The sequence below is a fragment of the Arthrobacter sp. CAN_A6 genome (assembly GCF_015751715.1).
Taxonomy (GTDB): Bacteria; Actinomycetota; Actinomycetes; order Actinomycetales; family Micrococcaceae; genus Arthrobacter_D.
Genome location: NZ_JADOUV010000001.1, coordinates 338,383 through 693,321, shown reverse-complemented (window position 1 = coordinate 693,321; position 354,939 = coordinate 338,383). Strand labels below are relative to the sequence as shown.

Annotated in this window: 343 protein-coding genes, 2 tRNA genes, 6 pseudogenes and 2 riboswitches (1 of these 353 only partly in view); of the genes and pseudogenes, 175 read left to right on the top strand and 176 right to left on the bottom strand. The window is 64.8% G+C overall.

The features are described 5' to 3' along the window. Both IWX75_RS17625 and IWX75_RS03430 read left to right on the top strand, forming a co-directional pair. Positions 1-220, top strand: a pseudogene (locus IWX75_RS17625) (hypothetical protein); the annotation flags it as partial. Between the two features lie 1,736 nt (positions 221-1,956). Then, positions 1,957-2,853, top strand: coding sequence for a diacylglycerol/lipid kinase family protein (locus tag IWX75_RS03430; RefSeq protein ID WP_196820807.1), 897 nt, complete (start codon positions 1,957-1,959; stop codon positions 2,851-2,853). 148 nt (positions 2,854-3,001) lie between these two features. Here the strand turns inward: IWX75_RS03430 and IWX75_RS03425 are convergent, their stop codons facing one another. The 8 genes from IWX75_RS03425 to IWX75_RS17620 form a co-directional block, all read right to left on the bottom strand. Further along, positions 3,002-4,177: a beta-ketoacyl-[acyl-carrier-protein] synthase family protein gene (locus IWX75_RS03425; protein WP_442858945.1), complete on the bottom strand. Its 1,176-nt coding sequence runs from the start codon at positions 4,175-4,177 to the stop codon at positions 3,002-3,004. Positions 4,178-4,702: 525 nt separating this feature from the next. Further along, a complete protein-coding gene (locus tag IWX75_RS03420; protein WP_196820806.1) occupies positions 4,703-5,326 on the bottom strand; it encodes a hypothetical protein in 624 nt (207 codons plus the stop codon). A gap of 820 nt (positions 5,327-6,146) precedes the next feature. Further along, positions 6,147-6,923 carry an ergothioneine biosynthesis protein EgtC gene (gene egtC, locus IWX75_RS03415; protein ID WP_196820805.1) on the bottom strand — a complete coding sequence of 259 codons (777 nt, stop codon included), beginning with the start codon at positions 6,921-6,923 and terminating at the stop codon, positions 6,147-6,149. 2 nt (positions 6,924-6,925) lie between these two features. Further along, complete coding sequence (gene egtB, locus IWX75_RS03410) at positions 6,926-8,278, bottom strand: ergothioneine biosynthesis protein EgtB (RefSeq protein ID WP_196820804.1); 1,353 nt, start codon at positions 8,276-8,278, stop codon at positions 6,926-6,928. Next, on the bottom strand, positions 8,275-9,558 hold the full coding sequence (gene egtA / locus IWX75_RS03405; protein ID WP_196820803.1) for an ergothioneine biosynthesis glutamate--cysteine ligase EgtA: 1,284 nt from the start codon (positions 9,556-9,558) through the stop codon (positions 8,275-8,277). Before egtA ends, egtB begins: the two co-directional genes overlap by 4 nt. 436 nt (positions 9,559-9,994) lie before the next feature. Continuing rightward, positions 9,995-10,678: a DUF2306 domain-containing protein gene (locus IWX75_RS03400; RefSeq protein WP_196820802.1), complete on the bottom strand. Its 684-nt coding sequence runs from the start codon at positions 10,676-10,678 to the stop codon at positions 9,995-9,997. A 373-nt stretch (positions 10,679-11,051) separates the two neighbouring features. Beyond that, positions 11,052-11,405, bottom strand: a complete 354-nt coding sequence (locus IWX75_RS03395; RefSeq protein ID WP_196820801.1) for an STAS/SEC14 domain-containing protein — start codon at positions 11,403-11,405, stop codon at positions 11,052-11,054. A gap of 63 nt (positions 11,406-11,468) precedes the next feature. After that, positions 11,469-11,573 (bottom strand): VOC family protein, encoded by a 105-nt coding sequence (locus IWX75_RS17620; RefSeq protein WP_442858944.1) that lies wholly within the window; start codon positions 11,571-11,573, stop codon positions 11,469-11,471. 718 nt (positions 11,574-12,291) lie between these two features. Between IWX75_RS17620 and IWX75_RS03385 the strand changes: the two genes are divergently transcribed. Next, positions 12,292-12,774 (top strand): manganese efflux pump MntP, encoded by a 483-nt coding sequence (locus IWX75_RS03385; RefSeq protein WP_334684070.1) that lies wholly within the window; start codon positions 12,292-12,294, stop codon positions 12,772-12,774. 163 nt (positions 12,775-12,937) lie between these two features. Here the strand turns inward: IWX75_RS03385 and IWX75_RS03380 are convergent, their stop codons facing one another. Together IWX75_RS03380 and IWX75_RS03375 are read right to left on the bottom strand one after the other, a co-directional pair. After that, on the bottom strand, positions 12,938-13,876 hold the full coding sequence (locus IWX75_RS03380; RefSeq protein WP_196820800.1) for an alpha/beta fold hydrolase: 939 nt from the start codon (positions 13,874-13,876) through the stop codon (positions 12,938-12,940). A 601-nt stretch (positions 13,877-14,477) separates the two neighbouring features. After that, positions 14,478-14,870, bottom strand: coding sequence for a DUF7793 family protein (locus IWX75_RS03375; protein WP_196820799.1), 393 nt, complete (start codon positions 14,868-14,870; stop codon positions 14,478-14,480). Positions 14,871-15,080: 210 nt separating this feature from the next. On the opposite strand from IWX75_RS03375, the gene IWX75_RS03370 reads away from it, so the two are divergent. Together IWX75_RS03370 and IWX75_RS03365 are read left to right on the top strand one after the other, a co-directional pair. Further along, entirely contained in the window at positions 15,081-15,668 is a 588-nt protein-coding gene (locus IWX75_RS03370) for a TetR/AcrR family transcriptional regulator (RefSeq protein ID WP_196820798.1), read from the top strand. Between the two features lie 135 nt (positions 15,669-15,803). After that, the gene (locus IWX75_RS03365) at positions 15,804-16,505 is read left to right on the top strand and encodes a D-arabinono-1,4-lactone oxidase (RefSeq protein ID WP_196820797.1); all 702 of its coding nucleotides are present in this window, start codon (positions 15,804-15,806) and stop codon (positions 16,503-16,505) included. Here the strand turns inward: IWX75_RS03365 and IWX75_RS03360 are convergent. Further along, positions 16,453-17,316, bottom strand: coding sequence for an MBL fold metallo-hydrolase (locus IWX75_RS03360; RefSeq protein ID WP_196820796.1), 864 nt, complete (start codon positions 17,314-17,316; stop codon positions 16,453-16,455). The two genes, IWX75_RS03365 and IWX75_RS03360, sit on opposite strands and share 53 nt — an antisense overlap. 47 nt (positions 17,317-17,363) lie before the next feature. Beyond that, complete coding sequence (gene yczE, locus IWX75_RS03355) at positions 17,364-18,005, bottom strand: membrane protein YczE (protein WP_196820795.1); 642 nt, start codon at positions 18,003-18,005, stop codon at positions 17,364-17,366. A gap of 61 nt (positions 18,006-18,066) precedes the next feature. Here yczE and yczR point away from each other — a divergent pair, with 61 nt between their 5' ends. After that, on the top strand, positions 18,067-19,479 hold the full coding sequence (gene yczR, locus IWX75_RS03350; RefSeq protein ID WP_196820794.1) for a MocR-like transcription factor YczR: 1,413 nt from the start codon (positions 18,067-18,069) through the stop codon (positions 19,477-19,479). A gap of 65 nt (positions 19,480-19,544) precedes the next feature. On the opposite strand, the gene IWX75_RS03345 is transcribed toward yczR, so the two are convergent. Continuing rightward, positions 19,545-20,156: a COG4315 family predicted lipoprotein gene (locus tag IWX75_RS03345; RefSeq protein ID WP_334684069.1), complete on the bottom strand. Its 612-nt coding sequence runs from the start codon at positions 20,154-20,156 to the stop codon at positions 19,545-19,547. A gap of 210 nt (positions 20,157-20,366) precedes the next feature. Between IWX75_RS03345 and IWX75_RS03340 the strand changes: the two genes are divergently transcribed. The 3 genes from IWX75_RS03340 to lepB all read left to right on the top strand — a co-directional run bounded on the left by IWX75_RS03340 (position 20,367) and on the right by lepB (position 25,020). Continuing rightward, the gene (locus IWX75_RS03340; RefSeq protein WP_196820793.1) at positions 20,367-22,655 is read left to right on the top strand and encodes a fibronectin type III domain-containing protein; all 2,289 of its coding nucleotides are present in this window, start codon (positions 20,367-20,369) and stop codon (positions 22,653-22,655) included. A gap of 194 nt (positions 22,656-22,849) precedes the next feature. Continuing rightward, on the top strand, positions 22,850-24,493 hold the full coding sequence (locus IWX75_RS03335) for a multicopper oxidase family protein (protein WP_196820792.1): 1,644 nt from the start codon (positions 22,850-22,852) through the stop codon (positions 24,491-24,493). 14 nt (positions 24,494-24,507) lie between these two features. After that, positions 24,508-25,020 carry a signal peptidase I gene (lepB, locus tag IWX75_RS03330; RefSeq protein WP_334684068.1) on the top strand — a complete coding sequence of 171 codons (513 nt, stop codon included), beginning with the start codon at positions 24,508-24,510 and terminating at the stop codon, positions 25,018-25,020. Positions 25,021-25,039: 19 nt separating this feature from the next. Here the strand turns inward: lepB and IWX75_RS03325 are convergent, their stop codons facing one another. Beyond that, positions 25,040-25,615: a hypothetical protein gene (locus IWX75_RS03325; protein ID WP_196820791.1), complete on the bottom strand. Its 576-nt coding sequence runs from the start codon at positions 25,613-25,615 to the stop codon at positions 25,040-25,042. Positions 25,616-25,785: 170 nt separating this feature from the next. Here IWX75_RS03325 and IWX75_RS03320 point away from each other — a divergent pair, with 170 nt between their 5' ends. Further along, entirely contained in the window at positions 25,786-26,847 is a 1,062-nt protein-coding gene (locus tag IWX75_RS03320; RefSeq protein WP_196820790.1) for a glutamyl-tRNA reductase, read from the top strand. 17 nt (positions 26,848-26,864) lie between these two features. Here the strand turns inward: IWX75_RS03320 and IWX75_RS03315 are convergent, their stop codons facing one another. Genes IWX75_RS03315 through pdhA form a run of 3 tightly spaced genes read right to left on the bottom strand, consistent with a single transcriptional unit; the run spans position 26,865 to position 30,612 of the window. Next, positions 26,865-28,409 (bottom strand): dihydrolipoamide acetyltransferase family protein, encoded by a 1,545-nt coding sequence (locus tag IWX75_RS03315; RefSeq protein ID WP_196820789.1) that lies wholly within the window; start codon positions 28,407-28,409, stop codon positions 26,865-26,867. Then, positions 28,406-29,464: an alpha-ketoacid dehydrogenase subunit beta gene (locus tag IWX75_RS03310; protein WP_196820788.1), complete on the bottom strand. Its 1,059-nt coding sequence runs from the start codon at positions 29,462-29,464 to the stop codon at positions 28,406-28,408. The genes IWX75_RS03315 and IWX75_RS03310 overlap by 4 nt, the downstream gene beginning before the upstream one ends. Next, a complete protein-coding gene (gene pdhA / locus IWX75_RS03305) occupies positions 29,461-30,612 on the bottom strand; it encodes a pyruvate dehydrogenase (acetyl-transferring) E1 component subunit alpha (protein ID WP_196820787.1) in 1,152 nt (383 codons plus the stop codon). Before pdhA ends, IWX75_RS03310 begins: the two co-directional genes overlap by 4 nt. Before the next feature lie 204 nt (positions 30,613-30,816). On the opposite strand from pdhA, the gene IWX75_RS03300 reads away from it, so the two are divergent. Further along, the gene (locus IWX75_RS03300; protein WP_196820786.1) at positions 30,817-31,260 is read left to right on the top strand and encodes an Lrp/AsnC family transcriptional regulator; all 444 of its coding nucleotides are present in this window, start codon (positions 30,817-30,819) and stop codon (positions 31,258-31,260) included. Positions 31,261-31,268: 8 nt separating this feature from the next. Here the strand turns inward: IWX75_RS03300 and IWX75_RS03295 are convergent, their stop codons facing one another. The 6 genes from IWX75_RS03295 to paaA form a co-directional block, all read right to left on the bottom strand. Beyond that, complete coding sequence (locus IWX75_RS03295; RefSeq protein WP_196820869.1) at positions 31,269-32,036, bottom strand: enoyl-CoA hydratase/isomerase family protein; 768 nt, start codon at positions 32,034-32,036, stop codon at positions 31,269-31,271. Between the two features lie 34 nt (positions 32,037-32,070). Next, the gene (paaE, locus tag IWX75_RS03290; protein WP_196820785.1) at positions 32,071-33,231 is read right to left on the bottom strand and encodes a 1,2-phenylacetyl-CoA epoxidase subunit PaaE; all 1,161 of its coding nucleotides are present in this window, start codon (positions 33,229-33,231) and stop codon (positions 32,071-32,073) included. Further along, positions 33,232-33,780 carry a 1,2-phenylacetyl-CoA epoxidase subunit PaaD gene (gene paaD, locus IWX75_RS03285; RefSeq protein ID WP_442858943.1) on the bottom strand — a complete coding sequence of 183 codons (549 nt, stop codon included), beginning with the start codon at positions 33,778-33,780 and terminating at the stop codon, positions 33,232-33,234. Next, positions 33,777-34,601 (bottom strand): 1,2-phenylacetyl-CoA epoxidase subunit PaaC, encoded by an 825-nt coding sequence (gene paaC / locus IWX75_RS03280; protein ID WP_196820784.1) that lies wholly within the window; start codon positions 34,599-34,601, stop codon positions 33,777-33,779. Before paaC ends, paaD begins: the two co-directional genes overlap by 4 nt. After that, positions 34,598-34,849 carry a 1,2-phenylacetyl-CoA epoxidase subunit PaaB gene (gene paaB, locus IWX75_RS03275; RefSeq protein WP_442858946.1) on the bottom strand — a complete coding sequence of 84 codons (252 nt, stop codon included), beginning with the start codon at positions 34,847-34,849 and terminating at the stop codon, positions 34,598-34,600. Before paaB ends, paaC begins: the two co-directional genes overlap by 4 nt. Before the next feature lie 97 nt (positions 34,850-34,946). Continuing rightward, entirely contained in the window at positions 34,947-35,921 is a 975-nt protein-coding gene (gene paaA / locus IWX75_RS03270; RefSeq protein ID WP_334684067.1) for a 1,2-phenylacetyl-CoA epoxidase subunit PaaA, read from the bottom strand. Positions 35,922-36,222: 301 nt separating this feature from the next. Between paaA and IWX75_RS17615 the strand changes: the two genes are divergently transcribed. From IWX75_RS17615 to IWX75_RS03245, 5 genes are all read left to right on the top strand, one after another. Next, on the top strand, positions 36,223-37,158 hold the full coding sequence (locus IWX75_RS17615) for an endonuclease domain-containing protein (RefSeq protein WP_334684066.1): 936 nt from the start codon (positions 36,223-36,225) through the stop codon (positions 37,156-37,158). Positions 37,159-37,322: 164 nt separating this feature from the next. Continuing rightward, positions 37,323-39,509, top strand: a complete 2,187-nt coding sequence (locus IWX75_RS03260) for a S9 family peptidase (RefSeq protein ID WP_196820781.1) — start codon at positions 37,323-37,325, stop codon at positions 39,507-39,509. 110 nt (positions 39,510-39,619) lie between these two features. Beyond that, complete coding sequence (locus IWX75_RS03255; protein WP_196820780.1) at positions 39,620-40,126, top strand: hotdog fold thioesterase; 507 nt, start codon at positions 39,620-39,622, stop codon at positions 40,124-40,126. Next, entirely contained in the window at positions 40,123-41,451 is a 1,329-nt protein-coding gene (gene paaK / locus IWX75_RS03250; protein WP_196820779.1) for a phenylacetate--CoA ligase PaaK, read from the top strand. The genes IWX75_RS03255 and paaK overlap by 4 nt, the downstream gene beginning before the upstream one ends. A 41-nt stretch (positions 41,452-41,492) precedes the next feature. Beyond that, positions 41,493-42,107 carry a TetR/AcrR family transcriptional regulator gene (locus IWX75_RS03245; protein ID WP_196820778.1) on the top strand — a complete coding sequence of 205 codons (615 nt, stop codon included), beginning with the start codon at positions 41,493-41,495 and terminating at the stop codon, positions 42,105-42,107. A gap of 30 nt (positions 42,108-42,137) precedes the next feature. On the opposite strand, the gene paaZ is transcribed toward IWX75_RS03245, so the two are convergent. After that, complete coding sequence (gene paaZ / locus IWX75_RS03240) at positions 42,138-44,222, bottom strand: phenylacetic acid degradation bifunctional protein PaaZ (RefSeq protein ID WP_196820777.1); 2,085 nt, start codon at positions 44,220-44,222, stop codon at positions 42,138-42,140. Positions 44,223-44,427: 205 nt separating this feature from the next. Between paaZ and IWX75_RS03235 the strand changes: the two genes are divergently transcribed. The 7 genes from IWX75_RS03235 (at position 44,428) to IWX75_RS03205 (ending at position 51,252) form a co-directional block, all read left to right on the top strand. Then, complete coding sequence (locus IWX75_RS03235; RefSeq protein WP_196820866.1) at positions 44,428-44,787, top strand: PaaI family thioesterase; 360 nt, start codon at positions 44,428-44,430, stop codon at positions 44,785-44,787. Between the two features lie 65 nt (positions 44,788-44,852). Continuing rightward, positions 44,853-45,596, top strand: a complete 744-nt coding sequence (locus IWX75_RS03230) for an SDR family oxidoreductase (RefSeq protein ID WP_196820776.1) — start codon at positions 44,853-44,855, stop codon at positions 45,594-45,596. A 217-nt stretch (positions 45,597-45,813) separates the two neighbouring features. Then, positions 45,814-46,215, top strand: a complete 402-nt coding sequence (locus IWX75_RS03225; protein ID WP_196820775.1) for a YidH family protein — start codon at positions 45,814-45,816, stop codon at positions 46,213-46,215. A 3-nt stretch (positions 46,216-46,218) separates the two neighbouring features. Continuing rightward, entirely contained in the window at positions 46,219-46,554 is a 336-nt protein-coding gene (locus IWX75_RS03220) for a DUF202 domain-containing protein (RefSeq protein WP_196820774.1), read from the top strand. Positions 46,555-46,621: 67 nt separating this feature from the next. Next, positions 46,622-47,650, top strand: coding sequence for a formylglycine-generating enzyme family protein (locus IWX75_RS03215; protein ID WP_196820773.1), 1,029 nt, complete (start codon positions 46,622-46,624; stop codon positions 47,648-47,650). A 214-nt stretch (positions 47,651-47,864) separates the two neighbouring features. Next, positions 47,865-48,887 carry a glycine betaine ABC transporter substrate-binding protein gene (locus tag IWX75_RS03210; RefSeq protein ID WP_196820772.1) on the top strand — a complete coding sequence of 341 codons (1,023 nt, stop codon included), beginning with the start codon at positions 47,865-47,867 and terminating at the stop codon, positions 48,885-48,887. A gap of 13 nt (positions 48,888-48,900) precedes the next feature. Continuing rightward, the gene (locus IWX75_RS03205; protein WP_196820771.1) at positions 48,901-51,252 is read left to right on the top strand and encodes an arylsulfatase; all 2,352 of its coding nucleotides are present in this window, start codon (positions 48,901-48,903) and stop codon (positions 51,250-51,252) included. Positions 51,253-51,320: 68 nt separating this feature from the next. On the opposite strand, the gene IWX75_RS03200 is transcribed toward IWX75_RS03205, so the two are convergent. Both IWX75_RS03200 and IWX75_RS03195 read right to left on the bottom strand, forming a co-directional pair. Continuing rightward, positions 51,321-51,842 carry a mycothiol transferase gene (locus tag IWX75_RS03200; RefSeq protein ID WP_196820770.1) on the bottom strand — a complete coding sequence of 174 codons (522 nt, stop codon included), beginning with the start codon at positions 51,840-51,842 and terminating at the stop codon, positions 51,321-51,323. Beyond that, positions 51,817-52,473, bottom strand: coding sequence for a GNAT family N-acetyltransferase (locus tag IWX75_RS03195; protein WP_196820769.1), 657 nt, complete (start codon positions 52,471-52,473; stop codon positions 51,817-51,819). Before IWX75_RS03195 ends, IWX75_RS03200 begins: the two co-directional genes overlap by 26 nt. Positions 52,474-52,527: 54 nt before the next feature. Here IWX75_RS03195 and IWX75_RS03190 point away from each other — a divergent pair, with 54 nt between their 5' ends. Further along, a complete protein-coding gene (locus IWX75_RS03190; protein WP_196820768.1) occupies positions 52,528-53,448 on the top strand; it encodes an SGNH/GDSL hydrolase family protein in 921 nt (306 codons plus the stop codon). Here IWX75_RS03190 and IWX75_RS03185 read toward each other — a convergent pair. Genes IWX75_RS03185 through IWX75_RS03175 form a run of 3 tightly spaced genes read right to left on the bottom strand, consistent with a single transcriptional unit; the run spans position 53,445 to position 56,247 of the window. Next, positions 53,445-54,293, bottom strand: coding sequence for a 3-hydroxyacyl-CoA dehydrogenase family protein (locus IWX75_RS03185; protein WP_196820767.1), 849 nt, complete (start codon positions 54,291-54,293; stop codon positions 53,445-53,447). The two genes, IWX75_RS03190 and IWX75_RS03185, sit on opposite strands and share 4 nt — an antisense overlap. Then, positions 54,293-55,039 (bottom strand): enoyl-CoA hydratase/isomerase family protein, encoded by a 747-nt coding sequence (locus IWX75_RS03180; protein ID WP_196820766.1) that lies wholly within the window; start codon positions 55,037-55,039, stop codon positions 54,293-54,295. Before IWX75_RS03180 ends, IWX75_RS03185 begins: the two co-directional genes overlap by 1 nt. Beyond that, on the bottom strand, positions 55,039-56,247 hold the full coding sequence (locus tag IWX75_RS03175; RefSeq protein WP_196820765.1) for a thiolase family protein: 1,209 nt from the start codon (positions 56,245-56,247) through the stop codon (positions 55,039-55,041). The genes IWX75_RS03180 and IWX75_RS03175 overlap by 1 nt, the downstream gene beginning before the upstream one ends. Before the next feature lie 249 nt (positions 56,248-56,496). Here IWX75_RS03175 and IWX75_RS03170 point away from each other — a divergent pair, with 249 nt between their 5' ends. Genes IWX75_RS03170 through IWX75_RS03155 form a run of 4 tightly spaced genes read left to right on the top strand, consistent with a single transcriptional unit; the run spans position 56,497 to position 60,027 of the window. Then, entirely contained in the window at positions 56,497-56,934 is a 438-nt protein-coding gene (locus tag IWX75_RS03170; protein WP_196820764.1) for a VOC family protein, read from the top strand. Between the two features lie 58 nt (positions 56,935-56,992). After that, on the top strand, positions 56,993-57,946 hold the full coding sequence (locus tag IWX75_RS03165) for a 1,4-dihydroxy-2-naphthoyl-CoA synthase (RefSeq protein ID WP_196820763.1): 954 nt from the start codon (positions 56,993-56,995) through the stop codon (positions 57,944-57,946). Between the two features lie 7 nt (positions 57,947-57,953). Continuing rightward, the gene (locus IWX75_RS03160; protein WP_196820762.1) at positions 57,954-59,090 is read left to right on the top strand and encodes an AMP-binding protein; all 1,137 of its coding nucleotides are present in this window, start codon (positions 57,954-57,956) and stop codon (positions 59,088-59,090) included. A gap of 52 nt (positions 59,091-59,142) precedes the next feature. Further along, positions 59,143-60,027 carry a 1,4-dihydroxy-2-naphthoate polyprenyltransferase gene (locus IWX75_RS03155; RefSeq protein WP_196820761.1) on the top strand — a complete coding sequence of 295 codons (885 nt, stop codon included), beginning with the start codon at positions 59,143-59,145 and terminating at the stop codon, positions 60,025-60,027. Positions 60,028-60,060: 33 nt separating this feature from the next. Here IWX75_RS03155 and IWX75_RS03150 read toward each other — a convergent pair whose 3' ends face one another. Continuing rightward, positions 60,061-60,360, bottom strand: coding sequence for a DUF4229 domain-containing protein (locus IWX75_RS03150; protein WP_196820760.1), 300 nt, complete (start codon positions 60,358-60,360; stop codon positions 60,061-60,063). Positions 60,361-60,390: 30 nt separating this feature from the next. On the opposite strand from IWX75_RS03150, the gene IWX75_RS03145 reads away from it, so the two are divergent. Further along, positions 60,391-60,897, top strand: a complete 507-nt coding sequence (locus IWX75_RS03145) for a PLDc N-terminal domain-containing protein (RefSeq protein ID WP_196820759.1) — start codon at positions 60,391-60,393, stop codon at positions 60,895-60,897. Between the two features lie 159 nt (positions 60,898-61,056). On the opposite strand, the gene ccsB is transcribed toward IWX75_RS03145, so the two are convergent. The 5 genes from ccsB to IWX75_RS03120 form a co-directional block, all read right to left on the bottom strand. Continuing rightward, on the bottom strand, positions 61,057-62,070 hold the full coding sequence (gene ccsB, locus IWX75_RS03140; protein ID WP_196820758.1) for a c-type cytochrome biogenesis protein CcsB: 1,014 nt from the start codon (positions 62,068-62,070) through the stop codon (positions 61,057-61,059). After that, positions 62,070-63,779 carry a cytochrome c biogenesis protein ResB gene (resB, locus tag IWX75_RS03135; RefSeq protein ID WP_334684065.1) on the bottom strand — a complete coding sequence of 570 codons (1,710 nt, stop codon included), beginning with the start codon at positions 63,777-63,779 and terminating at the stop codon, positions 62,070-62,072. The genes ccsB and resB overlap by 1 nt, the downstream gene beginning before the upstream one ends. 61 nt (positions 63,780-63,840) lie before the next feature. Next, positions 63,841-64,653: a cytochrome c biogenesis CcdA family protein gene (locus tag IWX75_RS03130; RefSeq protein ID WP_334684064.1), complete on the bottom strand. Its 813-nt coding sequence runs from the start codon at positions 64,651-64,653 to the stop codon at positions 63,841-63,843. Continuing rightward, a complete protein-coding gene (locus tag IWX75_RS03125) occupies positions 64,637-65,236 on the bottom strand; it encodes a TlpA family protein disulfide reductase (RefSeq protein WP_196820863.1) in 600 nt (199 codons plus the stop codon). Before IWX75_RS03125 ends, IWX75_RS03130 begins: the two co-directional genes overlap by 17 nt. Positions 65,237-65,296: 60 nt before the next feature. Beyond that, a complete protein-coding gene (locus IWX75_RS03120; protein WP_196820757.1) occupies positions 65,297-65,977 on the bottom strand; it encodes a histidine phosphatase family protein in 681 nt (226 codons plus the stop codon). A gap of 158 nt (positions 65,978-66,135) precedes the next feature. Between IWX75_RS03120 and IWX75_RS03115 the strand changes: the two genes are divergently transcribed. Next, positions 66,136-66,687, top strand: coding sequence for a YceI family protein (locus IWX75_RS03115; protein ID WP_196820756.1), 552 nt, complete (start codon positions 66,136-66,138; stop codon positions 66,685-66,687). Between the two features lie 209 nt (positions 66,688-66,896). After that, positions 66,897-67,637: a hypothetical protein gene (locus tag IWX75_RS03110; RefSeq protein WP_196820755.1), complete on the top strand. Its 741-nt coding sequence runs from the start codon at positions 66,897-66,899 to the stop codon at positions 67,635-67,637. Positions 67,638-67,651: 14 nt separating this feature from the next. Here IWX75_RS03110 and IWX75_RS03105 read toward each other — a convergent pair whose 3' ends face one another. Both IWX75_RS03105 and IWX75_RS03100 read right to left on the bottom strand, forming a co-directional pair. Further along, complete coding sequence (locus IWX75_RS03105) at positions 67,652-68,347, bottom strand: redox-sensing transcriptional repressor Rex (protein ID WP_334684088.1); 696 nt, start codon at positions 68,345-68,347, stop codon at positions 67,652-67,654. 159 nt (positions 68,348-68,506) lie between these two features. Then, positions 68,507-68,770 (bottom strand): glutaredoxin family protein, encoded by a 264-nt coding sequence (locus IWX75_RS03100; RefSeq protein ID WP_196820753.1) that lies wholly within the window; start codon positions 68,768-68,770, stop codon positions 68,507-68,509. A 64-nt stretch (positions 68,771-68,834) separates the two neighbouring features. On the opposite strand from IWX75_RS03100, the gene IWX75_RS03095 reads away from it, so the two are divergent. Beyond that, positions 68,835-69,647, top strand: coding sequence for an HAD family hydrolase (locus tag IWX75_RS03095; protein WP_196820752.1), 813 nt, complete (start codon positions 68,835-68,837; stop codon positions 69,645-69,647). Between the two features lie 195 nt (positions 69,648-69,842). On the opposite strand, the gene IWX75_RS03090 is transcribed toward IWX75_RS03095, so the two are convergent. From IWX75_RS03090 to IWX75_RS03075, 4 genes are all read right to left on the bottom strand, one after another. Continuing rightward, positions 69,843-69,941 (bottom strand): 30S ribosomal protein bS22, encoded by a 99-nt coding sequence (locus IWX75_RS03090; RefSeq protein ID WP_003792170.1) that lies wholly within the window; start codon positions 69,939-69,941, stop codon positions 69,843-69,845. A gap of 198 nt (positions 69,942-70,139) precedes the next feature. Continuing rightward, positions 70,140-70,346: a helix-turn-helix domain-containing protein gene (locus IWX75_RS03085; protein WP_196820751.1), complete on the bottom strand. Its 207-nt coding sequence runs from the start codon at positions 70,344-70,346 to the stop codon at positions 70,140-70,142. 165 nt (positions 70,347-70,511) lie between these two features. Next, a complete protein-coding gene (locus tag IWX75_RS03080) occupies positions 70,512-71,123 on the bottom strand; it encodes an ArsR/SmtB family transcription factor (protein ID WP_196820750.1) in 612 nt (203 codons plus the stop codon). Positions 71,124-71,191: 68 nt separating this feature from the next. After that, the gene (locus IWX75_RS03075; protein ID WP_334684063.1) at positions 71,192-72,394 is read right to left on the bottom strand and encodes an acetoin utilization protein AcuC; all 1,203 of its coding nucleotides are present in this window, start codon (positions 72,392-72,394) and stop codon (positions 71,192-71,194) included. Positions 72,395-72,521: 127 nt separating this feature from the next. Between IWX75_RS03075 and IWX75_RS03070 the strand changes: the two genes are divergently transcribed. From IWX75_RS03070 to IWX75_RS03060, 3 genes are read left to right on the top strand one after another with little or no spacing between them, the layout of a single operon-like run. After that, positions 72,522-73,934: a TrkH family potassium uptake protein gene (locus tag IWX75_RS03070; RefSeq protein WP_196820749.1), complete on the top strand. Its 1,413-nt coding sequence runs from the start codon at positions 72,522-72,524 to the stop codon at positions 73,932-73,934. Next, positions 73,927-74,595 (top strand): potassium channel family protein, encoded by a 669-nt coding sequence (locus IWX75_RS03065; protein ID WP_026532943.1) that lies wholly within the window; start codon positions 73,927-73,929, stop codon positions 74,593-74,595. Before IWX75_RS03070 ends, IWX75_RS03065 begins: the two co-directional genes overlap by 8 nt. A 44-nt stretch (positions 74,596-74,639) precedes the next feature. Further along, positions 74,640-75,812, top strand: coding sequence for a glycosyltransferase 87 family protein (locus IWX75_RS03060; RefSeq protein ID WP_196820748.1), 1,173 nt, complete (start codon positions 74,640-74,642; stop codon positions 75,810-75,812). Here IWX75_RS03060 and proC read toward each other — a convergent pair. The 6 genes from proC to trhO all read right to left on the bottom strand — a co-directional run bounded on the left by proC (position 75,772) and on the right by trhO (position 84,104). After that, complete coding sequence (gene proC / locus IWX75_RS03055) at positions 75,772-76,635, bottom strand: pyrroline-5-carboxylate reductase (RefSeq protein ID WP_196820747.1); 864 nt, start codon at positions 76,633-76,635, stop codon at positions 75,772-75,774. The two genes, IWX75_RS03060 and proC, sit on opposite strands and share 41 nt — an antisense overlap. A gap of 231 nt (positions 76,636-76,866) precedes the next feature. Next, positions 76,867-77,664 carry a sugar phosphate isomerase/epimerase family protein gene (locus tag IWX75_RS03050; protein WP_196820746.1) on the bottom strand — a complete coding sequence of 266 codons (798 nt, stop codon included), beginning with the start codon at positions 77,662-77,664 and terminating at the stop codon, positions 76,867-76,869. Position 77,665: 1 nt separating this feature from the next. Further along, positions 77,666-78,679: a Ppx/GppA phosphatase family protein gene (locus IWX75_RS03045; RefSeq protein WP_196820745.1), complete on the bottom strand. Its 1,014-nt coding sequence runs from the start codon at positions 78,677-78,679 to the stop codon at positions 77,666-77,668. Positions 78,680-78,740: 61 nt separating this feature from the next. Further along, entirely contained in the window at positions 78,741-81,488 is a 2,748-nt protein-coding gene (topA, locus tag IWX75_RS03040; protein WP_196820744.1) for a type I DNA topoisomerase, read from the bottom strand. A gap of 112 nt (positions 81,489-81,600) precedes the next feature. Further along, complete coding sequence (locus IWX75_RS03035; RefSeq protein WP_334684062.1) at positions 81,601-83,181, bottom strand: DUF7059 domain-containing protein; 1,581 nt, start codon at positions 83,179-83,181, stop codon at positions 81,601-81,603. Next, the gene (gene trhO, locus IWX75_RS03030; protein ID WP_196820743.1) at positions 83,178-84,104 is read right to left on the bottom strand and encodes an oxygen-dependent tRNA uridine(34) hydroxylase TrhO; all 927 of its coding nucleotides are present in this window, start codon (positions 84,102-84,104) and stop codon (positions 83,178-83,180) included. Before trhO ends, IWX75_RS03035 begins: the two co-directional genes overlap by 4 nt. 85 nt (positions 84,105-84,189) lie before the next feature. Between trhO and IWX75_RS03025 the strand changes: the two genes are divergently transcribed. The 6 genes from IWX75_RS03025 (at position 84,190) to IWX75_RS03000 (ending at position 91,356) form a co-directional block, all read left to right on the top strand. After that, on the top strand, positions 84,190-84,840 hold the full coding sequence (locus IWX75_RS03025) for a GNAT family N-acetyltransferase (RefSeq protein ID WP_196820742.1): 651 nt from the start codon (positions 84,190-84,192) through the stop codon (positions 84,838-84,840). A 48-nt stretch (positions 84,841-84,888) separates the two neighbouring features. Then, on the top strand, positions 84,889-87,228 hold the full coding sequence (locus IWX75_RS03020) for a DEAD/DEAH box helicase (RefSeq protein ID WP_196820741.1): 2,340 nt from the start codon (positions 84,889-84,891) through the stop codon (positions 87,226-87,228). Between the two features lie 131 nt (positions 87,229-87,359). Then, positions 87,360-88,145 carry an MBL fold metallo-hydrolase gene (locus tag IWX75_RS03015; RefSeq protein ID WP_334684061.1) on the top strand — a complete coding sequence of 262 codons (786 nt, stop codon included), beginning with the start codon at positions 87,360-87,362 and terminating at the stop codon, positions 88,143-88,145. A gap of 68 nt (positions 88,146-88,213) precedes the next feature. Beyond that, positions 88,214-89,242, top strand: a complete 1,029-nt coding sequence (locus IWX75_RS03010) for an ion channel (RefSeq protein ID WP_196820740.1) — start codon at positions 88,214-88,216, stop codon at positions 89,240-89,242. Positions 89,243-89,373: 131 nt separating this feature from the next. Continuing rightward, entirely contained in the window at positions 89,374-90,141 is a 768-nt protein-coding gene (locus tag IWX75_RS03005) for a hypothetical protein (RefSeq protein WP_196820739.1), read from the top strand. Positions 90,142-90,246: 105 nt separating this feature from the next. Continuing rightward, positions 90,247-91,356 (top strand): spore photoproduct lyase family protein, encoded by a 1,110-nt coding sequence (locus IWX75_RS03000; RefSeq protein ID WP_196820738.1) that lies wholly within the window; start codon positions 90,247-90,249, stop codon positions 91,354-91,356. Positions 91,357-91,940: 584 nt separating this feature from the next. Here the strand turns inward: IWX75_RS03000 and IWX75_RS02995 are convergent. Next, a complete protein-coding gene (locus IWX75_RS02995; RefSeq protein ID WP_196820737.1) occupies positions 91,941-92,327 on the bottom strand; it encodes a VOC family protein in 387 nt (128 codons plus the stop codon). A 164-nt stretch (positions 92,328-92,491) separates the two neighbouring features. Here IWX75_RS02995 and IWX75_RS02990 point away from each other — a divergent pair, with 164 nt between their 5' ends. The 7 genes from IWX75_RS02990 to IWX75_RS02960 all read left to right on the top strand — a co-directional run bounded on the left by IWX75_RS02990 (position 92,492) and on the right by IWX75_RS02960 (position 97,777). Then, a complete protein-coding gene (locus IWX75_RS02990; protein WP_196820736.1) occupies positions 92,492-93,130 on the top strand; it encodes a hypothetical protein in 639 nt (212 codons plus the stop codon). Position 93,131: 1 nt separating this feature from the next. Beyond that, positions 93,132-93,428 (top strand): transcriptional regulator, encoded by a 297-nt coding sequence (locus tag IWX75_RS02985; protein ID WP_196820735.1) that lies wholly within the window; start codon positions 93,132-93,134, stop codon positions 93,426-93,428. A 19-nt stretch (positions 93,429-93,447) separates the two neighbouring features. Continuing rightward, positions 93,448-94,404: an ABC transporter ATP-binding protein gene (locus IWX75_RS02980; protein WP_196820734.1), complete on the top strand. Its 957-nt coding sequence runs from the start codon at positions 93,448-93,450 to the stop codon at positions 94,402-94,404. Continuing rightward, positions 94,401-95,210, top strand: coding sequence for an ABC transporter permease (locus IWX75_RS02975; RefSeq protein ID WP_334684060.1), 810 nt, complete (start codon positions 94,401-94,403; stop codon positions 95,208-95,210). Before IWX75_RS02980 ends, IWX75_RS02975 begins: the two co-directional genes overlap by 4 nt. 239 nt (positions 95,211-95,449) lie before the next feature. Further along, positions 95,450-96,016 (top strand): dihydrofolate reductase family protein, encoded by a 567-nt coding sequence (locus IWX75_RS02970; protein WP_334684059.1) that lies wholly within the window; start codon positions 95,450-95,452, stop codon positions 96,014-96,016. A 73-nt stretch (positions 96,017-96,089) separates the two neighbouring features. Then, the gene (locus IWX75_RS02965; protein WP_196820733.1) at positions 96,090-96,623 is read left to right on the top strand and encodes a GNAT family N-acetyltransferase; all 534 of its coding nucleotides are present in this window, start codon (positions 96,090-96,092) and stop codon (positions 96,621-96,623) included. A gap of 101 nt (positions 96,624-96,724) precedes the next feature. Next, positions 96,725-97,777 (top strand): S66 family peptidase, encoded by a 1,053-nt coding sequence (locus IWX75_RS02960; RefSeq protein WP_196820732.1) that lies wholly within the window; start codon positions 96,725-96,727, stop codon positions 97,775-97,777. Positions 97,778-98,004: 227 nt separating this feature from the next. Here IWX75_RS02960 and IWX75_RS02955 read toward each other — a convergent pair whose 3' ends face one another. Continuing rightward, positions 98,005-98,949, bottom strand: coding sequence for an aminoglycoside phosphotransferase family protein (locus IWX75_RS02955; protein WP_334684058.1), 945 nt, complete (start codon positions 98,947-98,949; stop codon positions 98,005-98,007). A gap of 185 nt (positions 98,950-99,134) precedes the next feature. Between IWX75_RS02955 and IWX75_RS02950 the strand changes: the two genes are divergently transcribed. The 4 genes from IWX75_RS02950 to IWX75_RS02935 all read left to right on the top strand — a co-directional run bounded on the left by IWX75_RS02950 (position 99,135) and on the right by IWX75_RS02935 (position 102,528). Beyond that, a complete protein-coding gene (locus tag IWX75_RS02950) occupies positions 99,135-99,845 on the top strand; it encodes a class I SAM-dependent methyltransferase (RefSeq protein ID WP_196820731.1) in 711 nt (236 codons plus the stop codon). A gap of 188 nt (positions 99,846-100,033) precedes the next feature. Then, entirely contained in the window at positions 100,034-100,729 is a 696-nt protein-coding gene (locus tag IWX75_RS02945; RefSeq protein WP_196820730.1) for a class I SAM-dependent methyltransferase, read from the top strand. Further along, positions 100,711-100,926 carry an AsnC family protein gene (locus IWX75_RS02940; RefSeq protein WP_196820729.1) on the top strand — a complete coding sequence of 72 codons (216 nt, stop codon included), beginning with the start codon at positions 100,711-100,713 and terminating at the stop codon, positions 100,924-100,926. The genes IWX75_RS02945 and IWX75_RS02940 overlap by 19 nt, the downstream gene beginning before the upstream one ends. Before the next feature lie 660 nt (positions 100,927-101,586). Next, on the top strand, positions 101,587-102,528 hold the full coding sequence (locus tag IWX75_RS02935) for an AfsR/SARP family transcriptional regulator (protein ID WP_334684057.1): 942 nt from the start codon (positions 101,587-101,589) through the stop codon (positions 102,526-102,528). Positions 102,529-102,634: 106 nt separating this feature from the next. Here the strand turns inward: IWX75_RS02935 and IWX75_RS02930 are convergent, their stop codons facing one another. Further along, positions 102,635-103,291: a DUF7793 family protein gene (locus tag IWX75_RS02930; protein ID WP_196820727.1), complete on the bottom strand. Its 657-nt coding sequence runs from the start codon at positions 103,289-103,291 to the stop codon at positions 102,635-102,637. A 715-nt stretch (positions 103,292-104,006) separates the two neighbouring features. Between IWX75_RS02930 and IWX75_RS02925 the strand changes: the two genes are divergently transcribed. The 8 genes from IWX75_RS02925 to IWX75_RS02890 all read left to right on the top strand — a co-directional run bounded on the left by IWX75_RS02925 (position 104,007) and on the right by IWX75_RS02890 (position 112,628). Beyond that, positions 104,007-104,150 (top strand): hypothetical protein, encoded by a 144-nt coding sequence (locus IWX75_RS02925; RefSeq protein WP_196820726.1) that lies wholly within the window; start codon positions 104,007-104,009, stop codon positions 104,148-104,150. Between the two features lie 722 nt (positions 104,151-104,872). Continuing rightward, positions 104,873-105,127: a hypothetical protein gene (locus IWX75_RS02920; protein ID WP_196820725.1), complete on the top strand. Its 255-nt coding sequence runs from the start codon at positions 104,873-104,875 to the stop codon at positions 105,125-105,127. Positions 105,128-106,283: 1,156 nt separating this feature from the next. Further along, positions 106,284-106,652: a hypothetical protein gene (locus IWX75_RS02915; protein ID WP_196820724.1), complete on the top strand. Its 369-nt coding sequence runs from the start codon at positions 106,284-106,286 to the stop codon at positions 106,650-106,652. After that, positions 106,652-108,259, top strand: a complete 1,608-nt coding sequence (locus IWX75_RS02910; protein ID WP_196820723.1) for a sensor histidine kinase — start codon at positions 106,652-106,654, stop codon at positions 108,257-108,259. Before IWX75_RS02915 ends, IWX75_RS02910 begins: the two co-directional genes overlap by 1 nt. Next, positions 108,256-108,915, top strand: coding sequence for a response regulator transcription factor (locus IWX75_RS02905; protein ID WP_196820722.1), 660 nt, complete (start codon positions 108,256-108,258; stop codon positions 108,913-108,915). Before IWX75_RS02910 ends, IWX75_RS02905 begins: the two co-directional genes overlap by 4 nt. Further along, positions 108,912-110,447 carry an SLC13 family permease gene (locus IWX75_RS02900; protein ID WP_196820721.1) on the top strand — a complete coding sequence of 512 codons (1,536 nt, stop codon included), beginning with the start codon at positions 108,912-108,914 and terminating at the stop codon, positions 110,445-110,447. The genes IWX75_RS02905 and IWX75_RS02900 overlap by 4 nt, the downstream gene beginning before the upstream one ends. 17 nt (positions 110,448-110,464) lie before the next feature. Continuing rightward, positions 110,465-111,688 carry a glycerate kinase family protein gene (locus IWX75_RS02895; protein WP_196820720.1) on the top strand — a complete coding sequence of 408 codons (1,224 nt, stop codon included), beginning with the start codon at positions 110,465-110,467 and terminating at the stop codon, positions 111,686-111,688. A 196-nt stretch (positions 111,689-111,884) separates the two neighbouring features. After that, entirely contained in the window at positions 111,885-112,628 is a 744-nt protein-coding gene (locus IWX75_RS02890; RefSeq protein WP_196820719.1) for a hypothetical protein, read from the top strand. Here the strand turns inward: IWX75_RS02890 and IWX75_RS02885 are convergent. Then, positions 112,534-113,514, bottom strand: a complete 981-nt coding sequence (locus tag IWX75_RS02885; RefSeq protein ID WP_196820718.1) for a glycosyltransferase family 2 protein — start codon at positions 113,512-113,514, stop codon at positions 112,534-112,536. The two genes, IWX75_RS02890 and IWX75_RS02885, sit on opposite strands and share 95 nt — an antisense overlap. A gap of 592 nt (positions 113,515-114,106) precedes the next feature. Between IWX75_RS02885 and IWX75_RS02880 the strand changes: the two genes are divergently transcribed. Further along, positions 114,107-114,676 carry a sugar O-acetyltransferase gene (locus IWX75_RS02880; protein WP_196820717.1) on the top strand — a complete coding sequence of 190 codons (570 nt, stop codon included), beginning with the start codon at positions 114,107-114,109 and terminating at the stop codon, positions 114,674-114,676. 108 nt (positions 114,677-114,784) lie between these two features. Further along, positions 114,785-115,078: a DUF503 domain-containing protein gene (locus IWX75_RS02875; protein WP_196820716.1), complete on the top strand. Its 294-nt coding sequence runs from the start codon at positions 114,785-114,787 to the stop codon at positions 115,076-115,078. A gap of 75 nt (positions 115,079-115,153) precedes the next feature. Here the strand turns inward: IWX75_RS02875 and IWX75_RS02870 are convergent, their stop codons facing one another. The 7 genes from IWX75_RS02870 to ssd all read right to left on the bottom strand — a co-directional run bounded on the left by IWX75_RS02870 (position 115,154) and on the right by ssd (position 120,186). Then, a complete protein-coding gene (locus tag IWX75_RS02870; protein ID WP_196820715.1) occupies positions 115,154-115,627 on the bottom strand; it encodes an Rv3654c family TadE-like protein in 474 nt (157 codons plus the stop codon). Beyond that, entirely contained in the window at positions 115,620-115,988 is a 369-nt protein-coding gene (locus IWX75_RS02865) for a TadE family type IV pilus minor pilin (RefSeq protein WP_196820714.1), read from the bottom strand. The genes IWX75_RS02870 and IWX75_RS02865 overlap by 8 nt, the downstream gene beginning before the upstream one ends. Positions 115,989-115,993: 5 nt before the next feature. Beyond that, positions 115,994-116,128: a DUF4244 domain-containing protein gene (locus IWX75_RS02860; protein ID WP_081737729.1), complete on the bottom strand. Its 135-nt coding sequence runs from the start codon at positions 116,126-116,128 to the stop codon at positions 115,994-115,996. Between the two features lie 312 nt (positions 116,129-116,440). Continuing rightward, positions 116,441-117,007 carry a type II secretion system F family protein gene (locus IWX75_RS02855; RefSeq protein WP_196820713.1) on the bottom strand — a complete coding sequence of 189 codons (567 nt, stop codon included), beginning with the start codon at positions 117,005-117,007 and terminating at the stop codon, positions 116,441-116,443. Next, on the bottom strand, positions 117,007-117,795 hold the full coding sequence (locus tag IWX75_RS02850) for a type II secretion system F family protein (protein WP_196820712.1): 789 nt from the start codon (positions 117,793-117,795) through the stop codon (positions 117,007-117,009). Before IWX75_RS02850 ends, IWX75_RS02855 begins: the two co-directional genes overlap by 1 nt. Then, on the bottom strand, positions 117,792-118,949 hold the full coding sequence (locus IWX75_RS02845; protein ID WP_442858942.1) for a TadA family conjugal transfer-associated ATPase: 1,158 nt from the start codon (positions 118,947-118,949) through the stop codon (positions 117,792-117,794). Before IWX75_RS02845 ends, IWX75_RS02850 begins: the two co-directional genes overlap by 4 nt. 145 nt (positions 118,950-119,094) lie before the next feature. Next, a complete protein-coding gene (gene ssd / locus IWX75_RS02840; RefSeq protein WP_196820711.1) occupies positions 119,095-120,186 on the bottom strand; it encodes a septum site-determining protein Ssd in 1,092 nt (363 codons plus the stop codon). A gap of 107 nt (positions 120,187-120,293) precedes the next feature. On the opposite strand from ssd, the gene IWX75_RS02835 reads away from it, so the two are divergent. Beyond that, positions 120,294-121,997, top strand: coding sequence for a bifunctional 3'-5' exonuclease/DNA polymerase (locus IWX75_RS02835; protein ID WP_196820710.1), 1,704 nt, complete (start codon positions 120,294-120,296; stop codon positions 121,995-121,997). Between the two features lie 13 nt (positions 121,998-122,010). On the opposite strand, the gene IWX75_RS02830 is transcribed toward IWX75_RS02835, so the two are convergent. The 3 genes from IWX75_RS02830 to IWX75_RS02820 are packed head-to-tail and all read right to left on the bottom strand — an operon-like array spanning position 122,011 to position 124,985. Continuing rightward, positions 122,011-122,691 carry an NUDIX hydrolase gene (locus tag IWX75_RS02830; protein ID WP_442858941.1) on the bottom strand — a complete coding sequence of 227 codons (681 nt, stop codon included), beginning with the start codon at positions 122,689-122,691 and terminating at the stop codon, positions 122,011-122,013. Continuing rightward, positions 122,688-123,485, bottom strand: coding sequence for an endonuclease III (gene nth / locus IWX75_RS02825; RefSeq protein ID WP_196820709.1), 798 nt, complete (start codon positions 123,483-123,485; stop codon positions 122,688-122,690). The genes IWX75_RS02830 and nth overlap by 4 nt, the downstream gene beginning before the upstream one ends. Positions 123,486-123,509: 24 nt before the next feature. Continuing rightward, positions 123,510-124,985, bottom strand: coding sequence for a hypothetical protein (locus IWX75_RS02820; RefSeq protein WP_196820708.1), 1,476 nt, complete (start codon positions 124,983-124,985; stop codon positions 123,510-123,512). Between the two features lie 305 nt (positions 124,986-125,290). Here IWX75_RS02820 and acs point away from each other — a divergent pair, with 305 nt between their 5' ends. From acs to IWX75_RS02805, 3 genes are all read left to right on the top strand, one after another. Next, a complete protein-coding gene (gene acs, locus IWX75_RS02815; protein WP_196820707.1) occupies positions 125,291-127,255 on the top strand; it encodes an acetate--CoA ligase in 1,965 nt (654 codons plus the stop codon). A gap of 115 nt (positions 127,256-127,370) precedes the next feature. Beyond that, positions 127,371-127,817: a type II 3-dehydroquinate dehydratase gene (aroQ, locus tag IWX75_RS02810; RefSeq protein WP_196820706.1), complete on the top strand. Its 447-nt coding sequence runs from the start codon at positions 127,371-127,373 to the stop codon at positions 127,815-127,817. Between the two features lie 79 nt (positions 127,818-127,896). Beyond that, the gene (locus tag IWX75_RS02805) at positions 127,897-129,648 is read left to right on the top strand and encodes a dipeptide ABC transporter ATP-binding protein (protein ID WP_196820705.1); all 1,752 of its coding nucleotides are present in this window, start codon (positions 127,897-127,899) and stop codon (positions 129,646-129,648) included. 21 nt (positions 129,649-129,669) lie between these two features. On the opposite strand, the gene IWX75_RS02800 is transcribed toward IWX75_RS02805, so the two are convergent. The 5 genes from IWX75_RS02800 to IWX75_RS02780 all read right to left on the bottom strand — a co-directional run bounded on the left by IWX75_RS02800 (position 129,670) and on the right by IWX75_RS02780 (position 136,456). Further along, positions 129,670-131,220 (bottom strand): reverse transcriptase family protein, encoded by a 1,551-nt coding sequence (locus tag IWX75_RS02800; protein WP_196820704.1) that lies wholly within the window; start codon positions 131,218-131,220, stop codon positions 129,670-129,672. Positions 131,221-131,338: 118 nt separating this feature from the next. Next, the gene (locus tag IWX75_RS02795; protein ID WP_196820703.1) at positions 131,339-132,280 is read right to left on the bottom strand and encodes an ABC transporter permease; all 942 of its coding nucleotides are present in this window, start codon (positions 132,278-132,280) and stop codon (positions 131,339-131,341) included. Then, positions 132,277-133,281, bottom strand: coding sequence for an ABC transporter permease (locus IWX75_RS02790; protein WP_196820702.1), 1,005 nt, complete (start codon positions 133,279-133,281; stop codon positions 132,277-132,279). Before IWX75_RS02790 ends, IWX75_RS02795 begins: the two co-directional genes overlap by 4 nt. 102 nt (positions 133,282-133,383) lie before the next feature. Further along, positions 133,384-135,075: an ABC transporter substrate-binding protein gene (locus IWX75_RS02785; RefSeq protein WP_196820701.1), complete on the bottom strand. Its 1,692-nt coding sequence runs from the start codon at positions 135,073-135,075 to the stop codon at positions 133,384-133,386. Between the two features lie 196 nt (positions 135,076-135,271). Further along, positions 135,272-136,456, bottom strand: coding sequence for a MarP family serine protease (locus IWX75_RS02780; RefSeq protein ID WP_196820700.1), 1,185 nt, complete (start codon positions 136,454-136,456; stop codon positions 135,272-135,274). A 234-nt stretch (positions 136,457-136,690) separates the two neighbouring features. Here IWX75_RS02780 and IWX75_RS02775 point away from each other — a divergent pair, with 234 nt between their 5' ends. Beyond that, complete coding sequence (locus IWX75_RS02775) at positions 136,691-137,368, top strand: Crp/Fnr family transcriptional regulator (protein ID WP_026532340.1); 678 nt, start codon at positions 136,691-136,693, stop codon at positions 137,366-137,368. Positions 137,369-137,486: 118 nt separating this feature from the next. Here IWX75_RS02775 and IWX75_RS02770 read toward each other — a convergent pair whose 3' ends face one another. Genes IWX75_RS02770 through IWX75_RS02760 form a run of 3 tightly spaced genes read right to left on the bottom strand, consistent with a single transcriptional unit; the run spans position 137,487 to position 139,046 of the window. Next, positions 137,487-138,401 carry an NUDIX hydrolase gene (locus IWX75_RS02770; RefSeq protein ID WP_196820699.1) on the bottom strand — a complete coding sequence of 305 codons (915 nt, stop codon included), beginning with the start codon at positions 138,399-138,401 and terminating at the stop codon, positions 137,487-137,489. A 4-nt stretch (positions 138,402-138,405) separates the two neighbouring features. Further along, on the bottom strand, positions 138,406-138,888 hold the full coding sequence (locus tag IWX75_RS02765; RefSeq protein ID WP_196820698.1) for a RidA family protein: 483 nt from the start codon (positions 138,886-138,888) through the stop codon (positions 138,406-138,408). Between the two features lie 2 nt (positions 138,889-138,890). Further along, complete coding sequence (locus tag IWX75_RS02760; protein ID WP_148599555.1) at positions 138,891-139,046, bottom strand: DUF4177 domain-containing protein; 156 nt, start codon at positions 139,044-139,046, stop codon at positions 138,891-138,893. Positions 139,047-139,083: 37 nt separating this feature from the next. Here IWX75_RS02760 and IWX75_RS02755 point away from each other — a divergent pair, with 37 nt between their 5' ends. The 7 genes from IWX75_RS02755 to IWX75_RS02725 all read left to right on the top strand — a co-directional run bounded on the left by IWX75_RS02755 (position 139,084) and on the right by IWX75_RS02725 (position 149,273). Further along, on the top strand, positions 139,084-141,339 hold the full coding sequence (locus IWX75_RS02755) for a transglycosylase domain-containing protein (RefSeq protein ID WP_196820697.1): 2,256 nt from the start codon (positions 139,084-139,086) through the stop codon (positions 141,337-141,339). 2 nt (positions 141,340-141,341) lie between these two features. Next, entirely contained in the window at positions 141,342-142,286 is a 945-nt protein-coding gene (locus tag IWX75_RS02750; protein ID WP_196820696.1) for a metallophosphoesterase, read from the top strand. A 113-nt stretch (positions 142,287-142,399) separates the two neighbouring features. After that, a complete protein-coding gene (locus tag IWX75_RS02745) occupies positions 142,400-144,271 on the top strand; it encodes an ABC transporter ATP-binding protein (protein ID WP_196820695.1) in 1,872 nt (623 codons plus the stop codon). Next, on the top strand, positions 144,268-146,142 hold the full coding sequence (locus IWX75_RS02740) for an ABC transporter ATP-binding protein (RefSeq protein WP_196820694.1): 1,875 nt from the start codon (positions 144,268-144,270) through the stop codon (positions 146,140-146,142). Before IWX75_RS02745 ends, IWX75_RS02740 begins: the two co-directional genes overlap by 4 nt. 104 nt (positions 146,143-146,246) lie before the next feature. Continuing rightward, positions 146,247-146,323, top strand: a tRNA-Pro gene (locus tag IWX75_RS02735). 289 nt (positions 146,324-146,612) lie between these two features. Further along, positions 146,613-147,785, top strand: coding sequence for an ATP-binding protein (locus IWX75_RS02730; RefSeq protein WP_196820693.1), 1,173 nt, complete (start codon positions 146,613-146,615; stop codon positions 147,783-147,785). Positions 147,786-148,232: 447 nt separating this feature from the next. Then, positions 148,233-149,273: a M14 family zinc carboxypeptidase gene (locus tag IWX75_RS02725; RefSeq protein WP_196820692.1), complete on the top strand. Its 1,041-nt coding sequence runs from the start codon at positions 148,233-148,235 to the stop codon at positions 149,271-149,273. 91 nt (positions 149,274-149,364) lie between these two features. Here IWX75_RS02725 and IWX75_RS17610 read toward each other — a convergent pair. The 8 genes and pseudogenes from IWX75_RS17610 to IWX75_RS02680 all read right to left on the bottom strand — a co-directional run. Then, a pseudogene (locus IWX75_RS17610) lies at positions 149,365-150,123 on the bottom strand (integrase core domain-containing protein); the annotation flags it as partial. 338 nt (positions 150,124-150,461) lie between these two features. Beyond that, entirely contained in the window at positions 150,462-151,502 is a 1,041-nt protein-coding gene (locus IWX75_RS02710; RefSeq protein WP_196820689.1) for a 2-hydroxyacid dehydrogenase, read from the bottom strand. 24 nt (positions 151,503-151,526) lie between these two features. Beyond that, positions 151,527-152,147, bottom strand: coding sequence for a histidine phosphatase family protein (locus tag IWX75_RS02705; protein ID WP_196820688.1), 621 nt, complete (start codon positions 152,145-152,147; stop codon positions 151,527-151,529). Then, positions 152,144-153,628, bottom strand: a complete 1,485-nt coding sequence (locus tag IWX75_RS02700) for an FGGY-family carbohydrate kinase (RefSeq protein ID WP_196820687.1) — start codon at positions 153,626-153,628, stop codon at positions 152,144-152,146. Before IWX75_RS02700 ends, IWX75_RS02705 begins: the two co-directional genes overlap by 4 nt. Then, positions 153,625-155,127: an FGGY family carbohydrate kinase gene (locus tag IWX75_RS02695; protein ID WP_196820686.1), complete on the bottom strand. Its 1,503-nt coding sequence runs from the start codon at positions 155,125-155,127 to the stop codon at positions 153,625-153,627. Before IWX75_RS02695 ends, IWX75_RS02700 begins: the two co-directional genes overlap by 4 nt. 40 nt (positions 155,128-155,167) lie before the next feature. Next, the gene (locus IWX75_RS02690; RefSeq protein ID WP_196820685.1) at positions 155,168-156,424 is read right to left on the bottom strand and encodes a sugar ABC transporter permease; all 1,257 of its coding nucleotides are present in this window, start codon (positions 156,422-156,424) and stop codon (positions 155,168-155,170) included. After that, entirely contained in the window at positions 156,421-157,251 is an 831-nt protein-coding gene (locus IWX75_RS02685; protein WP_196820684.1) for an ATP-binding cassette domain-containing protein, read from the bottom strand. Before IWX75_RS02685 ends, IWX75_RS02690 begins: the two co-directional genes overlap by 4 nt. Before the next feature lie 10 nt (positions 157,252-157,261). Beyond that, positions 157,262-158,338 (bottom strand): ABC transporter substrate-binding protein, encoded by a 1,077-nt coding sequence (locus IWX75_RS02680; protein WP_196820683.1) that lies wholly within the window; start codon positions 158,336-158,338, stop codon positions 157,262-157,264. A gap of 156 nt (positions 158,339-158,494) precedes the next feature. On the opposite strand from IWX75_RS02680, the gene IWX75_RS02675 reads away from it, so the two are divergent. Then, positions 158,495-159,280 (top strand): DeoR/GlpR family DNA-binding transcription regulator, encoded by a 786-nt coding sequence (locus tag IWX75_RS02675; RefSeq protein ID WP_196820682.1) that lies wholly within the window; start codon positions 158,495-158,497, stop codon positions 159,278-159,280. A 641-nt stretch (positions 159,281-159,921) separates the two neighbouring features. Further along, positions 159,922-160,482: a dihydrofolate reductase family protein gene (locus tag IWX75_RS02670; RefSeq protein ID WP_196820681.1), complete on the top strand. Its 561-nt coding sequence runs from the start codon at positions 159,922-159,924 to the stop codon at positions 160,480-160,482. 98 nt (positions 160,483-160,580) lie between these two features. Here the strand turns inward: IWX75_RS02670 and IWX75_RS02665 are convergent, their stop codons facing one another. The 5 genes from IWX75_RS02665 to purD all read right to left on the bottom strand — a co-directional run bounded on the left by IWX75_RS02665 (position 160,581) and on the right by purD (position 163,871). After that, positions 160,581-160,757, bottom strand: coding sequence for a YegP family protein (locus IWX75_RS02665; RefSeq protein WP_196820680.1), 177 nt, complete (start codon positions 160,755-160,757; stop codon positions 160,581-160,583). 50 nt (positions 160,758-160,807) lie between these two features. Next, positions 160,808-161,032 carry a hypothetical protein gene (locus IWX75_RS17605; protein WP_334684056.1) on the bottom strand — a complete coding sequence of 75 codons (225 nt, stop codon included), beginning with the start codon at positions 161,030-161,032 and terminating at the stop codon, positions 160,808-160,810. Positions 161,033-161,105: 73 nt separating this feature from the next. After that, positions 161,106-161,480: a hypothetical protein gene (locus tag IWX75_RS02660; protein ID WP_196820679.1), complete on the bottom strand. Its 375-nt coding sequence runs from the start codon at positions 161,478-161,480 to the stop codon at positions 161,106-161,108. 163 nt (positions 161,481-161,643) lie between these two features. Further along, positions 161,644-162,555 (bottom strand): phosphoribosylaminoimidazolesuccinocarboxamide synthase, encoded by a 912-nt coding sequence (locus IWX75_RS02655; RefSeq protein ID WP_196820678.1) that lies wholly within the window; start codon positions 162,553-162,555, stop codon positions 161,644-161,646. Then, positions 162,552-163,871: a phosphoribosylamine--glycine ligase gene (gene purD, locus IWX75_RS02650; RefSeq protein ID WP_334684055.1), complete on the bottom strand. Its 1,320-nt coding sequence runs from the start codon at positions 163,869-163,871 to the stop codon at positions 162,552-162,554. Before purD ends, IWX75_RS02655 begins: the two co-directional genes overlap by 4 nt. A gap of 114 nt (positions 163,872-163,985) precedes the next feature. Here purD and IWX75_RS02645 point away from each other — a divergent pair, with 114 nt between their 5' ends. The 5 genes from IWX75_RS02645 to IWX75_RS02625 all read left to right on the top strand — a co-directional run bounded on the left by IWX75_RS02645 (position 163,986) and on the right by IWX75_RS02625 (position 169,060). After that, a complete protein-coding gene (locus IWX75_RS02645) occupies positions 163,986-165,668 on the top strand; it encodes a molybdopterin-dependent oxidoreductase (protein ID WP_196820676.1) in 1,683 nt (560 codons plus the stop codon). A 144-nt stretch (positions 165,669-165,812) separates the two neighbouring features. After that, positions 165,813-166,814 (top strand): asparaginase, encoded by a 1,002-nt coding sequence (locus IWX75_RS02640; protein ID WP_196820675.1) that lies wholly within the window; start codon positions 165,813-165,815, stop codon positions 166,812-166,814. 25 nt (positions 166,815-166,839) lie between these two features. Continuing rightward, positions 166,840-167,229, top strand: coding sequence for a sterol carrier family protein (locus IWX75_RS02635; RefSeq protein WP_196820674.1), 390 nt, complete (start codon positions 166,840-166,842; stop codon positions 167,227-167,229). Next, positions 167,226-168,641 (top strand): DUF2079 domain-containing protein, encoded by a 1,416-nt coding sequence (locus IWX75_RS02630; protein WP_196820673.1) that lies wholly within the window; start codon positions 167,226-167,228, stop codon positions 168,639-168,641. The genes IWX75_RS02635 and IWX75_RS02630 overlap by 4 nt, the downstream gene beginning before the upstream one ends. Before the next feature lie 20 nt (positions 168,642-168,661). Beyond that, the gene (locus IWX75_RS02625; protein WP_334684054.1) at positions 168,662-169,060 is read left to right on the top strand and encodes a hypothetical protein; all 399 of its coding nucleotides are present in this window, start codon (positions 168,662-168,664) and stop codon (positions 169,058-169,060) included. A gap of 38 nt (positions 169,061-169,098) precedes the next feature. Here the strand turns inward: IWX75_RS02625 and IWX75_RS02620 are convergent, their stop codons facing one another. Continuing rightward, the gene (locus tag IWX75_RS02620) at positions 169,099-170,289 is read right to left on the bottom strand and encodes an FUSC family protein (RefSeq protein ID WP_196820672.1); all 1,191 of its coding nucleotides are present in this window, start codon (positions 170,287-170,289) and stop codon (positions 169,099-169,101) included. Between the two features lie 90 nt (positions 170,290-170,379). Between IWX75_RS02620 and purF the strand changes: the two genes are divergently transcribed. Beyond that, positions 170,380-171,939, top strand: a complete 1,560-nt coding sequence (purF, locus tag IWX75_RS02615) for an amidophosphoribosyltransferase (RefSeq protein ID WP_196820671.1) — start codon at positions 170,380-170,382, stop codon at positions 171,937-171,939. Further along, positions 171,936-173,051 (top strand): phosphoribosylformylglycinamidine cyclo-ligase, encoded by a 1,116-nt coding sequence (gene purM, locus IWX75_RS02610; RefSeq protein WP_196820670.1) that lies wholly within the window; start codon positions 171,936-171,938, stop codon positions 173,049-173,051. The genes purF and purM overlap by 4 nt, the downstream gene beginning before the upstream one ends. A 66-nt stretch (positions 173,052-173,117) precedes the next feature. Here purM and IWX75_RS02605 read toward each other — a convergent pair whose 3' ends face one another. Beyond that, positions 173,118-174,107: an adenosine deaminase gene (locus IWX75_RS02605; protein ID WP_196820669.1), complete on the bottom strand. Its 990-nt coding sequence runs from the start codon at positions 174,105-174,107 to the stop codon at positions 173,118-173,120. 320 nt (positions 174,108-174,427) lie between these two features. On the opposite strand from IWX75_RS02605, the gene egtD reads away from it, so the two are divergent. Beyond that, the gene (gene egtD / locus IWX75_RS02600) at positions 174,428-175,414 is read left to right on the top strand and encodes an L-histidine N(alpha)-methyltransferase (RefSeq protein ID WP_196820668.1); all 987 of its coding nucleotides are present in this window, start codon (positions 174,428-174,430) and stop codon (positions 175,412-175,414) included. Between the two features lie 152 nt (positions 175,415-175,566). Here egtD and IWX75_RS02595 read toward each other — a convergent pair whose 3' ends face one another. After that, complete coding sequence (locus IWX75_RS02595; protein WP_026532710.1) at positions 175,567-175,806, bottom strand: DUF3073 domain-containing protein; 240 nt, start codon at positions 175,804-175,806, stop codon at positions 175,567-175,569. A gap of 140 nt (positions 175,807-175,946) precedes the next feature. Further along, positions 175,947-178,547 carry an ATP-dependent chaperone ClpB gene (clpB, locus tag IWX75_RS02590; RefSeq protein WP_196820667.1) on the bottom strand — a complete coding sequence of 867 codons (2,601 nt, stop codon included), beginning with the start codon at positions 178,545-178,547 and terminating at the stop codon, positions 175,947-175,949. A 312-nt stretch (positions 178,548-178,859) separates the two neighbouring features. Here clpB and betT point away from each other — a divergent pair, with 312 nt between their 5' ends. The 8 genes from betT (at position 178,860) to IWX75_RS02550 (ending at position 189,403) form a co-directional block, all read left to right on the top strand. After that, complete coding sequence (gene betT, locus IWX75_RS02585) at positions 178,860-180,977, top strand: choline BCCT transporter BetT (RefSeq protein WP_196820666.1); 2,118 nt, start codon at positions 178,860-178,862, stop codon at positions 180,975-180,977. Continuing rightward, a complete protein-coding gene (locus IWX75_RS02580; protein ID WP_196820665.1) occupies positions 180,974-182,467 on the top strand; it encodes an aldehyde dehydrogenase family protein in 1,494 nt (497 codons plus the stop codon). The genes betT and IWX75_RS02580 overlap by 4 nt, the downstream gene beginning before the upstream one ends. Continuing rightward, on the top strand, positions 182,464-184,089 hold the full coding sequence (locus IWX75_RS02575; protein ID WP_196820664.1) for a GMC family oxidoreductase: 1,626 nt from the start codon (positions 182,464-182,466) through the stop codon (positions 184,087-184,089). Before IWX75_RS02580 ends, IWX75_RS02575 begins: the two co-directional genes overlap by 4 nt. 75 nt (positions 184,090-184,164) lie before the next feature. After that, the gene (locus IWX75_RS02570) at positions 184,165-186,120 is read left to right on the top strand and encodes a penicillin-binding transpeptidase domain-containing protein (protein WP_196820663.1); all 1,956 of its coding nucleotides are present in this window, start codon (positions 184,165-184,167) and stop codon (positions 186,118-186,120) included. Positions 186,121-186,255: 135 nt separating this feature from the next. After that, positions 186,256-187,776, top strand: a complete 1,521-nt coding sequence (locus IWX75_RS02565) for a flotillin family protein (RefSeq protein ID WP_334684053.1) — start codon at positions 186,256-186,258, stop codon at positions 187,774-187,776. A 226-nt stretch (positions 187,777-188,002) separates the two neighbouring features. Next, a complete protein-coding gene (locus tag IWX75_RS02560; protein ID WP_196820662.1) occupies positions 188,003-188,320 on the top strand; it encodes a hypothetical protein in 318 nt (105 codons plus the stop codon). 49 nt (positions 188,321-188,369) lie between these two features. Beyond that, complete coding sequence (locus IWX75_RS02555; RefSeq protein WP_196820661.1) at positions 188,370-188,699, top strand: ArsR/SmtB family transcription factor; 330 nt, start codon at positions 188,370-188,372, stop codon at positions 188,697-188,699. Further along, positions 188,699-189,403: a cation transporter gene (locus tag IWX75_RS02550; protein WP_196820660.1), complete on the top strand. Its 705-nt coding sequence runs from the start codon at positions 188,699-188,701 to the stop codon at positions 189,401-189,403. Before IWX75_RS02555 ends, IWX75_RS02550 begins: the two co-directional genes overlap by 1 nt. A gap of 100 nt (positions 189,404-189,503) precedes the next feature. Here IWX75_RS02550 and IWX75_RS02545 read toward each other — a convergent pair whose 3' ends face one another. From IWX75_RS02545 to IWX75_RS02535, 3 genes are all read right to left on the bottom strand, one after another. Next, positions 189,504-189,905, bottom strand: a complete 402-nt coding sequence (locus IWX75_RS02545; protein WP_196820659.1) for a YccF domain-containing protein — start codon at positions 189,903-189,905, stop codon at positions 189,504-189,506. Between the two features lie 100 nt (positions 189,906-190,005). After that, complete coding sequence (locus IWX75_RS02540; protein WP_196820658.1) at positions 190,006-191,682, bottom strand: DEAD/DEAH box helicase; 1,677 nt, start codon at positions 191,680-191,682, stop codon at positions 190,006-190,008. Between the two features lie 220 nt (positions 191,683-191,902). Further along, the gene (locus tag IWX75_RS02535) at positions 191,903-192,895 is read right to left on the bottom strand and encodes an MsnO8 family LLM class oxidoreductase (protein WP_196820657.1); all 993 of its coding nucleotides are present in this window, start codon (positions 192,893-192,895) and stop codon (positions 191,903-191,905) included. Positions 192,896-193,023: 128 nt separating this feature from the next. On the opposite strand from IWX75_RS02535, the gene IWX75_RS02530 reads away from it, so the two are divergent. Further along, positions 193,024-193,998, top strand: a complete 975-nt coding sequence (locus tag IWX75_RS02530) for an aldo/keto reductase (protein WP_196820656.1) — start codon at positions 193,024-193,026, stop codon at positions 193,996-193,998. 59 nt (positions 193,999-194,057) lie between these two features. On the opposite strand, the gene ftsW is transcribed toward IWX75_RS02530, so the two are convergent. From ftsW to IWX75_RS02515, 3 genes are all read right to left on the bottom strand, one after another. Continuing rightward, entirely contained in the window at positions 194,058-195,212 is a 1,155-nt protein-coding gene (ftsW, locus tag IWX75_RS02525; RefSeq protein ID WP_196820655.1) for a putative lipid II flippase FtsW, read from the bottom strand. Between the two features lie 56 nt (positions 195,213-195,268). Further along, positions 195,269-195,472 carry a helix-turn-helix domain-containing protein gene (locus IWX75_RS02520; protein WP_196820654.1) on the bottom strand — a complete coding sequence of 68 codons (204 nt, stop codon included), beginning with the start codon at positions 195,470-195,472 and terminating at the stop codon, positions 195,269-195,271. 223 nt (positions 195,473-195,695) lie between these two features. Continuing rightward, complete coding sequence (locus IWX75_RS02515; RefSeq protein ID WP_196820653.1) at positions 195,696-196,553, bottom strand: SRPBCC family protein; 858 nt, start codon at positions 196,551-196,553, stop codon at positions 195,696-195,698. Between the two features lie 293 nt (positions 196,554-196,846). Here IWX75_RS02515 and gdhA point away from each other — a divergent pair, with 293 nt between their 5' ends. Next, entirely contained in the window at positions 196,847-198,187 is a 1,341-nt protein-coding gene (gdhA, locus tag IWX75_RS02510; RefSeq protein ID WP_196820652.1) for an NADP-specific glutamate dehydrogenase, read from the top strand. 71 nt (positions 198,188-198,258) lie between these two features. After that, positions 198,259-198,432, top strand: coding sequence for a hypothetical protein (locus tag IWX75_RS02505; protein WP_196820651.1), 174 nt, complete (start codon positions 198,259-198,261; stop codon positions 198,430-198,432). A gap of 24 nt (positions 198,433-198,456) precedes the next feature. Here IWX75_RS02505 and IWX75_RS02500 read toward each other — a convergent pair whose 3' ends face one another. Beyond that, positions 198,457-199,665 (bottom strand): CynX/NimT family MFS transporter, encoded by a 1,209-nt coding sequence (locus IWX75_RS02500; protein WP_196820650.1) that lies wholly within the window; start codon positions 199,663-199,665, stop codon positions 198,457-198,459. 162 nt (positions 199,666-199,827) lie between these two features. On the opposite strand from IWX75_RS02500, the gene IWX75_RS02495 reads away from it, so the two are divergent. The 3 genes from IWX75_RS02495 (at position 199,828) to IWX75_RS02485 (ending at position 202,238) form a co-directional block, all read left to right on the top strand. Then, positions 199,828-199,983 carry a hypothetical protein gene (locus IWX75_RS02495; RefSeq protein WP_196820649.1) on the top strand — a complete coding sequence of 52 codons (156 nt, stop codon included), beginning with the start codon at positions 199,828-199,830 and terminating at the stop codon, positions 199,981-199,983. A gap of 82 nt (positions 199,984-200,065) precedes the next feature. After that, positions 200,066-200,986 (top strand): tRNA (guanosine(46)-N7)-methyltransferase TrmB, encoded by a 921-nt coding sequence (gene trmB, locus IWX75_RS02490; RefSeq protein WP_196820648.1) that lies wholly within the window; start codon positions 200,066-200,068, stop codon positions 200,984-200,986. A 19-nt stretch (positions 200,987-201,005) separates the two neighbouring features. Next, positions 201,006-202,238 (top strand): MFS transporter, encoded by a 1,233-nt coding sequence (locus IWX75_RS02485; protein ID WP_196820647.1) that lies wholly within the window; start codon positions 201,006-201,008, stop codon positions 202,236-202,238. 19 nt (positions 202,239-202,257) lie between these two features. On the opposite strand, the gene IWX75_RS02480 is transcribed toward IWX75_RS02485, so the two are convergent. Then, positions 202,258-202,944 (bottom strand): SDR family NAD(P)-dependent oxidoreductase, encoded by a 687-nt coding sequence (locus IWX75_RS02480; protein WP_196820646.1) that lies wholly within the window; start codon positions 202,942-202,944, stop codon positions 202,258-202,260. Between the two features lie 133 nt (positions 202,945-203,077). On the opposite strand from IWX75_RS02480, the gene IWX75_RS02475 reads away from it, so the two are divergent. From IWX75_RS02475 to IWX75_RS02460, 4 genes are read left to right on the top strand one after another with little or no spacing between them, the layout of a single operon-like run. Next, the gene (locus tag IWX75_RS02475) at positions 203,078-203,851 is read left to right on the top strand and encodes a YsnF/AvaK domain-containing protein (protein WP_196820645.1); all 774 of its coding nucleotides are present in this window, start codon (positions 203,078-203,080) and stop codon (positions 203,849-203,851) included. Then, complete coding sequence (locus tag IWX75_RS02470) at positions 203,835-204,638, top strand: DUF2382 domain-containing protein (RefSeq protein WP_196820644.1); 804 nt, start codon at positions 203,835-203,837, stop codon at positions 204,636-204,638. Before IWX75_RS02475 ends, IWX75_RS02470 begins: the two co-directional genes overlap by 17 nt. Before the next feature lie 47 nt (positions 204,639-204,685). Further along, on the top strand, positions 204,686-205,423 hold the full coding sequence (locus IWX75_RS02465) for a YsnF/AvaK domain-containing protein (RefSeq protein WP_196820643.1): 738 nt from the start codon (positions 204,686-204,688) through the stop codon (positions 205,421-205,423). A gap of 55 nt (positions 205,424-205,478) precedes the next feature. Then, positions 205,479-206,045 carry a DUF5655 domain-containing protein gene (locus tag IWX75_RS02460; protein WP_196820642.1) on the top strand — a complete coding sequence of 189 codons (567 nt, stop codon included), beginning with the start codon at positions 205,479-205,481 and terminating at the stop codon, positions 206,043-206,045. On the opposite strand, the gene IWX75_RS02455 is transcribed toward IWX75_RS02460, so the two are convergent. The 6 genes from IWX75_RS02455 to dnaK form a co-directional block, all read right to left on the bottom strand. Then, a complete protein-coding gene (locus IWX75_RS02455) occupies positions 206,017-206,718 on the bottom strand; it encodes a PspA/IM30 family protein (protein ID WP_196820641.1) in 702 nt (233 codons plus the stop codon). The two genes, IWX75_RS02460 and IWX75_RS02455, sit on opposite strands and share 29 nt — an antisense overlap. A gap of 9 nt (positions 206,719-206,727) precedes the next feature. Beyond that, positions 206,728-207,291, bottom strand: coding sequence for a hypothetical protein (locus tag IWX75_RS02450; RefSeq protein ID WP_196820640.1), 564 nt, complete (start codon positions 207,289-207,291; stop codon positions 206,728-206,730). A 112-nt stretch (positions 207,292-207,403) separates the two neighbouring features. Continuing rightward, entirely contained in the window at positions 207,404-207,844 is a 441-nt protein-coding gene (locus IWX75_RS02445) for a heat shock protein transcriptional repressor HspR (protein ID WP_196820639.1), read from the bottom strand. 80 nt (positions 207,845-207,924) lie between these two features. Then, positions 207,925-208,923 carry a DnaJ C-terminal domain-containing protein gene (locus IWX75_RS02440; protein ID WP_196820638.1) on the bottom strand — a complete coding sequence of 333 codons (999 nt, stop codon included), beginning with the start codon at positions 208,921-208,923 and terminating at the stop codon, positions 207,925-207,927. Between the two features lie 158 nt (positions 208,924-209,081). Then, a complete protein-coding gene (locus IWX75_RS02435; RefSeq protein ID WP_196820637.1) occupies positions 209,082-209,789 on the bottom strand; it encodes a nucleotide exchange factor GrpE in 708 nt (235 codons plus the stop codon). A 2-nt stretch (positions 209,790-209,791) separates the two neighbouring features. Continuing rightward, complete coding sequence (gene dnaK, locus IWX75_RS02430) at positions 209,792-211,666, bottom strand: molecular chaperone DnaK (protein ID WP_196820636.1); 1,875 nt, start codon at positions 211,664-211,666, stop codon at positions 209,792-209,794. A 285-nt stretch (positions 211,667-211,951) separates the two neighbouring features. On the opposite strand from dnaK, the gene IWX75_RS02425 reads away from it, so the two are divergent. From IWX75_RS02425 to IWX75_RS02400, 6 genes are all read left to right on the top strand, one after another. Further along, positions 211,952-212,650: an MSMEG_4193 family putative phosphomutase gene (locus tag IWX75_RS02425; protein ID WP_196820635.1), complete on the top strand. Its 699-nt coding sequence runs from the start codon at positions 211,952-211,954 to the stop codon at positions 212,648-212,650. Between the two features lie 18 nt (positions 212,651-212,668). Continuing rightward, positions 212,669-213,223: a DUF3090 domain-containing protein gene (locus IWX75_RS02420; RefSeq protein WP_196820634.1), complete on the top strand. Its 555-nt coding sequence runs from the start codon at positions 212,669-212,671 to the stop codon at positions 213,221-213,223. Continuing rightward, positions 213,223-213,990, top strand: a complete 768-nt coding sequence (locus IWX75_RS02415) for an SCO1664 family protein (RefSeq protein ID WP_196820633.1) — start codon at positions 213,223-213,225, stop codon at positions 213,988-213,990. The genes IWX75_RS02420 and IWX75_RS02415 overlap by 1 nt, the downstream gene beginning before the upstream one ends. A gap of 256 nt (positions 213,991-214,246) precedes the next feature. Then, positions 214,247-215,329 (top strand): alpha/beta fold hydrolase, encoded by a 1,083-nt coding sequence (locus tag IWX75_RS02410; protein ID WP_196820632.1) that lies wholly within the window; start codon positions 214,247-214,249, stop codon positions 215,327-215,329. Positions 215,330-215,774: 445 nt separating this feature from the next. Further along, on the top strand, positions 215,775-216,701 hold the full coding sequence (locus IWX75_RS02405; RefSeq protein ID WP_334684052.1) for a DUF1206 domain-containing protein: 927 nt from the start codon (positions 215,775-215,777) through the stop codon (positions 216,699-216,701). Between the two features lie 187 nt (positions 216,702-216,888). Beyond that, a complete protein-coding gene (locus tag IWX75_RS02400; protein WP_196820630.1) occupies positions 216,889-217,680 on the top strand; it encodes a ZIP family metal transporter in 792 nt (263 codons plus the stop codon). Between the two features lie 142 nt (positions 217,681-217,822). On the opposite strand, the gene IWX75_RS02395 is transcribed toward IWX75_RS02400, so the two are convergent. Beyond that, complete coding sequence (locus tag IWX75_RS02395) at positions 217,823-218,110, bottom strand: DUF1905 domain-containing protein (RefSeq protein ID WP_196820852.1); 288 nt, start codon at positions 218,108-218,110, stop codon at positions 217,823-217,825. Positions 218,111-218,439: 329 nt separating this feature from the next. Between IWX75_RS02395 and IWX75_RS02390 the strand changes: the two genes are divergently transcribed. Together IWX75_RS02390 and IWX75_RS02385 are read left to right on the top strand one after the other, a co-directional pair. Beyond that, positions 218,440-218,682, top strand: coding sequence for a hypothetical protein (locus tag IWX75_RS02390; RefSeq protein WP_196820629.1), 243 nt, complete (start codon positions 218,440-218,442; stop codon positions 218,680-218,682). Next, positions 218,682-219,686 (top strand): SRPBCC family protein, encoded by a 1,005-nt coding sequence (locus IWX75_RS02385; RefSeq protein ID WP_196820628.1) that lies wholly within the window; start codon positions 218,682-218,684, stop codon positions 219,684-219,686. Before IWX75_RS02390 ends, IWX75_RS02385 begins: the two co-directional genes overlap by 1 nt. Before the next feature lie 141 nt (positions 219,687-219,827). On the opposite strand, the gene IWX75_RS02380 is transcribed toward IWX75_RS02385, so the two are convergent. Continuing rightward, positions 219,828-222,029 (bottom strand): MMPL family transporter, encoded by a 2,202-nt coding sequence (locus tag IWX75_RS02380; RefSeq protein WP_334684051.1) that lies wholly within the window; start codon positions 222,027-222,029, stop codon positions 219,828-219,830. Positions 222,030-222,131: 102 nt separating this feature from the next. Between IWX75_RS02380 and IWX75_RS02375 the strand changes: the two genes are divergently transcribed. The 8 genes from IWX75_RS02375 (at position 222,132) to IWX75_RS02340 (ending at position 230,042) form a co-directional block, all read left to right on the top strand. Further along, positions 222,132-222,638, top strand: coding sequence for a MarR family winged helix-turn-helix transcriptional regulator (locus IWX75_RS02375; RefSeq protein ID WP_334684050.1), 507 nt, complete (start codon positions 222,132-222,134; stop codon positions 222,636-222,638). Positions 222,639-222,681: 43 nt separating this feature from the next. After that, positions 222,682-223,479 carry a methyltransferase domain-containing protein gene (locus tag IWX75_RS02370; protein WP_196820626.1) on the top strand — a complete coding sequence of 266 codons (798 nt, stop codon included), beginning with the start codon at positions 222,682-222,684 and terminating at the stop codon, positions 223,477-223,479. Between the two features lie 133 nt (positions 223,480-223,612). After that, positions 223,613-224,233, top strand: a complete 621-nt coding sequence (locus IWX75_RS02365) for a LysE family transporter (RefSeq protein WP_196820625.1) — start codon at positions 223,613-223,615, stop codon at positions 224,231-224,233. 7 nt (positions 224,234-224,240) lie between these two features. Further along, positions 224,241-226,292, top strand: coding sequence for a chorismate-binding protein (locus tag IWX75_RS02360; protein WP_196820624.1), 2,052 nt, complete (start codon positions 224,241-224,243; stop codon positions 226,290-226,292). A 56-nt stretch (positions 226,293-226,348) separates the two neighbouring features. Continuing rightward, positions 226,349-227,227, top strand: coding sequence for an aminodeoxychorismate lyase (locus tag IWX75_RS02355; protein ID WP_196820623.1), 879 nt, complete (start codon positions 226,349-226,351; stop codon positions 227,225-227,227). 88 nt (positions 227,228-227,315) lie between these two features. Next, positions 227,316-227,433, top strand: a riboswitch (SAM riboswitch). A 179-nt stretch (positions 227,434-227,612) separates the two neighbouring features. After that, positions 227,613-228,536 (top strand): ABC transporter substrate-binding protein, encoded by a 924-nt coding sequence (locus tag IWX75_RS02350; protein WP_196820622.1) that lies wholly within the window; start codon positions 227,613-227,615, stop codon positions 228,534-228,536. Between the two features lie 7 nt (positions 228,537-228,543). Next, positions 228,544-229,308 carry an amino acid ABC transporter permease gene (locus IWX75_RS02345; protein WP_196820621.1) on the top strand — a complete coding sequence of 255 codons (765 nt, stop codon included), beginning with the start codon at positions 228,544-228,546 and terminating at the stop codon, positions 229,306-229,308. Next, positions 229,305-230,042 (top strand): amino acid ABC transporter ATP-binding protein, encoded by a 738-nt coding sequence (locus IWX75_RS02340; RefSeq protein ID WP_196820620.1) that lies wholly within the window; start codon positions 229,305-229,307, stop codon positions 230,040-230,042. The genes IWX75_RS02345 and IWX75_RS02340 overlap by 4 nt, the downstream gene beginning before the upstream one ends. A gap of 47 nt (positions 230,043-230,089) precedes the next feature. Here IWX75_RS02340 and IWX75_RS02335 read toward each other — a convergent pair whose 3' ends face one another. The 10 genes from IWX75_RS02335 to IWX75_RS02290 form a co-directional block, all read right to left on the bottom strand. Next, positions 230,090-230,887 carry an energy-coupling factor transporter transmembrane component T family protein gene (locus IWX75_RS02335; protein WP_196820619.1) on the bottom strand — a complete coding sequence of 266 codons (798 nt, stop codon included), beginning with the start codon at positions 230,885-230,887 and terminating at the stop codon, positions 230,090-230,092. Next, entirely contained in the window at positions 230,884-232,377 is a 1,494-nt protein-coding gene (locus IWX75_RS02330) for an ABC transporter ATP-binding protein (protein WP_196820618.1), read from the bottom strand. Before IWX75_RS02330 ends, IWX75_RS02335 begins: the two co-directional genes overlap by 4 nt. Then, positions 232,374-232,982: an ECF transporter S component gene (locus IWX75_RS02325; protein WP_196820617.1), complete on the bottom strand. Its 609-nt coding sequence runs from the start codon at positions 232,980-232,982 to the stop codon at positions 232,374-232,376. The genes IWX75_RS02330 and IWX75_RS02325 overlap by 4 nt, the downstream gene beginning before the upstream one ends. A gap of 62 nt (positions 232,983-233,044) precedes the next feature. Then, positions 233,045-233,175: riboswitch (TPP riboswitch) on the bottom strand. A gap of 63 nt (positions 233,176-233,238) precedes the next feature. Further along, positions 233,239-234,462, bottom strand: a complete 1,224-nt coding sequence (locus IWX75_RS02320; RefSeq protein ID WP_196820616.1) for an MFS transporter — start codon at positions 234,460-234,462, stop codon at positions 233,239-233,241. Positions 234,463-234,574: 112 nt separating this feature from the next. Next, positions 234,575-236,149, bottom strand: a complete 1,575-nt coding sequence (locus tag IWX75_RS02315) for a tripartite tricarboxylate transporter permease (RefSeq protein WP_196820615.1) — start codon at positions 236,147-236,149, stop codon at positions 234,575-234,577. A 35-nt stretch (positions 236,150-236,184) separates the two neighbouring features. Continuing rightward, positions 236,185-236,739, bottom strand: a complete 555-nt coding sequence (locus tag IWX75_RS02310; protein ID WP_196820614.1) for a tripartite tricarboxylate transporter TctB family protein — start codon at positions 236,737-236,739, stop codon at positions 236,185-236,187. After that, positions 236,736-237,722 (bottom strand): Bug family tripartite tricarboxylate transporter substrate binding protein, encoded by a 987-nt coding sequence (locus IWX75_RS02305; protein WP_196820613.1) that lies wholly within the window; start codon positions 237,720-237,722, stop codon positions 236,736-236,738. The genes IWX75_RS02310 and IWX75_RS02305 overlap by 4 nt, the downstream gene beginning before the upstream one ends. Positions 237,723-237,792: 70 nt before the next feature. Next, positions 237,793-238,230: a PaaI family thioesterase gene (locus tag IWX75_RS02300; RefSeq protein ID WP_196820612.1), complete on the bottom strand. Its 438-nt coding sequence runs from the start codon at positions 238,228-238,230 to the stop codon at positions 237,793-237,795. 2 nt (positions 238,231-238,232) lie between these two features. Further along, positions 238,233-239,015 carry an enoyl-CoA hydratase-related protein gene (locus tag IWX75_RS02295; RefSeq protein WP_196820611.1) on the bottom strand — a complete coding sequence of 261 codons (783 nt, stop codon included), beginning with the start codon at positions 239,013-239,015 and terminating at the stop codon, positions 238,233-238,235. Further along, positions 239,008-240,234 (bottom strand): CaiB/BaiF CoA transferase family protein, encoded by a 1,227-nt coding sequence (locus IWX75_RS02290; RefSeq protein WP_196820610.1) that lies wholly within the window; start codon positions 240,232-240,234, stop codon positions 239,008-239,010. Before IWX75_RS02290 ends, IWX75_RS02295 begins: the two co-directional genes overlap by 8 nt. Before the next feature lie 96 nt (positions 240,235-240,330). Here IWX75_RS02290 and IWX75_RS02285 point away from each other — a divergent pair, with 96 nt between their 5' ends. Further along, positions 240,331-241,185, top strand: coding sequence for an IclR family transcriptional regulator (locus IWX75_RS02285; RefSeq protein WP_196820609.1), 855 nt, complete (start codon positions 240,331-240,333; stop codon positions 241,183-241,185). A 58-nt stretch (positions 241,186-241,243) separates the two neighbouring features. Here the strand turns inward: IWX75_RS02285 and IWX75_RS02280 are convergent, their stop codons facing one another. Further along, positions 241,244-241,645 (bottom strand): universal stress protein, encoded by a 402-nt coding sequence (locus IWX75_RS02280; protein WP_196820608.1) that lies wholly within the window; start codon positions 241,643-241,645, stop codon positions 241,244-241,246. Positions 241,646-241,771: 126 nt separating this feature from the next. Between IWX75_RS02280 and IWX75_RS17600 the strand changes: the two genes are divergently transcribed. The 4 genes and pseudogenes from IWX75_RS17600 (at position 241,772) to IWX75_RS02265 (ending at position 244,715) form a co-directional block, all read left to right on the top strand. Beyond that, on the top strand, positions 241,772-242,308 hold the full coding sequence (locus IWX75_RS17600) for a ketopantoate reductase family protein (protein WP_334684049.1): 537 nt from the start codon (positions 241,772-241,774) through the stop codon (positions 242,306-242,308). Positions 242,309-242,323: 15 nt separating this feature from the next. Next, positions 242,324-242,671: pseudogene (locus tag IWX75_RS17595) on the top strand (ketopantoate reductase family protein); the annotation flags it as partial. A 16-nt stretch (positions 242,672-242,687) separates the two neighbouring features. Further along, a complete protein-coding gene (locus IWX75_RS02270; protein WP_196820607.1) occupies positions 242,688-243,656 on the top strand; it encodes a D-2-hydroxyacid dehydrogenase family protein in 969 nt (322 codons plus the stop codon). Between the two features lie 135 nt (positions 243,657-243,791). Next, positions 243,792-244,715: a polysaccharide deacetylase family protein gene (locus IWX75_RS02265; protein ID WP_334684048.1), complete on the top strand. Its 924-nt coding sequence runs from the start codon at positions 243,792-243,794 to the stop codon at positions 244,713-244,715. Positions 244,716-244,730: 15 nt separating this feature from the next. Here IWX75_RS02265 and IWX75_RS02260 read toward each other — a convergent pair whose 3' ends face one another. Beyond that, positions 244,731-245,126, bottom strand: a complete 396-nt coding sequence (locus IWX75_RS02260) for a hypothetical protein (RefSeq protein WP_196820606.1) — start codon at positions 245,124-245,126, stop codon at positions 244,731-244,733. A gap of 92 nt (positions 245,127-245,218) precedes the next feature. Continuing rightward, positions 245,219-245,680 (bottom strand): cupredoxin domain-containing protein, encoded by a 462-nt coding sequence (locus IWX75_RS02255; protein ID WP_196820605.1) that lies wholly within the window; start codon positions 245,678-245,680, stop codon positions 245,219-245,221. Positions 245,681-246,248: 568 nt separating this feature from the next. On the opposite strand from IWX75_RS02255, the gene IWX75_RS02250 reads away from it, so the two are divergent. From IWX75_RS02250 to IWX75_RS02240, 3 genes are all read left to right on the top strand, one after another. After that, positions 246,249-247,025, top strand: coding sequence for a CHRD domain-containing protein (locus IWX75_RS02250; protein WP_196820604.1), 777 nt, complete (start codon positions 246,249-246,251; stop codon positions 247,023-247,025). 159 nt (positions 247,026-247,184) lie between these two features. Then, a complete protein-coding gene (locus tag IWX75_RS02245) occupies positions 247,185-247,391 on the top strand; it encodes a hypothetical protein (protein ID WP_196820603.1) in 207 nt (68 codons plus the stop codon). Between the two features lie 288 nt (positions 247,392-247,679). After that, positions 247,680-248,720 carry an NAD(P)-dependent alcohol dehydrogenase gene (locus IWX75_RS02240; protein ID WP_196820602.1) on the top strand — a complete coding sequence of 347 codons (1,041 nt, stop codon included), beginning with the start codon at positions 247,680-247,682 and terminating at the stop codon, positions 248,718-248,720. Between the two features lie 292 nt (positions 248,721-249,012). Here the strand turns inward: IWX75_RS02240 and IWX75_RS02235 are convergent, their stop codons facing one another. From IWX75_RS02235 to IWX75_RS02225, 3 genes and pseudogenes are all read right to left on the bottom strand, one after another. Further along, positions 249,013-249,819 carry an IS3 family transposase gene (locus IWX75_RS02235; protein WP_334684047.1) on the bottom strand — a complete coding sequence of 269 codons (807 nt, stop codon included), beginning with the start codon at positions 249,817-249,819 and terminating at the stop codon, positions 249,013-249,015. Positions 249,820-249,866: 47 nt separating this feature from the next. Further along, on the bottom strand, positions 249,867-250,187 hold the full coding sequence (locus IWX75_RS02230) for a helix-turn-helix domain-containing protein (RefSeq protein ID WP_196820601.1): 321 nt from the start codon (positions 250,185-250,187) through the stop codon (positions 249,867-249,869). Between the two features lie 219 nt (positions 250,188-250,406). Next, a pseudogene (locus IWX75_RS02225) lies at positions 250,407-250,919 on the bottom strand (IS30 family transposase); the annotation flags it as partial. Positions 250,920-251,168: 249 nt separating this feature from the next. Here IWX75_RS02225 and IWX75_RS17855 point away from each other — a divergent pair. Continuing rightward, positions 251,169-251,282 (top strand): annotated as a pseudogene (locus IWX75_RS17855) (helix-turn-helix domain-containing protein); the annotation flags it as partial. Between the two features lie 36 nt (positions 251,283-251,318). Continuing rightward, positions 251,319-251,987, top strand: coding sequence for a substrate-binding domain-containing protein (locus IWX75_RS02220; RefSeq protein ID WP_334684086.1), 669 nt, complete (start codon positions 251,319-251,321; stop codon positions 251,985-251,987). A gap of 168 nt (positions 251,988-252,155) precedes the next feature. Here IWX75_RS02220 and IWX75_RS02215 read toward each other — a convergent pair whose 3' ends face one another. Continuing rightward, on the bottom strand, positions 252,156-252,932 hold the full coding sequence (locus IWX75_RS02215) for a GAF domain-containing protein (RefSeq protein ID WP_196820598.1): 777 nt from the start codon (positions 252,930-252,932) through the stop codon (positions 252,156-252,158). 210 nt (positions 252,933-253,142) lie between these two features. Between IWX75_RS02215 and IWX75_RS02210 the strand changes: the two genes are divergently transcribed. From IWX75_RS02210 to IWX75_RS02195, 4 genes are all read left to right on the top strand, one after another. Then, positions 253,143-253,622, top strand: coding sequence for a GAF domain-containing protein (locus IWX75_RS02210; RefSeq protein ID WP_196820597.1), 480 nt, complete (start codon positions 253,143-253,145; stop codon positions 253,620-253,622). A 62-nt stretch (positions 253,623-253,684) separates the two neighbouring features. Next, positions 253,685-253,870 carry an ANTAR domain-containing protein gene (locus tag IWX75_RS02205; protein WP_196820596.1) on the top strand — a complete coding sequence of 62 codons (186 nt, stop codon included), beginning with the start codon at positions 253,685-253,687 and terminating at the stop codon, positions 253,868-253,870. 75 nt (positions 253,871-253,945) lie between these two features. Continuing rightward, positions 253,946-254,095: a hypothetical protein gene (locus IWX75_RS02200; RefSeq protein ID WP_334684046.1), complete on the top strand. Its 150-nt coding sequence runs from the start codon at positions 253,946-253,948 to the stop codon at positions 254,093-254,095. A 103-nt stretch (positions 254,096-254,198) separates the two neighbouring features. Continuing rightward, a complete protein-coding gene (locus tag IWX75_RS02195; RefSeq protein ID WP_196820595.1) occupies positions 254,199-255,008 on the top strand; it encodes a YsnF/AvaK domain-containing protein in 810 nt (269 codons plus the stop codon). Between the two features lie 202 nt (positions 255,009-255,210). Here IWX75_RS02195 and IWX75_RS02190 read toward each other — a convergent pair whose 3' ends face one another. Beyond that, positions 255,211-256,431: a beta-ketoacyl-[acyl-carrier-protein] synthase family protein gene (locus IWX75_RS02190; RefSeq protein WP_442858940.1), complete on the bottom strand. Its 1,221-nt coding sequence runs from the start codon at positions 256,429-256,431 to the stop codon at positions 255,211-255,213. Between the two features lie 1,217 nt (positions 256,432-257,648). Here IWX75_RS02190 and IWX75_RS02185 point away from each other — a divergent pair. After that, positions 257,649-258,113: a DUF4383 domain-containing protein gene (locus tag IWX75_RS02185; RefSeq protein ID WP_196820594.1), complete on the top strand. Its 465-nt coding sequence runs from the start codon at positions 257,649-257,651 to the stop codon at positions 258,111-258,113. Between the two features lie 343 nt (positions 258,114-258,456). On the opposite strand, the gene IWX75_RS02180 is transcribed toward IWX75_RS02185, so the two are convergent. Together IWX75_RS02180 and IWX75_RS02175 are read right to left on the bottom strand one after the other, a co-directional pair. Then, positions 258,457-259,368 carry an SRPBCC family protein gene (locus IWX75_RS02180; RefSeq protein WP_442858939.1) on the bottom strand — a complete coding sequence of 304 codons (912 nt, stop codon included), beginning with the start codon at positions 259,366-259,368 and terminating at the stop codon, positions 258,457-258,459. 88 nt (positions 259,369-259,456) lie between these two features. Continuing rightward, positions 259,457-260,206, bottom strand: coding sequence for a FadR/GntR family transcriptional regulator (locus IWX75_RS02175; RefSeq protein ID WP_196820593.1), 750 nt, complete (start codon positions 260,204-260,206; stop codon positions 259,457-259,459). Between the two features lie 100 nt (positions 260,207-260,306). Here IWX75_RS02175 and IWX75_RS02170 point away from each other — a divergent pair, with 100 nt between their 5' ends. The 5 genes from IWX75_RS02170 (at position 260,307) to IWX75_RS02150 (ending at position 265,040) form a co-directional block, all read left to right on the top strand. Continuing rightward, a complete protein-coding gene (locus IWX75_RS02170) occupies positions 260,307-261,230 on the top strand; it encodes a carbon-nitrogen hydrolase family protein (protein ID WP_196820592.1) in 924 nt (307 codons plus the stop codon). Continuing rightward, a complete protein-coding gene (locus IWX75_RS02165) occupies positions 261,196-262,539 on the top strand; it encodes an APC family permease (protein ID WP_196820591.1) in 1,344 nt (447 codons plus the stop codon). Before IWX75_RS02170 ends, IWX75_RS02165 begins: the two co-directional genes overlap by 35 nt. 8 nt (positions 262,540-262,547) lie before the next feature. Then, positions 262,548-263,327 carry a carbon-nitrogen hydrolase family protein gene (locus IWX75_RS02160; RefSeq protein ID WP_196820590.1) on the top strand — a complete coding sequence of 260 codons (780 nt, stop codon included), beginning with the start codon at positions 262,548-262,550 and terminating at the stop codon, positions 263,325-263,327. A gap of 293 nt (positions 263,328-263,620) precedes the next feature. Beyond that, complete coding sequence (locus IWX75_RS02155; RefSeq protein ID WP_196820589.1) at positions 263,621-264,292, top strand: class F sortase; 672 nt, start codon at positions 263,621-263,623, stop codon at positions 264,290-264,292. Between the two features lie 139 nt (positions 264,293-264,431). Continuing rightward, on the top strand, positions 264,432-265,040 hold the full coding sequence (locus IWX75_RS02150; protein ID WP_196820588.1) for a flavodoxin family protein: 609 nt from the start codon (positions 264,432-264,434) through the stop codon (positions 265,038-265,040). Positions 265,041-265,152: 112 nt separating this feature from the next. Here IWX75_RS02150 and IWX75_RS02145 read toward each other — a convergent pair whose 3' ends face one another. The 4 genes from IWX75_RS02145 to IWX75_RS02130 form a co-directional block, all read right to left on the bottom strand. Continuing rightward, positions 265,153-265,614 carry a DUF4383 domain-containing protein gene (locus IWX75_RS02145; protein WP_196820587.1) on the bottom strand — a complete coding sequence of 154 codons (462 nt, stop codon included), beginning with the start codon at positions 265,612-265,614 and terminating at the stop codon, positions 265,153-265,155. Positions 265,615-265,754: 140 nt separating this feature from the next. Beyond that, positions 265,755-266,360, bottom strand: a complete 606-nt coding sequence (locus tag IWX75_RS02140) for a sigma-70 family RNA polymerase sigma factor (protein ID WP_196820586.1) — start codon at positions 266,358-266,360, stop codon at positions 265,755-265,757. 105 nt (positions 266,361-266,465) lie between these two features. Further along, complete coding sequence (locus tag IWX75_RS02135; protein ID WP_196820585.1) at positions 266,466-267,266, bottom strand: GAF domain-containing protein; 801 nt, start codon at positions 267,264-267,266, stop codon at positions 266,466-266,468. A gap of 18 nt (positions 267,267-267,284) precedes the next feature. Next, positions 267,285-267,500, bottom strand: a complete 216-nt coding sequence (locus tag IWX75_RS02130; RefSeq protein WP_196820584.1) for a hypothetical protein — start codon at positions 267,498-267,500, stop codon at positions 267,285-267,287. A gap of 202 nt (positions 267,501-267,702) precedes the next feature. Here IWX75_RS02130 and IWX75_RS02125 point away from each other — a divergent pair. Next, a pseudogene (locus IWX75_RS02125) lies at positions 267,703-267,964 on the top strand (DUF4235 domain-containing protein). A 28-nt stretch (positions 267,965-267,992) separates the two neighbouring features. Here the strand turns inward: IWX75_RS02125 and mnhG are convergent. The 6 genes from mnhG to IWX75_RS02095 are packed head-to-tail and all read right to left on the bottom strand — an operon-like array spanning position 267,993 to position 274,335. After that, complete coding sequence (gene mnhG, locus IWX75_RS02120; protein ID WP_442858938.1) at positions 267,993-268,397, bottom strand: monovalent cation/H(+) antiporter subunit G; 405 nt, start codon at positions 268,395-268,397, stop codon at positions 267,993-267,995. A 2-nt stretch (positions 268,398-268,399) separates the two neighbouring features. Beyond that, on the bottom strand, positions 268,400-268,657 hold the full coding sequence (locus IWX75_RS02115; RefSeq protein ID WP_196820582.1) for a monovalent cation/H+ antiporter complex subunit F: 258 nt from the start codon (positions 268,655-268,657) through the stop codon (positions 268,400-268,402). Then, complete coding sequence (locus tag IWX75_RS02110) at positions 268,654-269,223, bottom strand: Na+/H+ antiporter subunit E (RefSeq protein ID WP_196820581.1); 570 nt, start codon at positions 269,221-269,223, stop codon at positions 268,654-268,656. Before IWX75_RS02110 ends, IWX75_RS02115 begins: the two co-directional genes overlap by 4 nt. Next, the gene (locus IWX75_RS02105) at positions 269,220-270,827 is read right to left on the bottom strand and encodes a Na+/H+ antiporter subunit D (protein ID WP_196820580.1); all 1,608 of its coding nucleotides are present in this window, start codon (positions 270,825-270,827) and stop codon (positions 269,220-269,222) included. The genes IWX75_RS02110 and IWX75_RS02105 overlap by 4 nt, the downstream gene beginning before the upstream one ends. Next, positions 270,824-271,330: a Na(+)/H(+) antiporter subunit C gene (locus tag IWX75_RS02100; protein WP_196820579.1), complete on the bottom strand. Its 507-nt coding sequence runs from the start codon at positions 271,328-271,330 to the stop codon at positions 270,824-270,826. The genes IWX75_RS02105 and IWX75_RS02100 overlap by 4 nt, the downstream gene beginning before the upstream one ends. Beyond that, positions 271,327-274,335: a Na+/H+ antiporter subunit A gene (locus tag IWX75_RS02095; protein WP_196820578.1), complete on the bottom strand. Its 3,009-nt coding sequence runs from the start codon at positions 274,333-274,335 to the stop codon at positions 271,327-271,329. Before IWX75_RS02095 ends, IWX75_RS02100 begins: the two co-directional genes overlap by 4 nt. 134 nt (positions 274,336-274,469) lie before the next feature. On the opposite strand from IWX75_RS02095, the gene IWX75_RS02090 reads away from it, so the two are divergent. Then, positions 274,470-275,864 carry an MFS transporter gene (locus IWX75_RS02090; RefSeq protein WP_196820577.1) on the top strand — a complete coding sequence of 465 codons (1,395 nt, stop codon included), beginning with the start codon at positions 274,470-274,472 and terminating at the stop codon, positions 275,862-275,864. A gap of 81 nt (positions 275,865-275,945) precedes the next feature. Here the strand turns inward: IWX75_RS02090 and dcd are convergent, their stop codons facing one another. Both dcd and IWX75_RS02080 read right to left on the bottom strand, forming a co-directional pair. Next, positions 275,946-276,536, bottom strand: a complete 591-nt coding sequence (gene dcd, locus IWX75_RS02085; RefSeq protein ID WP_196820576.1) for a dCTP deaminase — start codon at positions 276,534-276,536, stop codon at positions 275,946-275,948. Positions 276,537-276,552: 16 nt separating this feature from the next. Further along, positions 276,553-277,407 (bottom strand): tryptophan 2,3-dioxygenase, encoded by an 855-nt coding sequence (locus IWX75_RS02080; RefSeq protein ID WP_196820575.1) that lies wholly within the window; start codon positions 277,405-277,407, stop codon positions 276,553-276,555. A 117-nt stretch (positions 277,408-277,524) separates the two neighbouring features. On the opposite strand from IWX75_RS02080, the gene IWX75_RS02075 reads away from it, so the two are divergent. From IWX75_RS02075 to IWX75_RS02040, 8 genes are all read left to right on the top strand, one after another. Continuing rightward, positions 277,525-278,568: a M4 family metallopeptidase gene (locus tag IWX75_RS02075; protein WP_196820574.1), complete on the top strand. Its 1,044-nt coding sequence runs from the start codon at positions 277,525-277,527 to the stop codon at positions 278,566-278,568. Further along, a complete protein-coding gene (locus IWX75_RS02070) occupies positions 278,565-278,903 on the top strand; it encodes a protealysin inhibitor emfourin (RefSeq protein ID WP_196820573.1) in 339 nt (112 codons plus the stop codon). Before IWX75_RS02075 ends, IWX75_RS02070 begins: the two co-directional genes overlap by 4 nt. A gap of 37 nt (positions 278,904-278,940) precedes the next feature. Beyond that, positions 278,941-279,014, top strand: a tRNA-Gly gene (locus tag IWX75_RS02065). Positions 279,015-279,253: 239 nt separating this feature from the next. Next, complete coding sequence (locus tag IWX75_RS02060; protein ID WP_196820572.1) at positions 279,254-280,573, top strand: extracellular solute-binding protein; 1,320 nt, start codon at positions 279,254-279,256, stop codon at positions 280,571-280,573. Further along, positions 280,570-281,574: a carbohydrate ABC transporter permease gene (locus IWX75_RS02055; RefSeq protein ID WP_196820571.1), complete on the top strand. Its 1,005-nt coding sequence runs from the start codon at positions 280,570-280,572 to the stop codon at positions 281,572-281,574. Before IWX75_RS02060 ends, IWX75_RS02055 begins: the two co-directional genes overlap by 4 nt. Next, positions 281,574-282,422 (top strand): carbohydrate ABC transporter permease, encoded by an 849-nt coding sequence (locus tag IWX75_RS02050; RefSeq protein WP_026549648.1) that lies wholly within the window; start codon positions 281,574-281,576, stop codon positions 282,420-282,422. The genes IWX75_RS02055 and IWX75_RS02050 overlap by 1 nt, the downstream gene beginning before the upstream one ends. A 31-nt stretch (positions 282,423-282,453) precedes the next feature. After that, complete coding sequence (locus IWX75_RS02045; RefSeq protein WP_334684043.1) at positions 282,454-283,839, top strand: ABC transporter ATP-binding protein; 1,386 nt, start codon at positions 282,454-282,456, stop codon at positions 283,837-283,839. A gap of 156 nt (positions 283,840-283,995) precedes the next feature. After that, on the top strand, positions 283,996-284,979 hold the full coding sequence (locus tag IWX75_RS02040) for a hypothetical protein (protein ID WP_334684042.1): 984 nt from the start codon (positions 283,996-283,998) through the stop codon (positions 284,977-284,979). Positions 284,980-285,051: 72 nt separating this feature from the next. Here IWX75_RS02040 and IWX75_RS02035 read toward each other — a convergent pair whose 3' ends face one another. The 9 genes from IWX75_RS02035 to IWX75_RS01995 all read right to left on the bottom strand — a co-directional run bounded on the left by IWX75_RS02035 (position 285,052) and on the right by IWX75_RS01995 (position 293,213). After that, the gene (locus IWX75_RS02035) at positions 285,052-287,034 is read right to left on the bottom strand and encodes an NHL domain-containing thioredoxin family protein (protein ID WP_196820570.1); all 1,983 of its coding nucleotides are present in this window, start codon (positions 287,032-287,034) and stop codon (positions 285,052-285,054) included. Next, positions 287,031-289,157, bottom strand: a complete 2,127-nt coding sequence (locus IWX75_RS02030) for a bifunctional copper resistance protein CopD/cytochrome c oxidase assembly protein (protein WP_196820569.1) — start codon at positions 289,155-289,157, stop codon at positions 287,031-287,033. Before IWX75_RS02030 ends, IWX75_RS02035 begins: the two co-directional genes overlap by 4 nt. Before the next feature lie 113 nt (positions 289,158-289,270). Then, complete coding sequence (locus IWX75_RS02025; protein ID WP_026532177.1) at positions 289,271-289,549, bottom strand: HU family DNA-binding protein; 279 nt, start codon at positions 289,547-289,549, stop codon at positions 289,271-289,273. A gap of 198 nt (positions 289,550-289,747) precedes the next feature. After that, positions 289,748-290,053: a 30S ribosomal protein S14 gene (gene rpsN / locus IWX75_RS02020; RefSeq protein WP_026532176.1), complete on the bottom strand. Its 306-nt coding sequence runs from the start codon at positions 290,051-290,053 to the stop codon at positions 289,748-289,750. Between the two features lie 2 nt (positions 290,054-290,055). Next, positions 290,056-290,223, bottom strand: a complete 168-nt coding sequence (gene rpmG / locus IWX75_RS02015) for a 50S ribosomal protein L33 (RefSeq protein ID WP_019481734.1) — start codon at positions 290,221-290,223, stop codon at positions 290,056-290,058. Then, positions 290,223-290,459 carry a 50S ribosomal protein L28 gene (gene rpmB, locus IWX75_RS02010; protein WP_026532175.1) on the bottom strand — a complete coding sequence of 79 codons (237 nt, stop codon included), beginning with the start codon at positions 290,457-290,459 and terminating at the stop codon, positions 290,223-290,225. Before rpmB ends, rpmG begins: the two co-directional genes overlap by 1 nt. A 305-nt stretch (positions 290,460-290,764) precedes the next feature. Further along, complete coding sequence (locus IWX75_RS02005; RefSeq protein ID WP_196820568.1) at positions 290,765-291,886, bottom strand: glucose-1-phosphate adenylyltransferase family protein; 1,122 nt, start codon at positions 291,884-291,886, stop codon at positions 290,765-290,767. Next, positions 291,883-292,383 (bottom strand): MarR family winged helix-turn-helix transcriptional regulator, encoded by a 501-nt coding sequence (locus IWX75_RS02000; protein WP_196820567.1) that lies wholly within the window; start codon positions 292,381-292,383, stop codon positions 291,883-291,885. Before IWX75_RS02000 ends, IWX75_RS02005 begins: the two co-directional genes overlap by 4 nt. Before the next feature lie 47 nt (positions 292,384-292,430). Continuing rightward, the gene (locus IWX75_RS01995) at positions 292,431-293,213 is read right to left on the bottom strand and encodes an SGNH/GDSL hydrolase family protein (RefSeq protein ID WP_196820566.1); all 783 of its coding nucleotides are present in this window, start codon (positions 293,211-293,213) and stop codon (positions 292,431-292,433) included. Between the two features lie 122 nt (positions 293,214-293,335). Between IWX75_RS01995 and IWX75_RS01990 the strand changes: the two genes are divergently transcribed. Continuing rightward, positions 293,336-294,298, top strand: coding sequence for a diacylglycerol/lipid kinase family protein (locus IWX75_RS01990; RefSeq protein WP_196820565.1), 963 nt, complete (start codon positions 293,336-293,338; stop codon positions 294,296-294,298). A 37-nt stretch (positions 294,299-294,335) separates the two neighbouring features. Here the strand turns inward: IWX75_RS01990 and IWX75_RS01985 are convergent, their stop codons facing one another. From IWX75_RS01985 to IWX75_RS01960, 6 genes are all read right to left on the bottom strand, one after another. Next, entirely contained in the window at positions 294,336-295,448 is a 1,113-nt protein-coding gene (locus tag IWX75_RS01985; protein ID WP_196820564.1) for a siderophore-interacting protein, read from the bottom strand. Continuing rightward, positions 295,445-296,365, bottom strand: coding sequence for an ABC transporter ATP-binding protein (locus tag IWX75_RS01980; RefSeq protein WP_196820563.1), 921 nt, complete (start codon positions 296,363-296,365; stop codon positions 295,445-295,447). Before IWX75_RS01980 ends, IWX75_RS01985 begins: the two co-directional genes overlap by 4 nt. A 1-nt stretch (position 296,366) precedes the next feature. Continuing rightward, complete coding sequence (locus IWX75_RS01975; protein ID WP_196820845.1) at positions 296,367-297,368, bottom strand: iron chelate uptake ABC transporter family permease subunit; 1,002 nt, start codon at positions 297,366-297,368, stop codon at positions 296,367-296,369. A gap of 89 nt (positions 297,369-297,457) precedes the next feature. Next, on the bottom strand, positions 297,458-298,531 hold the full coding sequence (locus tag IWX75_RS01970) for an iron chelate uptake ABC transporter family permease subunit (protein WP_196820562.1): 1,074 nt from the start codon (positions 298,529-298,531) through the stop codon (positions 297,458-297,460). A 115-nt stretch (positions 298,532-298,646) separates the two neighbouring features. Further along, positions 298,647-299,678, bottom strand: coding sequence for a glutathione S-transferase family protein (locus tag IWX75_RS01965; protein WP_196820561.1), 1,032 nt, complete (start codon positions 299,676-299,678; stop codon positions 298,647-298,649). A gap of 18 nt (positions 299,679-299,696) precedes the next feature. Beyond that, positions 299,697-300,791, bottom strand: coding sequence for a YihY/virulence factor BrkB family protein (locus tag IWX75_RS01960; RefSeq protein WP_334684041.1), 1,095 nt, complete (start codon positions 300,789-300,791; stop codon positions 299,697-299,699). Positions 300,792-300,926: 135 nt separating this feature from the next. On the opposite strand from IWX75_RS01960, the gene IWX75_RS01955 reads away from it, so the two are divergent. Further along, positions 300,927-301,973: an NAD-dependent epimerase/dehydratase family protein gene (locus IWX75_RS01955; protein ID WP_196820559.1), complete on the top strand. Its 1,047-nt coding sequence runs from the start codon at positions 300,927-300,929 to the stop codon at positions 301,971-301,973. 4 nt (positions 301,974-301,977) lie between these two features. Here the strand turns inward: IWX75_RS01955 and IWX75_RS01950 are convergent, their stop codons facing one another. Then, complete coding sequence (locus IWX75_RS01950; protein ID WP_196820558.1) at positions 301,978-302,799, bottom strand: CPBP family glutamic-type intramembrane protease; 822 nt, start codon at positions 302,797-302,799, stop codon at positions 301,978-301,980. A 134-nt stretch (positions 302,800-302,933) separates the two neighbouring features. On the opposite strand from IWX75_RS01950, the gene IWX75_RS01945 reads away from it, so the two are divergent. Next, on the top strand, positions 302,934-304,307 hold the full coding sequence (locus IWX75_RS01945) for a dihydrolipoyl dehydrogenase family protein (protein WP_196820557.1): 1,374 nt from the start codon (positions 302,934-302,936) through the stop codon (positions 304,305-304,307). Here the strand turns inward: IWX75_RS01945 and IWX75_RS01940 are convergent. Beyond that, complete coding sequence (locus IWX75_RS01940) at positions 304,270-305,256, bottom strand: bile acid:sodium symporter family protein (RefSeq protein ID WP_196820556.1); 987 nt, start codon at positions 305,254-305,256, stop codon at positions 304,270-304,272. The two genes, IWX75_RS01945 and IWX75_RS01940, sit on opposite strands and share 38 nt — an antisense overlap. Before the next feature lie 115 nt (positions 305,257-305,371). Between IWX75_RS01940 and IWX75_RS01935 the strand changes: the two genes are divergently transcribed. Further along, positions 305,372-305,635 (top strand): hypothetical protein, encoded by a 264-nt coding sequence (locus IWX75_RS01935; protein WP_196820555.1) that lies wholly within the window; start codon positions 305,372-305,374, stop codon positions 305,633-305,635. Between the two features lie 189 nt (positions 305,636-305,824). After that, positions 305,825-306,058, top strand: a complete 234-nt coding sequence (locus IWX75_RS01930) for a DUF6480 family protein (protein WP_196820554.1) — start codon at positions 305,825-305,827, stop codon at positions 306,056-306,058. 106 nt (positions 306,059-306,164) lie between these two features. Here the strand turns inward: IWX75_RS01930 and IWX75_RS01925 are convergent, their stop codons facing one another. The 3 genes from IWX75_RS01925 to IWX75_RS01915 form a co-directional block, all read right to left on the bottom strand. Further along, positions 306,165-306,470, bottom strand: coding sequence for a PRC-barrel domain containing protein (locus IWX75_RS01925; protein ID WP_196820553.1), 306 nt, complete (start codon positions 306,468-306,470; stop codon positions 306,165-306,167). An 81-nt stretch (positions 306,471-306,551) separates the two neighbouring features. Further along, positions 306,552-307,604 (bottom strand): ABC transporter substrate-binding protein, encoded by a 1,053-nt coding sequence (locus IWX75_RS01920; protein ID WP_196820552.1) that lies wholly within the window; start codon positions 307,602-307,604, stop codon positions 306,552-306,554. A gap of 104 nt (positions 307,605-307,708) precedes the next feature. Next, the gene (locus IWX75_RS01915; protein ID WP_196820551.1) at positions 307,709-308,137 is read right to left on the bottom strand and encodes a ChaB family protein; all 429 of its coding nucleotides are present in this window, start codon (positions 308,135-308,137) and stop codon (positions 307,709-307,711) included. Between the two features lie 230 nt (positions 308,138-308,367). Between IWX75_RS01915 and IWX75_RS01910 the strand changes: the two genes are divergently transcribed. After that, on the top strand, positions 308,368-309,534 hold the full coding sequence (locus IWX75_RS01910) for a M14 family zinc carboxypeptidase (protein WP_196820550.1): 1,167 nt from the start codon (positions 308,368-308,370) through the stop codon (positions 309,532-309,534). Positions 309,535-309,659: 125 nt separating this feature from the next. Here the strand turns inward: IWX75_RS01910 and IWX75_RS01905 are convergent, their stop codons facing one another. The 4 genes from IWX75_RS01905 to IWX75_RS01890 form a co-directional block, all read right to left on the bottom strand. Beyond that, on the bottom strand, positions 309,660-310,793 hold the full coding sequence (locus tag IWX75_RS01905) for an MFS transporter (RefSeq protein ID WP_334684040.1): 1,134 nt from the start codon (positions 310,791-310,793) through the stop codon (positions 309,660-309,662). 90 nt (positions 310,794-310,883) lie between these two features. Continuing rightward, on the bottom strand, positions 310,884-311,831 hold the full coding sequence (locus IWX75_RS01900) for an ATP-grasp domain-containing protein (RefSeq protein WP_196820548.1): 948 nt from the start codon (positions 311,829-311,831) through the stop codon (positions 310,884-310,886). 89 nt (positions 311,832-311,920) lie between these two features. Further along, a complete protein-coding gene (locus IWX75_RS01895) occupies positions 311,921-313,546 on the bottom strand; it encodes an AbgT family transporter (RefSeq protein ID WP_196820547.1) in 1,626 nt (541 codons plus the stop codon). Positions 313,547-313,573: 27 nt separating this feature from the next. After that, positions 313,574-314,893 (bottom strand): M20 family metallopeptidase, encoded by a 1,320-nt coding sequence (locus tag IWX75_RS01890; protein ID WP_196820546.1) that lies wholly within the window; start codon positions 314,891-314,893, stop codon positions 313,574-313,576. 185 nt (positions 314,894-315,078) lie between these two features. Here IWX75_RS01890 and IWX75_RS01885 point away from each other — a divergent pair, with 185 nt between their 5' ends. Together IWX75_RS01885 and IWX75_RS01880 are read left to right on the top strand one after the other, a co-directional pair. Then, positions 315,079-315,939 (top strand): alpha/beta fold hydrolase, encoded by an 861-nt coding sequence (locus tag IWX75_RS01885; protein WP_334684039.1) that lies wholly within the window; start codon positions 315,079-315,081, stop codon positions 315,937-315,939. Between the two features lie 107 nt (positions 315,940-316,046). After that, positions 316,047-317,684 (top strand): ABC-F family ATP-binding cassette domain-containing protein, encoded by a 1,638-nt coding sequence (locus IWX75_RS01880; RefSeq protein WP_196820544.1) that lies wholly within the window; start codon positions 316,047-316,049, stop codon positions 317,682-317,684. Between the two features lie 33 nt (positions 317,685-317,717). Here the strand turns inward: IWX75_RS01880 and IWX75_RS01875 are convergent, their stop codons facing one another. Both IWX75_RS01875 and IWX75_RS01870 read right to left on the bottom strand, forming a co-directional pair. Continuing rightward, the gene (locus IWX75_RS01875) at positions 317,718-318,146 is read right to left on the bottom strand and encodes an arsenate-mycothiol transferase ArsC (protein ID WP_196820543.1); all 429 of its coding nucleotides are present in this window, start codon (positions 318,144-318,146) and stop codon (positions 317,718-317,720) included. A gap of 19 nt (positions 318,147-318,165) precedes the next feature. Continuing rightward, positions 318,166-318,531 (bottom strand): ArsR/SmtB family transcription factor, encoded by a 366-nt coding sequence (locus IWX75_RS01870; protein ID WP_334684038.1) that lies wholly within the window; start codon positions 318,529-318,531, stop codon positions 318,166-318,168. 112 nt (positions 318,532-318,643) lie between these two features. Here IWX75_RS01870 and arsB point away from each other — a divergent pair, with 112 nt between their 5' ends. The 4 genes from arsB (at position 318,644) to IWX75_RS01850 (ending at position 323,193) form a co-directional block, all read left to right on the top strand. Further along, positions 318,644-319,771, top strand: coding sequence for an ACR3 family arsenite efflux transporter (gene arsB / locus IWX75_RS01865; protein ID WP_334684037.1), 1,128 nt, complete (start codon positions 318,644-318,646; stop codon positions 319,769-319,771). Positions 319,772-319,773: 2 nt separating this feature from the next. Next, complete coding sequence (locus IWX75_RS01860) at positions 319,774-320,241, top strand: arsenate reductase ArsC (RefSeq protein WP_334684036.1); 468 nt, start codon at positions 319,774-319,776, stop codon at positions 320,239-320,241. Between the two features lie 78 nt (positions 320,242-320,319). Next, positions 320,320-321,756 carry an FAD-dependent oxidoreductase gene (locus IWX75_RS01855; RefSeq protein ID WP_196820541.1) on the top strand — a complete coding sequence of 479 codons (1,437 nt, stop codon included), beginning with the start codon at positions 320,320-320,322 and terminating at the stop codon, positions 321,754-321,756. A gap of 237 nt (positions 321,757-321,993) precedes the next feature. Beyond that, positions 321,994-323,193 (top strand): carboxylate--amine ligase, encoded by a 1,200-nt coding sequence (locus IWX75_RS01850; RefSeq protein WP_334684035.1) that lies wholly within the window; start codon positions 321,994-321,996, stop codon positions 323,191-323,193. A 30-nt stretch (positions 323,194-323,223) separates the two neighbouring features. Here IWX75_RS01850 and murJ read toward each other — a convergent pair whose 3' ends face one another. Together murJ and IWX75_RS01840 are read right to left on the bottom strand one after the other, a co-directional pair. Then, on the bottom strand, positions 323,224-324,768 hold the full coding sequence (murJ, locus tag IWX75_RS01845; RefSeq protein WP_196820540.1) for a murein biosynthesis integral membrane protein MurJ: 1,545 nt from the start codon (positions 324,766-324,768) through the stop codon (positions 323,224-323,226). A 34-nt stretch (positions 324,769-324,802) separates the two neighbouring features. Then, positions 324,803-325,999 (bottom strand): TerC family protein, encoded by a 1,197-nt coding sequence (locus IWX75_RS01840; protein WP_196820539.1) that lies wholly within the window; start codon positions 325,997-325,999, stop codon positions 324,803-324,805. Positions 326,000-326,110: 111 nt separating this feature from the next. Between IWX75_RS01840 and IWX75_RS01835 the strand changes: the two genes are divergently transcribed. Further along, complete coding sequence (locus IWX75_RS01835; RefSeq protein WP_196820841.1) at positions 326,111-327,235, top strand: alcohol dehydrogenase catalytic domain-containing protein; 1,125 nt, start codon at positions 326,111-326,113, stop codon at positions 327,233-327,235. An 81-nt stretch (positions 327,236-327,316) separates the two neighbouring features. Here IWX75_RS01835 and IWX75_RS01830 read toward each other — a convergent pair whose 3' ends face one another. Further along, positions 327,317-327,532, bottom strand: coding sequence for a hypothetical protein (locus IWX75_RS01830; RefSeq protein ID WP_049822445.1), 216 nt, complete (start codon positions 327,530-327,532; stop codon positions 327,317-327,319). Positions 327,533-328,087: 555 nt separating this feature from the next. Next, positions 328,088-328,648 carry an AMIN-like domain-containing (lipo)protein gene (locus IWX75_RS01825; RefSeq protein ID WP_196820538.1) on the bottom strand — a complete coding sequence of 187 codons (561 nt, stop codon included), beginning with the start codon at positions 328,646-328,648 and terminating at the stop codon, positions 328,088-328,090. Between the two features lie 105 nt (positions 328,649-328,753). Here IWX75_RS01825 and IWX75_RS01820 point away from each other — a divergent pair, with 105 nt between their 5' ends. Next, complete coding sequence (locus IWX75_RS01820) at positions 328,754-329,446, top strand: SDR family oxidoreductase (protein WP_196820537.1); 693 nt, start codon at positions 328,754-328,756, stop codon at positions 329,444-329,446. On the opposite strand, the gene IWX75_RS01815 is transcribed toward IWX75_RS01820, so the two are convergent. From IWX75_RS01815 to nirD, 4 genes are all read right to left on the bottom strand, one after another. Next, positions 329,418-330,188, bottom strand: coding sequence for a YqjF family protein (locus IWX75_RS01815; RefSeq protein ID WP_334684034.1), 771 nt, complete (start codon positions 330,186-330,188; stop codon positions 329,418-329,420). The two genes, IWX75_RS01820 and IWX75_RS01815, sit on opposite strands and share 29 nt — an antisense overlap. Positions 330,189-330,198: 10 nt before the next feature. Then, positions 330,199-331,266: a spore photoproduct lyase family protein gene (locus IWX75_RS01810; RefSeq protein ID WP_196820536.1), complete on the bottom strand. Its 1,068-nt coding sequence runs from the start codon at positions 331,264-331,266 to the stop codon at positions 330,199-330,201. 72 nt (positions 331,267-331,338) lie between these two features. After that, positions 331,339-332,109 carry a sirohydrochlorin chelatase gene (locus IWX75_RS01805; protein WP_196820535.1) on the bottom strand — a complete coding sequence of 257 codons (771 nt, stop codon included), beginning with the start codon at positions 332,107-332,109 and terminating at the stop codon, positions 331,339-331,341. Between the two features lie 45 nt (positions 332,110-332,154). Beyond that, complete coding sequence (gene nirD, locus IWX75_RS01800) at positions 332,155-332,556, bottom strand: nitrite reductase small subunit NirD (protein WP_196820534.1); 402 nt, start codon at positions 332,554-332,556, stop codon at positions 332,155-332,157. Between the two features lie 241 nt (positions 332,557-332,797). Here nirD and nirB point away from each other — a divergent pair, with 241 nt between their 5' ends. The 4 genes from nirB to IWX75_RS01780 are packed head-to-tail and all read left to right on the top strand — an operon-like array spanning position 332,798 to position 338,253. Next, positions 332,798-335,464 carry a nitrite reductase large subunit NirB gene (gene nirB / locus IWX75_RS01795; protein ID WP_196820533.1) on the top strand — a complete coding sequence of 889 codons (2,667 nt, stop codon included), beginning with the start codon at positions 332,798-332,800 and terminating at the stop codon, positions 335,462-335,464. A gap of 2 nt (positions 335,465-335,466) precedes the next feature. Continuing rightward, on the top strand, positions 335,467-336,492 hold the full coding sequence (cobA, locus tag IWX75_RS01790) for a uroporphyrinogen-III C-methyltransferase (RefSeq protein WP_196820839.1): 1,026 nt from the start codon (positions 335,467-335,469) through the stop codon (positions 336,490-336,492). After that, positions 336,489-337,616 (top strand): uroporphyrinogen-III synthase, encoded by a 1,128-nt coding sequence (locus IWX75_RS01785; RefSeq protein ID WP_196820532.1) that lies wholly within the window; start codon positions 336,489-336,491, stop codon positions 337,614-337,616. Before cobA ends, IWX75_RS01785 begins: the two co-directional genes overlap by 4 nt. 25 nt (positions 337,617-337,641) lie before the next feature. Next, positions 337,642-338,253, top strand: a complete 612-nt coding sequence (locus tag IWX75_RS01780; protein ID WP_196820531.1) for a class I SAM-dependent methyltransferase — start codon at positions 337,642-337,644, stop codon at positions 338,251-338,253. A gap of 102 nt (positions 338,254-338,355) precedes the next feature. On the opposite strand, the gene IWX75_RS01775 is transcribed toward IWX75_RS01780, so the two are convergent. Beyond that, positions 338,356-339,000 carry a uracil-DNA glycosylase gene (locus tag IWX75_RS01775; protein ID WP_334684033.1) on the bottom strand — a complete coding sequence of 215 codons (645 nt, stop codon included), beginning with the start codon at positions 338,998-339,000 and terminating at the stop codon, positions 338,356-338,358. A 366-nt stretch (positions 339,001-339,366) separates the two neighbouring features. Between IWX75_RS01775 and IWX75_RS01770 the strand changes: the two genes are divergently transcribed. Continuing rightward, positions 339,367-340,167: an alpha/beta fold hydrolase gene (locus tag IWX75_RS01770; protein ID WP_196820530.1), complete on the top strand. Its 801-nt coding sequence runs from the start codon at positions 339,367-339,369 to the stop codon at positions 340,165-340,167. A 119-nt stretch (positions 340,168-340,286) separates the two neighbouring features. Here IWX75_RS01770 and IWX75_RS01765 read toward each other — a convergent pair whose 3' ends face one another. Beyond that, positions 340,287-341,576: an Nramp family divalent metal transporter gene (locus IWX75_RS01765; protein ID WP_196820529.1), complete on the bottom strand. Its 1,290-nt coding sequence runs from the start codon at positions 341,574-341,576 to the stop codon at positions 340,287-340,289. Between the two features lie 210 nt (positions 341,577-341,786). On the opposite strand from IWX75_RS01765, the gene IWX75_RS01760 reads away from it, so the two are divergent. The 3 genes from IWX75_RS01760 to IWX75_RS01750 all read left to right on the top strand — a co-directional run bounded on the left by IWX75_RS01760 (position 341,787) and on the right by IWX75_RS01750 (position 346,488). After that, entirely contained in the window at positions 341,787-343,130 is a 1,344-nt protein-coding gene (locus IWX75_RS01760; RefSeq protein ID WP_196820528.1) for an aminotransferase-like domain-containing protein, read from the top strand. Between the two features lie 129 nt (positions 343,131-343,259). Then, positions 343,260-344,633, top strand: coding sequence for an aspartate aminotransferase family protein (locus IWX75_RS01755; RefSeq protein ID WP_196820527.1), 1,374 nt, complete (start codon positions 343,260-343,262; stop codon positions 344,631-344,633). 46 nt (positions 344,634-344,679) lie between these two features. Then, on the top strand, positions 344,680-346,488 hold the full coding sequence (locus IWX75_RS01750; protein WP_334684032.1) for a gamma-glutamyltransferase family protein: 1,809 nt from the start codon (positions 344,680-344,682) through the stop codon (positions 346,486-346,488). 59 nt (positions 346,489-346,547) lie between these two features. Here the strand turns inward: IWX75_RS01750 and IWX75_RS01745 are convergent, their stop codons facing one another. Both IWX75_RS01745 and IWX75_RS01740 read right to left on the bottom strand, forming a co-directional pair. After that, positions 346,548-347,207, bottom strand: a complete 660-nt coding sequence (locus IWX75_RS01745) for a peroxiredoxin-like family protein (protein ID WP_196820526.1) — start codon at positions 347,205-347,207, stop codon at positions 346,548-346,550. 143 nt (positions 347,208-347,350) lie between these two features. Continuing rightward, positions 347,351-347,857 (bottom strand): Lrp/AsnC family transcriptional regulator, encoded by a 507-nt coding sequence (locus IWX75_RS01740; protein ID WP_334684031.1) that lies wholly within the window; start codon positions 347,855-347,857, stop codon positions 347,351-347,353. A gap of 353 nt (positions 347,858-348,210) precedes the next feature. Between IWX75_RS01740 and IWX75_RS01735 the strand changes: the two genes are divergently transcribed. The 5 genes from IWX75_RS01735 to IWX75_RS01715 all read left to right on the top strand — a co-directional run bounded on the left by IWX75_RS01735 (position 348,211) and on the right by IWX75_RS01715 (position 351,231). Beyond that, complete coding sequence (locus IWX75_RS01735; protein WP_334684030.1) at positions 348,211-348,384, top strand: hypothetical protein; 174 nt, start codon at positions 348,211-348,213, stop codon at positions 348,382-348,384. Next, positions 348,381-349,550, top strand: coding sequence for a thermonuclease family protein (locus IWX75_RS01730; protein ID WP_196820524.1), 1,170 nt, complete (start codon positions 348,381-348,383; stop codon positions 349,548-349,550). The genes IWX75_RS01735 and IWX75_RS01730 overlap by 4 nt, the downstream gene beginning before the upstream one ends. A 173-nt stretch (positions 349,551-349,723) precedes the next feature. Beyond that, positions 349,724-350,143, top strand: coding sequence for a YtxH domain-containing protein (locus tag IWX75_RS01725; protein ID WP_196820523.1), 420 nt, complete (start codon positions 349,724-349,726; stop codon positions 350,141-350,143). 31 nt (positions 350,144-350,174) lie between these two features. Further along, positions 350,175-350,456 carry an acylphosphatase gene (locus tag IWX75_RS01720; protein WP_196820522.1) on the top strand — a complete coding sequence of 94 codons (282 nt, stop codon included), beginning with the start codon at positions 350,175-350,177 and terminating at the stop codon, positions 350,454-350,456. Further along, the gene (locus IWX75_RS01715) at positions 350,425-351,231 is read left to right on the top strand and encodes an alpha/beta hydrolase (RefSeq protein ID WP_196820521.1); all 807 of its coding nucleotides are present in this window, start codon (positions 350,425-350,427) and stop codon (positions 351,229-351,231) included. The genes IWX75_RS01720 and IWX75_RS01715 overlap by 32 nt, the downstream gene beginning before the upstream one ends. 35 nt (positions 351,232-351,266) lie before the next feature. On the opposite strand, the gene IWX75_RS01710 is transcribed toward IWX75_RS01715, so the two are convergent. From IWX75_RS01710 to IWX75_RS01700, 4 genes are all read right to left on the bottom strand, one after another. Continuing rightward, positions 351,267-352,199, bottom strand: coding sequence for an NAD(P)/FAD-dependent oxidoreductase (locus IWX75_RS01710; RefSeq protein WP_196820520.1), 933 nt, complete (start codon positions 352,197-352,199; stop codon positions 351,267-351,269). Positions 352,200-352,227: 28 nt separating this feature from the next. Further along, positions 352,228-354,402 (bottom strand): 4-alpha-glucanotransferase, encoded by a 2,175-nt coding sequence (gene malQ, locus IWX75_RS01705; protein ID WP_196820519.1) that lies wholly within the window; start codon positions 354,400-354,402, stop codon positions 352,228-352,230. Between the two features lie 100 nt (positions 354,403-354,502). Next, entirely contained in the window at positions 354,503-354,607 is a 105-nt protein-coding gene (locus tag IWX75_RS17850; RefSeq protein WP_442858937.1) for an MFS transporter small subunit, read from the bottom strand. Beyond that, positions 354,604-354,939: the end of an OFA family MFS transporter gene (locus tag IWX75_RS01700; RefSeq protein WP_196820518.1), read on the bottom strand. The gene runs 1,059 nt beyond the window's last position; only the last 336 of its 1,395 coding nucleotides appear in the window; the start codon falls outside the window, past its right edge; the stop codon is at positions 354,604-354,606. Before IWX75_RS01700 ends, IWX75_RS17850 begins: the two co-directional genes overlap by 4 nt.

The following is a 354,939-nucleotide window of genomic DNA, read 5'->3' as shown; positions in this document are numbered from 1 at the left end:
CATCACGGAACGCGGGGTCGTACGTCTTCTTACTATGAGCGGTCATCTGAAACGGAGGCTCCAATCAAGCTGTCTCACAAAACCATACGACCGCAACCACTACCTGAACCTGTCATGGCTGGCCGCATCAATGGGCATCACAGCAGGAGCCCTGGGATCAAACTTCGACGGCGACCAAGCAGTGCGAGAAGCAACCTACAGCCGCCGCGAACACCAATGACGCCAAATCAAACTCGACCTCGCCCATGAGGAAGAATCCTGACCCGATGATACTGGTATCCCCATTTCGTCCCACCTCGGCGAACGGACAATGTACACCGCAATCAAAAACACGACCGCTCACAGACGCATTCAGACATACTGCCCGCGCACCGGTGTGACAGATTGGTGAAACCTGGCCCTATACAGTCCTACCCATCACTATGTGGCTTGCGCTGTTGCAGTTACCCATCCTCAAAGGCAAACGGCAACGCACCATCCTTTAGACCGAGAGCGTCGTTCGTGCGTTCACTGCTTCGATGACTTCCACGCGGTCATCCTGCGGGTGGAGCCGCACGATGACCGTGGTCCCTCATGGGCAAAATTTTCGAATCCATTTACAGGACCTCGGCCGAACCGAGCAGGGTAAAATGCTGATTCGGCTCACCTGTGATCGGGCCTCCCGCGATCTCGCCGGCCGCCGCGAGGTTGAGCTTTGAAATCTTTGAGTGTTGGACCAAGCTCTGGCATGAGCGATGACGAATAAATGCTGAGGCGATTCGGATACAACAGCAGGGTGTGCTGCTGAGCCTGTTACCTCGTTTACGCCGGATTCGTGACCCTGAGCACCCAGCGGCCGTTTTCACCGAACCTACCCACATTGAAGAGACCTGCAATGCGCCCTTACGCAGCACATTCAATAGCGCTAACTGTCCTGCTATCAACGGCCGGGCTGATCCTCGCGAGTCCGGCCCCGGCTTTCGACGAGGACACCGCCCCCGGCAGTGGCAATGCGGCGCAGACGATGATGCCAGCTGATGAGTCAATCATCCCGGGACCAGAGCCATTACCCATTGACAGCACTGATCCTCCGACGCTGGAGCCCTCTACTCCACCTGTCATACCGCCGGGCGAGGAACCGGTCCTCGCGGTTCCGGTGTCGCCTAACGAACCGGTACCCCCTGCATCCCTCACCACGCCACCTATCCAACCAGCACCCTCTGCATTCCCGACCACACCCAATGCTGAACCTAATGAACCTGCCGAATTTGCGCCGATCGACACTGAAGCCGCTGCGGGACCGATACCAAATCCCCGAAACACCGACACCAGCGACACCAGCGACACCAGCGGCACCATCATCAGACGTGCTCCTGTTGAAGCCGCCCCAGCACCGATCGTGAACCCCAAGCGCTTATCACCTCCACCGGCTCCCGCAAGCGGAATGATGCCTCCTCTGGCCCCACAAGGCACCCTTCCTTCAAAACTCAGCGTGCCAAACGTCAGCCAGGCTCGTAACCTGGGCTCTACCGGTGAAACCTCGTCCGCCGTCACGCCGCAGCCACCCGCAGAGGGAACCGAAACACTGCCACCGATCTACGCCGCAACACAACCAGCAGACAGGGCCTATTCCTTGCGTTATGTCGTCGTCGGCGTGTTGAGCATTGTGGCGCTCGTGCTTGCCGGCGCCATTGGTGTCGTGGCGGGCCCATACCGCGCCCGCCACTAATTCTGGTCTGGCACGCAACACTGCCCACCTCGCGCGCCGACAGCGAATTCCATGTTTGCCTCACAGGTAAGCCTGGAAGCCGCTGTTGTTTCCGATCGAGCCGCTTCTAACGATGTCACTGGCAGTCCTTCCGATCGTCGGATGTGTAAGAACCATGCCAGCGAGGATCCTAAGCTAGCTTATGATTGGGGTCTGGCGGTTATTTCCGCAGCGCTGCTGACGATGCAGCGATTAGGGAAGGTAGATTTATGGATACGCCGCGCAGGTTTGATTCGATCACCATCATTTTCAACCCGAACAGCACTGGAAACGCCCCGAAGCTGGCCAGCGGGCTCAGTGAGGAATTAGCATCGCTCCTGCCTGAAGGACCAAATATCCGTCTGCAGCCGACCCAGCATGCCGGTCACGCCATCGATCTGGCAAACGAGGCAGCCTCGTCCGGGAATGCTCTCGTGGTCTCGGTTAGTGGTGACGGCGGGTACAACGAGGTCGTCAATGGTGTGATGAACAGCGGCAGCAAGGACGCGGTGTGTGCGGTTCTGGCAGCCGGCAACGCCAATGACCACAGCCGTGTGACTGGTCGGCAACCCCTCGCGGAGGCTATTGCTGAGGGCAAGGTCCGCCGAATTGATCTGTTGCGCATCAGCACGGGAGACGGGCCAGTTTCAGAGTCGATGTACGCGCATTCCTACATCGGCTTCGGGCTGACCCCCATCATGGCCATTGATTTGGAGAAGGGCAGCAAGGGCGCCATCAAGGAGATGTTTTCCGTGGTGCGGACGTTCTCGAAATTCAAGCCCTTCAAAATTCGCCAGAGCGACGGGGTACACCGAAAGTTCGACAGCCTGGTCTTCGCGAATATCTCGCAGATGGCGAAATACGCCACGCTCAGCGAGGCGGATGACCACCCATCCGACGGCAAGTTCGAAGTCATCACGTTCCCCCACATGGCCAAGTGGCGGATCCTCCTGACTGCGTTGCGTGCCGCGACGAAAGGTCTGGGGGATCAGCCGAGCATGGAGCGGTACGAGTTCACAACCCTCAAACCTATTCCCTATCAAATTGACGGGGAAGTGAAATCAGCCGAATCAAATACTGCGGTGAGGATTGAAAGTGTCCCGCGCTCCCTGCAAATCCTTGGCTGATACACCTATCGGGCGGCGCTTTCGCGCCGAAGTACTTACCTGACCTACCCGGCGACTACTAGCGTTGGTAGGCCGAATCCACTTGACGGGCCAGGCCCAGCACCACTACATGCCTCGGTGGAATTATTCACGAATCAGTGGACGGCCTCTAGGCCGCGGTAATAACGAGGGCAGCGCTGTGACCGCCGAACCCAAAGGCGTTGGTAATGGCAGCAGAGGCCCCGGCGCATTCGGTCGTGGCGTTGATGAGGTTGAGGCTGATCGCTGGGTCGGGATTCCTGAGATTGAGCGTGCCTGGAAGCCTTCCTGTCCGGAGGGCCTGAATGGTCACGATCGCACCAAGGGTTCCGGCTCCTCCCAGCAAGTGCCCTGTCATGGACTTGGTCGAGGTGACCGGCACCTGATTTCCGAGCACCGCAGTGATGGCACCTGCCTCGAAAAGATCACCGATCGGGGTCGACGTAGCGTGCGCGTGGACGAAGCCGATATCCGATGTCGAAATACCCGCTGCCGTAAGAGCTTTGCGCATGACGCGCTGCTGCATCTCCGGGTCAGCTGCCACAATGTCTCCCGCATCGGATGTGACGGCAGCCCCGGCAATCCGACCGAGGATCTCCGCTCCCCGCGCACGAGCGAACTCCTCCCGCTCGAGGACAACGATGCCGGCCCCCTCGGCCATCACGAAACCATTCCGGTCCCGATCAAAAGGCCGCGAAGCCCCCGCCGGGTCACCCTCGCTCGTCGAAAGCGCCCGAAGCTGAGCGAAACCACTGATCGCCAACTCGTTCACGCAAGCATCGACTCCCCCAGCAACAACGACATCCACCGCACCCGACCTGATCATCTCAGTACCCTGGGCGATCGCTTCAGCACCGGAGGCGCACGCGCTCACGGGAGTGCGTGCGCCTCCCTGGGCGCCGACATCGATCGATACCCACGCCGAAGGACTATTTGCCATGACCTGGGTCACCGTATGCGGAGACACCCGACGCGGGCCGCCACTATCCAGGACCCGGGTTTGAGCCACCACCGTACCCAGACCGCCGTAACCGGACCCGATCACCACCGCGAGACGGTCAGGATCAACCGACGGCTGCCCGGCCTGTGACCATGCCTCACGGGATGCGACAAGCGCCAGATGACCACAACGATCCATCCGCCGGTACTCCCTGATCGACAGCAGAGCAGCGGGCTCCGCCGCGACGAGCCCGGCTACGCGCACCGGCAACTCCTGCGCCCACGGTTGGTCCAGCAGCGTGATTCCCGACCGACCCTCCAACAGCGCTTTCCACGTCCGAGCGACAGTATCCCCGACTGGAGTCATGGCCCCCATACCCGTCACCACCACCCCAACAGCATTCGCAACCACAGGAACCCGTCCCCCTACTATAAAAAACGACAAAACGTGACCCTGCCAGCACCACTGATCATGGGATAAAACAATCTCAGTAGTTCACTGAAGTGTTCCTCCCCATAAGGAGATGCACCAAGCAGACCTATCCTGTCCTATGACAGGCTCCATGGTTAAGAATCCATGACACCGGGGTGACCGATGGGATTAGCTGTTCTCGGGTTTCGCCAGGCTGTCTTCGTCCTCTTCGAGAGCAGGGGTAGCCGCACGCTCTTCGAGCCTTTCTTCAGCGGAATCGGCATCTACCTTGGAACTCTCGCTCGGTGCTTGCTGATCTCGCCCTGGGTCTTGGGTGGGATCTTGAAAGGCGTCCTGTGGATCAGGGGCGGTTTCGATTGGCATCAGGCTTTACCTCGACAATTTGGTGGAGAGGGAAACTGGTCAAGCCAAGCGCGCGTTACCGAAGCAGCGCGCGCTTAACCAGCCGACCGTGTCAGCTTAGGAGGTCAGCCCAGTCTGGTGGTCGATGCCTACCTGGTCGACCTTGCGGTGGAAGTGCATGCCGGCTTTACCGCCAAGGATCGCGCCGATCAGAGGTACCAGGACGGCAATGGCTAGGGCAATGAAACCGCTGGTGGTGAGGAGACTGCCGTCGACCGGGATACTCGGGGCGCCCCCAATGCTGGACAGGACGTTGAACTGATCTCCCGCTACGGTGGCGAGAATCGCGAGGATGATCGCGATGATGATTCCCCAGAGCCAAACGGCGACGCCCTGCTTAGCTCCGTCGAAGCGTGCCATGCGGCCGGCGACATAGCCACCGCAGTAGTAGGAGATCAACAGGATGACAGCAAGGACGATGCCGCTGACGATGCCGATGGTTTCCGCATTCTCTGTGGCCTGGTTGGCTGCCTCATTCGCGCTGCTGGTGTTCGCCGCACCAACGCCCGCGCCAATGGCCGTGGCGATCGCGCTGAGAATGACCGTCAGGCCGATCGCGGTCAACCAGCCGAAGAACGCGGATCCGATCTTGATGCCACCGAACCGCTCCTTCTCCGCTGCGACGACGTCGTTACGCCGGCTCTTCGGGGTGCTCGCACCCGCTTTGTCTTCTGGTGCCATGATCAGTACCGCTTCCTCTCTATCAGGCGCCCTTTCACGGGCACTAGTCCTACCGCTGACACTTTCCTTCAACGCCTTGGCGCCGCCTACTGGATACTTACGGGTAGGTATGGAGTACGTGTCCAGCAACAGATCAGTCTGCTTACTACCGTGGCTTGTGAGGGCGGAGCAGCGCAAGGCGAAAAACTTGCCCACCGTGCACATCGTTATCTCCGCGGAAGTGGTCCACCCCTCCCTTCCTTGTAATCCCAGAGAACACGCCACCTCGGGGAAGAGAAAGAAAGAAGGAGATCGTTACACAGACTGACAACAGATTTGCTTGTTGCCAGGGTTCTAGATCGCAAGCTGTCGCAAGGACACGATCCGTTACACCCAACAGCGCATCGGCGACGCACTGCCCGCGGCTTCGGCGACCTCCCGCAGGGCCTGTTCGTCCTCCGCCGTGACATCGCAGGGCTTTTGACACAGATGGCCGGCTACGTCAGTACTTCCCGAAGTACACCGACCCGTCAATCTGCCCCTCCGGCTGGCACAGGAGCCTCGTCTCACAGATCACGGGATATGCCCTTCATTGAACGTGCGGGAACTCGTGAGGGCCTATAAATTCTTACGTAGTACGGGCATCATTGATGAGTCACCGCGATCCCTTGATCTTCGCGGACGCCGACGCAATAGCATTAGAAGCCACCGGTCGTAGGTCCACTTGGGCGGTAGGGTCTTCGCCGGTTTGTCCGTCCCTTCCATACGTCCTCGCACAGGATGCGCTCGAGGTAGTGCGGTGGCAGGTGATGGACGATCTTGAGTGCAATCCTCGAACGATTCACCTGAGCGCAAACTCCATCTCTGCTGGGGTTATCGGGCTGATATCGACCCCGTGCGAGGTGGCGACGAGCAGGGACTGATCCGGGACCTCGTGCCATCCCGCGCCGTCGTCGGAAGGTTCACTGGCAACGACGGTACCCCTGCTGTCTGAGCGCCAGAAAAGGGTGTCGCCGGCAGCTGTGGCAGCAATTGAGCTTCCATCGGTAAGCAGGAAGTTGTAGCGTCCGGTGCTGGAGGCGGATGCGTCAGCCACGACCTGTGCCAGCGCGTCCGCAGCCGAGCCTGTGCCGCCGTCCCGGGATTCGAGCTGTTCAAGGACCAGTGCCCACAGCAGGGCCGAATCCACCCGGGCTTCCAGGGCAAGAAGCCGTGCCGGCGGCAACGTCGCGGCCAGTACTTCAGCCGACTGCGGCCAGTTGTCGATCCGCCCGTTGTGGCTGAAAAGCCACTTTCCCGAAACGTAGGGCGCAGCGGCCGCCTCGTCCGGCGTCGTACCGGGGCTGGCCGAACGCACGGCAGCCAATACCGCTCCGCTGGTGGTCACCCGCGCCAGGTCAGCGAAGGATTGGTCCGTCCACATGGGGACGGCGCGCCGGTAGCGGGCCGGGATGGGATCCCCTGCGGCGTACCAACCGACGCCGAACCCGTCGGCGTTCATCGTGCCGTTGCGTTGGCGCCGTGGCGCCCAGGATTGCCGGAGCAGGCCGTGTTCGGGGGCCACCAGCAGCGTGGCGAGCGGCGTCGGAGGTCCAAGGAAAGCCAGGTGACGGCACATTTCTATTCCCCCCGGCCTGGAACGTCGTCCCGCGCTGTGCGGAAGCCGGTGAAGATCTGGCGCCGGATGGGGTAGTCCCAGTTCCGGAACGTGCCCCGGCTCGCTGCCCCGTCGGCGGCCCAGGAACCACCGCGCAGCACCTTGTAGCCTCCGCCGAAGAAGGCTTCGCTGTACTCCCGGTAGGGGAACACCCGGAACCCCGGGTAGGGACCGAAGTCGCTGGAGGTCCATTCCCACACATCTCCGATCAGCTGGCGGACGCCCAGCGCCGACGCCCCTTCGGGGTAGGAGCCGACAGGGGCAGGTCGCAGCGCTGCTCCTCCCAGGTTCGCGTGGCTGGACGTCGGGTCCTCATCCCCCCAGGGGTAGCGCCGGGAGCGGCCGCTGACCGGGTCGTGCCGAGCTGCTTTTTCCCACTCCGCCTCGGTGGGCAGGCGCCGTCCGGCCCACTTTGCGTAGGCCTCGGCTTCGAAGAATGAGACGTGCTGTACGGGTTCGTCGGCGGGGACTGGTTCAAGGACACCCAAACGGGTCCGCCACCACTGGTGACCATCCCGCGTCCAGTACTTCGGCGCAGTCAGCTCGTCATCGTTGCGGTGATTCCATCCCTCAGCGGTCCACCAGCCCGGGTTCGCGTAGCCGCCGTCATTGATGAAATCCAGGAAGGCGCCATTGCTGACGGGCACCGTGTCGATCCAGTAGCCGGGAACGTGCACCTGATGGGCAGGCCGTTCATTGTCCAGCGCCCAGGGCTCCACCGAGGTGCCCATGGTGAAGGGCCCGGCCGGCACATGCACTTCCGGTGGAAGCCCGATGACACCGCTGGCCAGCACACCGGGCTCCGGAGCCACCGGGTGCAGCACGGGTTCGCCTACCCGGAGCTGATGGGTGGCCAGCATGGTCTCGGCGTGCTGCTGTTCATGCTGGATCATCATGCCGAAGGCGAACCCGCCGTGCAGCAGCGGCGAACCCTCCAGGGGAACCCTTTCAAGGATGTCCAGGGTCTTGGAACGCACCTCGGTGAGGTAGTCCCGGGATTCCGAAGGTGCCAGCAACGGCAGCGAGGGGCGGCTGCTACGCGAATGCTCGAACGCGTCGTAAAGCCTGTCGATCTCCGGGCGAAGCGGCTCCATCCCGCCGACGTCGCGGACCAGCCATAGTTCCTCCTGGCTGCCGACATGCGCCAGATCCCAGACCAGGGGAGACATCAGGGGTGAATGCTGTTTGAGCAGCTCTTCCTCGTCACACGCGGTGAGCGCGTGGGTACGACGACGCGCACGCTCAAGGCCCTCCGCAATGAAGGCGCGCAGTCTGTCAGGGGCAGCGCCAGTAGCTGCTGAGACCGTATTCGTCATCGGATTCTTTCCTTTCGCTGTACGAGCCCGGAAAACCGTCCGGTGCGGCGCCAATCCTCGATCCGCTGGTCGGCGGGAGAGCGGCCCCGCGCGGTGTGATTTTCAAGAAAGCCTTCCACCCGGGACCTCGTTCCTGCATCAACGTGCAGCCGTTCCATGGCACCCAGCGCTGCCTCCGCGCACACCAGCCCTGCTGCGGCGAGGACAGGGTCCGCCAATCCGTCCCGGGCCGCGACAGTCATCGGATCTGGTAGCGCAGCTACGGGCGCGCAGGCTTCAGCAGCTATGTCAGCTGCCCGTTGGTCATCCACCAGTGCAGTCGTCATTGCTGCGACGGCCTCCCAGTCGGAGCCCGCCTGGGCGTCGATTACCCGGATTTCCAGGAACCCCCGGGGGCGGATGAACGGAAAGAGGGTGCTGAGATGGTAGTCGAGGTCCTTCCGCGTAACCGGCCGGGGCCCTTGCCCGCGCAGCCAGCCCCGCATAGTCAGACCGCGCGGCGCTTCCCATGAACCGTGCGATGCCGGGATGCAGAGAACCGTAGCGTCGAGGGCGTAGCGGGCCCAGGCGGTGGGCGGATCATCGGAAACCGGAACGGGTGACGTGCGGGACGGGTCGGTTTTCAGCCACACGGCCTGGCGGGTGCTCTGCCAGCCGCTGGGTGATCCATAACGAAAAGGGGAGTTGGCGAAAAGCGCGACGAGCACCGGCGCGAGCTGGTGGAGACGCTGCCAGCGCTGCACCGCACTACCTGTACCCGTCCCGGAGAGACCGGCATCCAGGCATACCTGCAGGGAAGCGGTGGAACACATCATGGTCCGGCCTGCAGGACCTGATCGGTCAAAATGGGCTTCCATGGCCGCATAGCGCGGATGGTCGAGGGTCCGCACCGGAGGGCGGGAGGGATCCAGTGCAACGCTGCTGAAGGACAGTCCTGCATCCTCGATAGACCTGTCAATAACAGCCAGATCTGCCCTTGCTGCTTGGATGACGGAGGGAAGGTCAACTCCGCAGGCCGAGCTCAGTTCGAGCTGCCCGCCCGGTTCGTAGGTGATGACACCACTGCCGGGAAGCTCGCTTTCCGTTTGAGCAGCGGCAGCTTGGACTTCCGCCACCGGTACAGCCCGCCGCGGATCGAGAGGATCGTGCACGATCCTCTCGATCTCCACGCCCACGGTCCCCGGAGGGCCGGTCTTGAAACACACGGACGCAACATAGATCTCCGCCTCGGCCTCCGACAGCGGTCGTTTTTCGTGCTCCAGATCCGGTATCGACACCATCAATAATCCTTTCATCGTGATGCGAGAACATCAACAGCCCTTCAACCAGCAACGAAACACGTGTAGTTCCCGTTCCGATCCATCTGCAACAACACGTCCTCTACAGCGCGCTTGGGACTGCCAACGGTTTGGTTGTCCCTGACCAACCCCGGGGGGGGGGTGACTACCCACAATGGTTTGAGGATCGGGCCTTCGCTGAAAGGCTTCCACACATGCCAAGGCCCTATCCACCGAAAGCCCGTATACATGCCGGCCCATCAATGCTTGCCAGGAACCCGAACAGGCAAGGCCAGCCGAAGTAGCTGAAGGTGGTTCCTAGCGCTGGCTTTGAGTTGTGGCGGCTCTCAGGACGGTATCGAGGAAGCCGGGGAAGACGACAGCGGCAACGACTATCGTCGGTTCACGGAGCTGTCGTCGGGCACGATCTCATCGGTTGTCATCCGGTCAAGGCCGGGGCGCGGCGCAACCACCACTCGCCGAGGGCGACGTGCATCGTGAACGCCAGCCAGAACGCGATCCCGAACATCGTCGGGTCTGGCGTGCCCGGAGTCGTTCCACCGGAGAGGGTTTGCTCGACGCCCTCGAAGATTCCCACCCAGATCCTGATGGTGCCGATGCCGATGCCGACGGCGAACGCGCGGATCATCCAGCGCCGGTGCAGGCGTACGTCTTTACGCCGAATCGCTCGGAACGCGAGCGCGAGGCAGGCCAGGAACCAGGAGCCGAACACCACCGTCGCCGCGGCCTCTGGTGCGCCTCCCCAGGCGTGGGGCACCCCGAAGAGGAGCGCGAACAGTCCAGCGACAAACGCGCAGCTGAGCAGTACCCGACCGAGCCGCCGGTGCACGTCGTAGTGCTGGGTGCGGAACCGCCTCGACAGCTGCAAGGGGGCTCCCAAAAGGTAGATGACACCCGGCGCGATATGGAGGTAGGCCAGCCGCGGGTGGGCGACGTACCGCTCGGCGAAGTCGTCGCCGGGTGTGGTCCCCGCGAGAATGTTCGGCCAGTCCAGCCATACCCGCATCGCCGCGAACACCAACACAATGGTCACCAGCACGCCAATCGCCACTGGGGCACGACGCACGAGGCGCGGACTCGCGGTCGCCACCTTCTCCGTCATGACCGGGACTCTGACACAGAGTAGCTCAGCCGTCAATGAGCTAAGTCGCGTGCACTGGCGACCTGCGCACCACGAAACGGTAGGGCAGGACCGGGATTTAGAGCGCAGTGCGCTGTCGGCGTCCGATGAGAACGCGCCACCCAGCCGTTCGCGTGAGGCGACGAGGAGGAATTCGTCAAGAAGCCATCTTCAGCTTCTGTGAATACGACCGCCACCAACTCTCCAGAATCCTTCCCCAGTAAGAATCCTTAGGACAGCCACCACTCAAGGGTGCCCGCGTCAGCAGCCCCCTCACGAGCGGACTCAGCCCCATCTTCACCGTCACCTAAATCACGGTGAAGGCGAAGGTAAGTAGAGGGCGGGAATTAGTCCCTCATTCGAGCTGTTGTGGGGGTGTTCTGCGGATCAACCACTTAATGGCCTCGTCTTCTGAGGTGAAGTACCGTGTTGGGGTCGGCGAACGCCCCGCGAAAGCGGTGAGGACCGCCCCCATGGGGTTATCCCCCACCAGAGCTACCTTCGTGTACGAGCGGTAAGCGTTCATTCCTGCACGAGCTTCAGCTGTCACACCCCGCAAGCCCACGATATTCACCAGAAGCGGCATGGGCTCCCCGCCCCGCAGGGTGTGCAACGCCAGGGCCGCTTCGACTGCATCCGCGTACTCGATGCGCACCCCCGGGTTCCAGTTCAACCTGAGGAAATCATCCTCAACACTGGCAGTAAACATCGTTTCTTTCTCGTTTCTCCCCCAATTCTGATAGCTCCGCTGATGACGAAGCCCCGCCTACGATCAGTCCGGGCGGACGGCGGTCAGGCAGAAAGGATGGCCGGCCGGATCCAGCAGCACGCGCCACTGCCCGGGAGTTGGTTGGTGCTCCGCCGGCGTAGCGCCCAACGCCTCAGCTGCTTCAATGGCATCGGCCCCGCTCCTGACAGGGCAATCACTCCACGGTCCGGGGTAGCGAAGGCCTCCTCGAGTCCCAGAAGGCGGGAGTAGAACACCGCCAGGACGTCGGCGTCCTGGCAGTCAAGGGAAATGGATGCAAGCTGTCCTACCTGTTGGGTCATCCTACGAACCTATATCAGCAGCGACCTGGGAGTCCTGCAGGTTGCGGTGAGGAAGCTCGTGGTAATGCCGCCTACCACCGTCGACGAAGCACTCACTCTGGGCGGGCAAGATGGCGGTACGGACCTGGATAAATTGCCTGCGGCTCTGGTTGGCCCGCTTTAGTGAAGGATTCTCAGTAGGTGAGTGCTTGCAGGTGCTGGTGCGTTACTCCGGCATGTCTGAACTGGTTAAACACTCCTCCATGGTGGATGGCCATAAGAAGATAGAGCGTGGCACACATAGTTTTTGCGACGCATCGGCCCGACCAAGGGGGTTTCCGGCTCTCTAAGCTATGCCTGATTGGTCGCTCCCCCAAACACTTGGTGTGTCGGGGTGGTAAGTGGCGACTGCGGTTCCACCCGTGCGTCGTGGCGTTTCGCCACGTTCCCAGCGCTTTGAGGCGCTCCATCGCGACTCCACCACCTATGTCCTTTTGGGCCCTTTTCCTCGTTGCCTTGGTGTGTCCGCTGATGCGTTTGCCGTCACCCTCACCAAAGGCCTTCATATGCGCCAGTTCAATGTTCAGCACGCACTGATCATCGCTGTTTCCTTTGGTCTGTTCCAGGCCCTCATGCCCCTGATCGGGTGGCTGCTGGGTACCCAATTCGCCCGGTACATCACCGGGATCGATCACTGGGTGGCTTTCGGATTGCTCCTGCTGATCGGCGGCAGAATGCTCTGGGAAGCCTTCTCACCCCACGAGGACACCGAGGAGGACTCTGACCGGCTCCATACTCGTAAACTTCTGGTTCTCGCGCTAGCCGCCAGCATCGACGCCCTTGCGGTCGGCATCACCTTCGCCTTCATCCCTGTATCCATCACCGGTGCCATGTTCCTCATCGGGGCCACCCTGGTGCTTGCGTTCTTCGGCGTGCTCATCGGCCGCCGAGTCGGGGCCCGCTTCGGCAAACCAGCGGAAATTGCCGGCGGCATCATTCTCATCCTCATTGGCACCCGCATCCTCCTGGATCACCTAGGCATCTGGTGACCTCCCACGCAGAACCATCATCAGGGACGGCAATCGAGGTAGGAGATATCGCGAAAACTATGGGCTACAGGACAAGGAACCAGCCTCATTCAACCGTTGTGATGAAGGATCGGCTTATAGGACCGTACAGATCACTGATTGAAGCATTGCCTAGCAGTCATGTTCAGCGAGCAACCCTGGGTAGAGGGTGTGTGCGGATCACGGATTCAATTTCCATACGCACCGCATCGAGGAACTGCTGGAAGCCCGGTTCCTCGATGGGGAAGTGTCCGCATCCGGTGATTCCGATGAAGCGATGCTTCCCGGCTAATCGACTCAAGTACTGGGTACTGATTTGTATGGGTGTCCACCGATCATCCTCGGGATGGACCAGCAGCACAGGGGGCCCGCTGTAGGACTCGGGAAGCACGGCCGGGCCGGCTTCCAGGAAGGTCCGAAACCAACCCAATGGCATCGATCCGCCGCCCCCGCGTCGATCCTGCAGTACTTGGGCCGATAGCCGGGGATCATTGGAGATCCTCTGCATTGGAGCGATCCACCGCAGAGGAAGGGGTATCCGCCGGAATGGCCCTCTGATGAACCTGAGGAACGGCTTGGAGAGCCGGGCCATCCACGGGGCGCGCACGATCGCCGATCGAACCTCAGGATCGCTGGCATCAAGCAGGCACGTCGCGATGACCCGATCACCCCTGCCGCTCAAAACGGCTGTGTCCAGGGCCAGCATCCCGCCTATGCTGGCACCCAGAAGCAGCAACGGCCTGTCGTCATCAATGCGCTCCGTGAGATCCACCAGAAGCTCCTGCCAATCCTGATACGAGACCTGCCCGCTTCCCACTGGACGCGTGCGCCCGTAACCAGGCAGGTCCACGGGGGTCACGAGAGCTCCGAGTTGCGACAGATGCGCGGCGAAGGGCCACATCGCTGCAGCGTTTCCTCCTGCACCATGGATTAGAAGCATCCGAACCGGTGCTTCCGTGGAGCCCACATGTTCAAGATGAACTTCCCATTGGCGCCACCTCCACGACTCCGCGGCACGTGCCACGGTAGGGTCGATCGGACGGACATAGGGCTCATACTGGCGATCGACCGAGGTGAAATCCACACCCCTCAGCCTAGTTTCCGCACCACCCGGGTGCGGTCGCTCACGCTGCAGCCCCCGATCGTGGATCTCAACGTCTGATGAAGGATGGTCCTGCGGGCCCGGGCGATCGGCCTGGAGGGACTGCTGAAGGTTCGGTTGACCTGTGAGGAGTCAACCGAACCTTCAGCAGTCGCGATCGACCGCTGTGACTGGATAACAAGCTCGCCAATCCAGCACGGAATTTCTGGTCAGGTCGGCTTATGGCCCTGCTGATGGGCGTTGAGTTTGCGCAGGCTTTCCCAACGGCGTTGGACCTTTTGGCGCAGCGCGCTGTTCGCTTCACGGTGTTGGGATGACCATTGCCCGTACGGTCTTGCCTTGTCTGCCCGCTTCGCGTGCTCAGCAGTGGGTGGTCGTGCTTCGGATTCATGAGATAGATCCATAATCCAGTATCTGTTCACTTCAAGCCGTCACACCAGCTCGCTTACGCGGCTAATTGATAACGAAGCTTCTCAGTTGCCGGTCTTGCCGTCGGTAATCGCGCTAAGAAGCCGTCGGTAATCGCGCTGAGAAGGGGTGCCAGGACGGCAGGATCCGACCGATGACATCGCTGACGGCACCGTCAGCAGGAGTTCACGTGATGTAGCCAGTCGAGGGCTTTCGTGGAGCTTTCGAAGTACTCCACTGGGTACGGCGGCTTGTGCACGGCATGGAAATGCTCGATCAGCACATGCTCCACAGCTGAGGTCCCGAGCGCCGCTATCGCCGAGGCGTTCAGTGATGCTGCAAGCAGAGCGAAAGCATCCCTGGACAGGGTCATCATGCCGTTGAGATCCACGAGGATAGGGGCAGCACTGCCTGGACTTAATGAATCCTGGTGCTCGATGAGCGTCAGGACATCCTGCGCGGTTACTGCCAGAGCTTCGTCCCACCGGAGGAGCAGGACACCGTGGCCGACGTGATCGAGCTGGAATCTAACTTTCGTGCGGGAAGACGTCGCCACTGGGTGCCTCACTCACGTATTCCAGTCCCAGCCAGATGGACGGATGCCGGTGCCAGCACGGAAAGGCCTGAGGGACTTATCGGCGCCGGCACCGCGGAGTCGGGATTTTGCCTATCCGGTGCCCGGCCGCTGGGGGAACGGCCGGGCACCTTAGTATAACCACGGACAGACATGTCTGTCTGCTATAGAGTGGATGAATCATCACCGCACCTGAGGGGATTCATGGGAACTGCGATCGAGACGACGGTGGCGGATGCTCGTGAGCGAATTTTGGCGGCCTCCTATGATCTCTTCCTCTTTCGAGGTGTCCGGGCCGTCGGGGTGAACGAAATCATCAGCACAGCCTGCGTTGCCAAAGCCACCTTCTATACCCATTTCCCTTCCAAGGAAGACCTGATCCTCGCGTTTCTCGAACGCCGCAAGCAGCTCTTTACCATCGGCTATCTCGCGGCGGAGTCCGAACGACGCGGCACCACACCGCGGGAGCAGCTTCTGGCCATTTTCGAGATTTTCGATGAGTGGTTCCATACTCCCGACTTCACCGGCTGCCCCTACATCAACGCCCTACTCGAGGCCGGGTCCGGGCATCCTGTTGGCGCGGCAAGCCTCGCATATCTGAATGATGCGCGATCAGCGGTAGAAGAAGCTGCAATCGCGATAGGTCTGGATGAGCCCCACGAATTCGCACAGTGCTGGATGATCCTCCTGCAGGGCTCCGTCGTCGCCGGCCTGGGCACCGACCCGAACGCCGCCCGAAGGACCAAAAAACTCGGAGAACAGCTCATCACCCTTCATACACCCGCTGCGTAGGTGCTGAACACTACGGCTGCTCTTAAGGGATAGCCTCGCCGCCGCCGAGGGGTTTCAGGACCCAGCACCTAGAAGCAACCGACGCACCGTCAGTGTGACTCAGCCGTCTACAGCGTCAGCCTTTTCACGGACTGGGTGAGCGATGTCGTCAATCAGGCGTCGCTGAACAACCGGACCGACACACCCGGCCCGACGACCCATCTTTTCGGCGGCACCCCTGCACGAGCCGCACTGCATCCCCTCCCCGGTATCTCGGCAGAGAACTGCACCAAACAGTTCGGAGTCCCCGGGCCATGGTCCGACCGCCTTACACATTTCCGCATGGAGTTCTTTCCGAGCAGCGGTCAGGAACTGCAGACCGAATATCTGGTGCCACGGGAGTACGCAGTGGAAGCGATCACGGTGATGCGGTCCTTCGGGAGACGTCTGGGCCCCCTGCTCCAGGTGTCCGAAATCCGCACCATGGCAGCGGATCGGTTGTGGCTGAGCAGCAGCTACGAACGCGCATGCGTAGGGCTCCACCTGACCTGGAAGTCCGAGCAAGCCGCCGTCGAAGCCCTGCCGCCGGAGCTCGAAGCTGCTTTGGCGCCGTTGTCGGCGCGTCCCCACTGGGGCAAGCTGTTCGCTGCGGAAACGGAGGCGCTCGAACCGCTCTACCCGCGCCTTTCCGATTTTCGGGAGCTCGCGGAACGCATGGATCCAGGGCACAAGTTCCGCAATGACTCCCTTGAGCGCAAGGTGTTCGGTCGGGCGTCCCGACCAGGGGCGCTAGATTCCCCCGCCGTCAGTGCTTCCGGTCGAGCCACTGCCAGTGTGCCAAGGTCCGGAGCCGGGTGAGGAGCGCACGCGATTGTTCCGGGCCGTACGGCAGCAGGGGAATGGCCTTGGTCATGTCGGTGGACGCCTCATCCATGGCCACCTTCGTCACCCGGATGGCCGAACGCATCCTGTTCAACTGCGTTTGCACATGCTCCACTCCCACAGGAAGTCCATGCCCCGGGACGAAGACGTCGTACAGGTCCTCGAGCGCGACGATCTTGCCGAGGGTCCGGATCCAGTCCGAAGGAAAGGAATCCTCGAACGCCGGGTCCGCTCCTTCCTCCACGAGGTCACCCGTGAAGAGCACATTTCCGGCACCCACCAGAAGGTCGTGGTCGGTATGTCCCCGGCCCAGATAGAACAGCGTCACCGAGACATCGCCCAGATCCAGGTCCACCGGGGCATCTTCCACCAGGCGATTGGCAGGCAGGATGCGGGTGTTGTCGCCGTCGTCCGCCGCCATGCCCGGCTCGATGCCGGCTACCAGACCGCGCTGGGCTTCGCCGTGCTCGGAACTCACTTCACCGCAGCGCGCCGTCGCCCAGAATTCCTCGACGCCCTGGGCAGCGAAGTAGCTGTTCCCGAAGAAGTGATCCCCGTGCGCGTGGGTATTCACGACGGCGAGGGGCAGGTCGGTTCGCTGCCGGACGGCTCGATAAATCTGACGTGCCTGGAGGGGGCCTGCTCCGGAATCGATGACTAGACCCTTCTCGGAACCCAGCACGAGGCCGGTGTTCAATCCGAATCCCGGAGTGGACAGCGTCCACACGTTGGAGCCGAGTTCCCTCCAGGGATTATCCGGCACGGACTCGGGAAGTGCGGTGGACATGGGTTCCCTTTCGATCGGAGGCGTTCCCAGTCTAGGTGTCGACACTCCTAGGGCGCGGGCTTGGCGGCTAGCGGTTCCGCCGTCGTCGTCCCTGGATCCGGGCGCTCGGGCACGCGGAGCAGTGGCAGCAGGAAGTTGATCAGGGAGCCGATCAGGAGCGCGAAGGCCACCGTCCCCAGGCCGACGGTTCCCCCGAGGATCCACCCGATGCCGAGGACTGTCGCTTCAATGGTGGTCCGCACGAGCCAGATCGGCAGTCCGTAGCGGAAGTGCACGCCCGTCATCAGGCCGTCCCGCGGTCCCGGCCCCAGGCGCGCACCGAGGTAGAGGCCGCTGGCCACGGCGAGGAGAACCAGTCCGCCGGTGAAAAGCAGCACCCTCGCCCAGAGCTGATCCGGCTCGGAGATCAGCACCAGGCCGACCTCGGCGCTGGGGCCCACCAGGAGCACGTTGAGTACCGTTCCCACCCCGGGCTTCTGGCGCAGTGGAATCCACAGCAGAAGGACAAGTGCACCGATGATATTGGTCATCCAACCGAACGGTATGCCCGACTGCAGCGACGCCCCCTGGCTGAGGACGTCCCAGGGGGAGACACCCAGTCCGGCGCGGATCATCATGGCGAGGGACACGCCATAGAGGAAGAGCCCTATCAGAAGCTGAGCCCAGCGGCGGATCGAAAGGAAAGGCATGGTGCTACTCAATCGTCGAATTGGACTTACCACAAGATGCCAATTCTACTACTCTGGCATCATGCTGGTACTTTCCGCTCATCGACTTTCGTCGGAACTCGGGCAATGGCGGGGCAACACCGCGGTGTATACCGCCCTCGCTGACCGCATCCGGCTGCTGGTGCTGGATGGCCGCCTTCCGCTTGGTACACGCCTGCCGGCCGAGCGGGAACTGGCGGAGAAGCTCGGCGTCAGCCGGACCACGGTGGCTGCCGCCTACGCCAGCCTGCGTGGAATGGGCTACGTATCGAGCACGCGGGGGTCCGGGAGCATCGTCGGCATGCCCGGCAGCGGCACTCCCCCACCGGAGGACAACCCTGCGGGACTCCTTGATTTCAGCAAGGCGGCCCTTCCCGCCGCTCCCCAGTTCACTGAGGCGACGGCGCGGGCTGTCCAGGAACTGCCCGCGTATCTGAACGGCCCTGGCTATGATCCCGTGGGACTGCCCCGGTTGCGGCAGGCGGTGGCGGACCGCTATGCCGAGCGCGGCTTGCCGACCGAACCACAGCAGATCATGATCACCCTCGGCGCGCAGCACGCTATCTCGCTCCTCGCGCGGACCCTGCTGGAGCGGAGTGACAGCGCCCTGGTCGAGGCGCCCAGCTACCCCCACGCCTATGAGGCACTGCGCGCAGCCGGTCGCCGGCTGGTTCCCGTCTCGGTGAGCTCCGGTTCAGGATGGGATGAGGACGGCATGGAACAGGCCTTCCGGCGGGCCGGCCCGGCCCTTGCCTACGTGATGCCCGACTATCACAACCCGACGGGTGAGGTCATGCCGGCCGGATCGAGGGAGCGGCTGTTGACTGAAGCTGCGCGCCACGACACCGTGGTGATCGCTGACGAGACCATGGCCGAGCTGCGCATCGACGGGCCGGAGCCGGTTCTCCCACTGGCTGCCTACGGGTCGGCGGTCCTCATCGGTTCCCTGGGGAAGACTGTCTGGGGAGGGCTGCGTATCGGCTGGATCCGTGCGGAACCAGACCTGATCGGACGCCTGGTGCAGGCACGGTTCGCCCATGACCTTGGCACCCCCATCCTCGAACAGCTGATCGCCCTGGAGCTGATGAAGGACTACCGGCGGCTGCTCGGAGTCCGGGCTGGCCAATTGGCGCGCGGACGGCAGCACCTCGAGTTCCTGCTCGCCTCGGCACTTCCGGAGTGGAAGGTTCCCCACGTCAACGGGGGGTTGAGCACCTGGGTCAATCTGGGACGACCCTCGAGTTCGCAACTGGCGCTGGCTGCGCGGTCCGGCGGCCTGCTCCTTGCTGCGGGACCGCGCTTCGGGATCAACGGGGTGTTCGAGAGGTTCCTACGAATTCCCTTCAGCTATCCGGCCGAGGACACGGAGCAGGCAGTGCGGATACTGGCAGAGACCTGGGCCGCGTTGGGGCCCGAATCACCCTCGCGTCCCTCGTACCTGCCAGCACTCGTCTGACCCGCAACCGTCTGACCCGCAACGCCCTGCCCAGCGACGTTCCGGTTTATTCCGGAATGTGGGGGTTACTGGATCATGGTTCCGTCTGGGGCCACGACGTACCAGACCTCTCCGACAGCTTGTCCGTTGACGTCCCCGGCAGCCAGGTCCTTGTCGAAGTAGTAGATCGGCATCCCGTTGATGGTCATGTGCAGTTGACCCTCGGGGGTTTGAATGGTGCCTACTTCCCCGGTGACGCCGGCCACCTCGGGAACTTCGCTTTCACTGATCACCGGTGGCCAGGCGACGAGGCAATCTCCCGTGCACGCGCTGACCCCCGAATTGGCTTCGTCTCGGGTGAAGTAGTAGACCGTCATTCCTCCGGCGTCGACCACGATCTCGCCGAACTCGCTTTCCGCCACCCCCAGGGTGGTGGGACCGACCGCAGCAGGCGCACTGGCCTCCCCTGTTGCCTCCCCGGTGGCCGCCTCGCTGGCCGCCCCGGTGGTCTCGGCAGCCTCCGTGGTCGCAGCCTCCGTGGTCGCTGCCTCCGTGGTTTCGGCGGCTTCCGTTGTTTCAGCCTCCGTCACTTCCGCCGCTACCGTTTCAGCTGTCTCTTCCGCCGCACCTGAGCACCCGGTCAGGGCCAGCATGCCCACTGCCAATCCGCCCATCATCCTGGAAAATTTTCTACCCATGATTTCGATCCTCCTGATATTCCCGGTCGGACACCGGGCCCGATAGGACGACCCCATTGCCGTCCCGCTCAGGACAAGAATGCGCCCCCGTCTGGGGAAAAACCAGAGGAAAAGCCGCCTGGCCGGAGAACTCAGTATTTTCCCAAGGTCGGAGTCGCAAGCTTCAGTGTGTGCGTGAAGCCCTCTCGCACCCCACTCAATGAGGTAGTCATGAAACCTGCACCGGAAGTTCAGGGAAGAACAAAAGTACGGTCCCTTGGAGGAAAGCGGACCGGAATTATCACGACGGCGTTTGCCGTCGTTTGCACGTCCTCCATCTTCGCAATTCCATCAGCGTCCGCGGCTGTCCCCACGTTCCCCGACAACCTCGTCGTGTTTCCCAACAGGGACTTCATCACCGTCGAGGGCTACCAGGAAAAGGTGGGACAGACAGCAACCGTCGAGGTCAGCCGCCCCGGAGCCGGTGTGGTCGGCTCGGCCTCCAGCCTCGTCGGGGCGGGCGACGTCGCCTTCGAGATCAACCACCCCGGCGGCGTCTGCTGGGGGGCCGGAACCGGCCTGAACGTCACCCCCGACATCCTTCCCGGCGACACCGTGTCCATCAAGTTCGGCGGCACCGTCGTCGCTGACACACTGGTCCAGGACGCTTATGTCACAGGTCCATCCGCCATCACCGGCAGCACCGTGACCATTCAGGGACATGTGGGTAGCGGTGTTGACCGCGACCAGTTCGAGCAGCGGATCATCGAGCCCGCAATGAAGGAAACCGACGTCGGGCGGCGCGACGTGCGAGCTCTCCCGGGAGAGCCGGCTTCCGATGATTCAGGCGCATACACCTCCAGCGTTGCATTCGGGACGGATACCTTCACCGCAACGTACAACTTCATCTCAGCAGAGACCGCCGCGATTGCAGCGGCTGCCGGCGGTGCACGCGCGATGACCTGGGAAGCCACGGACATCGATGGCAACCGTCAGGGCCTCACGATCGCAGAATTCGGTGAACCCGGTGGTCCCGGAATGGGCGGCTGCCCCAACGGTCCGTCGCAGTCGGGGCCTCCAGCACCCACCAACCTGACGGCCGCGCCCGTCGGAACAGCTGGCGACACCGTCAAGATCTCCTGGACCCCGGCCCAGGCGATTCCCGGCACTCCCGCGGTGACCGGCTACCGTGCCACTGCCGTTTCAAGGGAAACTGTTGGAGGCGAGCAGGACGAAATCGGCAAGCGAATCACCGGTCAGGCAGATACCGGCACCACCATCACGGGCTTGGATCCGACCAAAGCATATGATTTCTACGTCGTGGCTGTCAGTAGCGTCGGTGAGACCTTCCCCGCCGCCAGAGTTATCCCGGCATCGGACTCCGTAGCCCCGACCGTGAGCGCAACACCTGGTGACGGTGCAACATCCCCCACCGCCCAGGAAGTGACACTCACCTCCAACGAGCCGAGCGCCGACATCTACTACACGACCGACGGATCCGACCCCATTACCTCGGGCGGTACCGGTGCCGGTACGCTCTACACCGGGCCCATCTCCATCGGAGCAACCACCACGATCACCTACGCGGCGATCGACCCCTCCGGCAACGTCTCCAACAACATGACGGCAACCTACACGATCACCAATGATCCGCTGCCTGCCGCACCGACCTTCACTGGAGCGCCGGTAGCAGGCAAGGGAACCGCATCACTTGCCTGGAACGCACCCGATGCAGGGGGGACCGATCTGGCCATCATGGGCTACTCGGTCCAGGCCTACTCGAACAACTTGGCATTCGGATCGCCGAAGACAGTGGCTGGAGACGTCACGAGCTTGACGTATGACGGCCTTGAGGGCGACACCGTGTACCAGTTCACGGTACGGGCGAGCAACACCAACGGTGCCGGTCCTGAGTCAGCCAAGTCTGATCCGGTGACGGTTCAGGGCGCCCTGGTGGCACAGGCAGGCGCGGATCAGACCGTTGTACGTCGCACCACGGCCACTCCGGTGACCCTGGATGGCACCGGCTCCACCTCCGGCGCCACCTACAAGTGGGAGCAGGTCCTGACCGGAGCTACCGATCCGGACAAGGTCACCCTCACCGGCGACACCACGCTGAAGCCGACTTTCAACCTCCCGGTCTACAAGTACCCGATGACCAACAATCCGCTCACCTTCAAGCTCACGGTGACGGTAGGTACTGATGTCCGGACCGACGAGGTCAAGGTCACACCGGTTCCGGATCGGGTGGCTATCGGCAGGGCCGAGTGGAAGAGCGGCGACTTCAGGGTCACCGGCACCGGCTCCGTGGTTGGCAGCACCATCACCCTCCACAAGGGCAGCCTCGACGGCCCCGTGCTGGGCCGTGCAACTGTCACCGCGGCCGTGGCACCTGCAACGGGAGGGGTGTACAGCCTCCGGCTTCGCGACGCCGCTGCAGGAACCGCCAACCCCGGAACCGTCTGGATCGAGTCCTCGGTGGGAGGAGTCGCAGGACCCACGACGGTGACGAACAGGTAAGGAAGTAAGAGCACACTCGGATAGAAAGAACCGGCGAACGAGCCTGGTGTACTCCAGAACTTGGAGTACACCAGGCCCGTTCGCCTTTGTGTCGCAGGAGCCGTCACAAAACTTCTACAAGCTTGAGAACTTAGGGTTTTCCCAAGAACCGCGGAGCACGCTTAGAGCGCCAGATCAGCTCTAAGGAGACCATCATGACCGCTTCAAGACGACAAGTACTCCTGCTCGGAGGGCTGGGAGTAATGGGGGCAAGCGCACTGTCGCTGCCGTCCACACTTGTCGAAGCTAAATCCATCAGTAGGCTCGCCGATCGGGACATGCCCCGGCCGTTTCAGAGGGCATTCACCGAGGCCCCCATACTCAAGGAAACATCCACAGGAATTGATCCTGCTGATGGGAAAACCGTCAACTACTACTTTCTGAGGGAAACCGCCGGGGTTGCAAGCATTCTTCCCCGGCTGTCCACGCCCATCCTGGGATATAGCGGAATCCTGAAGAACAAGACAGAGCTTTCAAACAAAGCGATTTTTCCCGGCCCGACCATCAGTCTGGATCAGGGCACCAAGGCGGTCGTGCGGATCAGCAACCAGCTTCCTGCAACCCATCCCACCGCCGGCCACCTTCTCTCCACCTCGACCCACCTGCATGGTTCCGCTTCCCTGCCGCAGTTCGACGGCTACGCCAGCGACGTGACCAACACCGGGTTCTTCAAGGACTACCAGTACCCCAACTTCCAGCCGGCGCGCACCCTCTGGTACCACGACCACGGAGTGCATTTCACAGCCCAGAACGCCTATTCGGGTCTCGCGGGGCAGTACCACATGCATGACCCGATCGAGCGGAAGCTCCTTCCCCAGGGGAATTTCGACGTCGCCCTCACCATCTCCGACGCCATGTTCGCCGCCAACGGCGCCCTCGGCTACGACGACAATACCCATTCCGGTCTCTGGGGCGACGTGATCCTGGTCAACGGCCAACCGTGGCCGGTGATGAAGGTGCAGAAACGGATCTACCGCTTCCGCATCCTCAACTGCAGTATCTCCCGCTCACTCAGGCCAACCCTGAGCACCGGTGATCCCCTGATCATCGTGGGAACCGACGGTGGGCTGGTACCCGTCCCGCAGCAGGTGGCCAACTACCGTCATGCCGGTGCTGAGCGGTACGAGGTCCTCATCGACTTCCGGAGGTACACAACGGGGCAACGGATAGAACTGCGGAACCTCTCGAACAAGAACAACGTGGACTATGACTTCACGAACAAGATCATGGCCTTCGACGTCGTGGGTGACACCGTCGATACGACCGATCCGACCTGGAATACCGTTCCCACGGCTCTGGTCCCCAGCGAGGCCATGAGCCTCAAGCCCGCCCAGGCCACCAAGACCCGCCATTTCCGGGTCAAGCGTGATGACGTCACCAACCTCTGGACGATCGACAGCGACACCTGGCAGGACGTCATTGCCAGCGAATACCGCAGGACGATTGCTGACGTGGAGCTGGACGCCGTGGAGATCTGGGAGTTCGAGAACAGCTCAGGAGGCTGGTTCCACCCCATCCACATCCACCTGATCGATTTCCAGATCCTCAGCCGCAACGGCAGGCCGGCTTTCGCCCACGAACGCGGGCCGAAGGATGTCGTGTATGTCGGAGAGGGCGAAACAGTCCGGCTGCTCATGAAGTTCGGCCCCCACCGGGGCCGGTACATGGTGCACTGCCATAACCTTCCGCATGAGGACCACGACATGATGGTCCAGTTCAGCGTGGGGATGAAGGACTTCGACGGCGACCCCAACCATCCCATCAAAGCCGCACCACCCCAGTTCGGTCCCGGCGAGTAGGATCCAGGCAAGCCATGCACATGCATCGGGCGCTCCCGCGGAACACGCGCAGGGCGCCCGATGCGCGCCACCCGAGAATAGGAATAGCGCTCCTACTGATGGCAGCGCTTCTGGTGGCCCGGCTATGGATCATCGAGCCCCTCACGGTCGCTTCAGACAGCATGGAACCGGCAGTGGCACAGAACAGCATTGTGCTGATGCTCAAACCGTTTCCCGAAGCGCAGGTGAAGCGGGGCACGCTGATCGTCTTCACCAGCCCTGAGGGAGGTACGCCTACCCTCAAGCGGGCCGTCGCTATGGGAGGACAATCAGTGGCCATCGAGGATTCGATCCTGCTGGTGGATGGAAAGGCTGTTTTCGAACCAGGGATCGATACCAGCCGCATCGACGGAACCTACTTCGGCCCGGTGCGGGTCCCCGAAGGTCACGTGTTCGTTCTGGGGGACAACCGTGCCGGATCCATCGACTCACGCGACTACGGGAGCGTGCCCCTGGAGAACCTCCTCGGCGTCCTGCTCTGGCCTTGAGTGCCCATGGAGGACGCGCTCAGCCGCCGGTGTGGTGCGAAACACCGAGGGACAGACGCATGTCATCGGGTCCCTCCAGGGCAAGCTCCACAGCACGATCGGGAATCTCGAAGACCAACTCCGTATTCACTGTGCTTCCCTGTTGGATGCTTCGGCTTCCCGGAACCGCGAGAAGAAGCTCGCTCGTCCCTGCAGCCAGCCCGCTGATCGAGTAATTCGTCGGATCGAACAGAATTCCCCCAGGTTCCACCGCGGTGAGTTCCAGCACCACCCGCACCCGGTGCGCGCCGGCCACGGCGGCCGAGTCGAATACGTCCGTCGCCCCAGCGTCCGGGGGTGTCCACCCGTCCTGTTCGAGAGGAACGATTCCGTTGATGCGGGCCAGTCCGCCGTCGATGACGGCTGCGGCTCCCAGCGGCGTACTGCTCTTTTCCTTCCCGCCGAGCAGGAGCATTCCTCCGACGGTGACGACCGCCAGGAGGACCACGAACGCAATGACCCTGCTGCTCGTTAACCAGGTGTTGGTCGCGCGGGCAGGCGGGCTGACAGGAAGGAGGGATTCTCCAGGTTCCAAAGGATCACCGGCAGCATTCATGACTCCAGCGTGGCGGCGGGACCATGGGAAAACCTTGTCCGGTCACGCCTACGGATACCGCCGACAAACCTCAAGGATTCCCGAAGGTTGTTGAGCGACCCTATGCGTACGAGTTATGGCTGCTGCTCGATACCGAGCAGGTGTCGGCAGCTCTCGCAAGGAGAACAATTGTGTCCGAAACATCCCACTACACGGACCCGGAGGTTCATCCGGCGCAGGATGGCTCCGTCTTCCTGGCGCAGGTACGGCCGTTTCGGGGTACCGACGCTGAGATCACGTCCCTCCTCCAAGCCGTCTCATCCCAGATCACCAAGGATCTGCTGACCACGAGCTCCGCCGTCATCGGAGCCGTGATCCTGGCGACGTGCAACCGCTTCGAGATCTACTGCGAAACCTCGCCCTCCTCAACGGCCCGAATCGCCTGTTCCGAAACCCTTGGGTCCGTCAGCCATTGCACGGGTATCGCTCTGCTCCCCCTCTCCTCACTCTTTGCCTACAGCTTCGGGCTGTCCGTCACGCAGCACCTGTTCACCGTCGGAGCCGACCTTGATTCGGCGGGCGGAGGCGAACGCGAAATGTCCACCGAGGTTCGCAAGGCCCTGACCCTGGCCCAGGCGGCGGGCACGGCCAGCGCGCAATTGGTCCGCCTGTTTCAGGCGGCGTCGCGCACGGCGGACGAAGTGGAAGCCTGGGTGGACCGGTGCAGCACGGGATCTTCGATTGCCGCGGTGGCCCTCGACATCGCGACCGGCTTCCCACGCCCCGCCCTCTCCGACGCCTGCGTGGTGGTCCTGGGCACCGGAAACCTGGCGGGCTGCGTCATGGAACTGCTCAAGAGCCGGGACTGCTCGGCGATCTGCGTCTTCTCCTGGTCCGGCCGGGCCGAAGCTTTCACGACCCAGAGGGGCGGGACGGCGTTAGGAATCCGCGAACTGCCCGCGGCGATGGCGCGGGCAGACATCCTTATCGGATGCAGCGGTGCGGGAGCCCCCGTCACCGAACACGTCCTTTCGCTCTCACGGCGACGATCAGGAAAGGCCCTGATCGTCCTCGACCTTGCGCTCGGCCACGATTTCGAACCACAGGTGGCGGAGATTCCCGGCGTCGAGCTGATCACCCTTGAGACGGTGCAGCTCGCTGCCCCTGCAACCGACCTGGAGGTGGTGCGGCATGCACACGCCCTTGTTCAACAGGCAGCGCACCAGTTCGAGAAACAAGCCAGTTCGAGTTGATGGTCCAGCTCGCCGGGCTACAGGTCGGCGAGCACGCTCCCCGGGTTCTCCATGGCATCTGCGACGTAACGGAGGAAACCTCCGGCGGTTCCCCCGTCACACACGCGGTGATCGAAGGTCAGCGTCAGTTCCGTCACCTTGCGGACGGCCAGTACGCCGTCCACGACCCACGGGCGGTCGATGATCCTGCCGACTCCGAGGATGGCCGATTCCGGGAAGTTGATGATGGCCGCACTGCCGTCCACCCCGAAAACGCCGTAGTTGTTGAGGGTGAACGTCCCGGAAGTGAGGTCCGCGGGCGTCGCCTTGCCCTCGCGCGCAAGGGCGGCGAGCCGTCGGATCTCGACGTCGAGCTCCCGTGTGTTCATCCGGTCGGCGTTCCTGACACTCGGCACCAGGAGACCCCGGTCCGTCTGTGCAGCCAGCCCCAGATTCACCCCTGCCACCCGGAGGATCTCCTGTGAGCCGTCATCAAGGGTATTGATGCGCGTATTCAGTTCGGGGTACCGGGCAAGCCCCGCCACCACGAACCGGGCAATGAAGGCGAGCAGGCCCGGCGCGGACTCCGCCCCGCGCATCTTCAGTTGGGCCCGCAACTCGACGAGAGCCGTGACGTCCGCGTCCACCCACACTGTTGCCTCGGGTATTTCCCGCCGGCTGCGGGACATCGTGTCCGCCACGGTCTTCCGCACGCCGCGCAACGGGGTCCGGTCGAGCACCGGCAGCCCGGAGCGCGGATCGGTCCCAGGAACAGATGCTCCCACCTCGGGTGACGAAGGGCTCGTTTCCGGCGCAGCAACGCTCGCTGCAGGCGGGGAGGACGACGGCGGTCCTGCCTGGGCGGCCGACGCTGCCTCGACGTCGCGGCGGAGGATCAGCCCATCCGGGCCGCTGCCGGGGATATTGCCCAGCGTCAGTCCTGCCTCCCGGGCAGCCTTCCGGACCAGCGGCGAGACACACAGCACCGCGCGCCGGACGGCGATTCCGTCTTCGCCGCGGTCGGCTGATCCGCCGGCGGCTGAGGCACCGGCAACGGGTTCACGAACGGCCTGCCCACTTTCCTGCCGCGACGGGAACGTTTCGGTTCTGCGTTTCCTGGTGCGGCCCCCGGTCAATCCGCCCGGTGTCCCGTAACCGATCAGGACGTTCCCCGAACCGCTTTCCGCCTCGGGCACCGGCGCCTGATCGAGCGCAGCCGTCGGGGAGATTCCTGCACGCTCCTCCGAGCGGTACGCCTCGGCTGCGGCAGCGGCTTCGACCGCGGAACCGTGCACGTCGGGCGTCGCCGTCTCCGCCGTGCCAGGGGCGCGCACCGAGATCAGTGGCGCTCCCACGTCGAGCGTTTCCCCCGGAGTTCCGTGCAGCACGGCCACCGTTCCGGCGAAGCGTGAGGGTACCTCGACCACCGATTTGGCGGTTTCCACCTCGGCGATGGCCTGGTCCACAACCACCTCGTCGCCCTCCTTGACGAGCCAGGCCACGAGCTCGGCCTCGGTGAGGCCCTCGCCGAGATCAGGGAGGTTGAACACCAGCAGGGCCGGTGTCAGTGCTTCGGCACTCATGGTCGGTCCTCCCACTGCAGGGCGTCGACGGCATCGAGAATGCGGTCGACGCTCGGCAGGTAATAGGATTCGAGCTTCGGGGAAGGGTAGGGGATGTCGAAGCCCGTGACGCGCAGCACCGGCGCCGCAAGCGAATGGAAGCAGCGTTCCTGGACGCGTGCCACGATTTCCGAGGCAACGGAGGCAAAGCCCGGCGCTTCGGCGATCACGACGGCGCGGCCTGTCCTGCGGACACTCTCGCATACTGTCTCGTCGTCGAACGGAACGATCGAGCGGACGTCGATCACCTCGAGGGAACGCCCTTCCTCTGCTGCCGCGGCTGCAGCAGCCAGGGCCGTGGGAACCGACGGGCCATAGGCGATCAACGTGGCGTCCGTGCCCGCCCTTGCAACGACAGCACTGCCGATGGACCGGGGCCCGGCCTGCTCGTCGAAGGTCCGGCGGAGCTCGTCCAGGTCGAGCGTCTCCTTCGACCAGTACAGCTTCTTCGGTTCGAGGAACACCACGGGGTCGGACAGCGCGATCGCCTCACGCAGCATCAGATAGGCATCGCGGACGGTTGCCGGGGCAAGGACCGTGAGGCCCGGGGTGTGGGCGTAGTAGGCCTCCGAGGAGTCGCAGTGGTGCTCCACTCCCCCGATCCCGCCGGCGTAGGGGATGCGGATGACCATCGGGAGGAGGACCTTGCCCTTGGTCCGGTTGGGGATCTTCGCGACATGGCTGACCACCTGCTCGAAGGCGGGATAGGCGAAGGCGTCGAACTGCATCTCGACGACGGGGCGCATTCCGTTCATCGCCATGCCGATGGCCATGCCCATGATGCCTGCCTCGGCCAATGGCGTATCGAAGCAGCGTTCTTCGCCGAAACGCGCCGTAAGTCCGTCGGTGACGCGGAAGACGCCTCCCAGCGGGCCGACGTCCTCGCCGAACATCAGGACCGAGGCGTCGGCCTCCATGGCATCGGCAAGGGCCGCGTTCAGCGCCTTGGCGAAGGTGACCGGGGCTGCAGTGGAACCGGGAGCGGAGCCTGCCGTGCGCTCGGCGATCTGGGTCATGATGGAATTTCCTCGCGGGTCAGTTCCTCGCGGAGCATTTCGGCCTGCTCGCGCAGCTGGGAAGTCTTCTGGGAGTAGACATAGGCGAAGAGGTCCTGCGGATTCACCTCGACCTCCTTGTTGAGCCCGTCGCGGATCGAGGCGGCAAGCCCCTCGGCCTCCGCTGCGAGCCTGGCCTCGGCGTCGTCGTCGAGCAGGTTCAGGCTCCGCAGGTAGGTCCGCATGCGGCTCAGCGGATCCTTCGGAATCCACTTGTCGACGTCGGCGGCCGAGCGGTACCTCGTGGCGTCGTCGGCGTTGGTGTGTGCCTGCATCCGGTAGGTGTGGGCCTCGACGAGGGAGGGGCCGCCGCCGACGCGTGCCCGGGATACTGCGGCGCCAAGGACCGACAGCAGCGCGGCGACGTCGTTGCCGTCCACGCGCTCGCCGGGCATGCCGTAACCGATCCCCTTGTGTGCCAGGGACGGCGCGACCGACTGGTTCTTCAACGGCACCGAAATGGCGTATTCATTGTTCTGGACGAAGAAGACCACAGGGACATGGAACACTGCCGCGAAGTTGAGTGCCTCGTGGAAGTCGCCCTCGCTCGTGGCGCCGTCACCGCACATGGCGAGCACCACGGTGTTCTCGCCGCGCAGCTTGGCCGCATGGGCAACACCGACGGCGTGCAGCAATTGGGTCGCGAGCGGCGTGGCCTGTGTGGCGACGTTGTGTTCGTAGGGGTCGTAGCCGGAGTGCCAGTCGCCACGTAGCAGGGTCAGCACCTCAAGCGGGTCGACCCCGCGCGTGATGACGGCCACGGTGTCGCGGTAGGTGGGGAACAGCCAGTCCTGCTTCCCGAGCACGACGGCGGCAGCCACCTGGCATGCCTCCTGCCCATGGGAGGACGGGTACACCGCCATCCGTCCCTGCCGGACGAGGGCGTTGGCCTGGTCGTTGACCCTGCGGCCGGTGACCAGGCGGGCATAGGCTCGGACCAGTTCGTCGCCGTCGGGCAGCGGATAGCGGTCATCGTGCTGGTGAATGCCGGAGGGATCGATCAGCTGCACCGGGCTCGACGACGGCAGGAGGGCCGCCTCGGGGTTGCCGCCGCGGCGCTCGCCGTCCTTCGTCGGACTGTCGAAGTGCCGATTTGCGGGGATAGTCATTCTTCGCCTCCATTGGCCGCCCGGTCAGCGGCTCGATGTCCTGGAACACGGCAACGGCTTATGGATGCTGTGTCACCCCAAGTATCGCTTTCACCGCGAATCGTCGCCACAAGTCGATAAAAGTGTGGATGTAATTGCCAAATTGGACTAATCTTGGAGACGAAGAGATCGTGTGAGCTGGATTACGGCGGAGAGTGTGGACACGTGGTGGAAAGAGCACTGGATGAGGTGGACCGGAAGATCCTGGCGGAGCTCACACGCGATGCCCGGCAGTCGGTGACTGCGGTGGCGGACAACGTCCATATCTCCCGCGCGCATGCCTACTCCCGTATCGCCAAGCTGACCGACGACGGCGTCATCACGCGGTTCACCGCGATCATCGACCCTGCGAAGGCCGGCCTCAAATCCTCCGCGTATGTCACGCTCAAGGTCCGGCAACACGCTTGGCGTGAACTTCGGGAGAAGCTGCGGGAGGTCCCGGAGATTCACCATATCGCCCTGGTCGGCGGGGACTTCGACGTTCTTCTCCTGGTGCGCGCCGAGGACAACGTGGGTCTCCGGCGTGTCATCTTCGATCAGCTGCAGTCCATGCCCGGCGTGCTCGATACCCAGACCTTCCTGGTGTTCGAGGACCTTGACACCCGGTAGTCGCAACCTCAGCCGGTAAAGGTCGGTTTGCGCTTCTGCTGGAAGGCGGCGAAACCCTCCGCGTAGTCGGCGGTCTTGCTGAGTGCGCCCTGTGCAGCGTTCTCCTGCGCCAGCGCTTCCCACAGGCCGAGCCGCTGGTCCCGGATCGCTGACACGAGTTTTTTCGATTCCCGGAAGGCGGCGGTGGCACCATCGACAACCGCATGGACACGACGCCGGGTGAAATCGAGCAGGTCCACAGCTGGGACGGATCGGCTGAACAGGCCGCCCGCCACGGCTTCCGCCCCGCTCATGAGCTCCGCGGTGTACACCAGATCCAGTGTCCGGTGCGCACCCAGCCGCTCCGTGAACAGCCAGTGCCCCCCGGAATCCAGGGTGGCTCCGAGGTTCGCGAAGGGCGAGCCGATCTTCGCGTTGTCCGCCACGTAGACGACATCAGTGGCCACGAGGAGCCCCAGACCGACGCCGAGGCAAGCGCCCTGCGCCGCGGCGAAGGTGGGAGCGGGAAACGCGGCGATCTTTCGCAGCAACGGCGTGACGCGCCCGTCGAGGTATCCCCCGGCGTCGTCGTCCCGGGCATCGACACCGGAGATGTCGCGCCCTGCGCAGAACGCCCGGCCCTCCCCGCGCAGCAGCAGTGCGCGTACCGACCCCTTGGCGGCGTCGTCGAAAGCGGCCGACAGATCGGCCAACGCGCGGTCGTCGAGCGCATTCAGCTTGTGGGGTGCGTCGAGCACGATCTCGACAACGCCGTCGTAGATCTCGAGGCTGATCATGCTGTCAGCAGTACTTGTCGTCATGTCAGCGTTCCTAGGCGTCGTAGTCGACGGTGACGGTGTCGCTCGTGGGGCGGGCCTGGCACGTCAGGACGTAACCATTCTCCACCTCATCGGGTTCGAGCGCATAGTTTTCTGCCATGTCCACGGTTCCGGAGACAACTTTCGCCCGGCAGGTTCCACAGACGCCGCCGGCGCAGGCGAAGGGCACGTCCGGACGCACGCGCAGCGCGGCGTTGAGGATGGATTCCCGTGCGTGGGTGGGGCTCTTGACTTCGCCCTGCAGTCCGTCGAGGTTGAAGGAGATGGTGAAATTCTCACCGTCCTCCGCTGCCCGCACCGGTCTTCCGGTCTGACCCTCGGGCCTGTTCGGCTCACCCGTCGAGAACAGTTCGAACCGGATTTTTTCCGCCGGAACACCGCGCCCGGCGAGCGTGTCGCGGCACAGCTGCACGAGGTCGAAGGGCCCGCAGAGGAACCACTCATCCACCTCGTCGGTGCGGATCACGCTCCCCAGCAGGGTCTCGAGCTTGTCCGCGTCGATGCGTCCGGTCAGCAGGGGTGAAATCCGCTGCTCACGCGAGAGTACGTGGTGTACCGCGAAGCGCGCGGGGTAGCGATCCTTCAGGTCGGCGAGTTCCTCGAGGAACATCACGTCCATCGCAGCACGGTTGGCATAGATCAGGTCGAACCGGACGGTCGCGTTGGCTGCGAGTACCGTCCGGGCGATGGCGATGACGGGAGTGATCCCGGACCCCGCCGCCACGGCGGCGAAGGAGGTCTGCGTCGCGGTGTCGATCTGCCGGGGGTCGTTGACTTCCGTCAGTTCGTGCTTCGAGATGAACTGGCCCATGGGGCTCATGACGTCGAGGCTGTCGCCGGCCTTCAGCGACTCGTTGGCCCACACCGAGAAGATCCCGCCGAGGTCACGCTTGATCGCCACCCTGATCTCGCCGGGCTTCGGCTCGGCGCAGATCGAGTAGCTGCGGCGCACTTCCTTCGGTTCGCCGTCGACGTCGAGCGTGGTGCGCAGCGCGACGTACTGGCCGGGGAGGTAATCGTATCGATCGGCAAACGCGGCCGGCACCGCGAAGGCGACTTCGACGGCGTCGTCGGTGAGGCGGCGAACCTCGGACACCGTCAGCGGATTGAATGCCGTCCGCCGCTTGTTCGTGGGGGCGAGGACTACTGCCATCTACAACACCTTGAAGTAATCGAAGGGCTCCCGGCAGTCCTGGCACACGTAGAGCGCCTTGCAGGACGTGGAGCCGAAGCGGGTGAGCTCGCGCGTGTTGAGCGAGGCGCACTGGGGGCACTTCACGCTGAGACCGATCCTCACCGGACCGGCGGCAGCCTTCCCCGTGGGAGGAGCGATGCCGTACTCGTTGAGTTTCGCCTTACCGGCGTCGGTCATCCAGTCGGTGGTCCACGCCGGAGCCAGCTCGATGCTCACGCTGACGTCGTCGTACCCGCGGAGCTTCAGGGCCGAGGTGACGTCGTCGCGGATCGCGTCCATCGCCGGGCATCCCGAGTAGGTGGGTGTGATGACCACCGTTGCTTTCCCACCCGGACCCGCACCCGCGGCACGAAGCACACCGAGGTCCTCGATGGTGAGCACGGGGATCTCGGGGTCGCAGATCTCCGCGGCGATGTCCCACACCCGGGCGTCGTCGTCGTTCGCCGGCCGGCTGGCGGTGTTGGTTCCGGTGCTGGTTCCGGCGCTGGTTCCGGTGGCCACCGTCACCAGGAAGCTCCGGGGTGCTCGCGTGCCAGGACCTGCATTTCGGCAAGGATATAGCCCAGGTGCTCGCTGTGACGGCCCTGACGGCCCCCGCCCACGGCCTGCGGGACGGACGGGACCTCGAGTTCGGCCTCGGAGAGCGCGGTTCCGACCGCCGCGTCGAACGCCGCCTGGAGTGAGCTCGGACGGACCGCGGCGTCCCCCAGTGCGTCGACCGGCGCGTAGTCGGTGAACAGCTCCCCCACATAGGGCCAGGTGAGCTTCAGTCCGGCCTCCATGCGGCGCCGTGATTCCTCGGTTCCGAGGGCGAGCCGCAGGATCCACTGGGCACTGTGGTCGCGGTGGTAGTCCACCTCCTTCACCGCCTTGGCAGCGATAGCCGCAAGGGTCGCATCAGTGGAATGCACCAGTCGTGAGTACAACTCCCACTGGTAATGCGAGACCACGAACTGGCGCGCGATGGTCCGGGCGAAGTCGCCGTTCGGCTGTTCGAACAGGTGGGCCGAGCGGAACTCCGGTTCCCGGCGGAAGTAGGCGAGGTCGTCCTCGGTCCTGCCCGACGCATGGCCGGCGTACGTGAGGAAGGACCGCGCGTGGCCGATCAGGTCGAGCCCGATGTTTGCGAGCGCCACGTCCTCCTCGAGCTCCGGCGCCCGTGAGATCCACCAGCCCAGCCGCTGCGCCAGGATCAGCGAATCGTCGCCGAGCCACAGGGCGTATTCGGCGACGTCGGCGGTCGGTCTGGCATCCGATGCGGCAATGTCTTCGGGGCGCAGGGCGTTGCCGGGGGTGATCCGCGTGGCGCTGGCGCTTGATTCGCTCACAGGTGCTTCACTCCCTCGCTCTTCGTGTAGTAGGTGGCGTGGCGGTAATCCTTGCCCTGGGGGGACTCGAAGAACTGCCCTTTCGCGTCCGGATCGCTGGTGATGATCGACGACGACGGCACCACCCACAGACTGACGCCCTCGTTGCGCCGGGTATAGAGATCACGGGCATTTCGCACCGCCATGTCGGCATCAGGCGCATGGAGAGATCCCGCATGGACGTGCGAGAGGCCTCGCGAGGACCGCACGAAAACCTCCCAGAGCGGCCAGCCCTGGCGTTTTTCCGAAAGCCCCGTGCTGGGGGCCGTTGCGCCGTCGTCGCCCGTCGTCGATCCTCCGGTCACGCTAGGCCGCCTTCACTGACGCGGCGCGCGCGGCGGCCTGCTTGTCGGCGTAGGCCGCTGCGGCTTCCCGCACCCACGCGCCCTCTTCGTGTGCTTCACGGCGACGCTCCATGCGCTGTGCATTACAGGGTCCGCGGCCGGCCAGGACTTCGGCGAACTCATTCCAGTCCAGCGGGCCGTGCTCCCACTTCTGCGTTTCCTCATCGAAACGTACTTCCGCGTCGGGGAGGGTCAAGCCGAGTGCCTTCACCTGCTCCACCATCATTCCCACGAAACGGGCGCGCAGCTCATCGTTGGAGAAGCGCTTGATGTTCCAGGCCATGGACTGCTTGGAGTTGGGCGAATCGTCGTCGGGCGGGCCGAACATCATCAGCGACGGCGCGTACCAGCGGTTCACGGCGTCCTGCGCCATCTCGCGCTGTGCCGGGGTTCCGTTCGCCAGCTCGAGCAGGATCTCGAAGCCCTGGCGCTGGTGGAAGGACTCCTCCTTGCAGACGCGCACCATCGCGCGGCCGTACGGACCGTAGGAGGCGCGGCAGAGGGGTACCTGGTTGCAGATCGCCGCGCCGTCGACGAGCCAGCCGATCGCCCCGATGTCGGCCCACGTGGGAACCGGATAGTTGAAGATGCTCGAGTACCGTGCCTTGCCGGCGATCAGGTCCTCGGTCATCTTGTCCCGGGGTGTGCCAAGGGTCTCCGCGGCCGAGTACAGGTAGAGGCCGTGGCCCGCCTCGTCCTGGACCTTGGCCATCAGGATCGCCTTGCGCTTGAGTGAGGGTGCCCGCGTGATCCAGTTGGCCTCGGGCTGCATGCCGATGATCTCGGAGTGGGCATGCTGGGAGATCTGGCGTGTGAGGGACTTCCGGTACGCCTCCGGCATCCAGTCACGCGGCTCGATGCGCGAGTCCCGGGCGATCAGGTCATTGAAGAGCTGCTCGCCTGCTTCGATCTGCTCAACCGGTGCGGTTGTCGCCACGATGGTCACCTCACTGTGCTGGAACGACGCCGGAAATAATTACCGACCGTTCGTTCAGGATATCCAGAGCAGGCGGTGGCAGTCAACAGGATGGCACCAGGCTTCACCGCTTCCCGCCCCCCTACCCCCAGCTGATTAAGCACCTATGGCTGCCATTTCCGGGATTTGCCAGCCATAAGTGCAGAATCAGTGGGGGGCCGCTTACCCAACAGGCACGACGTCGGCATCACCCTGGGCCTGGTTGTCGCCGACGCTGTGGATAACCGTCCCGCACGTCCGCCGAAGCGCAACAATCGGGAACATGCGCCCACCAGCTCCGCTCCCGATGCACCTCGCCGGTCGGTCCTTCACCTCCTCGGAAGCCACCGCGTCCGGCGTTTCCCGGGCGAGGAGCCGCGCCGCTGACCTGGTGACCGAGAGCCGGGGGATTCGCAGACCGGCACTGAGCACGGAATCCCTGCTCGACGCCGTCGCACCCTATGCAGCGCTGACGCCGCTCGGCACGATCAGCCACACCACTGCCGCGCTCCTCCTGGGCATCCCCATCCCGTGGCGGCTGCAGGACGAGACCGCTGTCCACCTCACCCGGCCTCCGGGGGCGACGGCCGCCCGCCGCAGGAACGCCGTCGGCCATCAGCGGCGGCTCGACGCAAGTGAGCGGACCGTCATGGACGGCATCGCGGTGACGTCTCCGGCAAGGACCTGGCTCGACCTGGCCGCAACCCTGTCCATGGAGGATCTGGTGATTGCCGGCGACTACCTCGTCAGCGCGCACAATCGGCACTTCGGACCGAAGCGGATTCCTCTTGTACCACTCGGCGAGCTGCGCGAATATCTGGAATCCAAGCACAAGATTCGCGGCGTCATCCGTGCAAGGGAAGCTCTAGAGCTTCTGCGAATCGGCGTGGACTCCCCTCCCGAAACGAGGCTGCGCCTGCTGCTGCACGATGCGGGGCTGCCCGAATTCACACCGAACTTCCCCATCGAAGGCTCGAACGGCTCCCCGCCGGTGTGGGTTGACCTAGGCTGCCTCCGCTTCAGGACCTGCGTCGAGTACGAGGGCGCGCACCACCTCACCCCTGAGAAGCAGGCGTCCGACCGGGTCCGCGACACGCTGACCGCCGAACGGGGCTGGCTGCAGGTGAAGATCTACGCGGGAGACCTGTCCCGGGGTCCATCCTGGGTGGCGTCCCGGGTGGTCCCGGCATTACGGCGGAACGGCCGGACCCCTCGCTGACGGAACGGCCGGACCCCTCGCTGATTAAGCACTTGTGGCGGGCATTCTCGGGAAATAGCCGCCACAAGTGCTTAATCAGCGAGGGGTGGGGGTGGCGGGAGCAGCCGGGGGCGGCTGAAAGGCCGGGAGCGGTGGGGTGAATGCGTTCTGGCAAGATGGAGCCCATGACTGCTGAGACCCACTTCGACACAGCGCCGACTCCTCCTCCCGCGAAAAAGATGCCCGTCGAGCGGACCCACCACGGGGACTTGTTCGTGGACAACTACGAGTGGCTTCGGGAGAAGGAGAGCCGCGGGGTCGTGGAACATCTCACCGCCGAGAACGCCTACACCGACGCCGTTACCTCCGGGCAGGAGCAGCTGCGCCAGGACATCTTCAACGAGATCAGGAACCGCACCCAGGAAACGGATCTTTCGGTTCCCGCCCGCAAGAAGGGTTGGTGGTACTACTCCCGCACCGAGGAGGGGAAGCAGTACGGCATCCAGTGCCGGGTCGCCGCGACGGACACCGGCAACCTCGATGCTGACTGGACACCGCCCGAGGTGGTTCCCGGCGAACCGGTACCGGGCGAGCAGATCATGCTCGACGGCAATGTCGAAGCCGAAGGCAAACCGTTCTTCTCCCTCGGCGGGCTGGCCGTCAGCGAGGACGGCTCGCTCCTTGCCTACTGCGAGGACAACGCGGGCGACGAACGCTTCACCCTGCGCGTCAAGGACCTCGCCTCCGGCGCCCTCCTTCCCGATGAGATTCCCAACGTCTTCTACGGCGTTGCCTTCTCCCCCGACGGTCGCCGCCTCTTCTACACCGTCGTCGACGATTCGTGGCGTCCTTTCCAGGTGCGGGCGCACACCCTCGGCACGCCTGTGAGCGACGACGCCGTCCTCTACCAGGACGACGACGTCGCCATGTGGACCGGTTTCGAGCTGTCCGCCGACCGCTCCCAGCTCCTCATCAGCAGTGGCTGCTCGGAGTACAGCGAGTACCACGCGCTGGATCTGACGGATCCCGACGCCGTCCTCAAAATGCTCATCTCCCGCGATGAGCATGTGCTCTACGAGGCCGAGCCGGTGACGATCGACGGCGCACCCTCCTACCTCCTGACACACAACCGCCACGCGAAGAACTCGATGGTCAGCCTGGTCGAGGCCCCGGAGCTGGCCAAGCCGCTCGCGGAGCAGCTATGGAGGACCGTGGTGCACCACGACGACGCCGTCCGGGTCAACGGAATCGCCGTGACGTCCACCCATCTGGTGCTTTCCGTCCGGAAGGACACCACCGACCGCGTCCAGGTGCTCCCGCTGGCCGGGCTCGGCACCGCAGGGCAGCCGGCTCCCGTCGAACCGGCATTCGATGAGCAGCTCTTCACCAGCAGCCTGGCCAACGCCGAGTTCGAGTCCCCGATCATCAGGCTGTCCTACACGTCCTTCCTGACGCCGCCGCGCATCTACGACTACGTCCTCGCCACGGGCGCCCTGGCGCTCCGGAAGGAGACCGAGGTGCGAGGGGATTACGACGCCGGCCACTACGTCGCGGAGCGCTGGTGGGCGCCGGCCGCGGACGGGACGTCCATTCCCCTCTCCGTCATCCGGCGCTCGGACCTCGTACAGGACGGCACGAACCCCGCCCTGATCTACGCCTACGGCAGCTATGAGATCAGCGTGGATCCGAGCTTTTCGATCGCCCGCCTGTCCCTGCTGGACCGCGGCATCATCTTCGTCGTCGCCCATGTCCGGGGCGGCGGCGAGATGGGCCGCACCTGGTACGAACAGGGCAAGAAGCTGCACAAGAAGAACACCTTCACCGACTTCGTCGATGCCACCAGCTATCTCGCAGAATCCGGCTGGATCGACCAGGAAAGGATCGCGGCAATGGGCGGGTCGGCGGGAGGCCTCCTGATGGGCGCTGTCACGAACCTCGCCCCAGAGAAATACCGGGCCGTGGTGGCGCAGGTTCCCTTCGTGGATGCGTTGACCACCATTCTCGACCCGGAGCTACCGTTGTCGGCCCTGGAGTGGGAGGAATGGGGTAACCCGATCACGGAACCCGATGTGTACCGGTATATGAAGGACTACACGCCGTACGAGAATATCCGCGCCGTGGAATATCCCCGGATCGCCGCAGTGACCAGCTTCAACGACACGCGGGTGCTGTACGTGGAGCCGGCGAAATGGGTTGCGGCGCTGCGGGAGAAGACCACCGGTCCCGAACCGATCGTCCTCAAGACCGAGATGGACGGCGGCCACGGCGGGGCAAGCGGACGCTACTCGCGGTGGAAGGACGTGGCATGGGACTACGCCTTCGCCGCTGATGCCCTCGGCGCCACGGAATTGCGCCCGCGCTCCACCTCCTAGCAGTCCTCCCGATGCCGACCCCGAACGCAGCTGCCGACGCGGCGCTTGACACCCACCGCGTCGGCAGTATTACCTAATGAACATTCGGTAACTAATTCTGGAAGGCGATCATGGTGGACAGCGACGTCCCTTTTCCCCCGTCGGGGCTTGCGTCCGACAAGAAGCCTCACCATCGGCTCCTGACGGACGACCGCGCGTCGGCCTGGTTGGGGATCGAGCTCGCCGCCACGGGGAACGGCACGTCGCAGGTCACCATGCGGGTCCGCACCGAAATGCTCAACGGCTTCGGCATGGTCCACGGCGGCATGATCTTCGCGTTCGCCGACTCGGCCTTCGCCCTCGCCTGCAATTCGGCAGCGCCACGCGAGGACGGCACCGAAACCGGCGAGCGCACTGTCGCCGCGGGCGCAGACATCTCGTTCCTCTCCCCCGCCTACGACGGCGAGCTGCTGACCGCCGTCGCCACGCGCCGCGCGTCAGCAGGACGCAGCGGCCTCTACGACATCACCGTCACAGCGGACGACGGCGGGACGCACCGGCCGGTCGCGGAATTTCGCGGCCGATCGCGCACCATCCCCGCAGCCCGCCGACCCTCTCCCGCGAAGGACGCGTCATGACCCTCAAAGCATCCCCGGCGCACCCGGACACGCTGGACCCCGAGGAACACTACAGCCGGGACCGCATCGAGTCCCTCCAGCTCGAGCGGCTGCAGGCCACCGTCGCGCACGCCTATGCCAACGTGGAGCTCTACCGACGAAAGTTCGACGACGCAGGGGTTCATCCCACCGACCTGGTGGATCTCGCGGACCTCGCGAAGTTCCCCTTCACCACGAAGGAGGATCTCAGGCAGACCTATCCGTTCGGCATGTTCGCCGTACCCCAGGAGCGGGTTGCGCGGATCCATGCGTCCTCGGGAACCACGGGCCGCCCTACCGTCGTCGGCTACACCGCCGGCGACATCGATCGCTGGGCCACCCTCGTGGCGCGCTCCCTCCGGGCCTCCGGGGTGAAGACCGGATGGAAGGTCCACAATGCCTACGGTTACGGCCTCTTCACCGGTGGTCTCGGTGCACACTACGGGGCCGAGAAACTCGGGTGCACGGTGATTCCCATGTCGGGAGGACAGACCGAGCGCCAGGTGCAGCTCATCCAGGACTTCGAACCGGACGCCATCCTCGCGACCCCCACCTATCTCCTGACCATCCTCGACGCCATGGTGTCGGCAGGAATCGATCCGCGGTCGACCTCGCTCAAGACGGCGGTGCTGGGAGCCGAGCCCTGGACGCTGGAGATGAGGCAGGAACTCGAGGCGCGCATGGGCTTCGACGCCTGCGACATCTATGGACTGTCCGAGGTGATGGGGCCCGGTGTCGCTGGCGAATGCGTCGAGTCGAAGGACGGATCCTCCATCTGGGAGGACCATTTCCGCCCCGAGATCGTCGATCCGTTCACCGACGCCGTGCTGGACGACGGCGAGCACGGTGAGCTGGTCTTCACCTCGCTCACCAAGGAAGCCCTGCCCATCATCCGCTACCGCACCCATGACCTCACACGGCTGCTGCCCGGCACTGCGCGGCCCGGGATGCGACGGATGGGAAGGATCACCGGCCGGAGCGACGACATGATCATCCTGCGCGGCGTGAATCTCTTCCCCACGCAGATCGAGGAACTCGTCCTGCGGATTCCGGCGCTGAGCCCCCACTTCCAGCTCGAGCTCACGCGCCCCGAAGGCCAGCGCATGGACCAGCTGAACGTCCGCGTGGAGCCACGGGAAGGGGCACACCCCGACGATGCTGCGAAAGCAGCGGAGCAGTTGCGCGAGCAGATCAAGATCCACATCGGATCGAGTTGCTCGGTGACCATCGTCGAGTTGAATTCACTGGTGCGCTCCAGCGGGAAACTCAAGCGGGTCTACGACCTCCGGCCCAAGTCCCCTGCGTGACCAACCGGCGCTGACCGAACGTTCGTGCAAAAATGAAACCCATGGCCACCACACCGATTGAGCAGGAACCCGCAGCGCGCCGCGGACGCCCGGGGTACGACCAGCAGTCGGTGCTCACCATCGCGGTGGACGTCTTCAACCGGCACGGCTACGAGGCCACCTCCATGGGCGTGCTTGCCGAGCAACTGGGCATCAGCAAGTCCGCCATCTACCACCACGTCCCGTCGAAGGGTGACCTTCTGCGCCTCGCCCTAGACCACGCACTGGGCGGCCTCGAGGCAGTACTCACCGAATCCGGGGCCACCGAGGGCAAGGCCGACGCGCGCCTCGAGCACGTGGTGCGCGGAACCATCGCGGTCCTGACCGAGCGCCTGCCCTTCGTGACGCTCCTGCTGCGGCTGCGGGGCAACACCGCGGTGGAGCGCGAAGCCCTGGAGCGGCGTCGCTCCTTCGACCGTCAGGTGTCGGACCTCGTCGACGCCGCCCGCACCGAGGGCTCGATCCGCAGCGACCTCGACCCGCGCACCATCACGCGCCTGCTGTTCGGCACCATCAACTCCGTGGTCGAGTGGTACAAGCCCGGAGGTCCGCTCACCGCCGAGAAGCTGGCCGACGACGTCGTCACCATGGTTTTCGACGGCCTGCACCGGCGTTGACCCCTCCCCGGGGCCGGCGCCGGCGGGATGCTACTTCTCGACGAGCGTCAGCACGTCGTAGGTGGCCACGACGTCGTCGTGCTGATTGGTCAGCACCGCATCCCAGGCGACCTCGCCGTACTCGTCCGTCTCGCGCGGTGTGATCCGCTTCGCAGTGAGGGTGACGCGGATCGAATCGCCGGCCGCCACGGGAGTGATGAAACGGAGCGTCTCGAGACCATAGTTGGCGAGCACCGGCCCGGGTTCCGGATCAACGAAGAGCCCCGCCGCCCAGGACAGCAGCAGGTACCCGTGCGCCACGATCCCCGGGAAGAAGGGATTGGCCGCTGCCGCTTCCTGGTTGGTGTGGGCGTAGAAGGTGTCGCCCGTGGTCTCGGCGAAGGCGGTGATGTCCTCCAGCGTCACTTCGCGGAGGGCCGACGTGACGGCGTCGCCGATGCGCAGCTCGGCGAGGTTCTTCCGGAACGGGTGGACGTCGCCGAAGGAGCGGTCCGCGCCCGTGTGCCAGATGCCGGTGATGGCGGTAAGCATGTTCGGTGACCCCTGGAGCGCCGTGCGCTGCATGTGGTGGAGCACCGAGCGCATTCCGCCGAGCTCTTCGCCGCCGCCGGCCCGTCCCGGCCCGCCATGCACCAGATGCGGTACGGGTGAGCCGTGGCCGGTGGAGGAGCGGGCGTCCTCCCGGTTCAGGATCAGCACCCTGCCGTGATGCGCGGCGATTCCCGTGACGAGCTCCCGGGCGATGTCCGGATCATTGGTGCAGACGGTAGCCACGAGCGATCCCGCGCCCAGTGCGGCAAGCTGCACGGCGTGCGCGACGTCGTCGTACCCGATCACCGAAGCCACCGGGCCGAAAGCCTCGATCGAGTGCAGGGCCCCGGCCTCGACATCCTCCCAGGTCAGCAGGACAGGAGCCATGAATGCTCCACCTGGAGCCGGTGCAATGGAGCTGTCCGCGTGGGTGACGTCCGGCGCGTCGAGCGAGCCGTAGGCGAGGGAACCACCCGAGGCCAGCAGTTCCCGAACGGCGTCCTGCACACCCTCCAGCTGCTCCAGGGAGGCGAGCGCGCCCATCGTGACGCCCTCCGCGCGGGGGTCACCGAGGACCACCCGCTGCCGGATCCGCTCACCGGCGGCAGCGACGACGTCACCGACCAGGTTCCTGGGCACGATGGTCCGGCGGATGCCCGTGCATTTCTGGCCGGCCTTGACCGTGACCTCGGTGACCAGGGACTTGATGAAGGCCTCGAACTCCGGTGTACCGGGCACGGCGTCGGGACCGAGGATGGCGGCGTTCAGCGAATCGGTTTCGGACGTGAAGCGCACCCCCCCGGTGGCCACGCTGGAGTGGGATTTGAGGTGGTTCGCTGTGGATGCCGATCCCGTGAAGGAGACCATGTCCCGGTAATCGAGGTAGTCGAGGATGTCCCGTGCCGGGCCGGAGATCAGTTGCAGGGCGCCCCTGGGCAGGATGTCGGACTCGACGATCAGCTTCACTACGGCGGCGGTCAGGTAACCCGTCGGGGTGGCCGGCTTGACGATGGTGGGTACCCCGGCGAGGAAGGCGGGTGCCAGCTTCTCGAGCATTCCCCACACCGGGAAGTTGAAGGCGTTGATCTGGACTGCCACGCCGGGAAGCCGGGTATGGATATGCGTACCGAGGAACGAGCCGTCCTTCGACAGCGTCTCGGCAGGACCGTCGACGATCACCTGCGCGTTGGGCAACTCACGCCTGCCCTTCGACCCGAACGTGAAGAGGACGCCGATGCCGCCATCGATGTCCACCATCGAGTCCCCGCGGGTAGCACCCGTGCGTGCCGACAGTTCATACAGCGGCTGGCGGTGTGCGTTCAGATACTGGGCCAGCTCCTTGAGCTTGAGCGCCCTCTCATGGAAGGTGAAGGCGCCGAGCGCGGCCTGCCCGGCCGAGCGGGCGTAGGCCACCGCAGCTGCTGTGTCCAGCCCGTCGGTACTGACGACGGCGAGCTCCTCGCCCGTGCTTGCGTCCCTCACCACCGTGCGCGCACCATTGCGGACCGTCTCCTGGCTCGGCGTCCACCATGCGTCCTCGATGAAGCTCGGAACTATGTCAATGCCCAGCATTGTTGAGGTCATCGTCGACTCGCCTTTCACCAGAATGCTTGCGCCCGTGCGCCATCCGGAGGGCCTCCGGGACTAACTGAACGGACGTTCGGTAATATATCCAGCGTACAGTAACCGGCAATTCCGCCGGCAGTCCCGAGGAGCCCCTGTGAGCAATGAGACCGAATCCCCCGCCGGTGAGCCCTGGCGCATCGTCCTGGGCGAGCTCGACGAGAAGATGGGCGTGCGCATCGTGGAGCAGTCGGTGCAGAAAGTCGTGGCGACGATGCCCGTGGAGGGGAACCGGCAGTCTTTTGGGCTCCTGCACGGCGGGGCGTCCCTTGCCGTCGGCGAAGCCGTGGGCTCCTGGGCCGCGGTGATCCATGCCGGCACGCTCGGGAAAACCGCCGTCGGCGTCGACGTATCGGCCACCCACCACAAGGCGGCACGGGCCGGCACGGTCACCATTACGGCGACGCCGATCCACTTGGGCCGCACCCTCACCACCCATGAAGTGGTTCTCACGAACGACGACGGCGCACGCCTCTGCAGCATGCGCATCACCAACCTGCTGCTTGACCGGCCGAATCCGGCCTAGGGCGCGGCTCGCGAACCTGCGATGCATCGTTCGCCTGCGCTCCGGCAATCCTGTAGAACTTGCCCATGAGAATCGTCGTACTCGGGGCATCCGGGACCATGGGAACGCTCGTCGCGGATTCTCTCAGCTCCTCGGGTCATACCGTTGTACGGGCCATGCGCAGCAGCGGAGTGGATGCCGCATCGGGTGTCGGCCTTGACGCCGCGTTCGCGGGTGCGGACGCCGTCGTCGACTGCACGAACTTCACCACGATCAGTGCCCGCAGGGCCGTCAGGGTGCTCGGCGGAATGACTGCGAATGTGGTGGCTGCCGCGGAGCGCAGCCAGGTACGCCATCTCGTCCTCCTCTCCATCGTCAACGCCGCCGATCCGGCCCTTCGGCGAATGGGGTACTACCAGGGCAAGGCCGCGCAGGAGTGGATTGTTGTGGAGGGCGAGGTCCCCTACACCATTGTGCGAACCACGCAGTGGTACGAGCTGACGGAAACCCTCCTTTCGCAGGCACGGGTGGGCAAGGTCGCTTTTGCGCCGCGAATGAGGAGCCGCCCGATCGCGGCGGCGTCGGCAGCCGAAGTGATCAGTGAAGTCGCCGTGGGCCCGCCACTGGGTGCGAGGGAGGTCGCCGGACCCGAGGATCGCGAGCTGCTCGACCTCGTCAGAGCGGTCGCGGCCAAGAAGGGTGCGAGCATCCGCATCGTGGCGATCCCGCTCCCGGGAGCAACTCGGGCCCTGGCCGGCGGCGCATTGCTTCCCGGAGCGACCGTCGAGCGCCGCGGCCCGACTTTCGCCGATTGGCTCCAGTCGGGTTGACGGCCACCGACACCGGGATGAACGAGTGGACATGCCAGGTCACGGCTGCGGGAATAGAGTGAGCCCCCTCCAACTGGATGACGTCGGACAGTGTCGGTGGCCGGACTTCTACGCCAGCTCCCATGCCTATCTGCGCAGGTTTCTGAACAGTTTTCAATGGGTGGGACAGGAAGCGTAGGTTGGAACAGCAACGATCCCGGCGACGATTCGAGAGCACGTGCGTTCAACCTCAGCATCAGGCAGCGAAGCGGGAAGAGGCAGACTCTCAGCGACGCTGTTGGGCGGCGGGACCGAGCCTGACCCGCGCTTCACCTTGGCCAATGAGCGGACCTTCCTGGCGTGGATCAGGACTGCACTGGCATTGCTGGCCGGCGGAATTGCAGTGGAAGCCTTCACCGTCGATGTCCTGGATCCGGAAATCCGCAAGACCGTTGCTGTGTTGCTACTCCTGCTGTCGATGGTCATCGCCGGCGGAGCCTGTTTCCGTTGGGTGAGGGTGGAGCGGGCAATGCGCCGCAAGGCGCCGCTTCCGATTCCGCTGCTGATTCCGTTCCTCGCGCTCGCAGGAGCACTGGTCAGTGCTGTCTTCGTGGTTTTCGTCCTGCTTCGGGGGAATTAGCGAATGAACCGAGGTAGGCGCCACCCGGACCCGGGGCTGCAGCCGGAGCGGACATGGCTGGGATGGGGCCGCACCATGCTCGCCATGGTGGTGGTGAGCCTGCTGTTCCTGCGCTGGATCCCGGGCTATGGCGGATTCCCTGCGATCCTGATCGGCGTGGCCATGATCAGCGCCGGTGGGGTTTCTTTTCGTCAGCGCCGCCGCTACCTGCGGATCGACGAAGGTGTGGAGATGGAGCGGGTACACGCCGACGCCGTAGCGGTACTCGCCGTCGGTGGTTCAATCATCGTGCTGGCGCTGCTGAGTGCGTACGTCATCCTCGCCCTGCCACTGCAATGACATCGGATCTACCGTGCGAGGGGTTCCGGAAGGAGCAGGTGCGGCAGACAGAGAGGAACTACATCCCATGAACGCCGACGATGCCCCTGAATCCTCGATCAACCCGTGTTGTTCCCCGGTCCGTGCCGCGGACGCGCCATCGCGCGCCGACAGTCCGGCCCATTCGGGTGCCCGCGTCCCCCAGCCGGCAGGCAGCGCATTCGGAGCGGGACCTGCGGCCGACGTCCGTCCCGTTCATGAGGAAGTACTGATACCTGCCGGTTCGTTCCTGATGGGAGACGGCTTCGGCGAGGGCAACCCGGCTGATGGCGAGACTCCGGTCCATGAAGTACGGGTGGACGCGTTCAGGATCGATGCCGCGGCCGTGACCAATCACCAGTTCGCCGCCTTCATCTCCGCAACCAGCTACCGCACCGACGCGGAGAGGTACGGTACGTCGGCGGTTTTCCACCTGGCCGTCCAGGCTCCTGCCGCGCACGTTCTCGGTGAGGCCGCGGGTGCGCCCTGGTGGCTGAACGTGCGTGGCGCCGACTGGTCACATCCGAACGGACGGAACTCGAGCTGGCGCGACGTCGCCGATCACCCTGCCGTGCACGTGTCCCACCGGGACGCCCGGGCGTACTGCAGGTGGGCCGGCCGCCGCCTCCCCACCGAGGCCGAGTGGGAGTATGCCGCCCGGGGTGGACTCGATGGGCTGCGGTACCCGTGGGGCAACGAGTTGCTGGACCGCGAGGGGAACCACCGGTGCAACATCTGGCAAGGCGTCTTCCCGACGACGAACGCGCGCGACGACGGTTTCCTTGCCACCGCGCCGGTGCGATCCTTCGCACCGAACGGCTACGGGCTTTTCGAAGTCAGCGGCAATGTCTGGGAGTGGTGCTCGGACAGGTTCCTTCCCCGGTATTACCGCGAAACTCCCACGGACAACCCGAGGGGGCCCGCAACAGGCGTCGGACGGGTGATGCGGGGCGGCTCCTACCTCTGCCACGACTCGTACTGCAACCGCTACCGGGTAGCTGCGCGCAGTTCGAACACGCCGGAGTCCTCCACCGGCAACTGTGGCTTCCGAACCGTCATGGACGTTTGGCACCCGTGACCCTTCCCCGCTCCGGCGTCGGCCGGCATACCCGGCAGGGTGGATCCCCACTGTGATCTTCGCTACGGTGGGTGAGCCGGAGCCGCCGTCGTGCGGCGACCGAGGCGAAGAAGGCACAGTGTGCGGAGTCGCCGCGCTCATCGCCCCGCCTGCCCTGCTCAGGGACTAGTGGAGCCCGAATCGCCGAACAGCGGACAGGGCCGAAGGGACTGTAATGATGAAGAGGCAGAAGCGGACGCGAAGCGCGGCAGCAACCGGAATACTGGCGGGCCTAGCCGTGATTCTCTGCGGCTGTGGACTTCAGCCGGCCACCTCCTTCGTGCCGGCGGCCGGCCCGGGTTCCATCGAGGAAATTCCCGGGGCCGAGGAAGAAACGATCACTGTCACGTCGAAGAACTTCACTGAGCAGTTGATTCTCGGCAAGATCACGGTACTGGCCATGCAGGCCGCCGGATTCGACGTCACCGACCTGACCAACGTCCCCGGCAGTCAGCCCGTCCGGGATCTCATGCTCTCTGGTGAGGGAGACATCACCATCGAGTACACCGGCACCGCCTGGCTGACCTATCTGGGCAACACGGAAGGCATTCCGGACCAGCAGGAGCAGTGGGAGGCGGTCCGGGAGGCCGACATCGAGAACAACCTGACCTGGCTCCCGCCGGCCCCCCTGAACAACACCTATGCAATGGCCGTCCGATCGGAAGCCGTGGACAGTCTTGGCGGAATCTCCTCGCTCTCCGGTCTGACGGAGCTGCCGGTGGAGGAGCGCACATTCTGTGTCGAATCCGAGTTCAATTCCCGGTCCGACGGGCTGAATCCCATGCTGGAGCATTACGGGCTGGAGCGCGGATCCCCGGAGGGCGTGCCGGACGAGAACATCGGCATCTACGATACGGGCGCGGTCTATTCGGCCACTGACAACGGAGCCTGCAATTTCGGCGAAGTATTCACCACCGATGGACGCATCGATGCCCTGGACCTCACAGTGCTTGAGGACGACCAGAACTTCTTCCCCGCCTATAACGCAGCACCCGTCGTACGCACCGAACTGGTCGAGGACTTTCCGCAGGTGGCCGATGTCTTCGCCGAGGTGATGCCGAAACTCACAAGCGACGTGATCCGCGAGCTGAATGGACAGGTCGATGTGGAAGGAGGGGAGCCGGCGGAGGTCGCCTTCGATTGGATGGTCCAGGAAGGATTCATCAGCGAGGCCGGCGGCCTGCTTGGCGAGGAGTGAGGGAGTAGAGACCATGGATGCGAGAATTCGCGAAATCCTGCCCATCCCGGAGCGAAAGCGTTCCATACCTACGTCGATGGACAGGAAGGACCAAACGGGTGGCTTCACCCCCGTTGCCGAATTGCGGCCCCCGGAGGGTGCGCCCAATGTGGTGGTCGTCCTCGTCGACGACATGGGGTTCGGAGCCTCGAGTGCCTATGGCGGGCCGTGTGAGATGCCGACGGCGGAGCGGCTGTCGGAGGACGGGGTGCGGTACAACCGCTTTCACGTGAACGCCCTGTGTTCGCCCACCCGGCAGTCACTCATGACGGGCCGCAACCACCACTCGGTCGGAATGGGCGTGACCAGCGAAATGGCTACTTCCGCTCCCGGCTACACGGGTTTCCGCCCCGACAGTGCGGCAACCATCGCACAGACCCTCAGCGGCAACGGCTACAGCACAGCCGCATTCGGCAAATGGCACCAGACTCCGCCGCGGGAGGTCAACGCCTCGGGTCCCTTCAACCGCTGGCCGACAGGGGAAGGGTTCGATAAGTTCTACGGGTTCATGGGCGCTGAGATGAACCACTGGTACCCGCAGCTCTACGACGGAACGACACCAGTGGAGCCGGATCGCCGGCCCGAAGACGGGTACCACCTGTCAGAAGACCTCGTCGACCGGGCCATCGATTGGGTCCAACTGCAGAAAACGCTGACCCCGGACAAGCCCTTCTTCAGCTACGTTGCCTTCGGCGCAACCCACGCACCCTTCCATGTCAGCCCTGAATGGAAGAAGAAGTACCAGGGCCGTTTCGACGCCGGCTGGAATGCGCAGCGCGAGGCAACCCTGGCCCGGCAGAAGGACATGGGAATCGTTCCGGAATCGGCAGACCTGGCTCCATGGGCGTCCAGCGTCCCGCAGTGGGACGAGCTCGACGACACCGAACGGCGGGTGGCATGTGGTTTCATGGAGACCTACGCCGGGTTCGCTGAGCACACCGACGCCCAGGTGGGCCGCTTCGTCGATGCCCTCGACGAACTCGGCGAACTCGAAAACACCCTGTTCATCTACATCATGGGTGATAACGGGGCCTCGGGTGAGGGCGGCATTGAAGGCACCACCCGCGAGCACCTGGTCGGCCACGGTTTCACCGACAGCACGGAGCGGATGGCCGAACAGCTGGACTCGCTCGGCGACGCGAGCACCTACGCCATCTATCCGGTGGGCTGGGCGCTGGCGATGAACACTCCCTACCAGTGGACCAAACAGGTCGCCTCGCACTACGGCGGTACGCGCAACGGCATCATCATGCACTGGGGCGGCGGGATCGATGCCGGAGGGATCCGCGATCAGTGGCATCATGTCATCGACATCGCCCCGACCATTTTCGAAGCGGCTCGCGTGCCCCTGCCGGTCTCGGTCAATGGGGTAGCCCAGCAGCCGGTTGAGGGCACCAGCATGCTCTACACCTTCAACGAGCCGCGGGCCGCGGACCGCCGTCGCACCCAGTACTTCGAGATGTGCGGCAACCGAAGCATCTATCACGAAGGCTGGACGGCTGTCACCCGACATGGCACGCCGTGGGAGATGGTGCCGCAGGGACTGCCTTCCTTCGACGAGGACGTTTGGGAACTCTACGACACCACCACCGACTGGTCCCAGGCCCACGACCTCGCCGCCGACCATCCTGACAAGCTCCGCGAGCTACAACAACTGTTCCTCATCGAAGCGAGCAAGTACAACGTCTTCCCGCTCGACGACCGGGTCACCGAACGGGAGAATCCGCAACTGGCCGGGCGCCTCGACCTCTTCGGGGACCGGAAGTCGGTGACATACAGGGCCGGTATGGGCCGCTTCACCGAGGAGACCGCCCCGAACGTCAAGAACCGGTCGCATACTATTACCGCCCGGATCGACATTCCCGACGGCGGCGCGGACGGAGTGATCATCGCGCAGGGCGGTCGCTTCGGTGGATGGTCCCTGTATGTCGCTGATGGTTATTTGCGCTATGCGTACAACTGCTACGGTCGCGACCACTACACCGTCACCTCGGAGGAGCGACTGGGCGCCGGGAGTCACGAGTTGCGTTTCCGGTTCCGGTACGACGGCGGCGGGCTCGGCAAGGGAGGCGATGTCGAGTTGAGCGCCGACGGGCACAGTATCGGCGAAGGGCGGGTCGAGCATACGACCGCGTACTATTTCTCCTTCGATGAAACACTCAACATCGGCGTCGACCGCGGCACGCCGGTCACCGACGAATATGCCGCTGTGGACAACGCCTTCGCCGGTACTCTCCACTCGGTTCGCATCGACCTGGATGGTGAAGACCTGATCGAGCAGGAGAGCGAGGCTGACCGTCAACGGCGGCTCCTCGCGCATCAGTGACTACTCGTCGCTGATCACCCTGTGCTACGAACGAGGCTCTCACCGGGTAGCGTCACCCCCGCGCGACGCTACCCGGTGGACCTGGTGCTCGAGATCAGGCCCCTCGCATAGGCTGCCTGGCCCGCGTGCTGCAGGCAGTCATCCAGGACGCTGACCAGCCGGACAAGCAGCGTCACCGGAGGATCCCAGTTATCATCGACCACACGTTCGAGGTCTTCGTCCTTCACACGACGAATCAGTGTGAGGGAGCGGGAGTGCACGGCGTTGAAGTACTCGATGAGCTGCAGCGACGACTCCACTCCTACGGCGTCCACCTGGCCGCTCGAATGCCCGTAGCCCGTATCGAGCGTGTCGAGCGAGAGTCCCCAGCGCTCCGCCCATCCGTCCCGCAACCACAGTTCATCCTCGCCGAACGCCTCCGCGAAGTGGTTGTCCTGCACCCGGGTGAGGTGCCACACGAGCCAGGCGATCGAATTGCCGGTGCCACCCGGCCGCTCGACGAGGGCGCCGCCGTCGAGCCCTTCCACTGCAGCTCCGACCAGAGCCGGCAGCCTGCCGTATCCCTCAAGAAGTATGTCCGACGCCTGCATTTCCCATCTCCTCACTCGTTGCCGTCTTCATTGCCGTATTCGTTGCCGTCGCGCCCAGCCTGTATTCGAGTCCGGTCCGCACCATCGGCCATTCCGATGCAGTGATCGAGAAGACGACGGTGTCACGGACGGTGCCGTCCGGCATCCGCACGTGCGAACGTAACACGCCATCCTGCCTCGCACCCAGTCGCGCGATCGCACCGCGCGACTGCAGGTTGTGCCAGTGGGTGCGGAACTCGACGGCGGTGCAGCCCTCCACCTCGAAGGCATGCGCCAGCAGGAGGAGCTTGCTGTCCGCATTCGACCCGGAACGATGGAAGGAGGCCCGGCTCCACGTATATCCGATCTCCGTGCGCGGAGTGGTGCGATCGATGTTGCAGTAGGTCGTCATGCCGATGACGACGCCGGTCCGCGCGTCGATCGCGGTGAACGGCACCATGCTGCCCTCCTCCTGCAGTGCGAGCCGGTGATCGATCTCGTCCGCCATGGCCTCGGGCGTGGGGATGCGGGTGTACCAGAGGTTCCACAGCTCACCGTCCCGGACAGCGTCCACCAGCCCTTCATGGTGGTTCTGCGAAAGCGGCTCAAGAACCACTCGGGAGCCGCTCAGTGTTCCGGGAGAGAATCTCATGACTTTATCTATACAATGCATACGCGCGGGGAACCAACGGGAGTACCTTGAATCATGAGAAAGCACTCCAGTCCCGCTCGACGCCGCGCAGGCGCCCTCACCCTCCTCTCCTCGCTCCTGTTCACCACCGCCGGTGTCGGCCCTGCTGCCGCTCACTCCCCCAAATTGGTCGACTATGTGGCGCTCGGGGATTCCTATGCCTCCGGCTTCGGCGCCCGCCCCGACGGCGGCGCCAGCGCGGGCTCCTACGGGTTCTGCGGTCGATCACCTCTTGGATTACCGGGCCTCCTCGACGCAAGGAACAAGATCGAACTGGTGGGCGACGCCACCTGCGCCGGAGCATTCGTTTCGGTCAATGAGGCACACCCTTCGGTCGACCTGCCGCAGCAGGTGGCAACCCTTGAGGGAGCCCGGCTCCTGAACAAGCGCACTGATCTGGTCACGGTATCGGCAGGCGGCAACGACGTCGGCTTCGGTGGAGTCGCTTCAATCTGCTTCGAAGTCCCCGCTACGCCCGGAGACGTAACGCGGATCGACGGCGCTTGCGAAGGGGCCATTTCGGCCGCCACGAGCGCCCTGCCGGCTCTCGCCGAGACGCTTGAAATCCTTTATGACCAGATCGACGATGCAGCACCCAAGGCGACCGTCGTGGTTACGGGGTACCCACACCTGTTCTCCCCGGAATCGGGTGGGTTGGGTCTGCTCAGCGCCAACGCCGTTCGGTTCAATGCAGCGACAGATGCCGTCAATGAGGTGATCGAGGAGTCAGCCGAAGACGAGAAATTCATCTACGTGGACACTGTTGAGAAGTTCACCGGGCATGGAATCGGCTCTCCGGAGCCATGGATCAAGTTCAGTGGTCTAGGCGAGCCCGATGACCTGCATCCCACTGCCGAGGGATACGAGCTGGGCTACCTTGCGGCGGTTCAGGAGCGGGTCGACCTGACGAAACCCGGAAAGGTCCGCAGGAACTAGCTCCAGTCGAAGAAGCCCTTCCCGGTCTTCCGTCCCAGCTCGCCGCGGGCCACCTTCTCCCGAAGAATGGCCGGCGGCGTAAATCGGCTGCCGAGCGTCGATTCGAGATACTCCGCGATCCCAAGCCGGACGTCGAGTCCCACGAGGTCGGTGGTCCGCAACGGACCCACCGGGTGCTTGTACCCCAGCACCATTGCGGTGTCGATGTCGGCCGCTGAGGCCACGCCCTCTTCGACCATGCGCATCGCTTCGAGGGCGATGACCACCCCCAGCCGCGAGCTTGCGAAGCCCGGGGCGTCGTTCACGACAATCGGGGTTTTCCCAAGGTCAGTGACCCATTCCGCGGCGGCGGATGCGGTGTCCGGCGACGTCGCCGTTCCCAGTACCACCTCGATCAGGGTTGACGCCGGAACGGGATTGAAGAAGTGCAGGCCGCAGAATTCTGCAGGCCGGGCCAGTTGCGCCGCCAACGCGTTCACGGAAAGCGACGACGTATTGGTGGCGAGCCACGCCCCGGCCTGAAGCTCGGCCTCCACCCGTTTCAGTGCCGCTGCCTTGAGGTCGAAGTCCTCGGGCACCGCTTCGATGACGAGACCGCATCCGGCAAAGGCCGCGTAGTCCGTGGCCACAGACACGCGGGACGTGAGGGCATCGAGGGGCTCCGCAGTGCTGCCCCGCTCCACACTCCTGGCCAACGCGGACTCCACCCGCTCCCGGCCCGCTGCCGCAGCAGCTTCGTCGCGTTCCACCACCACGACCTCGGCGCCTGCGAGGCGGAAGGCGTGGGCGATTCCTGCGCCCATCCTCCCGCCACCCAGTACACCCACGCGATTCGGGATAGGCATCAGCGGTCCTTCTTCCGGTCGAGGAATTCCTGCATAAGTGCAAATTTCGCATCGGACTCGAAGAGGATGCCCTGCGCCAGCTGGTCGATCACCGGGTGTGCCTCCGCCGGCGCATGGAAGACGCTCTTCGTGATCCGGACGGCGAGCGGGTCCTGCCGGGCAATGCGGTCCGCAAGGGCGTGGGCGGCGTCAAGCAGTGCCTCCGGCTCGTGGATCTCCGTGATGAGGCGGGCAGCGAGCGCCTCATCGGCCCCCAGCACACGGCCGGCCAGCAGGATTTCCTTGGCCAGCGGCTCCCCCACGAGTTCCTTCAGGCGCCAGGTGGCACCGGCGGCCGCGAGGATCCCGAGGCCTGTCTCGGGGTTGCCGATCCTCAGGCTGGGCGTTCCGATCCGGAAGTCGGCGGCGTAGGCGAGTTCCGCCCCCCCGCCGAGCGCGTAGCCGTCCAGTGCAGCGATGACCGGCATCGGCAGTCGGGCGATCCGCGTGAAGAGGGTTGAGTTGATTCCCGCAAGGGCGTCGTCCCGGCGTCGCTCGCGAAGCTGGCCGATGTCTGCGCCTGAAGCAAAGACACCTTGCGTTCCGGCGAGGATCAGGATCCGCGGTTCCCGCTCCAGCCGGCTGCACACCTCGTGCAGTTCGTCCACCATCTGCTGATCGATGGCGTTGCGCACCTCGGGCCTGTCGAGCTGCACCAGCAGCCTGCCGCGGGTGTCATCGATGCGGAGGGTGGCCGTGCCGGTCACTACACGGCCTCGAGCAGCATGGCGGTTCCCTGTCCCACTCCCACGCACATCGTCGCGAGCCCGATCCCCGCGCCACCGTTGCGCAGCTCCCGCTCCATCCTGCCCATCAGGGTGATGGCGATCCGTGATCCCGAGGATCCGAGGGGATGCCCCAGCGCGATCGCGCCGCCGTCGCGGTTCACGATGTCCTCATCCAGCCCGAGCCGGCGAATGCAGGCGAGTGCCTGCGGAGCGAACGCTTCGTTGAGCTCGACGGCGCCGAGGTCGCCGATGCTGAGCCCTGTCCTTTCAAGGATCTTCTGCGTGGCCGGGACCGGCCCGATACCCATGATCTCGGAAGGCACGCCCGCCGATGCTCCGTCGATGATGCGGGCCCTCGCAGCGAGGGAGAGACGCTTCACCGCAGCTTCTGACGCCACGATGACGGCGGAAGCACCATCATTGAGAGAGCTCGAGTTACCGGCCGTGACGACGCCATCGGGACGCACCACCGAGCGGAGGCCCGCCAGTGTCTCGAGGCTGGTATCGGAGCGCGGTCCCTCGTCAGTGGTGACGGAAAAGGAGCGCTTGCCCTGGTTCACCTGGACTGCCACAATCTCGTCGTCGAACCGGCCCGCTTCGATGGCGGCGACTGCGCGCTGGTGGGAGCGCAGCGCAAAGCGGTCGGCGTCGTCGCGCGAGATGCCATCCACGGTGGCGAGTTCCTCGGCCGTCTCCGGCATCGAGAAGGTGAGCTTGTCCCTCGCCGCAAGCTGGGGGTTGGTGAACCGCCAGCCGATGGAGGTGTCGAAGACGTCTCCCGGTTTGGCGAAGGCTTTGCCCGGCTTCTCCATGACCCACGGCGCCCGACTCATGGATTCGACGCCGCCCGCCACCACGATGTCGGCGGCACCGGCCTTGATCATGTGCGAAGCCATGAGTATCGCTGAAAGACCCGAGGCGCACAGCCTGTTGACGGTGATGCCGGGAACGCTGTCCGGAAGCCCCGCGAGCAGGGTCGCCATGCGAGCGACGTTGCGGTTCTCCTCGCCGGCCCCGTTCGCATTGCCGAGGATTACTTCGTCGACACTCGCGGGATCGATCCCCGCCCGGCTCACGGCTTCACGCACCACGAGCGCCGCGAGATCGTCAGGGCGAACACCCGAGAGCGCTCCGCCGTACCTACCGACAGGGGTGCGTACCCCACCCACCAGGAAAGCTTCAGCCATGGCCGTCTCCATCGTCGTTGGTTTTCCGAAGCCGGTATTTACCGACCGATCGTTCTGTAAAAACTGTAGCAGGAATCCTCCGAGACCGGCCGGCCGAGCGTGCCGCCGAGACCTGGCGCCATGCCATCGGGCATACCTCGTGCGATCGGCCGAATGCTCCTGGAACCACACACAGGCCCCTCGGCATTACGGACCGAATCTGTCCGTGATGCCCTTTCCGCTCCAACGCAGTTCCCCTAGCCTTTCCCCATGGCTCTCAACGTCCAGATCACGATCGACTGCACCGACCCCCATGCGCTGGCTGATTGGTGGGCAAGAACACTGGAGTGGACCGTTGAACCGACGAACCAGGCGTTCATCGACGAGATGCTGGAGGCGGGTCATGCCCGGCCCGACGACCTGGTGGAGCACGGCGGCACCCGGGTATGGAAGGCCGGCGCTGCAATCTGCCGGCCTGAGGAGGTAGGAACCAGGGGGCGGCAACGCATCCTGTTCCAACCCGTCCCCGAGCCGAAAACCGGAAAGAACCGGGTCCATCTGGACATCAACCTCGACGACGGGGACAAGGACGTCCTGCGGGCCTCCCTCGAGGCGCGCGGCGCGAGGTTCCTCTATCAGGCCTCACAGGGGCCGCACACCTGGTACACGATGGCCGACCCCGAAGACAACGAGTTCTGCATCGGGTAGGTCCACCACGAAGAGCCCGTATCCTGTCCGGAATCCGCCGCCCGGCTAGACTCGGCTGGTGACATTCGATCTTCCCGCCCAGGTATCCGACATCTTCGACCCTCCCACATGGCGCGTCGTGTCAGGCTTCGAGGACTTCGCCGACCTGACCTACCACCGCCAGGTGGAACGGGACGCTGACGGGCATGTCCTGCGGGACCTGCCCACGGTGCGTATCGCCTTCGACCGCCCGGAAGTCCGCAATGCGTTCCGGCCCGGCACCGTGGACGAGCTGTACCGAGCCATGGACCACGCCCGGATGACACCGGATGTAGCGACGGTGCTCCTGACGGGCAACGGCCCGTCCCCCAAGGATGGTGGGCACTCCTTCTGTTCGGGAGGCGACCAGCGCATCCGTGGGCGCGACGGTTACCGCTACGCGGAGGGCGCGACGACCGAGACGATCGACCCGGCACGAGCAGGCCGCCTGCACATCCTCGAGGTGCAGCGCCTGATGCGCACCATGCCCAAGGTGGTGATCGCCGTCGTCAACGGCTGGGCCGCGGGCGGCGGGCACAGCCTGCACGTGGTGGCCGACCTGACGATCGCCTCCCGGCAGCACGGCCGCTTCAAGCAGACCGATGCGACGGTGGGAAGCTTCGACGCCGGGTACGGATCGGCACTCCTGGCCCGGCAGATCGGCCAGAAGAAGGCCCGTGAGATCTTCTTCTTGGCACGCGAATATACCGCGGAGGACATGGTGGCCGCCGGAGCGGTGAACGAGGCCGTCGATCACGAGTTCCTCGAGGAAACGGCACTGCGCTATGCCGCGGACATCGCTCGCCAGAGCCCCCAGGCCATCCGCATGCTCAAGTTCGCCTTCAACCTGGCCGACGACGGCCTTGCCGGCCAGCAGGTGTTCGCCGGTGAGGCCACTCGTCTGGCCTACATGACCGATGAGGCAACCGAGGGCAAGGAAGCCTTCCTGGAAAAGCGGGAGCCCGACTGGTCCGCCTTCCCCCACTACTTCTAGGACCCGCATGGAACTCCTTCCGATCCACACCCCCGCAGGCTTCGACCCGCTCGCCATGCTCAAGCCCCTCGCCGACGCACTTGCCGGGGAAGGGCCTGCGGTCGCCCCATACAGCGAGCCCGGCCAGCGGTTCGAAGGCGAACTGCCCAACGACGAGGTCGCGGCGGTCATCAGCACATCCGGGTCCACCGGCGTGCCCAAACAGACTCTGCTGAGCGTCGACGCCCTCGCTGCCTCGGCGATGGGGACCGCCCTGGCGTTGAAGGCCGAGGGCCAGTGGCTCCTTGCCCTTCCCGTCCACTACGTTGCAGGATTCCAGGTGCTCGTGCGCTCGCTGTATGCCGGAACGCAGCCCTGGGCCCTGGCTAACGCACAATCCTTCACGCCTGACACCTTCACCGACGCTGCCGGGGAACTCACCGACCGCGTACGGTTCACGTCACTGGTACCCACGCAACTGCAGCGGCTCCTGACCGATCCCTCCCCGAGAACCTTGAAGGCCCTCAAACGCTTCGACGCGATCCTGCTCGGTGGAGCCCCGGCCGGCTCGGCCCTGCGCAGTGAGGCCCGGAAACACGGACTGAGGATCGTGACCACCTACGGGATGAGTGAGACGTGCGGCGGGTGCGTGTACGACGGCGTGCCGTTCGACGGCGTACAGGTCACCTCGGAGGAGGGCCGACTGTGGATCGGCGGGCCGGTCCTGGCTGACGGATACCTCAACAGCACCGAGCTCACCGACGAGCGCTTTCCCTTCAACTCCGGACAGCGCTGGTTCCGGACCGACGACGCCGGAGATGTCGCCCCGGACGGAACGGTTTCCGTGGGCGGGCGCATGGATGACGTCATCATCACCGGCGGTCTGAAAGTGTCGGCAGCCAGAGTGGCGGAGGTTATCGAATCGATCCCCGGAGTGAGCCAGGCACTTGTCGTCGGCATCCCGAGCACTCAGTGGGGCACCGCCGTGGCTGCCGCCGTCGTTGGCACCGCAGAAGCCCAGGTGGTGCGCCAGCGTGTGCAGGACGCACTCGGTGCACATGCGGTGCCGAAGTCGGTCCTGGCGCTCGATGCGCTGCCGCTCCTGCCAGGCGGAAAGCCCGACCGCAGGACCATCCAGGCGCTGCTCGGAAAAGCCGGATCCTGACCGGACTCGCCGGTCATCCACCCGAACTCGCTCAACCAGAAAAGGAACTTCCGTGGCGACTGCCGCTCAATGGCTCGAGGGAGCCCGCCCCCGGACACTGCCCATGGCCGTGGCGCCGGTGATCGTCGGCAGCGCGGCAGCCTACGAACTGGGCGGGTTCAGGCCTCTCAACGCCGCACTGGCTGCCGCCGTGGCAATGCTGCTGCAGATCGGCGTCAATTATGCGAACGACTATTCCGACGGTATCCGCGGCACCGATGACAACCGCGTGGGTCCGCTGCGACTCACCGGGTCGGGAGCCGCAGCGCCACGGCAGGTCAAGTTCGCGGCCTTTGCCTGCTTCGCCGCCGCCATGGCCGCCGGTCTGCTGCTGATCATTCTCTCCCAGGCATGGTTCCTGCTCCTGGTGGGAGTCGGCTGCATCGCTGCAGCATGGGGCTACACGGGGGGCAGGAACCCCTACGGCTACCGTGGCCTCGGCGATGTCTTCGTCTTCGTGTTCTTCGGCCTCGTGGCGACGCTCGGCACCACCTTCACCCAGGCGGGGCAGCTGAGCGCTCCCGCCTGGATCGGCGCCGTAGGCACCGGATTGATCGCCATGGCACTGCTCATGGCCAATAACGTGCGCGACATCCCGACCGACCGAGAAGTGGGAAAACTAACGCTCGCGGTTCGTCTCGGTGACCCGGCGGCACGGGCGAGCTACGTCGGAATGCTGGCGGCAGCCGTCCTGCTGCCCCTGGCACTTGCACCCAGCTACCCGTGGGTCCTGCTGGTTCTCCTGCTGGTGCCGGCTTGTCTTGCACCGAGCAGGGTGATGATCAGGGGCTCGCGGCGCGAGAGCCTGATTCCCGTGCTCAAGCAGACAGGGCTCATCAACCTGGCCTTCAGCCTGCTGTTCGGGCTGGGAATCGTACTGTCTGCCGCACTGGGCTAGCGGGCAGTCGCACCGCAGCCGGATTTGCAGGGGCTAGTTCTGCCGTGGTGGGCGAGCAGCGTTCACTGCTGCATTCGAATCGAAGCAGTCCTCGGCCTCGGCGTCGTCGAGCTCCATTCCGTTCCGCACGGGGGGTGCGCCGTCCTTGAAACGCCGCTGGAGGTCCGCCGCCGCGTCGTCGCGCATCGGCCGGAAGAACAGGTACGTGATGCACCAGGCGAGGATGGCTGCGACCACCGCGGAGAGCACCGCACCGAGCTGCAGGAACATGCAGAGAACGAAGAAAACGATCACGAGCAGGAGCCGGAGGGCTGTGAATTTGAGGAAGGCCACTGCTCAAGTTTACTCGCCTACACTTGGAGTATGCCGCGCCTCTTGCTCTTTCTGGCGATTCTCGGAGTCGCCGTCATCATCTACGCACTGATCGACTGCATCATGAGCAGAAGGCATGAAGTGCGCAGCATTTCGAAGCCCGCCTGGCTCGTGATCATTCTTCTGCTGCCCCTCATCGGGACCGCGATGTGGTTCCTTTTCGGCCGTCCGCGCTCCACTCCGCCCGGCCCTCCGCGGCCAGCCCGCCGGCATCCGACCGCACCTGACGACGACCCCCAGTTCCTGCAGAACCTGGAGACCAAGCGCCGCCAGCAGGCCCGCGAAACGGAACGGCGCCGTAAGGAACAGGAGCTCAAGGCTCGCGAGGCGGAGGCGAAAAAGAAGAAGGGTACCGGCGACGGCGAAAAAGCCGGCGGTACCGCCACTCCGGGAAACTCCACCACCCCGGTCAACCCGGTCAACCCCGTCAAGGGACAGTCGAAAGACGACGACGCCGGACCCGCCAGCACCGACGCCGAGCGCCCCAAGAACCCCTAGCCGCCCCGGAGGACACCGACGGTCGGCGCTGCCCGCCCTAGGCACCCCTGGAGAGTAGCGCAGCAACGGCGGGTGTGTGGCGTCAAAAACCCGCCGCCAGTGCGCACGTCCCGCGACAACCCGCTCCGCCGGTCACCGCTCGGTTGGTCTCCGCTCCGCCTAGACCCCGGAGTAGCTGTGCAGCCCCGAGAAGTAGATGTTCACGATGGTGAAGTTGAACACGATGCAGAGGTAGCCGATGATCGAGAGCCACGCGGCGCGCGTACCGGTCCAGCCGCGGGTGGCTCGCGCGTGCAGGTATCCGGCGTAGACGGTCCAGATCACGAACGTCCACACTTCCTTGACGTCCCAGCCCCAGTACCGGCCCCACGCCTGCTCGGCCCAGATGGCACCGGCGATCAGGGTGAACGTCCAGCCCACGAAGGCGATCGCGTTCAGCCGGTAGGAGAGATTCTCGAGGCTGAGGGCCGAGGGAACAACCCGCATGAACTTGGCATTGTCGGGTCGCCCGGCAGCAACCTTCGCTTCACGCGAGGTCTGCACCAGCTGGAGGATGGACATGGCGAACGTGATCGTGAACAGGGCCGACGACGCCACCGCCACCGACACGTGGACCACGAGCCAGTAGCTCTGGAGGGCTGGAACGAGGCTTGCCACGGGGGTGGGGAATCCGACGGTCGCGGCACACAGCATCAACACCACGAGGCCGATCACGAAGGATCCGACGAAGCGCAGATCCTTGCGGGTGAGGGTGACCAGGAAGATCGCTGCGACGAAGAAGGCTCCAGTGGTGCAGAACTCGTACATGTTGCCCCAGGGAACCCGATTCGCTGCGAAGCCGCGGGTGACTACGGCCACGCCATGTATGGCGGCGGCGAGCACTGTCAGTGCCACCGCGATGCGGGCTGAAGACCTCGGGCGACCAGAGCCGTAGTCCATCGAGTCATCGGCGGTCGCGATGTCGGGCGGCACCGCGGCGGAAACGCCCGACCGCCCACCCACTCCGGTCAGCACGGCCTGCTCCTGCGCAAGCCGGGCTTCGACGCCGCTGATGGTCTTGCTCGACTTCACCAGGTCCAGCACGAAGAAGACGAACGCCGCCATGTAGGCGATGGAGGCCAGGAGCATGAACAGCTCGCTGATCCCGCCCAGTTCAGTGTTAACGCTTGGCATTACTTGTCCTTAGCATCGTTGTGGGATTCCCCAGTGCCGGAACCGGCGGCGCGCGATCCCGCGGTCTGCAATTCATTTTCGCCTGTGCGCTGCTGCTGCACCAGCCAGCGTTTGGCGAGAAGACCCTCGACGGCCTTCGCTTCGCCGGGCAGCCGATGGTCCGAGCCACGGGCCAGCAGCCCGTACTCAACCATCACGCGGCCGTCGGCATGAGCCCCCGTCCGCACCCACAGCCTGCGCCGTCCGATGAACAGCGAGGCGGAGAGCCCCGTCAGCGCGAGGGTCGAGAACACCAGCGCCCCGAGCTGCCCCGGATCGTGGTGTACGTCGAGGGCAACGTAGCGCCGGAGGCCTTCGAAGGTGATGGATCCCTTGCCCTCCGGCAGTTCGTAGGTCTCCTCGGCACCGAGGGTGATGCCGCCGTTTTCGCTGGTGCGACTGTTGAGTTCGGTGAGGTCCTCGGTGTCGAGCACGTAGACGTTCTTGGGATTTCCTTCGTCCAGCCCGAGGTCGCCGTAGTAGGCGTTGAGGTTCAGCTGGGGGTTGAACGGATCTGGATCCCTGGAAAAGGACACCCCGGCCTCATCAACGAACGCCGTGGGCAGGAAGAAACCCACGAACCCGAGCTGCTCGGGCTTCGCATCAGGGGCCTTGATGACCACCAGCGAGGTGTAGAGGCCGTCCGAGGGGACCGAGACCACGGGGCCTTCCAGTGCGACGTTGCCCTCGCCGTCACGGATGGTGACAACCGGCGCGTAACCGTTTCCCACCAGGTACACGCTGGTCCCGCCGATGGTGATGGGATCGTTGACTTTGAGGACCTGCTCCTCGGGCTCCGCACCGGGCCCGTCCTGCGTGGTGACGTTCGCGGTGAAGTCGATCGGGGAGCCGTAGTTGGTGGGCTGGGAACGGTCGAACTGCACGTCGAAGGCGTCCAGCCGGATGGAGTACGGCTCAAGCTGGTCTCCCGAGAAGTTCGAGCCCGGCGTGAACGAGTCATAACCAACGAGGGTATTGACGAAGCTGTCACCCTCTACGATCACCTTTTGCCCGTTGTAGCCGAAAAGGCTTCCCACGGCCACCGAAACCAGCACCCCGATCAGCGAGGTGTGAAAGACGAGGTTTCCCAGCTCCTTCGACAGCCCACGTTCGGCTCCCACCGAGGGGCGATCGGTTTCGGCATCCCTCACCTCCACGCGGTACCCGCGCTTCTTGAGGACGGCGGCGGCGTCGGCGGCAGCGGACGACGGCGTGATCGCCGACTCGGCGGCCCGGGCCGCCGGGATCTCCAGGGTTCCGTAGACCGGCATCCTCGAAAGCCGTTTGGGTGTCCGTGGCGGTTGTGACCGCAGGGCCCGTCCATGGGCCATCGCGCGTGGAATCACGCAGCCGATCAACGAGATGAACAGCAGCAGGTAGATGGCCGAGAACCAGACCGAGGAATAGACGTCGAAAAGCTGGAACCAGTCGAGGACGGGGCCGGTATCCGGGTTGTCCTGGATGTACTGCGTCACCACTTCGGGGTTGGCCGACCGCTGCGGGAACAGTGATCCAGGCACTGCCGCGACGGCAAGAAGCAACAGCAGGAACAGCGCGGTGCGCATGCTGGTCAGTTGCGTCCAGGCCCACCTCAGTGTTCCGGTGAATCCCAGCGCGGGCAGGACGGCGTCGGACCGTACCTCCCGGCTGCTTTCCTTTTCCTTAGTCACTCTGACCTTTTCTTCAGTGGTGGTTCCCTACTGGCTGGATCCCTGCGTGGAGCGCGGTGCACTAGATGGGCAGCACCACGCTGTTGACGAGGACATCCTGGAGCTCGGTGATCCACAGGTTCCACACCCCGGTGACCATGAGCAGCCCCACTGCGATGAGCATTCCCCCACCCGAGCGCTGCAACACGAGACGGTGCTTCCGGAAGAAATTGACCGCTCCCATGCCCCGGCGGACCCCGAGTGCGATGAGGAGGAACGGAAGGCCGAGGCCGAGGCAATAGACGAACGTCAGCACCGCGCCCTTGAGTGCGCTGGCATCGTCGCCGGAGATGGCGAGCAGCTGCACGGCTCCCAGGGTGGGACCGATGCACGGAGCCCAGCCGAGCCCGAACGTGACGCCGAGGAGCGGCGCGCCGATCAGTCCAGTGGGCACGCGCGCGTGAATGCGGCTTTCCCGCTGGAACCAGGAGAAACCGCCGATGAACACGACGCCGAGCAGGATGACCACTCCGCCGAAAATTTGGATCAGCCAGTCCTGGGAGAGCCGAAGCCAGGAACCGAGCGCACCGAACAATGCACCGTAGGCCATGAAGACCGCAGAGAAACCGAGGACGAAGAGGCCGATGCCCGCGAACATGCGCCCCCGCCGCTGCCGCTCGAGATCCACTCCGGTGAGGCCCGTGACATAGCCGAGGTACCCGGGGACGAGCGGCAGGACGCAGGGAGAGGCAAAGGAGACGAACCCGGCCAGCAGTGCCACTGGCAGGGCCAGGAGCATCGATCCGTTGAGGACGGCATCGGCGAAGGGATTGTCAGCTGAGAGCAAGGGAAGGGAGAGTGCGGGCGCTTCGCCGGCGCTACTCTGCGAGAGCATCTTGAATCAGGGCCTTGAGGGTGCTTCGCTCTGCCAGGCCCAGAATCCTTGCCGAGATCCGGCCCTCCTTGTCGAAAACCAGGGTTGTCGGCACGGCTTGCGGCGGTACATAGCTTGTCATGGCGAGGAGGACGCCGCCGTCCTGGTCATCGAAGCTCGGATAGGGGATGTCGAAGCTGCGCTCGAACGCTTCGGCCGTGGCCCGTTCGTCGCGGATGTTGACGCCGAAGAACTGCGCCCCCTGCGGCTCGAACTCATCGTGCAATGCAACGAGGTCCGGGGCCTCCTTGCGGCATGGCGCACATGCGGCGTACCAGAAGTTGAGGACGGTGACGCTGCCCGCCCACTCGGCGCTCGACACTTGGGTTCCGTCGAAGAGCTTCCCCGTCAGGTCGACAGGTTCACCGCGCTCGCCGGCCGCATATTCCGTGACCGAACCGTCGCCCGCAATGTAGTTCTTGTTGTCCCCGGCTGCGGCCTGCTGCGCCAGCGGGTCCTCGGCAGCGCAGGACGCAAGGGCCACTGAAGCAGGAAGGCCTACGGCAAGTGCGGCTCCGAACTTCAGGAGGGAGCGGCGGGCCATGGCGGGATTCGGTGTGTTCACGGCTTCTTTCACAGATTTCTACAACGTGTAGTAATTCTATTACGCTCCCGGGACATTCGCCGCACCGGGCAGGAGATCAGCGCACGGCTCCGTATAACGGACTCTCGTGAGGGTGTCATCCGAGAAGTCCAGCGACGTGACGGAGGTCAGCGTGCACTCCCGCTGCCGGGGGTCGTGCCACAGCCTGCGCCGCTCCGCTGCCAGTCGCGTGACCCAGATGGGCAACTGATGACCGACGAGGACCGCCTCCGCCGGCCGTTCGGGGTCGGTATTGCCGGATGCAAGGGTGATCGCGGCAGCGCGGGCGTGGTGCACCGCTTCCATGACCCGGGCAACCTGCGCCGCATAGGGTTCACCCCAGGACGGCCTCATGGGGTTGACCAGCAGCGGCCAGTAGCGGGGCTGCCTCAATCTGCTCTTGACGCCGGACATGCCCTCGAAACGGTTCTCGGCCTCGATGATCCGCTCCTCCGTGTGGACGTCGAGGTTCAGGGCCGCCGCCAAGGGCTGGGCAGTTTCCTGCGCCCGCGTCAGCGGCGAGGCGGCGAGATACACCAGGTTGGCGCCGTCGTTCCTTCGCTCCCCGAAATAGTTCGCCACCTGTTCGGCCATCTGCTGGCCCAGCTCGGACAGGTGGAACTCCGGCAGCCTTCCGTAGAGGACGCCGTCGGGATTATGGACCTCACCATGGCGCACCAGGTGGACGGTTGCTAGGGGCATGGTCCCAGTTTCCCAGAGTTCCTGCCGGGCGCTAAATTGCCCCCTGCCGACTGTCTGCCAAAATTGTTGAAGATTTAACTGACGGATGGAATAAAAGATGCAAATGCATGCTTATATGGATGTAACGACTTCCCCACACCATCACAAGGAGATCCACCATGAGCATTCCTTCAGGACTCACCGCCGGCACCTGGGCCTTCGACCCCTCGCACAGCGAAATCGGCTTCAGCGTCCGCCACGCGGGCATCAGCAAGGTCCGCGGCAGCTTCACGGATACCGATGCGGCACTGCAGGTAGGCCCCAGCCTCGAGGACTCCAAGGTCACGGCGACCATCAAGACGGCGTCGTTCTCCTCCGGTGACGAGAACCGCGACGGCCACGTGCGGGGTGCCGACTTCTTCGACGTCGAGCAGTTTCCCGAGATGACGTTCGTCTCCACCTCCGTGACCGGAGCCGGTGAAACCTACGAGATCCAGGGCGATCTCACCATCCGTGGCATCACGAAGCCCGTGGTGCTGGACACCGAGTTCAACGGTGTCGCCGTTGATCCGTTCGGTGCTACCCGCGCCGGTATTTCAGGCTCCACGACCATCTCCCGCAAGGAGTTCGGCCTGACCTGGAACGCAGCCCTCGAAGCCGGAGGGGTGCTCGTCGGCGACAAGGTCACCATTACCGTCGACGCCGCGTTCGTAGCTCCCGTCGCCGCATAGCAACTGCTTACGCCCCGACCCGGGGCCGGGGTGGCAGAACCCCCGGGACTGCAGCCGCCGTCGCGCCCCACGCGGGTACGACGGCGGCTGCCGCCGTTAACGCATACCCGCGCCAAAAGGTGCAGGATAGGGAACAGGGATCCGCTTCCGGTGCAGGTGCCTGGTGCGGACCTCGCAGACAGACGTCCAGCACGAGGAAGGAAGCCTCCATGAGTACGCCGGCGAACACCCCAGGCAGCGACCCCCAGGATCCGAAGCGTCCGCAGTACGGCGAGAACACGCCGCAGCCGCCGCAGTACGGGCAGAACACGCCGCAGTACGGGCAGAACACGCCGCAGCCGCCGCAGTACGGGCAGAACACGCCGCAGCCGCCGCAGTACGGGCAGAACACGCCGCAGCCGCCGCAGTACGGGCAACAGGGACCGTATGGCCAGAACACCCCGCAGGCACCTCAGTACGGGCAACAGGAACCGTACGGCCAGCCCGGCTACTCCTACCCTGGCGGGCAAACCGGCATGCCGGTCCAGGCGAACGGACCGGCTCCCCAGAAGGTCAATACCGCTTACTGGCTTATCATCGCGGCGGGGGTCGTCAACCTGCTCGCCGCCGTCTTCATGTCCCTGAACCCGCTGGGTTCGATCACGCCGGATCAGCTCGCCGACCTCGAGGCATCCGGCCTGGATCCCGCTTCGCTCACCAGCCTGATTTCCACCATCGTCATTGTGGTCGCGCTCATCTCGCTGGCCCTGTATGTCCTGATCGCCGTGATGATCCGCCGCGGGAAGAACTGGGCCCGCATCACCGGCACCGTCTTCGCCGCCCTGTCGATCTTCGGCATCGGGTCGGGAATCCTTGCTGCCATCTCGGTGCTGCTCGGCATCGCCGGTATCGTGCTGTGCTACCTGAAGCCGTCGAACGAATACTTCGCGAAGCGCCCGCTGGGGTACTAGAGGGCGGAACGGGACTACGGCGCGGAGCGTGCGTCGGACACCGGGGGAAGTTCCGGTTCCTGCGCACGCTGTGCGTGGTAGGCAAGAATCTGCAGCTCGGTGGACATATCGACCTTGCGCAACTGCACGTGGGCAGGCACCGAAAGCACTACCGGAGCAAAGCTGAGAATGCTGGTGATCCCCGATTCCACGAGGCGGTCGCATAACTCCTGAGCCACGGCGGCGGGCACCGAGAGCACCGCCATGTTGGTACGGGTGCGCTCAAGCACCACCTCAAGATCCTCTACGGCACTCACCCGCAGCCAGCCCACTTCGGTCCCCACCACCAGTTGGTCGGCATCGAAGAGCGCCACGATCTCGAAACCCCGCGAGACGAAGCCCGAGTATCCTGCGAGTGCCCGGCCCAGGTTACCCGCCCCGATGATCGCGACGCGCCAATCCAGCGTCAGACCGAGCGCCGTCGCGATCTGCCGGTTGAGGTACTGAACCTCGTAGCCCACGCCCCTTGTGCCGTACGAGCCGAGGTAGGAGAGGTCCTTGCGCACCATCGGAGAATTGACTCCCGCGGCGTCGGCCAGTTCCTCGGAGGAAACCCGCTCGACACCCTCGGCCAGCAGCGAGTTCAGTGCGCGCAGATAAATGGTCAGCCGCGTGAGAGACGCTGGGGGAATCTCGCGTCCGCCATCGCCTACCGGGTGAAGCCCCTGCATGTTCGACGTCGTCACTTGTGTCTGCTCCATTGCGTCGCCTGGTATTGCCGGGAGTGGCACCCCCATCCGCGTGCCTGGCGATCCGCGGACGTACCACCACTTTATGCCGCTGCTACAGACCCACCAAGCCGGGCCCGCCGGCCTCCGCCGAAAGCGCGCTCAGCCCCCGAGAAGCTTACGGAGCCGTGCCTCGTCAATGACCCAGAAGTCCCGCTGCACGCCGTTGATCAACAGCACCGGCAGCTCTTCGGCGAACCGTTCCAGGAGATCGGGGGCGCCGACCACCGACTGCTCAGCCCAGCCGACCCCAAGGCTCGCCGTGACGCGCTCCACCACGTCCCGCGCCTCCTGGCACAAGTGGCAATCCGGCCGCGTGAGCAGCACGACGTCCTTGGATTCGCTCTCCGGGGGCAATGCGTCCATGGAACCCAAACTACTCCCCTGCCGGTGGCACGGCGCCCGCTTGGCCAGGACTTAGACTCGAGCTATGCCGGCAGCCACCTGGGGCACGACGCCCGCCTCGACGCGGCAGGCCCGTGCGCCCGGCGAGGCGGCCTTCTTCGACGTCGACAATACCCTGATGCGCGGCGCCAGCCTGTTCCACGTTGCGCGGAAAATGTACCAGCGCAAGGCCTTCACCCTGCGGTTCGCCGCCGGGCTCGCGTGGAAGCAGCTCCGCTTCATCATGCGCGGGGAAACCATGACCGACGTCAACTCCGTGCGGGATGCAGCGCTTGCCTTCGCCATCGGCATTGCGCATGCCGACATCCTTGCCCTCGGCGAGGAGGTCTACGACGAGATGATCGCGTCGAAGATCTGGCCCGGGGCGCGAGCGCTCGCCGAGCAGCATCTGAGCTCCGGCCGCCAGGTCTGGCTCGTCACCGGCACACCCGTGGAGGTGGCCAGTGTCATTTCGAGCCGCCTCGGCCTGACAGGAGCACTTGGTACCGTCGGGGAGGTTGCCGAAGGGCTGTACACGGGGAATCTCGTGGGTGACTTCCTGCACGGACCCGCGAAGGCGGCTGCGGTCGTCGACCTCGCAGCGAAGGAGAACCTGGATCTTGCGAAGTGCTGGGGCTACAGCGATTCGTTCAACGACATCCCCCTGCTCACCGTAGTGGGCCATCCCGTGGCCATCAACCCCGACACCAGGCTGCGCCGTCACGCACGCGCCAACAACTGGCCGGTCTATGACTTCCGCAGCGGACGCCGTGCGGCGACGCTGGGCCTCCGGGCCGCGACAGGCGCGGGTGCCGTCTACGGCCTCTGGCGCAGCTTTTCCCGGTTCCGCGCCCGCTGAGGGCTATTTCCCGGGTCCGGGCGGCTCCCGGTTCCGCGCCCGCTGACGGCCGGTTCCGCGCCCGGCGTCGGAGCGCCTGCTGGCACCTCAACGACATCCGGCCCGCCGCATCATCATTAGATGAAACGGCGGACCGGGGAAGACCGAGAGCGTCCACGCGAGCGAGGCACTGCTGCCGATGAGGGCCGCGCAGCCCTACTTCTTGTTACGGCGCTGGTGGCGGGTCTTGCGAAGCAGTTTGCGGTGCTTCTTCTTTGCCATCCTCTTGCGGCGCTTCTTGATTACTGAACCCATAGAGTCCTCACAAACTTTTGTTGGTTTTCAGGGACCGTAGCGGATCGGGGACCGATCCACGGCCGCCTGATGCTGACATTGGAAAAAATGAGCGGCAGTTGAAAGCCGCCCAAAACGCTCCTTAACAGGGTACAGCCAAATGCTGTGGACCTTGACCGGGCGCTGTGCACGGTCGCTGGAGCGGAGCCGGGCCGTGCCCTAAGCGGTCTGCCCGTCCACCCGGGCGGACTCGAGGTACTCCTGGACCGCGGACTCCGGCACCCGGTAGGACCTGCCGAACTGGACGGCGGGCAGCGCGCCAGCATGAACGAGCCTGTATACCGTCATCTTCGACACCCGCATCAGTTCGGCTACTTCGGCCACCGTCAGATACAACACATCCGAGAAGTTCGTCCCGTCTGCCATCCACCAATCCTTTTGCTCTAGGGCCGGCCCTTGAATCGGCACCATCAGGGATGCCACGGCTGCTATACGGGACAACGCGTTACGGAAGTGAATTGTTCCGTCAAGGCCGTATGGTAGCTGGAGATGCAGCTGAGAGGAAGCCCCCTGAGCAAAAATAACTGGGAGTCAGCGCTCCTGGTCGCGCCTGCGCCGCAGCTGCGACAGAAGGTCCGCGGCGCGCTCCGCTGCCCGTCCGACGGTCCTGCCGAGGTGCTGCTGGCGCGTCCCCTCGGGCGGACCTCCCGACGCGGTGTCCGTGCCGGATCCTGCGGGCGGCCCCGGAGCCGCCGCATGGGCGGGGTCGGCGTCCGATTCAGGGACGGCCAGCGCCGCTGCGGCGAGGATCTCCGACCGAGCGCCCCCTGTCTCCTCGCGCTCGAGCACCCCGCCGATGAGGAGGGCCTCGGCAGGCAGACTCGTGCCCGACCTACCGCCTTCCTTCGGGGCTGCCGCGAAGTGGTTGGCGAGCCGCGGGTCATTCCGAGCGAAGGAATCGAGCCATTCGACGATGCGGTGCAGTGGAGCTGTCTCCAGTGCGTAGTACCGTTTCTGTCCCTGCGCCCTCATCGACACCAGTCCCGCTTCCCGCAGCACCTTCAGATGCTTGGAAATCGTAGGCTGACTCACGTCCAATTCCTCGACCAGTTGGCCCACCGATTTGTCCCCTGCCCGGAGCCGGGCAAGGATCTCCCGCCGCGTGCCCTCGGCGATGACGGCAAACACATCGTCCATAATCATCTGCCTACCCTAGCGATATATGCGCCTGTGGGCATCTTCGAAGGCAGTATCCTGCCGAGTAATGCAACCTAGTCGAACCAGGGGTCGAGGCCGTGAAGGGGAAACACGGCCTTGCGCGTGGCCATCACGGTGCGGTCCAGCTCGTCGTTGGGGTCATAGCCTACTTCCCAGGATCGCCACCACAGCTCGGCGCCGTCGCCCATCAGTAGCGGAGCCTCTGATCCGAACCGTTCGTGCACATGGTCGCGCCAAGCTTGAGGAACCGGACTTCTCGGGTTCAACGGCGCTCCCGCCGCCACTGCTATCAGCAACGCCCAGGATCGCGGAACCACGCTCGTCAGGTTGTACCCGCCGCCACCTGTGGAGATCCACCGGCCGTCGCAGAACTGCGCGGCGAGGTCGCGCACGGCGAGCATCATGGCGTGCTGGGCGTCTACGCTCAACCGCAGGTTGGTCAGCGGATCGCTGGTGTGGGAATCACACCCGTGCTGGCTGACGATGACTTCCGGTGAGAACACCCCCGCGAGTTGCGGAACGACGGCGTGGAACGCGCGCAGCACCGCGGAATCACCGGCGACAGTGGGCAGCGCGACATTGACGGCATATCCCTCAGCCTGCGCGCCACCGGTCTCATTGGCGAAACCGGTGCCCGGGAAAAGGCTCATTCCTGTCTCGTGGAGGGAGATCGTCAGAACCCTCGGGTCGTTCCAGAAAATGCTTTCCGTTCCGTCTCCATGGTGCGCGTCGACGTCGATGTAGAGCACTCGCTGCACCCCACGGTCAAGTAGCCGCTGAATGGCTGCAGCGGCATCGTTGTAGATGCAGAACCCGCTCGCCTTCGACCGCGCCGCGTGATGCATCCCGCCTCCGAAATTCACTGCGTGAACGGCTTTTCCCGAGACGATCGCGTCGGCGGCCCGGAGGGAACCGCCCACCAGCCTCGCACTCGCCTCGTGCATGCCGAGGAAGCCGGGGTTGTCGTCGGTACAGAGCCCCCACTCCGGCCGCGAGTCGCTGGGATTCGAACTCACATCGCGGACAGCGGAGATGTATTCAGCACTGTGAACTGCCGCCAGTTCGCTGTCCTCAGCAACGAAGGGCTGCTCCACTGTCACGGCCGGCAGCTTCAGCAGACCGGCGTCCTGGGCGAGCAGGGCGGTCAGCGCAAGCCGCTCGGGATTCATCGGATGGTGCCCACCGAAGTTGTAGGCAAGCATCGATTCATCCCAGACGACCTGTGTCGGAAGCGCGGGTGCGGAGTGGTTAGACATCAAGGACAGGGTACGCGATTCAGGAAATTCCTGACCACGAAGCCACTGCGGAAGTGATTTACTACTCGGAGGACCTTTTCGACGCCGCCTCCGCGGCGCAGACAGCAACGGGGCAGAGCGGGCGTCAATGGTAAGTCAACAGCCGCGGTGGCTGAGCGGCGATCAGAGCGGGTACTTCCGGCTCCTCGGCAAGATCCGCGATTTCCTCGACTCCTTCGCCAACTCATCACCCGCCCGGCTCGCCCTGTTCATCTTCTCCGCCGTCATCCTGGTCTTCACGGCACTCCTCAGCCTTCCTGCAGCCACAGCGGACCGCACAGCCACGCCCCTGCATGACGCCATGTTCACCGCTGTCTCGGCGGTCTGTGTGACCGGGCTGACCGTGGTCTCCACCGCCACGCACTGGTCGTTCTTCGGCCAGCTGGTGATCCTTCTCGGTATCTTTGTGGGAGGCCTCGGCACCCTGACCCTTGCCTCGCTGCTGGCGCTGATCGTCAGCAAGCGTCTCGGCGTCCGCGGCAAGCTGCTCGCCCAGGCGTCCATGAACAATGCGAGCCGACTCGGCGAGGTCGGTACTCTGCTGCGGATCGTCATCACCACTTCGATCGCCATCGAGATCGTGCTGGCCGTGGTGATGATTCCCCGCTTCATGGTGCTGGGCGAACCGTTCTGGCAGGCTGTCTGGCACGGTATCTTCTACTCCATTTCAGCCTTCAACAATGCCGGGTTCACTCCCCACTCGGACGGCCTGGTGCCCTACGAGACGGACCTGTGGATCCTGGTTCCGCTGATGGTCGGCGTTTTCCTCGGCAGCCTCGGCTTTCCGGTCATCATGGTGCTTCTCCAGCTCAAGTGGCGCTACCGGAAGTGGACCCTGCACACCAAGCTCACGATTGCCGTGTCACTGATCCTCCTCGTGGTGGGAACCATCGCGTGGGCGGCCCTTGAGTGGGCGAATACGCGGACCATCGGCAACCTCAGCGCATCCGACAAGATCATCCACGCCATCTTCGCCTCAGTCATGACCCGGTCCGGAGGCTTCAACCTCGTGGATCAGGGCGCCATGGATTCCACCACCATGCTGCTCACTGATGCCCTCATGTTCGCGGGCGGTGGGTCGGCGTCGACAGCGGGCGGCATCAAGGTGACCACCATCGCCGTCATGTTCCTCGCGATCGTTGCCGAAGCGCGTGGTGATTCCGACGTCCGAGCGTGGGGCCGGACCATTCCCCCGGGCGCCATGCGCGTTGCCATCTCGGTGATCTTCATGGGTGCAACGCTGGTCCTTGTGGCGACCGGACTGATCCTCGCGATCTCCGGCGAGGAACTCAACCGGGTTCTCTTCGAGGTGATCTCCGCCTTCGCCACGTGTGGGCTCAGCACCAACCTCAGTGCCGAACTCCCGCCGTCGGGCAAGTACGTCCTGTCAGCCCTCATGTTCGCGGGACGCATGGGAACCATCACCCTGGCCTCCGCCCTCGCTCTTCGCCAGCGCAGCACGCTGTACCACTACCCGGAAGAGAGGCCAATCATTGGCTGAAAGACCAGCACATAACGCACCGGTCCTGGTGATCGGCCTGGGGCGTTTCGGCGCTGCCACGGCCGAGCAGCTCGTGAAACAGGGCCGCGAGGTGCTGGCGATCGAGCGGGATCCGCAACTGGTGCAGAAGTTCTCGGGCATCCTGACCCATGTGGTCGAAGCCGATGCGACCAACCTCGATGCCCTCCGCCAGCTCGGGGCCCAGGAGTTCTCCGCCGCCGTCGTCGGTGTGGGAACCTCGATCGAATCGAGCGTCCTGATCACCGCGAACCTCGTGGACCTCGGGATTGATCACTTGTGGGTCAAGGCGATCACGCCCTCCCACGGAAAGATCCTGAAGCGCATCGGCGCCAACCATGTGATCTACCCCGAGGCCGACGCCGGCCAGCGTGCCGCGCACCTGGTGGGTGGCCGGATGCTCGATTTCATTGAGTTCGACGACGGTTTCGCCATCGTGAAGATGTATCCGCCGAAGGAAACCCAGGGCTTCACGCTCGCCGAGTCCAGTGTCCGGTCGAAGTACGGCGTCACGGTGGTGGGAGTGAAATCCCCCGGGGAGGACTTCACCTATGCCAGGGCGGACACGAAGGTCTCGAGCCGCGACATGCTGATCGTCTCGGGACACGTGGACCTCCTCGAACGCTTCGCGGGCCGTCCCTGACCTCCACCCCAGCACGCGCGCTAGCCCTCCTTGCGGGATCGGGAGTGGCACTCGCCCTCGTGATTCTCTCAGCGCAGATCCACGGCCTCGACCTCCTGGTCTACCGGCAGGGCGCCCTCGCCCTGCTCGGGATGGCCGGAGACCAGCAGCTCTATGACGCATCCCTAATCGAGACGGACACCCGCAGCCTTCCCTTCACCTACCCGCCCTTCGCCGCACTGGTCTTCATACCCCTTGCCCTGCTCCCGGCACCCGGTGCACTGGTGCTGGTGACCGCCGTCTCCCTGGCCTGCCTGCTGGTCGTGGCACGGTGGGTCCGCCGCTACCTGGCAGACCGGCAGGCGCTCCCACTATGGGCCGGCACCCGGTGGGGCAAGGTCGCGGCGCTGGTCCTCCTGGTGCTCCTCATCGGGGTCAGCGGCCCGTGGCGGGAGGGGCTCGGCTTCGGCCAGATCAACCCCCTGATCCTCGTGCTGATCGTCGCGGACCTCCTTCGGCCACCCGGCCGCGTGCCGCGCGGGTTCCTGATCGGCATCGCGGCCGGCATCAAACTGACGCCGCTCGCCTTCGGCCTGATCTTCCTCGTACGCAGGGACTGGCGTGCCGTCCTCACCATGGGTACGGGCTTCCTCACCACCGTGGGGATCGGTTGGCTCGCGGTTCCCGGGGAGTCGGCCCGGTTCTGGTTCGGCGCCATCGGCGATCCGGCGCGCGTCGGTGACACCACTGACCTCTACAACGTGTCCCTGAACTCCTTCCTCGCCCACCTCGGGGCGAGCGGGGGCCCGCAGCGCTCCCTTTGGGTCCTTGGGAGCCTCGCGGTGATCGCGCTCGGCTACGCAGCGATCCGTCGCGCGGAGGACGACGGCGACCTCGTTCGCGCCATCAGCGCCAACGCCGTCGTCATGCTCGCCATCTCCCCGATCTCATGGTTCCACCACTGGGTATGGATCGCGTTCCTCATCCCGGCCGCCCTCGTCCATGCGAAAGGTAGCCCGCGGGGGCGGCGAGCCGCGGAACTCGGCGTCACGACACTGTTTCTGCCGGTGATGATGTTCTCGTCGATCACCGTGACGCTCATCCTCACGGGGCGCGTGTCCGGTGAAGGTCCGCTTCCCCTCGAACTCTTCACGAGCCTCGGCGTCCTGCTGCCCCTTGCCCTGCTGGTGCTGTGGCTCAGGCCCCGCTCTGGTCCGCCTGACGGAGCTCGACCGTGATCTCCGCGGCCCGCTCCGTGGCGGCACGCGCGCCCGCCGCAATGAGATCCATCAGCCCGAGTGCTTCGAAGGTTTCCAGGGCACTCTGGGTAGTTCCGTTGGGGCTCGTCACCGCGCGCCGGAGCGCGGTGGCGTCGGCCCCCTCCTCCGCGAGCATGAAGCCCGCTCCGGCCACGGTCTCCCTGGCCAGCAACCTGGACAGCTCCCCGTCAAGGCCCAGCTGTTCTCCCGCGGCGGCCATCGCCTCGGCGAGGTAGAAAGCGTAGGCGGGCCCTGAGCCGCTGACTGCCGAAACGGCGTCGATCTGCTGCTCCTGGACTTCCACCACGGTTCCCGCAGATGCCAGGAGAGCGCGCGCCCGCTCCATCTCCTCGGGGCCGGCATGGGTTCCGGCCGAGATCGACAACACGCCCTTCCCGAGGCGCGACGGCGTGTTCGGCATGGAACGGATGACCGGCTGCCCGTCATTCAGCACATCCTCGAGCAGGTCGATCGGAACGGCGGCCGCCACGCTGAGCACCAGGGCAGAGGGCTTGAGCGCCGGAGCGACCTCGCGCGCCAGCGCCACCACGCCCACCGGCTTGACACCGATCACGACGACGTCGGCACCGGCCACCGCTGCCGTGTTCGCCTGCGCGTCCTCGGCGGTGGCGAGCACGGTGATCCCATGCCGCTCCCGGAGTTCCGCTGCACGGTCCGCCCGACGCACGGTTGCTGTGACCGAGGATTTTTCCAGGCCGGCGGCGAGCAGCCCGCCGAGGATCGCCTCGTTCATGGAGCCGCAACCAAGGAAAGTAACGGACCGGGCCTCAGAATTCGTCATACGCCCATCCTGCCATGGAGCGTTCACAGCCTTCTCCCAGCGATTATCCTGTTGCGTCACAACCTCGGGTCGTACGGTTTGAAGTACCTCATAAAGGTGCGAGTGATAGGGGCTGGATTTTCCTGATCCGGTCCGGCGCCGGCGGCGACAGGTGATTCCCCCAACACCTGGACACCCGTCGGCGCCATCTCCTTTTAACCGCTTCTCCGGTTACCGCCGCACCGCCGGATTTCAGGAACTCAGGTGTCTCCGGGCGAAGGCGAGGGTGTCGGCGAGCCACTGCTCCCGCTCCCCCGCCCCCCGGGCCTTGCGGGTGCTGACCTCGACTGCCACCACGCCCTTCCACCCTGACTCCGCGAGGAACCCCAATGCCTCGGCACACCGCTGCTGTCCCTGCCCGGGCAGGAGGTGTTCGTCCCGTCCGTTGGGTGTTCCGTCAGTCAGGTGAACATGCGCGAGCCGGCTGCCAAGGCCCCGGATCTCCTCGAAGGAATCCATACCCGCAATGGCGGCATGCGAGAAGTCCCAGGTGACGGCGTCGTACGGCTCCGGCACCGGATTCCAGTGCGGCAGATAGGCCTTGGCCTCCCGGCCCCGGACCTTCCACGGGTACATGTTCTCGACGGCGATTTCCACCCCGTACTCCGCCGACACCCGCTGTATGCCCTCGGCGAATTCCTCGGCGTAACCCGTCTGCCACCGGAACGGCGGGTGCGTGACCACCGTAGCGGCGCCCACCTCCGCCGCCATGGCCGCCGACATCTCGATCTTGGTCCATGCCTTGCCCCACACCTGCTGGGTGAGCAGCAGGGTGGGTGCGTGGATGGCGAGGATGGGTTGCTCGTACCGTTCGCTCAGGACAGTGAGCATCTCCGGGCTCTGGCTGACGTGGTTGTTCGTCACCATGACCTCGACGCCGTCGTACCCGAGGTCCTGCGCCAGTGCGAAGGCATCGTGCACGGCGAGGGGGTAGACGGATGCACTCGACAAGGCGACAGGAATGACCGCTGCGCCGGAATCGGACGCCATCTCAGCCGCCGCCCTTCGGTACGGACCGGATCCGGGAATCGAGCTGCTCATGTCCCACACCGATACCGGGAAGGGGATGCTCGGCCTCGAACATCTTCGAGTCGAAGCGGCGGAGCAGGAGTCCCTCGCGCAGGGCCCACGGGCAGATGTCCATGGACGGCACATCGAAGAGTTCAAGGGCAGCTTCGGCCACCAGTGCGCCGGCCAGGACCTGCGAGGCCCGCATGTCGGACACACCGTCCAGGTTGATACGGTCCCTGGCGGGCATGGCAGCGAGTCTCTTGGTCCACAGCTTCAGGTCCTCCAGGCGGAGCTCACGCCTCACGAAGGGCCCGGCGGCCGAGGGCTCGGCCCCGGCGATGCGCGCCAGCGACCGGAAGGTCTTCGAGCTTCCCGCCACCAGGTCCGGACGCCCGAGTGGCTCGAACTGCTCGACTGCGTCCTTGAGGGTGGACCGGATGTACCTGCGAAGCTCCTTGACGCTCTTCGCCGACGGCGGGTCTTCCGGAAGCCAGTTGCGGGTGAGCCGTCCAGCTCCCAGCGGAACGGACAGCGCAAGCTCGGGGAGCTCATCGGAGCCCATGGCCATCTCGAAGGAACCACCACCGATATCGAGGTTCAGGATGGAACCTGCGCCCCAGCCGTACCAGCGGCGTACCGCCTGGAAGGTGACCGATGCCTCCTGGTCGCCGGACAACTCCTGCAGGTCCACGCCGGTCTCGTCCTGAACCCTTGCCAGCACTGCCGCCCCGTTGCCCGCCTCGCGGATGGCCGAGGTGCAGAACGCGAGGAAGTCCTCGGCGTCGTGCCGGCGCGCGAACTCCCGGGCCTCCCGCACGAAACCCACGAGCTCGTCCTGCCCGTGGTCCGTGATGCTGCCCTCCGCGTCGAGGTGTGCCACGAGCTGCAGGGACCTCTTATGGGAGGCGAAGGGCACCGGCCGCGCCCCGGGGTGGGCATCCACCAGAAGCAGATGCACGGTGTTCGATCCAATGTCCAGCACACCTAGCCGCATGTTTCGGGCACCTTCCAACTGCTCCTTCGATAATCATCTGATCCGGATTCGAACAGTACGCCTACTTGCCAGCGGCTACCTTGCGCTTCGCGGGAGCGCGCCGGGTGGTCTTCTTCGGCGCCGGGCCCTTCGCCCGCTTCTCGGCCAGCATGTCGATGGCCTGCTCCCGCGTCAGTTCCTCGATGGCCATGGAACCGGGCACGGTGATGTTCGTGACGCCGTCCGTGATGTAGGCACCGAACCGCCCGTCCTTCACCACGATAGGCTTTTCGCTCGTCGGATCGTCGCCGAATTCAGCGAGCGGCGGCATGACGGCCCTGCCGCCGCGCTGCTTGGGCTGGGTGTAGATCTCGAGCGCCTGTTCGGGAGTGATGGTGAAGATTTCCTCCTCCGACCCGATCGACCGGGAATCACTGCCCTTCTTGAGGTAGGGCCCGAAGCGGCCGTTCTGCACGGTGATCTCCTTGCCCTCGGCGTCCACGCCGAGCACCCGCGGAAGGTTCATCAGCTTCAGGGCATCCTCGAGGGTGACGGTGTCCACCGTCATCGTCTTGAACAGCGAGCCGGTGCGGGGTTTGACCTTGGCTGGCTTCTTCGGGGGCTTGGGCTTGCCGTTCTTGTAGTACTCGACTGGCTGGTTGGCGAGATCCTCGGCACTGGGTTCGGTGATGAGCTCGATCACGTAGGGGCCGTAGCGCCCCTCGCGGGCCACGATTTCGCGCCCCGTCTCGGGGTCGGTCCCCAGTATCCGTTCCTGGGAGACCGGGGTTTCCATGAGTTCGATCGCCTTCTCGGCGGTGAGCTCATCCGGGGCGAGGTCCTCGGGTACGTTGGCACGCTGCGGCTCAGTACCCTCCGGGGCGTCGTCGGGCAGCGGCTTCTCGAGGTAGGGACCGAACTTGCCCACGCGCAGCGTGATGCCTTCGGCGATCTCGATCGAATTGATGCGCCGCGCGTCGATCTCGCCGAGGTCGTTCACGATGGTGTGGAGTCCGGTCTCCTTGCGGTCGCCGTAATAGAAGGAGTCCAGCCACTCGACGCGCTTGGTCTCGCCACGCGAGATGCGGTCGAGATCCTCCTCGAGTTCGGCGGTGAAGTCGTAGTCGACGTAATTGTGGAAGTGCTCCTCGAGCAGCCGGACCACGGAGAAGGCGATCCAGGTGGGTACCAGGGCCTGCCCGCGTGTGCTCACATAGCCACGATCCATGATGGTGGACATGGTGGCGGCGTAGGTGGAAGGCCGCCCGATCCCCCGCTCCTCGAGCACCTTGACGAGGGATGCCTCGGTGTAGCGCGGCGGCGGCGAGGTCTCGTGGCCGACCGCCTCGACGGAGGTCGCGTCGAGCGAATCACCCTTGGTGACGTTCGGGAGGCGCGAGCCCTGGGCGGCGTCGTCGTCGCTGTCCGCGTTGCGGTCGGCGTCGCGTCCCTCCTCGTAGGCGGCAAGGAAGCCGCGGAAGGTGATGACGGTGCCGGAGGCGGAGAACTCGGCGTCCCGGCCGTCAGCGCTGACGGCGCCGAGCCGCAGTGACGCCGTCGAGCCCTTGGCGTCGGCCATCTGGGATGCGACGGTGCGCTTCCAGATCAGCTCGTACAGGCGGAACTCGTCCCCGCGCAGCGCCTTGGCGACCTGCGCCGGTGTGCGGAAGGAATCCCCCGCGGGCCGGATGGCCTCGTGCGCTTCCTGCGCATTCTTCGACTTGCCCTTGTAGACGCGGCGCGCCTCGGGAACGTACTCGGCGCCGTACAGCTCGGACGCCTGGCGGCGCGCCGCGTTCACCGCCTGATCGGACAGCGCGGGCGAATCGGTACGCATATAGGTGATGTAGCCGTTTTCATACAGGCGCTGTGCCACCTGCATGGTCATCTTCGAGGAGAAGCGGAGCTTGCGTGCCGCCTCCTGCTGGAGGGTCGACGTCGTGAACGGCGCGGCAGGGCGGCGGGTGTACGGCTTGGTGTCGACGGAGCGGATGGCGAAGTTCGCGCTCGCAAGGCCTGTGGCGAGGGACCGGGCGGACTCCTCGTCGAGGCGGACCGTCCCCGCAGCCTTCAGTTCACCGCGGTCCGAGAAGTCCTTGCCCGAGGCGATACGACTTCCGTCGACGGCCACCAGCTTCGCGGGGAACGCCGAGCCCTTCGACTCGTCAACGGGCGTGAACGTGCCGGTCAGGTCCCAGTACGACGCCGTGCGGAACGCCATGCGCTCCCGTTCCCGCTCGACCACGAGCCGCGTGGCCACGGACTGCACACGGCCGGCGGAGAGTCCGCGGGCCACCTTGCGCCAGAGGACGGGGGAGATCTCGTAGCCGTACAACCGGTCGAGAATGCGCCTGGTCTCCTGGGCGTCGACCATGGGCATGTCGACGTCGCGCATTTCCAGCAGGGCGCGCTGGACGGCTTCCTTCGTGATCTCGGGAAAGGTGAGGCGGTGGACCGGCACTTTGGGTTTGAGGACCTGCAGGAGGTGCCACGCGATGGCTTCACCTTCGCGGTCACCGTCAGTTGCGAGGTACAGCTCGTCGGCGTCCTTCAGGGCGGCCTTGAGTTCCGCCACTTTTTTCTTCTTGTCCGACGACACCACGTAGTACGGTTCGAAACCGTTCTCGACGTCGACAGCGAACTTGCCGAGCGAGGTCTTCTTCATCTCGGCGGGAAGGTCGGAGGGCTGCGGCAGATCGCGGATATGCCCCATGGATGCAGCGACCTCGAAGCCCTCGCCGAGGTAGCCCGCAATGGTCTTGATCTTTCCGGGGGACTCTACGATAACGAGCTTCTTGCCGTGCTTCTTATCCGTGGCCTTTGTGGGCACTTCACTCCTAGGTACGGTTTCATTGCACCAGCGCGTCGACGGTTTCCGGACGGACTACCGCTGCTGGGCCCAGTATGCGTTCTGCGTACCTGCACTAGGGTAGCCGCTTTGGTTAGGGCGCCGGAATCAGGAAGCCGTCGATGACCAGCTGCTCCACTTCCGCGAGAAGGCCCGGAATGAATTCAGCCTCGGGGCGCTGCAGCAATGCCGCGAGCACACCGGCGATCTGGCCGGCGGTCAGATCACCGTCGCACGCGGAGGCGAATCCGGCGAGTTCGGTACTCAGCAGCGTGGTGCGTCGGAGGCCCCCGCCCTGCCGCAGGAGGATCACTCCGGGGTGCTCGGCTCCCGGGCGCTGGTGGCGCTCCTCGGTCACGTCGTCGGCGACCAGGAGGTGCGCTTCGGCAAGGCCCGAGCCGGGACTCCTGCCCTGCGCCGAGGCCCAGTCCTCCCGCGCGACGGCGGCGCCGAGGTGCGGGCCGAGCGGCTGCTCCACCTCGTGGGTCACCTCTTCGAACCGGAGGACGGTGCGCTTCCCCTCCCCGACGGGACGGCGGAGCCACACCAGTCCGAAGCCGATCCCCTCGACACCGCGCAACCCGAAGTCGGTGAGGTACTCCCGGTAGCGTTCCACGTAGGAGTCCGGGTCGCGGTTCTCGGCGGCGTCACGCAGCCAGGTTTCGGCGTACTGCACGGGCGAAAGCTGCTCCCGCTGGATCACCCAGGCATCGACGTCGTCGCCGAACCAGGCACGGAGCCGGTCGTCCCAGCGGGCACCCGACGGAATCTCCCAGTTGCCGAGCAGCTGTGCCGATCCCCCGGGCTTCAGGACCCGCGGGATCGACTGGAGGAGGGAGGACACCACGTCGTCCCCCGCCAGTCCGCCGTCGCGGTACGTGTACCGGTCTCCGCCCGGACGGCGCGGTGTGATCACGAAGGGTGGGTTGGACACCACGAGGTCGAACACTTCGTCAGCCACGGGTTCCAGCATGCTGCCGAGGCGGAGCGACACGCGGTCCTCCAGCCGTGCGGGATCGATCGACAGCGCGTCCGCGTTGAGCAGCAGGTTGAAGCGGGCGAACGCCAGCGCGCGCTCTGAGATGTCGGTGGCAGTGACGTGCCGGGCGTGGGCCAGCAGGTGGAACACCTGGATCCCGCATCCCGTTCCGAGATCCAGCGCGCTGTCCACGGGGTTCCGGATGATCGATCGCGCCAGCGTGAGCGACGCTCCGCCGATGCCCAGCACATGATCGGAGCGCAGTGCGCCCGGTCGCTGGGCCGCGCCCACGTCACTCGCCACCCAGAGGTCCCCGCCGACGTCGGATGCGTACGGCCGGAGCTCGACGGCGGCGCGCCAACCCGCGCCTGCGGGCTCGATCAGGCGCAGGGCGGCGAGCCCTGCGACCTTCAGGATGGGAAAGGCGGCGTCCAGCTGGTCCTCGGGGAGCTCCTGGCCCAGCAGCCACAGGAGCACCGCAGGAACGGGAGTGCGTTCGGCAGGGTCCCGTTCCAGCGCAGCGCGGCACTGCAGCAGGGCCGGGACGAGCTGGTCCCGGCTCAGCGCCCCGGATGCCTCGGGGCCGAGCAGCGCATCGACGCCGTCGACCGTGTAGTCCACGGCAGCGAGATCAGCTGCCAGCGCGACGAGCAGCCCCGGATCCTGGCTGGAAGGGGCGGTGGGGGCGTGCCTCACGCTGCTCCGGCAGCGGTGGCCTCGGCGTCGTCGGTCTCACAGCCCTGCGGGCAGCGCAGTGTTGCGGGCCGGGCAGCGCAGTCGGAGCAGTAGAGGGTGAGGTTGCGGCACGCCTGGTTGGAGCAGTTCTCGAACTTGCTGGTGGGCGCCTGGCAGCGGACGCACTTGCCGATGGTCACGGCGTCATCGCTGAATTCGAGGTGCATGCGCTTGTCGAAGACGTACAGCGACCCCTCCCACAGGCCCTTGTCGCCGTAGGTCTCCCCGTAACGCACGATGCCGCCCTGCAGCTGGTACACCTCGCTGAAGCCGCGGTTGAGCATGAGGCTCGAGAGCACCTCGCAGCGGATCCCGCCGGTGCAGTAGGTCACCACGGGTTTGTCCTTCAGGTCGTCGTATTTCCCGGACTCGAGTTCGGCGACGAAGTCCGCCGTCGTCGAGACCTCGGGCACCACGGCGTTCCGGAAGCGTCCGATCTGCGCCTCGAGTGCGTTGCGTCCGTCGAAGAAGACGACCTCCTCACCTGCGGTCCGCTTGGCGTCGACGAGTGCGTGGAGTTCCTCGGGCCGCAGGTGGACGCCGCCGCCGATCACGCCGTCGGCGTCGACCTTCAGTTCTCCCGGAGCACCGAAGGAGACGATCTCGTTCCGCACCTTGACGCTCAGGCGCGGGAAGTCATCAGCACCGCCGTCGGAGTACTTGATGTCCAGCTTCCTGAACGCCGGGTAGAGGCGGGTGGCCTTGACGTACTGCTTGACCGCGTCGAGCCCACCGCCCACGGTGCCGTTGATGCCGTCCTTTGAAATGAGGATGCGGCCGCGAAGCCCGAGGCTCTCGCACAGGGTCTTCTGCCACAGCTTCACGGCTTCCGGATCCGCGAGCGGGGTGAAGGCGTAATACAGGGCAATCCGGTTCATCGACACGTATTAAAGGGTACTTTGTGCATCAAAATCGTTGCTTCCGGATGCGGGTATGTTCTTCGGCGGCCGGGCAAACTATCGTTCATCCATGAGTGCACCTGCGAGCAGTGAACTTTTCTCCACGTGGCTGACGGGCTGGTCCACCTGCCGCGGCTACGAGCCTTCCGACGACGGCTCCACCACCTCCGTCGTCCACACGGACCGGGACAACGAGGTCGAGCACTTCCTGTATGAGCCGTCCACCGAGCTGTTCCTGACGGTCGCCGAGGAGACGAAGGCCGATCCGACCAGGAGCCTGTCGGTGGTCACCAGCCGCCTGCACGAGCTGATCGGCGCCGTGGACCCGCTTGGGATGCGGATCCTCGACCGGAAACAGTCACTGATGAGTGCGGACATGCTCGCCCAGGACGTCGAGGACCCCCGGCTTCCCGACGAGGGGTACACCTTCGAGCGCCAACGGGACGGCGAGTGCCAACGGGTCAGCGTGCAGTTCGACGGTAGGCCCGCGGCCCATGGTTCCGCCAACGTCGTCGGCGAGTACGCGGTCTTCGACCGCATCGTGACAGTCGATGAGTTCCGGCGTCGCGGCCTCGCAACGTTCGTCATGCGGGCGCTGATCGCCGGAGCACTAGAGGAGGACGTCACCACCGGGCTCCTCCTGACCACCGCGGAGGGACGCGCGCTGTACGAGTTCCTCGGTTGGGAGCACCTCATCGACGTGTTCGTTATCAGAGGATAAACGCACCGTGTCACGGAGCTGGTGCCGGTCGGGTGACACAATGACGGCGTGGCACTGCAGAATTCGCTGATCAGCCTGCTTGGCGCAGGGCCGGAACCGGAACAGCTACTGCACGTCCGCGAGATCCCGGCGCGCAAGGCTGTCTTCGAGCCGTGGCCCGCCTGGGCCCATCCCGACGTCGTCGCCGCTTTCAGTGCACGCGGCGTCGCCGAACCATGGCGCCACCAGGTTGCCGGGGCGGACGCCGTGCACCACGGCGCACACACGATCGTGGCCACGGGCACCGCGTCCGGCAAATCCCTCTGCTACCAGCTTCCCGTGCTCGACGCGATCCATCGCGGTGAATTGGAGTCACAGGCAACGCTGGCACCGGCAGGTGCAGTGGCCCTGTACCTTGCGCCGACCAAGGCCCTGGCTGCTGACCAGTTATCCGCCGTTCTTGCGCTGAAGCTGCCCACGGTGCGGGCTGAGACCTACGACGGCGACACCGACTCGGGCGCTCGCCGCTGGATCCGGGACCATGCGAACCTCGTGCTCGCCAATCCAGACATGCTCCACTACGGCATTCTTCCGAACCACGCCTGGTGGGCGCGGTTCTTCCGGCGGCTCAAGTACGTCATCATCGATGAAGCGCACAGCTACCGGGGGGTCTTCGGCTCGCACGTGGCCAACCTGATGCGGCGACTGCGCCGCGTCTGCGCGAGTTACGGCGCGTTTCCCGTGTTCATCGGGGCCTCAGCCACCTCGGCCGACCCATCGGCGTCGTTCAGCAAGCTCATCGGCGCGCCCGCCACTGCGGTCACGGAGGATTCCTCACCGCACGGCTCGACAACCGTTGCGTTCTGGGAGCCGCAGCTCACCGAGTTGAGGGGGGAGAACGGTGCCCGGTCCCGCCGCACCGTCATCGCTGAAACCTCCGACCTCCTGGCGAACCTCGTGTCCGCCCACGTCCGCACGATTGCGTTCATCAAGTCCCGACGTGGGGCCGAGAGCATTTCCGCCACGGCACGGCGGCTGCTGGAGGAGGTCCACCCGAGTCTGCCGCAGCGGGTTGCGGCGTACCGTTCGGGCTATCTGCCGGAGGAACGCCGGGCCCTGGAAACGGCGCTCCGGAGCGGCGAGCTTCTGGGGGTGGCCAGCACGTCCGCGCTCGAGCTCGGCATCGATATCTCGGGGCTCGATGCCGTCCTCATCGCGGGCTGGCCGGGCACGCGTGCGTCGCTGATGCAGCAGATCGGCCGGGCCGGGCGCTCGGGCCAGGACGCCGTCGCCGCTTTCGTGGCCAGCGATGACCCTTTGGACACCTACCTCGTCCACCACCCCGAGGCAGTATTCGACGTCGCAATCGAAGCGACGGTCTTCGACCCGTCCAATCCTTACGTCCTCGGCCCGCACCTGTGCGCCGCGGCGGCCGAGCTGCCCCTGACCGAGCCGGACCTCGACCTGTTCGGCACCACCTCGGACGTCCTGCTCACGCAGCTGTGCGAACAGGGCTACCTCCGGCGTCGCCCGGCAGGCTGGTTCTGGACCCACCCGCAGAGCGCTGCCGGGATGGTGAACCTGCGGGCCGACGGCGGGGGTCCCATCAACATCGTCGAGTCCGGCACCGGCTCGCTCCTCGGCACCATGGATTCACCGCAGAGCCACTACCAGGCGCACCAGGGAGCAATCTACGTGCATCAGGGGCGCACCTACGTGGTCGAGGAACTGAACGAGCAGGATCATTGCGCCGTCGTGAAGCGCGCCAATCCCGACTTCTACACGCAGGCGCGGGACGTGACCCAGATCGAGGTGGTGGGGCGCAACCGCACCGCGGTCTGGGGTGGGGTGCTTGCCAACGTCGGGGACGTCAAGGTGACCACCCAGGTGGTGTCCTTCCAGCGGAAGGCCTTCGTGTCGAACGAGATCCTGGGTGAGGAACCCCTGGAGCTCGGCGCACGGGACCTTTTCACCAAGAGCGTCTGGTTCGAGATCGACCCGAAGCTGTTGGAGGACGCCGGCATCACCGCCGAGGAACTGCCCGGGGCACTGCATGCGGCTGAGCACGCGGCCATCGGGTTGCTTCCGCTCGTGGCCTCCAGTGACCGCTGGGATATCGGCGGGGTGTCGACGGCGCTGCACGCCGACACCGGTCTGCCGACGATCTTCGTCTATGACGGCCATCCGGGCGGCGCCGGGTTCGCCGAACGCGGCTTCGAGGCCGCCCGGACCTGGCTGACTGCAACCCGGGACGCGATTTCAGCCTGTGAGTGCAGCGACGGGTGTCCCTCCTGTGTGCAGTCTCCGAAGTGCGGGAACCGGAACAATCCGCTGAGCAAGGCAGGCGCGGTGACCCTGCTCTCGCTGGTCCTTGAGCAGGAGCGCGTTGGAACCCGTCCTCCCCTGTAGGCAGGGTCTGCGACGCGGGCGTCGGCTTCGGTGCGTCCTTCCGGAGGGCCTGCGCGCTTCACAGCCTGTTCCCCGCATTCCTTCCTACCCGTTGCTGCACGGCCGGCGGGGAGTGATGCGAAGATGTAACGGTGGCAGCTGACGGTTCCTCCTCCCAGATCCGCTGCACCGCCCTGACACGCTCCAGGCTCGCACCCAACCCCGGACCGATGAGCCTCGAGGGCACCAATTCGTACCTGATTGCTGCTGACGGCCACCCCGGAGTGGCCGTGGTGGATCCCGGGCCACTCGACGAGGAGCACCTCCAGGAGCTTGCTGCCGGCCCCGTGGAACTCATTCTGATCACGCACCGCCATGCCGATCACACCGCCGGGGCCGGGCGACTGCATGAACTGACGGGCGCACCCGTCCGTGCCGCCGACCCGCACCATTGCATCGGGGAGCAGCCACTGCAGGCAGGTGAGGTCATTGCGGTCGCCGGAACGGAAGTTCGGGTAGTGGCCACGCCAGGACACACATCGGATTCCGTCTGCTTCCACCTTCCGCTCGACGGTCCGGCAGGTTCCGTCCTCACCGGCGACACCGTCCTGGGCCGCGGAACCACGATGCTCGACCACCCGGATGGCCGCCTCGGCGATTACCTGTCCTCACTCGACCGGCTCGAACTGCTGGGACCCGCCACGGTACTGCCCGCCCACGGCCCCGTCCTGCAGGCGCTGGACACGACAGTGCGCGCCTACCGCCTGCATCGCCTGGACCGCCTGGACCAGATCCGTTCCGCCCTGACACAGCTTGAACCGGGCGCCGGAATACCGCAGGTCACCGACGTCGTCTATTCCGACGCCGACCCATCTGTGCGGCGCGCGGCCGAACGCTCGGTGGGAGCTCAACTGGAGTACCTCCGCTCCCTCAGGTAGCGCCCCGGGCGGTTATTGGAGGGTATGGTCAAACGGTACTGTCCCGCGGATGAGAAGGGAACGCAGGGGTGCCATTTGTACTTTCCCGTCTGATCCGACGGCTCGGGCGTTCGCGTTTCTGGGTGATGCCGGCGCTCATCATCACCGCGGTGTTCCTTACCAGTTGGCCACTCATGATGTGGGCTGAGCCGTCCAGCAATACGATCACTTCGGCGGACAGCTATTGGTGGTGGTTTCTGGTCACTGCCGCGACGGTCGGATACGGAGACTTCTTCCCGACGACGGTCGGCGGTCGCCTCGTCGGGGTGTATGTCATCGTCGGCGGCATCGTCACGTTGACCACCCTGTTTACCAGGATCGCGATGGCGATCGAGAATGCGAAGGGACAGCGTATGAAGGGCCAGTTGGATCTGGAGATGTCGGACCACCTCGTGATCGTCGGCTACACACCCGGGCGCACCGAACGGCTGATTCACGAAATCCTCGCCGATGATGCCCACCCGGTTGCCCTGTGTGCCTGGCATGACGTTTCCGTGAATCCGATGCCCGAGCATCCCGATCTTGGTTTCGTCCGCGGTGATCTCGCCGAGGAAAGCGTGCTGCGGCGTGCCGGGGTGCACCGTGCCGCGCGTGTGCTCATCGACGCCCGCGACGACAACGAAGCACTCACCGTCACCGTGGCCGTCACGCATGTGAACCCCAACGCGCACACGGTCGTCACACTGCGCGATATGAGTCGGGCCCTCAACTTTTCCTATGTCGACGACGACGTCCGCTGTGTACAGTGGCACTCCCCTCGCCTGGCGACCGAAGAGCTGCAGGATCCCGGAATCGCAGTCGTTTACGCTGATCTCATGAGCCACGGCGGTCGGAACACCTACAGCACGAGACTGCCCGAGGCGCTTCCGCAGGTGAATTTCGGACAAGTCCAGGAAGCGATGGGGCGGAGCTTCACCACCACGGTGCTCGCTGTTCAGCACGAAGGGGCTGTTATCAATCCCGGTTGGGACATGCAGCTGCCCGAAAGCGCTGTCCTGTACTACGTGGGCGAGCGCAGGCTTTCCCCGGAGGAAATCGTCAGTGCCCTCGCACGATAGCCCGCGGACCACACCACGAAGGGACGCATCATCGTCGGCGAAGTCACCATGATCGGCACTGGAGTCCTCGAACCAGCCCCGGCCCGCGAGGCGGCCGGTACTCGCATCCCCGAGACCATGCTGCACTCGTCATGACCAATGACGGGAAACGGGGACTCCGACGCGGCCCACTCCGGCTGCTCTGGGGCTTTCTCCTGCTCGGGGTGCTCGGGGCAGCGGTTGTGCTCCTGGGGCCCGGCTTGCTCGGCGGCTTGCGCACCGAGGGCGGCTCACTGCTGGCGCGCCCGGAGTGCACGGTCGAGACCTCCGACGGAGAAGTCGGGCTGACCCGGGATGAGGCGCAGCTGGCCACGACGGCCGTAGCACTCCTGGCCCGCGGTGCGGAGGCTCCGGACACCTCCGGCATCGATGAGGCCGTGCTGCGACGACTGGCCGACGGGCCTTCCGAAGAAGCCGGCCCCAGCCTGGCTTGCCAGGGCTCGGCCGCGAGGAACCTGCAGGAACAGCAGCTGACGGTCACCGGCCTGACACCGCGCGCCGCGCGGGTGCGCGAGGCGATGACCGAGGTGTTCGGTGATCAGAGCCTTGGCGGGTTCCTCCCGGGCGGAGTCGGGCAGGGACACGGAGCGGATTCGACGCACTACGATGGCCGGGCCATCGACATCTTCTTCCGCCCGGTGAGCGAGGAGAACCGGCGTGAGGGTTGGATACTCGCCCACTGGCTCGTCGCCCATGCCGGGGACCTGGACATCCAGTACGTGATCTTCGATGACCGGTTCTGGAGCGTACACAGCTCCCAAGGGCAGTGGCAGGACTACGATGCACCCGAGCCCGGCAACGAGATCCTGCGCCACCTCGATCACGTCCACGTGGACGTGCTGGGCGGAGGTACCGGCTGAGGAGCAGTTCAGGGCCTGCAGTGACCCCATCCGGTCGGACCATGGTGGTTTCGCGGACCGTGGCGTGGCGGAACATACCCGCCGTCCAGGTTGTTGTAAAGAGTGATGACTACAGCCCAGGAACTGGACCTGACCACCCTCTCTCCTACCCGTCTGTGGATGCCAAGACACGTGATGATCACGCGGGCTGCTGCCGACCTACCGCACACAGCTGAGATCATCAGGCGCTGCGAGCGCGCCGGCGTCGACGACATCCGGATCCTGCCCGGCAACGCGCTGACCGGCCTCCGAGGCGCTACCGAGCGCGAAACCTACGCATCCGCCAAGAACACCCTGGCCGTCGTCGTCGCACCTCCGAGCTCCCTCAAGCCGCAGCCGATCCCACCGAGCGCGGACTGGCGCATCGACCTCGCCAAGGGGTGCCCTGCCCACTGCCAGTACTGCTACCTCGCCGGATCACTGCAGGGGCCTCCCGTCACCCGCGTCTACGCCAATCTCGACGATGTGCTGGACGGCATACGCACTCACTCCGGCAAGGGGTCCGTCACCCGTGGGACCCTTCAGCGTGGTGATGAGGGTACGACGTTCGAGATGTCTTGCTACACCGACCCACTCGGTATCGAGAGCGTGACCGGTTCGCTCGCTGCCGCGATCTCCCGCGTCGGGGCGGGTGAGTTCGGAAACGAGGTACAGCTGCGGTTCACGACGAAGTTCGACGACGTCGGTGAGTTGGTGACCCTCGATCATGGGCGTCGAACGCGGATCCGGTTCTCGGTCAATGCGGCAGAGGTAGCAAACCGCTTCGAAGGCGGAACCGCGCGAATGCCTGCCCGGCTTGCCGCCCTCCGTGCGGTGGCGACGGCCGGCTATCGAGTGGGTCTGACGATTGCCCCGATCATGCCCGTACCGGATTGGCGCGAGCAGTACGGCGCCTTGCTGGACGACATTTCCGAGGCAGTCGCCGGTATCGATGACCTCGACCTGACGGCGGAGATCATCACGCACCGCTTCACCCCTGCGAGCAAGGAGGTACTGCTGGGCTGGTATCCGAGGACCAAGCTCGACATGGACGAGGATTCACGGAGCCGGAAGCGTTCGAAATTCGGTGGGGTCAAGTACGTGTATCCGAAGCAGACCATGACGGAGATGCGCGAGTGGTTCACGGAGGAGCTGGAGCGGCGCCTACCGGCTGCTCGGCTTCTCTACTGGACCTGATTCGCGAGCGCTGGACCCGAGCGGCCCGTTCTCTGACATCGGGCGGCTCATGAGTTCGTTCGAAGGCAAGAGCACCTCAGCGGGCATTCAGAGTTGCGGCAAGGTGACCGTTCTCCCGCCGCTGTACTCGAGGGTGACCTCCTGGGAGCTATCGATTTCTGCAGGGGTCCTGAACAGGTGGGTCCGCGGAGCCAGATCAGCTGAGCAAGCCGACGCTTCGCGCATGGTGAGCCCAATCTTCAAGTGATGAGCGTCGACAACCTCAATCGATGACGGGAATGAAGGACAGCTCGAACTACCAGCGAGCACGATCGCAAACTTCGCGCCGCCCTCAAGCCACCCGGCTTCAGGAAAGGGGTAGGACTGATCCTGTGGAAAAGAACTCTGTTCTGCGGTGATGGCCCCTGGGGGAAGTTCACCCTGCGCTTCTGAGTAGGCAACCGACTCCGGCAGAGCTGACTGCGACTCGGCAGTCAGCTCAGGGGTCGGGGATCCTGGCTCGGTGGAACAGCCGGTCAGTCCTGAAGCGATCCCGACCAACGCAAGCCAAGCAGTCCTCCGCATGAAGCTCCCGCCACTCGCCCTCAGACGTGCTGATCGATAAGGATGACGTTGCCGTCGGGGTCGGTCACCATCAAGGCTGCCGGCCCAGTCCCCGATTCGTCCGCCTCCAGTGTCGGTTGGATCCCTGCTGCCCGCAACCGACCCTGGATTTCACGGACATCAAGGAATTCTTCCAGTGGCGCGCCGTTCTCATCCCAGCCCGGGTTGAATGTCAGCAGATTTCCCTCGAACATGCCCTGGAACAGGCCAATGGTCGCAGATCCGTTGCGCAGGATCACCATATTGTCGGCGGTAACGCCCGGAAACTGCTCAAAACCGAGTCGCTCATAGAAAGCCCGGGACGCTGCTAGGTCGGCGACCGACAAGCTCACGGAGAAGTTGCCGAGCGGAAGATTCGTGGTGGTCATGTCGAGATTCTACCTACGGCCGCACTTCGCTGAACGGCCGACGACGTCCGCGGGTTCAATCGGAGCATCTGGCTGTCGATAACGGAGTCGATTTACACCGGACGCTTGCAGCAAACTACTTTGCGGTGCAAACTGGTTTGCACCGCTTCCATCAAGGAGACACCATGGACATCACCCCTGATCGGACGTCCCGACCGTTCGACCTGCAGTCCGCGCTGAATGTAGTGCGGGACGCCGAAGCCGAGGCACGTCGGCAACTTGGTCCGAATGAAGTTGTGCTCTATCTCGTATGGGGCCTCGCCTGGCTGCTCGGTTACGGCGCCCTGCACGGCTCTCGCTTCGGCTGGCTGCCCATCGGTCGCGGGTCCGCCTTTCTGGTGTTCGGGCTGTGCATCCTCGCAGGGGTGCTCGTGACCCTGATCATGGCGGCGCGGCAGAGTCACGGTATCAGGGGTAATTCATCCTTCATCGGCGCCATGTACGGCTCGGCCTGGGCTTTGGGCTTCCTGGTCATGGGCACATTGTCCGGGCTCGTTGCGCAAGGGATCGATGATTTCTGGCTCGCGGGCCTGATCATCAACTCGATCGCCGTGCTGATCGTGGGACTCCTCTACATCACCGGCGGCACAACCTTCAACGACCGAAACCAGGCCGTGCTGGGCATCTGGTTCCTTGTGGTAGACATGATCGCGATCATCAGTGGACCGGAACACTTCCTCACCGTCTTCTTCGTCCTCGGTTCGGGCGGGTTCCTCGTCGGTGCCACAATCGAGTACCCGCGCCGCCGCATGCAGGTGCGCTGACATGCCGGAACTCGACCCCGTCATTCACGCTGAGTCCCGCCTCCGCGTCATCATCACCCTCAATGAAGTGGGAGAACGCGACCGTATCGCCTTCCCCAAGCTGCAGAAGATCCTTGCCATGACCGCAGGAAATCTCTCCACCCACCTCCGCAAGTTGGAGGACGCCGGCTATGCCGAACTCACCAAGGTGATCGAGGGGCGCTCTCCAGCTACCTATGTCGCCATCACACCGGCGGGCCGTGCGGCCTACAGCGCCTACCGTACGGCGCTTCGCCACCTGCTCGACGGCGGCGCCTGAACTGCCGGAAAGGAATCCGATGAGAACCGCCAGTCCACAAATCAACACCACCCCGGAGGTCCTCGCGTCGGCGCGAAACGTCACCAAATCGTTCAACGGAACCAAGGCACTCGACGGCGTTTTCTTCGACATCTCCGCTGGTGAAGCGGTGGGGCTTCTCGGTCCGAATGGAGCCGGCAAGTCGACGTTGATCAATCTGCTGAGCGGATTGCGGCGTCCTGATTCGGGGACCGTGAAGCTCTTCGGGCGTGAACCGCGCGAGCCCGGATCACGCCTGCGGCTCGGCACCACGCCGCAGGCCACCTCCGTACCGCCCACCTTGAAGGTGCGCGAAACGGTCGAGTTCGTGGCCGCCCACTATGCAGACCCGATTCCTGCCCTCGAGTTACTCGAAGATTTTGGCCTGACAAAACTGGCGGGCAAGCAATGCGGAGGACTCTCCGGTGGCCAGCAACGCCGTCTTCTCGTAGCCCTCGCCTTGGTCGGCCGGCCGGACCTGGTCCTTCTGGATGAACCGACCACGGGCCTGGACATCGATGCCCGAGCCACGCTGTGGCGTCGGCTGCGCCAATACCGGGCAACCGGCGGCACGCTGCTCATCACCAGCCACTACCTCGAGGAAATCCAGGCCCTCGCGGGACGGGTAGTGGTGATGGACTCAGGATCAGTGATAGCGGACGGCACCGTCGATGAGATCCGACACCGCGTCAGTCTGAGCAGGGTGTCGTTCAGAAGCCTGGTACCAACGTCGTCGTTCACCGCCTTGCAGAACACGGCGGGCGTCGAAACGAACGACGACGGACGCCTCACCCTCATCACCCGGGATGCCGACAGCACGGTCCGCCAACTCGTGAGCGAAAACATCCAGTTCGCGGATCTCGAGGTGCACCGGGCAACCCTCGAAGAAGCGTTCAGGTCATTGACCGAACCGACCCAACAGCGCGCCGGCGCGGAACCTGGGAAGGCGTTGTCATGACCGCCGCACAGAAGAATGCACGTTCTGCGGCGCCGGGAATGCCGGCCTTGATCAAGGTGCATGCCCGCGCACAGATCCTCGAACAGCTCCGGATTCCCGTCGCGGTGATCTCCTCGGCACTCTTTCCTTCGTTGTCGCTGATCTTCTTCGTCCTGCCGCAGCAGAGCACGGCAGATAATCCGATGCAGGCGCTCATGGCCATCGCCCAGCTGGCGTTGTTCGGCGTCATGAGCTCATTCCTGTTCAACTACGGCATCGGAGTCGCGGAGGAACGAGCCAACCCCTGGAGCTCCTATGTGCGAACCCTGCCTGCAGGACCCGTGCCACCCACTCTGGCTCGTGCGGTGACTGCCATGTTGTTCGCGTTCATCGCCCTGGTCCCCCTGCTCGCCCTCGGTTTGCTGTTCACGCAGGCCGGCTCCGCTTTCACCGACGGCACACTCCCCTGGTGGCGTGTCCCTGTAGCCCTGGTGGTCTGGTTGCTGTGTGGCTTGCCGTTTCTGGCACTGGGTCTGGTGATCGGCTACCTGTGCACGCCCAAGGTGGCGATTGCGGTCACACAGGTGGCCTTCTTCCCCTTGGCGTTCGCGGGCGGGATGCTTTTGCCACCGTTCCTGTTCCCGGAATGGCTGAACGCCTTCTCCCTGTTCCTGCCCTCACGCGCCGCACGAGATATCGGGGTCGAAACGCTCACGGGAACCGGAATGCACAACACATCAATACTCTGCATAGTGGCGTGGACGGTGGCTTTCGGCGCCCTGGCCGTCTGGGCCAACCGACGCGATCAGGGCCGCAGGTTCAAGTAGGCCACCTGCGAGAAGAATCAGGATGACGGCGGTCGTTCCAACCGTTTGACGCGCCGCCCGTAACGGCGGCTCCTGGCATCGGATCGGAGCAGTGCCCGCTTCATCGGTCAGAGCCGGCGCCGTAAGAGGAGGTAGCCGGGAACGACTGATCTGTTCCTCGGAATATTACGCGGGTAGTCTGCGGGCAGCGTGCACTCCGAGGTGGGAGTGCCGTCGAAACGTCTACCGAGGAGGCCCCGTTGGCACGCGAAGTGACTTGTTCGATGAGTATCTCGCTCGACGGCTACATCGTCGGGCCGGACGGCGGCTTTGACTGGTCAGCTCCCGATGAGGAGGTGTTCCAGTTCTCCCTTGACGAGGTACGAGGAGTCGACGTCCATCTGCTCGGACGACGGCTCTACGAGACGATGCTGTATTGGGAGACCGCCGATCAGGATCCATTGCTCGACGACAAGGAGCTCGAATTCGCCGACATCTGGAAAAGGCTCCCGAAGGTTGTGTTCTCCAGAACGTTGTCGGCGGTGCAGGGCAACACCCGTCTGGCGTCCGGCAGCCTGGTTGAGGAGATCGGCCGATTGAAAGCGGAGCCGGGAGTGGGTGGCATCGCGGTCGGCGGGGCGACTCTCGCCGCCGAAGTGGCCTCTTTGGGCCTGATCGACGAATACCGGGTCCGGGTCTACCCAGTGCTCGTGGGCGGTGGCATCCCGTTTTTTCCTGAACGGGAGCAGCAGGTGCGTCTCGAGCATGTGGAATCCCGCACTTTCGGCTCGAGGGTCGTCTACCTTCGCTATCGTGTGGCGCGCTAACAACCGTCAGCAGCGCTTTGTCGCACCTTTGTTCACCGTGCTGGCCCGCCGGGATTTCCTTATAGTTGGGGACATGCCACAGTTCGTTCCGATGCCTTGCGATTTGGAGACGGAACGTCTTCGGCTTCGCCAGTTGCGCGAGGATGACAGCCAAACGGTACGAGAGCTTTGGCTGGAGCGTGATCCGAGGGTACCCCGGCGCATCGACCGGTTCGGCCGTCCCTCGATCGAGGACATTCAGGAACGAATAGCGGCGCAGTTGGCCGAGTCGACACGCTCTGGCCTCTCACTCCTGGCGATCGAAGAAAAATCCAATCCCGGGTTACTTGGCTACTGCGGGCTCACCGTTGGTGCAGGTTCGGACACAGAGCCGGAGATTGCTTTCGAACTGTTCCGGACACATCAGGGGTGTGGGTTCGCGACTGAGGCAGCGTCCTCAGTCGTCGACGCCGCCCAGGCAACTGGTCGGTCACGACTGTGGGCCACTGTCCGAGAGTGGAACGTCGCATCGTTCAAAGTGCTCGCAAAGCTCGACTTCGCAGACAGCGGGCGACGGACGGAGGATTCCGTGCACGGCAATACCTTCTGGATGCTGCGTGACCTTTGAGAAACCGTGCGCCCCTTCAACGACAACGAACCGGAGAGGAGGCAACACCGGGACGGCGTCACAGGTAGTTTTCGAGACTGTTCCTTTGATCTAATGACGCAATGACATCACTGACCTTCGCGACTCTTCCGAAAGCCACGGCGGGCGATCGCGTCGCTGTCCTGTCGCCGGCGTTTGCAGCACCTGCCGTGTCCGAGGCCGTTCATGAGCAAGCGATGAGGCGGCTGATGGAAGCTACAGGGCTCGTGCCGGTGGAGTATCCGACGACCAGGCAACTCAACGCCAGCGCCGAGAACCGGGCCGCTGACATCACTGCCGCTTTCGCCGACCCGACCATTCGGGCAGTGCTTGCAACCGTCGGGGGTGATGACCAGGTCACCGTCATCAAGCACATCGACGCCGAGGTGCTAGCAGCAAATCCAAAGCCATTCCTGGGCTACAGCGACAACACCAATCTGCACCACCTCCTATGGAGCTATGGCATACCGAGCTACTACGGAGGCTCAACCCAAGTTCATCTCGGAGCGGGCCCGCGCCTGGACGACGTGCACCTGCATTCCCTTCGGGCCGCCCTCCTGGACGGTGGGACCATCGAACTGACCGACCCGGGAGAGTCCGAGGACTTCGGCATCCCGTGGACCGACCCCCGCGCCCTAGATCAGTTCGGGGTCCGAGAAACAACCGAGCCGTGGACATGGGCGGGCCCGAGCACCGTTGTGGAAGGCCGATCATGGGGTGGCTGCCTTGAGGTGATCGACCAGATCGCGGTCGCGGATCGCATGCCCTCTGTCGCTGCCTTCCAAGGCACGGTTCTGCTGTTCGAGACCAGCGAGGAGCTACCGACAGCGGATGAGGTGAAGCGGTGGGTCCGGGCCCTGGGCGAGCGAGGGATCCTCGAGGCCGCTGCCGGTGTCCTCGTCGCCCGCCCGCCGACAAGCCAATTGGGCCATCCGATCCCCGGCACCGATACGCGCGCCCGACTACGCGCCGCGCAGCGCGAAACCATCATCGAGCAGATCACCGTATACAACCCTGATGCTGTCGTCTGTGTCGGAGTTCCCTTTGGCCACACCAGGCCGCAGTGGATCATTCCTCACGGCGGTGTCATTCGACTCGATGGAGCGGCCCGAACCGTCGCCGCCGATTACAACTAGACGAAGTCTTCCCCGAATTGACAGCTGCACGGCGAGGGATGGGTAATCGCACAGCTTTCACTCACCAGAATGGACCGCATTGTTCTGCCCGCAAGGATTCACCTGGAAGGAGAAGCTATGAAGGCCAACTTGGCACCCAGACAACGGAAGAAGCGACGAAGTGTGCATCGAGACCGATCTCGCGCACCTGATTGTCAACACCGGCTGACCGGCTCCGCGGTCGCCCGCTAACCGTTCCGCCACCGGATACGTGAGACAAGAGGTGCTGTAGCCGACAATTCCGGGTCACTGAGGATGCGCGCCAAGGTGCTGCGCCCGAGCGCGCTCATGCCTGGGTTCGAGTGCCGGTAGTACCAGACCAGGCCCATCGCCTGTTGAAACGCCCACGCGGCCCCGCGCCACCACTCGAGGTCATCGCAAGCCAGTTCGCAGCGAAGCAGCGCGCGTGCTTCTGCGCCGAGCATGTGCCACGCGGCGACGAGATCGAGTGAAGGGTCGGAAGGCGCGAAGCCCCCACCGTCGAGAACCCCTACTAGTCTGTCGCCCGAGACGAGGAGATTGCCGGGAATCAGATCACCGTGGGTCATCCTGTCGATACCCGCGGCGGGCAGGCTTCTAAATCTCGTCCAGAAGGCACGTAGCCGATCGACCGGGAGCAGGGTCCCGCTTGCACGGAAGCACACTTCCATCCATTGGTCAGAGTCCTGTAATTTTCCGCCGCGGCCCGTTCCCGCGAAGCAACGCCCTTCGGTGTCGGCGTTGCGGAGCGCACCTATAAGGGCAGCGAGGTCACGGGCGAACGCGTTGGAGTGTGCTGAACCGCTGGATGTAGCGACAACCCCCGGCAACCAGGTCTGCACCGACCACGGCAAAGGGTAGTCGTGGCCAGGGCTGCCCTCAGCGATAGGCATCGGTGTCGGGAATGGGCAGCAGGCCGCCAACTCGCGCATTGCTGCAGCGTCCCGGCGAAGCTCGATGCTCAGTTCGTTCGGGTCGGCGGGACGGAGGGGGAACCGTGCAGTGTGGGCATCCCCGATCCGGTATATGACGTTGACCGTCCCTTCCGTCACGACATGGCGGACATCCTCTTGGCTCCACCTGGGAAACTGTTCGGCGATCAGCCGGCGGACGACGTCCTCGTCGATGTGAATCTCGTCATCGTGCATTGTCATGGAGGCGACGCTAGCCGAGCCCGGGGCGGTGGCACGAAACAAGGAGTGGCCAGTTCTCCAGTGTCCGTAAAGTCACGGACGACGACGGACAGTCGGACCTCATCCCATCTGGGCGTCCGCCGAAGGGGTCGCTGAACGGGTGTTGTAGACCTTCGCCTTGGCTGACCTGTGGAAGGGTTGACCTCATGCTCACCGATTTTGTCAAAGCATGGAACCAGGGCCAGAACGTCGATCTGTACGAGAAAGAGAACGACGCGATCGACCATGAGAGGACGCTTTGGCGAGCGCTAGAAGCCGCGGCGCCATGGGAGGGAAAAGGTCTTCTCGATCTAGGCTGCGGTACAGGGTATTGGTTGCCGCACTATGCTTCAACAACAAGTCGGCTGTACGGGGTAGAGCCGGACATGACGCTCCTCGAGGCTGCCAATAACCGGACACCTCAAGCTGAAGTGCTCTCTGGATCGGCAGAGCACATTCCGCTGGATGACTCCTGCGTCGACGTCGTTCACGCCCGCTTCGCCTACTTCTTCCCCTCCCCGACCAACGATTGCTCAGCGGGAGTAGCTGAAGTGCTGCGGGTCCTCCGACCGGGCGGCTCGCTGGTCGTGATCGACAATGATCAGGAGCAGGGCGACTTCGCAAATCTACTTCGAACCAGCAACGCTGCGGACTATCAGGGGCCCGGCGACTTCATCCTGCAGTGGTGGCAGCAACAAGGCGCCACAACCCGGGAGGTCATGAGCAGCTGGACCTTCACTTCAGCCGAAGACCTACTGGAAGTAGTGGGCATGGAATTCCCTCAAGGGACAGCGCAACCATGGCTCCGAGCCCACTCCGAGCGAACGAAGCTCTCCTACGGCTACCTACTACACACACTCCGGAAACCGACATGTTGACGGCTCCACGCAGGGATGGGCGACGAGCATTCGGCGCGCATCGACCTGCCCGCCGAACCGCATCGCCCGCTCGAGCCCGTCCAGCCTCCGCGGTTTGAGTAACGACAGTTCCGCAATCATCCCCATGTAACTTCGCCAGCGGACGCTTTCCCGGCGAAGTCTCCGTAGCATGGAGTACCGTCTGTGTGATGCCTGATGCTATCTTCGATCACCCGCGGATTGCCCGCGTATATGACCCCCTTGATCCTGACCGAAGCGATCTGCACACCTATGTGAACCTCGTCGATGAATTCGGGGCCACCGCAGTCCTGGACGTCGGTTGCGGCACCGGAACCTTCTGCTGCGGTCTGGCGGATCGCGGCATCCGCGTGCTTGGTGTCGACCCTGCCGGAGCGTCCGTCGCTGTCGCCCAGACCAAAGCCGGCGCGAATCGAGTGACCTGGGTTGTGGGGACAGTCCTGGATGTGGCGGCAAATCAATCCCACCGGCGGCAGTACGACCTCGCCACGATGACCGCCAACGTCGCTCAGGTCTTCCTCGAAGACAAAGAATGGCTTGCAAACCTGCGAGCCATTCGAACATGCCTGCGCCCGGGTGGGAGGATCGCCTTCGAGAGCCGCGTGCCCTCCGATCAAGCTTGGAACCGCTGGACCAAGAAACTCACCCAACGGCTGGGCAGGCACCCATACCGGCGATCTCCTCAGCACACCGGCCAGGGACTAACTGCCAGCAACCCGGACCATCCTTCAAGGTGCAACACTGCGTTGAGCAGCACGGGTGGTGGCATAGTTCATTCTTACGTCACGGTCCGTTATGACCCCCCTCGTGGGTTGATCAACCTCCATGCGTCAACTAATGTTGACGCATGGAGGTTGATCGAATGAAAACGTTGGTCGGATCGATGGATGGCAAAGGGCCCGCCGCGGCGCTGTATGCCGTCGCTGAACTCAACAAAGAAGTCGGGCGCGCTGAAGCCGCATTGGTTAGGAAGGCGAGGCAAGCCGGGCTTTCCTGGGAAGCCATCGCCTTGTGCCTGGGCGTCAGTAAGCAGGCAGCCCACCGCAAATACGGAAAACAGTAGTACATCCCTCAGGCTCCTACTCCGCTGTGGCCATGTCAGCTTGCGAATCGATGAGTTCGCTGCGAGAAACGCCCTTGCTCACGGCAGGCGAATCCGATGGCGAAATCTGCGGGCCCCTATCACCCCGCTGAATGACGACAACTGTAAGCACGGGTTCGATACCCTCTAGGCAATCCGGCTCCGGGCACCGCGATCCCGCGATCAAAAACCGTCGTCGAGCGCCGCGTTATCCGAATTACCAATCAACGGTCAGAGTGCAGATCCGGCACACAGTTCGGCCACCCTTGCGAGCGGGGAAGCGACCAACTATCGAACCCCGAATCAACCGATCCGGGGACGGTCCGGTTTACGGTAAGGGACTCGCGTCGCCTCGCTGGTGCACGCTCGTCCTGCCCGATCGTAAGCCGCCTGCTAGTTGCCCAAGTGACTGGATGCCACTCGCGGGGCTACTTAGTTGCTACTTGCTCGACACTTAGTTTCACCTTCAAGTAAGAGGTGGCGCACTCGTATTCGCACGTTTTCAAGAGTCGAGTAGGGAAGCTCATTGTTCACTCCATTTGGCTGGTGTCACAGTGGGGGAGAAATCCGGGGGGTCTCCTAGGGCAGTAGGTTCTCCAATCTGAAACGTTTCGTTCGAAACGCTCGACTTGATTCCGGAGTATGTTCATGGAGCTCGATCCCGAGGTCACCCCGACTGTATACGTCCAGCTATTCGGCAGTTTCAACCTTCATCGTGATGGTGTCATCCTGACGGCAGCCGATATGGGTGGATGCAAGCCCCGACACATCCTCGAAATATTGTTGATGAATTTCGGCACCGGCGTGTCGAAGGACCGGCTGATTGAGATCCTTTGGGGAAGCCGCGCGCCCACCGGGGCAGTGGCCACCCTGGAAAGCTACGTTTGTTCCCTGCGGCGGCTCATCCAGCCGGGCCGGACCAGAACCGGTCCCCTGCGCACGGCCAACGGCGGCTATGTTCTGGACAGGTGTCTCGTCAATTCCGATCTCGAGAAGTTCCATCAACTGGTCCGCGAGGCCAGTGCGAGTCCTCCCATGACCGCGTATCCGTTACTGCGCAGTGCTTTGGACATGTCGGCCGCACCTTTGCTGGGAGACGAGGTGGTTCCCGAGTGGGCGAACGAGGCACGACTGCGCCTTGCCGAGCAGCGGCTCGAGCTTCAGATCCGGGCGGCTGAAACAGCCAGCGTCCTGAATCTTCCCGCTGAAGCCATCACCTGGGCCCAGGCAGCCCTGTCTGCGGACGGGCTGAACGAACGGGCTTGGACCGCACTGGTGGCCGGATATGAACTCGCGGGGCTTTACGCCGAAGGACTGACAGCGTATGACAAATGCCGGCGGACATTTCACCGGGAGCTGGCCTGCAGTCCTGGTGCGGCGCTGCAGGCACTGTATGGCCGGCTTCTCCGCCGCACCGGCGAAGTCGAAGGCGACCTATCGGAAGCCCTCGAGGCGCTCATCTACCTGGGCCAGCGACTCCGCGGCACAGCGATCCCCACGGGAAGGACAACCGGCGGGCTCAACTTCGGAAGGGCCGAAAAGGTCCTGGACTCCTTCCTTCGACGGGCACAACAGGCAGGCTGACCAGGAAATCAGCCAGGTGCGGCAGTGCCGGGAGGGGAAACCATCCTGTCGACCGGCACTCCCGCTGCTTCGTGAAGGACGCTGTACCGTATTCCCTACCCGTTGTTCACTGGAAGCAGTGGGTGAGCCAGTCCTGAGCGTCTCTGACGGATTCGAAGTACCGGGTCGGATAGGGCGGGTGGTGGAGCATTTTGTAGTAGGCGGTAATGACCTTGTCACTGGCCCCGGTTCCGACGATGGCGAGGGCCGCGATGTCCAACCCCGCGGCGAAGGTGTGCAGGGCGCCCTCGGTGAGCGAGATCATGTGGTTGAGCTGAAGGAGCATCGGCGGACAGGTCAACGGGATCATCTGCCTGGCTCGTTCCAGTAACGCACTTGCATCGGCATCGGTGACACTCTCATCAGCCTGCCATTGCACCCACAGGATCTCTCCACGCATGTCCGCGGTAAATGGTTCCGCGGCGGCCGCCCTGATAGCGGATTCGGGAACGGCTTCCTGGGTGAGCCAGGCGACGGCGTCGGATTCCTCAACGAAGTACCGGCTGGGGGTGGCGGAGCGGTAGTTGAACGCGGTCAGCACCTTTCCTACCTCATCGACACCGACGACGGCGGTGCGCGTTGAGCAGGTGTCCTCGATGAGTAACTGCTTCGCCCCAACAGTGATCTGCTCCACTAGCCCGATGTGTACCAGCAAGGGCCTTTTGCCCGCCGGTGAGGCATCAGCGACCGCGGCGATCGTGGAATGAACGTCTTCTGCCTCCATCGTGACACCAGGAGCCCACCGCAAGCAGAGGTAATCCCCCACGTCACTCAGCGTGTAACGAGGTTCAGCACTTTGACCCGCTTGCATAATCTCCCCCATTCCCCCGGTTTCCTTCATACCCTGCGCGTCTGAACGGGAAACCGCTACCCAACCCTGGAGGGAATCCCATCACAGCATTCGCTTCCCTCTTGGCAAGACACGAATACAACTCCCACGGCAGTTCACAACAGGAGGAAGTCACAGGAAAATTTCCCTCCTCCAAGTCACTCTTACACCCTGCTGAAGCACTATCCGCAACTGACCCTCCGTCAAAATGCACCCTTAGGCAGCTTGAACAGGCATATCGAAGAATCGGCTTACGGATCCTGCCAGTCCCTTTTCGCAGTTCAATGCCATTTTCAACACATTCACCGCGAACTTTCGACTTAGCCGCAGACACCGCTCGTTTCCCTGGCTCAGCCCCTCGTCGATGAACTGCTGGAACATCGAGGATTCGATGACTTCACGGGAACCGAAACACCTGAACGCGGGCCGCCGCAGATCGTCCCTTTCGATCAGGTGACCGTCATCGATCCCGAATCTGTGACACCCGCGATCGGTCGCTGGCTCACCGCCGACGGCACCAACAACTGTGCGGTGAACCCCGAGAAAGCATCGTCTTCCCGGACGGCTGGTACTCTCCTACCTCACGGATCCCGGGCCCCAGGTAGCTCAGATGCCCGTCGGCGGCGCCGACACCGGCGCAGCTGTTGCCGACACGAATGAAGCCAGCGCAAGAACGCTGGCCGGGGTAGGAACCCTCGGAGCCGGAGCCGTGCTCGGACTGCTGATGCGACGCCGCCACTCAGTACAAAGCTGATATCCGGAAATGCCGCCGGCAGTGACAACTGCCCATGATTTCTTGCCATGCCTAGTGAATTTGCGTTGACATTTGCTTGTATATCATTGACAAGTAAGTCCGGGCCGAGCCCTCGATTTTTGGCTGCCGGAAGCTGTTCATGCGCCTGCATAAAGGCGAACCTGCAATGATTACAGATTGGCGTATTACTGATGGATAGGACAGTCCATTCCTCTGCGCTCCTTGAACGGGACCTGTCAAGGCGATGGGATGTGACTTCATATGCTTCTGTGCATCGGTATGCAAGTTGCAGCGTGGGCTTAGGAATCAGCTGAGGGACGGAGCCTCAATCGACTGATCGCAGGAAAGGGCCGCGACTGTCAGCCGTGCACTAGTCCCGGGTCTGATCACCAGCGTGGGCGTAAGTCCGTTCGGCGCCGGCCGCGGGAGTCGGCAAAAAATCGTCTCCCGCTTTCGAAATTGGCCGCTACCGCGTTGTCATGCCGTGGCTATGCTGGTCGTGCTCACGGTGTCCGCGGCTGAGGAACATCGGATTCACGGATTCGGCAATTCTCATTTCCTTCTCATACTCAGCGCATAGCGTGACGCGAGGGTTCTCCTTGATTGCGACGGTTCCAACGAGCCACTTGAGAATTGGTCCATTCCGCGAGCACTGAGCACTCAGTAGCTGCGTAACCCCCATTGAAACGAAGAAACGCCGATTACCACGAGAAGGAAGTCCTATGAAAACCCCGTTGCCGAAGCTGTCGGCTGTCATCGCGATCCTGATCACTCTTGCCGTCACCGGTTGTGACAACCCCAATCAGGAGGACGGTTCCAACAACAACCAAGAACAACAACAGGAGGACAGCCCCCAGAACCAGGACGACCAATCCGATAGTGACGGCGAAGACGGCGGCGATGGAGACAACGACAACGACAACGACAACGACAACGACAACGATAGCGATGACGGTGATGACGGTGATGACGGCTAATTGCGACCGTACCGATGACCGGAACCGGACAGGGCTCTTGACGTTGGCGGGAGCGCTGGCAGGGTGCAGATGCCATGATCCAGCGGATGGCCTTCGAGCACGCGGAAATCGGATGCGGATGCCCGCAAAATCCGGCGTTCCCAAATTCTCAGATTCGTCCCCGTGGTCGGGCTGACAGCACATGGACTGCCGCGCAGCTACCACCGAGGAGATCAGACGCTGGGGGAAACTCCTTGAAGATGACCCGGCTGGAGAAAACTGGTTGCATGGCAGATCCTCCAGGAGGCACAAAATGCGGACCGGATGGCAACCACGCAATCTCATGGTGCGCGGATCGACTCTGACGATCCTGGAACAACGAGTCCCGATGTTGGGCGGGTTTTGGTACCTGCCCGAAGATTCAGGTCTACGCACCGTCGAAGCCCTCGAAGAGCTCATCAACGGGCTGTATCGGTACGCGCGTGGCCAGGGTGTTTTCGCTGTACGAGTTGAACCAACCATCACCAACTATTCCGAGAATGTGCGGGCCATGGCCCGACTGGGATTTAAGAAAGCCGCGACTATCCAACCGGATGAGGCTACCGTGTGTCCGAATTCCAAGTCCCCTTTGAGGGTGATTGAGGCTGAACTCCTTCGAAGGACTCAGCCGGAGGTAACGGAACTCATCGGCACATGGGATTTCCCATTTCGGCCCTCACGGCACTCGGTGTGGAAACACACCGCCTTGTGTTCCCGGCGTCGGACCAACGGGAGCTTCGGAAGCTGATTCAACCCGCATCATGAGCACACAACAGGACAGTGCGCGCCCTGGTTGGACGGGTTATCCGCCACGCCCCGCGACCCACAAGAAACCGATCTACTTACGTTGACCCGATCCTGAATCGAAATGTGGACCTCGTCATTGTTCAGTGCTGAGAGGTCAACTCTCCTATCCAGGTCAATTGATTCCGCCGCCGGTTGTCGGCGCCCGAACGGAGCCCCCCGCCACGTGGGTCGCTGATTTCCGCCAACATGAAAATTCCTTCATCTCGTCCTCACAATCGCCTCATACGGCTCGTGCAATGTTGAGGTACTGGCGGAACCCGAACAATCCGGTTCTTGAGCCTGCCCGAAGTACCTCGGGTACTAGTTGACTGTCTAGTGATTGGAATTCGGTGTGGCGTTGGCGAAGAGAATCATCGCAGCATCAGCGCTGCTGGCCCTCCCCGCCCTGTTGGCAATTGCCAGTCAGGTATTGGCGGAGCCCGCAGAAGCACCACCTGTAGAGGCCGTGCCGATTGTCGTGGATCTCGCCTCCGCTCCAGCCCCGGAGCCCGCCTCGGAGTCCGTCGATCCCCGTGCGCCGGATGATGGTGCCACTCCGTCTCCACAATCGGTAGCGTCGGACGGCCCCTCGATCGTGAATCGCGAAATTATCGAAGCACCGGTAACGCCTCGTGACGATGCCGACACCGACACCGACACCGAGGACGCTTCCGATGATGTCGACGACGAACTCGACGAATCCGATGGATCGGACGACTGATGAGTAACCAGAAGACAGTCGACACCCGGGCGCCCGTCAAGGACGGTCCTTCCTCGGTTGATGTTCGGAAGCCACTTGCAGGTTCCTCAGTGTCGGCGCGGTGGCGCATCGTGGGCTGGATCGTCCTCACCACTGCACTGGCCCTCCTTGCGGTGATTGTGACCGTACGTTCCCTGCTGATTTCCGGAGTGGACCGGGACGCGAACGCGGACATCATGCAGGAAGTGGAGGAATTCAGTACCTTCGCGAGTGAGGCGGTTGATCCCCTGACCACCGAGAGCTACACCTCGGTAAGTGAATTACTGGAGCGGTACCTGTCCCGGCAGAACAGCGGAAGCAGCGAAGTGCTGATCGGCGTCACGGACACCGAAGTGCTGTATTCCGGGTCATCGTTCGGGGTAGTGAGCGATACCGACTACAGGCTGTCCGCAGATACCGCCCTGCTTGAGCGTCTCCGTAATTCCGACCAAGTGTCAGGAGTCGAGGAGACGGAGGCTGGGTCGATGCGCTGGGGACGGGTCGAGGTGCAAGCCGGCGACCAGCAGGGCTCCCTGATCATCGCGGAATTCACCCGTGGGGCCCTGGCCGGGGTCCAGGAAACCGTCACCGTCATCTTCTTCGTGGCATTGGGCGGCCTGCTGTTCACGGCAGGCATCGCCTGGCTGGTCGCAGGGCAAATTCTCCGCCCTATCCGTGACGTGAGCCGGGTAGCCGCCGATATCACCGAATCAGACCTCACAACCCGCGTGCCCGTTCAGGGGCGCGACGACGTCGCAGCCCTCGCCGTTACCTTCAATGACATGCTCGACCGCTTGGAACAGGCCTACCTCACCCAGCGCCGCTTCATCGATGACGCCAGCCACGAGCTGCGCACCCCGATCACTGTGATCCGGGGACATCTCGAATTGCTTGACAACGACCCTGCAGAGCGCGCCGCTACCCTGAATTTGGTCAATGGTGAGCTTTCCCGGATGGCGAGGATCGTGTCCGACCTGCTTCTGCTGGTCAAGGCTGAGCGGACCGATTTCGTGCAACCTCAGCCGGTCGATGTCGCAGCACTGACCCTTGACCTCGAAGCGAAGCTCCAGGCGCTCGGTGATCGGCGCTGGCTCCTGATGGAAGTGGCCGAGGGAACAGCTGCCCTGGACAGCCAACGCCTCACCCAGGCCGTCCTTCAACTGGGTGCCAACGCAATCCAGTACACGCCTCACCGGTCCACCATCGAGATCGGCTCAGCGTTCGAGGGCACAGGCAAGGACCGTAAGCTTCGCCTCTGGGTCAGCGATGCGGGCCCAGGGGTCACAGAGCGCGAAGCCGCCGTGATATTCGAGCGGTTCAGGCACGGCTCCGCAAATGCCCTACCCGCTGACCGTCTCCGCGATGGTGGACAACGCGGCGGAACCGGCCTGGGCCTCTCGATCGTTCGTGCGATCGCGGACGGCCACCATGGCTCGGCATGGGTCAACAGCACTCCCGGTGAGGGTGCAACGTTCGGGCTCCTTCTGCCCGCGCCCGAAGCACCCGACAGCTCAGTGCCTCAGGAGACCATACGGGAATCCCCTCCTCCACCCGTAGGAGCTACCTCGGGGATGAGGGAGGACGCATGAGCCGGATCCTCATCGCCGAGGACGACCCAGGTGTCGCTTCCTTCATCGAGAAGGGACTGCGTACCGCCGGGTACGCGAGCACCCTCACGAAGGACGGTGAAACTGCCTTGATCCTGGCCCGGGGGCTGGGTTATAACCTGATCATCCTCGATATCGGACTGCCCCTCCTCGACGGCTTCGAGGTCCTCGCCCAACTCCGAGGGGAGGGCATCACCACTCCCGTCATCGTCCTGACCGCACGCGACGGCGTCAACGACACCGTGGCCGGGCTCGACGGTGGAGCGAACGACTACATGACCAAACCGTTCCAATTCGCCGAGCTCCTGGCACGAATCCGGTTGAGACTCAATGACGACGCGCCTGCAGCGCCGGCAGCAATCCTTGAACACCGCAACATAGCCCTCAACCTGCACACACGCAGAGTTGTCGTCGATCACCGGACCATTGATCTCACCGCACGTGAGAGCGCAGTCCTTGAGGTATTCCTCCGCAACGTCGGCCGTGTGCTGTCCCGGGAACAACTACTGGGCCACGTCTGGGGCTACGACTTCGACCCAGGCTCCAATGTCGTGGACGTCTACATCCGGGCCCTTCGCAACAAGCTCGGCGCGGACCACCTGCAAACGATCCGGGGCGCGGGGTACCGGTTGCCATGAGTGCTGTCTACTACTCCACCACCCCGCCGCCCCCTGCCCCGAAACCGTCACCCGATGCCTCCAGTCGAGCAGGGAAAACGCGGCAAGCCGCCAGGAAAGCCCTGCTCGTGCGTTCAGCTGCCGCCTTGGCGGGGATCGTCGTCTCGGCGCTGATCGTCACCGCCGCCGTTCAACCGCAAAGCGCCCTGTCCCCGCAGGGAGCTATCACCCTCGTCGTATTCGTATTGGCCGTCTGGCTGTGGGTGTTCACCTCGATCGATGACACCTATGTAGCACTCGGGGCTGCAACGGTGCTGGTCCTGACCGGAACCATGGATACCAGCGCACTGTTTTCCACCCTGGGAGAGGAGACGATCTGGCTTCTTCTGGCTGCGTTCGTCATCGCCGCAGCGGTGAGCGCCTCCGGGCTAGCCAACCGCGGAGCGACATTCATCATCACCGGCGCAAGCACTCCACGTCAGCTGGTGCACCTGGTGACCCTCGCTCTTGTGGTGACGACCTTCGCGGTCCCGTCCACCTCAGGACGAGCAGCCCTGGCCCTGCCGGTCTTCCTTGCCCTACGCCAGGTCCTCACCGATCACCCACCGTTGGTGAAGACCCTTGCCATCCTGTTTCCATCCGTCATCCTGCTCTCCGCCGTCGGATCGTTCCTCGGAGCGGGTGCCCACCTCATCACCAGCCAGATCCTGGAGACAGCAACCGGATCCGGCTTCGATTTCGCGACCTGGCTTCTCTACGGCCTGCCACTTGCATTGGTGGCATCTCATATCTGCGCTGAGATCGTCCTACGGCTCTTCACCAGGCCTGAGGACCGCAAAATCAGCCTCTCCGTATCCGCTCAAGACCTTGAGCGGCACTCCGACACGCCTGTCACGGGTCCACTGACCGTCGCTGAATCGCGTGCAGCGCTCTTGCTGGGGGCCGTCATCGTCCTTTGGTGCACCGAACCCCTGCATGGACTTGATCCTGCACTGGTCGCCCTGATCGGCGCCCTCGTGGCCGCCTCCCCCAGCTACGGCTCAGTCAAGCTCGCCTCCGCACTGAAATCGGTCCCCTGGTCCTTGCTACTTTTCATGGCCGCCACCCTCGCACTGGGGAACGCCCTGATCAGCACCGGTGCCGCCGATTGGCTTGCCGGCGGCGCATTGACACCCATTCAGGCCCTCGGAGCAGCCGCAGCGCCACTCTTCGTCGTCGCTGTCGTCCTGATATCCACCCTGGCGCACCTGGTCATCCAATCGCGCTCGGCGCGCTCAGCCGTCCTGATCCCCATCGTCATAGCCCTCTCGCCGGCAGTGGGCGTCAACCCGATCGCGGCCGCGTTCGCCTCCACCGCCGCAGCGGGTTTCTGCCACACCCTCACCAGCTCGGCCAAGCCCGTCGCGATGTTCGCGGCGGTTGACGGCATCGACACCTACACCCCCAGAGACCTGCTTCGACTATCCGCCTTCCTCGCACCGGTGAACGTCGTACTGGTGCTCGGGTTCTCTTTCACCCTGTGGCCCCTCATGGGCCTTCCCGTTCTCGACTAATACCCTAGGAGCCCCTCATGACAGTCCCACAGCGAATCCTCATAGCGCCCAGCGGTTTCAAGGAAAGCCTCGACGCTGAAACAGTAGCGCGCGCCATCGCAGCAGGCGTAAGACGCGTGCTGCCCGGCGTGCAGATCACCGCGATCCCCATCGCGGACGGAGGGGAGGGTACCGCGGCGACCCTGGCCGCGGCCACAGGCGGTGTACTGGTACCCGTCAACGTGACCGGCCCCGTGGGAGACCCCGTGGAATCGCACTACGCCCGCCTCGGCGGCACGTCCTCGGACAGCGCCGTCATCGAAATGGCGGCCGCCGCCGGCCTTCGGCTCGTTCCCCGAGCCCTCCGCGACCCCGGCGCGACAACCACCTACGGAGTCGGAGAACTCGTCCGGGCAGCCTTGGATGACGGCATCCGCAACATCGTCATCGGCTGCGGAGATTCCGGCACTAGCGACGGCGGCGCAGGAGCGCTCCAGGCACTAGGCGCCCGCGTGCTTGATAAGAAAGGGCGCGACCTCCCCTTCGGCGGCACGGCGCTTACTGATGTCGACCGCCTCGACCTCAGCGGACTGCACCCCGGCATCGCGGAGGCAACCATCGTCCTTGCCTGCAACCAACACAACGTGCTGTGCGGGAAGAAAGGGGTTGCTCGGGTATTCGGACCGCAAAAAGGCGCATCACCCAAGCAAGTCGAGCAACTGGCCAAAGCGATGCGCAAGTGGGCCAAAGTACTTGAACGCGACGGGATGGTCGCCGACGGAACCATGGACTTCCGCACGGGCCCCGGAACCGGCGCCTCAGGCGGACTGGGCGCCGGCCTGGCCGCCATCGGCGCGAAACTTACGCCCCGCTTCGAAGCCCTGATCGACAGCGGACTGGCCGGCATCGACCTCGACGCCCTGATGCGCCGGGCCGACCTCGTGATCACCGCCGAAGGCGCCATCGATTTCCAGACACCCAAAGGCAAAGTCCCTGCCGTGATCGCCCAACGCGCACAGCTGGCCGGAGTACCCGTCCTGGCCCTCGCCGGATCAATCGGCAAGGGTGCACCAGATGTGCACGACGCCGGAATCGACGCCATCGCCTCCATCATCCCCATCCCCATGAACCTCGAAGACGCGGTCGCCAACGGAGAGCAACTCCTCATCGAAGCAACAGAGAGAACCATGCGACTGCTCCTGCTCGGAGCCGCCGTATCAACCTCCGTCGACAACCGCCGAGCCGAACACCGCACCTCCTAGGACACCGCACCCCACGCATACGAAGACGTGCCGTCCAGAGGAGACCCGCGCGAGCTCGCCACGCCTTTTCCTTCCGCCCTGCTGGACGGAATCTGAATGAGCCGGCCGCGAATAACAGCGATACCGGATTCATGGCGCATCCTTGAGGCCATGTACCCATTGGTCGAAACAGCATCGGACAGGAGGAAAGGGCATCGTGGCTCGAACGAGTGAGCGGAACGCAGCACCACTACCGACCCTGCTGCGGCTGGGCCTTCCGGTATGGCTGACAGGCGGGGTCCTTGCCGTCGTGAGCCTTGGCGTGCTCATCGGGAATGTGCAGCACCTGCGCCGGGTCCGGGGATTCGAGGATTCAAAGTGGAACGGGGACCTCGACGGCTCCTACGCCGAACTGGCGGGCCACGGAGTGCTGGTGATTGCTTCGCTCCTGCTGGTAGCACTTACCCTCCGGCTCCGTTCAGGCTGGGCTTACGGGGCATGGGCGCTCGTCCTCGCCGGGCTCGTGGTCGATGACTTCTTCCTGCTCCACGAGCGTGGAGGCGAGTACCTCGCAGGCGTACTTTCTCTGCCGTCCGTGCTGAATCTCCGGCCCGTGGACCTGGGCGAACTGATCGTGTGGGCAGCCGAGGCAGCGGTTCTTGGAATCGTGCTGATTCGTGCGCATCTGGCCAGTTCCCGCGGTGTCCGCCGCGATTCCTGGAGCCTGCTGGCCTTGATGGTCGTCCTTGCGCTCTTCGCGGTTCTCATCGACATGATCCATATCGCCGTTGAATCCGGAATCAGCCAGCGCTCCAACAACATTTTCGGGCTGGCCGAGACGGCCGGCGAGCTGGGCGTGATGGCGCTCATCCTTCTGCGCGCGGTGCAGATCTTCCTACGAACCGGTCCTTCAGCCTCCGGTAACGACGGCGGAGGAGGCTCACGAGCGAGGCGTCACTGACGGCAGCCTCCAACTGCGCCAGGCGGTGTCCCTGGTGGTGGAGCTGGTCCTGTATCTGGCGCTGGGTCTGGAGTAGCTCCCGGTGCATCGAGCTCGCGTACATCATCATTCCCAGACCATGCTCAGCCACATCCTGCTTGAGGTAGTTCTCACGCACCAACTCATCGAACCCCCTGTGCTCCTTCGCACGGTCGATGACGCTGTTCCCGAGATCTCCACTTACGCCGAGCCGTTGATTCCAGAAGGCGCGCGGTTCTCCATCGATGAATCCGATGGAGAATACTCGTGCGAATCGGATATGGAACTCCCAATCACCCACCACGTCGAGCGTTTCGTCGTAGAAACCGATCACGCTGTGAGCCCGGCGACGGTACAGAAAGGAGATGGGGACACCCCTGTTGTGGTGGATGAGGGCCGAGAGCGTGATTCGAGTGAGCTCCGGTTCGAGGATTTCACGTCCCACCACCTCGATGGTGCTGCCGGTGATCTGTTCGTAGACCACCTCCGTTCGCACCATCACTCCCTCGTCGTCGGAGGACTCCAAGTAGTCCACGGTGGTGGCGAGGAAATCCGGCCGCCATTCGTCGTCGTCGTCGTGAATCGCAAGGAAGGTCGAATCGGAGGAGCGCACCCCGAGGTTGGATGCCGCTTCCATACCGAGGGACTCAGGATTGTGGAGAACAAGTACGCAGCCGGCCAACCGCGCCGAGTGCCGCGCCACCACCTGCTCGACGTCGGCCGCGTTCCCTCCGTCATTGACGATCACCAGGAACCAGTTCCGGTACGTCTGCGCAAGGACATCCTTGACCGCCCGCTCAAGCAGGGTGCCCCGGTTCTTGGTGCGCATGATGATCGCGACCTGCCCCTGGTGATCGTGTTCCGCCATCGTTTCCTCGGCTAGGGCGAACGGGCACCAGTAGTCACTTCTGGAGATCGTGTGCCATGGTGGACGCAATTCCATCCACTCGACGTAGAAGAAATCACCGCGCGAACAGATTATCCCCGTCCGCTGTAGCACCCACCATATCCGGTGTTCAGTATGAGGAATCCTTGCCCGATGCTGCCGGCCTCGAAAGCGTACGTCGTGGAGTTGGTAGTGCCCGTTCGGCTTTGTCGAGGGGCCCTACGGGTGTCTGCAGCACCGGCGGCGCTAAGTGCAGGTGTAGTGATGTGCTGTGCCGCTCTGACGCTCTCGCCGTTGTAGGACGGGCGATACCGATGGCGACCAAACCGCGTCAGGTCAACTCCTGGGCGTAAAGCCTTGACCTTGCGGTGAGTTGTACAGCCGCGAACCTTCACTGCAGGGACACTCGTGATTTCCCGGCTGCGCCACCAACAACTCCTTGTAGAATTTCCTGGTTTGGAGTGCTTCGAAAGGGTGTCCCCCGTCTGTTGGTACAACATACGCTTGGCGCGTGGACAACCGGTCCAGAGGTCGCAAGCGCGAACTCCCTCCGACACCTGAGTGAAAGGACACCATGGAACTTGATGATCTCCTTGGAGCGTTGAACGCCGGCCGGACCATCACCGGGGACTCGCCGTTGCACGAGGTGATGCATCGGGTCAGCCAGGATGCCCTGCGCATCACCGGCGACCTCAACGGCGGGTATCAGGAACCGGAGCGGGTGCGGGAGTTGCTGACTCAGCTGACCGGCAAGCCCGTCGACGAATCCGTGACGGTATTTGCACCCTTCTACTCCGATTTCGGGAAGAACATCACTCTTGGAAAGCGGATCTTCATCAATTCCGGGTGCAAATTTCAGGACCAGGGCGGTGTGGTCATCGGAGACGACAGCCTCATCGGGCATAACGTGGTGCTCGCCACCCTCAACCACGACCTTGCACCGAGCCGCCGTGCGGACATGCACCCTGCTCCTATCGTCATCGGCCGCAATGTGTGGATCGGGTCGAACGCGACCGTCCTGCCGGGCGTGACGATCGGTGATAATTCCGTCGTGGGAGCTGCGTCAGTGGTTACAAAGGATGTGCCAGAAAATTCCGTGGTGGTGGGCTCGCCCGCCCGAGTGGTGCGCTCACTCACCGACTGAACCACGCTGGTTCCAACTTCGAGGACGTCCTCCTCGGCCTCGCCGATGGTCGCAAAATCAGCCGTAGTCCGGGCATCAGGAGGCTCCGAAGCGAAAAGGAGAACAGTCATGTGGATCGGCTTTATCGAGTTCGACATTTTGCTCGGTGACGTTCATTCGTTGAAGGCTAAGCGGTCGGTGATACGCCCGTTGGTGTCGGATCTGCGCCGGAGATTCGAGGTCTCCGCAGCCGAAGTCGATAACCAGGATCTGCACCGTCGAGCCGTCGTTGGTGCAGGTTTGGTGGCAGCAGACCGGCAACATGTGGTGGACGTACTGGACCGCGTGGAGCGGTATGTTGCCGTGCGACCCGAGGTTGAACTGCTCAGTGCCCGACCACGGATCCTCAGTAGCGAGGATTAGCTGGCAGGGGGTTTGTCCCCGGCACACCGACGAGTTCAGCTGTCCGACGTAGCTGCTTCCGGTGCATCCCGAATCTCATGGTGGGGGACCCGCCCGCGCCGCTCCGGTAGCGGACGGCAGCAATCCTCCCGCCGTCACCGTTGTCGTGACCACATAGATGTGACCGGTGGATCCCTCTGCTGCGCAGCTTTCCAGCCGCGCACCCTGCTTCTCCGCCACCTCAAGGGCCAGCACGCACGGTTCTCCCTCGCGCAGCCCCCGAGCGGCGTCGGCTGCGGCCAGAACGGACAGGTCCGCGGCAGTGGCGGCCCGCGAAGCGGACACGGCTCCCTGCATCAGCAGTACCGCCCCAGTAACCAGGATCAGCAGGGCAAGCGCGAAGCCCGCCATCAGGACGGTTCCTGCGCCGCGTTCCTTGTCCTCCGGGTGCCGCCCGGAGGCCCGAAGCGGTACCCCCCGCCGCTTGACACGCTGCAGCTTCCTCCCTGGTCCCTTCGCCGAAAGACCTTGGGCCTCCCGGGGCCGGGCGAGGCCGCCGCTATCAGCCATGCTCCGACCTCCCGGAGGCCGTGGCCGAGAGTGTGAGTTCGAGGAAACCGAGGGCCGGCCCGCGGACAGGGGCGGTGACTTCGATCGATGTCCACCCCGCCTCCGAGCCCAGCCTCACGACGGCGTCGGCACCGGCAAGTCGACGCACCGTTCCCTCGACGGACTGTTGCGTCTCGCCCCGCATGACTTCCCGCGCGCCGGCCCTCGCCGCTTCCTCGAGGCGCAGTTGGGTCATCCCCGCGCCCGTTGCACCCACGAACAACCCGAAGACGAGCACCAGGGCGGGAAGTGCCACGGCGATTTCCGCGGTGACCGCGCCGCCTTCACCTGAACTGCACCGGCGCTCCCCGCCCTGGCGCATCGAACTCAGCCGAAGCTCAGGGCGGACTGGATGAGGGACATCAGTAGCCCCCGCACTTCCCCGCTCGACAGCACCGCGACCAGAAGTGCCGCGAACCCGACGGCAGCAAGCGTGGCGATCGCGTATTCAGCAGTTGCCATTCCTGCCTCCTTCAACAGGGGGCCTCGGGCAGGTCGCGGCCTGGCGGGGCCGGGGCGAAGCTCGATTATCCGCGCCCGCGGTGGATCGACGCTGCAGGGCATGGCTCTTTCGGTTCCTGCGGGGCTGCTCGATTCGACGACCCTGCTGGGAATCCTCACGCTGTGTGGCATGGCTTTCCTTCCTCTCGGTAATCCCGCCGACCTACCGGCGGACCAGTGATGGTGCGACCGGCTTTCCGGTGCTGTCTCCACTCTTCCGCGGTAGGAGAACCACGAATCGGAGACGCGTCCCTAAGTGGATAAGACCGTCCTTCACAGGGACGGCATGAGTGCCCACACCACGGGAAGCACCCCGAGGCACACGAATGCAGGAAGGGCGCAGACACCGAGCGGGACCACGAGCCTCACCCCGAGCGCGGCCGCTCGCCTCTCGACTTCCCTGTTACGGCGTCGCCGCAGTTGGGCTGCGCAAGCGTGAATGATCGAGGCTGAGGGTGCGCCGGTCCCTGCCGCGAACCGGAGGGTTTCCCGCAGTTCATCGACGCAGTCGGTGCGCCCCCGCGCTGCTGGTCGGCCCGCAGTCTCCCAGGCACTTTCCCACTCCGCACCAAGGTCAAGGGCGTCCTTGACCCTCCTGAGCCGGGCAGCCACCGAGGGATCGCAGGATGCCGCAAGGACGGCGAGCGCCCATCCAACCGGAGCACCTGCCGTCAGAATGGCCCCGACGAGGTCGAGCATCAATGGAGCATCGGCGATCCCCGGCCGCGGATTTTTCCTTGGCGCCCGCTGCGGCACGAGCGTTTCCGGTCCGCGGTGCGGGACTGAATACAGCAGGCACGCACTGGCGAGTGTAACTGCGACAAGGAGTCCGGCGCCCATCAGCGAGGATCTTCCGCCGCTGCAAGGAGACGCTGCGACCAGACCCTGGCGATGATCATCAGAAGAATGCCGAGAACCAGCACGAACACCCCGAGGCGTGAACCGAGGAGCGTTCCCAAAGGATCGACGCCAAGAAGGTAACCAAGCCCAAGGCCGAAGGCCGGGAGCCAGGTCAGGAGGGCTACGGTAGCCTTCGGGCCGGCCAGCGCGGTTTCCCGCGCAGCCTCGGCATCAAGTTCGGAATCGAGCTGCACCGCGTACCGATCAAGGACGTGGGCGAGTGGTGCGCCGCTGCTGTCCGCCACATCGAAACAGGCCGCAAGATCGATCCACAGCTTGCCGGCGGACAGTCTGTGCGGGTCGGGGCGTCCTGCAGCGGTCGCACCGGTCCGTAGCGCGTCAGGCACGCTCAACCCCAGCTCCGCGCTCCTACGCGCCGTCTGAATGACGGGCACCGCATGCGCAGCGAAGCGTGATCCCGATTTTGCGGCCTCCTGGTACACCCGTTCGATGTCCTCCCACAGGTGCAGCGGTGATCTTCCCGCTCTGAGCAACCCCGTCAGTTGATGGACGAACAGCGGTAGCTCGTGCAGCTCGATGTTCCGCGTCCTGACCGGGAGCCGCTGGAAAACCCGCTGAAAGGGTGGGTTCGCCCCTGCTTTCCGGCCCACCTTCCCCGCAGGAGGTGTGCGGAAAGCACCTCGTGCGTCAAGGCGATTGGCGCCCGGTGTATGGGCGAGCAGTGCGACGGCCGCGGCCAGGAGAAGCGCCACCGCGGCTCCGGTCATGGACGAGTCCCGGGACCGGCAAGCCGCTCTTGCAGGGCTTCCCATGCCTCACCCTCTACACACCCGTCGGCGCCGCCGCTCAACGCCGGCCTCACCGTCAATCGCCCCTCGCTGTCCAGCTCCACCAGCGCGATCTGGTCGATCCGACGTCCCGCTGGAACCCGGACGAGGTGGATGACGACGTCGAGCGCGGTCCCCGCCTGCAGTGCCAGCGACGCAGGGCTCAGCCCGGCCAGCGCTCCGAGGGCGGTGAGCCGCGCCGGAACAGCGGCCGCGGAATTCGCGTGGACCGTGCCGCCGGCGCCATCGTGCCCGGTATTCATGGCCATCAGCAGGTCACGGACCTCTCCGCCCCGGCACTCGCCCACAATCAGGCGGTCGGGCCGCATCCTCAACGCATTCCTCACCAGTTCGGCGAGATCCACCCCTCCCGCTCCCTCGAGGTTCCCGTGGCGTGATTGCAGGCCGACGGTATGGGGATGCTGCGGGTTCAGCTCGGCGGCGTCCTCCACGAGAACGAGCCGCTCAGTGGAACCCGCCATGCCGAGCAGCGCCGAAAGGAGCGTGGTCTTCCCTGTTCCGGTGGCGCCGCTGATGAGGAAGTTCAGGCGCCCCTTCATCACGGCAGCCAGCGTCGCCGCCATGCCCTGTGGGACAGTGCCTGAAGCCACCAGCTCACCGAGGGAGAACACCTTCGCGCGCCGGATCCGGATGGACAGCAGGGTACCTCCGGTCGACAGCGGCGGGAGCACAGCGTGGATGCGGTACTCACCCAGGCGGACGTCCACACAGGGGCTGCTGTCGTCGAGTCGCCTCCCGCCCGCGGCAATGAGCCGCACGGCGAGCGCGCGGACTTCGCTTTCACGCTCGAAAAGCCGTGGAACGCGCCTCAGGCCTCCGTCCCCGTCGATCCAGGTGTCACCGGGTCCGTTCACCAGAATGTCGGTGACGTCTTCAATCCCCAGCAGATGTTGCAACGGACCAAGCCCCTGAAGCTCGGCGCGGATGCGGTCGACTGCGTTGAGGGTGCCCTCGGAGCCCAGGAGGCGTCCGGAGGTTCGGACGGCGTCAGCAAGACCTGCGGCGGTGACTGCGGCGGTTCCGGCGAGAACCGAGGTACGGACCTCACTGACCATTCCGAGTCCGGCGTTCACCCCTGGCGCTTCCGTCGGCCTGGACGTGGATCCGGCATGCGATCCCATACGGAGGCCACCGCGTGATCCGGTGACTGAATTGGTGCCCGATGTCGCCTCAGGTTTCGAAATGCTGCCGTCGCGCCGCCGCGGACGCTGAATGGGATCACTGGCCACGGATGCCGTCGATCCCCGGAATGGCGTCGAGGAGAGACCTGCACACGGTCCGCGGACGTCTCCGCCGTCCGATCTCCAACACACGCCCGGCGGCCTCGGCGGTGCCGACCCCGCGCATACGCGGCAGCAGGTCCAGGTCACCACCTGCCCCCAGTGCGTCGGCGATGCTTCGGGTATCAAAGCCCCGGGACAGCGGTCCTCCCACCACCGGATGCACAGGGAGCGGCTCCAGCCGGCGCTGCGCAGCAAGCGCCGCCGACACGGCTCTCAGTCGAGCAGGAACCACGAGCACCACCCGATCGCAGAATCCCAGGAGCGAGTCATAGCCTGCGGCCCCGAGATCGATGAGCACCACATTGAAGATCCGGCGCGCTGCGTCGAGGACGGCAACTGTGGATGAAGGGCTTGGACTTCGAGCCGGTTCCGGATGTGCCGGACCGTGGGACAGGAATGGGAAGTGACCGGCCGACGGCAGGGCAGATCCGAGTTGAGCCGGGTTGAGGCTGCCTTGGACCTCGGCCAGATCGGCCCATCGCACGCCCGGCGTGCGCTCGCCACCGAAAGCCAAATCAAGGCCTCCTCCGGACGGGTCCCCATCAACGAGGAGCGCGGCGAGTCCGTCGGCACCCGCGCAATCCGCCAGCCAGCAGCTGAGAGTGCTCGCACCGGCTCCGCCGACACTGCCCATTATCCCGACGATCGAACCGAGCCCGGCCGGATTCTGGAGCCGGCCGAGGTACTCCGCCAGCCAGCCTGCGCCCTGCGGCAGGATAGCGACCCTCCCCGCGTGGGAACGGGCAGCAGCGGACCACACGAGGTCCTCCTCGCCGGCTGCTCCGATGAGGATGGCACTGATACCGGCGGGTACCGGCTCATGCGCACTACCGGGAGTCACGAGAAGAACCGATGGTTGATGTTTCAGGGCCAGCTGGACCGAATCGGCGGTGGTCATCGGAACCCCTGCTGCGGCGCAGACGCGGGCCGTCTCGTCGTGCAGCTCCTGGGACCCGCCGACGAGCACCACCACACCTCGACCAGTCCCGTCATCCGCACCCGGTGTCCAGAATCGTTCGTCCGCCATGCGTCAATGCTGGTGGTCGCCGCCACCCTGCGCCGTCGTCGTCGGGCATAAGTGGACAACCGTCCACGGAAAACGAATCGTCCCGCGCCGCAGGAGAGAATGGAGCCATGTATGTTGCTGTGGCCGCACCGGCCAGCGCCGGGGCGTCCCAGCACCGAGCCGCCGCGGTCTTCCAGCCGGTCGATGCAGCGGGCGCCCCCGCGGGCCCCGCGGTCAGTGCAACCGCGCAGGAGCTGACGGACGTCTTTGCGCGCTTCGAGGTGGACCGCCCACGCTGGGTATGGGACTCGACGCGGGCCTGGTATCCCCTCCTGCTGGCCGGCGGGCTGCGGGTGGATCGGTGCCATGACCTTGGCCTGGTGCGTGCCATCCTCACCCACTCGGGCTACTGCGCCGATTCACCCTATATACAGGACCTGCGCCGATCCTCCGGGGACGCCGACGAGCCGGTGCTTCCCCGCCAGGTTCCGGCCCAGCAGGTCGCACCGAACCAGACGAGTCTTTTCGAGGATCCGCCGGCAGCCCAGGGGCCGGGCCTTGACGAGGTTATCGGAGAATTCCAGCGGCAGCAGCGGGCGGTTGCGACTTCCAGCCACGCTCACCGCCTGGCGCTGCTGCTGGCGGCGGAATCGGCCGGTGCCCTGCTCGCCACCGAGATGGAGTCCACGGGTCTCCCCTGGCGGCGGGACATCCATGAGCAGTTGCTTGAAACACACCTCGGCCCCAGGCCGCCCGAAGGCCGCCGGCCGGTCCGGCTCGAACAGTTCGCAGCAGAGTTGCGAACCGCTCTCGGCAGCCCCTCGCTCAACCCGGATTCGCCGCAGGAGCTCATGAGGGCCCTGCACCGGGCCGGCATCGAGGTATCCACGACGAGATCCTGGGAACTTGAGCGCCAGAATCATCCCGCCATCGGGCCGCTGCTGGCCTACAAGAAACTTTCGCGGTTGCTCACAGCCAACGGCTGGTCCTGGCTCGATACCTGGGTGCGGGACGGGCGGTTCCGGCCCGAATACGTGGTGGGCGGAGTGGTGTCAGGGCGCTGGGCTTCCCGCGGCGGTGGGGCGCTGCAGATTCCGAAGCAGGTGCGCGACGCCGTCAGGCCCGACCCCGGGCATCTCTTCGTCATCGCCGATGCGGCCCAGCTGGAGCCGCGCGTCCTCGCGGCCCTCGGGCGGGATTCGGCGCTCGCGGCGGCCGCCCGGGGACGCGACCTGTACCAGGGCATTGCGGAGCAGGGATTCGGCGGCGACAGGTCGAAGGCGAAGCTGGCCATGCTGGGGGCCATGTACGGAGCGACCAGTGGCGAATCAGGCCGCCTCATGCCGCAGCTGACGCGCGCCTATCCGCAGGCGATCGCCGTCGTCGAAGCCGCCGCCCGCACCGGGGAAACCGGCGGCGCCGTCACCAGCTACCTCGGGCGCGGGTGCCCTCCCGCGTCGGAACGGTGGCGCGCAGCACAGCAGAGCACGACGGCGGAGGAGCAGCGCCGGGCGGACAGCGCCGCCCGGGCTCGGGGCCGCTTCACGAGGAATTTCGTGGTGCAGTCCACTGCCGCGGAATGGGCGCTGTGCTGGCTCGCCGAGATCCGGCGGAGGCTGCGCGCGGAGGCCGGGCCGGCATCAGGACGGAGCGAGGTGGTGTTTTTCCTCCACGATGAGGTGATGCTCCACGTGCCCGAAGCGGACGCCGGTGGGATCAGCCGGCTGGTTGAGGATGCTGCTGCCGCAGCGACCGAGCTGATGTTCGGCAGGATCCCCATCGACTTCGCCGTCAACACCGTCGTGGTGGCGTCCTACGCGGACGCCAAGTGACGCGGACGGCGGTTCACAGGGGCGCGGGAATCTCCAGGGAGGGGTCCCACGGCTGGGTCCATTGCAGCCCCTCGAACAGGGAGTCCAGCAGTATCGCGGTGAATCCCCACACCGTGGCGTTCGGGAGGACGAAGGCCGGGCTTCGCATGGTCGATCCTCTTCTCCGCACGACGGCTGTCCGCCGGTTAGACGGATTCAGGAGGTCCCCTACCGGCACCCGGAAAACCTGGGTCGATTCGGCTTCCGAAACCACGGCGACCGGCGTCTGACGAGCCCACCAGGCAAGGACCGGCGTCACGAGGAAATTGCTGACGGGCAGCCCGACCTCCGGCAGCACCCCCAGCACTTCCACGCCGAGCGGATCGAGGCCGGTCTCTTCCTCCGCTTCCCGGAGTGCCGCGGCACGCTCGTCGACGTCACTGGGGTCGACGGCACCACCTGGAAACGAGACCTGCCCCGGATGGTTGTTGAGGGACCCCGCACGCTCCATCAGCAGGACGTCGAGATCGGCGGGTTGAAGCGCGGACGGGTCCGGGTGAGGTCCGGGCCGGAGCGCTCCGAACAGCATGAGAACGGCCGCGCGGCGGGCGTTCTCGAGTCCCCTGGTACTCAAGTGCCAATTTGCTCGGGTGACGGGAGCGCTCACACCCTCCAGCGAGGATGCGTAGACGCTCAAGGAGTCGTAGGCGTTCACGCTCCCAGCGCGTGCCCGGCTCGGCGGAGCTCGGCGCGTGTCTCGCCGTTCCGCATTCGTTCCAGGAGCTCCTCCCGTCCCGGCGCCAGTTCGTATTTCAGCAGCTTTGCCGCTTTTACGGGGTCGACTTCACCTTCCCCGTAGGACGGGCACAGCGCGGCCACGGGACAGGCGCCGCAGGCCGGTTTCTTTGCGTGGCACACCCGCCGGCCGTGGAAGACCACGTGGTGGGAGAGCAGGGTCCAGTCCTTCGGCTCGAACAGGGCGCCGACTTCGGCCTCCACTTTGACGGGATCGTCGGCAGAGGTCCATCCGAAGCGGCGGGACAATCGCCCGAAGTGCGTGTCGACGGTGATTCCCGGCGTTCCAAAAGCGTTGCCGAGCACCACGTTGGCCGTTTTTCGTCCCACTCCCGGAAGCGTCACCAGGTCTTCGAGCCTCCCAGGCACCTCGCCGTCGTACTCATCGACGAGCCGGTTGGACAGCGCGAGGAGGCTGTTGGCTTTCGCGCGGAAGAATCCTGTGGGACGGATGATCTCCTGGAGTTCCTCCACGCCGGCCTCCGCCAGGCTTCGCGCATCGGGGAACCGCGCGAACAGATCAGGGGTGGTCATATTCACCCGCACGTCCGTAGTCTGCGCGGACAGCACCGTGGCAACCAGGAGCTCGAAGGAGTTCCGGAAGTCCAGTTCTGCAACCGCGTAGGGGTATGTCTCCCCGAGGATTCGATTGATCTTCCGAGCCCTGCGCTTGAGGGCGACGGACGATTCCGCCTCTCTTGCCGACGCCTTCATCGTCTGTTTCCAGAATGCAGCATGCTAGTCCTTCGGCGCGCGTTCGATATTGCTGAGGTCACGCATGACTCCGACGTGCCCGGTGCGTTTGTCCTGCACCAGGAACTCGCTTCCGCGGTCCTCGATGCCTACTTCCCAATCTCCCGGCTCGAGCGTGAAGATCGCGCGGCCGGTGTGCTCGTCCACGACGACCTTCGGGGTGCCGACGGCGAACCAGAAGGCCTCGACCACCTGCTCCTCCTCGGGGTCGCGGGTAGCTGAGATGGGATCCTGCCGGACCGCGGGGCTGCTCTCCGAGATGACCGTGTGTGCCCGAGTCTCGGCGAGGGGTGTCCTGGTTTCGGTTGCTACCCCGTCAGGCGATGGCTCTGCACCGCCCACTTCCTCCTCGGTACTCCCCGGTTCGGTGCGGACGGGTTTCGAACCGCCAGCGTCCGGTGTAACTGTCCCGCAAACAGCAGTGTCCGACACCGGAGTGCCGGACTCGACAGGATCGGAGGACTCGGTGCTGGGAGTGCTGGTGTCCGGCTTCGAACCGGCCGGCGTCGAGGATTTGGCACCAGCGACAGAAACCGACGACGCACCAGTGGCAGACGCCGACGACGACGCACCAGCAGCGGTCGCACCGGCGGCAGTGGCGCCTGCTGCAGTAGCACTCCGCCCCTCCGGGCGCGGGACAGACCCTTGCTTCGATGCCTGCTGGCCGGTACCTGGGCGGATTCTCCCCAGAAGCCCTGCAACCTTCTCCCCGTACTGCTTGGCCGGCTGGCTTTTGTCCGGCCGGGTGTCGGCCGGACGCACCGCGTCCGAACGGACAGTGCCGCCAGGGGGAACTTCGGTCCACTGCTCGACCTGCTCTGCGGGAACGGGCTTCGGCTCCTTCGACTCCTTCGGCTGCCTGGGCGGCTTCGGCCGTGCTGCCAGAACAGGGCGGGCGACGAGGTGCGCGCCGGAGTCGGGACGTTCCTTGAAATCCTTGTTCAACGGAGGCAAATGGGGTGCGAGCACTGTCGCGACGAGCATGCCCAGCGCGCCGATCAGGGATACCAGCGCCCCGGCCTGGAAGAAGGTCACGGTCTCGAGGAAGAAGAAGACCGAGGCGAGCACGGCACTCACCGAGGCGAACTGGTCGACGGACAGCGACCCCACCCGCAGCGTGGCGGTTCCTAGCCTCCTGGACGCCAGAAGTGCCGCGGCGGCCACGGGGAGCAGGATGCCCAACCCTACATAGAACAGTGGAGAGATGGTCCAGAAGTTCTGGTAGGAAATAGTGTCCCGGGCGAAAGGAATGAGCGTTCCGATGAAAACCAGCAGGACGGCACCCCCGAAGACCGTCTCCCGCAGGGTGAAGGGACCCACGACGGCGTCCGAGGGTCCAAAGGGTCCGGAGGGCCGGTGCTCCTGCTCGAGGTGTTCCCCGCTGCCCGTCCGGGCGTCTGCCGGGTTCGCTGTCGAGCCACCCGTCCCACCGGTGTCGTGCTCAACCTGCTGCTTGGTCATGGTGAATCTCCTGTTCATCGCGGCGCCCGGAAGGCCCCTCGGAGAACACCGGTGAAGCACCGGCGTTCCATACCTGTTTCCACCCTAGCCACCCGCGGTGCCCTTCTCCAGCAACCGCCTTCCGCGCACCTCCGATGCTGGACCACTCACCGCAGAATCCCGACCTCTTACCTAGGTGCTGTGACCCCGGCCACAGATTGTCCTACTCGCGGGATAATGTTCCACAAGAGCACGTTGCGGCGGCCGGCATCGCCGGTGCCGCCGCTACCCACGGAGTCACCGAGGAAGTAAAAGAGGGGTAAGACATGTCTGACAGCGCGCAGAAGCAAGGCGATGCATTCGAGAACCTGCTGCACGAGGAACGCCGCTTCCCGCCTACCGACGAATTCGCGGCGAATGCCGTGGCACAGCCCTCCCTGTACGAGGAAGCAAACACACAGGGCTACGAGTTCTGGGCCGTCCAGGCGCGCAACCTCCTGACGTGGGACACCGATTTCACCCAGACGCTCGACTGGACGGACGCCCCTTTCGCCAAATGGTTCGTGGGAGGCAAGGTCAACGCTGCCTACAACGCGCTGGACCGGCACGTCGAGGCCGGGCTCGGGGACCGCGTCGCCATCCACTTCGAGGGCGAGCCCGGTGACACGCGGACCCTCACCTACGCGGAGCTGACCGAAGCGGTGAAGAAAGCGTCGAACGCCTTCGAGAGCCTCGGCGTGGAGAAGGGCGACCGCGTCGCCGTATACCTGCCCATGATCCCGGAAGCGGTCATCACCATGCTGGCCTGTGCCCGCATCGGCGCGGTCCACTCCGTGGTCTTCGGAGGCTTCTCCTCCGAGGCGCTGCGCAGCAGGATCGACGACGCCGAGGCGAAGCTGGTCGTCACCTCTGACGGCACGTACCGCCGGGGAAAGCCCAGCGCGCTCAAACCTGCCGTTGACGGCGCGCTCGAACGGGAGGGCCACTCCGTCTCCAGCGTCGTCGTGGTCAAGCGCAACGGCGAGCCCGTCGAATGGACGGAGGGCCGCGATCTCTGGTGGCACGACGTCGTCGACGCCGCCTCCCCCGAGCACACGGCCGTTGCCCACGATTCCGAGCACCCGCTGTTCATCCTGTACACCTCCGGCACCACGGGGAAACCCAAGGGCATCCTGCACACCACGGGTGGTTTCCTGACCCAGACGGCCTTCACGCACAAGAACACCTTCGATCTCCGCCCCGAAACGGATGTCTTCTGGTGCACCGCTGACATCGGCTGGGTCACCGGCCACAGCTACGTGACCTACGCGCCCCTGATCAACGGTGCCACGCAGCTCATGTACGAGGGCACCCCCGACACCCCCCACCAGGGACGCTGGTGGGAGCTGATCGAAAAGTACAGGGTGTCCATCCTGTACACCGCTCCCACCGCCATCCGAACCTTCATGAAGTGGGGCCGCGACATCCCCAAGAAGTTCGACCTCTCCTCGATCCGCGTGCTCGGTTCGGTCGGTGAGCCCATCAACCCCGAAGCGTGGATGTGGTACCGCGAGGTGATCGGCGGGGGTAAGGCACCCATCGTCGATACCTGGTGGCAGACCGAAACGGGTGCCCACATGATCGCGCCCATGCCCGGTGTCACTGCGACCAAGCCGGGCTCGGCCCAGGTGGCAGTGCCCGGGATCGCCGTCGATGTGGTCGACGAGCTTGGGCAGTCGGTTCCCAACGGTGCGGGCGGTTATCTCGTGATCCGGGAGCCGTGGCCCGCCATGCTGCGGGGTATCTGGGGCGACCCCGAACGCTTCAAGCAGACCTACTGGTCCCGCTTCGACAACATGTACTTCGCCGGCGACGGGGCGAAGAAAGATGCCGACGGCGACATCTGGCTTCTCGGCCGGGTTGACGACGTCATGAACATCTCGGGCCACCGGCTCTCCACCACCGAGATCGAGTCGGCGCTCGTCAGCCATCCCTCCGTTGCGGAGGCGGCAGTGGTCGGCGCGGCGGACGAGACCACGGGTGAGGCTGTGGTGGCGTTCGTGATCCTCCGGGGCTCCGCGAAGGACGACGACGACATCGTCACCACGCTGCGCAACCACGTGGCGAAGGAGATCGGGCCGATCGCGAAGCCCCGGAATATCCTCGTGGTTCCCGAGCTGCCGAAGACGCGCAGCGGCAAGATCATGCGCCGGCTCCTGAAGGACGTGGCCGAGGGCCGTGAGGTGGGTGATTCGACGACACTCGCCGACAGCACGGTGATGCAGCAGATCGCAGCATCGCTGCGAAAGTAAGAGCATCGCTGCGAAAGTAAGAGCATCGCTGGCGCAGGCCGGGCGCCGCTGGTACCCGGCCTGCTGGCTCCGGGCGCCTGCTGGTACCCGGCGCCTGCTGGTGCATAGTTGAACCATGACTGCGGCCACCACCATCCTGCTTCTCAACGGACCGAACCTGAACCTCCTGGGCACACGCGAGCCGGACGTGTACGGGCACGAGACGCTCGACGACGTCGTACAGCTCGCGCGGGCCACCGCCCAAGCGCGCGGATGGTCCCTGGAGAGCCTGCAGTCGAACCACGAGGGCGTTCTGATCGATGCCATCCACGCCGCCGCCGGGACTGCTGCCGCCGTCGTCATCAACGCCGGGGCCTTCACCCACACGTCGGTGGCCATCCGCGATGCGCTGGCCGCCGTCGCGCTTCCTGTGGTGGAGGTCCACATCAGCAACGTGCACCGGCGTGAGGAGTTCCGCCACCACTCCTACATCTCCGGAGTTGCCGACGCCGTGATCGTCGGCGCCGGCGTGGACGGGTACCGCCTCGCTGTGGACCACCTGGCCTCGAAGCTCGGCAGATAAGCCCGAGAAGTCGGTAGAAAGTGCCGCGCATACGCCGGTCCCGGCGTCGAAATCGGCACGGGTAGTGCACCATGGTTCAATGAGTGATTTTTCCGGCGTGCCCGAAGTGATCGACGTACGCGACACCACGGACGCGCCGTTGCTCCAGGTCAAGGACCTTGCGGTGAGCTTCCGGACCACGCACGGTGAGGTGCAGGCCGTGGAGAACGCCAGCTTCACCCTGAGGAAGGGCAGCACCCTCGCCATCGTCGGTGAGTCCGGTTCGGGGAAGTCGACGACGGCGATGGCCTGCATCGGACTCCTTCCTGGTAATGGCCGTGTGAATTCCGGGAGCATCCTCTTCGAGGGCCGGGACCTGGTGGGACTCGCGGAGTCGAAGATGCGATCCATCCGCGGGCGTGCCATCGGGCTGGTCCCCCAGGATCCAATGTCGAACCTGAACCCGGTGACCAAGATCGGTACCCAGGTGGCGGAAACACTGCTGGTGCACGGAATGGCCACCAGGAAGAACGTCAAGCAGCGCGTCATCGAGGTGCTCTCCGCGGCAGGGCTCCCCGAAGCCGGCGAGCGCGCCAAGCAGTACCCCCACGAATTCTCCGGTGGAATGCGGCAGCGCGCCCTCATCGCCATCGGCCTCGCATGCCAGCCGCGGCTGCTGATCGCCGACGAGCCCACCAGTGCCCTCGACGTCACCGTCCAGCGCACCATCCTGGATCAGATCGGCACCATGACCGAGCAGCTCGGCACCTCGGTCCTGCTGATCACCCATGACCTCGGTCTGGCAGCCGAACGCGCATCGGACCTCGTGGTGATGCACCGCGGCCGCGTCGTCGAGACCGGACCTGCCGACCAGCTCCTCAATGATCCCCAGCACCCCTACACGCAGTCACTGGTCCGGGCGGCCCCGAGCGTGGCGGCTGTGCGGCTTCGGCCGGGCGCCTACAACGACGACGCCGCGAAGCGCGCCGAACTCGCCGAGGTGGTTTACGCCGAGCACGAGGCCGAGGGCGGTACAACACCCGCCTCGGCTCCGGAGAACATCGTGGAGATCCGCGATCTGACAAAGGTCTACAAGCGCCGCGGGAGTTCCGAGGACTTCTACGCGACAAAGAATGTGACCCTCGACGTCCCCCGGGGGCAGACGGTCGCCATCGTCGGAGAATCCGGGTCGGGAAAGACCACGACCGCGCGAATGCTCCTCAAGCTCATCGAACCGACGTCGGGCTCGATGACCTTTGACGGCATGGACGTCGCCACGCTGGACAAGGCTCAGCTCAACGACTTCCGCCAGCGGGTGCAGCCCATCTTCCAGGACCCGTATTCCTCGCTGAATCCCATGTTCACCATCGAGCGCATCGTCGAGGAACCGCTCAACGCCTACAAGCGGGGCAGCAAGAAGGACCGGGCGGCGCGGGTCCGGGAACTGATGGACCAGGTGTCGCTCCCGCAGAATGCACTCCGCCGCTACCCGTCCGAGCTGTCGGGTGGGCAACGCCAGCGGGTGGCGATCGCCCGCGCGCTCGCGCTCAAGCCGGAACTGCTGGTCTGCGATGAGCCCGTCTCGGCCCTGGACGTCCTGGTGCAGGCGCAGATCCTGAAGCTCCTCGGCGATCTCCAGTCCGAGCTCGGCCTCAGCTACCTCTTCATCTCCCACGACCTAGCGGTGGTGCGGCTGATCTCCGACTACGTCTGCGTGATGAAGGACGGCGAACTGGTCGAGGCCGCAAGCTCCGAGGAAGTCTTCCAGAACCCGCGCCACCCCTATACGCGCCGGCTCCTTGCCTCGATCCCCGGCAACGAACTCAATATCGAGGGAGAACGCGCTTCCTGAGGTCCGGATACCGGTTGCGTGTCACCACCGGATTCGATCGAACTCCTTCCGCAGCCGCCGCCCCCGGGCGGGGTTCAGGGACTCTACCCAGGAAATGCGCCCGAGCAGGTGTGCCCGGAAGTTCGGGTGCACCGGTCCGCGAGCGCCGTTCTGCGACGCCGGCCCGTCGGTGACGCAGTTGTGCAGTATCGCCTTGAGCTCATCGAAGACGGGGCGGGGAACGTTCGGAACCGAATTCACGACGACGCCGGTCACCGTCTGCCGCACCGCCGCACCCTTCACGCGCGTCTTCCGTGGGTTCACGAGATGACCCTCCGACGTGACGATCCGCTCAACTCCCCGCACGAAGGCATCGGCTCGGCGCGGAAGCAGCCCGGAGCCGCTGAAGGCGAGATCGTCGGCGTAGCGCGTGTAGACGGCCCCCGTTGCCTCCGCCCAGCCCGCGAGCCGCGAGTCCAGCCGCCGGACCGAGAGATTGGCGAGGGCCGGCGACGACGGCGCCCCCTGCGGCAGGTGTGCGGCAGCAAGGGCGCGCCGCAGGGCGAGGCGCTCATCGGGACTGCCGCCGTCTGGCATCCGGGTGAGCACCGCCGCCGGGACCGCCGCCGTACAGATTCCGGTGAGCAGATGCGCAACAGCTTCAGGCATCCCTGCCTGACGGAAGATGCCATGGACGCGGCCGGCGCCGATCGAGGAGAAGAATGTGCGCAGGTCGAGGCTGATGAGCATCTCCGTCCCGAGATGCTGCCCGGCACCCGTCCCCGCGCTGCGGCCCGGCACAAAACCGTGGGCGGCGTCGTGCAGTGGAATTGATCCGAGCAGCTGGTGCAGCACCTTCCGCTGGACAGCCTTCAGGCGCGGCCCGGGCACTTCGAGGAGGCGTGGAACGCGGCCCCTCCTCGTCCGCCAGGCATAGCGGTAGTGGCGCAGCGGCCCGGGCCGCGCACGCCGGTTCCAGTGCCCGGTGTCGGCGAACCACTCGAGCTCTCCGACGGTCAGGTCAAGGAATTGCGCCAGAGCCCCGACGCCGGCTGGAATCCCGGCTGAGGCTCCGGCCGCGGCCGATGCGACGGCGTAGCGGGCCACGGGGATGGGGGCGCCTTTTTCTGCGGCCCGCGCAACGGCGGCGCCGAAAGCGGGAGCCTGGGCAATGAACCGGGCGAGCTCCCGTGGCGCATCAGTGGGCGGACGATGGTAGGCCTTGAGGACGTCGGCGGCCAGCGGGCCGAGCCAGCGCCGTCGCGCTCCCAGCGTGATGGCTCCTGCTGCTATCAGCCCGGGTTTCGACCAGGGATCCGCGGCCAGGAAAGCATGGGCGAGCGCGGAGGCGAGTCCTTCCGTCGACGGATGGGGCGCTCGCGCAAGGACCCGGGAACCAGTGCTGATGCTGCTGGTCGTGCTGAGTGAGCGATGGGCACCGGCCGACCTGTCCGTCCGTGCGGGCTCTGTGCTGCGCGGAGCGCTGTCACGTGCCTGCGGCGCTTTGTCCTGGTCGATCTGCGTACCCCGGGGTAACCCCGGAGAGGAGGGCGCACCTCGTGCGCTCTCCGCCTCGGCCGGTACCCATCGCACGCATTCAGCCTAGCAAGGGGCTTTCCGCACGGTGAGCAGGGAGGCTCCCCGCAGTGCGTGGACCCCGAGGCGGTCGGGACGCCCGCTGTGGTGAACCACCGTCCGGGCCGGCGTCGTCCTACTTCCGCCGGGTCTTGGGATCCAGTGCCTCGCGCAGCGCCTCACCCAGAAGGGTGAACCCGAGCGCCGTGATGACGATGCACGCGCCCGGCAGGAAGGCCAGCTGCGGTGCTACTGCCAGCTCCACCTGGGCATAGGTGAGCATCCTGCCCCACTCCGCGGTCTGGGGGAGCCCGCCGCCCAACCCCAGGTAGGACAGTGCTGCAGCATCGATGACCGCGGTCGCGAGCGTCAGTGTCGCCTGGACGATGACGGGGCCCATGCTGTTGGGCAGCAGGTGGCTCATGGTGATGGTGGACCTGCTCAACCCAAGGGTTTGGGCGGCCAGGATGTAGTCGGACCCGCGCTGCGACAGCATCGACGAGCGGAGCAACCGGGCGAAGATCGGGACCTGGGACACTCCGATGGCGATCATGATGGCATACGGGCTCTGGCCGAGTACCGCGGCGATACTGACGGCCAGCAGCAGGTTCGGCACGGAGAGCAGGATGTCCACGAAGCGCATGATGACGTTGTCCACCCACCCGCCGAGGCCGCCGGCAAGAATGCCGAGCAGCATGCCTCCCGCGAGTCCGAGCGTGGTGGACACGACGCCGATGAGCAAGGAGGCCTGCGCGCCCCAGATCAGCTTGCTGAGGACATCCCCGCCGAAGCGGTCGAGGCCGAGTGGGAAGCCGTCGATCTCACCCGGCCCGGGGATGGTGGTAGGGGTGATCGAGGTTCGTCCGGGAAGGTCGTTCCCGCCGTAGGGCGCAAGGATCGGCGCGAGCGCGGCCACGAGGAGGAAGATCCCGATGATGACGGCGCCGGTGATGGCCTGCGGGTTGCGGCGCAGTCGGAGGAATGCGTCCTTCCAGAGGCCGGTGCCGCCACCGGTGTCGAGGGCGGGATCGGTGGGACCCGCTGGACCGCCGGCGGCGGGGGGCAAGACTGTACTCACTGCACACGCACCCTTGGGTCGATGACGCTGTAGGAAAGATCCACGATCAGGTTGATGAGCGCGTAGAGGATGGCGATGAAGATGATGAAGCCCTGCAGCACCGGGTAGTCGAGCCCGAAGATCGCATCCCGGAGGAAACGCCCGATGCCGCTGAAGGCGAAGACGGACTCCGTGAGGACGGCACCCGAAATGAGCAGGCCGAGCTGCAGCCCGATGGTGGTGACCACGGGCAGCATCGCATTGCGGAGCACGAAACGGCCCCGGATGGTGCGTTCCAGCAGTCCCTTCGCCCGCGCCGTCCGGACGTAGTCGGCGTTCTGCACCTCGAGGACCGAGGCCCGGGTGATCCGCACGATGATCGCCAGCGGGATGGTGCCCAGGGCGAGTCCGGGCAGGATGAGGTGCAGGAAGGCGTCCCAGGCGGCGTCCCACTCACCCGTCAGCAGGCCGTCGAGCACGTAGAAGTCCGTCACGTGGGTCGCATCCATGCGCGGGTTCTGCCGTCCGTCCGGCGGCAGAATGGGCCACTTGATGGCGAAGAGGTATTTCAGGATAAATGCAAGGAAGAACACCGGAACCGTGATGCCGATGAGGCTGAGGACCACGGAAGTGTGATCGACGAAGCGGCCGTAGTAGCGGGCCGCGAAGTAGCCGAGCGGGATGCCCACCCCGATGGCGAAGATCAGGGCGATGACCGTGAGCTCGATGGTCGCTGGAAAGCGTGTCGCGAACTCTTCGAGCACCGGGCGCCCGGTATTGATCGACACTCCGAAGTCACCCTGGAGCAGCTTGCCGATGTAGGTGAAGTACTGCGTCAGGAGCGGCTGGTCGAACCCGTAGAGTTCATTGACCCTCGCCACGGCTTCCGGCGTCGCCTTCTCCCCGAGCAGCGCGGTGGCAGGACCACCCGGCAGGCTGCGCACCCACAGGAACAGCAGGATGGACAACCCGAACAGGGTGGGAATAAGCAGGGCAATACGCTTGCCGATGACGCGTAGCACTCAGGTCCTCTCGGAGGTAAGCCGGACAAGGTAGGTCAGTACAGTCTCGCTCAGCACAGTGGAGCCGGCCGCAGGGCGACCGGCTCCACCAAGGTACAGGTACTACTCGCTGAGCTCGATGTTGGTAAAGACCTCGTCATTGACGGGGCTCGCCGGGTAGGACGTCACGCGCGGGGCGAACGCCAACGACGGCGCGGGATGCGCCAGCGGGATGGCCGGGTTGAATTCGGCGATCTGCTCGTTGATCTCCTCGTAGGCCGCGGTCTGCGCCTCACGATCGGTCATGCCGCGTGCCTCCGTGAGGGCGTCGAACAACTCGGGGTTGTTGAATCCGAACTCGAGCTTCTCCTGTCCGAAGAACACACCGATGAAGTTGTCGGTGTCGTTGTAGTCACCCGTCCAGCCGAGCAGGTGCAGCCCGTGGTCCGGGGTTCCCTGGACCTGGTTCAGGTAGTCGGGCGACCATGCAGCGGGTGCCGGGGTGACGGTGATTCCCACTTCACCCAGCTGCGCGGTGAGGTTGGTGAAGACCTGCTCGGGGGTGGGCATGTAGGGGCGTGAGACGTTCGTCGGGTAGTTGAACTGGACCTCGAAGCCGTCGGGGTAACCCGCCTCTGCCAGGAGCTCCTTCGCCCGCTCGGGATCGTACTCGTAGGTGGTGACCTCTTCGTTGTACCCGTCCACGACGTCCGGGATGAATTGCGTTGCAACCTCGGTGCCCTCGGGCAGTGTCTGGTCCACCAGCGCCTGCTTGTCGATGGCGTGGGCGATCGCCTGCCTCACCAGCGGGTCGGACAACTCGGGTACGGCGTGGTTGATTCCGAGGTAGAGGATGGTGAAGGGATCCCGGGGCACGATGTTGTAGCCGGCATCCGCGAGGGATGCCGTGTCGGCGGGCGCGACGAGGTCGTAGCCGTCGATCGTTCCCGCTTCGAGTGCCTGGCGCCGGGCCTGGGGATCATCGATGATGCGGAAGATCGTATTGGTGATCTGGCCCTTCTCACCCCAATAGTCCTCGTAGATGGACAGTTCGAGCTGCTGGCCCACTTCCCACGAATCGAACTTGAACGGACCGGTTCCCACGGGGTTGCCGAGGGCGTACTCGCTCAGTGTCGGTGATTCCTCGGAGCCGCCGATCTCGTCCGCGGAGAACTCCTCGAGCGCCGTCGGGCTCTGCATGGCGAATGCCGGAAGCGAAAGCGCGGGAACGAAGCCGGCGAACGGCTTCGCGAGGTTGATGGTGACCTCGGAGTCACCGTTCGCCTCACAGGACTCGTAGACAGCCTCTTCCGGGCTGTCGGCGAAGCCCCGGAACAGCGAACCGTAGTAGTAGGACACCGTCTCTGCCTGCTGGACACCGGTCCAGTTGTACCAGCGGTCGAAGTTGAAGCACACCGCTTCGGCGTTGAAGTCGGTGCCGTCATGGAAGGTGACTCCTTCCTTCAGCGCGAAAGTCGTGGACAGGCCGTCTTCGGCCGTTTCCCACGACTCGGCGAGCAGGGGTGCCGGATCAGCGGTGCCCGGCTCCACGCCGACGAGTCCCTCGAAGATCTGGCGGCTGACGCGGAAGGATTCGCCGTCGCTGGCGAAGGCCGGGTCAAGCGACTTGGGGTCGGCGGAGGCCGCGAAGACGAACGTCGAATCGACCGCGCCCTCTCCTTCCGTGCCGGTATTCTCTTCGCGCTGGCTCTGCACGCAGCCGGTCAGGAGAAGCGCGCTGATTGAAATTCCTGCTGTGAGCGCTGCCCGTTTTTTGGCGGGACGCGGGCGCACAGGGGTGCCGCTATTAGACATATGTTGCTCCTGGTGAACGAGTGATTCTGGCCGGATACCCGGTATCCGCCCCGTGAGGGCGGCTAACGCTCTGTCCGTGGAATGAGCCTAACTTCTTGCGGGAGCTGTTTCAGTATTTCCGGCGGAGCGATGGTCACGATTTGGTGTCGTCGGGCGCCGGCCATGTCGGACGCGGCTTTCTTCCGCTCACCGCGCGCTACCTCCGGGTGCACTGCCCGGCGGAAACGCCGTCGTCGCTGGTCCCCGCCTCTTCGACGATGGGGCGCAGTTCTTCAAGTGACAGCGCATAACCCACCGGGGCGTCGGCTGTGGACTTCGCGAAGACCAAGCCGGCAACTCGCCCCTGCAGGTCGAGGAGCGGGCCGCCGGAGTTTCCCTGCTGCACGTTCGCGGCGAGGCTGTACACCTGCAGCGGCGAGGGATCCGTGCCATAGATGTTCTGGACGAGCACCGGGGACAGACTCTGGATGCTCGCCGGCTGGATGCTGTACGGGCCGCCCGCAGGATACCCGGCGAAAGCCGCCGTCGTTCCGTTGGCGAGCTCCTCACCGAGAGCCAGCGGCGCACGGTCAAGGCCCTCGACGGCGATGACCGCGACATCGAGTGCCGGGTCGAAGAGGACGATCCTCCCCGGCATCGCTCCAGCCCCCGGAACCTCGACCACGGGCTCATCGACCCCGGCCACCACGTGGGCGTTGGTGATGACCCTGCCTGGCGCCACCACGAACCCCGAACCTGTCTGGTTCTGGCCGCACTGGAACGCGGTGCCGGCGATACGCACTACGGATGCGGCGGCGGCCGCCAGCTCCGGAGTGTCGACGGATTCGTCGGGAACCTGGGCGGGCGTGACCGGGCCGACACTCTCCAGGATGGTGGGGATGCCGTCGTCCACCACTGTCGTGCGCAACTGGGCCATCCAGGTCCGCACCGGCGCCGGAGTGGTCGAATCGATGGTCTGAATGACCTGGGAGGAGGCAAGCTGCTGTGACAGGAACGGCACCCCAAGGGTCCCCGCGCTGAAGGCGAGCATCGAGAGCACCAGCGCGGCCACCACGGTATTCGCCACGCCACCCAGGAGCCGGTCCACGATCCGCAGCGGCGGGAAGTTGAGCCAACGCCGGATCGATGCACCGAAGGCAGCGCCGATGGTCTGGCCGAGAATGACCAGCACGATGGCGGTGACGATGACGGCCGGCAGCCGCCACGCGTCGTCGGGTACCCATGCACTGACGAGGGGTATCGCGAAGAAAGCGGCCACGGCTCCTGCAACGAAGCCCGCGATGCCGCCCAGCGTCACGACGAAGCCGTTACGGAGGCCGGTGACGAGGTACATCAGCAGCACGATCACCAGAACGATGTCCAAGACGGTGAAATCCGGCACGTAGTCTCTCCCCTAGCGGAAATTGGTCAGGAAGCGGCATACCTCCGTCAGTCAAGGGCCGATTCTAGCGGTCGGAGGTGGGAGGACCCTGAGCATCTGTTGCCGAACCCCTTCCGTCGTGCTTGCTCCCGGTCGCGCCCCGCGTGTAGCGACTGTCACATCCGGCCGGTGTACGGCAAGATGGGAAGGTAGAAGGCCGCGCGGGAGTCCGCACCACCACGTCAAGGAGATTCAATGGATATCGAGGTACTGCGCCGGGCGCCGCTCTTCGCAACACTCGGGGACGACGTTTTCGCCGCGCTCACCGATGAGCTGACCGAGGTGGACCTCTCCCGTGGATCTTCAGTATTCCGCGAGGGTGACCAGGGTGACCAGCTGTACTTCATCGTCTCGGGCAAGATCAAGCTCGGCAGGACGGCCCAGGACGGCCGCGAGAACCTCCTTGCAATCCTCGGCCCGGGCGAGCTGTTCGGTGAGATGGCGCTGTTCGATCCGAGCCCGCGCACCGCTACGGCCACCGCCGTTTCGGAAACCCGCCTCGCCGCCCTGAAGAACGAGAACCTCCGCGCACTCCTGGAGACCCGCCCCGAGGTATCGGCCCAGCTCCTCCAGGCGCTGGCCCGCAGGCTGCGCCGCACCAACGAGTCGCTCGCCGACCTCGTTTTCTCGGACGTTCCGGGCCGCGTCGCGAAGGCACTGCTCGACCTCGCGGACCGCTTCGGACGCCCCGCAACCGACGGTATCCTCGTGGCCCATGAACTCACGCAGGAGGAACTGGCGCAGCTCGTGGGCGCCTCGCGCGAGACCGTGAACAAGGCGCTCGCCGAATTCGTGCAGCGCGGCTGGCTCCGGTTGGAGGCCCGCGCGGTCGTCATCCTCGACATCCAGCGGCTTCGCCAGCGCAGCCGCTGAGGCGCGCACGCGGCTCTCCTTCCGAGGCTGCGCGTCGCCTGGCTGGCGGTGCGCAGTAGCGGCGGATGTACGACGCCGACACTCACGCCCCGCGCACGACGTCCGCCAGAAGGCCCGCCTAACGGCCGCGCTGCGCCGATCCGCCCTCGGTGAGCTTCGGGCAGGCGACCTCGAGCATGAGTCCGCCGTTCTGTTCGGCGAGTTGCGGGTAATAGACCTTCACCGGACGCTTGTGGGACAAGTAGGCGATGCAGCCGCGTGAGGAGCCGATCTTCTCGAGGATGATTTCCACCGCGGGCACGGCGAGATCGCTCAGGGTGCACCCGACGGTGTTCGGTTGACCCACCTCGTCACCCAGCTGGGTCGTGTTGCGCCGCTCGACCTCCTGGGCCGCCCAGCGCCATTCACCCCAGACGCCCTTGCTCGCGAGGATCGTCGGCTCCTGGTTCACCGGCTGCGCGGCCGCGAAGTAATGGGTGTCGAAGCGCCGATGAGCGAAGTCGGGGCTCAGCCAGTGCGAGAGCGGCTTGATCAAGTCGGTGCGGACCCCGAGTCCACGCCGTTGCAGGATCTCGGAGAAATTGCACTCGCCCTCGTTGATGGCTTCACGGGCCTTCATCCATTCGCGGCCGTTGGTGCCCTCCACGAGGCTTGATGCGTCCGGTCCCGCAAGCAGGACGCCGGTCTCCTCGAACAGCTCACGGATAGCCGCAAGGACATGCCGGCGTGCCAGGTTGTGGTCCTCGATGCCCAGGGCCTTCGCCCACGAGAGGGGCGTGGGCCCGAACCACTCCACGGCGTCGTCGTCCGATTCCTCGATGCTTCCGCCCGGGAATCCCACGACGCCGAGCGGCGACTGCCCGCGCCGGTAGGAAAGGTATGTTTCGGTGCCCACCGCGCTGTCGCGGATCAGTACCACTGACGACGCCGACCGCGGTTTGAGCGGCGTGCGTTCCCCGTGGTCCACCCAACTCCTGGCAGCCGTGAGCTGGTCGGGATGAATAGGAAACAGACGGTTGCTTAAACGGTCCACGTTGCTAGATGAACTCCGCGATGATTTCGATTTCCACCGGCGCGTCGAGCGGAAGCACTGCGACGCCGACGGCGGAGCGGGCATGGGTGCCCGCCTCACCAAGTATTTTACCGAGAAGTTCCGAAGCACCGTTAATCACGGCAGGCTGTCCCGTGAAGGACGGGTCCGAGGCAACGAAACCGGTTACTTTGACGATGCGGGTGATGCGGTCGAGGTCGCCGATCTGCGCCTTGACGGCGGCCAGGGCGTTGACCGCGCAAGTCCCCGCGAGCCGCTGGGCGGTTTCCGGATCGACGACGGCCCCCACCTTTCCCGAAGCTGGGAGTTTCCCATTAATCAGCGGAAGCTGCCCGGAGGTGTAGACAAAGTTGCCGGAGATGACGGCCGGCACATAAGAAGCCAGGGGCGGCACTACGGCCGGAAGCACTATCCCAAGCTCTTCGAGCCGGGCCTCGACGGCTGAAACAGCGCCATCCGGAACAGTCACCGCTAGTTCTTTTCCCGCTTGAGGTAGGCTACCAAACCGTTCCCATCGGGACCGGGAACCACCTGCACCAGCTCCCAGCCGTCGTCGCCCCACTGGTCCAGGATCTGCTTCGTGGCGTGGATGATCAGCGGTATTGTGGAGTACTCCCATTTCGTCATGCCTTAAAGCGTAGCGCGTACCAGTAAACTGGAGCACATGGCTGCTCGTAAATCACCTTTGTTCGACACGGCGACCACCTTGGGGAAGATCATTGCATTTCTCGGAATCAGTGCGCTCAGTGGTGTCCTTGCCGCGGGATTGCTCGTACCTGTTGCTGCTGCAGCGGGCACCGGCGCTTCCGCATCAATAGAGTTCTTCGAGGAACTTCCGGCTGAGCTGGAGCGCGATGCGCTCGCCCAGCCGACGAACATCCTCGCAGCCGACGGCTCCCTGATCGCCACCCTGTACAAGGAGAATCGGCAGCCGGTCACCCTCGACCAGATCTCCCCGAACATGACCGACGCCCTGCTGGCCATCGAGGACGCACGGTTCTACGAGCACGGCGGTGTAGACCTGCAGGGCATCATGGCTGCCCTGGCGAGCAACATCACCAGTGACAGCACCCGAGGCGCATCGACCATCACGCAGCAGTTCGTGAACAACGTCCTCATCGACTCCGCGCAGCAGCGTGGTGAGGAAGCCGTCTTCAGCGGCGGCAAGACCGTGGGCGACAAGCTGCGCGAGATGAAGCTCGCCATCGCCGTGGAGAAGGAGATGAGCAAGGAGGAGATCATGGAGGGGTACCTCAACATCGTCCCCTTCAGCGGAACTACCTACGGCGTGCAGGCAGCGGCGAAGTACTTCTTCAACGTCGATGCCGTGGACCTCAACATCCAGCAGAGTGCCCTGCTCGCCGGCGTCGTGAACGGGCCGACGTTCTACAGCCCGGAACTCAACCCGGAGCGCGCGCTCGAGCGCCGCAACCTGGTGCTGGCCTCGATGTTCAACGCCGGAAAAATCACCCAGGAAGAGTACGACGCCGCCGTCGTCACCGATCTCGGGCTCGTCATCACCCCCACCATGAACGGCTGCGTCGGCGCGGCCCAGGCCCCGTATTTCTGTGACTATGTCACGCACCTGATCCTCAACGATCCCGCGTACGGCGAATCGCTCGAGGACCGCGAGAAGGTGCTGTACCGGTCGGGACTGACCATCAAGACCACCCTGGACGCACGAGTGCAGGCCGCCGCCCAGACCGCGGTGATCGAAACGGCGAATCCGGACACCACCGACAACGCGGTGGGCCACACGATGCTGAGCCTTGACCCGAACACGGGAGACATCCTCTCGATGGCCCAGAACACCCGGTACGACCCCTCGGCGGACATCGGCAACTCGGTCCTGAACCTGAACGTCGACCAGTTCCAGGACGGCGACCCCTCGAAGAGCCTCGGCGGCTCCAGCGGCTTCCAGCCCGGGTCCACCTACAAGCCCTTCACCGTTGCGGCGTGGCTCGCCGATGGACGGGCACTGAACACCAGCGTCGACGGCAGGAAGCGCACCTATCCCGACGGTGACAAGTGGAGGGCGAGCTGCGAGCCGGGCGGGTCCTACGTCATCAATTCCGAAGACGGCGACGGGTACACCCCGCAGAACTACGGCGACACGAACTACGGTCCGAGCACGGTGCTCAACGGTCTGGCGCAGTCACTGAACACCATCACGATGACCACCGCGAAGCAGTTGGACCTGTGCAAGATCAGGGATATCGCCTTCGATATGGGCATTCACCTGGCGGCCAGCGACGAGGGCGAAGAGAAGCTGGGAATCAACCCGCCGGCCCTCATCGGTGGCGGCGGCGAGGTCTCGCCCATGTCGATGGTCACTGCTTTCGGTGGGTTCGCCAACGAGGGCAGCGTCTGTGAACCACGGGCGCTCACCGAGGTGACGGCCGTTGACGGAACGAGCTACCCCGTACCGGAGGTCTCCTGCGAGCAGGTCATTTCCGAGGACGTGGCGCGCGGCGTGAACTGGGCCACGCAGGAAGTCATGAAGAAGGGATCAGGCAGCGCCCTCGAGTACGGCGAGATCCCGATGGCAGGCAAGACCGGCACCAACGACTGGCGGTCCCAGACCTGGTTCATGGGCTACAACCCCGGAATGGTCACTGCGAGCTGGGTCGGCAACCGTGAAAGCGGCGGCGAGAACAGCTCGTTGAGCGGGCTGCAGATCGGCGGCCGGGTGTACCCGGAGATCGACGGCGGGCTGATCGCCGGGCCGTCCTGGGCGAGCTTCATGCGCCAGATCCCGGGCCTCCACGTCGGCGATGCGTTCGCCAACCCGCCCGAGGAAATGCTCACCGGACGCAAACCCACCCCAACGCCTACGCCAACCCGCTCCGGCGAACCCTCGGCCCCCGCGAGCCCTGAAGCCGACGACGACGAAGGAAATGACGACGAAGGAAATGACTAGCGTTGAAAACGACTGACACACCCCGCACCGGGGCTGCTCTTGGCTGGACCGCCGGACTCACCGCCACCGCCGCAGCAGCAACCCTGGGGTATGCCTCGGTGGTGGAGCGGACGCTGTTCCAGCTCCGCGAAGAAACGCTGCAGATTCTCCCTCCAGGGGCGAAGCCGCTGCGGGTGCTTCACCTCTCCGACATCCATATGACGCCGCACCAGAAATCGAAGGCGGACTGGCTGAAGGGCCTCGCGCGGCTCAACCCGGACTTCGTGGTCAACACCGGCGACAACCTGAGCCACCAGAAAGCGGTGGGGCCGCTCCTGGATGCCCTGGCGCCGCTTCTGACGTTTCCGGGAGTGTTCGTTCCCGGCTCCAACGACTACTACGCACCGACAGTGAAGAATCCGTTCAGCTACTTCACCAAGTCGGCGAAGTCCGCTGCGAAGCCGCCCCGGGATCTGCCCTGGGCGGAGCTTTTCAGCGCCTTCGGGGCGGCAGGCTGGATCGACCTCACCAATCGGTCCCAGTCCGTAGGGTTCAAGGGGCTGCGCGTCGACTTCACGGGCGTGGACGACCCACATCTGGCCCGCGACAAGTACGCGCCGTACCCCAACGGGAGCAGCACCTCGGCCGAGGCTCCGCACCTTCGGGTAGCAGTGGCCCACGCCCCGTACCAGCGGGTCCTCGACTACTTCACCGAGGGCGGGGCGGAACTGATCCTTGCCGGCCATACCCACGGCGGCCAGGTCTGCATCCCGGGTTATGGCGCCCTGGTGAGCAATTGCGATCTACCCACCTGGCGTGCGCGTGGCCTGACCCCTTGGGAACTCGGAGCACGCCAGGTCCCGCTGAACGTCTCGGCGGGCATCGGGACATCCCGTTTTGCGCCGGTCCGGTTCGCCTGCAAACCGGAGGCAGTGCTGCTTACTCTCACCCCGCGCGCCCGCTTCTAGCGAGGGAAACCCTCGTTCGACGAGGGGCGCGGCGGCCGCTGACGTCCACGCTCTCCTGCCCTAGGATGGTTGCTAAGGGACACCAATAACCATCGACCGCTTGAAGAGATGGCATGACGAAGCAAACTACGCTCCGGGAATCGCTCGCCCGCCTGTACCCGCACGTGAAGCCCATTCTCCCGAGGCTCCTGCTCGGGCTCCTCTGTGCGCTCGGTGCGAGCCTCATGGCACTCGCGATTCCCCAGGTCTTCCGGGTCCTGATCAACGACGCCCTCGCTGCCGGCGGGGCGGGATCCACCGTCTGGATCGCTTCGGGAGTGGTGCTCCTCCTTGGAATACTCGAAGCCACCTTCGTGGCCCTGCGCCGCCATTTCGTCATCACGCCCGCAACCACGGTCGAGACGAACATGCGGACCTCGTTCTACCGGCACCTCCAGAACCTCACGCTCGAATTCCATGACCGCTGGGGAAGCGGCCAGTTGCTCTCACGGGCGATGACCGACCTCAACCTGATGCGGCGGTGGATGGCCTTCGGTCTCATCATGCTCGTGGTGACGTCATTGACGGTGGTAATCGGCGTCGTCGTGATGTTCCTGACCAGCTGGGCCCTCGCCCTCATCTTCCTCGGCGCTGCCCTGCCGCTCATGATCTACGGTTTCCGCTTCCGCACCTCGTACAGCCGGGTGTCACGGAAAAGCCAGGACCAGGCCGGCGACCTCGCCACCACGGTGGAGGAATCGGTCCACGGGATCCGCGTGCTCAAGGCGTTCGGGCGCAGCCGCGAGGCCCTGGACGATTTCGAGGAACAGGCCGAGGAACTGCGCCAGACGGAGATCCACAAGGCGAAATCGCTGGCGAACTTCTCCATGATCGTGACGCTGCTTCCGGAACTCGCACTGGGTGCGTCCCTCGTGGTGGGCGTGATCCTCGCGGCGAGCGGCGAGGTGAGCATTGGCGCTCTGGTCGCGTTCTTCGCAACCGCCGCCGTCGTTGCCGGTCCCGTCGAGTTCATCGGCCCACTGCTCGCCATGACCTTCGCCGCGAAGACCGCCATCGACCGCCATTACGAGGTCATGGAGGCCGAGAACACCATCACCAGCCCCGCCGAGCCGCTGCGGCTGGATCGGGCGCGCGGCGAGGTGGTCCTCGACGATGTGCACTTCCGGTACCCGGACTCCCCGGAGGGCACCAGGGACGTGCTGGACGGAGTCGACCTGCGGCTTGAAGCGGGCGAAACGATGGCGCTCGTGGGCGTCACGGGCTGCGGCAAGAGCACCCTGCTGCAGCTCCTTCCGCGCCTGTACGACGTCACGGGCGGCGGCATCAGGATCGACGGCACCGACCTCCGGCTCGTCTCCCTCGATGACCTCCGCACGCATGTGGCCGTCGCCTTCGAGGACACCATACTGTTCTCGAACTCGGTGCGCGAGAACGTCCTCATGGGTTCGAGGGCGGCCCCCGGAGCCGAAGCGGAGCGCGCCGTGGAGGAGGCGCTCGACGTCGCTCAGGCCCACTTCGCGTACTCCCTCCCCCAGGGCCTCGACACCCTTATCGGCGAGGAGGGGCTGAGCCTTTCGGGTGGCCAGCGGCAGCGGATCGCCCTGGCCCGCGCCATCGCGGCCAAACCTCAGGTTCTCGTGCTCGACGATCCGCTCTCAGCCCTCGACGTCAACACCGAGGAACTGGTTGAGGAGCGCCTGCGTGAGGTGCTGCACGGCACCACCACCCTGATCGTCGCGCACCGGCCCTCCACCGTGGCCCTCGCGGACCGCGTCGCGCTGATGCGGGACGGACGCATCGCCGACGTCGGGACACACCACGAGCTGCTCGCCCGGAGCAGTCACTACCGCTACGTCATTGCAAGCCTCGACGGACATCCGGTGGATCTCGACACGGCGCTCGAAGACACTGGGCTGGATGAAAGCGGGCGGGATGGGTCCGTTCGAAGCGGGTCCGCCCGGAACGATGAGGAGGCGCTGGCATGAGCCGGACGACGACGGGCCGGCCGCCTGGGGAGCCGGCACGCGAACCGGCACAGGAGCAGCACGGCGCAACGTCGGCCGGTGTGCACAATGAGGACGACGTCGTCCTCAGCAAGGCCCAGAGCAGGTCGGTGCGGTCGCGTTCCTTCCGGCTGCTCGGCTCGCTGATCCGCCCGAACCGGCGCCAGTTCATCTGGACGGTGCTGCTCGTGGTGATCTCGCAGGCTGCCCGTGTTGCGGGCCCTGCCATCATCGCGTTCGGCATCGATAATGCTCTGCCCTCGCTCATCGCCGGTGACCCGTTCCAGCTGTGGATGGCCGGCGGAGCTTACCTCGTCGCGGCGATCCTGGCCTCGGTCCTGACGGCGGGTTACGTGCGGGCGACAGCGCAGTTGAGTCAGGCCATGCTGCTGGATCTTCGCCTGCGCGTCTTCCGGCATACCCAGCGCCTCAGCCTTGAGTTCCACGAGAAGTACACCTCGGGCCGCATCATCGCGCGCCAGACTTCCGACCTCGAAGCACTCCGTGAACTGCTCGATTCAGGCATCAGCGCACTCGCGTCCGGCGCCATGTTCATGCTGTTCACCGCCGTCACGATCTTCGCGCTCGACTGGCGCACCGGCCTACTGATCCTGGCCGCCGCCGTGCCGATGTTCTTCCTCGCACGCTGGTACCAGCGGCACTCACAGCTTGCCTTCCGCGCGTCCCGGGTGGTCTCCGCCAGGCTGATCGTCCACTTCATCGAGACGATGACCGGCATCCGCGCCGTCAAGGCGTTCCGGCGCGAGGGAGTCAACGCCGAGCGGTATGAGGAGCTCGCCGAGGATTACCGGAAGGTGACGGTTCGTTCGATCAACCTGAACGGCATCTTCCAGCCGGGCCTCGTGCTGATCGGCAACGTCACCGTCGCAGTCGTGCTGCTGGTAGGAGGCTTCCGCGTCCTGGGCGGCTCCCTGGAGGTGGGTGCCCTCCTCGCGCTCCTGCTCTACAGCAAGCGGTTCTTCCAGCCCGTGGACCAGATGGCCATGTTCTACAACTCGTTCCAGTCAGCGTCGGCTGCACTGGAGAAGGTATCGGGCCTCCTCGAGGAGGTTCCCACCGTACGGCCGCCGAAGAATCCCGTGGCGCTGGCCAATCCCCGCGGCGCCGTCGGATTCCACGACGTCGGCTTCCGCTACGGCAACGGGCCACAGGTCATTCCGCCCCTGAGCCTCGACATTCCCGCCGGCCAGACAGTGGCGCTCGTAGGGCAGACGGGAGCGGGGAAGTCGACGCTCGCCAAGCTCATCGCCCGCTTCTACGACGTGTCCGAGGGCCGCCTCACACTCGATGGCGTGGACCTCCGGGACCTCGACCAGAAGGACCTGCGGCGCGCCGTCGTCATGGTGACGCAGGAGGCATTCCTCTTCAGCGGATCGGTTGCCGACAACATCGCCCTGGGCAAGCCGGAAGCGACCCGGGACGAGATCGAGTCCGCCGCCCGTGCGGTAGGCGCCGAGGAGTTCATCCTCGAGCTTCCGGAGGGCTACGACACCGACGTCAACAAGCGGGGCGGCAGGGTGTCTTCGGGGCAGCGCCAGCTCATCAGCTTCGCGCGTGCGTTCCTCGCCGATCCTGCCGTGCTGATCCTCGACGAAGCGACGTCGTCGCTCGATATCCCGAGCGAACGCCTCGTGCAGCAGGGACTGCAGAAGCTGCTTGGCGAGCGCACCGCCCTGATCATCGCGCACCGGCTGTCCACGGTCGCGATCGCCGACCGCGTGCTGGTGGTGCACGACGGCGAGGTGGTGGAGGACGGCACTCCGGAAGACCTCATCGGCGGGACGGGCCGTTTCGCGACGCTGCATGCAGCGTGGAAGGATTCCCTCGTATAGGCGCCCATCCGGTTCCAGGAGCGGTTTCGCTTGCGTCCGCTACCTCGGCTATCCTTGAGGGGTTGCCTCAAGCGTTGGTTTCGGCCGGCGTTGAGGCGGGCAATCGGGGTGTGGCGCAGCTTGGTAGCGCGCGTCGTTCGGGACGACGAGGTCGCAGGTTCAATTCCTGTCACCCCGACCATGTATGAGGAGTTGGCGCGCCGCGTCACGGCACAGACGGTGCCGAAGCGGCGCAGATCAAGGCCAACGGCAAGACGAGTACGTTCCTCGAGAAGGACCCTCCCCACACCCGCCCCGCGAGGAACGGGTTCCGGTGGATCGATGTGGAGGGCGGCGTGCTCGCCACCCAGTCCCGGCATCAACACTCCCGCGCCGGGGACCTGCAGCTACACGGCTACGCTGCTTACAGTAGTACTACAAAGTTCTGAGTAGTTATAAAATATTTCTTAGAAGCATGTAGATTTCTGTACATGCTTCTGGAACTGAACCCATACAACCCCGGATCCGGGCTACCGCCGCGCGTCATGGGAGGTCGGCAGCAGGAAATCGACGCGTTCGACCTCATCGTCGCGCGAACCAAACGGGATCTGCCGAACCGTGGAATGGTGCTGTCGGGGCTTCGGGGTGTCGGCAAGACTGTCCTTCTCAACTATCTTCGGGCCCACGCAGACAACCACGGCTGGTTCACCATTTGGCTCGAGGGCAAGCCCGAGGCACAGGGTTTCACCGAGGTTCGCGAGAAGTTTGCACGGGAACTCACCTCCGCGGCCCGCCGATACAACGGGCCTTCCAGCAAGGACCGATTACGAGAGGCTTTCGGGACAATCCAATCCTTCAACCTCGCCTTGGGTGTTCCTGGAATCAAAGCTGATATCAGCATGACCTCCAACCGGGCCAACTCCGGCACCATCGACATCGACCTTGAGGAGCTTGTCGAGGACGTCTCAATTGCCCTCAAGACGGACAGAAGTGCCTTCGCGATTTTCATCGATGAGATGCAGGACCTCGACCAGGAACTGCTTACCGCGCTCATCACCGTCCAGCATGCAGCAGGCCAACGCGGATGGCCGTTCTACATCATCGGTGCCGGCCTACCCGACCTTCCGACCACGCTCAGTGAAGCCCGGACCTACGCCGAAAGACTCTTTACCTACCGCACGATCGGCCCCCTCGCTGACGCAGATGCGCAGTATGCCCTGACGCGGCCGGCGAAAGAGATGGGGGCGGAATTCTCCCAGGACGCACTGACCGTCCTGCTTGATGCCTCCGGACGGTACCCCTACTTCATCCAGGAGTTCGGCAAGGCAATCTGGGACGCAGCTCCCAGTTCACCCTTCACCGAGGAAGACGCCGAGGTGGCAGTGTCCATCGGTCGGAGCCAACTCGACGCCGGCTTCTTCTCCTCCCGTTGGGGACGCGCAACACGCAAGGAACGCGGCTATCTCAGAGCGATGGCACACGATGGTGACACCGGATCCAGTACCAGCCAAGTTGCCGAGCGAGTCGGCGTCAAAGTAACCGCCCTCGGCCCCGCTCGAGCGCAACTGATCAACAAGGGCATCATCTACTCACCCGAGTACGGACGAGTCGCCTTCACCGTCCCAGGGATGTCCGGTTTCATCCTTCGGCAGCAGCAAGACTGACTTTCCGGGCGACAATCGGCCCGCCCGCAGTGTCATGTAGAAAGCAATTCCCGGATGCGCCACAACCTGTGGCGCAACTACCGGGCGATGATGTATATGGAGCCTTCAACACGAAGAACCTGACAGAACGTCGGTTGTCGACCAACTAATTGTGTCGGTAGTTGCGTACCCACCAGCGGCGTCAAGTTCGATGTCAAAACTGTTGCATGTACAGGATGGGCGGGAAGCCACTTTGATCCTCCAGTCCTCTTACCGTTAGCAATGTCAGTGCGTGATCGCCGCTGTCGGGCCTCCGTCGACGGTTCCCTGCCGCGCATTGATTGAGATGAAAAAGTGTCAGTTTGTGGACATCTCGTGGGGTTACTGGATCAGATCAGGTAATTGCTTGACACAAGCAACAAGTGGCGCTTGACTCAGGGCATCGCATCCACTCTTTGGAGGAACATTTTGACGACACCCAGGAAATTCGCTGCACTCTCGCTGGCCGTCCTACTCACAACAGGTGCTACTGCTGCAGCTCCGGCTTTCGCTGTGGGCGAGGGCCCCAACTACGGCGGCAACGAGACCATCAATACGTCGATCCTGCGCTCCTATGATGAGGTGGCGGCTGAGCTGAAGAAGCAGGACGCCCGCCAGTCCGCACTGGAGCTCGAAGTGATCGGGCAATCGGTCAAGGGCCGCGACCTCTACCTGGCGAAGTACATCAGCGACCCGGACAACCCCACCATCCTTTATCTGACCCAACAGCACGGCAACGAGCAGCTGACTACGGAAGGGGCGCTGGAGTTCATCAAGCACCTGGGGACGGGCAAGTCCCAGGAAGTGCTTGACGGTGTGAACATCCTGGTGGTGCCCATGCTCAATCCCGACGGCGCCATGGGAGATGTCGACTTCCCCCTGGATGGCTACATCGCAGACGGCGGCAGGACGTTGACGCGGGCCAATGCGAACAACGTGGACCTCAACCGGGACCACGTGACCAAGCTTCAGCCAGAAACGAAGGCGCTCCACGACAACGTGATGCGTGCCTACGACATCGATTACATGATCGATCTCCATCACCAGGGCACACAGAGCGAAAGGGACGGCGAACTGGTGTCGGGCTCGATCCTCTACCCCACCACGCCTAATGTCGACCCGGCTGTGCTCGAAGGATCCAAGCGACTGGGTTCCGTGGTGTTCGACGCCGTGGACTCCACCGGGTGGGGTCACCTGGGCCGGTACGTCGGCGGGGATGCCGAGACCATCAGCCGCAACGGCATCGCCGTGGAGTACGGCATTTCGACGCTCCTGTTCGAAATGCGCGGAATGTCCGACAACACCAGGGAATCCGCAGTGCTGGGCCAAAAAAGCAACGGTTACCTGATCAAGCAGACCGTTGTCACCCTCGATGCGACGGCTCGTGCCATCGCGGACGGCTCGATCGCCACAGCTGACACGTCCTTTTGGGACACCCTCGCAGAGCAAACCACACGCACCTCAGAGTAGGCGCAGCGTGATCGGTTGCTGGTGGGCACAGGGAATACCTCGTCCGCCAGCAACCCCCCCCCCGAACCTAAAAACCGGGACTGCTGAAGGTTCAGTTTCCAGTTGAGTGTTGCTGGGTTTGGGTTGCCTTCGCGGCTTGTCCTAATATCTCGAATTCGACCAGGGTCATCCGGCCCAGTGCCCGCTGGCGGCGCTTGCGGTGGTACGTCCGCTCGATCCAGGTCACGATGGCGAGCCGTAGTTCCTCCTTTGTTGACCATCTCTGCCGGTCGAGGACGTTCTTCTGCAGGAGGGAGAAGAACGATTCCATTGCGGCGTTGTCACCGCAGGCGCGGACCCGCCCCATCGACCCGGTCAGCCCCCTGCTCCTCAGCGTCAGCACGAAAACCTTCGACCGGAATTGGCCGTATTCAACCGGTCGTCGCAACGCCTACAGGGTGAGGTATTCGATGGGTATGAGTGACGAGCAGAAACGAGTGCGGGCTTATCGGGGGCAGAGTGTTTCGCCTGGTCGGCCGACGATGCGCTTGAAGTGGACGTCCTTGATCGCGCAGAGGTAGAGCTTGCCGGCGTCGGTCCGGTGCTCCGTGATGTCTGTAAGCCACAGCTGGTTCGGGCGGTCGACGCGGATCTGACGTAGGACAAGGTCATCGTGCACGGGAGGACCGGCTTTCCTGGTAAGTCCGCGTTTCTTGGCGTGCAGCGACCACAGACGCTGCTGGGAGGAGATGCGCCAGACTCGCCGCTCGGACGCTGACACCCCGTGGTCGGCGATCTCATCCGAGATGAACCAGTACCCGAATGTCGGGTCGTCGTGGTGGATGTCGCGGGCGAGATTCGTCAGGTGCGCTGACTCGTTGTACACGGTATTGAGCATCCCGGACGAGGTTCTTCAGAGCCGAGAGCGCCGCGGCGTAGTCTTCAGAAAGATTCGGCGCGAGTGGAGGCACAATGTCACCCTCGTTCGATTCATCGGCGTCCTTCCTCGCTCGTCCAGAGATGATTGGGACGAAAAGGCTTCTGCCCCGCGCCTACTGGGTCTTGAACCCGTCCCACCTGACAGAACTTTGGTGATCGGTAGGCAAAACCCTGACTTGTACGTGCTTCCGATCCCCGATTCTCTGTGACTCTGTGGGCCTTTTCTTCCCGTATCCACAGACCGATCAGATAACCGAAACCTCAATCCCTCTACTGAACCGCTGCGGTGATCGGGTTAGCGCTGTGGTGTAGCTCTTCACCCCGAAGGTACCGACCTACTTCCGACGCGGTAATTGCTGCGGCGTTTTGGGCTGTCTCTTTGCTGGAACCTGCGAGGTGTGGGGTCATGATGACTCCTGGTGTGGTGAGGAGCCGTGAGGTACTGGGGATGGGTTCTTCGGGGAACACGTCGAAGGCAGCGCCGAAGAGCTGGCCTGATTCGAGGGCGTCCAGCGCGGCGTCATAGTTGAGAAGGGCTCCGCGCGCGCAATTGACGAGAATTGAGCCTGATGGCATGATCGCAATTTGCCTCGCTCCTATCATGCCGGTGGTTTCCTTGGTGACCCGGGCGTGAAGGGAAACGATGCGGGACTGTTTGAGTAGGTCGGGCAGATCCACGAGGAGCGCGCCGGCGCCGAGATCTTCCTGGCTCACATATGGGTCGTGCACGAGGACGTTCGCGCCGAAGCCTCCGAGGATGCGGGCCACTTTCCGGCCGATGGCTCCATAGCCGACCAGACCTACTGTGCTTCCTTCAAGTTCAGGGCCAACGCTGTCGTACATGTAGTAGTCCCCGCGCCACTGACCACTGAGGAGGTCTCCGTGAGTGGCGGGAATGCGTCGCGCGGCGGCGAGCATCATCGCAACCGTGTGTTCGGCGGTCGCGGTGGAGTTCCGTCCTGGGGCGTAGGTTACTGCTACTCCGTGGCGGGACGCTGCTTCAAGGTTGGCGTTGACGGGGCCTCCCCTGCCGATGCTGAAGAGCCGAAGGTCGGGACAGGCTGTGAGTACTTTTTCGGTCAACGGCGCCATCTGGGTCACGCAGATCTCGACTCCTTGTAGCGCACTGATCAGCTCGTTCTCTGTGCCGGATGCTTCGTCTACTTCCCCGACGCGGCCGAAGGGCTGTACTGGCCAGGGAAGCGTGAGCTGCGTGAAGGAAATGTTTTCCGGTACCTGTCGGCGGATCGCGTCGATGAGCAGGTCTGTGGTCACGAAGTGGTCGCCTGCAGCCAGGATGCGCGTATTCATGGGATTGTCCTTCGGTTCGAAGATTCAGGGGGTGTGGTTAGCTGTGGCGTCAGCGTTGTATGTCATGAGGGCGGTTTGCCCATCGCCCATCGTGAGTTCTGTGAGCGAGCAATTTTTCAGTGCGGGGAAGACCCGTCGGTAGTTGGACGTCTGAATGCCCAGATATGTACAGAGGACGAGCCGGAGGACGGTGGAATGGGCGACGACAAGGAAGCGCCCATCGGGGGAAGCGGCACCGAGTGCGTCCAGTGCCTGGCAGAATCGGGACGCTGCGTGGGCTGGGTGCTCACCACCGGGAAGATGATGGGTCACGGGATCGTCCTGGAACGCGTTCAGGGAGGCAGGGAATCGCTCCTTCATCTCTGCCTTGGTCAGCCCCTCGCCCTGGCCGAAGTCGAGCTCGCGGAACCGTGCGTCGGTAGTCAGGGGAAGGCTTGCAGCGGTTGCCGCTTTCCGTGCTGTGAGTTCGGCCCGGCTGAGGGTGGAGGACCAGATGCCGGTCAGGGACGCGGTCGCGGCCCACGCAGCCAGCTGGTCACCCTGTTCTAGCCCACGCGGGGTGAGCGCTACGTCCGTGAGCCCGGCATAGCGGTTCTCGGCGTGCCAGACGGTTTCTCCGTGACGGGTTAGGAAGAAGGTGGTCATAGATTTCTCCTCGCATGGGCCGCGACGTCGTTCTGGAGCCACCCGCGGTCTCGGAGTGACGCCAGAAAACTCAGATAAGGTGCGCCGAAGCGGTCAATGTAGTCACTTCGCGGTGTGATGGTTGTCGAGACCCGCACCATACGGTCGGCGATCTCTGCGGTAGGGCGCCCTGATGTTCCCGCGGCCGCGAGGACCGCGGCGCCCAGGGCCGGTTCTGCGTTCTCGGGCAGGTGAACGTCTCGGCCGAGCACGTCGGCCCGTAGCTGGGACCAGTAGGCACTCTTCGTTGCCCCACCGGTGAGCAGCAACCGGCCCGAGGTGTCCGCGCCAAGGTAGTCGAGGTAGTCGAAGCACAGCCGTTCCACGAATGCCAGGCCCTGAAGGACAGCTGCGTAGCGTTCTGCTTCACTGGTGGGCTTACCGAGGGTGAACCCTTGGGCTTCGGGGGCATTGAAGGGGAATCGCTCTCCGTTGGAGACCAGTGGATAGGTGGTTGTGGCACCTGGATGAAACGCTCGGGCTGCGCGTTCAAGGCGAGCCAGATCACCGTCGGGGAAGTCGCGGCTGATGACCCCGGCCCCCGAGCTCGAGGCGCCGCCGGGAAGCCACTGGCCGTCGGGGCCTTTATGGGAATACACGACGCCAAGAGGGTCTTCGATGATGGATGCGGACACACCCTTGAGGACCAGCGTCGTCCCGACGACGGAGTTCCAGTCACCAGGCGTCAGTGCTCCTGCGCCCAGCTGGGCGGCACATCCATCTGTCGCTCCGGCCACGATCGGCGTTCCGCGCGTCAGGCCGGTCTGTTCCGCAGCGTCCGGTCCGACCACGGCCAGATGCGTGCCGGACCTGACAAGGGGAGGGAGTATTTGGGGTGGGATCGACAAAGCTTCGACTACGGTTGCCTCCCAGGTTTCGTTGATGAGGTCTGCGCCGGTCTTCAGCGCACTGCTGAGGTCGGATGCGATCAACTGCCCCGCGAGACGGCTGTTGATGAAGTCGCTCTGGTGCATCAGGCGGGTTCCGGGGGCTCTCACGATGTCGGGATGGTTCGCCTGCAGCCATGCGAGTTTCGGCAGGGCCCACGTGGCCTGCATCCGCCGGTACCCGAGCCTTGTCCAGAGATCATGGCCTGCCTCATTGACATGTGGGAGGACGTCGGCGGCACGTCCGTCGTCGTACATCAAGCCCTGGGTCAGTGGCGTTCCTGTGGCATCGGCCAGCAGAATGGTGCCGGAGGTGCCGTCGACCGAGATGCCGCGGATCACGGTGTCGGTGGAGGCGAGGACGTGCCGGATGGCGGCCGTTGTGGCTTGCCACCAGTGTTCGGGATCCTGTTCGTGGCGGTTCCCGTCACGGGAACTGCTTAGCGGCGCCGAGGCGGTGGCCAGGATCGTGCCGTCGCCGGTCACCGCGAGGGCCCGTACGCTCTGCGTTCCGAGATCGATGCCGAGCCAGGCGTCGACAGTTGCGCCCGTCATGGGGTCCCCTGCGGTTCGGCACGCATCCGCGCCAGTAGGGGCCAGGTGAGGCGCGTGATGTCACGCAGTTCCAGGAAGTTCCGGTAGAGCCGGTCGTAGAACTGTGCAGCATCCGCTGCCGGTTCGAAATTCGTGCTGATCCGCACGTGGGCGGCGACTGCTGCCTCGATGTCCGGTTCTGACCCGACGGCGGTAAGGCCGAGCAGATATGCGCCTCGGGCGCCGACTTCCGTATCGGCTAGTTTCCGCACGGGCACCCCGGTCATGTCGGCGATCAGCTGAAGCCACAGGGCGTTGTCGGCGCCGCCGCCGCAAACCCGCAGTTCGGTGGGTGTGGGACCGGCTGCCTCGAGGCAGTCCCGGATGACGAAGGTCAGTCCCTCCAGGACTGCGCGGGCGAGGTCCTCGCGCCTGTGTTCGAGCGTCAGGCCGAGGAAGCTGCCGCGCGCGGTGGCGTCGAGGAATGGGGCGCGCTCCCCCGCCGGGGAGAGGTAGGGGTGGAAGGTGAGGCTGTTCGCGCCGCGGGGGCTGCGGGAGGCAAGCTCTGTGAACTCGGCCGGTGTGCTGCAGTTGAGCGTGGAGCAGGCCCACTGAATGACTTCTCCGCCGGCCAGGGTGGGCAACGCACGGAGGTAGCGACCCTCGATGCCAAGCCCGACGGTCAGTCCTGCCGGCTCTCCCGTGGTGTCGATGCGGTCGGTGACCACTTCAGTGCACAGGGTCGTTCCAAGGATGCTGCACGCCTGACCGGTGAGGACGGCCCCGGCTCCAATGGAGGTTGCTGCGATGTCGTAGGACGCCATGACCACCGGGGTTCCTGGTGGAAGACCGACGACGGATGCCGCTTCTGCACTCAAGGGACGGGCACGATCTGCGTCGGTGATGATGGTGGGCATCACGTTCTTCGCCCATGGCATCGCGTACGCCTCGAAGGTTTCTGCGGAGTACTGGCGGGTGCGGATGTCCATGAAGGGTGCTGCGCCGTCGGAGCTGTCGACCGCACGGGTTCCCGTCAGTTTGAAGTACAGCCAGCCGTCACAGGTGAGGGACGAGGTTGACGCTTTCAGCCGGTCGGGTTCGTGCTTCCCGAGCCAGGTCAGGATGGCGTTCGGCAGTCCGGCGAAGGTCAGCGATCCATTACTGGTGAAGGTGCGCCCCAGTGTTCCTGCCTCCCGCCAGGCCTCGACGATGTCACCGGCCCGTCCGTCGTTCCAGAGGATGGCAGGACCTGTCGGTTCGCCATCCTCATCGATGAGCCAGCTACCATCGCCCTGACCGGTAATTGCAAGGAAATGGACGGGGGTCGGCAGCTGGGCTGCAACGTTCCTGATGCTCTGCGATACGGCGTCCCAGACAGCGCACATATCCTGTTCCGCCCACCCCGGGCGGGGTCTGTTGACGGTGGTCGGCAGGCGCACGACGGTCGCTTCCCGTCCGTCGTCGTCGTAGCCGACGGCCTTGATCATGGTGGTGCCGGCGTCGACGGCTATTGCTGCCATTGCGTACTCCTCGTTGAGTGGGCTGGACGGGGTGTGGGTGTCATGCCTTGCCGTGGGATGAGCGCGACCTGCGCGATACCGAATCCAGTGTGACGGCGAGCAGGAGCACGGCGCCGGTCACCATGAAACGGAAGGAGGAGTCGAGGCTCAGCAGGGTCAGCCCGCTGGAGATGGACTGGATGACGATGATACCCAGCAGCGCGGCGAAGGCACTGCCACGCCCACCGAAGAGGCTGGTTCCACCGATGACGGCAGCGGCGATGGCGTTGAGGTTCACATCTCCTCCTCCGCTGCTCTGGTTCGCCGCTGCGAGGCGTGAGGCTGCAAGAATTCCACCGACAGCGGCGAGTGTGGTGCAGGCCACGAACGCCGAGGTGTACACGGCTTTGACGTTGATGCCGGCTCGGCGGGCCGCTTCCGCATTACCTCCGACGGCGAACATGGAGCGGCCCCATCTGGTGCGGGTGAGGGCGTAGTTCATAGCCAGTACGAGTGCCAGGAAGAACACGAACATCCAGCCCACGCCACGGGTTTGGTTGAGGTACCAGACAACGAGCCCGGCGACCACCAGCAGACCGGCTGCGCGCAGTGCGCTGCCGCTCAGCGACCGGCTGGACAGACCGGCGGAATGGCGAGCACGTGCATGCCGCAGGTCGGTGAGAAAGAGGGCAGCGGCTGCGCCAACGACCAGCACGTAGGACAACCAGTCGGGGACGAAAGCCAGCTGTGCGAAGTAGACGAGGGTGGAATCGAAGGGAAGGTTGATGGAGCCGATGGGGCCGAGGACGTAAAGTTGCAGGCCAAGGAAGCCGAGCAGACCGGCGAGGGTGATGACGAAGGCAGGGACACCGAAGCGGTTGAAGATCTGGCCATAGAACCAACCGATGATCATGCCCATCAGTACCGCGGCGCCAACTGACAGCCAGACGTTCCAGCCCTGGTTGACGAAGGTGACCGTGACGAGTGCTGCGGAGAGGCCGCTGACGGAACCGACGGACAGGTCGATCTGCCCTAGCAGGAGTACACAGACGATTCCGAGGGCGATGACGCCCACGGCCGCGCTTTCCATGGCGAGGTTCACCAAGTTGGAACTGGAGAGGAATATCGGGTTGAGGATCTGCAAGATAGTCCAGATGATGGCCAGTCCTGCGATGACGGGAAGTACGCCGAGGTCTCCGGACTTGACGCGGTCGAGGGCTCCGTCGATGGTTCCCCTGATACCTGTCGAGTTGCGTAGTCGTTCATCCTGGCGGTCAAGGGTCGGCGCTGGTGCACTGGGTGCGGTGCTTGTCTTCATGACTGTGCTTCCTGGGTGAGTGGGGGCTGCGGTGCCGGGTCCTGGATCCGGGAGGCCGACCGACGGGCGACAACGTTATCCGTGGCGCCGGTGATGGCCGCGATGACATCTTCCGTGGAGACGTCGGCGACCCGGAAGGTCCCGTTGTTCCTGCCGAGGCGGAGAACGGCAACGCGGTCCGCGACGGCCTTCACGTCTGCCATGTTGTGGCTGATCATGATGACCCCGAGCCCGCGGTCACGAAGGCGCTCAACGAGGTTCAGCACTTCGGCGGTCTGGGCGACTCCCAGGGCGGCGGTTGGTTCGTCAAGGATGATGACTTTCGGATTGCCGAGCAGGGACCGGGCGATGGCGACCGTCTGCCGCTGGCCGCCGGACAGGGACGCGATAGGAGTATGCAGGGACGGGATCTTGGCGGACAGCTGTTTGAGCAGTTCCCAGGATCTCGTTTCCATTTCTACTTCGTTGAGCCGGAACTTGGACAGCTCCCGGCCGAGGAAGAGGTTGTTGATGACGTTCAGGTTGTCGCACAGGGCAAGATCCTGGAACACCGTGGCGATGCCAAGGTTCAACGCAGCCATGGGAGTGGGGATAGTCTGGGGCCTGTCCTCGAACGTGATCCGTCCGGAGTTCGGCGAATGTACCCCTGAGAGGACTTTCACGAGGGTGGACTTGCCGGCCCCGTTGTCGCCCACAATGGCTACGACCTCACCGGCGGCCACCTCAAGGTCGATGTCAGTCAGGGCCGCGACGGCGCCGAAGGATTTGCTGATTCCCTCGAGGGAGAGTATGGACTGCCTGGTAGGTGCGAGGGTGGAAGCACTCATGTTCAGGCCCCTATTCGATGCCCGCGGCTGCGCAGTCAGCCGCGTAGGTCGGCGTGCAGATCTCCTCGACGGTGGCTACTCCCCCATCGATGATGACCTCCTTGAAGTTCTCTAAAGTCACCACAGTCGGCTCGAAAAGTTCTGACGGGGTGTCGAACAGGGTTGTCTTGCCCTCGACGGTCTCTCCGCTGGCGAACCTGTAGGCAACCTCGGCTGCTGCTTCGGCGACGGTCTTGATGGGCTTGGAAATGGTGTTGTACTGATCTACCGCGACGATGCGCTGCAGCGCAGCGAGCTCGGCATCGTTCCCGGTCACGGGAGGCAGCTCCGCGACTCCCGCTGCCTTGAAGGCAGCGATCGCACCGCCGGCTGTTCCGTCATTGGCCGCGACGACACCGGCAATGTCGGGTCCGAACTGGGTGATCTGCCCGCTGACCCAATTCTGCGCTTCGGTAGGATCCCAACCCGGAGTGTCGAATTCGGCCAACAGCTCGAAGTCGCTGGAATCGATGGACGAGTGGATGCCCTCCTTGATGAGCCCTGCCGCGGCATCGGTCGGAGAACCATTGACCTGCAGGAGGCCCCCTTCTGCTCCGATCTCGGTCAGGTGATCAACGAGGGACTGAGCAATCTTCGCCCCGATGGCCTCGTTGTCGAACGACACATAGTAATCCGCCGGCATATCAGGGATGGGGCGGTCATAGGCGATGATCGGGATGTCCTGCGACTGGGCGGAGTTGACGATCGTTGCTGCGGCTGCCGAGTCCACGGGGTCGATCACGATCGCGTCAACTCCCTGAGCGATCGCGGAATTGGCCTGTTCCTGCTGCTTGGAAGCGCTGGAGTCGGCGTTGGAGTAAATGACCTCGCAATCGGCGCAGAGTTCCTTCATCCTTGCCTCGAACAGTGGCCGGTCGAACAATTCATACCGTGTTGACGCGTTGTCGGGCATGAGGAACGCGATGCTCTTCGCTTCGCCTGTTGCCCCACCATCTGCAGCTTCACCTCCCCCACATCCCGCGATGGTCATCACCATACAGCTGGAGGTTGCGAGCACAAGGGGAACCCGAGTCAAGAACTTCTTCATTGGAATTCTCTTTCATGTTTGGCTAGGGGGCGGCGGCACCGCTCTCGGCGCCTGACGAACAGTAACATTAAACGTGTGATAACTATCACTATCAGTGATAGTTTTTCTCGTCCGATAGTGTTGGTGTATCAGACGAGGCAGTGAGGCAGTAGGACCGTGAACACAGAAGCGTCATCACGCAGACCAAGGATCGAGCGTCAGCGCACGCTCGTCGGTCACGTCGTCGAAGCCGGATTTGCCAGTGCAGCGACGTTGGCGTCGCTGTGTGGAGTCAGTGTGATGACGATCCATCGCGACATCGACGATCTTGCGCGGCGGGGCATCCTCCGCAAGGTCTCCGGTGGAGTGTCTGCGCTTCCCTCCACTGTCTTTGAAGCCAGCTCCGAAATCAGGATGCAGATCGAGCCCGGCGCGAAACAGGCTCTGGCCCGAGTCGCCGAAACCTTCGTGGATGCCGGCATGTCCGTCATGCTCGATGACTCCACAACGGTGTTGGCTCTTGCACGACTACTGAACGACAAAGGTCCGCTAACGGTCCTGACCAACTATCGGCAGGCCCTCGAGGTGTTCAGGGAAAACGACGACGTGCGGCTCATCATGATCGGTGGCCAGTACAGCCGAACCCACGATTCGTTCATCGGGCTCCCCAGCGATTCCTCTGTGACCTCCTACGCCGTCGACGTCGTTTTTCAGTCGACTTCGACGATGGGAACCAGCATGACGTATCACCAGGAGCAGGACGTCGTGTACATGAAACGAGCAATGCTGAAAGCGGGTGCGCGACGCGTCCTCCTCATGGACGGCTCCAAAATCAAAAGAACTTCCCTCCATCACTACGTACCCGTCAGCGACTTCACCGACGTCATCATCACCGACGACGTCCCGCTGGACGTGGTGACCGAGCTGCGCGAACAATGCAAGGTGCATATCGCTCCCAAGTGACCACTAAGAGCAACCAACTCTCGCCCACCGTGAGGGCTAGGTAGCGAGGTGAGCAGGGCAACCGAAACTTGGCATCAACGGGAAATTACCAAAGTAGCCAGGGTGCAACTGGACGGGCATGCATCCTGGCTCCCGGGCCGCTCTCGACATGATCTGGGTTATCGACGATTAAGAGCGGGAGTAGACGGAACTGCAAGAACTCCCACCTCAAGACGTTTAGCACGCTTCAAATCGGGCTCGACCTGGCCCCCTCACTGCCGAAGAAGTCCTGGAAGTCGATCAGCTCGGACGCAACCAACAGGCCCGGGGTGCAGAAGGAACCATCCGGGATCTGCGAGACCGGCCCGGTCTTGTAGACGGTCGTCCTAGTCTTCTTGCCCCTGGAGCGCATGCGCGGGCAAGCCGCCGCTCAGGCTTGGACCGGTTGTGGGGGTCCCTTGACCCGAGGATAGTGGCGGCGACCAATGCCACCCCGACGATGCCCGTGGCCCCCGTACACAGGAGGGCTCCAGCCGTTCGGCTGGAGCCCTCCTGTGTACCCGAAGGCCACACCCGTTAGAGTTACCGAAGTAACAAGAGTAACTACTGTAACTTCAGCGACCAGGGCTGACGGGGGTACCAGCCAGCAGGGGAATGAATCAATGGCGAAGTTGATCAGCTCAGGAACTGTGTCCCTCGACGGCTTCATGGCCGACCCGGAGGGCAACTACGACTGGAGCATTCCCGGCGATGATGTCCTGGCCTATCTCACTTGGCGGGAACGGTCAGTCGGCACGCATCTCTACGGCAGGCGCATGTACGAGGAGATGATGGAGTGGGAGACAGCGGACCAGAATCCCGGCCAGGACCAACTCACCATCGATTTCGCACGAACCTGGCAGGCAGCAGACAAGATCGTCTACTCGACCACCCTCGTTTCTGCTCCAACGGCTCGGACCGAGATCAAACGAACCTTCGACCTACGAGAAATCCAGCAGATGAAAGCGACACTCGACCAGGACATCGTCATCTCGGGGCCCTGCCTGGCTGAATTTGCGATCCGCGCCGGGCTCGTGGACGAATATCAGCTCTACGTCAGCCCGGTCGCGGTGGGCGGCGGCCTGCGTTTCTTCCCCGCCGGCACGCGCGTGCACCTCACCCTGATGGAACAACACCGCTTCGAGGACGGCGTCGTGTTCCTCCGGTACGCCACCGCCCCCTGACCACCGTTCTTGGAGGTAGGTCTCCGGTAGTCGGGAGGCATCCGTTGCCGCCCGTTGCCCGCATTGCCTGGAGGTGGTGATTCCCGGAGCAGCTTGCGCTAGCTGAGATCAGCGATGAGCGCCGTCGACGCGCAGTCCCGGATCCCGTTGATTCCGGCAATAGCGGTTTCCTTGTCACCGTACGGTTCGCTGGTGACCAGGGTTGCGCCGTCGTCCCCGGTCAGCCGAAAAACGAACTGTCCGTCATTCCGGTAGATCTCGAACCGTCCTGCCATCTCGAACTCTCCTCACCATTTCCAGACCAACGTCCGGGAATCCGCCGTTGCTATTCACTCATGCTTGGAACTGCACTGGCTTTCACGTCCCGCGCCGTGGCGATCATTTCGGCGCAGGTAATACCGTGATACTCCCCCCAATAATCACAGATCCGCGCTTCGAGCTCAGAAGTGATCGAATCAAGATCGGCCTGATCCGCCAGGGGCGCCACTTCTCGGACGGCCCGCGCAACCGCTTCCAGCAGACTGGCGCAGTCCGGTGAGGCCACCGGCATCCGCACATCGCCCCGTGACCGGTGCGGCAACCGGTCAGGGTCGGTGGTGGACCCGCAGTGGTCCGCTTCCCGCCTACCCATCAGCTCGGCCGATGCGGGCGTGTGCCGCATGAAGGAGGTCGAAGCGGCGCCGCTGCCGGGCGGCAACAGGATTACGTACCCGTGTTTTCGCGGTGGTTTTCCTGCATTCGAGTTCCTCGACGAGTACCTCGTACTGTTCCCTCGCCTCCAGCGGCGGATGATCGCTGTTCAGGAGCCCGTAGATCCGGTTGCAGAGGACCCGAAGTCGGCGGGTGGAGACCTCGGAGATGTCTGCCGGAAACGTCTTCGTTCCCCGGCCCGCTGATTCGAAGCCGGATGCCTCCCACGGTGAGGGCGCCCACGACAACATGCTTTCAGCGACGGAATCTGGATTCGGGCAGTGGGAAACAAGGGAAGGGTTTTTCATGTCAGCTCCACAGATGGTGGTTGCGTGGCCTGCTGCTAGGCCGTCTGGAAAGCATAAATCAGATGATCAGGAAAGGAAACTCGGCATTCTTATGATTCTCCACGGTTGCCAGGAGTGTTGGGCAGCCGCCCATGGGTTCGAGTTACCGCCCCGAACCCATGAGCTAGGCGAACGTCCGGCCCGTCAGTCGCTCATACGCTTCGACGTACCGGCCACGCGTACGGTCGACGACGTCGTCGGGCAGTGGCGGCGGCGGTGCCGAGCGGTCCCACCCCGAGGCGTCAGAGGTCAGCCAATCGCGCACGAACTGCTTGTCGAAGGACGGCTGTGCCTGGCCCGGCGAGTAGAGGGAGGCATCCCAGAACCGCGACGAATCCGGCGTCAGGACCTCGTCGCCCAGCGTGATGAGCCCGGTGAGCGGATCGAGCCCGAATTCGACCTTGGTGTCGGCGAGTATGATCCCCCGCTCCCGGGCAATGACCTCCGCCCGTGCATAGATGTCGAGTGTCAGCGAGCGCAGCTGGTCCGCGGCGTCGTCGCCCACAGCCATGACGACGGCGTCGTAGCTGATGTTCTCGTCATGCTCGCCCACCTCGGCCTTCGCGGACGGCGTGAACAGCGCCGGCTCGAGCCGCGAGCCGTCCACGAGTCCCTCGGGCAGCGGCAGGGAACAGACGGTGCCCGACGCGCGGTACTCGATAAGCCCACTCCCGGTCAGGTAGCCGCGCGCGATGCACTCGATCGGATACATCTCCAGCTTGCGGCAGATCATGGCCCGGCCCGCCACAGCCTCCGGCACTCCCGCTGCGGCGTCGGAGCCCAGTACATGGTTCGGAACGCCTGCCAGGTGCTCGAACCACCACAGGCTCAACTGGGTGAGGACGCGCCCTTTGTCAGGGATTTCCGTGGCAAGCACGTGATCGTAGGCGCTGATGCGATCACTCGCCACCACCAGCACGACATCGGAATCGCCCCCGTCCGCCGGTTCGTAAAGGTCGCGGACCTTGCCCGAGTACACGTGGGTCCATCCCGGAAGCTCGGGATGCGCGGGGAGCCAGGGCGTACGCGTGCTCATGCCTCGGCGCCCTGCGGGAAAGCTGCAGCCGAAGCGGGAGGCGCGCCGGCAGCGCGAACCTCACCCCGCAGGGCCTTCAGTGCGATATCGGTGCGGAACTGCCCGCCCTCGAGCTCGATCAACGACATCCCCTCATAGGCTTTACTCCGAGCTCTTTCGAGATCATCCCCCAGCCCGACGACGGCGAGCACCCGACCACCGGCACTCACCACCCTGTCGTCCGCCACTGCGGTCCCGGCATGAAGCACCTGGACATCCTCCAGGCGGCCGGCTTTCTTGAGCCCGCGGATACGCCCACCGGTGACAGGTGCTTCAGGGTAATTCTCCGACGCCAGCACCACGGCCACCGCACTGCGCCTGGACCAGGTGAGGGATTGGATCTTCTCGAGTCCGCCCTGCGCGGCAGCCAGCAGCACCCCACCCAGCGGGGTGCGCAGCCGGGCGAGCACGGCCTGCGTCTCCGGGTCACCGAAGCGCGCATTGAACTCGATGACACGCGTTCCGCGGGAGGTCAGGGCAAGTCCGCAGTACAGCACCCCGATGAACGGGGTCCCGCGGTGCGCCATCTCGTCGATGACGGGCTGGGCCACCCGGTCGATGACCTCGTCGACCAGCCCGGCGGGCGCCCAGTCGAGCGGCGAATACGCGCCCATTCCGCCGGTGTTGGGGCCGGCGTCGCCGTCTGAGATGCGCTTGAAGTCCTGCGCGGGGGCGAGCGGCAGGACGTGGTGCCCGTCGGAGAGGACGAACAGTGAGACCTCGGGGCCGTCCAGGTATTCCTCGATGACCACGCTGCCGCCCACCGCGAAACAGGCCTCGGCATGGGCGAGGGCCTCGGCACGGTCCTCGGTGACCACCACGCCCTTGCCGGCCGCCAGACCGTCATCCTTGACCACATAGGGCGCGCCGAACGTGCGCAGCGCTTCCTCGGCCTGCCCGGTGGTCGTCGCCACCATCGCCATCGCCGTCGGAACTCCCGCTGACGCCATGACCTGCTTGGCGAAGGCTTTCGACGCCTCGAGCTGGGCCGCCGCGCGGGAGGGCCCGAAGACGGGGATCCCGGCGTCGCGGAGGGCGTCCGCCACCCCGGCCGCCAGCGGAGCCTCCGGCCCGATCACCACCAGGTCCGATTCGAGCCGCCGGGCAAGGGCCGTGACGACCAGGGGATCGTTGGCGTCGACGTCGTGCGTGGGCACGATCGCCGCCATTCCCGCGTTGCCGGGGGCGGCGTGGACTTCGCGGACGAAAGGGTCGGTCAGCAGCGCACGGACAAGGGCGTGTTCGCGGCCGCCGGGGCCTATCACGAGAACCTTCACAGTCGACCAGCGTACTGGGAGTGCACGCTTGCCGCGAAGCCCGCGGCCCCTGTTACGGGAGAGCGTCACCCAGCCGTTACCCATACCCGGGCAGCACCCCTCCGAATACCCACCATGAACACCATTCGGAAAATCTCCCGCGAAGCCACTGCGCTCGCTGCCCTTGCGGGAATCCTCGCCGCGGGCCTGGTCCTCGGGATTGCCGAACTGGTCGGTGCCTTCTACGCGGCCCGTGCCACTCCCCTGATCGCGCTCGGCTCGACCTTCATCGACTTCACGCCGGCCTGGCTGAAGGACTTCGCGATCGACACGTTCGGCACCAATGACAAGGTGGCTCTCTTCGTGGGCATGGCCGTGACCATCGTGGCTCTGGCCGCGCTCCTCGGCATCGTCGCCTTCCGTAGGTGGGCACTCGGTGTGGCCGGCGTCGTGCTGATGGGACTGGTGATGGTCGCGAGTGTCCTCTCGCGGGCCGGTGCCTCGCTGCTCGATGCCGCCCCGTCGATCATCGGCACCGCCACCGGCCTGCTGGCCCTCCGCTGGCTGATCGCCCGCCTGCACTCCGGTGCCGCAGGGCGGGCACGGCACGACGACGGCGTCGTCGTCGTCGATGCCGCACCTGCGGTTCCCGCCACGGGCCGGCGCAGTGCCGCCCCCTCGGGCGCCGCTGCCTCAAGCGCAGCTGCGTCAACCACCACGGCCGACCGCCGCGACGGCGGCACGATGTCCCCGTCGCGTCGCTCCTTCTTCGCCGCGGCCGGAGTGACTGCGATCGTGGCCGGCGCCGCGGCCACCGGAGGGCGCGTGCTCGGCAGCATCCGGAGCAATGTGTCGGCGGCACGCGACAGCCTCACCTTCCCGGTCCCCGCCAGTCCGGCCGAGCCGGTGCCCGCCGGGGTAGAGGTGGACGTGGAAGGGGTCACCTCCTGGCTGACCCCGAATCAGGATTTCTACCGCATCGATACTGCGCTCAGCGTGCCCCAGCTCGATTCTGCAACCTGGGAACTGCGGGTGCACGGCATGGTCGAGGAGGAATTCACGATGTCGTTCCAGGACCTCCTCGACGCCGATCTCATCGAGCGCCATGTCACCCTCACCTGCGTCTCGAATCCGGTGGGCGGCGGCTTGGTGGGCAATGCGAAATGGCTCGGCTACCCGCTGCGTGAAGTCCTGAAGCGGGCCCGGCCCATGGAAGGCGCCGATATGGTGCTCTCGACGAGCTCCGACGGCTTCAGCGCTTCGACTCCCCTGCCTGTCCTCCAGGACGAACGCGACGCCATGCTGGCGGTCTCCATGAACGATGAGCCGCTTCCGCTTGAACACGGTTTCCCGGTCCGCATGGTGGTCCCGGGCCTCTTCGGCTACGTCTCGGCCACTAAATGGGTGGTCGACCTCGAGGTCACCCGGTTCGCTGACCAGACGGCGTACTGGACCGACCGCGGCTGGTCGGAGAAGGGACCGGTCAAGACGATGGCGCGCGTCGAGGTGCCGAGGGCGTTCGCGAAGGTCGCTCCGGGTCCGGTCAGGATCGGCGGCTCGGCCTGGTCGCAGCAACGCGGCGTCACGAAGGTCGAGGTATCGGTTGACGACGGCGAGTGGGAGGAGGTGACCCTCGCGGAGGAATACTCGGTGGACACCTGGCGCCAGTGGTCGCATGAGCTCACGCTCGACGCCGGGAGCCACACCGTCCGCGCCAGGGCCACCGACGCCGTCGACGGCCTGCAGACGGAGGAGCGTGCGGACACCGTGCCGAACGGCGCTTCCGGGTGGCAGTCCGTACAGTTCTCGGCCGGCTAGCTGTACTGCTAGCCATCACCCGTGGTCCCCGGCGGAACCTGCGCACGTCCGGCAGGTGTCGGCGGCGAACACTCGCCGTTCCTGCCCACCTTCGGAGGTGCTCAGGCAGCACGAGCCCTCCACGCCATAGGCAATACTTGGTTCATGCCGACCTTCACCTCCGCTGATGCCGTTGACCTCGCCGTCCTGGAGCGCAACGGATTCATCGAATCCCGCCACGTGGGCTCCGCCGTCGTCCTCGCGGCGGACGGCAGTGTGGTGACCTCGCTCGGGGACATCACCTCGCCAATCTACCCGCGCTCCAGCCTCAAGCCGTTCCAGGCCCTCGCCGCGATGAAGGCGGGAGTGCCGCTGAGGGGACCGCAGGTCGCCCTGGCGACGGCCAGCCATGTGGCAAGCGACGAACACATGGACGTCGTCCGGACCATGCTGAGCGCCGCCGGGGTCACTGAAGAACATCTCCAGTGCCCCGAGGACTGGCCGCAGGACGAGCAGGCGCGCATCAGCCTGGTGCTGGGCGACAAGGGGAAGCAACGGATAGCGTTCAACTGCTCCGGCAAGCACGCCGCGTTCCTGTGGGCGTGCACCGAGAACTCGTGGAACCATGCGACGTACCTCGATCCCGCCCACCCCCTCCAGCAGGGCATCGCGGACGTCATCGAGGAGTACACCGAGGAGACGCCCGGACACTGGGGCGTGGACGGCTGCGGGGCTCCGGTGGCAACGGTGTCGCTGACAGGCCTCGCACGGGGAATCGGGAAGATCGCGAAAGCACCCTCGGACAAGAATGCCGATGCCCGCGCCGCAACCATCGCGACGGCCATGATCGACTACCCCTGGGCCGTTCACGGTCGGGGGATGGAGAACACTGTGGTCATGGAGGAACTCGGAATCCTCGCCAAGAGCGGCGCCGAGGGGGTCCTTGTGCTCGGCGCGCCCAATGGGGCAGCGCTCGCGCTGAAAGTGCTCGATGGCAACAACCGGGCCGCCACACTGGTGGGACTCACCCTGTTCGCAGCGTCCGGAGCGATCGACCCCGACACGGTGGGCGTGGTACTCGAGAAGGTAGTACCACCCGTGCTGGGCGGCGGGCGCCCGGTCGGCAGCCTGCGCCTGGCGGCTCCCGTGATGGCCCTACTCGACTGAACAGGACAACCCGGAAGGACACGACATGGCACGACGCCGCATCCCGTCGGAGGTGGGTTCCGCCGCCCTGCAGGAAGTGGCGGACGGGCTCGCGTCGCGGAACGAGCTCGCCGCGGCAGTGCGGTACTGCCTCGAGGAGCTGGCGGAACGCGCCCCGGGCAACAGCGTGGAGGTAAGGGTTCCGCCCTTCGGTGTCACCCAGTGCGTCGCCGGTCCCCGCCACACGCGGGGAACGCCACCGAACGTTGTGGAGACCGACGCCACCACCTGGCTCGCACTCGTCACCGGGGGCCTGACCTGGGCCGAAGCGCAGGCCGCCGGGAAGGTGTCGGCGTCGGGCCAGCGGGCGGACCTTTCAGCCTGGCTCCCCCTGTTCAGCAGACACAGCGCTCCGGCCTCGGGAGGGCCGCAGTGAGCTCCCCTGCCAGCCGGGTTCGTGCGGCGCCCCCCACTACCTCCGGCCGCCAACCCGCCAGTGCCTGGATCGTGGGCCTTGCCGTGACGTCCCTCTACATCACGTACTCGGCCACGCAATGGCATCAGCTCAGCTCGCCGTCGTGGGATCTCGGGATCTTCACCCAGCTGGCCAAGGCGTACGCCGCTCCCGGAGCTCCGATCGTCCCCATCAAGGGCGACGGCTTCAACCTCCTGGGGGACCACTTCCACCCGATCCTGGTGCTGCTGGGACCCATCTACGCGGTGTTTCCCTCAGGCTTCACCCTGCTCGTGGTGCAGAACCTGCTGTTCGGCCTTGCGGTTTTCGTCGTGACGCGCGCCGGCGTCCGGCATGCGGGCCGGTGGGCAGGCATCTGCATCGGCCTCGCGTTCGGCCTGTCCTGGGGGCTCCTGTCAGCCGTCGCGGCGCAGTTCCACGAGATCGCCTTCGCCGTTCCGCTGCTCGCCCTGAGCCTCGAGGCGCTGATCGACAGGCGGCTCGTGCCCGCCGTCGCGTGGGGATCGCTGCTGGTGTTCGTCAAGGAGGATCTCGGCGTGACCGTCCTCGTCCTCGGGCTCGTCATCGCCTGGCGGTTCCGCTCCCAGGCGGGCCTCTGGCTCGCGGCCTGGGGTGCGCTGTGGCTCGTGTTGTCGGTCCGCGTCATCCTCCCGGCGCTGAACACCGGCGGTGCCTACGACTACTCGGACCGCATCGACGTCGGTGGGATGCTGGCGGACCCGGGCCTTGCTGTGGTTTCCCTGGTGAGCGGCGCGGCGAAATACGAAACCGTGGGCCTGCTCCTGCTTGCGGGCGGCGCACTGTTCGTGAGGTCACCGCTTGCCCTGATACTGATTCCCACGCTGCTCTGGCGCTTCGCCTCGGGACAGGAGGGCTATTGGGGCCCCGACTGGCACTACAGCGCGGTACTCATGCCGGTGGTCTTCCTCGCCTTGGTCGACGTACTTCCCCGGCTGCGGACGAGCGGTCGGCGGTGGCTCCGCGTGGCCGGCGCGGTCGTGGCTCCGGCGGTCGCCGTCGTCGCGCTTGCCCTTCTGCCCGGGCAGGCCCTCGCCGCCCTCGCCGAACCGCAGACCTACCAGCAGTCTCCGCGGTGGGATGCCGCGCACCGCATGATGGACAGCATTCCGTCCGGGGCATCGGTGGAGAGCGGAGTGGTGCTGATGGCCTACCTTGCGCCCGACGCCGAAGTGTACTGGCTGGGCAACGAGAATCCGGCGCCCGACTACCTCATCGTCGACGCCCAGGACTGGAGCTGGGGGCCTGTACGGCCCGCCGACGCCGTGGCCCACGCAGAGAGTACGTATCCCGGCAGTTCCTACGAACTCGTCTTCGATGAGGCCGGCTACCAGCTGGTGAAGAGAACCCCGTGATCGCCGGTAGCCTTAAACCCATGAGCTCCGAGAAGCCGCTGCCCGAGAACTCCCCCGAGAACGCATCCGAGCACCGGGAGGTAGCCGAACTGCGGGGAACCCCTGAACCCCTGGAAGGAACTGGGCGCCCCGAAGGAACAGCACCGCGTGAAGTAACCGTGCGCAGGGCCCCCCGGTTCGTTCCGTTCATGGCGCTCGGTGCTGTACTCGGTTTCATCGCGGCCCTCGTCGTCGCCTACACGGGGCCGGTGGATCCCACCCTGACACGCGAGTCCGTGCTCGGTTTCTTCACCGTGGCCTTCGCAATTCCGGGCCTGATCCTGGGCGCCATCGTGGTGCTGATCCTGGACCGCCGAAGTGTCCGCCGTGCACAGCGGGCGCACGTCAGGCTCACCGACGACGTTGACGACACCCAGTAGCGCCCGGCACTGCCGTCGTCCTTCCGGCCCTGGAGCCGTCAGTTCCGCTGCTCCGTCGGAGGCTCCGGCAGGTTTTCCCTATCGTGCCCGGAGGACGGGTAGTGCCCCGGTGGTTCTGTTGACGGAGTGACGGCCGCCAGAATGCGGTGGAGACTCATGGCGATCGATGCCGCAGCACCGAACGGGGCTTCCTGGGCAGCGCTTTCATTGGCTTTGCCCGCCAGGGAAAGCATTGCTTTCTCGGCGTTTTCGAGCGTTTCACCGGCTATCTCATCGACGGTCCACTGCCGAAGGACATTGCCGACGGCGGAGAAGGCCTCCTGCAGCGGATCGCGGAAGTCATCCGCCAGGGCGGGCTCCCGATGGGTGCCATGGATGGAGTCCTGGAGCATGTTGGTGATATTGAGGGTGTGGAAGGTGACTACTTCCAGCACTTCGATCTGCTCGAAGTCCTTCGCGAGGTCACGGGGATGGAAGCGGCGGCGGACGTTGCCCTTGCGGCTTTCCTCCGCGTATCTGAGCGCCTCCCGCGCGCCGTCAGCCGTCCCGGCCAGTTCCGCTCTCCGCCGCGCCCACCGCTGATCGTCGGATGTCCAGTTCTCCCGCAGGGCGTCGCCGATATCCTCCAGCTGCTGCGCGGCGGTCCTGCGCAGCGCGGCCAGCTGCTCCACCGCCTCGTTCAGATGCAGCGGCGGTACCACCAGCGCGCTGACCGCCAGGCCCACGAGCACCCCCACCACCATCTGGACCAGATACCCGATCGAATAGCCGAGGTCGTTGTTCCCGATGACCAGCACGAACAGTCCCGCTGAGGCAATTCCTGTCCCGCCGCCGGCGGTGCGTTTCAGCCGGCCCGCCAACAGCACTCCGGCACCCACCACGAAAGCAATGGTCAACGAGTTCGGATCGCCGATCCACGCCGCGAAATAGGCGAGGAGAATCCCGATGGCCAGACCCACCATGGTCTGCAGTCCCAGCTTCACGGTGCCCGCGACAGTGGGGTAGATGGCCAGCAGGGCGCCCAGCGGCGCGTAGTACGGGTATTCTGCCGCCACACCCGGTATGAAAAGGGCCAGGGCCCAGGCGATGCCGGCCGCCAGGGCAGCCTTCAGCGACAACAGGAGGTGGGGTTGGCGAAGAAAGCGCCGCACCGCAGGGAGCGGGTACGGCCGGACAGGCCGCTCCGTCGCCGAGCTGCCGGAAGGACCGGATGAACCATCGACCGCCATGGCCCCATTCTTCCACCCGCCCCCGACCGACTGTCAGCCAGGAGCGCCGGGCGAAGGCACAGCCCGGACCCGGCGTGAGAGAATGGCCCTATGGTGCGCGGTGACGGACAACTTTCCCATGATCTTCTTCCCGGCGAAAAAGGACCCCAGGATGCCTGTGGTGTCTTTGGCGTATGGGCGCCCGGTGAAGAGGTAGCCAAGCTCACCTACTACGGTCTCTACGCGCTGCAGCACCGCGGCCAGGAATCGGCGGGAATTGCGACCAGCGACGGGCAGCGCATCAATGTCTACAAGGACATGGGGCTGGTGTCGCAGGTCTTCGACGAGACAACGCTGAATACGCTCACCGGTCACATTGCGGTGGGTCATTGCCGGTACTCCACTACCGGATCCTCCCTCTGGGCCAACGCGCAGCCCACCCTCGGTGCAACCGCCGCAGGAACAGTGGCCCTGGCCCACAACGGAAACCTCACCAACTCGGCGGAGCTGTACCGCATGGTGCTCGAGCGCCATGGAAAGCCGCGCTCCGGCGAAATGGCACAGGGCAATACCACCGACACGGCGCTCGTGACAGCCCTCCTTGCCGGGAATGACGGCCGGTCCCTCGAAGAGACCGCCCTCGAGCTGCTGCCCAGCATCCGTGGAGCCTTCTGCTTCGTCTTCATGGACGAAGGAACCCTCTACGCGGCGCGGGATGCCTACGGTGTCCGGCCGCTCGTCCTCGGGCGGCTCGAGCGCGGCTGGGTGGTGGCCTCCGAGCAGTCGGCACTTGCAACCGTCGGTGCCAGCTTCATCCGGGAGATCGAGCCGGGTGAGTTCATCGCCATTGATGAACAAGGCGTCCGGTCGAGCCGTTTCGCCACCCCGACGGCGGCGGGTTGCGTCTTCGAGTACGTCTACCTCGCCCGCCCCGACGCCGCGATCGCCGGCAGGTCGGTGTACGAGTCCAGGGTGGAGATGGGCCGCCAGTTGGCCCGCGAGAATTCCGCGGAGGGCGACATCGTCATCCCTGTACCGGAATCAGGGACCCCGGCAGCCGTGGGCTTCGCCGAGGAATCCGGTATCCACTTCGCGCATGGTTTCGTGAAGAATGCCTACGTGGGCCGGACCTTCATCCAACCCAGCCAGACCCTCCGGCAACTCGGCATCCGCCTCAAACTCAACGCCCTGGAGTCGGTGATCCGGGGCAAGCGGATCATCGTGGTGGACGATTCGATCGTCCGTGGGAACACCCAGCGCGCGGTGGTGCGGATGCTCCGCGAAGCCGGTGCCGCGGAGGTCCACGTCAAGATCTCCTCTCCGCCGGTCCGCTGGCCATGCTTCTACGGCATCGACTTCGCGTCCCGGGCAGAACTGATCGCCAACGGCGCCGCGGTGGCCGAGATCTGCAAGTCGATCGGCGCCGACAGCCTCGCCTATATCTCCGAAGACGGCATGATCGCCGCGACGCAGCAGCCCCGCGAGCGCCTCTGCACCGCCTGCTTCACCGGGAACTACCCCATCGAACTCCCCGTCGACGACCGCCTGGGCAAGAACCTGCTGGAACACCTCGACCCGGCGGACAAGACCGGGGCCAACGGATGCGATCCCGGACCCGACAGTGAATTCGAAGCCGTCCTGACCGACGCAGACAAGAAAGAGCGGGTATGAGCGCACCTTCCAATCCCATCACCTACGCGAGTGCCGGAGTTGATGTCGAGGCGGGAGACCGCGCCGTCGAGCTCATGAAGGACGCGGTCAAGGCCACCCATGGCAGCCAGGTGGTCGGTGGTGTCGGTGGTTTCGCGGGCCTCTACGATGTCTCGAAGCTGCTCACCTACCGGCGCCCACTGCTGGCCACCTCCACCGACGGCGTGGGGACCAAGGTGGCCATCGCGCAGGCCATGGACATCCATGACACCATCGGCTTCGACCTCGTGGGCATGGTGGTGGACGACATCGTGGTGGTGGGTGCCGAGCCGCTGTTCATGACCGATTACATCGCGTGCGGCAAGGTGGTGCCTGAGCGCATCGCCGATATCGTGCGCGGCATCGCCGCGGCCTGTTCGGTGGCGGGGACCGCGCTGGTGGGCGGCGAGACCGCCGAGCACCCGGGCCTGCTGGGTGAGCATGAGTACGACGTCGCCGGCGCCGCGACCGGCGTGGTCGAGGCGGATCGGGTCCTCGGCCCGGAGCGGGTCCGCGACGGCGACATCGTGATCGCGATGGCGTCCTCCGGCCTGCACTCGAACGGATATTCGCTGGTTCGACGCGTCATCAACCAGGCGGGGTGGATGCTCGACCGGCAGGTGTCCGAGCTTGGCCGAACGCTCGGTGAGGAACTTCTCGAGCCCACGCGCGTCTATGCCGCGGACTGCCTCGCTCTAGCTCGCGACGACGCCGCCCAGGTGCACGGATTCAGCCACGTCACCGGTGGCGGGCTCGCGGCGAACCTCGCGCGCGTGCTTCCACGGGGCATGGAAGCCAGCATCGACCGCTCCACCTGGGAGCTCCCGCCCATCTTCACTCTTGTCTCACAGCTCGGTTCCGTGCCGCTGCCGGATCTCGAGCGCACGCTCAACCTCGGGGTGGGCATGGTGGCGATCGTCGGGGCCGCCGGCGCCGATGCGGCCCTTGCCCACCTGAACGCCGCCGGCGTGCCTTCCTGGGTGATGGGCAGCGTGCAGGCAGCCAGCGATGCCGGCACGGACGGTCCGGACTATGTGCAGGGCGCCAAGGGTGTCGACGGCGGATCGGTACGGCTGCTCGGCGCCTACGCCTGAACCGGCTCGGTCGCCGGGCCCGGACGCAGCGGAGCCCCCGTCCTGCTGATCCGTCGATGGGCCTCCCTATTGACCGTCGAGCCAGGCAGCGATGTCCGCGAGGAATTCCCGGCGTCGTGCATCGTCGAGGAAGGCGGACCGGACGGCATTGGACGCCAGCACTGCCAGTTGCCCGGCATCGAACCCGAACGTCTCCCGGACCTGGGCCACGTTCTCATCGAGATAGCCGCCGAAGTACGCCGGATCATCGGAATGGACGGAAACGTTCAGGCCGCGCTCCAGCATGCGGAGCAGTGGGTGGTCCGGGAGGGTGCCGACGGCTCGCAGGCGCACGTTGGACAGCGGGCACACGGTGAGCGGCACTTGCTCGTCGACCAGCCGCTGCACCAGCTCCTCATCCTCCATGCAGCGGATACCGTGATCGATCCGATCAACCCGTAGCAGGTCCAGCGCCTGCCGGATGTAGTCGGGAGGCCCTTCCTCCCCCGCATGGGCGATGCACTTGAGGCCTGCCCGCCGCGCCCGCTCGTACAGCGCCACGAAGTTGCGGGGCGGGTTGCCGGCCTCCGCTGAGTCGAGGCCGATTCCGATGATCGGCGCCTTCATCGCCAGCAGCTCCTCCAGCACGGCGAGCGCGCCCTCGACGGGCTGGTCACGCAGGAACGCCGCGATCAGTCCCGTGCTGATCCCGAACTCCTCCTCGCTGTTCGCCAACGCCGAGGAAACACCGTCGACGCATGCCTTCAACGGCACGCCGCGGACCGTGTGCGCCTGGGGGTCCATCATGATTTCCGCGTGGCGCACGCCGGCCGCCGCGGCGCGCGACAGGTACGCGCGGGTCATGTCGGCGAAGTCCTGCTCCGTCTGCAGCACCGCCATATTGCTGTAGTAGAGGTCCAGAAAAGACTGCAGGTCCTTGAACTCGTACTGAGCGCGCAGGTCAGCGAGCGTGGCGTAGGGCAGTTCCATATTGTTCCGCGCGGCGAGTTCGAAGATCAACTCCGGTTCCAGCGTGCCTTCGATATGGAGGTGAAGTTCTACCTGGGGAAGCTGCATTCGATATCTCTCATCCGGCGGGAACCTGGCTACTGCAATCTACTACGGCGGACGGCTCGGGCTCGAGGCCCGGCGGCCGCTCGACGACCCCTTCGGTGGAGTGCCGGCATACAGCGACCCGCCCTCCCTTTCGCCGATCCATCCGCACAGTGACCGGTGATACCCTTTTCTGGCGATCGAACAACAGGTCCCGTCGTCGAGGTGGGCCCTCCGACGACGGCGCGGATGTCACGGGAATCCAATCAGTCCCCGCTGGCCGCCACGCCTCACGGCGTCGGAACAGGTACGACTACCCCAGCAGAGATGGAGCCCGCGCTCAGATGAATCCTTCGAAGACTGCCCTCGAGATCGTCCATCACCTGCCACCGCACTACCTCGAGCGCGCCCTTCGGGAGGATGTGCGGAAGGGACTGACCACATCGGCGAAAACCCTGCCGCCCAAGTGGTTCTACGACCGGAGGGGCAGCGAACTGTTCGAGCAGATCACGCAGCTTCCGGAATATTTCCCGACACGCGCCGAGCGTCGGATACTCGAGGACTCTGCCGGGGAGATCGCGGCGGCCAGCCCGGCGGAGGTGCTCATCGAGCTCGGGTCCGGTTCGTCAAGGAAGACACCCCTGCTGCTCGACGCCCTGAAGGACGCCGGCCCGCTCCGGAGCTACGTCGCTGTGGACGTCAGCGACAGCGCCCTGACCGACGCCAACAGCGAGCTGTCCCGGGAGTACCCCGATCTCACCCTGCAGGCAGTGGCCGCTGATTTCGAATCGCAGCTGCAGCTGCTCCCGAGGGACGGACGCCGGATGGTGGCGTTCCTGGGCGGCACCATCGGGAACCTCGAGCCGGATGCCCGGGCGCGGTTCCTCCTGCAGGTGAGGGAACTCCTGGGGCAGGAGGGCGGATCATTGCTGATCGGCACCGGCCTGGTGCAGCCGCCTCAAGTCCTCATCCCCGCCTACGACGACGCCAGCGGCGTGACTGCCGACTTCAACCGCAATGTGCTCCGAGTCCTCAACGCGGAGCTGGGAGCGGATTTCGACGTCGATGCATTCGAGCATGTGGCGGTGTGGAACGAGGCCGAAGAGTGGATCGAGATGAGGCTCCGGGCCACGCGGGCCATGCAAGTGCGCCTGCCCGGCGCCGGACTCGAGATCAGTTTCGACCGGGGCGAGGACCTGCGGACCGAGGTGTCCGCGAAGTTCCGCCCCGAGGGGATCGCCGCGGAGCTCGAGGCCGCACGCCTCACCATCGTCGGGCAGTGGACGGATGCTGAGGAACGCTATGCGATGACCCTGGCCGAACCCCGCTGAACCCTTCCGCGGCGCCTTCCCCGATCGGGTGCGCAGAACACTGCGAAACCGGCCCCCCACCGGTACCTGCTGCGCACCGGGTGTGGCTCGCCACAAAAAAGTGGTGCACCCGACTCGGATGCACCACTTTCGGAAATACCTATATCGCTTGCTCAGCCTGTCCGGCGTGAACCGCCGTCCTCGCCGTCGTCGCCGTACTCCTCGACGTACTTGTCCGCATACTCCGAATAATCCGGTTCCACCGGCTCGGGAGCTTCAGTTCGTCGATTGGAGGCACGACCACTCGGGCCTGTGAGCTCGCGCTGCAGTGCCGTGTAGTCAGTCGCCGGGCTGAAATACTTCATGTCCCGGGCCTGCTTGGTAGCTTTTGCCTTTTGACGGCCGCGCCCCATGGCGTGACCCCCTTTTTGCGTCGATCCGGAGGTGGTCGCTGGGGCACAAGGCCCAAGGCTACAGCGAGGCCCCGGAGTATTTGGTCAGTATGTCGTGACTCTAGGTTACATGCTTTCACGGGCGCCGGTGCGCGGCTTGCTCAGCCCGTGGCGACGGTCACCGTCAGCCCCTCGCCGCCGCCCTCGTCGGTGGCCCTGTCCACCACCACGGTGTCGCCGTCGTCGATTCCGCCGGCGAGGATGCCGCGGGCCAACCGGTCCCCGATCTCCCGCTGGACGAGGCGCCGCAGCGGCCGGGCTCCATAGGCGGGGTCGAATCCCGTCATGGCCAGCCACTCGCTCGCGGACGGGGTGACTTCCAGTTGGAGCCTGCGGTCCTTGAGCCTCGAGGCCAGCGCGTCGACCTGGAGGTTGACGATCCGTGAGAGGTCGTCGAGGCTCAGCGGGTCGAACACGATGACGTCGTCGAGCCGGTTGAGGAACTCCGGCCGGAAGCTCGCATTCACCGTGGCCAGGACGGCTTCCCGCTTGGCGTCGTCGTCGAGGACCGGGTCCACGAGGAATTGCGAACCCAGATTCGAGGTCAGCACGAGGATCACGTTCCGGAAGTCCACGGTACGCCCCTGGCCGTCGGTCAGACGGCCGTCGTCGAGCACCTGCAGGAGGATGTCGAACACCTCCGGATGCGCCTTCTCGACCTCGTCCAGGAGCACCACGCCATAGGGACGGCGCCGCACCGATTCGGTGAGCTGGCCGCCCTCCTCGTACCCGACATACCCGGGGGGCGCTCCGACGAGCCGCGCGACCGAGTGCTTCTCGGAGTACTCGGACATGTCGATGCGGATCATGGCGCGCTCGTCGTCGAACAGGAAGTCCGCGAGCGCCTTGGCCAGCTCGGTCTTGCCCACTCCCGTCGGGCCCAGGAACAGGAACGAACCCGTGGGCCGGTCGGGATCAGAGACGCCGGCCCGCGCGCGCCGCACCGCGTCGGACACCGAGGCAACTGCCCTGCGCTGGCCGATCAGGCGCGAACCGATGATCTCCTCCATCTGCAGCAGCTTCTGGCTCTCGCCCTGCAGCATGCGCCCGGCCGGAATGCCGGTCCACGCCGAAATCACTTCGGCGATGTCCCCGGCACTCACCTCGTCGGCGACCATCAGTTCAGGCGCGCCGTCGGCCTGCTCCTCCGCCTGGGCGGCGTCCAGCTCGCGCTGGACCTGGGGAATCTCGCCGTAGAGGATCCGCGATGCAGTCTCGAGGTCGCCGTCGCGCTGGGCGCGGTCAGCCTGCGAGCGCAGGTCGTCAAGTGAAGCCTTGAGGTCGCCGACCCGGTTGAGGCCGGCTTTCTCGGCCTCCCACCTGGCGTTGAGGGCGCTGAGCTGTTCACTCTTGTCGGCGAGATCGGCGCGTAGCGTCCCAAGGCGCTCCACCGATGCCTGGTCCTTCTCGCCCGACAGTGCGAGTTCCTCCATCCGAAGCCGATCGAGCGCACGTTTGAGCTGATCGATCTCCTCCGGCGCCGAATCGATCTCCATGCGCAGTCGAGACGCCGCTTCATCCACGAGGTCGATCGCCTTGTCCGGGAGTTGGCGGCCCGAGATGTACCGGTGCGACAGCGTGGCGGCGGCGACGAGGGCGGCGTCTGCAATGGACACCTTGTGGTGTGCCTCGTACCGTTCCTTGAGCCCGCGGAGAATACCGATGGTGTCCACCACCGAGGGCTCCCCCACGTACACCTGCTGGAAGCGCCGCTCGAGCGCCGGGTCCTTCTCCACTCTCTCGCGGTACTCGTCGAGCGTGGTGGCACCGATCAGCCGCAGTTCACCGCGTGCCAGCATCGGCTTCAGCATGTTGCCGGCGTCCATCGATCCCTCGGACGCACCGGCACCTACCACGGTGTGCAGCTCGTCGATGAACGTCACCACCCGCCCGTTCGCGGAACGGATCTCCTCGAGGACGGCCTTCAGCCGCTCCTCGAACTCCCCGCGATACTTGGCCCCGGCGACCATCGAGCCGAGGTCGAGGCTGATCAGGGTCTTGCCGCGCAGCGACTCCGGAACGTCACCAGCCACCATGCGCTGCGCCAGGCCTTCGACGACGGCGGTCTTCCCGACGCCCGGCTCCCCGATCAGCACGGGGTTGTTCTTCGTGCGGCGGCTCAGCACCTGAATTAGGCGGCGGATTTCGGCGTCGCGCCCGATCACGGGGTCCAGCTTGCCCGACCGCGCGATCTCCGTGAGGTCCACGCCGAATTTCTGCAGCGCCTGGAAGGTGTTCTCAGGGTCAGGCGAGGTGACGCGGCGGTCACCACGCACTCCGGGGAGCGCAGCCGCGAGGGCGTCGCGGGAAATTCCCGCTCCGCGGAGGATGGCACCCGCGGACCCTGGATCCGCGGCGAGGCCGAGCAGCAGATGCTCGGTCGAGACGAACTGGTCACCCAGCGACTCAGCTTCCTGCTGCGCCGCCGTCACCACCTGCAGCGCTCCGCGGGAGAACTGCGGTTGCGCCACGGAACTGCCCGACGACGCCGGCAGCGCCTTGATGGCCGAGCTCGCCTGGACACTGATGTCATCAGGGCCCGCACCAGCGGCTTTGAGGAGTGCCACGGCCACGCCGTCGCGCTGGTCCATCAGGGCCTTCAGGAAATGGGGGGTCTCTACCTGCGGATTACCTGCGGTGGAGGCGTTCATTGCCGCAGCCGAGAGGGCTTCCTGGCTCTTCGTCGTGAATTTGGCGTCCACAGGGGTGTCCTTTCCGATATCCGTCTAACTACCTTGAGTCTAGTCGACTCAACTATGGCGCGCAGCAGTTTCACCGCCGCTTCACTCAGAGCGAAGCTTCCGATAGCATTCGTCGGTAGTAGGCCACTGTGAGATGGATCACGCATTTCGCGGCGTTCGATATCGAACCGGTAGCGTTGAAAGCCCCTTCGGGCCAGATTCCTGCGCCGAATCCTCGCGAAAATCAACTGCGTGGAACTTCTGCTGCAAAGTCCTGCCGTGCTGCACCGTTGGGGGTTGTTCAGCGTGGCTTCAATCAACGCGAGGGAAGACATGAGTTCATCAACGAAAGCACCGCCGGGCACCGAGAACAGCAGCCCCAGGAAGACCGAGGTCAACAAGACGGTCTTCGTCGGCTCCGCGGCCGGCATCCTCGCCATCACCCTGTGGGCCATCGTGTCACCCGAGACTGCCGCGGCCGGAATCGGCGCGATGGTCGGGTGGGTCTCCACCAATCTGGGCTGGTACTACTTCCTCATCGTCACCGTGGTGGTGATCTTCGTCCTGGTCGTGGCGCTCACCAGGGTCGGCAAGACCAAACTCGGTCCCGACCACTCCAAGCCACAGTTCAGTATGTTCACCTGGGCTTCAATGCTGTTCGCGGCGGGCATCGGCATCGACCTGATGTTCTTCTCGGTGTCGGAACCCATCACCCAGTACCTCGCTCCCCCCCAGGGTGAGGGGGGAACCACCGAGGCGGCCCGCCAGGCGATGGTCCTCACCCTCTTCCACTACGGCATCACCGGCTGGGCGCTGTACGCACTCATGGGCCTTGCCCTCGGCTACTTCGCCTACCGCCAGAACCTTCCCCTCAGCATCCGCAGCGCGCTCTACCCCATCTTCGGCAAGAAGGTCGACGGCGGCCTCGGTGACGCCGTGGACATTGCGGCCCTCCTCGGAACCATCTTCGGCATTGCGACCTCCCTCGGCATCGGCGTGGTCCAGCTCAACTACGGCCTCACGTTCATGTTCGGGCTGCCCGAAAACCTCGCCGTGCAGATCGGCCTCATCGTCGTGGCCGTGGTCATGGCCACCGCATCGGTGGTCTCCGGCGTGGAGAAGGGCATCCGGCGGCTCGCGGAGCTCAACGTCATCCTCGCCCTCGGCCTGATGCTGTTCGTCCTGATCAGCGGCAAGACGAGTTTCCTGCTGGACGGCATCATCCAGAACACCGGTGACGTCCTCAGCCGTTTCCCGGGCATGACGCTCGATACCTTCGCCTATGACCGCCCCGATGCCTGGCTCAGCGGCTGGACCCTGTTCTTCTGGGCCTGGTGGATTGCCTGGGCACCGTTCGTCGGATTGTTCCTGGCACGGATCTCCCGTGGACGGACCATCCGCCAGTTCGTCCTCGGCACCATGATCGTTCCCTTCGCCTTCATCCTGCTCTGGATCTCCGTCTTCGGGAACAGTGCCCTCGACCTCGTCATGGGTGGCAATGCGGACTTCGGGGAGACCGCAATGAACCAGCCGGAACGAGCGTTCTACGGGCTGCTGGAGCAGTACCCGGCCGCTCCGCTGCTGGCAGCAGTCGCGACATTCACCGGCCTGCTGTTCTACGTCACTTCGGCCGATTCCGGCGCACTCGTAATGTCCAACTTCACGTCCCGTCTGAAGGACGCCGACTCCGACGGCCCCAAGTGGCTCCGCATCTTCTGGGCGGTGGCCACCGGCCTCCTGACCCTGGCCATGCTGACGGTCGGCGGCGTTCCGACCCTGCAGAACGCGACCATTATCATGGGACTTCCTCTGTCGGTCCTGCTGCTGTTCATCATGCTGGGGCTCTACAAGGCCCTCCGCGTGGAGAATTCGCTGATCGACAGCTACCGGGCCAGCCTTCCCGGCATCATCTCCGGGCGCGCGGCCGAAGGCCGGGGCGGGCGGAACTGGCGGCAGCGCCTCACCCGCGCCATGTCCTACCCCGGGCCTACCCAGGCCAACCACTTCGTCGACACGGTGGCGCAGCCCGCCCTGCAGGAAGTCCGCGACGAACTTGTGGCACAGAGAGCCGACGTCGTCCTCACCAGCGGAACCGTGGAGGCGTGTGGCATCCGTCACCTCGACCTGCAGGTGAGCCTTGGCGATGAGCGGCCCTTCAAATACCAGATCTATCCCGTGCAGTACGACACGCCGTCCTTCGCAACCAATAATGCGGCGGTGGATGCGAAGTACTACCGGATGGAGGTCTTCTCCCTCGAGGGCAGCCACAGCTACGACCTCACGGGCTACACCACCGAGCAGGTCATCACCGACGTGCTGGACCACTACGAGACACACCTCGAGTTCCTGCACCTCAACCGCGCCCTCCCCGGCAACACGGCCCTCGCCGAGGACCAGAGCGCCAAGGACAACTGGGCGTCAGACTTCCCACACCAGGAGGAAAACAAGTGAGTACAGCAACACTGTTCATCGGCGGTGCGTGGGTGCCGTCGTCCGACGGCGGCACCCGCGCCATCCACTGCCCGGCCGACGGCGGATTCGTCGGCGACGTGTCCGAGGGCACCAGGGAAGACGCCGAGCGTGCCATCGCGGCAGCCCGGAAGTCCTTCGACTCCGGCGAATGGGCTTCTGTGCCCGCACCTCAGCGCGGTGACTTCCTCCTCCGGGTGGCAGCCGAGCTGCGCGTCCGCAAGGACGAGTTCGCCCAGGCCGAGACGCTGGACACCGGCAAGCGCCTGGTGGAGAGCGAAATCGACATGGACGACATCGCCGACTGCTTCGCCTACTTCGGCAAGCTGGCCGGGCAGGACGCCGGGCGCATGGTCGATGCCGGCAACAACAGCGTGGTGAGCCGGATCGCCTACGAACCCGTGGGGGTGTGCGGGCTCATCTCCCCGTGGAACTACCCCCTCCTGCAGTCCGCCTGGAAGATCGCACCAGCCCTCGGCGCGGGGTGCTCCTTCATCCTGAAGCCCAGCGAACTGACCCCGCACACGTCCATCCTGATGATGGACCTCCTCGACTCCCTGGGCCTTCCCAAGGGCGTCGCAAACCTCGTGCTGGGTGCGGGCGCCGTCGTGGGCGCTCCCCTGTCGGAGCACCCCGACGTCGACATGGTGTCCTTCACTGGTGGTCTGGAGACCGGCAAGCGGATTGCCGCGGCGGCGTCGGGCACCATCAAGAAAGTGGCCCTGGAACTGGGCGGCAAGAACCCGAACATCGTGTTCGCCGACGCCGACTTCGACGCCGCCCTCGACAACGCCCTCAATGCCGCCTTCGTCCACTCGGGCCAGGTGTGCTCCGCCGGAGCCCGGCTCCTCGTCGAGGAACCCATCGCCGAGCGGTTCGTCGACGAGCTGGTCCGGCGCGCCCGGGAGATCCGTCTCGGCGGGCCGTTCGACGAGAAGGCCGAAACGGGACCGCTCATTTCTGCCGCCCACCGCGACAAGGTGACCGCCTACGTCCAGAAGGGCCTCGAAGAGGGTGCACGCCTGCGCTGCGGGGGAACCTGGGGCGAGGGAGAACTCGAGAAGGGCTTCTATTACACGCCCACCGTGCTGGACCAGGTGACGCGCGGGTCGTCAGTACTCGTCGATGAAGCCTTCGGACCGGTGGTGACCGTGGAGACCTTCAACGGCGAGGACGAGGCGGTGGAGCTCGGCAACGACACGCAGTACGGTCTTGCAGGAGCAGTCTGGTCACAGGACGCCGGCAAGGGCCAGCGCGTCGCTGCGCGCCTGAGACACGGCACCATCTGGATCAACGACTTCCACCCGTACCTTCCGCAGGCGGAGTGGGGCGGTTTCGGCCATTCCGGCATGGGCCGCGAACTAGGGCCTACCGGATTCGCTGAATACCAGGAGGCCAAGCACATCTACCACAACATCGATCCCGCGGTCACCGGCTGGTTCGAGGCGCGCGTCCAGGAGGAATCGGCATGAGCGGGCTGCAGGAATCGGAATTCGACTACATCGTCGTCGGTGGCGGCTCGGCAGGAGCCGCGGTCGCGGCGCGCCTCAGCGAGGACCCGGAGGTGGAGGTTGCGCTCGTCGAGGCGGGCCCCGACGACCGCGGCTCCGACGTCATCCTGCGGCTGGACCGCTGGATGGAGCTGCTGGAATCGGGGTACGACTGGGATTACCCCATCGAACCGCAGGAGAACGGCAACTCCTTTATGCGCCATGCCCGGGCGAAGGTCATGGGCGGCTGCTCGAGCCACAATTCGTGCATCGCCTTCTGGGCCCCCCGCGAGGACATCGACCAGTGGGAGCGCGAATTCGGGGCGACCGGGTGGAACTCCGACACCGCCTATGCGCTGTACCAGCGGCTGGAAACCAATGAGGACGCCGGCCCTGACGCACCGCATCACGGCGACAGTGGGCCCGTGCACCTCATGAACATCCCGGCGCATGACCCGTCAGGCCGTGCCCTCCTCGAAGCCTGCGCGCAGGCCGGCATCCCGAATGCCAAGTTCAACACCGGCGAGACCGTTCTCAACGGGGCGGGCCTGTTCCAGATCAACCGGCAGGCGGACGGCACCCGGGCGTCGTCGTCGGTGTCCTACATCCATCCGATCCTGGACCGCCCCAACTTCACGCTGCTGACCGACCTGCGGGCGCGGAACCTGCGGATCGACGCCGACCATCGGTGTACCGGTGTCGACGTCGTCGATGGCGCCTTCGGGCGGACCCGCGCCTTGGCGGCACGCCTCGAAGTGGTCGTCTCGGCCGGAGCTATCGATTCGCCGAAGCTGCTGATGCTCTCCGGGATCGGTCCGGCAGAGCACCTCACCGAGCGCGGCGTCGAAGTGCGGGTGGACTCCCCCGGTGTGGGCGAGCATCTGCAGGACCACCCCGAGGGCGTGATCCAGTGGGAGTCCAGGAAACCGATGACGGAGACCTCCACCCAGTGGTGGGAGATCGGGATCTTCACCACCACCGAGGAGGGACTCGACCGCCCCGACCTGATGTTCCATTACGGCTCGGTGCCGTTCGACATGCACACCCTCCGGCAGGGGTATCCGACCACGGACAACGGTTTCTGCCTCACCCCCAACGTCACCCATGCACGGTCACGCGGCACCGTGAAGCTGCGGAGCCGGGACTTCCGTGACAAGCCCATGGTGGATCCCCGCTACTTCACCGATCCCCACGACATGCGCGTGATGATCGCCGGGATCCGGAAGGCCCGCGAGATCGTGGCCCAGCCCGCCATGGCGGAGTGGGCGGGCGAGGAACTGTACCCGGGGAAGGGCGTCCAGACGGACGAGCAGCTCCAGGACTACATCCGGCGGACCCACAACACGGTGTACCACCCGGCGGGCACCGTGCGCATGGGCTCGCCGGACGACCCGATGTCGCCCCTTGATCCGCAGCTGCGCGTCAAGGGGATCCGGGGACTCCGCGTCGCTGACGCCTCGGTGATGCCCGAGCTCACCACCGTCAACCCGAACATCACCACCATGATGATCGGCGAGCGGTGCGCCGACCTCATCAAAACGGACCGCGCCGCCGCTCTCCGGAGCAGCGCCGTCAGCTCTGCGGGAGGTTCAGCGGCGGGCTGACCGGTCCGGGCCGGCCTGCAACATCCGCGAGCCGGCATGCGGAGCAGAAGGTTCCCCATCGGCCATAATGGCCTGATGGGGAATCTTTACCGCTTCAACGCCGTCCTGACCACTGCCGTTCTCGCCGTCACTCTCTCGGCCTGCACTGACAGCGGACCCACGGCCGAGGATGCCGCCCAGGAGCTCGCCGCCGGGCTCGCAGAGCTCGACGTCTCCGGATCCGCCTTCACCACGGTGGAAGCCCAGGACGTCACCACCGACCTCGGCACGATCACCGAAGCGCTGGCCCCTCTCGCCCCCGAGGTCACCGTGGCATCGGTGGAGTCCACCGGCGACGACGCCGCCACGGCCCAGCTGGACTACACCTGGGATGTCGATGCCTCCGACGCCGACTGGATATATTCGACGACGGCAAACCTCACCCGTGCGGAGGACGAGTGGCAGGCGGTCTGGGACCCCTCGCTCTTCGTGCCGGAGTTGAGGGTCGACGAGCGCCTCGAGAAAACCGAGATCCAGCCGGAGCGGGCCGGAATCACCAGTGCCGACGGTGAGGCCATCGTGACGGAACGGCCCGTGGTCCGGGTGGGTATCGACAAGATGCAGATTTCGGAGGCGGAGCAGCCGGCAGCGGCCTCCGCCCTCGCGGAACTCCTCGAAATCGACGCCGCCGCGTACACCGAACAGGTTGCCGCCGCGGGCTTCGAGGCATTCGTGGAGGCCATCGTGCTCCGCGATGACGCGTCCCGCACCGTCACCGACGAGCAGATCGGGGCCATTCCCGGTGCCATCGTGCAGGCAGACACCCTTGCGCTGGCGCCCACCCGCACCTTCGCCCGGGAACTCCTGGGATCCGTGGGTCAACCGAGCGCCGAACTCATCGAGCAGTCAGGCGGGACCCTTGCCGCCGGAGACATCACCGGATTGTCCGGCCTTCAGCTGCAGCACGACGACCAGCTCTCGGGAACGTCCGGCCTCGGAATCACCGCGGTGTCCGGGGATGGAGCTGGGCCCCGGCAGCTCTTCGAGAAGGCGCCGGTGGCCGGCACCCCGCTCGCCATCACGCTGGATCCAGCAATGCAGGCGTTGGCCGAGCAGGTCCTGGCGGAGGAACCGTCGGCGTCGTCGATCGTGGCCGTCCGTCCCAGCTCGGGGGAGATCCTCACGGTGGCCAACGGCCCGGGCAGTAACGGCCTGCAGACCGCCCTCCTCGGACAGTACCCGCCGGGATCCACCTTCAAGGTCGCCACGAGCCTCGCGCTGCTCCGCGAGGGCTTCACCCCCGACACCCCGACGGAGTGTCCCGCCGAGCTCGACGTCGAGGGCCGCACCTTCAAAAATGCCAGCACGTATCCGGCGCAATTCGTCGGAACGATCCCGCTGCTCCAGACCTTTGCGCAGTCCTGCAACACCGGCTTCATCTCGAACCGTGACATCGTGTCCCAGCCGGAACTCGCCGCGGCAGCGGCCGATCTCGGCGTCGGCGTCGAATCGACCATCGGGCTCCCTGCCTTCTTCGGTTCGGTACCCGAGGAGGCGGAGGGCACAGCGCACGCCGCCGCTCTGATCGGCCAGGGAGAGGTGCTGGTCTCACCGCTCGCGCTGGCCACCATGACCGCCAGCGTCGGCAACGGCGCGCGGATCACCCCGACGCTACTGGCACAGGGGCAGAACGCCGGGCAGCCGTCGTCGTCCCCGTCCCCGTCCCCGTCGTCCCCCTCGGGCACCGCGGACCAGGGCGACGCCGCGGCTCCCAGCGCACTCACGCCTGAGGAAGCCGAGACGCTCCGGACCCTGATGCGCGCCGTCGTCACCGAGGGAGGCGCACAGCTCCTCGGCGACGTCCCCGGGGACCCCGTCCTTGCCAAGACCGGAACGGCCGAGTTCGGCAGCGAGGACCCACCACGCACTCACGCGTGGATCGTCGCGCTGCAGGGCGATCTCGCGGTGGCCGTCTTCGTCGAGGAGGGAGAACTGGGCTCGACCTCCGGTGGACCACTGATGAAAGCCTTCCTGCGGGGGCTCGTGCCCTAGGATTTGCCAGCAGAAGCTGCCAGCAGCTCAACACCGGGAGACTTGGGGGTTCCACCACGGCGTGACATCGCTAGGCCCGCATCCGCACGCGGATGCTGTTTCGTTCATCCCGGTAAGCCCGTAGAAAGGGTTGTAGTGGATTTTTCCTTCGTACCGTTCGTCATAGGTGCAATCGTTCTTCTCATTCTCCTCGTCGTCATCGCGATTCTCGCGAAGATGGCACTCCATATCGCCAGTCCCGACCAGGCCCTCATCATCTCGTCGCGCGACAGCAAGGGTCAGCCGGACCCTGACAGCCAGCGCGTGGTTTTCGGTCGCGTCTTCATCAACCCGTTCTCGCAGCGGGCCTATCCCCTGTCCCTCGCGTCCCGGCAGGTCTCACTGAAGATCGAGGGCATCTCCCTCAACGGCATCAAGCTGCATCTCACCGGAGTGGCACAGGTGAAGGTCGGGGGCGACGCCGATTCCGTGCGCAAGGCCGCCCAACGTTTCCTGAACCAGCAGGACGCCATCGACCACTACACGCAGGAGACGCTCTCCGGTTCGCTGCGCTCGATCGTGGGCACCCTGACCGTCGAGTCGATCATCCGCGACCGTGCCACCTTCGCCAAGAGCGTCAAGGAGGAAGCCGAACATTCCATGCACAACCAGGGTCTGGAGATCGACACCTTCCAGATCCAGTCCGTCGATGACGATTCGGGCTACCTGAAGAACCTCGGCCGGCCCGAAGCTGCGCTCGCCGAGCGGAACGCGAAAATCGCCGAAGCACGCTCGGTCCAGGAATCCGAGCAGGCCCGGGCGATCTCCGACGAGCAGGTTGCGCTCGCCCAGCAGCAACTGATCATCCGCAGGGCGGAACTGAAGGAGGAGGCCGACGCCCGTCAGGCACGGGCCGACGCCTCGGGTCCGCTGGCCCAGGCCGAGCAGAACGAGCAGGTCATCATCCGTGAACAGCAGGTCGCCCAGCGGCGCGCCGAACTGCGCGAACGGGAGCTCGACACCGAGGTCCGCAAGCCGGCCGATGCTGAGAAGTACCGGCTGATCCAGCAGGCCGATGCCAAGCTCGAGGAACGACGGCGTGCCTCCGAGGCCACCGAGATCGAAGCGCGGGTCGAGCTCGCCAAGCGGAAACTGAAGGCCGAGGGTGACCGGGTGGGTGCTGAGGCCGATGCCGCAGCGAACACGGCACGCGGTAACGCGGAGGCCGGCATCAATGAAGCCAAGGGCCGCGCCGATGCAGCGGTCATCAGCTCGCGCGGTAATGCCGAGGCTGTCTCCACGGAGGCCAAAGGCAAGGCGGAGGCCGCCGGTATCGCAGCGCAGGCCGAGGCGTACCAGAAGTTCAACCAGGCCGCGATCCTCAGCAAGGTCCTCGAGGTGCTTCCCGCCATGGCCCGCGAGGTCGCGGCACCCATGTCCGCGATCAAGAACATGACGGTGGTCTCGAACGACGGCGCCAGCCAGCTGAGCAAGAACGTCTCGAGCGGCGTGCATCAGACCACACAGATGATCAAGGACACCACGGGCCTCGACATCATTGCGTTGTTGGGCGACGCCCTTCGGAATGCTGATCCCACCCGGCGCGGCGCGGCGCCCGGTTCATCGACCGCGGCAGCCCCGCAGGGCGGTAGTCCCGCTGCGGGAGCTGACTCCTGACCCGCTGAGGGTCGGGCACGGCCCGCCTTTCGGGGCACTTACCGGGCCCGCCGCTCAGAACTGATGCAGGCGCCCGGCCGGACCATTCCGGCCGGGCGTTCTTCATGCCGTGCATCTTGATGAAAAACAGAGCTTCCCTGCAATCGGCACTTGAGGGCGGAAGCCCATCCTTGGAACAGAGGCCTCCCCGGCGACCCGCCGTGGCCCCTTTTCTAGGGAAGTGAACATGCAGCACGAACAAACCCTTGGCGCTCTGACCTTCGCCGGCCTGAGTGTTGACGAAGTGTGGCTTCACTACCTGAACATGGGCGGGGGAATCGGAGAGACTGAGGTCGATGCCTATCTGCACGGGATGATGGCTCTTCCCATGGACGAGCGGAACAGCGTGTCACAGGCCGTGAACGAGCTGATCGACGACATCCTGGACGTCACCTCCGGCACCCTGTACCGCGCGCCGTACAGTTCCGATCATTCCAGCAACAAGCGATCGCGGACTTCTCTGAGCCGGCGATCTCCTGACGTGCCGGAACAGCTCATTTCCTGAGGCTGCATCTATACCCTTCTGAGTTCAGGGAAATCTGTACAATCGACAGGTGGAAACCCTTACGCACTCATCGGTACTGTCCAGGTTCGGTCATGCCCTTTCCGATCCGACCCGGTCCCGGGTGCTGCTCTCACTCCGGGACGCTCCGGCCTACCCCAGCGATCTGGCCGACATGCTGGGAGTGAGCCGCCAGAAATTATCCAACCACCTGGCCTGCTTACGCGGCTGCGGATTGGTGGTGGCCGTTCCGGAGGGGCGCCGGACCCGTTATGAGCTGGCGGATTCGAAACTGTGCAGCGCGCTCACTGAACTGCTGGCCGTGGTGCTGACCACCGACCCGGGGCATTGTGCCGAGAGTGCCGGGAAAGGGTGCTGTTGATGAGCCTGCTGAAACCCACCATCAACCGTCCCGATACGGCCCGCCGGGCAGTACTGTCGCGTCGTATCCGCCTCCTCGTTGCAGCGACCATCACCTACAACACCGTCGAGGCTGTGGTGGCGATTGCCGCTGGAACTGTGGCGTCCTCGGGCGCACTGATCGCGTTCGGCCTCGACTCGATCATTGAAGTGATCTCCGCGGCGGCGGTGGCGTGGCAGTTCGCCGGGCGCAACCCTGAAGCGCGGGAAAAGACTGCCCTGCGGTTCATCGCGTTCTCCTTTTTTGGTCTGGCCGCCTTCGTCGGTATCGATGCGGTCCGTGCGTTGATAGCCGGTGGAGAGGCAGAGCACTCGACGGTGGGCATTGTCCTGGCCTCCGTGAGCCTGGTCATCATGCCCGTGCTTTCCATGGCTCAAGGCCGTGCCGGCAGTGAATTGGGTTCACGGTCAGCGGTGGCCGATTCTAAACAGACCCTGTTGTGCTCCTACCTCTCCGCGGTGCTGCTGGTCGGGCTACTGCTCAACAGCCTCCTCGGGTGGCAATGGGCCGACCCGATCGCCGCCCTGGTTATCGCCGTCTGGGCCATCAAGGAAGGCCTGCAAGCGTGGAAGGGCGACGCCTGCTGCGCGAACCCGCTGGGCGACGCCGATACCCATGAGAAAGGGGAAACGGCGACAGAGCCCGGTTGCACCTGCTGCCACTGACGCATTCCCCAACGAGCTGGAACCGCAAGCGTTCAGGGATCAGCTTCCCTTGGGCGGCTCCTGCGGCCGGGGCGGGCGCCGTGCTCATCTGGAGGAAAAGTTACCGGTAATACGAAAGGCGCATGCTGCCCGAGGGCACAATTTCCTTGCCAAGCGGCATCAGGGACACCGGGATGAGCTTGAGGTTGGCTATTCCCAGGGGGATTCCGATGATGCTGACGAACATGGGAATGGCAGTGACAACGTGCCCGATGGCGATCCAGATTCCCGCCACCAGGACCCAGATGACGTTCCCCAGCGTCGAGAACAGGTACGTCTTGCCTCCGCGGTCCACCACGCTTCGCCCGAAGGGCCACAGCGCGTAGGCGCCGATGCGGAAGGAAGCTATTCCGAAGGGGATGGTGACGATCAGCAGGCAACAGAGGATTCCCGCGGCGAAATAGCCGAGGGCCAGCCAGATTCCGCCGAACAGCAGCCAAATGACATTCAGGAGAGCGTTCATGCCTTCATTCTTCCCCAGAAAGCACCGGCATGCCGGGTATAGCGAAAAAGCGCCCCTCCCCCGGAGGGAAGGAGCGCTTGTTCGGCGGTACTGGTTCCGGCTAGCGCGTGCGGCGGTCGTTCGACGCCGGCGCTGTTGCACGGCGTGAACCGCTGGGACGCCGTGCGGCATCCGAACGGCCGGCCGACGGCGCACCGTGGGTACGCTGCCCGCCCGCTGCCTGACCACTGCCTGCTGTTGCCGGACGCCTCGGGGCGACATCACCGGCGCGCTGGCCCGTCGCCGGCCTGCGGGTTCGGGCTGCGCCGTTCTCGGACGAGGTCCCCGCCTCCGACGGACGACGACGACCGGCGCCGGTTCCGCCGTTTGCATCCGACCCGAACCTTGGGGCCTGGGGCTGGTCCTTGCGACGCTCGGAGCGGTTGCCCGAGGGCCCTTCGGCAGCCACGCGGCCACGACCACCGCGGCCTCCACGGCCTCCCGGCGCCGGCGCTGCGGCACCACGACGCGCACGCTTGCGCTCGGCATTGGCCCCGGTGGAGGTACCGTCGCCGCGCTGGGTTTCACGCTGCGCGAGCAGCGCCGCACGAGTGCGCGGATCGATCTTCTCGGCGACGTCACCGATGAGCTTGCCCACCAGTGGTGAGGTCGCCTTCACGTTTTCGAACGCCACGTCGACGCCCGCTGCACGCATCAGCTTCTGAACTTCGGATTTCTGCTCGGGAAGCGTGATCGTGACGACGGTTCCGGAGGATCCGGCGCGCGCCGTCCGTCCCGAGCGGTGCAGGTAGGCCTTGTGCTCCGTGGGCGGGTCGACGTGGACCACGAGCTCGACGTCGTCCACGTGGACACCGCGGGCCGCGACGTCGGTAGCCACCAGGACGCGCACATCCCCGCTGGAGAATTCGGCGAGGTTCCGGTCGCGGGCGTTCTGCGACAGGTTGCCGTGGAGGTCGACGGCGGGGATGCCGGCGTCGGTCAGGGTCTTGGCCAGCTTCCGGGCATGGTGCTTGGTACGCATGAACAGCAGGCGGCGGCCGGTTCCCGACGCCAGCTGGACGATCAGCTGCTTTTTCTGCGTCTGGTCGCCGATGAGCAGAACGTGGTGCTCCATGGTGGTCACTGCAGCCTGGGGGTCATCTACGGAGTGGGTCACCGGCTTGGTCAGGTAGCGGTTCACGAGCTTGTCCACGCCGTTGTCCAGCGTCGCGGAGAACAGCAGCCGCTGCCCTTCGGCGGGAGTGGTGTCCATGAGCTTCTTGACCACGGGAAGGAAACCGAGATCGGCCATGTGGTCCGCTTCGTCCAGCACCGTGATCTCGACCGATTCGAGTGAGATCAGCTTCTGGCGCATGAGATCCTCGAGGCGACCCGGGCAGGCGATGACGATATCGACGCCTGCGCGAAGTGCCTTCTCCTGGCGCTGCTGGGACACGCCGCCGTAGATGACGGTGGTATTGAGCCCGAGCACATTGGCAAGGGGCTCGATAGTGTTGTTGATCTGGGTGGCCAGTTCGCGGGTGGGAGCGAGCACCAGGGCCAGTGGCCGGCCCGGCTTGCGGCGGTAGGCCGCTTCCTGCTCGGCCAGCCGGGCGACCATGGGCAGCGCGAACGCCAGGGTTTTTCCTGAACCAGTGCGGCCACGGCCCAGGACGTCGCGTCCGGCGAGGGTATCGGGAAGGCTCTTGACCTGGATGGGGAATGGTTCGGTGATTCCCTGAGCGGAGAGGTTTTCGACCAGCGCTTTGGGCACACCGAGGGCAGCAAAAGTAGTCATGTAGTTAGCACGAACTTTCTTCTCATCTTCCCCGGCGCCGGTTGGCACAGGGGTTCGCCGAAGAAAAGTCAGACAGTGTCCACCGCGCTCCGTCGGGAGCATTTGCGGGACAAAAGAAAGCGTTCATCGACGCATGCCGCGCGTCAAGCAACCGATGGGATCCGGCATGTGCGCAGGCAAGTCTCTCCATTCTAGCATTCCTCGACGCCCGTCCTGCCCGCTACTGGAACAGGGTGGTGAGAAGCTCGTCCGATTCAGCCTGGGCTTCTCCGTCGAATGCTCCGCCGCTGACGAGCACTTCATCGGCCCCGGTGTCCGACAGCAGCTGCGCCAGCCTCCTGTCGACCTCCGGAACAGTGCCGTAGATCGAAGTGGCAAGAAAGTCGTCCATCAGCTTCTTCTCCCGGGCCGGAACCGCAGCGTAGGCCGCCGCTCCCATCGGTTCCAGGGGAGGAAACTCACCCCTCGTCCGAGAGACGGCCAGAGCACGGGCTTCGGGCAGGAGCTGCTCCCGTGCGGCGTCAGAGGTGCGTGCCACCGCAATGTTCACCGAGACCAGCACAAATGGCTCATCCCGCCACGCCGATGGCCGGAACTGCGCGCGGTATTGCTCGATCGCCGGAATCTTCCCGTCGGAGCTCCTTTGAGTAAGCGCCGGGCCGCCAAGGACGACGCCGAGCCCGGCTCTCGCAGCAATTCCGACTCCTGCGCCGGTGGCGAGAACGAAAACCGGCGTCGTGGAGGAATCCTGCGGGCGGGCAGTGATGGCCGCCGAGCCCGAGAGGTAGGCGAGCAGTTCGATCACATCGGCTTCGAACCGGTCCGCCCCCTCCTTACCGCTGCGAAGCGCGTCCCGGACGGCGGGAGTGAATCCGACCGAGCGTCCCACGCCCAGGTCGATGCGTCCGGGATAAAGCGCCGCGAGGGTGGCCGCCTGCTCGGCGACCACCAGCGGCTGATGATTCGGCAGCATGATTCCTCCCGAACCCACCCGGATCGTCCCGGTCCGGGCCGCGATCGCCGCCATCAGGACGGCGGGTGCCGAGCCCGCGATCCCGGGCACTCCATGGTGTTCCGCCACCCAGAAGCGGTGGTAGCCCAGGGCCTCGGCACGCGCTGCCCGCTCCACTACCCCGCCCAGCGCCTCCGCTTCGGAAAATTCTGCCCGGGAGTTGGCGCGATCGAGGATTGAGAACCTGGCGGATGAAGGCATACTCCCTCAAACCTCGGAGGAAGGAAAGGAATTCCGTCGATAGGACGGGAAGGCTTCTTGTCCGGCGGCGGCGGCATGGGTGCTGGTCTAGGGTGGATCGGAGATACCGACCAGGAAGGCCTTGTCCTATGCATTCCGTAACTTTGGGTTCGTCGCTCGAGGTGTCCCGTCTGGGCCTCGGCTGCATGGGGATGTCCGCGTTCTACACGGGAAGCGGCCGGGACGATTCCGGGGCGGTCGCCACGATCCACCGGGCGTGTGAGCTCGGTGTCACCTTCTTCGACACAGCCGAGATGTACGGACCGTACGCCAACGAGGAACTCCTCGGCCGGGCTTTCGTCGGCAGGCGGGACGACGTCGTGATCGCCACGAAGTTCGGCACCATCCGGCACACGGCGGATGATGCGATGGGCCTTGATGGCAGTGCCGAGAACGTGCGCCTTGCTGTGGAGGGCTCCCTTCGGCGGTTGCGCACCGACTACATCGATCTTTACTACCAGCACCGCATGGATCCGGATGTTCCGGTGGAGGAGACCATGGGCGCACTCGGCGAGCTGGTGCAGGAAGGGAAGCTCCGGCATATCGGTCTTTCGGAAGCCGCCCCCGCCACGATTCGGCGGGCGCATGCCGTCCATCCAGTGACAGCGCTGCAAACCGAATACTCGCTGTGGTCCCGGGATCCTGAGCGGGAAATTCTTCCGCTCGTGCGCGAGTTGGGGATCGGCTTCGTGCCCTACTCCCCCCTGGGCCGGGGGTTCCTCACCGGAACCATCCGATCGGTTGACCAACTTGACGAGTCGGATTTCCGCCGCAACAACCCCCGCTTCGCCGGCGAGAACCTGCAGGCGAACATCCGGATCGTGGAGCAGGTCGACGCCGTCGCCGGTCAGCTGGGCGCGAAACCGGGACAGGTGGCATTGGCCTGGCTCCTGGCCCAGGGCAACGACATCGCACCGATCCCCGGAACCAAACAGATCCGGTACCTCGAGGAGAATGTCGCCGCCGATTTCCTCGAACTCAGCGGTGAGCAACTCGCAGCACTCGATGGTGTCGCGGCTCCGGTGGGAGACCGGTATGCGGACATGTCGCCCCTCAACCGCTGAAGCCATACCGGGCTACCGCCATGGACGATGCCCCAAGGTCCGCACCGTTGCAGGGGTTGTCAGTTGTTGGTCGCTGTCCGCTCTGAATGCCTGGAGCATGAGAGGAGGACCCCTGTCAGCGCCAGAAGCGAGATCATCGATGATCCGCCGTAGGAGATGAACGGCAACGGCACTCCCACCACCGGTACCAGTCCGGTGACGACGCTGATATTGAGGACGGTTTGTGCCAGAATCCAGACGAGGGCTCCACCGCAGATCAGGGTCACATGCAGTTCGCCGGACAGCGTGGCGATACGGTAGATCGCGAAAGCCAGCGTGGCGAAGAGAATGAGCATCACGGCGGCTCCGACGAAGCCCAACTCCTCGCCCAGGACAGCGAAAATGAAGTCGTTGTGAGCCTCCGGTATCCAGTGCACCTTCTGCCTGCTCTGGCCCATTCCGACGCCGAACATGCCGCCTCCGGCAAGGCCGTATGTTGCCTGGACTCCCTGATACCCGAGCCCTTCCGCTGTTCCGGCACTGGCCGGGTCCAGCCACGCAGAAATGCGGCTTGTCCGGTTGGAACTGGAGATGACGGCAGCGAATGCCGCCAGCGCGAACACCGCGAGACCGGCCCCGAATACCGTCAGGCTGGCTCCTGCGAAGAAGAACAGTCCGGCGATGATGAGCACGAGGATCGCGGCCGTCCCCAGGTCCTTCCCGGCAAGCACCAGCGCGACGGCGGCCAAGGACACCGGGAGGACCGGGAAGAGAAAGGGCCTGAGATTCCGGGAAGACCGCGTTCGCCGCGCAAGGACGTTGGCTCCCCAGATGATGGTGCCCAGTTTGAGGAACTCCGACGGCTGCACGGTGATTGGCCCGATTCCGATCCAGTTCCTGTTTCCGTTGACTTCAATCCCCAGTGGCGTGAAGACCAGCAACGTCAGCACGAAGGATCCGATGAGGATCAACCCGGCGTACCTTCTGAACAGGTGCAGGGGCAGGCGTGAGAAGACGACCAGGACGGCGAGGCCGATCCCGACCCATAGTGCCTGCTTGTAGAAGGTTTCGTAAGGGGACTTTCCCTGGGCTGCAAGCTCGAAAGAGGATGCCGAGAGGACCATCATCAGCCCGATGGCAACCAACGCGAGCGTGGTTGTCAGAAGGAGGGCACGGGCGTCGCTGTGGGATGCCGGCCCCTTGCTTCCGAGATGCCGAACGGCTTTGAACAACATCCGGGCCGAATGACCTCGCGGCGGAGAGGGTGCTCGGGTCGGCCTCGTGGTTGTTGTCACCCGGCGGACCGCTGCCCGGGGTTGACGGACTCGAGGTATTGCTTCACGGCCGCTTCCGGCACCCGGTATGAGCGACCGAAACGGATGCCGCTGATTGCACCTGACTGCACGAGCCGGTACACCGTCATCCTCGATACCCGCATTGTCGCGGCCACCTCCGAGACGGTATAGAAGGGCCCTGCCATCATGTCCTCGCCCATAGCACACCACTTTCACAAGCTCATAGGTCACATCTGTGACTTCTCAACTCTGTTCGACGGCAATGGGCGCAACAAGAGTAGTCAATACCTGTCTCGGCCCTGCAATTCGAGTAGTGATCGATTCGTTCACAGGGCAGAAAAGAAGGAACCCACGACTCCGATGAGTCGTGGGTTCCTCCGTGCGTCCCGCACCTACCAACGAGGAGCGTGGGGCTCCTGCTGATTACAGCAGTGGCTTGTTCCCACGTTCTGCGGCGCTTCTCGTATTGCTCTCCGCGGTTCCGTCCGAATCACCGTCGAGGTCAGTCAGGCCGTTGGTCTGATCGAAAGGATGGACCACGTCCCTGTCGGTGCCATCGCCGATCGGGCGGTCCGCGAGCGTATCAGCGCCTCCGACGGTTTGGGCAGGCAACGGCGTACCGGTCTGCGGTGTTGCGACGGGCGAGACAGTCTCGGGGACGACCGTCGCTGTGGGATGATCGTCCTTCTTGGCTGCTGCGGCCACACCAACGGCAGCGGCAGCGGCAGCGAGCCCGACACCAGCAGCCACCTTCCCCGAAACGCCCGCCTTGCCCTTGTCGCCACGCGAGCCTGCAGCGTCTTCGATGCCCGGCGTCCCGACTGCGGCGCCTCCGATCGACCCGCGCCATGCACCGGAGGCGTAGCCTTCATCCTCGATGAATTCCTTGAAGCGGTTCAGGTCACCCTCGGCCTGGTTCTCCACCACGTTGAGTTTGTCGCCGATCTTTTCCACCAAGCCCTCGGGCTCATACTCAAGGGTGAGGTGCACCGATGTCTGGCCGCCCCCCACGTCTTCGAAGGTCACCGATCCAGCATTTGTCGCGCCCTCGGTCGCGGCCCAAGCCACCTTGCGGTCCACGATCTGCTCAAGGATCTTCGCTTCCCACTGCCTGCGAACACCGGCAAGCTCCGCGACCCACTCCAGACGGTCATCGCTCAGCTGGGTCACGCTCTTCACGCCGCCCATGAAATGGGGGAATTCCTCGAACTGGGTCCACTGGTTGTAGACGGTGCTCACCGGCATGTTCACCAGGATGCGCTTTTCGACTGTCGTGCTCATAGTGTCTCCTTCAACTAGAACAGGCGATGACGAAACGGTTCCTTATTCGTCAGTAGGCTTACTATACCGCCCGCGTCCAGCGGTGGCCATGGCGCAGCGCCCGCGGCTGCGGTGAAAGCCACCTACGGTACTTGGCGGTCCACCGTTGCAATACCCGTTCGGAACGCAGGGATCCTCGAGAATCAATCCCCGGAATCTCCGGTCAACGGCACTAAATACTTTGACAACGGCGAGCCGCTTCGACAGCCTGAGTCGGAGATCTGCAAAGCACATTGACTGAGATGAGGCGTTTCATGGACCCGGCCCTGTTTTCCATCCGTGACCAGGTGTTTCTACGCAACCCGGGCGAAACCGAGTTCCACCAGGCTGTGGTCGAGGTCTTCGATTCGCTGGGGCCGGTGCTGAGAAAGCATCCCGAGTTCGTCGATGCCGCCGTACTGGAGCGGATCTGCGAACCGGAGAGGCAGATCATCTTCCGGGTCCCGTGGGTGGACGACTCGGGGACCGTCCGGATCAACCGTGGGTTCCGCGTCGAATTCAATTCCGCCCTCGGGCCCTACAAGGGCGGGTTGCGTTTCCACCCCTCGGTGTACCTGGGCATCGTGAAGTTCCTTGGTTTCGAACAGATCTTCAAGAACGCGCTGACCGGCATGCCGATCGGCGGTGGCAAAGGTGGTTCGGACTTCGACCCCCGGGGCAGATCCGACGCCGAGGTGATGCGGTTCTGCCAGTCCTTCATGACCGAGCTCTACCGCCATATCGGCGAGTACACTGATGTTCCGGCCGGCGATATAGGGGTCGGTGGAAGGGAAATCGGCTACCTGTTCGGCCAGTACAAACGCATCACCAATCGGTATGAGTCCGGCGTGCTCACCGGCAAGGGTGTCAGCTGGGGCGGGTCCCTCGTCCGCCCCGAAGCGACTGGATACGGGACAGTACTGTTCGCCAGGGAGATGTTGCGGGCCAGGGGCCTGGACTTCGAGGGCCAGCGGGTGATTGTTTCCGGTTCCGGAAACGTTGCTGTTCACGCCATTGCCAAGGCACAGCACTTCGGCGCCACCGTCGTCGCCTGCTCCGATTCCTCCGGCTATGTGGTGGAGGAATCAGGTATCGATGTCGATCTGCTGCGCCAAGTGAAGGAAAACGAGCGCGGCAGGATATCGGAGTACGCGGACAGGAGAGGCTCCGGTGCCCATTTCGTTGCCGGCGGATCGATCTGGGATGCAGGAGCAACGGTTGCGCTGCCCTGCGCAACCCAGAATGAACTGGACGAATCAGCCGCCGGTGCCCTGATCACCTCCGGTGTGCTCGCAGTGGCCGAGGGTGCGAATATGCCGTGCACGCCGTCAGCCGTCGAGGCCTTCCAGCAGGCCGGCGTCCTTTTCGGTCCGGGCAAGGCAGCCAACGCGGGCGGAGTTGCGACGTCGGCCCTGGAGATGCAGCAGAACGCGAGCCGTGATTCCTGGACCTTCGAACACACCGAGCAGCGCCTGACGGAGATCATGGTCGGTATTCATGACCGGTGCGCGGCGACTGCTGAGGAGTACGGCGTACCGGGCAACTATGTAGCCGGTGCGAATATCAGCGGTTTCGTCAAGGTGGCAGACGCAATGCTCGCGCTGGGCGTTGTATAGCCCGGGTAAATGCTTACGTTGGCGCCTAGAGTTATCGGTGAACGATCAAGTCAGCAGGGAAGGGAGATCCAATGAACATGCCGGACAAATCCAGGGACAGCGAGCAGGGCGAGGGAACGGGGCCCGAGGGCACAATCCCTGATTCGAAGGACGGCATCGGCGCTACGTCCACCGACGAGCCGTCCACCTTCGAGCCTGAGGAGGACGAACCGAAAGACGACGGCGGCTCCCGGCACAGCGCGTAGGACTGAAGGCGGCGGGGTGGAAGCCTAGGGCCGGACGTCCTGAATCAGCCGGTTGCGGCCCGAAAGCAGGGCAGTGAAACACAGCAGGGCCATGCTGCCCGCGGTTGCGGCGAGGGGCAGGGTCCACCCGCCGCTCCAGTCTCGGAGCGCGCCGAACACCACCGGGCCGGCCGCTCCCAGCGCATACCCTATCGACTGGGCCATTCCCGAAAGCGCCGCCGCCTGGGAATGGTGGCTGGTGCGGAGGCTGAACAGGGACAGTGCGATGACGATCAGGCTCCCACAGCCAAGTGCGCCCGCGACTACCCACAGCATTGTCAGGCCTGGTGCAAAAGCCAGGCCTGCATAGGTGATGAGGGCCAGGACGCTGGCCGTCAACGCGATCATGCGCTGGTCCGCGAACCTGTGGAGCAATGCTCCGGTGCCGAGGCTGGCACCGACACTCACGAGCAGGAAGATCGACAGGTGCGTCCCGGCCGCGGCCTCGGACACTCCCTGGTCCTGCTCGATAGTGGGGAGCCAGGCCATGAGAACGTAGAACGCCACGGATTGCAGTCCCATGAAGAAGGTGACCTGCCACCCGAGCACCGATCTCCAGGGGGACAGATACGGCCCCCGGTGCGGTTCGGGTACCCGCTGTTGTTCGTCCTGTCGCAACAGGCTTGGCAGGAGGGCCGCTACCGCGACCAGGGCGAGCCCGGCCCAGATGCCAAGGGCAACCCTCCAACCCGCCTGCGGCATCTGGGCGATGGGCACCACGAGTGCCGCACCCAAAGCTGCCACCGCCGCCTGGGTTGCCGTGTAGCTTCCGGTCACCTGGCTGACCCGTCCGGGGAAGTCCCGCTTCACCAGGGAGGGCACCAGGACGTTGAGGAAGGCGATAGCAATCCCGATGAGGCCCGTTCCTGCCCAAATGAGCCCCGCCAAAGGAACCGAGCGAAGGACGATTCCCGCCGCCAGCAACAGCAGGGAGGCCCACAGGGCTCGGTCGAGGCCGAGCCGGGAAGCGAACACAGGAGCGACTGGTGAGAAGACGGCGAAGGCGATCAGCGGCAATCCGGTGAGGAGCCCGGCCCCCGCGCTGGACAGTCCCAGGTCAGTGCTGATGTCGTTCAGCAGGGGGCCGACACTGACGAAGGAGACCCGCAGGTTCACGGCGATCAGCATTACGCCGACAAATGCGAGGCCCACGCGGGCGCTGCGTCCGGCATTCACGTCAGTAGGAGCAGGCATTCCATCCTCTTCACGGCGGACGAAGGGGGCCTTCGAGGGGATGTCGCGCCCCCAGTCCTCCCTCGGTATCGGCACGAGCAATGGAATCCGTTGCGTGCACGCAATCACCGAGCCTACAGTGGGGCCGAAACGGTTTCAGCGAAACTTCCGGAGGGAAACGCCATGGACAAGAAGGATGAAGGCCAGGAACCGGTGGTACGCCACCACAGCGAGGCACCGGCTGAGGGGGACCGGACGGCCGACCCATCAGACACCGGAGTGCACGCCCAGGATCCCGCGGAGGGCCCGGATACCGGGGACACCGAGCCCGACGAGTGAGAATTCTCCACGCCAGGCGTCAGGAGGAATACCTCCGGTGCCGGTCGCGGCAGGATCCGGGTGCGCGGTAGCCTAGAGAGCGATGAACGTAGATCAGGACGTCCCGGCAGCAACACCAGCAGCAACCATCCCAGGCACTGCCGCCACGGGCGAGCAACCGTTTCGCAGCCGGCCCGTATCCTTCGTCCGGCGGGGTTCGCGGCTCCAGGGCCGACGCCGGGAAGCGTGGGAGGAACTGGCCGACGAATACCTGATCGCCCTTCCACGGATCACCACCGACACGTCGGTGGCACCGGATTTCACCCTCGACGTCGACGCCGTCTTCGGGCGGCACGCTCCCCTCGTGGTGGAAGTGGGGTCCGGCCTGGGTGAAGCGATCACCCACCTGGCGGAGCGCGAACCCGACAAGAACTTCCTCGCCCTCGAGGTATACCGGCCGGGCCTCGCCCAGACCATGCTCCGGATCGACCAAAGGGGACTGACCAATGTCCGGGTGGCCCAGGTCAACGCTGCCGAAGCCCTGGAGGCGATGCTGCCGGCGTCGTCGGTCAGTGAGTTGTGGGTTTATTTCCCGGACCCCTGGCACAAGGCCCGTCACCTGAAACGGCGCCTCATCCAGCAGCCCTTTGTCGATCTTGCGGCCCGCGTCCTTGCCCCGGGATCGCTCTTCCGGCTTGCCACGGACTGGTCGAGCTACGGAGTGCAGATGCGCAACGTACTCAATGCCTCCCCGCACTTCGAGAACCTGCACGACGGCGAGCGCACCGGCGCGCTGAGCCCGCTCACCCAGGTCTGGGAAAGCGGTGTCGAACTCGTGGTGGGCGGGGCGCCGATCCGTGAAGGCAAGGACCCGGTCAGCACCGGCAACACCGGAGTCAATGAAGGCACCGACACCCTTGGAGGGTGGGCTCCCCGTTTCGAAGGCCGTCCCCTGACGAGTTTCGAGAACAAGGCCCTCGAGGCGGGGCGGATGGTCTTCGACCTCACGTACCGCCGCCTCTGAATCCGCGCTGCCGGTCCAGATGAGCTGTTTCGACGCGGGCAGTCCCTGGCCGGGACATGCCAAGGGCAGCGTCGGCTACCGGCGGGTGCTCCTGGCCCTCTTTTTCGCGGGAGTTGCCACTTTCGCCCAGCTCTATTCGGTGCAGGCAGTACTTCCCGGGCTTGCCCGGAGCTTCGCCGTCTCTCCGTCCGACGCAGCGCTCACCGTGTCCGCAGCCACCCTGGGGCTGGCACTCGCCGTCATTCCGTGGTCCTGGGTGGCGGATCGCGCGGGCCGCAAGCAGACCATGGCGTGGGCGATCAGCACCGCCGTCGGGCTGGGCCTCCTCGTCTCCACAGCGCCGACGTACGAGGTGCTGCTGCTGATCCGGTTCGCCGAGGGCGCGGCACTTGGCGGCATTCCCGCCGTTGCCCTTGTCTATCTGCACGAGGAAATCCAAAAACTCCACGTAGCGGTGGCTGCGGGCACGTACGTGGCAGGGACCACGATCGGTGGGCTGACGGGGCGGATCATCGCGGGGCCGGTTGCTGAAGCAAGTGACTGGCGGATGGGGGTGCTCAGCGTGAGTGCCGTCGCGGCACTCTCGGCGGCGGCGTTCCTCTGGCTTGCCCCGCGCCCACGCGGTTTCGAGGCGTTTGTCCCCGGCGCAGGTCCACCGCTCTGGCAACGTGTGGCGCTGAATCTGCGCTCGGCGCGCCTTTTCGCCCTGTACGCGCAGGGCTTCCTGCTCATGGGAGCTTTCGTGGCGGTGTACAACTACCTGGGATTTCGGCTCGAGCGGCCGCCGTTCCTGCTGCCGGAATCCCTCGCGAGCCTGATGTTCCTTGCCTACCTCGCCGGGACGGCGACGTCCCGGATCGCCGGGGGCCTCACCATTCGGTACGGCAGGTTGCCTGTACTCCTTGCCGGCATTCCGGTCATGGTCGTCGGCCTGGCCGTGACCCTGGCGGATTCGATTCCGTGGATTCTGGTGGGCCTGCTGATCTTCACCGGCGGATTCTTCATCGTCCATTCCATTGCGGCGGGCTGGACGCCGGGCCTGGCCACGCTGGGCCGTGGCCAGGCCTCGAGTCTCTACAACTTCTCCTACTACGCCGGCTCGAGCCTGCTCGGCTGGACGGGTGGCCTGTTCTTCGTGCGTTTCGGCTGGCTCGGCGTCGCGGGCTTCGCCGCGGGCCTGGCCGTCCTCGCGGGGATCATCGCGGCAGGGGCACTGCGTTCAGCGCCGGGGGCACAGCCCGCACCCGGATAGGCTCCCAGTTCCTGTGCGGTCAGTTGAACGACGACGACGGCAGGTCCTTCTCCCCGTCGACGATCGCCTGCACTATGCGGTCCGCCACAGCACCCGGGTCCTTGCCCTGCGGCAGCCGGGGCGCGTCGCCGGCGATCGGCCGCGCAGCCAGCCCCGTCTCGGTGTGCGGAGGCCGGACATCTATCACCCGCACGCCCTGGCGCCTCAGTTCGAGGGTCAGCGCCTTGCCGTAAGCGCTGAGTCCTGCCTTCGTCACCGAATACGCGGCCATCCCCGCAGTCGGGCTCTCGGCAACCACTGCACTCACCTGCACCACCACAGAATCCCTTACCAGCTGTGGACCTACTTCGCGCATGAGCCGCATGTATCCAAGGAGGTTCACGAGCATCAGCTCATCGAGGGTGTCGTCCTCCACAGCAACCGCCGGTCCGAAGGCGACGACTCCCGCGGCGAACACCAGTCCGTTCAGTTCCTTGCCATACACGGCCGCCGCGATCTCCGTCGGCGAGCCCGCCTTTCCGAGATCTGCGGCGACTGTCCCCTCGACGGCGTTGCCGAGTTCGTCCGCCAGGGCCTGCAGTTTCGCTGCTGATTTCCCCGAGAGCGTCAATCGCGCTCCCAGCGCCGCCAGCCTTCGAGAAAGCTCGGCTCCGAGAACCCCGGTGGCACCGACGACCAGGAAATGGGAACCGCTGAGCTCAGTCATACGGCGACTTTACCAATCCGGTTCCGGGGACCCTGAAAGATTCGTCACTAATTGCTAAGCCTGCTTGCTATTATGTGGAGTGGCGAGGGCGTCGATGTGGCGACCGAAGGTTGTACTGACGGAAGGGAACAGCATGGTTACACGGAAACAGGGGGAGCCTCCGGTTGGGGACGTCCGCGGATTCGACCGGGCAACTGATGTCCCTGCTCCGGGATCAGGGATCTCCGGCCATGTCAACAAGAAGGCACCCAAGGGCAGCGGCCGCGCGGCGGCTCTTCCCGAAACCGATGCTCCTTCCGCAACTACCGGGTCCACCGGCAGGAAGGGCCGCAAGGGCAAAAAGATGGCCGCCCGGACGGCCACCGGTGGAGAACGCACCGGCGCTGAAGACATCGCCGCCGGGACAGCGGCTCGCAGTGATCCTGGCCAGCCAGCAGGTCAGGTGATCGTGCGGTCCGAGGAGCAGGTCCGGGTGATCACCCAGACCAAGCAGCTGGGAAGGGTGCGTCTCTCCAAAACCGTCGTCACCGAGAATGTTCTGCGGACGATCACCGTTCGCCGTGAGGAGATCCGGATCGAACAGGTGCAGGACACCGAAGCCGTTTCCGCCGTCGGTCCCGGCACGAGCCCCGCGGTCGGTGCGGGTTCCGGCGCCGCTCCGGGCGTGGAGATCAGCAGTCCGGAACTGGAGAATGGCCGCTATTCGATCGTGCTTTCCGAGGAGCGCCCCGTCGTCCGGATGGAGACCGTCGCCGTGAAGCGGATCCGGCTCAGCAAGGACATGATCCTCACCGAGGAATCCCTCACCGCTGACCTCCGCAAGGAAGTTGTCGACACCGGCACCCTCGCCGGTTCCGCCCCCGAGAAAATGCCAGCTACAAGGAGCACCGATGATTACGCAGGATGATGTCAACACCCTTCTCAGGGGTCGTGGCAAGGTTTTCGCCAGCGACGGCGACAAGCTTGGTCCCATCGGTCAGATCTACGTCGATGACGACACCGACCGGGCAAGCTGGGTGACGGTCAATACCGGGTTGTTCGGAACCTCCGAAACTTTCATCCCGCTCGAAGGCGCCGTGATCGATGGGAAGGATCTTCGGGTGACCTATCCGAAGGACAGGGTGAAGGACGCCCCGAAGGTGGACCGCGACGGCCACCTCAGCCCCGAGGAGGAGCACCTCCTCTACCGCCACTACGGCCTGCGAGAGTCCGGCACGACCGACGCGGTTGGTACGCCCTTGTCCGAAAGCGAAGCATCGGTAGCACCCTCCTCCGATTCGACGGAAGCCCCTGCACTGACACTTTCCGAGGAGCAGCTGCGAATCGGCGTCGAACGGCGCGAGGCCGGGCGTGTCCGTCTGCGGAAATATGTCGTTACCGAAACCGCTACGCGAACCGTTCCGCTATCCCGTGAGGAGGTGCGCATCGAGCGTGAGCCCATTTCCAGTGCCAACCGCAAGAAGGCGCCCCGAAATGCGGAGCTCCGTGAAGAGGTGTTCGAGATCACCCTCCATGAGCAACGGGCGGTCGTCGGGAAGGAAACCGTCGCGGTTGAACGGGTTCGGCTGGCCAAGGACACGGTCACCCACACCGAGACGGTGAACGAAGTGGTCCGGAAGGAACGCCTGGAGACGGACGGGGTCACCGGGGTCGACGGGTCCGGTGGATTCGACGACGCCACTCCCCTCCGCTGACCATCGACCGCACCTCCCAATCCCAGACCCAGCTCGAGGAGATACCCATGATTACCCATGAACAAATAGCCGATCTGATCAATGCGGAGGGTCAGGTCCTGACGGAGGACGGGAACCTCGGTTCCATCGAACGGGTCTTCGTCGATGATGCAACCGGGCAGCCGTCCTGGATCCTCGTCGGGACAGGCTCTTCCGGCAATGCGACAGCGCTCGTCCCGCTCTCCGGAGCCGCCGTGGACGGCCGCGATCTTCGTGTCCCCTACGGAAAGGCACTGGTGGAAGGCTCACCGAGAATGTCGGACGTCGAAAGCCTGAACACCGATCAGGAGGAACAGCTCCTCCGCCACTACGGTCTGAGGATGCCTGCGGCGGGACAGGATGCCCAGGCCGGGTCAGGCGCGACGGATCCGGGAATGACCCGCTCGGAGGAGCGACTGAGGGTAGGCACCGAAACCAGGGAGAGCGGCAAAGTCCGTATCCACAAATACATCGTGACCGAGACCGTCACCCAGACCATCCCCGTGCGTCGTGAGGAAATCCGGATCGAGCACCTACCGGCGGGAGACGCCGGCGAAGCAATCGCGGCCGCCCCCGGCGTGGAGAGGATCGGCACTCCCTTCGATGAAGGAGAGTACGAGATCGTCCTTTACGAGGAACGGCCCGTTATCGAACTCGAAACCGTCCCCGTTGAACGGATCACCCTGACCAAGGAGACAATCACCGAGGCGGAGACGGTCAGCGGCGAAGTCCGTAAGGAGGTCATCGAAGCAACCGAGCTCACCTGAAATGCCCCACTGGTTGAGCAGACTCTGCAGGCCACACCTCTACTACAGTGGGTGAATGAGCGAGATCAAGACCTGGCAGAGCATGGTCGACTCGAGCGCGGAGCGTCTGAATCGGACCACGGGACGCAGCGCGACGGTGTGGGCAGACGAGGCTCGAAACGCGGGTATCACCACGAGGGAGTCCCTGTCGTCATGGCTGAAAGGCCAGGGCATCACCGGCTACAACCTCATGAGCATCGACTGGGAGATGTTCGGCTACCCGGAATTCTTCCTGAAATCCGCCGATGAGCTGATCGAAGCCCAGTACGCCGACAGGCCTGCGCTGCGGCCCATCGCCGACCGGTTGCTGTTGTGGGCGCAGTCCGCGGACAACGTGGAGATCCAGATGCGCAAGACCTACGTCTCTTTGCAGACCCCGCGCCGCAAGTTCGCCCAGGTGACACCGACGAACAGGACGACCGTCGACGTCTTCGTGCGGGTGGACCTATCGGACCTGGCAGCGCTCGAACCCGTGCGCTCCGCCGGCGACCCTTTCGCCTGGCGCCTGCGCCTGCGGGAACCGGCCGACGTCGACGACGCCGTCCTGGACGCGCTTACCGCTGCCCGGGACGATAGCCTGTAGCCCGCGACTTCTTCAACCGTTCGAGTTCCTGCTGCGTCTCAGCTTCGGCTTCGAGTTCCTCGAACGCCTGTTCCATGCGCGGCGACGACGGGTCCGTCCAGGCCAGCTCCTCCCGTGCCTCGGCCTGGGCTCGAAGCCGGCGCACTTCCCGCTCGGCCTCCCTGCGGGCGGCTTCGGCACCGAACGACGCCCTCGACGAGGCGCTGATCGACTCCTGCACTCCAAGGGCCGCCTCTGCAGCAGCACGCCGTGCCAGCATGCTCTGGTATTCGAGGGAACTGTCGAAGATCCGGCGCTCAAGGCGCTCCAGATCAGCCTGCAACTGCCGGCTTTGCCGGTCAGCTTCCGAGAACTGCTGCGCCAGCAGGTCATAACGCTTACGGGCACCGATGCCTTCACGGATAGCGTTGCGCGCGGTCTCGTCGTCGCCCCGTTGGACCGCCGCAGCCGCCTGCTCATCAAGGTACTGTGTGTAGGCCCCGGCCTCGGAGGCCGCTATTTCGATGCGCCGGCGGTGGGCTGCGACGTCGGCCGCCGCACGTCTCGCGCGGTCGAGCATGCCCTGCTGCTGGTCCTGCGCGTGCCGGGCGTTGACCTGCGGATCCTCTTTCGATGCCTGCGCAGCGGCACGATTGGCCTGGACGATGCGGGTGATCCGACGCTTGATCGACACTGTGCCGTCCTACCAGGCCTGCCGGGACCCGTAGGAGCTCCGCCAGGACTGCATGGCGCTGATCTCCGCGGTCAGTCGGGAACTGGCCTGTTCGAGTTGCAGCTGATCGACGGACCGGCTGGACTGGAGCAGGCACCTGCGGAGGTCCGCCGAGAGTTCATCGAGGGCACGCGCCTGCTGCGCGAGGTCCGCTGTCCATTCACCCTTGAGCGCCCGGTTGGGCTCCCGGTCGGCAATGCGGAGTTGATTCTCAAGCGAGAGCATTGCACGATCGAGGTCCTGGGCTGCCTGCGGCAGATGGCCCACCGGCCACCCGTGCCGGGTGGCTTCCTCGATCGCACCCCGGGTCGCCCTGCTGGAGCGGCGCATCTCGCCGATCAGTCTCGCGGGTTCCCGAACGGCCTTGTCCGGCGCAAATGACTTTGCTGCGAGTACGCTGTTCCCTGCTGCTCGCTGGAGGATGCGGGAGCGTTTGACCTTTCGGACGACCACCCATCCGGCAACGGCGGTGCCTATTCCTGTCGCCGTCAGAATACCTACGCCCAGGGCAAGAATCTCGATGAACGAGTCCATTACACCAACATCTTCCGGAAGGGTTGTGGATGGTTGCGCATGCCTCTAGTCTGCCCTGAGCACGCGTGATTATCCAGATCGGCCCTGGCCGATGGCCAGCGCGGCCGGCTCCTCACAGGACCCGTTTGTCGCCGCTGGATTGGGGATCCGGCCGCCACACCATGAGGGCCTGGCTTCGTGGACGGGGGCGCTTGCCCCTGGCCAGGGTGACGACGTCGCCGGCGAGCCCGGCCGCGAACACGCGGCTCGCGTCCGGCTGGCTGCGGCGGAGCGCCAGCTCCGCGCCCAGTTCCTGCACCCGGGACTGCAGCGCAGCCACTTGGTTCTCGAGCTCGAGGATCCGCCGGATACCCTCCAATGAGACACCCTCCTGGGACAGACGCTGAATTTCCCGAAGCGTTCCCACATCCTTCGGCGAGTACCGGCGGGCCCGCCCGGGCGCCCTGCTCGGGATGACGAGGCCGAGCCGGTCGTACTGGCGCAGGGTCTGAGGGTGCATATCGGCGAGTTCGGCTGCCACGGAAATCACATAGATGGGGATCGCTGAATCCATACCGAGAACCTCCTTCCGATGTGCTGACTACACGTCGTTCGTATCGCGTGGGCGCTATGGTCGGGGACTGGCTCCGCCGGCTACAGTCGGGCTTTCTCTGCCAGGGATCCGCGCGGGTCGGCATCGGCGGTGGCTTTCGCAAACTCTTCGACCGCGGCCGCGGCCTCCTTCGAGAGGTTCTGGGGAACAACGACGTCGATCGTCACCAACAGATCCCCTGCGGCCTTGGCGGTTGACACGCCACGGCCCTTCAACCTCAGGGTACGTCCGGAGGGCGTTCCTGCGGGCACCTTCATCTTCACCAGGTCACCCGACAGTGTGGGCACCTCGATCTGCGCACCCAGGGCGGCCTCGGGGAAGGTGACGGGCACGTGTACGCGGATATTGTCGCCGTCGCGCTGGAAGAAGGGGTGGTCCTTGATGTGGACGGTGACCATGAGGTCGCCCGTGCCGGCAGGGCCTGTCTGGCCTTTGCCGCGCACTCGCACTTTCTGGCCCTCCTTGATCCCGGCGGGAATGCGCACATCGATCTGCTCACCTGATGGCTCACGCAGGCCGACGGTAGTTCCCCGGATGGCACCGGCGAAGGAGATGGTGGTGCTCGCCGTGCGGTCGGCGCCCTTGCGTGCCGGAGGCTGGAAACCTCCGGAGAATCCTCCTGCGCCCCCGCCGCCGCCGAAGAGGTCGGCGAATTCGGGCGGCAGGTTGCTGTAACCGTTGGAGCCGCGTGCCCCGCCACGGGTGCGGGGAGCGGCGCCCTGCCCGAAGAGATTGCCGAAGACGTCCTCGAATCCGCCGGCCTGACCCCCGCCGCCTGTTCCTCCAGCAGAGAACCTCGCTCCCCCGCCCATGGCGCGGATGGCGTCGTACTGTTGCCGCTCTTCGGCGTCGGAGAGGACCGAGTAGGCCTCGGACACATCCTTGAACATCCGTTCGGAGCCGGCGTCGCCCTGATTCTGGTCAGGGTGGTGTTTGCGTGCGAGTTTCCGGTATGCCTTCTTGATGTCGACATCCGATGCGTCTTTGGAGACACCGAGGATCTTGTAGAAATCCTTATCGACCCAATCCTGACTAGCCAATTGGTGTCTCCTTTCGTCGTTCGTCTAATACATGGGTGAGTAAGCAGCGCAGCCGAGACAGTTTCCGAGGAAGGCGGCTTCAATATTCCAAGGGCCGCCGGGCCCGCAGATATTTCGTTGCCGCCGTTCGGGGACTGTCCCGGCGATCATGGCACTGATTACTCCGGCACTGCGACGATCACCTGGGCGGCCCGGAGGACCCGCTCCCCCTTGCGGTACCCCGCGCGGAGGATCTGGTTCACGCTGTCCGTCGTGACATCCGCGCTGGGCTGCTGCATCAGTGCCTCGTGGATGTTCGGGTCGAAGGCCACACCGGTTTCGTCGATGCGCGTCAGCTCGTATGCCTTGAGGACGTTCTCGAGCTTGGCCGCGATCGCCGCGAACGGGCCCTCGGCGAGGTCACCGTGCTGGCGAGCGGCGTCGATGTCATCGAGCACGGGCATGACCGAGTTGAGGACACCGATCACTGCCTGGTCCCTCGCCACATCCCGGTCACGCTCGACCCGGCGGCGATAGTTGACGTACTCGGCCTGCAGCCGGAGCAGGTCGTCGCGAAGCTCGGCGACGACGTCGACCGCGGGGTTGGACTCGCCGTCGACGCCTGCCTCGTTGAGGATCGCTTCGGCCTGGGCGAGGGCGTCACCCTCCGCCTCATCCCGGGCGGTGGAGGATTCGGCGTCCAGCACCTCGCCATCCAGCGCGTCAGGATCAGGCACCGGCTCCCCGGTCACCGGGGTTTCCGGTGCCGGGTTTCCGGCGTCCTTCTGCTGCCCACGGACCTTGCCCGTTTCAGGGTCAATCTTGCGGTTGTCGCTAAAACTTACCGGTTCCGACTGATGCTCTTCTTCGTTTCCGTGGTGCGGCATGATTACTTCTTTTCGCTGGTGTCTTCGTCTACAACCTCGGCGTCAACAATATCCTCGTCGGCGCCGGTGGAAGCGGACTCGTCATTTGCAGGTCCATCCGAGCCTGGCTGGCCGGCTTCCTGCTGGGCCTGGGCGTAGATCGCTTCGCCCAACTTCGACTGCGAAGACTGCAGCTTCTCGAACGCGGCCTTCACTTCGTCGTCGTTGTCCTGCGTCTCGAGCGCCTTCTTGAGTGCGTCGACGTCGGCCTGGACCTCGGTCCTGACCTCCTCGGGCAGCTTGTCCGAGTTGTCGGCAATCAGCTTGTCCACGGAGTAGGCGAGCTGCTCGGCACCGTTGCGCGTGTCTGCTGCTTCACGGCGCGTCTTGTCCTCGGCGGCGTGCTCTTCAGCCTCGCGGACCATGCGGTCGATGTCTTCCTTCGAGAGGGAGGATCCACCGGTGATGGTCATGGACTGCTCGGTGCCCGTGCCCTTGTCCTTCGCCGAGACGTGGACGATGCCGTTGGCGTCGATGTCGAAGGTGACCTCGACCTGGGGGACGCCGCGGGGGGCCGGTGCGATACCCGTCAGTTCGAAGGTGCCGAGCGGCTTGTTGTCGCGGGTGAACTCGCGCTCGCCCTGGAAGACCTGGATGGCTACGGACGGCTGGTTGTCGTCCGCCGTCGTGAAGGTCTCGCTCCGCTTGGTGGGGATGGCGGTGTTGCGCTCGATGAGCTTGGTCATCATGCCACCCTTGGTCTCGATACCGAGGGACAGCGGGGTGACGTCGATCAGCAGGACGTCCTTGCGCTCACCCTTCAGGACGCCGGCCTGGAGGGCGGCACCGACGGCGACGACCTCATCGGGGTTGACGCCCTTGTTGGGCTCCTTGCCGCCAGCGAGTTCCTTGACGAGCTCGCTCACTGCGGGCATGCGGGTCGAGCCACCCACGAGCACGATGTGGTCGATGTCGGCGACCTTGATGCCGGCTTCGGCGATGACGTCCTTGAACGGCTTCTTGGTGCGGTCGAGCAGGTCCTTGGTGAGGTCCTGGAACTTGGCACGCGACAGGTGCTCGTCGAGGTGGACGGGGCCGTCCGCTGTGACCGAGAGGTACTGCAGCGAGATGTTGGTGGAGGTGGCCGAGGACAGTTCCTTCTTGGCCTGCTCGGCTGCTTCCTTGAGGCGCTGGAGGGCGATCTTGTCCTTCGACAGGTCTGCGCCCTTCGCCTTCGCCTGCGCCAGCAGGTAGTCGACAACGCGCTGGTCCCAGTCGTCGCCGCCGAGGCGGTTGTCACCGGACGTGGAGCGGACCTGGATGGTGGAGAATGCGTCTTCGTCCTTGCCGACTTCGAGCAGGGAGACGTCGAACGTTCCGCCGCCGAGGTCGAAGACGAGGATGAGCTCGTCCTCCTTGCCCTTGTCGAGACCGTAGGCGAGTGCGGCAGCGGTGGGCTCGTTGACGATGCGCAGGACCTTGAGACCCGCGATCTCGCCGGCCTCCTTCGTGGCCTGGCGCTCGGCGTCGTTGAAGTATGCGGGAACGGTGATGACGGCGTCGGTGACCTTTTCGCCGAGGTAGCTTTCGGCGTCCGTCTTCAGCTTCTGCAGCGTACGCGCGGAGATCTCCTGCGCGGTGTACTTCTTGTCATCGATCTTGACGCTCCAGTCGGTGCCCATGTGGCGCTTGACGGAGGCGATGGTGCGGTCGATGTTGTTGACGGCCTGGCGCTTGGCGATCTCGCCGACCAGCACTTCGCCCGACTTGGAGAAGGCGACGATCGACGGCGTGGTGCGGGCGCCCTCGGCGTTCGCGATGACGGTGGGCTCGCCGCCCTCGAGGACCGAGACGACCGAGTTGGTGGTTCCGAGGTCAATGCCTACTGCACGTGACATGCAATTTTCCTTTCGAAAGCCCGAATGGGAGGAGCACTCAAGTTCCATCCAATCGATGGGCGCGTAGATTGAGCGTTCTGCGCTCAACTATACCGGAGCGGCGCCTGCCGTTCAAATCGCATTGAGCCTCGTGCGCTCAAGTCTTCGTTCTTGCCCTGGCGAGAGGTTCGAGGGGCAGGTCCGGTGGCCCTCGTCCGCCGCCCCTGCTGCGCATTGATCCACGGTCGGCATATTCTCGTAAGTATGGGAGGGCGCCGTCGTCGAGCGGATGGTTAGGCTGGGTGGATGGCGACAGTTATTCTCGTGCGGCACGGCCGCACCACAGCAAATGCCACCGGGCTGTTGGCCGGTCGGACCGTCGGCGTCAGCCTGGACCAGGTCGGGCGCGACCAGGCGGCACTGACCGGAGACCGGCTCGCGGCCGTGCCCGTCGTCGGGGTGGTGTCGAGCCCCCTCGAGCGTTGTCAGCAGACCGCCCAGTTCATCCTCGATCGCCAGGCCGGTAGCACGTACGCGCCGGTCGATCTCGATCTGACCGAGTGCGATTACGGCCAGTGGCAGGGCCGCACACTCAGTGAGCTCGCAACCGAGGATTTGTGGTCGGTTGTGCAGTTGCAGCCATCCGCCGTCACCTTTCCCGGCGGCGAATCCATGGCCGCGATGCAGGCTCGGTCTGTGGCAGCGATTCGACGCCACGATGCAGCCTTCGAAGCCGAGCACGGGCCAGGGGCTGTGTGGGTGGCGGTGAGTCATGGTGACATCATCAAGTCGATCCTCGCCGACGCCCTCGGCATGCACCTCGACCTGTTCCAGCGAATCAACGTGGGTCCCGCCTCCGTATCGATCGTGCGCTACGGCACGAGTCGGCCGAGCGTCTACGCCACCAATACCGATGCGGGGGATCTGTCGTGGTTGTCGAACAACATCCACTCCAGCGATGCACCGGTGGGTGGCGGTGCGGGACAGCAAGCGCCGCGGACCTGATACGCCTAAAATACCTATATGCCCACAATCGTTCACGAGTTTGCCTGGCCCGATCGGGTCGTCGTCGGCACCATTGGCGTTCCGGGGGAACGCACGTTCTACCTGCAGGTGCGCTCCGGGAAGCAGATCGTGAGTATCGCCCTCGAGAAGCAGCAGTCAGCCCTGCTCGCCGAGAAGATCGACGAAATTCTCGACCAGCTCATCAGCCTTGAGGGCAACCCCTTCAGCGTTCCCACGAGTACTCCCGTCGAACTCGTCGACAATGACCAGCTCGAGGCCGTCGAGGAGCAGTTTCGGACCGGCGCCATGAGCCTGGGTTGGGACCCATCGATCTTGCAGGTCGTCATCGAGGCCTACCCGCTCACCGACGTCGATGCTGATGAAAACGACGAATCGTCGAATGAGGATGACACTGACGCGCCCGAGGTGCTACGAGTGCGAATGCCGGTCGGCACCGCCCGCGCATTCGCCAAGCGCACCCGCGAGGTCGTGGGCGCCGGGCGTCCGATCTGCTCGCGCTGTGGTTACCCCATTGACGCCGACGGACACATCTGCACGCTTCCCGAGGTCTGATGCCGGCGCACGACCTGGTGACCGCCGAGCTGAAGCTCACCGGTCGCATCACGACGGCTTCAAACGCAACCTTCCTGGGCAGCATCGGCGACGCGGCGGTCGTCTACAAGCCGATCAAAGGCGAGAAGCCGTTGTGGGACTTTCCCGACGGGTTCCTAGCGCACCGGGAGTTTGCCGCCTACCTGGTCTCCGAGGTTCTCGGCTGGAACATCGTGCCGCGCACGTGGCTGCGCGATGGTCCGTTCGGCGAGGGAATGGTGCAGTTGTGGCAGGAGACGGACCCGGACCAGACGGCGGTTGATCTGGTCGCGGCCGACAATGTACCGGAGACCGGATGGAAGCAAGTTCTCGAGGGTCGGGACGAGAACAACCGACGAGTCGCCCTCATTCACGAAGACTCGCAGGCTCTGCGACGCATGGCCGTTTTCGATGTCGTCGTCGACAACGCAGACCGCAAAGGCGACCATGTCCTCGCCATGGGGGACGGACACCGACACGGCGTGGACCATGGACTTACCTTCAACAGTGATCACAAGCTGCGCACGGTGCTGTGGGGGTGGCTGGGAGACCCGCTCACCGCCGAGGAGCTCGCCGGCATCGATCGTGTCAGCGAAGGACTGCACGGTGAGCTGGGCCGAGACCTGGCGGATTTGCTCACCGCCGAAGAAATCGCTTCGCTCGCCGCACGCTGCGCCCGGTTGCGCTCGGCAGGGCGGTTTCCGGCTCCGAGCGGCGAGATGTCGGCGGTGCCCTGGCCGCTGTTCTGAAGGAATTGCGGCTACGGACTTCGCAGGTTGTGTGACGTTGAGGGCATGAATCTCAAAGTATTGACGGAGCCCATCGCCGGGATTCGAAACCAACGCTACAGTCATTGGCATTGAGGCAATGTTCGTAATCCGCGCCCTCGAATTGTCTGATCCTCCCTCAGCGCAGCGGAAGCTGCGCGAACGCTAGGAAACGGGCGCCAGAAGTTTGATCCAGAGGGTAACGACGCAAGCCTGGGTCGTCACTTACGCTAAGCCGATGAGGAAGTGGCTGGTGCTGGCATCGGCGGCGTTGGGTCTTGCCGGACTCGCGGCACTTCTGACGCGCCGAGGGCCTGATCTGCCGCCCGGCGCCGGGAAAACGATTGCGCGCATCCGCGCCGGCCCCGTCACGGGAGTCATCAACGGAAAATCGGGGTACGCACAGTCCGGCGGGGTCCGGATCTGGTACGAGTCCATCCCTCCTGTCGGTGCGGAGAAGGGTGTCGTATTGCTCAACTCCTCACTCGGTGTGGGCTCGTTGTTCTGGCCGCCGATGTTCCTACGCGCCCTGTCGGCGGCGGGATACCGCGTGGTCAGGTACGACCATCGGGGCACCGGCGCCTCGAGTTGGATGACGGGCTGGAGCCGAAAGCATCCTTACTCGCTGATCGACATGGCGAGCGATGCGATCGCCGTCCTCGACGACCTTCGCATCGCTCGCACTCACGTGCTGGGGTTCTCCCTCGGTGGTTTCGTCGCTCAAGAGGTCGCGCTTGCCTACCCCGAGCGTGTCCAGTCCCTCACCCTCATGTCGACATCTGCGGACCCAACCGACACCTCCATGCCCGGACCTCAGGCCTGGCCGCTGATCCAGTCCGCGATAGCGGGCTTTCCACTGCTGCGCTACCGCCTGCTCGGCGGAGAAACCAATCTCGTGAAGGAGCTCCTCGCCGGGCTGGTCGCGCAAGGCGGAGACGAACCTGTCGATGTGGAGGAATGGACGAGGATCGTTCTATACGACCTGCGCGAACGAAACGGACTCAACCTCCGTGCACTGCTGCAGCACCACGTTGCCGTCGCGGTGACCCGCTCCCGATACCCGCTACTGGGCACGATCACAGCACCCACCCTCGTGATTCACGGGAACGCGGATGCGTTCTTGCGGATCGAGCACGGTCACCGACTCGCTGCCGCCATACCTTCCGCCTCGGGCCTGTGGCTGGAAGACGCCGGTCACCCGTTCCCATACCCCGACATGCCCTTCGTGATCTCGGCGATCACGAGCCACCTCGCCACCACCAATCCCTATCTCTCCAGACCGGCGGGACGGTCGGGTTCAGGTCACCACGACAACAAGTGATAGTTGAGTACTGAAGTCGATCGAGGGCACCGCGGTCGACGAGGCCCTCGAACAGTGTTGGACCTGAGCCCGAATCGGGGGGTGCGCTCGACCTCAGTGCGCTCGACCTCAGTGCGCAAGTGGCGGCCTCGCGGGTGCACTTCGCAGCAACACGACCGCAAGGGCGGTGTTCCGAAATGCACGCACGGGCGCCCGGGAGCGATGAGCGCCGTTGCGCGCCATCGATATAGTCGCAGCGGGCGCGCGACTCCAACACGGAACAACGGCACGGGCGATCGCTCGCCTCGTGATCGATCGTACCGACCTCGAGGCTCTGGCAAGGTGAAGAACATCGGTGCATTGCCTGACAGGGCACTCTCGAACGATGGACGCTGGGTTGTCCGTGGACGTCTACGGACAACCTCTCAACGGTCGGTTCAGGCGGCGAGTCGTCCTTTGAAGGAGAATGAAGATTGCGTGGAACAGGCATGGATTTCACAACAAAGAGGCTGGCGGGCACATGCGATATGAGGCAATATGTTCGGCCCAGAAGTGGAAGACCGAAGCACGCGAGTTCGGTCGTATCGGCATGAAGGTCATCGGCCGTCTCGAAGACGCGGCCGATTCGACAGCTTTCGAGGTATGCGCACGCGCCGGATACGCCGCTAACGGAATGCTGCACTTTGTCATTGGCATCATCGCCATTAGCGTGGCAGCCGGCGCCCGGGGCGACATTGAACGATCAGGAGCATTAGAAGCCCTTGCCGACCTACCTGGTGGTTACCTCCTTTTATGGGCCAGCTTCCTAGGATCGGCGGCTCTCGCATTTTTTCAGCTGGGCGAAGCCGCTTTCCGGTGGAAGCACCGGGACAAGAAGGAAAGGCTTACGAAGCGGACAAAGGCCGCTTTCAAGGCGGGTGGGTATGCCGCCATTTCCGTGTCGTTCGGTGTCTATGCCCTCGGCGGCGAAACCGATAGCAGCGCCGAAGCCCGGGAGTTTTCCGCGGCCCTATTATCAGCGCCCTTAGGTGCAGCACTGTTGGTTGCTGTAGGAGCAGGGATCATCGCCATAGGGTGCTATTACCTTTTCAAGGGCGCCACCAAGCGGTACTTCAAAGACCTTGAGAAACAAGCCTCAGGGACTCGCGGCACAGTGATTCATGTTCTGGGTTCGGTTGGCTATCTGGCCAAGGGCCTGGCTTTGGCGGTCGTGGGCTCAATAATCATCGTGGCCGCAGTAACGTCCTCCCCCGAAGAGTCCACCGGCCTGGACGGGGCATTGAAGTCTTTGCAAGAACAGTCCCTTGGCACGGTCGCCCTCTCCATCATCGCGATAGGGCTCATGTGCTATGGGCTTTACAGCATTGCCCGTGCACCACTGGACCGCATGTAGCATCACGCTTGCCACCTTGGTGCATACAACCAGCCCCACGACCGACGGCTAAACCGACGAAAACGGCACCCCGAGCCGAACCGCCAAAAACCCCGATCCGGGAAGCGGATCACCACTCGGACAATGTCTTGAGTCATCGGCTTGTGACTCCCTTCCCGCCCGGGGTCCACGTTCCTATACTGACGTCATGGCAACGTCATTGTTGTTCGGCGTGATAGCTTCCAGCGCCCTCATCATCGGTGCTTTCATCGGTTCACGCTTTGAACTGCCCAAGCGCGTGCTGGCAGTCCTTTTGGCCTTTGCCGCAGGATCGCTTATCACCGCCTTGACGTTCGAGCTCTTCGAGGACGCCTTCGAGCAAGGTGGTATCTGGCGCGCAGCGATCGGTCTTCTCGCAGGCGCCGTGGTCTTCACGGCACTGAGCGCACTGCTTGACCGCTGGGCCCAACCCAGTTCCCAGCCGATTCCTGCGGATGAGTACGAGGGCAGTCCCAAACTCGACACCGATTCCGCCGCTACGGAGCGCTCCCCCACCAAGGCCTCCACCCGCGGTGCCGCGGGCATGGCCCTGCTGGCCGCGGTCACCCTCGACGGCGTACCCGAAAACATTGCCCTGGGCGTCGCACTTGGCGGCGGAACGGGCGGACTAGCCCTGCTGGCCGCGATCTTTGTTTCCAACCTGCCCGAAGCACTCGTCGGAGCATCCTCGATGCGCAGCCAAGGCAAGTCTCGTGGCACCATACTCGGTCTCTGGGGAGCATGCGCTGTACTACTCGTAATCGCCGTCGTGATTGGCGCCGGGCCACTCTCAGGCGCTGACCCGGAAACCATCTCACTACCATTGGCTTTTGCTGCCGGAGCCGTCATCGCCTCACTAGCTGACACTCTCATGCCCGAAGCCTACGAGCACGGCGGGCCAGCCGTAGCCCTCAGCACCGCCGCCGGATTCGTCCTCTCTTTCGTTCTATCCCTCATGTGACACACCCACGGCATTAGAACAAAAAACACACCTTCATAAGATTGAATCCGGGGTCCGCACACTCACGGAACCGCACGCCGGACCGCTGCTCGCGCCTGAGGAGAATTCGACCCTATCCGTCACGGAGGACACCCCCGCCGGTTCAGGTCAGGCGCTCCGAGATGTGCACCGCAACGTCATCCCCGATGTCCTTACCAATCTTCTTCCGCAGCTTGCCGCTGATCGAAAGCATGTGACCACCCATCCCGGTCGGCATCAGGGCAACGGCCAGCGGCTCGCCATCAACGCTCACGGTCACCTTCACCGCCTTGCCCGTGCCGAACAGCTCCTTCGAATCGGGAATTTCGACGCACGACCACACGTCACCCCTGACCTCCACTCCTATCGGGGCGGTGAACCGTAAATCCATGGGACCCAAAATCGTGCTCATCACGATCGCCTTCCTTGTCCAAGCCGGTTACCGATCAGGGTGCCTCACGAGTCACCGGACTGTCCATCAGGCTTGAAGGTCGTCGGGTGGGCGATCGGCTTATCGGTCCTTTGACCCGTAGGACACCCACCAGCCCCTGAGCAGTGGCGCTGCTCGATCCGGTCGGGCACTCTTTCTACCTGGCCTCCGTCCGCCCTGACTGATCGCAGTCCGCAAGGGATCGGTTGTCGGCACGAAGTGTCGCGCTTGATCAGGATGAGATGGTCGGCTGCCGAGCAACCTTAGCAACCAAGGTTGCCTACTGGCTCATAGCAATGTAGGTTGCTCGCATGGAAGCGGTAGAGCTGACTCAAGCAGCCACGAACCCGGATGATCCACAGGCTGGATTGCGGGCCATTGTTTCCCTACGTGCTCTCACTGATGTGTTGGAGCTCCGTCAGGTAGAAGCGGCCCTGCGTGCAGGACTGACATGGCTGGAGATCGCGGATGCGCTCGGCGTGAGCCGTCAGGCCGTGCATAAAAAGTACATCAGGCGCATCGACCCGCAGATCCCTGTACCGAGGAGGAAGTAGTGACGTCACTGTCGGCAAGGGCAGCCACGATGCAGAAGCTGTCCTTGGTTGCTATGGAAGAGGCATCGCGTCGAGGTCAACGCGACGCCGATCTGGAACATCTCTTCATGGCATTGGTCATCAATGACCAGGTTGCCGGTCGAGCCCTCCGCTCGGTTGGTATCTCGCTAGACCAGACACGAAATGCCGTAGAGGCGCTGCACGCGACCCAGCTGGAAAGCATCGGCATCGCGGCCGACGAGCCCTGCTCGCAACGGATCGTGTTCCACGAAACAGGCGGATACGAATGGACGCCTCGCGCTTTGGAAATCCTCAAGCACGCCGGCGGAAAGAACGCGGGAAACTCCTCCTCCGTGCTGCGTGAACTATTGGAAGAACCCAGCGGTCTCATCAGGGCTCTGCTCGGTCGTCTGGACACTTCTGCTACCGAGATACTCACTGCCCTCACTACCGAAGAACGTCACCGGACTCCCTCCAGCGATCAGCCGACCCAGTCCCGCGAGGAAATAGTGGGTCGTGCGGAAGTCTTCGTTCCAGCGCCCATCGAGGCAGTCTGGGAACTCCTGGCGGATCCCTCCCGCATGCCCGTGTGGAATGCCGGTATTGGATCCGTCGACCTTCCTGACCTCGGGGAGAACCCCCGCCCGTTCCCTCAGGAAAGCGATAGCTGGACCGTCCACCCGCACACCCGACATACGAACGGAAAGCCGATACGGATCAGGAACCAATACCGTCGGCGACGGATGGAGCTTCTCCTCGCGGACCGGCCACATCACATCAGCTGGCGCACCACCTACCCCGACCTCGAGCGAGGCAACACCAACACGCTGGTGATCGACCTCGCCGATACGCCCGGCGGAACACAGGTGCGCCTGACGTCATCGTGGAACCGACGCACAGGGTGGCGACGGATCGTCGGCTTGCCGCTGCACCCCGTTCGACATTTCCTGCTCTGGCTGACTGCCTTCCAGCTCGGTGCGGGTATCAGCCGTAGCTTCCGCTGACAAGACCACACACGCGAACCGACCGAACCCGAAACTGGTGATGGCCTCCGATGAATCGGCGCCTCCTGCGGAACTGGCTCGTGCGGCGGTTCCTTATTCCGACGTCCAGTTCTCGGGTTGTCAGCGGGCTGCGGTTTCCTGTCAGGACGCTTGCTGCGGTGTCGGGGTCGACATAGCGTCGACCGCCCGGTGCCTCCCCGCCGGCTTCGACGGTTCCGACCTCGCCAGTTTCGACGGCCACCAGATGTTCGGTCCGATGTCGTAGGCAAGCGCCGGAATCAGCAGGGACCGCACAAGGACCGTATCCAGCAGCACGCCGAACGCCACGATGAAAGCGATCTGCGCGAGGAACAGGATGGGAATGATGCCGAGCGCCGCGAATGTCGCGGCAAGCACCACGCCCGCTGAGGTGATGACCCCGCCGGTCACGCCCAGCCCTCGGAGAATTCCGGGCCGGGTGCCGATCCGCAATGACTCCTCACGCACCCTCGTCATGAGGAAGATGTTGTAGTCGACCCCGAGCGCCACCAGGAACACGAACCCGAACAGCGGCACCGAAGCGTCCGCGCCTTCGAATCCGAGCAGGTTGTTGAACACCAGCGCCGACACCCCCAGCGCTGTCCCATAGGACAGAACCACGCTCAGGATCAACAGCACGGGCGCGACGACGGCGCGCAGCAGGAGCATCAGCACCACCAGGACGACGGCCAGCACGATCGGGATGATTCTGCCGAGGTCCGCGAGCGCGGTGTCGTTGGTGTCCACCGCGATAGCGGTAACGCCGCCCACGAGGGCGTCGGGACTGGCGTCGTCGAGGGTGGTCCGGAGGCTGCGCACCACGTTCTCGGCCTGATCCGAATCCGCCTGGTATTCAAGGGTCCCGCTGATGAGGACGCGGCCCTGCTCGACGACGGCGGCCCCTGCCGGATCCGTGGTCAGTGTGGCCTCCGAAATTCCGGGCTCGGCGCCGACAATGCTGAGGACCGCCTCCCGGTCCGCTTCCGGAGCGACGACGGCGATAGGGCTGCCGGCGCCGGCATCGAAGTGCCGGGCAAGCGCGTCCTGGCCGTCCACGGCGTTCGACGGCGCGAGGATCAGGGCCGACTGCGGCACGCCACTGGCCTGCAGCTGGGTGAGTCCGAGTGCTCCCGCGGCGAGCACCAGCACTGACGCGATCCAGAGAACCCTCGGCCGACGCGAGATCAGTACGGCAATCCGCTTCCACACCCCGCGCAGCTGCTCCGTTCCCGGAGCGGCGGCAACGGCCGCCGTAGTCGGGACGGGTTCCTCAACGGACGTGGGCCGCACTGGGTGAACCTTGGGCCGCAGCGGCCAGAAGGCGGAACGACCGAAGAGCAGGAGCAAGGCGGGGAGGAGTGTCAACGCGGCGGCGACCGAGAACACGATGCCGATCGCGGCGATGGGGCCGAGGCTCCGGTTGGAATTGAGGTCCGAGAACAGCAGGCAGAGCAGTCCGAGAATCACCGTGGCTCCGGAGGCCACGATGGGCTCCACCGATCCTCGGTAGGCCACCCTCATGGCCTCCCATTTCGACTCGTGCTCGCCCAAAGCCTCCCGGAAGCGTGCCACCAGCAACAGCGCATAGTCCGTTGCGGCTCCGATCACCAGGATGGAAAGGATGCCCTGGCTCTGGCCGCTCAGCTGGATCCAGTCCCATGACGCGAAGGCGAAAACCAGCAGGATGGAGGTGGCCAGCGCGAAGACCGAGGTCAGGAGAACGAGGAAGGGCAGGATCACCGATCGGTAGACGGCCAGGAGGATCAGGAAGACCGCTCCCAGCGCCACTCCCAGCAGGATGCCGTCGATCCCGCCGAAGGCACTGACGAGGTCGGCGGTGAAGCCGGCAGGGCCGGTCACATACCCGACGGCGCCGTCGGGCAGCTCCTCGTTCAGCACCGAGCGGAGTTCAACGACAACCTCGCCGAGCTCGGCATCCGACGCGACGAAGGCGAGGTACTGGACCGCCCGGAGGTCCTCGGAGGGAATGGGACCGACAACGGCAGGGGCGCCATCGGCTGGAGGCTCAATGCCCTCGACATTCCCGAGGGCACGGGCCACCTCTTCATAGGCGGGCAGCTCCTGGAGGGCGATCTCCCCCTCGGATTCAGCGACGATCACCGCCGGAACGGCGTCGGAGTTCCGAAACTGCTCCTGCAGCTCCCCCGCTTCGGTGGATTCCGCGCTTGCCGGCAGGAATGACGCCTGGTCGTTGCTGGAGACGGTATCGAGCTTGCCGAAGGTCGGCCCACCGAACCCGGCACCGAGGAGCCAGATCAGGACGACGACGACCGGGAGCAGTACACGCAACCACTTGGCTTTCACGATACCCATGCCTTCCGGAAAAATTATCTCTGTGAATGACTATATCTATCATGGAGATAATTGGGGAAGGGCCTAAAGTGGTTCTGAATCGAGGTGCACTCCATGTCCAGTACGAACCGAGCCAGGCTGATCGACCTGATGCGCCAGTTCACTTCCGAGACCGAACGGTACATCGAGGCGGCGAGCGCCAAGGACGCGCTGTACCGAACCGACCTCAACGCCCTCGGAATCATGATGGGCGCCGCCCGCGCCGGCGCCACTGTCACGCCGGGCATGCTGCGTGAGGAACTGAACCTGAGTTCCCCCGCCACCACCGCCCTGGTGGACCGGCTCGACACCGCGGGCCACGTCACCCGCACCCGCAGCGCTGTCGACCGGCGTCAGGTGCACCTCGAACTGACCGAGAAAGCGCGCGTAACCGGCGGCAAGCTGTTCGCCCCGCTGGCACAACACATCAATACGGCGCTCGATGAATTCGACGACGCCGAGCTCGCCCTTCTTGAGCGGATGATGCAGCGCATCACCGACGCCACGATCGCCGCCAAAGGGGACGCCGGGAAAGACGGCTCCGGAACAAGTGCTCCGGGAAAAGATGGCACCGGAATATGACGCGAAAGCGGGAGAAGGCCTTCCGCCGGGGTTAATCTCGATCATGAGCGAAGACGTCTATTCCCACGGCCACCACCCGAGTGTGACGACCATGCACGCGACCCGCACGGTGGAGGACTCGGCCGCGTACCTCGTGCCGCACCTCGCCTCCGGGATGGATGTGCTTGATGTCGGTTGTGGTCCGGGCAGCATTACGGCGGGTTTCGCGGACCTCGTAGCACCGGGAACAGTGACCGGCATCGACCGCTCGGCCGACGTCGTGGCACAGGCCTCCGCCGCGCACACCTCCGTCCGGAATGCCGTCTTCACCGAGGGCAACATCTACGACCTCGATTTCCCCGACGAGACGTTCGACGTCGTTCATGCCCACCAGGTGCTCCAGCACCTCACCGATCCCGTGGCGGCACTGCGGGAGATGCGCCGGGTAGTCCGGCCCGGTGGCGTGGTGGCAGTACGGGACGCCGATTTCCACGCCATGACCTGGTTCCCCGCCTCCCCTGCGCTCACCGAGTGGATGGAGCTGTACCAGCGGATTGCGAGGGGCAACAATGCCGAGCCCGACGGCGGCCGACACCTACTCTCCTGGGCCCAGGAAGCCGGCTTCACCGAGACGGAAGTTTCGACGTCGAGTTGGATCTACGCCACGGCTGAACGCCGGCGGTTCCACGCGGAGTCCTGGGCCGAGCGGGTGCTGCACTCAGGTTTCGCCGAGCAGGCCCTCGAGCGCGGCCTGGCCGAGAGGAAGGACCTGGCACGGCTGGCCGAGGGCTGGCGGACCTGGGGAAGGGCTCCCGACGGGGTCTTCCTCATCCCCAGCATCGAGGTGCTGGCGCGGGCCTGAACCCGGTCGACAACCGGCTTCGGGATCACGCACTCCAGAATTTGCCTCGGACGGGCTGCCCCTGCGGCACCTGAAGATCCGGATCAGCGACCAGCCGGGAAACGAACCGCTGCGCACTGCTTACTATGAAAGGGTGAATCCCTCGGTTTGGCTTGCGCTACTCGGCGCGGGCGCACTCATCAGTTTCAGCCCGGGTGCCGGTGCGGTCAACACCATGAGCAACGCCCTGACCGTCGGATTTCGGCGGTCGATCTGGGGCATCCTCGGCCAGCAGGCCGCCCTCCTGGTGCACATCGGAGTGGCAGCAGCCGGCGTCGGGCTCCTGGTCTCGAATTCGCCGGTGGCATTCAACGTGATCCGATATGCCGGAGCGGCCTACCTCGTATACCTCGGGGTCCGGAAGTTCCTGCAGAAGCCGGCGTTGGACGAGGAGATCCTTGCGGAGCGGCGTACCGAGGGATCGCTGTCGCTGTTCCGTCGGGGCATGTGGGTCAACCTCCTGAACCCCAAGGCGATCGTCTTCTTCCTCGCACTGATTCCCCAGTTCATCCGCACGGACCAGCCGCTCGCCGAGCAGTACGCGGTGCTCGCGGCCACCGTCATCACCATCGACCTGCTGGTGATGTGGTTCTTCTATGCCGCGACGGCCCGGTCCTTCAGCCGCTTCACGCAGCACTCCCGCGGACAGACGATCATGAACCGGACTTTCGGCTCGTTGTTCGTCGGCGTGGGCACCCTGCTTGCGCTGGCCTGACCCCGTCATGATCCCTTCCCGAAATGCACCGCTCATCGTCGCGATCGACGGCCGTTCCGGCGCGGGCAAGACCACCCTCGCCGGTGAACTGGCCGCACTGCTGCGCGAACACCACACCGTGAGCATGTTCCACCTCGAAGACATCTACCCGGGGTGGGACGGCCTGCGCGACGGCATCGACCGCTACGTCCGGCAGGTGCTGACGCCGCTGGCATCGGGAGAAGATGCGTCCTGGCAGGCTTGGGACTGGGACAACGGGCGCGACGGCGAGCTCAGGCATACGCCGCCCGCTGACATCGTGCTCGTCGAGGGTGTTGGAGCGGCCGCCCGCGAGGCGCGCGGCCTGCTCGACGCCGTCCTTTGGGTGGAGGCTCCCGGAGCGCTCCGCCGGAGCAGCGCCCTGGCACGCGACGGCGGAACCTACGAGCCGTTCTGGGAGCGGTGGGCCGAGCAGGAAACCTCCTGGCTCGACGCCGATCGCCCCGACTCCTCCGCCGACGTCGTCATCCAGGGGCACCAGGGGCAGGCCACCCCGCACCGCGTACGCCTGGCCCTCACCAGCCTGCCCCAGTGCGAACGGCTGATGTCCGTCGAGCGCGCCGCGCGCCGCGGACTGAACCTGCGCGTGGAGCGGATCGACGCCGTGCCGGATCCCGCGGCGCTGTTCGCAGCCCTCTACCCGAACTCGAAGTCGGCGGTATGGCTGGACAGTTCGGATGCCGGTGCCACGCCGGCATCCGAACGCAGCCGTTTCTCCATCCTGGCTGACGACGCCGGACGGTTCGGCCAGCGCGCGCAGCACTCGGACGGCGTCACCGAGGTGAGTGCCGGCGCGGTGACAACGCGCATCCGCGAGCCCTTCTTCCGCTGGCTCGACGACGCCTGGGGACGCCGCGTGGTCCGACGCCCCGACGGCTACGAGTGCGGTTTCGCGCTCGGTTGGCTCGGTTACCTGGGCTACGAACTGAAGCGCGAAACGGGCGGAGGCTCGCTTTCCTCCTCGCCCCTTCCCGATGCCGCTCTGATCTTCGCCGGTCGCGCCGTCGTTCTCGACCACCGGGAAAACGCGGTGTTCCTCCTCAGCCTGAACGACGGCGCGCCCGACCCCGGGTGCGTGGACTGGCACGCCGCGGTACGGAAGGCTGTTCTCGTCACCGGGCAGCAGGTCCCCGAATCGACCGAACGGGCCTTCGCCGAACCGCCGGTCTTCGAGGTGAGGGACTCCCGCGCCGGGTACCTCGACAAGATCCGACAGGCACAGGAACAGATCACCGACGGCAACACCTATGAGGTGTGCCTCACCACCTCTCTCGTGTCAGTCGTGGAGCGCCCGGTCGACCCGTTCGCCACCTACCTGCGCCTGCGCCGTGCGAGCCCGGCACCGTTCGGGCATCTCATCCGCTGGCCCGGCTTCGCCGTCGCGAGTACCTCGCCCGAGCGCTTCCTGAGGATCGACTCCGACGGCGGCCTCCGGGCCGAACCCATCAAGGGCACCAGGGGCCGTTCGCCGGATCCGGCGACCGATGCGGGGCTTCGCCGGGACCTCGCAGCCTCGCTCAAGGACCGCGCGGAGAACATCATGATCGTCGACCTGCTCCGCAACGACCTCTCGCACCACGCCGTCCCGGGGTCGGTCACCGTGAGCCGCCTCTGCGACATCGAAACCTATGCCACCGTGCACCAGCTGGTCAGCACCATCGAGGCAAAGCTGAAGCCCGGAACCTCCCGCGCCGAGGTGATCGCCTCGGCTTTCCCTGCGGGGTCCATGACGGGTGCACCCAAAATCAGCACCATGGCCATCCTCGAACATCTCGAGGGCCGGGCCCGTGGAATCTATTCGGGCGCGGCCGGCTACCTTTCCCTGACCGGCGCCGCTGACCTCGCCGTCGTCATCCGCACCCTGGTGATCGAACACACCGACGACGGCGCGCGCCTCAGCCTCGGAGTCGGCGGCGCCATCACCGCTGATTCGGTGCCTTCCGAAGAGTGGGAGGAAGTGCGGACGAAAGCACTCGGAGTGCTCTCCGGCCTCGGTGCGGTGTTCCCCGACGATGCCTGATGTTCCCCGAAGTTTCTCGAGGTAGCTTCGTTGACCACGTTGGATAAGCTGGCCCCATGACTGTTCTGGTGTTCCTCGACTCAGCGCATGGTGACGGCCGCATAGTCGATCCGTCGAAGCCGCAGCTCATGGCCAACGACCTCGGAGCCACGCGTGGTGACGGCATCTTCGAGTCGCTGCTGGCCGTGGACGGCGTGCCCCGCAAGGAGCGGGCCCACCTCGAACGGCTGGCGTCCTCGGCTGCCGCCCTCGACCTCGCCATCCCGGTGGCTGATGCCTGGAGCCGCGCCATCCGCACCGCCCTGGACGAGTTCACCGCCACCCGACCAGCGGGGTCCGAAGCAGTGGTCAAGCTCGTCGCGACCCGCGGCACGGAAGGCGCAGCCGAACCCACCGCCTGGGTCCAGGTGTCACCCGTACCCGCCGGCATCCGGCAGCAGCAGCAGGCCGGAGTGGAAGTCCTGCTCCTCGAACGTGGCTACGACAGCACGGTTGCTCAGCGCGCGCCGTGGCTCCTGATGGGCGCCAAGACGCTCTCCTATGCCGTCAACATGGCCGCGGTCCGCTACGCGAAGTCCCGCGGCGCCGACGACGTCATCTTCACGTCGTCGGACGGAAAGGTCCTCGAGGGTCCGACGTCCACTGTCCTCCTCGCGCGCCGTCAGGGCGCGGCCAAGACCCTGCTGACGCCGCAGCTCGAAAGCGGCATCCTTCCCGGGACCTCCCAGGGAGCACTGTTCAAGGCTGCGCACGGGAGCGGCTGGGATCTGGGCTACGGGCCGCTGGAACCGCATCACCTGCTCGAGGCGGACGCGGTGTGGCTGATTTCGAGCGTGCGCCTGCTGACGCCGGTCACCGCCATCGATGGCACGCCCATCGCCACCTCGGAGGAGCTGACCCGCGAGCTGTCGGAGCTCGTGGACCGGTTCACATAGCACACAGTCCGTCTTCCGAGAAGCTTCCTTACGCAGTGTTGCCCGTTCATTTTGTCCTGCGCCGCGCCATCATATAACGTTGTTACACAATCAAGAGTTCCAGCCACGGGCCCTGGCCGGCTGGACAGCAACCCTCTCCCGTAGTGGGGTGCTCCAGGTGAAGATTCGGCCGCCGGGCCAAGTCCCCCGGTAGGCAAGTACGGCGGAATGCCGGTCAGCCCGAAAGGCAATGGCCGCCGAACGCCCGCACAGCCTGGAGCAGCGAGCGTGTCACCCGAGTAAGCAGCAGAGCCGAGCATCGTCCGCCGTCATCCGGCACCCCCTGAAACATCCCGTCCCTGATTCCGCACGCCCGTAACCCGGGCCGCGTCCATCGAAGGAAGCCATGAACCTGTCCCGAAAAGTCCTTGCAGCCCTCACCGTCCCCCTGCTCGCCCTGACCGTCTCGTGCGGCTCGAACAGCAGTGATTCCACCGACTCCGGCCCTACCACCGATGCCCTGGCCGGCAGCGACCAGCAGTCGCTCGACCAGTACACCACCGAGGAAACCACACCGCTGGACCAGATCGACACCTCGAAGTTGGGGCTGGTCACCGAGGGCACCCTCCGCGTGGGCACCCTTTCCGATGCGCCTCCCAACATCTTCATCGAGAACGGTGTCTTCACCGGCTACGACAACGAGCTGCTCCGCGCCATCGGCGACGAACTCGGCCTCGAAGTCGAGTTCGCCTCGACCGATTTCTCCGCCCTTCTGGCACAGGTGCAGAACAAGCAGTTCGACGTCGGCTCCTCCTCGATCTCCACCACCGCGTCACGCCGCGAAGGCGTCGGCTTCACCAACGGCTACGACTTCGGCTACATGGCTGTCGTTGCCAAGAGCGACTCCGACATCACGGGCTTCGACTCGCTGTCGGAGAGTACCCGCATCGGCGTCGTCCAGGGCACGGTGCAGGACGACTACGTGACGAACACCCTGGGCCTGGAGCCCGTCCGCTTCGCCGACTACAACACTGTCTACGCGAACGTGACGAACGGCCAGGTCGATGCCTGGGTGGCCCCGTCGCAGCAGGCCACGGGCCAGGTCAAGGAGGGTGACGGCACCACCATCGCCGAAACCATCATCAACACGGAGAACTTCACCGCCTATGCAGTCAACAGCGAGAACCAGCCGCTGATCGATGCCCTGAATTCCGGCCTCGACGCCGTGATCGAGGACGGCACCTGGGCCGAACTCACCCAGGAGTGGTACCCGGAACGCGAAATGCCGACCGACTGGAAGCCCGGCAGCAAAGCCGTAGAAGCCAAGTAGGCCCTGCATGAACGCCTTCGAACAGCTCCTGCAGACCTTCTTCGACTGGGAGGCAATGGGTTCCGTCCTTCCGGAACTCCTCACCGTCGGCCTGCCGAACACCCTGATCCTGGCGATCAGTTCCGGCGTGATCGGGACGGTGCTCGGGATGATCCTCGCGGTGATGGGCATTTCGCGGAACCGGGCGCTTCGCTGGGCCGCACGCGTGTACACGGACATCTTCCGGGGAGTTCCTGCCGTCGTCATCATCCTGCTCATCGGGATCGGGCTGAGTCCGCTCTTCCGGCAACTGACCGGCAGCACGAGCCCGTTCCCGATGGGCATCCTGGCGTTGTCGCTCATGGCCGCCGCCTACATCGGGGAGATCTTCCGCTCCGGCATCCAGAGCGTCGAGAAGGGCCAGCTCGAGGCGTCCCGCGCACTGGGCTTCAGCTACCGCTCCTCGATGCAACTGGTGGTCATCCCCCAGGGCGTCCGTCGCGTCCTGCCCGCCCTGGTGAACCAGTTCATCGCCCTGATCAAGGAATCCTCCCTGATCTACTTCCTCGGACTGCTGGCCAGTGAGCGCGAGTTGTTCCGCATCGGCAACGACGCGGCAAGCAACACGGGCAACCTCTCACCGCTCATCGCGGCGGCAGCGCTGTACCTGTGCCTCACCGTTCCGCTGACGCACCTGGTCAACTACATCGACAACCGTCTGCGGATGGGTAAGCGGGAGAAGCCCGAACCCGATGATATTGCCGCACGGATCGGCGAAGGAGCAAGAACATGAGCACTCTTGAATCAGGCACCCTGACCGGGCGCAACCTCCACCTCTCCTTCGGTTCCAACCATGTGCTCCGCGGTATCGACCTGCACGTGGAGCGCGGCACCACGGCCTCGGTGATCGGTCCGTCCGGCTCGGGCAAGTCGACCCTGCTGCGGGTCCTGAACCGGCTCATCGAACCGGACCAGGGCGACATCCTGCTCGACGGGCGCTCGGTCCTCAAGGACAATCCGGATGAACTGCGCCGCCGCATCGGCATGGTGTTCCAGCAGTTCAACCTGTTCCCGCACAAGACCGTCGTGGACAACGTCTCACTGGCACTGCGGAAGCTCCGCGGCATGTCCGCGGACGAGGCGCGCGAGAAGGCACTCGCCCAACTCGACCAGGTGGGGCTGAAGCACAAGGCGGAGGTTCGCCCTGCCAACCTGTCCGGCGGCCAGCAGCAGCGTGTCGCCATCGCCAGGGCCCTTGCCATGGACCCCGAGGTCATGTTCTTCGACGAGGCGACCTCGGCGCTGGACCCGGAACTCGTCAAGGGCGTCCTTGCGCTCATGGCCGACCTCGCGACGGCCGGCATGACCATGGTGGTGGTGACGCATGAGATGGGCTTCTCCCGGAACGTCTCCGACACCGTCACGTTCATGGACGGCGGTGTGGTGGTCGAAAGCGGGCCGCCCGCGGCCCTCTTCGACAACGCGCAGACCCCGCGGCTGAAGTCATTCCTCTCGGACGTGCTCTAGGGATTTCCATCAGCCGCCGGGTGCATTTCGCGGCGGCCCTTCCGGTATCAGGACAGGAGGAAGCTCCAGGTCCCGGCCAGCAGGGCCGCCGTCAGTGCAGCAGCGGCGATTCCCACACCTCCCGCCGCGACGACCGCGTCGAGCGAGCTGAATCTACTCTCGCGGGCCCAGGTACGCGGGCCCGCCCCGAATCCCCGCGCCTCCATGGCGACCGCGAGTCGGGTGGCACGCCGGATCGCCTGTACAAGGAGGCCGAAGGCCTGGCCGAGGAAGTTGCGCGTGCGTACCAGCGCGTTTCCTTCGGCTCCTGCACCGCGGGCATGACGTGCGAGCCCGAGGGTCTGCCACTCCTCCACCAGAAGGCCCACCAGGCGCAGTGCCGCGAGCGCGCCGAGCACGAAGCGGTGCGGCGCGCGCAGCTTCTGCGCGAGGGCATCGGCCAGATCGGTCGGGTCGGTGGAGACGGCAAGGAAAATGCCGGGCAGGGCCAGCGCGAGGCCCCGGATCCCGATGGCGAATCCCGCGGACACGGACCCCTCGGTGAACAGAACCGGACCGATCTCCAGCAGTACGTCGCCTGTCTTTTCGGCGAGCAGTGCCGTGCCGTAGGCGGCCACCAGCGCCGCGATGAGCAGGGGCCAGGCCCGGAGCAGCAGACCGCGGACACTGATGCCGAGCAACGGCATCAGCAGGATCTCACACCCGAGGGCTACCGCAGCACTGACCCAGTCGATGCTGAGCATCACCACCGCGGTGATCACTCCGGCGGCGAAGAGCTTGGAAAGCGGATTGGCGCGGATCAGCGCGCTGCCCGTCAGCGACGGCGTGAGGATGTCACTGCTCATGGCGTATCCCGCCGGGTGTCGACAATGGCCCCGACGTCGAGGACACGGTTGCCGAGCGCTTCAGTGAAGTCGGTGTCATGGGTGACCGAGACGACGCAGCCGCCCCCGCTGACCAGTTCCCGCAGCAGACCGACGAGCTCCGCCCAGGTTCCTGCATCCTGTCCGAATGTCGGCTCATCGAGCACCAGGATGTCGGGGCTGGTTGCGAGCATGGTGGCCACTGACAGCCGCCGTTTCTCCCCACCGGACAGGGTGAAGGGATTTGCCGCACGGAGATGATCGAGACGGAGTCTTTCGGCGAGCCCTTCGATACGGGGGCGGAAGGAAGCCTCCGGTTCGCGGGCCACGCGGCGCGGCCCGAACTCCAGCTCGTCCGCCACGGTGGAGGTGAGGAACTGGTGCTCGGGTTCCTGGAAGACGGTGCCGATGCGCTGCACCAGCTCCGCCGACCGCCACTTCGAGGGATCGGGTCCCGCTCCGCGGGCGAGCGGGGCGCCTGCCATGACCTCTCCCCGGCGGGGTTTCAGGAGCCCCGCCAGGGTGAGGGCAAGCGTCGATTTTCCTGCTCCATTGGGGCCTACGATGCTGAGGGCCGATGCGGCCCGGAACTCGACGTCCACGCCCGCAAGAACCTCCGGTCCCCGCTTCGTCCGTGCCACCGCGAGGTTGGCCGAGGACAGCAGTACCTCCCCGCCGGCGCCGGGCACCGGGCCCTCCACCGCCGGTTTCCGACCCGGCACCCAGACTCCCGCCTCGGCAAGGCTGCAGCGGGCGGCTTCCTTGCCGAGAACCTCCTCCGGCGTACCGTCCGCGAGGATTCCGCCGTCGGAGGCGAGCACCACCACTCGGTCGACAACGCCCGCCCACACCTCAACGCGGTGTTCGACCACCACGAGCGTCGCCGGAACCCGGTCGAGCACCCGGACGACGGCGTTGCGCACGTCGATCACGCCCTGCGGATCGAGGTTGGCCGTCGGTTCGTCGAGCAGCAGGAGGCCCGGCTGCATGGCCAGGACCGACGCAAGCGCGAGGCGCTGCTTCTGTCCGCCGGACAGCGCCGAGGTGGAGCGGTCGAGCGGGACATCCAGCCCGACGTCATCGAGCGCGCGGTGGACGCGTTTCCAGATGTCCGCGCGCGGAACCGAAAGGTTCTCGGCTCCGAAGGCAACTTCATCGCCCACCCTCGCAAGGACGACCTGCGAATCGGGATCCTGCAGCACCAATCCGGCTCGGCCGCGTCGGGAGGCGGGACTGCCGCCGTCGAGGAGGAGGGTGCCCTCCTGTTCGCCCTCGTCGTCGTTCCCGAGCACGCCGGCCAGGGCGGAAAGGAGCGTGGACTTGCCGGCACCGGACGCGCCGAGGAGCAGGATCCGCTCGCCGGGTTCGATGTCGAGGTCGACCCCCCGCACCGCGAAGCGGCTGCGGCCCGCATGCCGCCACCCCCAGTTCTGGGCGGTGACGGCAACGGGCGCCGAGGTGTGCTGGATCACACGTCGGCCGTGCGGCCCGCGGCGAAGGAGGAGAGCACTCCCGTCTTGGCGAGCCCCCGCATCGCGAGCCAGGACAGCAGGCCCGCGATGACAACGCCGGAAATGGAAGCGAAAAGCACGTAGAGGAGCTGCCAGTCGATGGCCCAGAGCGCGTTGTACAGGATGTTCTCGCTGATCGCCAGGGCAATACCGGCGCCGAGCCCCGCGAGGAGCGCTACGCCCAGGTTCCAGCGTCGATAGAGGAAGAGCAGGAACACGAGTTCGGCACCGAGGCCCTGGATCGCGCCGGAGATGACCACGAGGAGACCCCACTGCGTGCCGAGGGCCATCGACACCACTGCTGCGAGGACTTCGCAGTAGAGAGCGGCACCGGGCTTGCGGATGATGAGCCCGCCGAGGACACCTGCAATGAGCCAGCCGCCCACGTACAGGCCACCGAGCGGCGGGAACGCGGCGGTGATGCCGCTGATGAGCGAGTAGCCCGCGGACCAGGCGAAGAAGATGACGCCGACTGCCACCGCGATGACCGAGGCCACCACGATGTCGACGACGCGCCATTCGAGGCTGCGGGTTCGAGTGCCTTTGGGGGCCGTTGTTGTTGCCATGATGCAGAATCCTCCTGAGGTACAGGAGGGGAGAGGGGTCCCGGAAAAAATCTTCCATGAACCACTCTGAGAACTCGACTCCCTTCGCCGGTACTAACCGGATCAGGTTCGAGGGTCTGCGGCTGTCCGCACTCTCAGCGCCCGGCTCCGGCAGCACTTGCTGCGGCGGAACGGCGCTCCCCTGTCGTATGTGTTTGGTAAAGCGTTTCGATCCTACACCGCAGGGGCTTGCCAGTACCGCGGATGTCGTCTCTGTTTATACCGGTGGAGGGAGACGGCGGTCGCCGATACCCTTGACCGCGCCCGCGGCACCCAGCACGAAGCAGGTCATCCAGATGGCACCGCTCGGTCCCAGCGGCGCCGCGGCGAGTCCAGCTGCCGCCGGCAGGACGATCTGGCCGATCCGATTGCCCAGCAGTCGGATGGCGAGGGCCGCACCCCGTGATTCTTCCCTCACGGCTCGGGAGATCAACGCCATGGTCAGGGGCTGGCCGAGGCCGAGGAAGAAGCCGACCAGAATCTGGGACGCGGCGGCGATCCAGATATTCTCGAGCACGTACGGCAGCACGACCAGGCCGAGTGCTGCACCGAAAAGGCTCGCCAACACCAGCTGGTTCCGGCTCCACCGACGCAGGAGGACGGTCAGCAACATGCGGGACAGAATGGTGGCCGCGGCGCGGAGGGCGAGCAGCAGACCCACGACCAGCGGAGGGACACCCTGTTGCTCGGCGATCAGCGGCAGGAATGCGATGAGGATGTCCATGGTGGTCAGGAGAGCCAGGCTTGCCAGCATGTTGGACTTCACCCCGGGGCGTCCGAGGATCATGCCGACCGAGTCCTTCACGTCCAGGGTTGCAACTCCCTTGAGAGCGGTGCCGGCCGTTCCGCGGCTGCCGATCCTCACCAGGATCAGTGGAACGGCGATCAGTGCCAGCAGTCCGGCAAGCAACAGGGCCTGGTCGATGTCCTCGATACGGCCTGCGACAGTGGTAGCGCCCGGGTTGCTCAGAAGCACGCCGGCAAGAAGCGGGCCCACCATCTGACCCAGGGCGAATCCGGCGGTGAACCAGCCGAAGCCGGCATCCATCGAGTCGGGATCGGATCGCTTGGCGATCATGGACTGCGCCGCGATGGCGAAGGCGAGATGGCCCAACCCCAGCCCGGCGCTACCGACGGCCACGAGCAGCAGTGAAGCCGAACCGGATAGCAGCAGGCAACTGACGGTGAGGGTCAGCAATCCGGTGGCGATCAGCGGCCGCAACCAGGCGGTCCTGTCCGACAACCGGCCGAGCGAGATGGCGACGACCGCAGGTAGGATCGCGAAGGCGGCCGAGATGAATCCGATGGCGACGGCGTCGCCTCCCAGTGCCAGTGCCTTGTAGGAGATCAGCAGCCGGGCCAGGTTCAAGGAGCCCTGGCTGAGGATGGCTGCCGCCACGAGCATCCAAAGCCATCGTCCCGGTCGCGCGGCTCGTGCCATAGTGATGCTCCTCCAGTGGCGCCGGCGCTTACACCCGCTTCCTTTTGTTCACTTCCGGTGTTGTAATGCCGGCTTTGACCGCTCGCTCCGTGCGGGGCGAGCGGTCAAAGGGTCAGGAGTTCACATCATTCTTCTCGTCAGCGCGGCGCTGCTCGCGGCGGCGCCTTCCGACGTCCCGGACCCGGACCTTGACAACCTGCTTGATCCACGGATTGAGGAGTGGAACGGCGACGAGGAGGACCATGACTGCCAGCAGCCACATCGACGTGGCGCGCTCCAGGAAGATCCCGAAGCTGCCGCCCGAGATGATCATCGTCTGCCGCAGCGTCTCCTCTGCAAGAGGTCCGAGGACCAGGGCGATCACCAGGGCTGCGGGAGAGAAGCCGTAGCGGCGCATGAAGAACCCGAGCACGCCACAGGCGAGCATGATCCACACTTCGAGGATGCTGCCGTGGATGGTGTAGGTGCCGAGTGCACAGATCAGGATGATCACGGGAGCAAGGACCCGGAACGGTACCCTCGCGACATTGGCGAACGTCGGAATCATGAAGATGTTGATCAGCAGGAGCATCACGTTGCCGAGATACATGCTGGCGATCAGGCCCCAGGCGAACTCCGGATTCTGTTCCATGAGGAGGGGACCGGGCTGCAGGCCCCACATCAGGAATGCTGCGAGGAGGACGGCCGTCGACGACGATCCCGGTATGCCGAGCGTCAGCAGTGGCACCATCGCACCGGCGGAAGCACCATTGTTGGCTGCCTCCGGTCCGGCCAGTCCCGCCATGGCACCCTTGCCGAAGCGCTCGGGAGTCTTGGAAATCGATTTCTCGACGTTGTAGGACATGAGCGAGGCAACGGTCGCCCCCGCTCCGGGAGCAGTGCCGGTGAAGAACCCGAGGAAGGAACCTCTCAGCATCGCACCGTTGGATTCCTTGAAATCAGCCCGGGTGGGCCAGAAGCCCTTGCCGCGGAGTGAGATCTTCTGGTAGTCGAGCTTTTCGAGGTGCCCGCCGCGCCACATGGCGTGGAGAATCTCCCCCACACCGAACAGCCCGATGGCCACCGGGATGAAGTCGATTCCGTTGATGAGTTCGGTGGAACCGAAGGTGTAGCGCTGTGCACCGATCCCGACGTCGATACCGACGGTTGCCAGGGCGAACCCGATGAGCGCGGAGATCACACCGAGGAGGCGATTCTTCCCGACGATGACGATGAGCGTCAGCAGTCCCACGACAACGATCAGGAACAGTTCGGGCGGACCGAACGTCCGGGCGACCGATGCGACGCTCGGGGCGAAGAAGCTGATCAGGATGGCGCCGATCGTGCCCGCGATGAAGGAAGCGATGGCGGCCATGATCAGCGCGGGCCCCGCCCGGCCCTGTTTCGCCAGAGGATAACCGTCGAACGTACTGGCGACGGTCGCCGATTCGCCCGGGGTATTGATCAGGACCGAGGTGATCGTGCCGCCGTACATCGATCCGTAGTACACGGCGGCCATCATCACGATCGCGCCGGTGGGGTCCAGCCCGAAGGTCAGCGGCAGCAGGATCGCGAGGCCCGCCGATGGACCGAGGCCGGGCATGACGCCGACGATCATGCCCAGGGTGACCCCGGCCCCCAGTAGCAGAATGTTCTGCAGGGTCAGGATCGAAACAATCCCCCCAGCGAGGTTATTGAAGACGTCCAAGCTAACTCTCCTTCGAGCCGAGTTGAATTCCGCTGCTAGAAGCGCGGAAGGATCCCCTCGGGCAGACCCGAATTGAGGAATGTTTGGAAGAGGAGGTACATCGCCAGGGGGAGGCCGAGGCTAAGCACGATGTTCGTCACCAGGTGGGTCCGGTTCAGGAACCACAACAGCGCAAACATGAAGATAACGCCGGAGATGATTGCACCCAGGGTGGTCAGGGTCGCCACGAAGACCATCGTCAGGGCGATCGTGATGATCATGGCCTTCGGATGGTGACCGAGGTCGCCCTCCCCCATGTCCTCCTCGAGGTCGACGGTGTCGTCGTCCTCGCCGGAGCCGGCACGCATACTCTGCACCAGCGCGATCAGGGTCAGCACCGCTGCCGAGCCGCCGATGATCCTTGGGAAGAACCCTGCACCGATGCGGCCCGACGCCGTGGTGGCCTCCATGCCGAAAGCTATCTCCGTATAGGCAGCGAGGACCAGCAGCAGCACGGCGAGGAAGATCGTCTTGGCGGTGGGCCGCCGGCGCCAACCGGAGCGGCCCACCCCCTCGGGTCCCGCTTCGCCCTTGATGACGGAGTGGCTCAAAGCGCCCCGGCCTCTTCCAGCGTGGCTTCGAAGCTGTCAGTAGTCTCCCGAAGGGAATCGAAGAACTCCTGGTCCCACAGGATGTTCTCCGTGAGGTAGTTCGAGGCGACGTATTCTTTCCACTCCGGGGTTTCGACAACTTCCTTCATGGTGGTGATCCACCATTCCTTGGCCTCCGCCGGAGCGTCGGGAGGGAGGATCATCCCGCGTGGCATGGCGGGGAGGTCTTCGATTCCCTTTTCCTCACCGGTGGGGACATCGGGAATGACGTCCAGCCTCTCGGCACCGGTGAACAGCAGTGGTGTCACTTCCTCCGCCTCGATCTGCCCGAGGACCGAACCGGTGTTGGAGACGATGGCGTCCAGCGCCCCGGACAGCAGTGAGGTCTGGAGCTGGCCTTCCTCGTTGAACGGCACGTAGTCGATCTCGTACCCAGCGGCCTCGGCGAGCAGCTCGTGCAGGATGAGGTCGACGTTGACGGTACCGATTCCACCGACGACGACGGTTTCCTGCTCCTGGGCGTAGGAAACCCAGTCCTCCCAGGTTTCGTACGGGCTGCCCTCAGGGACGACGAACACTGCATCGTCAGTGGCGAACAGCCCGATCGGGGTGAAGTCCTCGAAGGTCCAGCCGGTGTCCGACTGGAGGGGCGTGGTAATGAGCGAGCCCGAGGTGGTGGAGATGTCATAACCACTGCCAGCTTTGCTGAACAGGTAACCCCAACCGGTTGCGCCGCTTCCGCCTTCACGGTTTTCGAGGGAGATGTTCTCCGGGTACAGCTCGTACTGGTTGATGATGTCCACCATGGTTCGGGCCATGATGTCGTTACCGCCACCGGCCCCGAACGCGATCGTCCAGTCCATATCCTCGGAGGGGTAGTCAGCCCCTCCTTCAGCCCCGGAACCGGCGTCATTGCCGCAGGCGGTCAGGGACGCGATAAGCGTCAGTGCTGCCACTGTGGTGATGATCTTCTTACTGCGCATTGCTTTCTCTTCTCCTCGTAACGTCGTTGTATTGCGGAGCGGGTGAATATCTGCCTCGGTGAGCGAAAGGTTATTCGCCGTCGAGCCGGTGCCAGGAGCCGACCGCGAAGGCGACCAGACGGCCGCTTTCGTCGGTGAGTCGCGACTCGAGGTGTACGATCCGCCGTCCCGCACGCAGGATGGTGGCGACGCAGCGCCCCGTTCCTTCGAGGGGACGGAAATAACGGAAATTCATTTCCAGGGTTACAGCCGTCGAGAGGTAACGATGGCACAGGTGGCCCATCGAGATATCCATCGCTGTGGCGATGATGCCCCCGTGCACCGAACCCTGGGGATTGCGGAGGTGGGCGGCGTACGGCAGCACTACGGTGCAGCTCTGCTGAACGTCGTCATAGCTGATGTCCAGGTCCAGGAAGCGGGACAGGAAGAAATTTCCGAATTCCTGGTTCGGATCGCCGGCTGCGCTGCGGGCCTGGTCCACCGCCCCGTCGAAAATGGTGTCGGACACGGTCAGGACCACTGGAAGTTCGGCGGCCTCTTCGCGAGGAAAGCCTGGACGCCCTCGGCGAAGTCCTCGGTGTCGAAGGACGAGTTGCGGAGGTTGATGGTGTCTTCGTCGTCCTGTACCTGGCCAAGGACGATGCGGCGCACCATCGCCTTGCCTGCCCGGACACTGAACTGGGCGCGTGAGCAGACCGTTTCAGCGAAGTCATAGGTGAACTGCTCGAGTTCCTCGGGTGCGGAGAGCTCATCGAACAGGCCCAGGGAGAGTGCTCGCTCGGCGTGGATCTGCAGGCCGGAGAGGAGGATCCATTTGGCGCGGGCCGGACCTACCAGATCCACCACGCGCTTGCTCGACTCAAGGCTGTAGACCAGCCCGAGCTTTCCCGGCGTGATGGCGAACCGGCCCTTGGTGTCGGCGAAGCGGATGTCGCAGGCCAGCGCCAGGCCGGCACCGCCGCCGATGCAGTAGCCGTGGATCATCGCGATCGTGGGCTTCTTCAACCCTTCGATGGCATGTTCAGCTTCCGCGACCCGCTCGTTGTAGTTGCGCGCGCTGGTTGCGTTTCCCCGTTCCTTCTCGAATTCGCTGATGTCCGCTCCGGAAGCGAAGGACTTCTCCCCCGCTCCGCGCAGCACGATCACCTTGACGGCGGGGTCGTCATCGAGTTCGGAGACGACTCCGGGCAGTTCGGTGTACATCCCGATGGTGATGGCGTTATGGCTTTTGGGCCGGTTGAGGATGACGGTTGCGATTGCTCCCTGGCGCTCGACCAGTATTTCGTCAGACATTGGTGTCGCTCCTCTGGAGGGTGGGGTGGGCGTCGAAGGCGACACCGTCGGTGAAGAGCTTTTCGATCGTCGCGTCATCCAGGCCTGCCTCCCGAAGGACCTCGGCGGTGTGCTGACCGAGCCAGGGGGCGGGTCCGCGGACGCTGTAATCCATGTTCGAGAACTTCGTGGGCGGCGCGATGGTCTTCATTCCGCCCATGATCGGGTGCTCGACGTCGACGATCATTTCCCGTGCCAGGATCTGCTCGTTTTGAAGTGTCTGGTCGTAGGTCAGCGCGGGGCCGCAGGGAACACCGACTCCATCGATGATCGCGATCCACTCGTCCGTGGTCTTCGTCATGGTGATCGCTTCGATTTCGCGTTCCAGTTCGTCGATGTTCGCCATCCTGTCCGGGAGCGTGACGAACCGGGGATCGTTGAGCCACTCCTTCCTGTCCAGGGCCTCGGCGGCAAGTCGCTCCCAGAGACGGTCGTTCGCAGCGCCGATCGTGACGTACCCGTCGGCTGTGCGGTAGGCCTGGTAAGGGGTGGAGCGGCGGTGCCTGGTTCCGGTGGCCTGGGGGACTTCCCCCCCGGAGAAGTATGCCCCCGATTCCCAGACGGTCCAGGCGAGGCCTGCTTCCAGGATGGAGATGTCCATGTACTGGCCCTCGCCGGTCTTCTGGCGAAGCATCTGCGCGCCCATGATCGAGTAGACCGCGGTCATGCCTGCGGCGATGTCGTTGATCGCGATACCGACCTTCGCCGGCTTGCCTCCCGGCTCACCCGTCATCCGCAGGAAGCCGCCGACGCCCTGGGCCATGATGTCGAAGCCGGGGCGGTGCTTGTACGGGCCGGTCTGGCCGAAGCCGCTGATGGAGCAGTAAAGAATGTCCGGGCGCACCTTCCGGACGGACTCGTAATCGATTCCCAGCCGCTTGGCGACGCCGGGACGGAAGTTCTCGATCACGAGGTCTGCGTCCTCCGCCATCTTGAGGAGGAGATTTTTCCCTTCCTCCGTCTTCAGATCGAGGGAGATGCTTCGCTTGCTGCGGTTCGGCATGGCGCCGGGGTAGCTCTCGCCATTGACCTTCGGTGCGAACCGGCGTTCATCAGCTCCGGTGTGGGGCACCTCGATCTTGATGACATCCGCGCCCATCTCCGCCAGAACCATCGTGCAGTAGGGCCCGGAGAGGAATCTTGTGAGGTCGAGGACACGGAATCCGTCGAGAGGGAGCATATCGCTCCTTTCCTGTATAGTGGGATGCACTACCGCTCTTCGGGAAGTGACTCACATCACCGTAGGGCTTCGGCCAAATAGTGTCAAGGGGTCTGAATGGAAAACGACGACGGCGCAAAGCTGCGCAGCGGCGTGCAGTCGATCGACCGTGCAGTGGCGATCCTGCGATGCTTCGACTCCCGCAGTCCGGAGCTGGGGATCACCGAGGTGGCCAAGCGCACCGGCCTTTCGACCAGCACCGCGCACCGCATCCTCGTGTCCATGGCGGCCAACCGGCTTATCCGACAGACTTCGGACAAGCGTTACGGCCTTGGTCCGCTCCTGATTCAGCTGGCGCGCAACGGCGCCATCCCCACCACATTCCGCGACGTCGCCATGCCGTTCATGATGAAGCTGCGCGACGAGGTGGACGAGACGGTCGGCCTGCACGAGCTGCTGTCCACCGGCGAACGCGCCGTCATCGACCAGGCCGAAAGCCGTCAGGAGATCCGACGGCACTACACCGACATCGGGGTGCCCGTACCGCTGCCCCATGGAGCTCCCGGCAAGGTGATCCTCTCCGTCCTTCCCTGGGAGCGCCAGGAGTGGTGGCTCTCACGCTCGATCCGTCCGGTGACTCCGGCCACGGTCACCGACCCCGAACGGCTGCGGGCGGAGTTGAGCCGGATCCGGGATCAGGGCTGGGCGGATTCCAATGCGGAGCGGACCACGGGGATCCGGGCGGTTGCCGCGCCGATCTTCGACCATACGGGCAGCGTCATCGGAGCTGTCGGCCTGTCGGTGCCGTCCATGCGCATCGATGAGGCCCGGGCGGCACTGCTGGGACTTCGCGCCAAGGAGACAGCCTGGGAGATATCCGAAGCGCTCGGCGCCTCGGACCATGCCGTGCAGCAGAATTTCCAGCGAGCCCTCCCGCCCACCGACGAACGCGATGAAGCGATCTCAGGGTGAAGGGGGTTGGTCTGGTGGCGGCCGGCCGCCGGTGGCCCCGGCAGGCGTCGGGGTGGCCCTACTTCGCCGCCTTGACCGAGAGGACCGCGCAATTGGCGCTCAGCAGGACTTCCTGTGCGTTCGAGCCGAGGAACAGCTTTCCCACCGGGCTCCGCCGACGCATACCGATGACGATCAGCTCGGCCTGGGTCTCCTCCGCAACCGCGGTCAGGTCCTCGCTCGGGAGCGTACCCCGAGCCATCGTCCGGACCTCGTACTCCACACCGGCATCCGCAACGCCCTTTTCCATTTCCTTCAGCTCGAGCTCGTACCGGCCTTTTTCCTGGCCGCTGATCGGCTTCCCGCTCTCCTGGGAATTGACGACGACAAGCTTCATCTTCCGCAGTCGTGATTCCTCGATAGCACGCTGGAGAGCCGCCCGGCCTTCCGGCGTGGGTATGTAACCTACTACGACTGACATGTGTGCTGCTCCCTGTTCGGTCTCCGATGAAAAGCTCCGGCGCGCTTGACGTGCAAAATTTACCATAGCGACCCATACCCGCCCGGCGGTCCTGAAGTAGGGTCCGCCACCACCGAAAGGCCAGAGATGACGAACGAACAAGGCCGGATTGCCGTAGTCGGTCCGGGGGCGGTGGGCGGCCTGGTCGCCGCACTGCTCCACCGCGCAGGTGAGGACGTCGTCGCTGTCGCGCGGCCGGACGCCGCCAAGGCGATCAACGATGACGGCCTCACCATTCGAAGTGGGCAATACGGGAGTTGGACCGCACCCGTGCCCGCACAGGAAAGCGTCCCGCACGGAGCACGGATAATTCTGGCCACCAAGGCATTTGCCCTTCCGGATTCGATTCCGGTCATCCGCGCGGCAGTTCCGGTCGAAATCATCTCGTTGCTGAACGGTTTGGATCATATGCAGGAGCTACGGAACTCCTGCCCCGGAGCGTCCATCGCCGGCGCTGCCATCACGGTGGAGGCGGCACGGTCCTCCCCGTCGGTCATCGAGCATCGAAGCCCTTTCCTTCGAATCGCTGTACCCGTGGGAAGTGCAGATTCCGCGACGGTCGAGGCGCTCCGTGAGGCCGGAATCAAAGTCACGGCCCGCGATTCCGAGGATGCCGTCCTGTGAAACAAGTTTCGGTTCCTCGCTCCGCTGGCGCTCCTGACAACGTACTGGGACCTACCGATCGGCCCTGCCCTCACGCGCGACGAGGACCTCACCGCGGGGCTCCTGGCGGAAGTCTGCGCTCTTGCAACAGCCGACGGCCTGCCGACGGCCGTTACCACCGTGGCAGAGGCGCTGCACGGCCTTCCACCTGGAATGCGGTCCTCCCTGCAGCTCGACATAGCTGCGGGAAGACCGAGCGAGCTCGACGCGATCGGAGGCGCACTGATCCGTCGCGGCCAGAAGCACGAACTACCAACCCCGGCCATCGCGAAGATGGTGGCCACGCTGCAGGGTTCCGATCCGCTCGAGAGCCGTCAAGGCTGAACTGAGGACTGACGACATGACATCGAATAAGGGACCAGCAACGCGGGTCGCGGTGCTCGACGACTACCAGGCGGTTGCCGAGCGAATGGCCGATTGGCATTCCAGCGAGCACCCCCTGGACCCTGTTTTCTTCTCCGACCACCTGACCGACGAAGAAGCACTGGTGGAGCGCCTCATTGACTTCGACATAGTGGTCGTGATGCGCGAGCGGACGCCGCTGAGGGCGGAGGTCATCAAACGCCTACCGAGGCTGCGCCTGATCGTCACCACCGGAATGCGAAATGCGGCAGTTGATGCAGGCGCCGGCGTACTGGTGTGCGGAACCGAGTCGCTGGGCACACCGACCGTCGAGCTGACGTGGGCCCTGATACTGGCGCTTCAGCGCAATCTGAGAATTGAGGAAGAGTCCCTGAGGAACGGCCGCTGGCAATCCGGTTCCATCGGATCGGGCCTCGCCGGTTCGACCCTGGGCGTACTCGGACTAGGAAGGATCGGCACCAAGGTCGCCGCCGTCGGCCTTGCCTTCGGCATGGACGTCATTGCATGGAGCCAGCATCTGACTCCACAGCTAGCGCGCGACAGGGGAGTGGAATGGGTGTCGGAAACTGACCTCTTCCAACGCTCGGACGTATTGTCGATCCATCTGCAGCTGAGCCCACGAACAGCGGGCCTCGTCACCGAGCGGCACCTGCAGGCCATGAAGCCCACTGCCATCATCGTGAACACGTCCCGTGCGGGCATCGTCGACCAGGACGCCCTGGCGGTGGCCCTGGGCAGCCGCCGGATTGGTGGCGCCGGAATCGACGTTTTCGACACGGAACCGATCGCTGCAACGAATCCGCTGTTGACCGCGCCCTCCACCCTGCTCACGCCGCACCTCGGTTATGTCACCCGGCAGAACTATGAACTGTTCTTCCAGGGTGCAGTCGAGTCGATCAATGCCTTTCTCGACGGTGAACCGATACGGGTGGTCAGCCGCGGATAACCATTCCGCGGCAACAGCACGGTCGGGACCGGGAGAACCGCACCTCTTCCATGGGACGAGCCATGTACTACTGTTAGCGCTGTTACAGGTGTTATTGGTGTTACGCATGGGCTATGTCCCAGGAGGAGCAGATCGATGGCGCACAACCCTGGGCGCCGAGCTGTTCTGGCGATCGGCATGGGACTGGTCCTGACCGGCTGTGGGGTGCGTCAGGCTACGAACGATGTGGTCCAGTCATCCGCCCCGCTCCTCCCCTCCCCGTCCATTCCGACGTCGTCGGTTCCGCTGCCCAGGCCCAGCGGGCCCACGCCCGGCGAACCGCCGCCCCCAGGCCCGGAACCGCGTCGTCTGCCCAGCCGGGACGAAATTATCGATCGGCACGCCGGCCGGTCCCCCTACTACTGGGGGCTCGAGGCACCAGGAGTGGTTTCGCGCATACCGAACGGCTCGCAAGGCGTTGCGCTGACCCTGGATTTCTGCGGTGGCCCCGGTGGCAGCAGCTTCGACCCGGACCTTATTGCGGGATTGCAACGCCTACGTGTTCCGGCAACGCTTTTCCTCAACGCACGCTGGGTCGCCCACAACCGGCCCCTTACCGCGGAACTCGCAGGTGACCCGCTGTTCGAGTTGGCGAACCATGGAACGGACCACCTCCCGCTGAGCGTCACCGGAAACTCGGCCTACGGCATCCAGGGAACTGCGGGGATCGGTAGCGTCTATGACGAGATCATGGGCAACGACGCCGTACTGACGGCGCTCACCGGTCAGCGACCACGATTCTTCCGGCCGGGTACGGCCTATCTCGACGACGTCTCGGCGCGGATCTGTTCCGACCTGGGCCTGATCCCTGCCGGTTTCAGCATCAATGGCGACGGTGGGGCAACCTACCCTGCCGGCACCGTCACGACGGAGACCAGAGCCGCCGGTCCGGGATCCATCATCATCGCCCATGGCAATCGCCCCGGCTCCGGAACGGGCCCAGGACTTCTGCAGGCGCTGGGCATCATGACCGACGCAGGCACTCCTTTCCTTACGCTCGGCGACGCAATCCCAGCTTGAAAATTGGGGAACTGCCTATCTGACGTTTCGGCGCCGGTGCAGGAGGAGGAAGCCGATGACGGCAAGGAGGCCGGCGATAGCCTCTGCTACTGCGGTGAGTGCCTTCTGCGCATACCAGACGGGCTCATACATCGACGGAATTGGGCCGATTGCAGGAACCTGCACGTACCGGTAAAGGACCACCGCTGCCAGTGCTGAAAGGGCGACCACCGCCGCGATAGCGAATGCGGGCCGGTCCCCCCTGACCAGGACATACAGGGCGGCAAGGACGGCCACAGCGGCCTGGATCCGGAACAGGTTGCCCCCGCCTATTCCGTCCGGGGCGGCCTGCTGGAACCCCGGCGCGAGCTGGAAGTGGATGACCGCACTGACGATCAGGCCCGCCGCAATGATCACGCGCAGGAGGATCATCAGCGGGCTGTTGCGCGCAGTCGACCTGCGCGGAGAATGCCCCTTCCCAGTGGGGTGCGCACTCCCCTTTCCACCGGAACTTCCCGAGGCACTCATCGGATGACCAGGGTGCTGGTCATTCCTGGGTGATAGACGCAGATGACGGCGTATTCACCGGGCTCCTCAGGAGCCGTGAAGGTCACTGTTTCACCACCCTGGACATCGACGTCGAAGCCGCCGTCATCCTCGGCCGTCACCGTATGGGGAGCATCGTCTTCATTGACCACCGTCACCGTTGCGCCGGGCGCGATGGATTCGGGCATTACGTACTCGAAGTCCGCGATGGTGATCAGGACCTCTTCTGCGGGCGCAGCTTCCGCAGAAGAAGTCGCGGCAGAGGACGCTGGTGTGGAGGTATCTGCGCCGGCTGTCGCCGCCACTGATTCCGGTGCCGCAATTTCGGTCGGCGGGGTGGTTACCTCGGCGGTACCTGGTCCGGCACCGGACCCGCAGGCCGCGGCACCCATGAGGAGCGCCACAAGCATAAGAGCTGATAATCCGTAGCGCGACTTCATGATGATGCCTCCACAGTTCGAACCGCCCGACAATCGGTAAGTGGAATAATCCCGGTTTTCGTGCATCGGGACAAGACCTGGAAGCCCTCCTTCGGCAGGGCCACCCCGAGGCGGTCATTACCTCGCCGGTCCGACTGGGGAATCGGCATGGCCGGGTACTCCCTGCCGTCGAATCTGCGGAGAATTGCGACCGGAATGAAAACGCCGGAGAACACGCGGTGGAGGCCGCTGGTTCTGTTCTCCGACGCTTTCGACGGGGCGGAAAATGCCCTGCCATCACTCACTCGCACATGAAGATGCTCTGAACACTACAACCGATTTCTGGGTTCTACCTGTTAGCGGGATCCTCACCGACGAATCTCTTGTGTCACACCTGCCACACATAATTGCTTCCCAAGCAGAGGCATTTCTGCTTACTGTGAGCAGAAGCACCGCGAAATCGAGGGTGCTGGGTCCCGGGAATATTGTGTGGAAGGAAAACCAATCCATGCTCCGGAGTGCTCCGAATCACTACCTGAGCGTGTCCGACTGGGACGCGCGCTCACCGCACAGTGAAGGAATTTTTATCATGAACAAGAAGATGCGCTTCCTCGCAGTACCAGCCCTGGCCCTTAGCACTGTCGCTATGGCCGGCGCCCCCGCCATGGCTGCCCATGACGGAACCTACTCCTCGACCCTGGGCCAGCTCAACGGCACCACCGGCTCGGGAACGATCACCCTGGACGTCACCGGCGACCAGGCCAAGGTCAAGCTGCAGGTTTCCGGTCTCGCCGAGACCTTCATGGACGCACCGTACCCCCACGTCCAGCACATCCACGGCGGAGCGCAGGGCACCTGCCCCACGCCCGCTGATGACGCCAACGGCGACGGAATCCTCAGCACCACCGACGGTGCTGCCTCCTACGGTGGAATCCTCACCACACTGACCACCTCCGGTGCAACGACCCCGGCCGAGGGCCTGAACCTCGCCCTCGGCGGCCAGGGCGGCAGCTACACCATCGACCGCACGATCACCCTCGATGAGGCCACCCAGAAGGCCCTCGCCGCCGGCACCGCCGTCGTCGTCGTCCACGGCCTGGACCCCGCCACGGCCACCGGCACCGCAGAGGCCTTCAGCGCACCCAGCGACCTGGAGCCCTCACTCCCCCTCGGTGCCACCTCACCGGCACTGTGTGGAACCCTCGTCGAGTCCCAGATGGGTGACATGCCTGCCGGCGGAGCCGACACCGGCGTCGCCCAGGAAACCGGATCCAACACCGCCATGCTCGCCCTCGGTGGCGGACTGGTCCTGGCAGCAGCAGCCGGCGGAACCTTCATGGTCCGCCGCAGCAACGCCAAGGCATAATCGAAAACAGCACCACGGATTAACGGACTGATCGAACCATATTCCTCCAACGATCAGTCCAACTCACCGACCGCCGCAGAAGCCCTAGCCTCTGCGGCGGTCGCTTCTTAACGCTCTCAAGCTGCGCCGGCGCGATCGTGGTTCATCAGGACTGCGCACGTGAACCGTGCGCCAGACATCTTTAGACTGGTCGACGCCTCCGATAAGCCCGTGCCCCTCCGTTCCCGACCGGCCGCCTTGCGCCTGGAGATCATCGACGTCGAAGGACGAGTGTTCCCCACCGGCAAACGACAGCCCGACGGGATCAAGCAGCTGAGCAAGACTTGGACCGTTCCAGCCTTCGAGGCACTACCTTCGACGATGTAGCGACCCAGCTGTGAACCACCGTCAACGCGACAAGCGGCGAGAACCCCGACACGATGATTTCCATGCTCGACGTCTCCTTCAAGCTCGTCGTTCGCCGTGGGCACGATGGGTATTCTCCTGATCGGCCACTACAATGGAACGGCTCATTCACTCGTCAGGACAAAGCTCGACCTCACCGCGCTTGTCATCGCGTTCATGGGCACCACACAGCACCCCCGAAGCAGTAGACAACAAGCAAACACGCCCCTCCATGGCAAACCATCCATCCATCGTTGAATTAGGAGATTTATGCTTACCGTTAACGCTTACGCCGCCCCTTCCGCGACAGAGGATTTGGCCCGCACCACCATCGAACGCCGAGACGTCGGCCCCCACGATGTGCTGATCGATATCAAGTTCGCCGGCATCTGCCACTCCGACATCCACACCGTCCGCGGCGACTGGGGACCCCAGTCCTACCCCCTGGCCCCGGGCCACGAAATCGCCGGCGTCGTCGCAGAGGTCGGCCCCAAGGTCACCACCTACGCTGTCGGTGACCGCGTAGGGGTCGGCTGCATGGTCAACTCCTGCGGGAAATGCAGCAACTGCCGCAAGGGCGAGGAACAGTACTGCGAAAAAGGGAACACCGGCACCTACGGCGCTGTCGATCGCGACGGGACCATCACCCAGGGCGGCTACTCCACCCACGTCGTCGTGACCGAAAACTTCGTCGTCCGAATCCCGGACAGCCTCGAACTCGACGCCGCCGCCCCACTACTGTGCGCCGGCATCACCACCTACTCACCGCTGCGCCACTGGAGCGCCGGTCCCGGCAAGAAAGTGGCGATCGTCGGACTCGGCGGCCTCGGCCACATGGCCGTCAAACTCGCCCACGCAATGGGCGCCGAAGTCACCGTCCTGTCCCAATCGCTCAAAAAGCAGGAAGACGGACTGCGTCTCGGCGCGGATTACTACCATGCCACCAGCGACCCCGGAACGTTCGAAACCCTCGCAGGCACCTTCGACCTGATCATCAATACCGTCAGCGCCTCGATCGACATCAGCGCGTACCTGCAATTGCTGACCCTCGACGGCACTCTGATCAACGTCGGTGCGCCGGCGGAACCGCTCCCTGTGAATGCGTTCGCGCTCATCGCCGGTCGCCGGTCCTTCGCCGGCTCGATGATCGGCGGCATCCAGCAAACCCAGGAAATGCTCGACTTCTGCGCCGAACACCACCTCAGCGCCGAAATCGAAGTCATCCCAGCCAACAAAATCAACGACGCCTACGAACGCGTCATGGCCTCCGACGTCCGCTACCGCTTCGTCATCGACACCTCAACGCTCTGAACAACCAGCAACAGGTGACTGGTTGTCGGCCCCCGTCCTGAGAGGCCGATCGACCAAAACCCCCAACTCACGACCCGGTGGAGCATCGGCGGATTCTGGCGGTCATTGCAACAGGAGGTTTTCGATCAGTTCGATCGGCTTCTGAAACCCTAGTCATTTCCTGGGTCGATCATTGAGTTCCTGGGCTACCCAGTCGAGGTCCGCTTCGCTTTGGACGCTCAAGCCCATACAAGTCGGGAAGTACTGCCTTACGAGTGGAGTGGTCCCCGAATGTTGGACTCGTAATTGAACGTTACGCGGTAGCGGGGTTGTGGGCGAGGTACTCGTCGGGGCTGAGGTAGCCGAGTCTTTGTTGGATGCGGGTGCTGTTCCACCACTGGAGATACTCGGTGAGCCCGGTGTGGAATTGCTCGATGGTGTCTGGTTGCTGGATCCGGAACCATTCCTCTTTGAGGTGGCTGAAGAACCCTTCCATGGAAGCGTTATCGAGACAGGTGCCCTTCCGGGACATCGATTGAGTCAGTCCGGCGTCACGGAGCGTGTTCTGCCAGTGCGGGTGCCGGTATTGAAATCCCTGGTCTGAGTGGACGAGGGGTCGCTCATCCGGGCCGAGACCGCGGATCGCGGCGCGGAGACCGTCGGTGACCATTTTGACGCTCGGAGACGGACCTGCCATGACGGAGACGATCCGGTTGTCATGAAGATCAAGAACCGGTGAGACGTAGACCTTGGCGGCTCCGACCGTGAACTCGGTGACGTCGGTGGCCCATTTCGTGTGTTTGGTCGCGGTCTCGAACTGGCGGTTCAAGAGGTTCTCAGCCGTCTTACCGACTTCACCGCGGAAGGAGTTGTATCTGCGCCGGCGACGTACCGGGCTTTGCAGCCCGAGCCCGCGCATGAGCTTCAGGACGGTCTTCTTGGACACCGTCCAACCCTGCCGCAGCAGCATGGCCAGGACGCGTCGATGCCCGTACGCGCTGCGCCCCTGGGCGAAGACTTCACGGATGGCCTCTTTGAGCTCCTCGTGCCGGTCCGGCCGGGTGAGCCGGGTGCGGTGGTCGTAGAACGTGGAGCGGGGAAGCTTCGCCAACTCCAACAAGAGCGGTAACCGGTGGTGGGCCTTGAGATCATTGATCGCTTGGACTTTCAGCGTCGTTGCTGTGATCCCAAGGCCCGCAATTTTCCCAGGTACGCCACCTCCGCACGCAACCGCTCGTTCTCTCTGCGGAGCTGCTCGACCTCGCTCTCAAGGACAGGATTCTCCCGAGCGACCGGTCGTCGGCCCCGTTTCTTCGGACGTAGCCCGTCCTCACCATCGCGTCGGTAGATCTTCGCCCAGTTCGTGACGGTGCCAGGTGAGGGAAGGTCGTACTCCTTGGCCAGGACACGTCCGGAGGCGCCTTGGAGATGACGGCGCACGATCAAGAGCTTGGTCTCGAGGTCGTACTGCATACGGTCTCGTGTCATCAGTGCACCCGTTCCTCGTACCTGCCATCGTTCATACAACATTTGGACAGAATTGGGTGCCAGATCAAGAGCAAGCGCGACGGACTTCGCACTCAGTCCTTCCTCGAACAACTCGACCGCCGACACCGCATCGGAGTGACTCAACGCGCCTTTGAAATACATGTGACTACTTCCTGAAGAAGAACCCTAAATTAGGTGTCCAACTTCCGGGGACCACTCCAAGAGGCCATTTGTGTTTTCGTTGATGCCCCGCTGCCAGGGTGAGTGCGGGTCGCAGAAGTAGATTTCGATGTCGGCGTCCATCCTTACGGCCTTCCAGTCCATCATCTCGGCTCCCTGGTCCCAGGTCAGGGAGTGCCGCAACGCCTCCGGCAGGGTCTGAATCTTCCTGGTGAGCGCGTCGCGCATCTGCTCGGCCTTGTACCCATCGGGCAGGTGGATGAGCATCGTGTAGTTGGTGCTCCGCTCGACCAGGGTTCCGATCGCGGACAGGTTTCCCTTGCCGATGATGAGATCGCCCTCCCGGTCGCCGGGTAGCGCCCGGTCTTTGACCTCCTTAGGGCGCTCGGAGATGTTGATCATGTCCGGGACGCGGTTCCTACGCTGCCCGGCCTTCCGGCAGGGCTGCCGAACTGCCCTCCCCGTGCGTAAGCATGCGGTCAGATCACACTTCAGCGCACCGCGGGATTGCACCTAGAGGGACTGGTAAATGGTCTCCGGTGACACCCGCATCTCCAACTCATCGGGGAACTGAACGCGTAGTCGCCCACACCCATTCGCTAAGTGTTGCAATCACCGCAAGAACCCAAGCATCCGCTCTCGGGACAGTGAAGCTGCAGAATGAATCGGGGACGACCAATACTCACCGGTCGGGCTGGTGAATTTGTCCGCAGTGATGCAGTCGAGGCACCAGAGGTGTAAGGCAGTGGTTGCTAGTAGCCAGTCAGTGAGCAGTTCACGCCCGGTGAGCAGTTCAATCCGGCCGCAGAGGCTCTATTGATTGCGCAACCCTCGATCTCACAGGCCTTACGCAATTTGGAGCAGGACCTGTCCACTTCACTATTTCATCGGGTCGGGCGGCGCCTGATCCTGACACCGGCGGGAGAGGCGCTCGTTCCGGCAGCACGGGATGTGCTCCACGGGACGGAGTTGGCGCGATCACTGGTGGACGCGGTGGACGGTTTACGCAGCGGCCGCATGGTCATCAGCTGCATGCCCTCCCAAGCAGTCAGTCCTCTGGCGCCGCTGGTAGGGCGGTTTCTTCACCACCACCCTGGTGTGCACATTGCGGTGAGGGCTGCGGCTACCACGGACGACGTGGTGTCGGCCCTCAGGCTGGGGGACGCGGAACTAGGCCTGATCGCCCGTCCGACAACCATGCCCGTACCTCCCGGGCTCACTGTTCACCCGATACAGACGCAGCGCTACATCTGCGTCGGAAGGGATACGACCAGCTTGCCTGCAAGTATTACGCCGATACGGCCGGCAAACCTATCCGGGGCTCGGCTGATCGTGGGACAAGTGGGCACAGGCATGCGCAGGGCAGCAGAAGTGGTCCTTGCATCAGCAGAGGGCAGCAAAGCTGTAGTGGAAATCGAGCATCGGGAAGCCTTGTTGCCACTGGTCCTGGCCGGAGTGGGAGTGGCAGTCGTGGCTGAATCCTGGCGAGGCCTGGCTGAAGCCTCGGGGCTTACGGTGCGAGACCTGGACATCACCGAAGCCCTGTCCGTTGACTTCATCCACCGCCCCGGGCCGGTGAGTCCGGCCACCCAAGCTTTTCTGGCGGCAAGTAGGACCTGACGAACGGCTACCCCATCCGCAATTGCCCAGTCGAGTTGTGAAGGTCACGCCGCGTCCAACCGCAGGCGGACCCGGAAGCCCGATGTTCGTGATGGTGCACGTCATCGGCATGCCTCACCTCTACTTTGACCGGTTGCAGGCCTCACGGAACGGGCGCGACGCAGTCGGTCAGGAGTCGATTTCGTGTTGGGCGGCTGTCGCAAGTTCCCGCAGGGCCCTTTCGTCCTCTACCGTGAAAGTGCGGGGCTCTTGGTCGATGACGCACAGGGTTCCGATGGTCCAGCCACCGGGTCCTCGGAGGGGGTAGCCGGCGTAGAAGCGGATGAAGGGTTCCCCGGTGACGAGCGGATTCGTGGCGAATCGTGCATCGGTCAGGGCGTCGTTGACCACGAGGAGACCCGCGTTGCGGATGGTGGCATTGCAGAACGAGATTTCCCTCGGCACATTCTGGGTCAACGGCCCGATCAGTGATTTGAGGAATTGCCGGTGGTCATCGATCAGGGAGACGATCGCCGTACTGACGTGGAAGTGTTCCTTGGCCTGTCGGGTGATCCGGTCGAATCGCTCTTCATTCGGACTATCCAGCAGCTGCGTCCGCGTCAGGGCCTCCAGTCGTTCCTCTTCAGCTTCTGCAGAAGTGAGCAGGAACGCCCCAGCGGCGCCCAACAGACGACGAGCCTCTTCGGGTAGATACTGTGGTGCACCATCTTCACTGGGAGGCACGCGCACCGCCAAGGAGGTGTCTTCCAGCAGTTCGTTGGCCGCCGCGGCGAGGAGGTCACGCTCCAGTGCGGGCAGGGCCAGCATGGCGTTGAGGTAGGCGTCGATCTCGAACTCCGAGAGGGAGCCGCCGAGCCCGAAGTAGCTGACCCAAAGTTCTTCCGTTGGAAGGGCAGCTTCGACGAGCGCTGCACGGGTCCGGTCTTGCTGGGTTCGCTCATCCACGACGGAACTTCCACTTCGCTGTTAGGGCCTTCCCGAACCGGACCAGCACTCCACTCAGGGACTGAACAATGATCAGCAAGCTTACCTTCCGAGCGTATCGCACACCTCTGGGGGCAGCGAGGGAAATTCCAGCAGGGTCTACTGTGTTGCCGTGGTGAGAGCCGGCGGCGCTCCGCGATGGGCGTCATCGTGATCTTCTAGACTGTGCGGGTGGAAGAAAACACGGGGGACGTTTCGGTAGCGGCGCGGCTGCAGCGCCTGATCCTGACCTCGGACACCCTGGAGTTGTTCCTGGAAGGATTCGCCGGCCAGGCTGCAAGCATTGTGGAAGGCCCCGTCGGGGTGTTGTGCGGAGTGACCCTGTTACGCGATAACCAGGCCACCACGGTTGCCTCCAGCAGCCCCGGGGCCAGGGCCCTCAATGAAGTGCAGTACGGATACGGAGAAGGCCCCAGTCTCCACGCCATCAGGACCGGCGCCACCACCGTCGTCCATGACAGCCGCACCGACACCCGGTGGCCCAAATACTTCGACGCCGTCAAAACCCATGGTTATCACTCACTCCTTGGGGTGCCCCTGATCCCCGGCAACGATGGCGGCATCGCCGTCGACCTGTATGCCCGCGAACCCAACACCTTCACCCGTCGATCATCGAGCAGGTCGAAACCTACGCCGCTGATGTATCACTGACCCTGGAACTGGCGCTGCGCCTGGCGGCCCACGAAAAAACCTCCGCTCACCTCCGGGCCGCCATGGAATCACGAACCAATATCGATATCGCAGTAGGTATCGTCGTCGCCCAGAACAGGTGCACCCCGCAGGAAGCCATCGAAATTCTGCAGCGTGCCTCCAACGGCCAGAACATCAAACTCCGCGCACTGGCCGAGCAGCTCGTCGCCTCCATCGGCACCACCCCCGCAAAAACCCACTTCAACTGAACGCGGTCCTGTCCGATCTTCAGCGGTCGATTGCCCTCCTTGGTGTTCCTCGGGGATTGGTACAGATTGCCGGTCATGGACATCACCGGCAATGAACCGGAGCCGAACGCATTCGACATCGAGAGCGCTACGACGGAAAACACCGATTATCGCCGCGTTGCCTGGACGGGCAAGCACCTGCAAGTAACGCTCATGTCGATCGCACCCCGGGCGGGTAGTCCTTGATTCTTTGCGGGTACGGAGAGGATCGTGGGATGTAACCGGGGTAGGTGAAGTCTTCGTCGTACCCTGTTCTGACTCCGCTGATCTTTCTTTCGATAAGGCCATCATGATTACGCTTGAACAAATGCAGGACTCCATGACCACTGGCGCCAGCGTACTGAGCGAGGACGGTGCAGTGCTTGGCCCTATGGGCCGGCTCTACGTCGACGACGCCACCGGTGATCCCAGCTGGATCACCGTTGCAACACACTCGGTCAGCAGTCCCGAATCCTTCGCGCCGCTTCAGGGAGCCACCCTGGATGGCAAGGATGTCCGCCTCCCCTACACGCATGCCAAGGTGTACGACTCCCCGAAAATGTCCCAGGATGGCCACCTCAGCCCCGAGGAAGAGCAGAAGTTGCTGCGCTACTACGGTCTGATGGCCACCAAGGAGAACGCCGACGCCGCTGAGCGCACGAAGGCGAACACTGCGCGCGGGAACCGCTCATCGCGATATGAAGGTGACGGTGCAATGACACGCTCGGAGGAGCAGCTTCGGGTGAGTACCGAGCTCCGGGAGACGGAGCGTGTGCGCCTGGTTAAGCGTGTGGTCATCGAGGACGTGACGATGACGGTGCAGATCCGGCGCGAGGAGCTTGTCATCGAGCGCGTGCCGGTCACGGACAACGCCACCCACTACGACGACGGCAAGGGCTTCTCCACGGATGCCGATCGCGAGCAGCTGTACGCCGCTGTGGAGACCGCCTTCAGCGGCGACGTCGTCGAGCTGGTCCTGTACGAGGAGAAGCCGCGCGTTGAAATGGATGTGGTCCCCATCGAACGCGTCCGAGCACGCCGTGATGTGCAGACGCGGGACGAAGTCGTGAGCGGCCAGGTACGCAAGGAAGTCATCGAGACGGATCGCGTCGAGCCGTAGGAGTCGCGGGGTCATCGTATGCCGGCACAGTGGGGGTCGAGGCCGGCAGGCTCGTTGTCGAGCGACGCTCGATCGACTTCGGTAGGTCGCGCTTCCTTTCCGACGCCGTTGCCGCCGTCGTCCGGTTGGTGCACCCCCACCTGGCGCCTCCTCACCCGCTTGGGTCATAGCACATCTTCATGAAACAGGACGGGAAGGCTTTTCACGCGGCAGTGATGATGAGGGCTGCACTGTGGCCGCCGAATCCAAAGGCGTTGGTAATGGCAGCGGTGGCTCGGGCGCATTCGGTCGTGGTCTTGATGAGGTTGAGGCTGATCGCTGGGTCGGGATTCCTGAGATTGAGCGTGCCTGGAAGCATTCCTGTCCGGAGGGCCTGAATGGTCACGATCGCACCAAGGGTTCCGGCTCCTCCCAGCAAGTGCCCTGTCATGGACTTGGTCGAGGTGACCGGCACCTGATTTCCGAGCACCGCAGTGATGGCACCTGCCTCGAAAAGATCACCGATCGGCGTCGACGTAGCGTGCGCGTGGACGAAGCCGATATCCGATGTCGAAATACCCGCTGCCGTAAGAGCTTTGCGCATGACGCGCTGCTGCATCTCCGGGTCAGCTGCCACAATGTCTCCCGCATCGGATGTGACGGCAGCCCCGGCAATCCGACCGAGGATCTCCGCTCCCCGCGCACGAGCGAACTCCTCCCGCTCGAGGACAACGATGCCGGCCCCTTCGGCCATCACGAAACCATTCCGGTCCCGATCGAAAGGCCGCGAAGCCCCCGCCGGGTCACCCTCGCTCGTCGAAAGCGCCCGGAGCTGAGCGAAACCACTGATCGCCAACTCGTTCACACAGGCATCGACTCCCCCAGCAACAACGACGTCCACTGCACCGGACCTGATCATCTCAGTACCCTGGGCGATCGCTTCAGCACCGGAGGCGCACGCGCTTACGGGAGTGCGGGCGCCTCCCTGGGCGCCGACATCGATCGATACCCACGCCGAAGGACTATTTGCCATGACCTGGGTCACCGTATGCGGAGACACCCGGCGCGGGCCGCCACTATCCAGGACCCGGGTTTGAGCCACCACCGTGCCCAGACCGCCGTAACCGGACCCGATCACCACCGCGAGCCGATCAGAATCAACCTCCGGCCGGCCTGCCTGTGACCATGCCTCACGGGATGCGACAAGCGCCAGATGACCGCAACGATCCATCCGCCGGTACTCCCTGATCGAGAGCACAGCAGCGGGCTCCGCCGCGACGAGCCCGGCTACGCGCACCGGTAACTCCTGCGCCCACGGTTGGTTCAACCGCACGATTCCTGACCGACCCTCCAACAGCGCTTTCCACGTCTGGGTGACAGTATCCCCGACTGGAGTCATGGCCCCCATACCCGTCACCACCACCCCAACAGCATTCGCAACCACAGGAACCCGTCCTTCTACTGTAAGAATCGATGAAAAAGTGGCACCTTGCCCACATCTGGGCGAACACGCATCCGGGATGGCATCAAACGACTTGGCATCTGCCTTCAAGCCGGCTGATACCGATAATCCAGGAAACACCCCAGGAGGGGTTGCTACACAATGAAGGGTTGCAAGACATTCATCGCAGCACCCCGCAACCCCGCACCGACTGTCGGAAGTGCCCTCTGCTAGATACGTTCCACAGTCCCTATCTATTGGACCCCTGCTGCCCAACGCCCTCCAAGAGAATCTCCGGGGCACCTGCCCCTTGACCGGCCGCTTACCCATCAGCACCCACCAGACGATTCCCCGACACGGCATTGCCATGTCGAGTTATGAAAGTCGCGCCGCATCCAGCTCCCCGACCTTCGGCAGACTGCGTTGCTTCTGCACCGACTCCGCCAGAACCTTCTCCTCAATGGCTCGTCCGGCCAATACACGGGCCCGGTCCTGCGCTCGGCAGAAGCCGGTGACCGGAGCGGAAACACATCACGACATCAGCTGACACGGTGGACACCGCTTTCGATCAAACTCCTGATGGTTTCACGGGCCTTCCCACGGTCGAGCGGATCAAGACAGCCCTGAAGGACCATGAACTCTGGTTACGAGCTCACCGGCTCCTGCTGTGATCGGTCGGTGTCACGACGTGAACTCCACGCGCTCGGGGCGGATTACCCGACACCAGCTCAGTCCGCTGCTTGAATTAGAGGACCGGCATACCGGCCGTTTCGGTCGGGACGCGAACCGGTTTGCCGAGGAAGTCCTCATTAGCTGGCCCGCTCACAACGTGTATACGGTCCGGCAGCTCGTGGACGGCCGCTGACTGCATCCCGGCTGACATACGTACCTAACCCTTCGCTACGCCGAAAGCCTTCCGACGGCCTGAAGTGGCCACTGGTCAAGAGCACGCCGACTCTCGATCATCCACCCCGTGGTGCCACAAACCACCCACGGCTGAATGTCCTGCAGGTGCAGGGTCATCTCTCCTGCATGAGCAGTTAGGCAACCTTCTTCCGAAAAAAGACCGCCATCCGTTTGCACCCGACTAAGTCTGTCGGGCACGCTATTCCCTTCAGCAGTGCTTGTCGATCGGCGACACTTGAGCTTTCATCGTCGATAATGCTTTGGGCGGGGATACGATCGAAATTCACACGCTTACCACCCGTCACAGGAGCATCATGACTAATACGCACACATCCCGTCCGGGAGAGAAAACCAATGTCCAAAAAGCGGCACTGGCCGTGGGGGCGGTTTTTCTCCTCGTCGGCGTCCTTGGATTCATTCCCGGCATAACAGCCCCGTACGAGGAGCTAGGCTTCGCTGGTCATGAATCCGGCGCGCTGCTCTTGGGCCTGTTTCAGGTATCGATCCTGCACAACCTCGTCCACCTGCTCTTCGGCATCGCCGGCATCGCCATGGCCCGCACGATCAGTGGGGCCCGCTCCTACCTGCTCTACGGCGGAATTATTTACCTCGTCCTCTGGATCTACGGACTGCTCATCGACATGGACTCGGCCGCGAACTTCGTTCCACTCAACGGCGCCGACAACTGGCTGCACCTGTTCCTCGGCATTGGCATGATCGCCCTTGCGCTTGCACTGACCCGCACCAAGGACCGCGACCGGAGCCACACCGCCCACTGATACGCACCGGCCACGGGTCGACGTCGCTGGTGGGCATGGTTGCATCAGTGGAATAGACCTCAACGCAAGGGGCGGGAAGGCGAACAGCCTTCCCGCCCCTTGCGTTGGTGTCAGTGGAATGGACTGGAGCCTCGGACCCGGGATAGGGGTTGCGGTGGTGGGGCTTGGAAGATGTTAACCAAGGTGGTCCGCAGATCCTTCGGTAGGAGACTCTCGGAGTTGGGAGGTTGATCGTGATCGGCGTTCACCCCGTCACCAGCGACCTGTCGAAATCCTTCGATGCCGTCAGCTACCGGCCGGGCTTCCTTTTTATAGGGAAAGCCCGGCGGCCATCGGAGCGTGGTTAGACCACCCCTCCTGCGGGCTTGTCCTTATCGAGAACAGGATTCGCCGAGGTCGTCTTGTGCGTAGTGAGGTTCCCGGGCTGCGAGCTTTCACCAGGCACATCGCTCATCGGCGTCGCGTCCGGCACAACCACCGCAGGGGTCACTGGCGTGAATTCCACTTCGGTGGCGGTGTCCTCGGGGACGGCAGTGTCTTCCTTGTCTTCCTTGTTGCCCTTGGCTGCAGCGACTCCGACCGCCGCGGCAGCTGCGGCGGCCAATCCCACGCCGGCAGCAACCTTTCCTGACACGCCGGCCTTGCCCTTGTCGCCGCGTGACGCGGCGGCGTCTTCAACCCCTGGTCGTCCAGCTCCGACACCTTCATTGACCGAACCACGCCACGCCCCGGTCGCGTAACCTTCATGCTCAATGAAGGCTTTGAACCTGTCCAGGTCACCCTCGGCCTGCTTCTCTACGACATTCAATTTGTCGCCAGCCTTTTCCAGCAAGCCTTCTGGCTCGTATTCAAGGAACAAGTGCACATGCGTCTGGGTGCCTGCGATGTCCTCGAACGACACCGATCCGGCGTTCGTCGCTCCCTCGGTCGCGGCCCAGGAAACCTTGCGATCCGGTACCTGCTCCAAAACCTTCGCTTCCCACTGCCGGCGGACACCCCCGATCTCGGCAACCCACTCAAGTCGGTCATCACTGAGCTGTGAGACGCTCTTGACCCCGCTCATGAACTGGGGGAATTCCTCGAACTGGGTCCACTGGTTATAGACAGTGCTGACCGGAACGTCGACCACAATAGATTTTTCGATCTTCGTGCTCATAGTGTCTCCTTCGAGTAGAACGAACGATACGAGTAACTGACCGAGATCATCAGCATGCTTAGCATAGCCATGATCGTTCTCGTATGACCAGAGGGGCATATGGTCGATGCGGCGACGCGGGTGTAGGCATGAATTCGCAGCTCTGACCATCGCGCTCAGGCATCGACTTACGAGATGGTTAGCAGTCTCATGGTGTTCGTTTGGCTAGTTCCATGAACATGGTGCGGTGGAGGACGTCGACATGTGCCTGAGCGATTTCCACTGATTCGATGATGTCGTTGCGCCTGAGGGCTGTTACGAGGGCGATGTGGTCCTGGTTCGCTCGGTGTAGGGCATTGATCGGGTAGGGAATGAAGTGCTGGTACAGCTCGGTCAGCGCGGTGTTGTAGACCTCGATGGCCGGTCCAAGGTGTGAGGCTTCGGCGACGAGCTGGTGGAACCGATTGTCAGCCTGGTGATACTCCGACCAGTTCTGTGCGTCCGCCATTTCGTTCGTCAGGGCTTCGAGCCGGGCAAGGTCCTCGTCGGTTCGATGGACGGCGGCGAAATGGGTGACGGCGCATTCGGCGAGCATCCGTTTGTCGACCAGTGCGTGGACGGCTGCTGCGTCGACGCCAGCGGGAAGGAGCCGGTTGAGGGCCTCTTGAGGTGGTTCGTCTGCGACGAAGGTTCCTCCATCGCGCCCCCGCTGGCGGCGGACCACTCCTTGTTCGGCCAGGCTCGTCATCGCGCGCCGCGCGGTCATCGAACTGACGGACAGTCCCAGGGCGATGTCGGTCTGATCCGGCAGCCTTTCGCCGGGTTGCAGGAATCCCAGCTCGATCGCCATCGCGATCCGGGCGCGCACAGCATCAATAGCACTCCGCCGACCGATACCGGAGAAAACCGCTCCCCCGAGGTCAGCGCCCTCCTGCTGCGGCGTCGGTGCGGTTTCCATGGACCAACCCTAACGGCGTATCTACCCATACCTTGTTATTAGTTCAAAATGAGCTAATATTACGTGGGTCCCATCACTTTCGAAGGCAGGGTGTCGTTCCATGTCGCTTCTATTACCGCTTACAGCGGTACAGGCCGAGCCCCGCAGGATTGGGGAGCCGGTCTCGGCGTTCGCTGAGGAGGTTGCAACTGCGTTGCGGGACGAGCCTGCTTCGCGGCTGGTGGTCTTTCCGGAACTACACCTCTTCGGTGACGGATATCCCGATCGGCAGCGCACTGAGGCTCTGCAGGATTCGGCGCAACCGCTCGACGGGCCTCTCGTGCGTGAGCTTCAGCAGGTGGCAGGGGACCTCGAGGTCTGGCTCGTACCGGGAAGTATCTGCGAACGCGGGCCCCATGGACAGCTCTTCAATACGGCACTCGTTCTCTCACCCGAGGGCGAACTAGCAGCAAGCTACCGCAAGGTCTTTCCGTGGCGTCCCTCTGAACCCTACGACCCCGGAGAGGAATTCATCACGGTGGACCTTCAAGGCTTCGGGCGGGTAGGGCTGTCCATCTGCTACGACGCATGGTTTCCCGAAGTGAGCCGCCAACTGGCATGGATGGGCGCCGAGGTAATCCTCAACGTCGTCAAGACGACCACGGAAGACCGGGACCACGAACTCGTCCTGGCCAGGGCCAGTGCGATCACCAACCAGGTCTTCATCGTCAGCGTGAACTGCGCCGGCCCGACAGGGCGCGGCCAGAGCATCATCGTGGATCCCGAGGGCAACATCACCCACAGGCTCGACGGCGATGCTCCCGGGCTCCTTTCCGCTCACCTGGACCTTGCCCGGGTTGAGCATGTCCGAACACACGGCACGGCCGGGTTGAACCGCATGTGGTCACAGTTCCGCAGCCATGAAACTCCCATCGAACTGCCCGTCTACGCGGGCCGCATCGATCCCTCTACCTGGCTCCCCCAGGTTCATTCCCAGTCAGGAACAACCCATGCTGCAGACACCGAACCTCACCCGAACGCTTAAGCTGCCCTCGCTCGTCCTCTTCGGGCTGGCCTACCTCACCCCCCTGATCGTCCTGGCGATCTTCGGCGTCATTGCCGAAGCCACAGGCGGCGCTTCGCCGGCCGCCTACCTTCTGGCGCTCATCGCGATGCTCTTCACCGCGCACAGCTACGGCCGCATGGCTGTTGCGTACCCGGTGGCCGGGTCTGCCTACACCTACGTCCGGCGCTCCATCGAGCCGCGCGTCGGATTCCTTGTCGGATGGGCCATTTTGCTGGACTACTTGTTCCTGCCAATGGTGATTTGGCTGATCGGCGGGTCCTACCTCAACGCCCAGTTCCCCAGCGTGCCGATCGGCTTCTGGATTTTCGGGTTCGTACTGATTACCACCGTCCTGAACGTTGTCGGTATCAGAGTGGCTGAAAAAGCCAACTACCTGCTGATGGCCTTCCAACTGCTGGTCATCCTCATCTTCGTCGCCCTGACGATCGGAACCCTTGTCGGTACTGCCGGCACCGGGGCACTCGTGAGCCCCGAACCCTTCTTCAATGACACCTCCAACATCAGCACGATTGCCGCCGGCGCCGCGATCGCCGCGTATTCCTTCCTTGGGTTCGACGCCGTCACCACCCTCACCGAGGAAACCATCGATCCCAAAAAGACCATGCCCAGGGCCATCATGCTGATCGCGCTGATCGGTGGCGCGATCTTCGTCTCCGTTTCCTACATCACCCAGCTCATCCGGCCTGGAGGAACGTTCGCGGATTCCGCTTCATTGGCATCGGACATCGCACTGCAAATCGGCGGTCAACTTTTCGCCGCGATATTCCTCGCGGGCTTGGTCGTCGCGCAGTTCGCCTCAGGACTCGCTGCCCAGGCCAGTGCCTCACGGCTGCTTTACGCGATGGGACGCGACGCTGTCCTGCCACGCAAGGTGTTCGGCTACCTCAACTCGACGTTCCGCACTCCAGTATTCAACCTCGTCATCACCGGCGCAGTAGGAATGGCCGCGGTGTTCCTTGACGTCGCAACCTCGACGTCCTTCATCAACTTTGGTGCGTTCACCGCCTTCACGCTCGTCAACGTCGCCGTCATCGCCCACTACCTGCGGCAACGAAAGATCGGCACGCGACTCAACCCGGTCTCCTACCTCGTGGTCCCCGCCATCGGCGCAGCCGTCGACGCGTTCCTATTGACCCGACTCGATTCCACTGCGATCACCCTCGGCCTCATCTGGCTGGCTCTTGGCATAGTGGTCCTGGGTGTAATTACCCGCGGGTTCCGCAGTGCCCCACCGGAAATGGTGGACACCGAGAAAGCAACGGTATAAGTGGAACCATGCGTATAGCGCTCGGACAACTGGACTCAGGGCCGGACACTGAAAAAAACCTCTCCCGCATGGAGGACATGGCCTCACAGGCAGCACGCGCCGGTGCCCGGATGATTGTGTTCCCTGAATACTCCACGTACGAGAAACCTCGCGTGGACAGCAGTTTCATCAACGCCGCGGAACCACTCGACGGCCCCGTGTCCGGGAGATTGGCAGAGATTGCCCGGACACACCAGCTGGTCATCCTGGCGGGAATTGTCGAAACCTCGGATGAACCCGATCGGGCATTCAACACCATCATTGTTCTGGGCGAGGACGGAGAGCATCTCGCGCTCTACCGGAAGATCCATCTGTTCGACAGCCAAAGCTTTCAGGAATCCCGGCACATCAAACCCGCCGTCGACCTAAGACCAGCAACCTTCACGGTCGACGGCATTGTGTTCGGAATCCTCACGTGCTACGACCTGCGATTCCCGGAACTGGCGCGCTCTCTTGCCGACGCCGGAACAGACGTACTGCTGGCCCCGTCATCGTGGGTACCAGGAGCCGCGAAACCCGACCAGTGGAACACCCTTGCCAAAGCACGAGCTCTGGATCATGGTATCTTCGTGGTCGCAGTCTCACAGGCAGAACCAATATCGATCGGCCGCAGTCTCGTGACCGACCCAATGGGAGCTGTCCTGGAACAGTGCGGCACCGGCCCCGAGATGCGCACCACCGACCTGCCCCTAGAACGCATCACCGAGACAAGGCAGCGCTTCCCTCTCGCGCAACAACGTCGCCTCTGAGCTTCCAAGCTTCAGATAGAAGGCTCAGCCCCTACAGTGGTCGACTTTTCAACAGGAGTGAGGAGCGAACACCGTCGGCCCGCGGGCTATCGTTGATCAGGAGCGCCCACTACCGGTATCGGCCCGGCGAACTCGCTGATTACCCGGCTCGTCAACCAATCCAGGAAGCCGGCTGCTTCGAAGAATGTGCAAGAGCACTACGTGGCGGCAACCGCCGGAATCATCCCGGTCGGTGCAGTATCGCCAAGGCATAATGTCCATACCCAATGAACTGATCGGACGTAATGGATTCCATGATTGGCTCACCAAGCGCCCGCCGCGGAAGTTTCGCGGCCTCTGCGGCGGTCGCCCTTCTCATACTCACCGGCTGCGCCACAGATGCCCAGACGCAAGGCGACGCGACCACGTCGTCGACCGTCTCCGCCACACCTACGACGCCGGCCCCCTCGCCGACGACCGCACCCGTCGCGCCGGTAACGCCCGCGCCAGCGCCCACCCAGTCGCCGGTGCTGCCGGAATCGGCCCCGGCATCGTTCACCATTCCCTCCATCGGCGCGGGATCCGAGCTCCTCAGTCTCGGCCTCCGGGAGAACGGCTCGCTCGAAGTCCCGCCGGACGGCCCCGGCGCACCTGCCAGTTGGTACAACGACTCCCCCACTCCCGGCGAACGGGGTCCCGCAGTCCTCCTCGGACACGTCAACGCCACCGACGGCGGCCCGGGAGTCTTCGCTGACCTGCGCAGCCTCAAGGCCGGCGACACCATTGAGGTCGTCCGGGAAGACGGTACTACTGCCACCTTCGTCTTCGACCGCGGGGAACAGTACCCCAAGGACGCCTTCCCCACCCAGACGGTCTACGGCAACACCGCCGGGTCCGAACTGCGTCTCATCACCTGCGACGGCTACGACCCGGACACCGGCGAGTTCGATGACAACTACGTCGTTTACGCGAAGCTGGTTGTCTAACCCAACCGCAGTGGAGGGTACGGTCCCGGACGGAATGGCATGGTCATCGTCCCCGGTCCCGCTACCGACTGATGCGCATGCTCAGCACCAAGAATTTTCACACCGCCACGCTTGATCAGCCGCATCGGAAGGATTTTCCTTGACAGACCTCTCAGCAATCGCCCTCGTCTGCACATTGACCCCATCACCGGAACCGTCCAGCAGCGAGCTCATGGCACACCACATTCTCGACCAGCTGAAAGAATATGGCGTGGAGTCGTCCCTGGTGCGGGTGGTTGATCACGACGTCAAGCGCGGAGTCCTGACGGACATGGGGGGTGGAGATGAATGGCCGGCGCTGCGCCGGAGGATCCTTGCTGCCGACATCCTCATTCTCTCCACGCCCATCTGGATGGGGCATCCCTCGAGCGTGGCCCAGCAGGTCCTGGAACGCCTCGATGCCGAGTTGTCCGAGACCGACGAGCAGGGCAGGCCCATTCTGTACGGGAAGGTGGCGGCGGTTGCCGTGGTGGGCAATGAGGACGGTGCCCACAAGACCATTGCCGACATGATGCAGGGGCTCAACGACGTGGGATTCACCCTGCCCGCCCAGGGTGGAACCTACTGGGTCGGCGAGGCCATGCAGACTGTGGATTTCAAGGATCTCGATCAGGTTCCGGAACCGGTGGCATCCACCAACGCCGGACTGGCACGCAACGCCGTTCACCTCGCGCGGATACTGCGGGAGCAGCAGTACCCCGCGAAGTGAGGTCAATCCTGAAAATGCCGCCGGAATGCACCAACAACTATTGACCGGTGGGGCGTATTGAAGAATGAAGGGGAAGTCGGAGGCTTCCCCTTCATTCTTCAATACTGTGGAATCATGCGCTACGGGTGCCGCGTGTAGCCTTCTTTCCCTTGAGAAGGAATGCCAGGGAGATCATTCCGATGCCGAGAAAGAGATGGAGCCAGTTGTCGGCGGCATTCAGGGGCACGAAATTCATTGCCGACTGCAGGTCGATGACCAGTCCGTAAATCCAGAGGACCAGGTAGATCACTCCCCCGTACAGCAGGTAGGAATGCGCGCCCTGGGAAGTGCGGGCCAAGGCGAGGCCGACAAGGCCGTAAAGCAGGTGAACCAGGTTGTGCAGGATGGAAACCTGGAACAAGCCCAATAGCAGCGCACCGGATCCGTGTCCCGCGAAGCCCAGCTGGCTGTAGTCCGTGGTGATTCCTGGGATGAACCCGAGAATTCCGACAAGAATGAAGACAGCCGCAACAGCGGCTGCCGCCTTTTGGATATTACTTTTTGCCCCGGAGCGGGACCTCGATGTTGTGGTCATGGTGCTTCTCCTGATGATTGCTGCACGAGTAATGTCTGCAGGATGCATTGATTGCTATCAGAGCACTATTCGGTCTCCGAAGACTCCCGGATTGGGCGCTGCCGGGTAATTCCAACGCAGTGCATTCCGGTCCGGTACAGCTAACGGGATTGTGCGTTGTACCCCTGCTGCTCCATCGCCGCCCGCAACCGGGCCAGGCCGCCATGGATACGTGATTTCGCCGTAGGCAATTTCAGCCCGAGCCGGTCGGCCACCTGGGCATAGGTCAGACCGTCATAGTAGGCGAGGGTGACTGCTTCGGCCTGGCGGACGGTGAGCGATGAAAGACATGACCGCAGCGTTTCGGTCATGATCGTGTGGTGCACGGTTTCATCCACCGAATCCACCTTGAGTGCAGACACTTCCTGTGCGTGGCGGGCACCCCGCTCCCGTGAGCTCTGCTCGCTCCGCACGCGGTCGACCGCCCGGCGATGAGTGAGCGTGAAAAGCCAGCTTTGTGGGGAGCCGCGGGATGGATCGTACGTCCGGGCCGTCGTCCACACCAACAGGTAGACCTCCTGGGCTACTTCCGCAGCCATGGCGGAATTCTGCAGAACCCTCAAGGCCAATCCGTATACTCGACGCGAGGTGCGCTCGTACAGGGCCTCGAACGCCTCCTGCTCACCGTCACCCACCCGTCGAATCAGGTTTTCGAGGGTGTGCATCGACGTGTCCGCATCAGGAGTGAGTCTGCTGGGCTGGGACATCGAACCTACCTTTCCCAGCAACTCAGTGGTACGCGATAAGGACGCTCGTGACCAAATACTACACAGGAGTCACATGGGTAACACCAGAGGAAGCCAAGCGTTGCACTACTGAGATGGGGAACTCAGTTCGAACTGGACCAGACCTGCCAGGCTGCGCAATTCGTCCTCGTCCTCCTTGGTGAAGGTCCGGGGCTTGTCGTCGATGACGCACAGCGTCCCGATCCTCCAGCCGCCCGGCCCCGTCAGGGGATGCCCGGCGTAGAAACGGATATGCGGTGCTTGCATGACAAGCGGGTTAGTGGTGAACCGCTGGTCGAGCAGGGCGTCGTCGACGACCATCATGCGGGCGAAGCGGATGGTTTCGTTGCAGAAGGAGATTTCGCGCGGCACGTTCTGGCCGATGGGCCCGGAGACGGACTTGATGAATTGATCCTCTTCGCCGATCAGGGCGATCGACGCCGAGCTGACGCCGAAATGGTCCTTGGCCCGTCGCGTGATCCGATCGAAGCGTTCCTCAGCCGGGGTATGCAGCAGCCCTGTCTGCCGAAGGGAGTCCAGCCGTTGGATCTCCGCCTCTTCTGATGCGCACTGAACCAGTGGGAAGTTCGGGCAGGTGTCATTTCGGAAGCTGTCCGCCGCGTAACCCGAAGCAAGGGCCACAGCTTCGGAGCTGTAGTGGGCACGGCAGTCAGGGGAGGCAATATCGTCGAGCAGTTCGTTGACCGCATGGGCGAGGAGGTCCCGCTGCATCGAATCCAGAAGCAGTAGTCCGTTCAGATAGGCTGCCACTTCGACATCGCCGCAGCTTCCGCCCATGCTGATGTAGTTCAGCCACACGTCACCGTGGTCGACGCCGGGCCGGGATGCGGCTTCAACGGTGAACCAGTGCTGTCGGTTTGCATCCATGACAACTCCCCCTCTTCCTCAAAGCTCGGGCTCGCTCTCCAACCCGCCCTTCAATTGAAGCACCTCGGAGCCTGGAAGGTCCGCAGCCTCGGCGATGAGCATGGCATCCTCACCGTGGCGCAGGGCCGCGGCCACCGCCTCCTCGAGGTTCAGTGCAGCATGGTCGAACTCGAAAGCCGCGGCTTCCTTGTCCGCCGCCGCCACCTGGATCCGGTGGAAATCGTCTTTGTTCATGGCTCGCCAAGCCTTCCGTAGTAGTACCGAACATCGAAGGAGGAACAGCAACAAGAGCTCCAGGCAAGCCGATACTGCGCAGTCTCAATGAGCCCTCGAGAAGAGCATAAAGTATCCGTCCGCGCTGGGTGGCTATTACCCGTCACAATGGCAGCAAGGCTAGGCTGGGCGAAGGAAAACGCAGACAAAAGGAGACACCGCAATGCAGATTCTTTTCAAAATCCTCGGAGCCGGTCTGAGCGTGGGTGCCGGGTTCGTCGGCACCAAGCTCGTGGATGTCATTTGGCATAAAGTCACCGGCGAAGCCCCCCCCCAAGAGCAAGGACGGTCTTGAGAACACCCTCCGCGCCGCGCTGGTATTCGCGATTATCTCGGGGGCTGTCAGCACCACCATCCAGGTCCTCACCAACCGCACCACGCAGCAGGCCATCGATCGTTTCGCACGGACACGCGGACTCACCTGAGCATCAACGGACGCAACTCGGGGGGCGTTCAGTCGGGGCCCGGCTGGACTCCCCTTCCCTCCGACCCGCCTTCGCGCTGGCGGGCTGCCTTTTCCACCACGTCGTCGAGTTCGTCAATCGTCAGGAGATCGCGGCGCATGTGCCGTGTCCGGTAACCGGCGCGGCCCACCATGTGCGCTGAGACCGGACTGGTGAGGAGCTGGAAGATCCAGCAGACCAGCAGCACGGGGACAAGGGCCCAGCTGCGGAACTCCACCGCGAGGGCAAGCAGGAACAGCAGAAGCCCCAGCACCTGGGGCTTGGTGGCTGCATGCATCCTCGACAACAGGTCCGGAAACCGAACCAGGCCGATGCCCGCCGCCAGGGACATCAGGGCCCCACTGATGAGCAGGACGGCAACGACGACGTCGAGCACGGGTTGCAGACTGTCCATGATCATTTCCTGTCCGTGACGAACCGGGCCACTGCAACCGAGCCGACGAAGCCGAGCACGGATGCCACCACCAGGAAGATCAGGTTGTCGAGATTCCCGGTCACCACCATCCGGGTGGCGAGCGCCGCTCCGATGATGGCCAGTATGACGTCGACTGCAAGGACGCGATCGAGGATCGAAGGACCCCGTGCCACCCGGTACAGCGCACACGCGGCGGCGAGCGCGAGGATCAGGCCGACCACATACGTCACGGCGATCATCGCCCGGCCTCCCTCTCCCGCGCGAAACGGTCCTCGGCATGCAACAGTGCCAGGTCCTCCTTCGTCCCCAGGATGCGGATGAGCCAGGCTTCGGTGGCACGGACGTCACGGCGGATGGCGGCGGCATCGTCGTCGGAGTTGACGTTCAGGCAGTGCAGGTACAGGGTGGACGTCGAGCGGTCCACTTCGAGCACCAGGGAACCGGGAATCAGGGACAGGGCGTGGCCCGTCGCGGTGACGAGGAAATCCGACGAGCTGCGCAGCTGGACGGCGACCACCGCATTGCGGAGCCGCGGCCCCTTCGACACGCCGAGCCAGAACACCTCGACGCTCGCCGCCACCAGCTTGACCAGGAACCGGGCAGCGAAGGGCAGCGCCCACAACACGTTGAACCTGCCGCTGAGTTCCACGGGCGGAAGGTAGAACACGTTCGCCACTCCGTAGGCGATCACCGCGCCGAAGATCAGGTTGCCCGCACTGAAGTCCTGCCACAGCGCCCCCCACACGATCACGAGCCAGATCACCAGGGGCAGTTCGGTGATCAGCGGAATCCGCTGCCGGGTCACTGTGGCCCCTCCGTTCCCAGGACCGCGTCGATGTAGGGAGTGCGGTCCAGCATCTCCTGCGCGGCACGGTCGCTGAGGGTGAACAGCGGGCCTGCCAGCAGGGTCAGGGCCAGGCCCAGCCCCACGAGACCCGCGGTGGGCCCCACCATCGTCTTCGGCAGGAGCAGCACGGGACTGCGCCCGGCGAACCTGCCCGAGGACTTACCCACCACATGGCGCGAGGTGCGCAGCCGGGAGCCGTCCTCCTTGGTCGCGAGCAGGATCGGATCGGGGTGCATTGCATCCGTGGGGCGCCGCCAGAACGCGCGATTCCACACTCGTGCCATGACCAGCAGCGTGAGCAGACTCGTCAGGACACCGCCGGCAACCAGCACGAAGGCGAGCGGCGTCCCGAGCTCGACGCCGGCCTGGATGAGGCCCAGTTTCCCGAGGAACCCGGAGAACGGAGGAATTCCCGCGAGGTTCATCGCGGGAAGGAAGAAGAGCACCCCGAGGACGGGCGAGAGTTTTGCGAGTCCGCCGAGCCGGTCCATGTTCGCCGTTCCGCCGCGCCGCTCGATCAGACCGGTGACCAGGAAAAGGCTCGTCTGCACGGTGATGTGGTGGGCCACGTAGTACACCGCGGCGCCGAGCCCGAGACGGGTCGAAATCGCCAGCCCGAAGACCATGTAGCCGATATGGCTGACCAGGGTGAAGGACAGGAGCCGCTTGATGTCCGACTGCGCCAAGGCACCGAGGATTCCGACGAGCATGGTCAGCAACGCCACCACCATGAGCAGCGTGTTGATGCGGTCGCCGGGGAACAGGAGCGTTTCGACCCGCACCATGGCGTAGACGCCCACCTTGGTGAGGAGGCCTGCGAACACGGCTGTCACCGGAGCAGGAGCGGTCGGGTAGGAGTCGGGGAGCCAGAAGGACAGCGGAAACACGGCCGCCTTGATCCCGAACGCCACCAGCAGCATGAGGTGGAGCATCAGCTGGGTGGCGGGGTCGACGTCCTCGAGTTTCACCGCGAGGTCCGCCATGTTGACGGTGCCGGTGGCGCCGTAGATCATGGCGATCGCAATGAGGAACAACATGGAGGACACCACGCTGACGACGACATAGGTCACACCCGCACGGATGCGCGGCGTCGTCCCACCAAGGGTCATCAGCACATAGCTCGCCGTCAGCAGGATCTCGAAGCCCACGTACAGGTTGAACAGGTCGCCTGACAGGAAGGCGTTGGAAACCCCCGCCACCAGGATCAGGTAGGTGGGATGGAAGATCGAGACGGGTCCGTCCTCGTCACCATCGGTGGTGCCCTGTCCCGTCGCGTAGATCAGGACGGCGAGGCTCACCGCCGAGGACACCACGAGCATCAGTGCCGAGAACTGATCCACCACGAGCGTGATTCCGAAGGGTGCGTCCCAGCCGCCCAGCCGGACGGCATGCGTACCGTTGGGCGAATTGAGCAGGAGAAGCACTTCGATCAGGAGGGTGACGCTCAGGGTCGAGATACTCACCGCGCGCTGCGAGCGCGAATGACGGATCAGGACGAACGCCACCGCCGCTCCGAGGAACGGAAGGATGACGGCCAGCGGCGCCAGGTCAGCTACGTTCACTGCGCCTCCCTCGAATTGTTCAACAGACCCGGCCGCTGCGAGCCCGGTCGCTCCTCGGCTTCCTGGATCGTGTCTGGATCGGTGCCCTGGTCCGTGAACTCCGTGGTTTCCACTGGCACGTCGGCGTCATCCTCGGCGTCGAAGCTGCTCTGGCCCGCCACGCGGCGGTCCTCGATGTCGTCCTGCACGTCATCCCGCCGCCCGAGCACCCAGGAGCGGTAGATGATGCCCAGCAGGAAGGCCGTGACGGCGAAGGATATGACGATCGCCGTGAGGATCAGTGCCTGTGGAAGCGGGTCCGAGTAGGCTTCCGCGGGCGTTCCTTCCTGGTAGAGCGGTGCCTGGCCAGCCGGGCCTCCGGTGGACAGCAACAGGATGTTTGCCCCGTTGGCCAGCAGGATCAGGCCAAGGAGCACCCGCGTCAGGCTCCTCTCGAGGATCAGGTACACGCCGGCTGCGAAAAGGACCGCCATGACGATCAAAAGCGTGATGTTGACGCTCATTGGACAATCCCCTCCCCTGTCTCCGTACGGTTCCTGTGGCGGCCCTTGAGCGACCCCTGCTCTTCGACCCTCTCCTGGCCTTCGCTGCGCTCGTCGATTTCCGAGCCGAGGCTGCGCAGGACATCGAGCACGAGACCCACCACGATCAGGTAGACACCGATGTCGAAGACGGTGGAGGTGACGAACTTGATGTCGCCGAAGACGGGCAGCGCGAATTCGAAGATATAGCTCTGGAGGATTGCTCCCCCGAACGCAAGCGGCATAACGGCGGTGAGCGCCGCCGTGGCGAGGCCTGCACCCAACAGCAGGCCTGCACTCACGGGGCTCGCCTCAGCCAGTTCGAACCGGCCGCCCGCGAGGTACCGCACCGTCAGGGCAAGACCAGCAGTGAGTCCCCCCGCGAAGCCGCCGCCGGGGAGGTTATGGCCCGCCAGCAGCAGATACACCGAGAGAATGATGAGCGAGTGGAACAGCAGCCGGGTGACGACTTCGAAAATGATCGATCGCCGTTCCGGGGCGAGGGTCCGGCCGGCGACCAGCCAGGCATCCCTGGAGACCGTCGCAAAGGTTTTGGCCAGCGCAAGTGCCGCTTCCTCGCGCCCGGTGCGGGTCAGCGGTTCCTGACCACGGTCCACCGTCCCCGACTCGACGCCCTCGGCCCGCCGCCGCTTGTCTCCCCTGCCGCGGATGAAGATGAGACTCGCGATACCGGTTGCGGCGATCGTCAGGACCGATACCTCACCGAAGGTATCCCAGGCCCGAATATCCACGAGGAGGACGTTGACCACGTTCTCGCCACCGCCTTCGTCGTAGGCGAGCTCGGGAAATGCGAGCGAGACGGGAGCCGCGTTGCGCGATGCCATCGAGGCCATCGCAATAACTGCCATGACTCCGCCGAAAGCGATTCCGAGGCCGGCGCGCAACAGTCGCTGTCGACTGGGGTCCCGGTTCCACAGCCGCGCGGGCAGCGAGCGCAGGGCAAGGACGAAGGCCACCAGCACGATCGTCTCGACGAGGGTCTGGGTCAGTGCGAGGTCGGGTGCCCCCTGCAACGCGAAGATCAATGCCATCCCGTACCCGGTCACCCCCACCATGAGCACGGCCATGAACCGCTTGTCGGCCCGCAGCGCAGCGAGCGCGCCGACAATGATGACGACGCCGGCGAGCGCCTGCGCCGGGGAGTCGAACCAGCGCCAGCTCGTGGGCATCGGAGCGTCCAGCAGGATCAGCGCCGACAGCGGCGTCAGGATCGCCGTGGTGAGGATCACGAAAAGGTAGAAGCTGAGCGAACCGCGCTGGGTGCGGCCGGTGACCCAGACCGCGACGTCGTCGAGCACTCCGATGCTGTTCCGGTAGGCGCGCTCCGCGTCGACCCCCGGACGGATCCTGCCCTGGGCGCGCTCGATGGCGTCGCGGAGCAGGAACAGCAGGGTTCCCGCCCCCAGGGTCAGTACCGACAGCAGCAGCGCGGGTGTGACGCCGTGCCACAGCGCGAGGTGCAGCTCCTCCTCCGGGGCGGCGAACAGTGAGACGTAGGGCTGGACGGCGGCGTCGAGGGGTGCCGGCCACAGACCGAAAGCGACGGTGGCGAGGGTCAGGACGGCGGGTGCGAAGAGGAACGATTTGCGTACGCGCCTGAAGGGCGTCGGCTCCTGGTCCTTCTTCGGCGCGAACCCGCCCCACAGGAAGCGGGCGCTGTACGCAAAGGTCAGGACCGAGCCGGTGACGATCCCGACGAGGAGGAGCAGGCCCGGCAGACCCTCCACACCGGCGAGGTGGACGAAGGCTTCGTAGACGGATTCCTTCGCCACGAAGCCGAACAGGGGCGGGACCCCGGCCATCGATGCCGCGGCGACTGCGGCGATGACGGCGAGCCACGGGGCGGAGCGTGCAATACCGGAGAGTTTCCGGATGTCCCTCGTTCCGGACTGGTGGTCGATGATGCCGACCACCAGGAAGAGCGTGGCCTTGAAGAATCCGTGGGCGAGCAGGAGTCCGAGTCCTGCCAGGGCACCTTCGGCCCCGCCGAGCCCCACCACCATGGTCAGGAACCCGAGCTGGCTCACGGTTCCGTAGGCGAGGACAAGTTTGAGGTCGAACTGGCGCAGTGCGCGCCAGCCACCGATCAGCATGGTGGCGAGGCCGAGGGTCATCAGCACACCGAACCAGTAGGCGGACTCCGAGAAGCCGGGCGCAAGGCGCGCCACGAGGTAGATCCCCGCCTTGACCATCGCTGCCGCGTGAAGATAGGCGCTCACCGGCGTAGGCGCCGCCATGGCGGCCGGAAGCCAGAAGTGGAACGGCACGAGCGCCGATTTCGTCACCGCACCGACGAGCAGGAGCACCACAGCGATGTCGACGACTGCACCGTTGGCCAGGAGCTCCTCCGACCGGCCCATAATTTTGGAGAGCCGGTAGGTTCCCGCTGTCTGCCCGAGTATCACGATCCCGACCAGCATCGTGAGTCCGCCGAGTGTCGTCACGATCAACGCCTGAAGTGCTGCCCGGCGCGCCGCGAGGCGGTGCCGTGAGTAGCCGATCAGCAGGTAGGAGAGGATGGTGGTCAGTTCCCAGAAGATGAACAGGAGAATGAGGTCGTCCGCGGTGACCAGGCCGAACATCGCGCCCGCGAATGCCAGGAGCTGCGCGCCGAAGGCCCCGATGTCGGGATCATCCTTCTTGAAGTAGCGGGCGCAGTAGAAGAGGACCAGCGCGCCGACGCCGAGGATCAGGAGGGAGAGCGCCGCGGCCAACGCGTCCATCCGGAACGCCAGCTCGAGTTGCAGATTGGGAATCCAGGGGTAGACCACCGACGGCGGCGCATTCGGCATCGACGCCGTCGCCGTCTGGTCGCTCTGCGTGTAATGGGGGTAGGTGGCCAGGAGCCATGCGAAGCCCGCCGCGGGGACTGAGCCCAGTACGTAGAAAGCTGATCGGCCCATCCGCTGGAACAGCACCGGCGCCACCAGGGCCACTGCAAACAGGACGATCAGCAGTGGGAGCAAGTCGGTTTCCTGATCTTCCATTGGAGGACGGTCGGGGAGGCTTATAACCATTCTACCCGAGGAATACTTTTAGGATCTCCCGGTCGCTGTGTTCACAGGGTCCGCGGCTCCGGCGTGCGGCTAGCATGTGCGGTATGAGCCAAGACCAGCAGCTACCCGGGCCGGGAGCCGGCCTTTCCACCGGGACCACGGCGCCCTCCCCTACCGGGCGGATCCTCAGCAGGCCCGTGCTCGCCTGGGCATCCTGGGACTGGGGATCGGCGGCCTTCAACGCGGTCATGACCACCTTCGTCTTCACCGTGTACCTCACATCGGAACCGTTCGGTGGTGAAGAGATTGCCTCGCAGTACCTTGGCTGGGGACTTGCTACCGCGGGAGTGCTGATCGCCCTGCTTGCGCCGGTCACGGGCCAGCGCTCCGACAGCGGCGGTCGCCGAAGGTTCTGGCTCGGCGTCAACACCCTGATCGTGGCGTCCCTGACGGCCCTGTGCTTCTTCGTCCTCCCGCGCCCCGAACTGCTCATCCTGGGAGTGGCGCTGATCGCCGCCGCCAACATCTTCTTCGAGTTCGCCGGAGTCAACTACAACGCGATGCTGGTGCAGATCTCCACCCCGGCCACCGTCGGCAAGGTCAGCGGCTTCGGCTGGGCGATGGGCTATGTGGGGGGCATCGTGGCGCTCGTCATCGTGCTGGTGGCCTTCATCCAACCCGTGGTCGACTGGCCGGGAGCGCAGACGGAGAACGGCCTGAACATCCGCCTCGTGGCAATTTTTTCCGCGGTCTGGTTCCTGGCCTTCGCCCTTCCCGTGCTGTTCACCGTTCCCGAAGTGCCTCGGCAGGCGAGAACCGCGCACCTCAGTTTCCTTGCTTCGTACGGGCTGCTGGTTCGCCGCGTGAAGGCGATCTACCGGACGAGCCCCCACACCATCTTCTTCCTGCTCGCCAGCGCCATCTTCCGTGATGGGCTCGCCGCGGTCTTCACCTTCGGCGGCATCATTGCCGCCGGCACCTTCAACTTCACCTTCAGCGAGGTCATTCTCTTCGCCATCGCAGGGAACATCATTGCCGCTGTCGGGTCGGTGATCGGAGGTTTCTTCGATGACCGGGCCGGGCCGAAACGCGTGATCATCGCCGCCCTGGTCGGCCTGCTGTTCGCCGGTACGGCCGTGTTGGTCCTCGGTGCCGAAACCTACATGTTCTTCGGCTACACCTGGACGGGGGACACGACATTCTGGACCTTCGGCCTGATGCTCACGCTGTTCGTCGGCCCCGCCCAGTCATCCTCGCGGGCCTTCCTCGCCCGGCTGGCTCCCGCTGGCGAGGAAGGGGAGATGTTCGGTCTCTACGCGACCACCGGGCGGGCGGTGAGCTTCCTGGCGCCCGCGCTGTTCGCCCTGGCGATCGGGATCTTCGGGGAACAGCGCTACGGCATCGCCGGGATTCTGGTGGTGCTGCTGGCAGGCCTGCTCGTACTGCTACCGGTCAAGCCGCCCGCGAAGGTCGCCGCCGCCGTCGTGCCGGATGCCTGACCTCCGCTGATGCCGGCCGCCCGGCCCCCGCTGATTAAGCACCTATGGCTGCTTCGCCGCACGAATAGCCGCCTTAAGTGCTTAATCAGTGGGGGGTTGGATCGACGTCCGGTGGAAGTTCAGGTGGCTGCGCGACGCCGTCGGGCCGCGCTGGCCCTGGTAGCGGTTGCCGTACGTCCCCGAGCCGTAGGGATGCTCGGCGGGGGAGGTGAGCCGGAAGAAGCACAACTGGCCGATCTTGGAGCCGGGCCACAGTTTGATGGGCAGTGTGGCCATGTTGGAGAGCTCGAGGGTGACGTGCCCGGAGAAGCCCGGGTCGATGAAGCCCGCCGTCGAGTGGGTGAGCAGCCCGAGGCGCCCGAGCGAGGACTTGCCTTCCAATCGGGCGGCGATGTCATCCGGCAGGGTCACCATCTCGAACGTGGAGCCGAGCACGAATTCGCCGGGGTGCAGGATGAAGGGCTCGTCGGGAGCAACCTCGACGAGCCGGGTGAGGTCCGGCTGATCCTCAGCAGGGTCGATGTGCGCGTACTTGTGGTTGTCGAAAAGCCGGAAATAGCGGTCGATCCGCACATCCACGCTCGAGGGCTGCACCATCGCATCGTCGTGCGGCTCCAGCACGATGCGGTTTGCGGAAATTTCGGCTCGGATGTCGCGGTCGGAAATCAGCACCGTCCAACGTTACCAGTCACGTTCCTATCTCGGTACGGACGGCGAAAAGCTCCGGAAAGAACGTGAGCTCAAGCGCCCGTTGCAGGAAGCCGACGCCGGAGGAACCTCCCGTGCCCGTCTTGAAGCCGATGGTGCGGGCCACGGTCTTCAGGTGCCGGAAACGCCACAGCTGGAAATTGTCCTCGAGATCCACCAGTTCCTCGCAGGCTTCATAGACATCCCAGTGCTCGGCCGCGTTCTCGTAGACGTGCCGGTAGACCTGCACCAGTTCCGGGCTGAAGACGTGGGCCTGGGTCACATCGCGTTCCAGAAGCACCGTCGGTACGCTGTACCCGCGCCGGGCAAGGAATGCGATGAACTCGTCATAGATGCTCGACTGCGCCAGGAGCTCCTCCAGCAGACCGAAAGCGGCCGGGTCGGCTGCGAAGACCTGCAGCATCGCCTCGTTCTTGTTCCCGAGCAGGAACTCGACGGCGCGGTACTGATAGGACTGGAACCCGCTCGCAGCACCGAGATCGCCGCGGAATTCCGCGTACTCCGACGGCGTCAGCGTCGCGAGGACCGACCACTGCTCGGTCAGCGACCGCTGGATGTGCTTGATCCGCGCGATGCCCTTCATCGCCGAGCGGAGATCGTCGCGCTGCAGGTGGATCCGCACGGCCCGGAGTTCATGGAGGACCAGTTTGAGCCATAGTTCGGAGGTCTGGTGCTGGATGATGAACAGCATCTCATCGTGGTGCACCGGACTGCTCACGGGGTTCTGCGCGTCCAGGAGCGTTTCAAGGGACAGGTATGACCCGTAGCTCATCTTCCCTGCCAGGTCCTTCTCGATCCCGGCCTCCAGGCTGCGGGTGTTCTTCTCGACGCTCATGGCGTCAAGCCTACGGGGCCCGCGCTGCCGGATCCGCTGGAGGCGTTCCCGCTGCAAGAGTCCCCATTGGCACTGTCGGAGGGGCGGACTAGGTTTAGGTGCAACCCAGGAGGTCCAATGCACGTCTGCAGCATCATCCCACCCCATCTGTTGGTGACCATCGCCGAAAGCAGCGACCCGCGCCACGCCGCCGCCGCGGATTCGGCCCGCCGGGCACTGGTCCAGTTGCCTCCGCTGGTTGCCGGGCGGTCCCTCGCCCTCGCCGCTCCCGTCCGCCGGGGGACAGCAGTGGTGTCGCAACTGCAGCGCAGGGTGTCCGACGCCGGAGGAAAGGAAACGCTGCCCGGAACCCTCGTGCGCGGCGAGGGCAAGCCGCCCACCGGCGACGCCGCAGCGGACGAGGCCTACGACGGCCTCGGCGCCACCTATGCGCTGTTCAACGACGAGTACGGGCGCTCATCGATCGACGGCGCGGGAATGCCCCTCGAGGCGACCGTCCACTACGGCGAAAGGTACGACAACGCGTTCTGGGACGGTGAACGCATGGTCTTCGGCGACGGTGACGGCGAGATTTTCGGCCGCTTCACGGCCTCACTGACCGTCATCAGCCACGAGTTGACCCACGGCTTCACCCAGTACTCAACCAACCTGCAATACCAGGGCCAGTCCGGCGCACTCAACGAGTCCCTGTCCGACGTCTTCGGGGTGCTGGTGGAACAGCGCGAACTCGGTCAGGATGCAGCCGACGCATCATGGCTCGTGGGGGAAGGCATTTTCGCCGACGGTGTGCAGGGCAACGCGCTGCGCTCGTTGCGGGCGCCGGGAACAGCCTACGACGACGACATCCTCGGCAAGGACCCCCAGCCGGCTACGATGGCCGACTATGTGGAGACCGAAGCCGACAACGGCGGCGTCCACATCAACTCGGGCATCCCCAACCACGCCTTCTACCTGGTGGCCAGCAGGCTTGGAGGTCGCGCCTGGGAACGTGCAGGCCACATCTGGTTCGACACCGCAACCGGTGGCGCGGTGCCCGCCGAATGCACTTTTTCCCAGTTCGCGCAGGCCACGACGGCCGCTGCCCGCAAACGATTCGGTGCGGGCTCGGAGGAGGCTGCCGCTGTTACCAGCGCGTGGGAAACCGTAGGAGTGGACCAGTGAGGATCGAAATCTCCCGCTCCGGCGGCTTCGCGGGCCTTACCCGGACCTGGAACGTCGAAGTGAGCCGCACCGAGGCGGAGGAACGCTGGGTGCCGCTGGTGGAGGAAGCCGCCCACCAGGATGAGAACCTGAGGAACCAGTCTTCCGACGCCGCGGTACCCGACACCCAGCGCGACCGCTTCGTCTACCGGATCGTCATCGGCTACCACGAGGCGACCCTCCCCGAGAGCCGCCTCGGCAAGCCGTTCAGGGAACTGCTGGACCGGGCGAAGGCGGAAGCTCCCGGGCCGACTGCCATGCCCGGCCGGGAGCAGGAGCGGCCTCCATCGCCCTGAACCTGTTGTAGGGTTATGGAGCGGTTCCAACTGCCGCGCGGGCGTAGCTCAATGGTAGAGCGCTAGCTTCCCAAGCTCGATACGCGGGTTCGATTCCCGTCGCCCGCTCCACGCATTTTCGGCGCTCTTCGGTGCATCCCCGAAGCCCCGCGCCGTCCCCCACAAGCCGGTCACCGGCCCCGCCACCCTACACAGGCGCCACTCCGGGTGCCCTCATGCAATTGATCAGGGTACTGCCTAGCGAATTCCTCCGCTTAGGCATATGGTCAAAAAACGAAGGTTGCTTAGGCTGGCGTTTCATTGTGGGGTGTCGGTCGAGCTGGCTACAAAGATGTGGAGGCTCGGTAGGAATGCCGATCAATCGAAGAAAACGTCGTTCCGCCCGAACCCGCCCAAGGGCTGCAGCGGTCGCGTCAGTGATGATGGGAACCCTGCTGGTCAGCGGCTGCGGCCCTGCCGAAAGTGACAACACCCTGACCTGGTACATCAACCCCGACGACGGCGGGCAGGCCGCCATCGCGGAGCGGTGCACCCAGGAATCGGGCGGTGCGTACAGCATCGAAACGTCTCTGCTGCCAAGCGATGCGGCGTCCCAGCGTGAGCAGCTCGCCCGCAGGCTCGCAGCAGGAGATTCGTCGCTCGACATCATGAGCCTCGACCCGCCGTTCATTCCGGAGCTGGCAGAACCGGGCTTCCTTGCACCCGTGCCCGACGATGTTGCGGAGCGCACCACCGAGAACGTGGTGGAGGGCGCACTCGCGGGAGCCACCTGGAAAGATGAGCTGGTAACGGTGCCGTTCTGGGCCAACACGCAGATCCTCTGGTACCGCGAATCGGTGGCCGAGGCCGCGGGGCTGGACATGACGCAGCCGGTGACCTGGGACCAGATCATCGAAGCCGCCGCGTCCCAGGAAAAGACCCTTGGCGTGCAGGGCGCGCAGGCAGAGTCCATGACGGTGTGGATCAACGCACTCATCGAATCGGCCGGCGGATCCATCGTGACGGACCCTGAAGCGACTGCTGACGAGATCGAGCTGGGGCTCGTTTCGGAAGCCGGCACCGAGGCTGCGAGGATCATCTCCACCATCGGCGAGGAAGGCCTCGGCGGCCCGGGCCTCGCAACGCAGGACGAGAACAATTCCATGATCAGCTTCCAGGGAGACTCCGGATCCTTCATGGTCAACTACCCCTTCGTCTGGCCCGCCACCAATGCAGCAGTGGATGCCGGAACCCTCGACGCAGCGCTGATCGACGACATCGGATGGGCGATCTACCCGCAGGTCGCCGAGGGAGAGGAAGCTGCCCCACCCCTCGGCGGGATCGATCTCGGAGTCGGCGCGGAAAGTGACAACCCGGCACTGGCCTATGAGGCGATCGAGTGCATCGTCTCGGTCGAGAACCAGGCGGAGTACTTCATCACCAACGGCAACCCTCCCTCGAACACCGAAGCCTACGAGGATCCCCGGATCGAGGAGACGTTCCCCATGGCAGAGACGATTCGGGAATCACTCGAGCAGTCCGCTCCACGTCCGCAGACGCCTTTCTACAACGAGGTGTCCACCGGGCTCCAGCAGACGTGGGCCCCGCCCGCAAGCGTCGATCCGGAGACAACTCCTGAAAATTCCGCCGAATTCATCACCGCGGTCCTTCGAGGGGAGCAATTGCTATGACGTCAGCGATTCCAGCGAAACCGGCGAACCCGACACGAAACCCGGATCGGGAGCCGGGTGTCGCGACCAGGGACACACCGAAGAAGAAGTCGACGCAGCACTACAGTGACCGGGCACGGGCCGAACGGAAACTCGGTTGGGTCCTCGCGGGCCCCGCTTTCGTGATCATGCTCCTCGTGACGGCCTACCCGATCCTGCAGGCCATCTATGAATCCCTGTTCCAGTTCCGGCTCACCGCGCCGGATGAGCGTGAATTCATCGGTCTCGGCAATTATGCGGTCATCCTCACCGATCCCGTCTGGTGGAGTGACCTGTGGACCACGGTACTGATCACGGTGATCACCGTCGCCGTCGAACTGGTCCTCGGTTTCGCCCTCGCCCTGGTGATGCACAAGGCCATCAAGTCCTTCCGCGGAATCCTGCGTACTGCCATCCTGGTGCCCTACGGCATCATCACCGTGGTGTCGGCGTTCGCGTGGTTCTACGCCTTCGACATCAACTCCGGCTACGTCAACAACTGGTTCTCGTGGCTCCCCGGAATCGACGAGGACCTGAACTGGTTCGCCCAGACCGGCACCGCCCTGTTCGTAATCATGGCCTCGGAGATCTGGAAGACCACACCGTTCATCTCCCTGCTCCTCCTCGCAGGCCTGGCGCAGGTTCCGGACGAACTGAGCGAGGCGGCGAAGGTGGACGGCGCAACGTGGTGGGAACAGATGCGCAAGGTCATCATTCCCAACATGAAGGCCGCGATCATGGTGGCGGTGCTGTTCAGGGCGCTGGACGCCTTCCGGATCTTCGACAACGTGTTCATCATGACCAACGGAGCCTATGGCACCGAGGTGCTCTCGCTCCTGGCCTACCGGCAGTCCATCAGCCGTCTGGAGATCGGCCTCGGGTCCGCCGTATCGGTCCTCCTGTTCCTCTGTGTCCTGATCATCTGTTTCATCGCCATCAAGCTCTTCAAAGTGGATCTTGCCGGCTCACAAGGGGGTAAGTGATGACTGAGAAGAAGACGAAGAACAAAGTCCTCTGGGTGGTGGTGGGCGCCCTGGTCCTGCTGTACGCACTCTTTCCGGTGGCCTCGATCCTCGCAACCTCGTTCAAGGCCCCGAGCGATCTCACCAGCGGGAAGTTCCTTCCTACCGGCGGCACGGCGACAACCTCGAACTACGAGCAGATCCTCGTCGGCGACGCGCAGGAACTCTTCCTCTCGTCCCTCCGGAACTCGATCGGCATCTCGCTCATCGCCACCTTCATCGCCGTCGTCCTGGCGACCCTATGCGCATACGCGATTGCACGCCTCGATTTCCCCGGGAAGAAGCTCATCCTCACCACGGCCTTGGCGGTCTCGATCTTCCCCGTCATCTCGATCGTGACTCCGCTGTTCAACCTGTGGCGCACCATCGGCCTGTACGACACGTGGCTCGGCCTGATCATCCCCTACCTGTCGCTGACCCTTCCCATCTCCATCTGGACCCTCGCGGCGTTCTTCCGCCAGATTCCCTGGGAGCTGGAGCAGGCCGCGCAGGTGGACGGCGCCACGACCTGGCAGGCCTTCCGCAAGGCGATCGTGCCGCTCGCCGCACCGGGCGTCTTCACGACGGCGATCATCGCGTTCTTCATCGCGTGGAACGACTTCGTCTACGGGATATCACTGACGTCCACCGAGGCGGCGAGACCCGTTCCCGCTGCACTGGCGTTCTTCACCGGCGCCTCCCAATTCGAGGCGCCGACGGGTGCAATCTCGGCCGCGGCGATCATCGTCACCATTCCGATTGTCCTGCTGGTTCTGCTCTTCCAACGCCAAATTGTTTCAGGCCTGACCTCGGGCGCCGTCAAGGGCTGACGCCCTCCGGCTCAAGAAAAGGATTCGCACCATGGCTTCAATCACCCTCAATAACCTGGTCAAGAAATACGGTGACGGCTTCCCCGCCGTCAACGACATCAGCATCGACATCGCCGACGGCGAGTTCATCATCCTGGTGGGCCCGTCCGGCTGCGGCAAATCCACGCTCCTACGCATGATCGTGGGCTTGGAGGACATCACCGACGGCGATCTCCTGATCGACGGCAAGCGCGTCAACGACAAGGCTCCCCGTGAGCGCAATCTTGCGATGGTGTTCCAGAACTACGCGCTGTACCCGCATCTCACCGTGTACGAGAACATCGCGTTCCCACTGCGCCTGGCCAAGGGCAAGCACTCGGAGGAACAGGTCGACAAGCTCGTCACCGAGGCGGCCTCGACGCTCGAACTGACGGACCACCTGCAGCGCAAGCCCGCCAACCTTTCGGGCGGCCAGCGCCAACGCGTGGCGATGGGACGAGCCATCGTGCGGCAGGCCGATGCCTTCCTCTTCGACGAGCCACTCTCCAACCTCGACGCCAAGCTGCGTGGCCAGATGCGCTCGGAGATCTCCCAGATGCAGCGCCGCCTGGGCGTCACCTCGGTGTACGTGACCCACGACCAGACGGAGGCCATGACCCTCGGCGACCGCGTGGCCGTCCTCAAGAAGGGCGAACTTCAGCAGATCGCCTCACCCCGTGAACTGTACGAGCAGCCCATCAACCTGTTCGTCGCCGGTTTCATCGGCTCGCCCTCGATGAACTTCCTGCCCGCCACGGTCGAGGGGAATACCCTGAAGACCGTTTTGGGGGACCTCGCCATCACCCCGGAAAAGGCGGCGAAGGCGGCCGGCAAGAAAGTGGTGCTGGTAGGAGTCCGGCCCGAATTCTTCGAGGACGCCAAGCTGGTGGAGGATTCGAAGCTCGGCCACGGTTCGACCTTCACCGCGAACCTCACGCATACCGAATGGCTGGGCAACGAGCAGTACGGATATATCACCTTCGACCCCGCCCCCGAAGTGCGTGAGCTCCTGAACAATCTCGCCCGCGACATGGATGCCGACGAGCTGCGTCCCCAGATCGTCGTCACCCTCGACGCCGCGAGCCGTATCCGCGGTGGACGTGAAGCGGAGATCTGGCTCGATACCCGGAAGCTGCACCTGTTCGATCCCGAAACCGGGGACAACCTGACGCGCGATGCTGCGGCCGGGGCCGCCCTCACCGAGGAGGCGAACGAGGAGCGCGCCGAGGAGATCGCGAATGCCCAGGATCAGTCGCTGCAGGACGCCGGTAGCTCGGGGCAGGGCAGGGCGGCGGGATCACCGGACCCGGTCGCGCCACGGCAGGCTGGATCAGCAGGTGGGACAGGATCCGCCGGCGGAGCCACCGCGGCCGGCAGCGGAAAACACACTGCCGGCTGATTCGCCGGCCCCAGCGCAGGGACCCGCGGTTGCCTGCGGGGTCGTGCCGGACATCCATCGCGCGGTAGTTGCGGCTTTTCGCCGGAAACGCGGTGATCACTTCGCAGTGGATGGTCCGAAAGCGTACTTCGGCTGCCCGGCAGGTAGCGTAGGACTATGCAGGGCACTTCCGGAATGAAAGTAATGGCCGGGTGGCTGCTCAGCCTGATGCTGGTCGTGGCCGGATTCATCGGCACCGTTTCCGTGCTCAACAGCACTCTGTACAGCCCTGGGTATCAGGTCGAGGAATACTTCAACGCCCTGAGGAGCGGCAACGGTGAGCGTGCGCTCGGCCTGCTCAACGCGTCTGTGCCGGAAGGTTCCGCGGCAGTCCTCGACGGTGCTCCTCTCCAACGGGGAGCCTCCGCGGTACAGGACGTCGAAATCCAGGAACCGACGGCGGCAGGCCAAGACCGCGTGGACGTACCCGTCACCTATCGAATCGGAGATTCCGACTACACCACGTCATTCCCGCTGGAGAAAACAGGATCCGAATGGCTGTTCTTTCCTACCTGGGAATTCGCGCCCTCAGCCCTGCCCACGGTCGACGTCTCGGTGCGGGACATGGCCGAGTCGACGGTCAATGGCCAACGGATAGCGACGCCCGAGGGCAGGAACACCCTCCCCACGTTCTACCCGGTGGAACTTGCTGCCCACTACACCAGCGAGTACTTCGCTGCCCCGTCCCGCACGCTTCCGGTCACCAGCAGCACCCCCGCGGACAACGCGCTTCCACTGGAGCCCGCGCCCACAGCGGCACTGGTCGAAGCCGTGGACGGGAAAATCCGGGAGTTCCTTGACAGCTGCGCCGCCCGGGCTGTTTTCCAACCCGCCGACTGCCCGTTCAACTACCAGACCAGCCAGCGTCTCGCGGGTGAGATCCAGTGGTCCATCCAGCGCTATCCGGAAGTACGCATCGAGCCGGTCGACGAAGGATGGGCCCTGGCCCCGTTGGCCGGTTCCGCGCAGCTCGACACGCAACTCCAGGACCTGTTCACGGGTGCCATCGAGGACGTCTCGGTGACCCGCGACTTCGAGTTCGATGCACGCCTGACGGTGACGAACTCCTCTGTCACCGTCGCGCCGGTCATCGAGTTCTAGGAGCCGGCCGGCCGCGACCGTTGTCTGCAGTGCTGCCGTACCTGTCCGAGTCCTCGAGACGAAGGGTAGGCGTCAGTCGAGGCCGCGGAGATCGAGCACCAGCTCCGCGTTCCCCTCGGAACCTACCGTCACCGGAATACCCCAGTCCTGCTGGTACAGGTGGCATGCGGCATGCTCAGGGATTTCACCGCCGGGCTCGCCGTCGCAGGCCGCGGCACGCGCCGTGATGTGCAGCACTCCCCCACCCGCATCCTCTGACAGCCGCAGCTCACGCGTCAGGCCCACGGAGGTCCCCCCGCCTGAAACCAGCAACGACTCCGGCGACGCGGAGATCTTCAGCTGCGTCGGATCGCCCCACCGGTCATCGAGCTTCTGGCCCGTCGGCGCGGAGAAACGAATGGTCAGTGCAAGCGGACCGCTGGTGACAGCGGTGGCCGGCCGCTGGGTCTGCGACGCTCCTTCATCAACGGCCAGCGCTTCCCGCGGGATCGGGACACGGATGAGCTGGTGCTTGTTCGTCTCGACGACGATCAGCAACGGCTCACCCCCCTCGGCAACGGGGCTGTGGTCGATGAGTACGTCGGACGGCTCCGAGAGCCCCCGCACCAGGGTCGAGACCTGACGGGTGGCGGGGTCATAGCGGCGCACGGCCCCGTTGTAGGTGTCGGCGATCGCCACCGACCCGTCCGGCAGCGCCGTCACACCGAGCGGGTGCTGGAGGCGCGCCGACGCGGCGTCGCCGTCGCGGAACCCGAAATCGAAGAGGCCGGTGCCGACGGCGGTACGCACCTGGACATCCTGCTGCCCGTCCACCTCGGCGAAGGTGAGGACGCGCAGCGCGGACGTCTCGGAATCGGCGATCCAGATGGAGCCGTTCGCGTCCTCGGCGAGCCCGGACGACTGGGCGAACCATGCGGCCCCGGCGTCGCCGTCGAGCAGGCCCTCCAGACCGGTACCGGCGAGCACCTCCACGGCGTGCGACAGCGGGTCATAGGTGAAGATCTGGTGGGTGCCGGCCATCGCGATGACCACGCGCTCCAGAACGGTCGAATAGAGCACGTCCCACGGCGAGGAGAGTGACACGTTGAACGCGTCGGTGCCGAGGTGGCTGTCGGTGAGGCGCGGGGTTTCGCTCGCTGCACCGATCTCGTGCGCATTCTCCTGCAGGCCGGCCTTGGTGTGGTTGCCGGCGTCGAGCAACCGCTGGATGCCGTTGCCGGCGAGGGTGCGCACGGCGCCGGTCTCGAGTGAGACTCCCCGCAACCGGTGGTTGACGGTGTCAGCGACGACGACGTCGTAGCCCACCTGCCCGGCGACGTCGGCCGGCAACAGCGCGAGTCCCTGGGGCTCGTTGAACTCCGTGTCCGCGGGGCCGCCGTCGGCGGATCCCTTCCTGCCGGAGCCGATCACACGGCGCACCGAGGTCAGGTCGGCCTCGAGCTCCACGAGCCGGTGGTGGCCCGTGTCCCCCGCGAGGAAGGTGCCGGTGGCCGGCAGCGCAAGGAGCTTGCCGGGGAACTTCAAATCGCCTGCCGTGCTTGCGGCAGGGACGTAGGGACCATTCCCGCGGTGCAGGGTCCCCTTGGCCGAATGCTCCTCGACCAGTTCGGACACGAGGGAGTCAAGGCCCGCGGCGTGCCCTTCGCCGGACAGGTGTGCCACGATGTAGCCCTCGGGGTCGATGACGACGAGCGTGGGCCAGGCGCGCGCGGTGTATGCCTGCCACGTGGTCAGGTCAGGATCGTCGAGCACCGGGTGGTGGATGTCATACCGCTCCACGGCGGCCGCGAGTGCCACCGGGTCCGCCTCGTGCTCGAACTTGGGCGAATGGACGCCGACGGTCACCAGCACGTCCGAGAACTTCTCCTCGAGCGGACGGAGCTCGTCGAGCACATGCAGGCAGTTGATGCAGCAGAACGTCCAGAAGTCGAGGATCACGATCTTCCCGCGGAGGTCGTCGAGCTGCAGTTGCTTCCCCCCGGTGTTGAGCCAGTTGCGGCCCGTGAGCTCGGAAGCACGCACACGGTAGCCCGTGCGCAGGGACGTGTCGGTCATTCTTGATCTCCTGGTTTGGCGGTGACCCGGGGCTCCGGGGCCTGCCTTCGCGTGTCCCGGGCCGCCAGATCGGCGAACATAGAGTTGTAAGCCGTGAGATCGGCGTCGTTATTCCTGTCTGCCGCGCGGTCGGTGCGCTTCGTCTCCCGCGCGTCGGTCCGCGACCACAGAATGGCGACGCCGATGGCCAGCAAGAGCGTGGGCACTTCGCCGATTCCCCAGGTCACCGCACCGCCCAGCTGCTGGTCCTCGATGGCTGACAATCCCCAGTCCCGGCCCATGCTGCCGAACCACGATGCCTGCAGCAGGGACGGCGATCCCATCAGGGTCACGCCGAAGAACGCATGGAAGGCCATCGTGGCGAACAGAAGCAGGATGCGTAGCGGGAAGGGTGCCCGCAGTGGCACCGGGTCGGTGCCGATCATCGAAAGAACGAAGATATAACCCGTGATGAGGAAGTGGGCGGTCATCAGTTCGTGTCCCACGTGTTCGCGCAGCGCAAAACCGAACAGCGGCGAATAGTAGAAGATCACGATGGAGCCGGCGAAGTTCGCTGCGGCGAACAGGGGGTGCGTCACCAGCTTCGACAGCCGGGAATGCACGACGACGAGGATCCACTCGCGGATGCCGCGTGTGCCGTCCCCGCGGGGCGAGAGCGCCTTCAGCGCAAGGGTGACCGGTGCCCCGAGGACCAGGAACAGGGGGACGACCATGGTCAGGGCCATGTGGTCCACCATGTGCGCGCTGAACAGGATCATGCCGTAGATCGCTGGAGCACCCGACGTGAAGTAGGTGAGCAGCACAAGCCCGATCAGCCAGCACGCGAGCTTCAACCCTGACCACGAGTCACCGCGGCGCTGCAGCTTGACGACGCCGAGAATGTAGGCGACTCCCACGGTCAGCGCGAAGGCGATCCACAACCAGTCGGGCCGCCACTCCGTGAACCAGCGCGCGGGGGTCAGCTCCGGCGGAAGCTCATAGTTGGTGAGGATCCGGGCCGGTGTGGCGTCCGGCGCGAGTTCCTCGCTCCGGGGTGGAGCGGTCCGTCCGAGAGCGACGGCAACGCCCGAGACGGCGCCCATGATGAGCAGCTCCACGGCGATCAGCTGCCACAGCACGCGTTGCGCCGAGAGCTGCGCGCCGGAGGGGCTGTTCGTGTCTCCGAGCTGGGGGATGATCCACTGCCGGTGCATCCAGCCGATCCCGCCGAGGAGGATCGTGGCTACGGCCTTGAAGGTGACGAGGAGCCCCCAGGAGGAACTCAGCTGTGACAGGTCGCTGATGCGCAGGCTCGCATTGACGATGCCTGATGCGAATACCAGCACGAATGCGAACCCGGCCAGGGCCGAGAAGCGCTTCAGCACGGGCAGCACCGAGCTGCCGAGCGTCCCTCCGACGGCGGCCAGGACGATGATGCCGCCCATCCAGAGGCAGACGCCCACGAGATGGAGTGCGATCGAATTGACGGCGGCGTTGTGGTCATCGCCACTGGCGGAGTGGCCTACGAGGGCGGTGGGCAGCAGTCCGCCGAAGGCTAGGACGGCAGTCAGGGCCAGTCCCGTCAGGGACCGGACCCCGAACGTCAGCGTGGCCACCACTGCCGCGATCATGGCGGTGATGAGCCAGGCACGGCCCGTGTCGAAGTCGGTGAGGAAGGCGGCGAGTCCCTCGGTGTATGCGGCGTCGGCACTCAACGGCAGCCCTGCGGCGTCCGAGTAGGTGAAGACCATTCCACCGAGGGCGCCGAGGGTCCACATCACCGCGGCAACTGACGCCACCAGCAGAGTGCGAGTGAACGCCGGATGCTCGGCCGAGCCTGCTACCGGCCGGCGGCCGTCGCCGGAGTCCCGCCGTCGCGGAAGGATTCCCACCGCAAAGACCAGCGCGCCGATGGTCCCCGCAGCTCCCACGTTGTTGAACGCCTTCGCCACGGGCAGGCCCCAGCGCGTCAGCGCACCGGGATCTCCCAGTTGGCGGGCGGCAGCGGCGCCCGAGAACAGCAGGGCGAGGACGAGCGCCCCGAGCACGACGGCGACGGCCCCGCCGAGCAGGGCCGTCCGGACCCTGCTGGCCGGCAGCACCGGGCTCGGCCTGTGCTGCGGTTCCCTGGCTGTTGTAGACACATCCCCTATTCTCTACCCGCAGTAGAACAAGGGCCAACTTCCTGAAGCGTCCCGGCCTTAAAAGGAGAAGGACCACTCCGCGGAAGCGGGTGGTCCTTCTCCTCTACCGGAACCTACTTGGCGGACGCCTTCAGCTTCGAACCGGCGGTCAGCTTGACGCTGTGGCCGGCGGCGATCTGGATGGTCTCGCCGGTCTGCGGGTTACGACCGGTACGGGCTGCGCGGCTTGTGCGCTCCACTGCGAGCCAGCCGGGGATGGTGATTTTCTCGTCCTTGGCAACGGACTCGGCGAAGACATCGAACAGGGCATCGAGCACGCTGTTCACGGCAGCCTGGCTGGTGTCAGCCTTGGCGGCTACCTCTGCAACAAGTTCACTACGGTTTTTAGCCAATTTAGGTCCTCCTGGACGTCTGTTTTCCGTTGAGCTTTCGGGGTATTCGAAAAGCCTCTGTGCGAAAACCTACCAGCTTGACCGGGAGAAGCCCGGTTTTCAGGGGTTTTCCCGAATATCTGCGGCGCTTTTTGCACAGAAGAGCCGACAACCCTAGGCTGTCGGCTCCCCTGATGACTCAGCTTTTACCCGCAGCTGTTACCAGCTGGACTTCGTCACACCGGGCAGCTCGCCGCGGTGGGCCATGTCACGGAAGCGGACACGGGAGATGCCGAACTTCTGGAGCGTTCCGCGGGGGCGTCCGTCGATCTGGTCGCGGTTGCGCAGGCGGACCGGTGAAGCGTTCCGGGGAAGCTTCTGCAGGCCCAGACGTGCGGCTTCGCGGGCCTCGTCGGTTGCGTTGGCGTCGACGAGGGTCTTCTTGAGTTCGAGGCGCTTGGCCGCGTAGCGCTCGACAATGACTTTGCGCTGCTCGTTACGAGCAATCTTTGACTTCTTGGCCATGTTTAGCGCTCCTCTCGGAATTCGACGTGCTTGCGGATCTTGGGGTCGTACTTCATCAGGACCATGCGGTCAGGATCGTTACGACGGTTCTTGCGGGTCACGTAGGTGTAGCCCGTTCCCGCGGTGGACTTCAGCTTGATGATGGGACGTACGTCCTTGTCCTTTGCCATTAGAGCTTCACTCCCCTCGCGAGGATCGCTGCCACAACGGCGTCGATACCCCGCACGTCGATGGTCTTGATGCCGCGTGCAGAAACCTGCAGCGTGACATTACGGCGCAGGGACGGAACCCAGTAGCGCTTCTTCTGAATGTTTGGGTCGAACCGGCGCTTGTTGCGGCGGTGCGAGTGCGAAATGCTGTGTCCAAAGCCGGGCTCGGCTCCGGTCACTTGGCAGTGGGCTGCCATAACTCTCCTCCAGATTAGATGAACGTGACGGGGTCACTTGTAGAGCGTCCCGCCACCAGTAATGACACCGTTATTACTGCAGCTTTCCGGAGGTTGACCTGGCAGGGTGAGAGCCTGCCGAAGTGCCTCGCCGCGAGGGAAGACGGTGAAGATTAGGCCTGACACGGACCGAAGATCCGGCAGAGCCTTAAATTCCAGGTAGTCACGGGCGGTCGGACAGCTCCCGCGGCAGCGGAACCGCAGCAGGAAAGACCCAACCAAACGCCATACCATACTACGGGCGCACCGCCCATGCTCCAAACCGGCTACGGATCGATTTCTCCGTCGGAGCCGACCACCGCGGGAAGGTCCGATCCCTGGATCGACCGATCCCCACCGAGGTCCGCGTCGGCATCGACGATGGCATACCGGATGTGCGCACCCTTGCCCACCCTCACGCGCTCGAGGATCACCGAGTCCTCGACCACGGCTCCGTGCTCGACGACGACACCGGGACCGATGACGCTGTGGGAGACACGGCCATGGATCCGGGCGCCCGGGGCGATCAGGGAATCGGCGATGTCCGCCCCCTCCGCGATGAACGCCGGCAGCAGGTGGGGTGCATCAGTGAGCATCGGCCACTCGGCATGGCCGAGATCGAGCGCCTTGCCGTCGAGGAGATCCATGTGTGCCTGGTGATAGGTGGCAGGCGTGCCGAGGTCGCGCCAGTAGCCCTCGATCCGGTGCTCCACCGCCAGCCCTTCCCTCACGAGGTGCGGGACGAGGTGGTCGCCGTAGTCCTCGAGGGAGTCGTGCCTCGACTCCAAGAGGTCCAGGATGCCCTGCAGCTTCGGCCAGTCGTACAGGAAGACCTCAGCGGCAACGACCTGCGTCCTCGGCTCTTCGGGCTTGTATTCGAAGCCGGTGATCCGGCCCGCCCCGTCCGCCTCGACCACGCCGTGGTTCGAGGCATCGCCGTCCATTCGCGCGGTGGCCATGGTCAGCACCGCATCCGCCTCCTGGTGGGTCTGCACCAGGTCGCGGTAATCGAGCCGGTACAGGTGGTCCGCACTGAGCACGAGCAGCAGGTCCGGGGCGAACTGGTCGATCAGCGCCGACTGCCTCGCCAGACCGTCGGCGTTTCCCTCCGCGAATCCCTCGCCCGGCAGGCCGCTGAAGGGCGGCAGCACCCGGAGCCCGCCGTGCGTACGGTCCAGGTCCCAGGGCCTTCCGTTGGACAGATGGTCATTGATGGTCTTCGGCTGGTACTGCTCCAGGATCCAGACGTCGGAGATTCCGCTGTGATGCAGGTTGGACAGCGCGACGTCGATGAGCCGGTAGGCCCCGCCGAACGGAAGCGCCGGTTTCGCCCGATACGCGGTCAGTGCCCCCATCCGGTTCCCGGAGCCTCCGGCCATCACGACGGCGAGGATCCTGGGGAGCTTCATGGAACCTCACTTCCCAGGTCTTCCCTGAGAATCCAGGAGTCGGCATCGAGCCGCGCCAGGATTTTCCTTCCCACGCGTTCAAGATCCGCGACGTCGGTATCGTCGAGGGCATCGAAGACGGTTCCGCGGACCTGCGCCACGTGGGACACAGCGAGGTCGGTGAGTGTGGTCAGGCCCGCGGGGGTGAGCTCCGCCGTCGTCACCCGACCGTCGAAGCTGGACGGCCGCCGGACCACCCAGCCCCGCTGCTCGAGCTTCTTCACCACGTGGCTGAGCCGGGACAAAGAGGCATTCGAGCGCGCCGCGAGGTCGCTCATCGGAAGCGTCCCATCAGCGGATTCCGAGAGCATGGCGAGTACGTGATAGTCGAAGAGGGTGATACGCGCCTCCTTGAACAGGTGCGCATCGAGGGCACCTGGCAACAGCGAGGAGACAGCATAGAGCGCCAGCCAGGCCCGTCGTTCTTCCCGGCTGAGCCATTGGGTACCCGTCGTCATTTGCCCATCTTGGCACAGCGCACGCCGGAGCAAACAGGATCTTCGCGTCAGACGCCTGCGCGGACCCAGTCCGGGTGCACCAGCGAAGGGTATTTGGCCTGGAGGGTGTCGCCCGAGGAGATACCGCGGAGTCTCCTGCCCACCCAGGGGGAAACATGGTCTCGGGCCCATTGCGCGTCGGCCCGCAATTGCCCGGCACGGGTCAGCGCCGGTCTTGCCTCGAGTTCAGGGGTATCGAGGGAATGTGACGCCTTGATCGCCTCGAGAACACGCATCGCCATCAGGGTGTGCCCTGCCGCTGACATGTGCATGCGATCGGTGTCCCAGTAACCCCAGTCCTGGAACTCCCGCATCCGCCAGTAGTCGACGATCTCCGCGCCGTGGCGATCCGCTATCTCACGCACGAATTCGTTGTACACGGCGGTCCGGCCGCGCGTCTTGCCGAACACTGCGGAGCCGGAGGAATCGAACCCGGTGAACAGCACCACCACCGTGCCGGATCCGGTCAGCCTGGCCACGCCGTCGTCGTAGGCCGCCATCAGGCTGTCGATACTGACGCGGGGCCGCAGGATGTCATTGCCGCCGGCGTACAGCGTGACGAGCGTGGGCTCCAGTTCCAGAGCGGCGTCGATCTGCTCGTCGAGGACCTGCTGCAGTTTCTTCCCGCGGATGGCGAGGTTGGCATACCCCCAGACCTGGTCGGCGAGGATGAGCTGCTGCGCAACGCGGTCAGCCCAGCCCCGGACACCGTTGGGGCTGCCCGGATCCCAGTCACCCACTCCCTCGGTGAAGGAATCGCCGAGAGCCACGTACCGCTGAGTAAATTCCACCCGCCCAAGATTACCCGCCCCCGCTACTGAATTCCCGAACGAGCCAGTTCCTGCAGGCACCCCGGACCGGGGATAAGCTCAGAGCTAGTATCCCGACGGCCCGACCAGACGCGAAGGACTCCATGAACACCAACGACGGCGGCACCGCGCAGCGCGCTGCGCTCATCCTCAACCCCATCAAGAACACGGGCCAGGACGTGCGGGAGATAGTCGCGAGGATGTCAACTGACAACGGGTGGGCGGAACCCCTCGTCATCGAGACCACGGCCGAGGACCCGGGCCACGGGCAGGCCCGGGAGGCGCTCGAGGCGGGGGTCGCCGTCGTGATCGCGGCCGGTGGCGACGGCACCGTCCGCTGCGTGGCGGAGGAACTGGCAGGCACCGACACGGTCATGGCGCTGGTGCCTCTCGGCACGGGCAACCTGCTGGCCCGGAACCTCGAGATACCCGTGGACGACCCCGAGGGCGCGGTGGAGACGGCATTCGGGGGTACCGAGCGGCAGATCGACGTGGTTCATGTGACGGTGGACCGCGCGCAGGACGCGCAGGTGTTCCTGGTGATGGCGGGTCTCGGATTCGACGCGGCGATCATGTCGGACACGAGGGACGACCTGAAGGACAAGGTGGGCTGGCTTGCCTACGTCGACGCCGGACTCCGCAACCTTCCCGGCAAGCCTGCCCGGACCACGATCACGATCGACGGCGGTAAGCCCTTCGATCGGAGGCTGCGCAGCGTCATGGGCGGCAACTGCGGAAAGATCATGGGTGGCCTTGAAATCTTCCCCGGAGCAAAACTCGACGACGGCCTGATGGACCTCATGACGGTAGCCCCGCGGGGCAAGCTCGGCTGGCTCGCGGTAGCGGGCAAGCTCTTTGCCCGCGGGAAGGGCAAGGATCCCTCACTCGAATATTTCCAGTGCAGCCGCGCCGAGGTGCAACTCCACGAACCCCTGGAGGTCCAGCTCGATGGCGACCCCCTGGGCAAGGCCACCCACATGGTCTTCGAGGTGAAGCCCAATTCACTGAGGTTGCGTATGCCCCATGGCAAGAAGGATCCGGCGATCCTCAGCGACCCGCTCCCCTAGTGCGGGAGCGGGTCGGACCCGTGTCCGGGCGCGTGGATCACGAAAGCTCGGACCGGCCCTGCCGCCAGTAACCCATGAACGCGACCTGTTTGCGGTCGATCCCGACGTCGCGCACCAGATAGCGGCGCAGGCCCCGCACGATCGCGGCCTCGCCCGCGATCCACGCATAGAACGGCTGGCTGCCGGGCAGCCGGCCGGGATTCGGCGTGGCCTGGAGCACTGAGGCCTCCAGCCGCTGCGGCGTCTCCCACAGGATGGTCCTGTCGATGTCCACCTCTTCGGGCTCCGGCCCGGCCAGCGCTGTGGCAGCCTGCGTACGGCCCGAAACCACCGAACCCGGCGACTGGACGACTGGCGTTCCGGGCACGAAGTACCTGGACAGGGACACCCAGCCCGGAACGCGTACCGCCGTGCGGACCGCCTGGTCCAGGAGCTCCCCGTGTTGCCGGGCGCCGCGCGCAAGCCACGTGATCCGGACCGAGGACGCCGTGCTGACCTCCTGGAAGTCTGCCGGATCGGGCACCTCGAGGAAAGCATCCCCTCCCACATGAGCCGGCAGTGACTCGAGGATGGCGCACACAGCAGGAACCGCCGTCTCGTCGCCGGCAAGCAGGACGTGTTGTGCCAGCCCCGGGCTCCACTCGATGCCGCCATAGGATCCGGCGGTGGTGCACTGGGCGGCGGCGGCATTGGGTCCGATCAGGCACACCCGATCTCCCGGCGCTGCTCGAGCAGCCCACTGCGACGCGGGACCTCCCCTGCCGTCGTCGTCGAAATGCATCACGAAGTCCACGTCGATCTCGGGCTCTGCCAGGTGACCCCGGAAGTTCCGCACGGTGTAGGTACGCATCGACCCGCGCTCGGCCGGCTCCAGGCCGAGCCACTGCTGGTACCAGCCGGCACCGTCCCCTTCGCTCTGCATCAGGGCCCCGATATCCGGGCACGTCCGCCCTTCGCCGGGGATGATGACCTTGATCCGCAGATCCAACAGGGGCCCGGCCACCCCGAAACCGGTGAGGCATGCTCCTGAGAAGGTGATCCGCTGGAAGTTCGCGCCGACTCGCTCCACCCGGCTCACGACGACGTCGAACGCCGTTACGGCAGGTATCGCCGACGTCCGCTGCACTGCCTTCTGGGAAATGTCCGTCATGATGCAGCCTTTGCTTGGGTAGGAATGGTGTCCTGCGGGTTGGAGAGGAAGCCGTTCCGGATCGCGGGGACCTGCGGTTGGATGCCGGGTTCGTCCGGCGCGGCACTGTGGTGCCGTCCGAGCGGCACCACCATGGGCGTGCCGCTGACGGGGTCCGGAATCACTCTGCATTCGAGGTTGAAGACGCCGCCCACCGTCTCGCGGGTGACGACCTCGGAGGGTGTGCCCTCCGCCACGATCGCGCCGTCCTTCATGGCGATGAGGTGGTCCGCGTACCGCGCCGCGAGGTTGAGGTCGTGCAGGACGATGACCACTGTGGTTCCCGCCCGGCGATTCAGGTCCGTCACGAGGTCGAGTACTTCGATCTGGTGGGTGACGTCGAGGAACGTGGTGGGCTCGTCGAGCAGGAGGATGTCCGTCTGCTGGGCCAGGGCCATGGCGATCCATACCCGCTGGCGCTGACCGCCGGAAAGCTCGTCGACGTTCCGCTCGGCGAGCTCCAGCGTGTCGGTGGCTTCCAGCGCATCGGCCACGGCGTCGTCGTCGCTGGACTTCCACTGCCGGAACCACCCCTGGTGGGGGTACCGTCCTCGTCCCACGAGGTCGGTGACGCTGATGCCGTCGGGGGCAACCGGTGTCTGGGGCAGGAGGCCGAGCGTCCGGGCGACGGACCGCGTGGACAGGGAGTGGATGTCCTCGCCGTCCAGCAGCACTGTCCCGTGTGTGGGCTTCAGGAGCCGGGCGAGCCCCCGCAACAGTGTCGATTTTCCTGAGGCGTTGGCTCCGACGATGACGGTGATCCTCCCCGCGGGCAGGATCACCGACAGGCCGTCGACGACGGTGCGTTCGTTGTAGGCAAGAGTCACCGACTGCGCCTGAAGGGTGTGCGGATTCTCTCCGGTGTTTCCATGGGACATGTCAGCCTCCCTGGCCTGCTCGGTTCGCCGTGACGAGAAGCCACAGCAGGAAAGGCGCCCCCAGGGCGCCCGTGATCACGCCGACCGGCAGCGAGACGCCGGGAACGAGGTTGGCGGCAATGAAATCCGCGGCCAGCACAAGAACCGCGCCGACGAGCGCGGCCATGGTCAGCGACGGTGCTCCCTTCAGGAGCCGGCGGGCGATGGGCCCGGACAGGAAGGCGACCGAGGCAATCGGGCCGGCGGCGGCCGTGGCCAAGGCAGCGAGGGACACCCCGGTGATCAGCAGCGCCAATCGGGAGGCCTCGACCCTGATGCCGAGTCCGGCGGCCGCTTCGTCGCCCAACTCGAGGCCGCTGAGGCTCCGGGAAAACACCACCGCGGCCGGGACCAACACCAGGAGCCCCCAGAAGAGCACCGTTGCCCGGTCCCAGTTGCTCGAGTTGAGTGACCCGGTCAGCCAGACGAGGGCGTCGGCGGCCGTGCGGATATCGGTGCGGGTGATGAGGAAGTTGACGAGCGCGTGAAGCATGGCGGCGAATCCGATGCCCACGAGGATGAGCCGATAGCCGGCAACGCCCCCACGCCGGGAGATGGCGTAGATCATCGCCGCCACCGCAAGAGCCCCGATCAGGGCTGCGGCCGAGACGCCGGCTCCTGCTGCGCCGAAGACCACGATCGCGGTGACCGCGGCCGCGCTGGCCCCGTAGCTGATGCCGATGATGTCCGGGCTGGCGAGCGGGTTGCGGAGCATGGTCTGGAAGATGGCGCCCGCCACTCCGAAGGCTGCGCCGACCAGCACCCCGACGACGGCGCGCGGCAGCTTGTTCTCTAGGACGATGAAGGTGGCGCCGGGAATCTCCGCACCACCCAGGATGCGGAAGAAATCGGGCACTGTGACGGTGTAGGTGCCCAGCAGCACGTTGACGGCGAACAGTGCAGCGACAAGGCCTGCAGCAAGCGCACACCGCCGGCGCGTCGAACGACGGCGGACGGCGCGCACCGTCGGCGGTCGGACTCCGGAGCCGTCGCCCGTTCCCCCGAGGCGCGGCCCGCGCTGCCCGGGGGAAACCTTCCGGTCCACCGCACTGCTCACAGCTGGGCCATCCTGCGCTGCCGGACCAGCCAGATGAACACCGGGGCTCCCACGAGCGCGGTCATGACTCCCACCTGCACTTCGGCGGGCGGCAGGATCACACGGCCGAGGATGTCGGCCGCAAGGAGCAGCACCGGCCCGAGCACTGCCGAGAAGGGAAGAATCCAGCGGTAGTCGGGCCCCGTGACCAGACGCACCATGTGCGGGATGACCAGGCCCACGAAGGCGATGGGGCCCGCCGCTGCGGTGGCGGCACCGCAGAGGGTCACGATGCCGACCGCCGCCACGGCACGGTTGCGGCCGACGCTCTGGCCGAGTCCGCGGGCCACGTCGTCACCCAGGACGAGGCTGTTGAGTGCCTTGCCTGTCGCAATCGTCAGGACGAGGCCTGCGAGGATGAAGGGAAGGACGGTCAGGATCACATCCCAGCCACGCCCTGAGAGTGTGCCCACCTGCCAGAACCGGAACCGGTCCAGGGTCTCCTGACTGGAGACCAGCACGGAACTGGTGAGGCTCCCGAATCCCGCGGCCAGGGCCGCGCCGGCGAGTGCCAGCTTGACCGGCGTCGCTCCTTCGCGTCCGAGGCTTGCGACGGCATAGACGACGACGGCGGCACAGGCCGCGCCCGCGAAGGCGAACCAGATGTAGCCCGAGGCAGTGCTGACGCCGAAGAGATAGATGGCGACGACGACGGCGAGCGAGGCTCCGGCGTTGATGCCCAGGATGCCTGGATCACCCAGGGGGTTGCGTGCCACTCCCTGGATGGCCACCCCTGCCACTCCAAGGGCCGCCCCTACCAGGAGCCCGGTCACCGTTCGGGGAATCCGGGAAAGCACTACTGCGTGATCCCCGTTGGCGGGGTCGTAGGAGATGAGGACGTCGATCAGGGTGGGAAGGCTGATCGCACGGGCTCCGATGGTGAGTGACGCAGCGCAGATCACCGCAAGCAGCATGCCCGAAATCAGGAGGTGGAGCATCCGCCGCCGATACCGGGTCCGGCGGGGGGGATCGCCGCCGTCGGATCCGGCTTTGACCGCCCGAGGGGTCTCGTCGAGCGGCTGTACCGCCATTGAGCACCTCCCCAGCCGGATTTCGGTCTGAAGTAAGGCTAGCCTACCTTTGCTCCAATTAGGAAACGAGTTTGTACCCTAATTGGAGCAAAGGCGCCGTCGGCACCTGGATGCGTCAGGAGGCGGTGGGCGGCGTACCATCGCCGAAGGGCCGCCCGCCGAGACGCTCGCGGCCGTGGCCGGAGTGCCAGTTCGCGAGATCCGGCCCCTTGGGCACGATCCCGGTGGGGTTGATGTCCTCGTGGACGATGTAGTAGTGGTCCTTGATCTGCTGGAAGTCGATCGTGTCCCCGAAGCCGGGTGTCTGGAACAAATCCCTTGCGTAGCCCCACAGCGCAGGCATCTCCGTGAGCTTGTTCCGGTTGCACTTGAAGTGGCCGTGGTACACGGGATCGAAACGGACCAGCGTCGTGAACAACCGGACATCGGCCTCCGTGATGGTGTCCCCGACGAGGAAGCGCTGGTGGGTCAGCCGCTCCTCCAGCCAGTCCAGCGCGACGAACAGCCGATCATAGGCGGCTTCGTAGGCTGCCTGTGAGCCTGCGAACCCGCAGCGGTACACGCCGTTGTTCACTTCCGTGAAAATCCGCCTGTTGACGCGGTCGATCTCCTCCCGCAACGGCTCCGGATACAGGTCCGGGGCACCCTCCCGATGGAACTGCGACCATTCGGAGGAGAAATCGAGGGTGATCTGCGGGAAGTTGTTCGTGACAACAGCACCGGTGGGAATGTCGACGATCGCAGGAACGGTGATGCCCCGCGGATAGTTCGGGTCGCGCCGGAAGAACGCTTCCTGGAGCCGCTCGATGCCGAGCACCGGATCCCTGCCGCCTGGGTCGAGGTCGAAGGTCCATGAACGGCTGTCGTGCGTGGGCCCGGGAGTCCCGAGGGAGATGGCCTCCTCCAGCCCCAGCAGCCTGCGGACGATGATGGCCCGGTTCGCCCAGGGGCAGGCCCGCGCTGCGATCAGGCGGTACCTGCCCGGTTCCACCGGGAAACCGTCCACTGCGTTCCGGGTGATCCGCGTTTCGATGTAGGCGGTATCCCGGGTGAACTCCTCACCCGAGGTGACGTAGGCACCTTTGGTGCTGTGGTCGGCACTGGATCGTGCCTGACCCTGTTCGTGTTCCTGCTCTGTTTCCGACATCTCGTCAGTCCCGATCCGTTAGCTGTTGTTGGATTCGCGTTCGTACTTCTCGCGAAGCTCACGTCCGGTGTTGACCGTCTTGAGTTCCTTTTCGTGCTTCTTCTCTGCAGCCTTCGAGTCGCGCGGCGGCAACTGGATGGTTTCCTCCGCCTCGATGCCGGCCTGGAGCTGGCGGCCACGCTCCATTTCGGCGTCGAACTCGGCGCCGAAGAGGAGCGAGAGGTTGGCGAGCCAGAGCCACAGCAGGAAGATGATGACGCCGGCGATCGCACCGTAGGTGGCCTCGTAGCTGCCGAAGTTGGCGACGTAGAACGAGAACGCCGTGGTGGTGATGGCCAGGACCAGGAGGGCGATGAAAGCGCCCATGCTCATCCAGCGCATCTTGGGCTGCTTCACATTGGGTGTGCCGTAGTAGAGGACGGCGATCATGGCGACGGCGAATGCCACCATGACCGGCCACTTGGCGATGTTCCAGACGGTGACAGCTGTGGGGCCGAGGCCGATCGTATCGCCGACGGCCTCGGCTACCGGGCCGGACAGCACCAGCAGCAGGGCCATGATCACGATCAGGACCAGGACGATCACGGTGATGAGGAGCATCTGCGGGCGGAGCTTCAAGAAGGGACGGCCCTCTTCGACCTCGTAGATCCGGTTCATGGCACGTGAGAAGGCGGTGACGTAACCCGAGGCTGACCAGATGGCGCCCAGCAGACCGATGATGAAGGTGAGTCCGGCGGCCTGATTCGAGGCCAACTGCTGGACGATCGGCTCGATGGTGTCAGTGGCCCCGCCCGGGGCGAACTGACCGATGATCCCCATGATCTGGTTCGTCGTCGCCTCCGCCTGCCCGAAGAGACCCAGCAGCGACACCAGGGCGAGGATACCGGGGAAGATCGACAGGACCGCGTAGTACGTCAGCGCCGCTGCGAGATCCGTGCACTGGTCCTTGCCGAATTCACCGAGGGATCGCTTGACAACATAACCCCAGGCGGGTTTGGCCATGTCCTTCGGGTCGTCGGGCTTCCGGGGATCATTGGGGTCCGGCGCATTGCGAGCCTTCTGGGACGTTGGATTGTTCCTGGCGTCGCTTGCCGCCTGGCTCTTGCTGCTCACAGTTACCTCCCCAGGACGCCGCATCCCGGACGTCGAATCAGATATTGTCTTCCCTATAACTGCACCATAAGCGTGCTTACTAGTCCAGTCCGTAACAGGAGTGCCTGGAGACGGTGACGCACAGGAGGAGTCCCCATGCGAATTGCCGTTATCGGTGCCACCGGAAATGTCGGTACGGCGCTGTTGCGAAGGCTGCACCGCGCAGCAGCGGAGCGGGAAGCTGCGGGGCTCGAGCCCCTCTCCATCACTGCAGTTGCCCGCCGCGCTCCCGACATCACCGCCCAGCCCTACGGCGGGGTCCACTGGCACACCCTCGACGTCGGAACGGACGGCGGGCGCCTGGAACTCACCGCCGCACTGAAGGGCATGGACGCCGTCGTCCATCTTGCCTGGGCCATCCAGCCGAACCGCGATGAGGCAGCGATGTACCGCACCAACGTCACAGGTACGGCGAATGCGCTCCGTGCGGCCGCCGACGCCGATGTGCGGCAGTTCGTCTGCGCCTCGTCCGTGGGCGCCTACTCGCCCGCGGACAAGGATTCCCGCAAGGACGAGTCCTGGCCGGCAGGAGGCATTTCCACCTCGCACTACAGCCGCCACAAGGCCGAGCAGGAAAAGCTGCTCGACCGCTTCGAGGCCGATCACCGCGACCATATCGTGGCCCGTCTGCGTCCCGGCCTCATCTTCCAGCCCGACGCCGGCAGCGAGATCGGGCGGTACTTCCTGGGCCCCCTCATCCCCAAGGTAGTGCTGGGCCGGATTCCGCTGCCACTGGTCCCCATCCCCGCACAGCTCATCTTCCAGGCAGTGCACGCCGACGACGTCGCCGACGCCTATTGGCGGGTGGTCGACCAGCGGGCATCGGGGGCCTTCAATATTGCCGCCGAGCCCGAGCTCACGCCGGCCCGCGTCGCGGAGGTGCTGGGTGCCCGTCGCGTACTCGACATTCCCGTGGGGCTGCTCCGCGCACTTGTGGCGCTCAGCTGGGGCATCGGCCTGCAGCGTACAGATCCCGGGTGGATCGACATGGCGGCGCTTGCGCCGGTTCTGGACACGAGCCGCGCGAGGACCCTGCTCGGCTGGTCGGCGGAGCACTCGTCACGGGATGCCCTGATCGCTGTGGTTGACGGCCTGCGCACCGGAACCGGACTGCAGGGCTCCCCCACCCTGTACCCGCGGTAGGGCTTCAGTACAGGAAGATCGGAAACCATGCACGGTTGTGGGCGTGCAGCAGCACAAGGAACAGGACGAAATCGAAGAGGAGATGGACGCTGACCACGTAGGTGAGTGACTTGGTGCGCGCGAAGATCCAGCCCTGCACCAGCGCGAACGGATAGATGAGGAAGGGGCCCCACGCGTGAAATCCGAGCTCCCACAGGAAGGACGTGAACACCACTGCCTGCAGGATGTTGGCCTGCCATTCCGCGATGTGCCGGCGCAGGAGCGTGAACACCGTGCAGATGAAGAACAGCTCGTCCCAGATTCCCAGGACGTTGGTCCCGAGGAAGAGGCGCGCGACGCTCCCGGCATCGCTCGCCGCGGGCCAGTTCTCATAGACGCCGCTGGGAATGAGGTATACGGGCAGCAGCAGGTAACCGATGACGACGACGGCGGGTAGGTACCAGCGCTCGAGGCGTGTCCACTTCTGCGCGGTGAGGACGGGAAACCGGATGGCATGTTCGCGGTAGAGGAACCGCGAGATGAGGTAGGGCAGGGCGACGGCGGCAATCATCGCGCTACCCATGAGGGCCATGTGGCTCACACTGATGTCGGTGGTGATGGGGACGGCGTCCATGATCAGGATTCCGAGGGCGATCAGGCCCAGATCCCGGAACAGCCCCCGGTTGATAACGGCCGCAACTCCGAGTGCTGCTGCGAGGAGGAGCCAGCCCTGCCACCGCAGGTCGAGACCGAACAGCAGGAAGCCGGAGAGCGCCATCATCCCCGCCGGGATGACGTTCCGGGTAGCATGCCGCACAGCCGGTGGCTCTACCGCGGTTCTGGACATGCACCAGAGCCTACTCCCGCCCCGCCCCTTGTCCGCTGACGAATCCACTCCGGCGATCGTTGTTCCCGGCTGGATGGACGGTGGAGGATGGGAAGACGCCTTTTCCTTTTTTCGAACCCTTGAAGGAGTGCCCTGTGGAGTACACCTACGACGTCCTGGTCATCGGTGGCGGTCCCGCGGGGATGGCCGCCGCAACACGCGCCGCGGAACTGGGGGCGCGAACGGCCGTGGTGGAACGCTCGGCGCTCGGCGGTACCTGCGTCAACTCCGGCTGCGTGCCCACACGGGTCCTGGCCAAGACCGCAAGGCTCTTCCGCGAGGTCCGCACCGCGTACGACTACGGCATCGTGGTGGCGGAGCCCTCCATCGACTGGGAGAAGACCGTCCGCCGCGTGCATGCCACTGTGGAGCGGGTACTCGACGCCAAGGGGTACCAGGCAACACTGGAGCGCCTCGGCATCGAATTGCTCCGCGGGCAGGCGGTATTCACCGGTGATCACACGATGTCGGTCGACGGCGTCGAGCTCAGCGCGCGTTCCATCCTCCTGTGCATCGGCGGCGACGCCCGGCGGCTTCCCATCGAAGGTGCAGGGCTGTCCATCCTTCCGTACGAGGTCCTCTCGCTCAAGGAGCTTCCCGCCGTCGTCGCCGTGATCGGTGGTGGGCACACCGGTGCGCAGTTCACCACGATCTTCCAGGCCCTCGGCTCCGAGGTCCTGTTGCTGGATCTTGCTCCGCGGATCCTGACCACCGAGGACGACGACGTCTCGGCGTCCGTCACCGCGAGCTTCGTCTCGAAGGGCGTCCAGGTCGAAACCGGCATCGACGGCATCGACGGCATCACGCAGGGGGCGGACGGAACGCTGACCATCACCTGGCAGCGCGACGGCGAGCCCCTGGCCCGGGACGTCGACGCCGTCGTCATGGCCGCCGGGTGGCCTGCGAACCTGGCCGGCCTCGGACTGGAGGCGGCCGGCGTCGAAACGGCGCCGTCCTTCATTCCGGTGGATGACTACCTGCGCTCGAATGTGCCGCACATTTTCGTTGCGGGTGACGCCAACGGCAGCAGCATGCTGGTGCAGGCCGCGGTGTTCGAAGGCGAGACCGCTGCCGAGAACGCCGTCCTGGGTGCCAACCGCACCACCCCGCATCACCTGCTTCCGGAGGGCGGCTTCACTGATCCGGACTACTCGGGAGTGGGACTCACCGAGGCGAAGGCGAGGGAACGGGATTCGGAGTGCCACGCCGTCGTCGTCCCGTATGCCGTAGTGGAGCGGCCCATCATCGATGACCGTGAGCAGGGGTTCCTGAAACTCGTGACCGACCGCCACCGCGAATTGATCCTGGGGGCCCACGCGGTGGGGGAGAATGCGGTGGAGGTCATCCAGGCAGTGGCATCCGCCATGGCAGCCGGAACGGATCTGGCAACGCTGGCGCGCGTGAAGTTCGCCTACCCCACCTACAGTGCGGTCATCGGGCACGCTGCGAGGGCTGCACTGCGGAAGTAGGCGCACTCCGCCGCCGCCAGTATGCGGCGAGCGCAGCGCCCGAGACGTTGTGCCACACAGAGAAGATGGCGCCGGGCAGAGCCGATTCGGGAGTGAGATACTGCCTCGCCAGGCCGGCGGCGAGCCCGGAATTCTGCATTCCCACCTCGATCGCCGTGGTGCGACGCGCAGCGACCGGAAGCTGGAAGAGCCTCGCAGCACCGTAGCCCAACGCGTAGCCCAGCCCGTTGTGAAGGATCACCGCGGCCAGAACCAGCAGGCCTGCCGACAGGATGATCCCGGCGCTTCCTGACACCACGGCCACCACCACCACGGTGATCGCGGCGACGGACACCCAGGGCAATGCCGGAAGGCAACGGTTCACGAGGCCCGGCAGGAAGAAGCGCACTGCGAGTCCGAGGAGCACCGGAACCAGGACGATCTGCAGGATGGACCCGGCCATCGATCCGGCGTCCACCGGCATGTATTGGCCTGCCAGCCACAGGGCCAGCACGGGCGTGAGCACTGGGGCGAGGAGGGTTGACACCGAGGTCATCGCCACCGACAGGGCAACATCGCCGCGGGCTAGGTAGGACACCACGTTCGATGCCGTACCTCCCGGGCAGCAGCCCACCAGGATGACCCCGGCAGCCAGCGCGGGGGGCAGACCGAGCAGCGCCGAGACAAGCCAGCCGAGCAGCGGCATGATGGCAAACTGCGCCAGCACGCCGATGACCACGGGGATCGGCCGCCGCACCACCAGTGCAAGGTCAGGCGGAGTCAGGGTCAGCCCCATGCCGAACATGATGACGCCGAGCAGCGGATTGATGAGCGGAGCAAGTCCGGTGAAGGCATTCGGCGTCAATACCGCCAGCACGCCGCCGGCAAGGATCAGGAGGGGGAACAGGGTCACGGCGATGCGGGCGCTGCGTTCCTCGGCGGAGGGCTGTGGGGACGGCGTCTTGGTCATGGTTAATGGCTTATCACGTGCCCCGCCCTATGTCCGACTGCTAGGGTTTGTGCCACCCAGCAAAGGCAAGGGTGCTTCGTTTCGCAGCAACAGCGCAGGGGGAAGAACGGCGACCATGGACAAGAAATTTACCGCCACCGAGGAATCCAGCAGCAAGCATCCACACGACTGGGGACGCGCGATGGCCGTCGCCATCAGCAGGCTCGCTGACATGGCACGGGAAGCGGGCGATGAATTCGAGCATGAAGCCCTGTTGGGCGAGGATCTGCACCTCTTCGTCGAAGACACCGATGACGGTGTGGATATCACCATCTCGTGGACACCCCGCGAGCAGAAAGCACTACCCGCTGCGTCTCCGGACGAAAATTCGGTCCAGTGATGCCGGCCTACGTTGAACGGTCCTGATCACGCGGAGCGCCTTGTTCGCTCGCGGCAGGAGCTGCTGCCGGCACCGCCCTTGGATGGCGCCGACAGTTCTGAAGAGCCCCACGCAATAAAAGTAAGCAACCTTAGTATCATCGGGGTACTGTTGAAGAAACTCGCCAACCGACATTACTGGGAGGATCCCATGTCTGCACAGAACCCTGATCCGGAGGACGACAAGATCACCGGCCTTGAGCCGGGTGGGGGCGTGCCCCCGGGTGAGACACCACCGGGAGAGGCCAGTACCGCCTGGGAGATGGGACACGACGAGGGTGGGCCGTCGAAGGGCTCCTCCAAGATCTGGCTTGCAGTGATCGGCGTTGTCGTCCTGCTGTTCATCCTGATGATCGTCGGCTACATCGTCGGTATTCTTTCCTGACGTGAGACGCCGAACGGTCAGCCGACCCTTCGAGGCATTTCCCCGGGACAACGAAAGCCGCCGACCAGTCCCTGGACTGGTCGGCGGCTTTCGTTGCGATATGGCTCTACCGGGAGTAGTACTCGCTCAGCTCCCGCTCTTCCTCAGCAGATAATTCGAGGTCACTCGCGGTGTCCGGCGAGTCGCTGATCTGCTTCTTGGTCCACTGGAGATGGAGGTCGGTTCCTTCGAAGTGAGCACCGTCGAGTGGCACGTAGTGCTTGCGGGTATTGAGCAGGCCGAACGACAGCGTCACCCAACCTGGGAGGCCCGATGCCTTCTCGAGGTGAACCTGGTTCACTTCTCCCAGCTTGATGCCTTCACTGTCCCAGGCCGTAGCCTCCTGCAGTTCATTGAGTTCAAGCTTCTCCATGGTGTCTCCCTTTCATCCGGCGGCCCGCAGTTCGCTTACCATTCCAGCCCAGATGAGCCGCAAGGGCAACGTCGAGGGGAACTACGCCTTGTCGGCCGCTTCACCCAGCAGGGGAAGGAACTTGTCGAGCGCCCAGGGCAGGCTCAGCGGATTGGCCGCAGAGATGGACAACGTCAGCGTATTGTCACTGTCGGCGACCAGTGCACCGGTTTCAACTGCGGGAATTTGACTGAGCAGCGGGTCGGTGCTGATCGCTTCCTTGGTTGCGGCGTCCGGAACCCAGGTCACGAAGACGTCGGACTCGAGCTCATTGGCGCGCTCCGCGGACCAGGGGATGAAGAACTCCGTGCTGTCCTGCGTGTTCTCGGTGACGACGTCGGCCTGGATCATTCCGAGTTCGCTCAGGAATCGGGGGCGGTTGTCGTTGGCCGTGTAGATGTTGACGCCGTCGGCTCCTGCCGGCTCGAGGTTGCCGTAGATGAACGTCTTCCCCTCGATCTGCGGGTACTCGGCGGCAGCGCCGGCGATCGCCTCTTCGGTCCCGGTGATGAGTTCGCCGGCCTGGTCCGCCAGCCCGAGAGCATCGCCGATGATGCGGGTCGAATCCTGCCACGCGGTTCCATAGGCAATCTCGGGGTAGGCGACGACCGGTGCGATCGCGGAAAGGGTGTCGTAGTCCTCCTGCGAAAGGCCCGAATAGACACCGAGGATCACGTCAGGATTGGTGGCGGCGATGTCGTCGAAGGGAATACCGTCCGCCTCGGAGTACTGCGCGGGCGCGTTCTCACCACCGATGGCCGCGTCGAGTTCCTCGAGCTTGGCATCCTTCCACGGCGTCGACCCGTTCTCGTTTCCACCGTAGGCGTCGATCGGCATTCCCACAGGAACGACGCCGAGTGCCAGGGACACATCGGCGTTCACCCAGGAAACGGTCGCCACGCGCTCGGGCTTTTCTTCGATCGTCGTCTCGCCGAAGGCATGTTCGATGGTGACGGGGAAAGCGTCGGCTGCGCCGTCGTCGTTCCCACCCGTCGCTACCGAGCCGCCGTCAGCGGGGCCGGTGGAGCAGGCCGAAAGGGAGAGGACTGCGATGGCGGCAGCGGCGAAAAGACCGCGCATACGAGGGGGGGCCATGGGGCTCCTTGACTTCTGTGGCCACTGATGGCCTTCCGGACGGGATAGAAGTAAGGCTAGCCTAAGCGAGAATAATTACGAAATGGTTTTGTGGCCTAATGCGGTCAGGAGCCCGATTCCCGCGCCTTTCGCGTCTCCCGATCGTTTGCCTTCTGCAGGGCGTCCACGAGCTCCGCCTTGGACATGGAGGACCGGCCCGGCACCTCCAGCTCCTTCGCCAGGGAGTACAGGTGGTCCTTCGACGCATTGGCATCCACTCCACCGGCGGTAGCGCGGGAGGTGTTCGACCCGCCTGCCGCCCGGGCGTCGGAGGGGCCGTTCTCCTCCTTCGGCTCCCAATGGTCCCCGACCTTCTCGTGGCTGTGCTTCAGTGCCGCATAGGCGGTGCGGTGCGCCCGCTCGCCGTCGCCGTACTGCTCCTCGGCTGACTCGAGCGTCGCGGCGTAGGTTTTCTTGGCCTTTTCGTCGGAGCGCTGCAGCGTGCTGGGCAACTCTTCCTCGTTGACCTCGCCCTTTTTCGTGAACCGTCCCATCGGGGTGGCCTCCTGTCGATCGGCTTTTTCGTTCTTCGATGGTAGGCCCCACCGACGCCGTCGAGACAAATTGTTGCATATAGCAACCATCGACTGCCGTATGCACACCGAAAGCGCCGTCCTCGGTCCTTTCATCTCTGATCTCGGTCGATGTGCTGGCGGCCCTGTCCATCCCCAGCCGGGCCGGGATACGTTACTTGCACTCACCCGAGCCAATGGAGGACTACAGGATGACCAAGCTGGCCGATACATCACGAACCTGGGCACTGGGCATGGCTGCCCTCGTGGCAGCCCCGCTCATAGTGGCCGCCCCCGCCCAGGCTGATGCCAACTTCCCCTCGACCGAGGGCAACACGAACATTTCCAGCATCCTCACCTACGACGAGACCGTGAAGGAACTCCTGAAGCTGGAGAGCACCTCGCGCTTCGGCGTCGATGTTTTCACGCTGGCAGAAGCCGGCACCGAGGTGAACACCAGCGAGCAGGGCAGGGACCTGTACGTCGCCACCGTCGGCGACGGTCCACAGGATGTATGGGTGCAGGGTCGTATCCACGGGAATGAGCCCTATGGTGCCGAAGCAATCCTGAGCCTTCTCAAGGATCTCGGCACCAACGGCTCTCCGCAGTATGAGGAGATCCGGGACGCCTTCACCGTCCACTTCATTCCTATGTACAACCCCGACGGGAGCGAGTTGAACATCCGGCAGACCGTTCTCTGGGACAGCACCTCCGACCAGCCGCGGGTAGGTGCCGATGGTCGAAACCTCATCGTCGACCTCAACCGCGACTGGGTTGCAGGTAAATTCGAGGCACGCGAATCCCTCGCGTTCTACGAATACTGGACCATGGTTGATCCCGCCTACGGCATCGACATCCATCACCAAGGGCTGAAAAAGGAATTCGGGACCGGCGACGACGTCACCCTGTCGCTCGGCATCTCACTGGCACCGGGCGGCCCCACGCTTCCGACCCTCGAGGGCGGGCTGTACGACATCCTGACCCGGCAGATGCACAGTTACGTCTATCAGGAGCTCTCCGGTACGGGCTACATCAACATGGACCGCTACCAGGTGGGCAATGGACTCGAAATCGACATCAAGGGCGGAGTGGTCTCGGCGATGATGCTGGGTCTCAATCATCAGGGGCTCAATCCGGAGGCCCATTCGAACCCCGTTGTCTTCTTCGAGACCTCCGGCAACACCAGCGACGGCTCCCTCGGACAGAAGGCGCGCGGCAAGAGTATCCAACAGAACATCCTTGCGATGCGCACGCTCCTCCACGGCCTGGCCACCCAGGAGGTCCAGGCCACCGATCCGGAGGTGTGGGAGCAGATCCCCCACCAGCCGGTCACCGGTTACAGCACCGACTACGCAGGCGTCATCCCCGTTACTCCGTAACGGTCAGCAGGGACGACGACGGCGGTCACGGCCACCGCCGTCGCCCCTGTGCCTATGGCACCCTCGACGGTTGCCCGGGTCCACCGGCCGCCGGCGGGTTTCCGACGTCCTGCCCGTAGACATCATCAGCTGCCGCGCCGGCCTCGTGTTTCCCGGGCTACCAGGAGTCCGCCGGCACAGAATGCGAAGGTCGCGACCAGAACGAGCAGCAGCGGGGCCGTCCAGCTTCCGGTCGCGGAGTGGATGGCGCCGGCCAGGGGCGGGCCCGCGGCCGCGGCGAGATAACCCCAGGCTTGTACCTTTGCGGACATGACCGCTGCCTCGCCATCCGACCGCGTGGCCCGGGCGACGATGGAGAAAATAGTGGTGAAGCCGCCACCCTGGGCGATCCCGCCGGCGATCGACCACACGACGTACAGCTCCGGTGCCACCAGGAGGCCCAGCGGAAGGCTGACCCACAGGAGTCCGATTACCGCCACGGGAAACCACGGTTGGGAGCGTGTCACGAGCACGGCCGCTCCGAGTGCGCCCGCTATGGCGGAGACCTGGAAGAGTGATGCTGCCGCACCGGAAGCGGCCAGACTGAGCCCACGGGTCTCGAACAACAGCGTCGGCAGCCACGCTGTGAGGGCATAGTAGGCGAATGCCTGCCCGGAGAACGCCACAGTCAACAGCCACCCGATACGACCCACCCGGCCGGAACCCCGCGGTGGGGATGGGCTGGTGGAATCGATTCGGGGCGTGCGGGCCCGCCTGCGTGAAACGACCAGCCAGAAGATGAACCCGGCGAGGGCCAGAACGCCCCAGCCCGCCAGGGTCCAGCGCCACCCCACCACCGCGGCCAGTGGCGCGGTGCCCAAGGAGGTGATCATCGATCCGACGTTGAGCGCCGAGGTGTAGGCGGCGGTTACACCGGACACCCGCTGCCAGGGCACGTCGCGTCGGATGAGCACCGGGACAACGATGTTGCCGACGGCGATCGCAGCGCCGATGACAATCGTGCCGAACAGCACCACCGGTGCCGGCCCGACCGATCGAATTCCAGATCCCACCAGGACACCGAGAAGGCATAACAGGACAGCAGCCTCCGGGCCCGCGCGACGGATCACACGAGACGCCAGCGGGGTGGCGAGCGCGAAAAGGAGCACGGGCAGACTGGTGAGCAGACCCGCCCCCACCGCTGAGAGGCCGACATCCGCCTGGATGTCCGTGATGACCGGCGCCGGTGCGACTATCGGCCCGCGCATGCTGAGCGCCACGAGGATTATCCCGATGACGGTCCACGGCAACGCCCCGGAAGTAGTGAGTAGCTTACGCGTGGGGTTTCTCCTTCAGGCGGGCTGCGGGTGCTACCCGAGAGCCTTCAGGTACTTCGCCAGCTCCCGGGGAGCCGACCGCGGTGCGACGGCTTCGACGGCCGCGTTGTAGTTGGTGTTCGTGTTGACGTCATAGGTGAGTACCCGGCCATCCGCCGTTTCGATGAACTCGATCCCGCACACCTCAAGGTTGTTCCGCCGCGCGAATTCCTCGTAGCGGGCAAGAATCGGATGGTCGAAGTCCTCCCGGAGGCTGAAGAGTTGCTGGCCGGGCTCGGGCTCGATCGTCGCCCCGGGCGGCATGATGGGCTTGCCGCTCACCGGGTCGATGGCGCAGGCATCCGCCGGGCAGAGCTGGAACCCACCGCGCGCAGTGTCGGCCTTGATCGCGTACACGAACTTCCCACCCACGATCTCGGCGCGCGTGATGAACGGCTCGGCGGCGTGGATGAATTCCTGCACCAGAGTGATGCCGTCCTGCGGCTCCTCGAACTCGGCGGAATCCACGTAGGCAGTGAGCTCGTCGTGCGATTCGAATTTCCGCACCCCGAGACCCTTACCGCCCTGGTTGTGCTTGATGATGAACGGAGCCTGGAAGTCCCTCGCCGCCTCGACGATGCGCTCACGGCCGATGGCGGCAACCGTACGGGGGGTATCGATACCGGCTGCACGCAGCGCCGTCAGCTGGTCCACCTTGCTCATTTCGAGCTCGAGGACGCGCCGCCCATTGACCGTCCGGCGCCCGTGGGACTCCAGCCAGGACAGGACGGAGCGTGCGTAGTCCTTCGACAGATGGTGCTCACGGGTGTGCGCCGAGGCACTGATGCGGGACCAGAAGATTCCCTCAGGAGGCGCGGAGTCGAGGTCCAGCACACCGTCGGTGAGGAGCCACTCGACGACGTCGACCCCCTCCTGCTCGAAGGCTCGGGCGAACGGCGGGAACCATTCGGGGTTCTCGTGCAGGGCGTAGACAGTGGTCACGGGTTTCCTCCCGGTCGGAAAGCGGTTGAATCAAGTGGCGAAAAGGGCATCGTTACCGACAACCCGGAGTGCCGGGCACCTATTCCGGCTCAGCCGCCGATGAAGATGCCGTTGCCCGGCCCCAACGGAAGGTCCAGCACGAAGAACACGCTGAGAATTGCCACCCACGCAAGCCAGAACGGTACAACGAACGGCAGCATGCGCGCCATGAGGGTACCGAGGCCTGCCTGCGGCTCGTATTTACGCAGCATGGTCAGCAGCACGATCATGTAGGGGTTCAGCGGGGTAATGACCTGTGTTGCGGAATCGCCCACACGGAATGCCGCTTGGATGAAGGCCGGTTCATACCCGAGCAGAACGAACAACGGCACGAATACGGCGGCCATCAGGGTCCACATCGCGGACCCGGAGATGATGAAGAGGTTCAGGATCGACGCCAGCAGGATGAAGGCGAGGATTGCCGGGTACCCGGTGAGCCCGATGGCCTGCAGCCCGCCGGCGCCGGCGACGGCGATCCACTGGCCGATTCCCGACCAGTTGAACAGGGCGATGAACTGCCCCAGGATGAACGCCAGCACGAGGAAGCCGGCCATGTCCTTGATGGCCTCACCCATGACGCGCGGTACGTCCCTGCCCGTGGTGATCGTGCCCACCACCTTCCCGTAGACGAGGCCCGGCACGGTGAAGAGCGTGAAGACGATGAAGACGATCGAGCTCAGCAGCGGCGACCTCGGAAGGAATCCGCCCTCCTCATTGCGCCACGGTGAGCCGGGAACAACCACTGCGAGAACGATGACGACGGCGACCACCGCGCCCACGATCAGGGCCCACTTCAGGCCACGCGCCTCGACAGGCTCAAGCTCCGATTTCAGCGTGATGACCGGTCTGGATGCGCCGGCGGACTTCGCCCCGGGAGTCGCGCCGGCGACCGTCCCGCCATTCGCCTCGTCGTCGTCGTCGTGCACCTCATCGACGGGCACACCTTGGCGAGCCAGCCGCGGTTCAAGGACCTTGTCGATGATGAAGCCTGCGATCAGCATCAGGACGATCGAGGACACCACGTTGAAGTAGTAGTTCGACACCGGGGTCACGACGGAGCCGGCATTGGGCAGGGTCTCGGTGACCGCTGTCGTGATTCCCGCGAAGAGCGCATCGAGGCTCGTGACGAGGATATTGGTCGAGTAGCCGGCGCCGGCTGCGGCGAATCCGCCCAGCAGGCCGGCCACGGGGTGTCGTCCCGCGGCCTTGAAGACGAGGGCGGCGAGGGGCGGGATGACGACGAAGGCGGCGTCGGACATGATGGAGCCCGTTACGCCTACGGCGCCGACGGCGTACGGCAGCGCCCAGCGCGGGGCAGAACCGAAGGCCTTGCGGATCAGCGCCGCCAGCAGGCCCGACTTCTCGGCCACACCAACGGCCAGGAGGATCGGCAGGACAGTGGCCAGCGGCGGGAATCCGAGGTAATTGGCGCCGAGGTTCTGGGTCAGCCAGATCAGCCCCTCCGCGGTGAAGAGGCCCTTGATGGCGGTGACCTCCTCCGCTCCCGGAATCTGCACGGTGACGTTGGCCCACGCCATGACGGTGGTCAGGACCGCCGTGATGCTGAAGAGGATCAGGAACAGCATGAAGGGGTCGGGAAGCTTGTTCCCCACCTTCTCCACACCGGTCAGGAAGCGATCGGTCACACTACTTCGGGTCTCTGCAGGTGATGCCACGGGCACGTACTCCTAGCGGATCGCGGGTCAGTTGAAATAGGAGGGGACGTCGATGGCGCCGCCCGAGGATTCGAACTCCTCATGCACCGTGCGTTGCAGGTCCTTGTCGCACAGATAGTCGAGCGCCGTGAGCGCAAGGCCCGCTGCGCCGTCGGACGCCCCCTGCTCGGCGGCCTCGGTGTTCGCCGCTGCGGCGAAGCCCTCGGTGTGGAGAGCCGTCCCGGGGTCGGCGATGCGGATGAGCGGGTGGATGCCCGGAACGCGGTAGCTGACGTTTCCGAAGTCCGTGGAGGCGGCGAGCGTCTCGGAGACGACCCCCAGCGGCAGCGGTGAGCGCCCGCGCCGTTGCTGGGCCGCGACCCAGCGGCCGGTCAGGGCATCGTTGGTGCGGATGGGCAGCGACGGCGGATGCTCGTCCCACAGCAGTTCGACGCCGGTGCCGGTCATCAGGGCGGCGCCCCGGGCAACGTCCTCGAGCCGGTAACTGAGATCCTTCAGGGTTTCGGGGTGCTTGGAGCGGGCGTAGAGCTTCATCACCGCGCGGCCGGGAATGATGTTGGGACTCTGGCCACCCTCGGTGATGTTGCTGTGCACCCGGTCCGACGGCGGCAGCTGCTGCCGCAGCAGCCCGATGCCCTGGTAGGTGAGGTTGGCGGCGTCGAGCGCGTTCCGTCCCATGAACGGCTGGGCGGAGGCGTGCGCTTCGACGCCGGTGAAGGTGATGGTGAGCAGCCGGCGGCCGAGCCACACCTGGTCCGCGAGGTCATAACCGTAGGGGTGCACCATGATGGCGGCGTCGACGTCGTCGAAGGCCCCGTGACGGGCCATGATCTCCTTGCCCGAGTGGCCTTCCTCAGCGGGCGTCCCGAGGAACACCACCCGTCCGGGGAGCTGGTCGGCCACGGCCGCGAGAGCGAGGAACGCTCCGATGCCCGCCGCGGCGATGACGTTGTGGCCGCAGGCGTGGCCGATCCCCGGCAGGGCGTCGTACTCGGCGAGCACGGCGATCGTCCTGCCCCGGGAGCTGTCCCCAACCTCGGCCCGCACTGCGGTTTCCACCCCGTGGACTCCCAGTTGAGCCTCGATTCCTCGGTTCGTGAGGATCTGGTGAAGGAGTTTCGCGCTGGCGTGTTCCTGGAACGCCGTCTCAGGATGGGCGTGCAGGGTGTGGACCACGGAGTCCAGTTCACCGGATAATTCGTTGACCGCTCGCTCGACCTCCGTCACGAGGTCCGCAGGCGCACCGGTGAACGGAGACTCCTGAACTGTGGCGGCGCCCAGCAGTCGTCGTGTCTCGGAGTCGATCTGCTGAAGGTACGCGGGATCCGGAACTGTGGGTTCGGTCATCTGAGTAGCTTAGGCAACTATTGCCCGGAAGGCAGCGTGCCGGGTAAATCCGGGGTAACAAAGCTTCTCCTGTCCCTTCGCATGAAACCCGACCCGGCATCGGCTTCACTGTGGCCTTCATCGACTGCATACTTGTGCTTGGCAGCGCGCTGGGCGTCACGGAAGGCCTGAACGGGAGGGTCACGATGGCTCCACGGGAGTGGATTCCCATTCGCGTACTGGACGGAGTACTGGACACCCGGATCCGGGGCAGTGGCGATCCAGTGATTCTGATTCAGACCGCCCTCACCCGCGACGAGTTCCTGCCCGTCTCCGTCCAGGCCGATCTTGCCGACAAGTACGAGGTTCTGCTCTATCATCGCCGTGGATATGGAGGGAGCAGCCCCGCTCGCGGAGCCGGGTCCATAGAGCGCGACGCAGTGGACTGCCGGCACCTGCTGCGAACCCTGGGTATCGGGAAAGCGCATGTAGTCGGAGTGTCCTACAGCGCTGCAGTGGCCCTGCAACTCGCGGCATCGGCTCCGGGGGCCGTTCAGAGCCTGTGCCTCATCGAGCCGCCCCCGGTTCACACCCCCGCAGCCACTGAGTTCGTGGCCGCCTGTGGACTGCTCATCGAGGATTACCGCCGCCGCGGGCCGGCACGTGCAATCGATGGCTTCCTGACCCGTCTCATGGGACCTGCCTGGCGAACCGACCTCGAACAGCACGGTGCCGGACATGCCACTGACGTAGAACGCGACGCCGAGACATTCTTCACCGCTGACATCCCCGCCCTCCTCGGCTGGCGGTTCGGGACCGAAGAGGCTCGACGGGTCACTCAGCCCGTTCTGTACGTGGGCGGAAGCAACAGCGGACCGTGGTTCGCGGAAGTACGGCAACTTCTGCTGCGCTGGTTACCCCACGCCGAAAACGTGGTGCTTGCCGGAGCGGATCATTCACTCGCCATCACCCATGCGGCACCACTTGCGGCTGCCCTGGCGGACTTCCTCAGCCGCCACCCCCTGGGACTCGATTCACCGCCCAACAGGGACATAACGCCCCGGTAACACTCCAGCAACATGCACCGGCCACCATGGAGGCATCCGGGAATGCCCATTGGGAGCACAGTTCCAGCCCGGTCAACCGGCGGCATTCCACTGCCTAAAATGGAGCAATGACTGCAACCCTCGTGGCCAAGGCACTGTCCGGCGGCTACGGACACCGGACCCTGTTCGACAACCTGAACCTCACGGTTGCGCCGGGGGATGTGGTGGGCGTGGTCGGCCCGAACGGCGCCGGCAAGTCGACACTACTGAAACTGCTGGCCGGCATGGACTCCCCGTTCGCAGGGTCGGTCAGCACCACTCCGACCGACGCCTTCGTAGGCTGGCTCCCCCAGGAGCACGAGCGGATAGGTGGCGAAACGGTGGCGCAGTACCTTGGGCGCCGCACCGGCGCGACGGCGGCGACGGTCACCATGGAGCGGACGGCGGAGGCACTGGGTTCCGGGGCATCGGGGGCGGACGACGCTTACGCTGCGGCGCTCGATCACTGGATGGCTTCCGGCGCAGCCGACCTCGATGAACGCATGCCCGCCGTCCTGGCCGACGTGGCCGAGGCCATCGATCCCGCGACGCCGACCACCGCACTCTCGGGCGGCCAGCTGGCTCGGGTGGCGCTCGCTGCCCTGCTGCTGAGCCGGTTCGACATGGTGCTGCTCGACGAACCGACCAACGACCTCGACCTCGACGGGCTGGCGCGGCTCGAGGAGTTCATGCTGGGACTGAGGGGTGGCGCCGTGCTGGTCTCCCATGACCGTGAGTTCCTCGCCCGCTGCGTCACCACGGTGGTGGAGCTCGACCAGGCACAGAACAGGGTTGCGGTGTATGACGGCGGCTATGACGCCTTCCTCGAGGAGCGTGCCGTGTCGAAGCGCCATGCGCGTGAAGCGTACGAGGAGTTCGCCGACAAGAAGTCGGAGCTGGTCGGGCGGGCCCGCACGCAGCGGGAGTGGAGCTCCCAGGGCGTCCGCAATGCAATGAAGAAGAGCCCTGACAATGACAAGATCCGGCGCAGGGCCAGCATGGAGTCATCAGAGAAGCAGGCGCAGAAAGTGCGCCAGATGGAGTCGAGGATCGCCCGTCTGGAGGAGGTCGAGGAGCCGCGCAAGGAATGGCAGCTGCAGTTCAGCATCGGCTCCGCGCCGCGCTCGAGTTCCGTGGTGGCCACCCTCAACTGCGCATCGGTGACGCAGGGCAATTTCACCCTCGGGCCGGTATCACTCCAGCTCAACGCCGGGGAGCGAATCGGGATCACCGGGCCCAACGGTGCAGGAAAGTCGACGCTGCTCCGCCTGCTGCTGGGCCACCAACCGCCCGACGTCGGCACCGCCTCCCTCGGCTCGAACGTGGCGGTCGGGGAGATCGACCAGGCACGCGGCCAGTTGGCGGAGGGTTCACCGCTCGGAGATGCGTTCGAGGCTGCAGTCCCGAACCTCGCGCAGGCCGAAGTAAGGACGCTGCTGGCGAAGTTCGGGCTGAAGGCCGACCAGGTGGGCGCCGTCGTCGGCTCGCTCTCCCCCGGCGAGCGAACGCGGGCCGGGCTCGCACTGCTGCAGGCGCGCGGGGTGAATCTCCTGGTGCTCGACGAGCCGACTAATCACCTCGACCTGCCGGCGATCGAGCAGCTCGAGGACGCGCTCGAGACTTATATCGGCGCACTGCTGCTGGTCACCCACGACCGACGGCTCCTCGCCGATGTCCGTCTGGATGCCCGCTGGGAGGTCGATAGCGGTTCGGTGCGGATCCGGTAGGAAGAGACCTGTTGGCCGCCGATCAGCGGCAGCTCAACCCGCCTGTTTCCTGAACTGACCGAGGAGCACCCTGACGCGTTCGTCGATGTCGTCGCGGACCAGTCGCATCCGCTCCAGCCCCTCGATGCCTCGGGTGCTCGGTTCGTCGGTCTCCCACCGCTCGTACCGGGTTCCCTCGATCTCATCGAGCTGGGCTTCAGCCCCGAGGATGACGACGACGTCGGCCGCTTGCTGGGCCTCCACCGTCACAGCTTTCGGGAATTCGCCGCTCACGTCCACTCCGACCTCCGCCAGGGACTCGGCCGAGAGCTGGTTGATGGCAGCGCCGGGTTTCGTTCCCGCAGACGCGACGGTGACGGAGTCCCCTGCGGCGCTGCGCATGAGCCCCGCTGCCATCTGGGACTTGCCCCCGTTCTTGGCGCACACGAACAGCACAGCGGGCTTGGCGGCTTTGTAGCTCATACAGGTCTCACTTCCTGAGTCAGTGCGATTCGCTGAGGACCCCCGCAAGGGTGTTCAGCGCCCCGGGCACGAGGGAGTAGTAGGCCCACACACCGCGCTTCTCGCGGTGCAGGATCCCGGCGTCGACCAGGATCTTCAGGTGGTGGGACACCGTCGGCTGCCCGAGACCGAGCGGCTCGGTCAGGTCGCAGACGCACGCTTCACTCCCGTCGCTGGAGGAGATCAGGGAGACCAGGCGTAACCGGTTCGGATCCGCGATCGCCTTGAACTGCTTCGAGAGTTCCAGAGCCCGCGCAGCGCTCATTGCCGGTGATCCCGACGGCGTGCAGCAGGGCGCAGGTTCGGCGACCGACCCCTCAGGGCGGGCTTGGGACATAGTGGTCATGCCACCATTATGCACTGACATTGACAACCGTCGATGTTTTTCACCATACTCGGTATCGATATCGATCAATGTATGTGACGGCGGGCGATCTTTCCCCGCAGAAAGGAGCACGGTGAGTACCGACTCCCTATCCGGCCCACGCCCCGAGACAACCGTCCGGGGGAAGCTTTCGACCCTCGACCGGTTCCTCCCGCTCTGGATCATCGCCGCCATGGTCGGCGGGTTGCTTCTTGGCCGCTTCGTTCCGGGCATCGCCGAAGCCCTGGACTCGGTGAAAGTCGCCAATGTGTCCCTGCCCATCGCGGTGGGACTGCTGATCATGATGTACCCGGTCCTGGCGAAGGTCCGGTACAACGAAACCGGAACGGTCCTGAAGGACCGCAAGCTCCTGATCAGCTCGCTGGTTCTGAACTGGCTGGCCGCGCCGGCCCTGATGTTCGCGCTGGCCTGGATCTTCCTGCCGGACCTGCCCGAATACCGCACCGGGCTGATCATCGTGGGCCTCGCTCGGTGCATCGCCATGGTGATGATCTGGAACGACCTCGCCTGCGGAGATCGCGAAGCCGCAGCGGTCCTGGTCTTCCTCAACTCCGTCTTCCAGGTCCTCGCCTTCGGAGCCCTCGGCTGGGTGTACCTGCAGTGGCTGCCGAACCTCCTCGGACTGCCGACCACCAGTGCCGAGTTCTCCTTCTGGGCGATCACCGCCAGCGTCCTGGTGTTCCTCGGCATCCCGCTGCTCGCGGGCTACCTGACCCGAACTATTGGTGAGAAGGCCAGGGGCCGCCAGTGGTACGAGGAGCGTTTCCTCCCGAAGATCGGGCCATGGGCGCTTTATGGCCTGCTGTTCACCATCACCCTGCTGTTCGCGCTCCAAGGGGACGAGATCACCTCGAACCCGTTCGACGTCGCCCGGATTGCACTGCCGCTGCTGGCCTACTTCCTCCTCGTCTTCGCCGCAGGCATGGTGCTAGGGCGGCTCCTCGACCTCGGGTACGCCCGCACCACCACCCTCGCCTTCACTGCGGCGGGCAACAACTTCGAACTCGCGATCGCCGTCGCTATTGCCACCTTCGGCGTCACCTCGGGTCAGGCCCTCGCGGGCGTCGTCGGTCCCCTCATCGAAGTGCCGGTCCTCGTTGCACTGGTCTACGCCGCCCTCTGGGCGCGCACCAGGTACTTTCCCACCCCCGATACCGCCACCCAGCCCGGGATCGTTGATCCTGCCACCACGAAGGTATAACCATGACTGAATCCAGCACTCCGGCCTCCATGCCAACCGACGCCGCCGGGACCGCCAGACCGTCCGTCCTGTTCGTCTGCGTCCACAATGCCGGCCGGTCGCAGATGGCCGCCGGATTCCTGAGCCACCTTTCCGAGGGCCGCATCGAAGTCCGATCGGCAGGTTCACAGCCCGCCGACCAGATCAACCCTTCGGCCGTCGAGGCGATGGCCGAGGAGGGGATCGACATCACCGCCGAAACCCCGAAGATCCTGACTGACGACGCCGTGAAGGCATCCGACGTAGTCATCACCATGGGCTGCGGGGACGAGTGCCCCTACTTCCCCGGCAAACGCTATGAGGACTGGGTGCTCGAGGATCCCGCGGGCAAGGGCGTCGACTCCGTCCGCCCAATCCGGGACGAAATCAGGACACGGATCCAGCAACTGATCTCCGAACTGCTGCCGGCCGAGGCGCCCGCCCACCCGTAGGCACCTGCGGATCGACGTCCCCTTGGCTTGCTCCGAGACTCCCCCAGTACCGTCACCATCCATCGAGGAGAACGCCCCATGCGTGAGAGAACAGCACTTCCCGTAGCCGTGATCGGAGCCGGCCCGATCGGACTGTCAGCAGCTGTGCACCTGCTGGAACGCGGGCTGACTCCGTTGGTTCTCGAACAGGGCGCCCTGGTAGGCGCCGCTGTCCGGCAGTGGGCGCATATCCGCCTCTTCTCCCCCTGGCAGTACAACGTGGATCCCGCGGCCCGGCGGCTCCTGGAACCCACGGGCTGGTCGGAGCCCCGCCCTACCGCCTTGCCGTACGGGCGGGAACTCGTCGAGGACTATCTCGAACCCCTGGCAGCCGTTCCGGCCATAGCCCAGTCGCTGCACTTCAGGACGAGGGTTCTGGCGGTCACCCGGCTCGGGATGGACAAGACCCGCACGAAGGACCGCGACGAGCAACCGTTCCTGATCCGGGTCACAGGGCCCGACGGCGTCCGGGACCACCTGGTGCAGGCCGTCATCGATGCATCCGGCACCTGGAGCCAGCCCAACCCATTGGGTCAGGCGGGCCTACCAGCATTGGGCGAGGACTCCGCGGCGCATTTCATCACCGAACCCCTGCCGGATGTGACCGGGGAGCAGCGCACCAGGTTCGCGGGCAGACGGGTTCTGGTGGTCGGTGCAGGACACTCGGCCGCCAATACGCTCATCAACCTCGGCCAGGTTGCCAAAGCCGCTCCCGGAACCTCGATCCTGTGGGCGGTCCGGGGAACCGGGTCCGCGGACCGCCTCTACGGGGGCGGGGACCTCGACGGACTGCCCGCCCGGGGGGCACTCGGTAGCCGCCTTCGGGCGCTGGTCGACGACGGCGTCGTCGAGCTGATCACCTCCTGCACCATCACTGCACTGGACGTCAGTGGGACGGCCCTGGCAGTCACTGCCTCCACTGCCGCGGGGCAGCTGACCTTCGAGGTGGACGCCCTCGTCCCGGCCACCGGCTTCCGCCCCGACCTCGGAATCCTGCGTGAACTGCGGCTCGAGCTCGATCCCGCCGTCGAAGCCCCCCGCGCTCTGGGCCCGTTGATCGATCCCGAGTTCCATTCCTGTGGAACCGTTCCCGCCCACGGTGCCGATGTGCTCGCCCACCCGGAAAAGGATTTCTACCTCGTCGGGATGAAGAGCTACGGGCGCGCCCCCACGTTCCTGCTCGCCACCGGCTACGAACAGGTCCGCTCCGTGGTCGCCTCCATCGCGGGGAATCACGCGGATGCCTCCCGCCTACAGCTCGAGCTGCCCGAAACCGGGGTCTGCAGTACGGACCTCGGCGGCTCATGCGACGCGCCCGCACCCGTCGCCTCCAACTCCTGCGGCACGGCCGGGGGAACGACCGATCAGGTGCCGGAGAAGGGCACCGGGACGGATTGTTGCTCCGGGCCGCAGCTGGTCGGCATCGGCTTCCCCACAGGAACAGCCCACGGTCGCTCAAGCGACGCCGACTACTAGAAGCCACGGGCAGCCACCGCAGACGCGGGATCGATGCCCGCGGCCAGAAGCTTCCCGACGTCAATCACCCACTCCAGCCTCCGTCGCCGGTGGACTGCATCGGCGCGCCTGAGCCGATTGTGAGAGCAGTTCTCATGTTTTCCCGATAGCGTTGTGGTTGGGCAGGGGTGGCCCGTCGTCAATCGCCGGCTGATGCTGTGCACCAGAAGCAGTACCAAGACTATTTTGAGGTTCGAGTTGAGAAACACCGATGACGAGGTGCCCGCAGCCGACCCCGCGTTGCAGGACATCCCCGCGGGCCGTGCGCGGCGGAGGGCACTCATCGTGGGCACGGGTCGCGACCGCGGCGCGCTGGCTGCAGCCCGGTCCCTCCGGCAGGCGGGCTGGTTCGTCGGCGTCGGCACGCCCGATTCCGGCGGGATGCTGGGCGCCTCGCGTGCCTGCGACGCCCATCACCTGGTCCCCCGGCCGCGGCATAACGGATCCGCGTTCATCGAGGGCGTCCGCGAGGCAGTGGAAGCCGGCACCTACGACGTCGTTTTCGGCGGCGGCGACGACTGGATGGCCGCCCTTGCCGAATATCGCGCCGAGATACCGACGCTTGTGGCCCATCCCGATGCGGGTGTAGTGGAAGCCGCCCTGGACAAGGTGCGGCTGTCGCAGTATGCGGCGAAGGTGGGGCTCGCTGCTCCCTCCACCGAGCTGGCGACCGACCAGTCGGTGCGGGATTGGCGGGGTCCGGTGGTGGTCAAGTGCCGCGAACACTGGTCCCCCGGCCAGACGCGGCCGCACCGCATCGAGGCCAAGCTCTTCCCCGATATCGCTGCTGCCCTGCCCCAGATCAAGCGCATCCGTCAGGCGGGGGCCCAGCCGGTGCTCCAGCAGGTCATCCGTGGCGGCCTCGGCGCCCTGATCGGCGTTTTCCACGAGGGGCGCCTCAGCGGAAGGACCCAGCAGGTGTCCACGAGGCTGTGGCCCACCCCCAACGGCGCGTCGGCCCGCGCAGAGACCATTCCGGTCGATGAGGAGCTCGCGCGCAAGGTCGAGGCGCTCCTCTCCGAGCTGGGGTGGCACGGCCTGGTAGAGCTTCAGTTCCTGACCGGCGACGACGGCGTGCCTTACCTGATCGACCTCAACGGCCGGTTCTTCGGCTCCATGGCACTGGCCAACGCCGCACGGCCGGGACTGACGGACATGTGGGGCCGGCTCCTGCTCGGCGAGTCGGTGGCATCCCTCGATGACGCTCGGCCCGGGGTGCGCTACGTCTGGCTGGCCGGGGACCTGCGCCGCGCGTCCGTGGAGCGCCGCGGGGGCCTGGTCGCCGACGTCGTGAATACACTGGCGTGGTCCCGGAGGGCCCAGCACAGCATCTGGGATCCCCGGGACGTCGGTCCCACGCTGAACCTGGCGATGGGACGCTTTGCGCGCGGGAAATGACTCCTGCTCCCCCGGGCGCACCGCTGGGAACTATTTGCGCCGCGCTGCCCGTAGCATGTCGAAGGGAACGTGACGTTCCGGTGCGCGCAGGACCATGAGCCCGAGCACGTACAGTCCCCCCACGACTACCCCGATGGCACCGGCCAGGACAGCGGGGTGCCGGCCGTCCAGCAGTTGGGCCACGACGAGACCGGCTCCTCCGGCGACGACGGCCAGCAGCGCCGCTCGACCGACCAGCGCTGCCGCGGCACCGGCGTCGAGCCCTCCATGACGGCGGTGCAGCAGCCAGCCGTTCAGGAGCGCCGCCCCCAGCAGTGACGCACTCGTAGCGAGGGCGATTCCCGCGATCCCCAGGACCGGGGCCAACAGGATGTCGCCCACCACGTTCACCAGCATTGCCACCACCGCGACGATCACCGGCGCCTTCGAGTCACCCACGGCGTAGGACGCGCTCACCACCACCTGGCGGCACCCGAGCGCGATGAGCGCGGGGGCGTACCAGATCACAGCAGTGGCGGTGGCTGCAGCGTCCTCGGCGTCGAATGCCCCCCTTCCATAGGCCAGTTCGACAAGGGGAGCGGCCGCCAGGGCGAGGATCAGGCACAGCGGAGCGAGGACGGTCACCGTCACGGCGAGGCCGCGGCCCACCAGCCGCCGCACTTCGGTGGGATCCTTCGACGCCGCGCTGAGGGCCGGATACAGCGGCACCAGAAGTGAGGCGATGAGCAGGGTTTCCGGCAGGTTGACCAGCCGCCAGCCGTAGGACAGTGCGGTGATCGCGCCCTCCTCGAGCGTGGACCCGACGGCCCGGTCCACCAGGGTGTTGATGTTCCCGATGGCGCTGCCGACCAGCAGCGGCGGCACCAGGCGCGCGATCTCCCGGAAACCCGGGTCCCGGAGAGCCAGCCTCGGCCGTACCCGCGTTCCCAGTGCACGCAACGGTGGTAGTTGGAGCAGGAGCCGTGCTCCCGACCCGACGACGAAGCCCACGGCGAGCGCGGAGATTCCGTATCGGGGTCCGAAGACCCCCGCGGCACCGATCATGATGATGTTGAAGGGAACGCCCTGCAGGGATGACCACACCACCCGTCCGTGAGCCTGCGCCACCGCAGCCAGCAGGTCGGTGCCCGCGATGAGGACCGTGGCGACGAGGACGATGCGCGTCAACTGCTGGGTCAATTCGAATTGGGCTCCCTCGAAGCCGGGGGCGATGAGGGACGTCACGGGGCCGGCGAAGATCCCCATCACTATTGCGCCGAGCCCGAGGACCACCATGGTGACGGTGAGCGCCACATCGAAACCCGAATGCCCCTTGCAGCCGTCCGGTTCGGCTGCCGCTTCACGCGCCGTGACAGGAATGACCGAGCGGGCCATGGCATAGGCAATCAGCCCGAGCACGATGTTCATGAGCCCCTGCGCCACGAGGTAGGCATCAAGGCTGGCACCCGCGCCATAGACGGCAGCGATCACGACGTCGCGGAGGAAACCGAACAGGGTGGAGATCGCTGTCAGCGCAGTGACAAGAACCGCGGCGCGCGAGACGCTTCCTTGCCTAGCGATGGCTTTTGCCGCCATGCCGGGCCGGTGTGGTTGTGCTTCTCATCGACGGCTAGCGGCCCGGTTCACGTTCGAGGGCGCGATCGTGCTCATGATGGGCTTGCCGGATGAGATCCTGGAACTCGGTTTCGTTGCGGATGAGGCGCTTGTACTTCTCGGGGAGCTTCTTCAGTTCGGCTTCCTCGGCGCACATCTTCTCGAAGATCTTGTCCCGCTCTGCGATGTCCGTTTCGTAGTTGAGGTCCAGGTACTCCTCCGCGTGGCGCTTCGCGCCCGAGACGGCGTTCTTCGCCTTGCCCTTCGGGCTGAAGACGGAGGCGAGGACGGTGATCAGCAGGACGCCGAGGATCACGCTGAGGGAAAGTCCTGTGCTGATCTCGACGACGGGCACCGGTTCGCCGTCGTTGATGAAGGGCAGGTTGTTCTCGTGCAGGGCGTGGAGGATCAGCTTCACGCCGATGAACCCGAGGATAACGGCCAGCCCGTACGAGAGGTAGATCAGGCGGTCGAGCAGTCCGTCGATGAGGAAGAACAGCTGACGGAGGCCCATCAGCGAGAACGCCGTCGCGGTGAAGACGATGAAGGTGTTCTGGGTGAGGCCGAAGATCGCGGGGATCGAGTCCAGGGCGAAGAGGATGTCCGTGCCGCCGATGGCCACCATGACCAACAGCATGGGGGTGAGGACACGCTTGCCGTTCTCGACGGTGAACAGCTTGTCGCCGTCGTAGTGTTCGGAGGCCGGGAGAAAGCGCTTCGCGAGGCGGACCATGAGGGTCTGGCCGTCGTCGGAGTGGGCGTGCGGCTTCAGCAGGTTGCCCGCCGTTATCAGCAGGATCAGTCCGAAGATGTAGAAGATCCACGCGAAGCTGTTGATCAGCGCGGCGCCGAGGAAGATGAATCCGGTGCGGGCGATCAGGGCGAAGACGATCCCGAACAGGAGCACCTTCTGCTGATCCGCGCGCGGCACCTTGAAGGTGGACATGATGATCAGGAACACGAAGAGGTTGTCCACCGACAACGCCTTCTCGGTGACGTACCCGGCGAAGTACTCGGTGCCCATGGTGGGACCGCCGAAGATCAGGACTCCCACACCGAACACGAGGGCGAGGCCGACGTAGATGGAGGACCAGATCGCCGACTCCCGCAGGGTGGGCGTGTGGGCCTTCCGGACATGGAAGAAGAAGTCGAACAGCAGCAATCCTACGATTCCCACGATCGTGAGTGTCCAGACGTAAAAGGGTACTTCCATCCTGCGGTCTCCTTGGTGATGCGGTCGGTTTCTATCCCTAACGCTAGTGCGTCCGGCCTAAACTGGCGCAGGACCTTTCCTTCGAACCAGGGACACTCAATGAAATCGACCATGCGCAGCGCAGTGCTCCACACCGCCGGATCAAGCCGTCCCTATACAGGAAGCAACCCCCTGCGGATCGAGAACGTTCCCATTCCCCGTCCGCGGGCCGGGGAGCTCCTCGTCCGGATCGAGCGCGCCAGCCTCTGCCACTCGGACCTCTCGGTGATCGACGGCTCCCGCGTGCGGCCCCTCCCGATGGCACTGGGCCATGAAGCGACAGGGGTGGTTGAGGAGGTAGGGCCGGAGATCAGCGATGTGGCTTCCGGGGACCACGTGGTGCTCGTCTTCGTCCCGTCGTGTGGGGACTGCAGGGCGTGCAGTGCCGGGCGTCCCGCGCTGTGCTACCGCGGAGCGGAAGCCAACGGAAGCGGGAACCTGCTGCACGGCGACGCCCTCCTGCGCTCGGAGGACGGCGTTCGGATCAATCATCACCTGGGCGTTTCCGCCTTCTCCGAGTACGCGGTGGTAGCACGGGAGTCGGCGGTGGTGATCGACGACGACGTGCCGTTCGACGTCGCCGCGATGTTCGGGTGTGCGGCCCTGACCGGAATTGGCGCTGTCCTCAATACGGCGCAGGTGAAGCCGGGGCAGTCCGTGGTGGTGTTCGGGCTGGGAGCCGTCGGGCTGATGTCCGTCATGGCCGCAGCACAGGTTCCTGACACCGCCGTGGTGGCCATCGATCCGCTTGCTGCCAAGCAGGACCTCGGGCGGCGGTGCGGTGCGCACGCGGCCGGCTCCCCCGATGAAGCAGCTGGGCTTCTCTCCGCCCTCACCGGGAGCGGGGAGGGCGCCGACGTCGTCATCGAAGCGGTGGGCAGCGCCCGCGTCATGGAGGCAGGGCTCGCCCTGCTGGCACGCGGCGGCGCCATGGTCTCCGTGGGGCTGCCGCATCCCGAACAGGAGCTCACTGTGCAGGCCCTGCAGTTCGCGGGTACGGGCAAACGGCTCCTGGGATCCTACATGGGAGATGCAGTGCCCTCCAGGGACATTCCGGCCTACCTCGACCTGTGGCGATCGGGAAGCCTGCCGGTGGAACTCCTCCACACCGACACGCGGCCCCTTGCCGACCTCAACGAGAGCCTCGACGCGCTCGCGGACGGGCGCGTGGTGCGGCGTATCTTCACCATGGACTGACAGTCGATGGCGCGACAGGCGCAGAAAGGCTCCACCCCGAATGGGAGGAGCCTTTCTGTGCACCCAGGTTCCTGGCTGGTGCTAGTAGCTGCGCTCGTGCGTGTACCCGTAAGGAACCTCGGAACTGAGCGAGACCGTATAGTGGCCCGGCTGGGTCCGGTCGATCAGGATTCCCTGGGAGCAGGTGCCCGTGGCCACATGCTGGAGATCCTCGAGCGCGGCGTTCAGGCGCTCCTCGAGCTGAAGTGCGTTGTCAGCCCGTACTTGGATGGAACTGCGCACGTTCGTGATGTTCATTGATCTGTAACTTCCGTTTAGGTTTAGATGGAGCGGTGGTGCCGGGAAGGCTCGACGAAGCATCTGACGGCCGCGACGCCCAGTAGACCCTGCGGCTCCTCCTCCACCGGGTGGGAGCGGTAGGGAGTTTCGTCAACAAGGCCGCCTTCACTATACCGGGCGCACCTCTTCCTACCGGGCACGGATTGCCGTTCGGAGCCCCGGTTCGCTCTGAGCACCAGCCGTGCTAGCGTCTCGTCCCTGCAGTCGAAGGCAATCTCGGGAGGTGCATCCCACCTCTGGAAAGCCTCGAGGAAGCGCGGCACACCTGCATCGATCTGGATTGGAGAGTCCAGGACCTGCTCATCATTCCGGTGGCCGAACTCCCAAAGGAATTCCTTCCGGGAGCCGCCTCCACCGGAGGGGAACGCTGAGCCGAAACCCGCCGCAATGCTGGATCAGGGGTTTCAGTGACCTCCGGCATGGACGTTATCCGACCGGGGTTGTACAGTGCCAAAGTGAGGCCCTGACCGGGCCGGGTTTGTCCGCTTTATCCCGACCCGGTCAGGGCTTTTATCACGTCCAGTAGTGGGCGACGTCGATGATCAGACGCGACCCTCCTCCTGGGCCGTCGAGCACGAACGCCCGGAACGGGAGCCGGGCACGGACGCCCAGCCCGATGAGTGTCTGCGCTTCGTGGCTACCGCCCCAGGCAAGCTGCCGGAAGGTCAGGTAGCCGGCGACGTTCGACAGCTCGTTCTGGTTTGCGATGTGATAGGTAGCCCGTCCCCACTCGTCGTATGCCGGAGCATCCATGATCAATCGCAGATCGGCGTTTCCGCGGAGGGGGATTTGGTTGCCTGAGCCGATGCCGTACACGGTGGAGACGTACTTGATGCTGTAACTGGGGGCTTTCCCGCGAAAATCGATGACCATTCTGTCGAAACAGTCATGCCGTCCAGTTCGCACGTTGGTGATAGGCGCGTTGGTGATCGAATTACTTGCCTTCGGGAGCGATCCCCATGTGGTTCCGCACGCCGCGGACGCTGGCGCGGTTCCGGTGATACCAAGGCCCGCAACGAGTGCGAGCGTGGCGAGTGCGGCAGGTATTCTCCCTGCCACACGTGATTTAAACATGATGCACCACCTCAAATTTGCCGGATAGGTAAATCTATGGTAGGAGCACTGGGGCAGAAAGGACCGCCCGCCCGGAGAGTGACGCCGAATTGTTAGGATTTCCCCATGACAAGACTCCCCGTTGCCCTGGTCACCGGAGCCTCCCGCGGTATTGGACTCGCCATCGCATGGGAGCTCGCCTCGACCCACCATCTCCTGTTGGGCGGCAGGGACGCCCTGGCACTGAAGAGCCTCGCCGCCGGTTTCCCGTCCGCCGATCCATTTGCAGCGGAACTCCGCGATGCGGCCCAGGTGGGACAGGCTTGTACCGGCATCAGCCACCTTGACGTGCTGATCCACTCGGCGGGAGTGCTGCGGATGGGTACGGTCGCGGAGGTTCCGGAGGACGCCTGGCGGGAAAGCTTCGAGATCAACCTCTTCGCCGTCGCTTCGCTCACCAGGACGCTCCTCCCTGCCCTTCGAACCGCGCGAGGGCAGGTCATCGCCATCAACTCCGGCTCCGGATACAGCTCGGGTGCCGGATCCGCGATCTACAGCGGCACGAAATTCGCGCTCCGTGCGCTGACCGATGCCCTCCGCGAAGAGGAACGCAGCCACGGGGTACGGGTCAGCTCAATCCATCCCGGCCGCGTAGCCACCGACATGCAGCAGGAACTGCACGACTGGGAGGGCAAGGACTACACCCCGGAGGCCTGGATCCGCCCCGAGCAGGTGGCGAAGGCCGTCCGGCTCGCCGTGGACGCCACCCCCGAAGCAACGATCGAGACCCTCAGCATCCGGCCCTCCGGAATCCGCTAGGAGCTCGACCGGGCACCACCCGCGGCTTCCCGAACTGGGTCTGGACACCCGGCGAGAACAGCACGGAGTCAGGCGGCCCATCCAGGATGAATCCCGCAGCGCGCAGGAGCCCGTCGTCGAGCTCGGTCACTGTGGCCGGATGGAGGGGCCAGGGCGTGTGGGTATTGGGAATGTAGAGCGTGCGTCCGCCGAGCGTGCTGTGCAGGCCGAAGCGGGCCGTCAGCTCGAGCGACACGGCGTCGTCGGCCTTGCGAGCCAGATCCGGCTCCACGGCAAAGCGCGACGACGCCTGCCCGCGGAACCGTGCGACGTCGTACCCGTACGACGTCGGCCTCTCTCCTGCGGAGAGGGGACGGCACCGAGACCACACATAGGGGATACCGCCGGCCCTGGCGACAAGCACGACGGCGAGTCGGGAGGCATCGAGCGTGACGAAGACCACTCCCCTGGTTCCGTCCTTCTCCCGGGAGTAGAGGCGCACATTGATCTCGGCGAAGGAACCGAAGTAAGGAACGGGCAGGCCCCGGCCCACGCCGGCGCCGACCATGCGGAATCCGATCAAGCCCACCCAGGACGAGCCCTCGATCTCGTCGGGAACGGTGCCCGGCGGCATGAAGCGCGCCGCCGCCGACGGCGGGATCCGCCAGTGCAGGAAAACTGCGTCGGCCCACAACTGGTCCATGATGACCGGGCGCGGGAGCTTGGGAGGTTGCGGCCAGTGGCTGACAGTTTCTGACGCCATGAGGCTCCCCTTAGAAGGCATACCGAATGCGGCAGTATGGAATAGTTTCCTCGGCCAGCGCCAGGAGCTTGTCGAGATACCCGCGCTTCTCATAGGCAATGTATCGCACGTTGGTGAATCCGTTGCCGGACTTCTTGACCTCCTGCAGCTCCGGACGCCATAAGATCTCCTCGGCCTGCGGGTGCCAGCCGAGGTTCACCTCGTGGAGCTGCTGATTATGGGTCAGGAAGATCACCTCCGCAGCAAGTTGTTCTTTTGCTGCCGGCGACAGCGCTGCATCAAGCTGGAGGAACAGTTCCTTCCATTCCTGCAGCCAGCCGGGGGTGATGATCACGGGTGAGAAGTTGACGTGGACCTCGTAACCGGCGTCCACGAAGTCGTTGATGGCGGCGATCCGCTCACCGACCGGGGAGGTCCGGACGTCGACGGTTCTGGCGATCTTCTCCGGCATCAGCGAGAAGCGGATCCTCGTTCGCCGTTGCGGATCCCAGGTGAGCAGCTCGCGGTTCACGTACTTGGTGGCGAAGGACAGCTTCGCAGTGGGCAGTTCCCGGTACAGCTCCACGAGGTCCTGCACATTGTCGCTGACCAGGGCGTCGACCGAGCAGTCACTGTTCTCCCCGATGTCGTAGACCCAGGCGGAATCGTCGCACTGGTTGGGTTCGAGCTTCATGCCCTGCCGTGCGACGTGCCGCTCCAGGTAACCGCTGATCTGTTCGATATTCGCGAACACCGTGATGGGGTTGCTGTAACCCTTGTGGCGGGGCACATAGCAGTAGGCACACGCCATGGCGCAGCCGTTCGCCGTCGACGGCGCGATGAAGTCGGCGGACCGTCCGTTGGGCTTCGCGCTCAGGCTTTTCTTGACGCCCACCACCAGCGCTTCGGTCTTGATGCGGACCCACCGCTGCACATTGGCCTCGTTGCCGTTCAGCTCGGGGATGCGCCAGTGGCTGGCCACCTCGACGACGTCGGCCTCGGGCCAGCGCGCGAGGATCTCCTGCCCGCGGGGCAGCGCGGCGGCGGCCGGCTCGATATAGATACGACTGATCTGCAGCAGCTTGTTGGCCTGAAGCATGCAACCTTCCCGGAACGGTGCGTCCTTACCCCTTCAGGCTAGCCAATGCCACTGACAAAACTGCCTGCCCGGTCAGAAGGTCCGCACGCACGTTTCCACTGCTGCACGGCAGGGGCGGTCGCAGTTTCGCGGCTTCGGCGGGACCGGTTGCTGAAGGCGAAGGGCCGCGGCGTCGTAACGTTCCAATGCCACCTCGGCGAGCACGGGGTGTGGCAGGAGGGGCGCGCTCACCACGTCTGCACCGGAAAGTGCCAGCTGGTCGTGGAAGTATCCAGGCGCCAGAAGGTAGGAAGCCACGGCGACACGGCCGGCATGGCTGGCTGCCCGCAGGGCACGCGTAGCCTCCGGGACGGAGGGCCGGGCTTTTGATCCGAAACCCGGTTGGACCGGACCGGCGCGCAGGGCCCGCAGGTCCCGGACCAGAGAACCCACGTCAACACTGGCACAGGCATCGGATGAGCCCGCGGCGGCGAGCACCACCGCTTCGGAATCCCCAACGCCCGCCTCCAGGAGCCGGCCCGCCAGCAGCCCTGCCAGGCGGGGATCCGGGCCCAAGGGTAGGGCAGCGAACGTATTGGACCGGCCTTGGGCAGCGCGGGCGATATCCACCTTGACGTGATAGCCGACCGAGAGCAGCAGGGGGACGATGATCGCGGGAACACCCTCAGGCAGGGAAGCGAGGACGTTCGGAAGCTCCGGCTGCTGCACATCGACATATGCTTCCCGGACGTCGATTCCGGGGCGGAGTCCAGCAATGTCCTCGCGGAGCCTGTCGATCTCGCGGCGGCCCGCCGCACTATCGGTTCCATGGGCACAGGCGATAAGGATTGCTGTTTCTGTCATGCTGCCCATAGAACATCGCGGCGGGATGAAACGTCCACCTGCTGGTTATCCTGCTGCTGCAATTTCCACGATTCCATCGACGATACGCGTCGGATAGATGGTCAGGCCGGCACCGCCGAGCTGGCATTCCCCGGTTTCGAGGTCGTAGATCTCCTTGTGAAGAGGCGACGCGATGGTCGGGCGGAGGCCTGTGGAACCCACGATCCCCCGGGCCATCACCTGCGCGGATGTTCGAGGGTCCCGGTTGCTCACTGCATGAACTTTCCCGCCGGGCAGTTTGAAGAGTGCAATCTGTTCGTTGCCGATGAGTGCTGCCTCTCCCCACGATTCCTCCAGGTCCGCCAAGGGGCAGACGTGCTGCCACAAGGCCGGAGCACCAGTTCTCGCGGTAATCTGCGACCCCTCCGAATCTGCGTTCTCAACCTTGTCCAGGACGAGTTCAGTCATGGCGGCCCTTCCTCTTGGCGCTGCTGCGGTCCGTGCGGGTATCCAAGAAATCTAGGCGCCCCTGGTTTCGGTCGAAGGACTATGTTGTTGCCCTGCGGTAACTTCGGTCTCACCGGCCGTTCCGTTGTCCCGTGAGGCCAAAGTTAACGTGGCGATACATTCGGGACACGTGGGGGAAACCGTCGGTTCCTAGGCTGGGTGCGTAGGCCGGGGACAACTTTCCGGCGGGAGAGGTGTACCAATGGTCAACGTTCAACCCTTCAGCACTGAGTCCGGGAAGGGCCCTCTTCGCCGGATCGTGGTGGTCGGCGGCGGACCGGCGGCGCATCGTTTCGTGGAGACCCTGTGGCGCGGCGGGATGGATGGCCTGCACATCACCGTCCTGGCCGAAGAGCCTTCCGTGCCCTATGACCGGGTGGCGCTTAGCCGGGCACTGGTCGAGGACGTCGACCTTGCCCTTGGTGAGCCCCTGATGTGGCGTGAACCCGCCATCCACCTGCTCACGGGAGAACCGGCTACGGCGCTCGACCTTGAGGCGCAGCAGGTCACGGGGTTCTCCGGAACACGCTATGACTACGATGAACTCGTTCTCGCCACGGGATCGAATGCTGCACGGGCCGCGGTTCCGGGAGCTGAGCACGCCCTGGTGTACCGCACGCTGGAGGATGTGCGGCAGATGGCCTCCGCCGTTGCCACCTTGGAACCCGTCCTGGAGCAGCCGGCCAGGGCGGTCGTCATCGGTGGCGGACTGCTGGGACTGGAAGCAGCCGGAGGCCTTCAGCAGCTCGGTGCCTCGTCGGCCGTCATCAACGGCTCCAACTGGCTGATGAACGCACAACTCGATGAAGGCGCGGGGCAAGCACTGAGGCGCCTGATCATCGCTCGGGGTGTGGCGGTCCACTGCGGAGTGTACCCCAGCAGTATCGAAACCGACAGCACCGGTCGTGTGACCGGAGTGGGAATGGCGGACGGCAAGGTTCTCCCGGCCGACCTCGTGGTGATGGCTGTCGGCATCAGGCCCCGCGATGAACTGGGACGAGCGGCGGGCCTTGAAGTGGGCACCCGCGGCGGTATCCGCATTGACGGAACCTGCGCGACATCGGCCCCCCGAGTTTGGGCCATCGGCGAGGTAGCGGATTTCGGGGGCACCTGCATGGGCCTGGTGGCACCGGCCAACCTGATGGCTGAAGTGTGCGCCGACCGCATCCGGGGCGGCACCTCGACCTTCCCCGGTTTCGATACGGCGACCAAACTCAAGCTGTCAGGAGTGGAGGTTGCAAGTTTCGGTGATGCTTTCGCCAGAACCGAGGCGAGCCTCGAGATCGTGTACGCAGATCCTGCGCGCGGGCTCTACCAGAAACTCGTGGTCACCGATGACGCCAAGACCCTGCTGGGCGGGATCTTCGTAGGAGATGCCTCCCCGTACACCGCCCTGCGCCCGATGCTCGGCCGCGAGCTGCCCGCCGAACCCGGCGCCTACCTGTCCTCCACGACCGGTGCGGCCCCGGAGACCGAACTGCCGGACGACGCCATCCTGTGTTCCTGCAACAACGTCACCGCCGGAGCGTGCCGCTCGGCCGTCCACGGCACTGCGCCCGACGGTTCAAGCATCGAGCCCGCACTGGAGATGGGGGCGCTCAAAGGCTGCACCAGGGCCGGGACCCAGTGCGGCTCCTGCGTGCCGATGCTCAAGAAGCTGCTGAACGGTGAGCTCACCAAAACCGGAATGGCGATCTCCAAGGGCCTGTGTGAACACTTCGCGATGTCGCGCCCCGAACTGTTCGAAGCCATCCAGGCCCTCGATCTGGCGTCCTTCACCGAGATCCTCGCCCGCTTCGGAGCGGACGGGACGGCGAAGGCCGGCCACGGCTGTGACATCTGCAAACCGGTGATCGGCTCGATCCTCGCCAGCCAGCGCGCGGAGTATGTGCTGGACGGCGGGCGCGGAACACTTCAGGACACCAATGACCGCGCACTGGCGAACATGCAGCGGAACGGGACCTATTCGGTGGTGCCCCGGATTCCCGGAGGCGAGATCACCCCACAGAAGCTGGCAGTCATCGCCCGCGTCGCCGAGGACTTCGGCCTCTACGTGAAACTGACCGGGGCCCTGCGCATCGACATGTTCGGAGCGCGCCTTGAGCAGCTGCCCGAGATCTGGAAGATCCTTGTGGAAGCCGGCTTCGAATCAGGACAGGCCTACGGAAAAGCGCTGCGGAATGTGAAGTCCTGCGTCGGGTCCACCTGGTGCCGCTTCGGCGTCCAGGACTCGGTGTCCATGGCCATCAATCTTGAACTGCGTTATCGGGGGCTACGCGCACCGCACAAGTTCAAGATGGGCGTTTCCGGCTGCGCACGGGAATGTGCGGAGGCACGCGGCAAGGACGTCGGGGTGATTGCCACGGATCAGGGCTGGAACCTCTACGTCGGCGGCAATGGTGGATTCCAGCCTGCGCACGCTCAGCTGCTGGCCAAGGACCTCGACGACGAGACGCTCATCCGGTACGTCGACCGGTACCTCATGTACTACATCCGCACCGCGGACCGCCTGCAGCGCACCGCCCGGTGGATGGAGGAACTGGACAACGGCATCGATCACGTCCGGAGCGTGGTGGTGGAGGATTCGCTGGGAATCGGGGCCGATCTGGAGGCGGCAATGGCCCGCCACGTCGACCACTACGAGGACGAATGGGCGGCAACACTGAAGGACCCGGAACGGTTGCGGCGCTTCCGCTCCTTCGTCAATGCCCCTGATGCTGCCGATCAGTCGATCGTCCTGGTCGAGGAACGCGGCCAGCGCCGGCCCGCCACCGAGGCTGAGATCGAGGAGAGCCGCCGTGCTCCCGTCCCGGTGCTGCTGGGATCGACAATTCCGCTGCGCGAAGCTACAGCGTCAGTGGAGGCATGACCGTGGAGCTGCGTGTCGACCTTGCCGGATGCACCGTGCTCATCACCGGAGGCGAGGCCGCCTCGCGCCGTGCAGTGCGCCGCTACCAGGCAGCCCGGGCAACTGTGCAGCGCCTGGAACGTCCCGGGGACTTCGATCCGTCAATGCTCGACGACGTCCAGCTCGTAGCGGTCGTCGACGACGGCCAGCCGGGCTGGGCGCAGGTGGAACAACTGAGCCGTCTCCACAGAATTCCGCTCACGCACGAGGAAGCCGCCCTTGCCAACGGCAGCGTGACCCTGGTGGGCGGCGGACCCGGCGCCACCGGGCTGCTGACCCTGCATGCGGCCGCGGCGCTGAGGGAAGCCGACGTCGTCCTCTTCGACCGGCTCGCGCCGACCGCGGACCTTCCGGATCTCGCCCCTGCCGCGGAACTGGTCGACGTCGGAAAACAGCCTGGGCACCACCCGATTCCCCAACGGGAGATCGAGGCCCTGCTGATCGCCCACGCCCTGGCCGGACGGCACGTCGTCCGACTGAAGGGTGGTGATCCCTTCGTTTTCGGTCGGGGAAGCGAGGAACTGGCAGCCTGCGTGGAAGCAGGGGTGCCGTGCCGTGTGATTGCGGGTATCAGCTCCGCGATTGCCGTTCCTGCCGCAGCCGGCATACCCGTGACACACCGGGAAGTGAGCCACCTCTTCACCGTGGTCTCCGGCCACGCACCCCTGACCGACGACGAACACCTCCACCTGACCGGGCTGGGCGGGACGATCGTAGTGCTCATGGGGGTGGGGACGCTCCCCCAACTCGCAGCCGGTCTCGCGAGGGCAGGGATGCGGCAGGACATGCCGGTCGCCGTCGTCGAACGGGGTTACAGTCCGTCGCAGCGGACTACCACCGGAACGCTGTCGACAATCGTGACCGCTGCCGGTTCTGCACGCTGCCAGTCTCCCGCTGTCCTCGTCATCGGCGAGGTGGTGCGGGTGGGGTTGAACCTTGCAGGGGCAGCGCAACTGGCCGACCTGCCCCAGCCGGTGGCGGTTCCGTGAGCGCGCCGGCCGGCGGTGAGGCGCCCATCAGCAACAGGCAATTGGAGGGGTTCCGCATCGGTGTGACCTCCGACCGCCGGTCGGCCGACCTCATCGAGGCGCTTGAACGTCGCGGGGCCCAGGTGCTCCATGCGCCTGCCCTGAAGATCGCGCCGATAGCCGAAGATGTGAGCCTGCTCGCCGACACCCGCGCGATGCTCTCCGCTCAACCGGACCTCTTCGTGATTACGACTGCCTATGGGATGCGGCGTTGGTTCGAAGCCGCAGATGCCGCCGGCCTCGGGGACTCCCTCCTCGAGATTCTCGATGCCGGTGAAATCTACGTTCGCGGGCCGAAGGCGCGGGGGGCGGTGCGCGCTGCCGGCCTCACCGATGCAGGGATCAGCCACGACGAGACCACCGCGACCCTGGTGGACATGCTCCTGCAACTCGATCTGACGGGGCTCACCATCGGCGTCCAACTGCACGGCTACGCCGATGTCCATCAGCTTGAACGACTGAGGGCAGCCGGCGCCCGGATTTTGACCGTGACCCCGTACCGGTGGATCAAACCCGAAGGCGCGGACAGGTTGCCCCGGCTCATCGAGGCAGCCTGTGCCGGCCAGCTGGACTGCGTCACATTCACCAGCGCGCCGGCCGTGGACGCCCTCTTCAGCACCGCGGCGGAACTGGGTCTGCTGGAAGCGCTGACGAACCGCTTTCGAAACGGCCTGGTGGCGGCGGCAGTGGGACCCGTTACTGCCCAGCCATTGCTCGATGCGGGAATCGAACCCCTGGTACCCGAACGGTTCCGAATGGGCGCCCTGATCCGGATGGTGTGCGAGCACTTGGCCGAGCACCAGGTGAAACAACTGCAGACCCGGTCCGGGCTGGTGGAGATCCGGGGCCGCGCCGTCATCGTCGGTGACGTTCGGATCGCACTCGCCCCCGCCCAGCTTCTCCTGCTGAAGGCGCTGCTCACCGCCGGAGGCGCCGTCGTCGGGCGGACCGCCCTGGCGGGGATACTGGCCACCGGCGGGGCGGACCATGCCCTGGAGATGAGCGTCAACCGGCTCCGCAAATCCCTACCCGACCCCACCCTCGTGGAGACGGTCATCAAGCGCGGCTACCGGCTGGGGGTGTGAACGGCAGGTCCGGTAGCCTTGCTGCGTGCGCAAAGAAACCCTGTGGGAGATCCACGTCCGCGAGAATCCTGGACACTCGGCCCGTTATATCGAACGCTTCGAGGAACTCCGGTCCGGCGGCGCAGACCTGCACGGAGAGGCCCGCCTGATCGACGCGATGTCGAGCCGGACCAGCCGAATCCTCGACGCGGGCTGCGGTCCCGGCCGCCTCGGCGGCGAACTGGCAGGCAGGGGACACGACGTCGTCGGGGTGGACCTGGACCGTGAGCTCATCGCCGCGGCAATCCGGGATCACCCCACGGCTGCGTGGCATGTCCGCGACCTCGCACAACTCGATCTTCTCGGTGAGGGCCTCGCCCGGCCGTTCGACGTCGTCGTCTGCGCGGGCAACGTGATGGCATTCCTTGCACCGGACACAGCTGGCACCGTTCTCCTACGGTTCCGTGAGCACCTGGCATCCTCGGGCCGTGCAGTGATCGGATTCGGCAGCGAACGCGGCTACGCCTGGGACAGCTTTTTCGAGGACGCGGCGCAGGCCGGCTTCACCGTGGACGCGACGTTCTCCACCTGGGACCTGCGGCCCTGGACCGAGGACAGCGACTTCCTCGTGGCAGTCCTTTCACCCGGCGCGGGTTAGGCTGCGCGCGGCGTCCTGCACCGGAGTCGACTCCCCAGGACGTACCGGAGCTACCGCCGACCCGCGGGCCGGTCCCTGGACCAGCCCGCGTCGATGACCTGCCTAGATGGTCTGGCGGGACCGGATTCCTGCCCTGCCCATGGCGTCACGGTAGGCGGCGTGGATTTCGCTCAGCCAGAGTTCCTGGTTGGCGGGAGTGCCCTTGAAGGCGCGCTCGCCGGTGGAGCGGACTTCGTAGATCTTGAAGCCGCGCTTCTGAATGGCGCGGTTCTCGAGCTTCATGAGACGGCGGGCTGCTTTATGGGCATCGGCGCCATGGGCAACCAGAGCGGAGGCCCGCGGCACCTGCTGCAGGAAGCTGAGCAACGGCTTCACGCCGTCGGCGATCTGGTCCATGGAGAGCGCACGCTCCTTGCCCTCGGGAAGGTACCAGGGGTAGGCGTTCCATGGCATGACCTGCTCGGGAAGAATCCCGACGGCGTCATAGATGCTCGCAGCACGGATGGCGCTGGGGTCGTCGTTTTCGAACGAAACAAAGCCCGAGGGCAATTCTGCTCCCGGGCTTGAAAAGAGGCTGACGATCTTGCAGGTGTCCACGTCGTGGGCTGGATCGATGTAGGGGACACCGAAATCCGGTTTCATTTCGGCTAGGGTGTCGCAGAGCCGGTTCACGTCTTCGATGTTCGGGTCGTAGCGCCGCTCCCATTGCTGGGCCTGATATGAAGGGTCCGCCATACGTTGTACCAATTCAGCCTCCTTGCGGGCATTACCTGGAGTGGTCAAAACTTGTCCGCCTGATTCAAGCTTACGCCGACCGGGGCGTTCATTCCGCGTGTCTCCTTTTGCGCGCCGGGCTGGCGGCGATGGGAGACCGGAGAACAGGGGTCTCACCTGTAGCACGATGGCGGCGTGTCGACGGGGACACGCCGCCGTGTACGTCCTCGCACAGCGGGCGCTCTCGGTCCCTGCACGCTCGCCGTCGTCGCCGAAACCGTTGATGCGCTTCCCACCGGTAGGGCAGGCTGTGGTACCAGGGCTATGGTGCAAACGGTACTTGCATCGTTGCCCCGACCAGAAGTACCAGCTCGTCCCCGGAAAGGAGGGCGGCCACGCATGGAGGCTGTGAACGACACGGACGGAGTGCGGATCTCCTACGAGAAGACCGGGGAGGGACCGCCGATCGTCCTGGTCCATGGGTCGGGACTTTCACGCGCGATCTGGCGTGGGCTCGGTTACGTCAGGGCCTTCAAGGATCAATACCAGGTGGTCTCACTCGACCTGCGCGGCCATGGACGGAGTGATAAACCGCGGAATGAGTCAAGTTACGGCATGGGCCTTGTCACAGGCGACGTTCTTGCCGTTATGGATGCTGAAGGAATCAAGGCGGCCCATTATTTCGGTTACTCCTTCGGGGCCCGTGTCGGCTTTTCCCTGCTCGCCAACCACGCCGGCCGGATGCTGTCCTTCATCTCCGCCGGCGGGACGTATTCGTCGCCGGCCGGCCAGATAGGGTCGCTGTTCTTCCCCGGCTATGACGCCGCGTTGACCACTGGCGGCATGCAGGAATTCGTAACTCGATGGGGTGACGCCGACGGCCACGACATCGACCCCCAGACTGCCGCTGCTTTCCTCGCGAATGATGCCCTCGCGCTCCGCGCCTACTTCCGGAGCAGCGAGGCGGAACAGGGCCTCCCCGAGTCCCTTCTCGCAACACTCACCACGCGTTCACTGCTCCTGGCCGGATCGGAGGACCGGTTGCGCTGCGAGGATTCTCAGCGGGCAGCGTCCTTGATGCCGGAGGCGCAGTTCCACCTGTTGCCTGGCAGGGACCACGGGCGGACGCTTCATCCCCCCGGTCCCCTCCTGGAGCTCATCCGTCCGTTCCTGGAGTCGGGCGGCTCGTCCGGCCCTTGAGTCCGACGCAAAGGAGAAAGGATCGGCACCGAGCATTCCCGGTGCCGATCCTTTCTCGATGGGCTGGTCGGCCCTCGTCAGGGCGTGTGCGAGGGCCTCGCTTCCATTGCCTGCGGTGTCTACCCGACGACCGTCGAGTACAGTTCGGATCCGCCCAGGTACACGAACAGCAGGACGATCAGGACCAGGAGGGTGTTGTTGATTTTCCCACTCCGGTACTCGGGGTCGACCCGCTTGGAATTCAGCAGATAGAGAAGCCCGATGGAGAGCAGCGGCATGAAGATCGCACCCATGATCCCGTAGGCGAGGACAATGGCCAGCGGCCTCTCGATCAGCAGGAGCAACATCGGCGGGAAGGTCATCCAGGCAAGGTAGATCCGGAAGTAGGGATCCTGTTCGGTGATCGACTCATGCGAGCTGACTTCTTTCCGTTTTGCGTCCCGGATGATGCGGACGAAGTCGGCGAAGAGGAAGGAAACGCCGTGCCACGGCCCAAGGATCGACGTGAAGATAGCCGCCCAGATACCGATCAGGAGGGCCCAGCGCGCGGTGGAACCGAACCTGTCGCCGTAGCTGTCCGCGAGCCCCACGAGGCCTTCGTTGCCCTCGATGGTTATGCCGGACCCGAAGAGGAGTTCAGCGGCGATGATGAGGACGGAGACCGCGAAAATGGACGTGATGATGTAGGCGGAGGTGATGTCGAACCGCATCATCGGTATCCATTTCTTACCGCTCCAGCCTTTGGCGTGGATCCAGTAGGAATAGCAGGTCAGTGTGATGGTTCCGCCAACACCACCGATCACGCCCAGGATGCGCAGGAACGAGCCCTCGGGAACCGACGGCGCGAGGCTGTAGGTGACAGTTCCGAGATTCGCGAGGATGACGACGGCGGAACCGACGACGGTGATGAACATCAGCGCGACGAAAACGGTCATCGCCTTTTCGAGGACCGCATAGCGGCCGAACCAGACGAGGACGAACCCGGCGAGCGCGGACAGGATCGCCCACAACCAGAACGGAGGGCCGGGGAACATCGCGGTCAGGATCAGCGCGGATACCGCCGGTAGCGCTGCACCGTAGATCAGCCCGAAAACGACGACATAGACGCCGAAATATCCGGTGGCCACCCATCCGAGCGAATGCCATCCCTCCAGAAAGGACTTTCCTGTCGCCAGGTACCAGCGCCCGATACCCTCGGAGAGGATGAGCTTGATGGCGGCGCCTCCGATGATCGCCCACATCAGGGCCCAGCCGAAATCGGCTCCGGCGAGAGCGGACATGATGAAGTCACCGGCACCGACACCGGTCGCCGCCACGATGAGGCCGGGGCCGATGAATTTCAGTTTCTTTGCAAAGGTGGTCGGTGGCTGCTGTGAGCCCCTCGGCGCGTTATCGAGATCGTTACTCAAGACTTTTACTCTCTTTCAACCGTTGCATGGTGGTCCCCGGGTCCCCGGGTTTCGTTTCAGCGGCGAGCAGTCGCAGGCTTGTGCACCGGTTACCGCAACCAGCGGTGAATTCCCCTGCAACATCCTCCACGCCCTTGTGTGAGGTCGATCAGGGACAACGATAGGTGACGCAGGACACCATGACAATAGATGTTTTGTTACAGTACTAAAATGACCGAAGCGATGATCGAACTTGGCTGGGCCCCCGACGAACCGACGTCCAGGGGAGTGGCGAACGCAGTCAGCCGGGCGATCCGTGACGGATTTCTGCAGCCCGGAACGAAGCTGCCATCCATTCGCGCCGTCGCGTCGCAACTGGAGTTGTCGCCGACAACGATCAGCGCCGCCTGGTCGCTCCTCGCCCGATCAGGCGCCATCCACACCGACGGGCGACGCGGTACGAGGGTTGCCGACATCGGCCTCGGCTCCACCCGGTACAGCCAGACCCTGAATCGCCAAAGCCTCTTCACGCTCGACCTATCCACAGGCGTGCCCGACCGCGAGCTCCTGCCGGATCTGGAGCAGGTGCTGAAGAACCTGACGAGTGCCGTAACGCCCGGAAGCTACCTCGATCCACCGGTGGTACCGGAGCTGATCGAGGTTCTCCGGCAGGACTGGCCCTACGACGCCGAAACATTTGCGGTCGTGGACGGCGCGATGGATGCACTCGAACTGGCCACGCGGGCGTTGGTCAGGTTCGGCGACCGCGTCATCGTGGAACATCCGACGTTCCCCCTGCTGCTCGACCTGCTCGAGGCCGCGGGTGCAGAAATTGTGGGGGTTCCCATGGATGATCAGGGCATGCTTCCCGGTGCCCTTGAGCAGGCTTTGGCGACTTCGGCTGCAGCCGTGATCCTTCAACCGCGGGCACAGAACCCGACAGGGGTTTCATTGACCCCCACGCGCGCCAAGCAGTTGGCCGGGATCATCCGGGCCGCGGACGTCACCGTCGTCGAGGACGACTCGGCTGGATACGTTGCCTGGACGCCGGCGATCAGCCTGGGGCAGTGGCTGCCAGAGCGGACGCTGCACGTGCGCAGTTTCTCCAAATCACACGGCCCGGACCTACGGCTCGCGGCCATGAGCGGGCCCGCGAACATCATCAACGAGATCATCTCCCGGCGCCAGCTGGGCCAGGGCTGGACAAGCCGACTGCTGCAGCGGATCCTGCTCGGCTTGCTCACCGAAGCGCCGGCAGCTGAACATATCAGCCACGCACGCCGTGAATACCGGCGCCGTCGTGAGGCGATGGTCACCGCTCTCGCAGGGCATGGTGTCCAGGTCAACGGCGTGGACGGTATCAACATCTGGATTCCGGTCGCGGACGAGTCAGCCGCCATGGTGCGGCTCGCGAGCCAGGGCATTGGAGTAGCCCCTGGTACGCCGTTTGCCGTGCTCCCGCGGCAGCAGGGCCACATCCGGGTCACCATCGGCGCAGTCTCGGAATCGATACCTGAACTCGCGGAACTGATTGCCGGTGCAGCATTCGCCGGAAGCTGGAGCGGCGGCCGTTGATCTTATGTACTGGAACAATCTAACTGTTGTCAGGGGGTGAAACCCGACGTAGTGTGGGCACGGTCAGCTTCACCCGACGGATTGACGCGATCAATCCGGTCGAGCCAGCCACCTCGAGAGGATCCCGTGTTGAAGACAGCTACCGCCGTAACCGGAACGGACGCCGAGAACGGCGCGGAGATCCGCCGCAAGGACAGGGCACACGTCTTTCACTCCTGGTCGGCCCAGGCGCAGATCGACCCGCTACCCATTGCCGGGGCACTCGGTTCCTATTTCTGGGACTATGACGGAAACCGTTATCTTGATTTTTCGTCACAGCTGGTCAATGTGAATATCGGGCACCAGCACCCCAAACTCATCTCGGCGATCCAGGAACAGGCAGGCAAACTTGCCACGATCGCGCCGCTTTTCGCCAACGATGCCAGATCCGAAGCAGCACGGTTGATCTCGGAACTGGCTCCGGGCGATCTCAATAAGGTCTTCTTCACGAACGGCGGTGCGGAGGCGAATGAGAATGCTATCCGAATGGCACGCCTCCACACCGGCAGGGCCAAGGTGCTCGCCGCGTACCGCAGTTATCACGGGTCCACCGCCGGCGCGATAGCCCTCACCGGTGATCCGCGGCGGTGGCCCTCGGAGCCCACCATGTCCGGCGTCGTCCGCTACTGGGGGCCCTATTCATACCGGTCCGCTTTCCACGCAGCCGACGACAGCGAGGAGTGCGAGCGTGCGCTCACACACCTGCGGGACATCATCACCGTCGAAGGACCACACACCATAGCGGCAATCATTCTCGAACCCGTCGTCGGCACGAACGGCATCCTCGTTCCGCCGGAGAACTATCTTCCCGGGGTGCGGGCACTCTGCGACGAATTCGGGATCGTGTTCATCGTCGATGAGGTCATGTCAGGATTCGGCCGCTGCGGTGAGTGGTTCGCCGTCGACCGCTGGAAGGTGACACCGGACCTGATCACCTTCGCCAAGGGATCGAACTCCGGGTACGTTCCGCTTGGCGGCGTCATCATCTCGGAAGAGATTGCACGGACCTTCGATGATCGTCCGTATCCGGGTGGACTCACCTACTCCGGGCACCCCCTTGCCTGCGCTTCAGCCGTCGCCTCGATCAACATCTTCCACGAGGAAGGGATCGTCGAGAACGCCCGCGCCCTGGGACGGGATGTCATCGGACCACAGTTGAGGGCGCTGGCGGAACGCCACCCGAGCGTCGGGGAAGTCCGTGGCCTCGGCGTGTTCTGGGCACTCGAACTCGTCGTCGACCGAAAAACCCGTCAGCCCCTGGTGCCGTTCAACGCCGCCGGAGCAGCTGCAGCGCCCATGGTCGAGTTCGCCAACGCCTGCAAGAGCCGCGGCTTGTGGCCGTTCACGCACTTCAACCGCACGCACGTTGTGCCGCCCTGCACCACGACGGCCGATGAGGTTCGGGAAGGAATCGATATCCTCGACGAGGCACTCGCGGTGGCGGACAAGTACTACACCGGCTGAACCGGCACCGCCGCGGTCGCATACCTGAACAAGAAAGGCTTCCCCGATGAGCTTCACTACCCGGCCGGAACTATCCGGCACCTTCGGCATGGTTTCCTCGACCCACTGGATCCCGTCCCAGGTGGGGATGGCCATCCTCGAGCGAGGCGGGAACGCGTTCGACGCCGCAGTTGCAGCAGGTTTCACCCTCCACGTCGTCGAACCCCACCAGAACGGTCCGGCCGGGGACATGCCGCTGATTTTCGCGCGGGCCGACGACAAGAAGCCCACGGTACTTTGCGCGCAGGGCCCCGCACCTGCGGCGGCAACGCTCGAGGCTTTCGCTGATCTGGATCTCGACATGGTGCCCGGAACGGGCTTATTGGCCGCGGCCGTCCCAGGATCCGTCCTGGGATGGCTGACCTTCCTGCGGGACCATGGAACGGTCAGCCTGCATGAGGCCCTGGAGATGGCTGAAAGCTATGCGGAGAACGGCTTTCCGGCGGCCGCGAAGGTAGTCGAATACATCCGGCGCGTGGAGCCGCTCTTCCGTGAGCACTGGAAATCTTCGGCCGATGTCTACCTGCCGGGTGGCAAGGTTCCCGAGCCCGGCCAACTGCTCGTCAACAAGGCATTGGCCAGGACTTATCGTCGGCTGATGGATGCCGAGAAGCAGGTGCTCGCCGACGGCGGAACACGTTCGGACGGCATTGACGCCGCAATCCGGGAATGGACGGAAGGATTTGTGGCGCAGGCAATCGCCGAATTCGTGGACATCCCCTGCCGGGACTCCTCCGGCAAAGATCACCGCGGGCTTCTGAGCCGGGACGATCTCGCGTCCTGGCGGCCGCACTACGAGGAGCCGCAGACCCTGACATTCAAGGGACACACTGTCTGCAAGGCGGGGTTCTGGAGCCAGGGGCCGGTCTTCCTGCAGCAACTTGCCCTGTTGGACGGGCTCGAGGTCCAGCCCGGCACAGCCGACGGCATCCATAAGATCATCGAGGCGACCAAGTTGGCGTTCGCGGACCGGGATGCCTGGTACGGCGATGTCAGCGACGTACCGGGGACAACGCTGTTGTCCGCCGACTACGCGGAGCAGCGCCGTCAACTCATCGGGGAAGACGCGTCGCTGGAGATCCGGCCGGGCAGCCCGGACGGTCGAACACCGGTCCTCCCCGATCTCGAGGTGAGAACGGATTTCGACGCAGCAGGGCTCACGGGGGTGGGCGAGCCGAACGCCGTCGCGGCCCTGCTGGACTCCGGTCCCAAATCCAGCGGCGAGGCACGGACCGACACTGTCCATGTCGACGTCGTGGACCGTTGGGGCAACATGGTGTCCGCGATGCCGAGCGGCGGGTGGCTGCATTCATCGCCGATCATTCCCGAGCTCGGCTTTCCCCTGGGCACCCGGCTGCAGATGGCGTGGTTGGAGGATGGCCTGCCCAACACACTCGCCCCGGGCAAACGCCCTCGGACCACTCTCTCCCCCACCCTGGTGATGAAGGGGAGTGAACCGGTCATGGCATTCGGATCACCGGGCGGGGATCAGCAGGATCAGTGGCAGCTTCACTTCTTCCTCAACTGCATTCTGGGTGGCATGAACCTGCAGGAGGCCATTGACGCGCCGGCATTCAACAGCACGCATTTCCCGAGCTCCTTCTACCCTCACGAGCATCAGCTCGGAGTGGTTCTCATCGAGCAGCGGGTGGGGGACGACATCCTCGCCGAGCTGAGCTCCCGCGGCCACCGGGTCGGGCGGGCCGGCGACTGGGAAATCGGGCGGCTGTGCGCGGTATCCCGGGACCCCGACACCGGCATGCTGCGCGCGGGCGCAAATCCCCGCGGCATGCAGGGGTATGCGGTCGGAAGGTAGGGGAGCTCGACCACGGCGGTAACACCGGAGGCAGCGCGTCGGGCCACCGTTCGGGACGGTCAGCCGAGTGAGGACAACGCTTCCTCGATATCGGTGACCTCGGTGCGCGTGGTGTAGTCGACGTGGATGTCGACGAAGCGCACAACCCCCGAGGCATCAGCGATGAGGACAGTGGGGAATGGGATGGCTGCGGTCGAATCCGCATTGCTGTCAGCGACGTCGAACCCCAGTTCCGTATGCGCTTCGCGTGCTTCGTCGCTGGGGGCGGTGACGATGCCCAGCTGCCGCGCCAGCACGTTCCCTTCATCGGAGAGGACCGCGAACTGCAGATTCCCGCCGTCGGCCGCGGCGCTCGAGCCGTCGGGCGTCTGCGGGCTGATGGCGACGAGGGCGTCACCGCGTTGCTGGAGCAGCGGGAGCAGTTCCTGCTGGTAGGTCTTCAGCGTGATGTTGCAGTACGGGCACCAGGCCCCCCGGTAGAACACGAGGACGGTGGAGGCACTGCCGAGGGATTCGAACAGGGTGACGATCGACCCGTCGGCTGCAATCAGTTTTGCCTCGGGGAGTCGATCGCCCACCGATACTGCGTTCCCCGGAATGCCCGCCTGATTGAGCTGGAACTGCTCATGGACGAAGGCTGCCGAGAGGTCCGGGCCGATCTTCTCGGTGAAATCTCGATTGAACGATTCGATCTGTGTCGCGATGTTGCTCGTAGCCATGTGGGTAGTCCCTTGCTCGGAGGTTCAGGCGATCGTGCTTCCTGTCAGCGTAGGAGAACGGACCGGTGCAGGCGATCCGTCCGTCATGAGCGGACACAAAAGAGGGAACTGGTCCATCGCAGCTTCCACTAGCTTCGTGGCCGTCATTCCTCAGCTGCAAGAAGCCCCAGTGTCCGGTAGGGGATGACCTCGCGCAGATACATGCTTGTCGAGGTTCGGAGGATGCCTGGGCACAGCCGGATCACCTCGCTGACGCGGTACAGGTCGTCGGGACTCTTGGCCACTACCCGGCACAGCAGGTCGGTGTCGCCTGCCGGCGCATGGCATTCAAGCACTTCAGGGATATTGCGCAGCGCCTCTATTGCCTCGTTCAACTTCGACTGGTCCAGCTCGGCCGAAACAGATGCCATCACCGCCCGCCCCAGAGCGGCCGGCAGGATCCGGCTGCTGTTCGAGCGCAGCACACCGCTGCCCGTCATCCGCTCCAGCCGAGCCTGAATGGTTCCGCGGGCCAGTCCGAGCTTTTGCGCCAACACCATCACTGGAACGCGAGGGTCCTCATCGAGCGCAATGAGGATTTTCCTGTCGATTGCGTCGAGATCCCGCACATTGACTACTTCCTGCCGATACATCGTTCTGCTACTTGTCATATTGACCACCTAAGAGTGTACCTGTTGCCCGATCTGAGTCGACCCTGTCTACTGGGAGCGAAAGCTGCGATCGCCACAAGCGAAAGCGGCAGGCACCGCAGGGCAGCCCACCGGCTCATCTGACGGAACGACGCCAATAAGTGTCCGCCGATAGCCGACCGCCGAACCCCTCACCTACTCGTCATTGCAGACCGGTGAGGGGCACTCTCTAGCTCGCTGTATGCTCAAGCTGCTGCGCTGCTCCGGGTCTCGGCTTTCCTGAGATCGCTCCGAGCGCCCAGCACCACACTCGACTTTCTCTGGGGGAAACTGTGTCCACTCTTCAGGCGTATGCCGCGCAAGCATCATCTCCCTTGGCCGGCTTTCCGTCCGGTCAGCCAACCTCCCGGATCCGGGACGGCGCAGCGACGAGGATCGGCACACAGCTCCTTGGTCTCGTCGTCACGGTCCTGGCCCTTGGTGTCCAGGCGCCCATGGCCGTCGTGCTGGTCCGGCGCCGGCACGCGAAACACACGGTGCTTGCATGAGCCGGCACAAGGTCGTGCGGCGCATCACGCTCTTTCTGACCGCCGCGCTCGCCGCGCCGCTCGCGGGGTGCGCCGAAGCGCCCGACGGCGAGGTCGGCACGGTGGTTCGCGTCATCGACGGCGATACCCTCGTCATCAACTTCGACGGCGAGGACCAGCGGGTACGGCTGCTGAACGTCGATACACCGGAGACGAAACACCCGGACAAGCCCGTCGAGTGCCTCGGGCCGGAGGCAACGACGTTCCTCGAGAACCTCACGCCCGCGGGAACGAAGGTGGGGCTGGACTTCGACGTCGAACGCACCGATCAGTACGACCGCGTACTCGCCGCCGTATTCCTCGAGGACAGGACGCTCGTCAACGCCGAAGTAGCCCGTAACGGGCTGGGAGTTCCGGTCGTCTTCGAGCCGAACCGGGAGTATTTCGACGAGGTCCAGGAGGCCTACACGGAGGCCTCCGCCCAGCAGATCGGTCTTCTCGATCCTGCTGCCGAGTGCACGCTCCCCGTCCAGGCCACCCAGGCAATGGCCGACCTCGCAAAGGCCACCGAAGCCGCCGGAGCGGCGTCATCAGCGGGCGGGACCGTTGCGGCCCTTGCGGCTGCTGCGGGAGGCGTGGCGGTGGCGATTGCCTCAGCCAAGGCTCTCCGCGAGGCGATAGCTGCCGGCAGTAATACCGTTCTGTGGACAGCGCTGGGTGGAGCGTCAGCCGCAGACGATCTCACGAACAAGCTGTCGTCGGCGATCAGTTCGGGCGAAGCCTCGCTCGCGTCGACGCAGCAGGTCGTCGCCGATCGTGAATTGGCCGAGAAGGCAGCCGCGGAAGCAGCAGAGGCACAGGCAGTCATCGAGGCAGCTGCAGCAGAGGAGCAGGCACAGGCTGCCGCCGTTGCTGTCGAAGCCGAGCGTGTCCAACGGGAAGCCGATCTGCGCGCCGAGGCAGAACGCGTGGCGGCGAACCTTGCCGCCGCGGCCGACGCCGAACGCGATCGGATTGCGAATCTGCCACCCGTGCCGGCGCCGTATGTCCCGCCCGCCCCCGCACCGTACGTAGCACCCGCCCCCGCACCGTACGTTGCACCCGCACCACCCGCAGCAGACCCCTACCCGGGGTACACCGGTCCGCGCTGCTACGCGCCGGGCGGAAAAACCTATCGGCCCTGCTGACGCCGTCGTCGTCGTGCCCTTCCTGAATCGCGTGCCCAGCAATGTGTCAACCACCGGCAGAGCCGTCTTCTTTGTGCGTTCGAGCGGGAGCAGGTCCGATCCCGCCCTCGCGCGCGCCGAAGCGTTGGACTAGATTCGAAGGAACGCACCCTCGAGAAGAATGGAGCATCACCATGAAGAACAAGCTTGTTTTCACCGCAGGTATGGCTGCCGGTTACGTCCTGGGATCACGCGCAGGCCGCGGGAGCTACGAAAAGATCAAGACGAAGGCCACCGAGTTGTGGAACAACCCGACGGTCCAGGAGAAGGTTTCCAGTACCACCGAGTCGGTCAAGACCAAGGCACCCGCGATGCAGGAGAAGCTGACCGGTGCCCTGAAGCGTGACAAACCGTCGGATTCGTCCGGTAGCGGATCGGCCTCCGGGAGCCCGACAGTGCCGGTGGTGACGTCCACCGGCACCGGTGAAGGAACCAGCGGGACCGGCAGGACAACCACCGGCATAAACGGCACCGGCCCCAGCGGCGGTGACCCGGAGCAGGTCGACATCACGCCCTTCCTGAACCAGGACGACGAAACCCGCCCCACACTCTAGGGCTTGGGCAGCGGAACGGCAGGAATCGGCATTGGACGCGAAGCCGCAGCGCCTCACCGCGACCATCACGGGTGAGGTGCAGGCGGTGGGATTCCGCTACTGGGCACGCCGTTCCGCCGAGGATCTCGGCCTGACGGGGTCCGCCATCAACAATCCGGACGGCTCGGTATCGCTGGTGGCGGAGGGCCCGCCGTCGGGCCTCACCGAGCTGCTCCGCCGTATCGAAGCCGGTGAGACGCCGGGCCGCGTCGATTCTGTCGACGCGGCCATTGGAGATTCCAGTGAAAGCTCCACGGGGTTCGAGTGCCTTTGAAGCGGCGAGGCGGACCCTCCTTCTCGGAGCCTGCGTCGCGGCGTTGGGAGCCGTGAGCGGCTGCGATGCCGGAGGGCGCTCGAACGACACGCAACATCCGGCGCTCCTCGCCGCACGGCCCGGTCCGCCACCCCCGAGAAGCCCGGTTCCGCCGGGTTCGCACCCGCTCGGCGTGGAACAGCAGCGGGACTCACTCGTCTACGTGCCCGCAACACTGAGTTCCGGTGAGCCCGCGCCCCTGCTGGTTTCCCTGCACGGCGCAGGGGGTGATGCCGCTGGCGGGTCCGCGCTGCTCACTCCCCTTGCCGACCAGTACAAGGCGGTAATTCTTTCCCCGGCGTCGCGAGGGAGCACCTGGGATGCCATCCGGGACAGCTATGGCCCCGACGTCGGGGTGCTCGAGCGCTCGCTCGATGAGGTGTTCCGATCAATCGCCATCGATCCTGAACGAATCGGCATCGCCGGGTTCTCCGACGGCGCGTCCTACGCTCTGGGTCTGGGCCTGGCGAATGGCGGACTTTTCCGGCGCATTCTCGCCTTTTCGCCCGGCTTCATCCCGGTGGGCCCGCGAAGTGGGACGCCGGACGTATTCGTGTCGCACGGGGTGGATGACACCGTACTTCCCATCCGCAGCACCAGCCGCCGCATCGTCCCGGCTCTGCAGGACGATGGGTACGACGTGACGTACCGGGAGTTCGAGGGCCCGCACACAGTGCCGGCGGGCATCGTGCAGGAGGCTGCGCAGTGGCTCGACTGGAGCAGCCCCGCCGGGTGAAAACCGGCCCGCTGGAGTTTTGAATGCCTGCCCGGTCAGCGAGACGCCTTCTCGGCCTCTGCGTCCTCGAAGGCAAGGATCGCGTTGACCGAAACCGCCGTTCGGTAGGCATCCCCGGCCGCCGAGATGAGCTGCGCGCTCGGATCCGCTACGTTGCCGACCGCCCAGACGCGGTCGGCGGTCGTGCGTCCGAGGTCATCGGTGACGACGCAGCCGTCCTCCCGGAACTCGCAGCCGAGGGCCGAGATCAGTGGAGAATCCACATCGGCCTGCGGCTCGCAGAACACCGCCGCGCATTCAACCACTGTCCCGTCAGTCAGTTCGACCGACGCGAGGCCGGCGGGTCCGGAAACAAGCCGACGGACCTCCCCGTCGACGATCCGCACACCCCGCGCCTCGAGCGTGGACGCGTCGTCGGGCGGGACGACGCCGAGGGTGTGGGTGAACAGCGTTACTGCCGGAGACCATTGCCGCAGCAGCACGGCCTGCTGCAGCGACGTCTCCTCGGTGGCAAGGACGCCGAGTTCGCGGTCGCGCACCTCCCAACCATGGCAATAGGGGCACTGCAGCAGCCCCTTGCCCCAGGCTTCACGCGCGCCTTCGACATCCGGCAGGATGTCCCGCAATCCGGTGGCCAGCACCACGTGTCGGCCGCTGAGAGTGCCTCCGCCATCGAGCTCCAGGATCCAGGTTTCTGCTGCATCGCGCGCCGAACAGACCTCACCTTCCAGGAAAACCGCTCCGTAGGATTCCACTTCCTCCCGGCCGAGGCGCACCAGCTCGAGCGGCGACTCGCCATCGCGGGTCAGGAAGCCCTGGGCGGCCTCAGCCGCTGCGTTGCGGGGCTGCCGGACATTCACCACGGCTACCCGGCGCCGAGCGCGGGCCAGCACCAGCGCCGCACTCAGGCCCGCTACGCCCCCACCCACCACGACGACGTCGAACTGTTCCGCTTTCCCATCACCCATGCTTCTATCCGATCACGAAAGAACTCGATCAGTCAGCCCGATTGGCATCACCCGATGACTTGACGCGGCGCGGACTCTTGGTTCCGAGAACCTTCACGAGCGAAGCGAATCGCGCGTTGTCCTCGAGGTTGTCGATCAACACAGCTTCGCCGTCCGCATCGGCCAGCGGGATCTGCCAGTTCGGGTACTCGTCGTTGGTGCCCGGCTGGTTCTGCGTACGTCGCTCTCCCACGGCATCCGCCAGCGCCACCCCGAGGAGCACCGACGGCGATTGCGCGATCAGCGCGTGCAGCGCCTCGACCGTCTCCTGCACCGATGCTGCGCCCTTCACCGGCAGAAGTTTCCTCTTCCGAAGCAGCGACAGGAAGGTCTCCTGCACGGCCTGGTCCTCAGCCCGCTCCTCCTCGACCGGCCTGCTGAGCAGGCCCAGCTTTTCCCGCAGCGCAACATGCTCACCCGCGAGGTAACCGGCCGACGGCGGCAGGTCGTGCGTGGTCACGGTCGTCAGGCACCCCTGCCGGTACTTCTCGGGGACGATGGGGCCGTCGTCGTCCTGTTCGAACCACAGGATCGATGTCCCGAAAATACCGCGCTCCGCAAGGTACTCCTGCACGCCCGGCTCGAAGACGCCGAGGTCCTCACCCACGACGACGGCGCCCGCGCGCTCCGCCTCCAGCGCGAGGATTCCGATCAGCGCCTCGTGATCGTAGTACACGTACGCCCCACCTCCGGGCGCTGACCCCTGCGGGATCCACCAGAGCCGGAAGAGCCCGAGAATGTGGTCGATCCGGATTCCTCCGGCATGCCGGAGGATGTTGCGCAGCATGTCGCGGAAGGCCTGGTAGCCGGACTCGGCCAGCCGCTCCGGATGCCACGGCGGCTGGCTCCAATCCTGGCCGTGCTGGTTGAACATATCCGGCGGTGCTCCGACGCTGATGCCTGACGCCAGAACGTCCTGCAACGTCCAGGCGTCGGCCCCGCTGGGATGGACTCCCACGGCGAGGTCGTGCATGATGCCGATGCCCATCCCGCTTCCCGTCGCCTCCAGCTGGGCTTCCTGTAGCTGTTCGTCGCACAGCCACTGCAGCCACTCATGGAATTCGATGCGGGGTGCCAGCCGCTCGGCCTGGGCAAGCGCCTCGACACTGCCGGGCCTTCCCACTTCCGCCCATTCGGGCCCGCCGGGAGCGTAGGTCTCGGCCAGCGCCGACCACAGCGCAAAGTCCTTCAGTCCCTGTCCCTGGTGTACGAGGAACTCCTCGAAATCACTCTGCCGCTGGCGGGGACGTTCAACACGGAAGACCAGCTCGAGCGCCTCGAGTTTCGCAGCGAAAGACGCATCCCGGTCCAGGAGGTCGGCGCTCGTATTGGCCTCGGCGAAGTCCCCTGCGAGCTCGCTGATCCGGCCCCGTGCCTCGGGGTCGAGCCGCGCATACTCGGGGATGTCCTCGATCCGCAGGTACATCGGGTGGAAGAAGCGCCGCGTGGTGGGCAGGTAGGGCGACGGTTCGACCGGTGGTACCGGCTCGGCGGCGTGGAGCGGGTTGACCAGCACGAAACCGGCGCCCTTCCCGGCCGCGACCTGCGCCAGCGAACCGAGGTCACCGAGATCACCGATTCCCCAGGAACGTGCCGACCGCACCGAATAGAGCTGCACCATGAGTCCCCAGGACCGCTTGTCCGAAAGGCGCTGCGTCGTCGAGAGGCGGTCGGGCGTGATGACGAGCGCACACTGCTCCTGACGCCCATCCGCCTCGGCATGAAGAGTGTGCCAGCCGAGCGGCAGCGCATGCGGGAGCACCGCGGAAAGGCTGACGCGCCTCTCGCCGTCGACCTCCCGCTCTGCGATCGGAGAGGTGTCCACAGTGCCGCTGTAATGGATGCCGTCCTCGCCGGTCGCCCATACCCGCACCTCGGCGCCAACAGGCGCGTGCACCGGGACAGGTCCCAGCCGGCCTTCCCGAACGACGACGACGCGCGGCAGCAACCTGCGCCACGGGGCCGCCTCCAGCTCTGTAAGGGACTTTTCGACATCCTCATCGGTGCCGGCCGGCACACCGAGGGCGGTCAGTACCGCGACGAGGGTCTGGCGCTCTACCTGCTTCGGTTCGCCGTCCCACCCCAGGAAGGTGGTGCCCACCCGGTGAGCTTCGGCGAGCCGCTGAAGTGCGGTGGGCGTGCTTGCGGTGGTGGAATCAGCCATTCCTCCAATGTAGGCGGCACCCGAGCCGTACTCCACCTTTTCACGACGACGGCGGGGCAGGTTGGGCCTGCCCCGCCGTCATCATGCCTGCGAGTGCGGACTAGCCGCCGAAGAGAGCCGAGGCCCTGGTGAGCGTCTGGAACACGCCGTAGGCGAGGGGTACTCCTACGAGAGCCCAGACGGTGGCGATCCTTGCTCCGGTCATTTGGTGCCTCCACGTGCTGGTTCTTTGCTTGCGCTATTGACGGGTTCGTGGAACCTGGAGTCCACGGGCTTCACCAGGAGGTTCGCCACGAAGCCGATGATCAGGAGTCCCACCATGGTGAGGAGGGCAGGCTGGTAGGCGGCCGCGGTCAGCTCGCCGGGTGTTCCCTGGGCGTCCAGGAAGCCGTTGACGATCAGCGGTCCGGCGATGCCGGCCGCGGACCACGCGGTCAGCAGCCGCCCGTGGATGGCCCCCACCTGGTAGGTCCCGAAGAGGTCCCTCAGGTAGGCCGGTACGGTGGCGAAGCCGCCGCCGTAGAAGGAGATGATGAA

Coding starts and splice junctions, on each gene's coding strand:
- IWX75_RS03430 (WP_196820807.1), top strand. CDS start 1,957: ATGGATACGCCGCGCAGGTTTGATTCGATCACCATCATTTTCAACCCG.
- IWX75_RS03425 (WP_442858945.1), bottom strand. CDS start 4,177: ATGACTCCAGTCGGGGATACTGTCGCTCGGACGTGGAAAGCGCTGTTG.
- IWX75_RS03420 (WP_196820806.1), bottom strand. CDS start 5,326: ATGGCACCAGAAGACAAAGCGGGTGCGAGCACCCCGAAGAGCCGGCGT.
- egtC (WP_196820805.1), bottom strand. CDS start 6,923: ATGTGCCGTCACCTGGCTTTCCTTGGACCTCCGACGCCGCTCGCCACG.
- egtB (WP_196820804.1), bottom strand. CDS start 8,278: ATGACGAATACGGTCTCAGCAGCTACTGGCGCTGCCCCTGACAGACTG.
- egtA (WP_196820803.1), bottom strand. CDS start 9,558: ATGGTGTCGATACCGGATCTGGAGCACGAAAAACGACCGCTGTCGGAG.
- IWX75_RS03400 (WP_196820802.1), bottom strand. CDS start 10,678: ATGACGGAGAAGGTGGCGACCGCGAGTCCGCGCCTCGTGCGTCGTGCC.
- IWX75_RS03395 (WP_196820801.1), bottom strand. CDS start 11,405: ATGTTTACTGCCAGTGTTGAGGATGATTTCCTCAGGTTGAACTGGAAC.
- IWX75_RS03385 (WP_334684070.1), top strand. CDS start 12,292: ATGCGCCAGTTCAATGTTCAGCACGCACTGATCATCGCTGTTTCCTTT.
- IWX75_RS03370 (WP_196820798.1), top strand. CDS start 15,081: ATGGGAACTGCGATCGAGACGACGGTGGCGGATGCTCGTGAGCGAATT.
- IWX75_RS03360 (WP_196820796.1), bottom strand. CDS start 17,316: ATGTCCACCGCACTTCCCGAGTCCGTGCCGGATAATCCCTGGAGGGAA.
- yczE (WP_196820795.1), bottom strand. CDS start 18,005: ATGCCTTTCCTTTCGATCCGCCGCTGGGCTCAGCTTCTGATAGGGCTC.
- yczR (WP_196820794.1), top strand. CDS start 18,067: ATGCTGGTACTTTCCGCTCATCGACTTTCGTCGGAACTCGGGCAATGG.
- IWX75_RS03345 (WP_334684069.1), bottom strand. CDS start 20,156: ATGGGTAGAAAATTTTCCAGGATGATGGGCGGATTGGCAGTGGGCATG.
- IWX75_RS03340 (WP_196820793.1), top strand. CDS start 20,367: ATGAAACCTGCACCGGAAGTTCAGGGAAGAACAAAAGTACGGTCCCTT.
- IWX75_RS03335 (WP_196820792.1), top strand. CDS start 22,850: ATGACCGCTTCAAGACGACAAGTACTCCTGCTCGGAGGGCTGGGAGTA.
- lepB (WP_334684068.1), top strand. CDS start 24,508: ATGCACATGCATCGGGCGCTCCCGCGGAACACGCGCAGGGCGCCCGAT.
- IWX75_RS03325 (WP_196820791.1), bottom strand. CDS start 25,615: ATGAATGCTGCCGGTGATCCTTTGGAACCTGGAGAATCCCTCCTTCCT.
- IWX75_RS03315 (WP_196820789.1), bottom strand. CDS start 28,409: ATGAGTGCCGAAGCACTGACACCGGCCCTGCTGGTGTTCAACCTCCCT.
- IWX75_RS03310 (WP_196820788.1), bottom strand. CDS start 29,464: ATGACCCAGATCGCCGAGCGCACGGCAGGCTCCGCTCCCGGTTCCACT.
- pdhA (WP_196820787.1), bottom strand. CDS start 30,612: ATGACTATCCCCGCAAATCGGCACTTCGACAGTCCGACGAAGGACGGC.
- IWX75_RS03295 (WP_196820869.1), bottom strand. CDS start 32,036: ATGATCAGCCTCGAGATCTACGACGGCGTTGTCGAGATCGTGCTCGAC.
- paaE (WP_196820785.1), bottom strand. CDS start 33,231: ATGGCAGTAGTCCTCGCCCCCACGAACAAGCGGCGGACGGCATTCAAT.
- IWX75_RS17615 (WP_334684066.1), top strand. CDS start 36,223: ATGCGCCCACCAGCTCCGCTCCCGATGCACCTCGCCGGTCGGTCCTTC.
- IWX75_RS03260 (WP_196820781.1), top strand. CDS start 37,323: ATGACTGCTGAGACCCACTTCGACACAGCGCCGACTCCTCCTCCCGCG.
- IWX75_RS03255 (WP_196820780.1), top strand. CDS start 39,620: ATGGTGGACAGCGACGTCCCTTTTCCCCCGTCGGGGCTTGCGTCCGAC.
- paaK (WP_196820779.1), top strand. CDS start 40,123: ATGACCCTCAAAGCATCCCCGGCGCACCCGGACACGCTGGACCCCGAG.
- IWX75_RS03245 (WP_196820778.1), top strand. CDS start 41,493: ATGGCCACCACACCGATTGAGCAGGAACCCGCAGCGCGCCGCGGACGC.
- paaZ (WP_196820777.1), bottom strand. CDS start 44,222: ATGACCTCAACAATGCTGGGCATTGACATAGTTCCGAGCTTCATCGAG.
- IWX75_RS03235 (WP_196820866.1), top strand. CDS start 44,428: ATGGGCGTGCGCATCGTGGAGCAGTCGGTGCAGAAAGTCGTGGCGACG.
- IWX75_RS03230 (WP_196820776.1), top strand. CDS start 44,853: ATGAGAATCGTCGTACTCGGGGCATCCGGGACCATGGGAACGCTCGTC.
- IWX75_RS03220 (WP_196820774.1), top strand. CDS start 46,219: ATGAACCGAGGTAGGCGCCACCCGGACCCGGGGCTGCAGCCGGAGCGG.
- IWX75_RS03215 (WP_196820773.1), top strand. CDS start 46,622: ATGAACGCCGACGATGCCCCTGAATCCTCGATCAACCCGTGTTGTTCC.
- IWX75_RS03210 (WP_196820772.1), top strand. CDS start 47,865: ATGATGAAGAGGCAGAAGCGGACGCGAAGCGCGGCAGCAACCGGAATA.
- IWX75_RS03205 (WP_196820771.1), top strand. CDS start 48,901: ATGGATGCGAGAATTCGCGAAATCCTGCCCATCCCGGAGCGAAAGCGT.
- IWX75_RS03200 (WP_196820770.1), bottom strand. CDS start 51,842: ATGCAGGCGTCGGACATACTTCTTGAGGGATACGGCAGGCTGCCGGCT.
- IWX75_RS03195 (WP_196820769.1), bottom strand. CDS start 52,473: ATGAGATTCTCTCCCGGAACACTGAGCGGCTCCCGAGTGGTTCTTGAG.
- IWX75_RS03190 (WP_196820768.1), top strand. CDS start 52,528: ATGAGAAAGCACTCCAGTCCCGCTCGACGCCGCGCAGGCGCCCTCACC.
- IWX75_RS03185 (WP_196820767.1), bottom strand. CDS start 54,293: ATGCCTATCCCGAATCGCGTGGGTGTACTGGGTGGCGGGAGGATGGGC.
- IWX75_RS03175 (WP_196820765.1), bottom strand. CDS start 56,247: ATGGCTGAAGCTTTCCTGGTGGGTGGGGTACGCACCCCTGTCGGTAGG.
- IWX75_RS03170 (WP_196820764.1), top strand. CDS start 56,497: ATGGCTCTCAACGTCCAGATCACGATCGACTGCACCGACCCCCATGCG.
- IWX75_RS03160 (WP_196820762.1), top strand. CDS start 57,954: ATGGAACTCCTTCCGATCCACACCCCCGCAGGCTTCGACCCGCTCGCC.
- IWX75_RS03145 (WP_196820759.1), top strand. CDS start 60,391: ATGCCGCGCCTCTTGCTCTTTCTGGCGATTCTCGGAGTCGCCGTCATC.
- ccsB (WP_196820758.1), bottom strand. CDS start 62,070: ATGCCAAGCGTTAACACTGAACTGGGCGGGATCAGCGAGCTGTTCATG.
- IWX75_RS03130 (WP_334684064.1), bottom strand. CDS start 64,653: ATGCTCTCGCAGAGTAGCGCCGGCGAAGCGCCCGCACTCTCCCTTCCC.
- IWX75_RS03125 (WP_196820863.1), bottom strand. CDS start 65,236: ATGGCCCGCCGCTCCCTCCTGAAGTTCGGAGCCGCACTTGCCGTAGGC.
- IWX75_RS03120 (WP_196820757.1), bottom strand. CDS start 65,977: ATGCCCCTAGCAACCGTCCACCTGGTGCGCCATGGTGAGGTCCATAAT.
- IWX75_RS03115 (WP_196820756.1), top strand. CDS start 66,136: ATGAGCATTCCTTCAGGACTCACCGCCGGCACCTGGGCCTTCGACCCC.
- IWX75_RS03110 (WP_196820755.1), top strand. CDS start 66,897: ATGAGTACGCCGGCGAACACCCCAGGCAGCGACCCCCAGGATCCGAAG.
- IWX75_RS03105 (WP_334684088.1), bottom strand. CDS start 68,347: ATGCAGGGGCTTCACCCGGTAGGCGATGGCGGACGCGAGATTCCCCCA.
- IWX75_RS03100 (WP_196820753.1), bottom strand. CDS start 68,770: ATGGACGCATTGCCCCCGGAGAGCGAATCCAAGGACGTCGTGCTGCTC.
- IWX75_RS03095 (WP_196820752.1), top strand. CDS start 68,835: ATGCCGGCAGCCACCTGGGGCACGACGCCCGCCTCGACGCGGCAGGCC.
- IWX75_RS03090 (WP_003792170.1), bottom strand. CDS start 69,941: ATGGGTTCAGTAATCAAGAAGCGCCGCAAGAGGATGGCAAAGAAGAAG.
- IWX75_RS03085 (WP_196820751.1), bottom strand. CDS start 70,346: ATGGCAGACGGGACGAACTTCTCGGATGTGTTGTATCTGACGGTGGCC.
- IWX75_RS03080 (WP_196820750.1), bottom strand. CDS start 71,123: ATGATTATGGACGATGTGTTTGCCGTCATCGCCGAGGGCACGCGGCGG.
- IWX75_RS03075 (WP_334684063.1), bottom strand. CDS start 72,394: ATGTCTAACCACTCCGCACCCGCGCTTCCGACACAGGTCGTCTGGGAT.
- IWX75_RS03070 (WP_196820749.1), top strand. CDS start 72,522: ATGGTAAGTCAACAGCCGCGGTGGCTGAGCGGCGATCAGAGCGGGTAC.
- proC (WP_196820747.1), bottom strand. CDS start 76,635: ATGACGAATTCTGAGGCCCGGTCCGTTACTTTCCTTGGTTGCGGCTCC.
- IWX75_RS03050 (WP_196820746.1), bottom strand. CDS start 77,664: ATGGCGTCCGATTCCGGCGCAGCGGTCATTCCTGTCGCCTTGTCGAGT.
- IWX75_RS03045 (WP_196820745.1), bottom strand. CDS start 78,679: ATGCGGCTAGGTGTGCTGGACATTGGATCGAACACCGTGCATCTGCTT.
- IWX75_RS03025 (WP_196820742.1), top strand. CDS start 84,190: ATGAGTGCACCTGCGAGCAGTGAACTTTTCTCCACGTGGCTGACGGGC.
- IWX75_RS03005 (WP_196820739.1), top strand. CDS start 89,374: ATGACCAATGACGGGAAACGGGGACTCCGACGCGGCCCACTCCGGCTG.
- IWX75_RS03000 (WP_196820738.1), top strand. CDS start 90,247: ATGACTACAGCCCAGGAACTGGACCTGACCACCCTCTCTCCTACCCGT.
- IWX75_RS02995 (WP_196820737.1), bottom strand. CDS start 92,327: ATGACCACCACGAATCTTCCGCTCGGCAACTTCTCCGTGAGCTTGTCG.
- IWX75_RS02990 (WP_196820736.1), top strand. CDS start 92,492: ATGGACATCACCCCTGATCGGACGTCCCGACCGTTCGACCTGCAGTCC.
- IWX75_RS02985 (WP_196820735.1), top strand. CDS start 93,132: ATGCCGGAACTCGACCCCGTCATTCACGCTGAGTCCCGCCTCCGCGTC.
- IWX75_RS02980 (WP_196820734.1), top strand. CDS start 93,448: ATGAGAACCGCCAGTCCACAAATCAACACCACCCCGGAGGTCCTCGCG.
- IWX75_RS02975 (WP_334684060.1), top strand. CDS start 94,401: ATGACCGCCGCACAGAAGAATGCACGTTCTGCGGCGCCGGGAATGCCG.
- IWX75_RS02965 (WP_196820733.1), top strand. CDS start 96,090: ATGCCACAGTTCGTTCCGATGCCTTGCGATTTGGAGACGGAACGTCTT.
- IWX75_RS02960 (WP_196820732.1), top strand. CDS start 96,725: ATGACATCACTGACCTTCGCGACTCTTCCGAAAGCCACGGCGGGCGAT.
- IWX75_RS02955 (WP_334684058.1), bottom strand. CDS start 98,949: ATGACAATGCACGATGACGAGATTCACATCGACGAGGACGTCGTCCGC.
- IWX75_RS02950 (WP_196820731.1), top strand. CDS start 99,135: ATGCTCACCGATTTTGTCAAAGCATGGAACCAGGGCCAGAACGTCGAT.
- IWX75_RS02945 (WP_196820730.1), top strand. CDS start 100,034: ATGCCTGATGCTATCTTCGATCACCCGCGGATTGCCCGCGTATATGAC.
- IWX75_RS02940 (WP_196820729.1), top strand. CDS start 100,711: ATGGAGGTTGATCGAATGAAAACGTTGGTCGGATCGATGGATGGCAAA.
- IWX75_RS02935 (WP_334684057.1), top strand. CDS start 101,587: ATGTTCATGGAGCTCGATCCCGAGGTCACCCCGACTGTATACGTCCAG.
- IWX75_RS02930 (WP_196820727.1), bottom strand. CDS start 103,291: ATGGAGGCAGAAGACGTTCATTCCACGATCGCCGCGGTCGCTGATGCC.
- IWX75_RS02925 (WP_196820726.1), top strand. CDS start 104,007: ATGCCCGTCGGCGGCGCCGACACCGGCGCAGCTGTTGCCGACACGAAT.
- IWX75_RS02920 (WP_196820725.1), top strand. CDS start 104,873: ATGAAAACCCCGTTGCCGAAGCTGTCGGCTGTCATCGCGATCCTGATC.
- IWX75_RS02910 (WP_196820723.1), top strand. CDS start 106,652: ATGAGTAACCAGAAGACAGTCGACACCCGGGCGCCCGTCAAGGACGGT.
- IWX75_RS02905 (WP_196820722.1), top strand. CDS start 108,256: ATGAGCCGGATCCTCATCGCCGAGGACGACCCAGGTGTCGCTTCCTTC.
- IWX75_RS02900 (WP_196820721.1), top strand. CDS start 108,912: ATGAGTGCTGTCTACTACTCCACCACCCCGCCGCCCCCTGCCCCGAAA.
- IWX75_RS02895 (WP_196820720.1), top strand. CDS start 110,465: ATGACAGTCCCACAGCGAATCCTCATAGCGCCCAGCGGTTTCAAGGAA.
- IWX75_RS02885 (WP_196820718.1), bottom strand. CDS start 113,514: ATGGCGGAACACGATCACCAGGGGCAGGTCGCGATCATCATGCGCACC.
- IWX75_RS02880 (WP_196820717.1), top strand. CDS start 114,107: ATGGAACTTGATGATCTCCTTGGAGCGTTGAACGCCGGCCGGACCATC.
- IWX75_RS02875 (WP_196820716.1), top strand. CDS start 114,785: ATGTGGATCGGCTTTATCGAGTTCGACATTTTGCTCGGTGACGTTCAT.
- IWX75_RS02870 (WP_196820715.1), bottom strand. CDS start 115,627: ATGGCTGATAGCGGCGGCCTCGCCCGGCCCCGGGAGGCCCAAGGTCTT.
- IWX75_RS02865 (WP_196820714.1), bottom strand. CDS start 115,988: ATGCGCCAGGGCGGGGAGCGCCGGTGCAGTTCAGGTGAAGGCGGCGCG.
- IWX75_RS02860 (WP_081737729.1), bottom strand. CDS start 116,128: ATGGCAACTGCTGAATACGCGATCGCCACGCTTGCTGCCGTCGGGTTC.
- IWX75_RS02855 (WP_196820713.1), bottom strand. CDS start 117,007: ATGGGCGCCGGACTCCTTGTCGCAGTTACACTCGCCAGTGCGTGCCTG.
- IWX75_RS02850 (WP_196820712.1), bottom strand. CDS start 117,795: ATGACCGGAGCCGCGGTGGCGCTTCTCCTGGCCGCGGCCGTCGCACTG.
- ssd (WP_196820711.1), bottom strand. CDS start 120,186: ATGGCGGACGAACGATTCTGGACACCGGGTGCGGATGACGGGACTGGT.
- IWX75_RS02835 (WP_196820710.1), top strand. CDS start 120,294: ATGTATGTTGCTGTGGCCGCACCGGCCAGCGCCGGGGCGTCCCAGCAC.
- nth (WP_196820709.1), bottom strand. CDS start 123,485: ATGAAGGCGTCGGCAAGAGAGGCGGAATCGTCCGTCGCCCTCAAGCGC.
- IWX75_RS02820 (WP_196820708.1), bottom strand. CDS start 124,985: ATGACCAAGCAGCAGGTTGAGCACGACACCGGTGGGACGGGTGGCTCG.
- acs (WP_196820707.1), top strand. CDS start 125,291: ATGTCTGACAGCGCGCAGAAGCAAGGCGATGCATTCGAGAACCTGCTG.
- aroQ (WP_196820706.1), top strand. CDS start 127,371: ATGACTGCGGCCACCACCATCCTGCTTCTCAACGGACCGAACCTGAAC.
- IWX75_RS02805 (WP_196820705.1), top strand. CDS start 127,897: ATGAGTGATTTTTCCGGCGTGCCCGAAGTGATCGACGTACGCGACACC.
- IWX75_RS02785 (WP_196820701.1), bottom strand. CDS start 135,075: ATGTCTAATAGCGGCACCCCTGTGCGCCCGCGTCCCGCCAAAAAACGG.
- IWX75_RS02775 (WP_026532340.1), top strand. CDS start 136,691: ATGGATATCGAGGTACTGCGCCGGGCGCCGCTCTTCGCAACACTCGGG.
- IWX75_RS02760 (WP_148599555.1), bottom strand. CDS start 139,046: ATGACGAAATGGGAGTACTCCACAATACCGCTGATCATCCACGCCACG.
- IWX75_RS02755 (WP_196820697.1), top strand. CDS start 139,084: ATGGCTGCTCGTAAATCACCTTTGTTCGACACGGCGACCACCTTGGGG.
- IWX75_RS02745 (WP_196820695.1), top strand. CDS start 142,400: ATGACGAAGCAAACTACGCTCCGGGAATCGCTCGCCCGCCTGTACCCG.
- IWX75_RS02740 (WP_196820694.1), top strand. CDS start 144,268: ATGAGCCGGACGACGACGGGCCGGCCGCCTGGGGAGCCGGCACGCGAA.
- IWX75_RS02730 (WP_196820693.1), top strand. CDS start 146,613: ATGCTTCTGGAACTGAACCCATACAACCCCGGATCCGGGCTACCGCCG.
- IWX75_RS02710 (WP_196820689.1), bottom strand. CDS start 151,502: ATGAATACGCGCATCCTGGCTGCAGGCGACCACTTCGTGACCACAGAC.
- IWX75_RS02705 (WP_196820688.1), bottom strand. CDS start 152,147: ATGACCACCTTCTTCCTAACCCGTCACGGAGAAACCGTCTGGCACGCC.
- IWX75_RS02700 (WP_196820687.1), bottom strand. CDS start 153,628: ATGACGGGCGCAACTGTCGACGCCTGGCTCGGCATCGATCTCGGAACG.
- IWX75_RS02695 (WP_196820686.1), bottom strand. CDS start 155,127: ATGGCAGCAATAGCCGTCGACGCCGGCACCACCATGATCAAGGCCGTC.
- IWX75_RS02690 (WP_196820685.1), bottom strand. CDS start 156,424: ATGAAGACAAGCACCGCACCCAGTGCACCAGCGCCGACCCTTGACCGC.
- IWX75_RS02685 (WP_196820684.1), bottom strand. CDS start 157,251: ATGAGTGCTTCCACCCTCGCACCTACCAGGCAGTCCATACTCTCCCTC.
- IWX75_RS02680 (WP_196820683.1), bottom strand. CDS start 158,338: ATGAAGAAGTTCTTGACTCGGGTTCCCCTTGTGCTCGCAACCTCCAGC.
- IWX75_RS02670 (WP_196820681.1), top strand. CDS start 159,922: ATGGCGAAGTTGATCAGCTCAGGAACTGTGTCCCTCGACGGCTTCATG.
- IWX75_RS02665 (WP_196820680.1), bottom strand. CDS start 160,757: ATGGCAGGACGGTTCGAGATCTACCGGAATGACGGACAGTTCGTTTTT.
- IWX75_RS17605 (WP_334684056.1), bottom strand. CDS start 161,032: ATGCCGGTGGCCTCACCGGACTGCGCCAGTCTGCTGGAAGCGGTTGCG.
- IWX75_RS02660 (WP_196820679.1), bottom strand. CDS start 161,480: ATGAAAAACCCTTCCCTTGTTTCCCACTGCCCGAATCCAGATTCCGTC.
- IWX75_RS02655 (WP_196820678.1), bottom strand. CDS start 162,555: ATGAGCACGCGTACGCCCTGGCTCCCCGCGCATCCCGAGCTTCCGGGA.
- IWX75_RS02645 (WP_196820676.1), top strand. CDS start 163,986: ATGAACACCATTCGGAAAATCTCCCGCGAAGCCACTGCGCTCGCTGCC.
- IWX75_RS02640 (WP_196820675.1), top strand. CDS start 165,813: ATGCCGACCTTCACCTCCGCTGATGCCGTTGACCTCGCCGTCCTGGAG.
- IWX75_RS02635 (WP_196820674.1), top strand. CDS start 166,840: ATGGCACGACGCCGCATCCCGTCGGAGGTGGGTTCCGCCGCCCTGCAG.
- IWX75_RS02625 (WP_334684054.1), top strand. CDS start 168,662: ATGAGCTCCGAGAAGCCGCTGCCCGAGAACTCCCCCGAGAACGCATCC.
- IWX75_RS02620 (WP_196820672.1), bottom strand. CDS start 170,289: ATGGCGGTCGATGGTTCATCCGGTCCTTCCGGCAGCTCGGCGACGGAG.
- purF (WP_196820671.1), top strand. CDS start 170,380: ATGGTGCGCGGTGACGGACAACTTTCCCATGATCTTCTTCCCGGCGAA.
- purM (WP_196820670.1), top strand. CDS start 171,936: ATGAGCGCACCTTCCAATCCCATCACCTACGCGAGTGCCGGAGTTGAT.
- IWX75_RS02605 (WP_196820669.1), bottom strand. CDS start 174,107: ATGCAGCTTCCCCAGGTAGAACTTCACCTCCATATCGAAGGCACGCTG.
- egtD (WP_196820668.1), top strand. CDS start 174,428: ATGAATCCTTCGAAGACTGCCCTCGAGATCGTCCATCACCTGCCACCG.
- IWX75_RS02595 (WP_026532710.1), bottom strand. CDS start 175,806: ATGGGGCGCGGCCGTCAAAAGGCAAAAGCTACCAAGCAGGCCCGGGAC.
- betT (WP_196820666.1), top strand. CDS start 178,860: ATGAGTTCATCAACGAAAGCACCGCCGGGCACCGAGAACAGCAGCCCC.
- IWX75_RS02575 (WP_196820664.1), top strand. CDS start 182,464: ATGAGCGGGCTGCAGGAATCGGAATTCGACTACATCGTCGTCGGTGGC.
- IWX75_RS02570 (WP_196820663.1), top strand. CDS start 184,165: ATGGGGAATCTTTACCGCTTCAACGCCGTCCTGACCACTGCCGTTCTC.
- IWX75_RS02560 (WP_196820662.1), top strand. CDS start 188,003: ATGCAGCACGAACAAACCCTTGGCGCTCTGACCTTCGCCGGCCTGAGT.
- IWX75_RS02550 (WP_196820660.1), top strand. CDS start 188,699: ATGAGCCTGCTGAAACCCACCATCAACCGTCCCGATACGGCCCGCCGG.
- IWX75_RS02545 (WP_196820659.1), bottom strand. CDS start 189,905: ATGAACGCTCTCCTGAATGTCATTTGGCTGCTGTTCGGCGGAATCTGG.
- IWX75_RS02540 (WP_196820658.1), bottom strand. CDS start 191,682: ATGACTACTTTTGCTGCCCTCGGTGTGCCCAAAGCGCTGGTCGAAAAC.
- IWX75_RS02535 (WP_196820657.1), bottom strand. CDS start 192,895: ATGCCTTCATCCGCCAGGTTCTCAATCCTCGATCGCGCCAACTCCCGG.
- IWX75_RS02530 (WP_196820656.1), top strand. CDS start 193,024: ATGCATTCCGTAACTTTGGGTTCGTCGCTCGAGGTGTCCCGTCTGGGC.
- ftsW (WP_196820655.1), bottom strand. CDS start 195,212: ATGTTGTTCAAAGCCGTTCGGCATCTCGGAAGCAAGGGGCCGGCATCC.
- IWX75_RS02520 (WP_196820654.1), bottom strand. CDS start 195,472: ATGGGCGAGGACATGATGGCAGGGCCCTTCTATACCGTCTCGGAGGTG.
- IWX75_RS02515 (WP_196820653.1), bottom strand. CDS start 196,553: ATGAGCACGACAGTCGAAAAGCGCATCCTGGTGAACATGCCGGTGAGC.
- gdhA (WP_196820652.1), top strand. CDS start 196,847: ATGGACCCGGCCCTGTTTTCCATCCGTGACCAGGTGTTTCTACGCAAC.
- IWX75_RS02505 (WP_196820651.1), top strand. CDS start 198,259: ATGAACATGCCGGACAAATCCAGGGACAGCGAGCAGGGCGAGGGAACG.
- IWX75_RS02500 (WP_196820650.1), bottom strand. CDS start 199,665: ATGCCTGCTCCTACTGACGTGAATGCCGGACGCAGCGCCCGCGTGGGC.
- IWX75_RS02495 (WP_196820649.1), top strand. CDS start 199,828: ATGGACAAGAAGGATGAAGGCCAGGAACCGGTGGTACGCCACCACAGC.
- trmB (WP_196820648.1), top strand. CDS start 200,066: ATGAACGTAGATCAGGACGTCCCGGCAGCAACACCAGCAGCAACCATC.
- IWX75_RS02485 (WP_196820647.1), top strand. CDS start 201,006: ATGAGCTGTTTCGACGCGGGCAGTCCCTGGCCGGGACATGCCAAGGGC.
- IWX75_RS02480 (WP_196820646.1), bottom strand. CDS start 202,944: ATGACTGAGCTCAGCGGTTCCCATTTCCTGGTCGTCGGTGCCACCGGG.
- IWX75_RS02475 (WP_196820645.1), top strand. CDS start 203,078: ATGGTTACACGGAAACAGGGGGAGCCTCCGGTTGGGGACGTCCGCGGA.
- IWX75_RS02470 (WP_196820644.1), top strand. CDS start 203,835: ATGATTACGCAGGATGATGTCAACACCCTTCTCAGGGGTCGTGGCAAG.
- IWX75_RS02465 (WP_196820643.1), top strand. CDS start 204,686: ATGATTACCCATGAACAAATAGCCGATCTGATCAATGCGGAGGGTCAG.
- IWX75_RS02460 (WP_196820642.1), top strand. CDS start 205,479: ATGAGCGAGATCAAGACCTGGCAGAGCATGGTCGACTCGAGCGCGGAG.
- IWX75_RS02450 (WP_196820640.1), bottom strand. CDS start 207,291: ATGGACTCGTTCATCGAGATTCTTGCCCTGGGCGTAGGTATTCTGACG.
- IWX75_RS02445 (WP_196820639.1), bottom strand. CDS start 207,844: ATGGATTCAGCGATCCCCATCTATGTGATTTCCGTGGCAGCCGAACTC.
- IWX75_RS02435 (WP_196820637.1), bottom strand. CDS start 209,789: ATGCCGCACCACGGAAACGAAGAAGAGCATCAGTCGGAACCGGTAAGT.
- dnaK (WP_196820636.1), bottom strand. CDS start 211,666: ATGTCACGTGCAGTAGGCATTGACCTCGGAACCACCAACTCGGTCGTC.
- IWX75_RS02425 (WP_196820635.1), top strand. CDS start 211,952: ATGGCGACAGTTATTCTCGTGCGGCACGGCCGCACCACAGCAAATGCC.
- IWX75_RS02420 (WP_196820634.1), top strand. CDS start 212,669: ATGCCCACAATCGTTCACGAGTTTGCCTGGCCCGATCGGGTCGTCGTC.
- IWX75_RS02415 (WP_196820633.1), top strand. CDS start 213,223: ATGCCGGCGCACGACCTGGTGACCGCCGAGCTGAAGCTCACCGGTCGC.
- IWX75_RS02410 (WP_196820632.1), top strand. CDS start 214,247: ATGAGGAAGTGGCTGGTGCTGGCATCGGCGGCGTTGGGTCTTGCCGGA.
- IWX75_RS02405 (WP_334684052.1), top strand. CDS start 215,775: ATGAAGATTGCGTGGAACAGGCATGGATTTCACAACAAAGAGGCTGGC.
- IWX75_RS02400 (WP_196820630.1), top strand. CDS start 216,889: ATGGCAACGTCATTGTTGTTCGGCGTGATAGCTTCCAGCGCCCTCATC.
- IWX75_RS02395 (WP_196820852.1), bottom strand. CDS start 218,110: ATGAGCACGATTTTGGGTCCCATGGATTTACGGTTCACCGCCCCGATA.
- IWX75_RS02390 (WP_196820629.1), top strand. CDS start 218,440: ATGGAAGCGGTAGAGCTGACTCAAGCAGCCACGAACCCGGATGATCCA.
- IWX75_RS02375 (WP_334684050.1), top strand. CDS start 222,132: ATGTCCAGTACGAACCGAGCCAGGCTGATCGACCTGATGCGCCAGTTC.
- IWX75_RS02370 (WP_196820626.1), top strand. CDS start 222,682: ATGAGCGAAGACGTCTATTCCCACGGCCACCACCCGAGTGTGACGACC.
- IWX75_RS02360 (WP_196820624.1), top strand. CDS start 224,241: ATGATCCCTTCCCGAAATGCACCGCTCATCGTCGCGATCGACGGCCGT.
- IWX75_RS02355 (WP_196820623.1), top strand. CDS start 226,349: ATGACTGTTCTGGTGTTCCTCGACTCAGCGCATGGTGACGGCCGCATA.
- IWX75_RS02350 (WP_196820622.1), top strand. CDS start 227,613: ATGAACCTGTCCCGAAAAGTCCTTGCAGCCCTCACCGTCCCCCTGCTC.
- IWX75_RS02345 (WP_196820621.1), top strand. CDS start 228,544: ATGAACGCCTTCGAACAGCTCCTGCAGACCTTCTTCGACTGGGAGGCA.
- IWX75_RS02340 (WP_196820620.1), top strand. CDS start 229,305: ATGAGCACTCTTGAATCAGGCACCCTGACCGGGCGCAACCTCCACCTC.
- IWX75_RS02335 (WP_196820619.1), bottom strand. CDS start 230,887: ATGAGCAGTGACATCCTCACGCCGTCGCTGACGGGCAGCGCGCTGATC.
- IWX75_RS02325 (WP_196820617.1), bottom strand. CDS start 232,982: ATGGCAACAACAACGGCCCCCAAAGGCACTCGAACCCGCAGCCTCGAA.
- IWX75_RS02320 (WP_196820616.1), bottom strand. CDS start 234,462: ATGGCACGAGCCGCGCGACCGGGACGATGGCTTTGGATGCTCGTGGCG.
- IWX75_RS02305 (WP_196820613.1), bottom strand. CDS start 237,722: ATGCGCAGTAAGAAGATCATCACCACAGTGGCAGCACTGACGCTTATC.
- IWX75_RS02295 (WP_196820611.1), bottom strand. CDS start 239,015: ATGTCTGACGAAATACTGGTCGAGCGCCAGGGAGCAATCGCAACCGTC.
- IWX75_RS02290 (WP_196820610.1), bottom strand. CDS start 240,234: ATGCTCCCTCTCGACGGATTCCGTGTCCTCGACCTCACAAGATTCCTC.
- IWX75_RS02285 (WP_196820609.1), top strand. CDS start 240,331: ATGGAAAACGACGACGGCGCAAAGCTGCGCAGCGGCGTGCAGTCGATC.
- IWX75_RS02280 (WP_196820608.1), bottom strand. CDS start 241,645: ATGTCAGTCGTAGTAGGTTACATACCCACGCCGGAAGGCCGGGCGGCT.
- IWX75_RS17600 (WP_334684049.1), top strand. CDS start 241,772: ATGACGAACGAACAAGGCCGGATTGCCGTAGTCGGTCCGGGGGCGGTG.
- IWX75_RS02270 (WP_196820607.1), top strand. CDS start 242,688: ATGACATCGAATAAGGGACCAGCAACGCGGGTCGCGGTGCTCGACGAC.
- IWX75_RS02265 (WP_334684048.1), top strand. CDS start 243,792: ATGGCGCACAACCCTGGGCGCCGAGCTGTTCTGGCGATCGGCATGGGA.
- IWX75_RS02260 (WP_196820606.1), bottom strand. CDS start 245,126: ATGATCCTCCTGCGCGTGATCATTGCGGCGGGCCTGATCGTCAGTGCG.
- IWX75_RS02255 (WP_196820605.1), bottom strand. CDS start 245,680: ATGAAGTCGCGCTACGGATTATCAGCTCTTATGCTTGTGGCGCTCCTC.
- IWX75_RS02250 (WP_196820604.1), top strand. CDS start 246,249: ATGAACAAGAAGATGCGCTTCCTCGCAGTACCAGCCCTGGCCCTTAGC.
- IWX75_RS02240 (WP_196820602.1), top strand. CDS start 247,680: ATGCTTACCGTTAACGCTTACGCCGCCCCTTCCGCGACAGAGGATTTG.
- IWX75_RS02230 (WP_196820601.1), bottom strand. CDS start 250,187: ATGACACGAGACCGTATGCAGTACGACCTCGAGACCAAGCTCTTGATC.
- IWX75_RS02205 (WP_196820596.1), top strand. CDS start 253,685: ATGGAATCACGAACCAATATCGATATCGCAGTAGGTATCGTCGTCGCC.
- IWX75_RS02200 (WP_334684046.1), top strand. CDS start 253,946: ATGGACATCACCGGCAATGAACCGGAGCCGAACGCATTCGACATCGAG.
- IWX75_RS02195 (WP_196820595.1), top strand. CDS start 254,199: ATGATTACGCTTGAACAAATGCAGGACTCCATGACCACTGGCGCCAGC.
- IWX75_RS02185 (WP_196820594.1), top strand. CDS start 257,649: ATGACTAATACGCACACATCCCGTCCGGGAGAGAAAACCAATGTCCAA.
- IWX75_RS02180 (WP_442858939.1), bottom strand. CDS start 259,368: ATGCCCCTCTGGTCATACGAGAACGATCATGGCTATGCTAAGCATGCT.
- IWX75_RS02175 (WP_196820593.1), bottom strand. CDS start 260,206: ATGGAAACCGCACCGACGCCGCAGCAGGAGGGCGCTGACCTCGGGGGA.
- IWX75_RS02170 (WP_196820592.1), top strand. CDS start 260,307: ATGTCGCTTCTATTACCGCTTACAGCGGTACAGGCCGAGCCCCGCAGG.
- IWX75_RS02165 (WP_196820591.1), top strand. CDS start 261,196: ATGCTGCAGACACCGAACCTCACCCGAACGCTTAAGCTGCCCTCGCTC.
- IWX75_RS02160 (WP_196820590.1), top strand. CDS start 262,548: ATGCGTATAGCGCTCGGACAACTGGACTCAGGGCCGGACACTGAAAAA.
- IWX75_RS02155 (WP_196820589.1), top strand. CDS start 263,621: ATGATTGGCTCACCAAGCGCCCGCCGCGGAAGTTTCGCGGCCTCTGCG.
- IWX75_RS02145 (WP_196820587.1), bottom strand. CDS start 265,614: ATGACCACAACATCGAGGTCCCGCTCCGGGGCAAAAAGTAATATCCAA.
- IWX75_RS02140 (WP_196820586.1), bottom strand. CDS start 266,360: ATGTCCCAGCCCAGCAGACTCACTCCTGATGCGGACACGTCGATGCAC.
- IWX75_RS02135 (WP_196820585.1), bottom strand. CDS start 267,266: ATGGATGCAAACCGACAGCACTGGTTCACCGTTGAAGCCGCATCCCGG.
- IWX75_RS02130 (WP_196820584.1), bottom strand. CDS start 267,500: ATGAACAAAGACGATTTCCACCGGATCCAGGTGGCGGCGGCGGACAAG.
- mnhG (WP_442858938.1), bottom strand. CDS start 268,397: ATGGACAGTCTGCAACCCGTGCTCGACGTCGTCGTTGCCGTCCTGCTC.
- IWX75_RS02115 (WP_196820582.1), bottom strand. CDS start 268,657: ATGATCGCCGTGACGTATGTGGTCGGCCTGATCCTCGCGCTCGCCGCC.
- IWX75_RS02100 (WP_196820579.1), bottom strand. CDS start 271,330: ATGAGCGTCAACATCACGCTTTTGATCGTCATGGCGGTCCTTTTCGCA.
- IWX75_RS02090 (WP_196820577.1), top strand. CDS start 274,470: ATGAGCCAAGACCAGCAGCTACCCGGGCCGGGAGCCGGCCTTTCCACC.
- IWX75_RS02080 (WP_196820575.1), bottom strand. CDS start 277,407: ATGAGCGTCGAGAAGAACACCCGCAGCCTGGAGGCCGGGATCGAGAAG.
- IWX75_RS02075 (WP_196820574.1), top strand. CDS start 277,525: ATGCACGTCTGCAGCATCATCCCACCCCATCTGTTGGTGACCATCGCC.
- IWX75_RS02060 (WP_196820572.1), top strand. CDS start 279,254: ATGCCGATCAATCGAAGAAAACGTCGTTCCGCCCGAACCCGCCCAAGG.
- IWX75_RS02055 (WP_196820571.1), top strand. CDS start 280,570: ATGACGTCAGCGATTCCAGCGAAACCGGCGAACCCGACACGAAACCCG.
- IWX75_RS02050 (WP_026549648.1), top strand. CDS start 281,574: ATGACTGAGAAGAAGACGAAGAACAAAGTCCTCTGGGTGGTGGTGGGC.
- IWX75_RS02045 (WP_334684043.1), top strand. CDS start 282,454: ATGGCTTCAATCACCCTCAATAACCTGGTCAAGAAATACGGTGACGGC.
- IWX75_RS02040 (WP_334684042.1), top strand. CDS start 283,996: ATGCAGGGCACTTCCGGAATGAAAGTAATGGCCGGGTGGCTGCTCAGC.
- IWX75_RS02035 (WP_196820570.1), bottom strand. CDS start 287,034: ATGACCGACACGTCCCTGCGCACGGGCTACCGTGTGCGTGCTTCCGAG.
- rpsN (WP_026532176.1), bottom strand. CDS start 290,053: ATGGCCAAGAAGTCAAAGATTGCTCGTAACGAGCAGCGCAAAGTCATT.
- rpmG (WP_019481734.1), bottom strand. CDS start 290,223: ATGGCAAAGGACAAGGACGTACGTCCCATCATCAAGCTGAAGTCCACC.
- rpmB (WP_026532175.1), bottom strand. CDS start 290,459: ATGGCAGCCCACTGCCAAGTGACCGGAGCCGAGCCCGGCTTTGGACAC.
- IWX75_RS02005 (WP_196820568.1), bottom strand. CDS start 291,886: ATGAAGCTCCCCAGGATCCTCGCCGTCGTGATGGCCGGAGGCTCCGGG.
- IWX75_RS02000 (WP_196820567.1), bottom strand. CDS start 292,383: ATGACGACGGGTACCCAATGGCTCAGCCGGGAAGAACGACGGGCCTGG.
- IWX75_RS01990 (WP_196820565.1), top strand. CDS start 293,336: ATGAACACCAACGACGGCGGCACCGCGCAGCGCGCTGCGCTCATCCTC.
- IWX75_RS01985 (WP_196820564.1), bottom strand. CDS start 295,448: ATGACGGACATTTCCCAGAAGGCAGTGCAGCGGACGTCGGCGATACCT.
- IWX75_RS01980 (WP_196820563.1), bottom strand. CDS start 296,365: ATGTCCCATGGAAACACCGGAGAGAATCCGCACACCCTTCAGGCGCAG.
- IWX75_RS01970 (WP_196820562.1), bottom strand. CDS start 298,531: ATGGCGGTACAGCCGCTCGACGAGACCCCTCGGGCGGTCAAAGCCGGA.
- IWX75_RS01965 (WP_196820561.1), bottom strand. CDS start 299,678: ATGTCGGAAACAGAGCAGGAACACGAACAGGGTCAGGCACGATCCAGT.
- IWX75_RS01955 (WP_196820559.1), top strand. CDS start 300,927: ATGCGAATTGCCGTTATCGGTGCCACCGGAAATGTCGGTACGGCGCTG.
- IWX75_RS01950 (WP_196820558.1), bottom strand. CDS start 302,799: ATGTCCAGAACCGCGGTAGAGCCACCGGCTGTGCGGCATGCTACCCGG.
- IWX75_RS01940 (WP_196820556.1), bottom strand. CDS start 305,256: ATGACCAAGACGCCGTCCCCACAGCCCTCCGCCGAGGAACGCAGCGCC.
- IWX75_RS01935 (WP_196820555.1), top strand. CDS start 305,372: ATGGACAAGAAATTTACCGCCACCGAGGAATCCAGCAGCAAGCATCCA.
- IWX75_RS01930 (WP_196820554.1), top strand. CDS start 305,825: ATGTCTGCACAGAACCCTGATCCGGAGGACGACAAGATCACCGGCCTT.
- IWX75_RS01925 (WP_196820553.1), bottom strand. CDS start 306,470: ATGGAGAAGCTTGAACTCAATGAACTGCAGGAGGCTACGGCCTGGGAC.
- IWX75_RS01920 (WP_196820552.1), bottom strand. CDS start 307,604: ATGGCCCCCCCTCGTATGCGCGGTCTTTTCGCCGCTGCCGCCATCGCA.
- IWX75_RS01915 (WP_196820551.1), bottom strand. CDS start 308,137: ATGGGACGGTTCACGAAAAAGGGCGAGGTCAACGAGGAAGAGTTGCCC.
- IWX75_RS01910 (WP_196820550.1), top strand. CDS start 308,368: ATGACCAAGCTGGCCGATACATCACGAACCTGGGCACTGGGCATGGCT.
- IWX75_RS01890 (WP_196820546.1), bottom strand. CDS start 314,893: ATGACCGAACCCACAGTTCCGGATCCCGCGTACCTTCAGCAGATCGAC.
- IWX75_RS01885 (WP_334684039.1), top strand. CDS start 315,079: ATGGCTCCACGGGAGTGGATTCCCATTCGCGTACTGGACGGAGTACTG.
- IWX75_RS01880 (WP_196820544.1), top strand. CDS start 316,047: ATGACTGCAACCCTCGTGGCCAAGGCACTGTCCGGCGGCTACGGACAC.
- IWX75_RS01875 (WP_196820543.1), bottom strand. CDS start 318,146: ATGAGCTACAAAGCCGCCAAGCCCGCTGTGCTGTTCGTGTGCGCCAAG.
- IWX75_RS01870 (WP_334684038.1), bottom strand. CDS start 318,531: ATGACCACTATGTCCCAAGCCCGCCCTGAGGGGTCGGTCGCCGAACCT.
- IWX75_RS01860 (WP_334684036.1), top strand. CDS start 319,774: ATGACTGAATCCAGCACTCCGGCCTCCATGCCAACCGACGCCGCCGGG.
- IWX75_RS01855 (WP_196820541.1), top strand. CDS start 320,320: ATGCGTGAGAGAACAGCACTTCCCGTAGCCGTGATCGGAGCCGGCCCG.
- murJ (WP_196820540.1), bottom strand. CDS start 324,768: ATGGCGGCAAAAGCCATCGCTAGGCAAGGAAGCGTCTCGCGCGCCGCG.
- IWX75_RS01840 (WP_196820539.1), bottom strand. CDS start 325,999: ATGGAAGTACCCTTTTACGTCTGGACACTCACGATCGTGGGAATCGTA.
- IWX75_RS01835 (WP_196820841.1), top strand. CDS start 326,111: ATGCGCAGCGCAGTGCTCCACACCGCCGGATCAAGCCGTCCCTATACA.
- IWX75_RS01830 (WP_049822445.1), bottom strand. CDS start 327,532: ATGAACATCACGAACGTGCGCAGTTCCATCCAAGTACGGGCTGACAAC.
- IWX75_RS01825 (WP_196820538.1), bottom strand. CDS start 328,648: ATGTTTAAATCACGTGTGGCAGGGAGAATACCTGCCGCACTCGCCACG.
- IWX75_RS01820 (WP_196820537.1), top strand. CDS start 328,754: ATGACAAGACTCCCCGTTGCCCTGGTCACCGGAGCCTCCCGCGGTATT.
- IWX75_RS01815 (WP_334684034.1), bottom strand. CDS start 330,188: ATGGCGTCAGAAACTGTCAGCCACTGGCCGCAACCTCCCAAGCTCCCG.
- IWX75_RS01810 (WP_196820536.1), bottom strand. CDS start 331,266: ATGCTTCAGGCCAACAAGCTGCTGCAGATCAGTCGTATCTATATCGAG.
- IWX75_RS01805 (WP_196820535.1), bottom strand. CDS start 332,109: ATGACAGAAACAGCAATCCTTATCGCCTGTGCCCATGGAACCGATAGT.
- nirD (WP_196820534.1), bottom strand. CDS start 332,556: ATGACTGAACTCGTCCTGGACAAGGTTGAGAACGCAGATTCGGAGGGG.
- nirB (WP_196820533.1), top strand. CDS start 332,798: ATGGTCAACGTTCAACCCTTCAGCACTGAGTCCGGGAAGGGCCCTCTT.
- IWX75_RS01770 (WP_196820530.1), top strand. CDS start 339,367: ATGGAGGCTGTGAACGACACGGACGGAGTGCGGATCTCCTACGAGAAG.
- IWX75_RS01760 (WP_196820528.1), top strand. CDS start 341,787: ATGACCGAAGCGATGATCGAACTTGGCTGGGCCCCCGACGAACCGACG.
- IWX75_RS01750 (WP_334684032.1), top strand. CDS start 344,680: ATGAGCTTCACTACCCGGCCGGAACTATCCGGCACCTTCGGCATGGTT.
- IWX75_RS01745 (WP_196820526.1), bottom strand. CDS start 347,207: ATGGCTACGAGCAACATCGCGACACAGATCGAATCGTTCAATCGAGAT.
- IWX75_RS01740 (WP_334684031.1), bottom strand. CDS start 347,857: ATGACAAGTAGCAGAACGATGTATCGGCAGGAAGTAGTCAATGTGCGG.
- IWX75_RS01730 (WP_196820524.1), top strand. CDS start 348,381: ATGAGCCGGCACAAGGTCGTGCGGCGCATCACGCTCTTTCTGACCGCC.
- IWX75_RS01725 (WP_196820523.1), top strand. CDS start 349,724: ATGAAGAACAAGCTTGTTTTCACCGCAGGTATGGCTGCCGGTTACGTC.
- IWX75_RS01710 (WP_196820520.1), bottom strand. CDS start 352,199: ATGGGTGATGGGAAAGCGGAACAGTTCGACGTCGTCGTGGTGGGTGGG.
- malQ (WP_196820519.1), bottom strand. CDS start 354,402: ATGGCTGATTCCACCACCGCAAGCACGCCCACCGCACTTCAGCGGCTC.
- IWX75_RS17850 (WP_442858937.1), bottom strand. CDS start 354,607: ATGACCGGAGCAAGGATCGCCACCGTCTGGGCTCTCGTAGGAGTACCC.